Here is a 461,373-nt window from a genome sequence, read left to right as displayed (position 1 = left end):
TGGAGCGGCACTCCGCGCCGCACCAGCGGGCGCGTGCGCAGCGCCGGGTGCAGGGCGGCCAGGTGCGCGGAGGCCGCCCGTAACCGCTCGGTGTCGACGGCCCCCGCGGGGAAGACGAAGAACAACGGGACCAGCACCGGCCGCCCGGCGGGGTCGAGCTGCCGGGCGAGCAGGAACCGCCGCTGCGCTCCGGTCACGGGCAGCGTGGTGCCGCCGGGCTCGGCGGCACCCTCGGTGAGGCGCCGGTAGCGGGCGAGATAGGACGAGGTGATGTTGCCGGGTTGCACGATGACCTCCCGTGCGCCGAGGGGCGCGACGGCTCGTGGGACGAGAGGAGCTATGGCAGGTGTCGGGCAGGTGCTACGAGTTGCGCTCGTGGCGGGTACGGCGGTGCGGCGGTACGACGGGGGTGGCGCGGTCGGTCGGGACGGTGGCCGGGACGGTGCCGGGCCGGTCGAACGAGCGAGGCGGCCCGGTCGTTCGGGACGGCTCGGCCGGTCGGGGCCGTGTCGGGAGTCGGGATGGGTTGGTGAACGGGGTGGGTTGGTGAGCGGGGTGGCGTGGTCGGTCGGGATGGTTCGTGTGGTCGGGTCGGTGCGAAGGCGGGTTCGGGGCGGGTGCCGGGATGGGCCGGTGATCTCGGTGATCTCGGTGATCCCGGTGACCTTGGTGGCTCGGTCGGAAGAGACGGATCGTCCGGTCGGGAGGGTCCGGGACCGGAGCGGCACAGCCGGTCGAAGTCGCTCGTACGGCCGGGGCGGTGCCGGAAGCCGGCTCGGGCCGGGTGCCGGGGCGGGCCGTGATCGGGGTGGCCCGGCCGGTCGGGAAGGTTCGTCGAGGCGGAGCCGTGACGGTGCGGCTCGGTCCGCCGCGCCGGAGGCCTACGGTCGGTCGGCAAGGCCGGGTTCGGATCGTCCGGGGCCGAAGCCGGGTGGCTCCGTCGGCCGGGGGCCGGTGCGGCTCGGAGGGACAGGGGCCCGGACCCCGGCCCGGGTCTTGCGACCGTCCGCCCGCCGGCGGAACGGGCCGCGTGCCGTGTCAGCCCGTGACCGCCGGCGCCGGCGGCAGTTCGCGCAGGCGGCGCAGTGGCGACGCCAGGAGCGGCACGGGCACCAGCAGGATCCCGGCGGCGCACACCCACACGGCGGCGCGCGGCCCGGCCGCCTCGGCGACGGCCCCGCCGACGAGCGCGCCGAGGGGCATGGTGCCCCACACCATGAAGCGCAGCGTGGCGTTCATCCGGCCCAGCAGTTCGGCGGGGCACAGCAGTTGCCGGAAGCTGACCTGTGCGACGTTGTAGACGACGGCGCCGAAGAAGACGGCCGCGGAGGCGACGGCGAACCACACGGCGGAGGCGCCCCGGCCGGCCAGCGGCCACAGCAGGGCGAACGGGCCGGTGACCACCGTCGACAGCCAGATTACTCTCGCCCGGCCGAATGCGCGTGCCAGCACCCCGGCACACAGGGCACCGGCCAGGCCGCCGACGGCCGAGGCGGACATCATCAGTCCCAGGGCGCCCGGCGGCAGGTCCAGCACCCGCACCAGGAACACGGTCTGGACCGCCATGAGCATCGCGGTGAAGAAGTTCGCGAGCGCCGTCGCGCAGGCGATCATGCGCAGGACCGGGTGCCGGAAGACGAAGGCGAGGCCTTCGGCGATCTGGGCGCGCAGCGGGACGCCCGGCGCGGGCGCAGGCTGCGGTTCGGGGGCCCGGATGCCGCGCAGGAAGACGGCGGACAGCAGGTAGCCGACCGCGTCGGCCAGCAGGGCGAAGGGCGCCCCGAGGAGCTGCACCAGGGCGCCGCCCAGCCCGGGGCCCGCCACCTGGGCGGACGAACGGGCCGTCTCCAGGGCGCCGTTGCCCGCGACCAGCTGTTCACGCGGCAGGAGGGACGGAAGGTAGCTCTGGTGCGCGATGTCGAAGAAGACGGTGGCCACGCCGGTGACGAGGGCGACCACGTAGAGGTGCGCCATGGTCAGGGCGCCGGCCCAGGCGGCGAGCGGCAGGCTCGCCATGGCCGCCGCGCGGACGACGTCGGCGCGGATGAGGACCGGCAGCCGGCGCATCCGGTCCACCCACGCTCCGGCCGGCAGGCCGACCAGCAGGAACGCCGCGGTCTCGGCGGCGGTCAGCAGGCCGGCCTCCATGGGGGAGGCGTCGAGCACGACCACGGCGACCAGGGGCAGCGCCACCACGGTCACCTGAGCGCCGATCTGGCTCACCGCGGCACCGGCCAGCAGTAAACGGAAATCCTCATTCCGTAAGAGGCCACCGCTGTGAGGCTTCATTGACAACATTTGGCAGACATTTGGGCATGACTATGCGCTCAGTCAAAAATGACGGATATTTTCGGTCATTAACCTTCTCGATATGGACAACTCCTATCGACCGCCCAGTGAACCGCAGGTGCTCGACATCTGAACGGCCCCCGGCGTGACCTGCGGTGGTCCGATGCGGGCGGGAGGAGGGGACCACCGGGCGAGGTGCGCCGGGGGAATGTCCGGTAATCGGTGTCCGGGTACCGCAGAGCGTCCGCGGGGTCGGGTGGACGGGCGGGGGCGGGGCCGTCCCGCCGGACGGGCACGGCGGGGCCGGGAACCCTGGCATGATCGAGGGATGTCTGAACAGATCATCGCCGCCTGTGACGGGGCATCGAAGGGCAACCCCGGCCCCGCGGGCTGGGCCTGGGTCGTCGCCGATGCGACGGGCACCCCTGAGCGCTGGGAGGCCGGCCCCCTCGGCAAGGCGACCAACAACATCGCGGAGCTGACCGCCCTCGAACGGCTCCTGGAGGCCACGGACCCGGCCGTGCCGATGCAGGTGCGGATGGACTCGCAGTACGCGATGAACGCCGTCACCAAGTGGCTGCCCGGCTGGAAGCGCAACGGCTGGAAGACCTCGTCCGGCTCGCCGGTGGCCAACCGCGACCTCGTCGTACGCATCGACGCCCTCCTCGCGGGCCGCTCCGTCGAGTTCCGGTACGTGCCGGCCCACCAGGAGAACGGCGACCCCCTGAACGCGATCGCCGACCAGGCCGCGAGTGACGCGGCGTCCCTCCAGCAGCCGGCCGGCACCGCGCAAGGAGCCGAGGGCATGCCCGTCCCGGCGCCGCGCGAGGCCTCGGCGCCCCGGCGCTCCGGCCCGCCGAAGAGCCGCAAGCCGCGCTCCTCCGGAACGGCGACGATCAAGGCGAAGTTCGCGGGCCGCTGCCCGTGCGGTCAGTCGTACGCGGTCGGCGAGAAGATCTCCAAGGGCGAGCGCGGATGGGGCCACCCGTCGTGCGCCGCCGCCACGTGACGACTGCCGCCCCGTAATTCCCGAGCGCCCGGCCCGGGCCGCCGCCTAGGGTCGGCTCATGCCGGCCTCCGAACTGCACCCTGAACTGCGGCGGATCCACGCCTTCCTCTCGGAATTCGCCCGCCGCCAGGCCGGGCGCACCATCGGCCTCCCGGGCGGCTTCGCCGTGCGGGACGACGCCTTCGCCCACTCCCGGGCGAACAACCAGGTCGTCGTCGACGGCGCGGTGGACCCCGGCGCGCTGCCCGCCCTCGCGGACGAAGCGCTGGGGGACCTGCCGTACCGTCTGGTGTCGGTCCTGGACGACGCGACCGGGACGGCGTGCGCGGAGCCCCTGGTGCAGGCCGGTTACAGGCACTCCGTCTACCTGATCATGCTGCACTCCGGCCCCGCGCCCGCGCTCGCCCCGGGCGCCGGGCCCGAGGCGGGCATCGTGGACCTGGACGCGCTCCGGGGACCGCTGGCCCGGCGCTGGCACGGCTTCGTCCCGGACGCCGGCGATGAGGTCGTACGCCATCTCGTCGAGCGCCGCGAGGCCCGGCGGCGCGGTGCCGAGACCGTGCACTTCATCGGCTCGCGGGCGGAGGACGGCGAGGTCGCGTCCTGGGCCGACCTGTACATGGACCCCGCATCGGGCACGGCCCAGATCGAGGACCTGGTCACGGCGGAGGACCGCCTCGGGCGCGGCCACGCCGGCGCCGTCCTCGCCGCCGCCCTGCGCCTGGCGATGGGTGCGGGCTGCGGCACGCGCTTCCTGACCGCCGACGCCGCGGACTGGCCGCGCCACTGGTACGCGCGCCGGGGCTTCACGGCCGTCGGCCGCATGCACTCCTTCGAACGTGCCTAGGACGCCCCGTTCCCCTCTGCCGGTGGTGCCACCGGTGCCACCGTTGCCACCGGGGCCCGGGAGGTGGGCCGACCGGTCCTCAGGGTCGGCTCAACCTGGCCTATGCACGACCCCTCCCCGGTGGTGGCATGGGCCGCGCGCACAGCGAGTCCGCACGGGGGAAGGAAAGGGGAATCCCATGTTCAGACCGGTGATGACCGCCGGAGCGGCCGTGGCGCTGGTGGCCGCCGCATCGTTCGCACCCTCGTCGGCCGCCGCGGACAGGGTGCCGCCGCCGGACAGGGTCGTCATCGACGTCATGGCGGTCAACGGCTCCGGCTGCCCGGCGGGGACGGCCGCCGTGGCGCTCGCGCCGGACAACACGGCCTTCACGGTGACCTACAGCAAGTACCTCGCCCAGGTGGGCGTCGGCGCCAAACCGACCGACTTCCGCAAGAACTGCCAGCTCGGCCTGAACATCCACGTCCCGCAGGGCTTCACCTACGCGATCGCCAAGGCGGACTACCGCGGCTTCGCGCACCTGGAGAGCGGTGCCGTGGGCATGGAGCGGGCCAGCTACTACTTCCAGGGCATGTCCCACACGACCACCGTCTCCCACCGCTTCGCCGGTCCGCTCAGTGACAACTGGCAGACGACGGACGTGACGGACGCGGCGGAAGTCGTCTACGCCCCCTGCGGCGCACAGCGGCTGCTCAACGTGAACACCGAGCTCCGGGTGAGCGCGGGCAGCTCGGACCCGTCGGACAGCACCAGCTTCATGGAGATGGACTCCACCGACGGCAGCGTGAGCACGCTCTACCACTTCACGTGGAAGGAGTGCCCCTGACCGGCCGTCTTCGGGCAGAGGTGTTCGTCCGTGATTCCTGGACCAGGGGGAGGTATCTCCATGTTGAGACCGGTGGTGATCGGCAGCGCGGCCGTCGCCTTGCTCGCCGCTTCGATGGTGCCGTCGTCGGCCGCTGCGGACGGGGACCCTCCGCCTGACAAGATCGTGATCGATGTGGTGGGCGTCAACGGCTCGGGCTGTCCGGCCGGTACGGCCGATGTCACCGTCAGCCCGGACAACACCGCTTTCACTGTGACCTACAGCAACTACTCGGCTCAGGTGGGCGTGGGCGCCAAGCCGACCGACTTCCGGAAGAACTGCCAGCTCAGCCTGAACGTCCATGTCCCCCCGGGCTTCACGTACGCGGTCGCCGAGGCGGACTACCGGGGCTTCGCGCACCTGGAGAAGGGCGCGACCGGCCTGGAACGGGCCAACTACTACTTCCAGGGCATGTCGCAGACCACGTTCGTGAACCACCACTTCACCGGCCCGCTCCACGACAACTGGCAGACGTCCGACACCACGGACATCGAGTCGGTGGTCTACGCGCCCTGCGGGGCCGTCCGCTACCTGAACATCAACACCGAACTCCGGGTGGACGCCGGCACCTCGGACCCCACGCGCACCACGAGCTTCCTGGCGATGGACTCGACCGACGGCAGCATCAGCACGCTCTACCACTTCGCCTGGAAGCAGTGCCCCCGCGGGACGGCAGCGCCCTGACCCACCCGCCTGATCCGCCATCCCTGACCCGCCTGACCCGCCGTCCCCCGGTCCGCGTCAGTAGCCGGCCGGTCTGACCAGACCCGTCTCGTACGCGAAGACCGCGGCCTGGGTCCGGTCCCGCAGCCCCAGCTTGACCAGGATCCTGCTCACGTGCGTCTTGACGGTCTGCTCGGCCACGACCAGCCGCGTGGCGATCTCCGCGTTCGACAGACCCTGGGCCACCAGGGACAGCACCTCCGTCTCACGTTCCGTCAGGCTCCCCACGCGCTCCTTCAGCGGCGCGCGGGGAGCCCCGGTCATCCGGGAGAACTCGGAGATCAGCCGCTTGGTGAGGTTCGGGGAGAGCAACGCGTCCCCGGCCGCGACCACCCGGACGGCCTGGGCGAGGTCCTCGGCCGAGGCGTCCTTCAGCAGGAATCCGGACGCGCCCGCGCGCAGCGCCTCGTACACGTACTCGTCGAGATCGAACGTGGTCAGGACGAGCACCTTGGTGGCGGCCCCGGCCGGGGCGGTGATGCGGCGGGTCGCCTCGATGCCGCCGAGCTCCGGCATCCGGATGTCCATCAGGACGACGTCGGGAGCGAGTTCGGTGGTCTTGGCGACGGCGTCGAGGCCGTCCACGGCCTGGCCGACCACCTCGATGCCGGGTTCGGCGTTGAGCAGCACCGTGAAGCCCTGGCGGACCATCATCTGGTCGTCGGCTATCAGCACGCGAATGGTCGTCACCGGGCGTCCTCGGCATGGTCGGAAGGGTCGGAAAGGTTGGAAGGGCCGGGGAGTCCGGGAAGGCCGGAGGGGGTGCAGGGCAGGACGGCGGTCACTTCGTAGCCGCCGTCGGGGGTGGGGCCCACGGCCAGGTCGCCGCCCAGCATGGCGGCCCGCTCGCGCATCCCCAGCACCCCGTGCCCGGCACCGGGCGAGCGCGGAGCGGGCACGTCCGGTGCGGAGTTGACGACCCGTACGGTGATCCGGCGCGCCCCGTACGCGGTCTCCACCCGCACCGGCGCCCCGGGCGCGTGCCGCATCGCGTTGCTGAGGGCCTCCTGGACGATGCGGAACGCCGACAGCTCCACGCCCGGCGGCAGCGGGCGCGGCGCGCCGGTGACCGAGGAGGTGACCGCGAGGCCGGCGCTGCGGACGTTGCCGAGCAGTTCGTCCAGCCGGTCGAGGGTGGGCTGGGGAGCGTGCCGCACCCCGTCGGCCCGGGCGTCCTCCGAGCGCAGCACGCCCAGGACGCGCCGCAGTTCGGCCAGCGCCTCGACGGCGTTCTGCCGGATGCCCGCGAGGTTCTCCTTGAGCTCCTGCGGCGGCTCCGTGACCAGGTGCGGGGCGACCTGCGCCTGGATGGAGATCACCGACATGTGGTGGGCGACGACGTCGTGCAGTTCGCGGGCTATGCGGTTGCGCTCCTCCAGCAGGGTGCGCCGGGCCCGCTCCTCCGCGGTGAGCTCCTCCTGCTCGGCCAGCCGGGCCTTGGCCAGGCGCCCGGAGCGGCGCGCCGCCCCGATCACCACCGCCGCGATGAAGCACATGGAGCCCCGGGTGACACCCTGGTTGTGCTCCTGCGTCGCCCAGGCCGTGCCGGCCACCCCCGTCAGCACGGTGATCGCCACGGCCACGGCCGCGCTCTGCGGGCGGATCCGCAGCGCGAGCAGGAGCAGGACGAGGGAGTGCAGGGCGATTCCGGCCACGTTCCAGGGCCACAGCCTGTCGGGGTCGATCGAGCTCTCTCCGACCAGTGCGGCTGCGAAGAGCAGGCCCGTCGAGAACCACCAGGCGGGCACCGGGCGCACCATGGCGACGGCGACGGCCGCCGACTGGAGCACGACGATCAGGAATCCGATCTCCGTGTCCGCCCCGTACCTGCTGTGCTCGGACTCGTTGGCGTTGAGCATGCCCAGGAGGATCACGAGCACGACCGTGTGGACGTGCGGCAGCCGGCCCAGGTGCCTCCCGAGCGGCAGCGGGTCGCGCGCCACCGTCCACAGATCCTCGTACACGGCGCGCGGCCCCGCCGCCAGTGCCCTCAATCGCCGCTGCTCCACGCGCATTCCGTCCCCTGTGCCCCCCGCGCCACCGGCGCTCAAGTGATCCATTCTAGGATTGCCTACGAACGTCTACGAACGCCTACGGACGCCGACAACGCCTACGAACGCCGCAGCGTCGCGGCCGGTCCGGGCCGGTGCTCGCGCACGACCCGCGTGGACCCGCGGCCCCGGGGACGCCCGTGCTCGAAGCGGCGGAACAGCGCCCAGCACCCCAGCAGCGCCGCCCCGAACACCGGCAGCCACGCGAGCCGGGCGAGCACCCAGCCGGGCCCGTCGGGGACGGTGTGCAGACCGGGCAGGGGCGCGCCCGCGAGCAGCCCGGCCCCGGTGATCGCCATCATCGAGGTCTGGTGCCAGAGGAATATCGTCATCGCGGAGAGGTTGACCAGCGCCACCGCCGTCCAGGCCGCCGGGCGCTGCAGTACCCGGCGCAGCGGCCCGAGGAGCAGGAGGGCGGCGCCGCACTGGGCGAGGCCGAACGTGACGGCGGCCAGGGTCGGCGGGCTGAGGTTGGAGACCTGCGCGCCGGGCACCCCGACCATGGCCGCCGGATAGCCGGCGAACGTCACGAGCAGCGTGGTGGCGAGCACGCCCCCGGCCAGCAGCGCCGGGCCGGTCGCGCGGCTCCGGAGGCGTCCCCGGGCCCATGCGGCGCCCAGGCAGTACGGGACGAGCCAGCCCGCCGCCACGTTGATCCATCCCGGCCACGCCGGCCCGTCCAGGGCGAACCGGATCGCGTCGACGCACAGGACGACGGCGAACGGCCACCACGGGGACACCTTCGCGACCAGCGGAGTCGCCGCCGTCAGCGCCGCGAAGACCAGGAGGAACCACAGCGGCGACCACACCAGCTTGAGCAGCGTCAGCACGGTCGCGGTGCCGGTGCCCGACGCCAGCAGCACGCCCGTGACGACGGCCCACACCGCCAGGACCGCGGCGACCGGACGGAACAGGCGGACGAGCCGGCCGCGCAGCCACTGCCCGTACGTCATGCCCCGCGCGCGGGCCGAGGCGTGACTCATCACGCCCACCTGCCCGCCCACGAGGAAGAACACGGCCAGGGTCTGGAACAGCCAGGAGGCGGGGGCGAGCCCGGGCAGAAAGGTGAGCGGGCTCGCGGCGTGTACCGGTCCGCCGTCGGCGACGAGGGCCGTCACCAGCCAGTGGCCGACCACGACACCGAGGACGGCGAAGGCCCGCAGGCCGTCGACGGCGCGGTCGCGCGCGGGCGGCGTCGCGCCGCGCAGGGCGGGCCACGGGGGGCTGCCGCAAGGCCGGGGGGCTTGTGTGGGGGACGCCATGAAGGACGGTTCCTTCCGTGCCGGATGTGGGTGGTGCTTCCGGCACGGAAGCTATGAACCACGGCCCGTGGTCGGCGTCCCTCGCGGGAGTACACCCGTGGCGTAGCTCTGCAGTACTACGGGTCGGGGGTGCGGTGGCGCGGGGTGCAGGTGAGGGCGAGGGCGACGGCCAGGACGCAGGCGGCCGTCACCAGGAGGACGGCGGGAGGGCGCACGGCCTCGTGGAGCATCCAGGCGCCCAGCAGGCCGCCGGCGAACATCGCGCCGACCGACGCCGTGCGGCGGATCTCGTAGGCGGTGCCGGAGGGGATCCTGGAGTCGAGGCCGAAGGGGGAGGTGCCGATGAGGGCGGTCATGGTGCGGGTGACGACGGTGGTCGGCATGTCCGGCACGCTCGCCCGCAAGGCCGTGACGTTGCGCATGCCCATGGCCAGGGCGACCAGGGTCGTCACCAGGTACTGACGGAAGGTCAGGGGGTGGCCGAACCGCTCGATGCTCCAGCCCGTCAGGCCTGCGACGGCCAGGAGTACGGACTCCGCGACCAGGGCCGGCGCGAACCACCGGCGCCCGCGGGCGTCCGCGCGGGAGCTCAGCTGCGCCCCCAGGGCGGCGCCGGCGGCGAACCCGAGGAGCGACGCCCCCGACGCGGCGGCGGAGAACTCGCCGGATCCGACGACCGCGAAGCCGAGGAAGAGCGTGTTGCCCGTCTGGACGGCGGTGAAGACGGGGCCGAGCGCGAGGAAGCTGACCGCCTCGACCATCCCCGTCGTCACGGTCAGCACCACCATCGCCGTCGTGAGGGCGGCACCGGGCTGCGGCTTCACGCGTACAACTGTCCGCGGGCCCGCCGGCCCCGGCGCCGATTGCGCTGTCCGTGGGCCGTTCAGACCTTCCGCTCCGGCCTCGCCCCCGGGCCCTCGACCAGCGTGGTCAGGCCGTCCAGCATCGAGGTGAGGCCGAGCTCGAAGACCTCGTCGAGGTGCAGGTCGTAGCCGTCGCCCTCGGCGAACGACCCGATCACCTTGGCGAAGACGGGATACCGGCCGGAGGAGGTGAGGGCGTCGTAGGCCGCGGCCTGGGAATCCATCCACTCCTCCCCGGACAGCCCGGATTCGCTCGCGGCCCGGGCCTCCCGCTCCAGGTGGACGGCGGTGCCCTGGACGTAGCTGTAGAGCAGGACGTTCAGGTCGAGCATCGTCGCCGGATCCAGGCCGTGGCCGTCGAGCGCGCCGAGCATCCACTCGGAGTAGCCGATGAGCCGGGGCACGGCGAGGGGGCGGGTGAGGGGCCCGATGTGTGCGAGCCAGGGGTGCCTGCGGTGCACCGCCCACAGTGCGCGGGCCCCCAGCTCCAGGCGCTGCCGCCAGCCGGCGGGGGCGTCGTCGGGGTAGGAGAGCTCCGCGAGCACCGCGTCCGCCATGAGGAGCACCAGGTCGTCCTTGCTGGTGACGTAGCGGTAGGGCGACATGGCGGCGACGCCCAGACGGCCGGCGACGCCGCGCATGGAGAGCGCGGCCAGCCCCTCGGCGTCGGCGACGGCGACGGCCGCCCGGACGATGCGGGCCCGGGTCAGCTCGTGTTCGGTGCCGGCAGGTGCCTGTGCCTGTGCCTGTGCCTGTGCCTGTGACTGTGACTGTGCCTGTGCTGGGGCCGGGGCCGATGCCGGTCCGGCGGCGCCCTTCGCGGCGACCACCGTGCCCACGCGCGGCCGGGCTTGTACGAGCCCCTCCTGGCGCAGCGTGGTCAGCACCTTCGTGGCCGTGGCGAGGGCGACGCCGAAGTCCTCGGCGATCCGCCGCGTGGACGGAACGCGGTCGCCGGGGCCGAGCTCGCCGTCCGCGATGCGCCGCCGCAGCTCGGCGGCGATGCGGAGGTAGGGGGGAACCGATGTGCCGGCCAACGACGGCCTCCTTCTCTGTACTAGCACAGAGCCTAGCAGGGGAGTGATTGTGAGTGTCTCTGTGCTAGTGCAGGGAGGAGAATCTGCTTGTCAATGCTTCGCTTACGGCGTACATTCAGTTGCGTACAGCGTAAGCAGCGTATTCGAGAAGGTGCTCGCCATGAAGACCGTCCTCATTTCCGGTGCCGGCGTCGCCGGGCTCACCCTCGCCTACTGGCTCCGCCGCAACGGCCTCGCCGCGACCGTCGTCGAGCGGGCCCCCGCCGTCCGCCCGGGCGGTCAGGCCATCGACGTCCGCGGCGTCGCCCTCGACGTCCTCGACCGGACCGGGATCCTGGACGAGGCGCGCGGCGCCCGCACCCGGCTGCGCGGCATGGCGATGCTCGACGCCGAGGGTCAGGAGGTGTGGCGCTCCGAGGAGATGACCCTGAGCGGCGGCCGCCTCGACGGCGCGGACATCGAGCTGCTGCGCGAGGACCTCACCGGGCTGCTGTACCGGCAGGCGATCGGCGCAGGCGTGGAGTTCCTCTTCGGGGACTCCGTCGCCGCTCTCGACGAGGGGCCGGACGGCGTGCGGGTCGCCTTCGAGCAGGGCCCGGAGCGGGCCTTCGACCTCGTCGTGGGCGCGGACGGCCTGCACTCGCGCGTGCGGCAGCTGGCCTTCGGCCCGGAGGAGCGGTTCATCCGGCGCCTCGGCGCCTACATCACGGTCTTCAGCGCTCCCAACTTCCTCGGCCTCGACAACTGGGAGATATGGCTCAACGAGGAGTCCGCGGCGGGCGGCGCGACCTACTGCGTCTACCCGGTGCGGGACAACAGCGAGATCAGGGCCACGCTCGGCTTCAGGTCGGACCCCGTCGCCTACGACTACCGCGACACCGAGCAGCAGAAGGCGCTCATGGCCGAGCGGCTGGCGCACGTGGGCTGGGAGACGCCGCGGCTCCTGCAGGCCATGCGCGAAGCCCCGGACTTCTACTTCGACGAGATGGCCCAGATCCACATGGACCGGTGGACCACCGGCCGGGTGGCCCTGGCGGGCGACGCCGGCTACTGCGCATCGCCGCTCTCCGGCCAGGGCACGAGCCTGGCGCTCGTGGGCGCCTACGTCCTGGCCTGCGAACTCGGCCGGCAGGAGGACGGCGGTCACGCCGCCGCCTTCGCCCGCTACGAGTCGCGCATGCGGCCGTTCGTCGCCCTCAACCAGGCGCTCGCGCAGGAGAACGCCGGCGGGAACGCGTCGGAGGAGTCGATGGAGAAGGCGAAGCACGGCATCGCGCTCGACGGCTGAACCGCGAGGCGGGAGTCCTCGCCGGACCCCGCCGCCGGACCCCGCCGCCCGGGCCGGCGCCCGGCGCGGCATGATGGCCCCATGGGAACCCGACCTGTGCTCGTCTACGACGGCGACTGCGGCTTCTGCACGACCTCGGTGCGATGCGCCGAGAAGTACGTACGGCCGCGCTGCGACGTCGTCGCATGGCAGTTCGCGGACCTGGGCGCGCTGGGTGTCACGCAGGAACGGGCCGAGCACGAGCTGCTGTGGATCGCTCCCGGCGGCACGGTGTACGGCGGCGCCCAGGCCGTCGCCAAGCTCCTGCTCAGTGCCCGCGGCGGATGGGCGGTCCCCGGGGCGGTGCTCACGCTGCCGCCCGTGCGCTGGGCCGCGCACGGCCTGTACCGGATGGTCGCGGACAACCGGCACCGCATGCCCGGCGGCACGGCGGCCTGCGCCCTGCCCGCCGGACGCCGCCCCGGCGCGGGAGCGGGGGCGGAGGCAGGGGCGGGGGCGGAGGCAGGGCCTCCGAACGCGGGCCGCTGATCTGCGGGTTCACGCCCGCTCCGCACCTTGCGGCGCCGGACCCCTCCGGTAGCGTGGGGCGATGACGCGCCCTCGCATGATCGCCACGGACCTCGACGGCACCCTCCTGCGCAACGACAGGACCCTCTCCCCGCGCACCCTCCGCGCCCTGCGCACGGCGACCGCGTCCGGCGCCGAGGTCGTCTTCGTCACGGCCCGCCCGCCCCGCTTCGTCGACCGGCTCGCCGCCGCGACGGGCCTCGCCGGAACGGCCGTCTGCAGCAACGGCGCGCTCGTGTACGACCTCGCGGCACGTGCCGTCACCGCGTCCCGCGCCCTGCCCGTCGACGTCGCCCGCAAGGTCGTCGCCGCGCTGTCCGCCGTCGTGCCGGACGTGGGGTTCGCCGTCGAGACCGGCCGGAACGTGCTGTACGAGCCGGCGTACGGGCTGCGCCTGCCCGAGGACGCCGGGGCGGAGTCGCCCGTGGCGTCCCTCGCGGACCTGTGGACGGCGGACGTCCCCATCGCCAAGCTGCTGGCCTGGTCGGCGCGGCTCGACGCGGACCTGCTGCTCGCCGCCGCGGAGCAAGCGGCAGGCACCGAGGCGCAGTTCACACACTCGGGCGGCCGCGGGCTGCTGGAGATCAGCGCGCCGGGCGTCACCAAGGCCGGCGCGCTGGCGGAGCTGTGCGCCGGGCGGGGCATCCCCGCCGCGGAGGTCGTCGCCTTCGGGGACATGCCCAACGACCTCACCATCCTGACGTGGGCGGGCACCGGATACGCCATGGGCAACGCCCACCCGGCGGTGCTCGCCTCGGTGCGGCGGCGCACGGGGACCAACGAGGAGGACGGGGTCGCCGCGGTCCTGGAGCAGCTCTTCGGGCCGGCCTAGCGCGCCCGGCCCCGTGCGGGCGCGGGCCCGCCGCGCCGGGCGAACGCGTCGAGGGCGCCGAGCACGTGACGGCGCGTCGCGGCGGTCGACAGGTGCCCCGCTCCGTCGACGACGACCAGCCGTGATCCGGGCCAGGCGCGGGCGAGTTCCCACGCGGTGCCGAGCGGGCCGGCCAGGTCCAGGCGGCCGTGGACGAGAACGCCCGGGATGCCCGCCAGGCGGCCCGCGTCGCGCAGCAGTGCGCCCTCCTCCAGCCAGGCTCCGTGGGAGAAGTAGTGCGCGCAGATGCGCACCAGGGCCAGTCGGTCGGCGGCCGCCCGGCCGGTGTAGGGCGCGGTGGCCCCGTCCGTCTCGCCGGAGAGGACCGCGTCCTCCCAGGCGCACCAGTCGGCCGTGGCCTTCCCCCGCACGGCGGCGTCGGGATGCTCCGTCAGGCGCGCGTAGGCCGCCACGACGTCGCCGTCGCGCGGTGTGCCGGCGGCCCCGGCGAGGAAGCGCTCCCACTGCTCGGGGAAGAAGCGGCCCGCGCCGCGGTAGAGCCAGTCGATCTCCGAGCGGCGGGTCGTCGTGACGCCGGAGACGACGATCTCCGAGACCCGCTGCGGATGCGTCTGCGCGTAGGCCAGGAGCAGCGTCGACCCCCACGAGCCGCCGTACAGCAGCCAGCGATCGATGCCGAGGTGCGTGCGCAGCCGCTCCATGTCGGCGATCAGGTGCACGGTGGTGTTGTGCCGCATGTCCGTCGCGGGGTCGCTCGCGTGCGGGGTGCTGCGGCCGCAGCCGCGCTGGTCGAACAGGACGACCCGGTAGCGGTCCGGGTCGAAGTACCGGCGCACACCGGTGCCGCAGCCCGACCCGGGCCCGCCGTGGACCACGAGGGCGGGCTTGCCCTCCGGGTTGCCGCAGGCCTCCCAGTACACGAGGTTGCCGTCGCCGACGTCGAGCAGGCCGCTCTCGTACGGCTCGACCGGCGGATACAGCCCGTCCGCGTCCGCATCCGCGCCCATGTGCGCCGCCTCCCGCCACTCGGTCATTACAACAGCGCTGTTACATTACGCCATGTGACGTCTTCCCCGGATACCTCAGAGACGCCGGATACCTCAGAGACGCCGGATACCTCAGAGACGCCGGATACCTCAGAGATGCCTGATGCCCCGGAGGCCGGGGACGGGGACGTGCCCGGCCCCGAGCTGCTCGGCACCCGGCTGCGCCACCTCCTGGAGCTGCTCGACGGCGACGTCGGCGCCGTGTACGCGGACCTCGGCCTGGAGGGGTTCCGCCCGCGCTTCACCCCCGTCGTCCGCGCGCTGGCGGCCTCGGGTCCGGGCACCATCCGCGACCTCGCGCGAGCCGTCGGCGTGACCCACTCGGCGGCGAGCCAGACGGTGGCCCGGATGGCCGAGGAGGGACTCGTCGTCCTCGCGCCGGGGCAGGACGCACGGCAGCGCGTCGTGCGCCTGACCGCCCGGGCCGAGTCGCTGCTGCCGGTGCTGGACGCCGAATGGGCGGCCACGGCCGCCGCGGCCGCGGAATTCGAGGCGGAGCTGTCGTATCCGCTCAGCAAGCTCGTCACCGAGGCGCTCGACGCCCTGCGCCGGCGCCCGATGCGGCAGCGGATCACCGAGGCGCTGCCACCGGAGGCCGTGGGCGGGAAGACGAAGGGCTCGGGCGCGTAAGGGCAGGGACGCGGCGGCCGGGCTCAGGGGCCAGCCCATCCGGCCCCGTACGCCCCGCGGATGCTCCTGCTCCACATGGGGGAGCGCAGAACACCCATGTGCGCCACTTGGCCAGGTTTGCGCCGCCCCTGTGCGGCAACGCGACTTTATGAGCCCCTCCTCCCGGCAGGAGCCTCCCGTGGTCGTCATCGCTCTCGCCCTCCCCCCTCTGCTGCTGTGCGGAATCCTCGCCCTGGGCCGCTATGAGGAGCGCATACTGACCGGCCCCGCCACGCCGCGCCGCACGCCCCGCCGCACGCTGGGCAGGCACCGTGGCACGCGCAGGCGCCGGCGCATCGTCTGAGGCGGCCACCGGCCCGCCGGGTCGGCAAGCGCCGACGCCCCTCACCCATCACTGTGGAAGCAGAAGACGGCAGGCGCGGCGCGTCCGACGGAAGGAGGACGGTGTGGCGGACGAACCGATGACGCTCTTCCACGAGAGCCCCGAGGACCCCTTCTCGGTCGGCAACTCGGCGTCGGTCGTGCTGGACCACCGGGGCACCGTGGTGGGCTGGGGGGACCGTGCCGAGGCCCTGCTGGGCCACCCGGCGGGCGAGGTGATCGGGCGGCCCGCGCTGGAGGCGCTGGTGGACCCGGGCGACCGGGACGCAGTCGTGGCGGCGGCCGCCGCCTGCCTGCAGGACTCCGGCTGGTTCGGCATCGTCCCCGTCCTCCACCGCGACGGCCGCCGCATCCACGTGGGCGTCCGCGCCCGCCGCATCGTCCGCGAAGGGGCCGCTCCCGAGTGGTTCCTGGTCGGCGCGCCCGCCGGGGACGTGATCCAGTGGGAGACGGACCGCTCCGTGCTGGACGGGCTGTTCCGGACCGCCCCCGTGGGACTGGCCGTCCACGCCCCGGACCTGAGCATCCTGCGGATCAACCGGGCCGTCGCCCGGATCGGCGGCATCACCACAGAGCAGGCGCGCGGCCGCCGCACGGGCGACTTCCTCGTGGCGGCGGACACGGAGACGGTGGAGCGCCGTCTGCACGAGGTGGTGGAGACCGGGCGGCCGATGATCTTCACCGAGCAGCCGTGCCGGCTGCTCGCCGACCCCTCCCAGGTCCGCTACGTCTCCGTCTCCGCGTTCCGCATGGAGGATTCGGCCGGGGACATCCTCGGCGTCACCCAGTTGGTCGAAGACGTCACCGAACGGCACCGGGCCAGGCTCCGGCTGGCCCTGCTCAACGAAGCCGGTGCCCGCATCGGCACCACGCTGGACGTGGCCACCACCGCCCGTGAACTGGCCGACGTCCTCGCCCCCGAGCTCGCCGACGCCGTCACCGTCGACCTCCTCGAACCCGTCAGCCGCGGCGAGGAGCCCTCCCAGGACGGCTTCGGGCCCGTGCGCCGGACGGCCGTCAGGTCCGACACCCCGGGCGCCGAGGAGGCACTCAACCCGCTCGGCGGCCTCATCCGCTTCGGCCCCGAGACCCCCCAGGGGAGGTGCCTGGCCGAAAAGAGCCCGATCCTCGTGCCGGAGCTCCGCACCCCCGAGGACCTCGCGGTCGTGGCGCAGGAACGTGCCCCCCACGCCCGGGCCCTGGGCGCCCACTCCGTCATGATGCTGCCGCTCGCCGCCCGCGGCCTCGTCCTCGGCCTCGTCAGTCTGTGGCGCTCCCGCCGCCCCGACCCGTTCGAGGAGGACGACCTCACCCTCGTGGGCGAGTTCGCCGCCCGCGCAGCCGTCTGCATCGACAACGCCCGCCGCTACACCCGCCAGCACCAGGCCGCCCTGGCCCTGCAGCGCCGCCTGCTGCCCGGCGACCTGCCCGAGCTGCCGGCCGCCGAGGTGGCCCACCAGTACATCCCCGCGGGCGCCGTGGAAGGCGTCGGCGGGGACTGGTTCGACGTCATCCCCCTGTCCGGGGCGCGCGTCGCCCTCGTCGTCGGCGACGTGATCGGCCACGGCATCGACGCCGCGGCCACGATGGGGCGCCTGCGCACCGCCGTCCACACCCTGGCCGAACTCGACCTCGACCCCGACGAGGTCCTCTCCCACCTCGACGACCTCGTGTACCGGCTCGCCGCCGAACAGGAGAGCAACAACCGGGACTTCCCCCTGGACCAGGTGACCGGCGCGAGCTGCCTCTACGCCGTCTACGACCCGGTCTCCCGCGTCTGCTCCCTGGCGCGCGCCGGCCACCCGCCGCCCGTCCTGGTCGCCCCCGGCGGGCAGGCGAGCATCCTGGACCTGCCCGGCGGGCCGCCGCTCGGCCTCGGCGGGCTGCCCTTCGAGGCGACCGAGATCGAACTGCCCGCAGGCAGCCTCCTGGCCCTCTTCACCAACGGCCTCATCCACAGCCACGACCTCGACATCGACGCGGCGCTCGACCGCCTCTCGCACGAACTCGCGCGCCCGGACCGCTCGGTGGAGGAGACGGCCAAGGCCGTCGTGGACGCCCTCCTGCCCGCCGAGCCCGGGGACGACGTCGCCCTCCTCCTCGCCCGCACCCGCGTGCTCCCGGAGCACTGCGTGGCCACCTGGACGCTGCCGTCGGACGCCCGCGCCGCCGGGCAGGCCCGCACGCTGATGGCCGAACAGCTCGGCGCCTGGGAGCTGGACGAGCTGGTGTTCACCACCGAGCTCATCGTCAGCGAGCTCGTCACCAACGCCTACCGCTACGCCGGCGGGCCGGTGACCCTGCGGCTCATCCGCGGGCCCCGCCTCATCTGCGAGGTCTCCGACACCAGCAACACCGCCCCCCACCTGCGCCGGGCCCGGACGACCGACGAAGGCGGCCGTGGCCTCTTCCTCGTCGCCCAGCTCACCGAGCGCTGGGGCACGCGGTACGGGCGCGAGGGCAAGACGGTCTGGACGGAGCAGCTGCTGCCGTGACGAAGCTGCTGCCGTGACGGCGGCGCCCGACACCGGACCTCCGCAGGTATAGATGAGCCCTATAGAAGTCATGGATTACATCTCTTGGACGTTATAGGTGCAGGTCATGCACAGTGGATGACGTCAGCCCCACCGGCATCCACCAAGGGAGTGACCCATGCACCACCTTGCCCAGGGAGTCCAGCGCTTCCGGCAGAACGTCTTCCCCGCCCGCGCGGAGCTCTTCGAGCGGCTCGCCACCACGCACCGGCCCGATGCGCTGTTCATCGGCTGCTCCGACGCCCGCGTCGTCCCCGAACTGATCACCCAGCGCGAGCCGGGCGAGCTGTTCGTCATCCGCACCGCGGGCAACCTCGTGCCCGCCCACGCACCCGGCGCCGACGCCGTGGCGGCCGGCGTCGAGTACGCCGTGGACGTCCTCGGCGTGGCCGACGTCATCGTCTGCGGGCACTCCGCCTGCGGCGCCATGACCGCCCTCGCCGAGGGCGAGGACCTCTCGGCCCTGCCCGCCCTGGCCGGCTGGCTGCGGCACGCCGACGCCGCCCGCGCCAGGTGCCGCACCACCTCCGTGGAGGACAAGGTCGCCGCGATGGTGCGGGCCAACGTCCTCGCCCAGCTGGCGAACCTGGCGACGTACCCCTCCGTCGCCCGCGCCCTCGACCGCGGCACGGTGCGCCTGCACGGCTGGGTCTTCGACATCGGTACCGGCACCGTCGAGGAACTCGACGCGGCGAACGGCCGTTTCGAGGCCCTCCCGGCCGCCTGACGGTTCCGCCGCCGGCTCGGTCAACAGCCGGGCCGCATCACCAGGCCGCATCACGGCCACATTTACCAGTCACACATCACAGTCACATCACCAGTCGCATCACCAGTGAAGGAAGTCCCATGACCGTCCACGCCCAGTTCGACCCCCAGGCCCGTCAGCAGCTCGCGATCGCCGCGGTCGAGGCCAAGACCCGCAAGGACCTCACCTGGCAGCAGCTGGCCGACGCCGCCGGCCTGTCCGTCGCCTTCGTCACCGCCGCCGTCCTCGGCCAGCACGCACTCCCGGCCGGTGCGGCCGAGGCCGTCGCCGAGCTGCTCGGCCTGGACGACGACGCCGTGATGCTGCTGCAGACCGTACCGACCCGCGGCTCCATCCCCGGCGGCATCCCGACCGACCCGACCATCTACCGCTTCTACGAGATGCTCCAGGTCTACGGCACCACCCTCAAGGCCCTGGTCCACGAGCAGTTCGGCGACGGCATCATCAGCGCGATCAACTTCAAGCTGGACGTGAAGAAGGTCACCGACCCCGAGGGCGGCGAGCGCGCCGTGATCACCCTGGACGGCAAGTACCTGCCGACCAAGCCCTTCTGACACGCAGTCGCCCGTATCGCGTCCGACAGGACCCCCCGCGCCCGGCCGTCCGCCGGGCGCGGGCCCGCACCCCTCCCCAGGAGCACCCGCACCATGGACTTCATCCGGCGCACCATCGACATCGCCCGCAAGAACGTCGAGGAGGGCGGCCGCCCCTTCGCGACCGTCATCGTGAAGGACGGCGAGATCCTCGCCGAGAGCCCCAACCTCGTCGCCCAGACCTCCGACCCGACCGCGCACGCCGAGATCCTCGCCATCCGCGAGGCCTGCACCAGGCTCGGCACCGAGCACCTGACCGGTGCCACGATCTACGTGCTCGCCCACCCCTGTCCGATGTGCCTGGGCTCGCTCTACTACTGCAGCCCGGACGAGGTCGTCTTCCTCACGCAGCGCGACGACTACGAGCCCCACTATGTCGACGACCGCAAGTACTTCGAGCTGAACACCTTCTACGCGGAGTTCGCGAAGGACTGGAGCGAGCGGCGGCTGCCGATGCGCCACGAGCCCCGCGACGAGGCGACCGCCGTCTACCGGTTCTGGCAGGAGCGCAACGGCGGCGAGCGCCGCGTGGCCGGAGCCCCCACCGCCTGACGGGCGCGGGCGCGGCGGCTCCTCAGCGCGCCGCTTTCTCCTGCGCCGCTTTCTCCTGCGCGGCGCTCACCGGCCCGGCGGGCTCGTCCGCCGTCTCCCGCTCCCGCGCCGCCGCGGGCTCGCGGCGGCGCCCGTTCAGCACCACGGTCGCCAGCACCCCGGCCAGCAGGCCCCAGAACGTCGAGCCGATGCCGGCCAGAGTGATCCCCGACGCGGTGGCGAGGAAGGTGACGACGGCCGCCTCGCGCATGCGCGCGTCCGCGAGGGCGGCCGTGAGGGAGCCGCCGATCGTGCCGAGGAGGCCGAGCCCGGCGATGCCCATGACGAGGGAGGCGGGCATGGCGGTCAGCAGCCAGCCCACGACGCCGCCGAAGAGACCGACCGTGATGTAGAACAGGCCCGCCCACACGGAGGCCAGGTAGCGCCTGCGCGGGTCGCGGTGGGCCTCCTCGCCGGTGCAGATCGCCGCGGTGATCGCGGCCAGGTTCAGCCCGAAGCAGCCGAACGGGGCCAGCACCGCGTTGACGATCCCGGTCCAGGTGAGCAGTGGCGAGACCGGCGTACGGTAGCCCGCGCCGCGCAGCACCGCCACGCCCGGCAGGTTCTGCGAGGCCATCGTCACCACGAACAGCGGCAGACCGACGCCGACCAGCACCTGCCAGGAGAACTCCGGGCGCACGAAGACCGGTTCGGCGAGCGCCACGTGCAGGCCCTGCAGGTGCCACGAGCCCCGGAACGCGCTCACCACGACCCCGGTGGCCAGTGCGCCGATGACCGCGTACCGGGGCAGCCACCGCTTGCAGGCGAGGTAGACCGCGAACATCGGGAACACCACGGCGAAGTCCTGCTGCATCTTCGTGAACAGGCCCGTGCCGAACTGCACGAGCACGCCCGCGAGGAGCGCCGACGCCAAGGGCACCGGGATCCTGTCCATGACGCGCTCGAACCAGCCGGTCGCACCGCTGACGATCACCAGGACCGCCGAGAGGAGGAACGCGCCGACGGCCTCGGCCATCGACACCCCGTGCAGGCCGGTCGCCAGCAGGGCCGCACCGGGCGTGGACCAGGCCGTGACCACCGGCGCCCGGTGACGCAGCGACAGCCCCGCGCAGGTGACGCCCATGCCGATGCCCAGGGCGAACATCCAGGACGTGAGCTGCGCCGGGGTGGCCCCGGCCGCTTCCGCCGCGGTGACGACGATGGCCACGGAGCTGGTGATGCCGATGAGCACGGCGAGGAAGCCCGCCGTGACGGCGTCGGCGGGTGCTGCGGAGCGTATGCGCTGCGCGATCCGGGTCATTCGAGGCGAGGGCACGCGTGCGAGTCCACTACACAAGTTGATCTTCGTCAACCGACTTACGGACCCGCGGCGGTGAGGCGGCCGGCGCCCGCGGCGCCCCGGCTAGCGGGCCGCCGGCAGGACCACCTCGAAGCGGCAGCCGCCGGGCACGTTGCGTACGGCGGCGCGGCCCGCGTGAGCCTCCACGATGCCGCGGACGATGGCCAGGCCCAGCCCCGCGCCGCCCGGCGGCGTACGGGCCTCGGTGCCGCGCCAGCCCGTGTCGAAGACCCGCGGGAGATCCTCCTCCGGGATGCCGCCGCAGCCGTCCGTCACGGACAGCACGACCGTGTCCGCCTCCCGGTGCGCGGCGACCGCGACCGTGCCGTCGGCCGGAGTGCGGCGGACGGCGTTGACGAGGAGATTGCCCAGGACGCGGGTCATCTCCTTGCCGTCGACCTCGACCGGCACCGCCTCCACACCGTCCCCGGTCAGCCGGACGCCGTGTTCGCGGGCCAGCGGCCCCACCCCGGCGAGGGCGTCGTCCACCAGGTCGTACACCGACATCCGGCTCGGGTGCAGCGGCAGCGCGCCCGCGTGGATGCGGGAGAGCTCGAAGAGGTCGCCGACCATGGCGTCGAGGCGCTCCACCTCCGTGCGCATCCTGCGGAGGTAGCGCGGGGGGTCCTCCGCCACGCCGTCCTCCAGGGCCTCGGACATCGCCCGCAGCCCGGCCAGCGGGGTCCGCAGGTCGTGCGAGATCCAGGCCACCAGCTCGCGCCGCGAGGTCTCCAGCGCCTGCTCCCGCTCCCGCGAGCGCGCGAGCTTCTCGCTCGTCGCGGCCAGCTCGCGCCCCAGCGCGGCGAGCTCGGCCGTGGCGCCGCCGCCCGGCGCCGCGAAGCTGCCCTCGTCGCCGAAGGAGCGCGCCGCGCGCGTCAGGGCGTTGCTGTGCGCCACCACCCAGCGGCCCAGCAGCAGGGCGGTGGCGAGGGAGACCACGGCGGCCGTCGCGCAGACCGTCGTGACGACGGTCAGGTCGTGCGAGGAGAGGAACATCGCCCGGGCCACGGCGAGCGTCCCGGCCAGCATCGCGACGACGGACACGACGGCCACCACCGTGAGGGAGACCGCCACCGAGCGGTGGCGCAGCGCCCGCAGGGCGAGCGCACCCAGCAGCCCGGCCGCTGCCGCGCCGAGGAACGAGTAGAGGGCGATCAGGAGGGCGTCACGCACGGCCGGCCCCTTCGCTGCGGGAGTCCGGCCCGCCCGGAGGCCGCGCGCCGTCCGCCTCGAAGCGGTAGCCGACGCCCCAGACGGTCCGGATCAGCCGCGGCCGGGCCGGGTCGTCCTCGACCTTGCCGCGCAGCCGGCGCACGTGCACGGTCACCGTCGACAGGTCGCCGAACTCCCAGCCCCACACCTCGTGCATCAGCTCCTCCCGGGAACACGCCCGCCCCGGGTGGCGCAGCAGGAAGGACAGCAGGTCGAACTCGCGCAGGGTGAGGGCGAGCTCGGCGCCGTCCTTGGTGGCGCGCCGGGCGGCCGGGTCGAGCACGAGGCCGGCCGCCCGCAGCAGGGGCGCCGGGCGGGGGCCCGCGGAGCGCGCGTGCGCGCGGCGCAGGACGGACGTGACGCGCAGCACCAGCTCCCGGGGGCTGAACGGCTTGGTGACGTAGTCGTCCGCGCCCACCTCCAGGCCGAGGATCCGGTCCTCCTCGTCGCCGCGCGCGGTGAGCATGATCACCGGGACCGGGCCGTCCGCGCGGAGCCGGCGGCACACCTCCAGGCCGTCCATGCCCGGGAGCATCAGATCGAGGACGACGAGGTCGGGCCGGACCGCCGCCGCCAGCTCCAGCGCCCGGGGGCCGTCGGCGGCCCGGTCGACGGTGAAGCCGGCGCGGTCGAGGTAGCCGGCGACGACTTCGGCGACGGTCGGGTCGTCGTCCACGACGAGGACGCGGGAAGACGGTGTCTGCTGCATGCGGCAAGCCTCGCACCACCCGGCGCGCGGCGCCTCGGGGGCCCGTGCCACCGGCGGCCGCGCCTCCGCTCATCGCGCTTATCACACTTCGAGCACGGTGTCTGGTGCCTTCGGCCCGGTTGTCCGATGGTGAAGGCAACTACGGCTGGTCCACCGGCATTTGACGCTGCCCGGCATGCGCTGCAGGCAGGAAGGGGGGTCATGAACTGTCCCGAATGTGGCGCGTCGACCATCAACGGTCCTGACGGGAAGTCCTCGTGCTCACAGTGTTCATGGCAGTCTGGGTGACATGGAAGAGCAGGCATGGCGCTCACACGCCGCACCCGGCGAGCCCTACTACACCACCAACACCTGTAGCGGCTGCGGATCCGTCGTCCTGGGGGTACACGGCAGGTGGACGTGTGCCTCGTGCGGGACCTGCAGCCCGTACCAGGAACCTCCCGAGGGCTGGGCCTCGGAGATCGTTCCGGAAGGGAAGGGCGGCGACGGCCGGGCCTGCGACGATCCCCAGGCCAGACGGTAAGGCGCGAAGGGCGGGCCCGACGGCTTCAGGCCGCCGGGCCCGCCGGTCACCGCGGCGGCCGTTCTCCCAGGCGTGCGGCCGCCGTGCGCCAGGCGCAGGTCACCGCCTCGTGGGCGCGCGCCGTGGCCGCCGCGCGGTCGCCGGTCAGCCGGACCGGGGCGCCGATGTGGACGTGCAGGGGCGGCCGGCGCACGGGCGCGGTGAGCAGGCCGGCGAGCTGCCGGGTCCGGCTGCCGGAGCAGATGCGGCGCGCTCCCGCCTGCCCCAGGGGCACGACGGGGGCCCCGGTGGCGAGGGCGAGGTGGGCGAGCCCGCCGCGGAAGGGGCGGGGCGCCGCCTCGCCGGAGTCCCTGCGGCGGGGTATGGCGCCCTCGCCGTAGATGAGCACGGTGCGGCCGCTCGCGAGCGCGGCCACGGCCCCGTCGAGGGCCCGGGCCGCCCGCGGGTCGCCGCGGTGGACGGGGACGTACCCCTCCCGGGTGAGCAGCCGCCCGAGCAGCGGGATCCGCCACAGGCCGGCGGCGGCCAGGGCGACGGGGGAGACCCCGAGCCGGTGCAGGGCGGCGAGCACGACCGCCGGGTCGGCCGTCGAGGTGTGGTTCGCCGCGACGATGCTGCCGGGTGCGGGCCCGGCGCCGGCAGCGTCGTCGGTCGTCACCGTCAGCCGCCCGGCCGCGGGCAGCACGGCGGAGGCTATGCGACCGAGCACCGGGTCAGCCGGTCTGCTGCTGCGGCTTGGCCTCGCTCGGCCGGACGATCACGAAGCCCTCTCCCTCCAGCTTGAGCTGGACGGCCTCGCCGGAGCCGCCGCGCAGCATGGAGCCGAGGCTCTGGGAGCGGTGCAGCGAGGTGCGCAGGGAGGCGGACCAGCCGACGACCGCGTCGGTGTCCACGTAGACCGGGGCCTGGGCGGAGACGGGGATGACGATGGGGTTGCCCTCGCATATGACGCCGAGCTTCCCGTGGCCGCTGAAGACGGAGTTGAAGAGCCCGCCGCCCGTCATGCCCGCGCCCTTCACGGTCTGGATCTCGTAGGAGAGGGTCGGGTCGAAGCACAGGACGTTGCGGCCGTTGACGGTGAGGCTCTCGCCGGGGGCGATGTCGACGATGAAGCAGTTGGCGGCCTCGTGCGCGAACCACACCTCGCCGCGGCCCCGCACGGCCATCAGCGCCAGGCCCTCGCCGGTGACGGCGCGCTTGAGGAACTTGCCCACGCCCTGGCCGAGCTTCTCGAACTGCAGGTCGCCGCGGAAGGCGACCATGGACCCCTGGCGCGCGTAGCACTCGCCGTCGACGGCGTAGACGATGGACTTGGCGTTGTGGACGGCCATGCCGGGCGCGGCGGCCGGCTTGGCCATGTTCTGCTGGGCGAAGAGGTCACTGTGCATGACGTGCATGATCACCCATCCGGGGGACGGGCGGCAACGGCGCGAGCCGGGGCGGTCGCGGCGCGCCGGGCCCCCGGCCGGCGTGCGCAGACAGGGCCGCCCGCGGGACGACGGCCCTGCTGCGCGCAGCCGGTGGGACGTGAGCGGCCGCGTCAGTTCCGGTGGGGGCAGGCTCCGGCTTGGAAGGCCCGGCACGGGTCGGCCCCGTCCGCGCCGCCGGTGGCGGTCGTGGTCGCCGTGACGGTGACGGTGGTCGTGGTCGTGGTGGCGACGGCGCCTCCGGCGAGGGTGAGCGCGGCCAGGAGCAGCGCACCGGCGTCGCGGAGGCGGGCGAGGGGGGAGGAGCGGGTGTCCATGGGAGTCGTCCTTCCGGGGTCGGCGAGGGGTGACGGGGGTGGGCGGACGGGGATGCGGATGGCGATGGGGAACTGAGGCCGAGTCACCGGGGGTGGTTTCACCCCTGTTGTCCCGGTACTCCGAGTCTCGGAGCGGGGCAGCGGTGCGGAACAGGGGTTTCCTGTTGCCTCGGCGGACAAGGCGGCGGGCAACCGCGTCCCACCGGCCGTGATGCGCATGTGGGTGAAGTGCCGCCGGTGGAAGCTCCCGGGCCCCGCGCCCCGCGGCGCACGGAGGGCGGGCGCTCAGGGGCAGCCCGGCGCGTAGGGCACGTCCGGCAGCAGGCGCTGCCACAGCGGCCGGTCCGTGGCGCTGCCAAGGGCCTTGCAGGTGCGGGCGAGGACCTCCGGAACGTCCAGGTTCCACCAGCGCACCGTCCCGTCCTCGGCCACCGACACCACCGGGCCGTCGTCACCGAGGAAGGCCGCGGCCCGGACCCGGCCGGTGTGGCCGGTCAGGGTCAGCAGCAGGCGGCCGTCGCGCGGGTCCCAGATCCGTACGGTGTGGTCGCGGCCGGTGGTCACCAGCCGGGTGCCGGCGGGGTTGAAGGCCGCGGACGTGACGGGGCCGGTGTGCCCGGCCAGGGTGCGCAGGCTCGTGCGGCCCTCGGGGTCCCAGAGCTTGACGGTGTGGTCGCGGCTCGCCGTGGCGAGGACGCCGTCGCGGCTGCGGGCCAGGCCGAAGACGGTGTCCTCGTGTTCCGTCAGGCTGCGCAGTGCACGGCCGTCGGAGTAGCGCCAGATGCGGACGGTGTTGTCGAGGCTGCCGGTGGCGAGGGCGTCCCGGCCGAGGAAGAGCACGCGGTAGACGCCGTCGTCGTGGCCGAGCAGCGTGCGCTCCGGCAGGGTGGCGTCCCCCGCGAGCCGCCACAGCTTCGCGCTGTGGTCCTCGGAGGCGGTGGCGAGCGCTCCGGCGTCGCCGGGGCGGAAGGCGAGCGAGGTGAGCGCCCGGCCGTGCGCCCGCCAGCGGTGGAGCGGGCGGCGGAGGTCCGCGGTGCGCCACACGGTGGCGGTGCCGTGTTCGTCGCCGGCGGCGACCAGCGACCCGTCGTGGCTGAACGCCACCGCGCGCACCGGATCCTCCCCGGCCCGCACCGTGCGCAGGCTGCGGTCGGCGGTGCGCAGCAGGCGCAGCGTGCCGTCCCGCCCCGCGACGGCGAGGAGGGAGCGGTCGGGGCTGAGGGCCCCGTCCTGCCAGGCCGATCCCGGCGGCGGGGTGGTGACGGCGGCCTGCGGGGTCCACAGGCGCACCGTGCCGTCCTCCCCGGACGTCGCCAGGGTGCGGCCGTCGGGGGAGTAGGCGATGGCGTATACGGGGCCGATGTGGCTGGCGAGTTGCGCGATGCGGCGGTGCTCGGCGAGGTCCCAGATAGCGGCGGTGTCGTCCTGGCTGGCCGCGGCGAGCCGGGTGCCGTCGGGGGAGAAGGCCACGCCGAAGACGGAGTCGGAAGGCCCTTCGAGGGCGGCCTCGCGCTTGCCGGTGCGGGTGTCCCACAGGCCGATGCGGTTGAGCCACTCCCCGGTGGCCAGGCGGCGGCCGTCCGGCGAGAAGGCGAGGGCCCGGACGCGGCCGAAGTCCCGGCTGCCGACGACCCTCGACCGTCCGCTGTCCACGTCGAGCACCCACACCCGCCCGTCGAAGCCGGCGACGGCGACCTGTTCGCCGTCCGGGCTGACGGCGGCCGCGTACAGCCATCCCAGCCCGGCGTCCCGGACCTCGGTGCGGGCCGGGCCGCCGCCCAGGCGGGTCAGGCGCACCGTGCCGTCCTCGCCCGCGGTCACCAGCAGGTCCCCGCGGTCCGACAGGGCCGCTCCCCGGACAGCCCCGCGGTGCCTGCTCTGCGGAGGCAGCGCCACGGTCCGCCCGCCCGTGCCCTCCCGCAGGGTGACGACGCCCGCCTCGTCCCCCCAGGCGGCCAGGTTCCGCCGCCGCGCCGCGGCCAGCGCGCGCACCGCCGCCCCGCTCCGTGCCGCCCCCACCTGCCGGCGCGTCCGCACGTCCCACTCCCGGACGGTGGCGTCCGCACCCGCCGACAGCAGCCGCTTCCCGCCCGGTAGCCAGGCCACGGCGTGGGCGCGCTTGCGGTGCCCGGCCAGCCGCCCGGCGTACGGCTGCGCCTGCGTGCTCAGCACGGCGCCGGCCGCGGCCGGGGTGTGGGCGTCCCGCCAGGCTCCGGTCGCCAGCAGCATCGCCACCTCGGGCCGGGGCGCACTGCCCGAGACGGCCCGGAAGGCCAGTTCCTCCGAGCGTGCCGCGCGCCGCTCGGCCTCCGCCCGCAGGCCCTGGTGCACCGCCGCCACCCCGCCGGCCAGCGCCAGGACGAGGAGGACGGCCATGGACACCAGCAGCCGGTACAGCCGCCGGGTCCGGCGCCGCTCCGTCTCCTGCTCGGCGGCGGCCAGCGCCGTCGCCGCATCCAGGAACGCCCGCTCGACCCCGCCCACCGCGGCCAGGGGATGGCTCGCGGTCTCGTGCGCGGCGGCCAGCCTGCTGCCCCGCGGCAGCAGCGCGGGGTCGCGCCCCTCGGCCTCCCACTGCCCGGCCGCGGCGCTCAGCTGCTGCCAGCCGTGCAGGGCCGCCGCGTCCGCCTCGATCCACGTCTGCAGCCGCGGCCACGCCCGCAGCACGGCCTCGTGGGCCAGCGTGACCTGGTCGGCGTCGACGGTGAGCAGGCGCGCCCGCGTGAAGGCCTCCACCACCTCCGGCGCTGCCCCGGCCTGCGCCCCGAGGTCCTGCGACAGCCGCTCGCGCGACACCCGCCGGCGCGCCGACCGCCCGTCCTGGTCCACGCGGACCAGCTGCAGCAGGACCGCCCGGGCGGCCTCCCGGCAGCCGGGCGACAGGCGCCCGTACGCCCGCTCCGCCGTCGCCGCGACCGCCCCCGCGATCCCGCCGGCCTGCTGGTAGCCCGCCACGGTCAGGAGCCTGCCGCTGCGCCGCTGCCAGGTCGCCAGCAGGGCGTGGGAGAGCAGCGGCAGCGCACCGGGCTCGTACCCGCCGCCCTCCCGCTCCCCGCCGTCGTCACCGGCGCCCAGGTCGCGCAGGATCAGCTCGGCCAGGCCCGGCTCCAGCTCCAGGCCCACCGCGTGGGCCGGCCGCACCACGGCGTCGCGCAGCTCCTGCACCCGCAGGGGCTCCAGGGGGAGCTGGCCCGAGCGCAGCGCCGCCGCCAGCTCGGGGAACGCCAGGCACCTGCCGTAGAAGTCGGCCCGCATGCCCAGCACCACCAGCGCCGCGGACCCCTCCCGGCCGTCGGCCGGAGCGGGGCCCGTCGCCAGGGCGTGCAGCGCGCGGACGAAATCCGTGCGCTGCCGGGCGTCCGGGCACAGCGTGAAGACCTCCTCGAACTGGTCGACGACGAGCACCACCCGGGCCGGCTCCGCCCCCTCCGCGCCCGCTGCTCCCGCCCTCCCGGCGCCCCGCGGGCGGCGGTTCAGCGCGGCGTGGACGGCGCGGGCCAGCGCCCCCGCCCCGCCGCGGGCCAGCGCCCTGGTCAGGTGGTCCGGATCCGCCGCGGCGGCGTCCGCCACCCGGCCCAGCAGCTCGTCGAGGGGGCGTTCGCCGGGGCGCATCGTGACCACGGGCCAGCGGTTCGACCCGGGCACGGGCAGGACGCCCCGGCGCAGCTCGGGCACCAGCCCGGCGTGCAGCAGCGACGTCTTGCCGGTGCCCGACGCGGCGACCACGGCGGTCGGCCCGGAGCCGTCCAGGCGCTCGGTCAGCTGACGCACGAGGGCGGCCGTCGCCCGGTCCCGGCCGAAGAACCAGCTCGCGTCCGCGGCGTCGAACGCGGCCAGGCCCCGGTACGGGCACACCTCCAGCAGCCCGTTGCGAGCGGAGCGCCGCCCCTCGGCCGGCTCCGGCACCAGCCCGGACAGCACCCCGCCGGCGCCGAGGGCCTCTTCGCACCGCCGGGCCACCTCGGGCGTCATCGGCTTCTCGCCGGTCTCGACCCGGCTCAGATAGCCCTTGGTGTAGTGGACGGCACGGGACAGCCCGGCCAGGGACATGCCCCGCTCCTGCCGCAGCCGGCGCAGCTCCTCTCCCGGCGACGCGGCCACGGACGGCGGGGGGCCGCCCCGGTCACGGTCGTCTCCGCGTGGCTGCACGGTCCCCACACCCTTCCGTCCGAGCCTGCCGGCAGGTCGTATCCGTCAGGCCTGCATAGCCGCTCCGGGGAGGGCGACTCACCCTCAACGGCGGCAAAACAGCCCATCGAGTGACCAACCACCCCGGATTCGGGGAGTGGGTGCGAGGTCCCGGCGGGGAGCGGCGGCTCAGTCGAGCGGTTCCACCGAGGCGTTGTAACGCAGCAGGTAGCCGGCGAAGCGGTCCAGGTCGGCCTCGTCCCAGTCGGCGAGGCGCTCCCGGAAGGCCGCCCGGCGGTTGGCGGTGACCTGCGCGAGGGTCCCGGCGCCGCGGGGGGTCAGGTGCAGTACCTGGGCGCGCTGGTCCTCGGGGGCGGGCCGCCGCTCGACGAGGCCGAGCCGCTCCAGGGCCGCGATCTGCCGGCTGACCGTGGACTTGTCCAGCAGGTAGTGCGCGGCCAGGTCCGTGGCGCGGCACCCGCCGCGGTCCTCCAGGTGGGCGAGGAGGGTGAAGGAGACCAGGGAGAGCTCGGGGTGCATGCGGGCCGCCGCGGCCCGGGCGCGGCGGGCGAAGGCGGTCAGCTCGCGCTGGATGGTCTCCACGGAGGCGTCACGATCGGGCACGGCGGCTTCCTTTCGAGGTCTGGTTGTATAGTACAACTTAAAGGGAAAGTTGTAAAAGCCAGCTAATTTGGCCGAGGAAGGACACGATGGGACCCGCCACCCGCGGCGCGCTGCGCCACGTACTGAGCCACCTGCTCACCCCCTTGCTGATGTGCATCGGAATGGGCCTCGCCTACCTGGGCGCGTTCGCCCAGCCCACGCCCCACGAACTGCCCGTCGCCGTCGTGGAGTCCGGCCAGGGCGCGGGGACCCTGGCGCGGGGCATCGCCGACAAGGCGGGGGACCGGCTCGCCGTCCGCACCGTCGCCGACCGCGACGAGGCCGTCCGCGCGCTCCGCCACCGCGACGTCTCCGGCGCGTACATACCGGACCCGCACGCGCCCGAACTGCTCGTCGCCTCCGCCGGGTCCGACACCACCGCCATGGCCGTGCAGAAGGTCTTCGCGCCCGTCGCCGCCCGCACCGGCGCCCCCCTGAAGGTCACCGACGTCGCGCCGCCCGCCGAGGGCGACCCGACCGGCCAGGGCATCTTCTTCCTGCTGGTCGCGGTCAGCATCGGCTCGTACGCCTCCGTCGCCGTGCTGGGCGCCGCCGGCGGCGCGCTGCCCATGAGGCTGCGCGCCGCGCTGGCGGTGGCGACCTCGTTCGTGGTCGGCGTGATCGGCGCCGCGCTGGCCGGGCCCGTCTTCCACCTCGTCGACCACGGCCTGTGGGGGCTGTGGGGGATGGCCTGGGCCTACTCGGCGGGCATCCTGCTCGTCGGCGTCGGGCTGCACACCTTTCTCAAGCGCTGGACGACGCTGGGCATGATGGTGCTCTTCGTGATGCTCAACTTCACCAGCGCGGGCGGCGTGTACCGGCCCGAGCTGCAGAACGGCTTCTTCGCCGGGCTGCACTCCTTCTGGAACGGCGCCGGCTTCGTCGAGGGCGCACGCAGCCTCGTCTACTTCGAGCGCACCGGACTCGGCCGCCACGTCGCGACGCTGGCGCTGTGGCTGGTCCTGGGCGCGGCCGTGACCGCCCTCGCATGGGCCGTCGAGGCGCGCAGGGCCCGCCCGGCCGCCGGGACCGGGCCCGCGGCCGAGGAGGAGATGGAGGAGACGGTCGGGGTCTGACCCCGGCGGGCCCGCCTCACGGCCTCACAGCGGCCACCCGTACATCGGCGACCTCCTGGGCTCGGGCGCCGCGCCCACCGCGGCGACGTCGTGCTCCGCGGCGTGCAGGAGCTGTTCGCCCAGGTCGCGCAGGGCCCGGCCGGCCGCGAACTCGTCCCCGATCGCCGGGATGTCCTTGTCGCCCGGCGCGCACGTGGCGGTCCCGCTGCCCGTGACGGTCGTCGCCCCGGTGTCGAGCGTGGCGCGGGCCCTCGTCCTGCCGTCCTCCTCGACCAGGTCGAGGTGGACGTTCCATTCGGCTGTGTGCGGCATCGTCGGCTCCTCTGCGCTCGGCCCCTCCCCGCCCGCCTCTCCCTCCGGTCTCCTTCCAGCTTCGCCCATGCGCCGCCGTCCGGCACGGGGCCGGGCCCGCCCCGGCGGCCCGGCCTTGCCACAGCCCACCGGCACCCCGCGAGCCGTGGCGGCCCGGCACCGGGTGACCGAAGCTGGAAGGAGAGGGAGACCCTCCGGCGACCGTCCGGGAGGCGGCCTTGGGTGAGCAGACGCGGAACGTCATCGACATCGTCTCGCTGACCAAGCGCTACGGCCGCACGACCGGCGTCGAGGGACTCGACATCGGCGTCGGCGAGGGCGAGGTCTTCGGCTTCCTGGGGCCCAACGGGGCGGGCAAGACCACCACGATGCGCTGCCTCGTGGGGCTGCTGCGCCCCACCGAGGGCCGCGTCCGGGTGCTCGGCCGCGACCCCTTTACCGAGCACCTGAGGCTCGCCCCGTCCCTCGGCTACCTCCCCGGGGAGCTGCGGCTCTACCCCGAGCTCACCGGCCGCGAGACGCTGCGGCTGCTGGCGGCGCTGCAGGGCGCCCCCGCCCGCCTCCAGGACGAACTCTGCACACGCCTGGACCTCTCCGGCACGGACCTCGACCGCCCCGTCCGCGCCTACTCGCGCGGCATGAAGCAGAAGCTGGGCCTGGTCCAGGCCCTGCAGCACGAACCCGAGCTGGTGATCCTCGACGAGCCCACCGAAGGGCTCGACCCCCTCGTCCAGGAGACCTTCTACGCCCTGCTGGCGGAAGTCCGCGCGGCCGGGCGCACCGTACTGCTCTCCAGCCACGTGCTGCCGGAGGTCCAGCGCACGTGCGAGCGGGTGGCGATCGTCCGGGCCGGCCGGCTGGTGACCGTCGGGGCGGTCGCCGCCCTGCGCGAGGCCCGGGCCCGCAAGGTGCGCCTGACCTTCGCCGACGGCCTCGGCCGGCGGCCCCTCGGCGCCGCCGACCGCTGGTCGCCCGACTGGCACGGCGACCAGGCCGTGCTGATGATCCCGCCGGACCGGACGGTCGCCGTCCTGCGGGAGCTGCTGGCGCTGCCGTTGCACGACCTCACGGTCGAGGAGGCCGGGCTGGACGAGGCGTTCCTCGACCTCTACCGGAACCGGGACGACGACCTCTACCGGAACCGGGACGACCTGGGCGGCCGGAGCGATCCGGACGAGGGGAAGCCCCCATGACCGGCGGCTTCCCCCTGCTGCGGCTGGCCCTGCACCGCCGCCGCCGGATGATCACCGCCCTGACCGTGGGCATCGCCGCCTTCGAGGTCCTCATCGTGGTGATCACGACGACCGTGACGCCGGACCAGATCTTCGGCGCGAGCGGGCGGACGCTCCCGGACGCCTTCAAGGCGTTCAGCGGATCGAACGGCGACGTGTCGATCGCGAGCTACCCCGGCCTGCTGGGCGCCGGGCTCACCCACCCCTTCTGGATCGCCATGCAACTGACGGCCGTCGGCTCACTCGCCGCCGCCGCGGTCGCCGCGGACGTGGAGGCGGGCACCATCGAGCTGCTGATGGTCCGCCCCGTCTCGCGGGCGCGGCTGCTGGCCGAGCGGACCGCCGCGCTCGTCCTCGTCTCCCTGCTGCTCAACGCGGCCGCGACCCTCGCCGTGTCCGCCGGCGTGGCGCTCCTGCCCGACCTGAGCGACGCCGTCCCCCAGAGCGGGGTCTACGCGGCCGGGCTGCTGGGCTTCGGCTTCGCGTTGTGCCTGACGGGCCCCGCCCTGGCCGTCTCGGCGGCGGGCCGGAGCCGGACGCGTGTCATGGGGGTGACGATCGCCCTCGGCGCGGTCGGGTTCGCGGTGAACTTCGTCGCCATGGCCTGGTCGAAGGTTGCGCCGCTGCGCTTCGTCAGCCCCTTCCACTACTACACGCCGGGCGACGCGCTGGCCCACGGCACCGTGCCCTGGGGGCAGTTCGGCGTCCTCGCCGGCGTCGGCGCCGTGGGCATCCTCCTGGCGTTCGGCCTCGTCGCCCGCCGTGACCTCGCCCCTTGAGGCGCTCTGCTTGAGGCGCTCTGCGACACCACGTGCCGGACGCTCCGATCACCCTCCGTGAACCGATGGCCGCGTCCGAGGGGTAGACTCGCGCCGGTACGGCGGCGGTCGGCGACACCAGGAGGAGGCTCGCCATGAGCGAGAAGCGGGCGGAGCGGCAGGTCGCCTTCCGGGTCCTGGTCTACGTCTTCGTCACCCACCTCTTCGCCGGTTTCATCTGGCTGCTGTTCTACCTCGGCGGCCACGCCGACAAGTGACGGGCGGGGCCGGACAGCCGCCCCCTCTGAGGCCGCCCCCTAGCGGGCCTGTTCCAGGCCGGCCAGGACCTTGTCCGGCAGCACGGGCAGATCGCGGACCCGCACCCCCGTCGCGTGGTGCACCGCGTTCGCGATGGCCGCGGCGGTGCCCACGATGCCGATCTCCCCGATGCCCTTGCTCCCCATCGGGTTGAGCCACGGGTCGTGCTCGTCGATCCAGTGGGCCTCGATCCCGCGGGCGTCCGCGCACGTCGGCACGTGGTACGAGGCGAAGTCCCGCTCCGCGAAGTCGCCGAAGCGGGCGTCCATCGTGCTGCCCTCCATGAGCGCCATGCCCATCCCCATCGTCATGGCCCCGATGAACTGACTGCGGCCGGTACGGGCGTTGAGGATGCGCCCGGCGGCGAAGACGCCCAGCAGCCGGCGGACGCGCACCTCCCCGGTGTCGGTGTCGACCGCCACCTCCGCGAACTGCGCGCCGAAGGCGGCCTTCGCGTGCGGAGGGTCGGCTGCGACGTCGTCCTTGGTGTCGGCCGTGGCGGTCAGGCCGTCCGGCGGCAGCGTGCCCCCGCGCTCGTCGATCATCCCGTTGAGCGTGCGGCAGGCCTTGTGCACGGCCCATCCCCACGAGGCGGTGCCGGCGGAGCCCCCGGCGAGCGAGGCCGCCGGCAGCATCGTGCTGCCGATCTCGACGGTGACCAGGTCCGGTGCGACGCCGAGCGCCTCGGCCGCGATCTGTGCGAGGACGGTCCGGGCTCCCGTGCCGATGTCGGTGGCGTTGACCCGGACCCGGTAGCGGCCCGCCCCGGTGGCCTGTGCCTGTGCCGAGGAGGGCATGAGGTAGACGGGGTAGAAGGACGACGCCACCCCGGAGCCGATCAGCAGGCGGCCCTCGGTGCGCGAGCGGGGCCGGGGGTCGCGCGCGTCCCAGCCGAAGCGGCGCGCCCCCTCGCGCAGGCACTCCACCAGGTGCCGGCTGCTGTAGGGCTTTCCGCTGTCCGGGTAGGTCGCGGTGTCGTTGCGCACCCGCAGCTCGACCGGGTCCACCCCGGTGGCCCCGGCGAGTTCGTCCATCGCGCACTCCAGCGCGTACATCCCCGAGGCCTCGCCCGGCGCCCGCATCCACGACGGGCTCGGCACGTCCAGCGCGGCGACCTGGTGCGTGGTGCGGCTGTTGGGGGACACGTACATCGCGCGCGAAGGGGCGGCGGCCTGCTCCACGAACTCGCGGACGGTGGACGTGTGGGTGGTGACCTCGTGCGCGAGCGCCGTGATCACCCCGTCCTCACCCGCACCGAGCCGCAGGCGCTGCACGACCGGCGGCCGGTGGCCGACCACGGCCGCGAGCTGTGCGCGCGGCAGCACGGTCTTGACGGGCCTGCCGGCGTGCCGTGCGGCCATCGCGGCGAGGACGATCTGCGGGCGGGGCGTGCCCTTGCAGCCGAAGCCGCCGCCCACGTGCTCGGCGACGACCGTGATCCGCTCCTCGGCCATGCCGAACAGGGCGGCCAGCGTCTCCCGGACGGCCGTCGTGCCCTGGCAGGAGTCGTGGGCGAAGAGCCGGCCGTCCTCCCAGCGGGCGGTCGAGGCGTGCGGCTCCATCGGGTGGTTGTGCAGGCCGGGCAGCGTGTACGTGGCGTCGATGCGGACGGCGGCGCGCTCGTAGGCGCCGTCGAAGTCACCCCGCTCGCGGCAGCCGGGGATGCCCGAGTTGACCTCTTCGGGGAAGTACAGGCGCGGATGGCCCGGAGCCAGCACGGCGTCGTGCTCCTCGGGCGCGTACGCGACCCGCACCGCTGCGGCCATGGCGCGGGCCGCCTCCGGGGTCTCGGCGACCGTCAGCGCCACGTACCAGCCGCGGTGCGGCACCCGGTCGTTCTGGAGCACGAGCAGGGTGCGGTCCTCCACGTCCTTCAGGCGCGGCGCGTTCTCGTGCGTCAGCACGGCCAGGGCGCCGGGCTCGGCCATGGCCTCCGCGGCGTCGACCGACAGGACCCGGCCGCGGGCGACCGTGGCGGGCACGGGCCAGGCGTACGCGGTGCCGGGCGGGGTGTGCTCGGCGGCGTAACGGGCGGAGCCGGTGACCTTCTCGCGGCCTTCGAGGCGGACGAGGCCGGGGGCGCTGCTCATGAGACCGTCCCCTCCTCGCCCGGCGCGGCGAGCCCGGCGAGCACCCGCACGGCCAGGTTGCGGGCCAGCCGCACCTTGAAGCCGTTGTCGCGCAGCGGCTCGGCGGCCGCCAGCTCGGCCTCGGCGGCCTGCGCGAAGGCCTCCTCGGTGGCGGGGGCGCCGCGCAGCGCGTCCTCCGCGACGCGCGCCCGCCAGGGCTTGTGGGCCAGGCCGCCGAAGGCCAGGCGCACGTCGCCGACCCGTCCCGCGCGGACGTCGAGGGACGCGGCGACGGAGGCGAGCGCGAAGGCGTACGAAGCGCGGTCGCGTGCCTTGCGGTAGGCGGACCGGCCCGCGGGAGGGGCCGGCAGCCCGACGGCCAGGACGAGCTCGGCGGGCCCGGCCACCGTGTCCCGCTCGGGCTCCTCACCCGGCAGCCGGTGGAAGTCGCAGAGCGGGACCGTGCGGTCGCCGCCGGGCCCGCGCAGGTGGACGACCGCGTCGAGCGCCGCCAGGGCCACGGCCATGTCGGAGGGGTGCGTGGCGACGCACTGCGGCGAGTGCCCCAGCACCGCCAGATCGCGGTGCACCCCCTCGCGGGCCGGGCAGCCGCTCCCCGGCACCCGCTTGTTGCACGGCTTGCCCACGTCCTGGAAGTACAGGCAGCGGGTGCGCTGGAGGAGGTTGCCGCCCGTGGTGGCCGTGTTGCGGATCTGCCCGGAAGCGCCTGCCAGCACCGCCTGGGACAGGGCGGGGTAGCGCGTCCGCACGGCCGGGTGGGCGGCGAGGTCGCTGTTGCGGACGTTGGCCCCGATGCGCAGCCCGCCGTCCGGCGTCTCCTCGATCTCCGTGAGCGGCAGGCGGCTGACGTCCACCAGCAGCCCGGGGGAGGCGACACCCAGCTTCATCAGGTCGACCAGGTTGGTGCCGCCCCCGAGGAACATGGCGCCGGGGGAGGCCGCGAGGGCGGCGATCGCCCCGTCCACGTCGTCGGCGCGCGTGTAGGCGAAGGCCTTCACCGGGTCACGTCCCCGATCGCGGCGACGATGTTCACGTACGCGCCGCAGCGGCACAGATTGCCGCTCATCCGCTCGCGGATCTCGTCGGGGGAGAGGGGGACGGGCGTTCCGGGCGGTGCCGCCGCGAGGGGCGTCACATGGGAGGGTGCGCCCTCGCCCGCCTCGGCGATCATTCCCACCGCGGAGCAGAGCTGGCCCGGCGTGCAGTAGCCGCACTGGAAGCCGTCGTGTTCGAGGAACGCCTCCTGGAGCGGGTGCAGTGCGTCCCCTTCGGCCAGCCCCTCCACGGTGGTGATCTCCGCGCCGTCGTGGGCGACGGCCAGCAGCAGGCAGCTGTTCGCCCGCCGTCCGTCGACGAGCACCGTGCACGCCCCGCACTGCGCGTGGTCGCATCCCTTCTTGGCCCCGGTGAGCCCCAGGTGCTCGCGCAGGGCGTCGAGCACGGTCGTCCGGTGGTCGAATTCCCCGTGGTGCGCGACGCCGTTGACGTGCAGGGTCACGGGGGAGGTGGTCTGCGGTGCGGCCACGGTGCCTCGCCTTCACTGGTTCCCTCCGGCACCGTCACGAGGTCCCCGCTCCGCCTCCGCGCAAACGCGCGGGGCCGCCACTGCACCCGTTCGGTGCAGCCGCGGCCTCCCCGGCGCGGGAATGAAACGATCACGGGCGGTGGTTCGGGCCAGAAGAGCCCGCGACCACCGGAAGGCGCCCGCATGACCAGCCCGCATTCACCCGATTCCGCCTCCGACTCCTCCGCCTCCTCCGCGGCCCCCGCCCCCGCAACCCCGCCTCCCACCGCCGCTCCGCTCGACGGCCGTGACGTCGTCATCGTCGGCGGCGGGTCGGGCATCGGCCTGGAGGTCGCGCGGCGCGCGGTCGCGGCCGGCGCGCGCGTGGTGCTCGGGGGGCGGAACGAGGACAAGATCGCCGCGGCCGCGCGGTCGCTCGGGGACCGGGCGAGGTGGGGAGCGGTGGACACCACCGACAAGGAGTCGCTGGCCCGCTTCTTCGACGGCGTCGACCGGATCGACCACCTCTTCACCCCGGCCGCCTCCTACCGGGTGGGCCCCATGCTCGAATTGAGCGACGGCGACGCCGAGAGCCCGTTCGTGTCGAAGTTCTGGGGCCAGTACCACGCCGTCAAGTGCGCGGCGCCCCGACTGACGGAGGACGCCTCCGTCGTGCTGATGTCCGGCGCCGCGAGCGTACGCCCCCCGGCCGCCGCACCCGCCTACGTCGCCTGCAACGCGGCGATCGAGGGGCTCGGACGCGGGCTCGCCGTGGAGCTCGCGCCCGTGCGCGTCAACGTCGTCTCGCCCGGCACCGTCGACGGCAGCCTGTGGGCGCGGCGCCCGGCCGCGGTGCGCGAGGCGAGCTTCGCGCAGTACGGCAGGGACAGCCTGCTGCGCAGGCCCGGGACGGAGGGCGAGATCGCCGACGCGGTGCTCTTCCTCTTCACGAACACCTTCATGACGGGCTCGGTGCTCTACCCGGACGGCGGGTACGCCCTGCGTTGACGCGAAGGGGCCCGGGCCGTCCCCCGGCCCGGGGCCCCGGTCGCTCAGCCGGTGCTACGCGCCGCTGCCGTACGGGCGGGTGAGCACCTCGAGGTAATGGCCGGACGGGTCGGGGAAGTAGACGCCCCGTCCGCCGTCGTTGTGATTGATCTCGTTCGGCCGGGTGCGGTACGGGTCGGCCCAGTACGGCACTCCGGCTTCCTCGATCCGCGCGAAGATGCCGTCGAAGGACTCCTCCGGCACCAGGAACGCGTAGTGCTGCGGGACGATCTCCGGCTGGTCGCTGGTGGCGAAGTCCAGCGCGACGCCGTTGCCGGTGACCACGGGGGTGAAGGGCCCCATGTCGGGCCCGACCTCAAGGCCCAGGATGTGCGCGAGGAACGCGGCGGACTCCCGCTTGTCCCGGGAATGAACGATGGTGTGATTCAGCTCGACTGACACGATCAATGCCTCCACAGGCATCTCCCGGACACCGGCCGCGTTCCACCCGGATGGTGAAGGCGCCCGAATGCCCGAGATGATCATAATTGGCCGCCCGTGAGGTGTCATCGGACTTCGGACCTACTCCGGGAGACCGGTCCCCGGACCGGTCCGCAGACCGGTCCGGCGGCCCGTGTCAGTGCCCGCGCGCGATCCACTCCGGCAGCGCCGGGGCCTCGCCTGCGACCGTCGTGCTCTCTCCGTGGCCCGTGCGCACCACCGTGTCCGGCGGCAGCGACAGCAGCCGCTTCCGGATCGAGTCGATGATGGTGGGGAAGTCCGAGAGGGACCGGCCCGTCGCGCCCGGACCGCCGTGGAAGAGGGTGTCGCCGGTGAAGACCGTGCCCAGCGCCGGCGCGTACAGGCAGACGCCGCCGGGGCTGTGGCCGGGGGTGTGCAGCACCTTCAGCTCGACGCCCGCCACGGACAGCACCTGGCCGTCCGTCAGGTCCCCGTCGGGCGCGGTGTCCGGGTGGGTGCGGTCCCACAGGACCCGGTCGTCCGGGTGGAGCAGGACCGGAGCGCCCGTGCGCGCCGCGAGCTCCGGCGCCGCGTCGATGTGGTCGTTGTGCGCGTGGGTGCACAGGATCGCGACGAGCCGGCGGTCGCCGACCGCCCTTGCGATCGCCTCGGCGTCGTGGGCCGCGTCGATGACGAGGACCTCCTCGTCGTCGCCGACGAGCCACACGTTGTTCTCGACGTCCCAGACGCCGCCGTCGAGCGCGAACATGCCCGACGTGACGAGGTGTTCGATGCGGGTCATCACACGGTCCCCGGCGAGGTCGTCGGCGTCGCGTGCGACGAGGTCTGCGCCGTCGGCAGCAGCACCACCGAGCGCAGCACCTCGCCCTTCTCCATCCGGTGGAACGCCTCCTCCACCCCGTCCAGTGCGATCGTCTCGCTGACGAACGCGTCGAGGTCGAGGCGGCCCTGCAGGTACAGGTCGATCAGCATGGGGAAGTCGCGGGAGGGCAGGCAGTCGCCGTACCAGGAGGACTTCAGCGCGCCGCCGCGCCCGAAGACGTCCAGCAGCGGCAGCTCCAGCTTCATCTCCGGCGTGGGCACGCCCACCAGCACCACGGTCCCGGCCAGGTCACGCGCGTAGAAGGCCTGGCGGTACGTCTCCGGGCGGCCGACCGCGTCGATGACGACGTCGGCGCCGAAGCCACCGGTCAGCGACCGGATCGCCTCGACGGCGTCCGTGGAGGAGGAGTTGACGGTGTGCGTGGCGCCCAGGGCCTTGGCCTGCTCCAGCTTGGCGTCGGAGAGGTCCACCGCGATGATCTTCGCGGCGCCGGCCAGCCGGGCCCCGGCGACCGCCGCGTTGCCCACGCCGCCGCAGCCGATGACCGCGACCGAGTCGCCCCGGCCCACCTGGCCGGTGTTGATGGCCGCTCCCAGGCCGGCCATCACGCCGCAGCCCAGCAGGCCGGCGGCCGCGGGTGCCGCGGCGGGGTCGACCTTGGTGCACTGCCCGGCGGCCACCAGCGTCTTCTCCGCGAACGCCCCGATGCCCAGCGCGGGCGAGAGCTCCGTGCCGTCCGTCAGCGTCATCTTCTGCTTCGCATTGTGCGTGTTGAAGCAGTACCAGGGGCGGCCGCGCAGACACGCCCGGCACTGGCCGCAGACCGCACGCCAGTTGAGGATCACGAAGTCGCCCGGCGCCACTTCGGTCACCCCGTCACCGACCGACTCGACCACACCGGCGGCCTCGTGGCCGAGGAGGAACGGGAATTCGTCGTTGATCCCGCCTTCCCGGTAGTGCAGGTCGGTGTGGCACACCCCGCACGCCTGGATCTTCACGACGGCCTCGCCCGGGCCCGGGTCCGGGACGAGGATCGTCTCGACCCGCACGGGATCGCCCTTGCCTCGTGCGATGACACCGCGTACTTCTTGCGCCATGGGGGTGCTGCCTTTCTCGGTGGTCGGATCTTGTGGTCGGACCGCCCCCCACTCTGCGCGGGAAACCGGACCGTGTCCAACATCCCTGACCGATCACATTCAGCAGTTCTGCTGATCAGTCATGGCCAGCAGCGCACGGGCGGCCGCGGTCGGCTTGCCCGCCGCCGGCACGGCCACGGCCACCTTCCACAGCGTCGGCCCCTCCAGCGGCACCGCACTGAGCCCGCGCGCCTGCTCCTTGACCGTCACCGGGCGCGGCACGACGGCCGCGCCCAGGCCGCGCGAGACGAGGTCGAGCAGCGTATAGACGTCGTTGACCTGCAGCGCGACCTTCCGGGCCACGCCCGCGTCGGCGAACGCGAGATCCGCGGCCCGGCGGGCGCCCCAGTCCGGGTGGAGGTCCACGAACACCTCCCCGGCCAGCCGCGCCAGGGGCACCGGCCCGCTGAGGCCGGCCAGCGGGTGGTCCGCCCGGCACAGCAGCATCAGCGGCTCCTCCGCGACCGGCTGCAGCCGCACCCCCTCGTGGAAGCCGTCGTGCACGACGAACGCCACGTCGAGCTCGCCGCGCCGCACCTGCTCCAGCAGCCGGCCCGAGCCCGCCTGCTCCATGTGCACCTCCACCTGCGGGTGCAGCGCGTGGAAGGAGGCCAGCAGCGCGGCGGCGTCCACGGTGCCCATGCACTGCTCGGTCCCCACCGAGAGCGTGCCGCCCATCAGCCCCTGCACCGCCGCGACGGCCTCCCGGGCCGCCGCCGCGCACGCCAGCGTCCGCCGCGCCTCCACCAGCAGCGCCCTCCCGGCGTCCGTCAGTCCCACGCGCCGCGTCGTGCGCAGGAACAGCTCGGCGCCCAGCTCCCGTTCCAGGGCCCGCACCGAGGCCGACACCCCCGACTGCGCCACCCGCAGCCGCTCCGCCGCGTGCGTGAAGTGCTGCTCCTCGGCGACGGCGACGAAGTGTTCGAGGTGTCTGAGTTCCATGATTCAGCATCGTATGTGCTGGATCACGGCCTCCCCGTTCGAACGGCCTGTCACACCCGTCCCGGCAGCACTTCCCGGCCAACTCCTTTACCTGCGGAACCTATGCCTCCCGGCCCACACCTGCTCCGGAGGCCTCAGCGGCCTTCTCGCGCGTGGCCGGTCCTCTACCTGCGGTGCAGTCAGGACGCGAAGTGCCTGTCTACTCTCCCGGGCCATGCGCAGATCACTGTTCGGACGCCTCGGGCTGTCCGCTACTCTCGCCTCCGTCGTCGCCCTGCTGGGCCTGGTCCAGCCGGCCTCCGCCGCCGACACCCCGCCGATGACCGTCACCGTCGACAAGGCGTCCGCGACGCCCGGGTCCACGGTGAGCATCACCCTCAAGTTCACCAACGACCAGTCCACGAACACCCAGTTCGTGTACCAGTCCATACAGCCGACGTGGAGCACGTCGCAGGACCCCGCGCTGAAGTACGCCTTCGCCTCCTGCACCGGCGACGTGACCAGCTGCAACGTCACGGGCAAGCAGAGCGGCTCGATGAACTACGCCGTGCCGATCCTCCCCGGCGCCAGCCGCACCGTGACCCTGACCTACAACGTCGCCGCGGACTCGGCCTGCGGCCCGAGCCGCCGCATCGAGTTCTACACCTACCTGTACTACGAGTACCAGGGCGGTCAGGCCAAGAAGGACGGCGTCAACTCGGTCGGCACCGACATCGCCTGCAACACGTCGGGGACCCTCGGGAAGGCGGCCGGCGCCGGGCACTGAGCCACGCCGGACCCTCGCTGCACGAAGCCGTAGGTCCGGCCCGGCCAGGAGCGCGCCCTGGCCGGGCCCGGGCGGGCACCCGCCCCTCGGCGGCCCACCGGTTCACCGCCGGTCAGTCCGCGGCCAGGTGCTCCGCGAAGAACGCCTCGATGCGCCGCCAGGCGTCCGCGGCCGACGCCGGCTCCGGGCCGATGCCCATGACCGCGCGCATCACCGGCCGCAGCAGGAACGGCACGTTGTCGGTGTGGTTGAAGAACGAGTGCCCGGCGTCCGGGTAGACCTTGACGTCGTGCGGGACACCCGCGCTCTCCAGGGCCTTCCGGAGCGGCTCCGCGTAGCCCCGGAAAGCCCGGTCCTTCGCGCCGTAACCGGCGATCACCGGGCACGCGCCCTGCATCGCCGCCTCCAAGTCGGCCGGCGGCCGCCCGTAGTTGGCCGAGGCCGCGTCGTAGCGGCCCGTGCCCGCCAGGACGAGCGCGAAGCCGCCGCCCATGCAGAACCCGATGACCCCGACCTTGCCCGTACAGCCGGGGTCGGCCAGCAGCCGCTGCCGGGCGGCCTCGATGTCCCCGTACACGGGGCCGCGGCCGGACATCAGCGACCGCATCGCCGGCACCAGGCAGCGGTAGGGGGACCGGCCGCGGTAGAGATCGGGCATCAGGGACAGGTAACCGGCCTCGGCCATCCGCTCGTTGAGCCGCCGGTTGACCGCATCGGCGCCCGCCGCCTCGAAGAGGACGACCACGCCCGGCCGGGGTCCCTCCCCCGGGGGCCGCGCGAGATGGCCGCGGAGCCCCGGGGCTCCGCCGTACCGGACGCTGAGCTCGGACAGGTCAACGAGTTCGGCCATCCCCTGACGTTACGTCAAGGAACATCACGTCCGCCATCGAACACCGGCCGTATCCGTAGCTCACGGTGCACGTCCGCCCCGTGGCCCCCCGTCACCCCGCCCACGACGGCCGGACCCACGCCGACGGCGAGTCCGGCGCGGGGCCGTCCCCCTCGGGTGCGGGGTCCGGCAGGTCCAGGGCCCGTGCGGCGAGCCCCTCGCGCGCCCGGTCGCGCGCCCGGCCGCCGGTGGTGACGGCCACGGTCCACAGGGGCTCCAGCCGTGCGCCGCGCCGCGACTTGGCCCGGGAGGTGCCGATGCCGAGGTGCACGGCGCGGGCCCCCAGCTCGTGGGCGAGCCGGAGCGGCTCGTAGAACATCAGGCCGAAATAGCAGCCGCGCGTGCCGGGGCGGGACTCGTCGACGCCGATCAGCCGCACCCACAGCACGTCGCGGTAGTGGAAGACCAGGTGGCAGCCGACCGTGCGGCCCGCGAGCCGGGCCCGCACGACGTAGGCGCCGGGGAGCTCGGCGCAGCGGGCCAGGTAGCGGGAGAAGCGCGAGCCGGGCCGGTCGTAGACGGAGCCGTACATGCGCTCGTGCAGCGCCAGCAGGTCGCCGGTGTCGTCGTCGGGGCCGGTCAGCGGGCGGGTGGAGAAGGCGACGCCCGCCATCGTGTACCGCCGCAGGTCGTCCTTCACCTGATGGCGGTGGGTCTTCTCCAGCCCGGCGAGGTAGCCGTCGAAGCCGGCGGGCGGAACGTCGAGCCAGGCGTCCCAGGCGATCAGGCCGGCCGGGTGGCCCGCGGTTTCGAAGGCCGCCGCCGGCCCGCTCGGCAGGTACGGCAGGAGGGCGGCCTCGGGCGCCGGCTCCCGCTCCCCGGGGGCCAGCAGGCCCTCGGCGACCTCGTCGGCCGGCAGCCTCTCCGGCCCGTAGCGCAGTTCGTTGAGGTAGCCCGTGCGGGGCCCGGCGACGACGCAGCGCTCGGCCGGGAGCCGCCCGTGGAGGAGGAAGCCCGGGTGATAGCGCGCGGTCTGCACCGCCGGGCCGTCGGTGAGCGGGGTCAGGGCCGCCGCGCGCTCCCGCGCGCACATCAGCAGCCAGCGGTAACGGTGGCCGTGTCCGTGCAGCAGCTCCAGCCAGGAGTCGCTGCTGTACAGGCCGCGCGCCGGGGCCAGGGGATGGCGTGCGGTCGCTTCCGGCAGTGATGCGTACGCGTACGAGCCGATCACTTGGTCCTTTCCGCCGCTGCGGTCACGGACACCCGGAGCACCGGCCGTCGCCGCCCGTCGCTCCCGGTCGTCGAATATAGCGGGACCGCGCCGCCAAATGGGGGCAAACGAGGACGGGAGACGGGAAGCGGCGGCATTCCCTCCGAAGGGGTGAAGAGAGGGAAACGGAGGGCATCTCCGCCCGCCGGGCGGGGAAAGGTGAGGGACCGGGCCGGCGGTGACCGGCCGCGGCCGGCGCGTCGAGCCCGTCGCGCCGTGCGAGAAGGACGAAGGACTGGAATCACATGGCAACAGGCAAGGTGAAGTGGTTCAACGCGGACAAGGGCTTCGGCTTCATCCAGCAGGACGACGGTGGCCCGGACGTGTTCGTCCACTTCTCGGCCATCGAGGGGCAGGGGGGCTTCAAGGAACTGCACGAGGATGACCGCGTCTCCTACAACGTCACCCAGGGCCCCAAGGGACCCCAGGCGGAGAACGTCGTCCGTGAGTGAGGGGCCGCGCCCCCGGCCCTACCGGCCGTCTCCGGCGACCCTCAGCAGGACGCGTCCGAACGGCCGGTCCTCGATGAGGTGACGCTGCGCCCGGGCGGCCTCCTCCAGGGGGAACTCCCGGGCGACGACGGGGTCGAAGCGCCCCTCGGCCAGCCAGCCGGTCACCGTGCGCCGCGCCGCGGCCGCGGTCGCGGGCGGGAACATGTTGAACATGTAGCCGTGGACCCGCGCGGTCCGCCAGATCAGGTCCGTCACGTCGACGGTGCCGCGCGTGCCGCCGGCGTAGCCCACGGAGACGTAGTTCCCGCCCCGGGACAGGCAGGCGAGGGCGTCGCCCAGCAGGGGCCCGGCGACGCCGTCGACCACCACGTCCACGCCCTTGCCGCCGGTCAGGCGGGCGACGCCCTCGCGCAGGGTCTCGCGGGAGAGGTCGACGACGTGGGCGAAGCCAGCCGCGCGGGCCCGCTCGGCCTTGGCGGTGCTGCCGGCCGTGGAGATCACCAGGGACGCCCCCAGCTCGGCGGCCACCTGGGCGGTCCCCATGCCCACCGCCCCGCCGATGCCCGGGGCGAGCACGCTCTGCCCCGGCCGGATCCGGGCCAGCTCGGTCAGGGCAAGGTAGGCGGTGACGTGCCCGGCGCCCGCCATCAGGGCCGCCATCTGCGGGTCCGTCACCTCGTCGGGGACGGGGGACAGGTCGCCGGGGTGCTCCACGACGTACTCGCGCCAGGTGCCGTCCACGCTCAGGCCGCGGCCCTGCCCGCTGACGAGCACCCGGGCGCCCGCGGCCAGCCCCGACGTGCCCGGGTCGGCCACCACGCCGACGGCGGCTCCGCCTGGCACGATCGGCAGCGGCTTGTGCAGGTCCGGTGACATCCGTCCCGCCCGGACGGTGTCGTCCAGCGGGCTGACCGTGCCGTAGGTGATGCGGACCAGGGCCTGCCCGGGTTCCGGCTCGGGCACCGGCAGGTCGACCAGCCGGAGTTCGTCGTAGCCGCCGTGGTCGCCGTACTGGATCGCGCGCATGGGTCTCCCTGGTCCGTTCGTGTGCGGCCGGTGCTCCGGCCCTCAGCCGGCCCGGCCGGCCAGCGTGCCCCGCAGGACGTCGGCGATCGAGGTGCCGTCGAGGGCGCCGCGCACGGCCGTCTCGGCCCCGTCGTAGACCTCTTCCAGGGCCGGCCGGATGCCCGCGCCGACCGGGCACTTCTGATTGGGCTCCGCCCGGTGGAGGGCGAACAACGGCTCGGTCTCCACCGCCCGGTAGACGTCCAGCAGGGTGATGGCGTCCGCCTCGTGCAGCAGCCGCCAGCCCGCACCGGCCCCGTGCAGGGCCTCCACCAGGCCGGCCTTGCGCAGCTCGCCCAGGCTCCGCCGGATGACCACCGGGTTGGTGTTGACGCTGTCGGCGATCTGATCCGACGTCACCACGTCCCGGCCACGGCCCTTCACGAGCGCCATCCAGGTCAGCACGTGGACGGCCACGGTGAGCCTGCTGTTCGCGGCCATCGCATCCTCCTCGGTTCGTCGGGCGGTTCTCCGGGTCCGGCGGTGTAACTATTTCAGTTACGACACCGGGCTTGTCAAGATCTTCTTCCGCCGGCTCCGGCTCCGGCCCCGGCTGCGCGCCCGCCCCGGAGCCCGCGCCTCACCGCTCCACGGCCGCCGCCATCCGGCGCACCGCCTCGGTGAGCACCTCCGGCGAGGCGGCGAAGTTCAGCCGCACGTGGCCCGCCCCGCCGGTGCCGAAGGGGACGCCGCTGCTCAGCGCGACCCGGCCGCGCTCCAGGAAGACGGCCGCAGGGTCGTCGCCCAGCCCGAGCGCCCGGCAGTCCAGCCACGCCAGGTACGTGCCCTCCGGGCGCACGTACCTGACGTCCGGCAGGTACTGCGCCAGCAGTTCGCCCAGCAGCCGCCGGTTCTCGTCCAGCGCCGTCAGGACGGCGTCGAGCCAGTCGCCGCCGTCGCGCAGCGCCGCGGTGTGCGCCATGACCCCGAGGTGGCTGGGGCCGTGGCCGACGACCTCGGGCAGCCGGGCCAGGTCGGCCGCCGCGGCAGGGCCCGCGACGGCCACGGCCGCCTTGAGGCCCGCCAGGTTCCAGGCCTTGGAGGCGGACAGCAGGCAGAAGGCGTCCTCCGCCCCGGGCACCGACAGATACGGCACGTACTCCGCGCCGGGCAGCACCAGCGGGGCGTGGATCTCGTCCGCGACGACGCGTATGCCGTAGGCGTTCGCGAGCTCCGCCACCGCCGTCAGCTCGGCACGGGTGTGCACCGTGCCCGTCGGGTTGTGCGGGTTGCACAGCAGGTACGCGGCACGCCGCCCGCCCGCGGCCGCCCGCCGGAACGCGGCCTCCAGGGCGCTCGTGCACAGCCGCCCGTCCTCGCCCAGCGGCGCCTCGACCACGCGCCGGTCCTCGTGCTCCACGAACCCGAAGAACGGCGGGTACACGGGAGGGCTGACGACGACCGCGTCGCCCGGCCCGGTCACCAGCTTCAGCATCTCGGCCGAGCCGCGCATCACGTCCGCGACGGTCGCCGTCCGCTCCGGCGCCACACCGTCCCAACCCCAGCGCTTCCTGGCGAAGGAGTCCAGGGCCCCGGCGTACCCCGTCCCGGAGGGATACCCCGTGTCGCCCAGGGCGAGCGCACCGGTCAGGGCGCGCGTCACCGCGCCGGCCGGCATCGCATCCATCTCGGCCACCCACAGCGGCAGGACGTCCGGCGGATAGGTGCGCCACTTCGCGCTCGTACGGCGCCGCAGCTCGTCGAGGGAGAGCCGGCGCAGGGGATTGCCCTCCCCGCCGGACGCGGGGGCGCCGGATGCCGGGACATCGGATGCCGGGGCATCGGACGCCGGGGCATCGGATGCCGGGGCATCGGATGCGGGGACACCGGACACGCGGGCTTCGGAGACGCAGTCATCGGACATGCAGATCATTGTCCGAACGCGGGGCCGGGGCCGGTAGTGGGGCATTCGAGCCGGGCACTCCGGAGCCGGGCACTCCGGGCACTCACACCTCCGCCGCCCCGCTCTCCTGCCGCCCCGCCGCCCAGCCGCGGTGCGCCGGCTGCCGTCCCGCGGGCTGCGCCGGTGCGGGCGTGTCCGGGACGTGCGGCACCTTCCGGCTCACGACCGTGCCCTGCTTGAGCGTCATCGGCTCCCCGTAGTGCTCGACCTCCAGGGTGTCGCCGTCCACCAGCTCGTACGTCGCGGTCCGCCCGGTGATCTCGACGCGCAGCCGGCGCTGCAGCACCTGCACCGTGAACGCCAGCCGGCCCAGCTGCTCGGGGAGCCTCGGGGCGAAGCCGACCGAGCCGTCGCAGTGGCGCAGCCCGCCGAAGCCCGCGACCAGGGCGATCCACGTGCCCGCGAGCGAGGCGATGTGCAGGCCGTCGCGCGTGTTGCTCTCCAGGTCGGACAGGTCCATCATCGCGGCCTCGCCGAGGTAGTCGTACGCCAGCCGCAGCTGCCCCACCTCGGCCGCCATGACGGCCTGGACGCACGCGGACAGCGAGGAGTCGCGCACCGTCAGAGGCTCGTAGTAGGCGAAGTTCCTGGCCTTCTGCTCGTCGGTGAAGGCGTCCCCGCGCAGGTACATGGCCATGACCAGGTCCGCCTGCTTGATCACCTGCTTGCGGTAGATGTCGAAGTAGGGGAAGTGCAGCATCAGCGGATACTGGTCGGCAGCGGTCCCGGCGAAGTCCCACTGCTGGTGGCCCGTGAAGCCGTTGGACTGCTCGTGGACGCCGAGCACCTCGTTGTACGGCAGGTTCATCCGCGCCGCCGCGTCCCGCCACGCCGCCGTCTCCTCGTCGTCCACCCCGAAGCCCGTGGCGAGGTCCGGGTGGCGCTCGGCCGCATCCGCCGCGGCCCGCAGGTTCTGCTGCGCCATCAGGTTCGTGTAGACGTTGTCGTCGGCGACGGCGCTGTACTCGTCCGGGCCCGTCACGCCGTCGATGTGGAACTGCCCCTGGTGGTCGTGGTGGCCCAGGGAGCGCCACAGCCGTGCCGTGTGGACCAGCAGCTCCAGGCCGACCTCCCGCTCGAAGGTGGTGTCGCCCGTGGCCAGCTGGTAGCGCATCACGGCGTCCGCGATGTCGGCGTTGACGTGGAACGCCGCCGTGCCCGCCGGCCAGTAGGCCGAGCACTCGTCGCCGTTGAGGGTCCGCCAGGGGAACGCCGCGCCGTTCAGCCCCAGCTGCCGGGCGCGGTTGAGCGCGGCGGGCAGGGTGGCGTGGCGCCACCGCAGCGGCTGCGCCGCCGCCAGGGGCGCGGTGCACGTGAGCACCGGCAGGACGAAGGTCTCGGTGTCCCAGAAGCTGTGGCCGTCGTAGCCCGGGCCCGTCAGCCCCTTTGCGGCGATGGCCCGGCACTCCGCGCGCGCCCCCGCCTGCAGCACGTGGAACAGCGCGAACCGCACGGCCTGCTGGATCTCGGCGTCGCCGTCGACCTCGACGTCCGCCCGCTCCCAGAACTCCTGCAGGTACTGCTTCTGCTCGGCGCACAGCCCCCGCCATCCGGTGCTCGTGGCGCCCGCCAGGGCCGCGTCCACCTGGTCGCGCATCGCCGGCAGCGAGCGGGTGCTCGACCAGCCGTAGGCGACGGTCTTCTCCAGCCGCAGCCGCTGCCCCGGCCGCAGCACCGTGGTGACGGTGTACCGGCTGAGGTCCGCGCTGCTCTTGGAGTACGTCCTCGTCTCCTCGGGGCCGTCCAGGGCGTGGACGGCGGCCGTCGCGACCCGCAGCCCGCTGCGCTGGGTCCGGTGCACCAGGCGCAGCACGCCCTCCTCGGCCGAGTGCTCCTCCGGGACGAGCGGCGACTCCAGCACCGCCGCCACCCGGGGGTCCCCGCCGGCGCGGGGCAGCTGCTCGTTGGCCACCAGCTCCGACTGCAGGACGATCCGCGCCTCGCCGTCGAGCGGCTCGACCTCGTAGGCGACGGCCGCGACCGCCCGCTGGGTGAAGGACACCAGCCGCGTCGAGCGCACCCGCACCGTCCGGCCGGAGGGCGACGTCCACTCCACGGTGCGGTTCAGCAGGCCCGTGCGGAAGTCCAGCACCCGCTCGTGGTGCAGGAGCCGGCCGTAGCGCAGGTCGAAGGGCTCGTCGTCGACGAGCAGCCGGACCACCTTGCCGTTGGTGACGTCGATGACCGTCTGCCCCGACTCCGGATAGCCGTACCCGGCCTCCGCGTACGGCAGCGGGCGCAGCTCGTACACCCCGTTCAGGTACGAGCCCGGCAGGCCGTGCGGCTCGCCCTCGTCCAGATTGCCGCGCCAGCCGATGTGGCCGTTGGCCAGGGCGAAGACGGACTCGCTCTGCGGCAGCACCTCCAGGTTCAGCTCGGTCTCGCGCAGGCACCACGGCTCGACGGCATAGGCCGGATGGGTGATCACGTGTGCTCGCCCGCCTCTCCCAGCAGTTGCTCCAGGTCCTGGACGACCACGTCCGCGCCGTGGCTGCGCAGGGCCTCGGCCTGGCCGGCGCGGTCGACGCCGACGACGTAGCCGAAGCCGCCCGCCCGGCCCGCCTCCATGCCCGCCAGCGCGTCCTCGTAGACGGCCGCCTGGGCCGGGGGCACGCCGAGCTCCCGCGCCGCCTCCAGGAACGTGTCCGGGTGCGGCTTGCCGGGCAGCTTCCGCTCGGCGGCGACCACGCCGTCGATCCGTACCTCGAACAGGTCGTCGATGCCCGCCGCCACGAGCACGTCGTGGCAGTTGGCGCTGGAGGAGACGACGGCCCGCCGCAGGCCGGCGGCGCGGGCGGCGTGCACGTAGCGCACCGAGCCCTCGAAGGCCTCCACGCCCATCTCCTTGATCTTCTCGAGGACGATCGCGTTCTTCCTGGTCCCGAGGCCCTGGACGGTGTCCCGCTCCGGCGGGTCGTCCGGATCTCCTTCGGGCAGGCGGATACCCCGTGACGCGAGGAACGAACGCACGCCGTCGGCCCGCGGCATGCCGTCCACGTACCGGTCGTAGTCCTCCACCGCGTCGAACGGGCGGAAGCCCGCCCCGTCCCGCGCCCTGAGGAACGCGTCGAACATCTCCTTCCAGGCGGCCGCGTGCACGGTCGCCGTCCGGGTGAGCACCCCGTCCAGGTCGAACAGACAGGCGCGGATGGACTCGGGCAGGCCGAGGCTCGTCATGGGGCCATGATGCCCCGTCGGACCGGCGCGCGCCCGGCGCATACACTCGCTTGCGCCCGTCGCCCAGCAGCCGCTCCCGTCCACCCGAAGGCCGTGTACGCCCGGGCGGGCGCGTGCGGAGTGCTCCGTTCAGACCCGTAAAGTGATCAAATGACCCATCCCGTTGATGCTGTCGATGCCGCCGCGGTCGCCCTGGGCGAGCGCGCCTGGATCCCCCACGACGAAGAGCTGGCCCTCGGCCGGACGTTCCTCGCCCACCGCGACGCGGTCGAGCCGCGCCTGCTGCCGGACATGCCCCGCAGCACCGACCCGCAGGGGTGGATCACCCAGCACGTGCTGTGGCTCGAGGACGTCGCGGCTCTCGCCGAGAACGTCCGCGACCAGTGGTACGCCCACCTGCCGACCAGTCATATGACGGCGCTGATCTCCGCCTACGCCGAGCACGCCCGCGCCGTGGCGCCGCTCGCCACCCACCTGCGCGAGGCGTGGGCGTCGGAGTCGCCCGCGCCGCGCACGCAGGAGCAGGTCAGCTGGTGGGAGGAGTGGCACCTCCCGCCCGCCCAGCGGCAGCAGCTCGACGCGCTGACCCACCGTCTGATCGTCATCGGCTCGGTGGTCGTCGCGGCGGTCACGGGCGCGTGGAACGAGGCCCCGGCGGAGGGCGCCTGACGACCGGCGCGCAGCGCCTTGTTCGCCTTGGTGCCGCGGCACCAGGATCGCCGCTACGCGGCGGAGGTCGGATACGCGGCACCTTGGTTTCCTACGGCGGACCGGGCTGCCCTCGGCCATGGGCCGTTCCCGGTTCGGCACCGCCGGTCGCTGCGTAGGGTTGATCGCCATTGCGGCGGGGATTCGGGTGCGGGGCTCCTTGACTGCGTCGGCGCCCCGGAACCTGGGCCCGCCGCGCCGGCGAGCTGCCCCCGCGCGTCAGTGGGCGGGCAACGCGGCTTCCAGGCCCTCCGGGAGGGGGGTGGTGTGGATGATTCCGAGGCGTTGTGTTGCTCGGGTCAGGGCCACGTACAGGTCGCTCAGGCCGAATTCCGCCGGTTCCGTCACGATGACCGCGTCGAACTCCAGGCCCTTCGCCTGCCGCGGGTCCAGCAGGACGACCGGGCGCGTCAGGTCCGGTGACGGTCCGTGGGCGGCGTCCGGGAGGGCCGCGGAGAGTGCCGCGTGGTGCGGGCGCGGTGCGATGACGGCAAGGCGGCCCTCCTGCGGGAGTTCCTCGGCGACGGCCTCGGCGACCGCGCGCGGCAGGTCGCCGGTGTGCAGCGCCCAGGGGCGTACGTCCGTGGAGCGGATCGAGCGCGGGGGTTCGAAGGACGGGTCGGCCGAGCGCAGTACGCTCGCCGCGACCTCCATGACCTCGGCCGGCGTCCGGTAGTTGACGCCGAGCCGCACGTGCTCCCAGCGGTCCCCGACGTACGGTTCGAGGACCGTCCGCCATGCGCCGCAGCCGCCCGGCTCGGACGTCTGCGCGGGGTCGCCGACCAGGGTCATCGAGCGGGTGGGGCACCGCCGCATCAGCAGCCGCCAGGCCATCGGGGACAGCTCCTGCGCCTCGTCCACGATGATGTGGCCGAAGGCCCACGTGCGGTCGGCGGCGGCGCGCTCGGCGGCGCTGCGGTGGTCCTCCTCCTCGTGCCGCTCGGCGAGCCGCTCCGCGTCGACGAGGTCGTGCGCGGCCAGCACCTCGGAATCCTCGTCCTCCCGGTCCTCGAACTCCTGGGTGCGGGAGCCGTAGGACATGTCGAGCACGCCCTGGGCGTAGGCGACCTGCCGCTGCCGCTCGGCCTCGGCGGCGGCGCGGGCGGCCGAGTCGTCCTCGCCGAGCAGCTCGGCGGCCTCGTCCAGCAGCGGGACGTCGGCGGGGGTCCAGGCGCCGCCCTCGCGCCGGACGGCCGCGGCGTCGGCCTCGGGGAGGTGCACGGGGTCGGCGAGGTAGTCCGCGATCAGCTGCCGGGGCGTGAGGGCGGGCCACAGCTCCTCGACGGCCGCGTGCACGGCGCTGTCGGCGGCGATCGCCTTCCCGAGCTGGGCGATGTCGTCGGGGCCCAGGAAGTTCGGCCCGCCGAAGGGGTCCGCGCCTATGCGGTCGGCGAGCTGCCGGGTGAGAGCGTCGATGACGTGGAAGGCGAAGTACGGGCGGGCGAGGTTGTGCGGCAGGTTCGTGGCGCGCGCGTGGTGCCGCGCGTCGGAGGCGATGTCCGCGTCCAGGAGCAGCTCGCCGTCCTCGTGGTTGATGACGATCACGGGGTCGGGGAGGGTCTGCCGGTCGCGGACGTAGGCGGCCAGGGCGCCGGCCATCGCCGCGCCGCCCTTGACCTCGGCGGCCCGCGGCGTGTCGGTCCCGGTCGCGGTCACGCCGGGGAAGAGCTCGCCGGGGGTGGCGAGCAGCACGCCCGTCTCGCCGAGCGAGGGCAGCACCTCCCCGATGTAGCCGAGGAACGCGGGGTTGGGGCCGACGATGAGCACGGCGCGCCGGGCCAGCTGCTCGCGGTGGGCGTACAGCAGGTAGGCGGCGCGGTGCAGGGCGACGACCGTCTTGCCGGTGCCGGGCCCGCCCTCGACGACGAGGACGCCGCGGTGCGGGGCGCGGATGATGCGGTCCTGCTCGGCCTGGATGGTCTGCACGATGTCGTGCATCCGGCCGGTGCGCGCCGCGTCGAGGGCGGAGAGCAGCACGGCGTCGGCGTCGGAGCCCTCGTGCCCGGTGCGCTCGGGGTCGGTGAGGTCGAGGATCTCGTCGTGCAGGGCGGTGACGCGGCGGCCCTCGGTGGTGATGTGCCGCCGGCGGCGCAGCCCCATGGGGGTGTGCCCGGTGGCGAGGTAGAACGGGCGGGCGACCTCGGCGCGCCAGTCGATGACGAGCGGGGTGCGCTCGGCGTCGTCACGCCGGATGCCGATGCGGCCGATGTGGTGGTCGCGGCCGTCCCGGAAGGCGAGCCGGCCGAAGCACAGGCCCCGCTCGCCGGCGTTGAAGGCGGAGAGGAGCCCGGACTGCTCGGCCACCATGACATCGCGCTCCAGCCGGGCCTGGAAGGTGCTGCCGCCCTGCGCCAGGGCCTGCGCCACCGCCGTCTCGGCTCCGGCGCGCAGCTCGGCCAGGCGTTCGTGGAGCAGATCGATGAATTCTTGCTCGTTGCGCATGTCCGCGATTGACAATTCAGCTCCCGCCGGGATACGATGACTTCATAAGGCTTCCCCCTGCCCTGGTTTCCGCAAGGCAGGGAAACACTCAATATACGCAGAGAAATCCCCCGTCCGTCAATACGGCCGGGGGATTTCCTGCTTTCCGGGCGGCTCACCCGGTGAACAATTGCCGAAGCCTTGAGGCGAGTTCGTACACTCCGTAGGCGAAGGGCGCCCCCACCCACAGCCAGCTCAGCACGAGCACCGCCTTGCGCACGCGTGTCACAGCCCCGCCCCCTCCTCCGGTACGGCCGCCGTCGGCGGCCGGCCCCCGCCGCCGGCCGGCTCGTGGTGGCGCGGGTGCACGGGCCGGACGAGCTCGTTGGCCGCGAAGCCCACGGCCAGCAGCCCGATCATGACGACGAAGGACGTGGTGTAGAGGCCGGGCCCCGTCCGGCCCGCGGACTTCCCGGCGTCGGCGACGGAGTTGACGATGAGCGGCCCGAGGATCCCGGCCGTGGACCACGCCGTCAGCAGCCGGCCGTGGATCGCAGCGACCTGGTAGGTCCCGAAGAGGTCCCTGAGGTACGCGGGCACGGTCGCGAACCCGCCGCCGTAGAAGGACAGCACCACACCGGCACAGGCGATGAACAACGGCTTGGAAGAACTGCCGGCGAGCGCGATGACGAGATACATGAGCGCGCCCGCGCCGAGATAGAGCCGGTAGACGTTCTTGCGGCCGGTGAGGTCGGAGACGGAGGACCAGACGATCCGGCCGAGCATATTGGCCAGCGAGAGCACGCCGACGAATCCCGCGGCGGCGGCCGCACCCACGGGGGAGGAGGAGTCCGCGAAGAAGTCCGTGATCATCGGGGAGGCCTTTTCCAGAATGCCGATGCCCGCCGTGACATTGGCGCAGAGAACGACCCACAGGCACCAGAACTGCGGCGTGCGCAAGGCGTTGCGGGCCGACACCTGAGCGCTCGTGACGAGCTCCCGGGACGGAGTGCGCTCCGCCGCTCCTCCCCGCGGCCGCCGCGCATCGGGCGGGACCCGTACGAGCAGCACGCCGGGCGTCATGAACACGGCGTAGGCCACCCCCATCACCAGGAACGTCCGCGCGATGCCGGAGGAGTCCGTGCCGAAGTGCGACAGCAGCGCGGCCGACCACGGCGAGGCGATGAGGGCGCCGCCGCCGAAGCCCATGATGGCGATGCCGGTGGCCATGCCCGGGCGATCCGGGAACCACTTGATGAGCGTGGAGACCGGCGAGATGTAGCCGATGCCCAGCCCGGTCCCGCCGATGAGGCCGTAGCCCGCCACGACGAGCCAGTACTGGCGCGTGGCCGCCCCCAGGGCGGCCACCAGGAAGCCGGACGCGAAGCACACGGCGGACACGGACATCGCCCAGCGCGGGCCGTTGCGCTCCACGAGCGTGCCGCCGAAGGCGGCCGACAGGCCGAGCATCACGATCGCCACCTGAAAGGGCAGCGCCGAGGCCGTGCCGGACAGGCCCAGCGAGGACTCCAGCGGCGGTTTGAACACGCTCCAGGCGTAGGCCTGGCCGATGGCCAGGTGGATGGACAGCGCAGCGGGCGGGACCAGCCAGCGGCTCCACCCCGGCGGCGCGACGACACCGGATCGGGCAGGCATGGACGGACGCTACAGCGCCTCGGGGCCTGCGCCCAGACCGCGGGAGGCACCGTGGCCGGTCGCGCAGTTCCCCGCGGCCCCTTCGGGCGCGGCTGAACCGCACCGGCCTGCGCCTAGCCTGCTCAGCCGGCGGTGACTCCCACTGCGGCCAGCCAGCCGGTGAGCCGGGGCCCGGACACGACACCGCTGAAGCGGAAGCTTTCCTTGCCCTCGCGCAGCAGGATCACGGTGGGCACGCCCATGGCGCCGAACCGCTCCTGCGCCCAGCCGGCCCGGTCCACATCGATCTTCACTCCGGTCAGGGCGTCCCCGCAGGACTCGACCACGTCCTCCAGGACGGGGGTGAGCAGGGCGCACGGGCCGCACCACGGGGCGGTGAGGTCGACCAGGACGGGCACGGGCCCGGCGAGCAGCCGGTCCAGCTCGGCCTCGTCGGTGACCTCGCGCAGCACGCCGCGCTCCTGCGGCTCCTCGTCCTCGAAGTCCTCGGCGTCCTCCTGGTCCTGGTCCTGGTCCTGGTCCTCGTCCTCGAAGGCGCCGGTGTCCGCGGCCTCGGCGGCGGCGCGGGCGAAGAGGACGGCGTTCTCCGGCGGCGCGGAGATGCCGTTGACGCTGAGCCCGGCGGCCAGCAGCCGCTCCAGTACGTCGAGGGCGAGGTCGTGACCGGGGCGCTCGGCCACCGACACCTCGGCGAGGTGCGGCGTGAGCGCGACCAGGGCGTCGGCGAGGGCGTGGTCGACGCGGACGCCCTCGAAGGCGAGGGACGCCAGGTGCGGCGCCTGCGCCAGGGCGGCCAGCGACCGGGGCTCGAACGCCGTGGTGCCGCTGAGGACGAGGGTGTCGAGGGAGCCGGCCGTCTCCGACCCGGCGAGCGCGGCCAGCCCCGCCCCGGTGAACCGGGGCGACTCCAGCACCAGGTCGGTCAGCTCCGGCATGGTCCCCAGCGCCGCGACGCCCTCGTCGGTGAAGTCGCCCGACAGCACGAGCGTCTTGACCGCCCGCTGCCCCGCGACGGCCCGGAGCATGCCGTCCGTCGCGCCGCTCAGGTCGGCGACGACGAATGCGTCGGACGGCAGCCCGGCGAGGCCGTCCGCGAGGGCGTCCTTGTCGGCCGCCTCGGCATCGGCCGCGTCGATCACGTAGACGAGCCGGGAGCCGGAGGACAGGGCCACCGGGCCGCGCGCCTCCACCTCCACGGGCTCGCCCCCGCCCTCCGTGTAGCGGACGAGGGTGCCTGGAAGGCCTTGCTCCGGGAACTCGATCAGACGCGCATGCATACGCCCCATGCTATTCGCCTTGCTATTCGCCGACGCTGATGACCTGGGTCGGGCACGTCATGGCCGCCTGGCGGACGTCCTCGTGCACCTCCTCCGGCGGCGCCTCCTGGAGCAGGACGACGATCCCGTCGTCGTCCTGGTCGAAGACGTCCGGGGTGAGCATCACGCACTGTCCGGACCCCACGCACCGCGGGGTCTCCACGCTGACACGCATGGCGGGGAACCTCTCTCCGGAGCCGGTCACCAGGTGACGGGCAGTTCGTAGACGCCGTAGACCATGGCGTCGTCCTTGAACCTGAGCTCTTCCAGGGGCGCGGCCAGGCGCAGGCCGGGGATGCGCCGGAAGAGGGTGCCGTAGACGACCTCCAGCTCCACGCGGGCGAGGTTCGCGCCGATGCACTGGTGGATGCCGTAGCCGAAGGCGAGGTGGCTGCGGGCCTCCTCGCGGTGGACGTTCAAAACGTCCGGGTCGGGGAAGACGGACTCGTCGTGGTCCGCGGAGTTGTTGAGGGGGAGGATGCCCTCGCCGGCGCGGATGACGGTGCCGCCGACCTCGATGTCCTCCAGGGCCACGCGCGCGGCACCCGAGTCCGAGATGCTGAAGAAGCGCAGGAGTTCCTCGACGGCGCGGGGCAGCAGGGCCGGGTCGTCCTTGACCGCGTCCAGCTGCCCGGGGTGCTCCAGCAGCGCCAGCACACCGAGGGCGATCATGTTGGCGGTGGTCTCGTGGCCGCCGACGAGCATCAGCCGCGCCATCGTCACGACGTCGGTGTGGTCGGCGACCCGCTCCACCCGGTTCTTCTCGATGAACCGGCTGATCAGGTCGTCGCCCGGCTGCTCCTCCTTGCCGGCGACCAGCGCGTCCAGGTAGCCGTCCAGCGCCTGGACCGCCGCTCCGTACTCCTCCGGGGCGGCGTCGTGGTTCATCATCAGCGCCGACCACTCCTCGAACTGCGCGTGGTCCTCGTAGGGGACGCCGAGCAGCTCGCAGATCACGAGGGAGGGAACGGACAGCGCGAGCGCGGTCACCAGGTCCACCGGCCCGCCCGCGGCGAGCATCGCGTCGATGCGCTCGTCCACGATCTCCTGGATCCGCGGGCGCATGGCCTTGATCCGCCGCGCGGTGAACTCGGGGATCAGCATGCGGCGCTGGGCGGTGTGGTCCGGGGGGTCCATCGACAGCAGCATCAGCCGCACCGACCGGAGCATCTCCTCGGGGATGTGGAACTGGTGCGGATAGCCGGGCAGCTTGAGGTTCGAGCTCACCCGGGAGTCGCCGAGCACCTGCTTGACGTGCTCGTAGGTGGTGACCAGCCAGGCCGGCTTGCCGTTGACCTTGAGGGTGGCCCGGGAGACCGGCTCCGTCGCGCGGAGCTTCGCGTACTCCTCCGGCGGGCTGAAGGGACAGGTGCGCTTCATCGGGAACGCCGGGTGGCGCGCCCGGTCGGCGGAGTGCGTCATGGTGCCCTCTCGAACTCGTTACGTCGTGCGGATGGTTACCAGGTGACCGGCAGCTCGTAGACGCCGAACACGACGGCGTCGTCCTTGAACTGCAGGTCCTCCGGGGAGGCGGCGAGGCGCAGGCCGGGGATGCGCCGGAAGAGCGTGCCGTAGACGACGTCGAGTTCGAGGCGCGCGAGGTTCTGCCCGATGCACTGGTGGACGCCGTAGCCGAAGGCGAGGTGGCTGCGGGCCTCCTCGCGGTGGACGTCGAGCATGCCGGGGTCGGCGAAGACGGCCTCGTCGTGGTTGGCCGCGTTGTTGAGCGGCAGGATGCCCTCGCCGGCGCGGATGACGGTGCCGCCGATCTCGATGTCCTCCAGGGCCACGCGCGCGGTGCCGGAGTCGGAGATGCTGAAGTAGCGCAGGAGTTCCTCGACGGCCCGGGGCAGCAGTGCGGAGTCCGCCTTGACCGCGGCGAGCTGCTCGGGGTGCTCCAGCAGGGCCAGGGTGCCGAGGGCGATCATGTTGGCGGTCGTCTCGTGTCCCGTGACGAGCATCAGCCGGGCCATGCTGACGATGTCCGCGTGCTCGACCGCCGGTTCCGCGCGGTTCTTCCCGATCAGCCGGCTGATCATGTCGTCGCCCGGCTCGCCCTCCTTGGCGGTGACCAGGCCGTCGACGTACCGGTCGAGCTCGTAGTGGGCCCTCCCGCGCTCCTCCTCGGTGATGTCGCGGTTCATGATCTGCCCGGCCCAGATCTCGAACCGGGCGTGGTCCTCGTAGGGGACGCCGAGCAGCTCGCAGATCACGAGGGAGGGCACGGGCAGCGCGAGTGCGGTCACCAGGTCCACCGGGCCGCCGGCGGCGAGCATCGCGTCGATGCGCTCGTCCACGATCTGCTGGACCCGGGGCCGCAGCTCCCGCATCCGGCGGACGCTGAACTCGGGTGCCAGCATGCGGCGCTGGACGGTGTGGTCCGGCGGGTCCATCGACAGGAACGTCAGCGGGACGGACTGCAGCATCTCCTCCGGCACGGGGACCTGCAGCGGATAGCCCGGCAGCTTCAGGTTGGCGCTCACCCGGGAGTCGCCGAGCACCTGCTTGACGTGCTCGTGCTTGGTGATCAGCCAGGCGGGCTTGCCGTTGACCTTGAGGGTGGCCCGGGAGACCGGTTCCGTCGCGCGGAGCTTCGCGTACTCCTCCGGCGGGCCGAAGGGGCACCGGCGGGCCATGGGGAACGCGGGATGCTGCTCGGCAGATGGGTTCATGATGCCCTCTCGCACTCGGTACGTCGTACGGGCGGGCACCTGGGAACGGGCTGCCGCCGTTCGCACGCTAAACACCCCCGGTGCGCGGAAGCACCCCCTACCGGCCCCAGTTCGACGGCGCCGGCGCACTCCGGCGGCAACCCCTGCTCCGCTAGGGGCCGTTAGGGGTCCTGGTGCGGCGCCGCAGCGGGTTAGCGTCGGTCACGACCCCCTGCACGACGTCGAGTGAGGTGCTTGCCGTGTCCTCGGACCCCAGCGCAAAGGGAACGGTCCCTTTCGGGGAGTACCGGACCTGGTACCGGATCACCGGTGAACTCCGTGCGGGCCGGCCGGCCGTCGTCGCCGTGCACGGCGGCCCGGGCAGTACGCACGACTACCTGCTGGGTCTCACGGCCCTCGCCGACGCAGGGTGGCCGGTCGTCCACTACGACCAGCTCGGCAACGGCGGATCGACGCACCTGCCCGACCGCGGAGCCGACTTCTGGACCCCCGAGCTCTTCCTCGCCGAGCTGGACAACCTGCTCGACCGCCTCGGCATCGCCGGCGACTACGTGCTGTTCGGCCAGTCGTGGGGCGGGCTGCTCTCCGCCCGGCACGCCTCGGCCCGCCCCTGCGGCCTGCGCGGCCTCGTCATCGCCGACTCGCCCGCCTCGTACCCCCTGTGGCTCAGCGAGATGGAGGTGCTGCGCTCACAGCTCCCGCCGGGCGTGGACGAGACGCTGCGGCGCCACGAGGCGGCCGGCACGACCGACTCGGACGAGTACTTCACCGCGATGCGCGTCTTCTACGACCGGCACGTGTGCCGGACCCTGCCGTGGCCGCGGGACTTCCTCTCCTCCTTCATGGAGATCTACAACGACCCGACCGTGTACTACACGATGAACGGGCCGAGCGAATTCCACGTGATCGGCACCCTGAAGGACTGGTCGGTCATCGACTGCCTGGATGCGATCCAGGCGCCGACCCTGCTCATCAACGGCCGTTACGACGAGGCGACGGCGGTGACGATGCAGCCGTTCCACGACCGTATTCCGGACGTGCGCTGGGAGGTCTTCGAGCATTCGAGTCACGTGCCGCACCTGGAGGAGCCGGAACGGTTCACCGAGGTGCTGACCGGATTCCTGAAGAGCCTGTAGAGAGGACGTGGCACTCATGGCCGCCGAGACACACCGCACCGCCGTCGTCTTTCCCGGCATGGGCCCGTCCGCGTTCTCCGACGTCGGCCGGTTCATGGTGGTGAACCCGTTCGCCCGCGAACTCGTCGCCGTCGCCGACGACGTGCTCGGCTATTCCCTGGTCGATGCGTTCCGCGAGGCCGACGGGGACTATTCCGAGGCGGCCCAGGTCGCCTTTCTTGTGAACTGTCTCGCCTCCGCCGAATGGGCGCGGCAGAACCTGGGGATCGAGCCCGGATTCTGTGCGGGGCCGAGCTTCGGCGAGAAGGCGGCGATCGCCTACTCCGGGGCGCTGCCGGTGGCCGAGGCGATACGGATGACCGCCGGGCTCGCCCGCTGCATGGACGAGTACTTCCGGCACGAGCACCGCGACATCGTCACGCTCTCCTTCGTGCGCACGCCACGCGAGCGGCTCGACGAGATCCTCGCCGACCTGGACGAGCAGGGTGCGTGGCACGACATCTCCTGCTTCATCGACGACGACTTCTTCATGCTCTCGCTGGCCGAGGGACGGGTGGCCTGGCTGCAGGAGCGGCTGCGCGCCGCCGGCGGGATGTCGCTGTACACGATGCGGCCGCCCATGCACTCGGCCGCCTTCGCGGGACTGCGCGCCAAGGCCGAGCGGGAGGTGCTGGCCACCTTGGACTTCGCCGACCCGCAGCTGCCGGTCGTCGCCGACCAGGACGGCACGCTCCTGCACTCGGCCGACGGCATCCGCACGATGCTGCTGGACAGCTTCACCCGCCCGCTGAACTGGCCGGCGGTCGTGACCGCCCTCAAGGAGGCCGGTGTCGAGCGGGTCTGCGTCGCGGGCCCGGACAGCCTCTTCGGCCGCGTCGGCCGCACGACGGACAACTTCGAGGTCATCCAGGCCAATCCGCGGCTGGCGATGACACCACGGCGCCGTGCCGGCGCCGCCTGAGCACCCTCCGACGATGGGATCCACCATGTGGGACGACCAGTTCGAACAGCTTCTGCGCAAGTTCCTGCCGTTCCTGGCACCGGACGAGCCCCTGGAGAGCGGCACCGCCCTGCGCGACCTGGGGCTGGACTCCCTGGGCGTGGTCGAGCTGCTCGGGAACCTCGAGAGCACCTATGACGTGCGGTTCCTCGACGGCGCGCTGGCCATGGAGAACTTCGAGAACCCCGGCATCCTCTGGAAGACCGTGGAGAGCATGCTGGCCGGCACCGCCGCCGTGTAGCGGGGGCCGGAGGACACCACCATGAACGACACCATGGACGCCGCTCTGCCCGGCCGCTTCCTGCGCGGCCTGGCCCTGTCGCCGGACCGCCCCGCGGTCCGGGCCGGCGGAGCCGGGCTGACCTACCGGGAGCTGCACGAGCGCGCGCTGGCGCTGGCGGGCTCGCTGCTGTCCGGGCTGCCGGAGCGGCCGCGGGCGATCGGCGTGCTGGCGGGCAAGGGCCTCTCCGCGTACCCGGCGGTCCTCGCCGGTCTGTACACGGGGATCACCACGGTCCCGCTGCAGCCCGCCTTCCCCGCGCTGCGCACCCGGCAGATGATCGAGGCGAGCGGCGTCGGCGCACTGATCGCCGACGATGACGCGCTGCCCGCGCTCACGGCGCTGCGGGAGGCCGGCACCGACCTGCCCGTGCTGTTCCCTCCCGGGGGGCAGCCGATGCCGGCCGTGCCGTACGACCCGGCCGCCGCGCTGATGTCCCCGCAGCCGGTGCGGGCGTCGGACGTCGCGTACGTCCTGTTCACCTCCGGCTCGACCGGCAGGCCGAAGGGCGTGCCGGTCACGCACGCCAACACCGCGCACTACTTCGGCCTGCTCGACGAGCGCTACGACTTCGGGCCCGGTGACGTCTTCTCGCAGAACTTCGACCTCAACTTCGACTGCGGGATGTTCGACCTGTTCTGTGCCTGGGGTGCCGGTGCGACCCTGACCGTTCCACCGCCGCAGGCGTTCCGGGACATGCCGGCGTTCGCCGCCGCGGAAGGGCTGACCGTCTGGTTCTCCACGCCCAGCGCCATCGCCCTGATCCGGCGCATGGGCGGCCTGCGGCCGGGGGCGATGCCGTCCCTGCGGTGGAGTTTCTTCGCGGGGGAGGCGCTGAACTGCCAGGACGCCGAGGACTGGCAGGCGGCGGCGCCGGGCGCGTTCCTGGAGAACCTCTACGGGCCGACCGAGCTGACCATCACGGTCTCCGCCCACCGGTGGTCCGCCGGGCGCGGGCTGCACGGCGTCGTGCCGATCGGCGCGGTGCACGCCGGGCACGGCGTGCTGCTGCTGGGGCCGGACGGCGCGGAGCGCACGGACGAAGGGGAACTGTGCATCGCCGGGCCCCAGCTGACGCCCGGCTACCTCGACCCCTCCGACGACACCGGCCGTTTCTTCCACCGGGACGGCCGGCGCTGGTACCGCACCGGCGACCGCGTCCGCCGGGCGGACGGCGGTGAACTGCTCTACCTGGGGCGGCAGGACGCCCAGGTCCAGGTGCACGGCGTGCGCGTGGAGCTGGCCGAGGTGGACGCCGCCGTGCGCTCCTGCACCGGCGTGCAGGACGCCGTCACCGTGGCGGTCGCGGCGGGCCACACCTGCGAACTGGTGGTCTTCTACACCGGATCCGCCGTGCCGCAGGTGCAGCTGGCCCGCGAGCTGCGGAGCGTGCTGCCCCTGGCGATCGTCCCGAAGAAGTACGTGCACCTGGCGGAATTCCCGCTGAACCCGAACCGCAAGATCGACCGCAAGAAGCTCGCCCTCCGGGCCGCGCCCGCAGCCGGCTGAGCCGGCCGCCCGGGCTGTGCAGGAGGGCTCTCATGAAAGGTCATACGGGGCGCAGTGAACCGTAATTCGACATCGGATACCCGTCCGCCCGCGCTGGTCCACGCGCTGCTGGACGAGGCCACGGCGGACACCGCCCCCGACGCCACGGCGGTCGGCGACGGAGCCGGGCGCTGGACGTACCGGGAGCTCACCGCGTACAGCCACGCGGTCGACGCCTGGCTGGAATCCCGGGGCATCGGCCCCGGCGACCGGGTGCTCGTGCAGATGCCCAGCACCCGCGAACTGGTCGCCCTGTTCTACGGGACCTCACGGCGCGGCGCGGTGTTCGTGTCGCTGAACCCGGGGATGAAGGACTTCCACCTCCGCTCGGTGCTCACCAACGCCGGGCCCCGCCTGGTGATCGCGGCCGACGCGGCCGCGGCGCGGATCGCGGAGTTCTCCCCGGTCCCGGTCGTCGGTGCGGCGGAGTTCTGGAGCGAAGTCGCCGCCCTGCACGAGCGGGGAGCGCGAGCCTCGGGCCCGGTCGAGGTGTCCGCCGAGGACATCGCGGCGCTGGTGTACACCTCCGGCAGCACCGCCGCGCCGAAGGCGGTCATCTGCCCGCACGGGCCCATGCTCTTCGCCTCGCACGCGATCCACCTCGAACTCGGCTACCGCCCCGACGACGTGGTGTTCTGCCGCTTCCCGATCTCCTGGGACTACGGGCTGTACAAGATCCTCCTGGCCGCCCTCGGCCGGTCCGAGCTGGTGCTCGCCGACGGCGAGTCGGACCTGGTGCTGCTCAAGCGGATCCGGGAGTCGGGGGCGACGGTGGTGCCCATCGTGCCGTCCCTCGCCACCATGATCCTGACCCTGGCCGAGCGCGAGCCCGCGCCGGAGGGGACCTCCCGGGTGCGGATGTTCACCAACACCGGGGCCGCGCTGCCGAGGCCGACGGCCGACGCCCTGCGCGCGGCGTTCCCCGGCGCCGAGGTGATACGCCAGTTCGGCCAGACCGAGTGCAAGCGCATCTCCGTCCTGCCGCCGGCGTTCGAGGACAGCAAGCGCGATTCCGTCGGCCGGCCCCTGCCGGGCACGAGGGTGTTCATCCTCGGCGAGGACGGAGCAGAGCTCCCCACCGGCGGGACGGGCGAGATCGTGGTCGAGGGCCCGCACGTGATGCCCGGGTACTGGCGCGCGCCGGAGCTCACCGCCCGCACCTTCCGGGAGAACCCGGTCACCGGTGCCCGGCGGCTGCACACCGGCGACTACGGGCACGTGGACGAGGACGGCTTCCTCTACTACGAGGGCCGCCGCGACGACGTGTTCAAGCGCAAGGGCGTGCGCATGAGCACCACCGAGATCGAGGCCGCCACGATGGACATCCCCGGCGTCCGCGCCGCCGCGGTCCTGCCGCCCGGCGGGGACCGCGACCTCGCGGTGTGCGTCGAGGGCGACGTGGCCTCGCACACCGTCCTGCGCGAGCTGGCCCGCCGGCTGGAGCCCGCCAAGGTCCCCGCCCTCTGCAAGGTCGTCGCGGACCTGCCCCTGACCCTGCACGGAAAGCACGAGCGCAAGCAGCTCGCACTGCTGTTTGAAGGGAACGACCGGTGACCGGTTACACCGAGCTCGCCGAGCGCTTCGGTACCCCCGCCTACGTCTACGACCTCGACCGCATCGCGGCGGCCAAGCGCGACCTCTTCGCCGCCCTGCCCGAGGAGGCCCACCTCTTCTACGCCGTGAAGGCGAACCCGCACCCGGAGCTCGTCCGCGAGATGTGCGCCGGCACCGGGCGCGGCTGCCGGGCGGAGATCAGCTCCGTCGGCGAGCTCGCCGCCGTGCTCGCCGCGGGGGCCTGCGCGGCGGACGTCCTCTACACCGGGCCCGGCAAGACCGAGGGCGAACTGACCGAGGCGCTGGAGCGGGGCGTGCGGCTGTTCTCCGTCGAGTCGCCCGGCGACCTGCGGCGCACCGGGGAGGCCGCCGGCCGGCTCGGCGTCGTCGCCGACTGCCTGCTGCGGGTCAACAGCGCCTCGGCGAGCGCCTCGACCAGCATCCGGATGACCGGCGTCCCCTCCCAGTTCGGCTTCGACAGCGAGACGCTGCCCGGCCTCCGGGACGAGCTCACCGGCGTGCCCGGGACCCGGATCGCCGGCGCCCACTTCTTCCCGCTCAGCAACGCCAAGGACGAGGCGAGCCTGATCGCCGAGTTCCGCCACACCATCGGGGTGGCCGCGGGGCTGCAGGAAGAGCTGGGCGTGCGGTTCCGGCTCGTGGACATCGGCGGCGGCTTCGCGGCCCCGTACGCCGTGGCCGGCGACCGGCCGGTGTACGGCGAGCTGCGCGCCGCCCTGGCGCAGACGCTGGACGCGCACTTCCCCGGGTGGCGCGAGGGCGCCCCGCGCATCGCCTTCGAGTCCGGGCGCTACCTCGTGGGCGACAGCGGCACGCTGCTCGCCGGGGTGGTCAACCTCAAGGAGAGCCGCGGCCGGCGCTTCGCGATCCTGGACGGCGGCATCAACACTTTCGGCGGCATGTCCGGCCTCGGGCGGATCCTGCCGGTGTCCGTGGAGCTCCACGGGCCGCAGGCGCCGGCCGAACAGGTCGCCAGCCTCGTCGGCCCGCTGTGCACCCCCGGGGACGTCCTCGGCCGTGACATCCCGCTGCCGGCGCTCGCGCCCGGGGACGTCGTCGCCGTCCCCAACGCCGGTGCCTACGGCCCCACCGCCAGCCTGCTGATGTTCCTGGGCAGACCGGCCCCGGTCGAGATCGTCGTGCGCGGCGACGACGTCGTATCGGCCTCCCGGATCGAGCACACCCGCGCGTACGCGTACGGCCGGGGGGAGCGATGAGCACCCCGGCCGCGACGGGGGCGGGGGCGGTACCGGCCGGGAACGGGGCCCCGGCCCGGCGGGACGCCACCGTCGTCGTCACGGGCGTGACCTCCGACTCGCACACCTGGAACCTGGTCTTCCTGCAACTGCTCCTGGAGGAGCTCGGCTTCGGCGTCGTCAACCTCGGCCCCTGCGCGCCCGAGGAGCTCGTCGTCTCCGAATGCCTCGCCCGCCGGCCCGCGCTGCTCGTGGTGAGCAGCGTCAACGGCCACGGCTACCGGGACGGGATGCGGCTGATCAGCCGGCTGCGCAGACAGCCGGGCCTGAGCGCCGTGCCGGCGGTCATCGGCGGCAAGCTGGGGATCGCCGGGGCCCAGAGCGCCGAGCAGCTCGGCGCCCTGGTCACCGCCGGGTACGACGCCGTCTTCGACGACGGCGCCGAGGGGATCGCCTCCTTCCGGCGGCTGCTCGACGCGCTCCCGCAGCGGGCACTGGCGTGACCGGGTTCGGCGCGTTCGTCCGCCGGGCACGCGCCGGCGGCGAACTCGTCGTGCAGCCCAGGATGGGCATGAGCGAACCCGAGCGGATGCGCGCCGGCCTGCGGGCCACCCGGGCGGCGAACGGGCGGACGGTCGGCACCATCACCCTGGACAGCTACACCCGTGTCCGGGACCTGGAGTCCGCCGGACTCGCCCTCCTGGAGGGCGAGTCGCTCAACGGCTACCCGATCGTCAACCACGACCCGGCCACCACGCGATGGGTCCTGGACGGCTCCCACGGACCGGACTTCCCCGTTCAGGTCCGGCACGGCTCGGCCGACCCCGTCGACATCTTCCGGGCGCTGATGACCGTCGGACTCGACGCCTCCGAGGGCGGCCCCGTCTCGTACTGCCTGCCCTACGGGCGCATTCCGCTGCAGGAGTCCGTGGACAACTGGTCGCGCTCCTGCGAGCTGTTCGCCCGGCTGCGGGAGACCGGCCTGGAGCCGCACCTGGAGACGTTCGGCGGGTGCATGCTCGGACAGCTCTGCCCGCCGAGCCAGCTGGTGGCGATCAGCGTGCTGGAAGCCCTGTTCTTCCACCGGCACGGCCTGCGCAGCATCTCCGTCAGCTACGCCCAGCAGACGAGCCCGGCGCAGGACGCCGAAGCCGTCGCGGCGCTGCGCCGGCTGTGCGCGGAACTGCTGCCGGACACCGACTGGCACGTCGTCATCTACGCCTACATGGGCCTCTACCCGGCCTCGCCGGACGGTGCCCGCCGGCTGCTGGGCGAGGCGGCGGAGCTCGCCGCCGCGACCGGATCCGAACGCCTGATCGTGAAGACCGTCGCCGAATCCGTACGGATTCCGACGGTCGAGGAGAACGTCAGCGCGCTCGAATTCGCGGCGGCCACCGCGGCCGGAACCCGGCGGCCCGTCACCGCCGCCGGTACGGGCGCCGATTCACAGACGTATGCCGAAGCCGCCGCCCTCGTGGCCGCCGTACTCAATATGGCGTCCGATCCCGGCGAGGCCCTGCTGCTGGCATTCCGCAGGGGATATCTCGACATCCCCTATTGCCTGCACCCCGACAATGCGGGGCGCAGCAGGAGTTACATCGACGGAAAAGGACGGCTCCGCTGGGCGGACACCGGCAGGCTGCCGCTGTCCGGCGTGGTGGAAACGCGCGGGTCCCGCACCGTCACCTCCGGCGATCTGCTGGATTCCCTGTCCTACGTGCGCCGGAAGTTCGACTACGAGCAGGTGTCCGGCACACCGGGCAGGGGAGCGATCGGCCCCGGGGCGCACACGTCCTAGGGGTGCGTAAGGGTGTGGCCCTTGCCGGGGTCTCACTACTGTCAACAGGAAAACGGTTTCGGCCGAAAGTGGAGATGCGCGGATGAACGAGTCCAGTTCCGATTCAGCACTGGCCCGGCTGCTGGCCACCACCGCGCCGTCGGAACACCGCAGGGTGGTCCTCGATCTCGTGCACGCCCACGCGTCGGCGGCCCTGCGGGCGGCCCGGCCCGACGCTCCGGCAACCCTGGACCTCACGCTCCCCTTCGCCGAGCTGGGCTTCGACTCGCTGGCGGCGGTCGACCTGCACCGCAGGCTGAGTGCGGAGACCGGCCTCGACCTGCCGGTCACGCTCGCCTACGAGCACCCGACCCCCGTCGCCCTCGCCGAACGGCTGCTGGCCGGGGCCCTGGGCGACGCCGCGGCCCGGCCCGCGCCGGTCCCTGCGGTCGCTGCGGCCGGGCCCGCCGACGAGCCCGTCGCCGTCGTGGGGATCGGCTGCCGCTTCCCGGGCGGAATCGACTCGCCGGAGGAGCTGTGGCGGCTGCTGGCCGACGGCGGCGAGGTGCTGTCCGGCTTCCCCGAGGACCGCGGCTGGGACCTGGAGAACCTCTTCGACGACGACCCCGAGGCGCCGGGCCGCAGCTATGTGCGCGCCGGCGGGTTCCTGGACACCGCCACCGGGTTCGACGCGGACTTCTTCGGGATCAGCCCGCGCGAGGCCCCGGCGATGGACCCCCAGCAGCGGCTGGTGCTGGAGACCGCGTGGGAGGCGCTGGAGCGCGCCGGCATCGACCCGACGGGCCTGCGCGGCAGCGCGGCCGGCATGTTCTTCGGCGCCGAGGTGCAGGAGTACGGCCCGCGCCTGCACGACGCGCCCGACGGCCTCGACGCCTATCTGCTGACCGGCAACGCCCCGAGCGTCATCTCCGGCCGCGTCGCCTACGTCCTCGGCACGCAGGGGCCGGCCGTCACCGTCGACACCGCCTGCTCGGCCTCCCTCGTGGCCATCCACCTGGCCTGCCAGTCCCTGCGGCAGGGCGAGTCCTCGCTGGCGCTCGCCGGCGGCGTCGCCGTGATGGGCGGACCCGGCGTCTTCACCGCGTTCAGCCGCCAGCGCGGCCTGGCGCGCGACGGCCGGTGCAAGGCCTTCGCGGCCGCGGCCGACGGCACCGGATTCGCCGAGGGCGCCGGCGTCCTCGTCCTCGAACGGCTCTCCGACGCCCGGCGCAACGGCCACCGCGTGCTCGCCGTCGTCCGCGGCTCGGCCGTCAACCAGGACGGCGCCAGCAACGGCCTCACCGCGCCCAGCGGCGCCGCCCAGCAGCGCCTCATCCGCCAGGCCCTGGCCAACTCCGGGCTGACCGCGGCCGACGTCGACGCCGTCGACGCGCACGGCACGGGCACCACGCTCGGCGACCCCATCGAGGCCCACGCACTCCTCGCGACCTACGGGCAGGAGCGCGGCGGCGGCGAACCGCTGCTGCTCGGCTCGGTGAAATCGAACCTGGGCCACACCCAGGGCGCCGCCGGCGTCGCCGGGGTGATCAAGATGGTCCTCGCCATGCGCCACGGCCATCTGCCGCGCACCCTGCACGTCGACGCACCCAGCCCGCACATCGACTGGTCGTCGGGGGCCGTGGAGCTGCTCACCGAGGGCCGGCCCTGGCCCGAGACGGGCCGCCCGCGCCGCGCCGGCATCTCGTCGTTCGGCGTCAGCGGCACCAACGCGCACCTCATCGTCGAGCACCCCGAGAAGGACGCGGCGGAGGCGGAGCCGGCCGGCCGCGCGCCCGCGGACGCGGGCGCCCCCGGCGTGCTGCCCTTCCTGCTGTCGGCCCGCGGAGAACAGGCCCTGCGCGCCCAGGCGTCCGCGCTGCTGCCCCTCGCCGCCGAGGCGCCCCTGGCCGACCTCGCCCTCTCCCTGGCCACCACGCGCGCCGCCCTCCCGCACCGCGCCGCGATCGTCACCGGCGACCGCGCCGAACTGCAGGCCGCCTTGGCCGCCCTCGCCTCCGGCACCGCCCCCACCGCCGTGGCCGGGCCCGGCGGGCTCGCGTTCCTCTTCACCGGCCAGGGCAGCCAGCGCCTCGCGATGGGACGCGGCCTGGCCGGGGCCTTCCCGGCCTTCGCCGAGGCGCTCGACGAGGTCTGCGCCCACCTCGACATGCAGCTCCAACCACCCCTGAGCGACGTGCTGTTCGCGGACGCGGACACGCCGGAGGCCGCACGGCTGCACGACACGGAATACGCCCAGCCCGCACTCTTCGCCGTCGAGGTCGCGCTGTTCCGGCTCCTGGAGAGCTGGGGCGTGCGGCCCGGCTACCTCGCCGGGCACTCGGTCGGCGAGCTCGCCGCCGCCCACGTGGCCGGGGTGCTGACGCTGGAGGACGCGGCGATCCTCGTGGCCGCACGCGGCCGCCTCATGCAGGAACTCCCCGCCGGCGGCGCCATGGTCGCGGTGCAGGCCGCCGAAGCCGACGTGAGCCCCCTGCTCACCCCGCGTACGGGCATCGCCGCCGTCAACGGCCCCGCGTCCGTGGTGATATCCGGCGACGGGGACGAGATCGCCCGCATCGCCGAAGCCCTCGCCGAGCGGGGCCACCGCACCAAGCGCCTGCAGGTCAGCCACGCCTTCCACTCACCACTGATGGAGCCGGTGCTGGCGGAGTTCCGCCGCATCGCCCAGGTGCTGACCTACGCCGAGCCGCGGATCCCCGTCGTCTCGACCGTCACCGGCGCCCTCACCACCGGCGAACTGTGCAGCCCCGACTACTGGGTCGAACACGTCCGCGCCCAGGTGCGCTTCCACGACGCCGTGCGCGGCCTGGAGGAAGCCGGAGTCCGTACCTTCCTGGAGCTCGGGCCCGACGGCGTGCTCAGCGCGATGGCCGAGGAGTGCGCCGAGGGCACCGGCCTCGCCTTCGCCCCGCTGATGCGCCGCGACCGCCCCGAGGAGCACGAGGCCGTGTCGGCGCTCGCCCTGGCCCACGGGCGCGGCGTGCACGTCGACTGGGCGCGCTTCCACGCCGGCCGCGGCGGCCGGCGGATCGACCTGCCCACCTACCGCTTCCAGCGCAAGCGGTTCTGGCTGGAGCCGGGTTCGGCCGGTGCGGACGCCACCGGCCTCGGACAGCTTCCCGCCGGCCACCCGCTGCTGGGCGCCGTCGTCGCCGTCGGCGCCGGCGAAGTGGTGCTGACCGGCCGCCTCTCGCTCCGTACCCACCCCTGGCTGGCCGACCACGTCATCTCCGGCCGCGTGCTCTTCCCCGGCACGGCGTTCGTGGAACTGGCCCTGCGCGCGGGCGACCACGCCGGCGCGGGCACCCTCGAAGAGCTGACCCTCGGAGCCCCGCTGGAGCTGCCCGCCGACGGGGGAGTGGCGGTACAGGTCGCCGTCGGCGAGCCCGACGCATCGGGGCGCTATCCGCTGACCGTCCACTCCCGGCCCGACGGCGCCGAACCCGGCGCGTGGACCCGGCACGCCACCGGCGTCCTCGTCGTCGCCGCCGCGCCGCCCGAGGCCCCCCTCGACGCCTGGCCGCCGGAGGACGCCGAACCCGTCGGCCTCGACGGCGTCTACGCGGACCTGGCCGCCCAGGGCTACGGATACGGCCCGGCCTTCCAGGGCCTGCGCGCGGCCTGGCGGCACGGCGACGACATCTGCGCCGAGGTCGCCCTGGACCCGGCGACGGCGGCCGACGCGGCGGGCTTCGGACTGCACCCCGCCCTGCTCGACGCGGCCCTGCACGCCGCGGACCTCGGGGAGCAGGCCCGCCCGGAGGTGCTCGTCCCGTTCGCCTGGAGCGAGGTCCGCCTGCACGCGGTCGGCGCTTCGGCGGTGCGGGTCCGGATCTCCCGCGACGGCAAGGACAGGCTCTCCCTCCGGCTCGCCGACGCCACCGGGGCCCCCGTCGCCACCATCGGCGGCCTGACCTCACGCCCGGTGCCGGACGCCGAACCGCTCTACGCGATACGGCCGGTGCGTACGGCCCGGCCCGCGCAGGCCCCGCCGCTGAGCACGGCCGCGTTCGGCGACATGCCGGACGGCGTACGGTCCGGGCCGGTGCCGGACGTGGTCGTGTACCGGGCCGGGGAGCACGACGGCGACTTCGCGACCGCAGGGCGGGCCGCCGCCGGAGCCGCCCTGCGCGCCCTGCAGTCCTGGCTGTCCGACGACCGCCTCGCCGCCGCGCGCCTGGTCGTCGTCACCTCCGCGGGACCGGCCCACGCGCCCGTCCGCGGCCTGGTGCGCTCGGCCCAGGCGGAGAACCCGGGCCGCTTCGTCCTGCTGGAGCACGACGGCCCGCACTCCGCACCCTCCGACGCCGACCTGAGCGCCGCCCTCGCCACCGGAGAGCCCGAACTCACCCTCTCCGGCGGGGAACTGCGCGTCCCCCGGCTGACCGCCGTGCAGCCGGCACGCGGCGCCGCACCGGACTGGGGCACCGTGCTGATCACCGGCGGTACGGGCGGCCTCGGCGGCATCCTGGCCGGGCATCTGGTGCGCACCCACGGCGTCCGCAGCCTGGTGCTGGCCGGCAGGAGGGGCTCCGCGCCCGCGCTGGAGGCCGAACTCACCGCGCTGGGCGCCGACGTGACCACCGTGGCCTGCGACATGGGCGACCGCGCCGCCGTCGAGCGGCTCCTCGCCGCCCACCCCGTCGACTCGGTCGTCCACGCCGCGGGCACCGTGCACGACGGCGTGATCGGCTCGCTCACCGACGAGCTGCTCGCCGAGGTGTTCCGGGCCAAGGCGGAGGGGGCCTGGCACCTGCACGAGCTCACCCGCGGCCGGGACCTGAAGGCGTTCGTCCTCTTCTCCTCCCTGGCCGCCGTGCTCGACGGCGCCGGACAGGGCAACTACGCGGCGGCCAACGCCTTCCTCGACGCCCTCGCCGACCACCGCGCCTCCCTCGGGCTGCCCGTCACCGCACTGTCGTGGGGCCTGTGGGCGGCAGACGCCGGGATGGGCGCCCACCTCGACGCGACGGCACTGGCCCGCATCGCGCAGTACGGACTGCCCGGGCTGAGCGCCGAGCGGTCCCTGCGCCTGTTCGACGCCGCCGTCCGCTCCGGCGAACCCCGGCTCGTCCCCGCCGAGGTCGACGCCGCCGCCGTACGAGCCCGGCCGGGCGGCATACCCCCGCTGCTCAGCGGTCTGGTACGCCCCCTGCCCCGGCGGGCCGCCGCGGCTCAGGCACCCGCCCCGCCCGCCCCCGGCGGCGCACTGGCCGCGCTGCCGGCCGCCGAGCGGGACCGCACGCTGCTGGAGCTCGTCCGCACCGAGGTCGCGGCCGTCCTGCGGCACGACGGCGCCGCCGCCGTCGACCCGGCCAGGGCCTTCACCGAGACCGGCTTCGACTCGCTGTCGGCCGTCGAACTCCGCAACCGGCTGAACACGGCGACCGGTCTGCGCCTGCCCGCCACCCTCGTCTTCGACTACCCCACCCCGGCGATCCTGGCCGACCACATCCGCGAGACGCTCTTCGGCACCGCACCGGACGCCCCGCCGCAGCCCGCGCAGCCGCCCGCCGCCGCGGACGAGCCCATCGCCATCGTCGGCATGAGCTGCCGCTACCCCGGCGGCGTGCGCTCGCCCGAGGAGCTGTGGCAGCTGGTCGCCGACGGCGTCGACGGCATCGCGGCCTTCCCCGAGGACCGCGGCTGGGACGCCGAGGAGCTCTACGACCCCGAGCCGGGCACGCCCGGGAAGACGTACGCCCGCGAGGGCGGCTTCCTCTACGACGCCGCCGACTTCGACGCCGAATTCTTCGGCATCAGCCCGCGCGAGGCCGTCGCCATGGACCCCCAGCAGCGCCTGCTGCTGGAGGTGTCCTGGGAGGCGCTGGAACGGGCCGGCATCGACCCGGCGGCCGTCCGCGGCTCCCGCACCGGCGTGTTCGCCGGCGTGATGTACCACGACTACGGCAGTTGGCTGACCGACGTGCCCGAGGACGTCGCCGCGTACTTCGGCAACGGCAACCTCGGCAGCGTCGTCTCCGGCCGGGTCGCCTACGCGCTCGGCCTGGAGGGACCGGCGGTCACGGTCGACACGGCCTGCTCGTCCTCACTGGTCACCTTGCACCTCGCGGCGCAGGCCCTGCGGCAGGGCGAGTGCTCCCTGGCCCTGGCCGGCGGGGTGACCGTCATGTCGACCCCCGACACGTTCGTGGACTTCAGCAGGCAGCGCGGCCTGGCCGCCGACGGCCGCTGCAAGTCCTTCGCGGCCGCGGCCGACGGCACCGGCTGGGGCGAGGGCGCCGGCGTCCTGGTGGTGGAGCGGCTCTCCGACGCCCGGCGCAACGGCCACCGCGTCCTGGCCGTCCTCAAGGGCAGCGCGATCAACTCCGACGGCGCCTCCAACGGCCTGACCGCCCCCAACGGGCCGTCCCAGCAGCGGGTGATCCGCGCCGCCCTGTCCGGCGCGGGGCTGACCGCCGCCGACGTCGACGCGGTCGAGGCGCACGGCACCGGCACCACCCTCGGCGACCCGATCGAGGCCCAGGCCCTGCTCGCCACGTACGGGCAGGACCGGCCGGCGGACCGGCCGCTGTGGCTCGGCTCGGTCAAGTCGAACATCGGTCACACCCAGGCGGCGGCCGGCGTCGCCGGTGTGATCAAGATGGTGATGGCGATGCGTCACGGGGTGCTGCCCCGGACGCTGCACGTGGACGCACCCTCGGACCAGGTGGACTGGTCGGCCGGCGCGGTGGACCTGCTCACCGAGGCACGGCCGTGGGAGCGGGACGGCCGCCCGCGCCGGGCCGGGGTGTCCTCGTTCGGCATCAGCGGCACCAACGCCCACGTGATCCTGGAGGAGGCCGCGCCCGAAGCGGCGGGCTCCGACGAGGAGATCCCCGCTCCGGCGCTCGTGGCGCTGCCCGTCTCGGCCCGCGGCACCGCCGCCCTGCGCGAGCAGGCCGCGCGGCTGCTGCCCCTGACGGGCACCGAGGCGACCGAAGCGACCGAAGTGGCCGACCTGGGCCTGGCGCTGGTGACGGCCCGTACCGCGCACCGGGACCGCGCGGTGATCCTGGCGGCCGACCGCGCCGAGGCCGAGGCCGGACTCGCCGCGCTCGCGCAGGGGACGTCCGCGCCGGGCCTGGTCACCGGCTCGGTCACCGAGGGCGGGCTGGCGTTCCTGTTCTCCGGCCAGGGCTCGCAGCGGCCCGGCATGGGCCGCGAGCTGTACGAGGCCTTCCCCGTCTTCGCCGAGCACTTCGACCGGGCCGCCGCCCTGCTGGACAAGTCGCTGGAACGGCCGCTGGCCGAGGTCCTGTTCGGCGAGCACGCCGGGCCCGCCGCCCGCGACGACCGCGCCGCGCTGCTGGAGCGGACGGCCTGCACCCAGGCCGCCCTGTTCGCCACCGAGGTGGCGCTGTTCCGCCTGCTGGAGTCCTTCGGGCTGCGCCCGGACTGGCTGGCGGGCCACTCCGTCGGCGAGTTCGCGGCCGCGCACGTCGCGGGGGTCTGGTCGCTGGAGGACGCGGTGGCGGCCGTCTCGGCGCGCGGCCGGCTGATGCAGGCGCTGCCCGAGGGCGGCGCGATGGTCGCGGTGCGGGCGGCGGAGGACGAGGTGGCGCCCTTGCTGGACGAGCGGATGAGCATCGCCGCCGTCAACGGGCCGCGTTCGGTCGTGGTCTCCGGTGACGCCGGCGCGGTCCTCGCTCTCGCGGAGGGCTTCGACAGGTCCAAGCGGCTGCGGGTCTCCCACGCCTTCCACTCGCCGCACATGGACGCCATGCTGGCGGAGTTCGGCGAGGTCATGGCCGGGCTCCCCGCCGCCGAGCCGGTCATCCCGCTCGTCTCGACGCTGACCGGCCGCCCGGCCACCGGAGCGGAGCTGTGCTCCCCGGAGTACTGGGTCCGGCACGTGCGGGAGACCGTGCGCTTCGCGGACGCCGTCGCCGCCCTGGAGGCGCAAGGCGTCACCACCTTCCTGGAGCTGGGCCCCGACGCGGTGCTCGCCGCGATGGGCCGGGACTGCACCGACGACGCCGAGTTCGTGGCGGTCTCCCGCAAGGGCCGGCCCGAGGTGCGCGAACTGCTCGGCGCCCTGGCCCGGGTCCACACGCGCGGCGCCGGCGTCGACTGGTCCGTGCTCCACGGCGGCCGCACCGGGCGGCCGGTCGACCTCCCCACGTACGCCTTCCAGCACCGGCGCTTCTGGCTCGACGCCCCCGTGCGCAAGGGCGACGCGGGCGGGCTCGGCCAGACCCCGCTCGACCACCCGCTGGTCGGCGCGGAGATCCGGATGGCCGCCTCCGACGGCGTCATGCTGACCGGGCGGCTCTCCCTCGCCACCCACCCCACGCTCGCCGAACACGCCGTCCTCGGCACCGTGCTGCTGCCCGGGGCCGCACTGGTCGACCTCGCCGTCCGCGCAGGCGACCTGACGGGGCGTCCCGTCCTGGCAGAGCTCACGCTCGAAGCGCCCCTGGTCATTCCGCGGCGCGGAGGCGTACAGCTCCAGGTGGTGGCCCAGGACGGCACCGCGGAGATCTTCTCGCGGCCCGAGGGCGCCGCGCCCGGCGCAGGCTGGACCAGGAACGCGACCGCGCTCCTCACCGACCGGGGCGGACCGCAGCCGCAGTCCCTAGCCGAGTGGCCGCCGCCGGGCGCCGCCCCGGTCGACACCGCCGGGCTCTACGACCGCCTGCAGGCCGACGGCTTCGCCTACGGGCCCGTCTTCCGCGGCGTCCGGGCCGTCTGGCGCCGCGGCGAGGAACTCTTCGCCGAACTCGCGCTCCCCGCCCCGGCCAGGGCCGAGGCCGCCGCCTACGGCCTGCACCCCGCGCTCCTCGACGCGGCCCTGCACGTCACCTCGCTCTTCGACGACGGGAGCGCGGAGGACGGCGGCCGGGTGCGGCTCCCCTTCGCCTGGGAGGACGTCGCCCTGCACGCCACCGGCGCCTCGGCGGCCCGCGTCCGGCTCTCCCGCACCGGCGGCGGGGGCGACGCGGCGGCCGGGAGCGTACGGATCGAGCTGGCGGACCCGTCCGGCCGGCCGCTCGCGTCCATCGGGTCCTACGCGACCCGGCCCGTCGCGGCCGGCCGCCTGACCACGGGCCACGACGCGCTGTTCGCCGTGGAGCAGGTGCCGCTGCCGCTGCCGCAGGCGCCCGCCGGGAGCGGAAGCGACCGCCGGTTCGCGGTGCTGGGCAGCGACGACCTCGGGCTCGGCCTGCCCACGTCCCCGGACCTCGCCTCGCTCGGCGCCACCGTGCCCGACGTGGTCCTCCTCCCCGTACGGCCGGACGCCGGCGATGTGCCCGCGGCTGTACGGTCGGCCCTGCACGGCGTGCTCGGCGTCCTCCAGGAGTGGTCGGCGGACGAGCGGTTCGCCGCGGCGAAGCTCGTCGTGCTGAGCGGGGCCGGACTCGCCGGAGCGCCCGTACGCGGCCTGGTCCGTGCGGCGCAGGCCGAGGACCCGGGCCGGATCGTCCTCGCCGGCACCGGCGACGGGCCGCCGTCCCTGACCGCCCTGGCCGCCGCCCTCGACGCGGGGGAGCCCGAAGTCGTGCTGCGCGACGGCGGGGTGCTGGTGCCGCGGCTGGCCAGGGCCGGCGCTGCGAACGGCGCTGCGGACGGCCCTCCCGGTGACCGGGACGGCGCCCCGGAGTGGGGCACCACGCTGATCACCGGCGGCACCGGAGGCCTCGGCGCGCTGGTGGCCCGGCACCTCGTGCAGCGCCACGGGGTCCGCCGCCTGGTCCTCGCCGGGCGCCGCGGCCCGGACGCCCCGGGGGCGCGGCAGCTGCAGGAGGAGCTGACCGGACTCGGCGCGCAGGCCCACGTGGTCGCCTGCGACGTCGCGGACCGGGCCGCCCTCGCCGCCCTGCTCGCCGAGCACCCCGTCCGCAGTGTCGTGCACACCGCGGGCGTCCTGGACGACGGCCTGATCGGCTCGCTGACGCCCGCGCGGATCGACACGGTGCTCGCACCCAAGGCCGACGCCGCGTGGCACCTGCACGAGCTGACCCAGGGGCAAGACCTCGCGAACTTCGTGCTGTTCTCCTCGGCGGCCGGCACGCTCGACGCCACCGGCCAGGGCAACTACGCGGCCGCCAACGTGTTCCTCGACGCGCTCGCCGCCCACCGCAGGGCCGCCGGGCTGCCCGCCGTCTCCCTGGCCTGGGGCCTGTGGGACCAGCCCGGGGGCATGGGCGGGCAGCTCGGTGCGGCGGACCGGCAGCGCATCGCCCGGGCCGGCATCGGCGCCCTCGATCCCGCCGACGGGCTCGCGCTCCTCGACGCCGCCCTCCTGTCCGGCGCCGCGACGCTCGTACCCGTCAAGCTGGACCTCGCGGCACTGCGCCGGCGGGCCGACGACGTGCCCGCCGTCCTGCGCGGCCTCGCCGCCGCCCCGCCCCGGCGCCAGGCGAGCGGGCAGAGCGGGGAGAGCGGCGCGGCGGAGGCCGGCGGGGCGCCGCTCGCCCGCCGGCTGGAGACCCTGCCCACCGCCGACCACGACCACGCGGTCCTGGAGGCGGTGCGCACCGAAGTCGCCGCCGTGCTCGGCCACGACGGCGCGGCGTCGGTCGAACCCAAGCGCGCCTTCACCGAGCTGGGCTTCGACTCGCTCGCCGCCGTGGAACTGCGCAACAAGCTCAACGCGGTGAGCGGGCTGCGGCTCCCCTCCACGATGATCTTCGACTACGCCACCCCGGCGGCGCTGGCGGGCCACCTGCTCACCCGGCTCGTACCGGAGCGGCCGGAGGCTAGCGCGGCACCGGCCGGCGACGCCGAGGACGCGCGCCTGCGTGACCTGCTGGCGAGCATCCCACCGGCCCGGATCCGCGAAGCCGGCCTGCTGGATTCCCTGCTGGAGCTGTCCGGACCGGACCCCGCTGCCCGCCCCGCCCCGGACCCCGCCCCGGGCCCGGACGACGACGCCGCGGCCGCGGCCGCCCGGAGCCTGTCGGACATCAAGAGCATGAACATCGCCGATCTCGTGCGGACCGCACTCGACCGCAGCGACGCCAAGTAATCAGGGAGCGACACCTACCGTGGACACATCCGTCGAGCAGATCGTCGAGGCGCTGCGCGAGTCACTGCTGGAGAACGAGCGGCTGCGCCGGCAGAACGCCCGGATCACGGCAGCGGCCTCGGAACCCGTGGCGATCGTGGCGATGAGCTGCCGCTACCCCGGCGGCGTGGGCTCGCCCGAACAGCTGTGGCGCCTCGTCGACGAGGGCACCGACGCCATCGGGGACTTCCCGGCCGACCGCGGCTGGGACGTCGAAGGGCTCTACGACCCGGACCCGGACACCCCCGGCAAGACCCACGTGCGCGAGGGCGGATTCCTCTACGGGGCCGCCGGGTTCGACGCGGCGTTCTTCGGGATCTCGCCGCGCGAGGCCATCGCGATGGACCCGCAGCAGCGGCTGCTCCTGGAGACCTCCTGGGAGGCCTTCGAGCGGGCGGGCATCGACCCGCACACCGTCCGGGGGAGCCGGACCGGCGTCTTCGCCGGCGTCATGTACCACGACTACGGCAGCTGGCTGACGGACGTGCCCGAGGGCGTCGAGGGCTACCTCGGCAACGGAAACCTCGGCAGCGTCGCCTCCGGCCGGGTCTCGTACACCCTCGGCCTGGAGGGCCCCGCGGTCACCGTGGACACGGCCTGCTCGTCGTCGCTGGTCGCCCTGCACCTCGCGGTCCGGGCGCTGCGCACGGGGGAGTGCTCCCTGGCGCTGGCGGGCGGGGTGACGGTGATGTCGACCCCCGACACGTTCGTGGACTTCAGCCGCCAGCGCGGGCTCTCCCTGGACGGCCGCTGCAAGTCGTTCGCGGCCGGTGCCGACGGTACGGGCTGGGGCGAGGGCGCGGGCATCCTGCTCCTGGAGCGGCTCTCCGACGCCCGGCGGAACGGGCACCCGGTCCTCGCCGTCGTCCGGGGCAGCGCCATCAACCAGGACGGCGCCTCCAACGGGCTGACCGCGCCCAACGGCCCGTCCCAGCAGCGCGTCATCCGCCAGGCCCTGGCCGACGCCGAGCTGCGCCCCGACGAGGTGCACGCCGTCGAAGCCCACGGCACCGGCACGCCCCTGGGCGACCCCATCGAGGCGCAGGCCCTGCTCGCCACGTACGGACAGGACCGCGAACAGCCCCTGTGGCTGGGCTCGGTCAAGTCGAACATCGGGCACACCCAGGCCGCGGCCGGCGTCGCCGGCATCATCAAGATGGTCATGGCCATGCGCCACGGCAGGCTGCCGAAGACGCTGCACGCCGACGAGCCCACGCCCCAGGTCGACTGGGACTCCGGCGCCGTCGAACTGCTCGCCGAGGCCCGCGCATGGCCCGGCACCGACGGCCCCCGCCGGGCGGGCGTCTCCTCGTTCGGCATCAGCGGCACCAACGCCCACGTGATCCTGGAAGGCGTCCCCGGGCCCGAACGGCCCGGCGCGGTGGCCGAGCTCACCGGGCCCGTCCCGCTGGTCCTCTCCGGCCAGGGCGAGCAGGGACCGGCCGCCCAGGCCCGGCAGCTGCTCGCCCACCTCACCGGCGGCAGCGGGGAAGGCGGGGAAGGCCCGGCCGCGGCCCCGCTCCCCGACGTCGCCCACACGCTGGCGACCTCGCGAGCCGCGCTGGACCACCGCGCCGTGGTGATCGGCGACGACCGCGAGAGCCTGCTCGCCGGACTGGCGGCCCTCGCCGACGGGACCACCGCCTCCCAGGTCGTCCAGGGCCGGCGGGCGAGCGAGTCCCGGATCGCCTTCGTCTTCCCCGGACAGGGCTCGCAGTGGCCCGGCATGGCCGCCGAACTCCTCGACGCCTCCCCGGTGTTCGCCGCCGGGATGGCCGAGTGCGCCGAGGCCCTCGCCCCCTTCACCGACTGGGACCTGCTGGACACCGTGCGCGACGCGGCGCCCCTGGAGCGCGTGGACGTCGTCCAGCCCGCCCTCTGGGCGGTCATGGTGTCGCTCGCCGGGCTGTGGCGCTCGTACGGCATCCGCCCCGCCGCCGTCATCGGGCACTCCCAGGGTGAGATCGCCGCCGCGTGCGTCGCCGGGGCGCTCTCCCTCGCCGACGGCGCCCGCGTCGTGGCCCTGCGCAGCCGGGCCATCGCCGACGAGCTCTCCGCCCGCGGCGGCATGCTGTCGGTCGCGCTGCCCGAGGAGCGGATCGGGGAGCGGCTCGCCGCCTACGACGGCAGGATCTCGGTGGCCGCCGTCAACGGGGCCGCCTCCGTGGTCCTCTCCGGCGACACCGGCGCCCTCGACGCGCTGGAGGAGCTGCTCAAAGCCGACGACGTCCGCGTCAAGCGGCTGCCCGTCGACTACGCCTCCCACTCCGCGCAGGTCGAGACGATCCGCGAGCGGCTGCTGACCGAACTGGCCCCCGTCAGCCCGCGCTCCGCGGACGTGCCGTTCTACTCCACCGTCACCGGGGCCCTGTTCGACACCGCCGGGCTCGACGCCGAGTACTGGTACACGAACCTGCGCCGGACCGTACTTTTCGAGCCCACGACCCGGGTGCTGCTGGCCGGCGGCTACGGCGTCTTCGCCGAGTGCAGCCCGCACCCCGTGCTCCTGCACAGCATCGAGGAGACCGCCGACGCCGCCGGCGCGGACATCACCGGCCTCGGCTCGCTGCGCCGCGACGAGGGCGGCCCGGCCCGCTGGCTGGCGTCGCTGGCCGAAGCGTTCGTGCACGGCGTCCCCGTCGACTGGCGGCCCGCCTTCGACGGCATGCCCGTCCGCCCGGCCGACCTTCCGACGTACGCCTTCCAGCGCGAGCGGTTCTGGCTCGGCCGCTCGACCGCCGCCGGCGACGTGGCCGCGGCCGGGCTCGCGGCCACGGGCCACCCGCTGCTCGGTGCCGCGGTCACCGTCGCCGACGGCGGAGGCATGCTCTTCACCGGCCGGCTCTCCACCGCCACCGCGCCCTGGCTCGCCGACCACGCCGTCGGGGAGACGGCCCTGCTGCCCGGCACGGCGTTCGTGGAGCTCGCGATCGCGGCGGGCGACGAGCTCGGCTGCGGCCGGGTGAGCGAGCTGACGCTGGAGGCGCCGCTGCTGCTGCCCGCACGGGGAGCCGTCCAGGTCCAGGTCCGCGTCGGCGACGCCGACGGGGCGGGACAGCGCCCCGTGACCGTGCACTCCCGGCCGGAGGACGGCGATGCCGGCTGGACCCGTCACGCCTCCGGCCTGCTCGAACCCGACGCCGCGGACGCCGGGTTCGACCTCGCCGCCTGGCCGCCCGCCGGCGCGCAGCCGGTCGCCGTCGACGACCTCTACGACCGGCTGGCCGGACAGGGCTACCACTACGGCCCCGCCTTCCAGGGGCTCCGCGCGGCCTGGCGGCGCGGCGAGGAGACCTTCGCCGAGATCGAACTGCCCGTGGAGGCCGAGAGCTTCGGCCTCCACCCCGCCCTGTTCGACGCCGCCCTGCACGCCGCAGGACTCGGCGGACCGGAGGAAGGGACGGCCCGGCTGCCCTTCTCCTGGACCGGCGTCTCGCTGTACGCGGCCGGGGCCACCGCCCTGCGCGTACGGATCACCGGCACCGACGTCACGACGCTCCGGCTCGCCGACGCCACCGGGGCGCCCGTGGCCGCGGTCGACGGCCTGGTCTCCCGCACCGCCGACCCCGGCGCGCTCGCCGCGGCCGGCCGCTCCGACGACCTCTACCGCCTCGACTGGCCCGCCCTCCCCGCCGCCGGACCCGTCACCGCCGGCCACACCGTGCTCGGCGACGGCGGCCTCGACGCACTGGACGAGGTGCCCGCGTACGCCGTCCTCCCCGTGAGCGGAACCGGCGACCCCCTCGCCGCCACGCGCGAGGAGGCCGGGCGGGTGCTGGAGACCGTACGCCGGTGGCTCGCCGACGACCGCGCCGCCTCGTCCCGGCTGATCGTGCTCACCCGCGGCGCCGTGGCCGTCGGCGCCGAGGACGTCACCGACCTGGCCGCGGCCGCCGTCTGGGGCCTGGTCCGCGCGGCCCAGGCCGAGAACCCCGGCCGCCTCGTCCTGGTCGACGCGGACGCCGCGGCCACGCCCGGCGATGCGGCCGCCGCGGCCGAGACGTCCGGCGAACCCCAGCTCGCCCTCCGCGAGGGCAGGGCCCACGTGCCCAGGATGGCCAGGGCGGGCAGCGGCGCCGAGGACCTCGCACTCGACCCCGAGGGCACCGTCCTGATCACCGGGGGCACCGGTGTGCTCGGCGGCCTGATCGCCCGTCACCTGGTGACCGCGCACGGCGTGCGCCACCTGCTGATCGCCGGCCGCAGCGGCGTCCTGTCCGACGACCTCGCCGGCCTGGACGCGGACGTGACCGTGGCCCGGTGCGACGCCTCCGACCGGGACCGGCTCGCCGGCCTGCTCGCCGCGGTCCCCGCCGAACACCCGCTGACCGCGGTCGTCCACCTGGCGGGCGCCCTGGACGACGGCCTCGTCACCGGGCTCACCCCCGAACGGCTCGACGCCGTCCTGCGGCCCAAGGCCGACGCCGCCTGGCACCTGCACGAACTCACCGAGGGACTCGACCTCGCCGCCTTCGTGCTGTTCTCCTCGGCGGCCGGCACCGTCGACGGCGCGGGCCAGTCCGGCTACGCCGCCGCCAACGCCTTCCTCGACGGCCTGGCCCACCACCGCGCCGCCCGGGGCCTGCCCGCCGTCTCCCTGGCCTGGGGCTTCTGGGAACAGCGCACCGGCATGACCGCGCACCTCACGGACGCCGACGTCGAGCGCATGGCGCGCTCCGGAGTCCGGCCCCTGGCCACCGAGGACGGACTCGGGCTCTTCGACACCGCGCTGACCGCGGGCGAACCGCTGCTGCTGCCGGTCGGCCTCGACCTGCCCGCCCTCCGGCGCGCGGACCCGGTCCCGCCCGTGCTCCGCGGACTGGTCCGCGCCCCCGCCCGGCGCACCGCGGCGGCGAGCACCGCAGGCGGCGGTCTGCAGGACCGGCTGGCCGCCGCGGCGCCCGCCGAGCGCGACGCGCTGCTCCTCGAACTCGTCCGCACCCACGTCGCCGCCGTCCTCGGCCACGACGCGGACATGGTCCTCGACCCGCGCCGCGCCTTCCGCGAGACCGGCTTCGACTCGCTGACCGCGGTCGAACTGCGCAACCGCCTCTCCGGCGCGCTCGGCCTGAGGCTGCCCGCTACCCTCGTCTTCGACTACCCCGACGCCACCGCGTTGGTGGGCCACCTCAAGGCCGAACTGATCGGCCCCGACGCCCCGGACGCCGCCGCAGCCGTACCCGCCGCGGCGGCCGCCGGGACGGACGAGCCGATCGCGATCGTGGCCATGAGCTGCCGCTACCCCGGCGGCGTCACCACCCCCGAGGAGCTGTGGCGCCTGCTGGCCGATGGCGGGGACGGCATGTCGCCCTTCCCCGCCGACCGCGGCTGGGACCTCGACGGCCTCTACGACCCCGAGCCGGGCAAGGCCGGCCGGTGCAGCACCCGCGAGGGCGGATTCCTGCACGACGCCGCCGGCTTCGACCCGGACTTCTTCGGCATCTCGCCGCGCGAGGCCCTCGCGACCGACCCGCAGCAGCGGCTGCTGCTGGAGACCTCCTGGGAGGCCCTGGAGCGCGCGGGCATCGACCCGCACACGGTACGGGGCAGCCGCACCGGCGTCTTCACCGGCGTCATGTACCACGACTACGGCAGCAGGCTCACCAACGCCCCCGAGTCCGTACGGGACTACCTCGGCAACGGCAGCCTCGGCAGCGTCGCCTCCGGCCGGGTCGCCTACACCCTGGGCCTGGAGGGCCCGACCCTCACCGTGGACACCGCGTGCTCCTCGTCGCTGGTCGCCCTGCACCTGGCGGTCCAGGCCCTGCGGCAGGGGGAGTGCACCCTGGCCCTGGCCGGCGGCGTGTCCGTGATGTCCACCGTGGACACGTTCGTGGACTTCAGCAGGCAGCGGAACCTCGCCGGGGACGGCCGGGCCAAGTCCTTCGCGGACGGCGCCGACGGCACCGCCCTCTCCGAGGGCGCCGGCATGCTGCTCCTGGAGCGGCTGTCGGACGCGCGGCGCAACGGGCACGAGGTGCTGGCCGTCGTACGGGGCAGCGCCGTCAACCAGGACGGTGCGTCCAACGGCCTGACGGCCCCGAACGGCCCCTCCCAGCAGCGGGTGATCCGGCAGGCGCTGGAGAGCGCGGGGCTTTCGCCCGCCGACGTCGACGCGGTGGAGGCGCACGGCACCGGCACCACGCTCGGCGACCCGATCGAGGCCCAGGCGCTGCTCGCCACGTACGGACAGGACCGCGAACAGCCCCTGTGGCTGGGCTCCGTCAAGTCGAACATCGGCCACACCCAGGCCGCCGCCGGCGTGGCCGGTGTGATCAAGATGGTGCTGGCCATGCGCCACGGCGTCCTGCCCGCCACGCTCCACGTGGACGAGCCCTCGCGGCAGGTCGACTGGACGGCGGGCAGCGTCGAACTGCTGACGGAGGCGCGGGAGTGGCCGGAGGCCGCCGGGCGTCCGCGCCGGGCGGGCATCTCCTCGTTCGGCATCAGCGGCACCAACGCCCACACCATCATCGAGGCCCCGGCCCCGGCCGCGGAGCCCGGCGACGGTTCCGCGGAGGCCGCCGCGCCCGCGGCCGGGGCGCCCCTGCTGCCCGTCCTGCTGTCCGGGAACACCCCGGAAGCCCTCGCGGCACAGGCCGGGCGCCTGGCGGCCGTCCAGGACGCACCCCTGCCCGGCCTCGCCTTCTCCCTGGCCACCGGCCGGGCCGCCCTCGGCCACCGGGCCGCCGTGGTCGCCCGCGACCGGGACGAACTCGCCACGGGCCTCGCCGCGCTGGCGGCGGGCACCACAGCGCCGGGAGTGGTCCGTGGCAGGCCCGTCGCGGGCAAGGTCGCCTTCCTGTTCACCGGGCAGGGCGCCCAGCGCCCCGGGATGGGAGGGCAGCTGTACGCGCAGCACCCCGTGTTCCGGGCCGCGTTCGACGAGGCGTGCCGCCACTGCGACGCCCACCTCGACCGCCCGCTGCGCGAGGTGGTCCTCGCCGGGCCGGACAGCGCCGAAGCCGGCCTGCTCGACCGGACGGCGTACACCCAGAGCGCCCTGTTCGCCGTCGAGACCGCCCTGTTCAGGCTGCTGGAGTCCTGGGGGATCCGGCCGGACCTCCTCGCCGGGCACTCCGTCGGCGAGCTGACCGCGGCCCACGTCGCGGGCGTGCTCACCCTGGAGGACGCCGCCCGCCTGGTCGCGGCCAGGGGACGGCTCATGGAGGCGCTGCCCGCCGGCGGCGCGATGCTGGCCGTCGACGCGACGGAGGAGGAGGTGCGGGCGCACCTCGGCGACGGCGCCGGCATCGCCGCCGTCAACGGGCCCCGCGCCGTGGTCGTGTCCGGCGACGAGGACGCGGTGGCCGCCGTCGGCGCCGTCTTCGGCGACCGCAGGACCAAGCGGCTGCGGGTCAGCCACGCCTTCCACTCGCCGCGCATGGAGCCGATGCTCGGGGAGTTCGAGGAGGTCGCGCGGAGCCTGCGGTTCGCGCCGCCGTCCGTGCCCGTCGTCTCCGGCCTGACCGGCGTGCAGGCCACGGACGAGGAGCTGACCTCGCCCGGGTACTGGGTGCGCCACGCCCGCGAGGCCGTCCGGTTCGCCGACGGCATCCGCACCCTGGAAGCGGCGGGCGTCCGGACCTTCCTGGAGGTCGGGCCCGACGCGGTGCTCTCCACCATGGGCGCCCAGTGCGTGGACGACGCCGAGCGGTCACTGTTCGTCCCCGTGCTGCGCCGCGACCGGGAGGAGCCCGTCGCCCTGGCCACCGCCCTGGCGACGCTGCAGGTCCGCGGGGTGCCCCTCGACCGGGAGCGGGTCTTCGCCGCGGCCGGCGCCCGCCGGATCGACCTGCCCACGTACGCTTTCCAGCGGCAGCGGCTGTGGCTCGACGACGAGCCGGCCGCACCGGCCGGCGCCGGCGGGGTGGGGCAGACGCCCGCGGACCACCCCCTGCTGGGCGCGGAGATCCGGCTGGCCGACGGCGACGCCGTCGCGCTGACCGGACGGGTGTCCCTGGACACGCACCCCTGGCTGGCCGGCCACGCCGTCGCCGGAGTGGTCCTCCTGCCGGGCAGCGCCTTCGTCGAACTGGCCGTCCAGGCCGGGGACCGGACGGGCTGCGGCCTGGTCGAGGAACTCACCGTCGAGCGGCCGCTGGCGCTGCCCGCGCAGGGCGCGGTACAGCTCCAGGTGGTCGCCGGAGCCCCCGGCGCGACCGGGCGCAGGACGCTCACCGTCCACGCGCGCACCGAGGGCGCCGGGGAGGCCTGGGCCCGGCACGTCACCGGCGTCCTGGCCCCCGCCCCCGCGGCGGAGCCCGAGGCGCTCGGCGCCTGGCCGCCCGCGGGCGCCGTGCCCGTCGACCTGACCGGCACTTACGACCACCTCGCCGAGCAGGGCTACGGCTACGGCCCCCTGTTCCGGTGCCTGCGCACCGCCTGGCGGCTCGGCGAGGAGGTCTACGCGGAACTCGCCCTGCCGGAGGGCGCGCAGACGGCCGGCTTCGGGCTGCACCCGGCTCTGCTCGACTCGGCGCTGCACGCCATCGATCTGGTCGACGGCCAGGACCCGACGGTGATGACCCTGCCGTTCGCCTGGGAGGGTGTGTCGCTCCACGCGGCGGGCGCCTCGGCGGTGCGGCTGCGGCTCACCCCGTACGGCACCGAGCAGATGGGCCTGCACTTGTACGACGGCGCGGGCTCGCCGGTCGCAGCGGTGTCCTCGCTGCGCATCCGGCCGGTGACCGCGGAGCAGCTGAACGCGGCCGCCCCGGCGCCGGGAGACCTGTACGAACCGTCGTGGAAGCCGGTGCCGCTGCCCGCTGCGGCCGACTCTCTTCCCGAGACCGTGCTGTTCGCCCCGGAGCCCACGGCCGAGGACGCTCCGGCCGCCGCCCGGGAGACCCTGCACACGATGCTGGCCACGCTCCAGGAGCGCCTCGCCGACGAGTCCGCCGGCGACGCGCGGCTGGTGGTCGTCACCCGGGGAGCGGCCGACCTCGAGGGCGCACCCGGCCTCGCCCATGCCGCGATCCGCGGCCTCGTGCGGTCTGCTGCCGTCGAACACCCCGGCCGGCTCGCGCTCGTCGACCTCGACGACGACCCGGCCTCCCGGGCCGCCCTCCCCGCGGCGGTGGCCGCAGGAGAACCGGAGCTCGTCCTGCGCGCGGGCGAGGCGTACGTCCCCGGGCTGTCCCCGGCCGTCCGGGCGCCCGGTGCCGCCCCCGCCCTCACCGGGCCGGACCAGGACGGCACCGTGCTCGTCACGGGCGGCACCGGCAGCCTCGGGCGGCTGCTCGCCCGGCACCTGATCACCCGGCACAACGTCCGGCACCTGGTGCTGAGCAGCCGCGGCGGCGACCCGGGGGACCTCGGCGACCTCCGCGAGCTCGGTGCGACGGTGACCGTCGCCGCGTGCGACGCGGCCGACCGCGAGGCCCTGGCCGCGCTGCTCGCCGCGATACCGGAGGCACACCCGCTCACGGCCGTGGTGCACGCCGCCGGGGTGCTGGACGACGGCCTGCTCCCGGCGCTGACCCCGGACCGCCTCGACGCGGTCCTGCGGCCCAAGGCCGACGCGGCCTGGAACCTGCACGAGCTCACCCGGGACCTCGGGCTCACCTCCTTCGTGCTGTTCTCCTCCGCCGCTGCCGCCCTGGGAGCGGCGGGCCAGGCCAACTACGCCGCCGCCAACGCCTTCCTGGACGCCCTCGCGGCCCGGCGGCGCGCGGCCGGGCTGCCCGCCCTGTCCCTCGGCTGGGGCCTGTGGGACACCGCCTCGGGCATGGCGGGCTCGCTCGGCGAGGCCGAGCTGCGGCGGCTGGCCCGCGACGGCGTCGAGCCGCTGCCGGCCGACCGGGCGCTGGCCCTCTTCGACCGGGCCCTGACCGTGGACCGCGCGGTGCTCCTGCCGATGCGGGTGCGGCCCACCGAGGACGCGCCGCCGATGGTGCGGGCCCTCGCCGGCGCACCGGGCCGGCGGACCGCGCAGGCCGTACCCGCCGTCGCCGTCCCCGCCGGAGGGCGGCAGCAGACCGCCGCCCTCCCGCAGCGGATCGCGGAACTGTCGCCCGCGGAGAGCAGGAAGCTGCTGCTGGAGACGGTGTGCGGGCACGTCGCCGACGTGCTCGGGCACGAACGCGCCGACGCCGTCGACCCGGAGCGGGGCTTCGGCGAACTGGGCGTGGACTCGCTGTCCGCCCTGGAGCTGCGCAACCGCATCGGCGCGGACACCGGGCTGCGGCTGCCGGCGACCCTGACCTTCGACTACCCGACCCCCGCCGCCATCGCCGGGCACCTCTTCGGCGAACTGGCCGGGGACGCGGACGGAGCCGTGCCGGACGCCGAGGCCGAAGTGATGCGCCTCGACGCCCTGCTGGACGCCGCGGCCGTGGACGCGGAGCAGCGGGCGAGGGTCGCGGTCCGGCTGCGGGCCCTCACGGCGAAGTGGGCCGACGCAGGCCCCCGGGAGGAGGAGCGGGAGAGCGGGCCGGGGCTGGAGACGGCGACCGCGGACGAGCTGTTCGGCATCCTGGACGACGAGCTGGAGACGTACAACTGAGCGCGGCGGGGCGGGCCGGGAACCCCTCGGGACTCCCGGCCCGCCCGCCGCGGCGAGGTTCGCCCTGTCCGCTCAGGCGGTGCCGCGCACGGCGGCCGACCGGCCCGCGGGGGCCGGGTCCGACGGCGTCGGTATCCGGTACTCGATCACCTTGGACGGCAGCTCGGTGCGGCTGGCGACGTTCAGCTTGCGGTAGACGCGCGTGAGGTGCTGCTCGACCGTGCTGATGGTGACGTGGATGCGGCTGCTGATCTCGCGGTTGGTGTAGCCGAGCGCGGCCAGCGCCGCGACCCGGCACTCCGCGTCGCTGAGGGCCGGTGCGGCGCCGGGGCCCTCCGGCTCGGCCCGCTCCAGGCGGTTGCCGACCGGCGAATCGATCCGGCACACCGCGGCCTCCTGGGCGGCCTGCTGCGCCAGGAGCCGGGCGCGGGCGAACTCGCCCAGCTCGTAGTGGGCGGCGGACAGTTCGGCGTAGGCGAGGGCGAGTTCCAGCCGGTCGCCGCAGGCCTGGAGCAGGTCGACCGACTCGCGCAGGAGGGCGGTGCGGTGGCGCAGCTGGCTCGCCCCGGCCAGGACGCGCAGGGTGATGGCGCGCGACCGGGAGCCGAAGCCCCCGCGCAGCCTGAGCTGCTTCTGCGCCCAGTCCTTGGCGGCGCGCTGCTTGCCGATGCGCAGGTTGGCCTGGGCGAGGTCGGTCCGCCAGGGGATTCCCGCCTGCAGCTCCGCGCTGCGGTCCTGCATGAGCTGGCCGCAGGTCTCGAAGTCGTTGAGCGCGGCGAAGGCCCGCCCGGTGGCCAGGTAGTGATGGCCCCTGGCGCGCAGGTACTGCACGCCGAAGAGCGTCTGGAACATGCTGTCCGGCACCTTGCGCTGGAGCAGGTCCGCCGCGGCCTCGTGCCGGCCCATGGCCGTGTACGCGAACAGGGCCGTCGACAGCGGCAGGCCGGCCAGCACGCCCCAGCCCTGCGGGTGCAGCAGGCCGAGGGATTCGACGGCCTTCTCCGAGGCGGTCTCCACGTCGCCCTGCAGCAGGGCGATTTCGGCCCGGACGGCGCCGAGGACGGCCTGCCAGGTGGTCGACTCGCGCCGCCCGGCCTCGGCCAGGAGGGAATCGCACACCTCCGCCGCGGTCGCGGGCCGGTCCGCGTGGGCGATGACCATGAGGGAGATCGTGGTGAGTTCGAGCCGCAGGTCGCTGAGCTGGTGGGCCTGCAGGGCCTCGGCCACGTGCGTCACGGATTCGTCGGTGACGGTGCCGCCGGCCATGAGGGCGACGCTGGCCCAGAGGCTGCTGGTGTGGTCCACCATGGTGGGTTCGAGGGGACTCGTCCGGCCGGCGTCACCGCGCTGCAGGGCTCGCGGCACGCCGTAGAACCACTGTCTGACGAACTCCATCTCGGCCAGCAGCCGGGCGTCGGTCCGCGTGCGCAGGCCGCCTAACGCGCTGATCGTCTCCGCCGCGAGATCGGTGTCGCCCTGCCACAGCATGTGGCGCAGGACGGTGGCCGTGTCGCGGGTGTCCAGCGTGCCGCTGCGGGCCGCGGCGTACAGCGGGGCGAGGTGCGGCCCGGCGGCCGCGGGGTTGACCCGCCACACCGCCCGGGCCAGGGTCGCGGAGAGCGCCTGGCGTTCGCGCTGGTCCTCGCACTCGCGCAGGGCGAGCCCGAGGAAGCTCGCGGCCTCCTCCACGTCGTCCGCGGCCAGGGCCTGTTCGGCCGCCCGCCGCAGCACCGCGGGCCCCCAGGGCTCGGGGGCCCGGCCGGCGGCCAGGAGGTGGCGCGCCACGTCGGCGAGGGGGTCGCCCACCTCGTAGCGCAGTTGCGCGACGGCGCCGTGCAGGTGCGAGCGCTCGCTCGCGGCGAGGCTGCTGAGCACCGCGCTCGCCGCGACCGCGTGCCGGAAGCGGTATCCGTCGAGCAGCCCCGTCTGGGAGAGCAGCTCGGCCACTTGCTGCACCTCGTCCGGGGACAGGCCCGTCACGGCCGCCGCGCTGCGGGCCGAGGCGGCCTCGCCGAGGGCGGCGAGCACCGCGGCGATCCGCGCGTGGCCGGGCTCGGTGCGCGCCAGGCAGGCGAGCACCGCCTGCCGGTAGGCGACGCTCGCGACCGGCTCGCCGACGTCGGCGCCGAAGCGCGTCGTGTCGTCCAGGAGGGCACGCACCAGCATGGGGTTGCCGGCGGTCATGCGGTGGTAGCGGGAGCGGGCACCGGGCGGTAACGGCCGCTCCGACTGCGCGGCGAGCATGCGGCCCACGCCCTCCTCGGACAGCGGCGCGAGGGGGACCCTGCGGTGCGGCCGGCGGAGGAGCCCGGTACGGACGAGCGGGTGGGCCGGCCCGTACTGCTCCCAGCCGGTGCACACCACCAGGACCCGCTTGGTACGGATGCGCTGCAGCAGCGCGAGGACGGCCTGGAGCGAAGCGCCGTCCATGTGGTGGCAGTCGTCGATGCCGATCACCACGGGCCGGTCGCCGGCGAGTTCCACCACGCCCCGGGAGAAGTCCTGGACGGCGCGCGCGACGCACTTGTGCTGCTCCTGCCCGGACGGCGGGGGAGTGCTCTCGCCGGAGGTGCGGCAGCGGGTGATCCGGTCCAGCACGTCCGCTGCGACCTCGCCGCTGAGCAGCAGGTCCCCCACGGTGCCCAGCGGTTGGTTCCGCTCGGTGGCGGAAGCGGTGGCGATCAGGAGCCGGGCCCCCGCCGCGGCCACCGTATCGGCGAACTCGTGCAGGAGTTCGGTCTTGCCCGAGCCCGGGCCTCCACTGATGATCACGAGCTGTCCCGATCCGCCGACGCAGTCGGCGAACGCCTCGCTCAAAGCTTCCAGTTCTTTATGGCGGTCGAACAGATGCATACATCGCCCCCGCGGTCAGTATTCCGAGAATCCGGGTTCACCGAACAACACTGCGGAACTGCAACCCTTTACCGGCCCCCGTGCACGAGGTGCCGGCCCCATGCAGTCCACCGCATGGTCTAGCCGAAACCGATAGATCCTGCGTAAACGTTTCGTCACCACAACGGATCACGCGTCCAGCGAACCCTATTGTTCTAGGACATCAGCGAAATATGGACACGAAACTTACGTAGCGTGTCACATGGGTGTCAACGGTAGGCCGGTCCTCCAAGTTCCGGCCCTCCAAGAGTATGGAAGGTCGTCCCACCGCCCTCGGTTGCCCCGCTGAAGGCAAAGTCCGCCCGGCGCGCGCCGGAGGCGCGAGCCGGGCCCCCTGAGCCCCTCCACCCCCCTGCCCGGGCTGGGGGGGATAGGGGTTGGCCGGGCCGTCCGCGGCTCCTTAGCCTCCGATTGGCGGGGGCGCGGACCGAGGAGCCCGGGAGCCCCGCGTTTTCCGAAGGCTTCTGTCGATTCCGATCGGACGGCTGCGCTGGTGAACAACGAGGACCGACTGCTCGACTACCTCCGACGGACGACGTCGGATCTGCGCGAGACGCGGCGCAGGCTGCGCGAGTCCGAGCAACGCGCACACGAACCCGTCGCGATCGTGGGCATGGCGTGCCGCTACCCCGGAGGCGTCACCACGCCCGGGGAACTGTGGGACCTGGTGGCCGCGGGCACCGACGCCGTGTCCGCTTTCCCCGCCGACCGCGGCTGGGACACCGACGCCCTGTACGACCCCGAACCCGGGCGCCCCGGCCGGACCTACGCCCGCACGGGCGGATTCCTGCACGACGCCGCGGAGTTCGACCCCGCCTTCTTCGGGATCAGCCCGCGCGAGGCGCTGGCCACCGACCCCCAGCAGCGGCTGCTGCTGGAGACCTGCCATGAGGCGTTCGAGGACGCCGGCATCGTGCCGTCGGCCCTGCGCGGCAGCCGCACCGGAGTCTTCGCCGGCGTCATGTACAACGACTACGCGACCCGGATCCGGTCCGTTCCCGAGGACCTCGACGGCTACCTCGCCAACGGCAGCGCCGCCAGCATCGCCTCGGGCCGGGTGGCCTACACGTTCGGCCTCGAAGGGCCGGCCGTCACCGTCGACACCGCCTGCTCGTCCTCGCTGGTCGCCCTGCACTGGGCGGTGCGGGCGCTGCAGTCCGGCGAGTGCACCCTGGCCCTGGCCGGGGGCGTCACCGTGATGTCGACGCCCGAGACGTTCGTCGACTTCAGCCGGCAGCGGGGCCTGGCCCCCGACGGCCGCTGCAAGGCGTTCGCCGCGGGCGCCGACGGCACCGGCTGGGGCGAGGGCGCCGGCATGCTGCTCCTGGAACGGCTCTCCGACGCACGCCGCAGCGGCCACCGCGTCCTCGCCGTCGTCAAGGGCAGCGCGATCAACTCGGACGGCGCCAGCAGCCGGCTCACGGCACCGAACGGCCCCTCCCAGCAACGGGTGATCCGTCAGGCGCTGGCGAACGCGGGCCTGTCCCCGGCGGACGTCGACACGGTCGAGGCCCACGGCACCGGCACCACGCTGGGCGACCCCATCGAGGCCCAGGCCCTGCTGGCGACGTACGGCCGGGAGCGGACCGGCGGACGGCCGTTGTGGCTCGGATCGGTCAAGTCGAACCTCGGCCACACCCAGGCAGCCGCCGGCGTCGCCGGTGTGATCAAGATGGTCATGGCGATGCGCCACGGCGCGCTGCCGAAGACCCTGCACGTCGACGAGCCCTCGCCGCAGGTCGACTGGGACTCCGGGGCGGTGGAGCTGCTCACCGAGCACCGCGCCTGGCCGCAGACCGGGCGGCCCCGCCGCTCCGCCGTCTCGTCGTTCGGCATCAGCGGGACCAACGCGCACGTGGTGCTCGAAGAGGCTCCCGGGGATGCGGCCGCGCCCGCACCGGACGGAGCGACACCCTCCGAGACCACACCCTCCGAGACCCCGGATGGAGCGGCGCCTTCCGAGACCCCGGACGGGACGCCTCCGAACGCCCCGCGGCTCACGGCCGTCCCCTGGATCCTCTCCGCGCGGACGCCGCAGGCCCTCGAAGGGCAGAGCCGCCGACTGCGCGAGTGGGTCGCCGCCCGCCCCGGCGCCGACCCCGCCGACATCGGCTACTCACTGGCCGTCACCCGCTCCCGGTGGGAACACCGCGCGGTCGTCGTCGGCGGGGACACCGAGGAGCTGCTCGCCGGCCTGGCCCGGGTCACCGCCGGCCCCGGCAGCGACGGCTCCCTCCCGGGCGGGAAACTGGCGTTCCTCTTCACCGGGCAGGGCTCCCAGCGCCTCGGCATGGGCCGCGAGCTGTACCGGGCCTTCCCCGTGTTCGCCGCCGCCTTCGACGAGGTGGCCGCGCTCATGGACGCGGAGTTGGAGGTGCCGCTGGCCGAGGTGATCGCGACGGATGCCGGGACCCTGCGCCGCACCGACTACGCGCAGGCCGCGATCTTCGCCGTCGAGGTGGCGCTCTACCGGCTCCTGGAGTCCCTGGGCGTCCGCCCGGACTTCCTCGTGGGGCACTCCGTCGGCGAACTGGCCGCCGCGCACGTGTCCGGCGTGCTGTCCCTGGAGGGCGCCGTCGCGATGGTCCTCGCCCGCGGCGGCCTGATGCGGCAGCTGCCGCCCGGCGGCGCGATGGCGGCGATCGCCGCCACCGAGGCCGACGTGCAGCCGCTGCTCTCCGGCACGGTCGGCCTCGCGGCCGTCAACGGCCCGGAGTCCGTGGTGATCTCCGGTGCCGAGGACGACGTGGCGGAGATCGCCGCGCGGTTCGCCAGGAGCAGCAGGCTCAAGGTGTCGCACGCGTTCCACTCGCCGCTGATGGAGCCCGTGCTGGCCGACTTCGCCCAGGTCGCCAAGGCGCAGACCTACGACGCGCCGCGGATCCCGGTCGTCTCGACGCTGACCGGCGCCCCGGCCACGGCGGAGGAACTGTGCTCCCCGGACTACTGGGTGGACCACGTCCGCCGGCCCGTGCGGTTCGCCTCGGCGATGCTCACGCTGCACGACCTGGGCGTGGGGACGTACCTGGAGCTGGGCCCCGACGCGGTGCTGACGGCGATGGCGCGGGACTGCGTGGCCGGCGAGCCGGTGACCGTCGCGACGATGCGGCGCGACGGCGCGGAGGAGCGCGAATTCGTCGCCGCCCTCGGCCGGTTGCACACGGCCGGCGTCCCGGTCGACTGGGCCGCACTGTTCGCCGGCCGCGGGGCACGCCGCGTCGGCCTCCCCACCTACGCCTTCGACCGCAGCCGCTTCTGGCTGGACTCGGCCGGCAACGGCGGGGACGCGAGCGGCCTCGGCCAGCTGCCGGCCGGCCACCCCCTGCTGGGTGCGGTCACGGAGCTGCCCGACTCGGGCGGCCTCGTCCTCACCGGGCGCCTCTCGCTGTCCGCGCAGCCCTGGCTCGCGCACCACGCCGTGCACGGCACCGTCCTGCTGCCCGGCACCGCCCTCGTCGAACTCGCCGTCCAGGCGGGTGACAAGTCCGGCTGCGCCATGGTGGAGGAGCTCACCCTCCAGGCGCCGCTCGTCCTGCCCGAGCGGGGCGCCGTGGCGGTGCAGGTCGCCGTCGGCCCGGACGACGGCGGCCGGCGCTCCCTGGCCGTGTACTCCCGGCCCGCGGACGCCCCCGACGCGCCGTGGACCGCCAACGCCACCGGAGTGCTGGCCACCGTCGGCGAGGCCCCGCCCGCGGAGTTGGCAGCCTGGCCGCCGGAAGGCGCCGAAGAGGTGGAGCTGGGCGAGCTCTACCCGGCGCTGGGCGCGGCCGGCTACGGCTACGGCGAAGTCTTCCAGGGCCTGCGCGCGGTGTGGCGGCGCGGCGACGACCTGTTCGCCGAGGCCGCCCTGCCGGAGAGCGCACGGGCGACGGTCGGCTCGTACGGCGTGCACCCCGCGCTGCTCGACGCCGCCCTCCACGCCAACCTCCTCGGCCTCGGCCCGGGACAGGCCGTCCTCCCCTTCAGCTGGAGCGGCGTGACCCTGCACGCCGCCGGGGCGCCCGAGCTGCGGATGCGCATCGGCAAGGCCGGTGAGGACGCCGTGTCGCTGGAGATCGCGGACGGCACCGGTGCACCGGTCGCCACCGTGCGCACGCTCGTCGCCCGCCCGGTCTCGCCCGGGCAACTGGCGGGCGGGCCGGGGGAGTCGCTGTTCCGCGTCGACCGCGTCCCCGTGCCGGCCCCCGCAGGACCGCCCGCCGCGGTCCTGGCCGTGCTCGGCACGGACGACCTCGGACTGGCGGCGCCTGTCCACCCCGGCCTCGCGTCGCTCGACGGACCGGTGCCGGACGTGGTCGTGCTGCCCGTGGCCCCCTCCGTGGCGGGCGACGACGTGCCCTCGGCCGTCCGCGGGACGCTCGCCCCCGTACTGGCCGTCCTGAAGGACTGGCTCGCCGACAGCCGCTTCGACCGGTCGCGCCTCGCGGTGGTGACCCGGGCCGGCGACCTCGCGCACGCGCCGCTCGCCGGACTGGTGCGCGCCGCCGAGGCGGAGAACCCCGGCCGGTTCCTGCTGGTCGACACCGACGGGAGCGACGGTCTGGCCGCCGCCCTGACGTGCGGGGAGCCCGAAGTGGCCCTACGGGACGGCGCGTTGCAGGCGCCGCGGCTCACCAGGGCCGAGCCGGGCGGCCGGCCGCAGTGGGAGCCCGGGTCCACCGTGCTGATCACCGGTGGCACGGGCGGCCTCGGCAGCCTGCTGGCCCGCCACCTCGTCACCGCCCACGGCGTCCGCCGGCTGCTGCTGACGAGCCGGCGCGGCGAGGACGCCCCCGGCACGGCCGCGCTGCGCGCCGGACTGGAGGAGCTGGGCGCCGAGGTGACCGTGGCCCGCTGCGACGCGGCCGACCGCGAGCAGCTCGCCGCCCTCCTCGCCCGGCACGAGATCCACGGGGTCGTGCACGCGGCCGGCGTCGTCGACAACGGCATGCTCGCCGCGCTGAGCCCCGATCAGGTGGAGCGGGTGCTGCGCCCGAAGGTCGACGCGGCCTGGAACCTGCACGAGCTCACCGCGGACCGGGAGCTCACGGCCTTCGTGCTGTTCTCCTCGACCGCCGGGCTCCTGGTCGGCGGCGGCCAGGCCAACTACGCCGCCGCCAACACTTTCCTGGACGCGCTCGCCGCCCACCGCCGGGCCGCCGGGCTGCCCGCCGTGTCGATGGCCTGGGGCCTGTGGTCCGAAACCGGCGGGCTCGCCGAGCAGATGGAGGCCTCCGACCTGGAGCGCATGCACCGGGCCGGCCTGCCGCCCCTGTCCGCCGCCCAGGGCCTGGAACTGTTCGACGCGGCCCTCGACACCGGGGACGCGCTCGTGGTGCCGACGAGGCTGGACCCCGCCGCGGTGCGGGCCCGCGCCGACGGGGTGCCCGCGCTGCTGCGCGGCCTCGTCCGGGGCGCGCCGCGGCGGGCCGCCGCGGCGGGCGCCGCAGCGGGCGCGACGTCCTGGCGGGAACGGCTGGCGCCCCTGCCGGACCCGGAGCGGGACCGGCTGCTGACGGAGCTGGTGCTGACCCACGTCGCCGCTGTGCTCGGACACGCCCCGGCGGACGCGCCGGCCCCCGGGCGGGCCTTCCAGGAAATGGGCTTCGACTCGCTCGCCGCCGTCGAGCTGCGCAACCTGCTGGGCGCCGCCACCGGCCTGGCCCTGCCGGCCACGCTCGCGTTCGACCAGCCGACGCCGCAGGCCCTGGCCGCGTACCTCAAGGCCGGGCTCGTCCCCGGGCCCGCCGACGCCGCCCGGGCGATGGTCGCCGAAGTGGACCGGCTGGAGGCCGCACTGGCCGCACTGCCCGACGCGGACGGCTCGCACGCGCGCATCACCGCGCGGCTCGAAGCCCTCCTGCGGACCTGGCACGACACACACGGCGGGCCGGCCGGCACCGCGCCGCCCGAGGACATCGGCGGCGCCAGCGACGAAGAGCTTTTCGCGAGGATCGACAACGAACTGGGAGTCCAGTGATGGAAGAGCCGGGCACCGCCGACAAGCTCCGCGACTACCTCAAGCGGGCGACGACCGAGCTGGAGCGGACCCGACGCCGCGTGCGCGAGCTGGAGGAGCGGGAGCGCGAACCGATCGCGATCATCGGCATGGGCTGCCGCTACCCCGGAGGCGTCCGGACGCCCGAGGACCTGTGGCGGATCGTCGCCGACGGCATCGACGTGGTGTCCGGCTTCCCCGTGGACCGCGGCTGGGACATCGACAGCCTCTACGACCCCGAGCCCGGCCGCCCCGGCAAGAGCTACGTGCGCCACGGCGGGTTCCTGCACGACGCCGCCGAGTCCGACCCCGCCTTCTTCGGCATCAGCCCGAAGGACGCGGCGGGCACCGACCCCCAGCAGCGGCTGCTGCTCGAGACCTCCTGGGAGGCCTTCGAGCGGGCCGGGATCGACCCGGCCTCCGTGAAGGGCACGCCCACCGGCGTCTTCGTCGGCCTGATGCACCACGACTACGTGGGCGGCACCATATCCGGCAGCATCGTCTCCGGGCGGATCGCCTACACTCTCGGCCTCGAAGGCCCCGCGGTCACCATGGACACCGCCTGCTCCTCGTCGCTGGTCGCCCTGCACATGGCCGTCCAGGCCCTGCGCAAGGGCGAGTGCTCGCTCGCCCTCGCCGGCGGAGCCGCCGTGATGGCGAGCCCCGAGATGTTCATCGAGTTCAGCGAGCGGCGCGCCCTGTCGCCCGACGGCCGCTGCCGGTCCTTCTCCGCGGACGCCGCCGGGGCCGCGTGGGCCGAGGGCGCGGGCGTCCTGCTCGTCGAGCGGCTCTCGGACGCGCTGCGCAACGGGCACGAGGTCCTCGCCGTGGTGCGCGGCAGCGCCGTCAACCAGGACGGCGCGTCCAACGGCATGACCGCGCCCAGCGGCCCCGCCCAGATCCGCGTGATCGAGCAGGCGCTCGCCGACGCCCGGCTCGCCCCCCGGCAGGTCGATGTCGTCGAGGCGCACGGCACCGGCACCACGCTCGGCGACCCCATCGAGGCACAGGCCGTCATCGCGGCGTACGGGCAGGACCGGCCGGAGGGCCGGCCCATGTGGCTCGGCTCCATCAAGTCCAACATGGGCCACCCCCAGGCCGCCGCCGGCGTCGCGGCGATCATCAAGATGGTCATGGCGATGCGTCACGGCGTCCTGCCGCCGACCCTGCACGCCGAGAACCCCACCACCGCCGTCGACTGGTCGGCCGGCGACGTCGAGCTGCTGACGCGCTCCCGCGAGTGGCGGACCGAGGGCGCGCCGCGCCGCGCCGGGGTGTCCTCGTTCGGGATCAGCGGCACCAACGCCCACACCATCCTCGAACAGGCCCCGGCCGCCGACGAGCCGGAGGACCGGCCGCGGGCCGCCCTGCCCGTCGTGCCGTGGGTGCTCTCCGCCCGCACGGCCGACGCGGTCCGCGCCCAGGCCGGCCGGCTGCTCGAAGCCGAAGCCGAAGCCGCAGCCGGGGCCGGGGGCGAGGGCGGCAACGACCCGTTCGACACCGGCTTCTCCCTGGCCACGACCCGCTCCCTGTTCACCCACCGGGCAGCCGTCACCGGCCGCGACCGCGAGGAGCTGCTGGAGGGCCTGCGCGCGCTGGCCGGCGGCCGGGAGCTGCCGGTGACGGCGGCGGGGCCGGGACGCCTCGCCGTCCTCTTCTCCGGCCAGGGCTCCCAGCGCCCCGGCATGGGCCGCGAGCTGCACGCGGCCTTCCCCGTCTTCGCGCAGGCCTTCGACGAACTGTGCACCGAGTTCGGCAAGCACCTCGACCGGCCGCTGCAGGACGTCATCCTGGACCCCGGCTCCCAGCTGCTGCACCAGACGCAGTTCACCCAGGCCGGCCTCTTCACCTTCGAGGTCGCGCTCTTCCGCCTGCTGGAGTCGTGGGGGATCCGCCCCGACCTGCTCGGCGGGCACTCCATCGGCGAGGTCGTCGCCGCGCACGTCGCCGGCGTGCTGTCCCTGCCGGACGCCGTCACGCTGGTCGCCGCGCGCGGTTGCCTGATGCAGGAACTCCCGCCCGGCGGCGCGATGGTCGCCATCCGGGCCGCCGAGGCCGACGTCGCCCCGCTGCTCACCGAGGGCGCCGCACTCGCCGCCGTCAACGGGCCCCGCGCCGTCGTCGTCTCCGGCGACGAGGACGCGGTCCTGGCCGTCGCGGGCCGGTTCGGCAAGACCACCCGGCTGCGGGTCTCGCACGCGTTCCACTCGCACCGCATGGACGCCATGCTGGAGCCGTTCCGCAAGGCGATCAAGGCACTGGACTTCCACGAGCCCCGGCTGCCCGTCGTCTCCAACGTGACCGGACGGCTCGCCACGGAACTGACCTCGCCCGAGTACTGGGTCCGGCACGTGCGCGACGCCGTCCGCTTCGACGACGGCGTGCGCACCCTCGCAGCCGAGGGCGCCACCCGCTTCCTGGAGGTCGGCCCCGACGCCGTGCTCACCGGCATGGCCCAGGACGCCACGGACCAGGTCGTCGCCACCCAGCGCCGCGACCAGGGCGAGGCCGAGGCCCTCGTCGACGCGGTGTGCCGCCTGCACACCGGCGGGCTGAGCCCCGACTGGTCCGCGCTGTTCGCGGGCGCCCGCCGCGTCGGCCTGCCCACGTACCCCTTCCTGCGCGACCGCCACTGGGAGAACGCCCCCTCGGTCACCGCGGACCGGCCCGTCGACGAGAACGCCGGGTTCTGGCAGCTCGTACGGGACGGGGACGTGCCCGCGCTCGCCGCCACCCTCGGCGTCGAGGACGCCTCCCCCCTCGCCGCCCTCGTGCCCGCGCTCGCCGCGTGGCACGGCGACCGGCAGGCCAACGCCACCGTGGACGGCTGGCGTTACCGCGCGGGCTGGCGCATGCTGTCCGCCGCGCAGGCCCCGGCCACCGCCGGGCAGTGGCTCGCCGTCGTCCCCGAGGACGGCGACCGCGACCCCTGGACCGGCGCCCTGCTCGCCGCGCTCGCCGACGCCGGCCTCGGCCTCGACGTCCTCCCGGTGCCCGCCGCCGCGCAGGACCGCGCAGGATTGACCGCGCTGCTCACCGGCCGCACCGGCGTGGACGGGGTGCTCAACCTGCTCGCCCCCACAGCCCCGGCCGGTGCGACCGCCGCCCTCGTCCAAGCGCTCGCCGGCACCGGGACCGGCGCCAAACTGTGGACCGTCACCCGGGAGGCCGTCGCGCACGAGGCGCGCCCCGAAGGCTTCCGGCAGGCGGCCGTCTGGGGCCTCGGGCGCGTGGCCGCTCTGGAGCACCCCGACCTGTGGGGCGGCCTCGCCGACCTGCCGAAGACGCTCGAACCGCACGTCGTCGCACGGTTCGCGGCCCTGCTCACCGGCGCCGGCGACGAGGACCAGATCGCCGTCCGCGCCTCCGGGGCGTACGCCCGCCGCCTGGAGCACGCCCCCGTGCGCCCGGGAACGCCGTGGCGGCCCACCGGCACCGTGCTGGTGACCGGCGCCACCGGGGCCGTCGGCGCCGAGGTCGCCAAGTGGCTCGCCGCCGAGGGCGCGGAGCACCTGCTGCTCACCAGCCGCCGCGGCGAACGCGCCCCGGGCGCTGCCGAACTGGTGCAGGAGCTGGCCGCGACGGGCACCAAGGTCACCCTGGCCGCGTGTGACGTCACCGACCGCGACAGCCTCGCCGCGCTCCTGCGCACGGTGCCCGCGGAAGCGCCGCTGACCGCCGTCATGCACCTGGCCGGGGTCCTGGACGACGGCGTCCTCGACGCCCTCACCCCCGAGCGCTTCGGCGCCGTGCTCGCCCCCAAGGCCGACGCGGCCTGGCACCTCCACGAGCTGACCGCCGGCCTGGACCTCTCCGCCTTCGTGCTCTTCTCCTCCCTCACCGCCACCGTCGGCGGCGCCGGCCAGGCCAACTACGCGGCCGCCAACGCCTTCCTCGACGGTCTCGCCGAATTCCGGCGCGCCCACGGGCTCCCGGCCACCTCGGTGGCCTGGGGCCCCTGGGGCGGCGCGGGCATGGCCGACAGCGACCACGTGCGCGACGCCGGGCGCGGCCTCGGCATCACGGCCATGGACCCCGCCCGTGCCCTGACCGCACTGCGCCGCGCCCTGGAGGGCGACGAGACCACGCTGACCGTGGCCGACGTGGACTGGACCCGGTTCGTACCGGCGTTCACCTCCGTGCGCAGCAGCCCGCTGCTGGCCGACCTGCCCGAGGTCCGGGACCTGAAGCCGGCCGTCGCCGAGGCCCCCGTGCCCGACGACTTCGCCCGGCGGCTCGCCGCGATGACCGCGGGCGAGCGCGAACGCGCCCTGGTGGACCTCGTCTGCGGCCAGGCCGCGCTGGTCCTCGGCTACTCGGGAGCCGGCGCGGTCGAGCCGACGACGGCCTTCCGCGACCTCGGCTTCGACTCGCTCACCTCCGTCGACCTGCGCAACCGGATCAGCACGGCCGCGGGAGTGACCCTCCCCGCCACCCTGATCTTCGACTACGCGACCCCCGCCGCCCTGGCCGCGCACCTCGGCGGGGAGCTCGGCGGGGCGGCGGCCTCCGCCGACTCCGTCCTCGCCGAGCTGGACCGGCTGGAGGCCCGGCTCCGCGAACTGAGCGCCGAGGACCTCGAACAGGCACGGATCACCGCGCGCCTGCAGACCATGCTGGGCGGGCTGACCGGGACGCTGGCCGGCGCTGACGCCCCGTCGGTCGCCGGACGGCTGGAGGACGCCTCCGCCGACGACGTCTTCGCCTTCATCGACAACGAGCTCGGCACGACGTGACCCGAGCCGCTCCCCCCGTCCCGCACGCCTGCAGCCGAATCTTTCCGCACAGAAGTGGCGACACCCGATGACCAACGATGACAAGCTGCTCGACTACCTCAAGAGGGTCACCGCGGATCTGCACCAGACACGGCAGCGGCTGCGGGACGTGGAGAGCGGGGACGAAGAACCGGTCGCCATCGTCGGGATGAGCTGCCGCTTCCCCGGCGGCGTCAGCACGCCGGAGGAGCTCTGGCAGCTCGTCCACGACGGCACCGACGCCATCACCGGCTTCCCCGAGGACCGCGGCTGGGACGTCGGCTCCCTCTACGACCCGGACCCCGACGCCGCAGGCAAGAGCTATGTGCGCCGGGGCGGCTTCCTGCACGACGCGGGCGACTTCGAACCCGGCTTCTTCGGCATCTCGCCCCGCGAGGCCATCGCCATGGACCCCCAGCAGCGCCTGCTGCTGGAGGTCTCGTGGGAGGCGCTGGAGCGCGCGGGCATCGCCCCGGACTCGGTGCGCGGCGCCCAGGTCGGCGTGTTCGCCGGCACCAACGGCCAGGACTACCGCGACCTGCTCGCGAAGCTGCCGCAGGACACCGAGGCGGCCCTGGGCACCGGCAGCCTCGCCGCGGTGATCTCCGGCCGCATCTCGTACACCCTCGGCATCGAGGGACCGTCGGTCACCATCGACACCGCCTGCTCCTCCGCCCTGGTCGCCCTGCACCTGGCGGTGCAGGCCCTGCGGCAGAAGGAGTGCTCGCTGGCCCTGGCCGGCGGCGCGACCGTCATGTCCACCCCCGGCTCCTTCGTCGCCTTCAGCCGGCAGCGGGGCCTGGCCCCCGACGGCCGGTGCAAGTCCTTCGCGGACAGTGCCGACGGCACCGGCTGGGGCGAAGGCGCGGGCATGCTGCTCCTGGAGCGGCTCTCCGACGCCCGCCGCAACGGCCACCGCGTGCTGGCCCTCGTCCGGGGCTCGGCCGTCAACCAGGACGGCGCGTCCAACGGTCTGACGGCGCCCAACGGCCCCTCCCAGCAGCGCGTCATCCGCCAGGCGCTGGCGAACGCACGGCTGTCCGCGTCCGACGTCGACGCCGTCGAGGCGCACGGCACGGGCACCACCCTGGGCGACCCCATCGAGGCCCAGGCGCTCCTGGCGACGTACGGCCGGGACCGCCCCGCCGGAGCGCCGCTGTGGCTGGGCTCGGTCAAGTCGAACATCGGGCACACCCAGGCCGCGGCCGGCGTCGCCGGCGTGATCAAGATGGTCATGGCGATGCGGCACGGCGTGCTCCCGCGCACCCTGCACGTGGACGAGCCGTCGGACCAGGTGGACTGGACGGCGGGCAGCGTGGAGCTGCTCACGGAGGCGCGTGAGTGGCCGGAGGCCGGCGGGCGTCCGCGCCGCGCCGGCATCTCCTCCTTCGGCGCGAGCGGCACCAACGCCCACACCATCATCGAGCAGGCGCCGCCCGAGGAGGAGCCGGCCGGGGAAGCGGCGGACCGTACCCCCGGCACGGCGCCCTCCCTCGTGCCCTGGACGGTCTCCGGCCGTACCGCCGCGGCCCTGCGGGAGCAGGCGGCACGCCTCGCCACCGCCGTCGGCACGGCCGACCCCGTGGACGTCGGCTTCTCCCTGGCGACGACCAGGACCGCGTACCCGCACCGGGCCGTCGTCCTCGGGCGCGGCCGCGACGAGCTGCTCGGCGGCCTCGCCGCGCTCGCCGAGGGTGGGCCGGGGCCGCTTGAGGGCCGCATCGCCAAGGGACTGACGGCCTTCCTGTTCACGGGCCAGGGCGCGCAGCGCGCGGGCATGGGTAAGGAGCTCTACGCGGAGTTCCCCGCCTTCGCCCGCGCCTTCGACGAGGTGTGCGCCCACTTCGACGCCGGGCTGAAGGAGACCGTCTTCGGCACCGACGCCGCGCCGCTGAACCGGACGGCGTGCACCCAGGCCGCCCTCTTCGCGGTCGAGGTGGCGATGTTCCGGCTCGTCGAGTCGTGGGGCCTGAAGCCCGACTTCCTGGCCGGGCACTCGATCGGCGAGCTGGCGGCCGCCCATGTCGCGGGCGTTCTTTCTCTCCAGGACGCCTGCACCCTCGTGGCGGCCCGCGGGCGCCTGATGCAGGCCCTGCCCGAGGGCGGCGCGATGGTCGCCGTGCGCACGACCGAGGACGAGATCCGTCCGCTGCTGACGGACCGGGTGGGCCTGGCCGCCGTCAACGGCCCGGAGGCCGTCGTCGTCTCCGGTGACGAGGACGCCGTCACGGCCCTGGCCGCCCGCTTCGAGAAGACCAAGCGGCTCCCGGTCTCCCACGCCTTCCACTCCCCGCTGATGGAGCCGATGCTGGCGGAGTTCCGCGCGGTCGCCGAGAGCGTCTCGTACACCAGGGCCGCCGTGCCCGTCGTGTCGAACGTGACCGGCCGCCTCGCCACGGACGAGATGACCTCACCGGAGTACTGGGTCCGGCACGTCCGCGAAGCCGTCCGCTTCCACGACGGCGTCCGCACCCTCGAAGAGGCGGGCGTCACCCGCTTCCTGGAGCTCGGCCCGGACGCGGTCCTCACCGCCATGGCGCGCGAGTGCCTCGGCGAGGCGACGTCCGCGGACGCCGTCCTCGCCTCCGCCACCCGGCGCGGGCGCCCGGAGCCGGAGACGCTGCTGACCGCGGTCGCGCAGCTGCACGTCAGCGGCCACTCCCCGGACTGGGCGGCCCTCTTCGAGGGCGCGCAGCGCGTCGAGCTGCCCACCACCGCATTCCAGCGCGAACGCTTCTGGGCGGACGCCCCGGCCTCCGCCGGCGACGTGACCTCCGCGGGCCTGGACCCGGCCGAGCACCCGCTGCTGGGCGCCACCACCATGCTCGCGGACGAGGGCGGCGCCGTCTTCACCGGCCGCATCTCGGTCCGCACGCACCCCTGGCTCGCCGACCACGTCGTCGGGGAAGCCGTGGTGCTGCCCGGCACCGGCATGGTCGAACTGGCCGTCCGGGCGGGCGACCAGGTCGGCTGCGGCCACCTGGAGGAGCTGACCCTCGAAGCCCCGCTGGTCCTGCCCGAGCGGGACGGCGTCCGCGTGCAGGTGACCGCCGGCGCCCCCGGCCCCGCCGGCAGCCGGACCGTGAGCATCTACTCCCGCCCCGAGAACGCCCTCGCCGATCAGCCGTGGACCCGGCACGCCACCGGCCTGCTCGGCTCCGCCGCGCCGGCCCCCGGGGAGCCCCTCACCACCTGGCCCCCGGCCGGCGCCGAGGAGCTGGACACCACCGGCCTCTACGAGCGGCACGCCGCCTCCGGCCTGCACTACGGCCCGGTCTTCCAGGGCCTGCAGGCCGCCTGGCACCGCGACGGTGAGGTGTTCGCCGAGGTGCGGCTGCCCGAGCAACCCGCCGCCGACGCGAGCCGCTTCGGCCTGCACCCCGCAGCCTTCGACGCCGCCCTGCACGCCCTCGCCCTCATCGGCGACGGCTCCGACGACGAGACCGCACGCCTGCCCTTCATGTTCGCCGGCGTGTCCCTGCACGCCGCGGGCGCGTCCGTGCTGCGGGTGCGGCTCACCCCGGCCGGCGCCCACGCCTTCGCCGTCGATCTCGCCGACGCGACCGGCGCGCCCGTGGCGACGGTGACCACCCTCGCCTCGCGGCCGCTGACGAACCTGAAGCAGGCTCAGGAACCCCACGCGGACGCCCTGTTCCGCCTGGGCTGGAACCCCCTGCCCGAACAGGCCGCCCCCGCCGCCTCCGCCGCCGACACCGGCCACCGCCTCCTGCAGAGCACCCCCGGCACCGGCGCCGACGCCGTCCGCGCAGCCACCCGCGCGGCCCTGGCAGTGCTCCAGGACGACGACCCCCGCACCCTCGTCGTCGTCACCCGCGGAGCCGTCTCCGTCGCCGGCGAGGACGTGCCGGACCTGGCCGGCGCCGCCGTCTGGGGGCTCGTGCGGTCCGCGCAGTCGGAGAACCCCGGCCGCTTCGTCCTGCTCGACCTCGACGCGGCCGCCGACACCGGCGCATCCGTCCGGCTCGCGCTCGCCACGGACGAGCCCCAGGTGGCCGTACGGGACGGAGCGGCCCACGCGGCCAGGCTGACCGCCGCCCCGCCCACCCTCGACGCCGCGCCCGGGCCCGACCCCGACGGCACCGTGCTCCTGACCGGCGCGACCGGCGGCCTCGGCCCCGTCCTCGCCCGGCACCTGGTGACCGCCCTCGGCGCCCGCAGGCTCCTGCTGCTCAGCAGGAGCGGCGGCGCCGGGGACCTCGTCGCCGAACTCGCCGCCCTCGGCGCCCACGCCACCGTCGCCGCCTGCGACGTGGCCGACCGCGCCGCCCTCGCCAAGGCCCTGGCGGACATACCCGCCGCCCACCCGCTCACCGCCGTCGTCCACGCCGCGGGCGTCCTCGACGACGGCGTGGTCGCCTCGCTGACCCCCGAGCGCCTCGACGCCGTGCTGCGCCCCAAGGCCGACGGCGCGCTCAACCTGCACGAGCTCACCGCCGGAGCGGACCTGCGGGCCTTCGTGCTCTTCTCCTCCGTCGCCGGTGTCGCCGGCGCCCCGGGGCAGGGCAACTACGCAGCCGCCAACGCCTTCCTCGACGGCCTCGCAGCCCACCGGCACGCCCGGGGCCTGCCCGCCCTCTCGCTCGCCTGGGGCCCGTGGGCGCCCACCGGCGGCATGACCAGCGGCCTGGACAGCGCCGACCGGGCCAGGATCTCCCGCGGCGGCATGGCCGAGCTCTCCGAGCAGGACGGCACGGCCCTCTTCGACCTCGCCCGCCGCACAGGGCACGCGGCCGTCGCGCCCGTACGGCTCAACCTGCCGGCTCTGCGCGTCCAGGGCGCCGCGCTCGCCCCCGTCTTCCGTTCCCTCGCAGGACGTACGGTGCGCCGCGAGGCCGCCGTCACCGAGGGCGCGGGCCTCTCCCTCGCCGAGCGGCTCGACGGACTCGGGGAGACCGAGCGCCTGGACGCGCTGCTGCAGCTCGTGCGCACCCAGGTCGCGGCCGTCCTCGGGCACAGCAGCCCGGAGGCCGTCGACCCCGGGCGGGCTTTCCAGGACCTCGGCTTCGACTCGCTCGCCGCGATCGAACTGCGCAATGCCCTGTCCACCGAGACCGGACAGCGCCTGCCCTCGACGCTCGTCTTCGACTACCCCTCCTCCCAGGCGCTCGCCGCCCACCTCGCCGAACAGGCCGCGGGCGGGCGCACCGGGGCCCGCAAAGCCGTCCGGACCACCGCGGCCGCCCGCACCGACGAGCCCATCGCCATCGTCGGCATGGCCTGCCGCTACCCGGGCGGGGTGACCTCCCCGGACGGGCTCTGGCAGCTGGTCGCCGACGAGACCGACGCCATCAGCGACTTCCCCGTCAACCGCGGCTGGGACACCGACCGCATCTACGACCCCACGGGCGAGCGCCCGGACACCACCTACGTACGGCGGGGCGGGTTCCTGCACGATGCGGGGGAGTTCGATGCGGGGTTCTTCGGGATCAGTCCGCGTGAGGCGTTGTTGATGGATCCTCAGCAGCGGTTGTTGCTGGAGGGTTCGTGGGAGGCGCTGGAGAGTGCGGGTATTGATCCGGGTTCGCTGAAGGGGAGCCGGACGGGTGTGTTCGCGGGGGTGATGTACCACGATTACTTCGGCAGCTTCGGGTCGGGCAGCATCGTGTCGGGGCGGGTGGCGTACACACTGGGCTTGGAGGGGCCGACGCTGTCGATCGACACCGCCTGCTCGTCCTCCCTGGTCGCCCTCCACCTCGCCGTCCAGTCCCTGCGCCAGGGCGAGTCCTCGCTCGCCCTCGTCGGCGGCGTCGCCGTGATGGCCACGCCCGACACCTTCGTGGAGTTCAGCCGCCAGGGAGCGCTCGCCGCCGACGCCACCTGCCGCGCCTTCGCGACCTCCGCGGGCGGCACCGTCTGGGGCGAGGGCGTCGGCGTCCTCGTCGTGGAACGGCTCTCCGACGCACGCCGCAACGGCCACCGCGTCCTGGCCGTCGTACGGGGCAGCGCAGTCAACCAGGACGGCGCGTCCAACGGCCTGACGGCGCCCAACGGCCCCTCCCAGCAGCGGGTCATCCGCCAGGCGCTGGAGAACGCCGGCCTGGCGACCGCTGACGTCGACGTGGTGGAGGCGCACGGCACCGGCACCACGCTCGGCGACCCGATCGAGGCCCAGGCGCTGCTCGCCACGTACGGGCAGGACCGCCCCGGGGACCGGCCGCTGTGGCTCGGCTCGCTGAAGTCCAACATCGGCCACACACAGGCCGCCGCCGGCGTGGCCGGGGTCATCAAGATGGTGCAGGCCATGCGCCACGGCGTGCTCCCCAGGACCCTGCACGTCGACGAGCCGTCGGACCAGGTGGACTGGACGGCGGGCAGCGTGGAGCTGCTGACGCAGGCGCGCGAGTGGCCGCAGCCGGACGGGCGTCCGCGCCGGGCAGGCATCTCCTCGTTCGGCATCAGCGGCACCAACGCCCACACCATCATCGAGGAAGCCCCGGCCGAGCCCGCACCGGAGCAGCGGAGCGCAGCCGCCCCCTCCATGCCGTGGCTGCTGTCCGCGAAGACCCGCGCGGCCCTGCCCGCCCAGGCCGGGCGGCTGCTGTCCCACCTGGACGCCCACCCGGACCTCGACCCCTCCGGCATCGGCTTCTCCCTCGCCACCACCCGTGCCCACTTCGCCCACCGGGCGGCGGTCACCGGCACGGACCGCGCCGCCCTGAGGGACTCCCTCGCCGCACTGGCCGAAGGCGCCACCGCGCCGGGCCTGGTCGAGGGGATCGCCGCCGGCGGCGCCCGGCCCGTGTTCGTCTTCCCCGGCCAGGGCTCGCAGTGGCAGGGCATGGCCACCGAACTCATCGACGACTCCCCGGTGTTCGCCACCGCCATGAACGACTGCGCCGCCGCCTGCGCCCCCTTCACCGACTGGGACTTCATGGCCGAGCTGCGCGGCCCGCTGGACCGCGTGGACGTCGTACAGCCGCTCCTGTGGGCGGTCATGGTCTCGCTCGCGAAGACCTGGAGCGCGTACGGGGTGCGCCCCGCGGCCGTGATCGGCCACTCCCAGGGCGAGATCGCCGCGGCCTGCGCCGCCGGCGCCCTGTCCCTGGAGGACGGCGCCCGCATCGTCACCCTGCGCAGCAAGGCGATCGCCGAGGACCTCTCCGGAGGCGGCGGCATGATGTCCGTCGCCCTGCCCGCCGACGAGGTCGCCCGGCGGCTGTCCGCGTGGGACGGGCGGCTCTCCGTCGCGGCCGTCAACGGCTCAGGATCGGTGGTGGTGTCCGGCGAGACCGGGGCCCTGGACCTCCTGCAGGCACAGCTCAAGGACGAGGGGGTCCGGGTCAAGCGGCTGCCGGTCGACTACGCCTCGCACTCCGCGCAGGTCGAGACCATCCGCGACCGGCTGCTCGACGCCCTGGCCGGCGTGCGGCCGCGCCCGTCCGACGTGCCCTTCTACTCCACGGTCACCGGCGGGCTCCTCGACACCACCGGGCTGGACGCCGGGTACTGGTACACCAACCTGCGGCAGACCGTGCTCTTCGAGCAGGCCACGCGGGCGGCCGTCGGCAAGGGCCACGGGCTCTTCGTCGAGTCCAGCCCGCACCCCGTCCTCACCCTCGGCATCCAGGAGACCGACGACGGCGTGACCGCCATCGGCTCGCTGCGCCGCGACGAGGGCGGCCGGGAGCGGTTCACCGCCGCCCTCGCCGAGGCCCACGCCCACGGCGCGCCGGTCGACTGGGAGGCCCTCTTCGACGGCGGGCGGCCGCGCCGCGTGGACCTGCCGACGTACGCATTCGAGCACGAGCGGTTCTGGCTGGACAGCGCGTCCGGCGGAGCCGACGTCACCTCGGCCGGCCTCGCGCCGACGGACCACCCCCTGCTGAGCGCGGCGATGACGCGCGCCGACTCCGACGGCGTGGTCCTCACCGGCCGCCTGTCGGTGGGCACCCACCCGTGGCTGGCCGACCACGTGGTCGGCGGGGAGCTGCTGTTCCCCGGCACCGGCTACCTCGAACTGGCCGTGCGCGCCGGCGACCAGGCCGGCTGCGGGCGCGTCACCGAGCTCACGCTGCAGGCCCCTCTGGTGCTGCAGGAGCACGGCGCCGTGCAGCTGCAGGTGGTCGTCGGGGAGGCCGGGGACGCATCGGTGCGGCCGGTGACCGTCTACTCCCGTCCCGAGAGCGCCGGGGACGAACTCCCCTGGACCCGCCACGCCGACGGCCTGCTGGCCCCGGCGGGCACCCCCGCCGAGCCCGAGCTCGCCGTGTGGCCGCCCGCCGGCGCCGAACCGGTCGCGCTGGACGGCGTCTACGAGCAGCTCGCCGAGGCGGGCCTGGCCTACGGGCCCGCCTTCCAGGGCCTGCGCACCGCCTGGCGCCTGGGCCAGGACGTCTACGCGGAGGTGAGCCTGGGCGAGCAGGCCGACGGATTCGGCCTCCACCCGGCCCTGTCGGACGCCGCCCTGCACGCCGTCGGCCTCACCTCCGTCGCCGGTGACGACGCGCTCCTGCCGTTCGCCTGGTCCGACGTGCAGCTGCACGCGACCGGGGCGACGGACCTGCGCGTCCGCGTACGGCCCGCAGGAGCCGAGGGGACGGTCTCCCTGACGCTGGCCGACGCCACCGGGGCCCCCGTGGCGACCGTCGGCTCCCTCGCCCTGCGCCCGATCCCCGCCGAACAGCTCGCCGCGGCCGCCAAGTCGGCCCGCGCCGGGTCGCTCTACCGCGTCGACTGGATCCCCGCACCGGCCACGACCGCCGAACCCGTCCGGGACTACGAGGTCCTGCACGCCGCGGCCGGGACGAGCGCCGAGGAGGTGCGGGCAGCCGTCGCCGGCCTCCTCGACCGGCTGCGCGACGGCCTCGCCGGGGACGCGCCCCTGGTCGTCGTCACCGGCCCCGACCTCGCCGGGGCCGCGGCCGCCGGCCTGACGCGCTCGGCCCAAACCGAGAACCCCGGCCGGATCGTTCTCGTCGAGACCGACGGCACCGATGGCACGGAACTCGCGGACGACGACGCACTGGCCGCCGCGCTCGCCGCGGGGGAGCCGCACGTGGCCCTCCGCGACGGCGCCGTCCACGTCCCCCGGCTCGCCCGTGCCGAAGCGGCCGACGACGCCCCCGCGGTGGACCTGCGCGGCGGCACCGTCCTGGTGACCGGCGCGACCGGCGCTCTGGGCGGCCTGATCGCCCGGCACCTGGTGACCGAGTGGGGAGCGCGGCACCTGCTGCTGCTCAGCCGCCGCGGCGCGGACGCCGCCCTCGTCGCGGACCTGACCGCGCTCGGCGCGGAGGTCACCACGGCCGCCTGCGACGTCGCCGACCGGGACGGCCTCGCCGGAGTGCTCGCGGGGATCCCGGCGGAGCAACCGCTGACCGCCGTGGTCCACGCGGCCGGCGTCCTCGCCGACGGCGTGCTCTCCTCCCTCACGCCCGGACACCTCGACACGGTGCTCCGCCCCAAGGTGGACGCCGCCTGGCACCTGCACGAACTCACCGCAGGGCTGGACCTGCAGGCGTTCGTCCTCTTCTCCTCGGCCGCCGCCACCCTCGGCTCGCCCGGCCAGGCCAACTACGCCGCCGCCAACGCCTTCCTCGACGCACTGGCCGCGCACCGCCGCGGCCTCGGCCTCCCCGCGCAGTCCATGGCCTGGGGCCTGTGGGCGCAGTCCGGCGGCATGACCGGCACCCTCGGCGACACCGACCGCTCCCGCATCTCCCGGGGCGGCGTGGCCGCCCTGGACAACGACGAGGGCCTCGCCCTCTTCGACGCGGCACTGCGGGCGCAGGACCCGGCCGTGCTCCCCGTCAAGCTGGACCTCGCGGCCCTGCGCGCCCAGGGCGACGGCCTCGCGCCGCTCTTCCGCGGCCTCGTGCGCGGCCGCCGGCAGGCGGCGTCCGGCGGCCCGGCCACGGGCACCGACTCCCTGCGCGCCCGCCTCGCCGGCCTGCCGGACGCCGAGCGCGAGCCGGTCCTGGTCGACCTCGTGCGCACGCACGTCGCCGCCGTCCTCGGCCACCGGTCGGGCGACGCCGTCGAGCGCGACAAGGCCTTCCGGGAGCTGGGCTTCGACTCGCTGGCCGCCGTCGAGCTGCGCAACGGGCTGAGCGCGGCCACCGGCCTGCGGCTGCCCGCGACCGTGGTCTTCGACCACCCCAGCCCCGCCGGCCTCGCCCGTCACCTGCTCGCCGAGCTCGTCGGCGGACTCGGCGCGTCACCCGCGGAGACCGCCCCCGCGGCGGCCGACGACGAACCCGTCGCGATCATCGGGATGAGCTGCCGCTACCCCGGCGGGGTGAACTCGCCCGAGGACCTGTGGCGGCTGATCGCCGGGGAGAGCGACGCCATCGGCGAGTTCCCCGCCGACCGCGGCTGGGACCTGGAGGCGCTCTACGACCCGACCCTCGACCGCGAGGGCACCAGCTACGCCCGGCACGGCGGGTTCCTGCACGACGCGGGCGACTTCGACGCCGCCTTCTTCGGCATGGACCCCGAAGAGGCACTCGTCACCGACCCCCAGCAGCGGCTGCTGCTGGAGACGTCGTGGGAGGCGCTCGAACGGGCCGCCATCGACCCCGCCGGGCTGCGCGGGAGCCGGACCGGGGTGTTCGCCGGCGTCATGTACCACGACTACTTCGGCAGCTTCGGCTCCGGCAGTGTCGTCTCGGGCCGCGTCGCCTACACGCTCGGCCTGGAGGGGCCGACGCTCTCGGTGGACACCGCCTGCTCCTCGTCCCTCGTCGCCCTGCACCTCGCGGTGCAGTCCCTGCGCCGCGGCGAGTGCACGCTGGCCCTGGCCGGCGGCGTCACGGTGATGGCGACCCCCGGGACCTTCGTCGAGTTCAGCCGCCGGCGGGGCCTCTCGCGCGACGGCCGCTGCCGGCCCTTCGCCGACGCCGCCAACGGCACCGGCTTCGGCGAGGGCGCCGGCGTCCTCCTCCTCGAACGGCTCTCCGACGCCCGCCGCAACGGGCACCGCGTCCTCGCGGTCGTCCGCGGCACCGCGGTCAACCAGGACGGCGCCTCCAACGGCATCACCGCCCCCAACGGCCCCGCCCAGCAGCGCGTCATCCGCGGGGCCCTGGCCGCCGCGGGCGTCTCCGGCGCCGACGTCGACGTCGTCGAGGCGCACGGCACCGGCACCACGCTCGGCGACCCCATCGAGGCCCAGGCCCTGATCGCCACCTACGGCAAGGAGCACACCGGCGACCGCCCGCTGTGGCTGGGCTCGGTCAAGTCGAACATCGGGCACACCCAGGCCGCGGCCGGCGTCGCCGGCGTGATCAAGATGGTGCAGGCCCTCCGCAACGAGGTACTGCCCAGGACCCTGCACGTCGACGAGCCGTCCCGGCACGTCGACTGGTCGGACGGCACCGTCCGCCTCCTCACCGAGTCCCGGGAGTGGCCGGAGTACGGACGCCCGCGCCGCGCCGGCATCTCCTCCTTCGGCATCAGCGGCACCAACGCGCACGTGGTCCTCGAAGCCGCCCCGGCGGACCCCGAGCCCGCGCCGGAGCCGCAGACCGCGCCGCTCCCGGCCGTACCGTGGCTGCTGTCCGGCCACGACCAGGACGCACTGCGCGCCCAGGCCGGCCGCCTGCTGTCCCACCTGGCGGACCGGGACGACCTCGACCCGCACCGGATCGCCGGCGCGCTCGCCGGTACGCGCACCGCGCTCACCCACCGCGCGGCCGTCACCGGAGGCGACCGCGAGGAACTCCTGCGCGGCCTGCGCGCGCTGGCCGCCGGAACCGCCTCGCCGTCCGTGGTCACCGGCACGGCGACGGACGGCAGGCTCGCCTTCCTCTTCTCCGGCCAGGGCTCGCAGCTCGCCGGCATGGGCCTGGAACTGGCCGCGGCCTTCCCGGCCTTCGACCGCGCCCTCGGCGAGGTCTGCGGGCACCTCGACCCGCTGCTGGACCGGCCCCTGCGCGACGTCCTGTCCTCCGCGGAGCTGCTGGAGCGCACCGGGTACACCCAGCCCGCCCTGTTCGCCGTCGAGGTCGCCCTGTTCCGGCTGCTGGAGTCCTGGGGCGTCCGGCCGGACCTGCTGGCCGGCCACTCCGTCGGCGAGTTCGCCGCCGCCCACGTCGCGGGCGTGTGGTCCCTGGCCGACGCGGCGACCCTGGTCGCCGCCCGCGGCCGCCTCATGCAGGCCCTGCCCGCCGGCGGCACCATGATCGCGGTCAAGGCCGCCGAAGACGAGGTCGCGCCCCTGCTGACCGGCGACGTGAGCATCGCGGCCGTCAACGGCCCGGACTCCGTCGTGCTCTCGGGCCCGGCGCAGCAGGTCCGCGCGATCGCCGGCCGCTTCGAGCGGACCCGGGAACTCGCCGTGAGCCACGCCTTCCACTCGCCCCTCATGGAACCGATGCTCGACGCCTTCCGCGAGGTCGCCGAGGGCATCGCCTTCCACCCGCCCCGCATCCCGCTCGTCTCCGCCCTCACCGGCGCCCGGGCCACCGCGGACGAGCTGTGCTCGCCCGGGTACTGGGTGCGCCACGCCCGCTCGGCGGTGCGCTTCGCCGACGCCGTGCGCGCCCTCGAGGACGCGGGAGCGCGGCGCTTCGCCGAGATCGGGCCCGGCGGGGTGCTGACCGCGCTGGCCGCCGAGTGCCTGACCGGCGACGCCACCGTGATCCCCCTCCTGCGCAAGGACAAGGACGAACCGGCCGCGGTCGCCGCCGCACTCGGCGCGCTCCACGCCCACGGCGCCACGGTGGACTGGGACCGGCTGCTGCCCGACGGGCGCGGCGTCGACCTGCCCACGTACGCCTTCCAGCGCCGCCGTTACTGGATGGCGAGCGACGCCCCCGGCCTCCGCGCCGCCGCGGACCACCCGCTGCTCGGCACCGCCGTGGAACTGGCCGGCGCCGACGGGCTGCTGTTCACCGGCGACCTCTCCCTGCACAGCCACCCGTGGCTCGCCGACCACGCCGTCGGCGGCACGGTACTGCTGCCCGGCACGGCGTTCGTGGAGATGGCGCTCGCCGCCGGGGCACGCGCCGGATGCGGCACGGTCGAGGAACTGACCATCGCCGAACCCCTCGTCCTGCCCGGGAACGGCACCGTGCGCCTGCAGTGCACCGTGAGCGAACCGGACGCCTCCGGAGCCCGGACCTTCCGGGTCTACTCCGCAGCCGCCGCGGGCGAACCGTGGACCACGCACGCCACCGGCCTCCTGAAGGCCGGGTCCGTCCCGGCCCCGGCCCCGGCCGCGCCGGAGGCCTGGCCGCCCGCCGCCGAACCGCTCGGCCTGGAGGGCGTGTACGAGCGGCTGGCCGCGCTCGGCGCCGCCTACGGGCCGCGGTTCCAGGGCCTGCGCGCCGCTTGGCGGCGCGGCGACGAGGTCTTCGCGGAGATCGAACTCCCTGCGGAGGGCGACGCGTTCGCCCTCCACCCGGCACTGTTCGACGCCGCGCTGCACGCGATCGGGCTGCGGGAAGGCGCCGCCGAGCGCATGACGCTGCCGTTCGCCTGGACCGGCGTCGAGTTGCACGCCGTGGGAGCGACCGCCCTGCGCGTACGGATCACCGGCGCCGGCCCCGATTCCGTACGGATCGAAGCCACCGACGCCCTGGGTACACCGGTGCTCTCCGTGCAGTCGCTGACGTTGCGCGAGGTCTCCGCCGACCGCCTCGCCTCCGCCGCCGCGGGCAGGAGCGACACGCTGTTCGCCGTGGAGTGGGTCAAGGCGCCCGGCGACGACGTGGCCCCCGGCACCGGCCGCTGGGCCGTGCTCGACGACGGGCGGGGGATCGCCGGGAGGATCGCCGGCGCCCTCGAAGGCGAGGTCGAGGCCGTCCACGCGGTCGCGGACCTCGACGAGGCCGCGGCACACCTGCCCGCCGCGGCCGGCGTGCTCGTGCTGCCGTACACCGGCGGCGAAGGCCCGCAGGCCGTCCGCTCCGGCACGGCCGCCCTGCTCGGCCGGCTCCGCTCCTGGCTCGCCGACCCGCGGTTCGAGGCCTCGACCCTGGCCGTCGTGACCGGCGGGGCCGTCAGCACCGACGGCGAGGACGTCACCGACCTGGCCGGAGCCGCGGCCTGGGGCCTGCTGCGGTCCGCACAGTCCGAACACCCCGGCCGCATCGTCCTGATCGACCTCGACGCGCACGCCGGACCCGACGCCTACCGGCTGCTGCCCGCAGCCGTCGCCGGCGGCGAACCCCAGCTCGCCCTGCGCTCGGGCGTCCTCAGCGCACCGCGGCTCACCCGGGCCGCACCGTCCGCCGCGCACTCCGCCGACTGGCACGGGACCGTGCTCGTCACCGGCGGGACCGGCGCCCTCGGCCGCCTCGTGGCACGCCACCTGGTCACCCGACACGGCGTGCCGAAGCTGCTGCTGACCGGCAGGCGCGGCCCGGACGCCCCCGGGGCGGCCGAGCTCCGCGCCGAGCTCACCGCCCTGGGCGCCGAGGTCACCGTGGCCGCCTGCGACGCCGCCGACCGGGATGCCCTGGAGCGGCTCCTGGCCGAGCACCCGGTGACCGGCGTCGTGCACGCCGCCGGCGTCCTCGACGACGGCGTGATCGACTCCCTGACGCCGGAGCGCATCGACACCGTGCTCCGCCCCAAGGCGGACGCGGCCTGGCACCTCCACGAGCTCACCAAGGACAAGCCGCTGTCGGCGTTCGTCCTCTTCTCCTCGGCCGCCGGCCTGCTCGGCAGCCCCGGACAGGCGAGCTACGCCGCCGCCAACTCCTTCCTCGACGCCCTGGCCGTGCACCGCAGGGCGGCCGGCCTGCCGGCCACCTCCCTGGCCTGGGGCGCGTGGTCCGGCGGCGGGGGCATGGCCGACCGCCTCGGCGACGCCGACACCCGGCGCCTCGACCGGGCGGGCGTGGCCGGCCTCGGCGAGGACGAGGGCCTGGCCCTGTTCGACGCGGCGTCCGGCCACGAGGAGAGCGTGCTGATGCCCGCCCGGCTCGACACGGCCGCCATGGCCCGCTCCGGCAGGATCCCGCCGCTGCTGCGCGGCCTCGTCCGCTCGCCCCGGACCGTCGTCCGGTCCGCGTCGACGGCGTCCGCCGCGCTCCGCAACCGGCTGGCGGGGCTGCCCGCGGAGGAGCGCACCCCGCTGCTCCTGGAGGTGGTCGGCGAACAGGCCGCGGCAGTGCTGGGGATCACCGCGATCGAGCCGGACCGCGCGTTCGGCGAGCTGGGCTTCGACTCGCTGACCGCGGTCGAGTTCCGCAACGGCCTCAACGAGGCGACCGGCCTGCGGCTCCCGGCCACGCTGATCTTCGACTACCCGAGCCCGGAGGTGCTGGCGGACCACCTGTCCGCCGAACTGGCCCCGGCCGGGCCGTCCGCCGCCGGCGCGGAGGGGGCCTACGAGGCCTACGGGGCCGACGGGGCCGAGGAGGCAGCCGTCCGCCGCGCCCTCGCGGGGCTGCCCCTGGCTGCACTGCGCGACGCGGGCCTGCTCGACGGCCTGCTCGAGCTGGCCGGGGTCCGGCCGCGGCCCTGCGCGGACCAGGAGGGCGAGAGCGGCGCGTCGATCGACGCCATGGACGCGGAGAGCCTGATCAGCCTGGCTCTCGAAGGCACGGCCGGGGACGACGACGCCCTGTGACAAGGAGTGGGAACGTGGCTCAGCCCGAGAAACCGGACGCCCGGATGGTCGAAGCGCTCCGCGCTTCGCTCAAGGAGGCCGACCGGCTGCGGGAACGGAACCGCAAGCTGACCGCCGCGCTGCGGGAGCCGATCGCGATCGTGGGGATGGCGTGCCGGTACCCGGGCGGCGTGCGCTCGCCGGAGGAGCTGTGGGACCTGGTCGCGGAGGGCGGGGACGGCATCACCGGCTTCCCCGCCGACCGCGGCTGGGATCCCGCCCTCCACGACCCGCAACCCGGCGTCGAGGGCAGGAGCTACACCGCCGAGGGCGGGTTCCTGCACGATGCGGGGGAGTTCGATGCGGGGTTCTTCGGGATCAGTCCGCGTGAGGCGTTGTTGATGGATCCTCAGCAGCGGTTGTTGCTGGAGGGTTCGTGGGAGGCGCTGGAGAGTGCGGGTATTGATCCGGGTTCGCTGAAGGGGAGCCGGACGGGTGTGTTCGCGGGGGTGATGTACCACGATTACTTCGGCAGCTTCGGGTCGGGCAGCATCGTGTCGGGGCGGGTGGCGTACACGCTGGGTCTGGAGGGGCCGACGCTGTCGATCGACACCGCCTGCTCGTCCTCCCTCGTCGCCCTCCACCTGGCCGCCCAGTCCCTGCGCCAGGGCGAGTGCACCCTGGCGCTGGCCGGCGGGGTCACGGTCATGGCCTCGCCGGGCACGTTCGTCGAGTTCAGCAGGCAAGGAGCGCTCTCGCCCGACGGCCGCTGCAAGTCCTTCGCCGACGGCGCGGACGGCACAGGATTCGCCGAGGGCGTCGGCGTCCTCGTCGTGGAACGGTTGTCGGACGCGCGGCGCAACGGGCACGAGGTGCTGGCCGTCGTACGGGGCAGCGCCGTCAACCAGGACGGTGCGTCCAACGGCCTGACGGCCCCGAACGGCCCCTCCCAGCAGCGGGTGATCCGGCAGGCGCTGGAGAGCGCGGGGCTTTCGCCGTCCGATGTGGATGCGGTGGAGGCGCACGGCACCGGCACCACGCTCGGCGATCCGATCGAGGCCCAGGCGCTGCTCGCCACGTACGGACAGGACCGGCCGGAGGGCCGTCCGCTGTGGCTGGGCTCCGTGAAGTCCAACATCGGCCATACGCAGGCCGCCGCGGGCGTCGCCGGAGTGATCAAGATGGTGCAGGCGATGCGCCACGGTGTCCTGCCCAGGACCCTGCACGTGGGCGAGCCGTCGACGCAGGTCGACTGGTCGGCCGGCAGTGTGGAGCTGCTGACGCAGCCGGAGGAGTGGCCGGACACCGGCCGCCCCCGCCGGGCCGGGATCTCCTCCTTCGGCATCAGCGGCACCAATGCCCACACCATCATCGAGCAGGCGCCCGCCGAGGACGGTCCGGCGGCGGAGCAGCCGGAGCCCGGCCTCGTACCGCCCGTCGTCGTCTGGCCGCTGTCCGCCCGCGGGCAGCAGGCCCTGCCCGCCCAGGCCGAGCGGCTCCACGCCTTCCTGGAGCAGCGGCCGGAGCTCGAACCGGCTGCCGTGGCCCGGTCGCTGGGCACCCGGCGGGCCGCCTTCGCCGACCGGGCCGCCGTCGTCGGCACCGACCGCGAGCAGCTCCTCCTCGGCCTGCGCGCCCTGGCCGCGGGCGAGAGCTCGCCCGCCGCGGTCCGGGGTACGGCGCGCAAGGGCGGGCGCACGGCCTTCCTCTTCACCGGGCAGGGCGCGCAGCGGCTCGGGATGGGCGCCGGACTGCGGGCGGCCCACCCGGTGTTCGCCGACGCCTTCGACGAGGTGGACGAGGCCCTGGACGTCGGTCTGTCCGGCGTCCTCTTCGGCACGGACGCCGACCGGGCCGACCTCACCCTCTACGCGCAGACCGGCCTCTTCGCCTACGAGGTCGCCCTGTTCCGGCTGCTGGAGTCGTGGGGCATCCGCCCGGACCTCGTCGCCGGGCACTCGATCGGCGAGCTGGTGGCCGCCCATGTCGCGGGCGTCCTCTCCCTTCAGGACGCCTGCACCCTCGTGGCGGCCCGCGGGCGCCTGATGCAGGCCCTGCCCGAGGGCGGTGCGATGGTCGCCGTGCGGGCCACCGAGGAGGAGATCCGCCCGCTGCTGACGGACCGGGTGGGCCTGGCGGCCGTCAACGGCCCCGACTCCGTGGTGATCTCCGGTGAGCTCGGCGAGGTGCTCCATATCGCGGAGGGCTTCGGGCGGACCAAGCGGCTCAAGGTCTCGCACGCCTTCCACTCGCCGCTCATGGACGGCATGCTGGCCGACTTCCGTACGGTCGCCGAGAGCGTGACGTACCACGAGCCGCGTATCCCCGTCGTGTCGAACCTGACCGGAGAGCTCGCCGGCAAGGACCTCCTGCGCGACCCCGCGTACTGGGTCCGCCACGTGCGCGAGCCGGTCCGCTTCGCGGCGGGCGTACGGGCCCTCGCCGCCGCCGGCGCGCGCCGCTTCGTCGAGCTGGGGCCCGACGCCGTCCTGACCGGCATGGCCCGGGAGAGCGTCCCGGACGGGTCTTTCATTCCTCTCGGACGGCGCCGCGGCCCCGAGACGACAACCCTGGCCCAGGGCCTGGCACGGCTGTACGTGGACGGCCTCGCCCCCGGCTGGCAGGCCCTGTTCCCCGGGGCCGCGACGACGCCCCTGCCCGCGTACGCCTTCCGGCGCCGGCGCTACTGGCTCGCCGCGGACGTCCCGCTGACCTTCGGCCCGCTCACGGACCCCGGACCGGAGCCCGCCGCGGAGCCCCTGCACGACCGGCTGGCCGCCGCCTCCCCGGCCGGGCAGGAGGAACTGCTGACCGGTCTCGTACGGGCCCGCACGGCCGCCGTGCTCGGCCACACCGGACCCGATGAGGTCGACCCGGAGACCGGGTTCCTGGAGACCGGGATGGACTCGGTGTCGGCCACGGAACTGCGGCACGCGCTCGCCGGCGCGACCGGGCTGACGCTGCCGGCCGGAGTCGTCTTCGAGCACGGCACCCCGGCTGCGCTCGCCGCCCATCTGCGCACCATGCTCGCCGATGGCGGGCGGGCGCCCGACACCGATGAGGCCGCGGAGTCCGAGTCGATAGGTGGCCTGCTGCGCCGCGCGGCGGCCGGCGGGGACATGATGAAGGGGATGGCCCTGCTCAACGCCGTCGCCGAGATCCTGCCCGGCTTCTCCTCCGCGGCCGAACTGGGCGGGCTCGAGCCGTCCGTACGCCTCGCGCAGGGCGGCGACGGCCCCAAGCTGATCTGTTTCCCCTCGCCGATGGCGCTCGGCGGCGCCCAGCAGTACGCGCGCTTCGCGGCCCGCTTCCGGGGCCGCCGGGAAGTCGTCGTGCCCGCCGTGCCGGGCTTCGGCAAGGGCGACGCCCTGCCCCTGTCGGTCGACGCGGCCATCGAGGTGTTCGCCGAAGAGGTGCGCACCGCCGCCGCGGGCGAGCCCTTCGTCCTGGTGGGCTACTCCTCCGGCGGGCAGTTCGCCCACGCGACCGCGGAGGTGCTGGAGAAGGCGGGCACCCCGGCGCTGGCCGTCGTCCTGCTGGACACCTATCTGCCCGGCGACGACGGCAAGGACGAGCTCTGGCGGCAGATGTTCATGGGCATGCTGGACCGGGAGTCCTCCTTCGGCCGGTTCAGCGCCGCCCGGCTCGCCGCGATGAGCCGCTACAGCGACCTCATCACCGACTGCATGCCCGGTGCGCTGTCCGCGCCCGTGCTCTTCGTCCGGCCGGCGGAGTCGTTCGCGACCGGAGCGGGGACGGACGACTGGCGTGCCACGTGGGACGGCGAGCACGTGCTGCGGGAGGTGCCGGGCAACCACTTCACGATCCTGGAGGAGTCGGCCGCCTCCACCGCCGCGGCCGTGGACGCCTGGCTGCCTTCCCTCGGCGACTGACCCGCCACCCATATCTGACGAAACGTCACCGGCGTTGTCCGGCGTCGGTCCGGCACCGCGATCCGCGGTGCCGGACCAACGCCGGTGTGCGTCAGCGCGGCCGGAGCGTCAGCAGGCCCGCGGCCAGGAACTCGCCCACCCATCCGTTGAGTTCGGCGCGGATCCCTTCCTCGTCGCCGCCCCGCAGCGGGGCGAGCTCCGCTGCCGCACGCCCGGGGTCCCAGTCGTTCTGCTGCAGGGCGATCCACATCGACGTGCCCAGCGGCCCGCACCGGTGCCGGATGCCCGTGCGCGGCGAGAACAGGTCCAGCCGGCCGTCGGGCAGGACCCTGGCCATCAGATCCGGCTCGGCCCGTAAGCCCTCCACCGCCGTCTTCTCCGGCGGCTGTTCACCGCCGAGGCGGCGGGCCGTTCGGCGAATCGAATGCAACACCATGGATCCTCCCGGCTGGGACGCAACCTGGACGGGCGCCCTCGTGGGTCCGCACCGCCCGTGCGGCGGCCCGCATCGCTGTCGACGCTACAGACGGTCGCCTCCCGGCGGAACCGGGCTGACTGAACCGGAAGAAGGAGGAAACGGGTGCCGGGAGGTGGAGAAACCTCTACTCCCAAGACACCCTTCAGCGTCATTCTTTCGAACCCGCCCGGCTCCTAGCGTTGTTTGCAGATCACGCGGGGTGCGTGACAGTCCGGTGGGGGGTCTCGGTGCACACACGAGAAGACGTGCGATCAACGACGGCAGTGCGGCTGGAAGCGGTCCGGAAGATCTACGGCAAGGGCGACAACGAGGTGGCCGCGCTCAAGGAATTGAGCATGTCCTTCGGCACCGGCACCTTCACCGCCGTGATGGGCCCGTCGGGCTCCGGGAAGAGCACCTTCCTGCACTGCGCCGCGGGCCTCGACCAGCCCACGTCGGGCTCGGTGACGGTCGGCGACGTGGACCTCGCCGGGCTGGACGAGGTGCAGCTGACCAAGCTGCGCCGCGACCGCATCGGCTTCATCTTCCAGTCCTTCAACCTGCTGCCCGCGCTGACCGTGATGCAGAACATCATGCTGCCGCTGAAGCTCGCCGGTAAGCGCCCGAACAAGAACCAGATCCTCATGGTGGTCAACCGGGTCGGCCTGGCCGAGCGGATCAACCACCTGCCGGGCCAGCTCTCCGGCGGCCAGCAGCAGCGCGTGGCCATCGCCCGCGCCCTGGTCACCCGGCCCGACGTCATCTTCGCCGACGAGCCCACCGGCGCCCTGGACACCCGGACCGCCGCCGCGGTGCTCGCCCTGCTGCGCGAGTCGGTCTCCGCCATCGGCCAGACCCTGGTGATGGTCACCCACGACCCCGTGGCCGCCTCGTACGCCGACCGCGTGGTCTTCCTCGCGGACGGACGGTTCGTCGGCGAGCTGCACCGGCCGACCGCCGAAGCGGTCGCCGCCCGGATGACGCGCCTGGGCGCCTGGGACGACGAGACCCGCGAGCCGTCCGCGACGGTGGCCGGAGGTCTGCACTGATGTGGGCCCTGGTCTTCCGTACGCTGAAGTTCCGTAAGACGGGGTTCATCGCCACCTTCCTCGCGATGTTCCTCGGCGCCGCGATCGTCATGGGCTGCGGCGGTCTCCTCGAGACCGGCATCCGGATGGCCGCACCGCCGCAGCGGCTCGCCGCCGCACCGATCGTGGTGACGGGCCAGCAGAAGCACGACGGCACCGCGCTCAGCGAGCGCAACCGCATCGACCCCGCCCTGCTCGACACCGTCCGCTCGGTGCCCGGGGTCCGGCAGGCCGTCGCCGACGTGTCCTTTCCCGCGACCGTGCTCACCGGCGGGAAGCCGGTCGCCGGCGGCTCCGGTTCCGCCGGGCACAACTGGGACAGCGCCCGGCTGACCCCGTACGCCCTCACGCAGGGCGCGGCCCCCGCCCGCAACGGCGAGGTCGTCCTCGACTCCGGCCTGGCCGCCCGCTCGGGAGCCTCCGTCGGCTCGAGCGTCGACCTGGCCGCACACGGCACCACCCGGAAGTACGTGGTCACCGGCGTCGTGGAGAGCAAGGGCGGCAGCAGCACGGATCCGGCCGTGTTCTTCTCCGGCGCCGAGGCCCTGCGGCTGGCCGCGACCGACGGGAAGATCGACTCCATCGGCGTGCTGCCCGCGCCGGGCACGAGCACGGCCGCACTCGGCAAGGCCGTCGAGGCCGAAGTGGGGGACGGCGCCATCGTCCTCACCGGCGAGCGGCGGGGTCTCGCCGAACTGCCCGGCACCATGGCCAGCCAGAAGACGGTCACCATCCTGGCGTCGATCTTCGGCAGCTGGGCGATCCTCATCGTGATGTTCGGCGTGGCCTCCACCCTGGGGCTGTCGCTGCAGCAGCGCCAGCACGAGATGGCCCTGCTCCGCGCCATCGGCACCACCTCCCGGCAGGTGCGCCGGATGATCCTCGGCGAGACCGCCGTGCTGTCGGTGCTGGCCACCGCCCTGGCGATCCTGCCCGGCCGGTACCTCGGCGAGCTGCTCTACGGCCAGCTGACCGGACACGGTGTCGTGTCGGACGCGGTCGCCTTCCGCGAGGGCTGGATCCCGGTCGCCGTCGGCGCGGTCGCCGCCGTCGCCGCGGCCCTGGGCGCGACGCTCTTCGCCGGGCGGCGCGCCGCGCGGACCAAGCCCGTCGCCGCGCTCGCCGAGAGCGCGACGCAGACCCGCTGGTTCACCGTCCCCCGGCTGCTGCTCGCCCTGTTCTTCTTCGCCAACGGCATCATCCTGTCGATCGTCACGGCCACGGTGATGGACGACGGGCCGTCCCTCGCGAGCACCGCCGGCCCCGCGTCCGTCCTCTTCGCCATCGGCCTCGCCCTGCTGGCCCCCGGCATCACCAAGGGGATCGTGACCGTGCTGCGCCTGCCGGTCCGGCTGCTGACGGGGCTCTCCGGCGAACTCGCCCTGCACAACGCGGCGACGCGCAACGTCCGCATGGCGGGCGCCGTCGCCCCGATCATCCTGCTGATCGGCATCGCCACCGGCACCCTGTACATGCAGTCGACGGAGGACAGCGTCTCCGCACGCGGCTACGCCGAGAACGTGCTCGCCGACTACGTGATCGACTCGTCGGCCGGGGGCTTCGGCCCGGGCGTCGTCGAACAGGTCCGTGCCGTCCCCGGGGTGGCCGGCGCCTCCGAGCTGGTCTCCTCGGACGGACAGGCCGGCAAGAACGGCGGCTCCGGCATCGCCCTGCGCGGCGTCTCCGCCGCCGACGCGGACAAGACCCTCGCGGTCAGCCCCGTCTCCGGATCGCTCGACGGACTGCAGGGCAACACCGTGGCCCTGTCGGACAAGCAGGCGCAGAAGTTCGGCGTCCGCGTCGGGGACACGCTGCCGGTGCGCCTCGGCGACGGCACCCGCACCGACCCGAAGGTCGTCGCGCTCTTCCCCGACAACCCCAAGCAGCAGTACCTCCTGCTGCCGTCCGCGGTCCTAGCCCCGCACACGACCGCCGGTCTGCCCGGGCAGATCCTGGTCCGGGCAGACGCCGACGCCGACCGTGGCGCCCTCCAGGAGAAGCTCGACCGGCTCGCGGCCGCCCAGCCCGGCGCCGAGGTGGCCGGACGCGCCACGCTGACGAGCCAGAACAACCAGATCCAGCAGATCCTGGTCTCGGCGAACTACACGATCGTCGCCATGATCGTCGGCTATGCGGCGATCACCGTGATCAACGCCCTGGTGGCGGTGACCCGGCAGCGCAACCGGGAGTTCGGCCTCCAGCGGCTGACCGGCGCCACCCGCGGCCAGGTGATCGGCATGCTGAGCGTCGAAGGCGGCCTGGTCGCCGTCATCGGCACCGTGCTCGGCACCGTCGCCGCCGCCACGACCATCGTCCCGTACAGCCTCGTCAAGAACGGCACCCCGATGCCCGAGGGATCCATCGGCATCTACCTGGCGATCATCGGGGGAGCCCTCGTCCTCATCTTCGGCGCGACGCTGGTGCCGTCCTGGCGCGGCATGCGCACCCCGCCGATCGAGACGGTGGCCAAGCCCGCCTGACCGGACGGCGGCCGGCCGGCCGCCGTTCCCCACGGACGTCTTTCCCGGGCGGTGCCCCCGTAGCCGCCCGGGAAAGACCCGTCTCCAACGGGCGCCCCGCATAGGCACATTGTGGGCACGAGCCGGGTTCACCTAGCATGCGGATACCGAGACCACCTATCCTGATGAGGACGACCGGGACCTTGACCGACGCTCTCGGCGCATGGCGCGCCCGGGCCCGCCGCGCGGGCGCCGACACGGTGGTCGGAGCGGCGATCGCGGCCGGATCGATGGCGGCCCTGGGACTCTTCCTCGTCACCGTCTACTTCGTGATCCTCTTCGTCATCGGCATCGGCGCCGTCGCGCTGCCGATCGTCACCAAGGGCGTCCGGTGGCTGTGCAACCTCAACCGCCGCGCCGCCGGCCGGGCGGGCGTCCCGGTCGCCGTCCCCTACCACCCGGAGCCCCAGGAGTTCGAGAAGGACATCGTCGGGTGGATGCGCCGCTGCAAGTGGATCCTCACCGACCCCGCCACCTGGCGCGACCTGCTGTGGCTGCTCCTCGATACCGCGGCCGGGATGATCGGCCTCGTGCCGGCCGCCGTCCTCTACTACGCCCTGGAAGGGCTCGCGGTGGGCGCCGGCCTCTGGCAGCCCATCCTCGACGCGAACGGCAGCGGCCGGTGGTACTGCTTCATCACCGTCGACAGCTGGCCGAGCGCCCTCCTGGCCCTCGCGGCCGCGGGCGGCCTGCTGGCCGCCTGGCTGTGGGTGAGCCGGCCGGCCCTCAAGGCGCACGCCTACTTCACCCGCTTCCTCCTCGGCCCGGCCGAGCGCACCGTGCTCGCCTCCCGCGTACGGCACCTGGCCGAGACCCGGAGCACCGCGCTGGACACGCAGGCGGCCGAGCTCCGCCGCATCGAACGGGACCTCCATGACGGCGCCCAGGCCAGGCTCGTGGGCCTCGGCTTCACCCTCGGGGCGGTCGAGCGCACCATGGACCGCAAGCCGGAGGAGGCGCGGCGGCTGCTGCGCGAGGCACGCGAGTCCTCCGTCCTCGCCCTCAGGGAGCTGCGCGACCTCGTCCGCGGCATCCACCCGCCCGTGCTCGCCGAGCGCGGCCTCGCCGACGCCGTGCGCGCCCTGGGCATCGACAGCCCGCTCGAGGTCGCGGTGGAGGCGGACGTCCCCGGCCCGCTGCCGGCGCCGGTCGAGTCCGCCGTGTACTTCTCCGTGTCGGAGCTCCTGACCAACGCCCTGAAGCACTCCGGGGCGGACCGCGTCGAGATCGTGCTCCGGCACGAGGGGGACGTGCTGCACGCCCGCGTCGCCGACGACGGCCGCGGCGGCGCCGACGTCGGCGGGGGCACCGGGCTGCACGGCATCCGCCGCCGCCTGGCCACTTTTGACGGAACCCTGGACATCAGCAGCCCCGTGGGCGGTCCGACCGTGACGAAAATGGAGATACCGTGCGCGTTGTCCTCGCCGAAGACCTCTTCCTCCTGAGGCAGGGGCTCATCCAGCTCCTGGAGGCCTACGACTTCGAGGTCGTTGCCGCCGTGGACAACGGCCGGGACCTGTCCGCGGCCCTCGCCGAGCACCGGCCCGACATCGCGATCGTGGACGTGCGGCTCCCCCCGACGTTCACCACCGAGGGCCTCCAGGCCGCGCTGCAGGCCCGCCGCGACATCCCGGGGCTGCCGATCCTCGTGCTCTCCCAGAACGTCGAGCAGATGTACGCCAGGGAGCTGCTGGCCGACGGCACCGGCGGCATCGGCTATCTGCTGAAGGACAGCATCTTCGACAACGACCAGTTCATCGACGCCATCAGCCGGGTGGCGGCCGGGGGCACCGCCATGGACCCCGCGGTGGTCGCCCAGCTGATGGTCAGCCATGCGCGCGACGAGCCCCTCGGCGCCCTCACGGCGCGCGAACGGCACGTCCTGGAGCTCATGGCCGAGGGCTGCTCCAACATGGCCATCGCGCAGCGCCTGACCATCAGCGAGGGCGCGGCGGCCAAGCACATCTCCAACATCTTCGCCAAGCTCATGCTGCCGCAGGACAGCGACAGCAACCGCCGCGTCCTCGCCGTCCTGGCCTATCTCAACGCCTGACCGGCCGTGCCGTCAGTGAATGCGGACCATCCGGACCGGTGAGCTGCGCACCACGTCCGGATGCGGGTCCCCCGGTGCGTCCAGGCCGTAGAGCACGCCCCGGAGCTGCAGCGCGCCCCGGTGCCGTGCCCGCACCCTCGCCTCGACCGTCGCCCCGGAGCCGGAGGACACCGTCCGGCCGCAGCCGGCCGTGTGCCAGGCGGCCGCGCCGAGCGCCCGCTCCTGGACGCAGGCGCGCAGGTACCGCACCCCGTCGTCGTCGCCGTCCCCGCTGATGCGCAGGGCCTGCCCGGCGCGGACGGGACGGCCGGGGGCGGTGATCGCCATCGCCCCCTCGGCGGTCGCGGGGGCCGCGGCGAGGGAGAGCGCGGCGACGCCGAGGAGCGCCGCCGCGGCGGCGCGGGGGAGGAGGCGCTCGGGGTCGAGTGTCATGGCCCACCCTTCTGCGATCCGGTCGTTCACATGGAATTTTTCCGGGGAATTCATATTTTCCGCGCCAACTCCCCTTTGAACCACTGTTATTGGTACGGTCCGGGCGAATGAGACGATACGTTCCCGGGAGGCGCCGGCCGTGGACACTTCGCCCTCTCCGGCCCCGCGCCCGGCACCCGTGCGGCAGTCCGGAAATAACACTTGCTATATTGCGCAACTGTGAAAGTTGCGAGGTCGTCGCGGGCGCGGCGGCCGGACCGATGGGGAGCACGTATGGGCCGTAGGCGGACCGAGACGCCAGGGAAGCGGACGCGACGGGCCGGCACGGCACTGTTCGTTCCGGGAGCGGTGCTCCTGGCCGGCGCCGTGGCGGACGAAGCGGGCGGGGCCGGCCTCGGCCGGGTCTTCGCCCTCTCCGCCGCGGCCGCCGCCGCCCTCGCCGCGGTGCTGTGCGCCCGCGCCCACGCGTGGTGGGTGCTCGCCGCACCGCCCCTGGTGATCGCGGCGGTGGCCGTCGGCGCCCAGCTGGTCGCGGCCCCGGCCGGCCCGGGCGGCGGTACCCTCGCCGCGGCGGCGCACTGGGCCCTCGACACGTTCCCCGCCATGGCGGCGGCGGGGGCCTCGGCGGCCCTCGTCCTGGCCGTGCGCACCTTCCGCCCCGGCCGCGGAAGGCGGGCCTGCCATGCGTGAGCCGTACCGCCGCGACCCCTACCGGCCCGACGGCCGGACCCGCTCCCCGGGCACCGGCCGCGCCCGCCCGGCCACGCGCCCGGCACCCCGCAGGCGCCGCGCCGGGCGCCCCCTGCGGCCCGGCCGCGCGGTCCGCATCGCGATCTGCCTCACCTCGGCCGCCGTCATGCTGACCAGCGGCGTCGGCTGGTGCGCGTACCACTGGCTGGATCGCGGGGTGAACACCTCCAGCGCCCTGGACGCCCTGCGCGACGGCGCACCGCGGGGGCGCGGCGACGCGGTGAACCTGCTCCTGATCGGCCTGGACAGCCGCAAGGACATGAACGGCAACGACCTGCCCAAGGAGTTCGTCCAGGACGAACTGCACGCCGGCTCCAGCGACATCGGCGGCTACAACACCAACACCCTGATCCTCATGCACATCCCGGCCGGCGGCGGCAAGGTGACGGCCTTCTCGATACCGCGCGACGACTACGTCGAGATCGCGGGCGGGCGCGGCGAGCACAAGATCAAGGAGGCGTACGGGATCGCCAAGGCCGAGGCCGAGGAGAAGCTGTCCGCCCGCGGTGTCAAGGGCGCCGAGCTGGAGCACCGCGGCCGCGAAGCGGGCCGCGAGGCCACCCTGGCCACGGTCCAGAGCTTCCTCGGCGTGCCCATCGACCACTTCGCCGAGCTCAACCTGCTCGGCTTCTACGACATCGCCAAGGTGGTCCAGCCCGTGCAGGTCTGCCTCAAGCACCCCGTGCGCGACCGGTACTCCGGCGCGGACTTCCCCGCCGGGCTGCAGGAGCTCGACGCCCGCCAGGCGCTGGCCTTCGTGCGGCAGCGGCACGGCCTGGCCGGCGGCGACCTCGACCGCACCCACCGCCAGCAGGCGTTCTTGTCGTCGGTCACGCACAAGCTCAAGGAACAGGGCGTGTGGAGCGACTTCGGCAAGCTGCAGGGGCTGTTCGACGTGATCAAGAAGGACGTCGTCATCGACAACCGCTGGAACATCCTCGACTTCGCCCGGCAGGCCCCCAACCTCACCGGGGGAAACGCCGAGTTCCACACGCTGCCCATCGAAGGGTTCGCCACCCGCAAGGGGGAGGCGGTCAACCTCGTCGACGCGGAGAAGGTCAGGTCCCTGGTCCGGGCGATGACCGGGCAGAAGGAGGGGCGGAAGGCGGGTCAGGGCGACGGTGGGCAGGTCGCGGGCCCGCAGCACCGGGGCGACGGCCCGGGCGGCTCGAAGGCGCCGGGAGGCGGCGGTGGCGGTGGTGGCGGTGGTGGCGACGCCAAGGGCGGCGGCTCAGCCCCCGTCTCCTCCGACTCCTTCCAGGGCCCGCCGGTGAAGATGGGCGGCGTCCCCTGCGTCGACTGACCCCTCGGGGCGCGCGCCTGCCCCCCTGGCTTGTTCCGGCGAGCGCGCCTACGCCCTCCCCTTGCTGACGACGAGAATCCGCTCGTAGTGCTTCATCTCCTCGATGTCGTCCACGAACGGGCGGATCTCGGCGAAGAACGGCCGGAAGTGCGGCCCTTCCCGGAACCCGTGTTCGTGGTCGTGCACGGACGTCCACTCGATCCGCAGGACGAACCGCTCCGGCTCCTCCACCCCGTGCGCGAGCTCGTAGCCCAGGCACTGCGGGGCCGCGTACAGGTGCTCGGCGGCGGCCGCGTAGGCCTTCTCGAAGGCGGCGCGCCGCTCGGGATCGCCGATGCGGTAGCGGATGTACTCGACGGTCACGGGGTCTCCTCTTGCCGCGCCGTGCGTCAGCTGCCGAAGCCGACGTGCACGTGGTCGTGATGGGTGTCGTCGGAGAAGAACGGCCGCCCCGGGCTCCCCCCGGCCGGGAGGACCGGGCCCCCGACGTTGTACGAGCCGGAAGCAGCGGCGTCGCGCATGAACGCCTCGATCAGCGCGCGCGGCGTCGCCCGGTCGACCACCGCCCGGTCGTCGATCCGCCACACGTCGAACGCCCGGCCCGGCGGGTGGTCGCTGGGCCGGTCGGTGCCGAAGACGTTCTGCGGATGACCGGAGCGCACGATGCTGACGTCGTAGCGGTAGCGCTCCGCCAGCTTCAGCATCGATCGGAGCACGCCGGCGTGCACGCCCCCGTTGCGGATGTCGGCTTCGGCGGCCGCGGGCAGCCGGATCCGGCGCTCGGCCAGCACCCGGCGCGCCGCCTCCGGCAGCGAACGGGCGGCGGGGCCCGGATCGGCCGGGTGCAGCTCGCCCACCGACCAGGGGGCCCCGGCCGTCGCGCCCTGCGCGAGGCGTACGTCCACGGTCGTCCCGCCCGTCACCACGGGCCCGCCGCCCTTGCGCGTCCACTGCCGGCACGTCACCAGCACGCTCGCGGAGTCCGCCAGGATCCCGCCGTACTGGGCGTCGATCACCTGCACGACGGCCTCGTCCGCTCCGGAGAGCAGCGGGCCGGCCTGCCCGGCGAGCGCGGGCGGCAGCCCGAGCGCCCTCACCCGCTCCCGCGCCTTCTCCGTGCCCCCGGCGCCGCGCCCCCAGGTGCCCAGGGCCTCGACCAGCCGGACGGCGCGCAGCTTCACGTCGGGCCGGATGTCCGCGGGGGCGGGGCGCCAGGCCGCGGGGCGGGGGAGGCCGGCGGCCGGTGACGGCGGGCTGCTGCCCATGGTGTTGCGCGGGGGCGCGGTCCCGCACCCGGCCACACCGAGGACGAGCCCCGCGGCTCCCGCGAGGACGGCCCGGCGGCCCGTCCCCACGGGGCTCGTGGCGGCGGCTGCGGGGCGCGGGTCGCAGGGCATGTGCCGTTCCTCCTCCAGGCTGCGTCCGGCCGGGGCCTGGCTTTAAGTCTCGGGCCCGGCCGCGGGCGCCGCATCCGGCACTGCGCCACCCGGGAAATACGCTCCGGCAGCGACGATTCACCGGCCCGGAGCCGGGTCGCGGGGATCTTGCCCGCCCGCTCCGCCGTCGGCTACCGTCGATTGGTGCAAGGGGAAAGTATCTGAATGCGCGGCAGAAAAGACAGCATGGCGACAACCGGCTCCCGGCACAGGAGAGGCCTATGCCCGCCAGCCAGACCAGTACTCCGTCCCCCACGACACAGCTGATCAGCGTCGTTCTCCCCTGTTACAACGAAGAAGCGGTCCTCGGCACCACCCACGACCGCATCGCCCGCGCCCTGCGCCCCGCGGAAGGCGTCCGCTACGAGGTCATCTACGTGGACGACGGCAGCGCCGACGCCACCTGGAATCTCATCCGCACGTTCACCCGGGAGTCCCCGATGGTGCGCGCGGTCCGGTTCAGCCGGAATTTCGGCCACCAGGCGGCCTGCCTCGGCGGTCTCAAAGAGGCCCGGGGGGATGCGGTCGTCCTCCTCGACGCCGATCTGCAGGACCCTCCCGAAATCATCCCGGAAATGGTGGCCCGCTGGCGCCAGGGCTGGCGCGTGGTGTCCGCACGGCGCACCGCGAGACACGGCGAGACCGTCTTCAAGAACTTATCGGCCTTCGCCTTCTACCGGCTCCTGGACAGGCTCTCCGACCACCCCGTGGCATTCGACACCGGAGACTTCCACCTCCTCGACCGGGAAGTCGTCGACCTGCTCACCGGGCTGACGGACCGGGAGCTCTTCCTGCGCGGCGCCGTCAGCTGGGCGGGCTTTCCCGAGACCGCCATCGAATACCAGCGGGAGCCGCGGGCCGCCGGCACCTCCAAATACACCCTGCCGAAAATGCTCGCCCTCTCCCGCAGCGCCTTCCTCACCAGCGGATCCGCCCTCCCGCTGCGGATTCCCCTCTGTACGGGCTCGGCCTCACTCGCCGGTGCGCTCGTCATGGCGCTGACCCGCCGGGGCCGGCCCAAGGCCCTGCCCCTCGCCCTGTTCGGCGCGCAGTCGCTGGCGGTCGGCGTCGTGGGGGAGTACCTGCACGCCGTCCTGCGGCAGGGGCAGGCCCGGCCCGCCTACGTGATCAGCGAACGGATACGGAGCACGATTCCCGGGGCCGTCCTCGCCTCGGTCGAGGAGGTCGCGTGATGCACACGGACGCCATCGTCGTCGGTGCCGGATTCACCGGCCTGTCCGCCGCCCTGGAGCTCGCGGAGCTCGGCCACTCCGTGCAGCTCCTCGAACGCGACCCCGACATCGGCGGCCTCGCGGGGACCTTCACGGTCGGCGGGCGCCGCCTCGAACGCTTCTACCACCACTGGTTCGCCTCCGACGAGGAAATGCTCCGGCTCTGCGCCCGGCTCGGCATATCCGACCTGATGGAACCCCACCTGACGCGCACCGGCATGTATTACGCCAACTCCGTATACCGCCTGTCAAAACCCCTCGACCTGCTGCGCTTCGCCCCACTGCCCCTTCTCGACCGGCTGCGGCTCGGCCTGCTGACCGTGCGCGCCCAGCGCGTGCGGGACTGGCGCCTGCTGGAGCACCGCACCGCCGAGGAGTGGCTCGTCTCCCTCGGCGGCCGCCGGGTCTACGACGTCGTCTGGCGGCCCCTGCTGGAGGGGAAGTTCGGCGACCACGCCGCGGAGGTCGGCGCCACCTGGATGTGGACCAAGCTGCACCTGCGCGGCGGCAGCCGCACCCGCTCCGGCAGCGAGACCCTCTACTACCTGCGCGGCGGCAGCGACGTCCTGCTCACCGCCCTGCGCAAACGCCTCGCCGACCACGGCGTCGACATCCGCACGGACACCGAGGTCCGGGCCGTCGTCACCGACGGGCGCCGGGTCACCGGCGTGCGCACCGGGGACGGGGAGTTCCACCCCGCCCGCCGGGTCCTGCTCACCGTCGCCCCCGAGCCGGCCGCCGCGATGCTGGAGGAGCAGAGCGAGACCCACCCCTCCGTGCCGCCCCTCCTCCGGCAGCTCCGCAGGATCCGCTACCTGGCCAACATCTGCCTGGTCCTGGAGAACAACCGCCCCCTGTCCGACACCTACTGGCTCAACGTCAACGACCCGTCCTTCCCCTACGTCGGGGTGATCGAGCACACCAACATGGACGACCCGGCCCGCTACGGCGGCCGGCACATCGTCTACCTCTCCAAGTACCTTCCGGCCGACGCCGAGCTGTACCGGATGGACGACGAGCAGGTGTTCGAGCACAGCCTGCCGTACCTGCAGCGGATGTTCCCCGGCTTCGACCGGAGCTGGGTCGACGCCCATCACGTGTGGCGCGCCGAGCACGCCCAGCCCGTCATCACCCCCGGCTACACCCGCGTCATGCCCCCGGTGCAGAGCCGCGTGACCGGCCTCTACCTCGCCGGAATGGCACAGGTCTTCCCCGAGGACCGCGGCACCAACTACGCCGTCCGGGACGGCCGCCGCGCCGGGCGCCTCATCGCCGACCGGCTGCGCACCGAACCCGGCGACCGGCACACCTTCCCCGAGGACACCCATGCCTGAGCACGAGGACCCCCTGCCTGAGCCCGAGGACGCCCATGCCTGAACTCATCTCGCTCGACCAGGCCGAACACCTCGGCATCGACCAGGTCCACGCCCTCTACGAGAAGTACGTCAGCCGCAGCCAGGTCTCGCTCATCGGCTCCTTCGGCTTCGGCCGCGACCTCGTCGACAGCGCCGAAGGGGCCTGGATCACCCTCCGTGACGGCCGGCGCATCCTCGACTTCACCGGCGGCATCGGCGTCCTCAACCACGGCCACAACCACCCGCGCATCCTTGCCGCCCGCGACCGCTTCCGGCAGCGCCGCCGCATGGAGGTCCACAAGAACTACTTCTCGCCCTACATCGCCGCCCTCAGCCACAACCTGGCCGCACTGCTCCCCGGCGACCTCGACATCTGCTACTTCCCCAACTCCGGAGCGGAAGCGGTCGAAGGCGCGGTGAAACTCGCCTACAAATACCACGGCGGGCGGCGCGGCACGGTCCTGCACACCGACATCGCCTTCCACGGCAAACTGCTCGGCGCCGGCAGCCTCACCGCCTCGCCCGAGATCCACTTCGAATTCCCGCGGATCCCCGGGACCGACTCCTTCGCCTTCGGTGACCTCGCCTCCTTCGAACTGGCCCTGGAACGCCACCGCGACACCACGGGGCGCAGCGACGTATACGCCGTCGTCCTCGAACCGTTCAGCGCCTCCGCCCTGCGCGAGAGCCCGCCCGCATTCCTGCGCGAGGTCCGGCGGCTGTGCACCGAGCAGGACATCGTCCTGGTCTTCGACGAGGTGTACACCGGCTGGGGCAAGACCGGCGAGCTCTTCCACTTCATGCACTGCCCGGGCCTCGTCCCCGACGTCCTCGCCATGTCGAAGTCCTTCGGCGGCGGGAAATCCTCCATCTCCGGATACGTGGCCCGTGAACCCGTCTTCCGGAAGGCCTACGACAACCTCGGCGACGCCACCTTGCACAGCACCACCTACTACGGATTCGGCGAGGAGACCGCCACCGCGCTGGAAGCGGTCTCCGTGGCCGTCGAGGAGGACTTCCCCGGCCGCGCCCGCAAACTCGGTCAGCTGCTGTCAGCCGGCCTCGCCCGCATCGCCGAGCGCCACCCCCGCCTCGTGGCCTCCACCACCGGCCGCGGCGCCCTCCACGGCGTCTTCCTGCGGCCCGGCCCGGGCATCCCGGACCGCATCCGCACCGCGCTCCCTGCGGCCGCCCGCGACCCCCAGGCCGTACCCAAGCTGCTCACCGCCGCCGTGATCGCCGCCCTGTACCGCGACCACGGGGTCCTGACCTTCTTCGGCTCCAACCGCGACATCGCCCTCGTCGTCTCACCGCCCCTGGTCGCAGGCGAGGAGGAGACGACCGCCTTCCTGCACGCCCTGGACGCCGTGCTCGCCAAGGGCGCGGCCCGGCTGCTGGCCGCATTCCTCAAAGAGAAGGTGACCGGATGATGCGCGGCGCACTGCGCGCGAGCGGCCTGCGCTCGTACTGGCTGCGGCAGTACGCCTGCCTGGGCGACCCCCGTGCCCGCACCGCCGCCGAGACCCACGTGACCGAGACCCTGAGCACCCTCCCGCTGCCCTACCGGGCCGGCTACGCCCTCGCCCTGCGCCTGCTGCCCGCGGCCTTCTTCCTCGCCACGGGGCGCGGGCTGCGGAGCGCCTCCGCCGCCGAAGGCCGCCGCGGCATGCAACGGCTGGCCGCCCTGCCGGGCTTCGCGGACGTCGTGCGCTCGGGCACCGCGCTCGCCCTGCTCGGCGCGCTCGACGGCCGTCCCGCACAGCAGCCGCCCGCACCCGCGGGGGCGAGCCGGTGAGCCTCCGGTCCTCGCACAGGGCACACCCCTGTGACAGCGACGTCCTCGTCGTGGGGTCCGGCGCCGGCGGCAGCGTCGTCGCGCGGGAGCTGGCGGCCGCCGGGCGGCAGGTGACCGTCCTCGAAGAGGGCCCGCGCGTCGGCACCGACCGCATCGCCGCCGCCACCCCCGCCGAGAACATGCGCCGCCTCTACCGACAGGGCGGGCTGACCCCCGTCTTCGGCACGCCCACCCTCGCCTACGGCGAAGGCCGCTGCGTCGGCGGCACCACCGTCGTCAACGGCGGGCTGCTGTGGGACCCCCCGTCCGCCCTGCTCAACCGCTGGGCAGCCGAAGCCGGCATCGGCGGCTACCGCGCCGCCGACCTCGCCGGGCACCTCGCGGCCGTCGCGCGCCGCCTCGGCGTCGCCGCCCAGCCGCACGGGGACGGCAACCGCGACTCCCGGCTGCTCGCGGCCGGCGCCGAGCGCCTCGGCTGGCGCTGGCAGCCCTCCCGCCGGGCCGTCCCCGGCTGCCTCCACCGCAACCGCTGCACCACCGGCTGCCCCGGCGGCGCCAAGCAGAGCATGGCCGTCAGCTACCTCCCGGAGGCCGAGTCCCACGGCGCGCGCATCGTGCCGGGCACCCGCGTCCTGCGGATCCTGCACGAGGACGGCGAGGTCCGCGGCGTCCTCGCGGCGGGGCCCGGCGGCCGGAGGCTCGTCCACCGCGCCCGGGAGGTCTTCCTCGCCGCGGGTCCCCTGCAGACGCCCGCGCTCATGCAGCGCAGCCGCATCCACCGGGAGACGGCCGGGCACGAGCTCTCCCTGCACGTCAACCTCCGGACCGTCGCCCGCTTCGACGAGCCCGTCCACGCCGACCGGGGCACCATCTTCACCGCACAGGTCCACCAGTTCGCCGACGACGGGGTGCTGATGATGCCGTCGAACCTCACCCGCGGCACGCTCGCCGCCGCCCTCGCCGACCGCCCACCGCGGCTCCTCGACCGGCTGCTCGCCGCCTTCGGCCTGCTCGGTTCCTACACCACGCAGATCCGGCTGCAGGGCAAGGCCCGGCTGCGGGCCGTGCCGCGGGGCGGGCTGCTCCTGCGGCACGGCATGACGTCCGCCGACCACAGCCGGCTGCGCGAGGCGTTCCGGCGCACGAGCGAGCTGCTCTTCGCCGCAGGGGCACGGGAGCTGATCCCGCCCGCAGCCGGAGCCCGCCCCCTGCACACCCCCGCGGAGGCCGGGGAGTTCTGCCGCCGCGTGCGCCCCGCTGACTGGGAACTGGTGTCCGTACACGGCATGGCGTCCGCCCGCATGGGCCTGCCGGAGCGCGGCGGCGTCTGCGACGAGCACGGCCGCCCCCACGGCTTCCGGCGGCTGCGGGTGTGCGACGCCAGTGTCCTGCCCGGCGTCACCGGCATCAGCCCGCAGGGCACCGTCATGGCGTTCGCCCACGAGATCGCCGAACGCTTCCTGAACACCGGGGCGGGGTGCCCGTGACGGACCCGGCCACGCGGGCACCGGCCCCCGCGCAGCACGGCAGCGGGAGCACCGCCCCGATGTTCACCCCGGCCGCCGTCGCCGCCTCCTGCGCCGGCTTCGTCCTCATCGGCGCGCTCCAGTCCCTCTACGGGCCCGCGATCCCCGCCCTGCGCGAGGAGTTCGGCCTGTCGCCCTCCGCCGCGGGGCTGGGGCTCAGCGCCCACTTCGTCGGCGGCGTGAGCGGCGTCCTGCTCTTCAACCGCGTCCACGGGCGCACCGGCAACCGCGTGCTCCTCGGCTCCTCCTACGCGCTGATGGCCCTCGGCAGCGCCGCCTTCGCCTTCGCCCCGCTCTGGCCGGTCGCCCTCGTGGCCGCGCTCGTCACCGGCCTCGGCTTCGGCGGCATCGACTACGGGCTCAACCAGCTGTTCGCCGTCGGCTTCGGACGCCGCAGCACCGCCATGCTCAACGTCCTCAACGCCCACTTCGGCATCGGCGCCGTCGCCGGTCCCGCCCTGATCGGCCTGCTCGGGCCGGACCGCTACCCGGTGGTCTTCCTCGCCTTCGCCGCCCTCGCCGCCTCCCTCGTCCTCTTCCTGAAGGGCGTCGGCGACAAGGACCCGGCCGGCGCGGCCACCCGCACCGGCGGGCCACCGCAGGCACCCGGGCGGCCCGGCCGGGCGGTGCTGCTCCTGGGCGCGTTCGTCCTGCTGTACGTGGTGCACGTGGGCGTCGAGGCGGGCGTCGGCGGCTGGGAGCCCACCCACCTCGAAACCGTCGGCTACGGCACCGCCACGGCCGCCTCCGCGACCTCCGTCTACTGGCTGATGCTCACGGCCGGCCGGTTCCTGGTCGTGCCCCTGGCCGTCCGCCTGACCGAACCGGTGATCGTCGTCGTCAGCTGCGCCGGCATGACGGTCTGCGCGGCGGCGGCCGCCCTGCCGGGCCTCGCCCCCTACGCCTACGCGGGCGTGGGCCTGTTCATCGCGCCGATCTTCCCCACCGCCCTGCCGTGGCTCCACCGCACCGTCCCCACCGCCCGCCGCGCCGCGGCCTACGTGATCGCCGCGTCCATGGTGGGCGGCGTCGCCGCGGGACCCGCGCTGGGCAGGGCGATCGAGCTGTCGGGCGTGCGGGCGGTGCCACTGGTGCTGTGCGGCATGACGGTGGTCTGCGTACTGACCGCCCTGGGGCTCGCCCGGGCCACCCGCTCGCCGCGGCCGGGCGCTCCGCTCGCCCGTGCGAGTGATATATAGCCGACCGGTGACGGTGTAGAGCCGCGGCCGGCCCTGCGGCGCGCGACGATGCCGGGGCGGGGGTTTCGTACGCATCCACCCCGGCCTTGAACCGTTTCCCCTTGCGTGGAGGTGCCGTGTACACCACCGAGCCAGTCGCCAACTCCCTTGCCCCGTCTCCCCAGGAGGACCAGCTGGCCGAGGACTACGCCAGCGTCCTCGGCACCCTCTCCCGCATCGACGAGGCGGTGCGCGAAGGCGCCTGGCAGGGGGTGCGCGACGAACTCGACCAGCTCATCAGCGCCGCCGAGGACATGTGGTCGACCCTGACCGACCCCGACCCCAGCGCGGATGACGCGGACGCCGACCGGCGCCGCTTCCCGGTGACGGCCGACCCCGCCACGGTCCGGCGCCTGGTCACCACCTACGCCGAGCCCTACCCGATCGGCCGCCTCCTCTACCCGTCCAACGGCGCCACCCCGCCCGAGCTCCGCCCCCGCCCCGCCACCGAGGACCCCGCCCTCCACGACGCCCGGCCGGAGGCGTTGACCTGACCCACCGGCATTTCCGGACGACGGCGGCCCCCGCGGGCCGCCGTCGCCGCATTTAAAAACTTTTTGCCGATGTGAAACCCTTTGCGGCATACTGGCCATTCTCCCCCCACCGCATTGACCACCCCCTTTTCCTTTCTGTGTGAGGCCCTGCCCCATGGGCGTCTTTCTGCGTGCCCTGCGTGCACTCGTTCTGCTCGCGGGTTTCTATCTCCTGTGCTTTGCCGTGCTCGGCGTCTTCGCCGGAATCGGCGCCGCCGCTTATTGGCGGGGCGTAAACCCCCTCGCCCTCAAAATCACCGTCGTCCTCGCGCTGCTGGCGTTCCCCGTCGTCCGGGGAATGCTGCTCCTGCGCACACCCAAGGACGACGGCGCGGACGGGCTCTCCGTCAGCGAAGCCCAGCAGCCACGGCTGTGGGCCGCCGTCCGCGAGGTGGCCGGCGCCGCCGGCACCCGCACGCCCGACGAGATCCTCCTCACCGGCGACGTCAACGCCGCCGTCACCGAGAACGCCCGCATGCTCGGGCTCCTGCCCGGCCGCCGCAGGCTCTACCTCGGCACACCCCTGATGACCGGCCTCGACGAGGCACAGCTGCGCGCCGTCCTGGCCCACGAGTTCGGCCACTACGGCCATGCCGACACCCGCCTGTCCGCCATCACCGCCCGCGGCCGCCACGCGATCGCCCGCACCGTGAACGCCTTCACGGAGAAGGCCGAGCAGCAGGCCGAGAAGGAACGGCTGCGGCAGGAGAAGGCCGCCGCCAAGGCCGTGCGCAAGGGCCGGAAGGCCAAGGAGATCGACACCTCCGGCGCCGGGTGGGCCTACCGCCGCATGGGCAAGCTCTTCATCGCCTACGGCCTGTTCGCCCTGCGGGCCACCCGCAGCGACGGCCGCCGCCAGGAGCTCGCCGCCGACCGGCTCGCCGTGCGGATCGCCGGCCGCGACGCCACCGCCTCCGCCCTCCGCGAGACCGCGGTCCTTGCCGCCGCCCACGACTTCTACCTCCGCGGGTACGCCACCTGCGGCATACCCGCCGGCCTCCTGCCCCCGTACGGCCAGTTCCACGGCGGCCTGGCCCGGCTGCTCGCCGAACCCGCCCGCCAGGCGGAGCTCGACGAGCTGCGCCACGACCTCCCCGCGGAGGAGCCCTCCCCCTACGACGCGCACCCGCCGACCGCCGAGCGGATCCGCCTCATCGAGGCCCTGCCCGACGACGGCCGCGGCGGACACCTCGCCGGGCCCGCCCTGACCCTCCTGCACGGCCCGGGGCGCGTCCTCGCCGAGCTCGAAGCGGCCACCCTCACCGAGGAGGCCCTGCACATGCGCCGAGCCGACTGGCCCGAGCTCGTCCACCTGGGCATCCGCGCCCGCCACGAAGCCGACGCCGAGCCCCTGCGGCACGCCCTCGCCCGGGTCACCGGCGGTCACACCGGCCTCCACGCCCTCCTGGACGCGGCCGACCGCGGCGCCCTGTGGCAGATAGCCGCCGGCCTGCCCAAGTCGCGGACGGCCGAGCAGGCCAGTGGCCGGGCCGCACGCGAATTCCTGCGCCCCGCCCTGCTCGACGCCCTCTCCAGCCTTGTGCTGCTGGAGCTCGCCGACGCCCGGATGGCCTGGTGGGAGATGTCCTGGGCCGAGAGCGCGCGACTGCGCCTGCCGGACGGGTACGACACCTGGCTGCAGCCGGCCCTGGAGGCGCTCGCCGCCGACGTCCCGGACACCGCACCCCTGCGCCGGCTGCTGCCGCAGGCCTCACCCGCCTGACACCCCGTCGGCCACCCCCACCCCCTCCTCACGAATCGAGCCGAACCCCCGTGGCACGACTGCTGCCCCTCCTCGTCATAGCCCTCGGCATCTTCTTCTGGTACAGGTCCCGCAAGAGCGCCGCCGGCCGGCCCGGGCGCTCCGGCGGCGCCGCTCGCTCCGCACCGGGCCTGTCCAAGGAGGCCGCCGCGCTCGGGTTCCTCCCGCAGGACCGGCAGGACGCCGAGCGGCTGATGCGCGATCCGCAGATCGACGGCGCACAGGAAGCGGCGGAGCGCGGCGCATGGGAGCCCGCCGCCCGGGCCCTGGCCGACGCCGGCCGGGACTGGGAGCGCCGCACGGCGCTCGTCATCGCCCTGGCGCACGTGGCGGCCGAAGAGGACGCCTGGCTGACGGCCTGGGAGGCCGCGTGCCCCGGCGACCCCGGCGCCGCCGCCGTCCGCGCCCGCTCCACCGTCTTCCTCGCGGGGAAGCTCAGGGGCAGCAGCTACGCGAAGGAGACCACGGCCGAGCAGTTCGAGGCCTTCCACCGCGTCCTGCTCCGGGCCCGCGAGGACATCGCCCGGGCCGTGGAGCTCGACGCCGAGGACCCCTCCCCGCACGTCTCCGACCTCTGGGCCGGCCTCGGCCTCGGCTACCCGCACGCCTACGTCGACGAGCTCTGGACGGAGATCACCACCCGGGCGCCGTTCCACTTCGAGGCGCACTACGGCGCCCTCCAGTACTGGTGCGCGAAGTGGCACGGCTCGGCGGAGCTCGCCCGCGACTTCGCGGACAAGGCCGCCTCCGGCGCCCCCGCCGGCACCCTGCTGCCCGCCCTGCGGCTGATCGCCTTCTTCGAGCACCTGGACCGGCCGCTCAACGCCAAGCACTACCGCACCCCCGAAGTCACGGCCATGATCGGCGCCGTGCTCGCCGACCTCCCGGCCGTCCGGCCCGACCACCCGCGCCTCGCGGAGGTCCGCCACCTGCTCGCCTTCTTCCTGGTGCAGCAGAAGCGCCACGCGGAAGCCCTCGAACAATTCCGTGCGGTCGACGGGTGCGTCGGCGCGCTGCCCTGGCACTACTTCGGCGACCCCGCGAAGTTGTACTGCGATTACCGGGAACGAGCCGTTCAGGGCGCCCGGTAGGCACACGCCGTTCAACCGGGGCGCATCTCCTGCGGCCCCGGCACAACCGAAATAAAGAAGCAGAGCCCAATCCGTTTCCGGCCTTGCGCAGCGTGAACTCCTCGCTGCCCTCGGCCACTTGACGGATTGGGCTCAGTTGTCTTGCCGCCGCCCGGTTTACTGGGGAACGCTCGGAACCAGCCGGTCGGGCGCTGGAGCGCACCGCGACGGATCTGGAGGAGAAATGACGACAGCGCCGTACGGGCGGGAAGAACTCCCCTTCGGCCAGGACGGAATCGTGCCGGCCGTTCTCAAGCCGGGTGACGGCGTGCAGCGGCTCTGGGGGAAAGGTTCCCTGGTCACCGTGAAGCTCACGGCCGAACAGACCCGGGGCGCCATGGGAATGACGCACTTCGCGGCGAAGCTCGGCGAGCGCTCCCCGAGCCACATCCACACACTCGAGGACGAGATCTTCATGATCGGGAGCGGTGGTGTGCGCGCCACGGTGGGCGACCGCACCGAACTCCTCGAAGGCGGCAGCGTGCTCTTCCTGCCGCGCGGAATTCCGCATTCGTATCTGGTGGAGAGCGAGACGGCCGACCTTTACGTGCTCACCTGCCCCGGCGGATTCGAGCGCTTCTTCCTGGAGGGCGGATACCCCGTGCACATGGGAGCCGACGCACCGGTCGGCGACCGCTGGTCCGTCGAGCGCACCCACGAGGTCGCGGAGAGGCTCGGCCTCGGCATCACCTGGGGCACCTGACCGGCGCAACCACTCGGAACGCACAGAGAGAACCATGGGCATGCTGAACAGACGAACCATGCTGACCGGCACCGCCGCCGCCGTGGCGGGCGCCGCCGTGACACAGACGGGCCTCGCGCCCACCCGGGCCGCCGCAGCGGGCACCGGCGCCGGGGCGGAGGCCGGCGCGGGTGCACCTCCGGCGGTCACCGTCCTGCCGGACGACCCGCGCTACGCCGACCTGGTCGTCGGCAACAACACCCGGTGGGTGGGCCGCCCCGAGTCCGTGCGCATCGTCCACACCACCGAACAGGTCGTCCGGACCGTCCAGGAGGCGGTCCGCGCCGGCAAGCGCCTGTCCATACGCGGCGGCGGCCACTGCTACGCGGACTTCGTCTACAACCCCGACGTGCGCATCGTCATCGACATGACCACGATGGACCAGGTCACCTATGACGAGCAGCGCAAGGCCTTCTGCATCGAGGCCGGGGCCACGCTGCTGCACGTCTACGAATCGCTCTACAAGGGCTGGGGGGTGGCCCTCCCCGGCGGCATGTGCTATTCCGTGGGCGTCGGGGGTCACATCAGCGGCGGTGGCTACGGAATGCTCTCGCGCAAGCAGGGCCTCACCATCGATCACCTCTATGCCGTCGAGGTCGTCGTCGTGGACGCCGACGGCACCGCGCGGGCCGTGGTGGCGACCCGCGAGGCCGACGACCCCCACCGCGACCTGTGGTGGGCGCACACCGGCGCGGGCGGCGGCAACTTCGGCGTGATCACCCGCTACTGGTTCCGCTCCCCGGGCGCGACCGGCAGCGAGCCCGCCAAGCAGCTGATGCACCCGCCGAAGGACGTCTTCGTCAGCGCCATTTCCCTGCCGTGGAGCAAGCTCGACAAGGCGCGCTTCACCACGCTGGTGAAGAACTTCGGGACCTGGCACGAGAAGAACGCCGGCCCCGACTCGCCCTACGCGTCGCTGTGCAGCTTCCTGATGATCAATCACAAGGCGAACACCAGCATCGGGCTGCTCACCCAGATGGACGCCGGGGTCCCCGACGCCGAGAAGCTCATCACCGCCTACGTCGCCTCCATCACCTCCGCCCTCGGCATCAAGCCCGAGCCGCTGACCTCCGCCGTCGGCGAGCAGGGCCCGATGCCCGACTTCTTCACCCCCCAGCGGGTGCCCTGGCTGGCCTCCGTCCGCTTCCTGGGCACCAACAACCCCACGCTCACCAACCCCACCCTGCGCGGCATCCACAAGTCCGCGTACCTGCGCAAGGGCTTCAACGACGCCCAGATCGCGTCGATGTACAAGCACCTGACCCGCACCGACCTGCAGAACCCCAACTCCATGGTGGTCCTGCTCTCCTACGGCGGAAAGATCAACACCGTGCGCTCCGGCGACACGGCCTCCGCCCAGCGCGACTCCATCTTCAAGGGCCTCTTCCAGAGCTTCTGGCCCGACAAGAAGCAGGATCCTCAGAACCTGGCCTGGACCCGGGAGATCTACACCGAGGTCTTCGCCTCCACCGGCGGCTACCCGGTCCCCGGACCGGCCGCCGACGGCTGCTACATCAACTACCCCGACAGCGACATCGCCGACCCGCAGCAGAACAAGTCGGGCGTGCCCTGGTACACGCTCTACTACAAGGACAACTACCCGCGCCTGCAGCGGGTGAAGGCGGCCTACGACCCGCGCAACGTCTTCCGGCACTCGCAGTCGATCGCCCTGCCCAAGTCCTGACCCCGTCCGAGCCCCGGTCCGGCCGGCGGAACACCCGGCCGGCCCGGGGAACCCCAGTTGGAGGAGAACCAGATGACCGCACAGTTCGAAGGCAAGGTCGCCCTCGTCACCGGGGCGGGCTCCGGCATAGGCCGGGCCAGTGCCCTGGCCTTCGCACGCCAGGGCGCCACCGTCGTCGCCGTCGACGTCGCGCTGGAACCCGCCGTGGAGACCGTACGGCTCATCGAGGAGGAGGGCGGCAAGGCCAGCGCCGTCGCCGCCGACGTCACCAGCGCCCAGGACGTCGAGGCGATGGTCGCCACGGCGGTGTCCCGCCACGGCGGCCTGCACATCGCGCACAACAACGCCGGGCTCTTCGCCCGGCCGACGCCCCTGGCCGACACCGACCTCGCCTCCTGGCACCGGCTCCTGGGCGTCAACCTCACCGGCGTGATGCTGTCGATGAAGTACGAGATCGCGCACATGCGCGAGCACGGCGGCGGTGTGATCGTCAACGCCTCGTCCAACATCGGCTTCCACGGCCGCCGCCCCGGCATGGCCGCCTACGTCGCCTCCAAGGCGGGCGTCAGCGCGCTGACGCGCGTGGCCGCGCTGGACCACATCAAGGACGGCATCCGCATCAACGCCGTCAGCCCCGGCGCCTCCAACACCTCCATGTCCTTCCGCCCCGGCGAGAGCGAGGCCGACCGCAACGCGCGGGTGGCCGGGACGGTGCCGATCGGGCGCGTGGCCGAGACGGAGGAGATCGTCGCCGCGGTGCAGTGGCTCGCCTCGGACGCGGCGAGCTTCGTGGTCGGCCACGACCTGGTGGCCGACGGCGGCATGACCGCCTGACCCGCCCTCCCCGGGGCGCGGGGTGCCCACCCCGCGCCCCGGGCACTGCCCGTCTCACCACTTCGGGCCGCCCGGCAGCGCGGTGCTGCCGGGAACATTGCCGGGCAGGCTGCGGCGGGCCTCGCCGAGGAGCTCCTCGGTGATCTCGTACGTCGCGGAGGCGTACAGCCCCCGAGCGCGCCGGGCCGGGTCGGGGTGCGGATTGCGGTACAGCTGCACCGACAGATCGCGCAGCCGCAGCATGGTCGGGACGGCGGCCTGGATCACTGCCGGATCCCGGGTGAACGCCGCCTCCAGCACCCACAGCAGCCGGGCGTAGGTCGCGTTGAAGCGCTCGGCGGCGCGCCGGATCGCGCTGCCCGGCGGGTAGTGGGCGACCTTGGCTTCGGGGTCGATGGGGTAGGCGTCCTCCCAGCTGACGTCGAGGGCCGGGCCGGTGGGCCCGGAGGCCGGGGTGTCGTGCGGGCCGTAGCTGCGCCGCCGGCGGATCTCGTCGAACCGGAAGTAGTGCGCGGGCTCGCGGGCCTCGCCGAAGAGCCGGTCGTCGGTGTCGTAGATGGTGCGGCTCACGCCCTCGCCCTGCTCGGTGATCACGCGCAGGGCCTTGAGGGCGGAGGCCAGCCCGGTGACGGGGAAGACCTCGCCGCCGGAGTTGTAGAAGTCCTCCGGGCCCACCTGGCGCCGGGGATCGCCCCGGAACAGCCCGGCCTCGCCCAGCTCCTCCGCCAGGCGGACCAGACCCGTGCGGATGGTCCTGTAGAACTGGCCGATCGACGTCCAGCCGGTGGCGCCGGCCACGGAGGGGTGGCCGGGCGGCTCCGCCACGTACTCCGGCCGCTCGATGTACAGGAAGGTGTCCAGCGCGGCGGTCCCGAAGTGGCGCAGGGCGACGGGGACCTTGTCCCGGCTGTAGGGGAGCAGGGCCGGATAGCCGGTGACGAACCGGGAGTGGGCGACCAGGGGCCTGCCGCCGACGGCGTTGAGGAGGTTGGCGACCAGCGTCATGTGCAGCATCTCTTCGAGCACGACGGCCCGGATCGCGTAGAAGGCGGTCCGGTTGGTGCCGGGGCGCAGGGTGTACATCGCCGTCAGATAGGGCGGGATGGTGAGGTGCTCCAGCGTCAGCGCGGCCTGCAGGAAGACGTGCAGGTCGGCGCGGTCGCGTGGGACCCGGAACGGTGGCTCCTCGACCCGGGACGGCTCGGCCGAGAGGCCGGCGAGGCCCGCGGAGGGGGGAAGGGTGCTCATGCCCGGCCCTCCTTCCGTCCGTCCCGGGCGGGCGCGGCGGAGGGCGGGCCCACGGCGGCGGGCCGGTGAGAGGCCGTCAGGTCGCGGTGGATGCGCTCGCTGCTGCGCAGGGCGAGGGCGGCCATGGTCAGCGAGGGGTTGGACGTGCCCATCGAGGGCATGCTGCCGCACCCCACGGCGTAGAGGTTGGGGTGGTCCCAGCAGCGCTGCCACGCATCGACCACGGAGGTGCCGCGGGAGGTGCCCATGATGTGCGTACCACCGCCGTGCCCGGCGCCGTTGAAGGTGAAGCCGCGGCCCTCGAAGCGGAAGAAGCCGGGGGAGAGGGGGCCGGGCGCGTACGCGGTGCGGTCCTCGGCTCCCAGAAGGCGGAAGATCTCCCCGGAGACGGTCCTCGCCGCGGCCATGCCGCGCTTGACCCGGTCGGAGAGGTCGTAGGTGATGACCGGGCGCGGATTGCCGAGCCGGTCGCGGTGGCGCGGGTCGACGGTGACCCGGTTGCGCTCCTCGGCCTCCTGCTCCATCAGGAACTGCACGGAGACCTGCCGGCCGATCTCCTCGCCCAGCGCGGCGCGCAGCCGGGCCCCGAAGACGCCCTTGCCGCGCGGCTGCGCGGAGTCGGCTCCGATGCCCAGCAGCCGGGCCACGTCACTGGCCGGGGAGCCCGTGGGCCAGCCCCATCCCCAGTTGCTGATCTCGATGCGGAAGGGCGCCCGCTCGCGCCGGGCGGGGCCGGTGCGGAAGCTCTCCAGACCCGAGGTGGACGCGGGCCCGCGGAATGGTCCGACCGGGTGGCCCGCCAGGCCCCAGCCGAGGAGGACCGGGTGGTCCATCAGGTTCCGCCCGACCTGGTCGCTGTGGCCGGCGAGCCGGGAGACGAGGAGCAGCCTGGCGTTCTCGACGGCGTGCGCGGCCAGGACGACGACGTCCGCCTCGGCCGTACGGGTGGTGGCGACGGGGACGGCCGGGTCCTCGTACTCCTGGTACTCGACGCCGAGGGCGCGGCCGTTGCCGTCGGCCAGGACGCGGCTGACGACGGCGTGGGTGAGGAGGCGGACCCGCCGGCGGTCCCACACGGCCTGGGTCTTGAGCGGGGTGTACTTGGCCTGCACCGGGCAGATCGGCACGCAGGAGGCGTTGCCCACGCAGCGCTCCCCGTAGTTGGGCAGGCCCGCCGCGCCGGCCGGGCGGTAGCCCCGGCCGCCGTCGTAGCGCCGGTCGGGGGTGCTGTTGCGGGCGTGGGGGGTGCCGACGACGCGCAGGGTGGTGCGCGGGGCACCGGGGGCCTCCCGGACCGTGGCCCCGTCGAGGCGGGCGGCGAAGACGTCGTCGACGTAGCTCCGGGGGATCTCGTGCATCGGATAGACATAGCCGCCGGGGAAGGGGAGGCCGATCGCAGCGGCCTGCTCCGCGGCGTTACCCGCGACGCCGAGGGCCCGTTCGGCCGCGCGGTAGTGGGGCTCCAGATCGTCGTAGCCGAGGGGCCAGTCGCGGCCGTAGCCGTAGGTCCGGCGGGTCCTGAAGTCCTCGGGGTGCATGCGCGGGGTCAGCCCGAGCCAGTGCAGGACGGTGCCGCCGCGGGCGCGCAGGTAGTCGGTGGCGTAGGGCAGGGGGCCCTGCTGGACGAAATAGCCGTGGGCGCGGTAGCCGCCGGAGGGGAGGCCGGTGAGGTCGAGGACGTCGGGGGAGGGGGCTGCGGCGTTGGGCCGGTAGGGGGAGTTGGGCACCTTTGCCAGGGCGCCGTAAAAGGTGTCGACGGCGTCGAGGTGGCCGGGCCAGGAGTCCAGGGTGCCGGTGCCGGCCTCCAGGACGAGGACGCGCCAGCCCTTGTCCCCCAGCTCCTTGGCGACGAGCGAGCCGGACAGGCCCGCGCCGACCACGATGACGTCGTACCGCCCGCGGCCGTGGCGCGGCGCCGGGCTCATGCGCCGCCTCCGCGCGGGCCGGGCACGCCGGCGAAGCGGTCACCCGCCCGGGCGACCGGCGGGGCGCCGGGCGGCGGATCGGCCCAGGTGCCGAAGCCGGGCGGCTTGGCCCCGGCGGGGTGCCCGTGGAACGTGCGCCACACCAGGCCCTCCGTATGGGCCTCGGGGGAGACGGTGAACGCGGTGTTGGCCCGCTCCCGGCCGAGGGCGGCGTGGACGGAACCGGCGAGCTGCGGCCACACGCCCAGATACCACGTGTGGGCGAGGGCGCGGGCGATGTCGCGCGAGGTCTCGTCGGCGATGGCGTCGGGGTCGCCGCCAGCGGCGGCGAGGGCGTCGAGGAAGCGGCTGAGGGCCGGCTCCCCGACCTGCTCGCGCGCGGTCTCGTGGTACAGCTCGGCCATGCCGGTGCCGTGGAGCTCGAAGGCGTCGAAGCCGGTCAGGGCGGCCGAGGCGGTGAGGAAGTCGTCGAGGGAACGTGCGGACGTGCTCGTCTTCGGTGTCATCCGTGACCACCCATCCGTGGGACCTGACGCATGTCTATCGGAGACTCCACGGTGAGTGAAGAGGAAACAAACCCCCTTCACTCGTATGAGTGTTCGGCAGGACGGGTGCCGGACGGGATGCCGGAGGTGGCGGCGGGACGGCCCCCGCGCTCGGGGTGCGGGGGCCGTGGGACCGCGGAGGGGAGGGGTGCTCCGGGTCCGCTCAGGTGCCGGGCTTGCGGCCGTAGACGAAGACGTCGTCCCCGTTGCCCAGCATGGACCAGTACGTCTTGGCGTCGGCGGTGCGCATGTTCACGCAGCCGTGCGAGCCGGGCGGCGACCAGACACTGCCGTCGATGGCGTGGAAGGCCTGCCCGCCGTCGAAGAACTGCGCGTAGGGCATCCGCACCTTGTAGATCGTCGACCAGTGGTCGGCCGAGCGCCAGTAGATCTTCTTGGCTCCGGTCCGCGTCTCGTAGCCGTCACGCCCGGTGCGTACCGGCACCGGGCCGAACTTGAGGGCCTTGCCGTCCTGTATCCAGCTGATCTGGCGGCTGAGGTCGACGCAGGCTATCCGGCCCTTGTCCACCGGGCACTTCCCGGCGGCGTTGGGATCCCGGCGCGTGATCTCCTCCTGCATCACCCCCCAGGTGATCGGTCCCGCGAAGCCGATGTCCGGGGTGATGCGGTGAGCGGTCTGGAAGTCCTGGATCGCCTTGCAGTCGGCGGGCGACTGCCGGCCGTCGACCGGTCTGCCCAGGAACTTCTCGGCCTCCTTCTGATAGGGCCCGGTTCTCGTCGTGCAGGAGGGGGCCGCCTCGGCGGATCCGCCCATCGCGAGCGTCAGCGGCGCCGCCAGCCCGAGGGCGCCCAGCAGCACCCCGAGCCGGCGTGCCGCTACCGGCCGCGCCGTCTTCCTTCTGCTAAGTGTTCCCATATGACGTAAGACTGATAGCACCGGCCGGTGGTTGCAGCCGGGACCGAGGGGGCCGAGGGGTCGCAGAGGGCCCGCGGAGGGCCCGCCGCCGTCCCGGACGGCGGTCCCTCGAACGGAGCAGCGGGCGCTAGGAGATGGCGGCGCCCGTGGGGATCGCGTTCAGGGCCACGGGAGAAATGCTGACGATCTTGTTCCAGTCGAAGTAGTACTTGTCCATCGCGGCCGGGCTGGTGATCCACCGCTTGATGCCGTTGCTCACCAGATACACCGCGGGACCGTCGGGGGATTTCGCGAGAATGGCGCCGTCGGACAGCTGGCCGCCGTCGTCGATGCTCGCGATGTCGACGACGGTCTGAATTCCGTTCCAGTTCCGGAACAGGTTGTTGTACGTCGCCGGGTTGGGGATCCAGCGCCGTTGGCCGTCGAGGACCAGATAGACGGCGGGGCTGTTCACCCCTTTCAGCCGGGCACCGTTGAGTTCGGGGTGCCGGCCGCGGAGCTGCGCGCCGCCGGAATCGCGCGCTACGGCGCTTTCGACTGCCGTTTCTGACGTGGCGTCGGTGGCGGCCTGGGCCGCGGGCGCCGCGGCGAGGCCGGAAACGGAGGCGGCCACGAGGGCCAGGGCAGCGAACCACGAGCGTCTGGACATATTTCCTCCAACCGTGAACGGAAGTGGGGGAAGAGCTCAACTCGCCGGGAATACCGTGCCTTTCGCCTGCCGGCCAACCCTTACGGCGCCGTGCCCGCTTGTCAATGTCCGCTCGAATATCGGTGCGGACGGCCAGCGATTCTCCGCCACCGGTGCGCCTCGGCCCCATCCGCCCGCGATCGGCAGAAGATGGAAAGGGCATTCCGGATCCACCCCCCAGGAATACCCGATTCCGCGGTGCGGCACGAAAGGAGCGACGGCGTGCGCAGTTTTCCCGCCCTCCTCTTCGCCCTGCTCGCCGCGGTCAGCAACGCCCTGGCGATCGTCCTGCAGCGCCGGGCCGCGCGGACCGTCCCCCTCGCCCCGGGCCTGCGGCTCTCCCTCTTCGCCCAACTGCTGCGGCGCAAGGCCTGGCTCGGTGGAATGGCCGCTGTCATGGCCGCCGCCTGCCTCCAGGCCCTCGCGCTCTCGCAGGGCGCCATGGCCGTCGTCCAGCCCGTCTTCGTCCTGGAGCTGCCGTTCGCCCTTCTCCTGGGCGGTCTCCTGCTGGGCCGCAAGGTCACCCGCCCGGTGTGGAGCGGAGCCGTCTGCATCGCCGCCGGGCTGGGACTGGCCCTCGCAGCCGCAGCACCCTCGCCCGGCACCGGACGGCCGCCGGCGGACCGCTGGGTGATCGCCGTCGTCTGCTGCCTCACCGTCATCGCGGCGCTGGCCGCGACGGCGCTGCGCCACCCCGAAGGAGGCCTGCGGGCCCTGTGCTTCGCCGCCGCGGCCGCCGTGGGCTACGCCCTCACCGCCGCCCTGATGAAGGACGCCACGCACGCCTGGCAGGACGGCGGCGTCACCGCCTTCTTCCTCTCCTGGCAGACGTACGGATTCGCCGTGGTGGGCGTGATGGCGCTGTTCCTGCTGGAGAACGCCATGCAGTCCGGCCCCCTGACGGCCTCGCAGCCCGCCCTCACCCTCGGCGACGCCCTGGTGAGCCTCGCGCTGGGCATCACCCTGTACGAGGAGCGCGTCCGCAGCGGCTGGTGGATCCTGCCCGAAGCGCTCGGAGCGGCCCTGGTGCTGTACGGGGCGGTCACGCTCTCCCGCGTCGCCCTCGCCCGGGACCTGGTGGCGCCGGACCGCCCGGGGGAGCCCGCACGGTCCTGACGGCCGAGGGCGCTCCGCGGCCCGGGCGTGGTGCGGGGGTCACCCGGACAGCGCAGGCCCCGGCGTTTGCGCCGTCCGGGTGACCCGGCCGCCCGCCGGGCCGCCGCTCAGCGGTTGCGCGGCGTGAGCTCCGCCATCGCGGACCAGCCGTTGCCGGGGGCCTCGGTGCTGATGATCTGCGGCGTGGTGGCGATGGCCGTCGCCATCGTCTCCATGGCGGTCTTGAAGTGCACGGAGTTCACGTGCGCTTCGCCCGCCTCACGGGAGGCGAAGCCTTCCACCAGGACGAACTGGTTCGGGTTGTCGACGCTCCTGGACCACTCGAAGAAGAGGTTGCCCGGCTCGTCACGGGTGGCCCGGGTGAAGTCGCCGACGAGCTCGAGCCACTTGTCGGTGTACTCGGGGCGGACGGGCATCTTGACGACGATGAAGATCATGGAGGCTCCTGCTCGTATTGCGGGCGTCGTGCCGGAGGCACCGGCACCGGGCCGGTCACGCCGACGGCGGCGGGCCGGAGCGCCCGCGCCGGTGCCCACGGTGGCGGAGTCAGGGGCACCCGGCGAAACGGGGACGACGGTGATTCCGGCCCTCCCGGAAAATTGCACCCCGGCGACGCCGGAACGGCCAGTCGGACAGGGGCGAGCCCCCTGCCCGGCCGGCCGTTCCGCCGTGCGGATCACGAGCCCGTACGGCAGGGTGTGCTACGCGGCGGCGGGACGGTCCACGGGTGCCGGAAGGGTCTGCGCGTCCGTCGGCCGGGTCTGCGCGGGGGCGCCGAGCTGCACCGCGCCCTCCGGGACGGGCACGGAGGCGAAGATCGCGTCCTGCTGCTCCTGGAGCTCGCGGGCCCTCTCCGGGGAGGTGCTGGGCAGCCGCTGCTCCTCGTACAGCTTGTGCGTCGCCTCCTGGGCCCACTTGCTCGACGGGGTGTGGAACTGCACCTCGAAGACGTGCCCGGAGCGCGGGTCGCGCCAGGCCGAGTTGATGCCCTTGTAGCCCTGCTTCCGGCCCCAGGTGTTGGACCACTTGACGCTGTCGTTGCCCCAGAGGGCCAGGGCGGAGGAGGCGATGGCCACGCCCCGGCTGTAGCTGCCGTCCGGCCACTGGAGGGTGTAGCGGACGGAGTCGCTGATCTTGGACAGGGCGGCGTCCGCGGTCTGCCCGGGCGCCTCCTTCATGGCGGAGGCGACCTTGCGCTTGAGCGAGTCCGGCGACTTCAGCCGGTGGTCGAAGCCGATCAGGTTCGCGTGGCTGATGCGGGCCACGGCCTGCATCTCGGGGCTGACCGTCCGCTCCGCGGACCGGGCACGGGCGAGGAACCGGTCGACCTTCTTGTTGTCCGCGGCGTTGAGGGAGAGGCCGTCACCCCGCCACCCGCCCTCGTCGCCGGGCGGCAGCTCCGCCTTGGCCGTCTTGCCGGCGTAGGCCTGGTGCGATCCCGCGCGGCCGTCGGCCAGGGCACTGGGCACGGACCCGACGCTCAGTGCGGCGGCCAGCGCCGCTGCGGCCGCGAGTCGGTGGGCGATGCGGTTGTTGGTCATCCGTGTGATTCGTCCTTCGGCACGTGAGGTGTCATCCGGGACTCATACAACCGGCGCGGCGCCGCACCGGTCACTGGACCCGCCGCTGTGCGGGCCGCTTTTGGCCGGATGGAGCGGTTGCGGGGCGGAAAGCGGCACGGCGCCGGTGAGCAGCCGGTGAGAGCAGCCGGTGAGCAGGGGGGATCGTCCGATGCGGCCGGTCGGTTCATATGCCTGTCGTACGGCCGTATGGGCTGGGCGGGTGATCGGGGGGTGTGTTGGGCGCAATCGTCAGATGATCGCTCCGGTGCGTTGTTACGTTTTGCTGACTAATAACCCCTTTGGTGGTGGTTCCGGCGGCGGGGGAGCGGGTGGTGGTTGTGGTGGTGGGTGGAGTGCGGGTGTCGGGGCGCGGTGTGGTCGCCGACGAGGGTGCCGGTGGCGCGAGCGCCGTGCCGGGGCCCGCGGGGGAACGGGGCGTCGTGTCTCCTCCCGTGGGCCCGGGTCCGGGTGGCACCTACGACTACGACGGGTTCAGCCGGCTGGCGGGAGTGATGGAGGAGCCGCCGCCGCTGGGGACGTACCGGGTGGGGCTCCGGCGGCTCCCGGGCCGGGAGGGGGCGGTGAGCGTATGGGTGGGACTGCTGGTGGCGCTGGCGCCGCTGATGGCGGCAGGGGTGTTGGTGTGGTTGATGTGGCCGGGGCACTGGGTGGTGCGGGGCGGATGGCTGGGGGTGGGGGACGGGGTGATGCTGGCGTCGATGGGGCTGGTCGAGGTGTTCCGCGTGGTGAACGTGGTCTCGGTGGCCCACGCCTCCTGCGCGGCCCGCGATCCGGTGCCGGTGCGGGCGCAGCCGGGTGCCCGGGTGGCCTTCTGCACGACGTTCGTGCCGGGCAAGGAACCCCTCGCCATGGTGTCGGCGACGCTGGAGGGGGCGGTACGGGTCTGCTACGACGGCCTGGTCGACGTGTGGCTGCTGGACGAGGGCGACGACCCGGGGGCGCGGGCGCTGTGCGCGCGCCTGGGAGTGCGTCACTTCTCCCGGAAGGGCGTGGCGCGCTACAACCGGCCGTCGGGGAAGTTCCGGGCCCGGACGAAGCACGGCAACTACAACGCGTGGCTGGATGCGCACGGCGACGGATACGACTTCGTGGCGTGCGTGGACACGGACCACGTGCCGCTGCCGAACTTCCTGGAGCGGATGCTGGGGTACTTCCGTGACCCGGACGTGGCGTTCGTGGTGGGGCCGCAGGTGTACGGGAACTATTCGGCCCGGGTGACGAAGGCGGCGGAGAGCCAGCAGTTCCTCTTCCACGCGCTGGTGCAGCGGGCGGGGAACCGGTACGGGTCGCCCATGTTCGTGGGGACGTCCAACTGCCTGCGGGTGAGCGTGCTGCAGCAGATCGGCGGCTTCTACGACTCGATCACGGAGGACATGGCCACGGGCCTGGAGATCCACCGGCGCAAGAACCCGGTGACGGGCCGCCGCTGGCGCTCGGTCTACACCCCCGACGTCCTGGCCGTGGGGGAGGGCCCGTCGTCGTGGACGGACTTCTTCTCGCAGCAACTGCGCTGGTCGCGGGGCACGTTCGAGACCCTCCTGCGGCAGTTCGGGCGCGCCGTGTGGTCCCTGTCCCCGGGCCGCCTGTGGAACTACTGCCTGCTGATCGCCTACTACCCGATGGCCGCCATGACCTGGGTCCTCGGCGGAGTCTCCTGCGTCCTCTTCCTCGGCCTCGGAGCCTCGGGGATCAACGTGCCCTCGCAGGTGTGGCTGATGCTCTACGGCGATGCGGCCGTGCTGCAGATCTGCCTGTACGTCATCAACCGCCGCCACAACGTCAGCCCGCACGAGCCGGAAGGCTCCTCGGGCGTGGCGGGGATGGTGATGTCGGCGATGTCGGCGCCGTTGTACGCGCGGGCGCTGACGCAGGCGCTGCTGCGGCGCCGGTCGGGGTTCGTGGTGACGCCGAAGGGCGCGTCGGTGTCCGGGGACTGCGCGGCCACGTTCCGCACGCACCTGTGGTGGGCGGGCGTGTTCGGGGCGTGCCTGATGGCGTCGGTCGTGCTGGGGCACACGTCGGCGGCCATGCGGGTGTGGGCCTGCCTGGCGCTGCTGACGGCGCTGGGCCCGGTGGGGATGTGGCTGGCGGGCCGTGCCCGGGGGCGCTGGCCGAGCGGGCGCGACACCGGCGGTGGCGGACCGACCATCTCCCGGCCCCGCGCCCAGCACAGCACCGTCTGACCCGGGCCTGCCGGGCGCCTCCTCCCGGGAGGCGCCCGGCAGGCAGGACCGAAGGAGGCAGGACCATGGCCACCGGCACCGCGCCCGGCCCCGTGCGCGTACTCGTGCTCGGCGCGTCGCTGCGCAGCGATTCGCTCAACGCCCGGCTGGCCGCACTCGTGGCCCGTCTGGTCCGGGACGAGGCCGGGGCGGAGACCGACCACGCCCATATGGACGAGTTCGCGATGCCGCTCTACAACGGCGACGCCGAGATCGCCGAGGGCCTGCCGCCCGGAGCGCTCGCGCTGCGCGACCGCCTGACCGCGTGCGACGCCCTGGTGATCTCCTCGCCGGAGTACAACGCCTCGCTGCCCGGCGGGCTGAAGAACGCCATCGACTGGGTCTCCCGCGTCCGCCCCCAGCCGTTCAAGGACAAGCAGGCCCTGCTGGTCTCGGCGTCGCCGTCCATGGTCGGCGGGAACCGCGGGCTGTGGGCGCTGCGGGTTCCGCTCGAACACCTGGGGGCGCGCGTCTACCCCGACATGTTCAGCCTCGCCAAGGCGCACGAGGGCTTCACCGCCGACGGTGACCTCGCCGAGAGCGGGCTCCACGAGCGGCTGGTGGAATCGGTGACGTCGTTCCTGCGGCTGGTCGAGGCGGACACGCGCTACGTCTGCCTGCGCCGGCGCTGGTACGAGTTCCTCGGCGACTGCACGGACGCACCGGTCACCCAGCGCGCCCAGGACTGACGGCCGGGGTTCAGCAGCCCGCCGCGTCGGCGAGCTCCGCCACCGCGAGCGCGCAGCCCCACGACACCGTGACGCCCGCGCCGCCGTGCCCGTAGTTGTGAATCAGCCTCGCACCGTTCGGCAGCCGGTCGGTTTCCAGCCGCGCGGGGGAGCGGGCCGGACGCAGCCCGACCCGGTGGGCGAGGACGCGCGCCCCGGCCAGACGCGGATGCGCACGGGCGCAGCGGCTGACGATCGACCGCGCCGTGCCGGGCGAGGGGGTGCGGTCCCAGACGTGCTCCCGCGCGGTGCCGCCGAGGACGACCCCGTACGGCTGCGGGAGGACGTAGAGGATCTCGCCCGTGTCGTGGTCCTCCGCGGCCAGCCACTCGTCCACGCCGGGGTTCTCCACGACGACGACCTGACCCTGCACGGGGTGCACCAGCGGGTCGGGCACCAGGTCGCGGGCGCCGAGGCCGGTGCAGTTCACGACGAGCGGTGCCGCCCGCCCCGCTTCGGTCAGGTCCGGCACGTCCCGGCCGGTGACGGTGCCGCCCGCGGCCGTGAGCCGGCGCTGGAGATAGCCGAGATATGCCGTCATGTCCACCAAGGGGGTGCGGGCCCGGAGGCCGTGGCCGTAACCCGGGGGCAGCTCGCCGGGCCCGGCCGGCCGGAGACCGGGGACGCCGGCCGTCCAGGGCCCCTGCTCTTCCGGTGCCGTGCTCGCATGGGTGCCGTCGACCAGCCGGACCCCCGTCTCCCCGGGCCGCGCGGCGAGGGCGGACAGCGCCCGGAAGGACTCCAGCGACCAGGCGGCGACCGCCTCCTCGGGCTCGATCCGGTACGGCCACCAGAGGCCGCCGGCCACCGCGGACGTGGTGTCCGCGGCCCGCTCACGGCTCCACACCCCGACCCGGCGCCCGGCCTCCGCCAGCACCACGGCGGCGGTCAGCCCGATGACCCCCGCCCCCACGACGATCGCATCGCCTGCCATGCCCACACCGTACCCCCGTGTCCGGAACCTCTTTCCCCGGTTATCGGTGCTGTTGACTTCTCCGCCGCCCTGTGGAATTGATTCCCCACCCGGATCCGGCCTTTCGCCATTCCCCGGATTCCTCAGTTTCCTCTCGGCCCCCGTCCTCAGTCCCCTGTCCCCAGTCACAGGAGCGCCATGTCCAGACCTAGAGTTCTCTTCGTCTGCAGCGCGGCAATAGCGGCGTTATGCGGACCGGTGCTGCCCGCGCATGCGGCGGCCCCCGGGATCACCGTGCCGCCCGATAAAATCGTGATCGAGGTGGCCACGGTCAATGGTTCCGGGTGTCCCGCCGGCTCCGCCGCCGTGGGCGTCTCCCTCGACAACACGGCCTTCACCGTCACCTACAGCAAGTACCTCGCCCAGGTGGGCCTGGGCGCTAAGCCGACGGACTTCCGCAAGAACTGTCAGCTGAATCTGATCGTCCATGTGCCGCACGGATTCACCTATGCCGTCGCCAGTGTCGACTACCGCGGATATGCCCAGCTCGAACCCGGCGCCACGGGTGAGCAGAAAGCCTCGTACTACTTCCAGGGGCAGTCGCAGACCACGGCCAAGTCCCATCAGTTCAAGGGCGCGCTCGACGACAACTGGCAGGCGACCGACACCAACGAAATCGCACAGTACGTGTGGGCGCCGTGCGGGGAACGGCGCAACTTCAACATCAACACCGAACTGACGGTCAACGCCGGCACCTCCGACCCCACGAAGACCACCAGTTTCATGGCCATGGACTCCACGGACACCGCCATCAACACCCTCTACCGCCTCGCCTGGAAGGAGTGCCCGCCGAAGCGGTAGCCGCCCCCGGGGTTGTGGGAACCGCACAGGTACCCCTCGCCGGGACTGGCGCCGGCCCCGCTGTCCGTAAACGCGTGGGACGGACGAGGATGAACGGGTGCTCGATACCCTCGATCCGGCGGACCCCGACTTCGCACGCGACCCGTACCCCTACTACGCACGGCTGCGCACGACGGGCCCCGCGGCGCGGGTGGCGCTGGCCAACGGCACGGAGGCCTGGCTGGTCACCGGCTACCGGCAGGCCCGGGAAGTCCTCGCCGACCCGCGCTTTTCGAACGTCCCCCCGCACGCCGCGGGACGCCCCAAACCCGACTCGCCGGCACAGCGCGCCCGCGGCTGCCTCGCCCGCCACATGCTCAACACCGACGCACCCGACCACACCCGGCTGCGCCGGCTGACCACGGCCGCGTTCACCCCGCGCCGGGTCGACGCCCTGCGCCCCCGCATCGAGCAGCTCACGGCGGAGCTGGTGGCGGACGTGGCCGCGGGGCTGGCCCGCGAGGGCACCGCCGACCTCGTCGACGCCTTCGCCTTCCCCCTGCCGGTCCTCGTCATCGGCGAGGTGCTCGGCGTGCCCGCCGCGGACCGGGCGGACCTGCGCACCTGGACGTACCGGGTCGGATCGCCCGCCGACGCCCTGCCCGCGGGAGCCGTCGACGAGGCCTGGACGTCCCTCCACGCCTACTTCACGGCCCTCATCGCGCACAAGCGCCGGATACCCGGGGACGACCTCTTCAGCGCCCTGATCCACGATACGGGCGAGGGCGGCCTGGACGACGGCGAACTGCTGGCGATGGCGTTCCTGCTGCTCTTCGCCGGCTACGAGACGACCATGAACCTGCTGGCGTCCGCCTCGCTCCTGCTGCTCACCCATCCCCGGGAGCTGGCCGCGGCCCGGCAGGGCGGCCCCGGGGGCTGGGCCGCCGTGGCCGAGGAGGCCCTGCGGCACGCGAGCCCGCTGGAGGGGACGACGTGGCGGCGCACGACCGAGGAGGTCGACCTGGGCGAGGGCGTGGTCCTGCCGGCCGATGCCTCGGTCCTCGTGGTCCTCGCCGCCGCCAACCGCGATCCGGCGGTCTTTGCCGAACCGGACGCGTTCCGGCCCGCCCGCTACGCCGCAGCCGGTGAAGGGGGAGGCGGCAGGACCGGCGACAGGACCGGCGACTGGACCGGGGAAAGGGCCGCGCCCCACGCCGCCTTCGGCCACGGCCCGCACTTCTGCCTCGGCTCGCGGCTGGCCCGGCTGGAAGCGGAGATCGCGCTTCCGATGCTCTTCGGTGAGGGCTCCCGGATGCCGGAGCTCTCCCTCGCGACCGACCCCGCGCTCCTTCCCTACCGCCCCGGCCTCCTCGTCCGCGGCCCGCGGCACCTTCCCGTCCGCGCGACGCCGCCCGGCCGCACGCGAAACGGCTGATTCCACCCCCGGGTTGACCTGCTCCGACCGTCTGCCGTCCCACCGTCCGGGGTGGCGGGAGGGACGTTCTTCCCCTGCCCGTGCCCATGGGCTCTACAGTGGCCTGTGCCTTTGTGTGCTGCCAGGGAGGAAGTGCGTAGTGGTCGACACGGCCCGGGGTTGTGTGCTGTTACTGGACGGTACGCCTGACCGGCGACGAGGTGTCCTGCCGAATCCGACCGCACATGCCATTGCGGGCGCCAACCCCCGCCGCTTCCTCGCCGCGGACGCCGTCGACGTCGTACAACTGCCCGCCGTGGAGGGGCCGCAGAGCGCCCTGGCCTATCTGCAGCACGCCGCGGCCGTGCCCGGCCCGCTCCTGGTCTGGGTGACCGGACGGCTGATGATCCCGGCCCGCCGCGGCGGCGAGCTCCACCTGGCCCTGCCCGGCAGCACCCCGGCCACCGTCCGCTACACCGGCCTGCCCTGGGCCTGGCTGCTGCGCACCCTGCAGGCCCACGCGGGCCCGGTGCTGGTGCTGGCCGACCTGGAGGCCGACCCGGCCGCCAGGCCGCACGTGGAGAGCGGCGCGCATTCCGGGGAACTCTCGCAAGGCGTCCCGCTGTTCGGCGTCGTCCACCCCGCCCCGCCGGTCGCCGCGCGCGAAGCGGGCCCGTACACGCGGGCGCTCCTCGAAGCGCTGCAGACCGGCGACCACCGGGCCGGCGCCGTGCTCGACGCGTCCGCCCTGCACCAACGGGCCCTGCTCGGCGCGGGCCTGGGCGCGGAGACGCTGCCCCTGCAGTGGGGCGTGCCGGGACCGGTCCTGGCCAACGTCGCCGCGGCCGCCCGCCCACGCACCCGGCCCCGGCCCGCGGCGGCACCTGCCCCCGCCCCCCGGCCGCACCCTGCGCCGGTGCAGCAGCCCGAGGCGCACGCGGTGCCCGTAGCGCCCGCCCCCGCCGAAGAGCAGGCCCCGCCCCGGGACGACCTGCTGCCGGTCATCCTCGCCGCCGCCCACGCCGGGCGGCACAACGAGGCCGCGGCCATGGCCGCCGCGGGCGAGCAGCAGACCCTGCGCCGCCACGGCCCGGACAGTCCCGAGGCGGGTCTGTGGGTCGAGGTCCGCGCGGACCTCGCGCGCATGGCGGGTGACCATGCGCGGGCCGCCGAGCTGTGGATGACGGCCGCAGGCGTACGCCTGGGCCGCAGCGGACCGGCCGACGAGGAGGTGGTGGCCGCGGTGAAGCGGGCGCACTACTGCTGGCAGCACAGCGGCGACGGGGCGGTCCGCCTCGCCCCCGCCCTGCTCGCGCTGTGGGAGCGGATTCCCGGGGGCGAGGGCGCGGCCGAGCACATCCGCGCACGCCTGCAGGAAGCGGAGGAGCCCTGGCCCGGGGTGGCACGCTGACGCCCCGTCGGGAGCTCACCCCGGGAGCTTGTAGAGCCGCCGCGCCGTCTCCGATCCGATCAGCCCCGTGATCCGGGGCACTTCGGCTGCGGGCCATGCGCCCTCACCGGCCCACGTCTGCGTCAACCGCTCCAGCGCCCGGGTGAACAGGCGGGTGCCGACGACGTACAGCTCCGGCAGCCCGTAGGCGTCGGTGGAGAACATCACCTTCCCGAACGGGGCGAGCTCCAGAACCTCGGCGAGGACGGCCGTGGCCCGCGCCCCGGTGTAGGAGAGGGTCAGCCCGACGTCGGCGTAGACGTGCGGGAACACCTGGGCCAGATAGGCCGCGTTGCGGTGGTACGGGTAGGCGTGCAGCAGGACCAGCGGGCAGCCCGTCGGCCGCACCGCCTTGATGAAGCCGGTGAGGAGCGCCGGGTCGCTGCGGTGGAGGCTCAGGTCGGGGTCGCCGAAGCCGGTGTGGATCTGCAGGGGCAGCGCGGTCGCGGCCGCCGTCCACAGCAGGTGACGCAGGAGCACGGGGTCGTGGAGGCGGCCGCCGGGCTCCCGCGCGGCCAGCCAGCCGTCCGTGGCGGCCCGCAGCTCCCCGGGGCCCGGCGGTGCCGGGTCGAAGTCGAGCCCGTGGCGGTAGGCGGCCACCGACTTGAAGCCCACGGCGGTGCGGGCCGCCGCGTGCACCGCTTCCTGCAGGCAGTCGAGGAACTCCCGGCCGGTGCCCGCCTTGTCCGCCGTGTGCTCGGCGAGGGTCTCCAGCCGCACGATCTCGTGGGCGCGCCCTCCGCCTGCGCGGGCGAGCTCGTGGTGGGTGGTGAGGTCGTCGGCCAGGCCGGTGTCGACGACGTAGTCGGTGATTCCGGTGGCGCCGAGCAGCCGCCGGTTCACCTCGTCCGCGCCCAGCTCGGCGCGCCGGGCCAGGTAGCCGGCGGGCGGGCAGTGGGCCGGGAGACCGAGGAGCGGCGGGCACCAGCGGCGCACGGCGAAGCCCAGCTGGCTGTCGAAGAACGTGGTGCCGTCGGCGGCCGGTGCGTCGGACTCCGTCAGGTACGCCGTGAAGCGGGACGCGCTGAGCGGGCCCCGGGCCACGCCGTGGCAGTGGTGGTCCACCAGCCCGCCGCCGGGGGGCTGCTCGGCGGGCGGTGCGGTCGCTGTCCGGTTCGCCATGGCTGCCGCCTTCTTCACGACGTCGGGTCAGTAGCGGTGCCGGAGGTCCGCGACGACGGCTTCCGGGGTGTGGTGCTGCAGGCGCGCGTGCTCGCCTTCGCGGACGGCGAGGAAGGCCTCGTAGAGGGGTTCTCCGAGGGCCTCGCGCAGGAGGGCCGAGCCGCGGAAGTGCTCGAGCGCCTCCGGCAGGCCGGCCGGCAGACGGGGAACCCGGGCGTGCGTGACCGCCGGATCGCCGCTGACGGGGGCCGGCAGGGTGCACTGCCGGTCGATGCCGTCGAGTCCGGCGGCGATGACCGCGCCGGCCACCAGGTACGGGTTGGCCGTCGCGTCGATGCACTTGATCTCGGCGTTGGCGCCCTGGAGGTCCTGCGCCGGGCCGGGAATGAAGCGGAGGGCGGCCTCCCGGTTCTCGGGCCCCCAGCACTGGAAGACCCCCGCCCACATGGACGGTACGAGCCGCAGGTAGCCGGCGGGGTGCGGGGTGGTGACGGCCAGCAGCTCGGGAAGCGCGCGCAGGACGCCGGCGAGGAACGCCTCGCCGGTCCGCGTCATCCCGAACGGGCCGTCGCCGCCGCGGCACAGATTGGCGCCGTCCTTCCAGAGGCTGAGGTGGAGGTGCGCGCCGTTGCCCACGGACCCGTACTCGACCACGGGGGCGAACGTGGCGTGCAGGCCGTGGTGCGCGGACACGGCGCGGATCGTCTCCCGTACGAGCACCGCGTCGTCCGCGGCGGCCACCGGGCCGGACGGGGCGGTGGAGACCTCGAACTGGCCGGGGGAGTACTCCGGGTGGATCTGCAGCACGACGATGTCCTGGGCGGCCAGGGCCTGCAGGACGTCGCGCACGTAGCCGGAGAGCCCGGTGATCCGGGTCATGCCGTAGGCCGGGCCGGGGCCGGCGTAGCGCCGGGCGGGGCCGGGAGGCGTCCGGTCCGGCCCCGGCGCCTGCGGCCCGTCCCCCTCGCCGTCCGCTCCCGTCGCGTGGGTGACGACCCATTCGGTCTCGTAGCCCATGCGCAGTTCGAGGCCGGAGCGCGCGGCCCGCTCGGCCATGCGCCGCGCGAAGCCGCGCTGGCAGGCCGCGTAGGGGGTGCCGTCCTGTTCGAAGCGGTCGGCCGGGGCCCAGGCCCAGCCCGGCTGGGCGGCGAGGACGGTCAGCCGGTCGAGGTCGGGGAAGAGACGCAGGTCCCCGTCGGGCCCACCGATGCGGGCGCTGGTGACGGCGGAGTCGTCGCTGAGGAACACGTCGAAGACGGGGGACATGCCGACGCCCCACTGCGCCGCGTGGGCGAGCCGGGCGGTGGGGACGGCCTTGGCGCGCGCGATGCCCGCGTTGTCGACCCAGGTCAGTGCGACGCCGTGAACGTCCTTGGCCGTCAGGCGCGCCGCCTCCTGGCGCGCTGCCGAGGCCGCGGCCTCGTGCGGTGGTGTCTCCACGCTCGCTCCCGGGTGCCGGTGCCGTGCCCTCGACCGCCTTGTGCGGGCCATTACACCGTACGGTGGCGGGCCCGGCGGGCAAAGGACGCCCCGGCCGGGGCTACCAGCGGTACCAGCGCCCCCCGCCGGAGCGGACGAGGAAGCCGAGCAGCCGGAGCACGATGACGACGATCGCGATCCACCAGAGGACCTCGACGCCGTGATCGGGTGTTTGGGTCCGCCGGGACGCGGTATCCGCAGGACGAGGCTCTTCATGACTGATAAGGCAGACATACCCGACGAGACCGGCACGGGCCCGGAAGCGGGAACACGGCCGGACCTCACCGCAGCCCAGGTACTCCGCGCGGCCCGCGAGCAGTTCGCCGAACTGACCGGGCTGCAGCCCGAAGGCGTCTCCCGGTTCGAGCGGACCGAGGACGGCTGGACGCTGGAGGCCGAGGCGGTCGAGGTCGCCCGGATCCCCGAGACGATGAGCGTCATGGCGCTCTACGAGCTCACCCTCGGCCCCGACGGCCTGCTCACCGGCTACCGCCGCGTCCGGCGCTACGAGCGCGGCAGGTCCGACGCCCGCTGAGCTTTCTGCTGCGGGCGAGCCGCGCAGCACCAGCCCCCGGGCGGAGCACGAGCCCCCGGGCCGTACGGACCGCCGTGCGCCGGTCGCGCCGTGACGAGAGAACAAGACGAGAGGAAACCGCCCGAGATGAGCGTTGTCCCTGCGCAACCGGGCACCGGCTCCGCCGCCGGTGGCGGCACCAGCGGTCTGTACGACGTGATCGAACTGGTGCTGGACCGCGGGCTGGTCATCGACGCGTTCGTACGCGTCTCGCTGGTCGGCATCGAGATCCTGAAGATCGACGTACGCGTCGTCGTCGCCAGTGTCGACACCTACCTGCGCTTCGCGGAGGCCTGCAACCGCCTCGACCTGGAATCCGGGCCCCACAAGAGCGCCGGCCTGCCCGAACTCGTCGGCGAGGTGACCGAGAGCGGCGCCCACGGCAAGACCAAGGGCGCCCTGTCCGGCGCCGCGCAGACCGTCTCCGACGCCCTGCACCAGGTGCGCGACCGCGGCGAGGAGACGAGCCGCAGCCGCCGTTCCACCTCCCGCAAGAAGGAGGACACCGAGTGACCACCTACGTCTACGGCATCGCGCGCGCCGCCGGCACCGACCTGCCCGACGGCCTCACCGGCATCGGGGACCCGCCACGCCCCGTACGGGTGGTGAGCCGGGACGGCCTGGCCGCGGTCGTCAGCGACTGCCCCGAGCAGCTGCGCCCCAAGCGCCGCGACCTGCTGGCCCACCAGGAGGTGCTGGCGGCGGCCGGCCGCCGCACCCCCGTGCTGCCGATGCGCTTCGGCAGCGTCTCCGACAGCGACGACAAGGTGGCCGAGGTGCTGTCCGAGCACTCCGGCCGCTACGAGGAACAGCTCGACCGGCTCGCCGGCCGTGTGGAGTACAACGTCAAGGCCGTGCACCGGGAGGACGCCGCCCTGCACCTCGTTCTCGCGGGGAACGCCGAGCTGCGGGCCCTGGCCGAGGCCAACAAGGCCGCCGGCGGAGGCTCCTACGAACAGCGGCTGCGCTTCGGCGAGATGGTCGCGAACAGCATGCGCGAACGCGAGGTCCTGGACGCCGGGCTGGTGCGCGACGCGCTGGTGCCCCTGGCCGAGGAGCACCGGGACGGCCCCGAGAGCGCGGGCTGGTTCCTGAACGTGTCCTTCCTCGTGGAGGAGTCCGCCGCCCGGCGGCTGCTGGCGGAGGCCGGGCGGCTCGGCGAGCGCCACCCGCAGCTGGACATCAAGGTCAGCGGTCCGCTCCCGCCGTACAGCTTCGCGACGTGATCACCTTCGTGAGCTGGGTGCTGCGCCGGGTCGTCGCCGAGGCCGAGCGCCTCCACCACGACCCGGCGGCCGTCCGGCGCGAACTCGAGGTGCTCGAGGAGCAGCTGGTGAGCGGCGCCATCGACGAGGAGGAGTTCGACCGGCGCGAGGACGCCCTGCTGGACCGCATGGAAGCGGTCCGGCAGCAGCCCGGAGGAGGTGCGGCATGACCGGCCGGTCCGAGACCTCGCTCTCCGGCGGCGGCAGCTCGGCGAACCTCGCCGACATCCTGGAGCGCGTGCTCGACAAGGGCATCGTCATCGCCGGCGACATCCGTGTCGACCTCCTCGACATCGAGCTCCTCACCATCAAGCTGCGCCTGGTCGTCGCCTCCGTCGACAAGGCCAGGGAGATGGGCATCGACTGGTGGGAGAGCGATCCCTCCCTGTCCTCGGGGGCGCGCCGGCGCGCCATGGATGCGGAGAACGCACGGCTGCGGTCCCGTATCGCCGAACTCGAAGCACACGACGGGCGCGAAGCACACGACGGGCTCGAAGAGCTCGAAGGACCCGAAAGGAGGAGTTCCGGTGAACCGTGACCGTATGGAACTGCTGTACGCCTATGCCGTCCTGCGGGACACCGGTGGCGCCGGGAGCCGGCTGGAGACGGTCACCGGTGTGGCCGGCGAGCCGGTGCGCGCGGTGCGGGAGGGCGACCTCGTGGTCCTGGTGGGGCCCGTCCCCGCGGCCGAGTTCGACGAGGAGGGGCTGCGCGAGCGGCTGGAGGACCTCGCCTGGCTGGAGCACGTCGCGCGCGGCCACCAGCGGGTGGTCGACGCGGCGTCGGCCGGTGCCCCGTGCGTCCTGCCGCTGCGGCTCGCGACCGTCTACCGCGACGAGGCAGGCGTGCGCCGCATGCTGACGTCCCGGCACGCCGCGTTCGGTGCCGCCCTCGACCGGCTGGAGGGCCGCGCCGAGTGGGGGGTCAAGATCCACACGGTGGCGGAGGGCGCCGCCGGGCCGCCGCCGGCCGCCCCGCCCCCGGGCCCGCCTTCCCGGGCCCGCCCACGAGCGCCGCGCGCCGCCACGTCCGGCCGCGACTACCTCCGCCGGCGCGCTGCGGAACGGCAGGCGCGCGAGGAGGAGTGGCGGCACGTGGACGAGGCCGCGCGCGGCATTCACGCCGCCCTCGCCACCCTCGCGGAGGAGACCCGGCTCTACCCTCCGCAGAACCCCCGCCTCACCGGGCACCCGGGCCGCAACGTCCTCAACGCCGCCTACCTCGTGCCCCGCGAGCGCGGCCCCGCCTTCACCGCCGCCGTCGCCGGGCTGGCCGGCCGTGCGCCCCGGGACGGGCTGCGCGTGGAGCTGACCGGGCCGTGGGCGCCGTACTCGTTCGTGACCGGCGAGCCCTCGCGGGAACCCGCCCACGACGCGGGCACACCGTGACCGGCGGCGGCAGCGGCCCCCTCGCCGAGCGGCGCCTGTCGCTGCTCGACCTCCTCGACCGGCTGCTCGCGGGCGGCGTCGTGCTGGCCGGGGACCTCACCCTGAGCATCGCCGACGTCGACCTCGTCCGCGTCGACCTGCGCGCCCTCATCAGCTCGGTCGAAGGGGAGGAGCCCCCATGACGACGCGCCGCCGCCTGGAGCTCGACGAGGAGGCCGTCGAACGCGACCTCGTCACGATCGTGCTGACCGTGGTGGAACTCCTGCGCCGGCTGATGGAGGCGCAGGCGCTGCGCCGGGTGGAGCTGGGCGGGCTGAGCGAGGAGCAGGAGGAGCGCCTCGGCCTCACGCTGATGCTGCTGGAGCGGCGCATGCGGGAGCTGTGCGCGCACTACGGTCTGGAGCTGCGCGACCTGAACCTCGACCTCGGCCCGCTGGGCTCCCTGCTGCCGCGCGAGTGAGCCGGCGCCCCACCCGTCCGAATGGCCCAGCCCTGGTTTGTGCGACGGCGGCCACGGCTACACACGTGGCGCCCGCCGTAACGGGCAAGGGCCCACGGAGGGGCGATGCCGCAGCTGGAGCAGGAGAGACCCGAGGGGACGGCGGAGACCGCCGACAGTCCGCACCTCCGGCTGGGCAACAGAATGCTCACCTACCTCACCACCACCGATCACAAGGTGATCGGAAACATGTATCTGGTGACCGCTTTCTGCTTCTTCCTGTTCGCCGGGCTGATGGCGATGGTGATGCGGGCGGAGCTGGCCCGGCCGGGGCTGCAGATGGTCAGCGCCACCCAGTACAACCAGCTGGTCACCATGCACGGCACCGTCATGATGCTGCTGTTCGCCACGCCCATGTTCGCCGGATTCGCCAATGCCGTGATGCCCCTGCAGATCGGCTCCCCGGACGTGGCCTTCCCCCGCCTCAACGCGATGACCTTCTGGCTGTTCCTCCTCGGCGGCCTGATCGTCGTCTCCGGATTCGTCGTGCCCGGCGGGGCCGCGTCCTTCGGTTGGTTCGCCTACGCCCCGCTCAACAGCGCCGTCTTCTCACCCGGTGCCGGCGGCGACCTGTGGGCGATGGGCCTGGTGGTCGCGGGCCTGAGCACCACCTTGGGCTCGGTGAACTTCATCGCCACCATCGTCTGCCTGCGCGCGCCCGGCCTCACGATGTTCCGCATGCCGGTCTTCACCTGGAACATCCTCTTCACCTCGATCCTGGCGCTGCTCGCCTTCCCGGTGCTGACCGCGGCCCTGCTGGCCCTGGAGGCGGACCGGAAGTTCGGGGCGCACGTCTTCGACGCGGCCAACGGCGGCGCGGTGCTGTGGCAGCACATGTTCTGGTTCTTCGGCCACCCCGAGGTCTACATCGTCGCCCTGCCGTTCTTCGGCGTGATCACCGAGATCATCCCGGTCTTCAGCCGCAAGCCGCTCTTCGGCTACGCCGGAATGGTCGGCGCGACCATCGCCATCACCATGCTCTCGGCCAGCGTGTGGGCGCACCACATGTTCGCCACCGGCGCCGTCCTGCTGCCGTTCTTCTCGCTGCTGTCCTTCCTGATCGCCGTCCCCACGGGAGTGAAGTTCTTCAACTGGATCGGCACCATGTGGCGCGGCAGCATCTCCTTCGAGACCCCCATGCTCTGGGCGACCGGCTTCCTCGTCACCTTCCTGCTCGGCGGGCTCAGCGGCGTCCTCATCGCCTCCCCGCCGCTCGACTTCCACGTCACCGACACGTACTTCGTCGTCGCGCACCTGCATTACGTCCTCTTCGGCACGGTCGTCTTCGCCATGTTCGGCGGCTTCTACTTCTGGTGGCCCAAATGGACGGGGCGGATGCTCGACGAGCGCCTCGGCAGGATCCACTTCTTCACCCTCTTCGCCGGCTTCCAGATCACCTTCCTGGTGCAGCACTGGCTCGGTGAGGAGGGCATGCCCCGGCGCTACGCCGACTACCTGGCCGCCGACGGATTCACCCTCATGAACACCGTCTCCTCCATCGGGGCCTTCCTGCTCGGCATCTCGACCCTGCCGTTCCTCTACAACGTGTGGTACACCGCCCGCCACGCGCCGAAGGTGACCGTGGACGACCCCTGGGGCTTCGGCCGGTCCCTGGAGTGGGCCACCAGTTGCCCGCCGCCGCGCCACAACTTCCACGCCCTGCCGCGGGTACGCTCCGATTCCCCCGCCTTCGACCTGCACCACCCCGAAGTCCTGGAGCCGGCGCCGACGAGGAGCATCCCCAAGTGAAGACAGAGGCGGTCCTCTTCGCCGGCGTCGCCGGATTCTTCCTCGCCACCGGAGGCGTCTACGTCTGGCTCTCCGGCCGTGAGCCCGCGGGGACCGCGGCGCTGACGGTCTCCTTCGTCATGGCGGCGCTGATGGCGTTCTTCTTCACCATGAACTACCGCCGCCGGGGCGCCCGGCCGGAGGACCGGAAGAAGGCCGACATCGCCGAGCGGGCGGGCCCCCTGGACTTCTTCCCGCCGCGCAGCGCCTACCCGGCCCTGACCGCCCTGGGCGCCGCCCTCTCGGCCCTGGGCATCGTCTTCGGCCTGTGGCTGTTCATCATCGGCTTCGGCGTCCTGGCCGCGGGCGTGGGCGGCATGTCCTTCCAGTACGTTCAGCGCGACTAGGCAGGGTCCGGCGGCTCTTCGGCGGTTCGATTCCCCGGTCGTGGCCGAGGCCGTGCGCTCAGAGCGGTGAGAGCGGCGTTGAGGCCGAGGGAAACCGGCCCGACCGGCGGCAGGCCGGGTGCGACCCCGAGCGCCTTCGAGAGGGTCCACGACACCGCCAGGGCCGTCACGAGGACGGCGACGTAGAAGAGGAGGAACCGGCCCCCTTCCGTGCCCGCCCGCAGTGACCACAGCACGGTCAACGGGGGCGTGCAGAACAGCACGCAGCTGAAGAGCCACATCGCGTACAGCGTCAGTTTCGGGTCGAGGGCGGTGTCGCTGTCCAGTAACTGGGCCGGCCATGAGTCGAAGGTGCCGTAGACGAAGTGGAAGACGGCCATGTAGCCGGAGAAGGCGACCGCGAGCCACAGCAGCACCAGCCGTCCGCGGCTGCGGCGAGTCTGCGGCGCAGGCCTGTCCGGGGGCCTGGCCGGGCGGGCCGACCAGGCCAGGACTGCTACGGAAGCGTGCAGCGCCCATTCCGGCAGGGACAGGAGCCCGGATGTGCCGTCGCCCCCCAGCCCGGTCGCCACGTACGACACCGCCTGTGAGCCGTTCAGCAGCGCGACGCAGCCGAGTGCCGGCCTGGTGACGGCGGCCGGCCGGTGCCGCAGGAGCACCAGGACGACCGGGTAGCTCCAGGCGATCGCCGACATGCCGTGCCACATCATCCGCAGCCCCTGCTGAGCCTCCTCAGCGGCGTCGCCGGCCATCAGCGCGTCGACGGTCGGGGTGGCCTGCACGAACGTGTGCAGCACCGCGGTGACCGTCGCCACGGCCACGGCGGCCCACAAAGCCCACGGCCGTGCAATGGCCGCCGCCGCGGCGCCTCCGCGTACCGCGCGCGGCAGTTGGATTGCCGCGGGCCTTAAAGCTCTGACCTCCGGCGGAGTGGAGGCGGTGCGGATCGAGTTGCTGGCCAAGGCGCTCGGCGTCACCCGGGGCGGCTTCTACTGGCACTTCGCCGACCGGCAGGCCCTGCTGGAGGAGATGCTCGACGCCTGGGAAGGGGACGCGACCACGGCGGTGATCGAGAAGGCCGAGTCCGCCGGCGGTGACGCGCGGACCAGGCTGCGGCGGCTGTTCTCCGTCGCCGCTTCCGGCGACGGCCTGCTCACCGACATCTTCACCGACTTCGCGGTACGCGACTGGTCGCGGCGCGACCCGGCGGTGGCGGAACGGCTGCGACGCGTCGACAACCGGCGGATGGACTACCTGCGCGGGCTGTTCGGCGAATTCTGCGCCGATCCCGACGACGTCGAGGTCCGCTGCACGCTGTGCTTCACCGTGTGGATCGGCAACCGCCTCCTGGACGTCGACCACGGCGAACGCAGCCCGGCCGAGGTCATGACACTCGTCCAGAGCCGGCTGTTGCAGTAGGGGCGGCGCCCGTCCGGGCCCGCGGTGCGCCTACGAGCCCCGCTCGGCCGGCGCGTTCGGTCCGGCGGGCGGGGAGGGCTCGCCGGGCTCGAGCGGGGCGGCGGTGCGTTCCTCGATCGCCCGCCGCTGCTCGGGCGTCACCGGGATCTCCACGCGGTCGCGGTAGTACCACGAGCTCAGGGCCAGCCGCAGCCGCTGTCTGCGGGGCAGCTCCCCGGCGGGGGCCGCGAGCGGCCGCGGGATCTCACGCACCATCAGGTGGTAGCCGCGGGCGGCGGACAGTGGCACGTGGCCCTCGCCGAGCCCGCCCTGGACGTCCTGCTCGACGTTCCCGCTCTCGTGGCCCTCGGTCAGCAGCGTGCGGTCGTGGGCCTGCAGGGCGAGGCAGATCCGCCTGGTGGCCCAGAAGGCCAGCACCGGACCGGCGACCACCGCGATACGGAAGATCCAGGTCAGGGTGTTGACGGAGACCCGGAAGGAGAACGCGATCACGTCGTTCCCGCCGGCGGCCAGCAGCACGCTGTAGAAGACGATGCCGGCCACTCCGAGGGCGGTCCGGGCGGGCTGGTTGCGGGGCCGGTCGCTCAGGTGGTGCTCGCTGCGGTCGCCCGCCACCCACTTCTCGATGAAGGGGTACAGGTAGAGGCCCGTGAACAGCACGCCCGGCAGGATGACCGCAGGGATGAGCACGTTCCACATGAAGGTGTGCCCCCACAGCACGCTCTCCCACGGGGGCATGACGCGCAGAGCCCCTTCCAGGAACCCCACGTACCAGTCGGGCTGGGCGTCCGTCGCCACCTGGTCGGCGCGGTAGGGCCCGTAGGCCCACACGGGGTTGACCTGCGCGAGCGCGCCGAGCGCGGTCAGCAGGCCGAACAGCATCATGAACAGGCCCGAGGACTTGGTGGCGAACTGCGGGAACATGGGCGTCCCGACCGCGTTGCGGTTGGTCCGGCCGCGCTCCGCCCAGTGGGTGTGCTTGAGGTAGACCACCAGGAGCAGGTGCACGGTGATCAGGGCGATGAGCACGCCGGGCACGAAGAGCACGTGCACGACGTACAGCCGGGGCATGATCACATGCCCCGGGAACGGCCCGCGCCAGATGAACGAGCTCAGATATGTGCCCACGACCGGGATCGACAGCACGATGCTGTGGGCCGTCCGCATCCCGGTTCCGGACAGCAGGTCGTCGGGCAGCGAATAGCCGGCGAACCCTTCGAGGAGCGCGAGGACGAACAGTGTCAGCCCCACGATCCAGTTGATCTCCCGGGGCCTGCGGAAGGCGCCCGTGAAGAACACGCGCAGCATGTGCACGGCGATCGCGGCCACGAAGATCAGTGCGGCCCAGTGGTGGACCTGCCGCATGAGCAGCCCGCCGCGCACCTCGAAGCTCAGGTCGAGCGTCGAGAGGTAGGCCTGCGACATCCGCATCCCCCGCAGCGGCTCGTACGGCCCGTCGTACACGCTCTGTGTCATGCCCGGATCGAAGAAGAGCGTGAGGTAGGAGCCGGTGAGCACCAGGACGACGAAGCTGTAGAGGGCGAGTTCCCCCAGCAGGTACGACCAGTGGTCGGGGAACGCCTTGCGCAGCAGCGCCTTGGCCGCCTCGGCGGCCGGCAGCCGCCGGTCCAGCGCCACGAAGCCGGTCAGGGCCGCCTCCCGGACCTTCTCTTTCACCCGTCACGCTCCCTGTCGCCTCCGGCACCCGCTTCCGCGCGCGGGACCGCGGCTGATGGGTAACCGGCGCGCCCGGAGCTCAACCGCATGACCGCCGGGTGTCACCCGGAGCGCGCGGTGGGAGGGAGGGGCCGCGGAGGCCGCTACGCGGCGTTCTGGCGGGCCAGCGCCTTCTTGCGCCCCGTGTCGAGGACGGCCAGCACGCCGTACGCGAAGAGCGCCGCCGCGGTCGCCACGACGTAGCACCAGGGCGAGGGGAGATAGTTCGCCGCGCGCAGAACCGTGCCCCCGTCGTCACTGACGAGCCGGTAGACGATCGACATCGGGCCCTCCCAGACACCCACGATGAGCACCACGATGGACAGGAGCCTGTACCAGCCCTCGTTCATTCCGCCTCCTCCGGCCGGAGTTCCGTTTCGGTGATACGACTGTATCAATGAAAAGGGGGAGAATGTCGGGTTTCGTCACGCATTTAAGCAAGCGGTAGGCTGTATTCGTGCGTGACGAAAATCAGGATCGGTGCCGCGTCTGCGCCGCGCCGCTCGCCGTGGCCGTCCGGGGCCGCCCGCCCGTCTACTGCTCGCGGAGCTGCCAGGCCAAGGCGTACCGGCGGCGGGCCGGCGAGCGCGGCGGCCGCGCGGCGGCGGCCGCGGCCGGGGAGCCCCTCGCCGGCGGCGCGGGGCAGGGGCGGCGGCGTCAGATCGCCGAGGCCGTCTGGCGGATCGCGGCGGAGCGGGGCCTGGAGGCGGCCAGCATGCGCGAGGTCGCGGCCGAGGCCGGGGTCTCACTGCGCGTCGTCCAGTACCACTTCGGGAGCAAGCACGGCCTCCTCGTCTCGGCACTGCACCTGCTGCACGAGGAGAACGACCGGCGGGCCCGGGCGCGCATGGCCGCACTGCCCGACCCGGCGGATCTGCGGGCGGTGCTGGGAGCCGTCCTGAACGAGTTCCTGCCCCTGGACGAGCAGCGCCGCAGCGCCCTGCGCGTCTTCGTCGCGTACTACGTGCGCAGCCTGACCGACCCGGCGCTGGCCGAGGTCTTCCTGCACGCCTCCCAGCCCGTCGAGCAGCTCGTCGCCGGCCTGATCGCACAGGCGGGGGCGGCGCCCGGCACCGACCCGGGACGGGAGGCGGACCTGCTGGTGTCGGGGGTGACGGGGCTGGGCATGGACGTGCTCCACGGCCGGCGCACCCTCGCCGACGTCCGGACGACGCTGGACTACCACCTCGGCCGGATCCTGCCCGTGCACTGACGGCGCGGCAGGAGGGGGCGGACGCCGGGTCGCCCGGCGCCGCCCCCTCCCGTCATCTCACCGTCAGGAGGTCCGGCCGGGGAGCTCGGCCCGGACCGTGCGGGCCGCCGTGACCAGGTTCTCCAGGGAGGACCGGACCTCGGGCCAGCCGCGGGTCTTCAGACCGCAGTCGGGGTTGACCCACAGGCGCTCGGCGGGGATCGCCTCCAGGCCCTTGCGCAGCAGCGCCGCCGCCTCGTCCGCCCCCGGGACGCGCGGGGAGTGGATGTCGTAGACGCCCGGGCCGACCTCGCGCGGGTAGCCGGTGACGGCCAGCTCCGCGGCGACCTGCATGTGCGAGCGGGCCGCCTCCAGGCTGATGACGTCGGCGTCGAGGTCGTCGATGGCCTGGAGGACGTCGCCGAACTCCGCGTAGCACATGTGCGTGTGGATCTGGGTGTCCGGCCGGACGCCGCTGGTGGACAGGCGGAAGGACTCGGTCGCCCACGCGAGGTACCCGGCGTGGTCGGCGGCGCGCAGCGGCAGCGTCTCGCGCAGGGCGGGTTCGTCCACCTGGATCACCGACGTCCCGGCGGCCTCCAGGTCGTTCACCTCGTCGCGCAGGGCGAGGGCCACCTGGCGGGCGGTCTCGCCGAGCGGCTGGTCGTCGCGGACGAACGACCAGGCGAGCATGGTGACCGGGCCGGTCAGCATGCCCTTGACCGGGCGGCCCGCCACCGACTGGGCGAAGCGGGTCCAGCGCACGGTCATCGGCTCGGGGCGGGAGATGTCGCCGGCGAGGATCGGCGGGCGGACGTAGCGCGTGCCGTACGACTGGACCCAGCCGTGCTGCGTGGCCAGATAGCCCGTCAGCTGCTCGGCGAAGTACTGCACCATGTCGTTGCGCTCGGGCTCGCCGTGCACCAGGACGTCGATGCCGGCCTTCTCCTGGAAGGAGATGACCTCGCGGATCTCGGCCTCGATGCGCCGCTCGTACGCGGCCTCGTCGATCCGCCCGGCGCGCAGGTCGGCGCGGGCGGTGCGCAGCTCCGTCGTCTGCGGGAAGGAGCCGATGGTGGTGGTCGGCAGCAGCGGCAGGCCGAGGTGGGCGCGCTGTGCGGCCGCCCGCCGGGCGTACGGCTGCGAGCGGCGGCCGTCGGCGTCGGTGACGGCCGCGGCGCGGGCGCGCACGGCCGGGTCGCGGGTGATGGCCGAGCCGGAGCGGGAGGCCAGGTCGGCGCGGTTGGCGGCCAGTTCGGCCGCGATGGTGTCGGTGCCCTGCGCCAGGCCGCGGGCCAGGGTGACGACCTCGGCCGTCTTCTGGCGGGCGAAGGCGAGCCAGCGCACGATCTGCGGGTCGATCTCCCGCTCGGCCGCCGTGTCCAGCGGGACGTGCAGCAGGGAGCAGGAGGAGGAGACGTCGACGCGGTCGGCGAGGCCGAGGAGGGTGCCGAGGGTGGACAGGGACTTCTCGAAGTCGTTGATCCACACGTTGCGGCCGTTGACGACGCCGGCCAGGAGGCGCTTGCCGGGCAGTCCGCCTACGGCCGCGAGGTCGTCGAGGTTGGCGGCGGCGGGCCCGGTGAAGTCCAGGGCGAGGCCCTCGACGGGGGCCTTGGCGAGGACGGGCAGGGCCTCACCGAGCCGGTCGAAGTAGGAGGCGACGAGCAGCCGGGGCCGGTCCGTGAGGCCGCCCAGGTCGCGGTAGGCGCGGCCGGCGGCGTTCAGCTCGGCGGGGGAGCGGTCCTGGACCAGGGCGGGCTCGTCGAGCTGCACCCAGGCGGCCCCGGCGGCCCGCAGGTCGGCGAGCACCTCGGCGTACACCGGCAGCAGCCGGTCGAGGAGGGTGAGCGGTTCGAAGTCGGCGGCGACGCCGGGTGCGGCCTTGGCCAGCAGCAGGTAGGTGACGGGGCCGACGAGGACCGGACGGGGGGTCAGGCCGAGGGCCAGGGCTTCCTTCAGCTCGGCGACCTGCTTGGTGGAGTCCGCGGTGAAGACCGTATCGGGGCCGAGCTCGGGGACCAGGTAGTGGTAGTTGGTGTCGAACCACTTGGTCATCTCCAGCGGCGCCACGTCCTGGGTGCCGCGGGCCATGGCGAAGTAGCCGTCGAGGGAGTCGGCTTCGACGGCCGCGCGGTGCCGCGCGGGGATCGCGCCGACCATGACGCTGGTGTCCAGGACGTGGTCGTAGAGCGAGAAGTCACCCGTGGGCACTTCGTGAACGCCGGCATCGGCCAGCTGCTGCCAATTGGTGCGGCGCAGTGCGGCGGCGGTGTCCCGGAGGGCGCCCGCGGTGACGCGGCCCTTCCAGTACCCCTCGATCGCCTTCTTCAGTTCACGGTTGCGGCCCTGACGGGGATAGCCGTACACGGTGGCCTGGGCTGCCGCGGCTGCGGACTTGCTGGTCACGGAACTCTCCTTCGCGAGCGTGCGTGCGTCCATGACCCCGGGGGACGGGCGGAAGGCGCGAAGGAACGACGGAACCGGGCGGGTTGCCACCGGAGTGCGGTCGCGTGTGCGCCGCCGTCCGTGCCCGCCTGGTATGTGCGCCGACCCGCCCTCGAGGTCACCGGGATCTCCGTGCGCTCGGCAGCGCACGGGCAGTCGGCAGGTCTTCGGACTCGCGGGCACGCCATAGGGCACCTACTGGCCGTCGCTTCCCGGATCCGTGCGGATCCAGTGCGTATGACGGCGGTCGTTCCCGCTCACCGCTGCGGGGCAGTCCCGGATTCCCACCGGGTTCCCTCTTGCGACGCGCCTGCCTGGCGAGCAGGGCGAACCGGCTGCACCGTCACCATATGGTGCCGGACGGGCCCACGGACAGACCTGTTCGGATACCGGACTGTGGCATGGGACACGTAACGCGCGAACAGGCCTTCCTCAGGAGGCCGTTAGCGTGGCCAGGCGCAGGCGCAGCTCCATCTCGTGCTCGCCGGAGACGTGCCCGCGGTGCTCGACGGCGAAGGCCCGTTCGAGCTCCTCCTTGACCTGGCGGACGGGGTCCGCCGCGCCGAAGAGATCGGCGGTCACCGTGCCCGCCAGGGGTGTCCCCGCGGGCTGCACCGCGTCGCCGCCGGTGCGCGTCCGGGTGTCGACGCTCATGCACCAGATCATGGGGCCGGCGCCGGGGGCGCCGGGCCCGGTCTCGCCGCGCGGCGGCCCGGCCTCGGGGAAGACCGCCTCGAGGACGCCGAAGACGGCGCCCGCGTCCTGGTGGCCGCAGTCCGTCAGATGCACGCTGACGTGGTCCGCACTCTCCCGGGCATCCGTCACTGCTCCTCCTTCGCCGTCCTGGCCGTGTTCGGGGTCCGCCGCCGAGCGGAGAGGCCCTGCCTCGACCGTACGGCGCGCCCGGGTGCTCCGGCGCGGGCTGTGCGACCATCCGGGCCAGGTGCCCGGCTCCCGCACGAAGATGCAGCGTCCGATTCAACGGCCTCACCCGAACGGTGGAATGCGCCGAAAGTAATTGACTGATTACGCTTAGTGCATGAACCTGTGGAGTCCTGAGCCGCTGCCGTGGCGGCCCGCCGTGCGGGCCGTCGTCGCCGTGCTGGTCTCCGTCCTCCTGCTGTTCTCCGGAGGGAGCGGTACGGTCTACGCCCTGGGCCCCGCGGAGGAGAGCTCCGTCTCCGTGGAGTTCGCCGCCACCGACGACTGCGTCGCGGACACCCGTTCGCCCCGCTCCTCGGTATCGCCCTCCAGGCGCTCCTGCCTCCCGCCCTTCCGGGCGTCCGCCTCGCCGGCGGCCCCGTCCTGCCCGCTGTCGCCCCTGGCCGACCCCGAGGGCCCCGCGTCGTCCGCCGGCCCCGCGCGCAACGACGTCCTGCGCTGCTGAGAAGGCCCGCGCCGGCCCCTGCCCGTCCGGGGCAGGCGTACACGTGCGGCATTCCCTTCACACCGGCAGGCACGAGAGCAGAGAGACGTCATGCCCCTCGATCCCGCGCGTGTCCTGAGTGCGTATCTGCGCGCCCAGGTCTACCGCGCCCACGGCCCAGAACCCAAGCCCGCCTCCACCGACGGTGAGCACCCTCCGGGCACCACGAGCCCCCTGCGCGGTGCGGAACCCGCGTCCCCGGCCGGGGAGAAGCCTCCCGCCGGGCCCGGCGCGAGTGTCCCCGTCGCGGAGGCCGAGCCGGCCGCGCCCCGCGGAGCACCGCCCGCCCGGCCCGGCCTCTTCGCCCGTCTGCTGCTGTACGTGCGGCAGGAGTAGCAGGGCCCGCCCGGCGGGCCGCCCGCTCCCGGCCCCCGGGAGCGGACGGCCCGCGTGCTCCGCCTGCCGGCGCCGGACCCGTCCCCTTTCAGGTGAAGGGGCAGGCCCGGCCCGTCGGTGGCCTCCCGGCGCCGGGAAGGGGATGCCCGTCGACGCTGATGAGGGAGAACCCATGCCGACCGACGATGTCGCGCGATTCCTGGAGGCCCTGAGCCCGGCTCACCGCGAGGAGGTCGGCCGGCGGCCGCGCGAGCAGCAGGAGAAGCTGGCCGCCGCCTGGGAGAAGGAACTGCGGGAGGACACCGACCTCGACACGCTGAGCGAGCTGTCGCCGGCCGCCGCCGAGAGCGAGGCGGCCCGGCGGGTCGTCGAGGGCGGAGACGGCAGCGGGGCGTAGGCGTGCCGACCGCCGCGGTCCGTCCGGCGGTGCGGCTCAGCCCCTGGTCCGGCCCGTGTGGCCGGGTCCTCCGGACGCAGGCGGGCTAGTGCCGCGGCGTGTCCAGGACGTGCGGCAGTCCCCGGCGCCAGCGGCGGAGGTCCTCGCCCTTCAGGGCCGCGTACTCCGGCGCCTCGTAGCCGGCGAACGTCGGCACGTCCGCCGCACCCCCGGCCCCCGCCGCCGTGACCACTGCGCCGGCGGCGCGCCGTCCGGCCTCGTTCGCCGTCTCCATGGACGTGAAGTCGATGTTGCTGTAGGTGCGTACGTAGTCGGCCGCGAGGAAGAGGTTGCCGACCGCTGTCGTGGCGTCGGGACGCAGCTCCCAGGAGCCGGCGGTGTTGAGCAGGTACGGGTCGTCGTTGGTCAGCCCGCCGCGGCCGTCCTCGGCGATCGCCTCGTCGAGGTACCAGGTGTGCACCAGGTCGTCGGCCAGCCCCTTTCCGGCGGCGCCGCCGACGTGCTGCTGCATCTGCGCCCACACCTCGCGGGCCACTTCCGCCCGCGTGCACCGCCGGGCCGGCTTGCCGTGGACGACGCCCGGGGTGTCCCAGTCGGAGATCACCACCGACAGCGACTCCTGTGCCTCGCCGTCGCCCCACGTGCGGGCGAACGGGGCGCGCCAGAACCGCGACTGCGGGACCGATACCAGCTTCCACGGCGAGTCGACGTGGACGATGTGCCCCTTGAGCACGGGAGCCGGGCGGCGTAGGAAGTACTGGATGCCGTTGCACCACGTCTGCTGCAGGCCGTCCATCGCGGCCAGGCGCGGGTCGGCGGCGCGCAGGGCGCGGTCCCAGAGCGCGGACGCGCGGTCGGAGGGGACCGCGGCGACGAACCAGTCCGCCTCGATCCGGGCGGACGAGCCGTCGGGGGTGCGGGCGCGGGCCGCGGCGATCCGGCCGTCGCGCAGCTCCAGCGCCTCGACGGACCAGCCGAAGGCGAACCGGACGCCGAGGCCGCGCAGGTGGGCCGCCCACGGGTCGATCCACGCCTCGCTGGTGGGCCCGTCGAAGATGCGGTCGAAGGGCCCGTCGCTGCCCCGCTCCGCCAGGTCGTAGAGGATCGACTCCAGGCCCTGGCCGCAGGTGCGGGCGCTGGCGGTCGCCGGCCGGAGGGCCTGCAGGAGCTGCACCCCTCCGCCCAGGAGGCGCTGGTAGTCCTGGGACATGCGCCCGGCCTCGATGTAGTCCCACCAGCCCACGTGTTCCCACTGCCCGAACCGCCGTTCGTCGCAGCTGGTGAAGAGGATCACGGCCCGCCGGGCGAAGAAGGCCGCCTCCTGCGGCGGCAGGTGGAGGGTCAGCTCCAGGGCGCCGGCGACCGATTTCACCAGCAGCCCCAGGTCTCCCAGGGGTGGCTTCCGCGGCTGGAGGGGGACGGGGAGGTCGACCCGGCTGCCGGTGCGGGACAGCTCCATCCACTTCACCGTGGTCAGGTTGCCGAAGACGGAGCCGCCGCCCGGCCGCGGGATGCGGCGCAGCGTGTCGGGGAGGTTGTGGTAGAAGCCGAAGACCCCGCGGTGCCCGTGCTCGCCGGGCAGGTCCCGGCGGCCCCCGGTGCCGGTGTGCGGCACGTACAGCGAGCGGGCCTTGCCGCCGGGGACGGCGCGGCGTTCGTAGACGGTGACGTCGAAGCCGCGCTCGGCGAGTTCGTGGGCGGTGGTCATGCCGCCGACCCCGGCTCCCAGCACGGCCACGCGCCGCCCCGCCCGGCGCCCGGCCGGTGCGCGGCGCCCTGCGGGACGGGCCTCGGCGGCCGGTGCGAGCGCGGCGAGCGGACCCGCCGCCCCGGCGGCGGCCGCGGCGTAACGAAGGAGATCCCGGCGTGAAGCGTCGGCCATCTGCTGTCACCTTTCGCGTGCTGCACAGGTGGGAGAGGGAGGAGAGGGCGGTGCGGTGGTCCGGGACGACGGTAGGCGGCCGGTGCGGGGCGGGGGTGGTAACGGAGGGGAACTCCACCGATCGGGTCACGGCGGCGTCCGGCGTGGAGCGGCAGCCGGTGGTGGCTGATTTGCCGTGGGGACTGCGGGGTCGGCGTCGCCTAGCGTGTGGTGGGCACTGCGGCCCGCTCTTCGGGGAGGAGCTCGGATGGGAACGGCGAGACGCGGATCCGGCGCGGACGAGCGCGCCTACGACCGTGACAGGCTGCGGCGGTTCCTGTCGGGAGATGCGGTGGGGGAGGGGGTCTCCCGCCGGGGCGTGCTGCGCCTCCTGGGAGCGGTGAGCGCCTTTGGGGCCGTGGCTTCGCTCCCGGGAATCGCCGTCGCCGGGCCCGCTGCGGCTGCGGAGACGCCGGGCGCTCCGGGGATCGTCAAGCCGCTGCCCCCCGGACTGCTGACGGTCCGGGGCACGAACGCGGAGACGAACTGGGCGGCGCTGCGGGGCACGGGCTACCACACCCCGGTCGACCGGTTCTTCGTCCGCAACCACACGGCGACGCCCCTCCTGGACCCCGCCCGGTGGCGCCTTACGGTGTGGGGCGGCGGGCTGCGCGGCGGTGCGGTGGAGTTCTCGTACGCGGACCTGCGCGCGTTGCCCGCCGTGACCTCCAGCGTGTGCCTGGAGTGCGCAGGCAACGGCCGGAGCTACTTCACCACCCAGCAGGGCGACCCGGTCAGCGGTACCCCGTGGACGATGGGCGCCGTCGGAGCGGCACGCTGGCGGGGCGCGCGGCTGTCGGACGTCCTGCGCCTGGCGGGCCTCTCGCCGCGGGCGGTGGACGTGATGCCGCGCGGTCTGGACGCGGCGTTCGTCACCGAAGGGACCGACCACGGGCGGGTGCGCCGGCCGATGCCGGTGGAGAAGGCCCTGGACGACGTCCTGCTGGCGTACGAGATGAACGGCCGCCCGCTCATCCCCGACCACGGCAGTCCGGTGCGGCTGGTGGTGCCGTCCTGGGTGGGCATCGCGTCCGTGAAATGGGTCGGCGACATCGAAGTGTCCGACCGCCCGCTGTTCTCCCCGTGGAACACCGTCTTCTACCGGCTCTTCGGCCCCGCGCACCCGCCCGGCGGCAGCGCACCGCTGACCAGCCAGCCGGTCCGCAGCGCCTTCGAGCTCGCGCCCGGCGCGGTGTTCGCCGCGGGCCGCGCGCACCGGCTGACGGGGCGGTCGTGGTCGGGGCGGGGAGGGATACGCGGGGTGGAGGTGAGCACGGACGGCGGCGGTGCGTGGCGGCCGGCCCGGCTGCACGACGCCCCGCGCCCGGGCGGCTGGGTGCGCTGGAGCACGTCCTGGCACCCGTGCGCCACCGGCCCCGCCCACCTGCTGGCCCGGGCCACGGACTCGGCCGGCAACACTCAGCCCGCCCGCTCCGTCCCGAACGAGCAGGGCTACTTCTTCGACGCCGCGGTCCGCCACCCCGTCGAGGTCGTCTGACCCCGGCCGGGGCCGCCGTCCTGCGTCGCGGGGCCCGCCCGTTCGTCAGCCGGAAACGGTGGCGGGCTCCAACCGCCCGGCGGGGAGGACCCCGTCGAGGATGATGGTGCAGACGGCGTGCAGTTCGGTGCGCAGATCCAGGTGGGCGTCCTGGCCCTGTGCCTGGGACCAGCGGTAGAGCGTGCCCAGGTAGACGTCGCGCAGCAGACAGCCGACGCGGTAGGCGTTGACGCCCTCGGGAAGTTCGCCGCGTTCGCGGGCGGCTTCGACGACCTCGGCGAATATCTCGCCGGCGTAGGGCGCCTCCTGCATCGGCCGGCCGGCCTTCACCCAGGCCATCAGCATGGAGCGGGTGACGTCCCGCTCCGCCTCGTTGATGTCGGCCAGGATGCGCATGCACCGCTCCAGTGCGACGCGCAGGCATTCCTGACGGCCGGTGACGGAGGCGCTCAGACCTGCTCTGAGGCGGGTGCGCCGCTGTTCCCCCCACGCGCTGATGAGGTCTTCCTTGCGCTGGAAGTGGTTGAAGAACGTGCCGCGCGCGACGTCCGCGGCTTCGGCGATCTCGTCGACGGAGGTCTGCTCGTAGCCCTTCTCGGTGAAGAGCTTCAGGGCGGACTCGTAAAGCCGGCTCCTGACCTTGAGTTTGTTGCGCTCGCGGCGCCCGAGGGGGGCGCCGTCCGTGGTCGGGGGCGTGTCATCCATGGCTGCTCCTGCTGTTTCCTGCTGTCCGGCTCACTGCCTCGCATGCCAGCTGCCGGGGCGCATCGGCAAATCCGCCCCGCCGCGAATGGATGATCACGCCGTCGCCTTGCAGACGCGGTGCGCTCGCCCTCTGACATGAAGACCCGCCCCCGTCTGGCGATCTACTTGTACCACGATCCATGAATGGTTGGAAGTTCATGATGTGTGAAGGAGTCGTGACGCCGAGACGGGGATACCGCGTCGTGCGCCGTATCCCCGCCGGACAAAGCCCGTCCGCCTTCCGGTTAGACGGCCTCGGCTCCTAGCAGTTCACGGCCCAGGCGCTCGGCGCTCTCCCCGCCCAGCAGCCGGGAGACGGACACCACCAGACCGTGCTCGGCCAGCAGTTGCTGACGCAGCCGGGTGGCCATGAGCGAATCCAGGCCATAGTCCCGCAGGGGACGCCGGGGGTCGATGCCGTCGGCGGTCATGGCCAACAGGCGGGCCGCGCCCTGGACCAGTGCCGTCGGCCCGGCCGCGTCCGCAGCCGCCTCGGGGCCGGCACCCCGGCCCGTCCGTGCGGGCAACTGGGAAGGGCCTTCCGCTTCGTGGCCGGATCGCGGTTCCGGATGGGCGGCGGAGACGGGTTTCGCCGGAACGCGTGCGGGAATAGCGGCGGAATTCCCGAATGCGCGCGTACGGACCGGGTCCATGACTCCGCGCAGCGCGGAAGCCAGGGCCCGGGGAGCCTGTGCCGCACCTTCCGCAAGATGGGCCGCGAATTCCGGCAGCCGTCGTGCGGCACCGGTCCGTGAACCGGTGCCGGCGGCCCCGGGAAGGCGCCGCAGCCGGATGCCACGGAATTCGGCCAGTTTTCCGCCGTGCGTTCCCACGACGACCACATGGGCAAGCGCTCTTTCACCCGCCTGGAACGGGGTGAAAGTGCTCATCACCCAGAAGCGAGGCGTCAGTTCGCCCAGAAAGCGCACCTCGTCGAAGGACACGGGGTGGAAGGCGTGACGGCCGGGCAGACCCGTGGGCACGGCGGCCAGCAGCGGCAGCAGGCACGCCTCCCAGGCCGCCTGCCCGAGGCCGTCCGGGCGGGCCACATAGGCCACCGATTCCCCGTTGCGCCGCCACAGGTGCTGCAGCGTCCCCGCGTAGGCGCCGGGGATGCCGTAGCCGCGCTGCGCCGCGCCCAGGAGGAACCGGCCCGGCGTCTGGTAGGAGCGGCAGCGTGCGAGGGCCGCGCCGACGGCGTCCTCGAGACGGCGCGGCCCGCCCTGAGCGCCGGATGCGACGGAGACGGTTGATGCGACGGAGACGGGTGATGTGCCGGACGCGGCGTCGGCGGCCTCGCCGGGGCCCGGTAGCGCATGCACAGTCGCGGTCAGGCACGTCACCGGAGCGACCGCGCCGCGCGTGGTGGGCACGGCTTCGACCAGCGCGGGGCGGGCCCCTTCGAGCGGGCTGCCCAGGCGGGCCCGGAGGGTCAGCCCGCCGGCGGCGGTGATGCCCGCGGACCCGGCGGCGAGGCGTGCGTCCTTGATGACGAAGAGCCCTCCCCTCTCGCGCTCCGCTCCGTCCCCCTCGCGCTCCGCCCGGTCGTCCGCGGCGGCCTGCCCTCGCGCCGCGGCGGTGACGGCCTCGTACAGGGCCCGCAGGTGGACGACCGGGGGGACGGGCATCAGGCCGCGCAGCGAGACGGCGGCGGCACGGGCGTCCTGGGGGAAGTCGGCGGTGACGCCGCCCGCCGGCCCGGAGCCGTTGCCGGAGTCCGTGACGGGGGCACGGCGCAGGTGCTGCTCGTCCCAGGGGTAGGCGGGCAGGGGTACGTGGCGGGCCGGGCCGCCGAACCAGCGCTCCCATGCGACGCCGCCGCCTGCGGTGAAGACCCGCCCGAGCGCCGAGGCCAGGTCCGCGCTCTCGTCGCCGTCGCGGTGGGCTGAGGCGACGACGGCACCGCCGGCACCGGCCTCGCGGAGGGTCTCCTCCATGGCGGCCGTGAGGACGGGGTGGGGGCTGACCTCGATGAAGACGGACTCGTCGGCCTTGGCCAGGGCCTGGACGCTGTCGTGGAACCGCACCGGTTCGCGCAGGTTGGCCGCCCAGTAGGAGCCGTCCAGCTCGTGGCCGTCCACGGGCGCGCAGCGGACGGTGGAGTGCAGGGGGGTACCGGCGGCCGAGGGGGCCAGATCCGCCAGCAGTCCGGTGAGTTCGGCCGCGGGCCCGTCCATGAAGGGGGAGTGGGAGGCGACGTCGGCCTTGACGAAGCGGCTGAAGACGCCCGCGGAGTCCAGGCGGTCCTTGATGCGCTGCAGGGCGGCCAGGTCTCCGGCGAGGACGGTGGCGGTGGGGGCGTTCTCCGCGGCCACGCTCACGCCCGGGCCCTCCTGCCGGGCGATCTCCTGCGCCTGGGGACCCGCCAGTTCGGTGGCGAGCAGGCCGCCGCGCCCGGCCGCGTTCTGCATGAGACGGCTGCGACGGCAGATGACGGCCGCCCCCTGCTCGGTGGTCAGGGCGCCGGAGACGACGGCGGCGGCGACCTCTCCCATGCTGTGCCCCACGCAGACGTCCGCGGTGATGCCCATGTCCTGCCAGTGGGAGGCGAGGGCGACTTCCATGGCCCACAACAGGGGCTGGACCTTGTCCACCGTGGTCGGGAAGGCGTCCGCCGGGGCGGTGAGGAGGCCGGCAGGCGACCAGCCGGTCTCGTGCCGGACGGCCTCGGCGCAGGCGTGCAGGGCGTGTGCGAAGGCGGGGGAGGAGGCCAGCAGGGACCGGCCCATGCCCGCCCACTGCGAGCCCTGCCCCGGGAAGACGAGCACCGTGCGGCGCGGCGGTCCGAAGACGCCCGTCCCGTAGGCGCCGTGGGGAGTGGCGGCGCCCGCGGCCAGGTCCCGCAGGGTGCGGGCGAGGTCGTCGTGGTCCGTACCGGTGGCCCACAGGCGGTAGGGGTGGGCGTCGCGGCGGAGGGCGGCGGTGGCGCAGATGTCGTGCAGCCGGTGGTCCCGGCCCGCGCCGTCCGGGCCGAGGTGGTCGGCGTAGGCGGCGGCCAGGCGCTCGAGGGAGACCCGGGAGCGGGCGCTGAGGACGAGCAGGTGGACGGGTCGCGCCCGGGACGGCTCCGGCTGCCGGAGTGCCGGCGCAAGCGGGGCCGGGAGGGCCTCGTACCGGGCGACGACGACGTGGGCGTTGGTGCCGGACAGGCCGAAGGAGCTGACCCCCAGCACCACCTGCCGGTCCGGGTCCCCGGCGGAGCCCTCCTCCCGGCACAGGGGCTCGTTGCGGGTGACGACCTCGACGGGGAAGCCCGGGCGTGCGAGCAGGGGGTGAGGGGTGCGCCGGTGCAGGGAGGCGGGGACGAGGCCGTGGCGGGCGACGAGGACCGTCTTGATCAGCCCGGCGATGCCGGCTGCGGCCTCCGTGTGGCCGATGTTGCTCTTGACCGAGCCGGTGCGTATCCGCCGTCCGGCGGGCAGGTCCTCCAGGGCCCGGGCCAGGGCGCGCAGTTCGACCGTGTCGCCGACCGGCGTGCCGGTGCCGTGGGCCTCGACGTAGGCGAGGTCGGCGGGGCGTATCCCGGCGTCCGCGCAGGCGGCGGTGAGCATGTCGACCTGCCCGGAGACCGCCGGCTTGAGCAGCAGGCCGCTGCCCCGCCCGTCGTTGGTCACGGCGCTGCCGGTCAGCAGGGCGAGGACGGGATCGCCGTCCCGCAGGGCGTCCGCGAGGAGTTTGAGGACGACGACACCGGCCCCTTCGCTGCGTACGAATCCGTCGGCGGAGGCGTCGCCGAACTTGCAGCGGCCGTCGGGGGAGAGCATCGAGGCCTGCGAGTAGGCGATGGCGTCCTGCGGGGAGAGGATGACGTTGACGCCTCCGGCCACGGCCAGCCGGGTCTCGCCGCTGAGCAGGCTCCGGCGTGCGGCGTGCACGGCGACCAGGGACGACGAGCAGGCGGTGTCCAGGGTCACGCTCGGGCCGCGCAGGTCGAGGGCGTAGGAGATGCGGCCCGCGGCCATCGCGCGCAGGTGGCTTCCGGTGACGTCGCCGAGGGTGTGCCCGGCCGGGTCGGCCCCGTCGGCGTAGTCCGCGGTGGCCTGCCCGATGAAGACGCCGCTCCTGCTGCCGGCCAGGGAGGAAGGGGCGATGCCGGCGGACTCCAGCGCCTCCCAGACCACCGGCAGCAGCAGCCGGTGCTGGGGGTCGAGCCCTGCGGCTTCGGCGGGCGAGATGCCGAAGAAGGCGGCGTCGAAGGAGAACGGGTCGTCCAGGAAGCCGCCGTGCCGGGAGACGGTCTTCCCCGGCGTGCCCGGTGTGTCGGCGTGGAACGAGGCTATGTCGAACCGCTCGCGGGGGACGGCTGTGATGCAGTCCCGCCCGGCGACGAGGTTGTGCCAGAACTCGTCGATTCCGGCGGCCTGCGGGAACCGGCATCCCATCCCCACCACGGCGACGGTGTGCTCGGGAGCGAAGGCGTCCATGTGAAACCCCACCTCGGTCAAGTGCTGAAGGTCTTTTCCGAACGTGTGCGGAGCGGAGGGGCTGCGGAGAGGAGAAGCGACCGACGGCCCCCGGCGAAGTGATTGTGGTCCAAAGATGCACTGGAGATCAATATTGTCCTCAAGGTCTCTTCTTGGACCTTCCGAACGACCGTCATGAACTGCCCGCTGCATGCCTGTTGATCAGCATTTGCGGTACCGGTCGCCATCGGAGCTGTGATGCGGCTCTCCCGAAAAGTTGGGCTTGAGTTCAAGATTGCATGCAAATATAAATTTATTCGTGAGTCCACAACTGAACGGGGGAAGATGATCGTGAGGTACTTGGTCGACAGGGAGCTCCGGGACGACGACCGCCTGCGGCTGACGAGACCTGCGCACCGCACGTACTGGCGGAGGATGTCCCGCCTGGGCGTCCTGCTGCACGGCGGCTCCTGGCAGGAGGGCTGCGGCGAGATGCTCGTCGTCAAGGCCGCCACCCGGACGGAGCTGCAGCGGGTGCTGTGCGAGGACCCTTACGTCCAGGAGCATCTCGTCCTGCAGACGCGTATCAGAGCCCTGGAAGCCCTGGTGGAAGCCGCCGAACACGCGCGGACGGACACCCGCCGGGCGCCGGGGGAGGAGCCGGAGGCGGCCCCGGAGCGCCCGGGCGGACTCGGCGCCCATGGCCTCAGCGCCCATGAGTGGCGCGTCGCCCGCATGATGCTGGCGGGCCTGACGAACCGGCAGATCGCCGAGCACTTCGCCGTCTCGCCCCGGGCCGTGGAACAGCACATCACCCGGATCTACCGGAAGCTGTCCATCAGCCGTCGCGCACAGCTCGCCGTCGCCATCCAGGGCGAGCTGCCCCGGGCCGGTGAACTCGCCGCCATCAGCTGAAAGGCGCACATGACGCCGGGCGGGCCGGAGATCTCCGGCCCGCCCGGCGTCACGCTCACGCCTTCGGGCGCCCCTACACGGCGGCACGGGCGGCGGCCGCCGCGGCCGCCAGCGGGCGGATGCGGCGCAGCAGTTCCGCCTCGCCCAGCGCGCGGGCGATCTGGAAGAGGTCGGGGCTGCGGCCCGTGCCCGTCACGCACACGCGCAGGACGTTGATCACCTCGCGCACCGACCCGTGGAAGGCCTGCGGACCGGCCTTGTAGGTCCGCACGTCCGGCGCGAAGCCGTGCCGCTGTGCGAGGTCGCGCCACTGTGCGAACCAGTCCTCCGCGGGCCCGGCGTGGCGATAGCTGCCGACGAGGTCGGTGACGAGATCGGCGACCTGCCCGGCCGGCAGGCCCAGCCGGAGGTCGTCCAGCGAGTGCACCGGAGTGTGCAGCTCCGGGAAGAAGAACCCGTAGGCCCTGCGGAACTCGCTCCAGCACGCCAGGTCCTTGCGCGGCGTTCCCGTGCCGCTCCGGCCGATCTCCAGGGCCTGGAGCGCGAGGTCCCGCCGGGCGTGCAGCACGCGGGCCAGCTCGGCGTCGTGCCCCTCGGCCCATGCCGACAGCTCCCGGAGGGCGTCGCCCGCGGGCAGCGAGGCGATGTAGTCGCGGCTGACCGAGCGCAGCTTGCCCAGGTCCACCATCGGCCCGGCCGCCCCCGCCTCCTCCAGGCGTACGGGTTCGGTCCGGGCGCGGTCGGCCGGCAGGTCCGCCAGGCGGCTGTTGGCCAGGCCGCGCAGGTAGTGCCGCACCGCCGCAGCCGGATACCCCGTGGTCACGTAGAAGGCGGCCGCGGACTCGGGGTCCTTGCGCTTGCTGAGCTTGCGCCTGCCGGCGCCCTCCACCTTCATCAGCGGGGCGATGTGGGCGTACCGGGGCGGGGTGAAGCCGAGCGCACGGTGGAGCTGGTGGTGCACCGGCAGGGAGGAGATCCACTCGTCGCCGCGGATCACCAGGGTCACCCGCATCAGGTGGTCGTCGACGACGTGTGCGAAGTGGTACGTGGGCAGCCGCCGGCCCTGCTCCGCCGACTTCAGGATCACGATGTCGTTGCCGTTGTCGAGCATCGTCAGGGCACCGCGGACACGGTCGCGGAAGCGCACCCGCCCGGGCAGCCCCACGGGGCAGCGGAAGCGGACGGTGAACTCCTCACCCGCTGCGATCCGTTCCTGTGCCCGGTCCGTCCCCAGCCCGCGGCAGTGCGCCCACTTGCCGTAGTAGCCGATCGGTGAGCGGGTGCGCTGCTGCTCGGCCGTGTTCCGCGCGAGCTGCTCGGGCGAGCAGAAGCACGGGTACGCCAGCCCCTTGCGCACGAGTTCGCGCACGTAGCTGAGGTAGACGCCCTCCCGCTGCGACTGCACGTACGGGCCCCACGCCCCCTGCCGGGCGCCGCCCTCGTCGGGGACGAGGCCGAAGTAGCCGAAGACCCGCTCGAACTCCTCGGCGGCACCTGCGACTTCCCGGCGCTTGTCGGTGTCCTCGATGCGCACCAGGTAGGTGCCGCCGCTGCGCTGCGCCGCCTCCTGCGCGAGCAGGGCCACGTACAGCCCGCCCAGGTGCACCGACCCGGTCGGGCTGGGGGCGAAACGCGTCACGTGGGCGTCCGGGGGGAGCCTGCGCGGTGCGAAGTGCTCCTCCCAGACCTCGCAGGAGCGCAGGTCGGCGGGGAACCACGAATCGATGACGTCACGGTCCTGCATGGCACATCCTTCCGTCGTGCAACGGTGATGAAGAGAGCGGGTGTCCGGCTGCCGACCCTAGGTCGCCCCGCCCTCCCGGCCCCGTGCCCGCCGCGACGGTGATGTGGGAACCCGAACCCTCCGCCTTCCGCGACGGCCCGCAGCGCCCGCCGGTGAGCCACGCTGTTCCCGGTCGCCCCGGCGAAGGGGCGCACGAAGAGCCCGGCGAGCCCGTAGAGGCCCAGGAGCCCGTGGGTTTCGCCGAGGCCGGCAGAAGGGATGTGGACGTGCTGCGCGTGAGCCTGCTGGCCCTGGGCGCCCTGGCGGTGGGCACCGATGCCTATATGACCGCCGGACTGCTGCCGCAGATCGCCGGCGACTTCCACGGGTCCGCCGCGACGGCCGGGCAGCTGGTGACCGTCTTCGCCCTCTCCTACGCACTCCTCGCCCCGCTCGCGCAGGCCGCGCTGGGACGCCTGGGCATGCGCCGGACGCTGCTCGTCTCCCTGGCGGTGTTCACCCTGGCCAATGCCGCGGGCGCCGCCGCGCCCGGCGTGCTCGCCCTGGCGGGCACCCGCGTGGCGGCGGGCGCGGCGGCCGGCGTCTTCATGCCCGCCGCCGCGGCGGCCGCCGCCCTCCTGGCCGGGCCCGAACGCCGCGGCCGGGCCCTGGCCCTGGTCCTCGGCGGGCTGAGCTGCGGCACCGTCCTCGGCGTCCCCGCGGGCCTGCTGCTCGCCGGCCACACCGGGTGGCGCTCCGCGCTGTGGCTGGTGACCGCCGTCGGCGCCGCCGCCCTTCTGGGCTCCGCCCTCCTGCTGCCCTCCCTGCAGACCCCGCCGCCGCCTTCGCCGGCCGAACGCGTCGTCCAGCTGAAGGACCCGCGGACCGCCGCGGCCGTGCTGACCACCTTCTGCCAGACCGTCGCCGGCCTGGGGTTGTACACCTACCTGCTGCCGGTGCTGGAGGCCGCGGGCACGGGACCGGGCGGCGTCGGGCTGTGGGTGTGGGGGCTGGGCGGCGTCCTCGGGAGCCTCGCCATCGGTCCGCTGCTGGACCGCATCCCCCGCCCCGGCCTGCTGACCGGATGGCTGCTGGCCGCGCTGGCAGCGGTCCTGGCGGCGATCCCTCTGGTCCCCGGCCCGGTGTGGCTGTGGCCGCTGCTGGCCGCGTGGGGCGCGGCGGGCTGGGCCTTCGTCGTGCCCCAGCAGCACCGCCTGCTGGCCACCGGACCCGCCCGTGGTGCCGCGGCACTCGCCCTCAACAGCTCGGCCACCTACCTCGGCGGGTCGGCCGGCGCCGCCCTCGGCGGTGCGGCCCTCGCGGCGGGCCTCGCCCCCCGCGCCCTGCCCCTGGCCGCCGCCGGGTGCGCCGTCCTCGCCCTGGCCGTCCACCTCGCCGGCCTCCGGTACGGGCCCGGGCCCGGCGCCGCGCCCGACACCGCGCCCGGCACCGCTGCCCGCGCCGCCCCCCGGGACCTGCCGGCGACCCCGCAGTAAGCCCCGTGATCAGCCCCAGGCCCCGCACCGTCCTGCGCGCCCGGCCGCGAAACGATCGGAGAAACACGTGAAGTTCGGCGTCAACGTCCCCAACTACGGCCCCGGCGCGACCCCCGAGACCCTGGGGGAGTGGGCCGGGCGTCTGGAGGAGCTGGGCTACCACCACCTGCTGGTGTCCGACCACGTCGCCCCCACGCCGGAGGTGCAGCGCCTGTTCGCCGCCCCGTTCTACGACCCCTTCGCCGTGCTGTCCTACCTGGCCGGCACCACCCGCACGATCGGGCTGGGCACCACCGTGACGATCCTGCCCTACCGTCACCCCGTCCTCACCGCGCGCACGGCCGCCGCCGTCGACCGGCTCAGCGGCGGCCGCTTCGTCTTCGGCGCCGCCGCCGGCTGGGCCCCGGCCGAGTTCGCCGCCCTCGGCGTCCCGTACGCCCGCCGCGGTGCCCGGAGCGACGAGTACCTCGCCGTGATCAAGGCCTGCTGGGCGAACGAAGTGGTCAGCCACCACGGCGAATTCGTCTCCTTCGACCACCTGCACACCGGCCCGCTGCCGCTGCAGCGGCCCGGCCCGCCGGTGTGGGTCGGCGGGCACAGCCCCGGCGCCATGCGCCGCGCCGTGCGCTTCGGCGACGCCTGGCACCCCACCTCCGTCACCGCCCGGTGGCTGACCGGCCACGGCCTGCCCGCCCTGGAGAAGACCGCAGCGGAACTGGGCCTGCCCGTCCCCGCCCTCGTGCCCCGCATCAAACTCCGCGTCACCGCCCGCCCCCTGGGCAACGGCAGGCTGCTGGGCGAGGGCAGCCTGGAGGAGATCCGCGAGGACCTCGCCCTCCTCGACGCCCTGGGCGCGCCCACCGTCGTCCTCGACCCGACGTTCCCCGGCGAGCCCCGCACCCCCGCACGCAACGAACGCGACCTCGCAGCCCTCGAGACCCTCGCCCGCACGGTCATCGACCCGGAACAGCAGCGCCTGCGCTGATGTTGCCCGCAGCATGACCACACCCACCACCGGCGCGGCCCCGGCGCCGCGCCACCCCGACATCGACCTGCGACGGCTGAGAGTCCTCGCGGAGCTCGACCGCCGCAAGACGGTCAGCGCGGCCGCCGCCGCCCTGCACCTGACCCCCTCCGCCGTGTCCCAGCAACTGGCCGCCCTCTCCAAGGAGCTGGGGGTGCGCCTGACCGAACCGGCCGGCCGCCGCCTGCGCCTGACCGGCGCGGCCCGCATCGTGCTGCGCCACGCCGAGGAGATCTTCACCTGGACCGACCGGCTCCACGAAGCGGTGGCCGCCTGGCGCGAGGGGGAGACGGGCGAGGTGTCGGTGGCCGGCTTCGCCACCACCCTCACCCCGCTGATCCTGCCCGCCGCCGCCCTCCTCAAGGAGAGCCGGCCCCAGCTGCGCACCACCCTCGCCGAGGTCGACCCGCCGGTCAGCTTCGAGATGCTCGCCGACGGACGCACCGACGTGGTCATCGCCGTCGAGTCGCCCGCCGCTCCCGCCGGCGACCCGCGGTTCGAGAAGTTCCCCCTCATGCAGGAGGTCTTCGACGTCGCCCTGCCGCTCGGCCACCGGCTGGCGGAGGCACCGGCGCTGACGCTGGCCGACCTCGCGGAGGAGGCGTGGATCTTCGCCACGGCCGGCATGTGCCAGGAGATCCCCCTGGCCGCCTGCGCCGCAGCCGGGTTCACCCCGCGCGCCACCCACGCCATCGGCGACTGGGAAGCGACCTTCGCGGCCGTCCGCCACGGCATGGGCATCAGCCTCGTACCGCGCCTGGCCCGCTCCGCGGCCCGTGAGGGCGTGGTCGTCAAGAACTTCGACGACGCTCCCTGCCGGCAGGTCTTCGCCGCCGTCCGCGCCGGCGACGGCAGGCTTCCCCAGGTCGCAGCCGTGGTCGACGCCCTGGCACAGGCGGCTGCGACGGCCCGCGCGCAGGAGGGCGGCGAACCGTAAGCGGGCCTTCACGGTCATCGGAAGAATCCCTCGATGGACGCCGCGGGGGCGGCGGTGTGAGGCTCTTCCCAGAGCCCGGCCGCCGCACATCCCTCCGGGCCTCTGCCCGGCACGGCCGTTCCCGGCGCCGCAACTCCCCCCGGATCTCCTTTGTTGCGCCCGGACCGGCCCTGCCCTCCATGAGACCGAAATGCCCCGAATGGAAGCGATGTCCACGGGGCGCCGCGACGCCGAGGAGAATCATGTCGAAGGGTGCCGTCCTGCGGCTTTCCGCACTGAGCCTGCTGTGGGGCTCCGTGTTCCTGTGGATCAAAATCTCCGGATACGCCTTCTCCCCCGTGGAGATGGTCTTCGTCCGCCTCGTCCTGGGCGCCGGCGTCCTGCTGACCATCGGCATGGCCAAGGGCCAGGGGTTCCCGCGCGACAAGAAGGTCCTCGGGCACATGGCCGTGGCCGCCTTCCTCGGCAACGCCGTCCCCTGGCTGCTGTTCGCCGAGGGGGAGCGCACCGGCTCCAGCAACATCGCCGGCATCGTCAGCGGAACCGGCCCGGTGTGGACGCTGGGCGCCGCCGTCCTCCTCGGCTCCGAGAAGCGCCTGGGCGCCGCCCGCGGCTGGGGCATGCTCATCGGCCTGCTCGGCGTCGTCCTGGTCGCCGCTCCCTGGAGCGCGGGCACGCACGCCTCCACCAGCAGCATCATCTGCTTCGTCCTCGGCGCGATCAGCTTCGGCAGCAGCTTCGCCTACGTCGGGCGCTTCCTGGCCGGCCGCGGCATCCCCGTCTTCATGCTGGCCGGCGGCCAGCTCGCCATCGCCGCCGTCATGACCCTCGTCGCCGTGCCCTTCATCGGCCTCGAGCCGGTCGAGTGGCGCACCGACTCCGTCGTCGCCCTGATCATCCTCGGCGTCGTCTGCACCGGCTTCGCCGTCCTCCTCAACACCATCATCATCACCAAGGACGGCGCCGCCGCGGCGGCCACCGTCATCTACCTCATGACCGTCGTCTCCGTCGTCCTGGGCGCCGTCTTCCTCGACGAACCGATCGGCTGGACCGTCCTGCTGGGCACCGCAGCCGTCCTCGCCGCCACCGCCCTGCTGCGCCGCAAGCCCGCCCCGGCCCCCGCCTCCCGGGACGCCGGTGCCGCCCCGGCCCCGCAGGTCGGCACGGCCCCCGCGGCAGGCGCGAAGTAGACCTGCCGGCACCGCGCCGACGGCCGCCCCCCGGCGGCGTCGCCCCCAGGGGGCGGGACTCGGGAAGCACGCACCGCCCCGCGGGCGACGTGCCCCGCCGTCCCGCCCCCTTCGCGTCTTCACCCACCCCATCCCGCGCCCGCCGGCGAACCTTTTCCCCTTCCCCGGCGACCGGGCGCGACGGAACCCCGAGGACTTCGCCATGACCTACGTAGTCGAGCGCACCTTCAGGACGCTGGACAGCCGCTTCAGCCGCCTGTGGAGCGCTCACGAGGCGTACCTGCACGCCCTTTCCGCCCGCGGCACCCTCATCGGCGGCGGCCCCTGGGACGGCGAAGGAGGGGAGATCCTCCTCATCGACGCACCCGACGAGATCTCCCTGCACCGCGCCCTGCGCCCCGACCCCCTCGTCCGCGAATCCCTCGTCGCCCAGTCCCGCATCCGCAACTGGAACGTCGCCTACGGCCGGCCGGGCTTCACCGGCGGGGCCGCCCAGAGCCCGCCGCCCGCTGCGGCCGCCCTCACCCCGCACGAGAGGAGGATCGCCCACCTCGTCCTGGCCGGGCACACCAACAAGGACATCGCCGGGCGCCTGGGCGTCTCCTGCCGGGCCGTCGAACAGCACCTCACCCGCACCTACCGCAAGCTCTCCATCCAGCGCCGCGCCCAGCTCGCCCCCGCCCTCGGGGCCGCGCTGCCCGCCGCCCTCGCCCCGGCCCGGCAGCAGGAGCAGCTGACTGCGTGATCCCGTAGTGCGAGGCCCAACGCCCCCGTCATACCGTCCACTTACGCCGCAGGGCACGCGGAACACCCGGCCCGCGGCGACCGAGGACTTCCCGCGGCCGCTGCCGCCGCCATTCACGCGAGAACAAGGGGGCTTCCTGCCATGACCATGCACAGCACAGCCCGCCTCGGCGTCGTCGTCCCCTCCGGGAACGCCGCCGCCGAGCCGGAGATCGCCCGGCTCACCGCCCCGGCCATGAACCTGCACACCTCCCGCTTCCCCGTCCTGCCCGGACACAGCCTGCGCGGGCGCCTGGACATCTACAACGAGAAACTGCCGGACGTCATCGCCGGGTTCGGCGGACTGGCCCTGGACGCCGTCGTGGTGGCGTGCAGCGGCTCGCACTACCTCCTCGACCCCGAGGGCGACCGCGAGCTGTGCGACCGGATCGCGCAGACGGCCGGTTACCCCGTGGCCTCCTCCACCCTTACCACCCTCGACACGTGCACCGACCTCGGCCTGACCGACATCGTGCTCGTCTCCCCGTACGAGCCGTGGCTGACCGAACTCTCCCACCAGTACTGGCAGAAGGCGGGCCTGAACATCACCCGGGTCGTTCCCGTCCGGGCGGGCGAGCGGTTCTCCCCGTACGACGTCACCACCGACGACCTCGTACGCCAGGTCGGCGCCGCAGACCTCGCCCCGGACGCCACGCTCCTGTTCACCGGCACCGGCATGTTCACCTTCGAAGCCCTCCGCCGCATCGGCGACGGCAACGACCGCACGCTGCTCACCTCCAACATCTGCGCCGCCCGGTGGGCCCTCAAGCACACCGATGCCACGCCCGCCGGCCCGGACGGCGCACTTCCCGGGCCGCTGCAGCGCCTCGCCGACCGCGCCGGAAGCCGGGCATGAGCCTGAGCCGCAACCGGGTCGTCGTCGTCGGCGCCGGCCCCGTGGGGCTGACCGCCGCCCTGGTCCTGGCCCACGGCGGAGTCCCGGTCACCGTCCTCGAAGCGGCCGAGCACCTCTCGACGGCCTCCAGGGCCTCGACGTTCCACCCCTCCACCCTCGACCTCCTCGGCGAACTCGGCGTCGCCGCCCCCCTGCGCGCCGCCGGCCGTGACGTCACCGAGATCCAGTGGCGCGACCTCGACCGGAACCTCCTGCACCGCCTGTCCTACGCGCCCCTCGAAGGCCGCACCGCACACCCCTACCGGGTCCACGCCGAACAGGCCCGGCTGACACCGCTCCTCCTCGACGCCCTCGCCCGCCACCCCCACGCCGACATCGCCTTCGGGCACACCGTCTTCGACCTCCGGCAGGGCCCCGACGGCCTGCGCGTGTGGACCCGCGGCCCCGACGGCGCCCGCGCCCCGCTCACCGCCCGCCACGTCATCGCCGCCGACGGCGCCCGCAGCACCGTCCGCGACCTGCTGCAGCTGGACTCCCGGGCCCGCCCCTACCCCTCCTACGCCCTGCGCATCGTCACCGACACCCCGCTCGACGACCTCGTGCCCGGGCTGTCACCACTGACCTACGTCCGCGACGCGCGCCAGTCCTTCAGCGTGCTGGGCATGCCCGACCACTGGCGCCTGATCCACCGCATCCCCGCCACCACCCCGCGCGAGCACGTCACCGCCCCGGCGGCCGTCCGGGCCCTGGTCGCCCGCAGCCTGCCCGGCGTCGACGCCCGCATCCGGATCCGCGACGCCCACACGTACCGCCTGGCCGCCTTCGTCCTGCCGCAGTTCCGGGCCGGGCGGATCCTGTTCGCCGGTGACGCCGCCCACCTGACCTCCACCGCCGGCGGCATGAACATGAACTGCGGACTGCACGACGCCGTCGCCTACGGCCGCGCCCTGATCCGCCTGTACCGCGGCGAGGCCGCGGACCGCTCCCTGACCACCGTGGCCGCCGCCCGCCGCGCGGCCGTGCAGGAAGCCGTCATCCCGCGCAGCGAAGCGCGTACCGCCGGCATCGACGACGCCACGGCCCTGCGCGCCGCCCTCGACGACATCGGCCGCATGACCGCCGACGCAGGCGCCCGCACCGACTACCTCGTCAAGGCGTCCCTCCTGGACTGCGCTCCCCGTCCCCGGCGCACGGCGGCGGCCTGAACCTCCGGCCCGCCCGCCCGGGCACGGACCACAAGCTCTGACAGGCCGCCGTCACCTGACGGTCCGTCGTCTCTGACAGGCCGTCATCCGACCGTCATCTGCCTAAGGAACCCCATGCGCATCTGGTTTCACAAGCACACCGTGGAAGGCCGTATCCCCCTTCTCGACCAGTGGTACCGCGAGCACCTCGACGCCATCGCCGCCCCAGGCACGGTCATCGACATCCACACCCTGCCCGCCGACACCTACCCCGACAACACCCCCTTCGGCCTGGTCGGCCACCACGCCGCCCAGGTGCTGTTCTCCCAGCACTTCGCCCACGCCGCCGTGCGCGCCGAACGCGCCGGCTACGACGCCTGGATCACCGCCGCGGGCCAGGACCCGGGCCTGCGCGACGCCCGCCACCTCGCCGGCATCCCCACCCTCGGCTACGGCGAGAGCGCCTTCTTCCTCTCCGCCATGACCGGCCAGCGCTTCGGGCTCCTGGGCTTCATGCCGCCCCTCGAAGAACCCATCCGCGCCAACATCACCCGCTACGGCCTGGACACCCACCTGGCCGCCTACGAAGTCGTCCCCGGCGGCTGGGACGGCGTCCACCGGGCCCTCGACGGCGACTGCGACCCCTTCCTCACCGTCTACACCGAAGCCGCCGAACGCGCCCGCGCCGCGGGCGCCGAGGTGATCATCCCCGCCGAGGGCATCCCCAACGAGATCCTCTGGCACCTCGGCGTCCGCGAGCTCGCCGGCATGCCCGTCGTCGACCCCGCGGGCCTGGCCGTCAAGCTCGCCGAACTGACCACCGAGCTCGGCCGGCTGGGCATCTTCGCCCGCTCCACCGCCGGCTACTGGTTCCACCGCCCGCCCTCCGACATCGCACACCACCTCGAAAAGGTATTCCTCGGCTCGATCCTCCAGGGAGCGTGAAAGACCACCATGAACACCCACTCCACCCTCGGCCCCGCCCCCGTCAGCACCCCCGCCGCGGCCCCCCTGCACCGCCCCCGGCGCCTGCGCCGGACCCCCCAGCTGCGCCGCCTGACCGCCGAGACCCAGGTCAACGCCAACAACCTCATCCAGCCCCTCTTCCTGCGCGAGGGCATCACCGAGCCCCGCCCCATCCCCTCCATGCCCGGCGTCTACCAGCACACCCGCGACAGCCTGCGCAAGGCCGCGGCCGAGGCGGTCGCCGCGGGCGTCGGCGGCATCATGCTCTTCGGCATCCCGACGGACAAGGACGAGCAGGGCAGCGGAGCCGTCGACCCCGACGGCATCCTCCAGACCGGGCTGCGCGACGTGACCGCCGAGGTCGGCGACGCCACCGTCGTCATCGGCGACATCAACCTCGACGAGTACACCACCCACGGGCACACCGGCGTCCTCGGCGCCGACGGCGACGTCGACAACGACGCCAGCGTCCTGCTCTACGCGCAGGCCGCCGTCGTCCAGGCCGACGCCGGCGCCCACATCGTCGCCCCCAGCGGCATGATGGACGGCCAGGTCCGCCACATCCGCGCCGCCCTCGACCAGGCCGGCCACCACAACGTCGCCATCCTCGGCTACTCCGCGAAGTACGCCTCGCACTTCTACGGGCCCTTCCGCGACGCCGTCGAATCCTCCCTGCAGGGCAACCGGCGCACCTACCAGCAGTACCCCGGCAACATCCGCGAGTCCCTGCGCGAGGTCGACCTCGACCTCGCCGAGGGCGCCGACATGGTCATGGTCAAGCCCGCCCTGGCCTACCTCGACATCGTCCGCCTCATCGCCGACCGCGTCGACGTCCCCGTCTCCGCCTATCAGGTCTCCGGCGAGTACTCCATGATCGAGGCGGCCGCCGAGCGCGGCTGGATCGACCGCGACGGCACCGTCGTCGAGAGCCTCACCGCCATCCACCGCGCCGGAGCCTCCCAGATCATCACGTACTGGGCCACCGAGTTCGCCCCGCGCCTGGGCCGCTGACCGCCCTTCCGCCCCGCGCGGCGAACCTCCCTCCCCTGCCGGCCGGGACGGCCCCCCTCCGCCCGGCCGGCAGGCACCCCGCTCCCGCCCGTCACACACCAAGGTGCACAGACCGTGGAACGACAGACCGTGGAACAACACACCGTGGAACGACACACACCCGATGACAGCCGGCTGATGGCCGTGGGCATCAGCCACGCCACCGCCCCCCTCGACCTCCTCGAACGCCTCTACGAGACCCGCCGCCCCCTGGAGGACCTCTCCGCCGACATGGCCGCCACCGAGGGCCTCGGCGCCTCCCTCGTCCTGTCGACCTGCAACCGGATGGAGGTCTACCTGGAGGCCGCCCCCGGCATCGACCCTGCGCCCGCCGTCTCCCGCCTGATCGCCGGCCACACCGGCGTCGGCGCCGACGAGATCGCCCCCTACGCCTACGTCCGCGCCGCCGACGACGCGCTGCGCCACCTCTTCCAGGTCGCCGCCGGCCTCGACTCCGTCGTCCTGGGCGAGGACCAGATCCTCGGCCAGGTCAAGGAGGCCCTCGACCGCTCCCAGCGCACCGGCACCGCCAGCAAGACCCTCAACCAGGCGGTCCAGGCGGCCCTGCGCGCCGGCAAGCGGGCCCGCAACGAGACCGGCCTCAACGAGGCCGGCCGCTCCCTGGCCACCGCCGGGCTGGCCTTCTTCGAACGCCTCGTCGGCTCCCTCGACGGCAGGACGGCCCTCGTCATCGGCGCCGGCTCCTTCGGCGGCGTCGTCCTCGCCGCACTGCGCCGCTCCGGGCTGCAGACCGTCCACATGGCCAACCGCACCCCCGACAAGGCGCAGCGCCTGGCCGAGACCGCCGGCGGCGCCGGATACCCCCTGGAGGACATCCCCCGCCTCCTGGAGGAGGTCGACGTCGTGGTCAGCTGCACCGCCTCCACCACCCCGCTGGTCACCCGCGGGCACGTCGCCGACGCCATGGCCCGCCGCGCGGGCCGCGAGCTGTACCTGCTCGACCTCTCCCTGCCCCGCAACATCGAGTCCGAGGTCGCGTCCGTCGAGGGCACCGTCCTGGTCGACCTCCAGCGCATCGCCGCGGAAGGCGGCGACGACGAGCTCTCCGTCGCCAGCGTCGAAGGCGCCCACCGCATCGTCGACACCGAGGTCGCCGACTTCAAGGCGGCCCGGCGCGCCGCCCGCGCCACCCCGATCCTCGCCGCCCTGCGCACCAGCGCCGCCGAGGCCACCGCCACCGAACTCGACCGGCTCAGCCGCCGCCTGGACGCCATGGACAGCGCCGCCCGGCAGGAAGTCGCCCACAGCGTCCGCCGCATCGTGGACAAGATGCTCCACCAGCCCACCGTCCGCGCCCGCCGCCTCGCAGGCGCCCCCGACGGCGACGTCTACGTGGACGCCCTGCGCGAACTCTTCGCACCCGACCACGCACCCGACCACGCACCCGACCAGGCCCCCGGCCATGCCGCCGCCACGGCCGCCCCCCTCACCGCCGCCACTGCTCAGGAGGTCATGGCATGAGCGCCATATCAGCCCTGTGGAACGCCGGATCCATCGCCGTCATCGGTGCGACCGAACGCCCCGGCGCCCTCGGCCGGAAGCCCATGGACTTCCTCCTGCGCCACGGCTACGAGGGCCGCATCCTGCCCGTCAACCCCCGCGGCGGCGAGGTCCTGGGCGTCCCCGCCTACCGCAGCCTCACCGAGGCCCCGGGACCCGTCGACCTCGCCCTGATCATGGTGGCGGCCGACCGCGTCCCCGGCGCCGTCGACGACTGCATCACCGCCGGCGTCCCCCTCGCCATCATCGCCTCCTCCGGCTTCGCCGAGACCGGTGACGAGGGCGCCGCCCTCCAGGACGACCTGGTGGCCCGCGCCCGCGCCGGCGGACTGCGCCTGATCGGCCCCAACTGCATCGGCGCCGTCAGCTTCAACAACCGTGTCCTGGCCACCTTCAGCCCCCTCTTCGGCGCCGAGAGCGTCCCCTTCGAGCCGGGCACCCTCGCCTTCGTCAGCCAGAGCGGCGCCCTCGGCTTCGGCGCCGCCAGCCTCGCCCTGCAGCGCGGCCTGCGCCCCGGATGGGTCGTCAGCACCGGCAACGACGCCGACGTCACCGCCCTCGAAGTGCTGCGCGAACTGTCCGCCGAACCCGGCTGCACCGGCCTCCTCGGCTACCTGGAGGACATCCCCGACACCGCCACGCTGCGCCTGCTCGCCGAGTCCGGAAAGCCCGTGGCCCTGCTGAAGTCGGGCCGCACCGAGGCCGGCGGGCGGGCCGCCGCCTCCCACACCGGCGCCCTCGCCACCGACGACCGCGTCCTGGACGCAGCCCTGCGCCAGTTCGGCATCGCGCGCGTCGACGACATCGACGAACTCCTCGACGTCGCCCAGGCCTTCGAATTCCCCCTGCGCCCCAAGGGACCCAAGGTGGCGGTCGTCACCACATCGGGCGGCTCGGGCATCCTGGCCGCCGACGCCGTCGAGGACGCCGGCCTCGAACTGAGCGGCCTCAGCGCCGAGAGCACCGCCGCCCTCGCCGAGATCGTGCCGCCCTTCGGCGCGGTCGACAACCCCGTCGACATCACCGCGACCGTCCTGAGCGACCCGTCGCTCTTCGACAAGTCCCTCGACGTCCTGATCGCCGACCCGTCCGTCGACATCATCATCGCCTGCTTCTGCGTGATGGCCGGCCCCGACGTGGAGAAGGCCGTCACCGCCCTGTCCAAGGCGGCCCGCAAGGGCGGCAAGCCCATCCTGGTCGCCCGCACCGGAGCCGACTTCCTCGCCCCCGACGCGCCCGCCCAGCTCCGCGACGCCGGCCTGCCCGACTACCCCACCCCCGCCCGCGCCCTGCGCGCCGCATCGGCGCTCTGGCAGGTCAGCCGTCCCCGCCTCACGGCGGCCGCCCCCGCCGGCCCGGGTGTGCCGGCCCCCGCGCCGGACGCCACCGAGCCGCAGCTCAAGGCCCTTCTGGCGGCCGCCGGAGCGACCGTTCCCCGGGGCCGCCTCGCCACCGGCGCCGAGGACGCCGCACGCCTGGTCGCCGAGCTGGGCGGCAGCGCCGTCGCCAAGGCCGTCGTTCCCGGGCTGCTGCACAAGTCCGAGGCAGGCGGCGTCCTCGTCGGCATCACCGAGGACGACGCGCCCGCGGCGTACGACAAGCTCGCCGCTCTCGGCGGCGGCGTCCTCGTCGAGGAGCTCGCCTCCGACGGCGTGGAGGTCCTCGTCGGCGCCCGCACCAGCACGCTGGGCACCGTCCTGACCGTCGGACTGGGCGGCATCTTCACCGAGGTCCTCGACGACGTCAGCCACCGGCTGCTGCCGCTGGCCCCCGGCGACGCCGAAGCGATGATCGCCGAACTGCGCGGTGCGGCGCTCCTGAACGGTGCGCGCGGCACGGCCCCGGCCGACACCGCCGCCCTCGCCCGCCTCCTGGAGCGGATCGCCCTGACGGTCCAGGACTGGCCCGAGGGCTTCGAGCTCGACCTCAACCCGGTGCGCGTCATGAAGGACGGCGGGGGAGCGGTGGTCCTCGACGCCGCGTACACGCTGACCGCCGGCACCGCCGGCACCGCCGGCACCACCGGCACCACCGGCTGACGCCGACCGCACCCGTACCACCCCGGTGGAGCCGGCGGCCCCGTACGCCGGCTCCACCCCCCTCCCGTCCCCCCCCGGCCCCCGGCCCCTCTCCTGTCCTCTCCCGTTCCTCTCCCGTCGCGAAAGGCCCGTTCCATGACCGCCCCTGCCCACCCCGCACCCACCGGTATCACCGGTACCACCGCCATGTCCGACACGCTCTTCGCCCGCGCGGGACAGGTCATCCCCGGCGGCGTCAACTCGCCCGTCCGCGCCTTCGGTTCGGTCGGCGGCACCCCGGTGTTCATGGCCTCCGCCCAGGGGCCGTACCTCACCGACACCGACGGCAACCAGTACGTCGACCTGATCTGCTCGTGGGGGCCGATGATCCTCGGCCACCGCCACCCCGCCGTCATGGACGCCGTCCGGGCGGCCCTCGCGAAGGGCACGTCCTTCGGCACCGCCACCGAGGGCGAGATCGCCCTCGCCGAGGAGATCACCTCCCGCGTCGCCCCCGTGGAGCGCGTGCGTCTGGTGACGTCCGGCACCGAGGCGACGATGTCCGCGATCCGCCTGGCCCGCGGCTTCACGGGCCGGACGAAGATCGTGAAGTTCGCCGGCTGCTACCACGGCCACGTCGACGCTCTCCTGGCCGCCGCGGGTTCGGGCCTCGCCACCTTCGCCCTGCCCGACACGCCCGGCGTGACCGGGGCCCAGGCCGGCGACACCATCGTCCTGCCCTACAACGACCTCGCCGCCGTCGAGAAGGCCTTCGCCGAACAGGGCGGCGACATCGCCTGCGTCATCACCGAGGCGGCCCCCGGCAACATGGGCGCCGTCCCGCCCCTGCCCGGCTTCAACCAGGGCCTTGCGGACCTCTGCCGGCGCCACGGCGCCCTCTACATCTCCGACGAGGTCATGACCGGCTTCCGCGCGGCCCGGGACGGCTGGTACGGGCGGGACGGCGTCGCGGCCGACCTGTTCACGTACGGCAAGGTCATGGGCGGCGGCTTCCCGGCCGCGGCCTTCGGCGGCCGGGCCGACGTCATGGAGCACCTCGCCCCGGCCGGACCCGTCTACCAGGCCGGCACCCTGGCCGGGAACCCGGTCGCCACCGCCGCCGGACTCGCCACGCTGCGGCACTGCACCGACGACGTCTACGACCGCTTGGAGACCGTCGCCGCCACGATCGGCAGCCACGTCTCCTCCGCCCTGGCCGCCGAGGGCGTCGACCACCAACTGCAGTACTCCGGCACCATGTTCTCGGTCTTCTTCGCCTCCGCGCCCGTCACCGACTACGACGCGGTCAGGGCCACCGAGGCGCACCGCTACCGCGCCTTCTTCCACGCGATGCTGCGCCAGGGCGTCTACCTGCCGCCCTCGCCGTTCGAGGCGTGGTTCGTCTCCGCCTCCCACGACGACCGTGCCGTGGACCGGGTGCTGTCGGCCCTTCCCGCGGCCGCCAAGGCGGCCGCGGCGGCGGAAGCGGCCTGAGCCGTACGCGCCGCTGCCGGGCCCGGTGACGTTCCCGGACCCGGCAGCGGCGCGAGCTCAAAGGCGTTCAGGACGCCGGCGTTCAGGACGTCAGCGAGATGCCGACCCGGATGCTGTCACGCACCGCCTTGGAGTACGGGCAGCGCCCGTGGGCCTGCTCCACCAGGGAGCGCGCGACCTCCTCCGGGACCCCCGGCAGACCGACGACGAGGTCGGCGCTGATCGAGTATCCGCTCTCGTCCCGCTCCAGGTGGACCTGCGCGGAGACCGTGTCCCCGGCCAGGGCCACCTTGGCCTCGCGGGCCGACAGCCGCAGGGCGCTGTGGAAGCACGCCGCATAACCGGCCGCGAACAACTGCTCGGGGTTGGTGGAACCGCCCGGGCCGCCGACCTCCTTGGGCGCGGCCAGCCCCAGCTCCAGGACACCGTCCGACGAGCGCACGCGCCCGTTGCGGCCGTCCCCCGCCGACACCACATCGGCTGTGTAGACAACTCCCATGAGAAAACACTCCATTCACGATCGGAGAGCAGGAAAGGAAACACCCGGAACCTAGAAAACGCCTGCCCCGCAGGCCATACGGAACCCCGAACCGAATTGATCAGAGAAGGATCAGAGAAGGAAATGAGGAACCCTCCGATGGGCCCCCTGAACACCCTGCGCGTCGTGGAACTCGCCGCCGGAGCCCCCACCGCCTACGCCGCCACCCTCCTGGCCGACCTCGGCGCGGACGTCGTCCGCATCGACCGCCCCGCACCCGGCGGCCGTCACCACGCCGCCGACCCCCTCGGCCGCGGCCGCCGTTCGCTCGCCGCCGACCTCAAGAACGAGGACGACCTGCGTACCGTCCGCTCCCTGATCGACCGGGCGGACGTCTTCCTGGAAGGGCTGCGCCCCGGCATGTGCGAGCGCCTCGGCCTGGGCCCCGACGCCCTGACCGCGAGCAACCCGCGCCTGATCTACGCCCGCCTCTCCGGATGGGGCAGGAGCGGGCCCTGGGCCATGCGCCCGGGCCACGACCTCAGCTTCCTGGCCATGGCCGGCCTCCTGGACGGCGACCGCCCCGCCGACGCGCCCCCCGCCCCGCCCTCCACGTATCTCTCCACGTTCGCGGGCGGCGGCATGTTCCAGGCCCTCGGCATCCTGGCCGCCCTCCACGTGCGCGGCCGCTCCGGCCGGGGCCAGGTCGTGGACGCGGCGATGGTCGACGGCGCGGCGATGCTGGACGTGATGGTCCGTCAGTGGCGGGACCTGCCCGGTATGACCACGGTGACCGACGCACCCTTCTACACCACCTACGTCTGCCAGGACGGCCTGTCCGTCGCGGTCGGCGCCATCGAGCCGCGCTTTTACGACACGCTCCTGGAGTGCCTGGCCCTCGACCCCGCCTCCCTGCCCGACCGCGCCGACGAATCCACCTGGCCGGCCCTGCGCGCCCGCCTCGCCGAGGCCTTCGCGGAACACCCCCGCCACCACTGGACCAAGGTCTTCGACGAGCACGAGGCCTGCGTCGTGCCCGTCCTGGACGCCGCCGAGGCCCCCGGGCACCCGGCCCTGCACGAACGGGGCACCTTCGTCGAGGTGGCCGGCAGCCACCAGCCCGCCCCGTCCCCGCGCTTCAGCCGCACCCCGGCAGGCACCCCGGCCCCGGCCCCCGCGCCGGGCGAGCACACCACGGAGGTCTTGGACGCCTGGCAGGCACCGACGGGGTGAGCCCCTGCCCCACCGGCGGCCGGAGAAGACAGGGACCTTTGCCTCCTCCTCCGGCCGTACGGATTCCCGTTCCCGGGCCCGATGCGGAGTCCGTCGGTCCTGCATAGCGTGTCCGGCATGAACACCATCGACACGAGCGGTGTGCTCGACGAAGCGCTGGAACGCCTGCACGCCTCGGGCCCGGAGCGGCTCGGGCGGCTCACCAACCACGCCCCGATGGTGGCCGAGGCCCTCGTGGCGCGCGGGCGGCAGGCCGCGGTGCACCGCTGGCTCGACCGCTACGAGGAGCGCCTCGAGGACTTCCCCCGGCCCGTGGCCCCCGTCACCGACGCCGACTGGGCCACCGCGCTGGGGGATCCGCGCCGGGTCGCCGACTGGATCGCGTACTTCACCCGCGCTCTCTCCGCACAGGACTGGAGGAGCCTCCTCGCGACGTGGTGGCCGCGTCTCCTGCCCGGGATGTTCGGAGGATCCACCCATCCCGTCATCCGGACCGGCCACGCCGTACGCGCCCTCCTCGACCACGAGGAGAGCGAGCCCCGGCTGACCGAGCTGGCGCACGCCCTGGGCTACTGGGCCGCCCGGCACCACCCCCTCTCCGGCGTCACATGGCTTCCCGGCGCCGCGGACGCGGACGAGGCCCTGGAGGCCGTGCCCCCGATCGGAGTCCGTGAGGGAGGGTTCCCGGCCCGGCTGGCCCTGGTCGGCCGCCTGCCGGTCTGGTCCGGTGACGTGACCGGTCCCGACGAGGCCCGGCAGCGGCTCACCGAGCTGGTGCGCGCCACGACCCACCGCTACGCCACCCACGGCCACGGCGAGGCGACCATGCTGGTCCACGCGGCCACCGCCCCCAACGCCGTACTGCGCAGCCTCCGCGCCCTGCCGCGCACCCTGTGGGTGCCGAGCCTGCACACGGCATGGCAGGCGTCGGCCGCGGTGACGGCGATGTACGCCCCGGAGCAGCCCGTCGCCGCCGTGTCTCCCGGGCGTATCGCCGCGGGGGAAGTCCTCGAACGCGCCCTGGCGCACGGCGACGAGCACGTCATCAAACTCACCGACACCGCGCTGGACGTCGGCGACGAACAAGCGCTCGCCGCCGCACTGCGCGCCGTCGAACTGAGCACCCCGCTCCCCTGACACCGGACTGCCGAATGAGACAGGGAAGACGTACCGCTCAGCGCCTCTCAATACCTCGGGGTTTATCCCCAGCGCTGGAGCTTGCCACCGGCATCGATTCCCGCGTAAATGCCGTTGCTGCTGTTCGTTCCCAGGGTCTTTCCGGTGGCCTTGTTGGTGAGCCGCCAGCCGTTGGAGAACTTCGTCTCGTACCACTTCTGGTTATTGCTGCCGGTGCACGAAACGGTGCGGAGTTCGCCCTTGTAGTGCTCAAGGCAATCGCCGTTGTAGCCGCCGGCGTGCAGGACGAAGGTGCCGTCGCTCTTCTTGGTCTCCCACCAGCTCGCGTACCCGGAACCGCAGTCGCCCACTGCGGCGATGCCGGCGATGTGGGACAGGCACTTGTTCGTGCCCTTGTTCTTCCAGGTGACGCTGCCGTCGGCGAAGGCGTCGCCCGAGCCGGCGAGGAGCAGGGCGGGCGCGATGACCGCTGCCGCCGCGAGCTTGCCTATCAGGTGCTTCCCCATGAAATTCCCCCTGTTGATGGTGAATCGAAACTGCTTGTAGCCGCCGCCGACCCTACAACGATCAAGATCGTATTGCCACGCGAGGCCGGTCGGCCGCAGTGGGCGCGGCGGCGTTCGGGAGAAGTCCGGGGAATTTCTCGGACATCGCCGAATATTTCATATGGCCGCGACCAAAGGCGGATTTGGCACCCAGGTGGTGCGCAGCAGTTGCGGATCGCGTTGAGGAGCGCTCTGATCTGTGTGCGGTTCGAGGTGATGAGTTGCTGCTCCTCGTAGTAGCGCAGTAGCCGGCGAGGCGTGCCGGTATGGTCCGACGGCTCTCCGGTCCGCACGTGACGGGCCTCACATCCTCGTCGGCTTGACCTTCACATATGTGTGAGGGTTTCAGGATTCACGTCATGTCAATGAGCAAAACGGAGCCGTCCGTTGATCCCGTAGTCGGTGTCGTTCAGGAGAAGCAGGAGAAGCAGGAGAAGCAGGCGAGGAAGGAGGAGAAGCTCCCGCTCATGGCGCTGCTGGCGCTGGCCACGGCCGTGTTCATCACGAGCCTGACGGAGACGCTGCCCGCGGGCGTGCTGCCCGCGATGAGTGGTGACCTGGGGGTGAGCGAGTCCGCCGCCGGCCAGACGGTCACGATCTACGCGATCGGCACGGCACTCACGGCGATCCCGCTGACCGCGGCCACCGCCGGGTGGCGGCGCAAGGGCCTGCTGCTGACGGCGATGGGCGCCTTCGCCGTAGCCAACACGGTCACGGCGGTCTCGGCGAACTACCCCCTGACCATGGTGGCCCGGTTCGTGGCCGGTGTGGCGGCGGGCCTGGCCTGGGCGCTGCTGGCCGGTTACGCGCGCCGCATGGCGCCGGTCCCCCTGCAGGGCAAGGCGATCGCGATCGTGATGACCGGCATCCCGGTCGCCCTCTCACTGGGCGTGCCCGCCGGCACGTTCCTGGGCAAGGCACTGAGCTGGCAGGTGGCGTTCCTGGTCATGACGGGGATCACCCTCGTCGTCATCGCGTGGATCGTGGCGATGGTGCCCGATTACCCGGGGCGGAAGCGCGGTGAGCGCGAGCCGATCCTGCGGGCCCTGAAGGTGCCCGGCGTGGTACCGGTCCTCTTCGTCGTGACCGTCTTCGTGCTGGCCCACACCATTCTCTACACCTACATCGCCACCTTCCTCGACCGGCTCGGCATGGGCGGCTCGACGGACCTGGTGCTGCTGGTCTTCGGTGTCGCCTCCCTGCTCAGCATCTGGATCGTCGGTGCCCAAATCCACCGCCGGCTGCGCTCGCTGACGGTCCTGAGCACGCTGCTGGTCGCCGCCGCGGCGGCCATCCTGGCCGTGCTGTCCGACAGCCCCGCGCTGGTTTACGTGGCGGCCGCGCTGTGGGGCCTGGGCTGGGGAGGCGCTCCGACGCTCCTGCAGACCGCCGTGGGCGACGCGGGCGGCGAGCAGGCCGACGCGGCGCAGGCCATGCTCGTCACCCTGTGGAACGTGGCCATGGCCGGCGGCGGAGTCGCCGGCGGCGTCCTCCTCGGGCTGTGGGGCACCGGCTCCTTCCCCTGGAGCGTGCTGGTGCTGCTGGTGCCGGTCCTGGTCGTCGTGCTCGCCGCCCGGGCGCACGGCTTCCCCGCCGAACGCGCGAGCGCGCACTCGTGAACACCCATGTGGCACATCGCGGCCCTGCGAAGACCCGACCGGGTCCTCGCGGGGCCGTCCCCCGTCTGCGAACACCAACGAACGTCCCGCTCCGCGACCCGGTGTGTATGCTCGAACGATCACACGGATGTCAGGGTCGACTCGACGGACTGCGAGGGCGGATCATGCGGATCGGGGAGCTGTCGGAACGCACCAGCACGTCCCGCCGGCTGCTGCGCTACTACGAGGAACAGGGGCTGATCGTCTCCCGGCGCTCCCCGAACGGCTACCGCCACTACGACGAACGCCTCGTGGACCGCGTCCTGCAGATCAGGGGGCTGCTCGACGCCGGGCTGCCCACGCGCATCATCAAGCAGATCCTCCCGTGCCTGGACAAGCCCCGCGTCATCCACTTCCCCGACGCGACGCCGGAGATGCTGGCCACCCTCGAACTCGAGCGCGACCGTATGACCGAGCGCATCGAGTGCCTGATCCGCAACAGGGACGCCGTGTCCGAATACCTGGACACCGTGCGTACCAACCGCCGCCCGGAGGTGGCGGCGTGACGGACGGGGCCGGGCCGTGGACGCCGGGGGACGCCGGCGTTCTGCAACTGCCCTCCGGACGCCTCGTCAGGGGCCGTGGACTGCGCAGGCCCCTGCCCGCGGGCCCGGCGCCCTCCTTCGCCGTGTACCTGCTCGGAAAGCAGCCTCCCGAGGTCCCGTGGGAGGCCCGCTGGCTGCCCTGGCCGGACTTCCGGCTGCCCCGCAGCGCCGCGGACGCCCGTGATGCCTTCCACGAGGCGTGGAAGCGATCCGCGGCCGAGCGCGTAGAGATCGCCTGCGCCGGCGGCCGGGGCCGGACCGGCACGGCGCTGGCCTGCCTCGCCGTCCTGGACGGGGTTCCCGCCGATCGCGCCGTGGACTTCGTACGCCGCCACTACGACCGGCACGCCGTCGAAACCCCCTGGCAGAAACGCTACGTCCGCCGCTTCGCCGCCTGACGGCACGCCACGGCAGGCCACAGCACGGCACAGCCCCGGGCGAGGCAGGTACTCAGGTCCCGGACCGGGACGATCTGAGTACGGAGGCGGATGCCCGCCGGTGGGTGCGGTTCGTAGGGTCCGGCACATGGAGAACACCGCCACCGCGTCCGACACCCCCGCCCCCGGCCCGAGCCGCCCCGCCCCGAACCGCCCCGGCGTCCCGCCGCGGCGCACCGCCGGCGACTGGATCTGGCTGACCGTCGTCGCGGTGGCCGTCCTCGCCCTCGGCGCCTTCGTCGGGGTGCTGGGACCGCTGCTCGCCATCGCCTGCGACTCCTGCCAGGACGGCGTCCGCGGCCCGCTGCGCTTCGGCGGGGGGATCGCCGTCGCCTGGGGCGCCGTTCCGCTCGTCACGCTCGGGACGGTGACCGGCATCTTCCTGCCCCGGGGCGGCGCCCGGGTGGGCGCCTACGGGCTGGGGGCCCTGGTGGTCCTGCTGACCGCGATGCTGATCCTCGGCCAGTACACGACCTGACCCGGCGGCCCCGGGTCCCTGCCGTGGAAAGCCCGCCGCTACCGTACTCGGGCGATCTTGAGGCCGTCACGAGGCCCGGACCGGAACGGAACGACGAGGAGTCCCATGCACGCGGCAGCCCACGACGAGGCGCACGACGAGTTCTTCCCCCTCGTCCCGGCGCCGCAGGACGGCTCCCGCTGGCAGGCGCCCACCGATCTGGAGCAGTACCTGTACAAGCTCAGCCGGGCGGACAACGCGTATGCGTACCTCCGCACGCTCGCGATCGAGGGCGTGTACTACCCCGTGCGCCTCGACCACGCGCAGGCCGCAGGCGAGGACGAGCGCCCCATGCTCACCATCGAGACCCCCGACGGGCACACCGCGGCACAGGTCTACACCGCCGGTCTGCTGCCGCGGCCGCACCCGTTCCTCGTCTACGAGTACGCGACGCTCGGCGCGCTCGCGCAGATCGTCCCCGAGGACGTGGGCGTCCTCGCCGTCAACGCGGCCACGCCCTGCGAGCAGTACTTCCTGATCAGCGACGAGGAACGCGACGTGTGGCTGGACCTGCACCACGAGCTGTTCTCCTCGGACGAGCTGATGGACCGTGTGGTGACCCGGCGCACCGGTGCCCCCGGGCCCGGCCCGCTGCTGCACGGCCTGGCCTGCGGCGCCCACCTGTGCTTCGCCAACGGCGACGCGTGGAACACCCTGCACTGGCACGGCATGGGCTACCGCGGCGAGGCCGAGCGGATCGCCGACAGCTGGGGCGTACACGGCCGCGAGGACTGGCTCTCGACGCAGGAGCGGCTCCTCGGCCGCGACGTGAGCCCCTGGTACTGGGACTTCGTCCTGGGAGCGCGCACCGCGCTGACCCGCGCGCGGGGCGGCCGCGTCGATCCCGGGGAGTGGCGCGACACCGTGGAGTCGACGCTGCGCGTCCGCGCCCAGGAGGGCGGGACCGCCGCGGACGACGCCGAGCTCGCCGGTTTCGTGGTGCACCTGCGCGAGCTGGTGGGTGAGATCCTGCGCTACGAGGCCCGCTTCCGCGCCGACGGGCTCCTGCCGCCGGACGGCTTCGTACGCACGATCGCCGCCTGGGACATAGGCCGCGCCTCCAAGATGGCCCGCTGGGGGCGGGGCGCGCGGTACGCCACGGAGACCGAGATGCACACGGCGATCGAGCGCGCGTCCCGGGAGGCGCAGGCCGCCTACGACTCGTGGGAGGAGTTCTCGGCCGGCTACGTCCTGGGCCGGTGCCTGCACTTCGACGAGGAGGAGTTCGGCCGCTGGTACACGACGGTCCTCGACGCCCACCGGGCGCTGACCACGGACCCGGACAGCCCTTGGCGGACGGTGCCGTTCAAGAGCTGAACGGTGCCGTTCAAGGGCCGAACGGTGCCGTTCAAGGGCCGACGGTACGACCCGCGACCCCCGGCTACCGCGCTCCGGCTACCGCACCCCGGCCAGGGCCTCCAGCAGCAGGCCCGGGTCGACGCCCCGCGGCAGGTCGCTGACCTGTCCGTCCCCGGCCTCCACCACCCGCCACACCCCGTCCTCGCGCAGCGCGAGGTCGGTGGTGACGAACCGGCAGTCCAGGGCGGCGACCAGCGGTGACACCGCGTCGAGGACCGGTGCCGGCCGCAGGTCGGGCCGGTCGGGGTGGGCCGTCACGAGGACGGGGCGCCCGTCGACCCACCACGCGCGGGCCTCGCCGCCCTCCGTGAAGCACTCGAAGGCCCGCATCACCACGCCGCCCGCGAGGAATTCCTCCTGAAGCTCGACGAAGCGGGCCACCACGGCGCCCAGCCGCTCCGTGTCGGCGAGGTCCGGCACGTAACACGCCTCGTGCCACTCGTGCTTGCGGGACTTGACGAAGTCCTTGACGATCGCGGGCCCGCCGCCGAGGGGCGCCGTGAGGGCCGCGAGCTCGCGGGCGCCAGGGGCGTGACCCGGACGGGCGGGCAGCCACACGCTCCGCGGTGTGACGGGGGCGAGCGTGGAGTACCAGCCCGGCAGCTCGTGCGCACGCCGGTAGGCGTCCGGCGAGGTCAGCAGCGTGACCCCGCGGTCGGCGAGCGCGCCGGCCAGCTCCGCGTACCGCCCGGACGGCACCATCCAGCCCCGGTACCAGGCCGCCCCGGCCCCGCGCGGCACGCCACGGACCGCGCCGGAGACGTCCCCGGCGAGCAGCGCGTCGTGATCCAGCAGCGCGGTCCGCAGCCCCAGCCCGCGGGCGGCGCGCGCCTCGTCGGCGAAATGCGGGTCCGCCCGCCGGGGGCCGAGCGGGTCGCTGCAGAAAACGATCAAGGGCGCCATGCGCGGCACCCTAGCCGTCGTGCCCCGGTCCAGGGCAACCGCATTCCGCGCGGACGAGGGCGCGCGGACACCCGGAAGGCCCAGCTTCGCCTGCGCGAAACGACCGTTCCGGGAGAGCGTGAGGGTATGGAGACGACTCCGGAGGGGACCGCCCGGCCCGGCGGCAGCACCGGGCGGCCGCCGCTGGTGCTCGTCGCGGGGGCCACGGGCTACATCGGGGGCCGGCTGGTGCCCGTCCTGCTCGGTGCCGGATACCGGGTGCGCTGCCTGGTGCGCGACCCCCGGCGGCTGCGCGACCAGCCGTGGGCCGACCGCATCGAGGCCGTCCGGGGCGACGTCACCCGCCCGGACACCCTCGCCGGCCCCTGCGAGGGCGTCGACGTCCTCTACTACCTGGTGCACGCGCTGGGCACCGGGGCGGACTTCGAGGAGACCGACCGCCGGGCGGCCCTCGCGGTGGGCCGGGCGGCGAAGAAGGCCGGAGTGGGCAGGATCGTCTACCTCGGCGGGCTCGCCCCGCGCCAGGTGGCCGAACGCGACCTCTCGCCCCACCTGCGCTCCCGCGCCGAAGTCGGACGGATCCTGCTGAACAGCGGAGTGCCCACCGCCCAGCTGCGGGCCGCCGTCATCATCGGCTCCGGCTCCGCCTCCTTCGAGATGCTGCGCTACCTCACCGAACGGCTGCCCGTGATGGTCACCCCCAGCTGGGTCGCCACCCGCATCCAGCCCATCGCCGTGCGGGACGTCCTGCGCTGCCTCCTCGCCGCCGCCCGGCTCCCGCCCGACGTCAACCGCGGGTTCGACATCGGCGGCCCGGACGTGCTGACCTACCGGCAGATGATGATGCGCTACGCGGCCGTGGCCCGGCTGCCCCGCCGGCTCATCCTGCCCGTGCCCGCCCTCACCCCCCGCCTGTCCAGCCTCTGGGTCGGCCTCGTGACCCCGGTGCCCGCCTCGATCGCCCGCCCGCTGGTGGAGTCGCTGCGCCACGAAGTCATCTGCCGCGAGAACGACTTCGCCCGCTACGCCCCCGCCTCTCCCGACGGCCCGATCGGCTTCAACGAAGCGGTCCGCCTCGCCCTCAAGCGGGTGCGCGACACCGACGTGGCCACCCGCTGGTCCTCCGCCTCCCTGCCCGGCGCCCCCAGCGACCCGCTGCCCTCGGACCCGGACTGGTCGGGCGGCACGCTCTACGAGGACCGCCGCGAGGCGCACATCGAGGCCCCGGCCCGCGAACTGTGGCGCGTGGTCGAGGGCATCGGCGGCGAGAACGGCTGGTACTCCTTCCCCCTGGCCTGGTCCCTGCGCGGCCTGCTCGACCGGCTGGCCGGTGGCGTGGGCCTGCGCCGCGGCCGGCGCGACCCGCACGCGCTGCGCCTCGGCGACTCGCTGGACTTCTGGCGCGTCGAGGAGATCGAACACGGCCACGTCCTGCGGCTGCGGGCGGAGATGCGGCTGCCCGGCCGCGCCTGGCTGGAGCTGACCGTCACGCCCGACGGGCCCGCCCGCTCCACCTACCGGCAGCGGGCCCTCTTCCGCCCCCACGGGCTGGCCGGACACGCCTACTGGTGGGGCGTGTCCCCCTTCCACGCGATCGTCTTCGGAGGCATGGCCCGCAACATCACGCGGCGCGCCCTGCAGGAAGCGGCCCGGCCCGGGCTGGAGTGAAGGGGAGCCCGGGGAGCCGGTCCGTGTCCGGCGGACCGGCTGCGAGCCGCGCCGAGCCGCGCCGAGCCGCGCACGCGCGTACCGGTCACGACGGGCCGGGACGGTCGTCGATGACGATCACCGTCCGCGCCCGCGCCGCCTCCCTTCCCCCTGCGCCTTGGCGGTCGTCCGGGCGGACGGTGTCCACGACCGCGGCGATGCGCTCGTAGAACTTCGTGGCCAGAGCGCAGTCGCCGGGGTCGCCACCGGGGCCCTGATGCATGACGGCGTGCAGCGCAGTGAGGATGGCCATCAGAGACCGGCCGGACACGACGACGCGTGCCTGGCCGTCCTCCCCGGCCGAGACCTCGCCGGGCACCCTGAAGTGGGCGTTCCGCGCGGCCTGCTCCACGATGTACGCCCAGGTGTCGCGGTGGCACACCAGATCCGCGGCGCCGATTCCCGCGGCCTTCTCCAGCCGCTTCTCCAGCGTCTCTTCACCGGCTTCCGGCTGCGCGCCCTCGCTGACCTTGACGCTGACCTCCGCCCCCGCATCTGCGGGAGGCACGGGGCCGGGGTGCGGTGCCGGTCCGGCCTTGCGCGGCGCGGAGGGGCCTTCGGCGGCCTCCCGGCAGGCAGCCCGCAGTTCCTGCAGCAGCGCTGCGTTCTCCCGGCGGGTCTCCGCGACGTCCTCGCGCACCTCGGTCAAGGCGCGCCGCAGGTCGCGCAGCTCTTCGTGCAGCTCACCCAGTCTGCCGCCCAGGCCGCCGCCGAGTTCCTGACGCAGCCCGTCGTTCTGCCGGCGCAGTTCCTGAAATCCCTCCCGGAGCGTCTTGCTCATCTCGCTCCGCAAGGAGCCTATGGCCTCTCCGAGCTTCCTCAGCGGCTCCTCATCCGGCGACTTCCCCCACCTGAACATGCGGCTCCCCGTCCCTGCGGTCAGTCCGGTGACCGGAACCGTTCAAGGATCCCGGCCCGTCCGAGGAGGAGGAGAGAAGTCCGTCAGGGGTGGCTCGTTCCGCTCTCATGGCCGTCCGGAACGGCCTGGTTGCACGGGCCGGTCCGGGCGTCACCGAGAATGCGGGGATGCGCGCGATACCTGACCAACCCTTTCTCGAAGCCGGCCGGCCGCACTGGGCCGCCGTCAGCGCCGACGGGCTCTGGCTCGCCACCCAGGCCTCCGGGACCGGGCCCGGCGGCGGGCCGCGGGTGGCCGTCTACCGGAAGAGCGACTTCTCGCTGTGGGACCTCGTGGAGGTCGACCATTCGGTGGAGGCCTTCTCCTTCCACCCGGTCCTGCCGCTGCTCGTCCTCTCCACCGAGTGGGGCGAGGAGTGGAATCGCGTGGGCGGCCTGTTCCTCTACGAGCCGCAAACGCGGCGCCGCGTCTCCTTCCCCGTCACCGGCGCGGGCGTGACGGGGCTGCGCTGGCTTGATGCGCACAGGCTCGAAGTGACCTTCTCCGTACCGGATCTCTCCTACGAGCGGGACGGCCAGGACGCCTACGCGCGATGCGTCGTCGAGCGCGACGCGTGGCTGGGCGTCGAGGACGGCGCGATCGACCTGGGGACGCGGAAGACCCTTGTGGACGAGGGCGAGGGCGAGGGCCTGGACCTGGACTTGGACTGGGGCCCGCGGCTGGAGCCCGGCTACCGGGTGGGCGACCGCCTTGTCGCCCTGGCCGCCGAGGCCGGGCGGACGTGGGTGTTCCGGGACGACGTCATGGCGGTGGAGGCGTTGCGGGACGGCCGGGTGCTCTGCAGCCTGCTCAGCAGCAGCCTGCTGGAGTGCTGGTCGGCCGCCGGCTCCCTGCTGTGGTCCGTGCCCGTGCCCGAGGACACCTTCCACCGCTCCGGCTGCCAGATGTACGTGGCGTCGGACGAGGACACGGCGTGGGTCACCGTGCTCGTCGGGACCAGTGACAACCGGCGGACGCTTCTCCAGCGGGTCGACCTCGCGGACGGCACGATCGTCGCCGAGCACCGGCTCGACTTCCCGGCCCGGCTCTCCGCGCGGGCCGACGGCGCGTGGGCGGCCCGCGACTCGCGTGATCTGTTCCCGCCCGCCAGGTGGCCGCCCTCCGAAACGCCCGTGTTCACGCCCACGGGCCGTCAGCTGGGCACGGTGGCGCTGGGGGAGTGCGACAGGTCGTTCGCGTTCGACGTCCGCCGCTGCCCGCACCTGCTCTTCCTGCAGGGCGCCGACGACGGTCCGCGCCCGGAGAAGTGGGTGGTCGAGGCCTCTCCCAGGGGCGTCGAGCCCTTGTTCCCGCTGCGGTGGGAGGAGTGCCCCGCCGGACCGGTCGGCGGCGGGCCCGGGGTGTACGTCAGGGACGGCCTGGGCCCCGGGATCGTCCACGCCGCCGCCACGGCCGAAGGGCCGTTCCTGCTGCGCCGGGCGTTGCCCCACGGGGAGGTGGTGTGGGCGCACCGCATGGAGGCCGAGGTCAGGGCGGTGGACGCAGGCGGCGGGCTCCTTTACGCGGTGACCGCTGCGAAGGAGCTGCTGACCCTGCGGCCGGCCGACGGCGCGGTGATACGCCGCCGGCCGACCGCCGTAGGCGCGCACGACTTCACTCCCAGGAGCCTGAGCGTCGCACCGGGCGGGGAGGTGTTCATCGGAACGGCGGAGGGACGGATCCTCGTGCTCGACCGCCGGGAAGAGGAACAGCAGGGCCGAACCCGCGACTGAGCCTACTTCTGCACCTCGCGGACCCAGGCGGTGAGCCCCGCCAGAAACCCCGCCCGCTCGTCGGCCGACAGCCCGTCCAGGGCGCGCAGCAGCGGCTCGGTGCGCCGCACGATGAAGGTTTCGAGCGGGGAGCGGAACTCCTCGGCCAGGGACACCAGGACCCGGCGGCGGTTCGCCGGGTCTTCGGCCCGTTCCACGATCCCGGCCCGGCTCAGGCCGCCGACCAGGTCGCTGGCGGTGGGCAGCGACACCTGCAGCCGCCGGGCGATCTCGCTGACGGTCAGCGGCTGCCCGGCCAGCAGCTGGGGCAGGACAGCCCCGTGACGGGGCGTCAGCCCGTGGGTCTCCATCGCTTCGCGCAGCGGTGCCGGCATCAGGTCGCGTACCACCGCTCCACGGTAGAACGGCTCCAACAGCGGGACGAGGCCGACGACTTCGAGTTCGGCCGGTGTCGGTCTCCGTGGTGCCTTCCCGGCCTCTGGGGTGTGCTGCATACTACGAGTGTATATGCTTTTGATCTCCAAACCATTTGGATAATCGAAGGGTCTCGCCATGACGTCGATCAGCTACAGCGATGCGCTCAACGATGCTCTGGAACGGATGGACGACCTCGGGTACGAGCGCGGGCAGGGCGTCGACCTCGCCAACCACGGCCCGATGGGAGCCGAGGCGCTCGCCCTGCTCGGGCAGGAGGGCGAGGTCGCCCGATGGGTGGTGCGCTACCGCAAGGCGATGGAGCACCACGAGCCTCCGGCCGCCCGCTTCGCCCTGGACCCCGCGGACGAGTCCTCGTGGCGCCCCGCCCTCGGGGCCTTCGACCGGGCCGGGGACTGGGAGCGGCTCTTCGCCCGCGAACTGGCCGACGCCCACTGGCGCGAGGTCCTCGCCCGCTGGTGGCCGCGCCTGATCCCCGGCCTGTTCGCCGGCCTCACCCACGGCCTCATCCGCACCGCCCACGCCGTACGCGGCCTGTACGCGGCCGCCGGCAATGCGACCCCGCTCCAGCTGAACGAGCTGGCCCGCGGCCTGGCCTACTGGGCCGCCCGGTACGCCGAACTCCCCGGCCACCCGCGGCTCGGCGGCTCCTACGACCTGCACGCCGCCGTGGCCGCACTGCCCCGTGTGGCCCCGGACGGCCCGATGGGCCCGGGCGCCGTGCGCCGGCGCCTGGACACGCTCGACCGACTGCCCGGCTACGACGAGTCGCTGGGCCGGCTCGCCCAGGAGCAGGCGCCCAGGCTACTGAGCGAGATGACCCTCCAGTTCGCCGACGTCTACCTCGGCCACCCCGAAGTGTTCCCGGTCCCGCTGATCCACGGCGTCACCGCCCCCGCCGCCGTCCGCATCGTGCTCCCGCACCTGCCGCACGAACTGCACGAGCCGACCCTGGCCCGGCTCTGGCAGGTGCACACCGCCTTCCTGCTCGCCTTCACCACCGACCGGCGCGAGGAGGGCACGGACGCCTGGCGGTCGGAAGCGCGGGACCTGCCCCCACTGGACGAACTGGGCGCCAGGGCCGCCGAACACGGCGACGAGCACGTCATCAAGTTCACCGAGGCGTGCCTGCGCGAGTACGCCCTGCGCCCCGACCCGCGCTACCCGGCCGCCGCCTACGCCGCGCAGCGGCGGATCACTCGCCTGGACGACGGCGGGGCAGTGCGCAATCTCTGAGCATCGGGAGGTCCGTACCGCCGTCGGCGACGGCGCTTCCGGCGACCGTCGGGCTCACGCATAGGCTCACGCATGGGATCACCGCATGGGATCACGCATGGGGCTCCCCGGCGGTAGCCTCACGCCCCGGGGCGGCGGCTTCCAGGTCGGCGATGCTGCCCGACATGATCGTCCGCACGTGCTCGGTGATGTGCTCCGCGGGCCAGTCCCACCAGGCCACCGCCAGCAGCCGGGCGATGTCCTCGGCGCCGTAGCGGGTGCGGATGAGGCGGGCCGGGTTGCCGCCGACGATCCCGTAGTCGGGCACGTCCGTGGTGACGACCGAGCCCGAGCCGATGATCGCGCCGTGTCCGATCCGCACACCGGGCATGACGGTGGTGCCGTAGCCGAACCAGACGTCGTTGCCGACGACGGTGTCGCCGCGCCCCGGCAGACCGGTGAGCAGGTCGAAGTGCTCCGCCCACGAGCCGCCCATGGTGGGGAAGGGGAAGGTCGACGGGCCGTCCATGCGGTGGTTGGCGCCGTTCATGATGAACCGCACCCCCGTGCCCAGCGCGCAGAACTTGCCGATGACCAGCTTCTCCGGCCCGTAGTGGTAGAGCACGTTGCGCGTCTCGAACGCGGTCGGGTCGTCCGGGTCGTCGTAGTAGGAGTACTCCCCGACCTCGATCAAGGGGGACTTCACCAGCGGTTTGAGCAGCACCACCCGGGGCTGGCCGGGCATCGGGTGGAGCACGGTCGGATCGGCGGGAACGGGCATGGCGAACATTCCTTAAGGCGGTGAGAAAAAGGACGAGGAAAAGGACGAGGACGAGGACGTACCTGCATCCGGTTCCATGATCGCAGCGCCGGCTCCGGCCCGCTCCGGCGGCTCGGCAGCACTGCGAACCGATCGGGTGCCGGGCCGTCGAGTCTGCCGCTACGGGGCGGCGCCGCTCCCTGGCATCGGTATATGACGACGACGCAGGTCCCGGGCTACGTGTTCGACAACGAGCATGCGGATGCCGCAGAACAGCACCGCTGCCTGGCCGGTGCGTACGACGCCTTCACCACCCGCCGCCTGTCCCGGCTTCCCCTCGGGCCGGGATCGGTGTGCCTGGAGGTGGGGGCGGGCGGCGGCAGCGTCGCGCGATGGCCGGCTGGTGCTGCTGCACCTGCCCGAGCGCATCGATGTGCTCCGGCGCCTGGTCTCGGCGCTCAAGCCCGGGGGCCGGCTGCAGCTCGACGAGTTCGACGAGTTCGACGAGACAACGTACGGGCCGCTGATCCCGCTCGGCGCATCGGGGGACGCGGCCGCCGAGGCGTACCGCGACTACCTCGGGGCCAAGCTCCGTCTCCTGGAATCCGCCACAACACGCGGCACCTGCGGGACCGGTTCCTCGCAGTGGGCATGACCGAGGAGCAACTCGAAGAGGCGGGCGCGGCCATGAGCCACCCCGACTTCCTGGCGAGTTCCTGCCTGATGTACTCGACTCAGGGGCAACGGCCCGAGAGCGCACCTGCGGCGTTGCGGTGATGTTGTTGTCCTCCGGGGCCTGGAGCGTGCGCAGGCCCGCCGGGGTCAGATCGCATCCCACGGCGCCGCGTCGTACAGCCCCTTCAGCATGCGCACGGGCTCCGCATCCAGGGGGAAGCGCACGTCGTCGATGAGCGGCACGGGAGAGACGCCCACGGAGTTGCAGACGAACGCCGCGTCGAAGCGCGCCACCTCGTCCAGCCGCACCGGCTGCCGCCGCCACGGCAGGCCCGCCCGGTCCAGCTCCCGCTGCAGCACCAGCATCGTGATGCCGTCCAGGGCGGGGGCCGAGGGCCACACCACCGTGTCGCCGTCGAGGAAGCCCACGTTGGTGATGGCGCCCTCGGCCACTGTGCCGTCGGGCTCCACCAGCAGCGCCTCGTCGAAGCCCGCCGCCTTCACCTGCCGCAGGTGGTAGGCCTGCCCGAAGACCCCTACGTGCTTGAGGTGGGCGCCGGGCCGGGCGTACGGGACGCTGCGCACCCGCTGCGGGCCGGGTTCCGGCACGGCGGGCCGCAGGATCACCGTGGTCACCGTCCTGTCGCCCGGCTCCGGCGCGTACACGTAGACCCGCGCCGATGCGTCGCGCACTCCCGCCTCGCCCAGGGCGCACCGGATCCGGTCCCGCACCAGCTCGCCGTCCAGCCCCTCGCCGAAGAGCTCCTTGGTGGCCGTGTCCAGCCGGGTGAGGTGGAAGTCCAGCCCGCGCACCCGGCCGTCCCGGACCTGCATGGCGGTCATGTGCCCGTAGCCGCCCATCAGCGCGAGGAACAGCGGATCGGCATCGAGGGCACGGCCGTCGACCTGGACGTACGGGGTGGAAAGATCGCTCATGCTCACCACCGTACGTCGCGGGTCGCGGGTCGCAGGTCGCAGGTCGCGGGGGAGGGGGACGGCGGCAGCCGGCGTCGCGCTCAGCGAGCGGCCCCGGCCCTGCGCACGACCAGGGCCGCGTCGTGCGCCACCCCGGTGAGCCACGCCTCGATGTCGGCGACCAGCAGGACGGTGGCGGGATCCGCATCTGCACCCGCATCCGGCGCCTGTGCCCGTACCTGCGCCTGTGCCTGTGCCTGTGCCTGTGCAACCGCACAGTGCAACGGCGCCGACTCCGCCGCCGGATACGGTCCGGAGAGCTCCGGCACGTCCGCCCCCGCCGAACGGACGAACTCGGTGGCCCGCAGGCAGTCGCCCGCCACGCGGTCGGCCAGGGCCACGAGCAGGGCGGTCGCGTCCGCGGGCAGTACCGCGCCCTCCCCGTCCCGGCGGGCTTCCGCGAGCAGCAGTCCGCCGCCGCTGACGGTGTGGTGGCCGGGCTGCATGGCCGTCTCCCAGGGAGGAGTCGCCCGTTCCCGGCCGGCGTGCTCCGTCCGGTACTGGGTGTGGGCCGCCTGGGCGAGGAGCATCGCGGCGTGGGCCGGGCGCAGGGGATCCGCAGAGCGGTCGTGGGTACGGTCGTGGGCACGATCGCCGCCGTAGCCGCCGCCGTAGCCGTAGCCGTGGCACAGCCCGAGAGTCACCGCCTTGCACGCCTCCGCGCCCCGGACCATGAAGTTCACGACGGCGCGCCGCAGTTCGCCGCCCGCGCCCTTGGGCCACGCGACCAGGCTCGCCGCGGCGCCCAGGGACCCTCCGATCACCACGTCGAGGAGCCGCACTGCGGGCAGCTGCCGGTCCGGAGGCAGGATCTGGGCGAAGAGCAGGATGAGGACGAGGGTCAGCGCGGCCTGGGTCCAGGCGGTGCCCAGCACGGGGCCCACGCTGAAGCCCACCAGGAACACGACGGGCGCAGCGGCGATGTAGAAGGCCGGCGTATCGCCCACCAGAACGAGCATCAGCGTCGCGAGCGCCGCGCCGACGGCCACCCCGAGGAACGTCGGCGTCAGGGCGCCCCGGGTGCCCGCGGCCGAGGTGCGCATCAGGCTGATGATCGCCAGCAGCACCCAGAAGCCGTGCGGCAGGTCCAGGGCCCCCACGATCAGCCGTGCGACCGCCAGCGCGAAGGCGAGGCGCAGGGCGTTCTGCAGGAGGACCGAGCGGGGTGTCAGATGCAGCCGCAGCCGTCGCCACCACCGGGCGGGAGCACGCAGTGCGGCGTACGGGAACGGGCCGCCCGGCCGCTGCCACCGGGCGTCGAGCGGCGCCCCGAAGGCGATCCGGGCGCCCTCGCCGGCCAGCAACGCGCCCGTGGCGGCGGCCTGGACGACCGAGTCCTGCCGCAGCCGCAGGGCCGTGACGCCCGCGAGGCGTCGGGCCCGGTCCGCGCGGAAGGAGGACAAGGCCGTGGCCAACGCATCGTCGCGCGGCCCGGGCGAGCCCGAGCGCAGCACCCGCGCGGCACCCCGCAAGGCCGCCGCGGTGCGGTCCAGCAGGTGCGCGGCGGCGGGGTCCGGCCCCCTGGCGCCGGCGAGCAGCCGGTCCAGCTGAGCCCGTACGTGCCGCACGGCTGCACGGACGTCGTAACAGGCCCGGTCCCGCAGAGAGGCGGACGTGGGGCGCTCCGCAGGCGCCACCCGGGACAGCAGCGTCGCCTGCAACGCCAGGTAGGCCGCCTCCTGGTCCCGCTGCGCCCCGGAGCGGTCCGCGGCTTCGCCGTCACCCGCACCGGAGCCGGCCATGAGACGCCCGGTGGAGGCGCAGTAACCGGCCACGGCGTCCACCGCGTCGGCGAGGAGGACCCGGTACGGGACCGGTTGCTCGTCGCGCCACAGGAGGCGGTCGACGAGGGCGGTCAGCAGGATTCCCACCGTGAGCCCGCCGAGCCGCTCGCCCAGCGTCCCGGGGGCGTAGGGCGGGAAGCACGGGAGCAGGTAGTACAGCTGGAAGGCGGAGGCCAGCCCGCCCAGGCGCGGGCCACCGACCCCCAGGAACGAGGCCGTGAAACCCACCACGAACATGCCGCAGGCGGCGCTCCACGAGTGCGCCGCGAGCAGCGTGCCGGCGGTGACCAGGACCCAGCCGGCGGGCAGCACCGCGAGGAACGTCCGCGTCCGCTGCTGCGCAGCCCCCGGGACCTGGGAGAACAAGGTGAGCGGTAGCGCGCCGAACAGCGCGTAGAGGGCCATGCCGGGCGCGCCGAAGCCGTAGCGCAAGGTGTAGAAGCCGGTGAGCCCGGCGACGGCGGCCCAGGTCGCACGCCGGAGGTGCTCCGGCCCCTGGTCCTGCCGCAGCAGCCACCGGAGCGGGCCGGTCACCTCCACGACGGCTCCCGGCCGGCGGGGGGACGCGTCACGCTTGTCACCCTAGGCGAACCGCGCCCCTTCGCAACCGGGACCGTTCGCAACCGGGACCGTCAGTTCTCCGGACTGTCAGTTCTCCACGGTCTGGACCCGCGGCGGATGGCCGTTCCACGTGACGAACACCGACGTCGTCTTCGTGCCGGCCATGAAGTCCACCCGGATCCAGGCGCTCTGCTTCCACACCCGCATCTGCCAACCCTCCTCCGGCGTCGCCGAGACGAGCGTGGCGGAGCTTTCGCCGAGGTCGAAGACCGCCCGGCCGCCCCGGACCGGATAGCTCTTCACTTCGCCGGTGCCCGACCGGGGTTGGGCCTCAGGGCTCTGCGCCGACCCGGAACCGGAACCGGACCCCGACCCGGCCCCGGGCGCGGACGTGTCCGGGGCCGGGGGCGCGAGTTGTCTCCCGGAGGGGGACGCGGTGCCCGGTGGCGAGGGGGAGGGCGGCGGGCCCGGGGTGCGGGACGAGGAGGCCGGTTCGCCTATGGCCGGTGCCGCGGTGCCGGAGATCGGCAGTGCACGCGGCGGCTCGTAGGCCGTGCCCGCCAGGACGGTGCGCACCCCGTACCAGGACACCGCCATGGCGGCCGCGGTCGCCAGCATCCACGCCAGGGCCTGCATGATTCCTCGTCTCACCTGGCTCATAGTGCCTCACTCGTATGGCGTACGGTGCGGCCCATGGCAAGACTGCTCGTAGTCGAGGACGACCCGTTCGTGCGCTCCGCCCTCATCCGGCAGCTCACCGAGGCCTCGCACACCGTGCGCAGTGTCGGAACCGCGTTGGAGGCGTTGCGCGAAGTGGCGCAGGTCGGCTTCGACCTGGTCATCCTCGACCTGGGGCTGCCGGATCTCGACGGTGCGCAGGCGCTCAAGATGCTGCGCGGCATCACCGACGTGCCGGTCATCGTGGCCACCGCCCGGGACGACGAGGCCGAGATCATCCGGCTGCTCACCGACGGCGCCGACGACTACCTGGTCAAGCCGTTCTCCGTGGCGCACCTGACCGCCCGCATGGCCGCCGTGCTGCGCCGGTCGGGCCGGGGCGGGCCGGCGGGCGAGCCCGCGCCGGCCGCCGCGCTGCAGGTCGCCGGCCTGTCGGTGGACCCCTTGCGTCGCCTGGCGGAACTGGACGGCGTACCCCTGGACCTGACGCGCCGTGAATTCGACCTGCTCGCCTACCTGGCCGGCCGCCCGGGCGTCGTCGTCCCGCGCAAGGAGCTCCTGGCCGAGGTCTGGCAGCAGTCCTACGGCGACGACCAGACCATCGACGTGCACCTGTCCTGGTTGCGCCGCAAGCTCGGCGAGACCGCCGCCCGGCCCCGCTACCTGCACACCGTCCGCGGGGTCGGGGTGAAGCTGGAGCCCCCGGCGGCGGGGACGGCGCTCCCGGAGCAGCCGTGAGATGGGCGCTCGTCAGGGTTTCGCTGGCCGTCACGGTGATGGTCGTGCTGGCCTTCGCCGTGCCGCTCGGCCTGGTGGTCAAAGAACTGGCCCGGGACCGCGCCTTCGCCGACGCCGAACGGCAGGCCGCCCAGATCCGCCCCGCGCTCGCCATCACCACCGACCGCGACCAGCTGGAACGCGCGGTCGCCAGCTCACAGGCCGGCGGGGACGGGCGGATGGCCGTCCACGTACCCGGTAACGACGGCAAGCAGAACGACGGCAAAGAGAGCAACAGCCAACAGAACGATGGCACACAGCAGGGTGCGGGCGCCGAAGGGCACAAGGCGTACGACATCGGCCCGCGCCGGGCCGACCCGCGGGACGTGGAGACGGCCCGCCGCGGCCGCTCCGCCGTCACCTCCGTGCCCGGCGGCTACGCCCTGTTGCAGCCGACGGCCCTGAGCACCGGCGAGTTCGCGGTCGTCGAGGTGTACGTGCCGCACCGCGCCGTCGGCAACGGCGTCACCACCTCCTGGGTGATCCTCGCCGGCGTGGGCCTCGGCCTGATCGCCGGTTCCCTCGTCACCGCGGACCGCCTGGGCCTGCGCCTGGTACGCCCGGCGGAGCGGCTCGCGAAGGCGGCCGCCGAGCTGGGGGAGGGCAAGCTGGGCGTCCGGGTACGCGAGGACGGACCGGCGGAACTGCGCGCCGCGGCCGTCGCGTTCAACTCCATGGCCGACAAGATCGTGCAGCTGCTTTCCAACGAACGCGAGCTCGCAGCCGACCTCTCCCACCGCCTGCGCACCCCGCTCACCGTCCTGCGCCTGAACACCGCATCGCTCGGCGAGGGCCCGGCCGCCGAGCAGACCCGCGCCGCCGTCGCCCAGCTGGAGCGCGAGGTCGACCAGCTGATCCGCGCGGCCCGCGAGCAGGGCGAGCAGAAGCAACGGCCCACGCTCGGCTGCGACGCCGGCGAAGTGATCCGCGACCGGATGGACTTCTGGTCCGCGCTCGCCGAGGACGAAGGCCGCACGGTCCGGCTCTCGGGCGTCGACGCGACCGTACGCGTCCCCGTCGCCCGCCCCGAACTCGCCGCCGCACTGGACGCGATGCTCGGCAACGTCTTCCGGCACACCCCCGAGGGCACCGCCTTCGCGGTCGACGTGCACCACAGCGACGACGCCGTCATCGTCCTCGTCTCCGACGCGGGCCCGGGCATCGCCGACCCGGACGCGGCGCTGCGCCGCGGCCACGGCGCCGGCGGCCCCGGCTCCACCGGCCTCGGCCTGGACATCGTGCGCCGCGTCGCGGAGTCGACGGGCGGCGACGTACGGATCGGGCGGTCGGTGCTGGGCGGAACGGAGGTGCGGGTGTGGCTCTCGCCGGACGGCGGCGGATCCAAGGGCCGTGAGCGCCGCCGCCGACGGGTACGGCGCGGCGGCCGGTCGCGCCGCTGATCCCGACGCCGCTGATCCCGACGCCGCTGTCCTGTGGCAGGCGCTCCTCATTAACCCCCGCCGATGCGTTCCTTAACTCCGCCATAAGGAGCGGGCCCCGGAAGCCGATTCGACGATTTGCCGGGTTTGGTCTCGCTAGCGTGCCGCACGTACCCACCCCCCAACCCAGAACAGGCAGGCACGCGATGGGTTCCTCCGCACACCGCCGACGAGTGAGCCGCAAGGCGAAGCTCGCCGGCGCCGGGCTCGCCGCGGCGATCGCGACGGGCGCCGCGTTCACGCTCACCGGCACGGCGCAGGCCGCCTCGGTCGGCGCGGCCTTCTCCCGGACCGGCGCCTGGTCGGGCGGCTACACCGGGCAGTACGTCCTCACCAACGACACCGGCAAGGCCCTGTCGGGCTGGAAGCTCACCTTCGACCTCCCGGCCGGCGCGAAGATCACCTCGCTGTGGAACGGCAAGCACACCGTCAGCGGCCGCAGCGTCACCGTCGAGCCGGAGAGCTGGAACGCGACGATCGCCCCCGGCAAGTCCGTGACCGTCGGCTTCGTCACGGCCGGAAACGGCGTCGGCACCGGCACCGGCGACGCCCCGGCCAACTGCCGGATCAACGGCACGAAGTGTTCCGTGGACAAGGACCCCGGCCCGCAGCCCACGCAACCGCAGCCGACCGCGACCTCCCCGGCCCCTGGTCCCGGTCCCGGTCCCGGCGGCGCGAACGCGGCCTTCGCCCCGTACGTCGACACCTCCCTCCACCCCGCCTACGACCTCCTGGACACCGCCAAGAAGACCGGCGTCAGGAACTTCAACCTCGCCTTCGTCACCTCCGGGGGCGGCTGCACGCCCAAGTGGGGAGGTGTCACCGACCTCGGGAGCGACCCCGTCGCGCAGCAGATCGGGAAGCTGCGCGAGGCGGGCGGCGACGTACGGGTCTCCTTCGGCGGCGCCGCCGGCTCCGAGCTGGGGCTCGTCTGCTCCTCCGCGGACGAACTCGCCGCCGCGTACGGCAAGGTCGTCGACGCGTACAAGCTCACCAAGGTCGACTTCGACATCGAGGGCGCCGCCCTGCCCAACGCCGCCGCCAACACCCGGCGCGCCCAGGCGATCGCCTCGCTCCAGAAGAAGCACCCCGGACTCGACGTCTCCTTCACCCTGCCGGTCATGCCCACGGGCCTCACCCAGGACGGCGTCGACCTGGTCGGGAACGCGAAGAAGAACGGCGTGTCCGTCTCCGCGGTCAACATCATGGCGATGGACTACGGGTCGTCCTTCGACGGCGACATGGGGCAGTACGCGATCGACGCCGCCACCGCGACGCAGGCGCAGGTCAAGGGCGTGCTGGGGCTGAGCGACAAGGCCGCGTGGAAGGCCGTGGCGGTCACCCCGATGATCGGCGTCAACGACGTGGCCGCCGAGGTCTTCAAGGTCGACGACGCGGCGCAACTGGCCGCGTTCGGCCGGTCCAAGGGGATCGGCTGGCTGTCGATGTGGTCGGCCGCGCGCGACAAGCAGTGCCCGGGCGGCGCACAGAACTCCGCATCCGCGACCTGCAGCTCGATCCTCCAGGACGAACTCGCCTTCACCAAGGCGTTCGCCGCCGCCCGCAAGGGCTGACGCGCTTCCCGTTCCCCTACGTAAAGCCCCCCCACACCCCCACACCGCCCCGCACGTCCGGCACCCCCCACCTCACGGCCGGCGTGCGGGGCCACCCCCTCACCCACCCGCAAGGAGATCTTCATGCGCACGCGTCACAAGGCCGTACGGGTGACTCTGCTCGGCGCCGTCCCTCTCGCGCTCACCGCGATCACCGCGCTGACCGCCGCGCCGGCCGAGGCGCACGGCTCCATGACGGGCCCGGTCAGCCGTGTGTCCGCCTGTTTCGCGGAGGGACCGGAGCATCCGCGTTCGGCGGCCTGCAAGGCGATGGTCGCAGCGGGCGGCACCCAGCCCCTCTACGACTGGAACGAGGTCAATATCGGCGACGCCGCCGGGCGCCATCGCCGGATCATCCCGGACGGCAAGCTGTGCAGCGCAGGCCGCGCCAAGTACAAGGGGCTGGACCTGCCGCGCGCCGACTGGCCGGGCACGAAGCTGGCCCCGGGCAAGCACACCTTCCGGTACCGGGCGACCGCACCGCACCGCGGCACGTTCGAGCTGTACCTCACGAAGGACGGCTACGACCCGAGGAAGCCGCTGAAGTGGGCCGACCTGGAGGCCAAACCGTTCGCCAAGGTCACCGACCCCACGCTGAAGGACGGGAGCTACGTCTTCGACGGCACCGTCCCGAAGAGGTCCGGCCGCCACCTCGTGTACAGCGTCTGGCAGCGCTCGGACAGCCCTGAGGCCTTCTACACCTGCTCGGACGTGGACTTCGGCGGGAAGGGGAGGACGGCGACGGCGCCGCAGGCCGCAGCGGCCCCGGCCCCGGCCGCGTCCGCTCCCAGCGACCGGCAGATAGCCGAGGAGGCCGGGAAGTCGACCGTCGACCACGGCGGGCACGGCGGTGACGGCCCCGGCGACAGCGGCCCCGGCGCCGGAGACGTTGGCGCCGGAGGCGTCGGTGCCGGAAACGAGCCCCGGTCCGCGGTCAAGGCCGCCAACGCCCCGGCCGCCCAGGGCGGGCGCCTCGCGGAGACCGGTGGCGACGACCGTACGGCCGTGCTGGCCGTTACGGGCGCCGGCGTCCTCGCAGTCGGCTCCGCCACCTTGTTCCTGGCCATGCGGCGACGCTCCGCCCGCAGCCACGCCTGAGGCCCGGGCCGGGTCAGTCGTCCGTCGTCGAGACCCCGGTCAGCCGTCGCGCCCGGGGCCGGGGCCGGAGCCGGTCGACCGGTGCCATGGGTCCGTCGGGCCGACCGGCACCACGACAGGAGGGTGCCTCCGCGGCGGCCGCGCCGCCCCGCGGGCGTCCTTCACGTCCTCCTCGCCGGGGTGGACGACCATGACGGGGCCGCGGGCATGCCGGAGGCAGTGGCGGCTGACCGAGCCGTGGAGGAACCGGTGCCACAGCCCGTGGCTGCCGGCGCCCAGCACCAGCATGTCCGTGTCGTGCCGGGCACTGGCCACCAGGGCCGGGCCCGGCTCGGCGCGGATGATCCGCGGGGCCACCCTCAGGCGGAACGGCGCGGCGCCGAGTGCCCTCTCGCACGTCTTCGTCAGGGCCCTGCGCGCCTGGGCCTCCCAGTACGCGCGGACGTCGGCCGGGGCGGGCTGCAGGGCGTCCGCCGCCTCTCCGCCCGGCGGCGACCAGGCCAGCACGGGACACAGGGCCGCGCCGTGGCGTGCCGCCTCCTGCGCGCCCTGCCTGAGCGCGGCGACACTGCCCGCCGAGCCGTCCACGCCTACGACGACGCGCTCCACCGTTCGAGACATACCGTCCGCCTCCCTCGGGATTCGTCTGTCCGCTGTACGGCAACGTGATCCACGTTACGAAGCGCCCGCCGGATGCGTATCGTCCTAATGGGTGGCAAATCGGGTGATACCCCCCTCCGGTCGGAGGGGGGTATGCGGGGTATGCGGGGCCCGTCACCGATCAGACCTGATAGCGGTCCGGGGCGAAGAGGTGCAGGTGGTCCCGGACCCAGTCCGAGGTACGGGCCAGGCCCTCCTCCAGCCCCACCCGGGGCCGCCACCCGGCCCACTCCCGGGCCCGGGTGTTGTCCGACAGCAGGCGCTCCACCTCACTGCCGGCGGGCCGCAGCCGCGACGGGTCCACCACGACCTTCGCGTCCCGGCCGGAGGCGCGGACCAGCGACTCGGCGAGGTCGCCGATGGAGATCTCCCGCCCGGTGCCGAGGTTGACCGCGTGCCCCACGGCCCGGTCGCAGTCCGCGAGCGCCAGGAACCCCTCGGCGGTATCGGTGACGTAGGTGAAGTCGCGCGTCGGCGACGTGGACCCCAGCCGGATCTCCTCGGCCCCCGAGTGCAGCTGCGCGAGGATCGTGGGGATCACCGCCCGCGCCGACTGCCGCGGCCCGTAGGTGTTGAAGGGCCGCACGACCGTCACCGGCAGCTCGAAGGAGTGCGCGTAGGACAGGGCCAGCATGTCCGCGCCGATCTTCGAGGCGGAGTACGGCGACTGCGGCTGCAGCGGGTGCTCCTCGCTGATCGGCGCGGTCAGGGCCGTGCCGTACACCTCGCTGGTCGACGTGTGCACCATGCGCCGCACGCCGTGGCGGCGGCAGGCCGCGGCCACGTTCTCCGTACCGGCCACGTTGGTCTGCACGTACGCCTCCGGAGACGCGTAGCTGTACGGAATGCCGATCAGCGCCGCCAGGTGGAAGACGGTGTCGCACCCCGCCACCGCGTCCATCACGCGCCCGGCGTCGCGGACGTCACCGGCGAGCGTCTCCACCGGCGAACCGGGCCCGAGATGACGGGCGAGGTAGCCGCGCTCGGCGTAGGGCTTGTAGTGCACGAGCACCCGCACGCGCGCCCCGCGCTCGACGAGCAGGTCGACGAGCGTCGAGCCGATGAAGCCCTCGGCTCCGGTGACCAGCACGCTGCGGCCGGCCCAGTCGTCGGTGTCGTTCAGCTCGGTGGTCATCGCGGTGGTCATTGCAGTGGTCGTTGCAGTGGTCATGCCGGTCATGCGTGGTTCCTCTCAACAGCCTGGAACGGAAAGGGATTCGCGGGGGTGCGGCCTGCCAGGCGCAGCGCCCACGCCGCCATGAGGCCGGCCGCGAGGGCGTGCGTGCCCGGGGCGGCCGCCGTACCCATCGCGGCGAGCCGGGCCGGATCGGCAAACAGCGGCTCGATCAGGCCGGCGAGCCGGTCGCCGGTGGCCTCGCCGTCGGGGAGCAGCAGCCCCGCGCCGGCGTCCGAGAGCACCCGGGCGTTGTGGGTCTGGTGATCGTGCGGCGCGTGCGGGTACGGGACCAGCACCGCCGGCACGCCCACGCTCGACAGCTCCGCCACCGTCGCCGATCCCGCCCGGCACACCATCACGTCGGCGGCCGCGTAGGCGAGGTCCATCCGGTCGAGGTAGCCCACTGCGGTGGCCACCCGGTCGCCGCCCTCGGCGGTGAGGCGGGCCCGTACCTGCTCCAGGGCGCCCGGCCCGGTCTTGATCACCAGGTGTACGTCCGGCCGCCCGCGCCACCGCGAGGCCAGCTCGAGCGCCGCTTCCGTCAGCCGCGCCGCGCCCAGGCTCCCGCCGTTGAACAGCACCAGCCGCGTGCCCTCCGGCACCCCGAACCAGCGGCGGGCCTCCCCGCGCAGAGCCTTCCGCCCGGCCCGGTCGAGCCCCGCGACATCGCTGACCAGCGGCATGCCGACCGTCTCCGCGCGCAGGGCCGTCCGCGCCGGCAAGTGCTCTCGGGTGCGGTCGAAGGCGAGCGCGATGTGCGGGGTGAGGGCAGCAGCGAAACGGTTCGCCCTGCCCGGCACCGCATTGGACTCGTGCACCAGCACCGGGCGGCGCGCCATCCGCGCCCCCAGCACCGCGGGCGCGCTCGGATAGCCGCCCATGCCCACGACGACGTGCGCACCCTGCTCCTCGATCACGCGCTGCGCCTGTCTCCCCGAGCGCAACAGATCGGCGGGGAGCAGATACCGGCGGGCCCCGAGCGAGGAATCGAAGGGGATCATGTCCACGGTGTGGAGCCGGTATCCCGCATCCGGTATCAGACGGGTCTCCAGACCGCGTTCCGTACCGATGAAACTGATGACGGCGTGCGGCACCGCTCTGCGAAGCGCGTCGGCGACCGCCAGCCCGGGGTAGATGTGACCGCCGGTCCCGCCTGCGCCGATGACCACCGAAAGGTTGTCGTCTGCTGTAGCCATGGCCGCAGCTTGGCGAAACGCTTTAAGAACCCACTAAGAAACCTTTTCGCCGCCCACTGCGCCGGACTGCTCGGCCGAGCGCCGGCCTTTGTGCACGTCCGACCTGAAATACACTCTTCCGGTGAACGAGACCCTGCCGCCGTGCCCCGAGTGCTCCAGCGCCTACACCTACGAGATGGGCGTGCTCCTGATCTGCCCCGAATGCGGTCACGAGTGGTCGCCCGCGGCAGCGGAATCCGCGAGCGGTGACCAGGACAAGGTGATCAGGGACTCGGTCGGCAACGTGCTCGCCGACGGTGACACCGTCACGGTCGTCAAGAGCCTCAAGGTCAAGGGCAGCGCGACGGGGATCAAGGCGGGCACCAAGGTGCGCAACATCCGCCTCGTCGACGGCGTGGACGGCCACGACATCGACTGCAAGATCGACGGCTTCGGCGCCATGCAGCTCAAGTCCAGCGTGGTCCGCAAGGCCTGACCTGCAGCACTGGAAGTCCCCACCGCGCCGCGCCGGCAGGCCTGACGTTCTCGTCGCCGAAGAGGTCGAGGTAGTCGTCGCGCATCTGCCCGCTGATGCCGGCCGGTGTCGCGTAGCGGCGCAGCCGCTCGTCGTGCCCGGCCAGGTGCTCGCCGGCGGCCGGCAGCCCCAGTCGCAGCGGGGCCAGGATCGAGTACCGGGTGGTCTTGTACTCGCAGACGGTGTGCAGCAGGTCCTCGGACGGGAGGGGCTGGAAGTCGCGTTCCAGGTCGGCGATCCGGCCGGCGACGGTCTCCGCACCCGCACGCAACTGCACCTCCAGCCTGCGTCTGGAGGAGTTCGATGCTCAGCGCGGCCTCCTCCAGGCCGGGCACCTGCTCGTCGGTCACCAGCCGGGCCGCCTCGTACAGCAGGGCGACCCGCAGGCGCTTCCATTCAGCACAGGGCTTCGGGCCCGCCCCCGTGGACGGGCCCGAAGCCGCGTGGAATCAGCCCCTCAGCGGCCCTTCGCAGGTGAAGTCCGCCGTTCCCGCGGGGCGGTCCGGCCAGAGGTCGACCTTTCCGAAGGAACAGTTCATGTCGGCGAAGTTGTTGGTGCCCTTCTTCGTGCGGTCGAGGATGAAGTAGTCGACCGTCCCGGACATGTCCTTGAAGACCAGGTCGGGGCTGCCCGGGCTGCTCAGGTTGGCGGTGACGCGGCCGGTGCAGGTGAAGCGGGGGCGCTCCGGGGCCTCGTTGGTGCGGCATTCGGGCGTGATGCCGGTGGTGGCCTTGAAGGAGGCGCGGACCGTGGCGGGGTGGCCGGCGTCCAGCCCGCCGACGGGTGTGAACGAGGTGTTCGGCACGTACAGGTCCTTGACCTTGGCGATCTGCTGGTCGAGGAAGGTGTCGTACGCGCGCTGCAGGCCCGTGTCCCGGCCGAGCCGGTCGCGCCAGGCGTCGAAGCCCGCGACGTCGTTCGCGCGGAGCCGGTCGTACATCTCCTTGAGCAGCGAGGGGCGCTCGGCCCACAGGAACTCGAAGAACGTGCCGGCGTAGGAGTAGAAGCGGAAGCCGTCCCGGTCGTACTCCGCGTGCAGCAGCTCGTACACGCTCATGCGCGGCTTGGTGCCGCCCGCCGTGTCGTTGATGATGCTCTGGACGAGGGACTTGCGGACCTTGATGCCCTCGCCCCGGGTGGCGCCGTCGAAGAACTCGGCCGTGCCCTCGTCCATGGCGGTGGTGCGGTCGCCCTGGTACCAGGGGCCCTCGCCGAAGAGGCCGGGGACGGCCCAGCGGCCGTTGAGGTAGTGCGTGTACTCGTGCCGGAAGAGCTCCTCGAGCGTGAGCGTGGAGTCCTGGGGGACGCGCCGCTCGTACGTGTAGAAGGTGGCGCCGTTCTCGATGTAGATGCCGCCGTTGTTGGTGCCCATGCCGGTCAGCAGCGGGTGGTAGACCTCGTAGTCGGCGCGGGAGGCGTACAGCACGATGTTGAGCGTGGTGTTGGTGTCGCCCGCCAGCGGCTGCTCGGTGCCCAGGACCCGGTGGAACTGGGCCTTGACCTGCTTGCTCGCGTAGTAGAGGCGGTCGACGGTGGCGCGGGGCAGGGCCGTGCGGACCTTGATGGCGCCGTTGTCGTACGTGTAGGTGGAGGGGAAGATGCGGCGCTCGATGTCGGCCTTGCACACCCCGTACTGCTTGCAGGCGTCGAACTCGATCAGCCAGGTGACGACCTTGGCCCAGGGCTCGCTGCCCTCGCCGAAGTTGCCGGTCGTGGTGGCCAGCAGCCCGCCGAGGTCGGCGGTGATCCGGCTCCTGAGCGCGTCGATCTGGCCCATCCGCCCGTACTCCCCGACGCCGTCGCGCACCACCCAGGCGTTGGACGTGCCCTTGAGGTGGGTGTAGCCGGCGAAGGCCTTGAAGGCCGCGCGGTAGGAGGCGTCGGCCGTGACGGCGGCGTGGAAGGCGGTGTCGTGGTTGCCCGGGTAGACGCCCAGGTAGTTGAGGGAGAGCGCGGCGAGCGCGGCTCCGGCCCAGGCGGTGTCCTTGGCGGTGCCGGGGTGCGCGGCGTCCATGGTGGCGAGGACGCGCTTGATGAGCGGCAGCTGGTGGTGGCGCAGGCCCGGGGCACTGGCCGCGTAGAGCGCTTCGCGCAGGGTCTCGGCGTTGGTGCGGGTCGCGTCGAAGGTGCGCGAGGCGACGCCGAAGGCGGACACCGCGCGGCGCACGGCCTCGACGGTCGGCGCGTCGGTGAGGTCGATCTCGCTGCGGGAGAAGTCGTGGTAGGCGACGGCATGGAGGTAGGTGAACATCTCCAGCAGGTGGCTGTTGTTCTTGCCGTCGTGCGCCGCGGCCAGGCTCTCGATCCGGCGGGAGACCGCCTGGACGTGCGGCCTCGACATGACCGGGACCAGCCGCTGGTCCCAGGTCCAGATGAGCGTGCGCAGGCAGCCGTCGGCGGTGACGGCCCGGTCGGCGAGGAAGTCGGCGAACTGCTCGGGCGCGAGGCGCGTGATGCCGTCGAGCGTGCACGGCACGGAGGTTCCGCCGAGGGTGGCGCGGGGCGGTACGGCCGTGGGCTTCGGCTTGGCGGTGAGAGCGCCGGGAATGCGGCCTTCCGCGAGGCCTCCGGGGGCGGTGGGCTTGGCGGTGGCCGGCTCGGGGGCGTCGGCGAGCCGGGTGACCTCGTCGAAGGGGTTGGGCGTGGGGGTGTCCTGCCGCACGCCCGCCGTCGGCGCCGGGGCGGACGCGGCGGAGGACGGCTTGGGCGCAGGCGAGGGTGAGGGGGAGTCCGCGTGAACGGGCTGGACGACGGTGGCGCAGAGCGCCGTTGCTATGGCGGTGGTGAGTAGGGATGCGCGCAGCGATCTGCGCAGCGATCTGGAGTGGGACACCGATGACTCCTGTGTGGGAGGTGTGTTGCCGCGCGCACGTGAAGTGAGGGCGTGCGCGCGGCAAAGCGAAAACAGTGAAAACAGCGGAAGAGCGAAACAGCGAAGCAGCGAGAACCGTGGCGCAAGGCGCGATTCAACTGCCGTCTGACAGGCGGCACGTGGGGGACTGCTGCTGCGCCATGTCATGCGTAACGTAGTAATGTGAAATGGTACTGACAACCCCTCAGGCGCTACGAGTTGTGCGCGAGGGCGAAGTGGCAGGCCACTTCACGCGCTTCGCCCGGCGCGGCGACCCGCAGCAGTGGCACCTCGGTCCGGCAGATCTCCTGCGCCTTGGGACAGCGCGGGTGGAACGTGCAGCCGGGCGGGGGCGCCGCCGGGCTCGGGGGGTCGCCGAGCAGGGTGATCCGCTCGCGCGTCCGCTCGGCGGCCGGGTCCGGCAGCGGCACCGCCGACAGCAGGGCCTGCGTGTACGGGTGGGCCGGGGCCGCGTACACGCGCTCCTTGGCGCCGACTTCGACGATCCGCCCCAGGTACATCACGGCCACCCGGTCGCACACCCGCTTCACCACCGACAGGTCGTGGGCGATGAAGAGGTAGGCGAGCCCGAGTTCACGCTGGAGCCGCTCCATCAGATTGACGATCTGGGCCTGTACGGAGACGTCCAGGGCCGAGACCGGTTCGTCGGCGACGATCAGGCGGGGCCCGGTGGCCAGCGCGCGGGCGATGCCGATGCGCTGCGCCTGCCCGCCGGAGAACTCGTGCGGATAGCGGTCGATGTGCTCGGGGATGAGCCCGACCAGCTCCATCAGCTCCGCCGCCCGCTTACGCGCCGCGGCCGCCGGCACGCCCTGCACCAGCAGCGGGTCGGCGATGATGCGGGCGACCGTCTGGCGCGGGTTGAGGGAGGAGTGCGGGTCCTGGAAGACCATCTGCAGGTCCTTGCGCAGCGGCTTGAGCTCGCGCCTGCCGAGCCGGCTGATGTCGCGGCCGTCGTAGGTGATCGACCCCGCGGTCGGCTCCAGGAGCCGTACGATCATGCGGCCGGTGGTGGACTTGCCGCAGCCGGACTCGCCCACCAGGCCCAGGGTCTCGCCCGCCGCCAGGTCGAAGGAGACGCCGTCGACGGCCCGGACGGGCGCCGCGCGGCCCCGCTTGCCCGGGAAGGTCATGGTCACGTCCCGTACGGACAGCAGGGGTGCGGTGCCGGCGGTCATCGGGTGCCTCCCGGCACGTGGGTGGCGGTGTGCAGGGACAGGTGGCAGGAGACCAGATGGCCCCTGGAGGGCCGGAGCCCGGGCCGGGTCGCTGCGCAGCGCTCGCGTTCGCCGGGAGCCGCCGCGGCCGCGCGCGGGCAGCGCGGTGCGAAGGCGCAGCCCGGAGCCGGGTCCAGCAGCGAGGGCGGGCTGCCGGGGATGGCCCGCAGGGGTGCGTCGTCGCCGTCGTCGAGGCGGGGGAGCGAGTCGAGCAGCCCGCGGGTGTAGGGGTGGCCGGGGTCAGCGAACAGCATGTCGACCGGGGCCTGTTCGGCCGCCCGGCCGCCGTACATCACGAGCACCTCGCGGGCGACGCGGGCGACGACGCCGAGGTCGTGCGTGATCATGACGACGGCGAGTCCGCGCTGTTCCTGCAGGCGGGCGATCAGCTCCAGGATCTGCGCCTGGACGGTGACGTCGAGGGCGGTGGTCGGCTCGTCCGCGATCAGCAGGTCGGGCTCGCAGGCGAGGGCCATGGCGATCATCACGCGCTGGCGCATGCCCCCGGAGAACTGGTGCGGGTGCTCACCGGCCCGCCGCGCGGGCTCGGGGATGCCGACCTCGGCGAGCATCTCTACGGCCCGTCTGCGGGCCGCCGCCCTGCGGGAGCCGAAGTGGACCCGGTGGTGTTCGGCGATCTGCTCGCCGACCGTGTAGTAGGGGTGGAGGCTGGAGAGCGGGTCCTGGAAGATCATCGCCATGCGGCGGCCGCGCAGCCGGTTCAGCTCGCGCTCGGGCAGGCCGGTCAGCTCGCGGCCGTCGAGGGCGATGGAGCCGGTGACCCGGGCGCCGGTGTGCAGCCCCATCACGGCCAGGGACGTGACGGACTTGCCGGAGCCGGACTCGCCGACGATGCCGAGGGTCTGCCCGCGGCGCACCGCGAAGCTCAGGGAGTCCACGGCCCGTACGTCCCCGTGCCGGGTGGGGAAGGTGACGGTCAGGTCCGTGACGGACAGCAAGGGCTGTTCCTGTGAAACGGCTGGGACGGCCATCAGTACCTCACTCGCGGGTCGACGACGGCGTAGAGCAGGTCGACGACCAGGTTGGCGACGACGATGAAGGCGGCCGCCATCAGCGTGACGCCGAGGATGACCGGCTGGTCGCCGGTGGACAGCGCGCCGTAGAAGAGCCGCCCGATCCCCGGGAGCCCGAAGATCGACTCGGTGATGACGGCGCCCGCGAGCAGCCCGCCCAGGTCCATGCCGAAGAGGGTGAGGATCGGTGTCATGCCGGCCCGCAGCCCGTGTTTGACGACGACGGTGCGGCGCGGCAGTCCCTTGGCGCGGGCGGTGCGGATATACGGCTCCGCCATCGTCTCGATCATCGAACTGCGGCTCTGGCGGGCGTACATGGCGGCGTACAGCACGGCCAGCGCCAGCCAGGGCAGGAGCAGGTTGGACGCCCAGCGCAGGGGGTCGTCGCCGAGGGGCACGTACTGCGGGTACGGCAGCAGCCCGGCCGTCCGGATCAGGCCGTAGATCAGCATCATCGAGGTGAAGTAGACGGGCAGCGAGGCCGCGGCGACGGCGCCGACCATCAGGGCGCGGTCGGTGAGGGTGTCCTTGCGCAGGGCCGCGGTGACGCCGGCGCTCAGGCCGAGCGCAAGCCACAGCACGGCCGCGCCCAGTGCCAGGGAGGCGGAGACCGGCAGGCGGTCCGTCAGCAGGTCCCAGACGGCCTCGGAGTTCTCGTAGGAGTAGCCGAGGCAGGGGAAGGCGCAGTGCAGGGCGTACCGGCCGCTGCCCATGGTGCGGCCGGTGAAGATGCCGGTGACGAAGTCCGCGAACTGCCGCCACAGCGGCCGGTCCAGGCCCATGTGGGCGCGGATGGCCTCCAGGCGGTCGGCGCTGCAGGACTTGCCGCAGGCGGCGGCCGCGGGGTCGGAGGGCAGCACGTAGAAGATGGTGAAGGTGACGGCGGCGATGGCGACGAGCACGCCGGCGACGGCGAGCAGGCGGCGGCCGAGGTAGAGGGTCATGTCCGGCCGCTCCTCGGGTCGAGGACGTCGCGCAGCGCGTCGCCGAGCAGGGTGAAGGCGAGGACGGTCAGGAACAGGCAGGTGCTCGGGATGACGAAGTACATGGGGTCCGTGTCGTAGAAGGCGACGCTCTCGGCGATCATCTGGCCCCAGGAGGGGGTGGGCGGGCGGACGCCGACGCCCAGGTAGCTCAGGGCCGCCTCGGTGGCGATCATGCCGGGGACGATGAGGGTGGTGTAGGCGATGACGGGCCCGGCGACGCCGGGGAGGATGTCGCGGGTGAGGATGCGCCAGGGCCCGGAGCCGCCGACGCGCGCGGCGTCGACGTACTCGCGGTGCCGGAGCGAGAGGGTCTGGCCGCGTACGACGCGGGCGACGCCGGGCCAGCCGAAGAGGCCGATGACGGCGGTCATCAGCAGGATGCGGTTGACGTCCTTGGCCACCGACATCATCGCGATCATGAAGATGAGGGAGGGGAAGGACATGGTGAGGTCCATCAGGCGGGAGAGCACGGCGTCGGTGCGGCCGCCGAAGTAGCCCGCCGTGATGCCCGCCGCCGTCCCGGCGAGCACGACGATCGCGGTGGCGGTGAGGGCGATCAGCAGTGACACCTGGGCGCCGTGCACGACCCGGGCGAACAGGTCGCGGCCGGTGACGGGTTCGACGCCGAGCCAGTGGTCGGCGGAGATCCCGCCCAGCGGGCCGAGGGGCCGGCCGCCGAGGTAGGGGTCGACGGCGGTCTTGTCGAACTCCTCGGGCGACCAGCCGGCGAGTGAGCTCAGCAGCGGGGCGCCCGCCGCCATCAGCAGGAAGAGCGCGACGACGGCGAGGGAGATCTTGACGGCGGTGCGGCGGCGCAGTTCGGCGCGGGCGAGCTGCCAGGGGCCGCTGCCGGTACGGGCGTGAGCGGAGGGTGCGGTGACGGTCATGGCGTGCCGCCCCTCAGCCCTGGCTCTTGGCGGGGTCCTTGAGACCGACGGTGGCGTAGTCGAGCTGGCCGCCGAAGGAGGTGTGCCCGTACGCCCCGGCGATGTTGGTGCCGAGGACCAGCGGCCACCGCCGGACCAGCACCGGCACGGCCGGGGCCTGGGCGAGGATCTCACCGTCCATCTCCTGCCACGCCCGGGCGGCCTGCTTGGTGTCGGTCATGGCGGCGATCTCGTCCATGCGCTTCATCGTCGCCTCGTCGCGGAAGAGGGAGTGGTTGCCGGAGTTGCCCCTCTCCTTGATGAAGCGGCCGTCGAAGACGAAGGGCAGGAAGGTCGAGCCCGAGGGGTAGTCCGGGCACCAGCCGGTGTAGACCATGTCGGTGCGGTTCTTGGTGTCGCCGATGGTGGCGTAGAACGCGGACGGGTCCACGGTCTCGATGGTGACCTTGATGCCGGCCTTGGCGAGGGACTGCTGTATCGCCTCGGCCCGGCCCTTGTCGCCGGACGATACGGTCAACTTGGTGGAGAGGCCGTCCGGCTTGCCGGCCTCCTTCAGCAGCTGCTTCGCCTTCCCGACGTCGCCGGCGACGGGGATCTTCAGGGTGTCGGGCTGCTTGCCGCCGAAGAGCGAGGCCGGCATGTAGGCGGTCGACGGGTCGTTGAAGGCGGGGCCGCCGGAGGCGGTCAGGACGGCGTCCCGGTCGAGGGCGTACTGCACGGCCCGGCGGACCCTGACGTCGTCGAAGGGGGCCCGGCCGGTGTGCATCTGGACCATGTCCGTGCAGTTCTGGGACTCGGCGAGCAGCCGCTGTCTGACCCGGGCGTCGGGCAGCACCTTGGCCGCGCTCTCCGGCCGCAGGGCGTACCAGGGGACGGCGGAGGCGTCGGCGCCCTGGGCGGCGATCATGCGGTCGTCGATCTGGTTCGCCTTGAGCCCCATGAGGACGACCAGCTTGTCGGGGTAGGCCTTGCGGACCTCGTCCGTTTTGGGGTCCCACTTGTCGTTGCGTACGAGGACGAGCTTCTTGTTCCGGTCGTAGGAGTCGATCTTGTAGGGGCCGGAGGAGAAGGGCCGGTTGTCGTACTGCGGGCCCTTGTCCCGCGCCTGCGGTACGGGCGCGAACGTCGGCATCACCGTGGCGTAGGGGAACTCCGCGAAGGGCTTGCGCAGTTCGAAGACGATGGTGCGGTCGTCCGGCGTCCTGACCGAGTCCAGGTGCTTTCCCCCGGCGGGGCCCCGGTAGCCCTCGGCGCCGGCGAGGTAGCGCGCCGCGTAGTCGGCGCCGCCGGGCAGGTCGGGGGAGAAGGACCGCTCCACGTTGTACTTGACGTCCTGTGCGGTGACGGGCGAGCCGTCCTCGTATGCCACACCCTGCTTGAGGTGGAAAGTCCAGGTCCTGGCGTCGTTCGACGGGGTGCCGAGGTCGGTGGCGAGGTCGGGGACCAGCTGACCGCCCTGCGCTCCGGGCGCGGCCTTGTACGTCACCAGGGTGCGGTAGAGCAGCCGGGTCCCGAAGTCCATGTCGCTCATGACCCAGTTGCGGGCCGGGTCGAGGTGCGTGAAGTCCTGGTTGGACAGCACCGTGAGGGTGCCGCCCTTCTGCGGAGTGCCGCCGATCACCGCGCCTTCCTGGGCGGCGACGGGGTTCCCGGCTCCCCTGTCGGCTGACTTCTTCCCGCCGGAACAGCCGGTCGCCCCGAGGGCGAAGGTGGCAACCACCACCGTGGCCAGGGCAGTACACGTGCGCTTGTTCATCAGTGGTCACTCCGTGAACAGTCGAACAGCCGGGCGCTGGCTGAAATGTGACCCGTAACATAGTAATGTGAAATTGCACTGACAAGGTGTCAGTCGCTCTGTTACCCACCTGTGTCCCAGGAGGAGTCTTCATGAACGAGCCGACGACCGCGGCACCGCGGACGGTAAGTCATGACCTGCCCGTTTCAGCGGAGTTCGCGCAATTCATGGCGAACGGCTGGGCGGCGACGCCGCTGCCCGCCGACATCCGGCTGCCCGTGGCGGACCTCGCCGCGGCGCGCCGCGCGAAGCTGTCGGCGCGCTTTCCCGGCGAGCGGCTGATCGTGCCCGCGGGCGAGTTCAAGGTCCGCTCCAACGACTGCGACTACCGCTTCCGCCCGCACAGCGCCTACGCCTGGCTGACCGGGCTGACCGGCGAGGACCAGGCCGGTCACGTGCTGGTCCTGGAGCCCGACGGCCCGCACCGGCACGAGGCGGTGCTGTACGTGCGGCCGCGGTCGCCGCGCACCGGCGAGGAGTTCTACCGTGACCGGCGCTACGGTGAGTTCTGGGTCGGCCGCCGCCCCGACCTCGCCGAGGCCGAGCGCATGACCGGCATCCGCTGCGTGCACCGGGAGGACCACGACCGGCTGCCGCCGGGCCGCGACGCGTCCGGCGACGGCGAACTCGCCGCCGCCCTGAGTGAGCTGCGCCTGGTCAAGGACGCGTGGGAGGTCGAGCAGCTGCAACTGGCCGTGGACCACACCGCCGCCGGCTTCGAGGACGTCGTGCGGGCGCTGCCCCGCGCCCTCGCCCACCCGCGCGGTGAGCGGTGGATCGAGGGCGTCTTCGGCCTGCGCGCCCGCGCCGAGGGCAACGGCCCGGGCTACGAGACCATCGCGGCCTCCGGCGCGCACGCGTGCGTCCTGCACTGGATACGCAACGACGGCCGGCTCGACCCCCGCGAACTCCTCCTGCTGGACGCCGGCGTGGAGACCGACACCCTCTACACCTCCGACATCACCCGCACCCTGCCGCTGTCCGGACGCTTCTCACCCGTCCAGCGGCAGGTCTACGAACTCGTCCTCGCCGCTCAGGACGCGGGCATGGCCGCCCTCAAGCCGGGGGCGAGCTTCCGTGACTTCCACCGGGCCGGCATGCGGGTCATCGCCGAGGGGCTCGCCGAGTGGGGCGTGCTCAAGAGCGCCGAGGGCGACTTCCACCGCCGGTACACCCTGTGCAGCAGCGGCCACATGCTCGGCCTGGACGTCCACGACTGCGCCCAGGCGCGGGCGGACGCCTACCTCGACGGCGTCCTGGAGGAGGGGCAGGTCCTCACCGTCGAGCCCGGGCTCTACCTCCAGCCCGACGACGAGACGCTGCCGGCCGAACTGCGCGGCATCGGCGTGCGGATCGAGGACGACCTGGTCATCACCGCCGACGGGGCCCGGCTGATGTCGCACGCGCTGCCCCGTACGCCCGACGCGGTCGAGGCGTGGATGGGCGAACTCCTCGGGGGATAGGGGAATCGTCAACCACAAGGTCCGGACCGGCTCTTGGCAGCACGCAGTGCAATGTGAAATATTACTGACGTGCTCATGAGCAACTCCAACTCCTCGGACGTCATCGTCGTCGGAGCGGGTGTGGTCGGCGCCGCCTGCGCCTACTACGCCGCCCGCGGCGGCCTCTCCGTCACCGTGGTCGACCGTGGTCCCGTCGCCGGCGGGACCACGGGCGCCGGAGAGGGAAACCTCCTGGTCTCCGACAAGGAACCCGGCCCGGAGCTCGAACTGGCCTTGCTCTCCACGTGGTTGTGGCGCGAGCTGGCCCAAGAGCTCCCGGCCAGGATCGAGTACGAGGCCAAGGGCGGCCTCGTCGTCGCCTCCGACGCCTCCGCCATGGCCGCGCTGCGGAAGTTCGCCGCCGCCCAGGCAGGGGCGGGCGTCACGGCCGAGGAGATCCCGGCCGACCGGCTGCACGACGTGGAGCCGCACTTGGCCCCCGGCCTCGGAGGCGGCTTCCGCTATCCGCAGGACGCCCAGGTGCAGCCCGCCCTCGCCGCCGCCCACCTGCTGCGCGCATCCGGCGCCCGGGTGCGTACCGGAGAGGAGGTCACCGCCGTCCTCACCGGCACGAACGGCCGGGTGCGGGGCGTGCGTACGGCGGCCGGCGAGCTGCACGCCCCCTTTGTCGTCAACGCCGCCGGCACCTGGGGCGGCGAGGTGGCCCGGCTCGCCGGCGCGCACCTGCCCGTACTGCCCCGGCGGGGCTTCGTGCTCGTCACCGAACCGCTGCCGCGCGTGGTGCGGCACAAGGTCTACGCGGCCGACTACGTCTCCGACGTGGCCAGCGGCTCGGCGGCGCTGCAGACCTCCGCGGTGGTCGAGGGCACCCCGGCGGGCCCGGTCCTGATCGGCGCCAGCCGCGAACGGGTCGGCTTCGACCGCACCCTGTCGGTGGAGGTGCTCCGGCGCCTCGCCGCCCAGGCCACGGCCCTGTTCCCGGTCCTGGCCGGGGTGCGGGCCATGCGCACGTACGCCGGATTCCGCCCGTACCTGCCCGACCACCTGCCCGCCGTCGGCCCCGACCCCCGCGTCCCCGGACTGCTGCACGCCTGCGGCCACGAAGGCGCGGGAATCGGGCTCGCCCCCGCCACCGGCCTGGCCGTCGCCCGGCAGCTGACGGGCGGCGAACCCCCGCTCGACCTCGGCCCGTTCCACCCCGGCCGCTTCGCCCCGGCCGCCTGAACCCCCGCCCCGCGTCCGCCCGACGCCCCGAACCGTCCCGAGAGGAGGCCCGCACGTGGCCCGTACCCCCGCCGACCTGGTCAGGGCGGAGCCCGACCCGCCCTTCGACATCACCTTCGACGGCCGTACGGTCACCGCCCTGCCCGGCCAGTCCGTGGCCGCCGCCCTGTGGGCGGCCGGCATCCTCGCCTGGCGCACCACCCGGTACGGCGGCCGCCCGCGCGGGGCCTTCTGCGGCATCGGGCAGTGCTACGACTGCCTCGCCACCGTCAACGGCGAGCCCAACCGCCGGGCCTGCCTGGTGCCCGCCCGGCCCGGGGACGCGATCACCACCCAGGAAGGACACGGCCGTGCCGGGCTCGCCGTCTGAACCGTACGACCTCGCCGTGATCGGCGCGGGACCCGCCGGGCTCGCCGGAGCGGCCACCGCTGCCCGGCTCGGCCTGTCCGTCGCCGTCCTGGACGCCGCCGCACAGGTGGGCGGCCAGTACTTCCGCCACCCCGCGCCGGGCCTGGGCGCCGCGCGCCCGCAGGCCCTGCACCACGACTGGGCCGCCTTCACCGAGCTGCGGGGGCGCTTCGAGGCGAGCGGCGCCACGCACTTGGCCGGACACCATGTGTGGGCCGTGACGCGACTGGACGAGGAAGTGTGGAGCGTGCACGCGCTCGCCGACGTGGACGATGGCGTGGGCACCGGTCGCGAGGGCGACAGCCTTGCAGGCCACGGCAGCCACGGCAGCCACGGCAGCCACGGCGGCGCCGGCCGAGGCGGCACGGACATCGGCAGCGGCGTGGGCGGGGGCTCTCGCGGCGGGTCCGCGGGTGACACGGGCCTCGGCGGTCGAGGTGCCGTTGCGGACGGCAGTCACGGCCGCACGGCCACCGACGGCGGCGCGGGCCGGGGCACCCCCGGCGGGTACGTGGGCGGTACGGACGCGGGCAGCCGAAGTGCCCTTGCCGGCGGCAGCTCCGGCGGCGCCGGCACCGGCAGCGACCGTGAAGGCCGCCCCCACGCGGGCTTCACCGGCGTACGCGAGCGCCCCGTGTGCCTGCACGCCCGCGCCGTGCTCTTCGCCACCGGTGCCTACGAGCGTCAACTTCCCTTCCCCGGCTGGACCCTGCCCGGCGTCGTCGGCGCCGGTGGTGCCCAGGCCATGCTGAAGTCCGGGCTCGTCCTGCCCGGACAGCGGATCGTCGTCGCGGGCAGCGGTCCGCTCCTGCTCGCCGTCGCCTCCTCGCTCGCCGCCGCCGGCGCCCGCGTCCCCGCGGTGGCCGAGGCGTCCGGCTACCTCGCCTACGCCCGCCGGCCGGGCGCCCTGGCGGCCAACCCCCACAAGCTCCTCGAAGCCGCCGTCCACGGCACGGCACTCCTGCGCCACCGCATCCCGCTGCACACCCGCAGCGCGGTCACCGAGGTGCACGGCACCGACCGCGTCGAGGCCGTCACCGTCTCCCGGCTCGACCGCGACTGGCGCCCCGTGCCCGGCACGGGCCGCCGCATCGCCTGCGACGCCCTGGCCGTGGGCCACGGGCTCGCACCGCAGACCGAGCCGGCCACCGCCCTCGGCTGCGCGACCCGCCGTATGCCCGACGGCACGCACGCACTCGTCCTGGACGGCCTCCAGGAGACCTCGGTGCCCGGCCTGTGGGCCGCCGGCGAGGCCGGCGGGACCGGAGGCTGGCAACTCGCCCGCGTCGAGGGCGAGCTGGCGGGCATCGCGGTGGCCGCCCGGCTGCGGGCGCTCCCCGCGCTCACCCGGAGCCGGCGCGTACGGGACCTGGCCCGGCGCCGCGACCGCATGCGCGCCTTCGCCGAAGCCATGGCCGCCGCCCACGCACCCGGCCCCGGCTGGACCGCATGGCTCGACAACGGCACCGACGTCTGCCGCTGCGAGGAGGTGACCGCCGGAAGCATCCGCGAGGCCGTCACCGACCTCGGCGCCCGGGACGCCCGGACCGTCAAGCTCCTCACCCGGGCCGGCATGGGCTGGTGCCAGGGCCGGATGTGCGGCGCGGCCGTGGCCTGCCTCGCGGCGTCCGGTACCGAGCAGGGGACCGTACCGCCGTCCGCCGAGCGCAGGCCGCTCGCCGTGCCCGTACCGCTGGGCTCCCTCGCCGCCGGGCCCGGGGAACCCGGAGACGCCTGAACCACCGCCCCACCCGCGCTCACCCACATGTCCCACGCCGTAGAACGCCATAGAAGGGTTACCGGTATGACCGCCTCCTCCTGGACCCCCGACCGCCCCTGGCGCGGCATCATGGTCGCCACCGCCCTCCCGCTGCGCGCGGACCTCTCCGTCGACTACGACGCCTACGCCGAACACGTCCGCAGGCTCATCGAGAACGGGTGCGACGGAGTCGTCCCCAACGGCTCCCTCGGCGAATACCAGACCCTCACCCCGCAGGAGCGCGCCCGCGTCGTGCGCACCGCCGTCGAGGCGGCCGGGGACGGGGCGCGGGTGATGCCCGGAGTCGCCGCGTACGGCAGCGCCGAGGCGCGCCACTGGGCCGAGCAGGCCGCCGAAGCGGGCTGCGGCTCCGTCCTGCTGCTGCCGCCGAACGCCTACCGCGCCGGCGAACAGGCCGTCCGCGCCCACTACACGGAGGTCGCCGCGGCCGGGATACCGGTCGTCGCCTACAACAACCCCATCGACACGAAGGTCGACCTGACCCCGGCCCTGCTGGCCCGGCTGCACGCCGACGGCAGCATCGTGGCCGTCAAGGAGTTCACCGGCGACGTACGGCGCGCCTACGAGATCGCCGAACTCGCCCCCGAGCTCGACCTGCTGATCGGCGCGGACGACGTCCTCCTCGAACTCGCCGCAGCCGGCGCCGTCGGCTGGATCGCCGGATACCCCAACGCCTTCCCCACCACCTGCGCCGCGCTCTACCGCGCCGCCGTCGCCGGGGACCTCCGAACGGCACTGCCCCTCTACCGCTCGCTGCACCCGCTCCTGCGCTGGGACTCCAAGACCGAGTTCGTGCAGGCCATCAAGCTCTCCATGGACATCACCGGCCACCACGGCGGCCCCACCCGCCCGCCGCGCCTCCCGCTCACGGGCGAGACCGAAGCCGCGGTGCGCGCCGCCACGGAGAAGGCCGTAGCCGACGGGCACCACTGACCCCGCCCGCCTCCGGGCCTTCCTTCCTGCTGCCTCCCCCCGCCGAAGGGAAAGGACATCCGTGCGTACCCGTCATGTCTTCCATGCCGTCGACTCGCACACCGAGGGCATGCCCACGCGCGTCATCACCGGTGGCGTCGGCGTGATCCCCGGCGCCACCATGGCCGAGCGCCGGCTCCACTTCATCGAGCACATGGACCACCTGCGCACCCTCCTGATGTACGAGCCGCGCGGCCACGCCTCGATGAGCGGCGCGATCCTGCAGCCCCCCACCCGGCCCGACGCCGACTACGGGGTCCTCTACATCGAGGTCTCCGGGGTGCTGCCGATGTGCGGGCACGGCACCATCGGGGTCGCCACCGTGCTCGTCGAGACCGGCATGGTGGCGGTCAGCGAACCGGTGACCACCGTGCGCCTCGACACCCCGTCCGGACTGATCACCGTCGACGTGCAGGTCGAGGACGGGGCGGCCAAGTCCGTCACGCTCGTCAACGTGCCCTCCTTCTGCGTCGGTCTCGGCCGCAAGGCCGACGTCCCCGGCTACGGGACGGTCACCTACGACCTCGCCTTCGGCGGCAACTTCTACGCCTTCGTCGAACTCGACGCCCTGGGGCTGCCCTTCGACCGGGCCCGCAAGGACGACCTGCTCGCCGCCGGGCTCGCCGTCATGGAGGCGGTCAACGCCTCGCCGGACCGGCCCGTCCACCCCGAAAACCCCGGGATCAGCGGCCTCAAGCACGTCTACCTCGCCGCCCCCGGCTCGGACGCCCGCCACTCCCGGCACGCCATGGCCATCCACCCCGGCTGGTTCGACCGTTCCCCCTGCGGTACGGGCACCTCCGCCCGGATGGCACAGCTGCACGCCCGCGGCGCGCTCCCGCTCGATTGCGACTTCGTCAACGAGTCCTTCATCGGCACGCGGTTCACCGGCCGCCTGGTGGGAGAGACGCAGGTCGGCGGAGTGCCGGCGGTCGTGCCCGCCGTCACCGGCCGCGCCTGGATCACCGGCACCGCCCAGTACTTCCTCGACCCGGACGACCCCTTCCCCGGAGGTTTCCTCCTGTGACCGCCGCCCCGACCTCCTTCGCTTCGCACAACCCGGCCGACCCGTCCGACGTCGTCTGCGACGTGCCCGCCTCCGGAGCCTCCCTGGCCGCCGAGGCCGTCGAGCAGGCCCGAGCCGCCCAGCCCGGCTGGCTGCAGGCCGGTGCCGCAGCCCGCTCCTCCGCGCTCTCCGCCGTCGCCGCGGCGGTCGAGGCCGCGGCCGGCGAACTCGCCGCCCTCGCCGTGCGCGAGGTGGGCAAGCCCCTCGCCGAGGCGCGGGCCGAGGTGGCCCGCACGGCCGCGATCTGGCGGTACTACGCCCAGGCCCCCTACGAGCCCACCGGCGCCGTCCACGAGACGGCCGGCGGCCCCGGCCTGCTGCTGACCCGGCGCCGCCCGCACGGCGTCGCCGGCCTCATCACGCCCTGGAACTTCCCCTTCGCCATCCCCTCCTGGAAGGCCGCGCCCGCGCTCGCCGCCGGCAACACGGTCGTCCTCAAGCCCGCGCCCGAGGCCACCGCGTGCGCCCTGCGTCTGGCCGAGCTCGTCCAGCAGGCGGTGCCCGCCGCGGTGTTCACGGTCGTGCCCGGCGGTGCGACCGAGGGCAACGCCGTCCTCGCGACCGCCGACGCCGTCTCCTTCACCGGCTCCACCGCCGTCGGCAGCGTGGTCACCCGCGCCGCCACCGCCCGGGGCATCCCGGTCCAGGCCGAGACGGGCGGGCTCAACGCGGCGATCGTCCTTCCCGACGCCGACATCGGGCGGGCCGCGGCCCACATCGCCGCGGCCGTCGCCGGATACGCCGGGCAGAAGTGCACGGCCACCAGCCGGGTGATCGCCGTCGGCGCGGCCCTCGACCCCCTGCGCGAGGCCCTCGCCGAAGCCCTGCGCGCCCTGCCCGTGGGCGACCCGGCCGACCCGGCCACCGTGTGCGGCCCCCTCATCTCGGCCCGGGCCCGGGACGGCTTCGACCAGGCTCTGTCCGGCGCTTCCGTCCTGGCCGCCGGCACCGCTCCGCAGGGCCCCGGCTGGTACGCGGCACCCACCGTGGCCGAAAAGGTCCCGGCCGGTCACCGGCTGCTCACCGAGGAGGTCTTCGCCCCCGTCGCCGCCCTGCTGCCCGCGGACGACCTGCCGCACGCCGTACGCATCAGCAACTCCGTTCCGTACGGCCTGGTCACCTCGGTCCACACCGGCGGGCTCGAAGCGGCGCTGCACGGTCTCGACGGCCTCGACACGGGCATGATCCGCGTCAACGCCCCTTCCACGGGCGTCGACTTCCACCTGCCGTTCGGCGGCACGAAAGCCTCCGGGCACGGGCCGCGCGAGCAGGGCCGCGCGGCGCTGGACTTCTACACCTCCAGCCGGACCTACACCCTCGCTCCCTGAGAAAGATGTGACATTGTACGCTCGTTGGTCCGTCCAGGTACGGACCAGCCGGGGAGCGCGGCTGTGCACGTACCGCGGACGCGGCTGCCGGACCTCGGCCGCCGCACCGGCGACGAAGGGACACGGGACACCATGGGCCACCTCAAGCAGCGCACTCTCATCACCGCCACCGAGCGGCTGCGCGACCAGGTCGCCCATGCCTTGCGGGCCGCGCTCATCTCCGGCGAACTCCACCCCGGCGAGGTCTACTCCGCGCCGCAGCTCGCGGAGGACTTCGGCATCTCCGCGACCCCGGTGCGCGAGGCCATGCTCGACCTCGCCCGCGAGGGCCTGGTCGAGCCGGTCCGCAACAAGGGGTTCCGGGTGACCGAGGTCAACGAGCGCGACCTGGACCAGTACACCGAGATCCGCACGCTCATCGAGGTCCCCACGACCGGCCGCGTCACGCGCACCGCCGCCCGCGAGGACCTCGAAGCCCTCCGCCCGGTCGCCGAGGAGATCGTGCGCGCCGCCCGCGACCACGACCTCATCGGCTACCTGGAGGCCGACCGCCAGTTCCACCTCACCCTGCTCGCCCTCTCCGGCAACGAACGCCTCGTCGAGACCGTCGGCGACCTGCGCAAGCGCTCGCGCCTGTACGGGCTGACCGCGCTCGACCAGCGCGGCGAACTCATCCCCTCCGCCGAGGAACACCTCGAACTGCTCGACCTGATGCTGGCCGGCGACGCCGAGGGCGCCGAACAGTGCATGGCACGGCACCTCGGACACGTGCGCTCCCTGTGGGCAAAGGGCAGCAGCGACAAGGACTCATGACCGCGCGCGGGAGGCCGGGCGCGAGAAGGAGGGCGGACATGCGCACTTCACCCCTGATCGCGGCGGCCCTCGCCGGGTGCCTGGCGATCCCCGCGACGGCGTGGGCGTCGTCCCCCGCCCGGCCCCCGTCCGCCCGCGCCTGTGCGCTCAAGGGCACGACGGGCTGGACGGACGAGGGCCACGACACCGACCCCGTCCGCTTCCGGCGCGCCACCGGCAAGCACCGCGTCCTGACCCTGTTCGCCGACTTCCCCGACGCGCAGGCCACCGGCTCCACCGCCCCCTACGCCGCCCACCTCGCCCCCGCCGCCGACTGGCTGCGCAGGGCCTCCTACGGGCGGACACGGCTGGAGATCACGCCGCTGCACCGCTGGATCCGGATGCCGGCGCCCTCCGCCTCCTACGGCTTCCAGCGCGGCCTCACCTTCGAGGCCCACGAGCGCTACCTGCGCGACGCGGTCACGGCCGCCGATCCGTACGCGGACTTCTCCCGCTACGACATGGTGTACGTCGTCCCCGCGAGAGAAGCGTCCGCGATCTCCTTCTCCCCGACCTACCTCTTCGACCCCGCCACCCCCGGCGTCAGGGCCGACGGCACCCGCATCCGATGGGCCGTCACCTTCGGGCAGGACATGTGGCGCTGGGGGCACAAGGTCGCCGCCCACGAGACCGGCCACGTCTTCGGCCTGCCCGACCTCTACGCCTTCACGGGCGAGACCCACCGCCACGTCGGCGGCTGGGACCTCATGGGCGACATCGCCGGCACCGCCCCGCAGTACCTCGGCTGGCACTCCTGGAAGCTCGGCTGGACGCGGGACGACCAGGTCGCCTGCCTCGCCGCCCCCGGCCGGCGCACGGTCCGGCTGACCCCGGTCGAGCGGCCGGGAGGCACCAAGATCGCGGTCGTGCGCACGGGAGCGGCGAAGGCCTACGTCGCCGAGTCCCGGCGCGCCGTGGGCAATGACAAGGACTCGCCCTCGACCGGCGTCCTCATCTACGAGGTCGACTCCTCCACCCCCACCGGAGAGGGCCCCGTCCGCGTCGTGAGGACCAGGGCCCACGCCCCCGGAGAGTCCTTCACCGATCCGGCCGCGGGTGTGCGCATCGACGTGGTGGCGGGCGGCCGCGCCGGAGACGTGGTGCGCGTCGTCCGCCTGTCGCCGGAGGCGTTGTCAGTGGTCGGTGCGACGATCGTTCCGAGCGCCACCACCGCCCTGCGGCGGCTGAGTGCCGTGTCCCCTGGAGCGAGGAAGAGGAGCAAGTCCCGTGCGCATCGTGGTCAGTGAGTTCATGAGCCTGGACGGCGTCGTGCAGGCCCCCGGCGGCCCCGAGGAGGACACCGACGGCGGGTTCGCCCACGGCGGCTGGTCGCACCCGTTCTTCGACCCGGAGACGGTGGGCGGCGCGGTCGACGACGCGCTGACCAGGGCCGAGGCGCTGCTGTTCGGCCGCCGCACCTGGCAGACGATGGCCGCGGCGTGGCCCGAGCGGGCCGGGGACCCCTTCGCCGACCGGATGAACGCCCTCCCCAAGTACGTGGTGTCCGAGACGCTGAGCGACGCCGACCTGACCTGGGACAAGACCACGCGCATCCCCGGCGGCGAGGCCGTCGCCCGCATCCGGGAGCTGCACGGGAAGGAGGGCGGCGACCTGCTGGTCATGGGGAGCCCCACGCTCGTGCGCACCCTCCTGAGCGAGGGCCTGGTCGACGAACTCCGGCTCATGATCATGCCGGTGCTCCTCGGCGGCGGTAAGTCGGTCTTCCCGGAGGACGGTGCGCAGCGCACGCTGGAACTGGTCTCGACGGTCACCAGCAGCGCGGGTGTGCAGGTGAGCACGTACCGGCCGGTCGCCGCCGGGCGGTAGGCACGCGCAATTCGAGGAGGGCGCGATGCCGCACCGTCAGGCCCGTGGTTCCCGCGCCGGAACGGTCATGAGGCGGTGGTAGTACCCCGGGGCCTGGTGGGCTTCACCGACCGGCCGTCCGTCCACCTCCACCCACGCGTGCGCACGGAACGGCCCGGTACGCACTCCCGTGCACCAGTCCGGCCAGACGCCCCGCATCCGGCACAGCAGCGCGGTGGCGACCGAGCGCTGCAGACAGCCTTCTCCGGCGCAGCGCAGGCTGAGCGCGGTGACCGCCTGACGGGCGGCGAGGGCCTGTTCGGCGGTGGCCGGCGCCGCCCCGTTGCGGACGGCGGTCAGGACGCGGCGGATGCGGCGGGGCGGCAGCAGGACGAGCAGCCGGGCGGCGGCCACGGCCAGGAGCACCGGCGGGCGGCGGCGCCATGGGACGGCGGCGCGGCGCAAGCTCAGGGGCATGGCAACCTCCGGTGGCGGATAGGCGGGGCCGAACCCCGACTCGGCGGTCCCTGCCCGGGCATGGACCCGTCACGCCGACCGGCGGCACCGTCCACCCGAAAGAGTTGGTGGACGGTGGGGTGTGATGGGCGATGGGCATCCGATGTGATCCGGCCGGCTCAAGGCCCGGGTCGCCGGCCGGGCCGCGCCGCACCGCCGGGTTGCGGCCTCAGCCGAGAGCGTCGAGCAGTTCGCGCTCGCGCCCGGTGCTGAGACCGGCCCGCCGTTCCCGGTCCAGCCCCTGCTCGCGTTCCCACACCAGCGTGTCCGCCAGCAGTTCCGTCCGGGGGCGGTGGCGCAGCCCGGCGGCGCGTGCCGCGGCGCCGTCCCGGGCAGACCAGCCCTCCCACCCCGGCTCGGCGACCCACAACGGCAGCGACTCCGGGCCCATGGCCTGAGCCACCCCTCGGGCGAGCAGCCATGCCGAGTCGGCACGGACCAACGGCCCCGTGTGCCCGCCCGCGCTGCGGGACGTCTCGATCCACTCCTCGAACGGGAGGACCGGGCCGACGGCGTTGTACGTGCCGGTGGTTCCCGCTTCCGCGGCGTCGAGCAGCCAGGCGGCGAGGTCCCGTACGTCGATCACCTGCGTCGGCATGGCGGGCGTATCGGGAACCAGCATCGGCCCGTGGGGATCGCGCGCGGCGCGGGCCACCCAGTAGCCGCAGCGCCCGCTGGGATCACCCGGTCCGCCGATGAGGCCGGCGCGCGCGATGAGGAGGCGGTCGCCCACCGCGGCCGCCGACGCCTGCTCGCAGGCGGCCTTCGCCTCGCCGTACAGTTCGCGGCCGGCTTCGTCCCGGTCGGTCGGAGCCAGCAGGTCCGCGGACTCGTCCGCGCCCGGCAGGCCGTGGGAGGCGTAGGCGCTGACCGAGGACACGTAGGCCCAGTGCTTCGCCCTGCCGCCCAGGGCCCGCAGCGCCTCGCGGACGAAGCGGGGCTGCCACGACACCTCGACGACCGCATCCCACTCGCGGTCGAGCAGCGGATCGTACGCCGAAGGATCGCGCCGGTCCGCGGCCACCAGCACCGCTCCGTCCGCCACTTGCCCGCTTTCGCCGCGTGCGAGACACGTCACCCCGTGGCCGCGCCCGAGGGCCTGCCGTGACACTTCCCGGCCCAGCCATGCGGTCCCGCCCAGTACCAAGATCTCCATGCGGTCACTCAAGCACCGCGTGCGCCGGGCACCAAGGGAATCTGCTGCGGGCAGATCCGGGCTTGGGGCAGGCCTTTCGGCTGATCGCACTGTTACATCATCCACGTTGTGTATCGGAACGGTAACCGGCTGAGGCCTTCGCGGAACAGGTTCCGTACAGGGGGTGAGACGGCCCCGGGAGGGAACCGGGGCCCACAGCTGGGGGGATCTCCTATGTTCCGCAAGAGCACTGCAGTGATCGTGACGTCGGCCGCCGCCGGAGCCCTGTTGCTCACCGCCTGCGGAGGAGGCGGTGACGGCAAGGACTCCTCGGCGCCGGCCACATCGGCCTCCGCCGGTGGCGCCGCCCGGGCGGGCGCGAACGCCGACGCTCGGTCCGACGGGCAAGCGCTGAACTTCCTCAGCGGCACGGCGAAGAAGAACAACGCCCAGCCCATGACCGGGGACTGGGCGAACGAGCCCGGAAAGCCCGCCACGAAGCCCGAGGCGCAGCGCTGGGTACAGCTCTCCGCGTCCAAGGCGGGCAGCCTGAACCCGGTCGTAGTCAACGGCGCCGGCTTCACCCTCTACCGCTTCGACAAGGACACCGCGAACCCGTCGAAGTCCGCGTGCAACGGCGACTGCGCCGTCACCTGGCCGCCGGTCGTCGTCGCCCAGGGCGGCAGGATCTTCCTCGACGGCGTCGACAAGTCGAAGGTCGGCACCGTCAAGCGGGACGACGGCACCCTTCAGGTCACCGTCGGCGGCTGGCCCGTCTACCGCTTCAACAAGGACACCAAGCCCGGCGACACCAAGGGCCAGGGGGTCGGGGGAACCTGGTTCGGCGTCACCCCCGACGGCAAGAAGGCCGGCGGCGGCGCGGGCGGGGGCACGGGGAGTGGTAGCGGCAGTGGCAGTGGGAGCGGCAGTTCGCAGGCCAAGCCCGCCACCAGCGTCGTCCTCTTCGACGACCGCAACTTCGGCGACCCCGCGCAGGGCCTGGCCGGCAAGGGCTGCCAGAACGTGGCCCGGGACAACGTGGCCTCCTCCCTCCAGGCTCAGGGCAGCCTGAAGATCTGGTCCGGCCGCAACTGCACCGGCAAGTCCAAGGTCGTCGACGGTGACGTCGCCGACCTCGCCAAGATCGGCTTCGACAACGACGTCTCGTCGGTCTTCTTCAGCTGAGACGAGCAGAACCGCCCCCGATGGGCCCGCCTGCAGCGGGCCCATCGGCCGGTCGGCACGCCGGCGCAGGTACAGTCATCCGCAGACCGGCGGTCGTAGGCGTCTGGTGGCCTGCGGGGCAAGGGCAGCGAGCAACCAGGACGACTGACCGGATCTCCGCCGCGTCCCTTGCATATCACCGCACCTTGATCACCGCTAACGTACGGCCATGCACATCCGTGAATTCGCAGAATCCGACTGGCCCCAGGTATGGGGAATCATCCGGGACGTCGTCCAGGAGCGGAAAACCTTTGTTTACGACCCGGAGATGACCGAGGCGGAAGCCCGTATGTGGGTCGAGGAGCCGCCGGGGCTGACCGTCGTCGCTGTCGAAGGCGAACGCGTCCTCGGCACCGCCAAGATGGGACCGAACCGGCCGGGCCCCGGCTCTCACGTGTCCACCGCCAGCTTCATGGTGGCGGCCGACTCCCGGGGGAAGGGTGTGGGCAGGGCCTTGTGCCGGTTCGCGGTGGACTGGGCGGAGGAGAGCGGCTACGCGGGAATGCAGTTCAACGCCGTGGTCGAGTCCAACCATGCCGCGGTGGACCTGTACAAGCGCCTCGACTTCGTCGTGCTCGGGACCGTTCCCGGTGCCTTCATGCATCCCGAACTCGGCCCGGTGGGCCTGCATCTCATGTACCGCCAATTCTGAAGCAGTCCTCCCGGTCCCCGGTCCCCGGGCCCGGACGGCCGAACCCGCCCTATCGAGTAGCCCTCCCCGGCAGCATCCTTTGGCACGCGAGGACTCACCGGTTCTGCGAGAGGAAGCCAGGAACATGAAGGTGTCGTCCTGGTTGGTGATGGCTCGGCGGGCACGGCGGGAGGATCCGTGGTGGCCGCGCCGAACCTCGCGACCGGACAGGACGTGGTGAGACAGAGCTCGTCCGCTGTGCAGCTCAGCACCGCGGGCGGGGTGCACACAACGGTGGACTCGGAGTCGGTGCCCGCAGGGGCATGGGTGCTGTTGGCCAACGCGACGCTGGTCAGCTGGGGGCTCAGTGATTTCACGCGCGGACCGCGCCGCCGGCGCCGCCCCCTACGTCGATCCGCAGGCCACCCTTTGGGCCCACCGAAGCGAGGGGCTCGGCCGGGCGAAGCGCTAGCGGTCACCTGTCGGACGACACCCCGAGGTCGTGCCGCATGGCAGTCCTCATGGTCCGGAGCAGGTCCCAGACCTCGTGCTGTGCCCTGGCCGCGGAATCCAGCGTCTCGCCCGGCCCGGGCTCGTCGCGTTCGAGTCGCTTGACCTGCCCGTAGACCTTGTTCAGCGCTTGGTTGACCGCCCCCGCTCGCGTGAGGACGCCGTCGGGGGCGATCATCTGCGCTTCGGAGTACCGGTCACGGTGGGCGTTCTTCGCCTCTTCGAGCGTGTTCCTGTCGGCGTCCTCCACGTCGCGTTCACGCATGACGTGCAGGTGGCGGTTGAGCGCCGTGGTGAACTGCCGGGCATCCCGGTTGAGTTCTGTGTAGCAGGCGCGCCGGAGCGAGCGGTTCTCGCGGATTTCCTCGTGGCTGCGAACGAGCTCTATTTCCCGGCGTTTCGTGCGTTCGGAGCCGCGCTGGGTGAGCAGCGCCCCGCCGAGGGTCCCTGCGACACCGGTCACTGCGATGACTACTGAACTGACATCCATCGGTGCACTCCACGCGTTTTCTCCGGCCCTGTGCCCGCTGCCCACGACCCGGACCGTAGAGTCTGCCGTTTCGCCGAGCGCAGCGGCCGACTGCGCCACGCCCGCGCCCGCGGAGCGGACCGCGGGAACGGCGGGAAGGGATCCGGCCGATCCGGTAGATCCGGCTCCATCGCCCGGGTCACCGGTCTTCGTGATGCCTGTGTCCCGGGTGGCGCAGGCGTACCCAGATGTCCCTGGCGCGGCGGCCGGCCTCGGTTCGGCTGCCGGCGACCAGGATCCGGGCCTCTTCCGGGGTTTCCACCATCGGCCCCGAGCCGCGCAGCGGCCTGCCCGCGGTCTCGTGGAGGAAGAACGCCGAGACGAGTCCGATCACGCCCGCCGCCATCAGGTAGTACGCGGGGATCATCGCGTCGCGGGTCGTTTCGAGGAGGGCGGAGACCGCCAGGGGAGTGGTGCCGCCGAACAGCGATACGGAGATGTTGTACGAGACGGACAGGGCCCCGTAGCGCAGCCGGGTCGGGAAGAGCGCCGGCAGGGTCGCGGCGGCGGTGCCCGCGAAGCACACCAGCAGCAGGCCGAGGATCAGGCAGCCGAAGGCCGGGAGGAGCGCCCCGTCGGCGCGGACCAGGAGCATCGAGGGGTATGCGAGGGCGATCAGGGCGGCGCTGCCCGCCATGAACATGGGCCTGCGCCCCCACAGGTCGGAGGAGCGGCCCACGACGGTGATGGTCAGGGCCACCAGGACCATCGTGCCGAGGATGAGCAGCTGGGCGGTGGTGGCGTCCTTGCTCAGCGTCTCGGTCATGTACGTCGGCAGGTACGAGGTGACCATGTAGCTGGTGACGTTGTAGACGACGACCAGCCCCATGCAGATCAGCACCGCCTCCCAGTGCCGGGTGAAGATCTCCTTGAGCCGTCCGTGGCCGGACTGGCGCGCCTGCTCGACCCCGTCCTCGGCAGTGCCCTCCCCGGAACCGGAGCCGGAGCCGGAGCCGGCGCCCGGCATCCGTGCCCGGGCGGCCTCGGTCTCCGCGCGGAAGGCGGGCGTCTCTTCGAGCCGCATCCGCATGTACAGGCCGATCAGCCCGAGGGGCCCGGCGACGAGGAACGGCAGGCGCCATCCCCAGTCGGTCATGCCGTCGGTGCCGAGAACCGCGGTGAGCACGGTCACGAGACCGGAGCCGAGCGCGTAACCGACGAACGTGCCGAAGTCCAGCCAGCTGCCCAGGAACCCGCGGCGGGTGTCGGGCGCGTACTCGGCGATGTACGTGGTGGCTCCGGCGTACTCGCCGCCCGTGGAGAAGCCCTGCACCAGACGGCAGATGAGGAGCAGGACGGGGGCGACGAAGCCGGCCGTCGCGTAGACCGGCAGGAAACCGACCGCGAACGTGCTCACCGCCATCATGATCATCGTGGCGGCGAGCACGCGCTGGCGTCCGATGCGGTCGCCGAGCGGGCCGAAGACCAGGCCGCCGAGGGGCCGGACGAGGAAGGCGGCCGCGAAGGTGGCGAAGGCGGAGATGACCTGTGCGCCGGGCGAGGTGGCGGGGAAGAAGACCCTGCCCAGGGTGACCGCCATATAGGCGTACACCCCGAAGTCGAACCACTCCATCATGTTGCCGAGCGCGGCGGCGAGCACCGCGCGGCGGACCTGGGGGCGGTCGGTGACCGTGACTTGCTCGATGTTCAGGGACTTCTTGCGGCGCCGCAGCAGGGTGCGGAGCATCCGGTCGGTGGCGGTCGCGCCACCGCGCGCAGGGACGCGGTGCCCGGGCTTCGGGGTCTTCTTGCGATCGGGGCTCACACTCACCTGCCGGCGGGTCGGGGGTCCGGGCGCTGGGGCTCCTGGGGCGTACAGAGACGCATGGGCCGAATCTTGTGGTTTATGCATTGAACCTCGCCCGGCCCCCGGCGGCCCCGTGACCCGCCCGGCCCGCGCCCAACCGGCCCTGATGCGCCCCGCCGGGAGCCGGCAGCCGTTCGTTACCCTTTCGGCCCTGAGGAAGAGGAAGGGGATGCGCTTGGCACTGCCCAGGAAGGGGTCGCGTCGCATCGTCGTCGACGGTGTCGCCTACCGCTGGAGGGTCCGACGTCGGGTTACCTACGGTCAGGGGATGGGCTGGTCACTCCTGGCCTATGCGGTCGAGCACGCCGAGTCGCCGGGCACCACGCTCGTGGTCCGGACGGGCCGCCCGCACCCCGGCAACTGGATACGCAGGCCGGCCCCTCCCGTTCTCCCCGCCCACGTCTCCGCCGCCGTCCGGGCCGCCCGCGCACGCGGCTGGACGCCCGAGGCTCCGGGGCCGCCCTTCCTCCTGGACGAGTCCGGGGGCATGGTCGCGTACCCCGCGGCCGGCCCCGTGGATCCCACCACCGCGTAACCTCGCCCGTCGGGGTCCTCCAACAGGGCTTCCCATACGGTGCAGAGGAGATCGAGGCGTGGTGAGCTCGTGGTGAGCAGCAGGGCGGATGCGGATACCGGCATACGCGGACCGGTGCGAGGTCAGGGGCAGGGGCCGGCGGACCCGGGCGCGCCCGCCGCCGGGCGGGGCGGTGGCAGGCCCAGGTGGCCGGGCACGGTGGCCACGATGCTGCTCACACCGGCGCTCCTGGCCGCCGTCTCGTGGCTGAACCCGCCCGACGACATGCTGCTGCTGCTCGCCGGGTTCGCCCTGACGGTGATCATCCTGATCGCGGCCTGGTGCATGTGCGGCCCGGGACCGGGCGCGGGCATGGCGGCCCTCGGCTTCTTCTTCGTCCTCTTCACCGGCCCGGCCCTGGACGACTACGTCATGGAACGGCGCGGCACCGCCCACGAGGCGCTGGTCGGCGACGTCTCCACGTACACCCGGAAACACGGCGAAGGCCGCACCTGCTCGGTCGTGTGGTCCGCCTCGGGGGAGACGCACAAGGCCGAGGTGGGCGACCGCAAGGGCTGCGACGAGAGCGTCCGGCAGGGCGACAGGACCACGATCGTCACGGACCCGGAAGGCTGGCTGAGGCCGCGCCTGGGCGGCGACGGCACAGGGTTGTCGGCGGGCACGGCCTGGACCTGCGCGGGCCTGCTGGCCGGAATGGAGGCGTTCATCCTGTACGGCCGCTTGAGGCGCCGCCGCCGCGCCTGACGGCCCTACGCGCGCGGTCTTGTCAGTGACTGCACCCATAGTGGTTCCGAGCAGTTGGGCGGGAAGCGGACGGGAAGCCGCACGGGAAGGCGACGGCCCGATCGATGCGCAAGGAGGCAGCCGCATGAAGGGGACGTTCGAGGCGGACACCGGAAACGGCTGCCCGCCGTCGGGGGACGCTTCCGCGCGGGCGGCTGCGGTGCGCGAGGCAATGGAAGGGCTGCTGCAGATCCGGCGGTTGATGAACGGCCACCTCACGGACCCGTCGTCCGGCCCCGCCGACTGGGAACGGCGTCAGCCGGTGCGTGCCGTAGCCCTCGTCCTCGAAGCCGCCGGCATCCCGCCCTCCGCTCTCGACGCCGACGGGGAGCGCTCCGCGACCGGCTACTGCGTCCGTCCCGGGGAACAGCCGGGGAGCGTACGGGTCGAGTGGCTCGGCCCGCCGGGGAGCGGGGCCGCCGTCCAGCAGCACGAGGCCCTCCAGCGCTGCGCCCGCGTTCTGGAGGGCCTGGGGTGGCCGGCGCTGGAATACCGCGGGGCACGCCGGCAGCGCTGGCTCGAAGCCGAGCCCGTCACATAGCGGGGCCGCACGCGGGGCGGAGTACGGGCCGCGTGCGTCAGATGGCGGCGAGGCCGCCCGGAGGCCTTCGGGACGCCCACCGGGCATACGGAGGCATCGCCCCCGCCCTCCCCGCCGCCGCCCTCTCCACCGCCCCTGCCGCACCGCTCCCCAGGAGGTCGCGCAGCAGCCGGGTGGCGGGCAGGGCCTCGTGCAGATAGACCTGCTCTCCGCGCTGCTCGACGGCCGCGAGCAGCGCGCGGAACGTCTCACCCGCCTCCTCGGGCCGCCCGGCGCGGTGCTGGGCCTCGCCGAGCAGGCCCAGGTGGAGGGGGTGGCGCAAGAGCGTGCTGGAGCGGCGCAGTTCGGCCAGGGAGGCGTGCATCAGGGCCAGGCCGTCGTCCTCCCACCCCGAGTGCGTCAGGCCCCACCCTTCGAGCAGGCCCAGCATCGCCTTCCAGTAGAGCAGCCCGTGTTCGCCCGCCAGGCGGGCGCCCTCGGCGCCGGAGGAACGGGCCGTACGGGCGTCGCCTTCCCAGGCGGCCACGACCGCGTCCACGTAGAGGGCGAAGGACCGGTCGGAGGGCCTGCTGTCGTACTCGGTCAGGTGCAGCAGCTCGCGCCGGCGCGTCGCTGCGGTCCGCCGGTCGCCGAGGAGCCAGTGCGTGAACGTGTTGTACGAGCGGCAGGAGACGCGCGGGTCGTGCTGGAAGGTGCGGGCCAGCGCATGGCCTTCGCGGGCGTAGCGGTCCGCCATGTCGACCCCCTGCTCCAGTTCGGCGAGCGCCTGCGGCAGCCGCCCGCGGATGTGCAGCACGATGCCTTCGCCGTACGCCGCTCCGAGCACCGCCACGGGCTCCCGGGTCTGTTCCGCGATGCCCCGCAGCAGGCCGGAGAACCGCCGTGAGGCGTCGTAGCGGCCGGTCACCAGATACGCCGCGCACAGCGCCCAGAGCACCGACGGGTCCTCGGGCGCCTCGGTGGCCGAGCTGAGGGCCCGGCCGTGCGCGAGCGCCGTCTCGGCCTCGGGGTGACCGTAGCCGCGGGTCGTGGCCAGTACCTGCCCGAGCTGGATGTTCAGCCGCTGTTCCAGGGGCAGGGCCGAGGGGTCGTCGTGGGGCAGCAGGCCGACCAGGTGCGTCGCCCGGCGCAGCCACGTTTCCACGCGCTCGTACGCCAGTTGCTGCTCGGCCTGGTCGGCGGCGCGCAGCAGCCGCGGGAGCGCCTGCGCCGGGGGCAGCACACTCCCGGCGTGCCAGCTGTGGTGGGCCACCCGCTCGATGTCCCCGTCCCCCGCCTGCCGCTGCCTGCGGGCGCACAGCGCTTCGGCGACCCTGGCGTGCAGCCGCTGCCGGTCCTCGCGCGCCAGCTCCTCGATGAGCGTCTCCTGGACCAGGGCGTGGGCGAAGTGGATCCGTTCCGGATGGCGCGGCTCCTCCCCGAGCAGCCCGGCGCGGATCGCCGACTCCAGTGCCCCGGCGACCGGTTCGTCCGCTGCGGCCGTGCGGTGCAGCAGGTCGGTGTCGACCTCGGAGCCGATGACGGCGCACAGCCGCAGCACCTGCAGCACCGGTTCGGGCAGCGCCGCGAACCGCTGGTGCAGCACCTCGCGCACCCCCGTCGGAACGCGCCTCAGCAGCACGTCCGCCGCGTCGGGGCGGTGCAGGCTGCGGGGGTCCCCCAGGAGGGACAGGAGCTGCATGACGAAGTACGGGTTGCCCTCGCTGCGCCGGTGCAGCACCTCGACGACCTTCGCGTCCACGCCCGGCCCGGCCTGCGCCAGGACGATGGCGGCGACGGCCTGCCGGGAGAGCCCGTCGAGCCGCAGGGTCTCGGTCCTGGGGCCGCGCAGGACCTCGGAGATCATCCGGCGCATCGTGGCGTCGGCCTCGACCTCGAACTCACGGGCGGTCAGCACGATGCCGAGCCGGTGGCCCTGGCGGCGCGTGCTCAGCAGCCGGAGCAGGTCGAGCGAGGCGGTGTCGGCCCAGTGCAGGTCTTCCAGGAACAGGACGAGCGGACGCTGCCCGGCCAGGGTGAGCAGGACCTCGCAGACCGCGTCGTGGGTGAGGAACCGCGCCTGCCCCCAGTCGGAATCGGCGCCCGGCCCACCGCCACCGGGTCCGGCCGACCGCTCGGGCATGAGCGGGGCGAGGAGCGAGCCGAAAGGCTCCGCCGCGCGGCGGAAGGCGTCCGGGCGGGTGACGGACAGCCGGCGGAGGACCTGCGTCCACAGCCAGTAGGGCGGTACGCCCTCGCTGCGGAAGCAGTGGCTCCAGATCACCTCCAGGTCCGCGCCGCCCCGGCTCGCGCAGGCGGCCTCCAGCCGTGGGGCGAGTTCGAGGAGCAGACGGGTCTTGCCGACTCCGGCGGGGCCGAGGACGCCGGCCACGTGCCCGTGCCCGGACAGCGCGCTCGTCGCCGCGGCCGTCAGCCGCTGCAGCTCCTCGCTGCGTCCGGTGAAGGGCGATTGGCCCAACGGCAGCCCGGGCTCGGCGGTGCTGGTCGTATCGACGGTGACGGCTGTACGCGCTGCTCCGGCCGCTACGGCTGTTCCGGGTGTTCCGGCCGCTCCGCCGCTGTCGGCGGCCGGGGTCGTGCGGGCCTGCTCGTGCTCTGCGTTCCGCACGACTCGAACGGTGCCGTCCGCCGGGACGGTTCCGCCGGGCACGGCGGCGACATCGGCGACGTCAGCCGCACCAACTGAACCAACTGAATTAACTGCGCCAGCCGCACCAACCGCATCGACTTCATCGGCCACGTGGTCCTCCGTGCCCCGGACCACGGGATCGACCTGCCCGTGGCGCGATTTCTCGGCAGGGCCCTCCGTTCCCGGTTCTTGGCGGAGTATCGCCGTCCTGACGCGGCGGAGCGCGGCGGTCGTGCCCACGCCGAACTCCTCGGCCAGATGGCTGCGCGTCCGCTCGTACACCTCGAGGGCTTCGGCTTGCCGGCCGAGCCGGGACAGAGCGGTCATCAGGTGGCCGACGAGGCGCTCCCGCGCCGGATGGCGGCGCGCTTCCTGCTCGAGGTCCGCGGCCACCTCTTCGGCTGCTCCGAGGGCCAGCCGGGCCTCCGCGCAGGATTCCACGGCCGTGAGGCGGACGTGTTCCAGCCGTGTGCTCTCGTCGCTGAGCGGCGGATGGCCGTCGAACTCCCCGTAGGGCGTGCCCCGCCACAGCGCCAGCGCCTGCGCGAGCCGGTCCCGCGCGGCGAGCGGGTCGCGCTGCTCCAGCAGCCGCCGCCCTTCGGTGACCAGGAGCTCGAAGCGGCAGACGTCGATCCGTACGGGGTCGAGTTCCAGGACGTAGCCGCCCGCCCGGTGGCGGAGCACCGACGCACCGTCCGGCCCGGCCGCCGGCTGGAGGGCGCGGCGCAGGTGGGAGACGTGACTCTGGAGCGTGGCGACGGCCCGGCGCGGCGGTTCCTCGCCCCACAGCTCCTCGACGAGAAGTTCCGTGGACACCACGCGGCCGGGGCGTATGAGGAGCAGGGCGAGCAGCGCCCGCCGGCGCGGAGGGCCGATCGGGAGGTCGTGCCCGTCGTGGCGTGCCGACATGGGACCCAGAACGCTCAGGAGGGGCTCGCTCGGGGCGGTGGCCGCCGGCTCGGCTGAGGGCTCGGCTGCCGGCGGGGCTGTCGGTGTCGGCTCCGGCGTCGGAGATGCGGGCATGTCGGTCCCAATCGTTCTCGCACGCGCGACTGATGACGGGCGTCCGGCACAGAGAGGCCGGTGCCTTACAAATCGGATCTTGGCATACGCAACAGGGCAATCCAAGATCACGACAAGCCATCGGCAAGCACATGGCAAGTGAACGGCGAGGGTACTGCAGGGACTTCGCCAGGGCGGCCGAAACCGGCCGCAGGCGTCGGCAAGGAAACGTCAGTGGCACGGCCAGGCTGCCGCAAGGGCGGTGTCGCACGATGTCCATCACCGGAAGAGCCACCGCTATCGACGGCAAAGCGTGGCACGAACGCGACGGAATCCCTCACGCCGACGGGGGTGGCGTGAGGGATTTCCGATTTCCGCCTTCCCCGGTCAGCAGACACGTACGGCAGACACCTCCAGCAGACACGTACGGCAGACACGTTCAAAAGAGAACGGAGGACCTCAGTGTCCAGCGCTCACACCGTCTTCCCCGTCCCCGAAGAGGTCGGACGCCTTTACGACCGCCTGACCGCGCTCGACACCGGCACGGTCGGCGGAAGCCTCCACCTCGGCTACTGGGACGCCGAGGACGACGGTGTGCCGCTCGTGGAGGCCGCCGACCGGCTCACCGACATGATGACGGACCGCTTGCAGGTCGACGAGAGCCACCGGGTGCTCGACGTCGGCTGCGGGGTGGGGCAGCCGGCCATGCGGATCGCCCGGCGCACCGGTGCGCACGTCACCGGCATCTCCGTGAGCCGCGGGCAGGTCGCCCGCGCCACCGCCCTCGCCGAGGCGGCGGGGCTCGGCGAACGCGTGGAGTTCCGCTACGCCGACGCCATGCGGCTCCCCTTCGAGGACAACTCCTTCGACGCCGCCATCGCCATCGAATCGATCTTCCACATGCCCGACCGCGAGCAGGTGTTCCGCGAGATCCGGCGGGTGCTGCGCCCCGGAGGCCGGCTGGTGCTGACCGACTTCTTCGAGCGGGCCCCGATCCCGGCCGGGCTGCGCTCCGCCATGGACCGGTGCTTGCGGGACTTCATCATGACCCTGGCGCGGCCCGAGGACTACGTGCCCATGCTGACCCGGGCGGGCCTGTGCTTCACCGAACTCCTCGACATCACCGAGCAGTGCGTGCGCCGGACGTTCGAGCAGATGAGCAGGTCCCGCGGGGGCCGGGGGGACCTGCAGACCGTGTTCGACGAGGCCGCGGGGGAGAAGTTCGGCCCCGCCGACATGATCGACGTCGACGAGTTCGGCTCCGTCCTGCTGACTGCTCGGAAGCCGGCCTGACAGGGCCGAAGTGCGGCTGAGTCCGGCCCGACCGATGACCTGACTGGCCGTCATACCGCCTGCGCGCGACTCGACCGCACATAATCAGCCACCTCGCCCCGGCGTCACGACCCTCCGGGTCGTCGGCCCGAGGCGAGGAATATGCGGATAATCGCACCAGGTCAGCCGTGGTCACCGCCCTGAAGTACTCCGGAAGACCGGTGTAGGTCACACGAACTCGTGCCCCCTCATGGCGCAAAGAAGACGGTGTCGTCCCGGTCGCCTCGACCAACATCATCAGGCGCTGCTTCACTTGCGCGGCGGGAGCCCCCGTCGCCCGATCGGGCTACTTCAGGGGCTCCCTCTTGACGCATGCGCCGAGACGGAAGAGGGACCGGGATGTCGACCGCAGCGCACCGGCAGCAGCCGGAGCAGCCCGCACAGCAAGCAGGCCGGGCCCAGCTCAGCCTGGGGATCGCCGCTGCGCGGAATCTGGCGAGCACCACCAAGACCGTCCCGCAGATGCAGGGCATCAGCTCGCGGTGGCTGCTGCGCATGCTGCCGTGGGTGGAGGTGAAGGGCGGCACGTACCGGGTCAACCGGCGCCTGGTGTACGAGGTCGGCGACGGCCGGGTCACCTTCGTCCAGGAAGGCGCCGCGGTCAAGGTCGTCCCCGCCGAGCTGGCGGAACTGCCGCTGCTGCGTGGATTCCACGACGACGAGGCGCTGCGGGCGCTGGCCGAGCGCTGCCGGCAGCAGGAGTACGAACCCGGCCAGGTGATCGCCGAACGGGGCCGTCCCGTCGACCACGTCTACCTGATCGCGCACGGCAAGGTCGAGAAGGCCGGCACCGGAAAGTACGGCGAGGAGACCCGGCGCGGCGTGTTGGCCGACGGCGGGTTCTTCGGTGCGCAGGCGGTGGCCGAGGAGCCGGGGAAGTGGGAGTTCACGGCGCGCGCGATGACGGCGTGCACCGTCCTGGCCCTGCCCCGGTACGCCTACGAGGAGGTGGCCGGCCGCCACGAGGAGCTGCGGGCCCACGTGCGCCGGCGCCAGGCCGAAAGGGCGCGTCCGCAGAACAAGAAGGGCGAGGCGAACATCACCCTCGCCTCCGGCCACACCGGCGAGCCGGCCCTGCCGGGCACCTTCGTCGACTACGAGCTCGCACCCCGCGAGTACGAGCTGAGCGTCGCCCAGACGATCCTCCGGGTCCACACCCGCGTCGCCGACCTCTACAACGACCCGATGGACCAGGTCGAGCACCAGCTGCGGCTGACCATCGAGGCGCTGCGCGAGCGCCAGGAGTCCGAGCTCGTCAACAACCCCGAGTTCGGCCTGCTGCACAACGCCGACTACAGCCAGCGCATCTCCACCCACTCCGGCCCGCCCACGCCCGACGACATGGACGAGCTGCTGAGCATGCGGCGCGGCACCAAGGCCTTCTTCGCCCACCCGCGGGCCATCTCCGCCCTCGCCCGCGAGTGCAACAAGCGGGGCCTGTCCTTCGACAGCGCCGACGTGAACGGCCACCCCGTGCCCGCCTGGCGGGGCGTGCCGATCCTCCCCTGCGGCAAGATCCCCGTCTCGGACGAGGGCACCTCCTCCATCCTCGCCATGCGCCTGGGCGAGGGCGAGCAGGGAGTGGTCGGCCTGCGGCAGACAGGGATCCCGGACGAGTACGAGCCCGGCCTGAACGTGCGGTTCATGGGCATCAACGACCAGGCCCTGATCTCCTACCTGGTCAGCACCTACTACTCGGCGGCCGTCCTCGTCCCCGACGCGCTCGGCGTCCTCGAGAACGCCGAGGTCTTCCACACCCCGTCCTGACGGGCACCCCACCCCCCGGAACGGAGAGAAGAACCTTGTCACTGCTGTCCCGGATCACTGCGCCCCCGGCACGTCACGACGTGGCGCGGCTCGTGGCCACGCTGCTCGCCCACCGCCAGGGCGCCCGCCGGCCGGCACCGCAGGCGCTGCCCGGCACCACTCCTCGCCCGGCGGGCACCTCCCTGCCCACCGGGCCGACGGGGCTGGGCACCTCCGCCGCCCGCCTCGCGGCCGGGAAGGCCGGAGCAGCCGGGAAGCCGGCAGCCGGCGCACCGGGCACCCCCGGCGTCTCCGTCGCTTCCGGTGCGTCCGGCGCCCCCTCGGACGACCGGGGCACCGGCGTCCCCGAGCTGTACTGCCCGCCCGCGCTCCGCGACGACCCTGCACTCGCCCGGGAGGTCAACGACCGGCTGGTGGAGTGGGCGGACGAGGCCGGCATCTACGACGGACGGCTCGACCGCGTCCGCGCGGCCGACTTCGGGCGCCTGATGATGCTGGCGCACCCCGACAGCGACGACCCGGACCGGCTGCTGGCGGCGGGCAAGTGCGCCCTGGCCGAGTGGGCCACGGACGACTACTACTGCGACGACGAGACCATGGGCTCCAGGCCCGAACTCCTCGGCTCCCACCTCGGACTCGCCTACACGGCCCTCGACCCCTCCCACCTCCCGGCCCGCTACGCGCCGGCGTGGGAGGAGGAGATGCGCGAGGACCCCGTACGGGTCGCCCTGCGCTCGGGCCTGGACCACCTGTCCCGCTACGCGGAGCCCTCGCAGGTCGCCCGGCTGCGCCACGAGGTCGCCGTCCTCTTCGTGGGCTACGAGCAGGAGGGCTCGTGGCGCTCTCAGGGCCGTATGCCCGGAGTCCGTGAATACCTGGCCCACCGTCAGATCAACAGCTTCCTCCCCTGCATCGCACTCACCGACGTGGTCGGCGGCTACGCGCTGCCCGCCTCCGTATACGCCGAACCGCGCGTGCGCCGCGCCGTGACGATGGCCGCCACGGCCGCCACCCTCGTCAACGACCTCTACTCGATGACGAAGGAACACGACTCCACGGGCGTGGAGTTCAACCTGCCCGTCGTGATCGCCGAGGAAGACGGCTGCTCGCTGCGCGAGGCGATCGAGCGGAGTGCGGAGATCCACGACGAGCTCGTGCACACCTACGAGACGGAGGCCGCGGCCCTCGCCCTCACCGGAACGCCCGAGCTGCGCCGGTTCCTCGCGGGAGTCTGGGCCTGGCTCGGCGGCAACCGCGAATGGCATGCCGGAAGCCCCCGCTACAACGGCGAGTGAGCTCGCCCCTCGCTGCCTCCGCCCCTCTCCGCTGCCGCCCCCGACATCCCGCGCACATCCCCTGCACACCCACGCGAAACCGTGCATGCCGCGCATTCCATCGCGCCATCACGCACGCATGCCGCAATCTGTAAGGAGCACCCCATGACGACCACACCCGCCCCCGCCACGTCCGCCGGCGTCCTGCGCACCGCCTACCAGAAGTCCGTAGCGGAGTACTGGAACAACGAGAAGGACCCGGTCAACCTGCGCCTGGGCGACGTCGACGGCCTCTACCACCACCACTACGGGCTCGGCGACTACGACCCCTCCGTTCTGGAAGGCCCCGAGGAGACCCGGGACCAGCGCATCATCGAGGAACTGCACCGGCTGGAGTCGGCGCAGGCCGACGTCCTCCTCGACCACCTCGGCCCCATCGCCCCCGAGCAGCGCGTCCTGGACGCCGGCTGCGGCCGCGGTGGCACCAGCATCATGGCCAACGCCCGCTTCGGCTGCAGCGCCGACGGCGTCTCCATCTCCCAGGCGCAGGTCGACTTCGCCAACGAGCAGGCCCGCAAGCGCAGCGTGGACGACAAGGTCCGCTACCACTTCGCCAACATGCTGGACACCGGCCTGCCCACCGGCGCCTTCCAGGGCATCTGGAACAACGAGTCCACCATGTACGTGGACCTGAACGAACTCTTCGCCGAGCACGCCCGCCAGCTGGCCTACGGCGGCCGCTACGTCACCATCACCGGCTGCTCCAACGACGTGACGGGCCTGCGCTCCAAGGCCGTGAGCCGCATCGACGAGCATTACACGTGCAACATCCACCCCCGCAGCGCCTACTTCAAGGCCATGGCCGCCAACGGCCTCGTGCCCATCAACGTCGTCGACCTCACGGCCGCGACCATCCCCTACTGGGAGCTGCGCGCCCAGTCCTCCCTCGCCACCGGTGTCGAGGACCCCTTCCTGACCGCGTACAAGGAGGGCAGCTTCCACTACCTCCTCATCGCCGCCGACCGCATCTGACGCCCGCTTGGGCCCGCGCGGCTCAGCGCGCCGGCTGTGTCGCGCGTGCCCGGTCGTTTCACGTCATTGGGCCAGATTTTTAGGCATGAAAGCGTTCTTCAGGGAAATCCGGCCACATCGCACCGCCGCTCGCCGTCCGGGTGCCGGGGCTCTTGACAGCGGTCCGGTTGCATGAAGAGGAGATACCGGATACGGAACTCGGTATGCCGGATGTCTCCATGTGCAGGTGGAACGCCCAACGGGCCGTCGGACGATCGCCGCACTGTCCGGAAGCTGCAACTTACCTCCCCCCGTGGCTGGTTCGCTCGGATGCGGCGGCAGTGCTGACGGCATAATCTCGACCGGTCTGAGTCGTCCCCGCGTGGGTCATCGAAATCTCGCTGCCTCGTCCGCACAGCACACCTGCAATCGGTGTGCTCTGCCCTGCGCGCCCTTGATGAGTTCACGCATTCATCCGAAGAACCGGACGGAGAACGCTGTGGCGGATGGCATTACGGAGTACTCGCTCGGTACCACATTCGCACCGCACTCGGTGTGCGTCGGCAACGCCGGCAAACTCTGGGTCACCACGAGCAACACGGGCACCACGGGCAGTGGGTGCGTCGTTCGCGTCAATCCGCTGCGGCCGAGTGAGTTGAGCTACGCGAACCACTCCCACATGCCCCGGCTCTCCGCGGGGATCATGAAGGACCCCCTCGGCGGCTCCAAGGTGTGGTTCGCCGCGCCCGCGCCCCCGCAGCAGCAGGACCCGATCGTGGCGATGCTGACTACGGCGGGCTACCCCATCACGTTCTATCCGCTGGAGGACGACGCCAAGGCGGAGAGCATCGCGCTCGAGACCACGAAGGTGGGCGGCTCGGGCACGCCGACATACGAGTACAGCCTGCTGTTCGCCGAACCCGTGTACAAGTACGTGGGCGTCCTGCCGATCACCCAGTCCGGCGCCGGCCAGGTCGAGAAGATGCACGTCGAGCACAACACCTGGCTCTGGGACGTGGCCGTCAGCACCGACACGGACGGGAAGACCCACACGTACTGGGTGACCGGCCAGACGAACAGCAACCCGTCCCGCACCCAGAACGGCCTGTACAAGCGCGCGCCCAGGCAGAGCACCTGGGAACACATCCCGCTGCCCGGCGGGTCGGCGCAGAAGCCCTACTACGTGAAGGTCGACACGGAGGCGGTCTGGGTGACCGCCACCAACCCGAACCAGGTTCTCCGGCTCAACCTGAACACCCTCCGGTGGAAGGAGCGGAACCTGGGCACGGCCGTCCCGCAGCAGCTGACGTTCACCCCGAACGGCGAGGTCTGGGTCGCCTCCAGCGAGGGGATCCACGTCTTCGACGGCCAGATGGAGGAGGAGGGCACCACCATCCGGCTCCCCAGCGGTGGCAAGGCCAAGGGGATCTGCGTCGGCAGCGACGGCAACATCTGGTTCACGAACCCGGACAGGAAGACCATCGGCAGGTACCCCACCGCCATCGCACAGATGGGGGCCCCCTCCCGCCTCGGCCGGACCCAGGTCGTGTCCCACACCGAGACCGTGCTGCACGCCAAGGAGCACGCCGACGCTCCGCTGGTCGCCGAGTACGTGGCCGACGGCCGGCCGATCCCGGGCATCCCGCTCACCTGCCGCATCGAGGCGGAAGGCGCGACCTTCGACGACAACACCCGCGAGCGGGTGATCCTCACCGACCAGCGCGGCCGTGTCTGCCTGCCGCCCGTGTACGCCGGGGACGTCGAGGAGGAGGCGCTCCTGAGCGTCGGCCTCGGCAACACCGAGCCGCACGCGGCCACGACGCTCCACATCAGGCCGGCATAGCGCCTCCCCTGCAGCAGGCGGGCCATCAGCCCGGTCCGCCTGCCCGGTCCATTACTTTCCCCGGAGGGAGCATCAGAATGCCGTCCGACGTGGCACCCGCGACAACCGCGACGCCTGTGAAACCCACCAGCGACACCGACAAATTTCCCCTTCAAGGCCCCGCCGCCGACCTTGCATGGAATGTCGAAGACCACCGTCTGTGGTTCGTGACGGGCGAAGGCGGCATCGGGTATTTCGATCCCCGCAGCCACAGCAACACGCTCTTCCCCCCGGCCACGGGCGTTACGGGCCGGGCGGATGCCATCCTCTCCTGGCCGGGCCACGGCGTGTGGTCGTATGTCGCAGGGGCAGGTGAATCGGCCTTCGTGCGGTGCGACCAGGACGGCAATTACCAGGTCCGGTACGTGAGCGGCAGTTCCCGGTGCCGGGCCCTGGCGCTCGCTCAGGACGAGAACGGCGGCAACCTGATCGTCGCCCCGCTCGTGGACCGCAGCCTCCTGGCCTTCCTGGAGCCCGGGGGCGTCGTCGAGACCTCCCAGGTCTACTCCTCCGGCCTGTACGGGATCGCCGTCGCGGAGCAGGACCCGACGCGGCTGTGGCTCAGCTCCCCCGAGAGCCGGGCCCTCGTCACCTACGACATGGTCACGGGCCGGTTCTCCCAGCCCGTCAGTGTCGGCGCCGAGCCCCAGGATCTGGCGATCAGCGCCGCCGGAGACGTCCTGTGGGTGGCCACCACCGGAAACCGGCTCTACCGGTACGCCGTCAACGACCGCCGGTTCACACAGATCGACATCCCCTCCCCGGCCCACCGGCTCCTCGTGTCGGGTGACGGCACGCTCTGGTTCGCCAGTGCCGTGGGGGATGAGATCGGATACGTCCTGCCGGGGGAGGGTACGGCGTCGGTGATCTCCACCGGCTCCCGCTCCCGCCCGTCGGGCCTCGCCCTGGCCGGAGACGGCGACCTGTGGGTGGCCCTGGCCGGGGACAGCGCCTTGCAGCGGGTGTCCCGGCACCGGCTGGCCGTGCAGTCCGGCGACCACCAGACGGCCGAGGTGGGTCAGCGCTTCCCGGAGCCGCTCGTCGTCAAGGCGACGCTGCTGGACGGAACGCCGGTGGCCCAGCAGCGGATCGAGTTCTCGGTGCAGGCGGGCTCCGCCGTCTTCGAGAACGGCAAGCCGATCGAGATCCGCCGGACCGGGACCGCCGGTGAAGAGCTCGGTGTGGCCACCAGCTCGCTGCTCAAGGCGCTCAAGGAAGGGCCTTGCGTCGTCACCGCCCGCTGGACCGAGGGCGATGCCGTGGCCTCGTTCTCCCGGCTCGTCGTCACTCCGGAGCGGGGCGTCGCGGACCACGTCCGCTACGTGTCGGGGGCGGGGCAGACGGTTCCTGCGGGCAAGTCCTTCGACGAGCCGATGACGGTCGTCGTGGAGGACAAGAACGGCAACCCCGTCGAGGGCGCCGAGGTCACCTTCAAGATCCGGGGTGAGAACGTGGCCACGTTCCCGGGCGGAAAGGACACCGCCAAGGTGAAGAGCGGGCCCGACGGTTCGGCCGAGTCGCCCGTCCTGACCGCCGGCGACAGGCCCGGGGTGTTCTCGGTGCGGGTGTGGGTGGCCAAGACCGCGGTGAGCCTCCTGCTCGACCAGACCATCGAATGACGACGACCGCAATGCGCTGAACGCGTCGATGCGTTCGATGTGTTCGATGCGGCGATGCGTTAACGCGTCGACGCGCCGACGTATGAACGGCTGAACGACGTCCCGGCTCCCGCCCCCCTCCCCGGGCGGGGGCCGGGCCCGACGGCTCCCACGGCCGCACGCCCGATGGAGGAACCGCACCGCCATGCCCCAGACCGGATCGCACGACGACGGATCCCCGCTCCGCACCGAATTCGACTTCGAGCTGCCCCACGGCTACGTGGACGCCGCAGGAACCGTCCACCGCCGCGGCGCCATGCGGCTCGCCACCGCCCGGGACGAGCTGTCGCCCCTGATCGACCAGCGCGTCCGGGAGAACCCCGCCTACCTCGGGGTCGTCCTCCTCAGCCTCGTCATCACCCGCCTCGGCACGGTGACCGACATCCACGCGGGCGTCGTGGAAGGCCTCTTCGCCACGGACCTCGCCTACCTCCAGGACTTCTACCGGCGTATCAACGGCCTCGACTCCGGCCACGGCGCCGTCGCCTGCCCGTCCTGCGGCACCAGCTTCGCCGTGCCGGGTTCAGTGGCCGGTGGTCGCCTGGGGGAAGCATGACGCACCCCGCGCAGCGGCTCCGGGAAGAGGTGGCCTACATCGCCTACCACTTCCACTGGGGGTACGCGGATCTCCTCTCCCTGACGCACGAGGAGCGGCGCGCCTGGGTGCGCGAGATAGCCGGGATCAACACCGCGCTCGCTGAGGGGCGGGGTGCCCGGTGAAGACGACGGGGCGGTGGCGCCGACCGGCGCGGGACCGGGCCCGGGCGATCCGGGCCCGCCGCGGACGTGAGGAGTTCGCCGCGGAACAGGCCCCGGTCGTTGCGCCCGCCGCCGTCCCCGAGCGGGCTCACGGGGAGTGGCGGGCGGTGGCACCGGCCGGGCTGGTGCGGCTTCCGGCCCTGGGGGCCGGCGGGCCCGCCGCCTTCCGGGAGCAACTCGCGGCGTGGCGCCCGGCCCCGACCGTCACGACGGCCGGCCGGCTGCTGCCGCGCGCGGTCCCGCTGGCCGGGGTGGCGGCGCGGGGGCCGCTCGCGGCTTTGCGCTTGCCGCCGCGGATGGGCGCGGGCGGGGCGCCGGCCGCTCCGGCTCTGCCGTACGCGCCGATAGGCGGCATGCCGTCGCTCCCCGACGGAGCGGCGGCTGACCCCCTGGCCGGTGCGGCCCGCTCTCTTGAAGGCGCTCCGGAGACCTTGGCCGAGGAGGCGCCCGGCGCGGGGTGGCGCGGCGCGCTGAGGTCGGCGGTGAACGCCTTTGGGGGCCGGGCGAGGCGGCCGGATACGCCGGGGGCGCCTACGCCGGTCGGTGGCGTGGCCGCCTCCGCGCCGGTCGGGGGGTCGGCCACCCACGCTGCGTTCGCGGTACGGAACGGGGCCGTCGGTTCGAGGCGGGGAACCGGGAGCGGCCGCCGCGGCCCCACCGCGGGGGCCGTTGCGGGAGGTGCTGCAGGGGCTTCCGAGGCCGATCGGGGAGTCCGCGAGGGAGCCGGTGCAGCGCCCGTGGGGCCTCTGCCCGGCAGCAGACGCGGAGCGGCCTCCGGCCTTCCCCAGGCCACCCCGGGCCCGCTGCCCCGGCCCCGAACCCGAGCAGGCTCCGCCACCGCGACGGAAACAGGAGTGGGCTTCGATGCAGGGCGTCCGGGACCGGGGGCACTTCCAGGTAGCGGCCTCGCGCCGGGAGCCGGAGGAACCTCCGGTGCACCACTCGGCGCGCCACCGGGGCCCGTTGCAGGTGACGGCGTCCGACCGGGCGCCGGGGGAGCGACCGGTTCGAGTCCCGGCGCCGGGCCCGGCTTCGGGCATGCGTCCGGTGCCGGTGCCGGTGCCGGACGCGGCGACGGGCCCGGGGGATCTTCCCGTGCGGCTTTCGGCGCGCCGACGGGGCCCGTTGCTGGGAGCGGCCCAGGGCCGGGGGCCGGGGGAGCGGCCGGTTCGAGTCCCGGCGCGGGGCCGGGTTTTGGGCTTGCGTCCGGTGCCGGTGCCGGTGCCGGTGCCGGTGCCGGTGTCGGCCGTGGCGAGGGGTCCGGGGGGTCTTCCCGTGTGGCTTTCGGTGCGCCGACGGGGCGAGTTGCAGGGAGCGGCCCGGGGTCGGGGTCCGGGGGAGCGGCCGGTTCGAGTCCCGGTGCCGGGCCGGGTTTCGGGCTTGCGTCCGGTGCCGGTACTGGTGTCGGCCGTGGCGACGGGGCCGGGGGAGCGGCCGGTTCGAGTCCCGGCGCGGGGCCGGGTTCCGGGCTTGTGCCCGGTACCGGTGTCGGTGTCGGTGTCGGCCGTGACAATGGGCCCGAGGGATTCTCCGGGGCAGCATTCGCCTTACCAGCGGGGCCCGTTGTCGGCGCCGTACCCGGGCCCAGTGCCGGGGTACGGAGGAACTCCGGCCATGGGGAGGGGGCGGGTGCATCGTCCGGTGCAGCACCCGGCGCGCCGGCGGGGTCGGTTGCCGGTACCGGGGCCGGAACCCGTACCGGCGCAGCCAGGCGCGGCGCAGTGCCGGGGTCAAGTTCGGACCCGGCCGAAGAGGCTGCGGTCGGCTTCGGTGGCCCCGGCGGACCAGGAGCCCGCTTCGGGCGGGACGCAGGGGCCGGGACCGGCCCGCTCCCCTGGAGCCGCCCCGATGCAGGGACGACCGCTCCCGCTCCGGGCTTCCCCGCCGGTACCGGCCCGGCGCCGGCCCCCGGCCCCTCCGTAAGGGCCGCATCCGGCAACAGACTCGGGTTCCTGGGCCGCGACAGCAGCGCAAATCCGCTCGGTCCCGCTACCGCCCCCGGTGCGGGGCCCGGCGGGGCACCGGACTCGGGCCCCGCGAACCCCGTCCCCTTCGGCTCCGGCCCCGGCTCCGGCCAGTTTCCCGCCGTCGGCACCGCCTTCCCGGCCGGTTCCGGGTCTCAGCACGCCGTACCCGGCCCGCACCATGGTCCGGGCGGCACCCGCCCGGAGTCCGCTGCCCGTAGCGATGGAGACGGGTCCGGACCCCTCAGGGGGTACGCCTGGGCGCCCCTCGGTGACCCTCCCGGTGCCGCCGGGGCCCCCGGTCGGCTCGCCGGAGACGGTCGCCCGAGCGGCTCCGCCTCCCGGCGGCTCGGGATCGGCCGACCGCTGCGGGAAGTGCCCCGTACCGCCATGCCCCTCGCATCCCCTCCGCCGGCCGCGGCCGGCCCCGGAGCGACGCACCCGGGCCCACTGTTCACGCCCGCACCCGCACCCTCACCCGAGCCCTCGACCGGCACGCCCGCGCCCGCCCCTGCCACCTCCCCGGCCGCCCGCGAGATCGCCCGTGAAGTCGCCCGCGCTCACGCGGACCTCCTGGCCGAGGCCGTGCTCCCCGCCCTGGAGGCCTCGCCCCGCGCCCGCCGGGCGCAGCGGTCGCGCTCGTCGACGTACGACCAGCCCGCTCCCACCGCGCCCAACACCGCCCCCGCTCCCTTCCCCTGGGGATCCGCCGAGCCCCGTTAGCGACCCGCCGCCCCTGTCCCCGACCCGACGGAGACCCCGCACATGCTGGACCAGCCGTTCGCCGTCAGTTCCCACTTTCAGCTCTCCATCGGCCTCCACGCGCTGGGCTCGTTCACCTCCTGTGACGGCCTGGGCTGTGCGATGGAGGTCGAGGAGCGCGTCGAGGGCGGGCTGAACGGGCACGTCTGGCACCTGCCGACCCGCCTGCGCTACACGAACGTCGTGCTGACCCGGCCGCTCTCCCAGCAGACGGTCCTCATCTGGGCCTGGCTGCAGCAGCAGGTCCGTGAGCCGGTGCGGCTGCCGGGCCAGCTCGTCGCGCTCGGCCCGGACCGGCAGCCGATCGTGCGGTGGCTGCTCGACGGTGTGCTGCCGGTGCGCTGGAGCGGGCCGACGTTCGACACGGACCAGTCGCAGCCGGCCCGGGAGACCTTGGAGATCACGCACAACGGATTCCTGGGGATCACGGTCTGAGCCGGCCCCCGGCCGGTTCCGGCCCACCCCCGGCGCACCTCCAGCCCATCCCCAGCCCATCCCCCGAGAGGACCGCATGCTGTCCGAGCTGCTGGGAGGCGCCCCGGTACGGGCCGCCCTCGTGATCTACGATCCGCCGACGGGCACCGGCAACACCCCCGGTCCCGAACGCGGGCGCGTCCGGCTGCACTTCAACCCGGACCGCGTCCAGGTGGGCAAGCAGGCCCGCTGGGACCGCAGCAGGTCGCCGTCCAACGGGGAAGCGGCCCAGGCACAGTTCGTGGGCGCGCAGCCGCGCACGATGACGCTGGAAGTGTTCCTCGACGCGGGGGACTTCCGCTCCAGCGTGCAGGACCAGGTCGAGAAGCTGCTCGACTGCTGCGCCCCCACCTCCGCGAGCACCACGGCCAAGCCGGCCTCCGCGCCGTGGGTGCGGCTGGAGTGGGGCCGTTCGCGGACGACGGCGTTCCTGGCGCTGGTGACGCAGGTCGACGCGACGTACACGCGCTTCGGGCACGACGGCGTGCCGCTGCGCGCCTCCTGCAACATATCCCTGGAGGAGGTGGGCGGTTCGGCGCCCCGGCAGAACCCGACCTCCGGCGCGGACGGGCCGGTGGCCACGCACCGGGTGGTCGCGGGCGACACCCTCGCCGGGCTGGCCTGGCAGGCGTACGGCGACGCCACCCGCTGGCGGGCCATCGCCCGCGCCAACGCCGTCGACGACCCCTCCCGGGTGCCGCCGGGCACCGTACTGGTGCTGCCGGTCCTGGAGGAGCGGGCCGGGTACCGGGCCGGGCACCCGGCAGCGGAGGAGCGCACCGCGGGAGGCCCCGGATGACGCAGCGGACGTACGCGGCGGAGCCGGTGATCGCCTTCGGCTCCGTCCTGCAGGAGCTGTGGGCCGACCGCCTCGTGGAGGCCGTGGTCGACACCGCCGTGGGCACACCGGCCCGGGCCCGCCTGCGGTTCCGGGACCCCGGCAACCGTCTCCTGGCAGCAGCGGGCATCAAGGTCGGATCACCGCTGACGGTGTCCGTGGCCGCCGCCCGCCGCCGCGCCCGCGCCGAGATCTTCGACGGGGAGGTCACCGCGCTGGAGACCGAGGTGGACAGCGACGGCACCTTCACGACCGTACGGGCCATGGACCGGGGGCACCGGCTGATGCGCGGGCGGCGCGTGGCCGCCTACGCCGACACGACCGTCGCCGAGGTCGCGCGGGCGGCCGCGGGCCGGCACGGGCTGAAGACGGGCACCATCGAGGCGGAACGCACCCGGATCGAGCACCTCGCCCAGCCCAACCTGACCGACTGGGAGCTCCTCACCCACCTGGCCGACCAGCGCGGACTGCGCCTGTCGGTCGAGGGCAGCAGCGTGCACATGACCCGCCCCGCGGCCGCGAGCGGCGCCCCCGCACCCACCACGGGAGCGGACCGCAGCCCGTACGTCCTTCAGTACGGGGTGAACCTGATGGCGCTGCGGGCCGCCGTGTCCTCCGAGGGGCAGGTCGCCGACGTGGAGGTCCGCGGCTGGGACCCCGGGACCAAGGCGGCGCTGTCCGCCAAGGCGAGTGCGGGCCGCAGCGAGCGGCTGAGTTTGGGTGTCACCCCCGCGCAGCTCGGCGGCGCGTTCGGCGGTGCGCCGTCGGGGCTGCTCGTCAGCGGCCGTCCCTACACCGCCGCGCAGCAGGTGGACGTCGCGGCCCGCGGGGTGGCGCAGGAGGCGGCCGCCGCCATGGCGCAGCTCTCCGCCGAGGCCGCGGGCACCCCGGAGCTGAGGGCCGGGGTGCCCATCGCCCTGGCCGGGGTGGGCGAGCCCTTCACCGGCAAGTACACGGTCACCGCCTGCCGGCACGCCTTCGACGGCGAACAGGGCTACCGCACCCACGTCCACGTCGGCCCGCTGCCCCCGCCCGTCGTGCCCTACCCGCCGCCCCTGTGCGGGCTCGGCGTCGCGGTGGGCGTGGTGACCGACACCAAGGAACCGGGTCAGGGCCAGCGCGGCGCCGTACGGCTGCGCCTGCCGTGGCTCTCCCAGGACTACGTGACCGACTGGGTCCGTACCGTCCAGTGGGGCGGGGCCGGCGGAGGCGGCGTCTTCGCGCCGGAGGCCGGGGACGAGGTGCTCGTCGGCTTCGAACACGGGCGCCTGGACCGCCCGTACGTCATCGGCGGCCTCTACAACGGCGTCGACGCCCCCACCGACCACGGCCTGCCGCTCGTCGACGCCGGCACCGGGCGCGCCAACCGCCGCTCGCTGGCCTCCCGCACCGGGGACCGCCTCGAACTGCTCAGCACCACCGACGGGCCCCAGGGCGTCCGGCTCCTGACCGGCGACGGCAAACTCACCACCCACCTCGACCGGAAGGACACCACGATCGCCTTCGCCGCGGGGGAGGGCGGGAAGACCGTACGGGTCTCGCTCGACGGGCGAGGCGACGGCACCCTCACCATCGACGCGGGGGAGGCGGGCAGCGTGGTCGTCACGGCCGGCACCGTCACCGTCAAGGCGGAGGGCAGCGGCGGGGGAGAGCTGCGGCTCGAAGGCGCCACCGTCACCGTCGAGAGCAAGGGCGCACTCAAGCTCAACGGCAAGAGCACGACCATCACGGGCGACACCGTGGACATCAACTGACGTACCGAAACTGACGTACCGACAACTGGCGCACGGTGGACCTTCCAGGAGAGGACGGACCGTGGACATCATCGGCGCGGGGTGGGCCTTCCCCGCCGTCATCACCGGCACGGGCCGGGTCGGCCTCGCGCGCGGCAGCGACGACGTGGAGCAGGCCGTCCGCATCATCCTGTCCACCGCGCCCGGCGAGCGGCCCATGCGCCCGGAATTCGGCTGCGGGATCCACCGGCTCGTCTTCGACTCGCTCGACGCCACCACCGTCGCCCGCGCCGACGTGGAGGTGCGCCAGGCCCTGGACCGGTGGGAGCCGCGCATCGAGGTCGACGACCTCCTCTTCAGCACGGACTCCGAGGACACCGGCGTGCTCTACATCGACATCCGCTACCGGCTGCGGGCCACCAACGAGCCCCGCAACCTCGTCTTCCCCTTCTACACCCTGCCCGGCGAATCCCCGGATGAGTGACCCATGTCCATCTCCCTACCCACCCCCGGACCGGGGAGCGCCTCCGCTTCCGTTCCCGCCTCCGCTTCCGCGTCCATGCCCGAGCCGGGTCCGGCGGGCCCGGCGGGTCCGCCGGACCCGGCCGGCGTTCCCGTCCCCGACCTCGACGACCTGCGCTTCCAGCCGCTCGTCGACGCCGCCAAGCGCGCTCTCCCGGAGCGCGTACCGGAGTGGACCGACCACAACGTCTCCGACCCCGGCGTCACCCTGATCGAAGCCTGCGCCGAGCGCGCCGACCAGCTCTCGTACCGCCTCGACCGGATGACGGACCGGCAGCGGTCCGCCCTGCTCCGGCTCATGGGCATCACACCGCTGCCCGCCTCTCCCGCCCGCGTCGTCGTCGAGTTCTCGCGCGGCGGCGCGCTTCCCTCCCGCGTGATCCCGGAGGGCACGGAGGTCCGGACCGGCGACGGCGAGGAAGCCGTCGTCCTGTGCACCATCGCTGCGCTGACCCTCGCGGAGGGGCAGTCCTCCGGGTGCGTGGAGGCCGTCGAACAGCCCGTCACGTACCACGAGGTGCTGGGTGTCGCCGACGGCGCCCCGGGCGGCCGGTTCGCGACGTCGCAGCGCCCCTGGGGACCCGGGGCGCCCGCCGCGGATCCGCCCTTCGGGCCGCCGGTCACGGTCTGCGTGGATCGGGTGGCATGGCCGCCCGTACGGACGTTCGCCGAGGCCGGACCGGACACCCCGGCCCACTGGTGGGACGACGCCGCGTGCGAAGTCGTCTTCGGCCCGCTGGTTCCCGCGGAGAGCGGCAGCGTGCGGCACGGGGCCGTGCCACCGGCCGGCGCCGCGATCAGCGCCGAGTACACCGCCTACCGGGGCAGCAAGGGCGGCGTCCCCGCCGGCACGCCCCTCACCGTCGCGGCACCGGCCGGACTGACCGCCGTCGTCCGCACGGTGCTCGCGCCCGCGCAGGACGCGGAGGACCGGCGGCAGGCGCTGGAGAGGGCCGGGCTCGGCCTGGCCCCCTTGCGGCGCGCGGTCACCGCGGCCGACCACGAGCAGCTGATCGAGGAGCACGTCGGCGGACTGGCCCGGGTGCGGGTGACGGCGCTGACACGCCCCACCGACTCCCGCGTGCCGGAGGCGTTCGGCGTACCGGAACGCCCGGCCGAGGTCCTCGCCTGCGCCGTCGCCGCCCGGAACCCCGGCAGGGTGGTGCACTACTACGACGACGGCACCATCAAGGCCCGCTCGCTGACCCTCCGGATGCCGGACACGGACGACGGCCGCACGAGCGCGCCCACCCTGAGCGGCGAGACCGACGACGTGCCCGACGAGGTCCAGGAGGCCAAGTGCCTGAACGCCGTCATCCGCACCGGCGAACACCAGCCGAAGCTCCCGCTCGAACAGCCCCCGCGGCTCTGGTTCTACGGACAGCACTGCCTGTGGGACGGCGGGAGCGGGCCGCGCGAGATCCGGGAGGAGTTCCCCGGCCTGCCGGACGCCTTCTGCGCCGACCTCGACGAAGTGGCCGTGCTGGCCGACCCCGACACCCCCGACGCCTACGAACTGTTCTTCTTCAAGGGCGAGACCTTCTATCACCGCGCCTACACCGTCGTCCCCGGCGGCCGGGGGTTCCTGCCCCGGCCGGACAGCAGGGGCGTGACGTCGCGCATCTCGGAGGCGTTCCCCGGGCTCTCCCCGCAGTGCCAGGACACCCCGGACGCAGTGGCCGTCGTCAACGGCGTCTTCTTCTTCATGAAAGGGACGCGGACCGAACCCGCCCTCTGGCGCCCTGAGGACGCCCTCCTGCACGTCCTCCTCGTGCCCCGCACAGACGCCGACCCCGAACAGAAGCCGGCCGCCGGGGAGTTCGACATCCCGGCGGACGTCCTCGCGCGGGTGAGTGCCGTCGTCGACGCCTCACGGCTGCTCGGCGAGCGCCTCGGCGTGGGCCCTCCCCGCTACCACTCGTTCGGCGTCACCGCCACCGTCCGGCCGTGGAGCAGCACGCAGGACGACGAGGCACGGGCCCGGCAGGCCGCCGAACGCGCCCTGCGCCGCTTCTTCCACCCCACGGCCGGAGTGCCGGACGGGCGGGGCTGGCCGTGGGGCCGCCGCGTCCACGCGGGTGACGTCTTCACCGCGCTGGAACCGCTCCCGGAGCTTCGCGGCACACTCGCCGTCGGCCTGACTCTGCCCCCGGTCCGGGGGGCTGAGGACACCGACGACGGCGACGGCGACAGCGACGGCCGGGCCGTCACGTCCGTCGAGGTCTCCGACGGCGGCCTCGTTCTGCTCGACGGCGTGAACATCACCGTCGCCCGCCCCGAGGACTGACCACAGGGCCCGGCGCCGGTCGCCGGGATCCCGGAGAGGACCGCACCGCCATGGATCCGCATCCCGCACGCCGCGCCGCACGCCCCCTCGCCCTGCCGTCCGTCTACTCCGGCGACACGGTGGTCGAGGCGTTCGCCGCCGCGATCGGCGAGGCCCTGGCCCCGACGGAGGAGCGGATCGAGAGCCTCGACGCCGTCCTCGACCCGTGGCGCGCACCTCCCGCCTTCCTGGACTGGCTGATACGCATCACCGGCGCCCGGGTCGAGCCCGGGTGGAGCGAGAACCAGCGCCGCAAGGCCGTCGACCTGGCGCCCCGGCTGACGGCACACCGGGGCACCCCGTACGGGCTGCTGCTGGAGGCGAAGGAGCTCCACGGCTGGGACAACCTCGTCATCGACGACCCCGGTGGCGTCTTCACCGATGGCGAGAGGCCTCCTCGGGCGGGCCGCATGCTCAACGTCACCCTGACCGCGGGCCGAGCCGAGGACCGCCAGGCCCTCGAACACCGGCTCACCCGCCTGGTGCGCGCGCACTGCCCCGCGCACCTGCCGTTCAAGGTCGCGGTCATCAGTGACCAGGGAGCCGGCGGACAGGCGCGGCGCACCGAGAGCCCCGGGCCTCCCGGGCCCGCCCCCGCCACCCCTGACGAGAGGTCACAGCAGGGATGAGTCTGCCGACACCCGAGTACGACGGGCGCACCCGCGACCAGGTCGTCGCCGCCGCCGTCGACGCCGTACACCGAAAGGTCGGGGTATGGAGCGGGCAGGACCGCGCCGACCCCGGCCGGGGCCTGATCGAGACGTGCACCGACATGGTCGTGGCCCTACGCGACCGGATCAACCTGGCCCCCGACCAGCGCCGCCTGCAGGTCCTGAGCACGCTGGGCGTCCGGCCGTACCAGCCGTCGCCCGCGCAGACCGAGGTCGTCTTCCGGCTCGCGGCACCGCCGCCCGAACCGGTCGTCGTCCCCGCCGGGCTGGAGGTGGCCACGCGGCCGGTGGGAGAGGACGAACCGGTCGTCTTCAGCACCCTGACCGAGGCCGTCCTCAACCCCTGCGTCCTCGTCGCGTCGGGCAGCTTCCGTGAGCGGCGCACCGGCGGCGGGGCCCTGGAGGGCACGCTGACCGGGCTGGGCGCCGACGCGGGCAAGCCCGTCGAGCCCGCCGCCCCCGCGTACGCCGGGCCGCCCCTCCACCTCAACCTCCCCTATCTGGAGGACTTCCCGGCCTCCGGGGACGCCATGGACGGCATCGGCATCGGCATCGGCATCGGCATCGGTAGCGGCCTCGGCGCCGCGCCCGGCGGCCCGCCTGCCGAGACCGACCCCTACGCGCTGATGGTCCTGTCCGTGCCCGTCCCCAACACCCGGGTGACGCTCGACGTCCGGCTGGGCGAGGCCCCCGTCACCACGGCCGGAGGCGGCAGCCGCCCGGCGCGGGGCCGGTGGGAAGCCTGGCAGGGGACGCACTGGACCCCCTGCCGCATCGTGACGGACAGCGTGACCGCCCTCGGCCGGCCGGGACAGATCACCCTCGACCTCCCGTCCGCCCACGCGCCCGCCCAGCTCCTCCTCCACCGGCGGCCGGACCCCGGCCCGGGCTCCGGCCGGGACCCGGGTCCGGGAGAGGAGCCGGACACGCCGCGCCGGCTGCGCGACGTCGGCCTGATCCGCTACCGCACGGATGCGGGACAAGCCCTCCTGACCGAGGTCGCGCTCAACCCGGTGCTGAGCGTGCCCGTCCCGGTCGTCCAGGCCCGGCTCGTCCAGGACGAGGTGCTCGGCACGGCATCCGGCACCTCCGGCGAGCGGCTGCGCTTCGCTCACCCGCCGATGTCCCGGTCCACCGACCCCCTCGTCGTCGAGGCCACCCTCGGCGGGCGCACCGAACGGTGGACGCACGTCGCCTCGCTCGCCGGATCGGGGCCCGGCGACCGGCACTTCACCCTGGACCCGCGCACCGGCGAGGCCGTGTTCGCGCCCCTGGTGGCCGGGGCCCGCGGTCCGCGGCAGCACGGGGCGGCGCTGCCCGCGGGCGCGGTCGTCCGGGCGCGGCGCTACCTGTCCGGCGGCGGGGCACGGGGCAACGTGCCCGCCCGGACGATCACGGTGCTGCGGACACCGCTGCCCTACATCTCCTCCGTGACGAACCCCGCCCCCGCCGTCGGCGGCACGGAGCGCGAGAGCGCCGCCGCCTGCGCGACCCGCCTGCCGCTCGGCTCGCCCGTGCCCGAACGGGCCGTCGTCCCGCGCGACTACGAGCAGCTGGCCCTCGCCGCCTCCGCGGGCATGGCCCGCATCCACCACATCCGGGACCTGACCGACGACGCGCTCGACCCGGCGCGCAACTACGTCCCCTGGGAGCCCGCCACGACCGAGGTCCGGTTCACCCTCGCGCCCGGCATGGGGGAGGTGCGCCCGGGGGCACAGGTCACGACGGAGGACGGGAAGACGGTCTTCACCACGACCGCGGCGGCCGTCCGCGAACTGCCGCAGCCCATGGGCACGGCGCCCCTCCGCCTCCGCCCGAACGCCACCGGCGCCGAAGAGATGTTCCTCGCCGGGAGCTATACGGCGGAGTCCGGCTTCTCCGGCCCCTTCAAGGAACACGGCAAGCTCGTCCTCGCCCTGGTGCGCATCGCGAAGCCGCACGATCCGCGCAACCTCACCCTGTGGGTCGCGGCGTCCAGGGACGGCCGGCAGCCGGACGACCGCATCGCGGTGTCCGTGTTCGCGCCGCGGAGAGGCAGGCCTTGGTGGGACACCGCCTCTCCGTGCGCGTATGCCGCTGCACCTGCCGAGGGGATCACGGTGACGGGTGGTGAAAAGGGCGGCCAGGGTGGCCAGGGGACGAGCCTCGCCGCTCACCCCGTCCCCCTGGCAGACTCTGCGCGGTGGCTGGCCGCGGTCGAGCGGGGCGAGCTCGCCACGACGCCGCAGGAGGCTCTCGAAGCTCCCGGACACGACCTTCCGGTGGACGGAGCCGCCTGCTGGCTGGCCGTCCAGATCCTCGACCCCAAGGGCACGGACGACACCACGTACACCGTCCACGCCGACTCCGGCACCACGAAGGACGTGCCCGCGGTGCAGTACGCGACCCACCTTGCGGGCCACAAGGAGGCCGTGTCGACGGGGCAGCCCGGACAGGTCCTCCCGGTACTGGAAGCGCCGGTGTACGGCGACCTGCCGGTGATCCGCGTCGGCGCGGACGACTGGACGACCGTCCTGTCCTTCACCGACTCGCAGCCCGACGACAAGCACGTCGTGGTCAACGCCAGTACCGGCCAAGTCCACTTCGGGCCCTGGATCGGCAACCGCCAGTACGGCAAGGTCCCTCTGAAAGGCACGAAGATCACTGCGGGCAGCTCGTACAAGGTCACCCTCGGCACGGCCGCCAACGACATTGCCCAGGGCGGCGTCAACCGTGTGAAGGATCCCCTGGACGGCGTCCTGGGCGTGGTGAGCACCTCTCCCACGCACGGTGGGAAGAACGGCTACACGGACACCAGCGGCGGCAGCACCCAGGCCGGCGTACGGCTCATGGTCGTCCCTTTCGTCACGGCCGACGAACGCGGCTGGTTCCCCTTCCACATGCTCACCCCCGGCCGCGACGCCGCCGACACCTTGCGACGCTCCCTGCGGGCCCGTCAGCCGGAAGGGGTGCCCGTGTGGCTGGAACAGCCCGGCTACCGGGGCATCCGCGTCGACGCCCGCATCGTGCCCGCCGACTACCGGACCGCCTCCGAGCGCGCGGCCCTCGGGGCGGCCGCCGAACGCGCCCTGTACCGGTACTTCAGCCCGGTCGGCGGCGGCCCGGACCGCACCGGCTGGCCGCTGGGGCGTCCGGTGCACGTGGGAGAGGCGTTCCGGATCCTGGAGCAGGTGCCCGGAGTCGCCCGCGTGGCCACCGCGACGCTGACGCCGGTCGATCCGCGCAGCGGCGTGGCCGAGGAGCCCGTCGACCTGGTCGGCTGCGGGCCGGGCGAGACCGTGTACTCCGTCGAACACCGGATCACCGTTGCGGAGGTGCCGTCATGAGCGGGACGGATCAGGGCGGCTCCGGAAACCGGAGCCCGCACGGGGTGCCCCGGCTGCTGGCCGTCGACTGGGCGGCGGACCGGCTGGCCGTGGTGGGCCTCGGCACACCGGCGAGCCCGGAGCCGCCGCGCACCGTCGGCGTCGGGAGCAACCCCCGTGCGGTGGCCACCGGCGCGGACGGTACCCGGGCCTACGTCGCCGACCACGGCTCGGGGACGCTGACGGTGGTGGACTTGACCGGCGCCGAGCCCGTGGTGCTGCAGAGCGTTCCCACCGGCCCGGGCCCGGTCTCCGTGGTCGCCGGGCTCGCCCGCGACCGCGTCTGCGTGGCGGACGACTCGGGCGGGGTCGTGGTGTTCGAGGCCGGCGGCGAGCGCGTGGCCGAACTCGCCGTGGGCAAGGGGCCGTGCACCCTGGCAGCGGCCCCCTCAGGGGAGCGGGTCTGCGCCGTCGACGTGACGGGCGGGACGGCCTCGGTCATCGGCGTGGCCGGGCCGGCCGTACCGTCCGTGACCGGCACCGTCCCAGTGAACGGAGCCACCGGGGCCGTCGCGGTGTCCCCGGGCGGAGCGTTCGCGTACGTCGGGGCCGGGGCGGACGGCGCGACCGGCGCGGTGAAGGTCGTCGACCTGGTCCAGGGCACCGAAGTGCCCGGGGGAGCCATGGAGGGAGTCGGCGCCGAGCCGCGCGCGATCGCGGTGAGCCCGGCCGGCGACCGCATCTGCGTGGCCGCCTACGGCTCGGCGTCGGTCGCGGTCGCCGGACTCGACTCGCAGAGCGGGCGGCCGGGCCCCGTCGTCACGGTCGCTACCGGCGCACACCCGGTCGCCGTGGCCTTCACACCGGACGGTCGGCTGATCCACGCCGTCAGCCAGACCACGGGGAAGGTCACCGCCATCCGCCTGGACGCACTGGGGCAGGAGCAGGGGCAGGAGCAGGGGCAGGGACAGGAACCGGAGGCTGTGGAACTCGAGGTCGCGACCGTGCCCTCGGGCGTCGTGTTCGGTCCCGGTGGCCAGTACGCGTACGTCACCGACCAGGCGACGGGCCGCCTCGTCACCGTACGCGCGGCTCCGTACAAGGTGGGGGAGGTCGGCACGGGGGCCGGTTCGAAGCCGGTCGGCGTCGCGGTGTCCCCGGACGGCCGGTGGGCCTACGCGGCCGATGCCGCGGCCGCCAAGCTCGCCGTGCTGGACCTCGAACACCTCTCGCCCGGCACGCCCGTCGGCCTCGAAGACGGGCACAAGCCCTGGGACGCCGCCGTGGCGCCGGACCGGACGTTCGCCTGTGCGACCAGCCCGGACTCGGACCACCTCCTCCTTCTGACGCCTGCCTCGGGAGGAGAGACCCTGGAGAGCGGCGAAGGCCCCCGGGTGACTCCGGTCGCGCTGGCGCCGGGATCCCGGCCGCACGGCGTCGCCGTCACCCCGGACAGCCGGTACGCGGTGACCGCCGACCACGGCACGGCGACGGTGTCGCTCGTCGACCCGCGCGGGGGCACGTACACGATCGGCGCGGACGTCGTCCAGTGCCGCCAACCCGACGGCGTCGTACTGTCCAAGGACGGCCGGACGATGTACGTCGCGGACTTCGGTGAAGCCCAGCCGGGCCTACTGGGCGGGCAGATCGCCGTCCTCACCAGGGACGCCTCGGGCCGGTGGGCACACACGTCGGTCATCGACGCACAGACAGGGCAGTTGTCGGGCCCGCATGAGATGGCGCTGTCGCCTGACGAACGGCTGCTGTACGTCGCCGACTACCAGAACAACACGGTGTCGGTCCTCGGGCGCGACGGTGACGGCGACGCTTGGGCCTTTCGCCGGATCATCACCAAGTCCCCCGCCCTGAAAGAGCCTTACGGCCTGGCCCTCTCGCCGGACGGGGCCACCCTCTACGTGTCCAATGCCGCCGACAACAGGGGCACCGTCGAGATGTTCGACGTCGCTGACGGCAAGGGCGACTTCACGGGGACCATCATCATCAGGCCGAACCAGAAGGACGTCCATCTCGGGCTGGCGCTGTCCCCGGACGGCCGGTTCCTCTACGCAGCCGACGAAGAGCTCAGCGCGGGAGCACAGGCGGCGACCGGCACGGTGTACGGAGTGCTTCTGGACGAGCACAAGCGGGCCGTCGTCGTGGCGAACGCCGCGTCGGCCGTCGGCATCGACACACCCAGCGGGCTCGTCTGCCGAGACGACCACACCCTGTGTGTCGTCAACCAGGGCGACAAGACGGTGGCTTCGCGCCCCGCCTGCCTGGCCGTGCTCACACTGGACGAGACCGGGCTGGCCGTGCACGAGAGCAAGACCGAGCCTCTCGACAAGGACGTCCTCCCGTACTCACCCGCCGTCTCGGACGACGGCACCCTCTGCATCGCCGATTTCGACGGGCCGACGGTCACGGTCTTCGGCTCCATGGTCACGCCCGTCCCGGTCGGGGTGGCGGCCGGCTCGCAGCCGTGGGACGTGGCCGTCACCCAGGACGGTGTCTACGCGTACGTCACCGACCGCCGCGCCGGAGCCGTCCGGTGCGTCCGTCTCGCCGACCACGACGTCAGCACGCTCCCCGTGGGCGAGGACCCCATGGGCGTGACGAGCGGGCCGGGCGGCGTCCGTGCCTACGTCGCCGACCACGGCGGCAACAGTATCTCCGTCCTCGACAGAACCCCTGAGCGGACAGGGACGCCCGTCTCCGTGGAAACGGCCGAGGGTGCCCGGGCCCTGGCGCTCCACCCCCGGACCCCGTACGTCTATGTCGCCCGGGACAACAGCCTCGACGCCGTGGCCCTCGACGGCGGTCCGGCCGGGCCCGCCTTGAGTCCGGGCGCCTCCTTGAGTACCGGCGCGTCCCTGTGCGCCGCAGCGGTGCATCCGGGTGGAACGTACGCCTACGCGGTGGACGCCGGCGGCTCCGTGCCCGAGGTACGCGTCGTCGACCTGTCCGCTGCCGGCCGGCCCGTCCGCGCCGAGGCGGAGCCGGTACAGCTCCCCGGCGGCGCACGGCCCACCGGCATCGCCCTCCACCCCTCGCAGCCTTGGGGATACGTCAGCGGGGTGAAGGACCGTGCTCACGACGGTGCCCCGGACGGCGTCCTGTGGGTGCTCGACACGTCGCATCCCGACCGCCCTTCTCTGACCGGCACCGTGCAGCAGCCCCTCCCCGCCGTCGACGGCATCACCGTCCACCCGGGTGGCACCGGCCACGCCTATCTCGTGACCCGCTCCGGCGACGAGAGCCGGCTCCACGTCCTGCACGTCACCGGTGACCCCGCCGAGCCTGTTCTCCTGCCCGGCTGCGGTCTCGGCCCCGGCTCCGGCCCCGGCCTCCTCCTTCCGCACGGCGCCCGGAGCATCGCCGTGCATCCGCGAGGTGGATATGCCTTCGTCGGGGGAGACCGCGGCGACGTTCACGCCCTGGACCTGGGCGATCCCGCCCGGCCCAGGCTCGCGGGCGGCACCCCCGGCCTGGGGGCTCGCCCGGGCGCGGTCTTCCGTCCGGACGGCGGAAGCGCCCTGTGCCTGACCGCGGACGGACTCGCCGACGTCACGCTCGGCCCGCCCAGGGTCACCGAGACCTGGCAGGGCCCGCACATCACCGCTCCGCAGTCCGTGGCGGTCTCGGTGGACGGCACAAGGCTCTTCGTGACCTCGGAGAACAGCGGAACGCTCGCCATCCTCGACACCCGGAACGGGGCACCGCGCTTCACCGTTCCGGCCGGTACCGGGCTCGCCGCCCTCGCCCCGCACCCGACGGAGCCGCGCGTGTACGTATCCGACGAGTCCGGTGCCGCCGTCGCGGTGGTCGACACCACGGAACTGGCGAAGGCGGGCACCATCGCTCTGGGAATCGACCTGCGCCAGGCGGTCCTCGGGCCCGGCGGCTCCGCCTGATACCGGCCCCCCTCGTACGACCCATCCATCCGGCGCGGACAGCCGCGACAGCGCGACAGCGGCAGACAGAGGCAGGCAGATGATCGAACTGGTCGACCAGGCGATGGAGGCACGCGTACGGAAGGATCTGACCTATCTGCCGCCGGGTTTCCCCGTCACCTTCCAGCCCCCGGGCCGCGACGGCGGACACGGGGAGACGACCGGCGCGGAGACCGTCGGCATCTATCTGTACGACATCCGCGAAGACCTGGACCGCAAGCAGACCGGCACCGTCTACCAGTACGGACCGGCGGCGCAGGGCGGAGAACCCGGACAGCAGAAGAAACTGGCGCAGCACGACCCGCCCCGGTACGCCCGGCTGTCCTACCTCGTCAGCGCCTGGGCGCCGGACGCCCTCATCGCCCACCGCATGCTCGGCGAACTCCTCGTCGGCTTCGCCAGGAGCCGTGAGTTCGAGGTGCAGCTCCCGCCGGAGCTGGAGCAGATGCACCTGCAGGCCCTCCTCGACGTCGGCCACCCACCGGCCGAGGACCGGGCCCTGACCGAACTGTGGAGCGCGGTGGGTCACACCCTCGTACCCGCTCTGAACGCCACCGTGACGGTGCCCTTGCTGTCGTACCTCCCGGACGGCTACGACCACTGGGTGACCAAGCCCTTGGTGATGGGCGACGAGAACGTGGAGATCACCGGAGGAGGAGGCGGCCGATGACCGCACCGTCGCCGACACGCCCGGACGAAGCCACCGGGGCAGCGGCTCCCACCGCCGCCGACTGGCTCCTCGCCCGCCTGGCCCTGATCGAGGTCAGGGTGCGGCGCGCCATCGCCGTCCGTACCGGTGACGAGACGGCGGGCGGGCCGGGCGGGCTCCCGGGGCCCGCCGAGGCCCCCTTCGACCCGTTCCAGGGGCTCTACATCTCCGACGACGCGGCCCCGCACCTCCTGGACGCCTCCACCGGACCGCTGCCTCCCGACCCCGCCGAGGGCCGCCTCGCCGCCGCCCTCCGCGCACACGAGGAAGCGGCCACCGCCGCCGGTGCCGCGCCGCCCCTCATGCGCCTCGCCCAGGAGTTCGGCCTGGGCCCGCTGGATGTGGACGTCCTGCTGATCGCGCTCGCCCCCGACACCGACGCACGCTTCGAGCGCTGTTACGGGTACCTCAACGACGACATCACCTGCCGTCACGCCACCACCGGACTCGCCCTCACCCTGTGCGGCGTCCCCAGCGCCTCCGCGACCGCCCGGCGCGTCTTCTCGCCCGACGGCCCCCTGCGCGCCGGAGGCCTGCTGGAGGACGGCGACACCGAACGTCCCTACCTGACCCGTCCGTTGCGCGTCCCGGACCGGGTCACCGCGCACCTGCTGGGCCATGACGCCCTGCCGGCCGCCCTGCGCACCGCCGTACGCCTGCCCCGGCCCGTGCCGCAGCTCCCGCCGCCGGGTGAGGGCCCGCTCGCCGCCACCGCCCGGCACCTCGCCTCGCTGCTCGCCCGCCACCCGTCCGCCCACCTGCGCGACGGGCCCGGCGGCGCGGCCGGCAGCGTCGCCGAGACGGCGCTGGCAGCGGTCGGCAGGCCGGCGCTCCGGCTCGACCTGACCGCCCTCACGGACGAGCCGCACCCGGAGGCGCTGGTCCGCGCCGCCGTCCTCGAAGCGCGGCTGCGGGGCTGCGGTCTGCTCGTCGGCCCTGTCGGCTCCGCTGGATCCCTCGGTGCCGTCGGCTCCGCTGGTTCCCTCGGTTCTGTCGGCTCTTCCGCCGACGTCCGGCGCACGCGCGGCCTTCTGGCCCCGCTCGCGGATCTTCCCCTCCCGGTCGTGCTCACCGGCCCGGAGCCCTGGGACGCGCACTGGACGCCCACGCCACCCGTCCTGGTCGAGTGCCCGCCGTTCACGGAGCCCGAGCGGACCGCGCTGTGGCGGAACGAGCTGCGGGCGCTCGCCGGCCCGGCCGGGGGGACCGGCGCAGCGGCGGCTGCCGGAATCGACGAGGCGGCGGCCGCAGGCGCCCGGTACCGGATCGCCCCGCACCGGATCCCCGCCGTGGCCGCGTCGGCCTGCCGGCAGGCCGACGCGGACGGCACACCTGTCGGCCCGGCGGCCGTCCACGCCGCCGCCCGCAGCTGGAACGGCAGCACCCTCGGCCGCCTCGCCCGGCGCGTGCGGCCCGCCGTCTCCTGGCCCGACCTGGTCCTGCCCGAGCGCCCGTACGAGCAACTGCGCGGCCTCACCCGCCGCATCCGCCACCGCGACCAAGTCCTCGGCCGGTGGGGGATGCGGCCAGGCGGCGGGCGTGGGCGCGGCGTCACCGCCCTCTTCAGCGGGGCCTCGGGCACCGGGAAGACCTTCGCCGCCGAGATCGTGGCCGCGGACCTCGGCCTCGACCTGTACGTCGTCGACCTCGCCACGGTCGTCGACAAGTACATCGGCGAGACCGAGAAGAACCTCGAACGCATCTTCACCGAGGCCGACGCCGTCAACGCCGTCCTCCTGTTCGACGAGGCCGACGCCGTCTTCGGCAAGCGCACCGCCACCCAGGACGCCCACGACCGCTACGCCAACACCGGCACCTCCTACCTCCTCCAGCGCCTGGAGTCCTTCGACGGCCTCGCCCTCCTCACCACCAACATGCACGCCAACATCGACCCCGCGTTCCTGCGCCGCCTGGACCTCGTCGTGCACTTCCCCGCCCCCGACGCAACGCAGCGCCGCGCTCTGTGGGACCGCTGCCTGGGCCCCGGCGTGCCCCGGGCCGCCGACCTCGACGAGGCGGCGCTCGACGCACTCGCCGACGCCTTCGACCTGCCCGGCGGCGCGATCCGCTGCTGCGCGGTCACCGCCGCCTACCGCGCTGCCGACGAAGGCCGCCCCTTGGGCACGGCCGACCTGCTGGCCGCCGTCCGGGAGGAGTACGCCAAGCTCGGACGGTACGTGGACGAGTCCCGGTTCCCCACGACGACGCAGGAGAGCCGGGTGGCGCAGGCCGACCAGACCGGGCAGACGGGCCGGCCCCGGCAGGCGGGCCAGGCCGGGCAGGCGGTACGGGTGGCTCAGGCGGTGTCGCGGTGAGCCCGGGCCCGCTCCCGGAGCCGGAGCCGGAGCAGCGCCACGGGCCCGCCCCCGAAGCCGCGGCACCATCGGCATCAGGGCCGGCCGCGGTGGGCGACATCCTCGCCGCCCGCCTCAAGGAGCTCCAGCAGCAGGCCGGCAACGCGGCGGCGGCCGCCCACGCGCTCGGCGCCGGCGGACAGCAGGCCGCGGCCGGCGCGCCGTTCGGCCACCGCCGCCTCGTCGCCTCACCCCGCTGGCACCAGGAGGCCGAGCTCTACGAGCAGCGGCTCGGCGCGGCCCTGGCAGCGGCCCCCGAGGTCGGCCGCGCCGCCCGTACGGCCGTGCTGCGGCTGAACGAGGTGCTGAGCGCGGAATTCACCGCGGAGCGGGCGGCCGGGGCCTTCCTCAAGGACGACCCGGCCAGCGCCGGCCAGGTCGGCACGGGGGAGGCGGGAGGAGACGCCCGGGAGCGGCTCCTGCAGTGGACCGCCCCCGGCTCCTCCGCCACCGTCCGCGAGCTCGTCACCGCCTTCTACAACGCCGCCTACTACAAATACGGGCCCCAGCCCGAGCCGTCCGGGGACGACCGCGACGTCTCCTTCAAGACCCTCCTGCACCGCATCGTCCTCGACGGCGACCTGAGGCGCGCCCGCGAACTCGGCCTCGACGCCGAAGCCCTGAGCGCGCAGCGGGAGTACCTGACCGGCGGCGCCCGCAGCGTCCTCGGGCACCTGCCGCAGGACATCGGACGGCTGTTCGCGAAGGACATCTTCGCCCTGGGCAACATGACCCTCCAGCAGGGCACCGGCACCACCGTGTCGATGGGCCGCAGCCAGCAGGGCAGGACCGACCGGCCCGAGGCCCCGGCCGGGACCGGACCGGGCAGGAGCACCCTCCGCACCTACCAGGACCTCGGAGTACCCCTGAGCGAAGCGGAGCGATCCCACGCCGAGCGCAGCACCACGCCCCTGCGCGTCGAAGGATTCCGGCTCGACGGGGACCGGATCCACCCGCAGGAGTACGACGTCACCCCCGAGGACATCTGGGCGGCCGTGGTCCCCGCCGGCCGGCAGGGCCCCGAGTTCCCCCTGCCCTGGGCCTCCGGGCAGGCGCTCTTCGCCATGGATCCCGCAGCCGCCTGGTACCGCAAGCACCACGAGCGCGGCGCGCCCCTCGTGGCAGGCATCTCCGGCACCACCACCCGCATGCTGAGCGCCTTCCGCTGGCTGAAGGCCGTGCCGGGAGGACCGGGCGGCGGGCAGGAGCGCTCCGAGCGGGAGTTCTTCCTCGCCGTCGCCTCCTGGATGCTGACGGGCCGGGACCACTCGCTGTACGAGATCCTCCGCGGCGCGAAAGCGGCCGGGCCGGCGAGCCTGTCCGGCCTCACGGCGTCCTCCAAGGACGTGGCCGCGATGTACCGGGACTTCGACGCGTTCGTACGGGCCACGCTGCCGCAGGCGAAGCTGCCCGAGCCGCCGTACGCCGTCCTCTACGAGCAGGAGGCACTGGCCGAGCGGGAGGACGGCGGGATGCTCACCGTCCACGGCGACACGGTGCGCGCGGCGCGCCGTAAACAGCGGCACCTGCAGAGGAACGCGGGCGGCGCGGACCGACCCGGCAAAGACCTCGACTTCGCGCACTTCCTTGCGCTGACGCAGTACACCGGTGACAACCACCAGCTCATCAACCGCGTTCTCACCACCCCCGGCGGATTCACCTCGCTCGGCGTCGGCCGGCTGATCGACGAGATGGTCTCCCGGGTCGCCGAGGGCGTGCCCACGGAGGTGCCCTTCACCAGGTGGCGCGATGACGAGCTGCAACGCCTGATCGACGACTACAGGGCGCCGGGCCTCGGCGACCGGGAGCGGACGGCCCGGCTGGAACCCGTGAGGAAGCGGCTGCACGCTCTCGCCGGCACGCTGCGGGCCGAGGCCAAGACCCATGCCGACATGCTGGCCGACTCCCTGCACCGGCTGCCTCCCGCCAAGGGCACCGTGTACCGCGCGGGGTGGGAGATGTGGCCCCGGAAGCAGCTGTCCTTCAGCGGCTTCACCAGCACCAGCGAGAAGCGGAAGAAGGCCGAGGAGTTCCTGCCGCTCCAGTACCCGACTGCCGGAGGCCGCAGGGTCCTCTACCAACTCGAGCTCTCCGGGCGCAGCGGACGGAATATTTCCGCCTTCTCCCGGAAACCGGAGGAGAAGGAGGTGCTCCTGCTGCCAGGGGCGGCGTTCACCGTGCAGCTGCGCAACCGCAACGAAGTCGCACACATCCAGGGGCGGGAGGTCCGCTACGACTTCGTCTGGGCCACGGAAGCGACGGGCTGACCCCGACTTTCTCTCCGTGCCGTGATGTGCTGGTGCCCTGACCACCGGACCGGTGGTCAGGGCACCAGCACAAACAGGGACGGTCAGGCGGCAGGACCGGCCGTGACGGGCCGCGCTCGGATGCAGGTGAGGATCGCCGTGCCTTCGTACTTCTTCACCGTGTCCTCGGCGGGTGGATTGAGCACGCTCGCCGCCTTCGTCGGGGTGAAGACCACATCGAGCGGGCCTCCGTCGACGACGACCTCCTCCTTGCCTTGCGCCGTCCTGGCGTACCGGGCGCGGTTCCGCCGGGGGACCTTCAGCTCGACCGTGCCGGCCCCCAGGACGGGGAACGCCGGCGTCACCACGTAGGGGACGCCTTCGATCCGCAGGGATTCGATGTCGTCCGGGACACAAGCGACGTGCCCCTCCACCCGGAAGCCTGCCGAGCCTTGCAAGGGAAAGGGAGGCGGGGGCGTGAGCACAGCACCCACCGGGGGCACGGTCAAGGCCACCTGGAGCGTCACCAGATCGCCCTCCCTCACCACGAGCTTCTGCATGGCGGACAGCTCTCCTGGTGTCGTGGACGGGGGCTAGCTGTTCTGTCCCGTCTGGCCGGCGATCTGGGTGATGGTGAAGTGGACGAATTCGGCGGGGCGGACGGGGGCGATGCCGATGTCGCAGTGGACTTCGCCTTTGTCGATGGTGGCGGGGGTGTTGTTGGTGGTGTCGCAGATGACGTAGAAGGCTTCGTCGGGTGTGCGGCCTTGGAGGGCGCCTTGGCGCCATTGGTCGGTGAGGAAGCTGGTGGTGGAGTGGCGGAGGGTGGCCCAGAGGCGGTCGTCGTTGGGTTCGAAGACGGCCCAGGTGGTGGATTGGCGGATGGAGTCGGAGAGGAAGGAGACGAGGCGGCGGACGTTGAGGTATTTCCAGTCGCGGCTGCTGGACCTGGTGCGTGCGCCCCACACCAGCAGCCCGCGGTCGGGAAAGACCCGCAGGCAGTTCACGCCCTTGGCGTTGAGCTCTCCCTGCATGTCGTCGGTGAGCAGGGCCGGGATGTCGAGCACGCCGCGGAGGTTCTGGTTGGCGGGGGCTTTGAAGACGCCGCGTTCGGCGTCGGTACGGGCCCAGACTCCGGCGATGTGGCCGGAGGGCGGGACGGTGCGCGGGCTTCCGTCGACACCGGGCACGTTGACCCACGGGTAGTAGAGCGTGGTGAACTCGGCGTCGGGCAGGTCCTGGGAGGGGAGCGAGTCGGCGAAGGCCTTGACCAGATCGGAGGTCTGGTCCGGAGGGGCGTCGAGCACTGCGAGGCGGTTGTTCAGAGCCTTGCAGTGGCCGACGACGGCGCTCATCAGCTCCCGCCCCTTGCCCTGGTCCGGTGCGGGGGGCGTTTCGGCGTCGGAGACAGCGGCGGTCATGTCCCACAGGTTCGGCACGGCGACCATGGTCACCTCGGGGACGGTCTCCAGCCCGCCCAGGCCCGTCCGCTGCTCGGCATCGCCCTGCAGCGCCGTGCTCGCGACGGCCGCCGACGGGTCGGTGAAGCCCACGACGTAACAGGACGTGCCTCCGTTGGCGAAGAACCCGTAGACGGCCTCCGCCAGCACGAGGCACCGCTCCAGTGCACGGAACTTCTTGAGGTCTTCTCCCTGCTTGCTCGCCTTCTTGCGGAGGACCGACAGCTCCGCGCTCAGCTCCTGGATGCTGTAGCGGGCGGCGAACTCCTGCCAGCCACGGATCCGCTGGGGATGCGTGCGCTCCTCGGCCGTGAACGGAGGAGTGGCCGCCCCCTCCTTCACGGTGTCCGGAACCTTGGTGTACCCCAGGAACGCAGGAGTGGAGGTACCCACCCCGACGATCATGCGGACGCCGCTGGACTGCTCCGTGACGTAGACACCCGGGGGCTTCGGTGTGGTCATCGCTGCTGCTCCCTCTCCTTCATCATCTGCTGCTGTCCTTGCGGCGCGTCGTGACGGGGGAGCTATTCGACGGTGATGTCCTCGTAGGTGATCGTCACCTGTTCCGTGGCGACGCCGGAGTTCGTCGCCCCGAGCTGGGGGCCTTCCCAGCGCGAGGCCCAGGCGTTGCTCAGGTGGATGCGCCGGACCGTCTCCTTCTTGGCGTCTTTCAGCGCGATGGTGATGTTCTGCCGGGCGCTGTCGAGGTCGGCGTTCACCAGCGTGGCTTTGATCCAGTCGGTGAACGCGGTGCTCTTGTCCATGCCGCGGGTGATCGTGATCTCGCCGGTGCGGCGGGCGCCCGGCTGTTTGCGCACGATCAGTTCCCCCGTGGGGGAGACCTGGCGGGTCTCTACCACGTCCTGCTCCAGGGTCAGCCCTGAGACGTCCTGGACGGTCTCGACCTGGAACTTGCCCAGTTCGATGGCGAAGGTGCTGCTGCTGAAGGTGTCACCGGTCAACACGTGCGGTGCCTCCTGGGCTCATGGTGCCGGGCGGGCAGGGCGGGCCGGGCGGATCAGCCGGACTGCGCAGGGCCGTCGGCGATCTGGGTGATGGTGAAGTGGACGAATTCGGCGGGGCGGACGGGGGCGATGCCGATGTCGCAGTGGACTTCGCCTTTGTCGATGGTGGCGGGGGTGTTGTTGGTGGTGTCGCAGATGACGTAGAAGGCTTCGTCGGGTGTGCGGCCTTGGAGGGCGCCTTGGCGCCATTGGTCGGTGAGGAAGCTGGTGGTGGAGTGGCGGAGGGTGGCCCAGAGGCGGTCGTCGTTGGGTTCGAAGACGGCCCAGGTGGTGGATTGGCGGATGGAGTCGGAGAGGAAGGAGACGAGGCGGCGGACGTTGAGGTATTTCCAGTCGCGGCTGCTGGACCTGGTGCGTGCGCCCCACACCAGCAGCCCGCGATCGGGAAAGACCCGCAGGCAGTTCACGCCCTTGGCGTTGAGCTCGCCGTGGCGGGCCTCGGTCAGCAGCGTGGGCAGTGTCAGTACGCCGCGGAGGTTTTGATTGGCGGGGGCTTTGAAGACGCCGCGTTCGGCGTCGGTACGGGCCCAGATGCCGGCGATGTGGCCGGAGGGCGGGACGGTGCGCGGGCTTCCGTCGACACCGGGCACGTTGACCCAGGGGTAGTAGAGCGTGGTGAACTCGGCGTCGGGCAGGTCCGGCGATGCCAGCTTCGTCAGGAAACCGGGAACGTCGCCGGGTGCCGTGCCGGGCGGCGGTTCCAGCAGAGCGAGCCGGTTGCGCATGGTCGTGCAATGGCCCACGACCTTGCTGATGACGGCCGCGCCCGTGGCGGCATCGGCCCCCTTGGACCAGAGGTCCGGAACGGCGACCATGGTCACTTCCGGGACGGTCTTGAGCCCGGCGAGACCGGTGCGTTTGACGGGGTCGCCGTCGACTTGCGCAGCGAGATCCTGGGCGTGGTCGAGCCGGAGGACGTAACAGGACGTCCCGCCGTTGGCGAAGAATCCGTAGACGGCTTCGGCGAGCTGATAGGTCTTCGCAGCGGTGAAGTACCCCTGGAAGACGGTCAGCTCCATCTGGCGCTTGCAGAGAGGCAGCAGCCGGGCCCCGGTGGAGTTCCACTCCTCGTACCGGTCGGGGAAGGCTTCGGAGACGGTTCCTGCGGTGGTCTCGGCCGCCTGCTCGTCCGCCGGGTCGACCGGCTGACCGTGCCATTGGGCGGTACGGACGGTGACGAGCTGGTCGAACGCCTTGACGGGGACGGTCGGGGACGGGTCCTTGGTCGCCTCCTCCCGAAGACTGTTCTCCAGCGGCTCGAGGAGCTCGGTGATCTCGTCGATGGCCTTGACCAGCCTCTTCAGCTCCTCCTCGACCGCTTCCGCCGGCAGCGGTGAGCGAAAGTGGAAGAGGTCGACGAACTCGGGCCAGCTCCTGACGAGGGTCGGAGGGGAAGCCGTGTGATCACCGGGACCCCGGACGGCGTACCCGAGGAAGGCAGGGGTGGACGTCCCCGCGCCGGTGATCGTCCTGACTCCGCTGGGCTGTTCCTTGACGAACACTCCGGGCGCTAACGGGCCTGTAGACATGCGCTGTTTGCCCCTCTCATCGGGAAATGCGCGCCATCAGCGAACCATTCGCGCGCGCGTACGCGCACGCGAACGAGTGAAGCTAAGCCGGATGACGTACGGAAGCCCTTCACCCACTTGATGATCCCGGCTACGCCGCTCCGGATGTGCGGTTGCACACTGGGTAGCCGGGCGGCCGGCGGGGTGACGAGGTGGCCCCCGGCATGCGGATCATCCAGATGACCCCGCCCGGCTCGCGGTGTTCGATCGCGATGCTGCGGGGGATGCCGGCGGCGCCGGGTACGAAGCCGATGGCCCCGGGCACGCTGCAGGGCCTCCAGCTGTGCGTCACCGACATCGAGGCGGCCCGCGAGGAGCTGGTGGGCCCGTCGGAGCTTTCGGAACGCTGAGCCACGGGGCGGTTCGGGTTCGGGAGCGCCTGCACAAACAAGGCGTCAGGAGGGAATAATACAAAGGTGTGTGTGCAGGAATCCGGGGAACACGTCGTTTCGGAGGTTGATAACGATGGTTCCTCTTCTCCTTGTTCTGCTCCTCGCGCTGATCCTTTTCGGCGCCGGGTTTGCAGTGAAGGTGCTCTGGTGGGTCGCCGTGGCGGTTGTGGTGCTCTGGCTCCTCGGCTTCGTCATGCGTTCCCCGGGCACCGGGGGCGGCCGCGGCCGCTGGTACCGCTGGTGACCTGACATCACCCGTACGCCGGACCGTGAGCGCACTGCTCACGGTCCGATCTTCTACCCGGTCCTCAACGAGGATTACGCGACAACCATTGCGCGGGACTGGAACGTGAAACACGATGGCGCCGGTTTCGTCACCCGATTCGAGGTCGAGGCCGAATTCCTGAACCGATATCCGGTCCGGCAGGCAGGTGGGCGGACGATTCTCGAACTGTGGGTTCCGGCCGAGGAGCTCGAGGAATTCAACGCCCATATCGTCGGTGAGATCCAGGTGGTTCACGAGTTCCGCTGATGCGCCGAGGTCTGCTGAGGCACGGAGGTCCGCCCGATGCGGGCCGCTACGCCCCCTGACCCCGGGCCGCCCGCTGGCGCGCCCGCCATTCCGGTGCCAGGACCGACCAGATTTCCATGTCGCTCCGCTGCCCCCGGTACGGGTAGCTCGCGCGCAGTACGCCTTCCTTCGTCATTCCGAGCCGGCGGGCCACGGCGATGCTGGGTGCGTTGGCCGTCGAGACCCGCCACTCCACGCGGTGGATCCCCCGCTCCTCGACGGCCCAGTCGATAAGGACGCCGACGGCCCTGGTGATCAGGCCCTTGCCCACCGCCGCAGGCTCCAGCCAGCAGCCCGCCTCGGCGATGCCCTGTGCGACGTCCATGCTGCGGAAGAGGACACCGCCGACCAGCTTGCCGTCGATCCGGACACCGCACAGCCGCCCGGTGTCGGCGGCAGCCTTGTCCGCATACCCCTGCAGGAACGCACGGCTCGACTCCGGATCGGTGACGACGTCCGCCAGCGCGATGTGCTGCCCGATCAGCTCCCGCCCCCGGTCGACGTGGGCCAGGAACTCCTCGGCCTGCCACGGCTCGAGCGGGCACAGCTCGGCGCCGTCGTCGCCCAGGGATATCGCGTACATCGTTGCCCTCCACCACCGTCGTCACCAGCACATACAGCGAAATGATCTTCGCATGTGAGGGTAGCGAACGCCATGACTAGATGTGCTAGCTTTTTTCCTAGGGGTCCTAGGAAAGAGGTGTGCATGGTGCGAGCAGGGCTGACCGTGGCCAGGCTGACGGAAGCAGCCGCGGCGATGGCGGACGAGGCCGGGCTGGAGAAGGTCACCGTATCCGCCCTCGCGCGGCACTTCGGCGTCAAGGACGCCAGCCTGTACTCGCACGTGAAGAACCTGCGGGAGCTGCGCGTGCGGATCGCCCTGCTGGGATCCGCGGAGATGACCGAGCGCATCGCCGCCGCCGTCGCCGGCCGGGCCGGCAAGGACGCGCTCGTCGCCTTCGCCGACGCCTACCGGTCCTACGCGCTCGCGCACCCCGGCCGGTACGCCGCGACGCAGATGCAGCTCGCACCGGAAGAGGTCGCGGACTCCATCGGGTTCCGCCGCAGCGTCGAGCTGACCTACGGCATGCTGCGCGGCTACGGCCTCACCGAGCCGGACCTGACCGACGCAGGCCGGCTGCTGCGCAGCACCTTCCACGGCTACATCCACCTGGAGCTCAGTGGCGGCTTCGGCCACTCCCGCCCCGTGCAGGAGTCCTGGTCGCGCGGGCTGGAAGCCCTCCACATGCTCCTGGAGCAGTGGCCTTCCGGCCCTTCCGGCCCTTCCGGCCCTTCCGGCCCTTCCGGCCCTTCCGGCCCTTCCGGCCCTTCCGGCCCTTCCGGCCCTTCCGGCCCTTCCGGCCCTTCCGGCCCTTCCGGCCCTTCCGGCCCTTCCGGCCCTTCCGGCCCTTCCGGCCCTTCCGGCCCTTCCGGCCCTTCCGGCCCTTCCGGCCCTTCCGGCCCTTCCGGCCCTTCCGGCCCCTCCGGCCCTTCCGGCCCCTCCGGATCTTCGGAGTCTTGAGAGCCCTCAGAAACGAACGGGGAGTAAGAGATGAACGAAAAGCCCGGCACCACCACCGGCACGCTCGCCGTGCCCGGCGCGACCCTCTACTACGAGACGCGCGGCAGCGGCCCCCTCCTGCTGCTCATTTCCGGCGGCGCGGGAGACGCCGGAATGTACGCGGGCATGTTCCCGGCGCTGGCCGCCGAGTACACCGTGGTGACCTACGACCCGCGCGCCCTCTCCCGCAGCACCCTCGACGGCCCGCTCACCGACCAGCAGGTTCAGGTGTGGAGCGACGACGCGCGGCGCCTGCTCGACCACCTCGCACCCGGCGAAGAGGCCGGCGTGATGGGCTGCAGCTCCGGTGCCGTCGTCGCGCTCGACCTGCTGGCCCGCCACCCCGAACGGCTGCGCCGCGTGGTCGTGCACGAGCCGCCGCTCGTAGAGCTCCTCCCGGAGCCCGCCCCGTACCGGGCGCTCTTCGCCGAGGTCCGCGACACCTACCGGGCGGAGGGCCTCGGCCCGGCGATGGCCCGGTTCAGCGAAGGGATCGGGGAGCCGGTGACGCCGGAGGAGGCGGAGCAGGCGACCGAACTGCCGCCCGAGGTCCAGGAGATGGCCCCCCGGATGCACGCCAACTTCCCGGTCTTCCTGGAGCACATGCTGTGCCCCTTCTCCTCGTCCGTCCCGGACCTGGAGGCGCTGCGCCCGGTCGCGCACAAGCTGGTACCGGCAGCGGGCCGGCTGTCGCGCACCCAGGAGCCCTTCTACGGGCCGGCCGCCCGGCTTGCGGAACTCTTCGGCATCCCGCTGGTGGAGTTCCCCGGCGGGCACCTCGGAAGCGTGGACCGCTCGAAGGAGTTCGGCGAGCAGCTGCTCAAGGCGCTCGCCTGAGGTCCCGGCCGTCCCGCTACGGCTGCCCTTCTCCCTCCGGTGCCTGCGCGGGCCGGAGGAACCACCGGCACGCCACGTCGGCGACCTCCTCCAGCGTCCCCGGTTCCTCGAAGAGGTGGGTGGCTGCCGGCACGACATGCACCTGGTGGGGCGCCTGCAGCTGCGTGGCGGCCGCGCAGTTCATCTGCAGCACGTCGTAGTCCCGGCCGCCCACGATCAGCAGGACGGGCGCCCGGACCCGGCCGAGCGCATCGTCGGCGAGGTCGGGGCGGCCGCCGCGCGAGACGACCGACCGCACGCGATCCGGTCGCTCTGCGGCCGCGGTGAGCGCCGCCGCCGCGCCCGTACTGGCCCCGAACAGATGTACTGCCAGGTCGGCGGTTCTCGGGTCCTGGCCCAGCCAGTCGATCGCTGCGGCCAGGCGCCCGCTCAGCAGGGCGATGTCGAAGCGATGCTGGGCCGTGACCGCGTCCACCTGCTCCTCCTGCTCGCTCAGGAGGTCCATCAGCAGCGTGGCCAGGCCGGCCTCCTGCAGCGTCGCGGCGACCGCCCGGTTGCGCGGGCTCATCCGGGAACTGCCGCTGCCGTGGGCGAACAACACCACCGCCCGGGCGGAACCGGGCACGGCGAGGTCACCGGCGAGCGACGGCCCGTCGGTGGGAATCAGAACCTCCTCGGAGATCACCGGCACCCTTCTCCTCTCTTCTGCCACCCGTGTCGCTGGAGCCACCTTCCCCCGGGCGAGGCGCCCGGCCGGACCGCCACGCCGGAAGAGGAAGCCGGCCGGGGGACTCGGCTCGTACGCGAGATGAGAGGGCCGACGGGAGGCTACCCCGCCCGTTTCCCCTGACCAGTCGGCTCGTTGGGCTGAACGAGTGAGTGCACCGGCCGGGTCTCCGCCCGGCCCGTGGCGGCAACTCCCGTCCAGGGCAGCCGACAAGGGCAACCGACAAGGGGAAGGGACCCCGTGATCCAGGTATCCGTCGAGGATGTGGAAATCGCCCCAGGGCACGTCTTCGAATGGGCGGTGGTCTCTTCGAAAATGGTCGGCTCCACCGGGACGCCCCGGCCGGGCGCGGCCACGACTTACAACCAGGCGAAACATTTCGCCGTCGCGCAGGACGCGCACAGAGCGAACGACACCGTCTGCGCCTACGTCGCCGGCACCTTCGACCTCCCCGGGCCCGTGGACCGCGAAGCGCTCGGCTCCGCCTTGCTGCACTTCGTTCGGCGCCACGAGGTGCTGCGCTGCAGCTTCCAGCAACTCGTCGGCGAGGTGTCCTGCGACGTCCTCGGGCCGGACGACGTGGAGCTCAAGGAGCACGACATGGGGTTCGTCGGCTCCGCCGACGGCGTACGGGAGCATCTGCACCGCACGTTCCAGCAGGTCGACCCGCTGTCCTGGCCGCTGATCCGCATGGGCGCCGTGGTCAGGGACGACTCCGCCACGGTCTGGTTCGCCTGCGACCACCTCGTGACCGACGGCCTGTCCACGCCGATCGCCGTGCACGACATCGCCGCGGCCTACGAGGCGTTCGCGAACGGCCGCACCCCCGCCCTCCCGGAGACGGGCAGCTACCTCGACTTCAGCCGCGAGCAGCGCCGCCGGAACGTCTCCCTGGACGCCGACGACGCCCGGCTGGACCACTGGAAGACGTTCATGGCGGGCGGCGACAGCTTCTTCCCGCGGTTCCCCCTGGACCTCGGCGCGGAGCCGGGCCGCATGTACCCCGCGGTCAACGAGACCGAGAAGCTGCTCGGGGCCGGCGAGCTCGAGAAGCTGGAGACCACGTGCCGCGCCGCCGGCGGCAGGCTCTTCATGGGGCTCCTGGCCGCCGTCGGTGTGTCCCTCAGGAAGGAGGGCGGCCCGGACGTCTACCGGGGCATCATGCCGGTCAGCGAACGCGGCCGGGGCTCCTACGCGCACACCATGGGCTGGTTCATCAACACGATGCCCATCGCCTTCTCCGTCGCCGAGGACCAGGACTTCGCGGCCGTCATGGCCAATGTGCGCGCCGCGTCCGCCGAGATGCAGCAGCACGTCGACGTACCGTTCGTGAAGGCGTGGCAGCTGCTGGCCCCGGTGGAGTACACGAAGATCCGCTACTGGCCGTACGCCGTGAACTTCTTCTCCTACCTCGACTTCCGGCGCTCGCCCGGAGCCCTGCACCACGTGCCCCGTCAGGCCAGGAAGCACGTCTGGCTGTCGCGCACCAACGGCTTCTGCTTCTGGCTCCACCGCACCGACACCGGCCTGCACATGAACTCGATCTACGTCGGCACGCCGGAGGCCCGGCGCACGGTGTCCGGCCTCCGGCGGACCCTCACCCGCACGCTGGAGAACATGACCGGCTCGGGGGAGTTCTGAGCTGTAGGGGCCGAAGCTATCGAGGGCGCAGAGGGCGCAGAGGGCGCAGAGGGCGCAGAAGGTGCTGAACACGCTGAAGGTGCTGAAGTTGCCGAAGGGGCGGGGCAGGATGCAGCACGGCGGCGGTCGGCGCGCCCGATTCCCGCGCCGCCGCCGAGGCACTCTGGTCGCCGTGCTCCTGGCGCTGTCGTCCGCCGTCACCGCGGCCGCCGCAGCGCCGGGGGCCGGCACGCCGGAGCGCCCGGTCGTCGCGACCGGCCACGGCCTCGTACGGGGCAGAGCGCACGACGGCTTCGCCACGTACGAGGGCATCCCCTTCGCGGCTCCGCCCACCGGTGGTCTGCGCTGGCGGCCGCCGCAGCCCGCCCGCCCCTGGCACGGCGTGCGGGAAGCGGGAGCGCCAGGACCCCAATGCCTGCAGCCGCCGGTGTTCGGCGGCGGTCCCCCCACCGGCTCGGAGGACTGCCTGCACCTCAACGTCACCGCACCCACGGGCCCCGGGCCCGCCCGCGGGCGGCCCGTCATGGTGTGGCTGCACGGCGGCGGCTTCACCTACGGCACGGGCAGCACCTACCACGCCGAGCGGCTGGCCGTACGGGGTGGCGCCGTAGTCGTCACCGTCAACTACCGGCTCGGAACGCTCGGGTTCTTCGGCCACCCGGAGCTGAAGGACGCTCCTCCGTTCGGCCTGGCCGACCAGCAGGCGGCCCTGCGCTGGGTCCGGGCCAACGCAGCCCGCTTCGGCGGGGACCCGGGCAACGTGACCTTGTTCGGGGTGTCGGCCGGCGGGCTCAGCACCTGCGCCCAGCTGGTCTCGCCGACCGCCGCCGGGCTCTTCGACAAGGCCGTCCTGCAGAGCGGCTCCTGCATGACGGCGTACCCGCCCGGCGCCCTCAGCCCGAGCCTCCCCGCCTACCGGCCCTTCGTCTCCCAGCACGACCTCCGCGACGAGGGCGCGGCCGCAGCCGGCCGTCTCGGGTGCCCGCAGGGTGCGGGTACGGGCGCGGGTGCGGGTGCGCTGGACTGCCTGCGGGGCCTGAGCGCCGACAAACTCGTCACGCCCGAGCTGACCGCGGTCTTCAACAGGCCGGCGTACGGCAACCCCCTCCTGCCCACGGAACCGGCGCGCGCTCTGGAGACCGGCCGGTTCCACCGGGTGCCGGTGATGCAGGGCGCCAACCGCGACGAGATGCGCATGTTCCTCGGCTTCACCCTCGGCCGGTACCCCCTTCGCGACGCCCGGGATTACCGCGCCCGCCTGCGGAACTCCTTCGGCGGCGCGGCCGCGGCCGTCGAAGCGGAATACCCGCTCTCCGCATACCCCACGCCCGCCCTCGCCTGGGCCGCCGTGACGACCGATAATGCGTGGGCCTGCACCACACTGCGCGCCGACAGGGCCCTCGCCCGGCGCGTCCCCACGTACGCCTACGAGTTCGCCGACCGGACCGCGCCCGTCCTGGAGGGCCTGCCCGACGTGCCGGGCTTCCCTTATGGCGCCGCGCACGGCTTCGAGCTCCCCTACCTCTTCGTTTCCCCCCTCACGAAACAGCCCCTCACCGACGGGCAGCAAGACTTGGCGAACCGGATGACCGACTACTGGACACGCTTCGCGCACACCGGCGACCCGAATCACCCGAACCACCCGGACGCTCCCGTCTGGCCCGCGTTCCGCACCCGGGCGCCACTTGCCCAGTCCCTGGCACCGGGCCGGGGCGGCGTGGAGCCCTTCGACGTGGGTCCGGCACACCACTGCCCCTTCTGGGACCGTCACCGCGGCTGAGCCGGGGCCGCCGTACGGTGCGGGTGCTGATCGAGTCGTGTGGCTGCACCACTTTCTGCCGCCGGGCAGCTAGATTCGCATGCACCCGGCCCCGTCCCACCCCGTCCCCGGCCGCGAGGAGGAAGGCCGTGATCGTCGACTGTGCCCACTACCGTGACGGCCGGCGGCAGCACGAGGGCGCGATGCCGCTGGAGCAGGCGGCCGCGCGCTGCGCGCAGGGCGGGTTCGTCTGGCTGGGCATGTTCGAACCGGGCCCTGCGGAACTGGCCAGGGTGCGCGAGTGCTTCGGGCTGCACGAGCTCGCCGTCGAGGACGCCCGGGCGTTTCACCTGCGGCCGAAGGCCGAGCAGTACGAGGACGGCACCGAGCTCATCATCCTGCGCACGGCGCGCTACGACGACGAGCGCGAGGAGGTCGACACCGGAGAGATCAGCATCTTCCTCGCCGAGCACTTCGTGATCACCGTGCGCCAGGGCATCGCCAGCGAGCTGAGCGGCGCCCGCAGCCGGCTGGAACGCCGCCCCGAACTGCTCCGGGCGGGAAGTGTCTCCACGCTGTGGGCGATCCTCGACCAGGTCGTGGACGGCTACGCGCCCGTCGTCGCGGAACTGGAGCGCGACATCGAGCAGATCGAGGCCACCGTGTTCTCGGGGGCGGTCGCTCCGACCGAACGGATCTACTCCCTGCGCCGTGAGGCCACCGACTTCTACCGCGCGGTGCACCCGCTGCTCGCCGTGGTGACCCGCCGCCTGCAGCCAGGCAAGGCGCCGGCCGGGCTCCTGCCGTACTTCCGCGACGTGCACGACCACTTGCTGCTCGTCAACGAGGAGGTCGCCGCCCAGCGCGACCTGCTGGCCACCGTCCTCGAGGCGAACATCGCGGTGATCTCCGTAGAACAGAACAAGATCAACCTCCGGCAGAGCGCCACGATGGAGCGGCTGACGATCCTGGCGTCGGTATTCCTCCCGCTGTCGTTCGTGGTCGGCTTCTTCGGACAGAACTTCGACTGGCTGGTCACGCACATCAGCAGCTTCACGGCCTTCTTCGTCCTCACCCTCGGCGGACTGCTGCTGCCCTGCCTGCTGCTGTACGTCTGGCTGCGCCGACGCCGCAGCCACCCCGCCCCTCCGGTCCCGGAAGTGAGCGACGCCCACCCGCGTGCGGGGGCGCGGTGAACCGGCCGCGCCCCCGCCGGGCCTGATCTCAGCCGACGCCGACGGCCAGCGGAGCGAGCCGTGCCCCCAGCCGGTCCGGCAGCTCCAGCAGCCGGACGCCTTCCCAGCCGGTGAAGACACAGCGCCTTCGCGCCTGCCGACTGGGCGCTGATCCCTGCCCCGAACAAGCCGCCTGAATACCTTCGTAGAGGGCCGACTGTCAGTGGGTGCGGTCATAGTCAGTGGCATGACCGCACCCGATGCTCACGACAGCACAGTCGAACGCTTCGCCAGAAGTACGGCAGCGTGTATTACCGCGGTGGCCGGTGCCGATGAGGCCGATGTGATCCGCTGCTTCGGAGGCGACCCCGCCGAGGCCCGGCACGGTACTTTCGCCGACCTCAGCGGCGTGGAATTCGACAGCGGTCGGCGGTACATCTTCGTGTCGCGGACCGGATCGACGGTGGTGGTCCGGGAGGACAACGGATTCGAAGGAACCCGAGAGGAGGTTCTCCGGCCGCTGTCCAGGCTGGGCCGCGCGGCAAGTGCCTTCTGGAACGTCAACGCGCATTCGAGACTGAGCCTCGCCGAGGACGGGCTGGTCCGGTCCTCGCTCGACATGCTGTTCCCCGATGACCGTGACGGTGCCTGTCCGGAGGCATGGGATCGCTATCTGCACGGCCTCGACTTCGACTCCCCGGCCGGTTCCACCTGGGCGGTCGGTATGACCGCCGTGGCCCGGGCGACGGGCGCGCAGCTGGACACCGCATGGGAGACGGGGCCTCAGCAGATCGTGCCGATCCGGCCGGTGAAGGAAGCCGTCCTGTACCAGTGCCAAGAGGGCTCCCCTCTCCTCGCCGAGTCGCCTTTCGACCGCTACCTGGCCGATCTCGGCCCGCACCACCTGCCGCACATGCGGCAGTACGCCTTCGAACTCGCTCTGCAGCACACCGGCCTCGACCGGGACCCGCTCGCTCTGTCCGCACTCGCGGGCGGGGACGGAACCGAAGCCGGCCGCCACGAGCTTCGTGCCCGGCTTTCCGCAGCGCAGTCGGCGGACCGGGAGCAGGCGTTCGCGCTGATGAGCGGGGAGCCGGACGATCTCGACGAGGACGAGCCGATACCTGCGTGGACCCTGCCGTCCCATGTCTTCCACATCCGATCCGCCATGTGGTGGGCGTTGGAAGGGCTGCTCGCCGCCGAAGACCGGGCACCGGGCGATTCCACATTCCGCCCCGGCCCGGAGAGCCTGCTGACGTATGCCATGCGAGGGCCCAGCGGCAGCGCGGAGCGCTACTGGTTGCTGACGTCTTTGATGAGGGCCGCGGCGCGAGGGTAGGGCGGCTGGGTCCCCGTTGGTGTCACGGGCCGGTGCCCGGCCGCGCCTGTTCGGTTCTGCTCGGATATCAACCTGAGAATGAGCTGTGACAGTCGTCAGGCAGGATGACCTCCCGTGATCGACTATCAGCACCAGCACCAGCACCCGAATCAGCACCCGCAGTCCCCGCCCCACCCGTACGCCCACCCCCAGCAACAGCACCCGCACCACCCGCACCCCTACGCGTACCCGCCCCAGTACCCGACCCCGCAGCCCGCGGTCCCCGAGGCGATCGGGGATGAGCGGCGCATGCTCGCTGCGGCTGTCGACGGCGTCATCACGGTCGTCGCCGGCCTCGGTCTCGCCCTGCAGCTCGCGGACGACAAGAGTGTCGGCGTCTTCTGGGCCTACGTGGCCGGGTGTGCGTTCGGGGTGTCCTTCGTCCACCACGTGCTGGGGGCCGTGGTGTTCCGGACGACGGTGGGCAAGTTCCTGCTGGTGTCCCGTGTGGTGCGCGACGCCGACGGCGGGCGGCCGCGTTTCTGGCAGGCCGTGTGCCGCTGGCTCCTCGGTCTGACCTGGCTCCCGATGCAGCCGATCCGGAGCCTGATCGGTGCGGAGGGCGACCCGTACGAGGACGGCTGCGGCCTGCGCTACGTACGCAGCAGGGACCTGCGCTGATCAAGGCCCCGGGCATCGCCCGGGACCGGGCGGCGACGGTCAGTCGTCCTGGTTGTCCTGGTCCTGGTCGTCGTGGTCATCGCGGTCGTCGTCGGGCGTGTCGACGGTGTTGGCCGTGACCTTGCCGGACGCGGCGTCGACGGTGACGTCGTGCTCGGTGCCCTTGCCGTCGATGATCTCGACGTCCCAGGCGCTGCGGCCGTGGTCATCGTCCAGCTCGGCGGAGACGACGGTGCCGGAGACGCTCTTGAGCGCGGCGTCGGCGGCCTGCTTGACGTCGACCTTCGCGCTCTTGACGAGCGTGCGGTGCTCGCGCTCGTCCGCCCCGATGGAGGACACGGCCGGAGTGTCGCCACCGTCCTCCGTGAGGGAGGCGGCGGTCGCGGCGCCCGCGCCGCCGAGGAGGGCGGTTGCGGCCAGTGCAGCGGCGAGGATGCGGCGGCGGCCGGTCAGTACGCGCTTGAGCTGCGGCTTCATGGGGACAGTCCCTTCGTCTTCGAGGATCCGGCCCCGGGTGCGGGGCCGGTCGTCGTTGCGGTTGTCGTTGCTGTCCTCACGGTGCCCAAGGCTTCCTGAACGCCCGCTGAAGGAAGCTGAAACTTTTTTCAGGTTCGCTCTGCGACGCTGAAGGCATGCGACTGCTGATCGTGGAGGACGAGAAACGGCTGGCCACCACCCTGGCCCGCGGCCTGGGCGCCGAGGGCTTCGCCGTCGACGTCGCCCACAACGGCCTGGACGGCCTGCACCGGGCCCGCGAGACCACGTACGACCTGATCGTCCTGGACATCATGCTGCCCGGCATGAACGGCTACCGGGTCTGCTCCACTCTGCGGGCGGCCGGGGACGATACACCGATCCTCATGCTGACAGCCAAGGACGGGGAGTACGACGAAGCCGAGGGCCTCGACACCGGCGCCGACGACTACCTCACCAAGCCGTTCTCCTACGTCGTGCTCGTCGCCCGCATCCGCGCCCTGCTGCGCCGCCGCACCCGCGCCGGCACCCCGGTGCTGCGGCTGGGCGACCTGACGGTGGACCCGGACGCGAAGCAAGTGCGGCGCGGGGAGACCGAAATCCCGCTCACGGCCCGGGAGTTCGCGGTTCTCGAACAGCTGGTGCTGCGGGCCGGACAGGTGGTCTCGAAGGCCGAAATCCTCGAGCACGTATGGGACTTCGCATACGACGGCGACCCGAACATCGTCGAGGTCTACATCCGCACGCTGCGCCGCAAGATCGACATCCCCTTCGGGCGTCGCTCGATCACCACGGTACGGGGCGCGGGCTACCGGCTGGCCACCGACGGCGGCACCCATGTTTAGGCCGTTCGCCTCCGTACGGGCACGCACCACCCTGGGGGCCACGGTCGTGGTCGCCCTGGCCCTGGTGGCGGCGGGGATCACCGTCATCAGCGTGCTGCGCGGGGACCTGATGGACCGTGTGTCCCTGCAGTCCGAGGTACGGGCCCGCGCGGTGGCCGGCTCCCAGGCGGCCCTCAACGGCCGCTTCGCCGAGGTCTCCCTTCCCGACGACGAGGACGACCTCGTCCAGATCGTCGACAGCGCCGGCAAGGTGCTCGCCGCCGGCGAACCGCTGCGCGGGCGGGCCCCGCTGACGACCTACGATCCCGCGCCCGCCCCCGTCCCCACGGCGAAGTCTTCGGAACGCGACGACGGCGAGGATGGCGACGGCGGTGACAGGACTGACAGCAGTGACAGCAGTGACGACAGCGAGGAGACGCCGCCGCCCCGGGGGCAGGTCTCCGCCGGGGCCGACCACAAGACCGTCGCGGTGAACACCGACAGCGACGAGCCGGACGAGAAGCACGACTACCGCTTCGCGTCCGTCCACGCCACCACCTACGACGGCCGCACCTACACCGTCTACGCCGCCACCCCTCTGGAGGACGAACAGGAGACCGTCACCTCCGTCACCCGGGCCATGCTCCTCGGCCTGCCCCTGCTCCTCCTCGTGATCGCCGCCGTCACCTGGCTGGTCACCCGCCGTGCCCTGCGCCCCGTCGAGGACATCCGCGCGCGGATGGCGGAGATCACCACCAGCCGCGACCTCGGCCGCCGCGTACCCGAACCCGCCTCGCGCGACGAAGTGGCCCGCCTGGCCGCGACCACCAACCAGACCCTGGCCGCGCTGGAGACCTCCGTCGAACGGCAACGCCGCTTCGTCGCCGACGCCTCCCACGAGCTGCGCAACCCCATCGCCAGCCTCCGCGCCCAGCTCGAAGTGGCCCACGCCCACCCCGAACTGCTCGAGGCCGAGGGGCTCCTCGAAGAAGTGACGCGCCTGCAGACCCTGGCCGCAGACCTGCTCCTGCTCGCCCGCCTCGACGCCGGAGAAGGCGCCGAAGGCACCGAAGGCACCGAGGGCACCGAAAGTGCCGACAGGGCCGCCGTGGACCTCGCCCGCCTGGTACGAGCCGAACTGGTCCAGCGTGCGGCCACCGACCGGATCACCCCCAGTGTGCAGATCACCGGGGAGAGTCACGGCGTCAGCGGAAACGCCTCCCAGCTCACCCGGGTGCTGGGCAACCTGCTCGACAACGCTCAGCGCCACGCTGCTTCCTGCGTGTCCGTGACCCTGAACCGAGAGGATGACCTGGTCGTGCTGACCGTCGGCGACGACGGCGCGGGCGTGCCCCCGGCCGAGCGGGAGCGCATCTTCGAACGGTTTGTCCGCCTCGACGACGCCCGCAGCCGCGACGAGGGCGGCGCCGGGCTGGGCCTGGCCATCGTCCGCGACGTCGTGCAGCGCCACGGCGGACGGATTTCCGTACGCCGGGCGCCGGAAGGCGGCGCACTCTTCGAGGTCAGGCTTCCCCTGGCGAACGCCGGCCCGGGCATTGCCTGAAGCTGCGGAACCGCTCGGCGATCTCCGGCACAATGCAGCGACGCGTCAGTTCGCTGTCACGTCCGTCGTGACGTCCGTCGTGACGTCCGCCGTCTTCCGCAGGCCGGCCGCCAGGTCCTCCACCATCGCCATCGTGCGGCGGTGGAGCCCGCCGCCGAACGTGACCCGGGCAGCGCCCAGTTCGCCCAGCTCGTGAGGTGCGGGCCCGCCGGGAAGGACGATGGCGTTGACGGGTGCGGGAACGGCGCGGGTGATCTCCGGGAGGAGCTCCGCGGGGGCCAGGATGGGGTACACGCAGTCGGCGCCGGCGAGGACGTAGAGCCGGGCACGCTCGATCGCGGAGGCGGCGTCCGGGGCCGCTCGGCCGGCCCGCAGGAAGGTGTCGGTGCGGGCATTGATCACGAGCCGGTCGCCGGCCGCGGCCCGTACCTCTGCCAGCCACTCGGCCTGCTCGGCCGGGTCCTTGAGCCGTCCGGTGGCGCGGTCGCTGTCTTCCAGATTGCAGCCGACGGCGCCGGTCTCCAGCAGCCGCTCGACGAGTTCGGCGGGCGGCAGCCCGTAGCCGTCCTCGATGTCGGCGGAGACCATCACGCCGTCCTCCGCGAGGGCCCGGACGATGCGGGCGACCGCGGTGAACATCTCGTCCGCGGGGGTGCTGCCGTCGGCGTAGCCGAGGGAGGCCGCGATGGCGGCGCTCGGCGTGGCCATGGCCCGGAAACCGGCGGCTGCGAAGGCGCGGGCGCTGGCAGGGTCCCAAGGGCCGGGCAGGACGAGGGGGCCGCGCCCGGCACGGTCGTGGTGCAGGCCGCGGAAGGTGGCGGCGTGGCCGGTGATTGCTGTCATGTGAACGACCGTAGACGCGGAGGATTGCGCGCAGGTGGTCCACTTGAGGGACCATTTCATGGGCCATTGCCATTGCCCTTGCCCTTGCCATTGTCCTCCGGCCGGTAGCCGCGCACCTCGCCCGTCGCTCCGGCGCGTCATTCTTCCTCGGAGTGGCGGGCGCGCAGCGCCCTCACCTTGTTGCGGTTGCCGCAGTGCTCCATGGAGCACCAGCGGCGCCGGCCCGGGCGTGAGGTGTCGACGTAGAGGAGGTGGCAGTCCTCGGCGGCACAGGTGCGGATGCGGTGCGCGTACGGGCCGGTCAGCAGCTCGACGGCGTCCCGGGCGACGGTGGCCGCCAGCTGCGTGCCGCTGGGGCTCCCGGCCCACTGCCGCTCGCCGGTCGGTGCGACGGCGGGGGCCAGGGACGGGCGGGCGGCCGCCGCGTTGATGGTCTCCAGGTCGCCCTGCGGGTGGGGCTCGCCGCGCGTGTGGGCGATGACCACCCGGAACAGCGCGTCGCGCAGCTCCCGCATGCCGGTCACCTCGGCTTCGGATATCTCCAGCACGGGCGTTGGCGTCAGCCGCGACCGCTCCGCCCAGGCGGCCAGGTCGGCGGGCTCGTGCAGGACCTCGTAGCGGCGGTACGGGCCGGGGCCGCCGGTGGTCAGCAGTTCCAGGCACAGCGCGCCGGGGTCGAACCGGTAGGCGACGCCGGTGTGGGAGCGCAGCGTGAGCCCCTTGGCCGCGGGGGAGTCCATGCCGCCAGTGTAGCCGTTGTAACCGATATAACAGGTTACAGCGGCTACACTGGCGGCATGGCATTGAGCTGGAAGCTGGTCATCGACAGCACGAACGCACCCGCCCTCGCCGACTTCTGGGCCGCGGCCCTGGAGTACGAGGTGGAAGACCCCGGCAGGCTCGTCGAGCAGCTGCTGGCCGCCGGGCACATCGGCGAGGAGGCGGTCGTCGAGCACCGCGGCCGCAAGACCTTCCGCGGCTACGCCGCGATCCGCCACCCCGAGGACCCGTTCGACGAGACCAGCGGCGTCGGCCGCGGCCGCCGGCTGCTCTTCCAGGACGTGCCCGAGGGCAAGTCCGGCAAGAACCGCTTGCACATCGACGTACACAGCGAGCCCGGCGGCCTGGACGACCTGGTGACCCGGCTGGAAGGGCTGGGGGCGACCCGTATCCGCGAGGTGAACAAGGGCCCGGCAGGACACTGGTGGGTGATGCAGGACCCGGAGGGCAACGAATTCTGCGCGGCGTAGGAATGTAGGGACGTAGGGACGTGGCGCTCGCTGTGAAGCGAATCACAGTGAGGGGCTGTCACGGTTCGCCGGTGCGGGGTGTCTCGATGGGTGTCCGAAGAAAGGAGCCGGTCGTCGTGGACGCCTTCACCGAGCACCGTGCGCTGCTGTTCACCATCGCCTACGAGATGCTGGGCAGCGCCACCGATGCCGAGGACGTGCTGCAGGAGAGCTATTTGCGATGGAGCGCGGTCGACCCGGCCACGGTCGAGCATCCGCGCGCCTACCTGGTCCGCGTGGTGACCCGGCAGTCCCTCAACCACCTGCGCGCCGTCAAGGCGCGGCGCGAGGAGTACGTCGGCACGTGGCTGCCCGAGCCGATCCGCACCGCGCCCGAGGTGAGCGAGGACGTGATCCTCAACGAGTCGGTGTCGATGGCCATGATGCTCGTCCTGGAGACGCTGAACCCTGCCGAGCGCGCGGTGTTCGTGCTGCACGACGTGTTCGGCTACACCCACGGCGAGATCGCCGCCTCGATCGGGAAGACCGAGGTCACCGTCCGGCAGATCGCCCACCGCGCACGCCGGCACGTCCACGCCCGGCGTCGCCGCTTCGAGCCCGACTCCGAAGCCACCCGGGAGATCGTCCAGCGGTTCCTGCTCGCGACGACGACCGGTGAAGTCCAGGCGCTGATGGACCTGCTGGCGCCCGATGTCGTGCAGGTCTCCGACGGCGGCGGGAAAGTGTCCGCCGCCCGCCACCCCATCACGGGCCGCGCCGACGTCGCCCGCTACGTCCTCGGCGTGGCCCGCACCAGCGTCACCGCGACGACCCGCATCGAGCACGCCACCTACAACGGCATGCCCGCGGCGCGCTCGCTCACCGACGGTGAACTCGACTGGCTGCTCGCCTTCGAGATTCACGACGGACGGATCACCGGCCTCTACGTCATACGCAACCCGGACAAGCTGCACCGCGCCGATGCGGTGCACCCACTCAACAGGGGAGAACGCCGGCCATGGAAAGCATGATCGTAGAGCGCACCATCGACGCCCCGATCGACGACGTCTTCGCCTGGCTCACCACGACCACGAACTACACGTCCTCGCCCTTGGTGCTGCGCTGCCGCCTGACCCGGCGCGGCGAGACCGCGCCGTACGGCGTCGGCGCGGTGCGCAGTCACCTCTGGCTGATCGGCTGGTTCCGCGAGCGCATCACGCACTACGACCCGCCGTACGCCACCGAGTACGTCGTCGACCGCAGCCTGCCGCCGGCCCGGCACGAACTCGGCCGCATGACGTTCACCGAGACCGACGGTGGCACTCACGTCCGCTGGACCACGCGCGCCGAGATCCCCGTCCCGTTGATCGGCCCCTTCCTCACCCGGCGCCTCGCGCGGCCGATCATCACGGGCACTTTCGGAAACATCCTCGCCGCTGCCGATGCTGCGCTGGCCGGACGCTCCGGCAGGCACCGGGCGTAACCTGCGCGAGCACTACGTCCTCAACCCCGGCAAGTCCTACGAGACCCGCCAGCGCGTCACCGCCCCCATCCTGGGCGCCCTCGCCGCCGAAGGCCGCATCCACCGCACCCGCCCCGCGGGCTCGTGGACCTCCGCCCAGTTCCGCTGGGCCCCGTCCGAGTCGTTCCCCGCCGTGCCGGCGCCCGAAGCCAAGGCCGCACTCGCCCGCCACTCCCTCGTCGCGTTCGGCCCGGTCACGGCGGCGATGTCCTGGACGTCAGTCGGGAGCGTCGTGGCCGGCCAGTGCGCGGAGCGCGCCCGTCAGCTGGTCAGGGGTGAGCGGCGGTACGGGGAGGGCGGTGGCGGCCGGGGCGCGTAGACCGTCCAGGAGGAGGCGGAGGTGGCGTCGCCAGGCCTGGGGGGCGACGGTCACGGAGGCGGGGACGACGCGGCCGAGGGCGGCCAGCGCGAACAGCAGGTCCTCGACGACCACGTCGTCGCGCATGGAGCCCTGTTCCTGAGCGCGTCGGATGAGCAGGGAGACGGTCTCGTGGTGGTGCGTCTTGAGGGCGTCGAGGGAGGGGACGTCGGGGATGCTGGTGGTCATCAGATCGTTGGCGCCTCTGTCGGCGGCCAGGCCCTCGAAGATGTAATCGAGATAGCCGGTCAGCCCGGCCCACGCGTCGTCGGCGCCACGCGCTTCCTCGCCCCGGCGCAGCGTGTGGGTCAGGGCGTCACCGAAGACCGCCTCGATGAGCGCGCCGCGGGTGGGGAAGCGCCGGTAGAGGGTGGCGTTGCCGACGCCGGCGCGGCGGGCGATGTCGTCCAGGGGGGCTTCCACACCGCGTTCGGCGTAGATCTCGCGGGCGGCTGCGATGAGCAGGTCCCGGTTGCGCTGGGCGTCCTTGCGCAAGGGGCCCGTCCCTCCGTCGCTCATCGGCCCTCCTTATATCCAATTTCCGCCTGTTCCTCGCCTTGGCAGCACCCTAACAGTGAACCGTGGACTGGTCCCCGTTTCGCTGTTAAGGTCACGGGGCACGTAGTGGGGAGTCGTCCCCACTTTGCTGGGTCCGGGCGGGCGCGTGCTCGCACCGGCCGACGAAGGGATGACGATCGATGAGCACGCTTCCCGACTTCCAGGCCCTGGCCCCGGCCGGCACGGACTTCCCGGACTTCGTGGCCGACCCCTATCCCCTCTACGCCCACCTGCGCGAGCAGGGCCCCGTCCACCGCGTCCCCACGGAAGGGGCCGGCGACGTCTGGGTGATCCTCGGGTACGACGCGGTGCGCGCAGCCCTCACGAACCCCGGGCTCAGCACCGACGTCCGCCACTCCTCCCGCTGGACCAGCGACGGCGGCCAAGCAGTCGGCCGCAACATGCTCCAGACCGACCCGCCCCAGCACACCCGCCTGCGCGCGCTGGTCGCCGGAGAGTTCACCGCCCGGCGCATCGAAGCCCTCAGGCCGCGCATCCAGCAGATCACCGACGAACTGCTGGACCGGATCGCCCCGTCGGGCGCCACCGATCTCGTCGCATCCTTCGCGCTTCCCCTCCCCATCGCCGTCATCTGCGAGCTCCTGGGCGTACCCGAAGCGGACCGCGAGCCCTTCCACGAGTGGTCGCAACGGATCGTCTTCGAACCCGCCTCCCCGGCAGGCGCCGAGGCGGCCGCAGCGATGGCGGCCTTCCTCACCGAGCTGCTCCGGTCCAAGGAGCGCCACCCGGGGGAGGACTTGCTGAGCGCGCTGGTCCGGGCCGAGGACGCCGAAGGGCGCCGCCTGCCCATGGACGAGCTGATCGGCATGGCGTTCCTCCTGCTCGTCGCCGGCCACGAGACCACCGTCAACCTGCTCGCCAACGGCACGTACGCCCTGCTCACCCACCCCGAGCAGCTCGCAGCCCTGCAATCCGACCCCTCCCTGCTCGAAGGCGCGATCGAGGAGATGCTGCGTTACGAGGGGCCGGTGGCCTCTGCCGCGTACCGCTGGACCAGGCAGAGCGTCGAGATCGCCGGCCGGACCATCCCGGCGGGGGAGGCCGTCCTCATCCTGCTGGCCTCGGCCTCCCGGGACCCCGGCCGCTTCGCCGAACCCGACCGCTTCGACATCCGCCGCCCCCGCACGCCCGGCGGCGGACATCCGGCCTTCGGCCACGGCATCCACCACTGCCTGGGCGCGCCACTCGCCCGCCTGGAGGCGGCCGTCGCCCTCCCCGCCCTCCTCGGCCGCCTGCCCGACCTGAAGCTGGACACCGACCCGGCGGAGGCCCCTTGGCGCCCCGGCCTGATCCGCGGCCTGTCCCGTCTGCCCGTCCGCTACAGCCCGACGCAGTGACATCAGCCGCATCACTGGACCACGACAACCACATCACTAGACCACGACAGCCGCATCGCAGACGGCATCAGCCGCAGCGGCCCGTCACCCGGGGCGACGAGGCCAGATAGAGGTACCAGTCGGCCCCGTCCGGCATCCGCAGCACGCACGGTGTCCAGTCGCGCGCGAACCCGGGCGCCCCCGGGACGCGGGCGGCGGCGGCCACCGGTTCCGACCTGGCCCGCTGCAGCAGTTCGCCGACGGTGATGGACGTGTTGTTGCCGGTCAGCGCTTCGGACGAGCAGCCCGCGTGGAAGGCGACGGAGACGACCTCGGGGCCGACCAGGGTGCACGGCGGGCTCAGACCGGCGCGGTGCAGGCGCTCGGCGGCCTGCAGCGTGTCGGCGCGGAGGCGCACCTGATCGCCGACTCTCCGTTGGAGCACCAGGTATTGGGTGGTCAGATGCAGGGCAAAGGCGACGCCCAGCACCACGGCCACGACCGGGCGCCATCGGCGCCGGGCGCCACGCAGCAGGGCGACGGCGAAGGCGGCGACGGGAATGGTGAGTTGGGCGTAGGCGGGGATGAGGAAGCGGGGGGCCGCGTAGTCGAGAAGGAAAAGGTATTGCAGCGACATCGCCGCCGCGCAGGCCGTGGGTAGCGCGATCACTGCCACCCGTGGCGTGCCGCGCCCGCCGGCGGCGGTCCGGCCACCGTGCCGGTACCCGGTCTTGGTCCTGGTCCTGACCATAACCAGGATCAGGGACGCGACGACCACGACGGGCGTGGCGAGCCACCACAGCGACAGCAGCGGGTAATCCCAGGCGATGTGGCACGGGCGGCACAGCAGCGGCCCGTTCAGGGCGCGCAGGTGCATGCCGAGGGTGTTGGTCCACCCCATGCCGCCCTGGACACCACTGCCGTCCCGCAGCCGGGCCACCGGCCCGTCGAAGTCGGTGTACGCCTCGGCGAGCCATGGCGCCAGCCCGGCCGCGAGCCCGCCCACCACGGCGGCCGCGGGGCGCCACCGGCGCCAGGAGGGCGTGATCGCGGCGGCTGCGAGCAGCGCGAGCGCGAGGAACACCGCGTCGGGCGGGCGCATCAACGCGGTGAACGCCACACTCACCGCCACCCCGGCCCACGCGCTGCGCCACATCGGCCCGGCGGCAGCGGTAGTGGCAGCCCGCAGGAACCATCCCGTCGCGGCCGTCGCCCCGTAGGCCACGTACAGGTTCGGCATGACCTCGCCCGCGTAGAACTGCACGACCCACAGACCGGCGAACGCCGCCGCGGCCACCGCCGTGACCGCTTCGCCGACCAGGCGGCGCCACGGCCAGAAGGCCGCCACCAGGCCCGCCGTGGCCAGCGCCACCATCCAGGTCCGCAACACCACCACCGATGCACTGAGCAGCACCGCAGGCGCGGCCAGCCAGCTGATCCCCCGGGCCCGCGGCGCGCTGAAATACGCGGCCGGCACCCGGGGGCTCACCTGACTCACGTATACGGCCTCGTCCCAGCCCAGCGGCAGCCGCAACGGCACCACCACCAGCTGCACCACACCGAAGGCCACGGCCACCCACACCACCGGCACGATCCCACGCCACCGCCACCGCCACTGCCTCCGCCGGACTCCCGTTCCGCGTCGGGAACGGGCCGGGCCGCCGTCGCGTCGGCCGGCCGGCCCGGCTGAGGGATTGCGGTCGTCCGCGACCGGGCGGCTGATCCGGGGCAAGCTGATCCAGGACAGGGGGGAACGGCACACTCCGTGGGCGTCGATCACGGCGCCCGTAGCCACACGGCCGGTCGTTGTCAGCCGCAGCCGGTACCCCAGGCCCGACCGGTCCGGCATGCCACGCCCTCCTCACCTCCCGAGTGGTCACGGTCGGTTCCACACTAAGTTCCCTGCGTGATGGGCGCCCGCGGTGCCGTGCCTACGGGGGACCGTCGCCTGCCACGGTGCGCTCGTTCCGAGCCCGGGCGCCGGGCACGGGCCCGGCGCCCTTCACCCTCCGTGGCACTGTCAGCCAGCCGCTACCGGCGTCCACGCAGCCGGGCGAGCAGCTTGCGGGCCTGGGCACGTTTGCGCGGGTCGGCTGCAGCGCGCCGGGCCGACGCGATGGTCCGCTGTCCGTGCGGGCTACGGGTGAACTGCTTGATACGTGCCATCAACCCCGACATGGCTCCTCCTTCGGGCCGTCTATCTTCCGTTTACCCGATTTACGTGATGGGATCCGGATGATGTCCGTTCGAGGTCGCCGGACTGCAGGGTCCTGGAGCGTCTTGGAGCGCGTACGGCGGACACGCGTAGCGCGTCGACTCCGGCTGTGGGGCCTGGGAGACAGGTCACGTGGCCGAGGACTCGGACGACTCGGACGACTCAGGCGACGCCTCGGCCTCCGTCTCGACCCCGGGGAGGAGCAGGATGCCCCACGTGACCAGCACCGCGCCCACCCCCTCCGGGACGAGCCACCAGCCGGTCCGTACGCGCTCGCCGTACACCAGGCCGCCCAGTGCCAGACTGACCAGCGCCTCGCCGAGAGTGAGGGCCGGCTGAGAGGCCACCAGCGGCCCCGACTCCATGGCGTTGGCCAGGAGGAAGAGCGCCAGGCCGCCGGCGGCGAAGAAGCCGTACGTCTGCCAGCAGGTGAGAAACGCCCCGGCGCCCTGCCGTTCGAAGACATCCGTGGCGGTCGTCATCAACGTCGCCGTCAAGGCGTAGCTGATCGCCGACGCGGAGCTGAACAGTGCCGCCCTGCTCATACCGCGGGGCCTGGTGAGGGCGGCCATGACGCAGACGGCCATGGCGCCCACGGTGGCGGTCAGGGTGAGGACCCACAGCCAGGCGGAAACCTCCCCGTGCCCCCCGGAGGGCGCGGCGGCGAACAGCGCCAGCCCCAGCCCGAAGGCCACCATGAGGGACGCGGCCCAGCCGGTCGCGGAAAGGCGGCGGCGGGAAAACGCACAGGCGATGACGAGCGTGAAGGGCAGTTCCGTCACGAGGATGGGCTGGACGAGCGAGAGCGACCCGAGGTTCAGGGCCAGCGCCTGGCACGCCGCAGCGCCCACGATCACCGCGATCCCGCCGAGCCATGCCGGGTTGCGCACCAGATGCCGGATCAGGCGCACGCTGAACGCGTCCCCGTGAGGCACGGTGCGCGCGGCGATGCGCTGAAGCACCGTCCCCGTCGCGTTGCCCGCGGCCGCCAGCAGGGCGAACGCCGCGGAGAGCAGGGCGGCTGACATGCCATCCTCCCGTCGTTCGTCCGTACCCCGGGCATGACCTCACCGGCCGTCATGTGAGAAAGACGATCACACGGCCGGGCGGACCGGGGAAGAGGCGCGCAGGACACGTCGGCCGCTGGGGGAGCTTTCCTGCGGGGCCGGGCTCGGGGCCGGGGCCGGGGCGGGGCCGGGGCTGACCTCGGCCCCGCTGAGAGCGGCCTACTTGTCGGCGGTCAGCTTGCCCGCCACGCCCCAGCTGTCGGCCGGAACCTCGTGAATCCATACCTGCACGGCCTCGGCGGGAATGTGCAGGGCATCGACGAACGCGTCGGTGACGCGAGCCACCAGATCACGCTTGAGCTCGATGTCACGGGGACCCTGCTGAATGGTGACGATGGGCATGATGTGCTCCTTGTTTCCGGACCGGAGTGCCCCACCGGCGGTTCCGGTGCGGTGCGTTCCGTCCTGGAAACAGTTCACCGCGCAGGGCCGGTGCCCACCCAGACCCGAATGACTCTCGCAGCGATCACGATTACTGATCACTGAGTACTGGTCACTGATTAGGCACCTGTCACGGCATCCTGCAGCAAACCAACCAGCGGGGAGGACGTACCGCCCCGGACCACCAGCTCGACGGGCAGCCGCAGCCCGGGCCCGGAGAAGGGGACGAAGGCCACGCGCGGCAGCCGCATCAGCCGGGCGTTGCCGGCGTAGACCACCGTCCACATCGGCGTGCCCGAGCCGATCGCCGCCAGGGTGTCCTGAAGACTGCTGAATACCGGCCCCGGAGTCGGCTCGAAGCCCGCCTTCCGGCAGCCGTCGAGGACGAGGTCGACCAGCGCCGGGTGATGACGCCGCTCGGTCAGACGCAGCGGCAGCGCCGCAAGCTCGGCGAGACTGACTGCCGATTGCTCGGCGAGGGGGTGCCTGGCGGGCACTGCCGCCACCAGCTCGTCCTCCCAGAGCAGGCGGCGCCGCAGCTCGTCACCGCCCTGGACCACAGCGCCGGCGCCGTCCTGAGCCGGCGCACCGTCGGAGGCAGGTGCACCGCCACGGACGAAGACGGCATCCAGTCGACCGTCGGCGAGCCGCGCGAGGCGTTCGCGTACGGGCAGCGCGACCAACTCCACCCGGACGCCCGGCGCATGCTCCCCGAAGGCCTCCAGCACGCGGTCGAGCCTCTCGCCGAGCCCGGTGATGGTGCCGAGCCGGAAGACGCCGCGGCCTCCGCCCGTCAGCTCCGCGGCCACGGCCCGGGCGGAGTCCTCTGCCGCGAGGACGGCGCGCGCGGCGGGGAGGAAGGCCTGTCCGGCCGCGGTGAGGCGGACGATCCTGGGCGTCCGGTCGAAGAGCTCGATCTTCAGCTCGCGTTCCAGCCGCCGGATCTGCTGGCTGACGGCCGGCTGCCCGATCACCAGCCGCTCCGCCGCCCGTCCGAAATGCAGTTCCTCCGCCACGGTGACGAAATAACGCAACTGACGCAGCTCCACCGGACCACCTTTCCCCGTGACTTTCCCGGTGCCTCTCCCAGGCCCTTCGCTCGATCCTGCCGTACCGGAATGTTGCGGATGCACGGCCCCCGCGATCGCCCTCCGTGAGCGGGGCTCTCAATCAATCCCAGGTGCCGCGGGGCCCGACGTGCCGGCGCCCGCTCAGGACACCAGGGGCTGCTCCTCCAATTCGGTCAGTTTCACGGTGCACAGACCTCCGCGCTCGGTCTTGACGTCCGTCACCTTGAGCTGTGTGCCCGGCGAGAGGATGAATTCCTCCTCGCCGGTGAAGGCGGAGAACCTGCTGATGCCCACGGCCCGGGCGGGTACCACCTCGAAGAGCGTCCGCTTACCGCGGCTGCCGAGGAATGCCTGTGCCACGCCGAGCTTGGGCGTGCACGAGGACACACCCCACCAGGTCACGGTCCGACCGAGCGGGTACTGCGTGCGCAGGTCCAGCGATACGCCACGCCACAACGGCTCGGTGCGGGCGGGAAGCTGCGACACCGCCGAGAACAGCAGCCGCAGGTACGGGAGGTACGGGACGATTCCGGCCCGGTCCGGGGAGCGCAGGACCTTGTTGATCTCCCGGTAGAACGCGGACTGGCAGGTGTAGAGGTAGAGGGCGGCAATCGCGTCGGCGGACAGGCTGCCGTTGCCGGCCGCTGCGTCCGCCCGGCTCTTGCCGAATTCGTGCGACTGGTCGACGTGCCGGTCGAGACCGGACAGTAGCTTGGCGACCGGGGCGACGGCGTCTCGGAACTCCATGAGCGGGGTGTCGAACACGCCGGTGATCGCGGGGAGGGCGAGACCCTCGTCTTTGACGCTGGCAAGTCGTTCGAGGTAGAGCTGGTGCAGTTCCATGGTGGACGTGATGAACGCGCCCATGCGTTCGGCGACGTCGTTGTCCGTCCCGCCGGCTTCCTCCGTGAGCTGGTTCCAGCCCTTGCTCGGCAGCCAGTCGATCTGGTCGGCGCCGAGCGATGCGAGGGCATCGTTCACCATCCCGAAATGGTCGTCGTCGCAGAAGATGTCGCCCTGCGCCGCGGGATTGGGGTGGTCGATGTGCCGGACCTCGACCTCGGGGTACTTCTCCTGGAGCCGGAGGACGATCTTCTTCAGATTGCGTGCGTGAGCGCCCCACCATGCGAAGACGACGCCACGGTCTTCCTCGTCGGCGTCCTGCTTGGCCTTGAGGATCTCCTCGACGATCCGCTCGGCGACCGGGCGCCAGAATGCGGTGTGCGGGTCGGCTCCCCTCGCCCCCTCGCTGCTGGCGGTGAGTGCCGCGTTCAGCAGCAGTACGCCCTGCGTGAGCATCGCCTGGAACCATTCCGGCGGCTGGACGGTGTCCTGCTTCTTCAGCAGTGCACGAATGTCGGCTATCGGGGTCTTCTTGGGAATCCCGTACTTCCACATCGCCGCTGCCTTGATGATGCAGCGGATGCTGACGACCCTGCCGAACTGACTGTCCTTCCAGTCGTGGAAGGTGTTGTCGAACATGGCGATGCCGGTGGCGCTCTCCGGCCGCGGATACGGGTTCTGCCCGAATATGACGACCTTCCACTTGTGCGGTGGATTGGGCTTGAGCGCCTGGAAAGTCAGTTCGCGGACAGGAACGACTTCCGGGCCGCGGCCCGGGCCGATGAACCTGGCTGCGTCCGGCTGCGCCTCGATAACCGGCTTCAGGAGCGGAAGCCACGGTTCACCGCCGCCTTTGAACAGTTCGGTGAGGGCCAGAAGGTCATTCGGGTCGGGCTGGGCCGGGGTGTTGGCATCGCTCATTGTGGAGGTGCTCCGAATTATCGAACCGTGCTGATGGGGACATGGTCGGTGAGGTGGGCGAGTTCCGCGCAAACGTACTGAATGCGACAAGAGGGGGCAGGAGCCCCGAGCACCGTGCGTGCGGGCCGGTGGGCTCTCGTCGGGGTGCCGGAGGTCAGGGCTGACCTGCGGAAATCTGGCGGCAGGCTAGCACCGGCTCAGTTTGCTCGCAATCGTGACGACGGGTCACGAACCACTGTCGCCAGCGGCGTTGTCAGTGGGGCAAGGTAGCTTCGTGAGTGGTCGAAGGACCGGTTGCCGATTGGAGTGCATTATGACCGTGAATCGCATGCAGTCGCCGCTCAGGGTGGTGCTGACCGACATCAACACCAAGGTGGTGGAGGCATGGCGGGCGGCGTTCGCCGACACCCCCGGGATCGAGATCCGCAAAGGCTCGATCCTTGACGAGGAAGTCGATGCCTGGGTGAACCCGACCAATTCCCGGGGCCGGATGGACGGCGGAGTCGACGCGGCCATCAAGCGGCACCTCGGAGCGGGCATCCAACTGCGCGTACAGCGGGCGATCCGCGACCAGTTCGCGGGAAGCCTCCCGGTGGGCGGCGCGGTGTGCGTTCCGTCCGGGGCGGTCAATCCGAAGTTCCTGATATCGACGCCGACGATGGAAACGTCTTCGCAGAATGTGAGTGAGACGTTGAATGTGGCCCTGGCGTGCGCCGCCGCGTTCCAGGCGATCCACCGGAAGAACAAGGAGGCGCCGGGCAGCATCGAGTCCGTGGCGCTGGTGGGCATGGGCGCCCGGACCGGCCGGGTGCCGGCACGAGTGTGCGCCAACCTGATGTGGACGGGCTACACGCTGTTCAACGACTACTACTTCGAGGACTACGACGACCTGCGCAGCACGGTCATCGGGCAACTCGACGACATCGAGAACGCGCCCGTCGAACAGCGGGTACGCATCGAACCGCCGAAGTGAGGCGCGGGCGATGTCGCCCGTCCGGCGGGAGCGGTGTGCCGCGGCGAGGGGCTGCTGCGGCACACCGCTCACTGCCCGGCTCCGTTCGGCACTGCTAGACGCTTACAGCCGAGTGTTCCCGCGCCACGGTGACGATGCGTTCCCGCACGCAGACCTGGTCGCCGTACGAGACACGGATCAGTCCGTACGGCTTCCGGTCCTGCCACCGCTCCGAGGTATGCGCGACATCTGCCGGTTCTCCCGCGGCGCGGCGCGGACCATCGCCAGCACGCTGTCGAAGCCGGGCGCGGAACGGCACGACGGTGCGGTACACCTGCCGGCCGCCGACCTCGTGAACGATGAGGGCAATGGCAGAGAGGATGCCGACCAAGCTGCCGCCATAGGGGCGGCAGTACGCTTCGAAGGCTGCTGCTTCCGTGTCGTCTGCGAGCATCGCGTGCGTGAACTTCTGGACCGGCAGTGGGCCTTCGGGGTCGAGGCCGAGATCGACAGGGAAGTTCGGCAGTTTCCCGTCGCACCGGGCGATGAACTCCCTCCAGCGGGAGACGATCGCGTGCGTGTCGTCGATCCGGTCGGCTTCCGTGGGCTCGGCTGCGCTGAAGTCGACATAGCCGGCGACCGGTGTCGCATCCACGGAGCGGCCTTCGAGGCCGGCCGCGTAGAGATCGTGTATCTCACCGGGGATGCGCTGGATCGAGTACGCGTCGACGTTGCTGTGGTCGAACGCCATGTGCACGCTGGTGCAGTCGTCCGTGACGACTGCGGCGAAGATGAAGTTCGGCCAGACGAGCGCGTTCGCCACGACGTCGAAGCGATCCTGTAGGTACTGGGTCAGCGTCGCCGTGTCGGGAAAGTCACCGACGTCTTGACGCTGCAGCATGACGGCATCGGCGTTCAGCGTGAAGCGTCGCACGGACGGGCCCCCGGTAGGGGAAGGCGGGCCTCTCCGGCTGCCAGAACCCAGGCCCGCAGGATGCGCACCCTGGCCGCGCGACGGCGCAATGGGAGGGCCGGCTGTGGGCTACCTGCGGGCCGCGGTGGCGGAGGGCAGTTCGGCGAAGCGGTTGCGGTACTCGGCCGCGAAGCGGCCCAGATGGGAGACGCCCCACCGGTAGGCGATCGTGCCGACGGAGTCGGTGGAAGCGAGGATGTCCGCACGGATCCGGTCCAGCCGCCGGTTGCGGACGTACGCAAGGGGCGAGAGGCCCAGCCGGGCGCGGAATGCGGAGCTGATGGTCCGCGGGCTGCATGCAGCGGCCTTGGCGATGTCACCGAGGGTGATGCGCTCGGCGAGGTTCGCCTCGATGAATGCGAGGGCCGTGCGCAAGGAGCGCGGATGTCCGGAGTGCGGACCGTCCCGCAGCGCGCCGGTGTGCGAGTGCGGCTGGGCCAGGAGCAGGGCGGTGACGATGCACCGTAGCTGACTTCGCTGCAGCTCCTGGCGCTGGAACAGGGAGTCTCCCGAGTCCAGTTGTTCCAGCAGTGAACGTACCAGCAGCCGCACCGCCCGGCCCTTGGACCTGGCCACATCGAGCGCGAAGTCGAATCGGACGGTGGACACCGGAGGATGCCCGGTCAGCGCGGTGAACTCCTGCTCCACGAGCGCGGCGTCGATCCGCAGCCCCACGAAACCCGTCCGGGTGCTTCGCAAGGGCCGCAGCTCCTGGGTGTCACCGGGGTTGACGACTCCCGCCGTCGTCCTGTCGAGGGTCGCCGGCAGGCCGCCGCACGATGCCGAAATCGCGCCGGTCACACCGATGTTGACGAAATAGGAGCTGCGGCCGCCGACGGATGCGACGCGCACGTCGAGTGGCGAGGCGAAGTAGCCGACCGCGAAGTCATCGGCGACCACGCCGCGCAGTTCGTGGTCTGCGCCGCTGCTCAGACCGTTCAGGGGCGACGTGGTGATCGAGCCGCCGAACAGCCGGGTGGCGGCGTTGAGCACGTCGCCGGGGTTACGGGACTTGGCAATGAGGTAGTTGCGCAGCGGCTCCGGCACGGCGTTCACCTCCCTTGGGGCCCCCTACCGCGGTGCTGAGGGAGCGGATACGACGGACGAAGAGGACCCAGTGTGTCAGGCCCCGGCTTGTCGCTGCGGCGCCGTCACATCGGCGGGGCGTCGAACAGCCCGGGGTCGGCGTCGTTGTGGGACTTGGCGGCGATGAACTCGTCCATCTCGTTCGCCGTGCCCCACTGATCCGCGTTGGCGGGGTCGCGCAGGTCGTAGAGGTGGGGGTGCCAGGTGTCCTCGTCCAGGACCTCCAGCTCGGTGGTGTACTCGACGGTGTTGCCGGCCCGGTCGAGGAAGTAGCTGAAGGTGTTGTCACCGGCACGGTGCCGCCCCGGTCCCCACAGGCGCTCGATTCCCAGGCGCCGCATCCGGCCGGTGCCGCGCATGAATTCATCGATGCCGCGCATCTCGAAGGAGGCGTGGTGGAAGGCCGCGTGCGGCCCGCGCACGATGCCGAAGCTGTGGTGGAAGGTGTTGCACCGCAGGAACCACATGATTTCGCCGCGGCCGCCGAGGCACATGGTGTCCGAGAGGCGGAACCCCAAGTACTTGACGTACCAGGCAACCGTGGCCTCGGGGGTAGGAGAGTTCATCAGCACATGAGACAGCCGCACCGGGACCGGCTCGCGGGCTTCGATCCTGCGGTGCCGGCGCGGGGTTACGTCGGCGGAGACTTCCACCATGCGGCCCTCGTTGTCGAAGAAGCGGACCCCGTAGCCGCCTCCCGGGGTGTCAAGCGTCTTCGGCTCGTGGACGAGCCGCACGCCTCCGGCGGTCAGCCGCGCGGCCAGGGTGTCGACGTCGCCCGCGCCGGCGGCACCGAAAGCGATGAGGTCGGTGCGCTTGCGGGCATCCTCGCGCAGCCGCACCACGTACTGCTCCGGTGAGCCCTCGGCGGCCAGAAACGAGACTCCGGTGTCACCGGCGGTCTCCGTCAGCCCCCACAGCTCGGTGTAGAAGCGGCGCTGCTCGGCGAAGTTCGGCATGGCGATGTCGATGTGCCGCAGGTGGGTGATCAGACTGCTGTTGCTCATGGTGCACTCCACTCCCTCAAGGCGTGCGGGTCAGCTCAGTTCTTCAGTCAGCAGGTGCGCGGGACGGGACGGCATAGTCGTGCGGTAAGCCCACGTGCAGGTCGGCCCGCGAACCCTCGTTCGCGCAGCGGCCGGCCGCGCGCATGGCTCTCCTCCGGGCGGGCGTGCCACGAGTTTCCGTTCGCTGTACGAACGGCGGACGCCGGATGATCACGCGGGCTCGGCCATCTGCTGGTGGCAGGCATATACCAGCGCATGCGCGTCGTGGTGGCGCTGCGCCTGCTCCAGGCCGGCGATCGCCATAGAGGTCTCCACCAGCGTCCGGCACCGCTGCCTGCGCCGGCCGGTGAACGCCTCAAGCGCTTCACTGACCGACTCGTGCCGCGCCAACTCCTCCGCCAGCACAAGCCCGTCCTCGATGGCCAGTGCCGCGCCGCTGGCCATCTGCGGGGCGGGCGCATGCGCGGCGTCACCGATGACGACGCCGCTGCCGCGGTGCCAGGCTCCCTCCAGGAACGTCGTCCGCACCGGGCGGCGTACGACCGACCTCGACGCGGCCACCAGCGGGCGGAGCTCCTCGACCCGGCCGGGGAACGGCTCCAGCAGCTGCTGCAGCCGCAGGGCGAGCCCGGCATCCGGGAGGAAGCTCTGCTCCACCCCGTTCTCCGTCAGGAACACATACGCCAGGCTGTCCGAGATGGGTACGAGGCCGGCCGTGTCGGCCTTCCCTGCGAAGTGATGGATCCCGGTGGCCCACGGCGGGCGCGGCACCAGCGCCCGCCACACCATCTGCCCGTGGTAGTCGACCGAGGCATCGAGGCCCAGCAGGCCCCGCGCCGACGAGCCGATCCCGTCCGCACCCACGATCAGCCCGGCCTGCCTGACCGTCCCGTCCGACAGCCGCACGCGGACGAGCTCCGACGGCCCGGCGGCCGCCCGCGCGTTCCCCACCTGCTCCACCGCCACGACCGTCAGTCCCCGGTGCACCACCACGCCGCATCGTTCGGCTTCCGCATGCAGGATGCGGTGCAGTACGGGGCGCGCTATGCCCGCCATCGCCGGCCGCCGCGCACCTATCAGGCGTGGCAGCTGGATCTCGTCCACGGGTTCGCCGGTCGCGCCCACATGCGTGACCGTGGTCATGCTGTGGCCCGCGGTCAGGCATGCGTCCGCCAGCCTCAGTTCGGCCAGCGCGCGCAGCGAAGGACCGGTCAGGCACAGCCCCCAGCCGGACGTCGCCTCTGCCGGGCTGATCTCGGCGATCTCGACTTGCCATCCGCCACGTGCCAGGGCAGTGGCCGCCGTCAGCCCGGCAATGCCCGCACCCACGACCACGGCCGTCCGTACACCACGACTGCTGTCCATACACGCCTCCCGAGCACCGATTTCCCCGAACCGTAGGTCCGATCGGCACCCGGCCCTATCCGATTCGGGAGGCGACCATCCGTTGTCGGCAACGACTTGCGCTGTAGCAGGGAGAGGGCGCGTAGCCCTCAGGTCATGCGATCGACAGGCCTGAGCGTGGCTGAAGCCCTCCTCCTGGCGGGCCAGCCGGACCAGCCGGGCCAGCCGGGCCAGACGGGCCAGCCGGACCAGCCGGGCCAGATCCTCCGGTCGTGGTCGGCCGACTACCACGCTGCTGCTATTCCGCGTTGCGCGGCGACAGCCGCCGTGTAATCCGGTCGAACAGCTCCGCCAGTGGCTCGCCGACGTCCCGACCGAACTCGGTCAGCCCGTAGGTGACCTGGGGCGGCGTCGTCGGCTCGACCTTCCGCCGGACCAGGTCGTCTCGGACAAGGAGCTGATCATGATCGTGGTGACCGGGGCTACCGGGAACGTGGGCCGGCCGTTGACGCGAGCGCTGGCCGAGGCGGGTCAGCAGGTGACGGCGGTGTCACGGCACGCGGCGGCGGTGCCGGACGGCGTCCGCCGCGTGGTGGCCGACCTCGCCGAGCCGGCCGGCCTTGAGCCCGCGCTGGCCGGGGCGAAAGCGTTGTTCCTGCTGCTGTCCGGCGACCTGCACGCCGCCGGAGCCGCCCCGGCCTTCATCATCGGCGAAGCCGCGGCCAGAGGGTCCGCCGGGTCGTCCTGCTCTCCTCGCAGGGCGTGGCGACCAGGCCCTTCGGCCCGACGCGGATCGCGATGCGCGAGGTGGAGGACGTGCTGAGGGAGTCGGGCCTGGAGTGGGCCGTCCTGCGGCCGGGCGGCTTCGCCTCCAACGCCCTGTGGTGGGCCGAGTCCATCCGCACGCGGCAGGTCGTCGCCGCGCCCTTCGGCGACGTCGGAGTGCCGATCACCGACCCGGCGGACATCGCCGAGGTCGCGGCGGCCTGCCTGCTGGAAGACCGGCACGCCGGCGGCGTGTACGAGCTGACCGGCCCGGAGGTGATCACTCCGCGCCGGCAGGCGGATGCCATCGCCGCCGCACTGGGCTCACCCGTGCGGTTTCACGACCTCACCCGCGACGAGGCCAAGGCCGCCATGGCCCGGAGCATGCCGGCGGAACTCGCCGAGGACACCCTGGACATCCTCGGTTCCCCGAGCCCGGCCGAACTGCGCCTCACCCCGGACGTCCAGCGCGTCCTCGGCCGCGCCCCGCGCCCATTCGCCGACTGGGTCGCCCGCAATATCGCCGCGTTCCGCTGAGACCGGTCAGCGCCACTGGGACGAGCCCGAACGGCCTCTGCGCCGCCGAATGGTGAGCGCTGCACATCCCTTCGGGCTCGGTGGCCCTCCGGTCTCCCGACAGTTCTCCGCTCGAAATGCACCGCCCGCCTGCCCGTGAGGTATTGGACGACTCCCTCCTCGCTTCGACGCGCGCGAGCAATCCGCCACCTCCTGGACGAGTAGCCCGAGAGCCTCCCCTGACACGTTCGGGTTCCGCCATCGGAGCCGGCCTTGTGGCGGCCGGTCTCTGGTTTGAAGCGCCCCCCGGAATCGGGTCTCATCTGCCAGCGACACTCATGTGCTGCTCCGGGAATTCCTCTAACAGGACGGACCGCGACGGGCGTGTGCTGGAGCCAACCCCTAAGGGCTGTCCCGCAAATGATCTTCGATGTCAGTGCGCGTGCTGCCTGTGGTGGATCGTGTGTCTAACGGCCGACAACACATGGCCGAGAGTGTCGTTGCCGCATCCGTGATCGCCCTGTCACTGTTCACGGCGAGGCTGAGGCTTTCTGCCTTGAAGCACACCGTTACGGAGGCGCTATGGCGACCATCTCGGACAGTCGGATAGACGTCGTGTCACACGACGTTCTTCCGGTAGGTAGCTCCATCGCCGTGTCGGTCCGGTTCTCCGTCACCATCGACACTCACGAAGCCACCATCGACCTCACTGACGAACTCCGGCGGTTGGTAGCCCAGTCGGGAGTCACCGAGGGCACACTGCACGTGTACTGCGGCCACACCACATGTGGGCTGACGATCAACGAGAACGACAGAGGCCTGGACACGGACATGAAGGCTGTGCTTGAACGCATCGCCCCGCACAGCAACAAGCATCACTACGCCCACGACAAGGAGCGCACCCCCGCTGAGCGGGCAGTCCACGGCGAACGCGACAACGGCCACTCTCACGCTCGCGCCATGGTCGCCACTCACCCCGAACTGACCATCCCGGTCACGGCAAGCAAGCTGTACTTGGGCCAGTGGCAAGCGATCATGATGGCCGAGTTCGACGGACCACGTACACGAGAGCTGTTGGTCCGCGTTCACCGGGCCTAAAGTGTCCTGCAATTGATTTCTGGGTGTGACTGGTTCAGCAGCAAGGCACGCTCGTCTATCCGGCGAGGGTGAGGTTGTGCAGGCAGGCGATGCCGAGCATGGCGTGGTGGACGCCGGCGCCCTATAGGCGGCAGTCCCGCAGGATCTTCCAGGTCTTCATGCGAGCGAAAGTATGCTCGACGCGAGCGCGGACCTGCTTGTGTGACAGGTTGTGCTCTTCCTTCCAGGCCGGTAATTCCTCGCCCTTGCGGCGGCGGTGCGGCATCACCAGTCCGGTGCCCGGATAGCCGCCGTCGGCGATCGCCATGGTGTTGCCGACGGCGGCCTTGGTGCCGGATTCCTCCCACGCTTTGCAGTCGTTGCGGTTGCCGGGCAGCGGTTGTCCCACCACGACGACCAGGCGGGTGTCGGCGTCGATGACGACCTGATGGTTGGTGGAGTACCGGTAGTTTTTCGACTGCTCGGCGATCGCCTGGTCCCGCGTGGGCACCAGGGTGCCGTCGACGATCAGCACTGTGCCCTTCGCGAAGCGACGTCTGGGCCGCAGAGCCAGTAGCGGGCCGAGGTGGTCGATGATGCGGTCGGCCGCGGACTTCGAGACACCGAAGAGCGGGGCGAGCTGCCGCATCGTCAAGTTGGTGCGGCAGTAGGCCGTTACTAGCAGCACCCGGTCCTCCAATGGCAGGATCCAGGGGCGCCCCCGTCGCACTCTATCGGCGCCCTCGCGCCGCAGCTCGGCCACCAGCTTGCCGAAGCAGCGTGCGCTCAGCCCGGCGAACGGGCCTATCCAGGACGGCACCGACGCCGTGATCACACCAGCCACATCCCCACCTCGGGCTGGAGCCGCACTCGCGGGCGGGATTGCGGCCTTCCAAGAGGCGGTCGGGGATGCGCTCGCCCTTCCGGGCCGGCCACCAGCGCAGTGCCCGAGGCGCCGTGTGAGCCTTACCCTTCATGTAAAGCAAGCTTGACAGCCGCCGAGAGGTGACAAGTAAGCTTTACATATGCGAAACAGCGTCAGGGAGCTGCGGTCGTCACGAGGGCTCTCCCAGGGCCAGCTGGGCACAGCCCTCGGGGTCTCGCGGCAAACGATCAACGCCATCGAGACCGAGCGGTACACGCCTTCCCTGCCGCTCGCCTTGTCCATGGCCAAGTTCTTCGAGGTCAGCGTTGAGGAGATGTTCCACGCCAATGAGAGCCCAGCAGATGACCAGTAACACAGCCAGGCGGTCCGTCCCCGGCTTCTTCCTCGCCGTCGGAATCGCCTGCCTCACGGCCGCGACTGTCGGCGGCCACCTCGCTCTCGGCCTGGTGACCTTCGGGATCCTGGCGGTCTGCAGTCTTGCCTTAATGCTGCTGGGACGCCGGAGCGAGACCTACCAGGGCCTCACGGAGAAGGCTCCCGACGAGCGCTTCGCACGGATCGGAGGGTGGGCCTGGGCCGGTACGGGCATCGTGCTTACCGTGGGGAATCTCTGCGCCTTCATCGGTGAACTGGCATCCGGAAGAAGCGGCGATCCGTACTTCTGGTTCGTGGCCACCGCCGCCATCACTTACATCGCGTTCGTCGCCCTCTTGTCTCGGCGTACCTGAGTGCAGGTCAGGTGGCCTATGCGGCGGGAGCCGGTCAGTGGTGGGTGGTGTTGTTCGGTTCGGTGGTGTCGGCGCAGGTCGTGGCCGGGGTCTTGTCCTTGGCGAGGAAGATGGTCTGCGCCATCATCCGGTAGCCCGACATTCCCTCGCGCAGCGTCTCGATGGATTCCTCCGGGTGCACCGAGTCGATCACCGCGTTCGGCCCCACCGCGTTGAACTGGTGTGACACCCCGCGCGGGATCTGCATGTCCACCCAGGAGTTCGGCGGCACGATCACGTTGTGCCGGTCCCGGTGCGCCCCGGTGGGCGTACCGGGGAGTGCGTCGGTGAAAGTGCTCAGCGGATCGGTCCAGCCCGCCGCCGCGGGGCGGACCGTGATCGGGGAGAGGCTGGAGACCCGGATCGTGGTCTCCGGGCCCGTCATCATCCGGACGAAGCGCAGCCCGGTGTGCAGGTGCATGCGTGAACATATGTCGCGTTCGGTGGTGTCGTAGAAGTCCATCAGATAGCGGTCGGCGAAGAAGCCTTCGAAGGGGGGCTCCAGCATGAAGACGTCGCCTTCTTCGAATTCCTGGGCCTGTTTGAGCGCACCGGGCGGGGTCGGGCTCGCCTTCTCTTGGCGGTGCGCCGTCCGGACCAGGCCGGCGAGGGCGTCGACCACGGCCAGGGCGACATCCGGGGGCAGTTGCACCACCGGAGTGAGCCGGTTCCTGCCGGGATCCCGGTGCCACCGGACGTCGAGGATCTCGTCCTCGTGGTCGGGGGACTGCTTCATGCGTCCGGTCGTTTCGGTGCTGTGTGTCATCCAGTCGCTCCAGCGTGCTCGTTCGGTCCGGAATCCGGCTGTCGTGCCCACAGCACGCCGCCCAGGTCGTGTCGCCCGGCGCGCAGTACCGAGCAGCCCGCGGTCGGGGATCCCCGGTCGCGCAGCCGGGCCAGCCACGTCCAGCGATCCGTCCCGCCACCCCCGGTGGAACCGTCCAGGAAGGTCAGGAGCGGACCCAGCGGCCAGACGGGTCCGTCGGTTCCGTCGGGTCCATCGGTTCCGTCGGGCCCGACGGCCGCCGGGCCGTGCGGGAGTACGAGGAGCGCGCCGCCGTCGAAGCGGGCCTCGGTGCCGAACGGCACCACCGGTAGCCCCTCGTACCCGTGGCGGGCCGCCACGTCCGCGGCGAGTTCCGCGTGCACCGACAGGGGCCACTCGGTGAGCAGCGTGCCGCGCCAGCGGGCCTTGGCCCGGGACAGTTCCGCATCGTCCTCGTCGTGCCAGTGCTCCCGCAAGAAGTCGAGGGCGCCGAAGACGACTTCGCCGTCCGGCCGTGGGCGGCGGTCGCCCGCCCATGCGGCCATCGCGCGCAGGCCGGAGTGCTCGGCCCCCGAGCGCAGCAGGTCGTGCGCGGTGGCCGCGGCGTAGGCGAGCAGCCGTTCGTACCGTGCGGGAGCCAGCCGGCGTGCGGTGAGGACCCGGCTCATCGCCTTGCGCCGGGGCTTGCCGGTGGACGTCGCCAGGAACCCGCCGAACTGGACCGCCGAGGGCCGAAGCGGCGCCCGTTCGTAGAGTTCGCGTACGGCGGAGACCGGCTGCTCCGTGGCGACCAGACCGACGTCCTGGCCGAGGGAGGGCTCGTCCACCGATACCGCGGCGAACCGGCCGGAGAGGCCGGCCCCGCGCCAGCCGCGTTCGATGTCGAGCGGGTAGTGCTTCTCCCCGCCCCGGTTGATGCGTTCGCCGGCGCGGCCGCGGAGGACCAGCAGCCCGTCCCGCAGTTCGCCGAGATCGCCGGTGCGCAGCCAGCCGTCCTCGGTGACCGTGGCCGTGGTGGTGCGGCGGTCCTGCCAGTAGCCGGTCATCAGGTCCGGCGTTTTGATCCACACCTCACCGGACTCCAGCCGCAGTTCGGTGTCCGGCAGCGGTGCCCCGACCGGGGGTACGTGCTCCAGGTACTGGTCGCGGAAGTCGGCGTCGTCGAGGCGGGGCATGGTGAAGCTGAAGTTGACCGCCTCGGTCAGGCCGTAGCCCTGCCGCAGGCGCGGGCCGTAGCGGCGGTGGAAGCGGCGGGCGAAGTCGCTGGTCAGCGGGGCGGCCGCGGTGATCAGGTACTCCAGGCCGTCCGGCCAGTCGGGGCCGACGTCCAGCAGATCCGCCAGCAGGGCGGGCACGAGGGACGCGGTCCTGGCCCCGCCGGCGTCCAGGGCGGCGAAGTAGCCCGCCGGGTCGAAGGCGGCCTGTTGGATCAGCGGTGTGCCGGTGATGTGGCTGCCGATCAGGGACATGACCAGGGCGTTGCAGTGGTACAGCGGGAGGCAGGTCCCGTGCGGTCGGTCCGGCGCCAGTCCGTGCAGTGCCGCGGTCTTGGCCGCGTTGCCCAGGACCGCTCGCCGACTGAGCATGACCCCTTTCTGCGGGCCGGTGGAGCCCGAGGTGAACATGATGAAGGCCAGGTCGTGCGGGGCCGTGTGGATGTCGGGCAGGCCGGTGCGGCGCAGCCCGCGCACGTCCACCAGGGCCGCCGCGCGGACGCGCTCGGCGATGCCCGCGACCGCCCGGTCGGTGGCGCGGGGGTGCAGGGGGACCGCGACGAGGCGCAGGTCGAAGCAGGTGAGCAGCACGTCCGCCAGTTCGCGTCCGTTGGGCAGCCGGATCACCACCCGTGCACCCGCGGGTAGTTCGGCCAGGGCGCCGGAACCGGTGCGGATCAACGCTGCCTCCTCAGCAGGTCGCGGAGGTGGACCCCGACTTCGTGCACGTGCTGCGGCTGCATCGCCCGGTGGTGACGCGCGCTGACATGGCATACGGTCAGTTCTCCGCCGATATAAGGCCGCCACAGTTCGTGGTTCGCGACGAGGCGTGGCTCGCCACCCGTCGCTTCGATGTACGTGGCGTCGCCGGGGTAGTGCGGTGGCCGGTAGGCCCGCCCGAGCTTGTCGTGGTGGCGCGACACCGCGATGACGCGGGCGATGTCGTCCTCGGTGAACCGGGCGAACAGGCTTCCTTCCCGGCGCAGGAGTGCCGAGACGGTGGCGAAGTCGAGGCCCGTCGCGGCCCAGCGTACGTCGTCCAAGCCGGCGGCCGTCAGCAATACCCGGTAGACGCGCTGGTCGTCGATGGGCTCTTCCGGCGCTGCCGCGGCGTCGGCGGCTGTGTCCACCAGGCACAGTGATCCGGCCGGCTCGCCGAGCTCGTGCAGCCGGACCGCCATCGCGTGCGCCACCAGGCCGCCGAAGGACCAGCCGACGAGGTGGTACGGGCCGCTGGGGCGGACCGAACGCATCAGGGCCACATAGCGCTCGGCCATCGCTTCGATGCTGCCGGGCAGATCGCTCAGCCCGCCGGGTCCCTCGGCCTGGATGCCGTACACCGGGTGGTCCCGGTCGATGTGCCGCAGCAGCCCCGCGTACAGCCAGCTGATCCCGCTGAGCGGGGGCGCGCAGAACACCGGCGCCGCCGGCCCGCCCGTGCGGAACGGCACGAGGTGTGTCGCCCGGCTCTCCTGCGCTGCCTGGTTCAGGAGACGGCTCAGCGCGGCCGGGGTGGCCGCCTCGAAGACGTTCCGGATCGTCGGTTCCAGCCCGAGCACGGTCCGTACCCGGTCGGTCAGCCGCGCCGCCAGGAGCGAGTGCCCGCCCAGTTCGAAGAAGTTGTCGCCGGGACCGACCCGGGGCAGATCCAGCACGTCGGCGAACAGCCCGCACATGAAGTGCTCGGTCAGGCTCTCCGGCGGCGGCGAGTCCCCTGCGGAGGCCCAGTCCGGTTCGGGCAGCCGGTCGCGCAGCAGCTTTCCGTTGGGGCTGAGGGGGAGCTCGTCCAGCCCGAGCAGGCGGGTGGGCAGCATGTAGTCCGGCAGGTGCGCGGCCAGGTGCGCGCGCACCAAGCGCAGGTCGGCGCCGGCGGGGACGACGTAGCCGACCAGGCGGCGGTCGTCGGCCTTCCGGTCGTGTACGGCCACCGCTGCCGCTTCGACGTCCTCGTGGCGGGCGAGCACGGCCTCGATCTCACCGAGCTCGACGCGATGGCCGCGGATCTTCACCTGATCGTCGGTCCGGCCGTGGAAGCGCAGCACCCCGTCGGCGGTCCACGACGCCAAATCGCCGGTGCGGTACATCCGGTGGCCCTCCGGTCCGAAGGGGTCCGGGACGAAACGGGCCGCGGTCAGCCCCGGCCGGTGCAGGTACCCCGTCGCCACGCCTGCGCCTGCCAGGTAGAGCTCGCCGGTCACGCCCGGGGGCACCGGCTGCAACCGCGCGTCGAGGACGTAGCACCGGGTGTTCCACAGGGGACGCCCGAGCGGCACCGTGGCGCCCGCCACGCGGCCGACCGGGTAGGTGGTCGACCAGACGGTGGTCTCCGTCGGGCCGTAACAGGCCAGCAGCGATGCCGTGAGGCCGGACAGCGTCGCGGCCAGCTCCGCGGGTACCGCTTCGCCGCCGATGACCGCGCGGATGTGGCGCAGCCGGTCTGGCCGCCGGGCCACGAGAGCCTGCCACAGCGACGGGGTCGCCTGCATCACGGTGACCCCGTGCCGGTCGAGCAATGCGGACAGCTCGTCGGGCTCGCGCAGCGCGCCCTGCCCGGCGAGCACCATCACGGCACCGGTGACCAGGGGCAGCCACAGCTCGGGCTGGGACATGTCGAAGCCCGCGGGCGCGGCGGCCAGAACCCGGTCGGCCGCACCGACCGTCAGCTGCTCGCGCAGCGCGAGCACCAGGTTCGTCAGCGCGCTGTGGGGGACGATGACGCCCTTCGGCCGCCCGGTGGAGCCCGAGGTGTACGTCACATACGCCGTGTTCTCCGGCACGACCGCCGGTTCCCGGGCGCCCGCGGTGAAGGTGAGCCCGCCGAAGGTGAGCCCGTCGTCGTGGCGCACCACCAGCAAGGGGCGGGCGTCCGCCAGCAGCGCCGCGATCCGCTGCGGCGGCAGCGCGGGGTCGACGGGAAGCCAGGCGGCACCGACCGACTGGACCGCGAGCAGCGCGGCGGGCAGATCGGCGTCACGCCCCAGCTCCAGTGCGATCAGAGCGCCCGGGCCGGCCCCGCGGGCACTCAGCTCCGCCGCGATGCGCGCCGCCCGCTCGGACAGCTCCCGGTAGGTGAGCACGGTGTCCCCGTGCCGTACGGCCGGTGCGTCGGGAGCGCGGAGCACCCGGGCCGCGAACAGTTCGGCCACGGTGGTCCCGGGCACCTCGCGGGCGGTGGAGTTCCAGCGGCCGGTCATCTGCTCCCGCTCGCCGGCGACGAGGACCGGGAGGTCGGCGATCCGCCGGTGCGGATGCGCCACCGCCGCCCGCAGCAGCCGGTCCAGCCTTGCGAGCAGCAGACGGGCGGAGGCGGGGGTGAACAGTTCGGTGTCGTACTCCAGCTCGCCTTCGACGCCGGCTTCGGCACCGTGGTCGCCGTGGTGCGGGCGCAGACTCCACAGCAGGTCCATGCGGGAGGCGCCGCCGTGCGAGGCGACCGGCTCGACGCGCAGCCCCGGCAGGTCGAACTCTACGGGCGGCGTGTCCTGGAAGGCCAGCATCACCTGGAAGACGGGGTGGCAGGCCGGCGAGCGCGGTGGGTTGACCGCCTCGACCACCTGCTCGAACGGCACTTCCTGATGAGCGAAGGCGTCGAGATCGGTGGTCCGGACCCGCTCCAGCAGTTCGGCGAACGTCGGGGTTCCGCTGAGGTCGGTGCGCAGCACCACCGTGTTGACGAAGCAGCCGACGGTCTCGTGCAGCGCCTCGTCGTGTCGCCCGGCCACCGGTGTGCCGATGGGGATGTCCCCACCGGCGCCGAGCCGTGACAGCAGCACGGCGATCGCCGCGTGCATCACCATGAACAAGCTGGTGCCGGTGGACCGGGCGAGCCGGCTCAGCCGCGCGTGCAGGCCGGCGTCCAGGGTGAAGCCGACGGTCTCCCCGCGGTGCGCGGACGCCTGGGGCCTGGCGTGGTCGAACGGCAGCGGCAGGGCCTCCGGGGCGCCGCGCAGCGTCCGCGTCCAGTACGCGATTCCGGCGCTGAGGTCGGTGCCGCGCTGCCAGAGGGTGTAGTCCGCGTACTGCACGGGGCGGCTGCCCCATTGCGGGACCTCCCCCGCGACGCGTGCCCGGTACGCGGTGGACAGGTCGCGGGCCAGCGGAGCCAGTGACCAGCCGTCGGCGGCGATGTGGTGCAGGAGGATCAGCAGCACGTACTGCTCGGGTGCGGTCTCGAAGAGCGTGGCCCGGACCGGGAGTTCGCCGCCGAGGTCGAAGACGTGCGCGGCCGCTTCGGCGAGCAGACCGGGCAGCTCGGCCTCCGACGTGGTCACCACCTCGAACGGCAGGTCCTCCGCGCCGCCGATGTGCTGGTGAGGCTCGCCGTCGATCTCGACGACTGTGGTGCGCAGGCTCTCGTGGCGTACGAGCACGTCGCCGAGGGCCGCGCACAGGTGCCCGGCCGCCAGGGGGCCGCTCAGCCGGACCGCGAAGGACATGTTGTAGACGGAGTTGGGGCCGGCGAACCGGCTGAAGAACCACAGTCGGCGCTGCGCGGGGGAGAGCGGGATCCGCTCCGGCCGCGCGGCCGTGCCGATCCGGGTACGCGGTGTGCCGGCCGCCTCCGGCAGGCACCGCGCCAGGTCGGCGACGACGGGGGCGTCGAACAGGGTGCGGATGCTCAGCTCGCAGCCGGTCTCGGCGCGCACCCGGTTGATCAGGCGGGTGGCCAGCAGCGAATGCCCGCCCAGATCGAAGAAGCTGTCCTCCGCGCCGACCTCGGGGACCCCCAGCGTCTCGGCGAACAGCGCGCACAGGAGCCGTTCCCGCTCGGTCGCCGGCGGGCGGCTCACCCGCAGCGCGGACTCCGGGCGCGGCAGGGCCCTGCGGTCCAGCTTGCCGTTGCCGGTCAGCGGGATCTCGTCGACCGGCATGATGAACGCGGGCACCATGTGCGCGGGCAGGACCGTCCGGGCGTATTCGCGCAGCTCAGCGGGGGCCGGATCCCCCTTCGTCACGACGTAGCAGAGCAGCCGGCCGCCGTCGGCATCCGCGTCCGCGAGCACCACGGCACGGTCCACGGCGGGGTGCCGTTCGAGGGCCCGCTCGACCTCGCCGGGCTCGATCCGGAAACCGCGGATCTTCACCTGGTGGTCCGTCCGGCCCAGATACTCCAGCGTGCCGTCGGCCCGGCGCCGCGCGAGGTCCCCGGAACGGTACATGCGGGCACCGGGCGCGCCGAAGGGGTCGGCGACGAAACGGGTCGCGGTCAGCCCGGGGCGTCCCAGGTACCCCCGCGTCACGCCGGGACCGGCCACGTAGATCTCACCGGGGCAGCCCGGCGGGACCGGCCGCAGCGCGTGGTCCAGCAGGTGCAGCCGCAAGTCGGGGAGCGCGGTGCCGATGACACCGGCGGTCTCGTCGGGGTCGGTCAGCTCGACGTGGGTCGCGTGCACGGTCGTCTCGGTGATCCCGTACATGTTGACGAGCTTCGGCCGGCCGGGGCCGTGCCAGGAGCGGATGCGGGTAAGTTCCAGCGCCTCACCGGCGAACACGACGACGCGCAGCGCGGGCAGCGCGCCCGGCCCCGCTTCCGCTTCGGCCTGCATGAGCGGGTAGAACGCCGAGGGCGTCTGGCTCAGCGCGGTGACCCGCTCCCGGGCGAGCAGCTCCAGGAGTTCCCGTGGCGACTTGGCGACGTCGTCCGGCACCACCACCAGGCGGCCGCCGCGGCCCAGCGCCGTCCACAGCTCCCACACCGAGACGTCGAAGGCGTAGGAGTGGAACAGCGTGTGCACGTCCTCGTCACCGAAACCGAACCGGGCGTCGGTCACCGCGAGCAGCCGCCCGACGTTGTGGTGCGACACCACGACGCCCTTGGGTGCTCCGGTGGAGCCCGAGGTGTAGATCACGTAGGCGACGCTGCCGGGATGCACGGCCCGGCCGAGGTCGTCCGACGGGTAGGAGGCGGCCGGGTCGGTGCCGTCGAGCACGAGCTGCGGATGTGGCACGTCGAGGGGCCCGCCGGTCACGACGAGCACGGGAGCGGCGTCGGCCAGCACCTGCCGCAACCGCTCCTGCGGATGGGCCGGGTCCAGAGGCAGGTAGCCGGCTCCCGACTTCAGCACGGCCAGCACCGCGACCACGAGGTCCGAAGAACGGGGCAGCACCAGGGCCACCAGGCGTTCCGGTCCGGCCCCGCGCGCGACGAGGAGCCGCGCGAGACGGTTCGCCCGCGCATTGAGCTCCCCGTACGACAGGGTGGTGTCTCCGAAGGTGAGGGCGGGGGCCGCCGGCCTCCGGCGCACCTGCGCCTCGAACAGCGCGGGCAGGGCGACCGGGGCCGGGCTCGCCGCGGTGCCCTCCGGCTCCTGCCGCTCGTCCGGCAGCAGCAGGTCGAGCTGTCCCAGCCGCGCCTGCGGAGACGTGGTGATCCGGCCGAGCAGTGCGGCGAGCCGGTCGAGCAGCCGGCGGGCTCCCTCCTCGTCGAACAGGTCGGCGCTGTGGTCGAGGCGGAGCCGCAGGCGGCCGCGGTCCTGCATCGCGATCAGCGTCAGGGGGTAGTGCGTGCCGTCCCGGCCCTGGACGTCCCGCAGTTCCAGACCCGGTACGAGATCGCGCAGCGCGTCCTCGTCGATCGGATAGTTCTCGAAGACCACGACGGTGTCGAAGAGTTCGGCATGCCCGGCGATCGACTGCAGCCGCGTCAGATCGGCGTGCTGGTGCTCCAGCATGGACAGCTGCTGGGCGCGCAGCCCGGCGAGGCACTCGGCGACCGGCCGGCGCGGATCGAGGCGGACCCGCACCGGAACGGTGTTGATCAGCAGGCCGACGATGTGTTCCGAGCCGGGCAGTTCCGCCGGTCTGCCGGAGACCGTCGCACCGAACACCACATCGTCCCGGCCGGTCAGGGCGCCGAGCAGGACCGCCCACGCCAGCTGCACGACGACGTTGACGGTCAGCCCGTGCTGCCGTGCCACGGCGTCGATCCGCGCGCTCGCGGCACCGTCCAGCTCCACCGTCATCCGGTGCCGGGACGCGGCCGAACCGCGCCGCCCCGCGCCGCCGACCAGCGTCGGACCGTCCATGGAGGACAGCAGCTCCCGCCAGGCGGCCTCGTCCCCGCGGGAGTCCCTCGTCGACAGCCAGTCGAGGAAGTCGCGGTAGGGCGTCGCGGGCGGGAGCGCGTGGCCGGCGTAGAGCGAGAACAGCTCCTTGATCAGGATCGGCATGGACCAGCCGTCCAGCAGGAGGTGGTGCGTGGTCAGTACGAAGGTGTGCCGCGCGTCGGTACGGCGCAGCAGGGCCGCGCGGACCAGCGGGGGACTGGCGAGGTCGAACCGTCGCCTGCGGTCGGTGTCGAGGAAACGCTCCAGGTCCTCGTGCGCGGGTACCTCCTGCCACTCCACGGTGAAGTCCGGGACGACCACCTGGACCGGACGCCCCGACGGACCGTGCCGCACGGCCGCGGAGAGCTGGGGATGGCGCAGCAGCAGGCGGTGGAGCGCGTCGCGCAGCGCGGCGGGGTCCAGCGCTCCGCCGAGCTCGAAGACGAACTGGACGAGGTACGGGTCGGCGCCGTCGTGGTCGTAGAGCGAGTGGAACAGCAGCCCCTGCGCCAACGGCGGCAGGGGCAGCTCACCTGTCGCCCTGGCACGGCCCCGACGTGCCAGGGCTTCGAGCACGTCGAACCACCGCTGCGCGAGCCCGCAGACCCGCTCTTCGGTGAGCAGTTCGCCCGGCCAGGACCAGTGCGCCACGAGCCGGGGGCCGTCCGGCTGATCGTTGATCACCGCGTCGAGTTCCACGGAGTGGGCCATCGCCAGTTTGCCGCCGGTGACCGGGCCGGGCACCGAGGAGTCGGCGGGCACCACCCAGTCGCCGTCACCGCCGACGTCGAACCGGCCCAGGTAGTTGAACGCGAACTGCGGCGACGGCCGGGCGGCCAGCGCCGGACCGGTCTGCGGGTTGAGGTAGCGCAGCAGACCGTAGGTCAGACCGGCGCGCGCGGCGTCCCGTACGCAGGACCGCACCATGGCCACCGCGCCGTCCAGTGCGGCCGGGTCGGTGCGGGTATCAGCCCACGAGCAGCCGGGATCGAGCACCACGGGGCACAGGGTGGTGAACCAGCCGATCGTGCGGGACAAGTCCAGGTTGGCGGCGAATTCCTCGCGCCCGTGGCCTTCGAGGTCCACCAGCAGCGCGTCCGGTCCCTCCCGCCAGTCGGCGGCGGCCAGCGCGAACGCGGTCAGCAGCAGTTCGTGCACCGAGCAGTCGAAGGCCGCGGTCGCGTCGTTCACCAGCCGCGAGGTGAGCGCGCCCGGCAGGGTGACGGAGTGCCGGCGCCGGGTGTCCTCGGTGTCCACCTCGCCGTCCAGTGCACGGCCCGCGACGGGGGGATCCTCGGGTACCGCCCGCCACCGGGAGAAGTCCCCGAGCACGGACGGGTGGTGCGCGTACTGGACCAGTGCCTTCGCCCACTGGGGGAAGGAGGTCCCCGTCGGCTGCAACTGCGGTGTGCGCCCGTGCCGGACGGCCTCCCACGCGGTCCGGAGGTCTTCCTGGAGGATGCGCCAGGAGACACCGTCGACGCCGAGATGGTGCACGGTGAGGGTCAGTTCGCCCGGCTCCGCCGGTCCGGGATCCCGCCAGCTCGCGCGGACCACTTGCCCGCGTCCGGGATCGAGCGTGGTGCCCGGCCGGTTCAGTTCGACGGCGGCGCGCGGCAGCACTTCCAGCGCCCACAGCCCGTCCACTTCGCTCAGCGAGAGCCGCAGCATGGCGTGGTGATCGACCAGCGCCTGCACCACCGCGCGCACTTGCGCTTCGGTCATGCCCGCCGGAGTACGCACGGTCAGGCACTGGACGAAGCCGTCGATCGGGCCGCCGCGTTCGCGCAGCCAGTGCATGACGGGCGTCAGCGGGACGGTGGGGTCGTCCGCGTCACCCAGCGCGACCCGGTGTCCCGGCTCCGGTCCCGTCGCGAGGCCCTTGGCCAGACCCGAGACGGTGGGTGTGCGGAACACGTCCGAGGTACCGACGGCCAGGCCGGCCCGCTGCGCCGCGCCGGCGAGCTGGATCGCCTTGATGCTGTCGCCGCCGAGCTGGAAGAAGTCCTGGTCGAGCGGGACTTCGGGCAGACCGAGGACGTCCGCGAACAGCTCGGCCAGCCGGCGCTCCGCGGACGTGCGCGGAGCCCTCGCCGTCTCCGCGACCCCGGCGTCCGGCGCGGGCAGCGCGGCCCGGTCGAGCTTGCCGTTGCGGGTCAGCGGCAGCCGGTCCACTGCCACCACGGCCGACGGCACCATGTACGGCGGCAGCCGGTCCGCCACAGCCTTGAGCAGCGCCGCCGTGTCGCCGGAGGCGGCCGCGCAGGCCACGTAGGAGACGAGCCGGCGCACTCCGGGCCGGTCCTCGCGCAGGACCGTCGCGGCCTGCCGCACCCCGGGCTCGGCCAGCAATGCGGCGTCGATCTCCCCCGTTTCGATCCGGTAGCCGCGGAGCTTGATCTGTCCGTCGGCCCGCCCGGCGAACTCCAGCCGTCCGTCGCGGTTCCAGCGGGCCAGATCGCCCGTGCGGTAGACACGGGCGCCGGGCGGGCCCGACGGGTCCGCTACGAAACGCTCGGCGGTCGCGGCCGCCCGCCCGAGGTAGCCGCGCGCGACCCCCGCACCCCCGAGATACACCTCGCCCACCACACCCGGTGGCACCGGACGCAGCGCGTCGTCGAGCAGCAGCACCCGCTTGCCGTCCAGCGGCGCACCGATGGGAACCGAGCCGGCGTCCTCCGGTATCTCCCCGACGGCGAACCTGGTGCCGAACACCGTGGTCTCGGTGGGCCCGTAACCGTTGACGACGGTGAGTTCCGGCAGCGCGGACCGCACGGCGCGCACCGCCGCCGGGGACACCACGTCACCGCCGGTCCACACCTGGCGCAGCCCGGCCAGACAGGCCGGGTCCTCGGTGGCGATCGCGTCGAACAGCCCCGCGGTCAACCACAGGCCGGTGATCCCGGTGGCGGCCGTGATCCGGGAGAGCCCGGCCGGGTCCAGCCTCCCCGGCGGGGCGACGACCACCTCGCCACCGGTCAGCAACGGCACCCACAGTTCCAGGTTGAACGCGTCGAAGGCGTGCGGCGAGTGCAGCAGCACCCGGTCCGCGCCGCCCTCGGACCACCACCGGTCGGCGGCGAGCCCGGCCAGGTTGCCCTGGGTGATGGCGACCCCCTTGGGACGCCCGGTGGAGCCGGAGGTGAACATCACGCACGCCAGGGCGTCCGGCGTCGCCGCCCGGGGCTGCCCGGCCGCGGTCCCCTGCTCGCGCACGTCCAGCTGCCGCACACCACGGTCACGTGCCGTCGCGACGATGCGGTCCTCTTCGGTGTCCCGGTCGGTGAGCAGCACCCGCGCTCCCGCATCGGAGAGCACCGCTTCCTGCCGGGAGAGCGCGTCGTCCCGTTGCAGGGGAACATAGGCCGCGCCCGCCTTCACCACCGCGAGTGCCGCGACGACCAGGTCCACCGATCGTTCGAGCAGCAGCGCGACGGTCTGCTCCGGGCCTGCACCTGCCGCGGCGATCGCGGCGGCCAGCGCCGAACTCCGCGCGTCCAGCTCGCGGTAGGTCAGCCGCTCCCCGGTCCCGGCCGAGCGGACGGCGAAGGCGTCGGGCGTGCGGGACGCCTGTTCGGTGAACCGGCCGACGGCCGTGCAGGCGGGCGCGGCCGATGTGCGGTCACCTGTGCCCCAAGCGGCGACGTGCCGGCGCTCCCTCGCGGTGGATGCCGCCATCCGCGCCGGCGGTGTCTCCCGGTCGGCCTTCGCCACCTGCCGGAGCACGTGCAGGAAGCGGTCGGCTACGTCCTGCAGCAACTCCTCGCCGTGGTTGGCGGGATTGGCGTCGAAGTCGAGGCGCAGCACGCCCTCGCCACGGTCGTAGGCGACGATCGAAAGGTCCTCCGACGGCGGCGCCTGCAGGTTGTGGACGGTCGCGGTCACCGGACCGAAGCGCAGCGGCCGGTCGAAACGCTGAATGTTGAGCACCGGGCCGAAGAACTTCCGGCCGTCCTCGGGATAGCCCAGCTCGCGCCGCAGGTGCTCACCCCGGTAACGCTGGTGACGGCGCACCAGCCGCAGTTCGCCGGCGACCCGGTCGAGCAGAGTGCCGAGGGGGGCCGCCGGATCGACGTGCAACCGCAAGGGGAGGACGTTGGCCGACATCGCGGGCACCGTCCGCACGAGTCCGGCCGGACGGCCGGCGACCGGCAGGCTCAGTACGACATCACGGCTACCGGTCACCGCGTGCAGGTAGACCGCGGTCGCTGCGGTGAGCAGCCGGGTCCAGCGGTGCCCGAGCCGCCCCGCACCGTCCCGCAAACCGGCGAACTCCTCCGCCGGCAGCACCCTGGTCAGCCGCAGCGACCGGTCCGTGGCCGTGGCCGCATGAGTGCCGAGGCTCAGAAAGTCCGGCCGCCCGGCCAGTCGCTCCAGCCACCAGTCCCGGTCCGCGGTGCGTTCGGCGGCCTCCCGGTAGGCGGCCTCGGCGTGTGCCAGGGGACGGAGCCCGGCCCAGCCGCTCTCCGGAACGGCGCGCCCGTCGTACAGACAGCTGTAGACCTCGGCGACGCGTTCGGCGAACAGGGCCATGCCCGCCCCGTCCAGAGCGATGTGGTGAACCCGGTGGAACACCAGCGTGCGGCCGTCGGTGACACGCAGCACGGCCCCCAGGAACAACGGCCCGGCGTCGCTTCCCCCGGCCTCGGCCATCTCGGCCCGCATCCACTCCAGCGCGGCGGCGTCCGGGACGGACGCTCCCCGGAGGTCGACCACTTGAACGGTGTGTTCCGGCTCCCGGAGAAGCCGTTGCACCGGTAAGGAACCCGACGTTTCGATGATGCGGACGTTGACCGCCTCGCACTCGGCAGCCACCCTGCTGACCGCGGCGGCCAGGAGACCGGCGTCGGCATCGCCGTCCAGGACGAGGTATTCAGCCCATTGATAGGAGCCGGGACGGCTGTGCCCGGCACGCTCCGCCAGCCAGACCCCGAGTTGAGCCTCGGAAAGCTGTAGTTCAGGGCAGTTTTCGGGCATGAGTATGAGCATCCCCATCGGTCTTGTCGGCGTGACGCCGGCGACTGCCGTCGGATGTGGGCGGTTTGATCTGAAAGTGGCCCGCCTCATCGAACACAGTCGGCAATGGGAGAGTAAAGACGCAGCAATATGCTCTATCTCACGTTTACTTGAAACCTCCCCGAGGTGCAGGTGGGAGAGCGCTGCACCCGGTCGGCGCCACAAGGTTGTCCGGATCGTGCCGTCAGGAAGGGAGTGGCCGGCGGTTCCCGGTGGCCATGGCGCGGGTGATGACGCGGGCCACGGCGACTACGGCGGGGACGTGCGCGGCGGGTTGGCTCTGCTCGGACGGGGTGATGACCGAGACGGCCGCGATGGTGCTGTGGTTCCGGTCGAGGACGGGTGCGGCGACGCCGGTGATGAGGGTGTCCCATTGGGGGCGTGAGAAGACCGCGTAGCGGTCGCGGCGGATGGCCGCGAGCCGGGACCGCAGCGCTTCGGTTTCGGCTGTTCCGATCGGCTCGTCCCCGCCTGCCGGGCGGTCGGCGGCGAGGAAGTCCTCTTGCACTCGGGCCGGGGCGAAGGCCAGGAGGACGAGTCCGGGGGCGGTGGCGTGCAGCGGCATCCGGCCGCCGACCCGGTACATCACGCGCGGGGCATCGCGCGCGGACAGCCGCTCGACCAGGACGCATTCCAGGCCCTCGCGCACGACCAGCTGCACGTGCCGGCCCGTGGCGTGCCAGAGGTCTTGCAGGTAGGGCAGGGCGATGGTCCGCAGGCCGTGTCCGCGCGGTGCCACCGAGGCGATCTCCAGCAGCCGTAAGCCGATGGTGTAGTGACCGGCGTCGGTGCGTTCCAGCGCGCCCTGCTCGGTGAGCTGGCGGGCGATGCGCAGCGCGGTGGCCTTGGGCAGGCCCGCCCGCGCGGCCAGGGCGGTCAGCGACAGCTCCGGCGCCTCCGGCCCGAAACAGGCGAGCACGCGAAAGGCCCGGTCCAGGAGGGGTTCGCCGTGAGCCGGGCGGCGTCCCCGGACACGGGGGCGCTCCTCGGTCGTACCGTTCCCACCGTTCCCACCATTCCCGCCGTTCCCGTCGTGCGAGCTGTTCACGCCAACCTCCGCGGATCGCGCCGGACGGGTCCATTCAATGGAACCAGGGGTTTTCCTCCGCCGACAGACCGGCGAGTATCTCCCGTTCGGTGCCGCTACGGGGAGCCCGTGGCGTGGGTAGTCCCCTGTGCCGCTCGGCGCGGGGGCCGACGTGAGAGGACGGATCATTGACGAGGCATAGCCAGAGGCACAGCCGTCTGATGGCGCGGGACCGTAGACGGCGCTGGATCGCCACCGTGGCCGCCGTCCTGACCGTGCTGGCGGCACTGGCCACGAACCTGACGCTGACCACCACGGTGGCGCAGGCCGTGAACCCCGACGGCAGTTCGCCGTACGCCACGTACAACATGCACGGCTCCGACAACGGCCTGGCCTGGCGCTCGGAGATCCAGCGGCTGGCCGCGGACAACGCGGTGGTGGCGCTGCAGGAGGCCGGCGCCGGGCCGCCCATGCCGGAGAACCCGAACCGGACCAACTTCCGGCGTATCCGTCTCAATCCGCCCCGCCCCACCGGCTTACCCGGTTCCGTCACCCAGGTGATCTGGCCGGGTGGCCCGAACGGCAGCAACCGCTACGTGTATTTCCTGCAGACCGACCCGCGCAGGATCGGTGTGTCGAGCCAGGACATATGGGACGGCGGCCAGATGAACCTGGCGATGGTCACCGATTCCCAGGCCGATGAGGTCCGCGTACTCGAGAACCCGGCCTACGACCCCGACCCGAACGCCCCGGGCAACCGCTACCGGGCGCGCCCGCTGCTCGGTCTGCGGTTCGGGAACACCTGGTACTGGAACATCCACGGTCGCGGCGGGGACGTGCAAGGACTGCTCGATCAGGTCCGCAACTTCGCGGCCGGGGACGGCCGGAACTGGGTCGTACTCGGTGACTTCAACGTGAACATCTTCAACCGCTCCGACGGCGATGCCCGCAACTCGCTGCATCTGCGGGCCGACGAGACCCTGGTCCGCACCGGTCAGCCGACGTACATCAACGGCGACACCCCGAGCGAGCTGGACTACGCGATCGTCCGCGGCCTGCCGGGGTTCACCGCGACCCGCCCGCACGGCGCCGGATCGGACCACGTGCCGGTGTACTTCGCCCGGACACCGCAGCCGTCCCGGACACCGCAGCCGTCCCACGTCTTCCAGACTGTCATGGCCACGCCGAACGGCCGTCTGCTGCAGGAGAACCCGGACCGCTCCATGGCGGTCGGGGACGCCCGCTACGGCGGCAACCAGACCTTCCAGATGTTCACAACCGATGCGCTCACCCACTACCTCCGGAACGTCGACACGGGCAACTGCGTCGCGCTCGCGCCGGACGCCCGCCGGGACGTGTCCTCCCGGATCGTCGCCGGCGCCTGTGACGACCCGCGGGCGCAGTGGACGGTCAGCCACTTCGAGGGCGCCCCGGCAGCACCGAACGACGACAGCGGTGGACCGCAACGCTGGCAGAACGTGGCTGTCCCCGGGCTCTGCCTGACCCCGTCCGGCGATTCGGTGTCCGCGGCACCGTGCACGCAGGACGAGGCCAAGGGGTGGTGGGACAGCCCTTCGGAGCTCCCCAAGAACTGGCTGACGGCCGCAGGGAACGCACGACTCGAATCGTCGTGGCTCGGAGGCCGGCTGCGGCGGCTCGGCAAAGTCGCCGGGACCGAGGTCTACACCCAGCCCACACCGCCCAGGTCGTGGTGGATCTACTGGTGGCTCTACGAGAAGAAGGACTTCGGCTGGAACATCCAGCGGATCGGTAAGGACGACAACCTGGTCCGGATCCAGAGCATGGACGGCAGCGACTGGTGCCTGGGCAGCCGGGACGAACACGCCACCACGAAAACGGATGCCGTGCTCCAGGTGTGTGACGACAACCGCGGTGTCGAAGGCGCCGGCCAGCGCTGGCTGGCCGAGAGCTACCCGGACGGGACCATCCGGTTCCGCAACGAGGCGAACCACCTGTGCCTGCTGGCTCCCGACTGGGACCGTGGCAAAGTCCAGCTCTACGAGTGCCAGGACATCCCGGCCGAGCGCTGGAACGTGGTGAACCCCTGAAACCCGCCGGGCCGCCCGGACCACCGCACAGCCGGCCCGGGCGGCCCGGGCGGGGGCGCCGGCGATGCCGCTCCGGTGGAAGAGACGATTTCACGGAGCGACAATGAGGTGAAAACCGTTTCGGTCTCCCCCTCCGGGAGGACGCGTATGCGGGTGCCCTCGGCTCACGCTGCCCCGATTCTCTTGGTGGCGCTCTGCACGGCCTTGCTCCCCGGCTGCGGCAGCTCGCCGGACACGGGCGGAGAGCGCCGGAGCACCGCCCCGGCGTCGCCGGTCCGCGTGGTGGCGTCGACGAACGTGTACGGGGACATCGTCCGGCAGGTCGGGGGCGGCAAGGCCGCCGTGGATTCGATCATCAGCGATCCCGCTCAGGACCCGCACTCGTACGAGGCCAGTTCCCGCAACCAGCTGGCGCTGTCCGAGGCGCGGGTCGTCGTGGAGAACGGCGGCGGCTACGACGACTTCATCGGCAAGATGCTGCGTACCGCGGACAACGCGTCAGCCGATGTCGTCAACGTCGTCCAGGTCTCCGGGAAGACCGCCCCGGCGGGCGGGGAGCTCAATGAGCACGTCTGGTACGACCTCGCCACGGCCGGCCGGCTGGCCACCCGCCTCGCGGACGCGCTGACCAGGGCGGATCCGGCTGACGGCGCCTTCTTCCACCGCAACGCGGAGGCGTTCGCCGGCCGGCTGGCACCCCTGGCGGCCGAGGAGGCGCGGATCAAGGCGGACCATCCGGGAGCCGCCGTGGCCGTCACCGAACCGGTGCCGCTGTACCTGATCGAGGCGAGCGGGCTGCGCGACATGACGCCCGCCGACTTCAGCACGGCCGTCGAAGAGGGCACCGAGGTCCCGGCGAGCAGCATGCGCCGGATGCTCGACCTGTTCACCGGCAAGCGGGTGAAGGCCCTGGTCTACAACCAGCAGACGTCCGGACCCCAGACGGAGAAGGTCAAGAAGGCCGCAGCGGAGAACGGGATCCCGGTGGTGTCCGTGACCGAGACCCTGCCCCAGGGCCAGGACTACGTCAGCTGGATGAAGGCGAACATCGACGCGCTCAGGAAGGCGCTGGGCCCGTGAGAAGCCGCGCCGGGCCCACAAGGCCGCTCCTGCGCCACCCGCCCGTCGGGGAGGCGGCCCGCCCCGCCACGCCCGTGTTCAGCCTCCGGGGCGCGGCACTGGCCTACGGCGACCACGTGGTGTGGCGCGACCTGGACCTCGACCTGCGGAGCGGGGAGTTCCTCGCGGTGCTGGGCCCGAACGGTTCGGGCAAGACCAGCCTCCTCCGGGTCCTCCTGGGCCGGCAGCAGCTGACCGCGGGCTCCGCGACCGTGCTCGGGGGAAACCCCTGCCGGAGCGGCCGGCGCATCGGGTACGTACCGCAACACACCTCCCTGCCCGCCCACACCTCGCTGCGCGCACGCGACCTGGTGAGGCTCGGCCTGAACGGGCACCGCTGGGGCCCGCGGCCCGCCAACGCGGCGGCACGGCGCCGGGTGGACGAGCTGCTGGAGCTCGTCGGGGCCTCGCCGTACGCGGACGTGCCCGTCGCCCGCCTCTCCGGTGGAGAGCTGCAGTGCGTCCGCATCGCCCAGGCCCTCGCGGCCGACCCGCTGCTCCTGCTCTGCGACGAGCCGCTGCTCTCGCTGGACCTGAACCACCAGCGTTCGGTCACCGCCCTGGTGGACCGGCGCCGCCGCTCCGACGGAACCGCCGTCGTCTTCGTCACCCACGAGATCAACCCCGTACTGGGCATGGTGGACCGGGTGCTGTACCTGGCGCACGGCGGGTTCCGGACCGGCCCGCCGGACGAGGTGATGACCTCGGCCGCCCTCTCACGGCTGTACGGCACCCGCGTCGACGTGGTGCGGGTGCGGGACCGGATCGTCGTCGTGGGGGCCCCGGACGAAAGCACTGTCCACAACCACACCGCCGGTCACGTAAACGGTGCGAACGGCGGCGCAGCGTCATGAGCAGGTGCGCCGCCGGAGCCCTCGCCCTGGGGCGGGCGGCCGCCGACGGCGACCAGGACGGCGGGGTACTGCGGCAGATCTTCGACTTCGACCACTACGGGGAGCTGCTCGCGCTCGCGCAGAGCTCTCTGCTGGCCGGGGCTCTGCTCGGCCTGGTCGGTGGTCTGGCCGGAGTGTTCGTGATCATGCGTGATCTGCCGTTCGCCGTGCACGGCATCAGCGAATTGTCCTTCGCCGGGGCCTCGGTGGCACTGTTCCTGGGGCTGAACATCGTCGCCGGGTCGATCGCGGGCTCCCTGCTGGCGGCGGTGGCGATCGGCCTGCTGGGCGTCCGGGCCCGTGACCGCAATTCGGTGATCGGCATCATCATGCCGTTCGGCCTGGGACTGGGCGTGCTGTTCCTGTCCCTCTACAAGGGCCGCACGGCGAACAAGTTCGGCATCCTCACCGGCCAGATCATCGCCGTCGCCACCCCGCAGACGGCCTGGCTCGCCGGCACGTCCGCGGTGGTGCTCGCCGCTCTGGCGGTCATGTGGCGGCCGCTGACCTTCGCCAGCTCCGATCCGGAGGTGGCCGCGGCCCGCGGCGTGCCCGTGCGGGCCTTGTCCACGGCGTTCATGCTGGTCCTCGGCCTGGCGGTGGCGCTGTGCGTGCAGATCGTCGGAGCACTGCTCGTGCTCTCGCTCCTGGTCACCCCGGCGGCCGCCGCGGCGCGCGTCACGGCGTCCCCGGTGCTGCTCCCGCTGCTCAGCGTCGTCTTCGCGCTGGTGTCGATGGAGGGCGGGCTCCTGCTGGCCCTCGGCGGCACCGTGCCCGTCAGCCCTTACGTCACCACGATCTCCTTCGTGATCTACCTCGCCTGCCGTCTGCCGGGTCCGCGCCGGGGCCGCCGCGTCGCCGGCTCGCACGCGCACGCCGAGCAGGCGCACACTTGATGAGGGGACTCCGTCGGGCCGTCCGGCACGTACGGAAGGAGAGCCCTTCATGCACCCTGTCGCTCTCGCAGGCGCCGCAGCCGGCCGCCTCGCGCACTACGCCGTCTCCGGCGTGGTCGGCGGCCTGATCATCCAAGGCGCCGCCAAACGACTCCCGGAGGCCAAACCCGCAGCCAGGAAGGCGCTCGTAGGAAGCCTCGCCGGTGGGATCGTCGCCGGCCGGTGGCTCGCGTCCGCCGCCGAGGAGGCACGGCTGAAGGCCGGGGACATGCTCGCCGAAGCCCGTACCACTCTGGGCGAGGAGGCACCGCCGCCCTCCGCGGTCAGCACCGAGGACCACGACCACGGACACGAGCACTGATCATGCCCGGCGTGGTCGTACGCTCCGTGGCCGGCGGACGGGCCAGGCTGACCGTGCCCTGGTTGCGGACCCGTCCCGGCAGCGCCGGCCAGGTCGACGAACGGCTGACCGGCTTCCGGGGCTTCCGTGCGCTGCGCGTCTTCCCCCGCACCGGGAGCGTCATCGTCTGGGTCGCCCCGGACCACCTCGACGTCGACCGCCTCGTGGCCGCCCTCGAGGAGGCCCCGCCCCCCTCGGCACCGGTCAAGGCCACCCGCTCCCTGCCCGACTCCTCCACCGGTGAGGTCGCCCGGCTGGTCGTCGGCGGGGCGGTTCTCGCACTCATGGCGCTGCGCCGCCTCCTGCGCCGGCCCCGCCTGTCGGTCGGCTCCTCCGGATTCGCCGCCGTGGTCACCGTCTTCACCGGCTTCCCCTTCTTCCGGGGCGCCCTGCGCTCGCTGCGCGGCAGAACCTCGCCCGGCACGGACACCCTGGTCACGGCCGCGACGGTCATCTCTTTGGTGCTGCGCGAGAACGTGGTCGCCCTCACCGTGCTGTGGCTCCTCAACATCGGCGAGTTCCTCCAGACCCTCACCCTGCGCCGCACCCGGCGCGCCATCGAAGAGCTGCTGACCATCGGCGAGGAACGCGTGTGGCTCGTGCGGGACGGCGTCGAGGTCGAAGTGGCCCTCGAAGACGTCGATCCGGGGGACGACGTCGCCGTGTACGAGCACCACCGCATCCCCGTGGACGGACACGTCCTGTCGGGGGAGGCCCTGGTGGACCAGGCCGCCGTCACGGGCGAGGCCCTGCCTGTCTACGCCCGTACCGGCTCCCACGTGTACGCCGGCACCATCCTCACCTCCGGCTCGCTCGTCGTCCGCGCCGCCTCCGTGGGGCGGGACACCACCGTGGGCCGGATCATCAGCCGCGTCGAGGAAGCCCAGACGGACCGGGCCCCCATCCAGACCGTCGCCACCCGCTTCACGAGGCGTTTCGTCCCCGTCTCCTTCGCCCTCGCCGCCCTGACCTACGGCGTCACTCGCGACGCCCGGCGCGCGATGACGATGCTGCTCATCGCCTGCCCCTGCGCCGCGGGACTGGCCACGCCGACCGCCATCAGCGCCGCCATCGGCAACGGAGCGCGCCGGGGCACCCTCATCAAGGGCGGCACCCACCTGGAGGGCATCGGACGCGTCACCGTCGTCGTCTTCGACAAGACCGGCACCCTCACCTTCGGCAAGCCGCTGGTCACCAGCGTGGTGACCCTCAGCGAGAGGTTCAGCGCCGATGAGGTGCTGAGTCTGGCCGCCTCCGGGGAACTGCACGCCCTGCACCCCCTGGCCCAGGCCATCGTCGCCCGCACCGAGGAGGAACGCCTCCACATCCCCATCCACCAGGCGTGCGAGGTGGTCCTCGGCATGGGCATGCGTGCCGAACTCGACGGCACGCGCCTGCTGGTCGGCAGTCCCGCTCTGTTGCGGCGGCACGGCGTGGAGCTGACGGAGAACGCCCGCGGCTGGACCGAACGCCTGCGCGGCGGCGGTGAGACCGTCATCTGCCTGGCCCACGACGACGACCTGATCGGCCTGCTCGGGGTGTCCGACGCCGTGCGCGACGGCGCCGAAACCGTCATCGGCCAGCTGCGTGACCTCGGCGTCGGCCGTCTGATCCTGCTCACCGGCGACGCGCCGGAGACCGCGCAGGTCGTCGCCGACGCCCTCGGCATCACCGAAGTCCACGCCCACGCCCTGCCGGAGGGAAAGCTCCAGCTCATCCGGGACCTGCAGGCCGAGGGCCACACGGTGGCGATGGTCGGCGACGGTACCAACGACGCCCCCGCACTGGCTCTCGCCGACGTCGGCATCGCCATGGGCGAACACTCCTCCCACGTCGCACTGGAAACCGCCGACATCGCCCTCGCCGGCAACGACCTGCGCCAGGTCGCCGCCGTCGTCGAACTCAGCCGCCACACCCTGCGCCTCGTACGCCAGAACTACGGCCTGGCCATCGGCGTCAACCTCACCGGCCTGCTCGCCGGCGCGGGCGGCACCATCAACCCCGTCCTCGCCGCCCTGCTGCACAACACCAGCAGCATCGCCGTCGTCGCCAACTCCGCCCGCCTGGTCAACCACACCCCGCACCTGCCTCCCGCCCACGGTGAGCTGCGGGCCGCGCCGTTCGAAGAGCGCCGCGTCAGGTGAGCTGTGCCGCGGATGTCGTGGCGCAGTTCTTGAGGGCTTCCCAGATGCCTTCGCCCAAGGACTCGAAGAGCTTCTCCGGGTTGTTCCGGAGCCAGGAGACGATGTCGTCCCACTTGCCGATCGTGAACTGCTGGTCGAAGTGGAACTGGACCAGATGTGCGCCGAGCAGGTAGGCGTCGCAGTTCGCCGTCAGGTGCAGATTGACACCGCTTGCGTCGACGGTGAGGTCGAAGCCGCCCTCCGCGCGGATGCCGACCAGGTTCCCCGCGGGGACCGGAATGCCGCCGAGTGACACGTTCCGGGGGATCTCGACATCGAAGTCCAGCTTGACGTGGGCCGAGGCCTTCAATCCGGTGCTGTTGAGGGTGCAGCTCATGTCGCCGTGGAGGATGTCCAGCAGATCCGCGGCGACCGTGAAGGCGAAGCCGTCGTTGCCGAGCTGTGCCTCGATCGAGGCCTTCAGACCGAGGAGGTCGAGCTTGCCGGAGAGGTAGAAGATCTTCTTAGGGAGTTTGCCGGTGCGGATGCCCCGGGTGTCGAGGAGGTACTGCGGGCCCTTGGTACCACTCGCATCCGAAAGGGTGAAGACGTCGGCCAGCTTCAGGGGCTGGGCGATGGTGCTGTACGCGTAGAGGCCTTCGTCGCTGACCTCGACCTCGAAGCGCCAGTTGTTGCCGAAGAAGTCGATGTCGCCCTTGGCGTAGAAGCCCTGTTTCCACACCTCGTGGGTCACCGGGTCGGTCCAGCCACCGGGAGCGGTGACCACGCAGATCGCCAGCTTGTGCAGCACGATCTGTTTGAGGAAGGCCAGCCAGTCCGGCGGGGTGGTGAGGACGGTGAGCATGTCCCAGATCGAGATGCCGGTGTCCTGGTGAGCGGTCCCCAGGTCGAAGCGGAAGACGGTGACGAACGGTTCCGGGGTGAACCCGCCCTCGATGTCGAGGTCCAGGGTGGCCTCGCCGATGATCACTGAGCCACCCGCGCCCAGGGTGAACCCGGTGCCCGTTCCGTAGCCGATCTGCATGTAGAAGTAGTGGACGTCGAAGCCCTGGACGCCGAAGGCGTTCTTCCAGGCGGGGCGCTCATCGGACGGCGGCGGCGCGGTGAGCCCGGCGAGGCGGCTCGCCGTCTCGCGCACCGTGCTGTACGCGGTCCCGCTCGCGACGTGCGGCGTCGCGTCGTGGACGATGCAGCCGTCGGTCCCGGGGACGGGGTCCGCCGTGAGCAACGTGTGCCCTGGTGACCGGAGGTCGTAGGCCAGCTGGTGCGGCTCGGGCCGTCCGGCGGCCTCGGCCGCCCCGGAGCCGGCGGGCTTGAGGACCAGGAAGAGGTGGAACTCGGTGCCCTCGAGAGTCCCTCCGGCTACGAACTGCAGCAGGGCCGGGGGAGCGGACCCGACGGCCGGGACCTTGAAGTTCCACGACGTCTGGAGCGACACCTTCCGATTCACCGGCTGGAACGCGAGGGTGAGGCCGCCGAAGCCGTCCCGGGTCTTCTGTTCCGCGATGGACGCGGTGAACTCGGACTCCTCGACCGGTGTGGTGAGCCGGGCCGTCAGGTGGATGCCACCGGCGTCCTGGAACAACACCCCCAAGGGCGCCAGCGGTCCCGTCAGCCCCAGCTCGGTGAAGAACGTCAGGCCCTTGCCCAGGGTGGCGGGCAGGGTGTCCGGCGGCTCGGCCCCGGCCTTGACGGGCACACCGTCGGCGGAGCTGACGGCGAGCCCGGACTTGGTGAAGGTCATGCCGTCGAGAAAGCCGAGCACCGGGGCCCAGCCCGACACCTTGCCCGGCGACCAGACCCAGTCCTGCTGCCAGAATGCGGCGGCGAACAGCGTGCCGCCCTCCGCCTTCTTGGCAGCCTTGCCGAAGAACGTCAGCTGCGCCGCGTCGAACGTCGCCGTGGTGCTGACCGTCAGCTCGTAGCTCTTCCCCGCGGCCGCCTGCCCCGCCAGGGCGTCCCCCAGGCGTACGGTCACGGCGGGGTGGAGGAGGGAGACCTGCGGCAGGCCGGCGGGCAGCGGCACGTCGGCCCGGCAGGCGAGAGACTTCAGGAGAGCCGTCAGGTCGAGATCGGGGAAGGTCCCGTCGAGCTCGAAGGCACCGGGGATCGTCCACTCGGCGGAGAACTTCACGACGGAGCCGTCGCCGTTGCCACCCGCAGCCGGGCCGAGCTCGGCCTTGGCCGACAGGGTGCCGGTGGTCCGCGAGCCGGTGATCCGCGAACCGGCGTTTCCGGAGCCGGCTGCGCCGTCCGGCTGCTGCACCACGCCACCGCCGGCGCCCTCATTGCCCTCGTTGCCCTCGCGCGCCAGAGCCAGCCCGGCCTCGGTGAGGGCGATGCGGGCTGCGCCGACGTCGATATGCCACTGGGAGGACACGGACGCCTCGACCTCGTACGCGCCCTTCTTGGGCGTGGCAGTGCCGGAGAACTTCTTCAGCGTCAGCTCGGGCACGCCTGTGAGGTCGGCGTGCGGCAGGAAGTGCTGGAGGACGTCCCGCAGCCCGGCGGGTGTGCTTTCGTCGAGGGCGAGCCGGAACGTGCCGGGCGGTATCTCGGCGGTGGCGTGGAGGCTGACGTCGCCCGCGACGGTGAAGTCGCCGTGTCCGGTGACCTTCGCCGCCCGGGACGACCGGAGCGGGTTCGTGACGGTCAGGGTGGCGCCGACGCCGGTCAGGGCGAGGTCGTCGCCCATGATCGGCCAGTTGGTGCCGGGCAGGGTCTCGACGGTGGCGGTGACCTGGGTCAGCGCTGCTGCCAGCCCGCCGTCGCCGAACGCTGTGGGGTCGATGGTGGCGGTGATCCCGGTGAGGCGGACGGACTCGCCGAGAGTGAAGCCCTGCTGGTCGACGAGCTGGTGGACCGCTGTTCCGGTGCCGTTCCAGGTGGCCAGGTCGCCGGAGGAGAGCTTCTCCGGCAGCCGGTCGGCGCTGAGCGCGAGCGTACCGCCACCCCCGGAAGGCAGCGGAGCACTGATCGTCGTCCCGGCCGCCGCCCCCAGGATCAGATCCGCGGCCAGCCGCAGACCGTACGTCGCCGGGGAGCCGTTCGCCCCAGCCTCGTCGTCGCGCGATCCGGCCCACAGGTAGAAGGAGGCGGAGAACGCCCCGTCCGGCTGCGGCGTCGAGCGCAGCGCGATGTCGGTGCGGACCTCCCCGCCCCTGCCCTTGGCGGAACGGCGTACGACCGGCCCGGTGAGCGTCAGTGACCCGGGCCGGGGGCGGATGAGCGCGGCGAGGGCGCCGAGCTGCTCCGGGTCGGTCACCCGGGAGGCGTGGAAGGTGAGGCCGGGGTCCAGCGCGGGGTACCCCTCGCGGGCGGGCCGGCCCGCCGAGGTGAGCAGCAGCGCGGGCGGTGCCGGGAAGGCGAGGGCGGCCAGTTCGCTGCCGTCGGTGGCGGGGAAGGAGGTGGCGAAGGTCCAGTCCGTGGGGAGGACGAGCGGGACGTAGAGCGTGGGGTCGTGGTCGAGGGGGTCGAGGCCGAAGTCGATCCCGTGGACCGGCAGATCGGTGAGGCCGAGGCCGGGGACGGTGAGCGTGCCGTGCACGATCACACCGTCGTCGTGGTCCTCACGCTGCAGGTCCGTGACGGTGAGCGTGCCGTCGAGCCACGTGCCGACGAGTGCGGCGGCGGGCCCGGTGCCGAGGTCGGCGGCGGAGAGGGTGAGGGTGCTGCCCTGTGTGTGCCGGGTGATCAGGGCACGGAGTTCTTCGATCGTCATGGAGTTCAGCCCTTGAGCTTGGCGTGGATGACCGCACGGGCGTTGTCGGTGAGCTCCTTGGCGATGTCGGCACGGTGGGTGTCCGCCGCGCCCTGCACCCCCGCGATGATCTTCTGTTTGACCTCGTCCTTGTTCAGTACCTGCTGGATGATCTTTGCCAGGGGACTGGGTTCCTTGAGGTGGATCGTGACCTGCAGGTCCTTTGTGGCGATGGCGAGGGTGAGCGCGTCCAGGCCGATGGTGAGCTCGTCGGCGTCGCGACCGGTGAAGGACAGGGCGGCCGTCGCCGAGGGCTGGTCGATGGTGACGGTGATGTCGCCCTCGATCGTGGAGTCGTCGCGCACCGCGGCGTGTTCCGCAGCCGCAGCCGCAGCCGCGGCGTCGGGGAAGGAGACGACACCCGTACCCGTGATGGTGAGCGGGGGCGGGGGAACCTTCGCGGCGCCGGGGAGCCGGCCGAACCTGAGGGCCGCCCCGATGCCCCCGTCGGTGAGGGCGGCGTCCTTGACGGGGATGAGGACGTTGGAGATGCCCTTGATCGTGCCGCCCTTGAAACCGAGGGAGGCCGTCGCGACGCCGATCTTGTACGAGCCGAGGTCGATGTCCCCGACGTCGTACGGCTCCAGCGTGGGACTGGTCGCGCCGAGGACGACGGCCGGGGGGTAGAAGCCGGAGCCGGTGTCGTTCACGGAGGCCCGCAGGCGGTCGAAGAGGTAGACCTCCAGCGGCCCGTACTTCGCCGGGAAGCCGCTGTCGTCCGAGGGCAGGCCGCCCGCAGGCACCGCGCCGAGCACGCCGTCCAGCGCCTTGGCCAGCTGGGCGGTGACCGTGGAGGAGAACTGGTCGCGGAAGGAGCGGTCGGTGAGGGTGCCGGCGAGCTTCGCGGTGAGGGCCTGGCCGGCGTCGGGGCTGTTGAAGGCGTCGACCGCCGCCTGCTTCCAGATGTCGAGGGTGTCGGGATCGACCGTGCTGCCCTCGATGGCCAAGTCATCGAGGCGGAACGCCGGTTGCGACGCGACGGTGATCGACTCCACGGTCAGCTGCGGGGCGCGGCCCGCACCGGTGCCCGTGGCCTCGGCGCGCAGCACCACGTCGAAGGCGAGGTCCTGGACCGTCACGGTGAACGGGCCGTGGCCCTCGATCTCCTGACGCGGCCACTCCACCCCCTCAAGTCCCTTGACCACGACCTTCGTAGGCGGCTTCAGGTCCCCGCCCTTGGGCTTGTCGATCACCACGACGTGCTGGACCAGGCTGTACGTGCCCTTGATGGTGATCTGCTTCTGCCAGCCGTGCGTGTCGTACGCCGCGGTGGTGACGCGGACCGTGCCCCGGTAGCCGTTCTCGGTGGGGGTGAGGTGTTGCAGCTCCCCGACCGAGGCGTTCGGCAACCCCTCTACGGTGAGGCCGGTCAGAGACAGCGACGGGTAGGGGTGGTCGGCATCGCGCTGGCTTGTGAAGGGGTCGAGGTCGTCCGGGAGATCGGGAACGCCGCGGTCTTTCGCGTCGTCGAAGGCGCCGCCCAGGAACACCCACCACGCACCGCTGATGGCGTCGCCGATGGTCTTCCCCTCTGTGCCTTCCAGCTGCCCGATGTCCCACTCGTCGACGCTCAGGGGATTCAGCGTGCGGCCGTCGAGCGTGCGGACGTCCTTGAGGACGGTGGGCAACCAGTAGGGGCTGTCGGGGTCGTTGACGCGCTTGTACATGGTGGCGTAGATGAAGTCGATCAGCTCGGTGGCCACAGAGCTCTCCTCCGGGTTCTCGGTGTCGTCGGTCGGTCGGGGACGGGCTGCCGTGCTGCTCAGACCCCGCGGTCCACGACGTGCAAGGCCAGGTCCTCCAGGGCGTAGCGGTACCGTCCGGCAGGGAAGGGGCGCAGCAGCTCGACGGCCTCCAGAGCCTGGGCACGGGCGTCGGCGTACGCGCGGGAGAAGCCGGTACCGCTGCGGACCTCGGCGAGCGTGCGCTCCAGTGCGCCGGGCTCGGTGGCCTCGCCGCGCATGATGCGGCTGACCGCGTGGTCCGGGCCCCACTCCTGCATGGCGTAGATCAGGGGCAGGGAGGCGCGGCGGCGCAGCAGGTCCATGCCGCGCGGCTTGCCGGAGCCGGCCTCGTCCTGGGCGAGGTCGAACAGGTCGTCCATGACCTGCAGGGCACGGCCGAGCCGGCGGCCGTAGAAACCGGCCCGGCGGGCGTCGCCGCCGCGCCCGCCGGCCAGCGTCACCCCGGCCTCCGCCGCGAGCCCGAACAGGGCGGCGGTCTTGCGGTCGGCGGTGCGCCAGTAGGTCCCGGCCAGCAGCTCCGGGTCCTGGGAGAGATCCGTGCCCAGTTCGTCGAGCTCCCCGCAGCCGACCTGGAACGCGGTGTCGAGGACGATCTCGATCAGGCCCATGTCGCTGTCCCGGTCGATCGTCCCCACGAAGCCGCGAATGGCCTGGACGAACTGCAGGTCGCCGACGAGCACCGCGGCCTCGGTACCGCGCGCGGCGTTGACCGAGGGCAGTCCGCGGCGCAGGGCGGCGCCGTCCACGATGTCGTCGTGGATGAGCGTCGCCACGTGCAGCATCTCCAGGGAGACGGCGCCTTGGAGCACCTTGTCGGGAAGCGGCCCGGGGCCGTGCACCATGCGGGCGGTCAGCAGCAGGACGGCCGGGCGCAGCCGCTTGCCGTGCCGGTACAGAGCCCGCTCGCCGTCGGTGAGGTACTCCTGCTGCGGGGCCAGGGCCTGTTCGAGGAACTCCTCGAAGCGCGGCAGGTCGTCGGCGAGCAGGTTCGTCCACACCCCGCCGAGGACGTCCTCGGCGGGAGCGGTCGTATCGAGGATGAGCACGGGTCAGGACCGCCCGTCCTGCGGGTGGGCGTATCCGGCGATGCCGGTGAAGGCGGCGTGGCGGACGGTCTCGGCAATGGCGTCCTGCAGCAGCGTGTGCACGAACCGCATGGCCGCGAGGCGTTCGCGGGCCACGTCGGCGGCCGACCCCCGCCACTCCTCGTCGTCGATGCCCAGGGCGAGGTCCGGCAGCTCCACCGTCACGTCCGCCGGTGCACCGCCGGGCGCGAGACGGGTGGTGATGCGGACGTCCTCGAGCCGCGCCGTGCAGTCGCCGGTGTGCAGGGTGTCGGTGGCCGGCGGCCCCTGCTGCGCCAAGTCGTGGTAGGCGGCGGAGCCGAACTTCCGGATGATGGCGCGGTCCTCGTCGGACAGTGTGATCCAGTCCTCCGGTTCTTCCGGCTGATCCTCCTGTTCCGCCTGGGGGGCTTGCACCTCCCCGTCGGTGAACGTGGCGAGTCCGTTGTAGCGGGCCATCTCCGCGTCCGAGACCGCCGGCAGTTCCCCGGAGTGCTGGTCGATGGTGGTGTAGACATCGTCCTGGGTCATCGGGATGGTCCGCGAGTCGTCGTTGCCCGTGTCCAGCTGGACCGACTTGGAGAAGCCCTCGGCGGCCTTGGCCGCAGCGATGAGGCGGTCCGCCGTTTTCTGATCCCCCTTCCTCCGGTACCGGGCGGCTTCGGTGGCGAGCGCGGTCTGCACTACGAGCCGTCGCTGCCAGGCATGCCCGTTGTACGTGCCACCCTCCTTCGGGTCCTGCCAGTCGTTGACCGGCTGCTGCTGCTGCTGCTGCTGCTGCTGCTGCTCGCCGGCGGACGGTGGGGCGCCGGCGGCCTCGTCCGGGTCCGTCGTGTCATAGGTGTGCTGCGACATGCGCTGCGTGATGCCGTTCTCGGCCCATAGATCCCGCAGGTTGCGGGACGCCGTGGAACTGCCGTTGAAGATGTCGTAGTAGCTCTCGTTGTGCGTGCCGTACTGGCGGAGCATCTCGCGGCCGTTCTCGGTCTTCATCAGCTTGGTGCGGTGGGCGTCGGCGCGGCGGGTCCACTTGCCGACGGTCTCGTCGTCCGGGTGGCTGACGGGGACGGCACGCGCCCCGGCGGGCAGGGTGGGCTGCCGCGCCTCGGCCGAGAGCGGGCGCAGGTTCCCGGCGGTGTCGATCGCCCGGATCTCGTCGGGCCGGGCGTCGAGGGCGTAGCGCCCGGTGAGGACGAGGGCGGGGATGCGGTGGGTGATGCGGCGGGTGCCGCCGCGGGTCTCCTCGGCGAGGGCCTGCGGCTGTCCCTCGGCGCGTAACCGGAGCGCACCGAGGCGGAAGCTCAGCGAGCCGGTGGGGTAGCCGAGGGCGCCGGGCATCTCCACGCTGCGGGCGAGGGGGTAGCCGGGTGTGTCGGCGAGGTGCAGGGTCTCGGCCTCGCGGCCGGGCCGGGCGTCGCCGGGCTGTGGGGACTGGGGCGTGCTCAAGGGGTCTCCTGAGGTGGTCGGTCCGGCCGAGGGCATGCGGGGACGGGGACGGGGACGGTTGACGCGGGACGGTTCAGGAGACGACGAACGTGCCGCTGACCATGAGCATCCCGTCGTGGGAGCCCAGTTCCGGCGACGTCAGCTTCACGGACACGGTCTGGTCCTTGATGGTGATGTCGGTGCCCAACGGCTTGTTGAGCGGGATGTCGACGCTCTTCTTGCCCTCCAGCGCCTTCTTCAGGACGCCCGGGGCCAGGAGGGCCAGGGCATTGGCGGGGACGGCGACCAGCTTGGCGGCATCGGACAGGGGTACCAGCGAGACCGAGTTGAGGACGATCTGCTCCAGCGTCGCGGACAGGGCCGTGTCCGTCAGGCCGGTGGCCTTGAAGGTGACGCCGGGTTCCTGGGGGTCGAGGACGACCTCGAAGTCGAGCAGCGGATCCACGGGTGCGGACCTCCTGGAGTGAGGGAGTGACGGGGGAGAGGGGCTCAGGACTCCTGGGAGGCCTTGAACAGGGCGCAGCCCTTGCCCGGGGCGATGGGGAACAGATCCACGCCGACGGACCAGGGGATGTCGAAGTCGGCCGAGACGGTGGTCGGGTCGTTCTCGTCGACCTTCACGTTGTCGGCCTTCCGGAACTTCGCTTTCCACCAGACTGAGGCGACCCCGGTCACGGTCTTGTCGTCGTCGGCCAGCTGTGTGTCCCGCCACTGGTCGAGGGCTCCCTGCAGCAGGCGGGCCAGCAGGCTCCGGCCGACGAGGAGGAAGACCTGCTTGTCCGACGGCCAGTCGGTGGCCGCGCCGGTGGCCGCGCCGGCGGGAGCGGCGGTGCCGGTAGGTGCCTGGCCGGCTTCTGCAGTCGCTGTGAGGACCAGGTGCGTCCCGGTGACGTCCAGGAGGACGGGGGTGAGGGTGATGTGCTGGCCGAAAAGGTCCTGCACGGGCAGCTTCAGGCCGCTCACCAGGTGCTTCGCCTGGTCGAGGATGTTCGGCACGATCACCTTCTCGACCATGATCCTCGTGTACGGGTCCGGGATCTCGGACAGCCACACACCCAGCGGTACGACGGTGATGCCGCCGCCGTCGACCTTGGCCTGGACGGCGACTTTGACCTCGCTGAAGCCCTGGGGGAGGGCATCGCCGGCGATGGTGCCGTCCACCTGCAGCTGCGGGGCGTGGATCTGGAGGACTCCCGAGTCGGGCAGGTCCGTGACACCCTGCGCCTTGATCATCTTGCTCCAGATCTCGGCAGCCGGTTTCTCCAGGACGAGCTCGGGCGGCTGCAGGAAGTCCCAGGCGAAGGTGTAGGCGATGTCGTCGATGGTCTGGGGGCCGTAGCTGCCCTGGAAAACGGCACGGTGCCCGCTGTGCAGGGACGTGAGTCCCGAGTTGAGTGCGTCGGCGTGGATTCCGAGTGCGAGGTCATATGGCGTTTCGGTCACGGCAGCCGATCTAAGGGGCTGTGCGGAGGGAGAAACAATCGGTTCCCGGCCATTGTCGGGGGCCGGTTTCCGATGCGGGTGAACAAGCCGTTCCAGCGTTTCTGTTCGTTCTGAATTCAATGAAATAATGCGCAGCGAAAACCCGAACAGGTGGTGCTGCGGCAGGAATTGCCGAACATGCCGAAATTCACCCGCTGCCGGGCCCGTAGGCCGGAGGAGGTCCAGGGGGCCCGGCACCTGGTCTGTGAATTCGCCTACCGCTTGGTGACGGTCACGTCGCCCTGGAGCGCGAGCGCGTCACCGAAGCGTGCCAGGGTCAGGTCCGTCGGCGTCACGTCGAGGTGGACGGGGTCCACGTCGACGGGGATGGCCGGGAAGTCGCCCACGGGGAACTTGACGCCCCGCAGCGCGCTCCTCACGATGCCGCCGAACGTCGAGGACAGGGCGTCGACGACCCACGAGACGATCAGGCTGACGATGTCGCCGCGCGTGGGCACGAGCTTGAGGTCGAAGGAACTCACGTCCACGGCCGTGGCCTTGAGCGTCGTACCCGACATGGCCAGGGAGAGCGTGACGGTCGGATCGGGCTCCAGGGAGAGGTCGAAGAACGCGTCGGTCGACCCGCCCCAGATCCAGTTGATGCCGGCGCTGCCGCTGCCGGAGACGGCCGTGCGGACGCGCACGGTCGGCACGTCGTCCCACACGACCTCGCACCGGACGTTGTGCATGGAGACGTCGGCCTTGTAGTACGCGCTGCTGCCCGCGAAGTCCTTGCTGTCACCGGCGTGGAAGGGCTTCCCTTCCAGGTACGCGGTCGCCACCTGCGCGATGCGCTCGACCGCGTCCCGCCCGAGGAGGGCGAAGAAGGGCTTCTGCGGCCAGCTGTCGGGGAACGGGGGCTGCGGCGTGCCGTGTTCCGCCAGGTTCAGGGCGGCGACGGCTCGCTGTGGCTGGATGACCGGGACCGGCGTCGACAGCGACAGGCCCGGGATCTGCGGAGCGGGCAGCGTGATGCCCGACAGGACCTTCCGGGACTGGTCCAGGACGTTGGGGAGCACCACCTTGTCCAGGAAGATCTTGTCGACTTTGCTCGGTGCGTCGGCTGTGGCCCTGAGGGGATTGAGGCTGAACAGGCCGGTGCCGGACGTCGTGGCCTGGACGTCGACGGTGACCGCGACGTCCTCCTCGGCGAGGTTCCCGTCCCCGGAGTCGATCTTGATGTGCACCTGGTTCAGGCGCACCCGGAAGGTGCTCCCGTCCAGCGAGTCACGCAGGGCGGCGACGTGCTCGGTCAGTTCGGACCCGGTGGCCTGACCGACGGCCCGCTCCGCGGTGAGGTGCGCCCGTAAGGTCTCTTCGGCGAACGACGGCGGGGTCAGGTCGAAGACCGGGGCCTCCTTGACGTCCCAGGAGACCGTGAAGCTGACGCCCTCCAGGTCGAAGGGCTGCGAGCCGGTGAAGTACTGCGGATAGAGCTGTCCGTAGACCTCCTTGGATGTCGCGTTCACGACGCCGACATCGGCCCCCACCATGAGGTCGCAATTCATGCGTACTCCTTTTGCAGTTCTTTACCGGCGGTCGGGTCGGCCCATGGAAAAGAGCCCGGAGCGGCTTCGGCATGGCGATTCCGGGCATGACGACGTGGCATGGGCGACGGAAGCGATGATGGTGCGACTGCCGCGGCCCGTTCAAGACCGCAGGAGAATTTACGACACGTCCCCGGTGTCCCGTTACTCCTGGGTACAGCAGGTCGGTGCGCGCCGGCCTCCCCGTTCCGCGCAATCCGCGGCCTTGCGGGCCGGCGGTGTTTGGCGCGATCCCGAGGGGGCGCCCCGAGGAAAGCCGGAGGCGCCCCGACCTGGGCGGTGCCGGTAGCGGTGCGAAGGGGTGACGATCAGGCAGCCGCCTCCCGCCTGATCAGTCCCGGCCTTGGCGAGCCACTTCTTGAGGAGAGGACGGCTGCGGGGCGCTACGGAGGGATTCCAGTTCTTCGCGCAGTTCGTTGACCAGGCGGTGGAGTGCCTGGATGGCGAGGAGGGCGACGCCGTTGATGTCGACGCAGTCGATGCTGGTGTCGTAGCGGCCGAGGCCGAAGGCTGCCGTGAAGTCCTGGGACATGGGCCCGAGGTGCCGGATCCCGGGGGATTCCCAGGAGTACCGCCAGGTGCCGATCGGCAGGGCCGAGACCTTGTCGAGAACCTCGAAGCCGTTGACCGCTTCGTCGGATCCGGCGACGTTGCCGGGGCCCGCGTGGCTGTTGACGGTCAGACGGGGGACGCAGGCAGTGGCCTGGCTCTCCGTGCAGGTCACCGGCGCGTCCAGTCGGCCTCGACGATGTCGGTCTTGACGTTGCGGTCGCTCGGGTTGCGCGAGGGCTCCGGGACGCTGGGGTCGATCTCCTTGGTCGGGTCGCAGACACCGCCGGGGAGCTTGTCGAGCGGAGTGCACTCCTGGCCTTCGGCCATCTGGACGGAGGGCGCCTTGGCGGGGGACGGGTCGGAAGCGACGGCGGCGGACGCCAGGCTCGCGATGCTCAGGAGGGTCGCGCCCGCGCCGAGGGTGACAACGGTCGTACGGAGGGTGTTCTTCTTCATCAGGAACTCCTTGTGCTGGGTGTGATCACGGCCCCGGTTTCGGTTTCGTCCCGGGTGCCTGCCCATCCAGCCTGACGCCGCGAGAGTGCCGTTTTGGCCTGCCGTACGGCAGTTTCGACCCCCTGCCAAGGGAACCGTGGCAGCCCTACCAAAGGAGGGAGTCACCCACTACTTTCGAGGCGCGCAGGCCGGGCGCGGCGCTGCGAAGCTGTTCGTGTTCCCGGAATCCGAGCGGTGTGAAAGGCGACGGCGGCATGATCAAGGTGTTGCTGGTCGATGACGATGCGATCGTGCGGCAGGGAATGCGCGCCATCCTGGAATCGGCTCCCGATATCACGGTGATCGCCGAGGCGACCGATGGCGTTGCCGGGGTGGCGGACGCACGGCGCCTCCTGCCGGACGTGGTGATCATGGACATCCGGATGCCGCGGATGGACGGCCTGGCCGCCACGCGGGAGATCAACGCGCTTCCCTCCAGGCCGAAGGTGATCATCCTGACGACCTTCGGCCTGGACGAGTACGTCGCTGAGGGGCTGCGCACGGGGGCGGTGGGGTTCCTGCTCAAGGACACCGGCCCCGCCGAGCTGCTGGAGGCGGTCCGGGTGGTCATGGCCGGCGACGCCCTGCTCTCACCGGCCGTCACCCGCCGGCTCATCGCCGTCTTCGCCCACCACATACCCGTGCTGAGCGCACAGGAGCGGGCCCGGCTGGACTCGCTGACCTTCCGGGAGAGGGAGGTCCTGGCCCTGCTGGGGCGCGGGTACTCCAACGGGGGCATCGCCGCCGAACTGTTCCTGGGAGAAGCCACGGTCAAGGGGCACGTCAGCCGTATTCTGGACAAACTCGGAGCCGACAACCGGGTGCAGGCCGCCATCCGCGCGCACGACGCGGGCCTGACCAAGCCCGCCCATGGCCGGCACCCCGGCCATGCCTGATGCCACCGTGGTGACCGCACCTCACGCACCGAACGCTGCTCGGCCGGGCAGGGCCGATGTGGTGATCGCCGTCCTGTGCGTGCTCACCGGCCTGGCCAACACCTTCTGGAGCCGCTCCAACGGGCTGCTCACCGGCCACGTGGCCGCGGCCGCCGTCGTCGCCGGCGTGACCGGCGCCTGCGTCGTTCTGCGGCGCACCTTCCCGCCGGCGGTCGCCGGCCCGGTCACGCTCGCCCACCTGACGACATTCACCCCGGCCGCGTTCGCCGTGATGATGTACACCCTGGGCCATCGCTACCGTCGGCGCCGGGCGGCCCTGGTCGCCGTGGCCGTGGCGGGCACGGTCGTCCATGCCGGCACCGTCGCAGTCAACGTGAGCGACCCCGAGGCCCGCGGAATCGCCTACACCCTCGCCTTCGTCATCGGCCCTCTCGCTCTCGGCTCCGCCGCCGGCCTGCGCCACGACCTCACCGAGAGCCTGCGCCACCAGGCACAGCACCTGGAAAAGGAGCAGCGGCTGACGGCCGAGCACGCCCGCGACACCGAACGCGCCCGGATCGCCCGCGAGATGCACGACGTGGTCTCCCACCGGGTCAGCCATGTCGTGCTGTCCGCCGGCGCCCTGGAAGTCACCGCCCGGCTCACCACCGACCACGTCGCCGAACAGGCCCGTCAGATCCGCACTTACGGCCAGCAGGCCCTGGCCGACCTCAGGGACATCCTCGGCGTACTCCACGCCGCCCACACCCCCGGTATGTCCCCCCGCACGCCCCAGCCGACCCTCCGCGACCTGCCCGAGCTCATCGACTCCGCCCGCACCGCCGGCCAGATCCGCGTCGACCTCACCATGCCGGACGGGGCCGACCGCGCCACCCTGCCCGACACCCTGCAGCGAGCCGTCTACCGGGTCGTCCAGGAATCCCTCACCAATGCCCTCAAACATGCCCCCGGGGCCCCCGTCGCCGTCACCCTCGGGCTCACCGGTCGCCACGCCACCGTGGAGGTCGTCAACGAACCGCCACACCGTGCGGCCCATGCGGAGGTGCCCGGCAGCGGAAGCGGCCTCGTCGGCCTGGCCGAACGCGTCCGCCTCCTCGGCGGCACTTTCACCGCCGGCCAGGAGCCCGGCGGTGGCTTTCGCACTCACGCGAGCATCCCCGTACCCGCCGCCGGTGACCAGCGAGGTGGCTGCGGTCCTGACCGTGGCCCCGTCCTTGAGATATCCGATCGGTCAATGCCGCAGATCAATAGCTGGAGGAGCTGAATGACTGATGGGCGGCCTCATCAGGGCCGCCCATCAGTCATTCCGGCACGCTCCTATCCTGCCACCAGTAGCCGAGGCGCCGCCTGCTACTCAGGAAAGAGGGAGTTGTCGAGATCAGGAGGAGTGTACAATCTGACCCTCGGTCGGGCCATTGCTGGTGATGTCCGCACTGCACCAAAATCCGGCATGGTCGGAGAAGTGGACCTTGGATACCTCGCTTCGGTGACCGTCGGGGGTGACGTAGAAGAACTCCACGGTCCTGGTCTCCTCATTGGCGGCCAGTTTTCCGTTCGCCTGCCCCGAGTCCTTGCCGCCGGCGGTCAAAGAGATGACCTCACCACTGTGCTTACCATCGAGCTCCACCATTCTCGACTCCGGCAGGATCGGCCAACTCTTGCCCTTGTAGGTCTCCGCCGCCCCCGATACGGGCAGGAGTGGCATGAAGTAGTACGTGCCCTCCTTCCCGGATGTGTACAGCCTTGTCCCGGCCGGCAGGCGGCCATTGGTGGGGAGCTGGACATCGGCCTTCTTCGACCATGTCGGGGTGTGGTTACCGAAATCTCCGACGCTGCAATCAGCACCCTTGATGTGAGGTGCCCCGATGACGACCTGGTTGCCCGCCGGCTCGGCGGGCTTGCCATCCGGAGTCTGCAGCTTGAGGCGGTCTTGAGCGTTCGCGTATTCGCGCGCCTTGATATGCACACCAAAGGCGTCCGTGCCGTTGTGGCCGGTACTCTGCGGACCATCGGTGAAGGTGAGGAAATTGCCGTCCGTGGTCCGGACAGTGCCGTCCGGGTCGACAAGGAATTCGGTGGAGCCCGCTCCTTGCTCGCGGAACCTGAGCGCGCCCCCGAAATCCCCGAATGCAGGATTCAGGCGGAGTTCTTGACCGTCGTAGGAAAGCGTGTAATGGCCGCGCTGGCTGGTTTCCGTGATGGCGAAAAGGTGGGTGTTGGGGTTGCTGCAGTCCATGATGTGGTCATAACCGTCGCTGTGGTAGAACATCATGCAATGCTGCCCGGAAACCCCCGCCGGAGAGTACAGCCGGAGGCCGGTCAGCTTATCGGAGGCATGTGCCGTGGAGGAGGCTGCGTAGCCACCGGTCACAGCCATCGTGGTGACGAGGGCCGCATTGATGGCGCGTCGGCGAACCGAATGAAACATGGTGTTTCCTTCTGTCACATTTATTGGAAATTTACCGGCCGGTCGGCCGATGTTCGGGCGTAGGAGCTCACGCGTCAGAATCAAGGCGTGCCCGCCGCACCCCCGCCCCGACGCCCGCTCTGCAGCCTAATGACGGCCGGATACCTCTTTCGCCCGACGAAGGGCGGTTTTACCCCCTACTAAAGGAGGGAGTGGCCCTGCGATGGTCCCGTGGGCCTCGTCGTGGGCCACGACTACTGTGATCGTGGCTCCGGCCGTGTAGCGGACGGCGTTGGAGACCACCTCGGACAGCAGCAGCGCCGCGGAGTCCTCCGGCGCCGTGTTTGCCGCGGAGCCGCTGACCGGCCGGGCAGCCGAAGGCCGTGCGATGGTCTTACGGTGGTTTGGTGGCGCAGGAACGAGTTTCCCGCTGGTCACCCCGGACGGCTGATGCGGTCCTGGTCGGCGCCGTCGTGACCGTCAGTGTCCTGAACAGCTGGATCAAGGGCACCAACGGCCTGCTCGGCAACGCCCCGGTGCCCGTCATCGCGGCCGTCTCGGGGATGGTCGGCGTACTGCTGTGGTGGCGACGGCGGTACCCGGGACCGGTGGCCGTAGCGATCATGGTCGGCTTCGTGGTTGCTTTCACCCCCACGTCCCTGGCTGTGGCGATGTACACCGTCGGCGCCGCCTACCGCAGGACACGCACCCTGATCCTGCAGGCCCTGGCGGCGTGCGCCACTCTCTTCCTCTCTCTGCTGACCAGTCGGCCGACCGGTAACCTGCGGGAAACCTTGTACATCCTGGCCCTGGTCCTCGGAATGCTGGTCGTGGGCCAGACCGTCGCCATCCGACGCGCCCTCGCTGCAGAGGCCCGGGCGAAGGCCGAAGGACTCGAACGCGAGCAGCACCTGCTGGTCGAACGCGCGCAGGTGGACGAGCGTGCCCGCATCGCCCGCGAGATGCACGACATCGTGGCCCACCGCATCAGCAACATCGTGCTCACAGCCGGCGCTCTCAAGGTCAGCCCGCCCGCTCGCTCGGCGCCTGATGTCGCCCGGGCCGCCGAGGAGATCCACGACGAGGGGCACCAGGCGCTGGAGGAACTGCGCGACACCCTCGGCATCCTCACCCCCGGGCGGAATCGCCGACGCGCCCCCCGCGTGCCGCAACCCGACGCCTCACAGCTGCACAGACTCGTCGAAAGAGCCACCTCCCGCGGCCAAGACGCCCGGTTTGAAGTGAACGGACACCCGGAGACCCTGCCTCCCCCCGTGCAGCGCGCGATCTACCGTATTGCTCAGGAAAGCCTCACCAACGTCGCCAAACACGCCCCCGGAGCCACGGTCACCCTCACCGTCGACTGCAGGCTCGACGGAGTCCACATCAGTGTCACCAACGGACCACCCACCCGGCCCGAGGCCGACGACGAACTGCCCAGCGGCGGCAACGGCCTCATCGGCCTCGAAGAACGCGCCGCCCTGCTCGGGGGCACCCTCACCGCCGGCCCCCATGACAACGGCTTCAAGGTCGAGGCCCACATCCCGACACACCCCGGGGCGCCTCACGCGGGAGAGCGCCGAGCGGCGCCGTAGCGTAGGCCGTACAACGCAGGTTCCCCGGGCGGGACCAGCCGTGCGAACACAGACGGAGACTCGGCGATGAATGCGGCAAGGGTGATCCAAGTCCTGGTGGCCGACGACAGTGAGATCGTCCGCCGGGGGCTCAACGACGTGCTCGAATCCAGCGAGGAACTGCACGTGGTGGCCCAGGCATGGGACGGGCACAGCGCGGTGGAGGCCGCCCGCCGCTTCTCACCCGACGTCGCGCTGATCGACATCCGCATGCCGGGAATGGACGGGCTGAAAGCCACACGGGAGCTGCGGGCACTGTCACACCCACCGCGCGTGGTCATCCTCACCACCTTCGGAGAGGACGAATACGTCGACGAGGCAGTGCGCGCAGGAGCCAGCGGCTTCCTCCTCAAGGACACCCTGCCGGAAGACGTGATCCGGGCGGTACTCGACGTGGCAGCAGGCAAGGCGACGCTGGACCCGGCCGTCACCGGCAGAGTCATGGACACGCTGGCCCAACAGGCACCGCAACTGGACCCCCGGGAAGAGAAGGCCCTGGCCTCGCTGACAGAACGGGAACTCCAAGTCCTGCGCCTGGTGGGACGCGGCCTGTCGAACGCCGACATCGGCAAGTCCCTCCACATCACCGAAGGCACGGTGAAAGGACAAGTGAGCCGTCTCCTCACAAAACTGGGGGCCGACAACCGTGTACAGGCTGCACGACTGGCCTACCGCGCCGGACTCGAGCGCTGAAAACACCGTCTGCCGGCAGGGCGCGGCGCCCTTTGCATGGCATCGGTCCAGCGGTGTCGGCCACATCGCGGGTGACGCCGGCGAAGACGGTGGGCCGGCCGCAGGGCCCGCCCGTCGAGCCGAACCGCTCGCTCACTCGGCGGGCCGGAGTGCGGCGAGTCGTCGGTCCAGCGTCGCCAGCGCCGAGTCCGGGGTGTGCCGGCCCATCAGGATCTGCATGTTGAGTCCGTCGGTGAGGGCGATCAGGGCGCCCGCCTCCTGGTCGGTATCGATGTCGGAGCGGACGTCTCCGGCCGCCTGCGCCGTGCGGAGCAGCAGGGCGACGAGTTCCGCAAGCCCCTCGTACTGCTTGCGTTGGACGGCTGCCAGGGCGGGGGTGACGGCCGCGTGGGCGGCGAAGGCGAGCCAGACCCGGCTCTCCGCCAAGGTCGGCTCGTCGTGCGGCATGATGCCGGCGAGGGTGTGCTGCAGCATCGTGGCGGCCGAATCCGGGTCGGCGGATCCTGCGATCCGGCCTTGCACACGCGCGCTGACCCGCTCGTTCATGTCCTCCACGGTGGCGACCATCATCTCTTCCTTGCTGGGGAAGGAACGCTGCACGGCTCCGACCGAGACGCCGGCCCGTGCCGCGACGTCGCGCATGGTCACCCCCTCCAGTCCCCGTTCGCTGATGAGGGCGAAGGCCGCCGCCACGATCTGACGCCGCCGGCTGTCGTAATCCACCTGTCTGGGCATGCCTCCGATTCTAGTGATACTTTCGTATCGATACGAGCGTATCGAATCTCTTGGCCGGACGACCGGAGGAAACGGCATGACCATGACGCGCAGCACGGGGCAACACCGTCACAGCAGTTGGCAGCGCACCCGCCCGCTCCTGGGGGCGATTCTGTTCGTGCAGGGTTTCGGCTCGGCCCTCACCGAGGCGCTGTGGAACACCGGCTTCGGTGTGGCCGGTCTCCTCCGGGGCGCGGGACTGCCGCAGTGGACCGACCTGGTGGTCGGCGCCGTCGGTGCGGTACTCCTCGCCCGGGCAGCGGTCGTACGCCGCGCGGAACGGCGAGCACATGCCTGAGCCGGCGAACGCTTCGCCCGATCCGGCGAGCACGCCCTCGCCCGGTGGGACGTCCCGGGAGGACGTCCCGGCCCCTGGAGTCGCCCGGCGACGCCTGCTGCGGCGGGCCGGGACGGTGGTCGCCGCGGCCGGCGCGGGCGCCGCGGCGGGCGCTCTGCTCAGTGCGCACGCCGGGAGGCAGGAGGGCGCGACCAGGAAGCAGCAGCCGACCTTCCTCCTCGTGCACGGTGCCAACAGCAACGCCTACGCCTTCGCCCCCCTGATCGCCGCGCTCGCCCTGGAGGGCCACCGCGCGCTTGCCGTGGACCTCCCCGGCCACGGAGCACGGGCGAACTTCCCGCTCTCCTACCAGGCACCGCAGGACCTGGCCGCGTTCGCGACCGCCCCGTCACCGGTCCTCTCCAAGGCGACGCTGGAGGACAACGCCCGCCACGTCGTGGGCGTCGTGCGCCGCATCGCCCGGCAGGGGCCCGTCATCCTGGTCGGCCACAGCATGGGCGGTGCCACGATCACCAGGGTGGGCAATCAGGTGCCGGACGCGATAGCGCGGATGGTGTACCTGTCGGCGTTCTGCTGCGTCCGGATACGCACCATCCTCGACTGCTTCCTGGTCCCGGAGGGGAGGACGACACTGCTCCCCACCATTCCGAGCGTGGGCAGTCCCGAGCGGACCGGCGTCCTCCGTAATAACTGGCGCTCGGCGGACGCCGGCTTCCTCGCCAAGGCGAAGGCCGCCTTCGCAGCGGATTACGACGACGCGGCCTTCCGCAACGCGCTCAACACCTTCGAGCCGGACGAATCGGCCTCACTCATCCGTGACGACGCCCGCGGCCACCCGGCGACCTGGGGCCGCATCCCCCGCAGCTACGTCCGCTTCACCGTCGACCGCAGCATTCCTCCCGCCCTCCAGGGCCGGATGATCAAGGAGGCCGACGCGGCGACACCCGGCAACCGATTCGACGTCCACTCCCTGCGCGCCCCGCACCTCGGACCCGCCGACCCGGCCCCCTTGGCCGCGATCCTTGCGGGCCTGGCGTGACAGGACGCTCCGGGCGAGACTTCCGGGGGCGCTGCCCCGCCGGGATGGCACCGGTTCCGCCGCGTCAGGCCGCCCGGGTGTGAGCACGCCCCGCGCTATCGGGCGCCGGTGAGGCCGCCGACTCCGACGGTTCGTGGTGTCCGCCCGGCCGAGCGGATGTGCCGCCACTCCTCGATCGACCGGAGCAGGTGGTGGTCGAGGAGTTCGAGGACCTGGCTCAGCTCCTCCAGCCGGCACCCGGCGGGCGTATCCGCCCCGAGGAGGCCGGCGCCTTCACGAGCGGCCTCGGCGAGGGCGCCGTTGAGCCGGATGCTGGACAGCATGGCCCGGTACCACAAGCCGTCGTCGATGACGTACCGGTAGTGCCGGTGCCGGCCGTCGCGCTCGCGCCGGAGCAGGTCCTGTCCTTCGAGGTAGACGGTGGCCTTGGAGATCGATGCCGGGCTGACCCGTAGGTGCCGGACGAGGTCGGCGGTGGTGAGACTCCCCGAGTCGGTGGTGTACAGACAGGCGAGCACGGCGGCCATCATCCGGGGCATACCCATGCCGACCGAGAGCTCTGCGAGCCTCTGCTCGAAGTCGCGCAACGCTTCCTCGTCCCGCCCGGGAGCGGCGGTGGCCGGGGCGGAGTCCGGCGACTTGCGGCTACCGGCGCGTCTGCTCCGCTGGGCACGCTGCTCGGTCGCGTGGTGCGCACGGCCTGCCCGGTACTCGGCGGGACCGCCGTTGCGCAGTACTTCCCTGGTGATGGTCGACGTCGGCCGGTGCAGGCTTTTGGCGATCTCGGTGTACGAAAGCCCGCCGGCCAGTCCTGCCGCGATGTCCTGACGTTCCTGCCGGGTCAGCCTGCTTCCGGGCATGGGTGGTCACCTCGTGTGGTCCGGATTCGGGGGACCAGTGTGCGTTTCACATCCGGCTCATTGCAACAGGGTGTCGGCCGCTCTTGCATTAACCGTCACCATCGTTGCAACAATTCAGGCCGCCCACCTGCGCGTTCAGGCGAGCTCTGCACCCCGGACATTGACGGTGCCGGCAATGCTGCATACGTTTTCCCGCAGGTCGAAGGCGGCACGGGGCCGACGGAAATACACAGCACCTCAAGCCGCGGAGAGGCGCGCGCAGCCGGTATCGGGCATGCAGTTCTCGTTGTCGGCGCAATGACCGACGCGTGCTTGAAACGGGCCCCTTTCGGCAGTCGTCTCCGGTCTTTCTGCTCGGCGTCCGAACAGAGTTCAGTAATGGGGAGGATTCATGCGTAGTCGCACGGTCAAGGCGCGAAGCGCCGTCGTCGCGGCGGTGGTGTCGGCGGCCCTGGCGGGGGGAGTGCAGGCGGTGTCGGCTCAGGAGCCGCCGCAGGGCGGCACCGCTCCGGTCGCTTCCGCCGTGGTGGAGGACGACGACACGGTCCCGGCCTCGCCGGCCGAGGACGCGGTGTCGCTTCCGGTCGACGACCCGTCGGCGGAGCCGATCGCGTTGGCCAACTTCCGTAGCCGGATCAGCGGGGCCAAGGCGGGATTCCAGTCACGCAGATGGAAGGACGAGTCATACTCGCAAGTGCTGTTCACCGACTGCTGGGCCGGTACGGGCAGCCCGGTGGCCGGCACTATTCCACCCACGTCGACCTGCGCCAGGACATCTCGTTCGGCAGGGACCGGTCATGGGGGGTGAAGAAGTTCACGAACTGCTTCAAGGGTGACAACAAGACGAGCAACGGCCAGTGGCACGGCCTGGCCAGCGGCAACCACTTCTTCCAGATCAAAGAGATCGGCGGATTCGATGACAGCCCCTACATCCAGCTCGGCGTGAGGAAGGTGCACGTGGACACCTCGAAGGCCGACTGAACGCCCGCCTCCTGACCGCGACTCATCGCCACGCCACCCGCGAGAGGGGTGGCGTGGCCCGTTCACCCTCCGGAGCCGGATCGTGAGACGCTTCGCCCGATGGCGCACCAGCAGTGCCCTGTGGCTGGCACCCGTGTGCCTGGCCGTCGTCCTCCTGTACTTCAAGTCCATGCATCAGGATCCCGGGTACACGGACCTGCTGGACGGGCCGAGCTGGGCGCCCTCCCTCGTGGCGCGGGCGTTGGACACCTGCTACTGGCTCGCCTACGCGGTCGCGGTCGCGCTCGGGGCCTGGGAGGCCGGCCGGCTGAAGAAGGACCGGATATGGCTGCTGGCGCCGGCCAGGTCCCGCCACCGCATAGCGGCCGAGACCCTGCTGCCGGGCGTGATGGTCGGCTGGGGGATGCTCCTGCTCCCGGTCGTGATGGCCCTGGCCGAGGCGGGCACGTGGCCCACCGTCGACGCCCTCCCCCTGCTGATCATGGGCATGCTCCTGGTCTGCGCGTACGCCACGATCGGCTTCACCATCGGATTGCGGGTGCACCGGGCCGTCTCCGCTCCGCTGCTGGGCGCCGCGGTGCTCTACCTCGTGGGCTGGTCCGCCTCCGACAGCGAGCGGCTGTGGCCGCGGCACATCTCGGGCCAGTACACCGAGGGGCTCCTGTTCGGCGAACTCGTCCCCTTCTCCGGCCTGTGGCCGCACCTGCTGTTCGCCGGGTCCCTCGCGGCGTTCTGCGCCCTGGCCTGGATTGCGCCGGCCGCGAAGAGGGCCCGCATCGCGCTGCGCAGCACGGCGTGTGCCGCGGCCCTGGCGGTCATGGCCGCCTGCGTGGCCCACGTCCATTCCTGGGGAGCCGTGGGCCCGTTGTCGGTGAACAACGCGCCGCTCGACTGCGCAGGCGATCACCCACGCGTCTGCGTGCCCCAGGCCGTCCAAGCCGACGTGGGCGGCCTGCGGCAGGAGATCACCCGCGCCGTGGCCGCGCTGCGTGACGCCGGTGTCGCCGCTCCCGTGCCGGAGGCCGTCAACGACACCCTGGCAGCCGGACGCTCGAGCACACGCTCCACCGGCGAGCAGTGGTGGCTTCCCCTGTCCAAGTCGGTCCACCCCGAGACGGTCCGCCTCAACGCGGTGCTGAAGTCCGTCCGCTTTCCCTGCTCGCGCACCGACCAGGTCAACTCGCGTTCGGCCACGCTGTGGGCGGCCACGGTCGCCGGCGCGGACGAGCGTTACCTGGCCTGGCAGAAGCAGCAGCTGCAGCAGTTCCAGAACCATGACGAGGTGATGGACGTGATGAAGCGCCGCGTCGCCAAGGCCCGCGCACTGCCCAAGGAGCAGCAGAGCGCGTGGTACGAGCACGAGTTGATGAAGGCCTGTGCCAACGCGGGCAAGGACACCGCATCGTGACCTGGTGGTTCAAGGCCCGGCGGATCCCGGCCGTCCTGGTCCCGTGCCTGGTGGTCTCGGCCGTGGTGGCCGCAGCGTTCGACGGCGTCGCGGTGGAGTTCCCTTCGCTGCTGACCGGAGGGTCCAACGACTTCCAGGTCGTCCTGCTCGCGCCCGTGCCGGTGGCCTCGGGCCTGATGCTGAGCCTCACCTCCCGCCTGGAGGAGGCCGAGGCGACCGCGTTGCGGCCGGTGCTCCGGTACGACGCCTTCCTCGTCCTGGCCACCGCCGCCTTCGCCACCGTCGTGGGCTGCCTGACCGGCCAGGCCTCCGGCAGTGACGATGCCTGGTCCACCGGGCGCAACACACTGTTCCTGACCGGTCTGATGCTTCTCTTCCACACCGCCGTTCCCCAGGGCGCGGTGGCCGTCCCGGTCGGATGGATCGCCATGGTGCTCCTCGCCGGCTTCGACCGCTTCCACCACCCCTACCCGTGGACGGTCCTGCCCCGGCCCCCGGCCGACCTCCCCGCCCTGGCCGCCGCCCTCGTCACCTTCGCCGCCGGCCTGGCCGCGTACGCCCGCCACCGGCCCCGTCTTTAAGGACACCCTCCGGCCATGCCGATCCACCTCGACGCATGCACTTTCGCCTACGGACGCAGGACCCCACCGGTCCTCGACCAGCTGACCTACACCGTCCCTGAAGGCCTCACCGTCCTCCTGGGCCCCAACGGCGCCGGAAAATCGACGCTGCTCAAGCTCGCCGCGGGTGCGGTCAGACCTACAGCGGGACACGTGAGCCTGGGCCGGCTCCCCTCGCACAGCCGCGAATACCGGCAGCGCGTCGCATGGATGCCCCAGGCCGTCACCGCCATGACCGGCCTCACCGCCCGCGAACAAGTCGCCTACACCGGCTGGCTCAAAGGCATGAACCGGAGCGACGCCTGGGAAGCCGCCCGCACCGCCCTCACCCGCGTCGAACTCTCCGCCCGCGAGAACACGAGGACCAAGCACCTCTCCGGCGGCCAGCTCCGTCGACTGGGAGTCGCCTCCGCGCTCGTCCACGACGCCACCGTGCTGCTCCTGGACGAGCCGACCGCAGGATTGGACCCGGAACAGCGCCGGGTCTTCCGCGACCTGGTCCTCGGCCTGGCCACAGCGAACGTGCGGGTGCTGATGTCCACGCACGACGTCGGCGACCTCGACGAAGAGGCCCGGCACGTCACCGTGCTCACCGACGGGCACATCATGTTCACCGGCACCACCGCGGACTTCCTCACCCACGCGACCGACGATGCCTCACCGGCACGCCGGGCGGAAGCCGCGTACACCACGGTCGCGGCCCGGCGCCGGGGCATGGACCGTAGGGGGACCGCCTCCACCGGGAGGAAGGCCTGACGGCGGGGGCGGCGAGCGCGGCGAGCCCGTCACCGGCGGGTGATCCGGGCCGGGGCAGGGAACCTCACCTCCATGACTCCGCTCCCGGACAACACACCGCTCCCGGACAACGCCGCGCCATCCATCGACGCGGACGGCGACGTCTACATCCTCTCGTTCCCGAAGTGCGGCCGGACCTGGCTGCGGGTGCTGATGGCCAAGGCGGTCTCGGAAGCCCGCGGCATTCCGATGGCGGTCTGCCGGAACCTGGACCTGACCCGATTCAGCGACGCCGAACCGGCCGTTCCGCGCATCGTCTTCTGGCACGACGACCGCGTGGCATGGCGCACCCCCGCCGAGGTGTCCCGGGACAAGGGCTTCTACCACGACCGGAAGGTGGTGCTTCTCGTCCGCGACATCCGGGACGTCGCCGTCTCCCGCTACTTCCAGAAGGCCTACTGGCCCGGCCGGCCCTACACCGGCGGGATCGGCTCTTTCCTGGCCGAGGAGCGGGGCAGCGTCAGCACGTGCCTGGCCTTCTGGGACATCTGGTACGCCGAGCAGGACGTACCCGCCGGATTCCTGCTCACCTCATACGAGCGGCTGACGGCCGACACCGCAGGAGAGCTCTCCCGCGTGCTGGACTTCTGCGGCCTGCCGGCGGCCGGGGAGGAGGTGCTGCGCGCCGCGGTGGACTTCGCGGACTTCACGTCGATGCGCGCCATGGAGCTCTCCGACGCCCTGGACACGGACCGGCTCCGGCCCGCCGTGCCCGGGAACCCCGACTCGTACAAGACGCGGCGCGGCGTCGTCGGCGGGTACCGCGAGTATCTGACCGGACCGCAGACCGCCTCTGTGGAGGAGGCCGTCCGCCGGCTCCTCGCACCGGAGTGGTGGCCGGCGGCCCTCGCAGCGGACGCCTCCGCTCCGCCGGCGCTGTGAATCCGCGCCTCCGCGGGGAGGTTCAGGGGGCATCGCTCGTGACGGGCGCCTCCACCGCGCGTTCGGTCTTGGCCCAGTGTCTGCGCCGGGTGATGATCTGCCACAAAGCACACCAACAGGCCGCGAATCCAAGGTATATGCAGACCGTGACGGCGGGAGACCAGCAGACGGCCTTCCAAGCCGGCAGGTCGTCGGTGCGGTGCCAGTAGAGCAACGCCGAAAGCAGGTAGGCGGCGAAGGGGAGTGACTGCCAGGCCAGGACGTTCAGCCAGTTCGCGCCGGGTACGAGGTGGGGCACGCCGACGCCGTTCCCGCACAACGCGCGGAGGACCGCGTAATGCTGGACGACCGAGGCGGGGAGGGTGACGAGGTACGGGACGAGCAGGTAGCCGGTGAGTTCGACGCGGCCCGGGAGGCCGACGGCGGCCCGGGCCCAGAGTTCCGGCAGGCGTCTGATGGCGCTCATGTGGCCGTGGTACCAGCGGGTGCGCTGACGTAGCAGGCGGCGTGGGCTGGTCAGTCCTTGCTGGGAGACGAAGCCCGTGGTGGTGGAGGTGACCGTCCAGCCCCGGGCCGCGAGGCTGATACCCAGGTCGAGGTCCTCGGTCAGGGAGTCCGACCAGGGGTGCGACCCGATGCCGTCGAGGGCGGAGAGCCGGCTGAACTGGCCGTTGCCGCCTATGCTCACCGTGCCGGTGGCGATCCGGCCGAACTGGGTCAGCGCGCTCAGGGCCCAGAACTCGAGGTCCTGCAGCCGCAGCGCCCAGTGGTGTCTGCCGCGGATACGCACCGCCAGCTGGGCCCCGCCCACCGCCGGGTCCGTGAACCGATGCGTCACCCGGCTTGCGGCGCCCGGTGTCATCCGGCCATCGGCGTCCAGCACGCATACCAGTACCCGGCTCGTATCCAGGCCCTCCTTCGCAGCGTGCTCGCGCACCGTGCGCAGCCCGGTGTTGAGGGCGGCGCCCTTGCCCTGCCGGGCGGCGGGCGGTGTCCTGCGGACCAGGGTGATGCGGTCACCGCCAACGGCATGCACGACGCGGGCGGTGGCGTCGTCGCTGCCGTCATCGACGACGACGATGCGTACGCCCGGCTGTCCGTCGAGCAGACAGCGCAGTGTGTTGGCGATGACGCGCTCCTCGTTCAGGCAGGGAACGAGGACGAAGACGCTCCAGCCGGCGGGGAGCGCGACGGGCCGCGCGTGTGCCAGCTTCAGCTGCCCGCGCAGGGAGCCGTCGGCGCGGCGGGAGAGGACGATGCCCAGGGCGAGGAGCGAGATGTTGTAGACGCCCGTGAACACGGCGACGGCAACGGCGACATATTGGGTGATCGTGTCCAGTGCGACCACGGCGAGCCTCACAAGGTGCCCCTTTCATCACTCTCGCCCGACTTGTGGGCTACCCGGACGAAACACCGGATCCACCTCTGCGCACCCTGCTTCCGGGGTCTCACGGACACCCCTCGACGCACTCGGACACCACCCGGCGCACGATGTGCGCCCCGGACACCCCGTATATGAAGAGACGACGAAAGACTCCGGCCCCTACGATGGGCCGATGGAGTCGATCAAGCAGATCCAAATCACCTTCGACTGCGCAGAACCCGAGCGCGTCGCTCGCTTCTGGTCCGAGGTGCTGGGGTACGTCGCACCGCCGCCACCGGAGGGGTTCGCCACTTGGGACGATTTCGATCGCGCACAGCCCGTTGAGCATCAGGGTCCGGCGTCCGCATCATGCGCTGACCCCTCAGGTGTGGGTCCGCGCCTGTACTTCCAGCGCGTTCCCGAAGGCAAGGTCGCCAAGAACCGGGTGCATATCGACGTGAGGGTCGGCACCGGGCTCGTGGGTGAAGAGCGCGTGGCCGCACTTGAGGCCGAATGCTCACGACTGGTCGCGCTCGGCGCGGTACGGGTGCGGCTGCTGCTTGCCGATGACGACAACGAGTCGTGCCTCGTGATGCAGGACATCGAGGGCAACGAGTTCTGTCTCGACTGAGCGGGGCGGTTCAAGACTGCTCCGTGACGGGCCGGAGGGGCCCTCGCCCGAGATATAGCTGTTGCCCATGCTGACGGCGTAGATCTTGTTCGCCACGGCGGACCTCTCCTTCTGCGGTCGACGGCGTCGTTTGGTCGACCTCGCGAGCCTGGGACCGGGGAGTCGTCGCCGCGGTCCGTCAATGCGAGGGCGGCCGTGTCACGTGATGCTGCCGAGGACTCCGGCGGTGAACTTCGCCAGCCGGTCCCGTAGTTCCTCGCGCGGCATCTCCTTCTCGTCGGCGAGGTATGCGACGAGGTCGGCCCGGGTGGCGGCGAGCAGGGCGTGGGCGGTGAAGTCGCTGTCGCCCGGTCCCGGGATGCGCTGCAGGAGGTCGCGGAGCAGAAGGTGCCGGCGCTCGTAGTGTTCCGTGCGGTAGGGGCTGTCCGTGCCGGTTCCTTCCAGGGCCTGCGCGAGGTGGCGGTTGTCGAGCTTGAAGCACAGGACGGCATCGAGCAGGGCCGGCACGCGCTGCAGCGGCGGGGTGGCGGGACCCAGCGGTGGCGGGCCCTCTTCGATGGCGTTCCTGATGGGCTCGAGTCGTGCCTCGTACAGCGCGCGGATCAGCCCGGTGCGGTCGCCGAAGGCGCGGAAGAGCGTTCCCTTGCCGACGCCGGCCGCTGCCGCGATGTCGGCCATGGTCACTTCATCGGGGCTCTGGAAGCCCGCAACGACCTCACCGGCGGGCCGCCGGCCGCCGGGCCACCCCGCTCCCGGGCGCGGAACCGGTCCGCTTCGACTGGTACGACCCCGCCACCTTCGAGGCCGCACTCGATGGAGCCGACCGCGTCTATCTCGTCCCGCCCGTCGGCGACCCCGACCCGGCCGCGGTCATGCTGCCCTTCCTCCACCGGGCCCGGGCCGTCGGCGTGCACCGCGCCGTACTCCTCAGTTCCTCGGCCGTCCCCGCGGGAGGCCCGGCGGCAGGGGCGGTGCACCAGGCCCTGCCCGGCCTGTTCGGCCAGTGGGCGGTGCTGCGGCCGTCCTGGTTCATGCAGAACTTCACCGGCACGCACGCCCACGCCGACAGCATCCGCGAGCAAGGCGTCATCCTGACCGCGGCCGGGACCGGCCGGGTCGGCTTCGTCGACGCCGACGACATCGCCGCCGTCGCCGTACATGCCCTGACCGACGACCGCGCCCCCAATGCCGACCTGGTCCTGACCGGACCGGAGACACTCAGCCATGACGGCATCGCCAGGATCGTCACCCAGGTCACCGGCCGCCCCGTGGCCCACCACCACCTGGCCTACGACGACATGCGCGACCGGCTCGCCGTACTGATGCCGCAGGAGTTCGCCACGATGCCGGCCGGCATGGACCGCGCCATCGCCGAGGGGGCCGAGGACCGTACCACGGACGACGCCTACGCAGGCCGCCGCCCGCCACCGCCGCGGCGGCCCAGGTGGCCCCTCGGCCATTTTGCCGATACGTAAACATTTTTCCCTGACGATCCGACAGCTTGACGCTGAAATGGCGATCGCAACGCTACTCTGAAGATCAATCAGATTGTCATGGTTTATCGGTTTTGGAATGTCGCCTACCTGGAACGTGGACAGGCCGTCGACGCGTGGGCGGCACGCGTCGCCCGCGGAGGGGGGAGTGAGGCTTACAGCATCGAATTGGAGGTGTGTTGTGTCCGGACTACGCAGCAACGGCATCAGACGGTTGCTTCGCCCTACGGCTCTGACGGTCGCCCTGCTCACTACCTTGACGTCGCCGGTCCCACTGGCGGAAGCCGCCGGTACGGCGGAGCCGGTGGTACGGCCATCCGCGCACGCGCGCGGATTCAAGCATCCGGGGGTGCTGGTGAGTAAGGGCCAGCTCAACCGCCTCCGCAAACGAGTCAAGGCCGGCGGTCAGTGGCGGTCGTCGTTCGCCGCCATGCGCCACAGCCGGTACGGGTCGCTCCACTACACCGCGAGGCCCGAGCGGGTCGTGGAGTGCCCGCCGGACGACCGGCCCGGATACGGGTGCGTCGAGGAACGGGAAGACGCGATCGCCGCGTACACGCACGCGCTCCTGTGGTACGTCACCCGGAACCGTGCGCACGCCCGCAAGGCCGTGCAGATCATGGACGCCTGGTCCGCCGTGGTCAGGGACCACACCGAAGGCAATGCCGGGTTGCAGGCGGCATGGGCCGGCAGCTCCTGGGCGCGGGCTGCGGAGATCATGCGGCACACCCACGGCGGTTGGCCGCGCCACCGGGTGCGGCGGTTCGCCGGCATGCTCCGCACGGTCTACCTCCGCGAGGTGACGGCCCCCGTACCGGACTACAACGGGAACTGGGACCTGGTCATGACCGACGCCGCCATGGGGATCTCGGTGTTCCTCGACGACCGGCGCGGATTCAACAGGGCCGTGCGCAGGTTCCGTGCCCGTGTCCCGGCCTACTTCTACCTCAGGTCCGACGGCCCCCTGCCCAAGCGCCCGCCGGGCGGCCACATCAGAACCCCCGACGGGACCAGGGAGTACTGGTTCGGGCAGCGCAGGTTCGTCAACGGCCTCGGCCAGGAGACCTGCCGGAACTTCACCCACATCGGCTACTCCCTCGCCGCCACCGCCCACATCGCGGAGACCGCCTGGCACCAGGGCCTCGACCTCTACGGCGAGGTCGGCAAACGGATGCGGGCAGCGCTCACCCTCCACGCCCGGTACCAATTGGGCGCCCATGCGCCGCACTGGCTGTGCGGCGGGCATCTGGACCGCGCCATGGGGCCGGACACCGAGGTGGCTCTCAACCACTTCCGCACCCGGCGGCACATCCCGATGCCTCAGGCCGAGCGGGCCGCCCAGCGACTGCGGAAGGTGGGAACGGACGACCTTTTCGTCGCCTGGGAAGCCCTGACCCACGCGAAGAACCGCTGAGCGGGCAGTGCACACGCGATGCGTGCACGTGTGCTCGCGCGTTACCGTCGGTGAATGCGCATACCGCCGCCGTCGGGGCGCCGGTGGCGACCTGGGCGGTCGGCCCCGGACCACGGCGGCGGGTGCTGACCGCGGCCGTGGTCCTGGCGAGCCCGGCGACGGTGGGTTCAGGCCGCGGGTGCCGGGTCAGGTGACGGGGGGAGTGGAGGCGAAGACCTCCAGCCGCCCGTCGGCCGACCGCGCCGACACCGCGCGGCCCGACTCCCGGGGTCGATACCGCGGATGTCGGTGGACGTGCCCAGCCGAACCCGCAGGTGGAGGTGGGGGCCACTGGACTGGCCTTCGCTGCCCGTGAGCGCGATGCGCCGGCCTGCCGATACCTGTTGAGTTCCGTCCAACCGGCGTGTTGTGCACGCGAGTTGGCGGCATACGGTCTACGTTTGGCGTGTCATGCACATGGCATCGACGCGGCGGGGGTCGCGGGTCGTCGTACGCTTCCGGGCCCCTCCGGCGGTGCCGCACCGCAAGGAGGACACCGTCTCGTGAGGCGACCACTCGTCACCGTCATCAGCGCCCTGGGCCTCAGTGTGCTGCTGACCGTACCGGCCGGAGCGGCGACCGCCGCGCCCCCGCCGGACACCACGGACTTCACCATCGTGACCGAGCAACCGGCCCCGGACCCCGGGGAAACACCGTCGTTCGGCCTCGACGACCGCCGGGCCCACCAGGGCCTGCCGAAGGAGAGCGCGCAGGACATAGAGGAGCGCATGACCGCTTCCCGCACCCTGCAAACACTAAAGAAGGAAGGAAAGACGCCGAGCTCCCTCGCCGAGCGCAAAGGCCCCGACGGGCGCTCCGAGGCCCCCGCACTCCGGCGCACCGACCCCAACATCAACGTCTGCATGGAGAACAAGAAGACGTACCGGACCTACGGCTGGACCATCGACCACTTCTTCCACTGCCAGGGCACCACCCAGACCCTGTACAAGCAGAAGTGCCGCTGGCTGATCGGGTGTTACCCGATCGGCTCCTTCAAGTTCCGCGCCACCACCATCGGCGAGGGCTACGAAGGGCAGCGCCGGATCTACTACGGCACGCTCCTCGACGAGATCGACGTCAAGGGCGACGTCTCCGGGCTGAAGCTCCGCCACAGCATCGCCTGCGCGAACCTCAGCGGCTCGCCCCGCTGCACCTCCGAGCCGGGCAACGGGCGTACCGACACCCTCACCGAGTGGATGCGCGACAGCACCGGCTCGTACCACTGGTTCAACTCGGCGCACGCGGGCGACGGCCCGGACAAGCGGGCGTACTACAACATCACCCAGCGCTTCACCGGCATCCAGGGCGGGCGGCACAAGTCCGTGACCACCGGCCGCGGTGGCTTCCGCTGCGACTCGGCGTCCTACATACCGGGGCGGAGCAGCGCGTGCGTCTTCGACGTCGTCGTCCCGGTGATGAGCAGCATCGGCATCCGGGACCGCGAGGTGCGGCAGACCGCGCGCAACATCCGTGACGCGCAGTTCCGGCCGGAGCGCACCAAGCCGGTGTACCGGGCGAAGGAGGTGCCCGGAGCTCCGTCCAGCGGTCAGGCGCTGACCCGCAACTACTACGACAAGGCCATGCAGAAGCGCAGCGGCGACCGGGTCCGTGCCACCTGTGAGCGTTACTGGCCGGGGTACGCCTCCCGCGGCCTGCAGTGCGACGAGTACCCCTTCGCGTCGACGTACCAGAGCGCGGGCGCCCAGCCGGCCCATCAGGACTACGCGGCCAAGGCCATTCCGGCGGAGGACAACAGGAAGGGCGGGGAACGGATCGCCGAGTTCTACAAACTCGACCGTATTCTCGACTCCGACGCGTTCTACGTCCACATCCGCAGCTGACCGCTGGAGGTGAGCCGGTGACGGCCACACCCCCGCCCGCCGAACTCCTCGGCGCGCGGACCGCCGAGCCCTGCGTCTCGTACTTCACCTTCTTCCTGCGCGGCCTGGAGGACGGCGCCGATCCGCAGGCGGCCGTCAGCACCGCCCCCGGACGCTGGACGGTGCTCGCCGGGCCGGGCGGCGTGCTCTTCCGGTGCGCCACCACCGACTTCCACCCGCATGTGCGGCTGGAGAGCTGGTCCGGTGAACCGCCGGCGCCGCGGGGCAGCTGGGACACCCTGGACACGGTGGAGTTCGAGCTGTCCCGGCACGGGAAGGTGCAGCTCAACGAGTGGGACGGCTATCCGTCGGGCGAGCCGGTCGACCTCGGCGGTCCGGGCGTCTACCGGCTGCGCGCGGCGAGCCTGGGCCGCGTCGCGGCACGGGAGCGGCACGCGGCCGGCGAGATGTTCTTCCACGGCACGGAGGAGTGGCTGATCCAGCTCTGGCCGCGCTGAGCCGCGGCCCCGGGCAAGGCGGCCCGCCCCGGGCGCAGCGGCCGGGGCGGGCCGCCGCGCACCGGATGACGTGGCCGCCGCCGGGCCCCGTGTCAGGCCGCCAGTACCTCCGGGTTGGCGCAGTGGGCCAGGGGCTTGCCGTCGAGGAAGCGGGAGACTTCCGCGGCGACGATCCGGGCTGCCTTGTGGGCGACCTGCCGGCTGCCGCCCGCGATGTGCGGGGTGAGCACCACGCCCGGAGTGGACAGCAGCCGGGCGCCGGCCGGCACCGGTTCGGCGGGGAAGACGTCGAACCCGGCGCCGGCCAGGTGACCGGAGTCCAGGGCGTCGCAGACGGCGTCGTAGTCGATCAGGGCGCCACGCGCGCAGTTGACGAGGACGGAGCCGCGCGGCATCGCCGCGAGCTGCGCGCGGCCGATCATGCCCCGGGTCTCGTCCGTCACGCGCGCGTGCAGGGAGACGATGCGGGAGCGGCGCAGCAGCTCCTCCAGGGTGACCTGCTCGGCCAGGCCGGCGAGTGCTTCCGCCGGCACGTACGGGTCGTGCACGAGGACGCGCGCGCCCATGGCGACCAGCACGCGGGCCACGCGGGAGCCGATCGCTCCGAAGCCGACCAGCCCGACGACGCAGCCCTCTATCTCGATGCCGCAGGCGTCGTAGTCGTAGTAGTCGCCGCGCCACGTGCCCCGCTTGAGGTCGGTGTGGACGTCGCCGAGGCCCCGGGCTGCGGCGAGCAGCAGGGCGAGGGTGTGCTCGGCGGTGGCGGTGGCGTTGCGGCCGGGCGCGTAGCTGACGGCGACGCCGTGGCGGGTGGCGGCGGCCAGGTTGGCGTTGACCGGGCCGCCCCGGCTTATGCAGAACAGCTCCAGATCGGGGCAGGCCCGCAGAACCCGTTCCGTCAGCGGCGCCAGCTGGGTGACGCACACCCGCGCCCCGCGCAGCGCCTCGATCAGCGCGTCCTCCGTACCCGATGCCTCGTCGACCTCGGCGACCGGTCCGAACGGGGCGTGCGGCCAGGGCAGGGTCAGCTCGCGGACGTCGAGCGGGGTCTCGGGCGCGGCGGCGCGGAGTTCCTCGGTCAGCAGGCGGGGGAGGACGAAGTGGTCGCCCGCGGCAAGGACGGTGGTGGTCACGGTGGTGCTCCAGAGGGGATCGGACAGGGGGCGGACGAAGGGTCAGGCACGGGTGGGGGCGCCGGCGGTGACCGGTGCGTTGAGACGCAGCAGGGACGCCCGCCCCTCGCGCAGCCGCAGCTCGGTCAGGGCTCCGTTCTCCAGGGCCGGGAAGACGACGCGGTAGCGGGAGAGGGGGATGCCGAGCAGCGCGCACAGGGCGAGACGCAGCAGGGTGGAGTGCGCCACGACGAGGACGCGGCCGCCGGGGAGGTCGCGCGCGGTTTCCGTCAGGCAGGCGACGGCCCGGGCGGCTGCTGCCGCCGGATCCTCGCCGCCGGGCAGATGATGGGCCACCGGGTCGTCGAGGAAGGCGGCCAGCTCCCCGGGGAACGCCTCGGCCATCTCCGCACGCGTGAGCCCCTCGCCCCGCCCGAAGCCGACCTCGGTCAGCCGCTCGTCGACGTGCAGGGGCAGCTCCAGCGCGGCCGCCGCAGGCCGGGCGGTGAGCCGGGCCCGGGACAGCGGCGAGCACATCACGGCGTCCAGCTCCTGCCCGGCCGCCCAGGCGCCGAGCGCCTCGCCCTGTCGGTGTCCGCGTTCGGTGAGGGCCACGTCGCTGCGGCCCGCGTAGCGGTTCTCGGCGTGCCACTCGGTCTCGCCGTGGCGTACGAGGAGGAAGTCGGTCACTGCTCGGCCTTTCTGCGGGCGTGCGCCGCCACGGCCGGCTCCAGCCAGCCGCGTCGGGTCAGTTCGTCGACGAAGTCGAGGTAGCGGGGAAGGAGGCGGGCGGTGCGCGCCGGGTCGTGGCGCAGCTCGGTGCGCACCCGGACCATGGCGGCCGCCGCGTCCTCCAGCGTGGCGCCCGAGGCGGTCGCGGCGAGTACCGCCATGCCGGTGGCGCTCCCGGATCGCTCGGGCAGCCGGACGGTGCGGCCCAGGAGGTCGGCGCGCAGCTGCGACCAGTAGGGGTTGCGGGCGCCGCCGCCGGTGAGGGTGACGGGGCCGTCGACTGGGGCGCCGAGGTGGTCCAGATAGTCGTAGCAGAGCCGTTCGACGCAGGCCACGCCGAGGAGGCAGGCGTGGAAGTGCTCGGCTTCGCCGGCGGGCCGGCCGAGGACGAAGGGGCTCGCTTCCGGGGCGCGGAAGGGGAAGCGTTCCCCGCCGGCGCCGGTCAGCGGGTAGGCCACGGCCGTCGAACCGGAGGCGGCGGCTTGCCGGGTGAGGGCGTCGAGGTCGGCCCCGGGGAAGTGCCGGGCGATCACCCCGGCGCCGCTGCCGGACGCCCCGCCGGGCAGCCACGTGCCGCCCGGGCCCCGGTGGCAGTAGACGACGCCCGCCGGGTCCCGCACCAGGCGGGTGCTCACGCCCTTGACGACGAGCGTGGTGCCCAGGACGGAGTTCCAGGCGCCCGCTGCGAGCGCCCCCGCGCCGATCTGCGCGGCGCAGCCGTCCGTCATCCCCGCGACGACCGGGGTGCCGGCGGGGATGCCGGTGGCGCGCGCCGCGTCGGCGCACACGGTGCCGAGGACGGTGCCGGGGCGTACGACCTCGGGCAGCAGCCGGTGCGGGACGCCCAGCGCGGACAGTTCCGCCTCCGGCCAGCGTTCCTCGACGAGGTCGTAGCCGGTCTTCAGGGCGTGGCCGGCGTCTGCCGCGGTCTGACGTCCGGTCAGCCGCCAGGTGATCAGGTCCGCCTGGTGCAGCAGCCGGGCCCCGGTGGGCAGCGGCCCCCGGTCCAGCAGCCACAGGAGCTTCGGCAGCGCCCAGGACGGCTGCATGGAGCGGTAGCCGGACCTTTCCCACACCGCGGCGCCGGTGGTGTTGACGCGCTCGGTGCAGGCGTGGGCGCGCCCGTCGTCGTACATCAGGCCGGGGGTGAGCGGCGTGCCTCGGCTGTCGGCCAGCAGGATGGTGCCGGAGGTGGCGTCGACGGCCAGGCCGCGCACCCGTTCGGGGGCGATGCCGGCGAGGGCCTCGCGGCAGGCCCCGGCGAGGGCCGCCCACCACTGCTCGGGGTCCTGCTCGTGGCGTACGTCCTCGCGCCTGCTGGTCAGCGGCCGGGAGGCGGCGCCGATCGTCCGGCCGGTGCCGTCCACGGCGACGGCCCGGGCGCTCTGGGTGCCGAGGTCGAGGCCGAGGTGGACGGCGCCGGGGTCGACGAGGGGGGACGGGACGGCGGAGGGGGCGTGCTGCGGATGCTGGTGATCAGGCATGGGCGGCATCTCCTCTGGGTGCGGGTACCGGCATCGGGGCCGGCGCGTGCGCGGGAGCGGCGGCGGACGACCAGCCGAGCGAGCGGGCGGCGTCGCGCCAAGTGAGGAACGAGGAGTAGAGCTCGTCGTAGAAGGCGCTCCGTTCCGGGTCGGGCTCCCAGCCGGCGTGCATCCGGACGTACTTCGCCGCCGCGTCGCGCATGCTCGGCTCCGCTCCGGTGAGCACCAGGCCGGTCAGGAACGCGCCCTTGGCGCCGAGTTCGGTGTCGGTGCTGCGGGCCGTGGGCACCCCGGTGACGTCGGCGATCAGCCGGCACCAGGCGTCGCTGGCCGATCCGCCGCCGCACAGGCGCAGTTCGCGGACCTCGGTGCGGGAGGCGCACAGGCAGTCGCGCACCACGAGGGACAGGCCCTCGAAGACGGCGCGGGCCAGGTGGGCGGGGGTGTGCTCCAGCGACAGGCCCCAGAAGGTGCCGCGGGCGCGCGGGTCGAGGAAGGGGGCGCGTTCCCCGGCGGGGGAGAGGTACGGCAGGAAAGTGAGCCCCCCGGCGCCCGGACCCGGACCCTGACCCGGTCCCAGTCCCCCTCCGGTGCCGAACGCCAGCTCCCCCAGGGCCGCGGGCCCCTCGACGCCGAGGGTCCGGGCCGCCCAGTCCAGGACCTCCGTGCCCGACAAGGTGGGGAACGCGCGCAGGACGCGCTCGCGGCCCCCGTAGGCGATGTTGATCCCGCAGGGCTCACCCGTGGTGTCGAGGTGCCGGGTGACGACCTCGGTGCACAAGGTGGTGCCGAGGATGCCGCAGGCCTGGCCGGGGTCGACCACGCCGGCGCCACGGGCGGTCGCGGCGATGTCGTAGGGGGCCATGACCACGGGCAGCCCGGCGGGTAGGCCCAGTTCGCCGGCGGTGCGCGTGGTGATTTCTGCGATGCGCTCGTCCTCGCCGAGGACGCGGGGCAGGAGGCGGCGGGCCCGGGCGAGGCCGAACAGCTCCAGGATCCGCGGGTCGTAGTCACCGGTGGCGTGGTCGAGGAAGGGCGCGGACGCGTCGGACTCGTCGATCGCGGCGACGCCGGTGAGCTTGAGGAACAGCCAGCCGGCCGCCGTCAGGGCCGTCACGGAGCGCTCCAGCCGCCCCGGGTCGTGCTCCGCGAGCCAGCTGATCACCGCGTTGGGCATGCCGCCGCACGTGAGGGAGCCGTTGCGCCGGTACGCCTCCTCCAGGACGCCCTCGGCCTCCCAGCGCCGCAGCAGGTCGCCGGCGCGGCCGTCGGACCACAGGACTGCGGGCCCGGTGGGGCGGCCCCGGCCGTCGACCAGCCAGCAGCCGTCGCCCTGCGCGGTGAGGCTCACGAGCCGCACGGAGCCGGCGTCCGGGCCGAGCCGGGACAAGGCGCCGCGCACGGTGCGGACCACGCCGTCCCACACCGCGTCCATGTCCTGCTCCGCCCAGCCGGGGCGAGGACGCAGCACCTCGGTGGCGATGCGTGAGACCGCGATCTCCCGCCCCTGGTCGTCGAAGACGACCGACTTGATCACCGACGTGCCGACGTCGATGGTGAGAACCGACATGACTTCGAGTACCTGCCTCTTCGCAGTGGCCGCGTCACCAGGGACGACGGCCGGTTCGCGGACGTAGCGAAACCTGCCGCCGGGCAGGGCGTCAATCAGCCGCGATCCATTTCCCGCGCCGCGGGACGCGCGCGATGTGAGGTCCTTCCCGGGACCGTTACGGGCGGGGCCGGGCGACATCACACCGTGTTAGGTTCATGTGAGATTCACATGACGGTGACAGTGGCGGTGGCGGTGACGTGACTCCCCGGTGCGGGGGTGGTGCACCGGGAGGAGGAGCGGCGGCGTGACGCGCGGGGACGGTCAGGAGGAACGGCGCCGGCAGCTGCGCGACCTGGTGACGGCCAAAGGGTTCGTGCGGACGTCCGCGCTGGCCGAGGAGTTCGGCGTCAGCGTGATGACCGTGCACCGCGATCTCGACGCACTGCAGGCCCAGGGGTGGCTGCGCAAGGTGCGCGGCGGCGCGAGCTGCCTGCCGTCGGCGCAGTTCCACGGCAGCGTCGGCGAACGCATGACGTCGATGACACGGACCAAGCAGCGGCTGGCGCGTGCCGCGGCCGACCTCCTGGCACCGGGCCGGGTCGTGATGATCGACGACTCCACGACGTGCCTGGGCCTGACCGGGCACGTGGCCGGACGCACACCGCTGACCGTCATCACCAACGCGCTGCCGGTCGTCTCCGCGCTGGCCGGGGAACCGGGGATCTCACTGATTGCGCTCGGCGGCACCTACTTCCCGGCCTACGACGCCTTCATGGGCCTGCACGCCGCGCAGAGCACGCAGGCGTACCGCGCCGACGTGCTGTTCATGTCGACGACCGCCGTCACCGGTGGCCGCTGCTACCACATGTCGCCGGAAACAGTGCAGGTCAAGCAGGCGATGATGGCGTCCGCGACCCGGCGCGTGCTGCTCGTCGACCACACCAAGTTCGCCAACCAGGGCCTGTACGCCCTGGCCCCCCTCACCGACTTCGACCTGGTCCTGGTGGACGACGCCGCCCCCGTCTCCGAGGTGCGGCGGCTGCGCGAGCAGGGCGTCGAGGTCCGCGTCGTCCCCGGTCGGTGACGCCGCCGAGGTGTGTGACCCGTGTGAACTTCACGCACACTTCACGTGCCGGAGCGGGCTCAAGGCCCCTGCTGCCTGCGCCTGCCCGCCCCGGACGCATCGAAGTCTTCAACTCGCCGTCGATCCGGGGGTAGAGTCCCTTTGGAGGGGGCCTGGGGCTGCATTCGTGTCCTGACATGGAGCGCCCTCGTCTTATGCCCGCGCGCGGAACTTCCTTGGACTCGCAGTCTTTTGTGAATGCGCCTTTCCGCGTTTCAGTGTTTCTGCCGAACGAGTGGAAACGGTCTCCGCGGGCCAGTCACCAATCCCTGAGTATGCCGCCACGAGCAGACGGAGGGCAGAGATGAGTGGTCAGCCCGGAAGCAAGCAGCGTGATCCCGCCGACCCGGTTGCGCCGCCGAATATTCTCACCGACCCGCACGCCGGTTACGCGCATCTGCGGGAGCAAGCGGCGGCCTGCCCCATGCGCTCGCTGGACGGGTCGTTGATGTGGGTCGTCGGACGTCACGAGGGTGTGCGGTCGGTGCTCACCGATCCGCGGTTCGCCAACGACCCGGCCTCGGTCCCCGGCGGCAGCGCGCCGCGTATGCAGGTCAACGCGATGCGGAAACTCGGGCTCGCCGAGGACCTCATCCCGTACCTCGCGGACACCCTCCTCGACAGCGACGGGGAGAGCCACAGCAGGTTGCGCCGTCTGGTGTCGCCCGCATTCACCGCGCGCCGCATGCTCGCCCTGCGCCCGCGCATCGAGCGGCTCACGGACGAGCTCCTGGACGCGATGGCGGCCCACGCCGAGGACGGCGTCGCCGACTTCCTGAGCCTGTTCGCCTACCCCCTGCCGATCACGGTGATCTGCGAACTCGTCGGGGTGCCGAGCGCCGACCGCCCCGCGTGGCTGCGCTGGACCCACGCGCTCTCGTTCGACCAGGAGCATTTGGACGAGACGATCGGCCCCCTGGTGGAGTACACGCACGCACTGGTCGACCGCCGCCGGTCCCGGCCGGCGGACGACCTGATCAGCGAACTGATCCGGGCGCGGGACGGCGACCGTCTCACCGACCGGGAGCTGGTCACGATGGTGCTCAGCCTCGTCATAGCCGGCCACGACACCACGGCCAACTTCATCGCCAACAGCGTCTGGGCGCTGCTCACCCACCCCGACCAGCTGGCCCTGATCCGCGCCGAACCGGAGCTGATGCCTCAGGCGGTGCAGGAACTGCTGCGCTGGTGCGGACCCGTCCTGGTGTCGCGGATGCGGTACGTCACGCAGGACGCCGACCTCGGCTGGGCGGCCTTCCAGGCCGGGGACGCGGTGATGGCCGCGCTGAGCGGCGCCAACCAGGACCCGCGCGAGTTCGCGGAGGCCGACCGGCTGGACGTCACCCGGCAGCACGAGAACCGCGGGGAGGCGCACGTCTCGTTCGGCGCCGGACCGCACTACTGCCTCGGCGCCGCGCTGGCGCGCCACGAGGCCGAGATCGCACTGAACCGGCTGTTCGCCCGCTGGCCCGGCCTGTCCCTGGCCGTGCGCCCCGAGGAGCTGAACTGGCAGCCCGTGTCCGGGATGCGGAAGCTCGAACGGCTGCCGCTGCGGCTGGACTGGGGCCCGGTGGCGTGACTCCGCCTGACCGTCTGGCTGGCTGCCTGACCGCCTGACCGCCTGACCGCCTGACCACGTGACTGCCGGTGGGTTCCACGCACCGCTCGCCCGGGCCGTAGGACCGGCCCCGGGCGAGCGGTGCCGATCAGCGCAGGGAGCGGTCAGCGCAGGGAGCGGTCAGGTTCGCCCGGCGCGCAGTCCGCCGTGACGGCCCGGCAGATCGCGGCCGGGTCCTCGTGCGGGAAGAAGTGGCCGCCGTCGAAGACGCGCACCCGGGCTTCCGGGGCCCACCGCCGCCACCCTTCGAGGGACTGGACCGGGACGTCGCGGTCCGCCGTGGCGCCGTACACCGAGACCGGCGTCGCCAGTGGGCGCGTGAAGTCCGGTGCGTAGCGCTCGATCAGGTCCAGGTCGGCGCGGAGCGCGGCCAGGAGGCGGGGGCCGAACTCGGCGTCGGTCAGGATGCGTTCGTCCGTGCCCCCGAGCCGCCGGACGTAGGCGGCCATGCGCGCGTCGGACGCCTGCAGCACATCGGGCGGGAAGGTCCGCGGCGTGCCGGGAGGCGTGCTCGCGCACAGCACCGCGCGTTCCGGGAGCGGGCCGGGGGAGCTCTCCAGTTGCCGTACCGCCTCCGCGACGATCAGCGCGCCGAGGCTGTGGCCCAGCAGTATCCAGGGCCCCTGCAGTTCCCTCGCCGCGGCCGCGAGGGAGGCGGCGCGGGCCTCGATGCTGGAGCGGTGCTCCGACCCGTCCCGGCGTTCCCAGTGCACGGCCAGCACCGCTGTTCCGCGCGGGCCGAATACCCGGTGCCAGGCGTGGAAGGCCGCGGCGCTGCCGCCCGCGTGAGGCACGCAGATCAGCGTCCGGTCCGGGCGGCCCATCCGGCCCATCCGGCGCATCCCGTCCGTCCCGTCCGTCCGGCCCCGATCCCCGCCCAGCGTGACGAGCTCCGCCCGCTCGACGCTCATCGGCCCGGCTCCGCGCGGCCGGACCGGCGGGCGTAGACCTCGTACATCTCGGTGTCGCGCAGGCCGGGGTCCTGCCGTACCTGCGGCGCGAGGCCCACGTCCTCCAGCAGCTCGCACAGTTGCGCGAGCCGGCCGCTCTCGTCGTGGACCTCCGCTACGACGGCGCCGATGCGCGGCCAGTCGGCGGCGTCGACACCGCGCAGGACGTCGAGTTCCGCGCGTTCGACGTCCACCTTGAGCAGGGCCACGGACCGGAGGCCGTGCTCTCGCATGAGTTCGGAGACGGTGGTGACCGGGACCTCGATCGTGCAGCCGTCGTGCAGCCCGTCCGTCATCATCTCGACGGACTCCTCGTCGAGTCCGCTGCGGCGCAGGAACGTCCTGGTGAGGGCGTCGTCGGCGGCTCGGTCGGCGTAGAAGCCGGAGTTGCCGGGCGCCGCCGGGTAGTAGGTGAAGTCCTGGACGCCGGGCGCGGTCCCCACAGCCGTCCGCACCGGCGTCGCGCCCGGGACATGGCGGGTGAGGTTGTCCTGGAGGCACGCGAAGACGTCCGGTACCGGTTCCGCAGCGACGATCCGGAGCGTGTGCTGCACGTCCGCGAACGCGATCGATACCAGCCCGACGTTGGCGCCGACGTCGAGCACCGTGTCGTGGGGACGTAGCTGCCGTGCGGCGAGTCCGTACAGGCCGTCGCCCGTGGCCTCCCGCCAGATCAGCAGCGCCTCGGCGGGACTGGTGCACGACACCCGCCGGCCGTCCGGGAGGCGCACCTCCTGCCGTGGTGCGAGAGGTACGGCGGGTGCGGCCCGCTTCTCGCTCATGCCGCCTCGGCGACGAGTCGTACGGGCAGTGCCTCGTAACCCCGGATCAGGATCGAGCGCGTCCGCCGAGGCGGACCGGTCAGCTCGGCGCTGCGCACCCGCCGCAGCAACTCCTCGAACAGCACGGTGAGTTCCCGGGTGGCGAGCGCTGCGCCGAGGCAGTAGTGGGCTCCGGCCGCGAAGGCGAGATGCGGGTTGGGCCGCCGGGTGACGTCGAACCGGTCGGGGTCCGGGAACACGACGGGGTCGCGGTTGCCCGCCGCCAGCCACAGCGCCACCTGGTCGCCGGGGGCCAGCGTGTGGCCGGCGAGCTCGACCCGGGCGGTGGCGGTCCGCAGCACGTGCATCGCAGGGCTGGTGAATCGCAGGATCTCCTGCACCGCGCCCGGCAGCAGCTCCGGGTCCGCGCGCAGCGACGCCCACTGCTGTGGATTCCGCACCAGGGCCAGGAGACCGCCGGCGCCGGCGTGCCGTGTGGTCTCGTTGCCGCCCGACACGATCCCGTCGCAGTTCAGGAAGATCTCTTCGTCGGTGAGGGGGACGCCGTCGACCGTGCCGTGTGCCAGCGCGGTGATGATGTCCTCTCGTGGTTCGCATCGGCGGCGGTCCAGCAGGTCCGCGTAGTACGACAGGATGTCGGCGTGTGCCCGGGCCGGTGCGAGCGGGTCGGTGCCGGTGCCCTCTCCCGAGCCGAAGGCCACCATGGTGCGGTCGAGCATGAAGTCCCGGTCGTGCGGGGGCACTCCGAGCATGTCGCAGATCACCGAGAGCGGCAGCCTGGCCGCGACCCGCGTGAAGTCGCACTCGCCGGCCTCCAGCGCTTCGTCCAGCACGCCGGTGACCGTCTCGCGCATGGTGTGCTCCAGCCGGGCCACCATGCGCGGGGTGAAGGCGCCGTTGACGATGCGCCGGATCTCGCCGTGCCGGGGCGGATCGGTGATGATCAGCATCTTGCCCGAGGCCGCCGCCGTCGCGGCGGGGTTCTGGTCCAGCCGCATGCCCTGCTGGGAGGTGAAGTTCCGCGGATCCTTGAGGACTTGGGAGATTCCGGCGTGCGACAGGACGGCGTGGAACCGGCGGCCGTCGTACTCGCCCTCGTGCACGGGTCCGGACTGCTGCATCCGCTGCCAGAGTTCCTCGGGGCGTCCCTGGGCGTAGAGGTCCGGGTCGCAGAGTTCCAGCGAGCAGGGCGCGGTGACCGGTCGAGCGCGTGGCATACCTGCGGCTCCTAGGGTGGGGGAGACCTCCCGATCATGCCTGCGACCCGCCGTGGGCAGAACCCCAGAACCGTTCCGCGGGGCGCACGGCCTGCGATTCCGGGGTCGCCGGCCGGAAAATCTGGGGGTACGGCATCGCCGCCGCCGGGGGTCCGGGCGGCGGTGCGGGCGCCTCGGCGGGACCGCGGCGCCTCGGCGCGTCGGCTCGATTCGGTCGTTCTTCGGTCGTCCGCCCGCTGTGGAGACCGGCGTCGCAGCGCTTAGGCTAGTGTTCGATCTTCGACCGTGTCATCCAACTTCAACTTGAACAAAGCCTTACATGGCAGGCTTTGAGCGTGGGTGAGAAATGCACGCCGTCCCGTCGGGCACCTCAATCGTTTTCCAGGAGTGAACCTTCTCGGCCAGGCAATTTGGGGGAATCGCCAACCGTGATAATCAACGCATCGGACGGGCCGCGGGCCGGACTTCTCGAACGGCAGGCGGAAATATCCGAGATCGAGCGAAAGCTCGACGACCTGAGTGACGGAATCGGCGGGATTCTCGCGGTCGAAGGCGCTGCGGGGACCGGCAAGTCCAGCCTGCTGCACCTCCTGCAGACCAAAGCGGTCGACAAGAAATTCCTGGTCCTCCACGCCAGGGGCAATGAATTCGAGGCGTCGTTCGCCCTGGGGGCGGTTGCGCAACTGGTCGAATCGGCGGACGACGACACCCCGGCCGGTGGCCCGCCCGCCGGGGTGCACGGCTCCCGCATCGCGCACCTGCTGCACGGCGAGGTGCCGGACGAGGCACACGCGGCGGGGTGGCACTCGCTGCTGCACGAACTGCACCGCGTCCTCCTCGACCTCGCCGGTGACCGGCGCCTCGTGATCGTCGTCGACGACGCGCAGTGGGCCGATCTGCCGTCGCTGCGCTTCCTCAGCTACCTCGCCGCCCGCGTCGGGGGAAGCCACATCGTGCTGGCCGTCGCCGTGGAGCCCTGCGGCCCCGGCCCGGCCGCCGACCTGCTGGGCGCCGTGGTCACCTCCTTCGAGTCGACCGTGCTCCGGCCCGCGCCGCTCAGCCTGCGCGCCCTCGAACAGGCCGTCGCGGAGACCCTCGGCGGACCCGATCCCGCCACGCTCGCCGAGTCGCTCTTCGAGGCCACCAACGGCAACCCGATGCTGGTCAGGGCCGTACTCGACGAGGCGGCCACCGGACCTGGCAGCCCTGCCGGGTCCGGCAGCCCTGCCGGTTCCGGGCGCCCTGCGGGAACCGGCCTGGACCGGCTCTCCGAGCACGTACCCCGCAGCCTCGTGCGATGGGCCGTCCGCAAGCTGCGCAGCCTCCCGGAACCCTCGTTCGAACTGGCCCAGACGGTCGCACTGCTGGGATCCGTGACGGAACCACGGATCGTGGAAGACATCGCCCGTCTCAGCCCGGCCGGTGCCGAGAAGGCCCTCGCCGCGCTGATCGACGCGGAGATCCTGATCGACGGCCCGGTGCTGCGCTTCGCCCAGCCGCTTCTCCGCACGGCCGTCCAGCACAGCACACCGCTGCTCACCCGCGGCCGGCTGCACGCCCGCGCGGCACGCGCCCTGGCCGCCGCCGGGGCGCCGCCGGAACAGGTCGCCGGGCACCTGCTGAAAGCGCCGCCCCAGGGCGACCGGCGGACGGTCCGAAGCCTCCTGGACGCCGCCGCGGCGGCCACCGGGCGCTGCGAGCCGGACGCCGTCCGCTACCTGCGGCGTGCCCTGCGCGAGCCGCCGGCCGGCCACGACCTGCCGGCGGTCCTGAGCCGGCTCGGCGCCGCCGAACTGTCGGTCGACCACGAGGAGGCCGCCGTACACCTCCGGGAAGCACTGGAGCACACCTCCGACCCGGACGCCCGGGGCGCCGTCGCGCGGGACCTGGCCTGGGCGCTCGCACTGGGCTCCCGGTTCGAGGAAGCCGTCACCGTGCTGGCCGACACGATCGTCGAACTGGAGGAGGAGGACGCCGTCGCGCACCTGGACGACGCGCTGTCCTGCATCGCCAGGCTGTCGCCGGGGGCCCGTGATCTGCGCCGGGTCCACCTGACCAGGATCCGGCGGCACCTGGACCGGATCCGGGAGCGGGCGACCGGGCCGAGCACCGACGGATTCGTCGGGGACGCCCTCCTCGACCTGTTGCGGAACGGAACGAACGCCATGCAGGTCGCGGACCTCGCCGCGGACACGCTGCGCCGGGCGGAGCCGGCGGCCGGGCACGGCGCCGGCTGGGGCGCGGCACTCACCGCGACCTGGTCCCTGGTGGTCTGCGACCGCCTGCCGGAAGCCCGCCGCGCCGCACGGACCCTGGGCGAGGAATCGCGGCGCCGGGGCGTGAACCTCTTCCATCTCGACCAGTGCCTCCAGGCCTACGTCGAGTTGCAGCTCGGCCAGGTGTCCGCCGCCGCCGAGCTCGCCGCCGGCGCCCTGGAGGCGAGCGAGTCGGAGGGCGGCCCGAGCGTCGTCCAGCCGGTCGCGGCGGCCGCGCTGGTCGAGGCGCTGATCGAACGGGGTGACCTGGAACCGGCGGGTGCAGCGCTGTCGGCTCGCGAACTCCTCGACGTCGAGGGCGACACCTTCGCCCACCTCTTCCTCCTGCGCGCCCGGGGGAGGCTGCGGCTCGAACTCGGACACCCCGGTGAAGGGCTGGCGGACCTGGTGAAAGGCCGACGGCTCGACGCGGAACTCGGCCTGGCGACGGGGCCGGTCGGCGCCTGGGCCCCGGTGATCACAGCCCTCCACGGCAGCGGACGGGTCAAGGACGCGCGCGAACTCGGCGAGGAGGAACTCGCCCGGGCCTACGCGTTCGGAGCCGCCCGCCCCCTGGCCGTCATCCTGCGGACGCTCGCCCCGACGGTGGCCGCGGACCGCGGCCTGCGGCTGCTGGAGGAGGCCGTCGACGTGCTGGACGGCTCGTCGGCACTCCTCGAACGGGCCCACACCCTCTACACGTACGGCAGCGTGCTGCGCCGGGCGGGCAAGCCCTCTGCGGCACGTGAGCAGCTCCATCTGGCCGCCGAACTGGCCGGTGACTGCCAGGCGTACGCACTGCACCGCCGGGCCTTCGAGGAGCTGCGGTCCCTCGACGCCCCGGCCCGGGGAGCGGGCCGCCGCAAGAGGTCCCCCTCCGCCCTGACGCCCGCCGAACGGCGGGTGGCGGACCTGGCCGCCCGGGGCCTGAGCAACCGGGACATCGCGCAGACGCTGTTCGTGACCGTCAAGACCGTGGAATGGCACCTCACGCAGGCATACCGGAAGCTGCGCGTCACCTCCCGGGAGAGCCTCCCCAAGGCACTCGACGCCCCGACCCCAGAGGGGAGTTGAGGACGCGGAACACTGGGGATCGCCCTGGGGTCCGCGTCCCTTGTGCCGGCGTCGCGGGCGGCGTGACGATCTCTGTTGTCCGTGCGGGCCCGCCCACCGAAAGCCGCCGAAGCCGCCGACCAGACCAGCCACTCCGCCACCAGCTGCTCTGCCACCTGTCACCCCGCCACCTGTCACCCCGTCACCAGCCGCCCGCCACCGAGACCCGTCCCCGCATCGGCATACGGAGGGACCCCCCATGGCCCTGACCCAGGACGACCTCGACCGCTACCGGCGGGACGGCTTCGTGGTGCAGGAGGACCTGTTCACCGCCGACGAGGTGGACCTGCTCTGCGACGCGCTGACGGAGGACGCCCGGACACCAGGCCCCCAGGTCGTCACCGAGAGCGACGGCCGCACGCTGCGCGCCCTCTACGCCTCGCACCTGCGCCACCCCGTGTTCCGCCGGCTGGCCCGGACCGAGCGCCTCCTCGGCCCGGCCCGGCAGATCGCCGGTGACGATCTGTACGTCCACCAGATGAAGGTCAACGTCAAGCAGTCGTTCGCCGGAGAGCGATGGGCCTGGCACCAGGACTACATCGTGTGGCGGGACGCCGACGGCATGCCCGCCCCGTCACAGGTGAACGTCGCGCTGCTGCTGGACGACTGCACGGAGTTCAACGGCCCGGTCATCTTCCTGCGCGGCTCGCACACCCTGGGCACCCTGGAGCGCGATCGCGTAGCCGCCGGGGACGGCACGGGCCACATCGACCCGGACCGCTACGCCCTGTCTCCCCGCGAGCTCTCCGACGTCGTGGAGTGGCACGAGATGGTCGCCCCCAAGGCCGGCCGGGGCAGCGTCCTGTTCTTCAGCCCGCAGATGGTCCACGGCTCCAACACCAACGTCTCACCGCGCCCCCGCCGTCTGCTGATCCTCACCTACAACCCGGTCCCGCAGGCCCCGCGCCCGGCCGGCGAGCCACGCCCCGAGTACCTCGTGGGTCGCGCGCGCACCGCCCTGGAGATCGACCGGGGCCTGCTCAAGCACGCCTGACCCCGCCGGAACACCCTTCCCCTACGGGAGCCCCTTCCCTTACCGGAACACCTTCCCTACCGGAACACCTTCCCTGCAGCGGCCGGTCCCCCGACGCGCCGCGGCTCGACTCTGCCCGCTGGAAGCCCGAGCACCGCTGGAGTTCACGTGAACGCACTGCCGGCCTCGCCGAGGACCGTTCCGGAGCTGTTCGAGGCGACCGTTGCGGCCGCCCCCGCTTCGCCCGCCCTCACCGAGGGCACGACCACCTGGTCGTACGGGCGGCTCAACGCGCGGTCCAACCAGGTCGCCCGGGGCCTCATCGAGCGCGGGATCGGGCCGGAGCAGCTGGTGGGCGTCGCCGTACCCCGGAGCCCGGAACAGGTCGCCGTCCTTCTGGGCGTCCTCAAGGCCGGTGCCGCGTACCTGCCCCTGGACCCCGTGCTGCCGGCCGAACGCATCGGCTATCTGCTCTCGGACGCCGCCCCCGACCTGGTGCTGGCCGGCACCGCTGTTCCGGGCTTCGCCGGTCCCGTCCTGGACCCGGCCGCGTTCGGCGCCGGCCTGCCGGACCGCGACCCCGCCGACGGCGAGCGCACCGCGCCCCTCGACCCCGGCCACCTCGCGTACGTGATCTACACGTCGGGCTCCACCGGCACCCCGAAGGGCGTCGCGGTCGCCCACAGCAGCACGGTGAACCTGGCGGCGGCCATCCGCCGGGAGTACGGCCCCGGCACCCGGCCCCGGGTCCTCCAGCTCGCCTCTCTCGGCTTCGACGTCGCCATCTGGGAACTGCTGACCGCCGTCGCCACCGGCGGCACCCTCGTGCTCCCCGGCCCCGGCCAACTCGCCGGGGACGACCTGCTGCGGGTCCTGCGCGACCAGCGCGTCACCCACGCCACCGTCCCGGTGTCGGTGCTCGCCACCCTGCCGGCCGGCGCGGAGACCCGGCTGCCCGAGCTCACCACGGTGCACATCGGCGGTGAGACCTCCTCGCCCGACCTGGTGACGCGCTGGTCGGCGGGCCGCCGCCTCGTCAACGGCTACGGCGCCACCGAGTCCACGGTGGCCGCCACCCTCAGCGCACCGCTGACCGGACCGTCCGCGCCCGTCGGCACCCCCATCGCCAACACCCGCGTCCACCTGCTCGACGACCGCCTGGCGCCCGTCCCCACCGGCACCCCCGGCGAGCTGTACATCGCCGGCGCCAACCTGGCCCGCGGCTACCTGGGGCGCCCTGCGCTCACCGGGGCCCGTTTCGTCGCCGACCCCTACGGCCCGCCCGGCTCCCGGATGTACCGCACCGGAGACGTCGCCCGGCTGGGCGAGGACGGCCAGTTCGAGTTCCTGCACCGCACCGACGACCAGGTCAAGATCCGGGGCGCCCGCGTCGAACCAGGCGAGCTGGCCGAGGTGCTCCACCGGCGGCCCGACGTTGCCCGGGCGGCGGTCGCCGTACGCACCGACCCCCGCGGCGAACGCCGGCTGGTGGCGTACGTGGTCCCGGTCGCGGGCGGCACGCTCGACCCGTCGGCGCTGCGGGCCCAGCTGCGGACCAGCCTCCCCGGATACCTCGTACCCGCCCTCGTCGTCCCGCTCGGCAGCCTGCCCCTGACCCCGAACGGCAAGATCGATTACGACGCCCTGCCCGAACCCGGCTTCCTCCCCACCGGCCCGGAGCGCGCCGCCCGCACCCCCCTGGAGGACGTCCTCCGCACCCTGTTCGCCGAGGTCCTGGAGGTCCCCCAGGTCGGCTTCGAGGACAACTTCTTCGACGTCGGCGGCCACTCCCTGCTGGCCACCCGCCTGACCGGACGGATCCGCGCGGCCCTGGGAATCGACGTCGACCTCGGCACCTTCTTCGGCGCCGCGACACCGGCACTGCTCGCCGCCCGACTGGACGGCTCCGCCACCGGCACGACCCGCCCGGAGCTGACCCCGGCACCCCGGCCCGCCCGGGTGCCGCTGTCGTTCGCCCAGCAGCGGCTGTGGTTCGTCCACAAGCTCGAGGGGCCCTCGGCGACGTACAACATGGCCTTCGCCCTGCGGATGAAGGGCCCGCTCGACGTCCCCGCGCTGGCGCACGCCGTGAACGACGTGGTCCGCCGCCACGAGCCGCTGCGAACGGTCTTCCCCGAACACGACGGACAGCCCTACCAGCGCGTCCTGGACCCGGCCGAGGCCCGCATCGACGTCCCCGTCCGCGAGGTGGAGCCGGCGGAGCTGGACGATGTTCTCCGCGAGCTGGCCGGCCGGGAGTTCGACCTGGCGCATGACATCCCCGTCCGCGCCCGCCTGCTCACCCTCGCACCGGACGACGCGGCACTGATGCTCGTCATCCACCACATCGCCGGCGACGGATGGTCGGGCGCACCGCTGGCCCGCGACCTGGTCACGGCCTACTCCGCACGCCGCCTGGGCACCGCACCGGAATGGACGCCGCTGCCGGTGCAATACACCGACTTCGCCCTGTGGCAGCGGAAGTTCCTCGGCACCGAGGACGACCCGGACAGCCCCCTCACGAACCAACTGGCCTACTGGCGCCGCCGGCTGGACGGCCTGCCCGACCTGGCCACGGTCCCCGGCGACCGGCCCCGGCCCGCCGTGGCGACCCACCGCGGCGACGTCGTCGGCATCCGCCTGGACGCCGACCTGCACGCAGGCATCCTCGCCCTCGCCCGCCGCAGCGGAGCGACCGCGTACATGGTGCTGCAGTCGGCCCTCGCCGCGCTGCTCACCCGCCTCGGAGCCGGCACCGACATCCCGATCGGGGCGGGCGTGGCCGGCCGGAGCGAACCGGCGCTCGACGAACTGGTCGGGCTCTTCGTGAACATGCTGGTGCTGCGCACCGACACCTCCGGCAACCCCCGCTTCTCGGAACTGCTGCGCCGCGTCCGGGAGACGAACCTGGACGGCTACGGCCGCCAGGACGTCCCCTTCGAGCACGTCGTCGAGACGCTCAACCCGCAGCGCTCGGCGGGCCACCAGTCGCTGTTCCAGGTCGCGCTGGTCCTCCAGAACAACGCCGACGCCCGGTTCGACCTGCCCGGGCTCGCGGTCCGCTCCGAAGTGGTGCCGACCGGCACCGCCCGCTTCGACCTGTCGTTCAGCGTCACCGAACGGACCGAGCCCGACGGACGCCCCGCCGGCATCACCGGCACCGTCGAGTACGCCACGGACCTCTACGACGCGGCCACCGTACGATCCGTCGTCGCCCGCTGGACGCAACTGCTGCGCCAGGTGATCGAGGACCCCGAACGGCCCGTCGCCGACCTGGAGATCACCACCGCCGCCGACCGGGAGACCCTCGTCGACCGGGGCCGGTACGAGCAGGACGCCCCGCCCACGACCTTCGCCCGGATCTTCGAGGAGCGGGCGGCCGCCGCCCCGGAGGCGATCGCGGTCACCGACGAGCGGGGCAGCCGGACCTACGCCGAGGTCAACCGGAGGGCCAACCGCGTGGCCCGCCGGCTCATCGGTGCGGGCATCGGCCCGGAAGACCTGGTGGGCGTGGTGCTGCCCCGCTCGGCCGACCAGGTCGCGACCGTGCTGGGCGTCCTCAAGGCAGGCGCCGCATACGTCCCCATCGACCCCGTCTTCCCCGCCCGGCGCATCCGGCACGTCGTCGAGAACTCCGCACCCCGGATCGTGTTCGCGGCCCCCGAAACGGTCGACGCGCTCCCCGCCACCCTGGCGTCCCGCGTCGTACTCCTCGGCTCGGCGGACGACCCGACGACCTATGAGCACGGCACCGACACCGACGATGGCGCTGACGCCGATGCCGACCCGACCGACGCGGACCGGGAACGCCCGCTCTCCGTGGACCATCCGGCGTATGTGATCTACACGTCGGGGTCGACGGGCGTGCCCAAGGGCGTGGTGGTGACGCACCGCGGTCTGGCGGGCCTGGCGGCGACACTGCAGGAGCGGTGCCCGGCGGACCCCGGCAGCAGGATCCTCCAGCTGTCCTCGCCCGGCGTGGACGCCTCGGTGCTGGAAACCGTCTGGGCCTTCGGCGCGGGCGGACGGCTCGTCATCGCCGACCAGCACCGGCTGGCCGGGGACGAACTGGCCGCCGCGCTCGCCGGGTACCGCATCACCCACGCCCACATCCCGCCGTCCGCGCTGAGTACCCTGGCCCCGGAGACGGCCGGACGCCTGCCCGACTTCCACACCCTGAGCGTGGGCGCCGAGGCGTGCTCGCCCGAGCTGGTGGCGCTGTGGCTGCCGGGGCGGCGGATGGTCAACGCGTACGGGCCGACGGAGTGCACCGTCGTCGCCTCGCACACCTCCGACCTGACCGGACCCCGGGCGCCGATCGGCCGTCCCGTGGTGAACACGCGTCTGTACGTGCTCGACGAGGCGCTGCGGCTGGTTCCTGCAGGGGTGCCGGGCGAGTTGTACGTGGGCGGCACGGGAGTGGCCCGAGGGTATCTGGGGCTGCCGGGGCTCACGGCGTCGCGGTTCGTGGCCGACCCCTTCGCCGAGCCCGGCGCGCGGATGTACCGCACCGGCGACGTGGTGCGGTGGAACACCGAGGGCGAACTGGAGTACCTGGGCCGGTCCGACGAGCAGGTGAAGATCCGCGGGTTCCGCGTGGAGCCCGATGAGGTACGGCGCGTGCTGGAAGCCCAGCCGGCGGTACGGGAAGCGGCAGTGGTCGTGCGCCGCGGGGACGAGGCGGCGTCGCTGGCGGCCTACGTGGTCCTGGCGGGCGGTACGGACGTGGCCGCCGAGGTCCAGATGGGCGAATGGCAGGACATCTATCACTCGGTGTACAGCGAGCTGGGCGTTCCGGGCGAGGATTTCGTCGGCTGGAACAGCTCGTTCACCGGTGATCCCCTTCCCGTGGAGGAGATGCGGGAATGGCGGGATTCCGCGGTGCGGCAGATTCTGCGGTTCGCGCCCTGCCGGGTTCTCGAGATCGGTTCCGGTTCCGGGCTGCTGGCCGTGCCGCTGGCCGAGACGGTCGGCGAATACCGGGGCACCGACTTCTCGGCGACGGCGATCGACCGGTTGCGTCATTACGTGGCCGAGCGGGAGTGGGATCACGTGCGGCTGAGCTGTCAGCCGGCGCATGACCTGTCCGGACTGCCCGTGAACCATTTCGACACCGTCGTGATCAATTCGGTGATGCAGTACTTCCCCTCCGTGGAATACCTGCGCGACGTCCTGGCAGGGGTGTGGGGCGTGGTCGCCGACGGCGGCCGGGTGGTGCTCGGGGACGTGCGCCACCACGGGCTGCTGCGGATGCAGCACGCTGCCGTGCAGCGGCACCGGGACCGCGGCATGAGCGCCGACGCCATGCGGTCCGCGGTGGAACAGGCGGTGGTCACGGAGAAGGAGCTGCTCCTGGCACCCGAGTTCTTCACCGCCTTCGCCGACGCCTGCGGCGCGTCGGGTGTGGAGGTGCGGCTGAAGGACGGCACGGCCCACAACGAGCTCACCGGGTACCGGTACGAGGTGGTCCTGCACAAGGGGCCGGCGCAGTCGGTCGCGGACGCGCCGGTGGTGGTGTGGGGCCGCGACGTGAGTGCTCTGGACGACCTCGAACGTGTGGTGGGCGCCGACGACATGGCCGGTTCGCCGGTCCGGGTCGTCGACGTCCCCAACGCCCGCCTGGCCGGTGGCGTGGCCGTGCTGGGTGGCCTTGACGGCGACCTGGATGAGGCGGACGCGAACGCGGACGCGGACGTGGTGTGCGTGGATCCGCAGGCGGTGCGGTCCTGGGCGCGGCGTGCGGGGCGTCGTGCCGTGCTGACCTGGTCGCCGCGTCACGGTGGCTGGTTCGAGTTCGTCGTGCTGCCCGGTACCGATGACGCCGTGCCGTTGACGGGCGTCTACCGGGACGACGATGACCGGCCGGTTGCGGTGACGTCGAACGTGCCGGCGGTGGCCCGGGCGGCCGGGGAGCTGGTGTCGGGTCTGCGGACGACGCTCAAGGATCTGCTGCCCGACTACATGGTCCCGGCGACCATCACGGCCATCGAGCGGATGCCGGTGACCCCGAACGGCAAGCTCGACCGCCGGGCGCTGCCGGAGCCCGAAGTCCTCTCGTCCGGCGGCCGTGCCCCCCGGACACCGCAGGAGGAGATCCTGTGTGCGCTCTACGCCGAGATCCTCGGGATGTCGCGGGTCGGCGTGGAGGACGGCTTCTTCGACCTCGGCGGGCATTCACTCCTCGCGACGCGGCTGATCAGCCGCATCCGCACGGTGCTCGACGTCGAAGTGCCGCTTCGGGCCGTCTTCGCGGCGCCGTCGGTCGCCGAGCTGGCCGCGTGGGTCGAGCACGCCCGGACCGACGACACCGTCCGGCCCCCCGTTACGGCGGTGGCGCGACCGGAGACCGTGCCGTTGTCGTTCGCGCAGCAGCGGTTGTGGTTCTTGCACCGGCTCGAAGGGCCGTCGGCGACATACAACTCGCCGTTGGCACTGCGGTTGTCGGGCCGGTTGGACGTGACGGCGCTGCGAGCAGCGCTCACCGACGTGGTGGGTCGGCACGAGGCCCTGCGGACGGTACTCGGGGAGCGGGACGGTGTGCCGTTCCAGCAGGTGCTCGACGGGGTCCAGGTCGAGCTTGCGGCGCGTGAGGCGGCCGAGGACGAGGTCGCCGGGTTGGTGCAGGAGGCGGCGCGCTACCGGTTCGACCTCGCCCGTGAGATTCCGTTGCGGGCGGAGTTGTTCGCTCTGGGGTCCGACGAGTGGGTGCTGGTGCTGGTTCTGCACCACATCGCTGCGGATGGCTGGTCGTTGCGGCCCCTGGCCCAGGACATCGCGACCGCGTACGGCGATCGGTGCCGCGGGCTGGCCCCGTCGTGGGTGCCGTTGCCTGTGCAGTACGCCGATTACACGCTCTGGCAGCGGCGGCTGCTCGGCGAGGGCGGCGAGGGCGGGGAGGGCGGCGGGGGCGGGCTGCTGGACCGGCAGCTGGAGTACTGGACCCGGCAGCTGGACGGCCTGCCCGAGCAGGTGACGTTGCCGACGGACCGGCCCCGGCCGGCGGTGGCGAGCTACGCCGGTGACGTGGCGATGTTCACGGTGGACCCGGACCTGCACCGGGATCTGCTGGAGCTGGCGCGGTCGTCGGGTGCGACGCTGTTCATGGTGCTGCAGGCGGGTCTGGCGGCGTTGCTGTCGCGCTCGGGTGCGGGGACGGATGTTCCGGTAGGGACGCCCGTGGCCGGCCGTACCGATGAGGCGCTGGATGACCTGGTCGGGTTCTTCGTCAACACGTTGGTGCTGCGGACGGACGTGTCGGGTGATCCGTCGTTCGCCGAGTTGCTGGGGCGGGTCCGTGAGACCTGCCTGGCCGCGTACTCGCATCAGGACGTTCCCTTCGAGTTCCTGGTCGAGAAGCTCAACCCGCAGCGTTCGGCCGCCCACCAACCCCTCTTCCAGATCCTCCTGGTGGTCCAGAACAACGCCGACGCGAGCTTCGAGCTGCCGGGCCTACGGGTGCGCACCGAGGAACCGTCCACCGGTGTCGCCCGTCTCGACCTGACGATCAACGTCACCGAGACGTTCGACGCCGACGGCACCCCGAGCGGGATCCGGGGAGCGATCGAGTACGCCACCGATCTCTACGACGCCGGTACGGTCGGGTCGTTCGCCTCCCGCTGGCTGCGGCTGCTGGGCTTGGTGGCCGCAGCACCGGGACAGCGCCTCCACGACGTCGAGTTCCTGTCGGAGGGCGAGCGCGCGCACGTCACGACGCTGTCCGGGGCCGACGCGACGACCGTTCCCGAGCGCACGCTGTCGGCGTTGTTCGAGGAGCGTGTCGCGGTGTCGCCGGATGCGGTGGCGGTGGTGGACGGCGAGGTCAGCTGGTCGTATGCGGAGCTGAACGCGCGGGCGAACGCCGTGGCCTGGTCGTTGCTGGGCCGGGGTGTGGGCGTGGAGGACGTGGTGGGGGTGCTCCTGCCGCGTGGAGCGTGGCAGGTTGCGGCGGTGCTGGGGGTGGCGAAGGCCGGGGCGGCGTTCCTGCCGGTCGATCCGGGCTATCCGGCGGAGCGGGTGCAGTTCCTGCTCGCTGACGCGGCTCCGGAGGTGGTGCTGACCGATGCGTCGGGCCGGGATGCGGTCTCCGGCGTCGAGACGATCGTCGTCGGCGACACCGACGGCGTGGATCGCGATCCGGTCGATAGTGACCACCGGGTGGAGAACGCCGCGTATGTGATCTACACGTCCGGATCGACCGGGCGGCCGAAGGGGACCGTGGTCACGCACGCGGGCCTGGCCGCGCTGGCGGCCGGGGTCGTGGAGCGCGCCGGCGTCGACGCCGGCAGCCGTGTCCTCCAGCTGACTTCACCGAGCTTCGACGTGTCGATCGCCGAGGTCCTCGGCGCCTTCACGGCGGGAGCCACCCTCGTGATGCCGGGACCCGGCCGTTCGGCGGGCGCGGAGCTGGCGGAGCTGGTCGCGGGTTCCGGGGTGACCCATGCCTTCGTCCCGCCGTCGGTGCTGGCGACGGTTCCGGTGGAGGGACTGGCGGGGCTGAGGAGCCTGGTGGTCGGGGGTGAGGCATGCTCGGCGGACCTGGTGCGGCGATGGTCGCCGGGCCGTCGCATGACGAACCTGTACGGGCCGACGGAGACGACGGTGGCGGCGACGATCAGCCGTCCCCTGTCGGGTGCGTCGTACCCGATCGGCGCACCGCTGGCGGGGACACGGACGTACGTGCTGGACGAGTTCTTGCGTCCGGTGGCCCCCGGCGCGCGCGGTGAGCTGTACATAGCGGGCCCGGGTGTCGCGCGAGGCTATCTGGGCCGGCCGGCGCTGACCGGCTCCCGGTTCGTGGCGGACCCGTTCGGCCCCGCCGGAACACGGATGTACCGGACCGGTGACCTGGTGCGGTGGAACGCCGAGGGCGAGCTGGAATACCTCGGGCGGTCGGACCAGCAGGTGAAGATCCGTGGGTTCCGGGTGGAGCCGGGTGAGGTGGAAGCCGCGCTGGAGCGGCAGGACGGCGTCGCCCAGGCCGCCGTACTGGCCAGGCCCGATCAGCAGGGCTTCCTGACCCTCTACGGCTATGTCCGTGCCGACGCGCAGACGGTCTCCGGCACTCGCTTGCGCGAGCAGCTGCGCCGTACGCTGCCTGACCACCTGGTGCCGGCGGCCGTGGTGGTGCTGGACGAGTTCCCGGTGAATCCGAACGGGAAGCTCGACCGGGCCGCTCTGCCCGATCCGACCTTCGATGCGGTGGGCAGTGGTCGCTCGCCGCGTACGCCGCTGGAGGAGATCCTGTGCTCCTTGTTCGCCGACGTGCTGGGCGTGCCCCGGGTCGGTGTCGAGGACAGTTTCTTCGACCTCGGCGGCCACTCCCTCCTCGCGACCCGGCTGGGCGCGCGGATCCGGGCCGTACTGGACATGGACGTCCCGATGAGGACGATCTTCAACGCGCCCACAGCACGACTGCTCGCCGAGCATCTGTCAGGGGACACCCGGGCCGCGACACCGGTGACGGCGGTGGTGCGACCGGAGACCGTGCCGTTGTCGTTCGGACAGCAGCGGTTGTGGTTCCTGCACAAGCTGGAAGGTCCGTCGGCGACGTACAACTCGCCTCTCGCGCTGCGCCTGTCCGGTGCGCTGGACGTAGCGGCGCTGCGGGCTGCGCTCACCGATGTGGTGGGTCGGCACGAGGCGCTGCGGACGGTGTTCGGGGAACGGGCCGGCGTGCCGTTCCAGCAGGTGCTCGACGGCGTCGAGGTCGGTCTGCCGGTACGTGAGGCGGCCGAGGGCGAGGTCGCGGCGCTGATGGCGGAGGCCGCGCGCCATCCCTTCGATCTGTCCCGCGAGATACCGCTGCAGGCCGAGCTCTTCGCTCTCGGGTCCGACGAGTGGGTGCTGGTGCTGGTCCTGCACCACATCGCCGCCGACGGCTGGTCGCTCCAGATCCTCATGTCCGACCTCACGGCCGCGTACACCCGGCGGCGGGCGGGAGAGCCGCCCGCGTGGGCACCGCTGCCGGTGCAGTACGTGGACTACACGCTCCGGCAGCGGGACTTGCTCGGTGACGACAGTGACCCGGACAGTGCCTTCAGCCGTCAACTGAAGTACTGGACCCGGCAGCTGGCCGACCTGCCCGACCAGGTCACCCTGCCCCCCGACCACCCGCGCCCCACGGTCGCGAGCTACCGCGGCGAGACGGTGGTCTTCGACATCGACGCCGACCTGCACGCGGCCCTCGTCCACCGGGGGCGCGCCACCGGTACGACACTCTTCATGATCCTCCAGGCGGGTCTCGCAGGCCTGCTGACGCGGCTCGGCGCGGGCACCGACATCGCCGTGGGATCACCGATCGCCGGTCGCGACGACGACGCCCTGGCCGACCTGGCCGGGCTGTTCGTGAACATGCTGGTGCTGCGCACCGACACCTCGGGCGACCCGACGCTGGACGACCTGCTCGACCGGGTCCGGGAGGTGAGCCTGGACGCCTACGCCCACCAGCACCTGCCCTTCGAGCACCTGGTGGAGCGGCTCAACCCGCAGCGCTCCACCTCGCATCACCCCCTGGTACAGATCCTGCTCGGCCTGCAGAACACCGCCGAACAGGGCGTCGCGCTGCCGGGGCTCGTCACGCGCGCCGAGGACGTCGCCACGGGCGTCTCCCGGGTCGACCTATCGGTCAATTTCGTCGAGGCCTCCGCCCCGGACGGCGGTCCGGCGGGGCTGACGGGGGTTGTGGAGTTTGCGACGGATCTGTATGAGCGCTCGACGGTGGAGGCGTTTACGCGTCGGTGGGTGCGGATGTTGCGGGCGATGGTCTCGGCGCCTGGTAGTCGGTTGGGTGAGGTGGATCTGCTCGGGGCTGACGAGCGGGTGCGGTTGGTCGACGGCTGGGGGCGTGCGGATGCCTCCGTCGAGGCGGTCACGCTGGGCCGGTTGTGGGAGCGGCAGGTCGCTGCCCGGCCGGATGCGGTGGCCGTGGTCGACGGGTCGCGGAGCTGGTCGTACGGTCGGCTGGATGCGGCCTCGGATCGGCTCGCCTGGAGGTTGCGGGAGCGGGGTGTGGGCCCGGGTGACGTGGTCGGCGTGCTTCTGCCGCGCGGAGTGGCCCAGATTGCGACCGTGCTCGGTGTGACGAAGACGGGTGCGGCGTTCCTGCCGGTGGATCCGTCCTATCCGCGGCGGCGCATCGACCACGTGGTCGGCGACGCCCGGCCCCGCGTAGTCGTCGTCGGCGAACAAACGGCGGTACCGGCAGGTGAGTTCGACGTGCTCGTCATGCCCCAGGACATCGACGCTTGGACCTGGAGCACCGATGACGCCGCCTCCGAGACGCAGGGGATGCTCCCGCTCGGCGTCGACCACCCGGCGTATGTGATCTACACATCCGGGTCGACCGGGGAGCCCAAGGGCGTGGTGGTGACGCACCGCGGCCTGGCGAGCCTGGCGGCCACCCAGGCGCAGCGGCTCGGCGTCACGGAGCGGTCCCGGGTGCTGCAATTCGCCGCCCTGGGCTTCGACGCCGCCGTATGGGAGCTGGTGATGGCGTTCGGCGCGGGTGCCGCGCTGGTCGTCCACGACGCGGACCGGCTGGCCGGCGTCGAGCTCGCGACGGCGCTCCGGGAGCAGCGGATCACCCATCTCACCGTGCCGCCGACGGTCCTGGACACGGTGCCCGAGGGCACCGAGGCGGCCCTGCCCGACCTCGCCACGCTGGTGGTGGCCGGTGAGGCGTGCCCGCCGGAGCTGACCGAGCGGTGGTCTCCCGGCCGGCGGCTGATCAATGCCTACGGGCCGACGGAGACGACCGTCTGCGCGTCGTTGAGCGACCCCCTGCGTCCGGGCCCGGCACCGATCGGCGCGCCGGTCCTGAACACCCGGGTGTACGTGCTGGACGAGGCGCTGCGGCCGGTGCCGACGGCGGCGCCGGGCGAGCTGTACGTCGCCGGCGCCGGACTGGCGCGCGGCTATCTGGGGCGGGCGGGGCTGACGGCGTCGCGGTTCGTCGCGGATCCGTTCGGCGGGCCGGGTGCGCGCATGTACCGGACCGGTGACCTGGTGCGGTGGAACGCGGACGGCGAGCTGGAGTACCTCGGCCGGTCCGACGAGCAGGTGAAGATCCGGGGCTACCGGGTCGAGCCGGCCGAGGTGGAGTCCGTGCTCCGCCGGCACCCCGACGTCGCCCAGGCCGCGGTCGTCGCCCGGCAGGACGACCGGGGGACGCGCCTGCTCGGCTACGCGGTCCCCGTCGCGGGACGGGACCTCGACGTGGACGCGCTGCGCGGCCGCCTGGCCGACCGGCTGCCGGAGTACATGGTGCCTGCGGCGGTGCTGGTCCTGGACTCCCTGCCGAGGACCCCGAACGACAAGGTCGACCGCAGGGCGCTGCCGGAGCCCGCGTACGACGTCGCACCCGAGTCCGCGCCCCGGACGCCGCTCCAGGAACTGCTCTGCGACCTCTTCGCCGAGGTCCTGGGCGTGCCGGAGGTGGGCATCGACGACAGCTTCTTCGACCTGGGCGGCCACTCCCTTCTGGCCACCCGGCTCGTCATACGGATCCGCCGGGTGTTCCGCTGCGACCTTCAACCCCGGGCGCTCTTCGGGGCGCCGACACCGGCGGGCCTGGCGGAGGTGCTCGCCGCAGGGGCCGGCACGGCACAGACACCGGTGACGGCGGTGGTGCGGCCGGAGCTGGTGCCGTTGTCGTTCGGGCAGCAGCGGTTGTGGTTCCTGCACAAGCTGGAAGGTCCGTCGGCGACGTACAACTCGCCGTTGGCACTGCGGTTGTCGGGTCGGCTGGACGTGACGGCGCTGCGAGCAGCGCTCACCGACGTGGTGGGTCGGCACGAGGCACTGCGGACGGTGTTCGCCGAGCACGCCGACAGCCCCTACCAGCGCATTCTCGACGGCGTCGAGGTCGCACTCACCGTGCGCGAGGTGACCGAGGACGACGTCGCGGAGCTCATGCAGACGGCGGCACGTTACCCGTTCGACCTGTCCCGCGAGATTCCGTTGCGGGCGGAGTTGTTCGCTCTGGGCTCCGATGAGTGGGTGCTGGTGCTGGTTCTGCACCACATCGCTGCGGATGGCTGGTCGTTGCGGCCGCTGGCCCAGGACATCGCGACCGCGTACGGCGATCGGTGCCGAGGACAGGCCCCGTCGTGGGTGCCGTTGCCTGTGCAGTACGCCGATTACACGCTTTGGCAGCGGCGGCTGCTCGACGACGATGGCGAGGGCGGCGAGAACGGGCTGCTGGACCGGCAGCTGGAGTACTGGACCCGGCAGCTGGACGGCCTGCCCGAGCAGGTGACGTTGCCGACGGACCGGCCCCGCCCGCCGGTGGCGAGCTACGCCGGTGACGTGGCGATGTTCACCATGGACCCGGACCTGCACCGGGACCTGCTGGACCTGGCCCGTTCCTCGGGCGCGACGCTGTTCATGGTGCTGCAGGCCGCCCTGTCCGCGCTGTTGTCACGATCGGGCGCCGGATCGGACGTACCCGTGGGGACACCGATAGCGGGCCGTACCGACGAGGCGCTGGATGACCTGGTCGGGTTCTTCGTCAACACGTTGGTGCTGCGGACCGACGTCTCCGGCGACCCGTCGTTCGCCGAGCTGCTGGGGCGGGTCCGTGAGACCTGCCTGGCCGCGTACTCGCATCAGGACGTCCCCTTCGAGTTCCTGGTCGAAAAGCTCAACCCGCAGCGTTCGGCCGCCCACCAACCCCTCTTCCAGATCCTGCTCGGCCTGCAGGAGCACCCGGACGCGGGCTTCGCACTGCCGGAGCTGCGTACGCGCCTTGAGGGCGTGAGCACCGGCCTGTCCCGGGTCGACCTGTTCATCAGCCTCGGTGAGCAGCGCGACGCCGACGGCCCGGCGGGTGTCACGGGAGCCGTCGAGTTCGCCGTCGACCTGTACGACCGGTCCACGATCGAGGCGTTCGTCCAGCGTTGGCTACGACTGCTCCGCGCCGTCGTGCGGAACCCGGAGCAGCGCATCGGCCAGGTGGAGCTGCTCAGTGCGGACGAGCGCGAGCAGGTTCTCGACCGCTGGTCGCGCGTGGCGCCGGAGCCGCCCTCGACGCTGTCGGCCTTGTTCGAGCGTCGCGCCGCGGTGTCGCCGGATGCGGTGGCGGTGATCGACGGGGAGTCGAGCTGGTCGTATGCGGAGTTGAGCGCGCGGGCGAACGCCGTCGCCTGGTCGTTGCTGGACCGGGGTGTGGGTGCTGAAGACGTGGTGGGGGTGCTCCTGCCGCGTGGGGCGTGGCAGGTCGCGGCGATCTTGGGAGTGGCCAAGGCCGGGGCGGCGTTTCTGCCGGTGGATCCGGGCTATCCGGCGGAGCGGGTGCAGTTCCTGCTCGCTGACGCTGCTCCGAAGGTGGTGCTGACCGAGGAGGCGGTGACCGACGCGTCGGGCCGGGATGAGGTCTCCGGCGTCGAGACGATCGTCGTCGGCGACACCGACGGCGTGGATCGCGACGCGGTGGACAGCGATCGCCGCATGCCGTCGCGGGTGGAGAACGCCGCCTATGTGATCTACACGTCCGGCTCGACCGGGCGGCCGAAGGGGACCGTGGTCACGCACGCGGGCCTGGCCGTCCTGGCGGCCGGAGCCGTGGAGCGCGCCGACGTCGACGCCCGCAGCCGCGTCCTCCAGCTGGCCTCGCCGAGCTTCGACGCCTCCGTACTCGAGCTGATGATGGCCATCGGTGCGGGGGCGGCCCTGGTCATCGTGAAGGAGGCGCGCTCGGCGGGCGCGGAGCTGGCGTCGGTGGTCGCGGGTTCCGGGGTGACGCACGCCTTCGTCCCGCCGTCGGTGCTGGCGACGATGCCGGTGGAGGGACTGGCGGGGCTGCGGAGCCTGGTGGTCGGGGGTGAGGCATGCTCGGCGGACCTGGTGCGGCGATGGTCGCCGGGCCGTCGCATGACGAACCTTTACGGCCCGACCGAGACGACGGTGGCAGCAACCATCAGCCGTCCCTTGTCGGGTGCGTCGCACCCGATCGGCGCACCGCTGGCGGGGACACGGACGTACGTCCTCGACGACTTCCTCCGGCCGGTGGCCCCGGGGGTGCGGGGCGAGCTGTACATCGCGGGCCTCGGAGTCGCCCGGGGTTACTTGGGCCGGCCGGCGCTGACCGGGTCCCGGTTCGTGGCGGATCCGTTCGGCCCCGCCGGAACACGGATGTACCGCACGGGCGATGTCGTGCGGTGGAACGCGGACGGCGAGCTCGAATACCTGGGCCGTTCCGACGAGCAGGTGAAGATCCGCGGGTTCCGCGTGGAGCCGGGTGAGGTGGAAGCCGCGCTGGAGCGGCAGGACGGCGTCGCCCAGGCCGCCGTACTGGCCAGGCCCGACCAGCAGGGCTTCCTGACGCTCTACGCATTCGCCCTCGCCGATCCGCAGACGGTCTCCGGCCCGCACCTGCGTGAACAGCTGCGCCGTACGCTGCCCGACCACCTGGTGCCGGCGGCCGTGGTGGTGCTGGACGAGTTCCCGGTGACACCCAACGGGAAGCTCGACCGGGCCGCCCTGCCGGAGCCCGGGTTCGAAGCGGCCGAGGGGAGCCGGTCGCCGCGTACGCCGCTGGAGGAGATCCTGTGCTCCTTGTTCGCCGACGTGCTGGGCGTGGCCCGGGCCGGGGTGGAGGACAGCTTCTTCGACCTCGGCGGCCACTCCCTCCTCGCGACCCGGCTGATCAGCAGGATCCGGGCCGCGCTCGGCGCCGAGGTGGCGCTGCGGACGCTCTTCGACATGCCGACCCCGGCCGCTCTGGCCCGGTGCCTCGACGAGGGGCCCACCGGGGCGCGTACCGCCCTGGACCGGATGCCGCGACCGGACGTGCTGCCCCTGTCCTACGCCCAGCAGCGCCTGTGGTTCCTGCACAAGCTTGAGGGCCCCTCGCCCACCTACAACATGCCGTTGGTGTTGCGGTTGTCCGGTGCGGTGGACGTGGCGGCGCTGCGGGCTGCGCTCACCGATGTGGTGGGACGGCACGAGGCGCTGCGGACGGTGTTCGGGGAACGGGAGGGCGTGCCGTTCCAGCAGGTGCTCGACGACACCGAAGTCGAGCTGTCGGTGCGAGAGACGGCCGAGGACGAGGCCGAGGGGCTGCTGCTGGAGTCCGCGCGCTACCCGTTCGACCTCTCCCACGAGCTCCCGGTGCGGGCCGAGCTGTTCGACCTCGGGCCCGACGAGTGGGTGCTCGCGCTGGTCCTGCACCACATCGCCGCCGACGGCTGGTCCCTACGGCCGCTGGCCCAGGACATCGCGACCGCATACGGCGACCGGTGCCGTGGGCGGGTCCCGGCGTGGGCGCCGTTGCCCGTGCAGTACGCGGACTACACGCTCTGGCAGCGGGACCTGATCGGTGACGACAGTGACCCGGACAGTGCCTTCAGCCGTCAACTGAAGTACTGGACCCGGCAGTTGGCCGACCTGCCCGACCAGGTCACCCTGCCCCCCGACCACCCGCGCCCCGCGATCGCCGGGTACGCCGGCGGCATCAGCACCTTCGCTGTCGACGCGGATCTGCACGGCGACCTCATGGAGCTGGCCCGGGCGACCGGCTCGACGCTGTTCATGGTCCTGGAGGCGGCGCTGGCCGGCCTGCTCACCAGGCTCGGTGCGGGAACCGACGTGGTGCTCGGCGCCGGCGTGGCGGGCCGTACCGACGAGCGGCTGGACGATCTGGTCGGGTTCTTCGTCAACATGCTGGTACTGCGCACCGACACCTCCGGCGACCCCACCTTCGCCGAACTGCTCTCCCGGGTGCGGGAGACCAGCCTGGCGGCGTACGCGAACCAGGACGTCCCGTTCGAGCAGGTGGTCGAGGCGCTCAACCCGCAGCGCTCCGCGGCTCACCAGTCACTGTTCCAGGTGGCCCTGGTCCTCCAGAACAACGCCGAGGCCGACTTCGACCTCGCGGGCCTGCGGGTCCGGCAGGAGGGACACGGCACCGGCACCTCCCGGTTCGACGTCTCGCTGAGCATCACCGAACGCACCGGCACCGACGGCGGACCGGCGGGGCTCACGGGGGTTGTGGAGTTCGCGACGGATCTGTACGAGCGCTCGACGGTGGAGGCGTTCACTCGTCGGTGGGTGCGGCTGTTGCGGGCGATGGTCTCGGCGCCTGGTAGTCGGTTGGGTGAGGTGGATCTGCTCGGGGCTGATGAGCGGGTGCGGTTGGTCGAGGACTGGGGGCGTGCGGATGCTTCCGTCGAGGCGGTCACGCTGGGTCGGCTGTGGGAGCGGCAGGCCGTCGCCCGGCCGGATGCGGTGGCTGTGGCCGACGGGTCGCGGAGCTGGTCGTACGGCCGGCTGGATGCGGCCTCGGATCGGCTCGCCTGGAGGTTGCGGGAGCGGGGTGTGGGCCCGGGCGACGTGGTCGGGGTGCTTCTGCCGCGCGGAGCGGCCCAGATCGCGACCGTGCTCGGTGTGACGAAGACGGGTGCGGCGTTCCTGCCGGTGGATCCGTCCTATCCGCGGCGGCGTATCGACCACGTGGTCGGCGACGCCCGGCCCCGCGTAGTCGTCGTCGGCGAACAAACGGCGGTACCGGCAGGTGAGTTCGACGTGCTCGTCATGCCACAAGACATCGACGCTTGGACCTGGAACGCCGATGACGCCGCCTCCGAGACGACGACGAAGGGGAGAATCCCGCTCGGCGTCGACCACCCGGCGTATGTGATCTACACATCCGGGTCGACCGGGGAGCCCAAGGGCGTGGTGGTGACGCACCGCGGCCTGGCGAGCCTGGCGGCGACGCTGCGCGAGCGGTGCCCGGCGGGCCCCGGCAGCCGGGTCCTCCAGCTCTCCTCGCCCGCCTTCGACGCGTCGGTCCTGGAGCTCGTGTGGGCCCTGGACGCCGGCGCCGCCCTGGTCGTCGCCTCACCCGAGCGCCTGGTCGGAGCCGAGCTCGCCACGGCGCTCGCCGAGCACACCGTGACTCACGCGCTGATCCCGCCTTCGGTGCTGGCGACCCTGCCCCCCTCGGCGCCCACCGAGCTGACCGGCTTCCGTACGCTCGTCGTCGGCGCGGAGGCGTGCTCGCCCGAACTGGTCCGGGCATGGGCGCCGGGGCGGCGGATGGTCAACGCGTACGGGCCCACGGAGTGCACCGTCGTCGCCAGCCAGACCGGCCCCCTCGAAGAGCCGCCCGTGACGATCGGCCGCCCTGCCGTGAACACGCGCCTGTACGTGCTGGACGAGGCGCTGCGGCTGGTACCGGCAGGGGTGCCGGGCGAGTTGTACGTGAGCGGCGCCGGACTGGCGCGCGGTTATCTGGGGCGGGCGGGGCTGACGGCGTCGCGGTTCGTCGCGGATCCGTTCGGCGGGCCGGGTGCGCGCATGTACCGGACCGGTGACCTGGTGCGGTGGAACGCGGACGGTGACCTGGCGTACCTGGGCCGGTCCGACGAGCAGGTGAAGGTCCGCGGGTTCCGCGTCGAGCCCGGTGAGGTCCGGCGGGTGCTGGAAGCCCGGCCGGAGGTGCGCGAGGCGGCGGTGGTCGCGCGCGGTGACGGCGAGACGTCGTCACTGGCCGCCTACGTGGTCCTCGCCGACGGTTCGGACGAACCGGCCGAGGCGGCTGAGGTAGCAGAAGCGGCCGAGGCGCAGATCAGCGAGTGGCACGACGTGTACCACTCCGTCTACGGCGACCTGAGCACGCCGGGCGAGGACTTCGTGGGCTGGAACAGCTCGTTCACCGGTGAGCCCATTCCCGTGAGCGAGATGCGGGAGTGGCGGGACGCCGCCGTACGCCAGGTCCTGCGGTTCGGGCCCCGACGGATCCTGGAGATCGGCGTGGGATCCGGGCTGCTGGCCGTGCCCCTGGCCGAAACCGCCGACGAGTACTGGGGCACCGACTTCTCGGCGATCGCGATCGACCGGCTGCGCCACTTCGCGACCGGACGGGGCTGGGACCACGTACGGCTGAGCTGCCAACCGGCACACGACCTCTCCGGGCTGCCCGCCGGGCACTTCGACACGGTCGTGATCAACTCGGTGGTGCAGTACTTCCCCTCCGCCGGCTACCTCCGGGACGTCCTGGCGAAGGTGTGGGACCTGGTGGCCGACGGCGGCCGGGTGGTCCTCGGCGACGTGCGCCACCACGGGCTGCTGCGCATGCTGCACGCCGCCGTACACCACCACCGCGCCCCCGGCACGCGACGCTCCACGGTCGAACAGGCGGTGGTCACGGAGAAGGAGCTGCTCCTGGCTCCCGAGTTCTTCACCGCCCTTGCCGACGCCTGTGGCGCGTCCGGCGCGGAGATACGGCTGAAGGAAGGCGCGGCCCGCAACGAGCTCACCGGCTACCGGTACGAAGTCGTCCTGCACAAGGGCGTCCCGGCCCGCTCGCTCGCGGAAACCCCGGCCCTGGTCTGGGGCCGCGACGTCACCGGCCTGGACGACCTCGAGCGAGTGATGGCCGGTTCGCCGGTCCGGGTCGTCGACGTTCCCAACGCCCGCCTGGCCGATGGCGTGGCCGCGCTGGACTCCCTCGACGGCCTGGACGCCGTGGATGCCGTCGACGCGGACCGTATGGATCCGCAGGCAGTGCGCTCCTGGGCGCGGCGGGCCGGCCACGGCGTCGTGATGACCTGGTCGCCGCGCCGCAGCGGCTGGTTCGAGTTCGTCCTGCTGCCCGGTGCCGACGACGCCGCACCGCTGACGGACGTCTACCGAGGCCGGCCGGTCGCGGCGACGTCGAACGTGCCCGCGGTCGCCCGCGCGGCCGGTGCGCTGGTGTCCGGCCTGCGGACGACGCTCAAGGAACTGCTGCCCGACTACATGGTCCCGGCGACCATCACCGCCGTCGAGCGGATGCCGCTGACCCCGAACGGCAAACTCGACCGCCGGGCGCTGCCGGAGCCGGAGATCCACTCGGCCGGCGGCCGTGATCCGCGCACCCCGCAGGAGGAGATCCTGTGCGCGCTCTACGCCGAGATCCTCGGCATCTCCCGGGTCGGGGTGGAGGACGGCTTCTTCGACCTGGGCGGGCATTCGCTGCTCGCCACCCGGTTGATCAGCCGCATCCGTGCCGTGCTGGGTGTCGAGGTGCCGCTTCGGGTCGTCTTCGCGGCGCCGTCGGTCGCCGAGCTGGCCGAGTGGGTCGAACGCGCCCGGACCGAGGACACCACCGCCGTACGGCCCGCGGTGACGGCGGTGGTGCGGCCGGAGCTGGTGCCGTTGTCGTTCGGGCAGCAGCGGTTGTGGTTCCTGCACAAGCTGGAAGGCCCGTCGGCGACGTACAACTCGCCTCTCGCGCTGCGCCTGTCCGGTCGGTTGGACGTGGCGGCGCTGGGGGCTGCGCTCACCGATGTGGTGGGCCGGCACGAGGCGTTGCGGACGGTGTTCGCCGAGCACGTCGGCACCCCGTACCAGCGCATTCTCGACGGTGCCGAGGTCACACTCGCCGTGCGCGAGACGACGGAGGACGTGGTCGAGGATCTGATGGGAGAGGCCGCGCGCTACCCCTTCGACCTGTCCCGCGAGATTCCGTTGCGGGCGGAGTTGTTCGCTCTCGGCTCCGACGAATGGGTCCTGGTGCTGGTCCTGCACCACATCGCCGCCGACGGCTGGTCCTTGCGGCCCCTGGCCCAGGACATCGCAACCGCGTACGGCGACCGGTGCCGAGGACAGGCCCCCTCGTGGCCGCCGCTGCCCGTCCAGTACGCGGACTACGCCCTCTGGCAGCGGCGGCTGCTCGACGGCGGCGACGGCGGCGGCGGCGAGGGCAACGAGAACGGGCTGCTGGACCGGCAGCTGGCGTACTGGACCCGGCAGCTGGACGGCCTGCCCGACGTGGTCACCCTGCCCACCGACCGCCCGCGTCCCGCCATCGCCGCCTATCGCGGCGAGATGAGGTCGGCGGACCTCGACGCCGCCCTCCACCAGGACCTGCTCGCGGTGGCCAAGGACGGCGGCTCGACGCTGTCCATGGTCCTCCAGGCGGCGTTCGGCGCGCTGCTCACCCGCCGGGGCGCGGGGACGGACATCCCGGTCGGCATGCCGATCGCCGGACGGACCGACGCCGCACTCGACGACCTGGTCGGGTTCTTCGTCAACACCCTGGTCCTGCGGATCGACACCTCCGGCCGCCCGAGCTTCACGGAGCTGCTCGCACGGGTGCGGGAGGCCAGCCTCGCGGCCTACTCCCACCAGGACATCCCGTTCGACCACGTGGTGGAGAAGCTCAACCCGCAGCGCTCCACCGCCCACCACCCCCTGTACCAGGTGCACCTGGCGGTGCAGAACAACCCCGACGCCGGCCTCGCGCTGCCGGGCGTGAACGCCAGCCCGTACCCCGGCCTGGTGGCGTCCGGGGTGTCCCGGGTCGACCTCACGGTCAACGTCACGGAGACCTACGACGAGACCGGCGGCGCCGGCGGCATCAACATCGCGGCGGAGTACGCCACCGACCTCTACGACGCGGACACCATCGACAGCCTGCTCGACGAGCTGGCGCGCCTCCTACGCGAGATCGTCGTCAGTCCCGATGAGCCGATCGGAGGCACAGACGTGAAACCCGCAGGAAACGCCGTCCGGTCCCGCTCCCTCCCGGAGCAGGACCGCCCGGGTTCCGCCCCCGGCACCCTGCCCGAGCTGCTGCGGACATGGTTCGCCGCCCACCCGTCCGCCGTCGCGGTCGGCGACGGCACCACCCGGTGGACGTACGCCGAGCTGGACGCCGAGGCGAACCGCATGGCGCGGTCGCTCGTCGAGCGCGGTGCCGGTCCGGAGGACGTCGTCGCCGTGCTGCTGCCGCGCAGCGCCCGGCAGGTCGCGAGCATCGTCGCCGTCGCCAAGTCCGGTGCGGCGTACCTGCCGATCGATCCGGCCTGCCCGGACGAGCGGGTGAAGCGTCTGATCGGGGGCTCCGCACCGGTGCTGGTGATCACCGACAGCGTCGGCGCCGCGCGGGTGGGATCCGGCGTGAAGGTCGTCGACGTCGACGACCCGGATACCGTCACGGCCCGGCGCCGGCTGCCGGACACCGAGCTGACGGACCGGGAGCGCACGGCGGCCGTACGGCTGGAGCATCCCGCGTACGTCATCCACACGTCGGGATCCACCGGGGAGCCGAAGGGCGCGGTCGTCACGCACGGCGGCCTGGCGGGCTCCGTCGCGTTCTGGCGGGACCGGTGGCAGCTCGCCGAGGGGGACCGGGTGCTGCAGCTGGCCTCGCCCGGCTTCGACATCTCCGTCTTCGACCTGCTCGTGACGTTCGCCGCCGGGGCGGAGCTGGTCCTGCCCGACCCGGAGCTGACCTCCGGCGAACCGCTGGCCCGGGAGCTGGACGCGGCACGGATCACGCACTTCATGACGGTCCCCTCGGTCCTGGCGTCCATGCCGCCGGACGCGCCGGCCCGGCTGCCGGGGCTGCGCGGCGTCATCGTCGGGGGAGAGGAGTGCACCCCCGACCTCGCGGAACGGTGGTCGCAGGGCCGCCGCATGATGAACGTCTACGGGCAGACCGAGACCACCGTCGCCTGCACCATGACCGAGCCCCTGGGCGCCGGGCCGGTCACCATCGGACGACCGAACCCGCAGGTCCGCGTCTACGTGCTCGACGAGCGGCTGAAGATGCTGCCGCCGGGCACCGACGGCGAACTGTACGTCGCCGGTCCCGGCATCGGCCGCGGCTACCTGCACCGCCCGGACCTGACCGCGAGCCGCTTCGTCGCCGACCCCTACGGTCCGCCCGGCGAGCGCATGTACCGCACCGGGGACCTGGGCCGCTGGACCTACCAGGGCGAGCTCGAATTCGCCGGCCGCTACGACGACCAGGTGAAGATCCGGGGCTTCCGCGTGGAACCGGGCGAGGTCGAGGCGGCGCTGACCGAACGGCCGGACGTGGCCCGGGCGGTGGTCGTGGCCCGGGCGGACCGGCAGGGCGAGCCCGCACTCATCGGATACGTGGTGCCCGCCGAGGGCGAGTTCGACCTGACGGCCGTACGGGAGGGCCTGCGCCGGACCTTGCCCGCGCACCTGGTGCCGACGGCGATCGTGCCGGTGCCGGACTTCCCGCTGTCACCGAGCGGGAAGGTCGACCGGCGGGCGCTGCCGGAACCGGAGTTCGGAGAGAGGGGCGGCCACGGGCCGCGCACCCCGCAGGAGGAGATCCTGTGCGCGCTGTTCGCCGAGGTCCTGGGGCTCCCGCAGGTCGGCGTGGACGACAACTTCTTCGACCTCGGCGGCCACTCGCTGCTCGCCAACAAGCTCATCGCCCGGATCACCGAAGTGCTGGGCGTGGAAGTGCCCATCCGGAACTTCTTCGGCGGCCCCACCGTCGCCCAGGTGGCCGAGCAGCTCGGCACGGGCGGCGGGCACGACGCCTTCGACATCCTGCTGCCGCTGCGGACACAGGGAACCCTGCCACCGCTCTTCTGTGTGCACCCGGGCGCGGCGATCTGCTGGGGCTACGCCGACCTGCTGCTGTACCTCAGCCCCGACTTCCCGGTGTACGGCTTGCAGTCGCCCGGTCTGAGCAGCCCGGACGGGCTGCCGGAGACCCTGGAGGAGGTCGCGGACGCCTGCATCGCGGAGATGCGGCGGATCCAGCCGGAGGGCCCGTACCACCTGCTCGGGCAGTCCTTCGGCGGTGTCGTCGCCCAGGCGATGGCGGCCCGGCTGGAGCGCGCCGGCCAGCGGGTCGGCCTGATCGTGGCGCTGGACTCCGAACCGGCCCGGCCCCTCACCGAGCGGGAACAGCAGCAGGTGGTCGAGGCCACCGCCGTGGTGTACGCGGGCATCCTGGAGGTGCTGGGCGTCGACGTCTCCGGCCTGCCCGACCGCAAGCTCACGTTCGCGCAGTTCTCCGAGCTGGCCCGGACCACGGGCACGGTGCTGGGCAACATCAAGGAGGACGAGTTCGGCCTGCTGATGGAGATCCTGCACCGCAATATCTCCCTCGCCGCCAAGTACCGCCCCGAGCGCGTCGACGCGGACATGCTGATCTTCGGGGCGGCGGAGGAACCCGAGCGGGTGCTCGACCCGGAGTCCTGGCGGGAGATCGTCGCCGGGACGATCACCTACCACCCGATCCCGACCAGCCACAGTCGGATCACGACACCGCCGTCGCTCGCGTTGATCGCTCCGATCCTCGAAGCGCACCTGCGGTCCGTCATCCCGAGCCGGACCACCACTCCTGACCGCGCCACCACTCCTGACCGGACCACCACTCCTGAGGAGGAGAACTGATGAGCAACCCGTTCGACGACACCGAGGGCACCTTCACCGTCCTGGTCAACGACGAGGGCCAGTACTCGATGTGGCCGGCCGCCATCGACGTACCGGCGGGATGGGACGTCGCCCACCCCTCCGACACGCACCAGGCGTGCCTGGAGTACATCGAGGAGCACTGGGTCGACATGCGGCCGCGCAGCCTCGTGGAGGCCATGCGGCACGAGCAGTCGTGACCCCGGCCGTCCGGGCACCGGTGCGGCCGGCGTCCGATTCGCGAACCGACCCAGCTGAAGGAAGAATTGTGGTCAACGATCTGATACCGGTCCGACGGGCCGGTGCGGCGACGCTGGAACGCATGGCCCGGACCTTGGGTCTGGGCCCCGGCGGAGCCGGCCTCGTGGCGGCCTTCCACACCATGACCCAGTGCTGGGGCACGGTGGCGGCCGACGAGCTCCCCCTGTCCGACGTCTCTCCCGACGGGTCGCCGATCGAGTTCGCCGCCGAACTCGACGGCGCCCACCCCGCGCTCCAGTTCGCCGTCGAGCCCATGACGCCCGGGGTGCCGGCCAAGGATCCGGCGGCGGCACGGAAGGTGATGTCGACGCTCGTCGAGCGGTACGGCGTCGACGCCGAGCGGTGGGCGGCCGTGGCCGAGGTGCTGCTGCCCGACGACGCCGCCTGTACGCACGTCGCGATGTACGGCGCCGAGGCCCGCCGGGACGGCCCGGTCCGGTTCAAGGTCTGGTTCTACCTCGACGTCGAGGGCCCGTTGCGGAACTCCGGCCTGCTCGACGCCGCGCTCGAACGCCTCGGGCTGTCCGCACGGCGGCCGGTGTTCGGGGCCCGCCCGGACGAGACCGGCGCCCGCGGCGTGCCCTTCCTGCTCTCGCTGGACCTCGCCGACGACGCCACCGCCCGGGTGAAGGTCTACGTCCGGCACTTCGCGGGCAGCGCCGACGAGATGGTCGCGGCCCTCGCCGGCTACCCGGGTTTCCGGGCCGACGAGGTCCGGTCGCTGTGCCGGCTGGCCGGTGAGCGGCCGGACTTCAGCACCCAGCCCGCCGTGACCTGCGTGTCCCTGGCCGATGCGGGGGGCGTGGACCGGACGCAGGCCACGCTCTACGTGCCGCTGTGGACCTACGCCCCGGACGACGCCCTCATCCGGGACCGGCTGCGCCGGTTTCTCGCCGCGCAGCCCGGTGCCGCGCAGCGTTACGAACGGCTCCTGGCCGACGTGGCCCACCGTCCGCTCGACGCGGGCACCGGCGTCCACAACTACGTCTCCTGGCGGCCGGGAGGATCCGGCCTACGGCGGAAGATCTACCTCTCGCCGCAGATGCACGAAGTCAACCCGCCCACGTTCGGCGTGGGACGGCGCGACCGTACCGAGGACCCGGCTGCCTGGACGGCAGCGGGAAGCGGGCGGGTGTGAACGACCGGCGGTGACGGCGGCATCGCCGGACCCGCCACCGGCCACGACCGGCCACCGCCGGCCGCCTGCCTCACGGCCGCACGCCGGCCCCGAACCCCGTCCACCGCAGATCGGCCGGCAGGTGCCCCATGTCGTTGTACAGCAGCACCGTCGGCGCCGAACCGTCGCGGTACTCGATCACCGTCAGGGCCGTGTTCCCGCAGTTCAGGCCGAGCCAGCGCACCGGAGGCGCGTCGAGGGCGTCCCGGACCAGCCAGGCCACCTGATAGGCGTGGGTGACCAGGACCTCGTGCGTCTCGGTGTCGGCGGGGCGCGCGAACCTGGCGGTCAGGGCGGAGGAGCGGCGCTCGGCCTCCTCGGCCTCTTCGGTGCCGTATCCGTCGAAGAACGGCGCCCAGGCCGGCGGCGCCTGCTCCGGTACGTGCGGTACGTGGTCGATCAGTTCGGGCGCCTCCCGTACGCCGGCCTTCGGAAGGTGGGTGCCGATGATCCCCGCGGACCGCACCGCCCTGGGCAGGGGCGAGTGCCACACCACGTCGATCGGAAGGCCGGCCAGGCGCCGGCCGACCAGTTCGGACTGCTGCTGCCCGACGTCGGTCAGTTCACCGAACGGGTCCGCCGCTCCGTGCCGTACCAGGTACACATGCCGAGTTGCCATTGCCGATCTCCTTGCAGGTCGGGCTGCTGATCAATGATTCGAGCGGTTGTTGTGAGGGTCGGGACCCTGTGCCGGGTGGTGCGCCGGGCGCGGGCGCCGGGTCAGCGGTGACGGCGCAGTGCGGTGTGGGCCGCGTCGAGGCGCTCGGCCTCGTCGCGCGCGGAGTGGTCGCCCGAGACGTCGTCCGCCCAGGCGAGCAGCCGGTGGAGGTGCTCGTGGGCTGCGTTCGCGACGACGCGGGGGGTGCCGAGGGCGACTTCGCCGCCGGTCCCGTCGATGGTGACGAGGGTGCCGTCGCCGACGGTGCGGCCCCCGACCGTCACGGAGCCGCTGCCGGCGTCGACGGTCAGGCCGCTGACACCCACGACCGCGGGCTTGCCCATGGCGCGCGCGACGACCGCGGCGTGGCTGGCCGGCCCGCCCCGCGCGGTGACGATCCCGGTGGCGACGGCGAGACCGTGCATGTCGTTCGGGGAGGTCTCCGGCCGCACCAGGACGACCGGGGCGTCCCGGGCCATGCGCACGGCCCCTTCCGCCGTGGTCGCCACCCGGCCGACGGCGACGCCGGGACAGGCGCCGAGCCCCCGGGCGAGGATGTCGGTCTCCTCGGACGGCGCGATGCGCGGCGTGCGGACGTGCCGGAGGTGCTGCGGCGAGACCCTGAGCAGCGCTTCGTGACGTTCGATGACCTGCTCGTCGACGAGTTCGGTGGCCACGCGGACGGCGGCTCCGCCGACGAACCGGCCCGGCCGGACCTGCAGGATCCACAGCTCGCCGGCCTCGAAGGTGAACTCCACGTAGCAGGCGTCGCGGTAGTGTCCCTCGATCCGGCGCAGCGCGTCGCGCAGCTCCGCCCACACGCCCGGCTCCCGCTCGGCGAGCTCGCCCAGCGGCCGGGTCGTCGACCTGCCGGAGACGACGTCCTCGCCCTGGTGGCCGAACAGGACCTCGCCGTACGGGATGTTCCCGCCGGTGTTGGGGTCGCGGCTGAAGGCGACTCCGGTGCCGCTGCGGGCGTCGCGGTTGCCGAACACCATCTGCTGGACGACGACCGCCGTGCCGAGGTCGTGGGGGATGGCGTTCAGTGTGCGGTACGTGCGTGCGCGGGGCGTGTCCCACGACGAGAACACGGCCTCTACCGCCCACGCCAGCTGGCGGGTCACATCGTCCGGAACCGGCCGGTCGCAGCGTTCTCGTACGAGGTCCTCGATCGCTTTCATCGCGGCGGCGGTGTCTCCTGCGTGAGCGGCCGCTGCGCCGTCCACGTCCGCGTTCGTGACCGCGGACGCGAAGCTCGACAGGAAGCGCAGCCGCGAGTCCAGGGCGAACGGCCGGTCGCCCGTCTCGGCGGCCAGGCCCTCGGTGGCCCCGGTCGTGAGGCCGAGGTTGAGGATCGTGCTCATCATGCCGGGCATCGAGACGCCCGCCCCGGAGCGGACCGACACCGCCAGCGGCCTGTGCGGTCCGCCGAAGACGCGCCCGGTGGAGCGTTCCAGGTCGGCGACGGCCGCCGCGAGCTCGCCGTCGAGCCCGTCGGGACGGCGCCCCTCGCGGAGGAAGGCGCGGCACGCCTCGGTGGTGACGACGAACCCGGCCGGCACCCGCAGCCCGAGGCGGTGCAGGAGGACGAGGCCGTGCGCCTTGCCGCCCAGTGTCTCCGCCGTCTCCTCGACCTGGGCGGAGATCGTGCGGATCCATTTCATCGGTGCACCCCGAGGGTGGCGAGCAGGTCTTCGTGCAGCTCCGCCCACACGGTGTGGTACGACGCGGTGCTGTCGGCCACGTACTCCAGCCGACCGGAGGCGGCGCGGCCGAGGGCTTCGGCGAGGCGGACGCGGTACCGGCCGAACCGGGGGAGTGCGGCGGCCAGTTCGGCACACACGGGGGTGACGCGCCGGTCGAGATCGGTGAACTGCTCGAGGACCTGGGCGTCGTAGACGGGGTCGCTGTGGTCGTTGGCGCTCAGGACGTCGTCGACGTTGCGGAGCTGCCATGCGGTGCAGAGGTCGAGCAGCTCCGGGTTGAGCACGAGGAACCGGTCGTACGCCGCCGTCACGGCCTTGCGGGCACCGGCGGACTCCAGCTCGCCGGTGATCCGCTCGGCGTCGGCGGCGCGGCCGGCGTCCGTCAGGCTCCAGCCGGGCAGGTCACCGGACATGCGCGTGACGAGCCGGGCGGCGCCGAGGTCGATGAGCTCGGACTCGACGTCGGACTCGTCGAGGCCTGTGACCAGGTGGAGGCGGGTGAGGCTCGCGGCGCCGGCACAGCGCAGGGCGTGCAGCACCAACAGGTTCGTGTCCGTGGCATGGGTTTGGGGCCGGTTCACGTCTTGTCCTTCTGGTATGCGGTATGCGGTGCGGTGCGGTGTGCGGGAAGGCCGCGGGACGGCATCCGTCACTCCTGGCGGCCGTAGGCGCGGACCGCGAGCGGGCAGAAGACGACGAACAAGATGGCCGACCACAGCAGGGTGAGGCCGACGCTGTTCGTCTCCGGCGTCCCGTTCAGCAGGGCGCGGCAGGCGTCCATGACGTGCGTGACGGGGTTGACGTCGGCCCACGCCCGGAGCCACCCGGGCAGGGTGTCGGTCGGGGCGGCCAGGCTGCTGCCCAGCTGGAGCGGCAGGAAGGCGATGAAGCTGAACGACAGCACGGCCTCGGCGCTCTTGACGAGGACCCCGATGAACACCGTGACCCAGCTGAGGCAGAACCCGAACAGGATCGCGAGCCCGGCCGCTCCCAGTGCGTCGAGGAAGCCTCCCCGGACGCGGAACCCGAGCAGCGTGCCGATGCCGAACAGCACCGCCACGGCGATCAGATAGCGGAGGATGTCGGCCATCACGGAGCCGAGCAGCGGCGCCGTACGGCTGATCGGCAGGCTGCGGAACCGGTCGGTGACGCCGTTCTTCAGATCGAGGTTGATGGCCGACCCGGTGGAGATCATGCCGGCGAGACCGGCGCCCATGACGAGGATGCCGGGGAAGAGGTACTGCAGGTAGTCGGCGGTGGTCCCGGCGACCGGCCGGCCGAACAGGTAGAGGAACAGGACCATGAACAGCGCCGGGGTGACGATGCCGTTCATGATCGGGCCCGGGTTGCGGGTGGTCTTCACGAGGCTGCGCCGGGCGAGCACCGCGCTGTGCCGGAGGGTGGCGAACGGGCGGGGCCCGGTGCTCCCGGGGGCCTGTGGCAGGGTCGTGGTCGTGGTCATGCTGCGGCGTCCTCGGTGTCGGCGGTGGGCGCTCCGGTCAGGGACAGGAAGACCTCGTCGAGGCTGGGCAGGCGGAACGCGAGTTCGCTGACGTCGATGCCCTGCATCCGGAGCTGGGCGGTGATTTCGAAGAACTCCGCGTCACCGGCGACGGGCACGATCAGTTCGCGGCGGCGTGAGCGGTCGGGTTCCCGCCCGGCGACCCGGGCGACGATCGCCGCGGCGGGGCCGAGGTCGGCGGCGTCGGCCGGCCGGAGCACGATCGTGTGCCCGCCGACCTCGCGCTTGAGGTCGGCGGGGGTGCCGGACGCGAGCACCCGTCCGTGGTCGATGACGGTGATCTCGTCGGCGAGGGCGTCGGCCTCCTCGAGGTACTGCGTCGTGAGCAGGACCGTGACGCCGTCCCGGGTGAGCCCGCGGATCATCTGCCACAGTTCGTCGCGCTTGCCGGGGTCCAGCCCGACCGAGGGCTCGTCGAGGAACACGACTTCGGGCCGCCCCACCAGGGCGGCGGCCAGGTCGAGCCGGCGCCGCATCCCGCCCGAGTAGGTGGCGACGGGCCGGTCGGCCGCGTCGTCGAGGCCGAAGCGGGACAGCAGCTCGCCCGCCCGCCGGCGGGCGTCCTGCCGCCGGAGGTCGAGCAGCCGGCCGATCATGACCAGGTTGGACCGCCCGGACAGCTCGTCGTCGACGCTCGTGTGCTGCCCCGACAGGGCGATGCGCCTGCGGACCCCGCCCGGATCCCGCCGTACGTCGATCCCGGCGACGCGCGCCTCGCCCGCGTCGGGGCGCAGCAGGGTCGCCAGCACCCGGATGACGGTGGTCTTCCCGGCGCCGTTGGGCCCCAGCAGCCCCAGCACCTGCCCCCGGGGAGCCGAGAGGCTCACTCCGTCGACCGCGGTCGTCCGGCCGAACTTCTTGACCAGCCCGTCGACCGCGAACCCTTTGTCATCCATGTCCGCCATGCCCGCACCCCACTCCAGATGTTCACAGCATTCCGATGACGTCATCATCTGGATGCTATCTGTATCATGGCACGGCGTAAGCGGAAGGGGCCATGGAATGGCGAGGTTGACCCGGGCGCAGCAGCAGGAGCGGACCCGTGCGGCCGTGCTGGTCGCGGCCCGACAGGAGTTCGCCGAATACGGATACGCCGAGGCGAAGGTCGACCGGATCGCCGAGCGCGCCGAACTGACGCGGGGCGCGGTGTACTCCAACTTCACCGGCAAACGCGCGCTCTACCTCGCGGTGCTCGCCGACGCCGCCGAACAGGCCCGGGCCGCCGCCGAACCGCCCCTCGCATCACCCGGCAGCGCCGCGCAGGCACTGGGCGTCTTCGCCCGCATCTGGCTCGAACGACTGCCCTTCGCCGCCGACACACCGGGCAGCGGCCATCTCCGGCTGCGCTCGGTGACCGGAGTCCTCGACACCGAACCGGCCCGGGCGGCCCTGGCCGAACTCCTCCGGTTCGAAGCCCTGCTGCTCGCCCGGGCCCTCGAACCGCACACCGCACTGCGCACCGGCACGGTACGACGGGCCGAGCTGACCCTGACCCTGCTCCACGGTGCGGCGAGCCTCGCCGAGAACGCCCCCGGAGCCGGCGACCCCTTCGACCTGACCCGCGCCGCCGAGCACCTGGCCGGCATCCCCCTCCTCGACGACGCGGACCCGCCCCACCTGCCCTACGTCCCCCCGGCCGTGCTCACGCGAGACACCTGGACGGCCCCCCGCGACCTCCGCGACGAGATCACCGGCCGCGGGTTCGGTCTTGACGACGACGGCGTGGTGGTCGTACTGGGCGTCAGGCGCCTGTCCGCGGCCGAGGACGCGATGCGCTCGGTACGACCGGGCGACCAGCTGACGTTCGTCGTCGTGACCGACGACCCCGCCGAGACCGGCCGCCTGGCCCGGCTGAGGGTCGTCGACCTCATCGCCTGCCTACGACGGGTCTTCGCCCCCGGGGACCTGCCGCGACCACGCATCGTCTTCGACGACACCGGCACGGTCCCCGCAGCCATCGGCTGCGACCCGGCCGACGACTCCACCGAGCTGGCGATCCGGACCCACGACGGCCTGATCGTGGCCCGCGCGGAGGGGCGCGGGGCGGGCCATGCGGTGGCGGGCCGCAGTGCCGCTGAGGGGCCACGCCGTCCGCTGTAGGGCCTGGGAGACGGGGTTCAGCGGCACAGGGCCGTGTCCACGACATCCTCCACGCGCTGCATGGTTGCCTTGTCGGCCGGCTGCATGCTCACCGCGACGTCGGCGGCTCGGCCGTTGTCGGTGGCGCCGCCCCGGGTCTCGTATCCCGTGGTGCTACCGCCGTGGCCCCAGTACACGCCGCGGCACGACAGCGGCGTGCTGACGAGCCCCAGTCCGTAGCGGGCGCCGGAGGCGAACGGGGGTCCGGCGGGGACGGTGGTGCGCATCTGGGCGAGCTGGGCCGCCGGGAGGAGACGACCGGCCAGGAGCGCGCTGAAGAACCGGTTGAGGTCGGAGTTGGTGGAGATCATCTGACCTGCCGCCCAGCCCCAGGAGGGGTCCAATTCCGTGCCGTCGCGCAGAGGTGCGCCTGCTGATTCCTGGTAGTAGCCCTTGGGATGAGGTTCGCGGATGGTCACGTCACCGGGGGCGGGGAAGTAGGTGTGGCGCAGCCCGATGTGCTTGATGATGCGCCGGTCGACCTCCTCGGCGAGGGGGCGGCCGGTGACCTTCTGGATGATCAGGCCGGCCAGTACGTAGTTCGTGTTGCTGTACTCCCATTTCGCCCCAGGGGCGAAGTCGGCCTTGTGCTGGAGAGCGATGTCGAGGAGCTCGCGGGGCTCGTAGTACCGGACGTCGTCGCCGAGGTACTTGACGTAGTTGGGGAGTCCGCTGGTGTGCTGCAGGAGTTGACGGACGGTGATGCGGCGTCCGTCGATACCCTCCCCGCGGACGAGGCCCTGCAGGTACGTCTCGACCGGTGCCTCGAGGCTGACCTTCCCTTCGCCGACCAGTTGCAGCATCACCACCGCGGTGAACGTCTTGGTGTTGCTGCCGATCCGCACCTGCCCGTCCCGGGGCACCTTCGCGCCGGTGGCCAGGTCGCCGACCCCTGCGGTGTAGGTACGGGTGCGGCCTTCAAGGCCCTTGACGCTCGCCAGCGCGGCAGGCAGGCCATCGGAGTGCACCAGCGCGTTCAGGCCCTGTTGAACGGTGTCCGGGCCGGCGGCAGTGGACGCCGCGGGCGGCGCCAGGACACCCATCGCCATGGTGCCGACGGCCACCGCGACCGCCGCCGACACGGCTCTACGCCGACCACCCCACCGCCGCCCGGAGGAACGAAACCTCTGCCACGCCTGCTCACGCACGAGCCAACTCCTATGGAAGCATTGGGAAACCGGCGATATGTGCCGGGCCCAACATTTCCGGATGCGACCACCCGGGACGATCCTGCTAACCGCCCAGCTCCAGGTAGGGCTACCCCGACGACAACGCCGGGGTGGACGACGCACGCGTGGCATCGGACAACGCAGCAAAGCCCCTCTCCTGACGACAGGAGAGGGGCGCGAGATCACTTCTTCCGGCGCTTGCGGGGCGCGGGCACGATCGGTGCCTCGGTTTCGCGGGCGGCGGCGTAGAAGGGTGCCATTACCTCCTCGTACCGCTTCAGGGATTCGGTCCCCAGATCAACCTCGAGCCACTTGGGAACCTGGATTTCCTTGATTTCCGTCACCGGGGAACCATCCTCGTCCACCTCCCCCGTCAGGTCCTCCATTTCCTCGGTCACCGTTACGGCGAACTTGACCGTGGTCAGATTGTCGGTCACCTCGGGGGCGAGATCGTCAAAGTCGATCCGCTGGACGAAAATCGGCGTCGTGATCGTCTGACCACCGACCTCGATCGTCTTTACCCCTTCTTCCACGCCGGGCTGACCCTTGTGGGATTCGTCTACCTCAATGAATTTGGTGCCCATGGATGGCGCCACTCCTTTTTGCTGGTGTGTGCGTAAAGTCTAGTGGAGCAGGGGCTGTTGACGCCAATTCAGAGGAGAGTCGATCCGTCCTCGGCCGGGTGTGACCTACCGCTGTCCGGCAAGGGCATGAAACCGCCAGTAATGCGCCCCCTGAGCTCTTTTCGTATTGGAAGGGCAGAGCTCGATGAACAGACAGGGCGGTGTCGCGCACTTTAAACGGGAGGCCTCGATCGGGGTCGGACGGCCGTCCAGGGCAGTCTGCGATGCCGGCCCGATCGGGCACAGCCATGGCCGTGTGTGCGGGGCCCGCTTTGACGCGGGCCTGCTTTAGGGCGTGTCCGGTGAGCCGAATGACAGGACCGGACCCACCGGACAGACCCCGTCATGGCTCCCGCGCTACGGCCGAATGACTCAGCCCGAGTGCGGCCGGTGATCGCGGACCCACGTCACCACAGTCATGATCGCGGCGAAGTACGCCGTACCGGCCACAAAGTTCACGTCCTGGACGTACTGCTCGTAGCCGTCTGCGCGCAACTCAAACGCGAAGGATACGAGTGCAGTCCCGAGCACTGCGAGCCCGGCGGACAGGGTGCCGAATGGGACCTGCTTCATTCCATGTCCTCCCAACGGTGAAACGACCTGGTCACCGCCTACTCTACGTGTGCGCTGTCAACGCACCCTCAGCTGCTTGGCATGGGCCTCACCCTGGCGCTGAGGCGCCCCCGTTGTATCCAAAACACCGGACCGAACGCTTCACGTCCGCATCACCAACGGGTGGCATGTCGGTGTTCGGCCAGGCGTCCACCGTGGATGGCGGCCCTGGTGCGGCCCCGGCCGGGACCACGCCAGGGCGTAGGGGTCAGCGGTCGCTGTTGAAATACCAGGAGACGAACTTCTGGCCCGGCAGCTCAACTTGCTTGCCCACGATGTACTTGTTACCGCTGCAGTGCTTTTCGGTGGCCCGTCTGCGCGTCATCGCCACTGCTGCCGTCTCCGCCCCGGCACTGGTGGGGCGGTCGTCCTGCCGGGTCGGCTGTACAAGTCGCCGTTGGCGGTGGCGTTGGAGACAGCGGACCGGAGGCCCGAGACTGCGTTCTCGGCCGTCGCGACGATCGAGCCCACGGCGGCGGCGTCGGCCGCGGAGGCGGGTGTGGCGAGGGCGCCGAGGAGCGCGACGGTTCCCAGGAGTACATGCACCCGCCTTCACCGACGTCATGGCACGTCCACGTGTTCCCCGCCGCGGTGGGCGGCCCCGCACTCGGCCGGACGTGGTCCTGGCCGACAAGGCGTACGCCTCACGCGTGATCCGTGAGCACCTGCGCAGCCGCGTGGCATTCGGGCGGTGACCCCCGTCCAGGCGGATCATCGCGGCCACCGCCTGCGGCGGCCTGTGGTCCGCCCGCTGACCCGAACGAACCGGCCTAGCCGTCGTCAGAGCGGGTCCGCCTGCGTCGCCGCCGCGTACACGCGCCCGGATACACGCGCCCGGATACACGGGCGACGCGGGGGCCAGCCTCAGCGCAACGCAGCGACCATGAGCCCGGAGGCAGGCCGAGGCTCGGCCAGCCGGTCGCGCGGCGCGATACCGTACGTCGGCGCCACGACGTCCGCGAAACGCGGACCCGCGTGCAGGTGCTCGGCACTGTGCCGGCTGCCGGCATCTAGCCTGAGACAAGCTCGGCCAGGTGGCGCAGTGAGTTGGTGAGATGCTCAGGGCCGAAGGGCGGGAACTCGATGTAATCCCGGATGGACTGCGGCACCGCCGACCAGTCGTACGTGAGCGTGACCTCAGTCTCGGACGGACCGAGCGGCGCAAGGTCGTAACGCCAGGTCCAGCCGCCGAACTCCAGGTGACCGCCGTCCTTTTCCTGCCCTGTCAGCCAGCCGATGGCGCGCGGCGGATCGAGCACCTGGACCTTGTTGGCCACCTGGTAGTCACCGTCCGGGTGGTTGGCGTGGTACATGTCCATCCGGAAAATCTGCCCGATCTCGGTCAGCGGTGCCCGGTCGACGGCTTCCTGAACCCAGCCGGTGCCATCGATCGCAGCATGGGTCGTCGGGTCCGCCAGCACCGCGAACACCCTTGCCGCGGGCGCGGCGACAGTCAGGGTGGCGCTCACGTTCTCCTGGTCCACGGTGTGCACGCTCCTTGTCATCTCATCTCATCTCGGCCCTCCCGCAGGCGCGGAGGGGGGCGTTACTCATCGGCCGTGTGGGCGGAACCCGCACCCGTGCCACCAATGGCGGGCTTGTACGGGTCAAGTTTCGAGGGCCGGGGAGGCGGCCTCACTCATACGCATCCTGCGACACGCCACCGCGACCAGATCGGGCCATAAGAAACAAGCCAAGATCCCGGGGGTTTACCCCATGGCCGCACTCCGACCGGCCGCATAGGCTCCCTCGGTATCCCCATGAGGGGATCACCTGATGACCTTCTCAAGAATGGTGATAGTCCATGCGTGCGCGCCTTCGTCTGCTCGCTGCCGTCGTGACGGCCGGAATTGCCGTCAGCGGGATCAGCGCGTGCGGACTGGCCAGGAAGAACTTCGAGGATGACGCCACGCTGTCGCAAAAGATCACCTCCGTGCGGCTGGAGAGCGGCTCCGGCGGGGTTACCTTGCGCGGTAAAGAGGGCGCTGCGGCAGTGCGCCTGCACCGTTACGTGGAATACGGAGGAGACCGCCCGGACGGGGTGACGCACCGCGTTGAGAACGGAGTCCTGGTGCTCGGCGGCTGCAGTGACGACTGCTCGGTTGCCTACACGGTCGACCTGCCGGCAGGCGTTCCGGTGACTGGTGAGACCTCCAGCGGTGCGATCGATTTGTCCGGGACCGGCGCGGTGAAGGTGAAGACCGGTTCCGGTGCCATCGATCTTGAAGACGTCGACGGGGCGGTCGAGGTACAAGCCTCCAGTGGCGCGATCACCGGACGGGGGCTCAGGCGCGGGCCCGTCGCCGCCACGAGCTCCAGCGGAGCCATCGACTTGACCGTGTCTTCGCCTCAGGACGTCCGGGCGGAAGCCGGCAGCGGCGCCATCACCCTCACCATGCCTGACGGTAGGTACCGGGTGACCGCCAAGAGCGACAGCGGAGGCAAGGACATCGCCGTCACCGACGACCCGTCCGGCACGCACCGAATCGACCTGACCACCGGCAGCGGCGCCATCACCGTCAAACGCTCCTGACGAGCAGAGCCTGACGCCCCCCTGAAGCCGGGCGCCCTCGGGTGCCGCTCGACCAGCAGCGCCCGGACCTCGGCGACGATGCTGCCCTCGCTCTTCGCGGAGTCGCGCCGCCGCCAGGTCTCGTCGCGCAGCTCGCGCAGGTAGCCGCGGACGTCGGCGAGGGGCCGGCGGTGCGTGCCGTCCGGACCCGAGAGTGGGAAGCCCGCAGCTACGACCACCGGCGGACCCTGCGTAATCGGTAGAACGACCGATGTGCTGGAAAGATCTTGGAACCTACGTTGGCCGCATGCAGTCACTGAACACACCCGAGCCGATCGAGAGCGGCGACGCTCCTGAGATCACACGCATCCTGGCCCGCGCTTTCGGGGACGACCCGATGATGCTGTGGCTCTTCCCTGACGGAGAAGGGCGTGAGGGCCGTCTCGCCCAGTGGTTCGACGTCATGCTCACGCACAAGTACGGCCCACTCGGTCACTGTGAACGCACCGACGCGGCAGCGGCCTTCTGGACACCGCCCGGCACGGTCGAGCAGCACCCGGACGAGGGGACGCTGGCCCGCATCAACGGGCTGCTGGGCGAGCACGTGGCCCGGCTGGGGGAAATGCTGGAACTGGTCGGCGAGGCAGCCCCACGGGAACCGCACTGGTACCTTGCGGTGCTCGGCGCCGACCCGGCGGCCCAGGGCGGTGGCCACGGTGCTGCCCTGCTGCTTTCGGGCCTGGCGAAGGCGGACGCGGCCGGACTGCCTGTCCACCTCGAATCGTCGAAGCAGGCCAATATCGGCTTCTACGAGCGATTCGGGTTCACCGTGCGGGACGAGATCCACGTACCCGGAGGCGGCCCGACACTCTGGTCGATGTGGCGGGAGGCCCGCGGAGACGTGCGCCGGTAGGCCCGAACCAGGCCGACGACCGGCTCGGACTCGGCCGGGCACGTCAGTTCCGTGTCGTGCCGTCGGCCTTACGGCGGGAGAGCAGGCGCCGTCGCACCAGCACCAGGGGAACGGCGCCGGCGAGGGCCACCGCGGTGGGGGTGGCGGCGGCCGCCTTGTCGAGGCCCTTCTGGTCGAAGGTGGCGGGGACGGGGAGGGTGTCCCAGCGGTCGACGGGCCAGGCGATGACGATGGCGCGGCCCACCACGTCGTCCACGGGGACGAAGCCCTTGTCGTCCTCGTCCTGGTGGTAGCGGGAGTCCTCCGAGTCCTGTCGGTGGTCGCCCATCACCCACAGCCGGTCCTCGGGCACCGTGACCTTGAACTGGCTCCCCGGGTTCATGCTGCACGGGGTGTTGCCGGGGAAGACGTAGGGCTCCTCCAACGGCTTGCCGTTGACCTTCAGCGGGCCGGTGCCCTTGCACTCGACGGTGTCACCGGCGACGCCCACGACCCGCTTGATGAGGTCCTTCTCGCCGGCGGACGGGAGCAGCCCGATGAAGCTCAACGCCTTCTGCACCAGGTTGGGCTCGGGCGTCGGATGGTCCTTCATCCAGTTTCCCGGGTCGCGGAAGACGACGACCTCGCCGCGCTCGGGCTTCGAGCCGAACCACGGGGTCAGCTTGTCCACCAGGACCCGGTCACCCGGTTGCAGGGTGTTCTGCATCGAGTCCGAGGGGATCGAGAACGCCTGCACCAGGAACGTCTTGATCAGCAGCGCCAGCACCAGCGTGACCACGATGAGCAGGGGCAGTTCCTTCCAGAACGACCGCTGGGCCTTCGCGGACCTGCCGGATCTGCCGGCCCTTCTCCACTTCCTCGTCCGCCCCACCGGCTCCTGCTGATCGGGCCCCTCACCCGGGCCGTCCTGTTCCGATCGCGTGCCGACCGCCACGTCCCCCACGTTCCCCACGTCCCCTCCTCGCTCCGGCCACCGCCCGCTCCGTCCGCGGTGCGGGTCCCGGAACCCCCGGTCGAGCGGGATGTTCCGGCGATGTCACCTTATGCGAGGAGGGGCGACGGCCCGCCGCGCGCCCGCCGGAGCCCTACCGGGCCAGTTCATTGTCGGCCGCCACCTCGCAGGTGGCGGCCGTGGACCGGCGCGCCGATAGGCCGAGCAGGCCGAGGACGGCGAGGGCGGCCAGCGAGGTGCCGGTCACCATCCACATCGCGGTCTGCATACCCTGGGAGAAGACCTGGCCGTAGACTTCGCCGACCTCCGGTCCGCTGAGGGAGGTGTGCTGCCGGAGCAGCGCCGTGGCGTGCTCCGGTTCGCCGACCACGGACTGCGTCCAGGGGCCGGTGGGCGCGTGGCGTTCGGCGAGTTCGGCGTTCAAGGTGCGTTCGCCCTGCAGGCGATAGAGGTTGATGGCGGCCGCGAGTCCGATGGCTCCGCCGAGGTTGTGGAAGGTCCAGGAGGCTCCGACGGCGAGTCCCGCCTGCTGCTCGGGCACGGCGGACAGCGCGGAGACCGTGGCGGGGCCGAGAATGAACGCCCAGCCGAGGCCCATGGCCACCAGCGCGAGGGCGAGGTATCCGATGGAGCTGTCGGGGGCGATCCGCGCGAGCATCAGGGCCGAGACCGTGAACGCGGCGAAGCCGACGGCCAAGAGCTTCCTGGGGCCGTAGCGGTCGGTCAGCCGGCCGACGCCGGGGGAGAGCGCCGCCATGACGGCGGTGCACGACAGCAGCAGCGCACCGGTGGCGTAACCGTCGTAGCTCCGTACGCCGCTGAGGTAGAGGGGCAGCAGGAACAGCACGGTGGCGTAGAAGCAGGCCAGGGCGAAGTCGGAGACGATGGCGCCGAGGAAGGCGCGGTGGCGGAAGAGCCGGAAGTCGATGATGGGGTCGGCCGCGCGGCGTTCGACGGCGTGGAAGGCGACGAGGGAGGCCGCCGCGAAGGCCAGCAGGCCCAGGGTGCGGGCGCTGGACCAGCCCCAGTGGTCGCCGAGGGTGAAGGCGAGGACCACGGCGGGGATGCCCAGGCTGATGAGCACGAGGCCGGGCAGGTCCAGGCCGGGGGCGCCCTGGTCGCGGGACTCCTTGACGCTGAAGGAGCACAGGGTCAGGGCGACGGCGATGAGGGGGACGTTCAGCCAGAACACCCAGTGCCAGCCGACGGCGGAGACGATGACTCCGCCGAGCAGCGGGCCGACGGCCAGTCCCAAGCCGTTGACGCCGTAGAGGGCGCCGATGGCACGGCCGCGCTGCGACGGAGGGAAGGCGTTCTGGACGATGGCGCCCGTGGAGGTGTAGAGAACGGCTCCCGCGGCGCCTTGGAGGAACCGGAAGGCGATGAGCCAGCCGGTGCCCGGGGCGAGTCCGGCGCCGAGGGAGGCCAGGGCGAAGACGACGGTTCCGGTGTAGAGGAGGCGACGCCGGCCGTAGGTGTCCGCCAGCCGCCCCATCGTCACCATGAACATCGACAGGGCGACGATGAACATGTTGACGATGAGCTGGAGGTCCGTCACGGAGGCGCCGAGATCGGCCTGGATCTGTGGGGCGGCGGTATTGACGATGGTGAGGTCGATGCAGCCGAGGAAGCTGATGAGGCCGACTCCGGTAAATGCCCACCACTTGCGGTCGGTCGATGCTGTCACGGTGATGTTCCCCTACACCGGGTCGGGTCAAAGGGCGGTCAGATGGTGTCCGGGACGGTGGCGGCCCGTTTCTTGAACTTCAGGGGGAGCCAATCCGCCTTGCCGGGGTATGCGTCTTCGACGAACAGCCGGCGAGTCTCCGCCATAGCCATCGTCATGGGCTGCGGATAAATCACATAGTCGTATCCGCGGTGTGCCCAGGTCGGCATGATGACGGGGCATTCCTCGATGAGGTAGCTCAGGCAATTCCGGGACGCCGCGGCGATATCCGCCGCCGGGTCGCGCGCCGTGAGACGGTCGAGGAACTTTCCGACGGTGCGGAGCAGGGCCTGCCGGTAGCGCGGGTCGTGCTCGTAGGCGTCCTCGACGTGCTTGCGGAACTGCGGGTAGACCGGGTCGCGCAGGGCATCGTCCCAGCGGAGGACATCGCTGATCGCGGAGAGCCGTGCGAGTGTTTTCTCGTTGCGCTGCAGCCACTCGTCCCCCGCCCTGAGTGCGCGGTCGTAAGCGTCCTGCCGGGAAAGCCCGAGATAGTTGGTGCGCTGCAGAGTATCAGCGACGGCTATGGTCACTTGCTGAAACCCGCCGCGTCGGATGAGTTCCACTGTGGCGCGGAGTTTGTCGCCCTCGTGGTAGCGCTGGCCGACGCTCACCAGCAGGACGGCCCGTTTCCCGGCGAGAGAGAGTGACTTGGCCCTCTCGCCGAAACTCGCCTTGCTGCGACCGTCGAGGACATAGGAGTGCTGGACGAGACCGTCGTCGTTCACCGTCAGCTCCACAGTTCGAGCGGGAGGTCGGTGCCGTAGTAGCCGAGGAAGTGCCCCAGGGTGATGCGCGGCTCGTCCCCTGACGGGCGCACGGCGTGGATCTGGCGCGGGTTGAGCAGGAGCAGATCGCCCGGGGCCGGCTTGACGACCTCCACGGGCGGGCCGATCTTCTCGCGGTCGATCCCCCAGGTCCGCCCGCCCATGAGGTGGCGGTAGGCGTCCTCCCCGGGCTCGGTCCCCCACAGCTCCAGCTCTCCGCCGGTGCGCGGGATGTTGATGTAGATGTTGACCGAGAGCTGCGCCGCGAGGCGGCGCGCGTGCTCGGCGGGCAGGTTCCGCTCGAGGGCGTCGGTGTGCGGATTGAGGTCGACGTTCTTGTCCTGGAAGCGGCAGATGCCGATGAACGCCTTGCGGCCTTCGACGTGCATCAAGCCGGCCCCGGCGGCCCAGGTCTCCTCCAGCAGCAGCCGCAGGACGTCGCTGGGCGAGGCGTAGGGCGCGAACAGGTCACGCATCCGCTGGATGTTGGTGCGCGCCTCGGCGTGATAGCGGTCGCGCGAAGCGGTGTCGCTGATCTCGGAGTAGGCGAATCCGATGCGCTTGAACTCCGCGGCCTGACTCAGGCTGCCCCGGTCGGGGTGGTCGAAGAGCTGACGCCGCGCCGAGGCGAGCGCATCCGGGTGCACGAACCCCGGGATGTGGACGGCCAGCGTGGTGCCTTCGACGACGGAGAGGATGTCTTCTTGGGACAGCCGGCATGAGGTGGTGCGCTTGACGTTGATGATGGTCCCCCGTGTGTGCGGCCCGCGTGCCCGGCAGTGAGGCGCGGGGGCGTTTTGCAGGTAATGCCATCATCTCGACCGTTAACTACGGGATCCTCATGCTGTGTATCGATTCGTAGGTGCACCCTTGGATGAGGCAGGCGCATCGGCCGTTCCTCCCGACGGCGGAGACGACCGCGTGGCGCCTCCACCGCGGGGCAGGGGGCGCACCCCGGATACCCGCCATGGGCGCGTGCCTGTGCGTTCACACCCTCGACGGTGCGTCCCACATCCCCGACGGCGCGTCCCACATCCCACATGCTTGGGCACGGCTGCTGCGGCTGCTGCGGCTGCTGCGGCTGCTACGGCGGCCGGGCTCACCGCCCGCCTGACCTCCCCAGCCACCGGCGGCTCACGCCCGGCCCCAACGGACCTCCTGGACAGGGCACATGCGCCGGAGTCAGTGCGTCACAACCAGCTGACACGGGCGTCCGCGATGTCCTCCTCGGCCAGGCCGGCGGGCGGACGGGCCAGCTCCCCCTTGGCCACGCCGTCGAGCAGCCTCCGCACCGCCGCCATGATGTCGGGGACGGCGTTGCGGAGGTCGGCGGCGTCGCCCGGACCCGCCTCGGAGGACGGGACGCCGGCCTCCGCCAGGAGGGTGTCGAGGTCCGCCAGCCTGCCGGCCACCCAGTCCAGCGGTGCGGCGGAGAGTTCTTCGGCGAAGACGCGTCCGCCGGGCTCCCAGCCGTCGAACTTCGGGTGGTGATGCGCCCGGTCCAGGCTGCCGGACGGGCCCGCCGCGGACTCCAGGAGATCGGCCCGCCACACCGGGCGGTCGACCACGATGGGCCGCGACGCGTAGATGCCTCCCGGCAGGTCTCCGGGCCGCAGGACGCGGACCTCCAGGCGCACCCCCCGCTCGGCGCCCCCCTGCCCCGGGATCGGGTCGGGATCCACGAAGTACATGTCGCTCGCCGCCACGCCGATCCGCTCGAAACCGAAGACGTACAGCATGTGCCCTCCCGGATGCCCCGACCGACAGAACCGCTGTCCTCAGAGTGGGGCGATACCCGCAGGCGCGCCAGAGGGCCTGATCGCGCCACGGGGCAGTCTCCTGGTCAACTCCTACTTGTGGTCGTGCTGCCGGCGCACCATCTCGGTGATCCAGACGGGCGCGAACGGAGACGTGCAGCCCGGGGACGTCGGATAGTCCTTGAGCACCCCCAGGCGCTCACCGATGTCGATCGCACGGGTGCGGTGCTCGGCGTGCTCGATCCCGATCTGAGCCAGGCAGTGGTTCATCGCCCACTGCAGGCGATCCGGGGCGTCTTTCATCTCGGCCTCGATGACGTCGAGCAGTCCTGCGAGGTCGAGGCCCTCGGGATTCTTCGTCACGCGTTCGGTGGTCAGCGCCCAGCCGGCACTCGCGACCACGGGGTCCGGATCGGCGGACCAGGCCAGGCGCAGCGCTTCCGCGTGCGGGTTCTTCTTCACCACGTAGTTCACGAGCCAGTCGTGCACCTTGGGCGTGCGTGCCTCGCGCAACATGACGTCCAACTCGTCACGTTCGAACGCCTTCGGGCGGCAGATCAGGATCGCCAGCAGTCTTGCCGCGGAGTCACCGGTCTTCCAGAGCCGGCCCGCGAGTTCCTGCTGCGTCTTCAGCCGTTTCGCGAGCGCGCGCAGCTTGCTGAGGTTCACACCGTGATCGTCGCCGTGCTTCTTGTTCACCTCGCGTGTCTTCGGGTCCTCGAGCTCGGCCAGCTCGGCCATCACCTCGGCCAACGCGGTCTCGGCCACCTCAGCCTCCTGTCCCTGCACATGCGAGATTCAGCCTACGACGGGAGGCGGCCTCCTGCCGTACATCGGTCCATACCGGTATAGATGTACCCCGCGTGTCATCCGGCTGCCCGTCACCTCGTGCGCTGCCGGGGCCTTGATGTGAGCGTGGCAGTACAGCTGGAGCCCGAGTGGAGCCCGAGTGCTGGAGGAGGCGATCGTCGTGGCCGGAACCGAACCGGTCGGGGGCCTTCACGTTCGGCCTAGTCAGCGTGCCCGTGAGTCTGTGCTGCGCCGCCGACCCCTGAACTACGCACCCCGGGGCTTCGAGCGCAGGCCGTGTCTCCGCCTGCAGCTGGATAGATGGAATGGTCATACCAATGCGGTGACCGTTGAATTCCCCGCACCCTCCCCCCACCATGGCCTCGGAGGCACCTCATGCCCGAGCACCACTCCGGCCCGGGCCGCCCGCATCCCCCCACAGCGGCGGCCGCCCTCCTCTCCCTGCTGACCGTACTCACCTTGCTCGTCACTCTCCCCGGAACCGCCGCCGCGGTGGCCGGAAACGACAGCCGGCCGACCCACCCCGAGCAGGACTGGATGGGCTCGACCATCCGCGCCCACGAGGGCGAACGCGGCCCGGCCGCCAAGGGCTCCTCGCTGCCCGACACCTCGCTGTCCGGCCTCCCCCTGGCGGGCCCCTCGGCGGCGCCCCCGGCGAGCGCCGCGGTGAGCGCCGTGGTCAAGGGCGTGGACGTCAGCAGCCACAATGGCAACGTCTCCTGGTCCAAGCTCTGGAACAGCGGCATCAGGTTCGCCTACGCCAAGGCGACCGAGGGCACCAGCTACACCAATCCCTACTTCGCCCAGCAGTACAACGGCCCGTACGACGCGGGCATGATCCGGGGCGCTTACCACTTCGCGCTGCCGGGCAATTCCGGCGGCGCCGCACAGGCCGACCACTTCGTCGAGCACGGCGGCGGCTGGACGGACGACGGCTGGACGCTGCCGGGCGTGCTCGACATGGAGTACAACCCCTACGGCAGCACCTGCTACGGCCTGAGCACGGGCCGGATGATCGACTGGATCGAGGACTTCCTCGACGCCTACCGGGACCACACCGGGCGCGACGCGGTGATCTACACCTCGACCGCGTGGTGGAAGAAGTGCACCGGCAACTACGGCGGATTCGGCAAGTACAACCCGCTGTGGGTACCGCGCTACGGCTCCTCCTCCGGTGAGCTCCCGAACGGCTGGGGCTTCTACACCTTCTGGCAGCACACGAACACCGGCCCCACCGTCGGCGACCACGACCGCTTCAACGGCTCGTACAACAGGCTCGAGGCGCTCGCCTACGGCTGACCAAGTGTTCGCTCATGTCACGGCCGGGCGTCGGGCGGTGTGATCTCCACCAGGCGCGGAGCGGAGAAGCACCAGCGCAGCCACAGCACGGATTCGATGTCCCAGAAGGGCGCGGCGGCCAGGCCGTCCGCCACCGGGATGCGGAATCCCTGGGCTGCGACGATCGCGCGCAGGGTCATGTGCACCCCGGCGAAGTCCCGGGCGGCCTTCGCCCAGTCAGGGTAGACGTCGTCGCCGCGGACCAGCGGGTAGAGCCCGACGAAAGCCGCCCAGTCGCTCGCGCCGCCGATGTCGAGGACGTCGGCGGTGGGGTCGGTGACCGGCAGCTCCCAGGTCTGCCAGGGCCGGGGGTGGAGACTCGATCCCAGATCGAGATACATCCGCCACATGCCCGGCCCGTCACGCCGCGCCGTGGACGTGTAGAGCCCCAGGTGGAACGGCTTCGTGCCGGGCGGGCCGGAACCCCTGCCGGGTGCGGTGAACCGCTCCCGGTCCGGGGCGGGCCGCCGGTGCGGCATCAGCTCGTGCGGGCTGGTGCCGATCCAGTGCTGTCGCGTCCGGTCGAGCGGCCCCCGGACGAGACACTCCTGGTCCCGGGCCAGCCGGGCCAGCAGCAGGCAGCTGTCGGCCATCTCGTCCGCCGCTTCCACCTCGGACGGGGCAAGGACGGCCGGACCGCCCGCCAGGGCCGTCATCTCGGGCTCGGTCCACCCCGTCATGACGGAGGTGAAGTGGCGCAGCCCGGCGTCCGTGCCGGCGGTCAGGTCCGCATCTGCGTCGAGCTGTGTCACTCGCCGGCGCAGGATCCGGGCAGGGATGGGGCGCACACCGTGACCCTTCCCCGGTGGCGCCCCCCTGCAACACGGTGCCGTCCTTCCGGCGGCAGCGGGTCAGCAGGTGAGAGCGACCTCCTGGCCGAGGCCGTTGGCGGAGGCGGTCGGCGGCCGGTAGCCGGGCGGGAAGACGACCTTGAAGTACATCCAGCCCCGGTAGTTGCCGGGGCTGCACCTCACGGCGGCGTTGTTCTGGGCGCTGCGGGTGTTCCTCTGGGTCCTCAGCGTCGACTGTTTGACGAGGTGCCCGTTCTTGTACAGGGCCGCGCGCGTGGTGATCTCCGGCACCGGTGCCGAGCACGAGACCGTCACGACGACGTTGACGGTGCCGGGCACGTGGGTGGAGTTGTGCGGGCGCTGTACCTGGCCTTCACATCGGATCACCGCGGACGCGTCGGCGTCCGAACCGGCCTTGCCGGCTTCCACGCTGCCGCTGTGGTCGTCGGCGCCGCGTCCCTCCGGCACGGTGACCGGAGGGGACGGGTCGCCCGCCGCCCCTCTCGCCGCGGCGGGTGAGGTGCCGCCGACGAACGCCAGGGCCGCCATCGACGCGGCGGCGACTGCCGTCCTCCATGTGCGCATATCTGCTCCTCCGTGTGCGGCTGCTCCGGTTTGGGTGTGAGCACACCAGGAAGAGACTGTACAAAGGGTAATCGTTTCATCGCGAACAGTGACATATGTTCGAATGCGGCCTACCTATCGGCCTTGCTCAGCCGGTGTGAGCGGGGTGCGCGTCAGGGCCGGTGCTGGACGGCCAGAGAGTGTCGGGGAAGACGGCCTCGTCGGAGTCGGTGTCGGGCATGAGAGTGGTGAGCATCTGCTGGGCGGTCTCGGCGTTGTCGGTGGCGCGGGGCAGCATGACGCTCTCGTAGGCGTCGAGGGCCGCGTCGATGGTGGAGTGGTCGGTGACGGCTCGGGCGAGTTCGGCGCCGTCGAGCAGGGCGAGGTTGGCGCCGACGCCGGCGGGCGGCATCAGGTGGGCGGCGTCGCCGAGCAGGGTGATGCCGGGCACGCGCCGCCAGGAGTGGGGGACGGGGAGGACGAACATGGGCCGGTTGATGAAACCGCCCTCGTTCTCGCGCAGGATGTCCAGCAAACTCCCGTGCCAGCCCTGGTACTGGGCGAGGAGGCGCGCGCGTACGGCTTCGGTGTCCGCGAGGTCGAGGCCGGCGTGCCAGTCCTGGGGGCCGCGGAAGGTGATGTAGGCGCGGACGTGCCCGTTGCTGCTGCGCTGCAGCACCAGGCTGCGGCGGCCTGCCTTGGCCGTCATGGTGCCGCGACCGACCAGGCGGGCGATGCCCGGGTGACGGTGGTCGACATCGTCGAAGTGGGCTTCCACCATCGTGACACCGGCGTAGGAGGGTTGGGCGTCGGAGAGCGCGGAGCGTACCCGGGACCAGGCGCCATCGGCGCCGATGACCAGGTCGAAGTCCTCGATGGTGCGGTCGAGGTGGTGCAGGCGAGCGGCATGGGGGAGTGGGGTGACGGTCCTTACGGAGTGGCCCCAGCGGACCGTGCCGGGGGCGAGGGATTCCAGCAGGAGGGCGCGCAGCTGACCGCGGTCGATCTCGGGCCTGCTCAGATCGCCCTCACCGGCCTGGTCGTGGCGTATCAGGGACGCGTGGCGGTCGTACAGGCGCCACTCCTGGCCTTCGGGCCGGGACAGGGCGAGGAATTGGTCGAACAGACCGGCTGCGCGCAGGGCTGCCTGGCCGGTGTCTTCGTCGATGTCCAGAGTGCCGCCCTGTGAGCGGGAGTGGGGGTGGGTCTCGCGCTCGAAGACCGTGACCGGCACGCCGTGCTGCTGCAGGACCCGTGCGCAGATGAGGCCGCCGAGGCCGGCGCCGACGATCGCGATGCGAGGAGTGGTGGACATGGGGGTCATGCTCCGTTCGACGGTGGAAGAGGGTGCGGTCGGGACTGCTCGTCCACAGAAGCACAGCCACTCCAAAAGTACAACGGCTCCGATTTTCGATCCGATCGTCTTTACGATCGAGTCACCTCAAGCAGGTAGGGTGGGTGCATGGTCGAGACGACGGCAGGACGCCGAGAGCGCAAGAAGGCCCGGACCAGGCAGGCCCTGGCGGATGCCGCACTGAGGCTGTTCACCGAGCGCGGCTTCGACAACGTCGGCGTGCGCGAGGTGGCGGAGGCGGCCGATGTCTCGCTGAGCACGCTCTTCAAGTACTTCCCCAGCAAGGAAGCCCTCGTCTTCGACCTGGACGCGGACATCGAGAGCGCCCTCGTCGCCGCCGTTCGCGACCGAGCTCCCGGCCGGTCCGTGCTGCACGCCCTGCGCGACCACATGGTGCACACCCGTACCGCCGTGCGCACCGACGACCCCACGTTCGTGCTCGTCGAATCCACTCCCGCGCTGCGGGATTACGCGCGGCGCATGTGGTCGCGCCACGAGAAGACGCTGGCCGCCACTCTCGCCGAGGCCACGGGGCTCCCCCCGGAGGACCCCGCCGTCGCCGGCCTGGCACGCTTCACCCTGGAAGCCCCCAGCATCGCCCGTGCAAGCGAAGACCCGGCCCGGACCATGCGCGACTTGTTCACCCTGCTGGAAAACGGCTGGGCCACCACGCCCTTGGTGCGGCAGGAAGACTGCTGAGCACGTTGCAGAGGAGGCTCTGCAGAGAACTATGCGGCGAACTATGCGGCGAACTATGCAGAGATCCTCTGCAACTTACGCTGTCGGCATGGCCCATGAACCCGAGCGCACGTCGCAACCCGCCAAGCCCACACGCCGCATGACCCGGGGAACACGCCGCGGCGGACTCCTGCGGCGCCACCGGGACTTCCGTCTGCTGTGGTGCGGCGAGACCGCCGGCAAGTTCGGCGCGTCCGTCACCGGGGTGGCGATGCCGCTCATCGCCGTCACCGACCTGCACGCCGGCACGTTCACGGTCGGCCTGCTGACCGCGGCCACCTGGAGCCCTTGGCTGCTCATCGGCCTTCCGGCGGGCGCCTGGGTGGACCGGAACCGACGCAGGCCGATCATGCTGGCCGCCGCCGCGGTCTCCTTCATCCTGTTCGCCGGTATCCCGGTCGCCGCCTGGGCCGGGCAGTTGAGCGTCGGTCTGCTGCTGGCCGTCGCGCTCCTGACGGGCACGGCCGCAGTGTTCTTCCAGACCGCTTACAGCGCCTACCTCCCCGGCATTCTGGAACCCGACGACCAGCCCGAAGGCAACGCCAAGCTGCACGGCAGCGCATCCGCCGCACAGATCGCCGGGCTCAGCTCGGGCGGCCTGGTCGCGCAATTCGCCGGTGCGGTCAACGCGATGTTCGCCAACGCCGCGACGTTCCTCGTATCCCTCCTCTGCCTGTCGGGCATCCACCACCGCGAGCCACGCGCCACCAGAACCGCTCGCCGCTCCAAAAGTCTGGTCCGTGACATCGGTGAGGGCCTGCGGCTGGTCGCAGGAGACCCCTGGCTCCGCACCCTGACCCTTTTCGGAGCGACCTCCAACCTGGCCCTGATGGGGTACCAATCGATCCTGGTGGTCTTCCTGGTCCGAACCGTCGGACTGGACCCCGGCCCCGTCGGCGCAATCATCGCGGCCGCCGGTACTGGGGGCGTCGCCGGAGCCTTCGTCGCCCGCAGGGTCGCCGGCCGGGTCGGCACGGCCCGCGCGACGCTGCTCTTCGAACTGGGGCTTGCCGTATTCGCCCTGCTCATCCCGCTGACCACCGCCGGAGCCGGAGCCTTGCTCTTCATAGCCGGCGGCTTCTGCGTCTCCGCCGGTGTCGTGGCGGGCAACGTCATCAAAGCGAGCTTCCAGCAGCGCTACTGCCCACCGGAGCTCCTCGGCCGCCTCACCGCCACCACAGCATTCCTCAACTACGGGACCATCCCGCTGGGAGCATTGCTCGGCGGAACGCTCGGCGAGGCCCTCGGGGTCCGCGCGGCCATGTGGATCACCACAGCAGGCGTCCCTCTCGCCGGGCTGCTCCTGCTCTTCTCCCCTATCGGGCGGACCCGGAACCTGCCGACGTCCGGCGCGGTCGATGCCTCGGGCGTCGCCTGCCAGGGTGTGAACGTGCGGGTGCCGGACTCGGCTTGACGGTTGGAAAAACCCTTGGCGCCCTGGACGTCCGTACTTCTAGAGTGACCGGTGTCCAGGTGCGAAGGCGGGGCCTACTTCGACTCTTCATCGGGAGGTCGCGGGTTCGAATCCCGTCGCCGGCACACAGGCCGGCGTAGCTCAGAGGCAGAGCACCTTGTCGGTTCCGCCGCCTTGAACTCTGGACGCCAAGCTTCAGCACCTCCCGGTGCGCGGGCCACGGCTACTTCGTTGTGATCGAATCCCATGCCGTGGCCACTTTGAACTCGGGAGGCGCGGCACCGGGGTGTCCGGTACGCAGGTGACGTTTGTCGTGATCTCGAGCGCCCCCGTGCCGGCGCTTCCCCGACGGAATTCGGGGGAATTCACATGGCACGCTTCAACACCCGTGCTCCCAAGGCAGCCGGGCCCGTCTCGCCCGTCACCACGACCGGGCGCACCCGCACGCACCTCGGCGGCAAGGGGCACGCGCGGGACGACCGCTCCGAGCTGTTCCTGCTCGCGGTCGCCAACTTCGTCTCCCAGCAGACTTACCACGAGAGCGGTACCAGTCGTGACGACCGGTTCGCCACGCTCGTACGCAAGCTCGCCGTCGAGGACCCCGCCTGGACCGCCGGCCTCCTTCGGTGGCTGCGCGGCGACGGCCGGATGCGCACCGCCTCCCTGGTCGGCGCCGCCGAGTACGTCAAGGCCCGCCTCGACGCCGGTGCCACCGACGGCCCCACCAACCGCCAGGTCGTGGAGTCCGTACTACGCCGCGCGGACGAGCCCGGCGAGATGCTGGCCTACTGGACCCCTACCTACGGCCGGAACGTCCCGAAGCCCGTCAAGCGAGGCATCGCCGACGCGGTCAAGCGCCTGTACACCGGCCGCAACCTCCTGAAGTACGACACCACCTCCAAGGGCTACCGCTTCGGCGACGTCCTCAACCTGGTCCACCCCACGCCCGACCCGGACAAGCCGTGGCAGGGCGCGCTGTTCCAGTACGCCCTGGACCGCCGCCACAACCCGGACACCGCTGTCCCGCCCGCCTCGGATCGCACTCTGACCGCGCACCGTGCGCTGATGACCGTGCCAGTGGAGGAGCGGCGGGCCGTGGTCACCGGACCCGGCGGCGCCGAGCGGCTCGCCGCAGCGGGCATGACCTGGGAGGCGCTGGCCGGTTGGCTGCAGGGCCCGATGGACGCGGCGGCGTGGCAGGCCGTCATTCCCTCCATGGGCACGATGGCCCTGGTCCGCAACCTGCGGAACTTCGACGAGGTCGGCGTATCCGACGAGGTCGCCCAGCAGGTGGCCGCTCGCATAGCCGACCCGGACGAGGTCGCGCGGTCCCGGCAGTTCCCCTTCCGGTACCTGGCCGCCTACCAGCACGCGCCCTCGCTGCGCTGGGCCTACCCGCTGGAGCAGGCCCTGGGCCACTCGCTGGAGAATGTACCGCGGCTGCCCGGCCGCACCCTGGTCCTGGTCGACCGCTCCGGCTCCATGTGGTCACCGCTGTCCGACCGCTCCCGGCTCAACCGCGCGGACGCCGCCGCCATCTTCGGCACGGCCGTGGCGATGCGCGCGGCCGACGCCGATCTCGTCGAGTTCGGCACCACCAGCGCGCCCGTGACCTACCGCCGGGGCGAGTCGGTCCTCAAGGTGCTCGAGCGGTTCGGGAGCCTCGGCGGCACCGACACCACCGAGGCGGTACGCCGCCACTACCGCGGCCACGACCGGGTCCTGATCGTCACCGACGAACAGGCCGCCCACCACCATGCGGGCGACCCGACCGAGCAGGTCCCGGCCCACATCCCGGTCTACACCTGGAACCTGGCCGGTTACCGGCCGGGCCACGGCCCGTCGGGATCCGCCGAGCGGCACACCTTCGGCGGGCTCACGGACGCGGCATTCCGGGTGGTGCCGCTGCTGGAAGACGGCCGGGACGCCCACTGGCCCTGGGAGGACTGAGCGCAGGCGCAGGCGCAGGAGCAGACGCGGGCGCGGCCCCGGTCTGCTCCATCTCCGCGTCTCCGGAGCGCCGGCGCAGCCGAAGCGTCCGGAGGGCGGCTGACCATGGACCCGGGTTGGGTGCGCACCGAACTCGGTGGGCCGGACGCCGAACTCAGCGTGGAGGAGAGCATTCCCGGGGTGGCGGAAACGATCGAGAGCCACCGGGGGGAGCCTGGCCTTCACTTCACCAGTGCAGCGTTCAACTGGCCGGGAATGCCCTTGGTCTATGCCTGGCGCAGCGGAAGTATCCCGGGTGTTGGCAGACCGTCCACGATCTGGGAGTTGCCCATGAGTTCACGTGTGACACGTATCGCCATAGCCGCAGGTGCCGGCCTACTGGTCCTGGCGGCCGGGAGCACCACCGCGCAGGCCCGGACGGAGTCCGTGTCCGGAGGCAGGACCTGCCTGGTCAACGTCGATACCAACAGCACCCGGTGCTTCGGGACGTTCCGCGAAGCCGTTACGGCCTCCACGGACGGACGGATCACCGACGCGCCCCTGTCGGGCAAGGACGCCGCGCGGGACCGGAAGCTGGTCGACAGACTCCGCGTGTCCTCCGCCGAGAGAGGCGGCCTGAACGCCGAGCTCGCCATTCTCTACGAGCACTGGAACTTCGGCGGCACGTCGATCATTCTCAACGGCGGAGCATGCCAGAGCGGCAACGGCCGGGACTACGCGGGTGAGTTCACCGAGTGGGCGGACAGGATCAGCTCGGTCATACCCGTCGCCTGCTGGGTCGAACTCTGGGCCGACCCTCACCAGACCGGGACGCACCAGGAGTACCGCGACTCCACGCCCTATGTGGGGGATGCCATGAACGACCAGGCGAGTTCGTACGCCCTCCTGTAGACCGTAGGCCGTAAGCCATAGGCAGTACGTCCCGCTCTGCGGGTCCTGGGAGGATTTGCCAGGACCCGCAGGTGGTCGAGGTGGCTCAGGCCCGAGGCCGGTCCGGGATGGTCTCTCGTTGGCGGCGCATGTCGTCGGCGTCGGTGTGGCGGCCGAGGGCGTCGAGGATGTCGGCGAGGGTGGTCAGGGCCCGCTTCAGCAGCGGGATGTAGTACGGATACTGCTCGGCCGTCGGCCAATAGGTCTGCACGGCGCCGAGGGCCTCCTGCAGCGCCGACGGCAGGTCGAGCCGGGCGCGCAGCCGCATCTCGGCGTACAAGAGCTGCCGGCGGGTGAACTCCGGCAGATGGGCTTCGGGGTCGTGTGCGGCGAGCGGCCGCAGCAGGTCCAGGCTCTCCTCGCTGGCGCCGAGCATCTCGTCGTACCGGCCCAGTGCTGCCAGCTGCTCGGCGAGAGTGCCCAGGGACATCGCCAGTTGTGCACTGTAGGCGGCCGGGCCGCCCAGGACGACCAGTTGCCGGTACCGGCCGACAGCCTCTTCGAGCACCGCCGCGGCTTCGGCGGGCCGGCCGACGGCGGAGTGACGCAACCCCATGTTGAGCAGACAGGTCGCGAGGTGGGGCATGTACACGCGAGGGTCCTCCTGGGCGAGCCGGCGGCCGGCCTCCAGTGCCTCTCGCGCGGGCGCGACGGCCTCTGCGTACCGGAGTGTCTCGGTCAGGCGGATGCCCAGGTCGTTCAGGCAGTCCACGAGGTCAGGCAGGTACGCGGGCGTGTCCTGGGCGAGGTGCCGGAAGATGCCGGCGGCCTCCTCCTGCGGCGCTATCGCGTCCTGCGACCGGCCTCCCGCTGACAGCAGGCCGGATACGTGGGTGAGGGCGGAGCCCAGTGGCGGAAGGTACCGGTCGGGACTGTCGGCCGCGAGCCGGCGGTACAGGGCGAGCGCCTCCTCGAAGGTGACGAGCGCGTCGTCGCGCCGGGACAGGGTCTCCAGCTGCCCGCCGAGGTCGTACAGGGTTTCCGCCAGGCCGGGGCGGAAGGCGGCAGGGTTCGCCTTCTCCAGCCTGCGGTACGCCTCGGCGCACTCCAGGATGGGCGCCAGGGACTCCTCGTGGCGCCCGAGGCGTGCCAGGGTGAGGCCGAGTCCGTGGAGCGTCGCGGCCAGTCCGGGCAACTCGCTCTGCGGCGCGGCCTCGACGAGGATCCGGCCGTACTCCAGGCACCCCTCGTACAGCCTCAGTGCCTCCTCCGGCCGGCCGTTCCCGGACAGGAGGGAAGCGAGTCGGCGCGCCGCCGCCGTGAAGTCCGGCAGATGCCGGGCCGCCTTCTTGTCGCGGCTGCTCTCCATGACCTGCTGGTACAGGCGGAAGGCCGTTTCGGCGTATTCGATGGCCTGGTCCGTCCGGTCCAGCCGGTCCAGCAGAGCGGCCAGGGTGCCTGTGGCATGGGCGAAGGGGGCCATGTAGAGGTCCTGATCGCCTTGGGTGAGCTTGCGCAGCACGCGCACTGCCTCGACGGCGGGCTCGACCGCTTCTTCCGGCTTGCCCGCGTCCGTGAGCAGCTCGCTGAGGTGGTTCAGGGCCGCAGCGTGGTTGTGCAGGTCGGCGTCGTCCGGCCGGCCGGCGGTCACGACCGCTCGACTGTAGGCCACCGACCGAG

343 protein-coding genes, 13 pseudogenes and 1 riboswitch (2 of these 357 running past the window's edge) are annotated in these 461,373 nt (G+C 72.9%); of the genes and pseudogenes, 201 read left to right on the top strand and 155 right to left on the bottom strand.

The genetic code is table 11. The features are described 5' to 3' along the window. Window positions 1-287: the start of a condensation domain-containing protein gene (locus tag FGW37_RS02900; protein WP_179079607.1), read on the bottom strand. The gene continues 1,039 nt to the left of window position 1, outside the view; the window shows 287 of its 1,326 coding nt (coding positions 1-287); it begins with the start codon at window positions 285-287; its stop codon lies beyond the left edge, outside the window. A 751-nt stretch (window positions 288-1,038) separates the two neighbouring features. Then, entirely contained in the window at window positions 1,039-2,223 is a 1,185-nt protein-coding gene (locus FGW37_RS02895; RefSeq protein WP_425506479.1) for an MFS transporter, read from the bottom strand. Window positions 2,224-2,617: 394 nt separating this feature from the next. On the opposite strand from FGW37_RS02895, the gene FGW37_RS02890 reads away from it, so the two are divergent. From FGW37_RS02890 to FGW37_RS02875, 4 genes are all read left to right on the top strand, one after another. Beyond that, entirely contained in the window at window positions 2,618-3,298 is a 681-nt protein-coding gene (locus FGW37_RS02890; RefSeq protein WP_179079605.1) for a ribonuclease H family protein, read from the top strand. A gap of 58 nt (window positions 3,299-3,356) precedes the next feature. Continuing rightward, entirely contained in the window at window positions 3,357-4,145 is a 789-nt protein-coding gene (locus FGW37_RS02885) for a GNAT family N-acetyltransferase (RefSeq protein ID WP_179079604.1), read from the top strand. A 178-nt stretch (window positions 4,146-4,323) separates the two neighbouring features. Next, the gene (locus FGW37_RS02880; RefSeq protein ID WP_179079603.1) at window positions 4,324-4,971 is read left to right on the top strand and encodes a DUF4360 domain-containing protein; all 648 of its coding nucleotides are present in this window, start codon (window positions 4,324-4,326) and stop codon (window positions 4,969-4,971) included. 60 nt (window positions 4,972-5,031) lie between these two features. Then, entirely contained in the window at window positions 5,032-5,694 is a 663-nt protein-coding gene (locus FGW37_RS02875; RefSeq protein WP_179079602.1) for a DUF4360 domain-containing protein, read from the top strand. Between the two features lie 57 nt (window positions 5,695-5,751). Here FGW37_RS02875 and FGW37_RS02870 read toward each other — a convergent pair whose 3' ends face one another. From FGW37_RS02870 to FGW37_RS02850, 5 genes are all read right to left on the bottom strand, one after another. After that, the gene (locus FGW37_RS02870) at window positions 5,752-6,423 is read right to left on the bottom strand and encodes a response regulator (RefSeq protein WP_179079601.1); all 672 of its coding nucleotides are present in this window, start codon (window positions 6,421-6,423) and stop codon (window positions 5,752-5,754) included. Next, window positions 6,420-7,748, bottom strand: a complete 1,329-nt coding sequence (locus FGW37_RS02865) for a sensor histidine kinase (RefSeq protein WP_179084472.1) — start codon at window positions 7,746-7,748, stop codon at window positions 6,420-6,422. The genes FGW37_RS02870 and FGW37_RS02865 overlap by 4 nt, the downstream gene beginning before the upstream one ends. A 95-nt stretch (window positions 7,749-7,843) precedes the next feature. Continuing rightward, window positions 7,844-9,046 carry an acyltransferase family protein gene (locus FGW37_RS02860; protein ID WP_179079600.1) on the bottom strand — a complete coding sequence of 401 codons (1,203 nt, stop codon included), beginning with the start codon at window positions 9,044-9,046 and terminating at the stop codon, window positions 7,844-7,846. Between the two features lie 116 nt (window positions 9,047-9,162). Beyond that, window positions 9,163-9,870 carry a YoaK family protein gene (locus tag FGW37_RS02855; protein ID WP_246430233.1) on the bottom strand — a complete coding sequence of 236 codons (708 nt, stop codon included), beginning with the start codon at window positions 9,868-9,870 and terminating at the stop codon, window positions 9,163-9,165. Window positions 9,871-9,929: 59 nt separating this feature from the next. Beyond that, a complete protein-coding gene (locus FGW37_RS02850) occupies window positions 9,930-10,946 on the bottom strand; it encodes a GntR family transcriptional regulator (protein WP_179079599.1) in 1,017 nt (338 codons plus the stop codon). A gap of 160 nt (window positions 10,947-11,106) precedes the next feature. Here FGW37_RS02850 and FGW37_RS02845 point away from each other — a divergent pair, with 160 nt between their 5' ends. The 3 genes from FGW37_RS02845 to FGW37_RS02835 all read left to right on the top strand — a co-directional run bounded on the left by FGW37_RS02845 (window position 11,107) and on the right by FGW37_RS02835 (window position 13,633). Beyond that, window positions 11,107-12,234 carry an FAD-dependent monooxygenase gene (locus FGW37_RS02845; protein ID WP_179079598.1) on the top strand — a complete coding sequence of 376 codons (1,128 nt, stop codon included), beginning with the start codon at window positions 11,107-11,109 and terminating at the stop codon, window positions 12,232-12,234. An 81-nt stretch (window positions 12,235-12,315) separates the two neighbouring features. Continuing rightward, window positions 12,316-12,762, top strand: a complete 447-nt coding sequence (locus FGW37_RS02840; protein ID WP_179079597.1) for a thiol-disulfide oxidoreductase DCC family protein — start codon at window positions 12,316-12,318, stop codon at window positions 12,760-12,762. A 76-nt stretch (window positions 12,763-12,838) separates the two neighbouring features. Next, window positions 12,839-13,633, top strand: coding sequence for an HAD family hydrolase (locus FGW37_RS02835; protein ID WP_179084470.1), 795 nt, complete (start codon window positions 12,839-12,841; stop codon window positions 13,631-13,633). On the opposite strand, the gene pip is transcribed toward FGW37_RS02835, so the two are convergent. Beyond that, window positions 13,630-14,667 (bottom strand): prolyl aminopeptidase, encoded by a 1,038-nt coding sequence (pip, locus tag FGW37_RS02830; protein ID WP_246430232.1) that lies wholly within the window; start codon window positions 14,665-14,667, stop codon window positions 13,630-13,632. The genes FGW37_RS02835 and pip overlap by 4 nt on opposite strands. 108 nt (window positions 14,668-14,775) lie before the next feature. Between pip and FGW37_RS02825 the strand changes: the two genes are divergently transcribed. The 6 genes from FGW37_RS02825 (at window position 14,776) to FGW37_RS02800 (ending at window position 20,135) form a co-directional block, all read left to right on the top strand. Beyond that, on the top strand, window positions 14,776-15,309 hold the full coding sequence (locus tag FGW37_RS02825) for a MarR family winged helix-turn-helix transcriptional regulator (protein ID WP_179079596.1): 534 nt from the start codon (window positions 14,776-14,778) through the stop codon (window positions 15,307-15,309). 178 nt (window positions 15,310-15,487) lie between these two features. Then, on the top strand, window positions 15,488-15,652 hold the full coding sequence (locus tag FGW37_RS02820) for a hypothetical protein (RefSeq protein WP_179079595.1): 165 nt from the start codon (window positions 15,488-15,490) through the stop codon (window positions 15,650-15,652). Between the two features lie 118 nt (window positions 15,653-15,770). Further along, entirely contained in the window at window positions 15,771-18,185 is a 2,415-nt protein-coding gene (locus FGW37_RS02815) for a SpoIIE family protein phosphatase (RefSeq protein WP_179084468.1), read from the top strand. 157 nt (window positions 18,186-18,342) lie between these two features. Further along, window positions 18,343-18,951, top strand: a complete 609-nt coding sequence (locus FGW37_RS02810) for a carbonic anhydrase (protein WP_179079594.1) — start codon at window positions 18,343-18,345, stop codon at window positions 18,949-18,951. A gap of 119 nt (window positions 18,952-19,070) precedes the next feature. Beyond that, complete coding sequence (cynS, locus tag FGW37_RS02805) at window positions 19,071-19,544, top strand: cyanase (protein WP_179079593.1); 474 nt, start codon at window positions 19,071-19,073, stop codon at window positions 19,542-19,544. A 93-nt stretch (window positions 19,545-19,637) separates the two neighbouring features. Next, window positions 19,638-20,135 (top strand): nucleoside deaminase, encoded by a 498-nt coding sequence (locus FGW37_RS02800; RefSeq protein WP_179079592.1) that lies wholly within the window; start codon window positions 19,638-19,640, stop codon window positions 20,133-20,135. Between the two features lie 22 nt (window positions 20,136-20,157). Here the strand turns inward: FGW37_RS02800 and FGW37_RS02795 are convergent, their stop codons facing one another. The 8 genes from FGW37_RS02795 to FGW37_RS02760 all read right to left on the bottom strand — a co-directional run bounded on the left by FGW37_RS02795 (window position 20,158) and on the right by FGW37_RS02760 (window position 30,414). Continuing rightward, window positions 20,158-21,435 carry a benzoate/H(+) symporter BenE family transporter gene (locus FGW37_RS02795; protein WP_179079591.1) on the bottom strand — a complete coding sequence of 426 codons (1,278 nt, stop codon included), beginning with the start codon at window positions 21,433-21,435 and terminating at the stop codon, window positions 20,158-20,160. Between the two features lie 102 nt (window positions 21,436-21,537). After that, entirely contained in the window at window positions 21,538-22,647 is a 1,110-nt protein-coding gene (locus FGW37_RS02790) for a sensor histidine kinase (protein ID WP_179079590.1), read from the bottom strand. Then, window positions 22,640-23,395, bottom strand: coding sequence for a response regulator transcription factor (locus tag FGW37_RS02785; protein WP_179079589.1), 756 nt, complete (start codon window positions 23,393-23,395; stop codon window positions 22,640-22,642). Before FGW37_RS02785 ends, FGW37_RS02790 begins: the two co-directional genes overlap by 8 nt. A 569-nt stretch (window positions 23,396-23,964) precedes the next feature. Next, window positions 23,965-24,627 carry a lysophospholipid acyltransferase family protein gene (locus tag FGW37_RS02780; RefSeq protein ID WP_179079588.1) on the bottom strand — a complete coding sequence of 221 codons (663 nt, stop codon included), beginning with the start codon at window positions 24,625-24,627 and terminating at the stop codon, window positions 23,965-23,967. 4 nt (window positions 24,628-24,631) lie between these two features. Further along, the gene (locus FGW37_RS02775) at window positions 24,632-25,306 is read right to left on the bottom strand and encodes an AIM24 family protein (protein ID WP_179079587.1); all 675 of its coding nucleotides are present in this window, start codon (window positions 25,304-25,306) and stop codon (window positions 24,632-24,634) included. A gap of 152 nt (window positions 25,307-25,458) precedes the next feature. Next, window positions 25,459-25,662: a hypothetical protein gene (locus tag FGW37_RS02770; RefSeq protein ID WP_179079586.1), complete on the bottom strand. Its 204-nt coding sequence runs from the start codon at window positions 25,660-25,662 to the stop codon at window positions 25,459-25,461. A 285-nt stretch (window positions 25,663-25,947) separates the two neighbouring features. After that, window positions 25,948-29,811: an nSTAND1 domain-containing NTPase gene (locus FGW37_RS02765; RefSeq protein WP_179079585.1), complete on the bottom strand. Its 3,864-nt coding sequence runs from the start codon at window positions 29,809-29,811 to the stop codon at window positions 25,948-25,950. Between the two features lie 168 nt (window positions 29,812-29,979). Next, window positions 29,980-30,414 carry a MarR family winged helix-turn-helix transcriptional regulator gene (locus FGW37_RS02760; protein ID WP_179079584.1) on the bottom strand — a complete coding sequence of 145 codons (435 nt, stop codon included), beginning with the start codon at window positions 30,412-30,414 and terminating at the stop codon, window positions 29,980-29,982. 86 nt (window positions 30,415-30,500) lie between these two features. On the opposite strand from FGW37_RS02760, the gene FGW37_RS02755 reads away from it, so the two are divergent. Beyond that, a complete protein-coding gene (locus FGW37_RS02755) occupies window positions 30,501-31,529 on the top strand; it encodes a hypothetical protein (RefSeq protein ID WP_179079583.1) in 1,029 nt (342 codons plus the stop codon). 24 nt (window positions 31,530-31,553) lie between these two features. Here FGW37_RS02755 and FGW37_RS02750 read toward each other — a convergent pair whose 3' ends face one another. Further along, window positions 31,554-31,841: a DUF1876 domain-containing protein gene (locus tag FGW37_RS02750; RefSeq protein WP_058041646.1), complete on the bottom strand. Its 288-nt coding sequence runs from the start codon at window positions 31,839-31,841 to the stop codon at window positions 31,554-31,556. A 218-nt stretch (window positions 31,842-32,059) separates the two neighbouring features. Between FGW37_RS02750 and FGW37_RS02745 the strand changes: the two genes are divergently transcribed. From FGW37_RS02745 to FGW37_RS33120, 3 genes are all read left to right on the top strand, one after another. After that, entirely contained in the window at window positions 32,060-33,034 is a 975-nt protein-coding gene (locus FGW37_RS02745) for an ABC transporter ATP-binding protein (protein WP_218650564.1), read from the top strand. Then, on the top strand, window positions 33,031-33,852 hold the full coding sequence (locus FGW37_RS02740) for an ABC transporter permease subunit (RefSeq protein WP_179079582.1): 822 nt from the start codon (window positions 33,031-33,033) through the stop codon (window positions 33,850-33,852). The genes FGW37_RS02745 and FGW37_RS02740 overlap by 4 nt, the downstream gene beginning before the upstream one ends. A 134-nt stretch (window positions 33,853-33,986) precedes the next feature. Next, entirely contained in the window at window positions 33,987-34,109 is a 123-nt protein-coding gene (locus tag FGW37_RS33120) for a DUF6126 family protein (protein WP_246430231.1), read from the top strand. Window positions 34,110-34,148: 39 nt separating this feature from the next. Here the strand turns inward: FGW37_RS33120 and FGW37_RS02735 are convergent, their stop codons facing one another. Genes FGW37_RS02735 through FGW37_RS02725 form a run of 3 tightly spaced genes read right to left on the bottom strand, consistent with a single transcriptional unit; the run spans window position 34,149 to window position 37,764 of the window. Next, entirely contained in the window at window positions 34,149-36,239 is a 2,091-nt protein-coding gene (locus tag FGW37_RS02735) for a xanthine dehydrogenase family protein molybdopterin-binding subunit (RefSeq protein WP_179079581.1), read from the bottom strand. Next, complete coding sequence (locus FGW37_RS02730; RefSeq protein ID WP_179079580.1) at window positions 36,236-37,237, bottom strand: FAD binding domain-containing protein; 1,002 nt, start codon at window positions 37,235-37,237, stop codon at window positions 36,236-36,238. Before FGW37_RS02730 ends, FGW37_RS02735 begins: the two co-directional genes overlap by 4 nt. After that, a complete protein-coding gene (locus tag FGW37_RS02725; protein WP_179079579.1) occupies window positions 37,234-37,764 on the bottom strand; it encodes a 2Fe-2S iron-sulfur cluster-binding protein in 531 nt (176 codons plus the stop codon). Before FGW37_RS02725 ends, FGW37_RS02730 begins: the two co-directional genes overlap by 4 nt. Before the next feature lie 183 nt (window positions 37,765-37,947). On the opposite strand from FGW37_RS02725, the gene FGW37_RS02720 reads away from it, so the two are divergent. After that, a complete protein-coding gene (locus tag FGW37_RS02720; protein WP_179079578.1) occupies window positions 37,948-38,751 on the top strand; it encodes an SDR family oxidoreductase in 804 nt (267 codons plus the stop codon). A 54-nt stretch (window positions 38,752-38,805) separates the two neighbouring features. Here the strand turns inward: FGW37_RS02720 and FGW37_RS02715 are convergent, their stop codons facing one another. The 4 genes from FGW37_RS02715 to FGW37_RS02700 all read right to left on the bottom strand — a co-directional run bounded on the left by FGW37_RS02715 (window position 38,806) and on the right by FGW37_RS02700 (window position 42,114). Beyond that, window positions 38,806-39,192 carry a VOC family protein gene (locus FGW37_RS02715; protein ID WP_179079577.1) on the bottom strand — a complete coding sequence of 129 codons (387 nt, stop codon included), beginning with the start codon at window positions 39,190-39,192 and terminating at the stop codon, window positions 38,806-38,808. A gap of 175 nt (window positions 39,193-39,367) precedes the next feature. Then, window positions 39,368-39,997, bottom strand: a complete 630-nt coding sequence (locus FGW37_RS02710) for an MBL fold metallo-hydrolase (RefSeq protein ID WP_179079576.1) — start codon at window positions 39,995-39,997, stop codon at window positions 39,368-39,370. Further along, window positions 39,994-41,133 carry an S-(hydroxymethyl)mycothiol dehydrogenase gene (locus FGW37_RS02705; protein WP_179079575.1) on the bottom strand — a complete coding sequence of 380 codons (1,140 nt, stop codon included), beginning with the start codon at window positions 41,131-41,133 and terminating at the stop codon, window positions 39,994-39,996. The genes FGW37_RS02710 and FGW37_RS02705 overlap by 4 nt, the downstream gene beginning before the upstream one ends. A gap of 99 nt (window positions 41,134-41,232) precedes the next feature. Then, complete coding sequence (locus FGW37_RS02700) at window positions 41,233-42,114, bottom strand: LysR family transcriptional regulator (RefSeq protein WP_179079574.1); 882 nt, start codon at window positions 42,112-42,114, stop codon at window positions 41,233-41,235. A gap of 214 nt (window positions 42,115-42,328) precedes the next feature. On the opposite strand from FGW37_RS02700, the gene FGW37_RS02695 reads away from it, so the two are divergent. Continuing rightward, window positions 42,329-42,880 carry a hypothetical protein gene (locus FGW37_RS02695; protein WP_179079573.1) on the top strand — a complete coding sequence of 184 codons (552 nt, stop codon included), beginning with the start codon at window positions 42,329-42,331 and terminating at the stop codon, window positions 42,878-42,880. A gap of 112 nt (window positions 42,881-42,992) precedes the next feature. Here FGW37_RS02695 and FGW37_RS02690 read toward each other — a convergent pair whose 3' ends face one another. Continuing rightward, window positions 42,993-43,730, bottom strand: a complete 738-nt coding sequence (locus FGW37_RS02690; RefSeq protein ID WP_179079572.1) for a dienelactone hydrolase family protein — start codon at window positions 43,728-43,730, stop codon at window positions 42,993-42,995. 91 nt (window positions 43,731-43,821) lie between these two features. Then, window positions 43,822-44,940, bottom strand: coding sequence for a GNAT family N-acetyltransferase (locus FGW37_RS02685; protein ID WP_179079571.1), 1,119 nt, complete (start codon window positions 44,938-44,940; stop codon window positions 43,822-43,824). Window positions 44,941-45,224: 284 nt separating this feature from the next. On the opposite strand from FGW37_RS02685, the gene FGW37_RS02680 reads away from it, so the two are divergent. Beyond that, window positions 45,225-45,431, top strand: a complete 207-nt coding sequence (locus FGW37_RS02680) for a cold-shock protein (protein ID WP_179079570.1) — start codon at window positions 45,225-45,227, stop codon at window positions 45,429-45,431. Window positions 45,432-45,449: 18 nt separating this feature from the next. On the opposite strand, the gene FGW37_RS02675 is transcribed toward FGW37_RS02680, so the two are convergent. The 5 genes from FGW37_RS02675 to FGW37_RS02655 form a co-directional block, all read right to left on the bottom strand. Continuing rightward, window positions 45,450-46,457, bottom strand: coding sequence for a quinone oxidoreductase family protein (locus FGW37_RS02675; RefSeq protein WP_179079569.1), 1,008 nt, complete (start codon window positions 46,455-46,457; stop codon window positions 45,450-45,452). Window positions 46,458-46,499: 42 nt separating this feature from the next. Beyond that, entirely contained in the window at window positions 46,500-46,937 is a 438-nt protein-coding gene (locus FGW37_RS02670) for an Rrf2 family transcriptional regulator (RefSeq protein WP_179079568.1), read from the bottom strand. A gap of 139 nt (window positions 46,938-47,076) precedes the next feature. Further along, window positions 47,077-48,360 (bottom strand): MalY/PatB family protein, encoded by a 1,284-nt coding sequence (locus FGW37_RS02665; RefSeq protein ID WP_179079567.1) that lies wholly within the window; start codon window positions 48,358-48,360, stop codon window positions 47,077-47,079. An 82-nt stretch (window positions 48,361-48,442) separates the two neighbouring features. After that, entirely contained in the window at window positions 48,443-50,827 is a 2,385-nt protein-coding gene (locus FGW37_RS02660) for a glycoside hydrolase family 65 protein (RefSeq protein ID WP_179079566.1), read from the bottom strand. Next, the gene (locus FGW37_RS02655; protein ID WP_179079565.1) at window positions 50,824-51,576 is read right to left on the bottom strand and encodes an HAD family hydrolase; all 753 of its coding nucleotides are present in this window, start codon (window positions 51,574-51,576) and stop codon (window positions 50,824-50,826) included. Before FGW37_RS02655 ends, FGW37_RS02660 begins: the two co-directional genes overlap by 4 nt. 150 nt (window positions 51,577-51,726) lie before the next feature. Here FGW37_RS02655 and FGW37_RS02650 point away from each other — a divergent pair, with 150 nt between their 5' ends. Then, window positions 51,727-52,245 carry a hypothetical protein gene (locus FGW37_RS02650; protein ID WP_179079564.1) on the top strand — a complete coding sequence of 173 codons (519 nt, stop codon included), beginning with the start codon at window positions 51,727-51,729 and terminating at the stop codon, window positions 52,243-52,245. Window positions 52,246-52,503: 258 nt separating this feature from the next. On the opposite strand, the gene FGW37_RS02645 is transcribed toward FGW37_RS02650, so the two are convergent. The 7 genes from FGW37_RS02645 to FGW37_RS02620 form a co-directional block, all read right to left on the bottom strand. Further along, window positions 52,504-54,726: a HelD family protein gene (locus tag FGW37_RS02645; protein ID WP_179079563.1), complete on the bottom strand. Its 2,223-nt coding sequence runs from the start codon at window positions 54,724-54,726 to the stop codon at window positions 52,504-52,506. 154 nt (window positions 54,727-54,880) lie between these two features. Next, window positions 54,881-54,967 (bottom strand): MFS transporter small subunit, encoded by an 87-nt coding sequence (locus tag FGW37_RS34055; RefSeq protein WP_425506630.1) that lies wholly within the window; start codon window positions 54,965-54,967, stop codon window positions 54,881-54,883. A 23-nt stretch (window positions 54,968-54,990) separates the two neighbouring features. Then, window positions 54,991-56,361, bottom strand: coding sequence for an L-lactate MFS transporter (locus FGW37_RS02640; RefSeq protein ID WP_179079562.1), 1,371 nt, complete (start codon window positions 56,359-56,361; stop codon window positions 54,991-54,993). A gap of 122 nt (window positions 56,362-56,483) precedes the next feature. After that, entirely contained in the window at window positions 56,484-57,638 is a 1,155-nt protein-coding gene (locus FGW37_RS02635; RefSeq protein WP_179079561.1) for a thioredoxin family protein, read from the bottom strand. 22 nt (window positions 57,639-57,660) lie between these two features. Beyond that, window positions 57,661-57,852: a ferredoxin gene (locus tag FGW37_RS02630; protein ID WP_179079560.1), complete on the bottom strand. Its 192-nt coding sequence runs from the start codon at window positions 57,850-57,852 to the stop codon at window positions 57,661-57,663. Between the two features lie 26 nt (window positions 57,853-57,878). Then, window positions 57,879-59,099 (bottom strand): cytochrome P450, encoded by a 1,221-nt coding sequence (locus FGW37_RS02625; protein WP_179079559.1) that lies wholly within the window; start codon window positions 59,097-59,099, stop codon window positions 57,879-57,881. 35 nt (window positions 59,100-59,134) lie between these two features. Next, window positions 59,135-60,349, bottom strand: a complete 1,215-nt coding sequence (locus FGW37_RS02620) for a cytochrome P450 (protein ID WP_179079558.1) — start codon at window positions 60,347-60,349, stop codon at window positions 59,135-59,137. Between the two features lie 239 nt (window positions 60,350-60,588). Here FGW37_RS02620 and FGW37_RS02615 point away from each other — a divergent pair, with 239 nt between their 5' ends. The 10 genes from FGW37_RS02615 to FGW37_RS02575 all read left to right on the top strand — a co-directional run bounded on the left by FGW37_RS02615 (window position 60,589) and on the right by FGW37_RS02575 (window position 90,400). Further along, entirely contained in the window at window positions 60,589-61,485 is an 897-nt protein-coding gene (locus tag FGW37_RS02615) for a proline iminopeptidase-family hydrolase (protein ID WP_179079557.1), read from the top strand. Between the two features lie 16 nt (window positions 61,486-61,501). Beyond that, window positions 61,502-62,446, top strand: a complete 945-nt coding sequence (locus FGW37_RS02610; protein ID WP_179079556.1) for an ACP S-malonyltransferase — start codon at window positions 61,502-61,504, stop codon at window positions 62,444-62,446. Between the two features lie 25 nt (window positions 62,447-62,471). Then, window positions 62,472-62,726 carry an acyl carrier protein gene (locus FGW37_RS02605; RefSeq protein ID WP_179084466.1) on the top strand — a complete coding sequence of 85 codons (255 nt, stop codon included), beginning with the start codon at window positions 62,472-62,474 and terminating at the stop codon, window positions 62,724-62,726. A gap of 21 nt (window positions 62,727-62,747) precedes the next feature. Further along, window positions 62,748-64,274: an AMP-binding protein gene (locus FGW37_RS02600; protein WP_246430230.1), complete on the top strand. Its 1,527-nt coding sequence runs from the start codon at window positions 62,748-62,750 to the stop codon at window positions 64,272-64,274. A 54-nt stretch (window positions 64,275-64,328) separates the two neighbouring features. Then, on the top strand, window positions 64,329-65,867 hold the full coding sequence (locus FGW37_RS02595; protein WP_246430229.1) for an AMP-binding protein: 1,539 nt from the start codon (window positions 64,329-64,331) through the stop codon (window positions 65,865-65,867). Beyond that, window positions 65,864-67,105, top strand: coding sequence for a type III PLP-dependent enzyme domain-containing protein (locus FGW37_RS02590; RefSeq protein ID WP_179079555.1), 1,242 nt, complete (start codon window positions 65,864-65,866; stop codon window positions 67,103-67,105). Before FGW37_RS02595 ends, FGW37_RS02590 begins: the two co-directional genes overlap by 4 nt. Then, complete coding sequence (locus FGW37_RS33115; protein WP_246430228.1) at window positions 67,102-67,587, top strand: cobalamin B12-binding domain-containing protein; 486 nt, start codon at window positions 67,102-67,104, stop codon at window positions 67,585-67,587. Before FGW37_RS02590 ends, FGW37_RS33115 begins: the two co-directional genes overlap by 4 nt. Continuing rightward, window positions 67,584-68,882: a methylaspartate mutase gene (locus tag FGW37_RS02585; RefSeq protein ID WP_246430227.1), complete on the top strand. Its 1,299-nt coding sequence runs from the start codon at window positions 67,584-67,586 to the stop codon at window positions 68,880-68,882. Before FGW37_RS33115 ends, FGW37_RS02585 begins: the two co-directional genes overlap by 4 nt. Before the next feature lie 82 nt (window positions 68,883-68,964). Next, the gene (locus tag FGW37_RS02580) at window positions 68,965-79,854 is read left to right on the top strand and encodes a type I polyketide synthase (protein WP_179079553.1); all 10,890 of its coding nucleotides are present in this window, start codon (window positions 68,965-68,967) and stop codon (window positions 79,852-79,854) included. Further along, window positions 79,814-90,400, top strand: coding sequence for an SDR family NAD(P)-dependent oxidoreductase (locus FGW37_RS02575; protein ID WP_425506629.1), 10,587 nt, complete (start codon window positions 79,814-79,816; stop codon window positions 90,398-90,400). The genes FGW37_RS02580 and FGW37_RS02575 overlap by 41 nt, the downstream gene beginning before the upstream one ends. A gap of 72 nt (window positions 90,401-90,472) precedes the next feature. Here the strand turns inward: FGW37_RS02575 and FGW37_RS02570 are convergent, their stop codons facing one another. Beyond that, complete coding sequence (locus FGW37_RS02570) at window positions 90,473-93,253, bottom strand: helix-turn-helix transcriptional regulator (protein WP_179079551.1); 2,781 nt, start codon at window positions 93,251-93,253, stop codon at window positions 90,473-90,475. 550 nt (window positions 93,254-93,803) lie between these two features. On the opposite strand from FGW37_RS02570, the pseudogene FGW37_RS02565 reads away from it, so the two are divergent. The 4 genes and pseudogenes from FGW37_RS02565 to FGW37_RS02550 all read left to right on the top strand — a co-directional run. Continuing rightward, a pseudogene (locus FGW37_RS02565) lies at window positions 93,804-99,251 on the top strand (type I polyketide synthase); the annotation flags it as partial. Beyond that, complete coding sequence (locus FGW37_RS02560) at window positions 99,248-104,005, top strand: type I polyketide synthase (protein WP_425506478.1); 4,758 nt, start codon at window positions 99,248-99,250, stop codon at window positions 104,003-104,005. The pseudogene FGW37_RS02565 and the gene FGW37_RS02560, both read left to right, overlap by 4 nt. Before the next feature lie 67 nt (window positions 104,006-104,072). Next, window positions 104,073-119,564 (top strand): type I polyketide synthase, encoded by a 15,492-nt coding sequence (locus FGW37_RS02555; protein WP_179079548.1) that lies wholly within the window; start codon window positions 104,073-104,075, stop codon window positions 119,562-119,564. 14 nt (window positions 119,565-119,578) lie between these two features. Then, on the top strand, window positions 119,579-123,436 hold the full coding sequence (locus tag FGW37_RS02550) for a type I polyketide synthase (RefSeq protein WP_246430226.1): 3,858 nt from the start codon (window positions 119,579-119,581) through the stop codon (window positions 123,434-123,436). 91 nt (window positions 123,437-123,527) lie between these two features. On the opposite strand, the gene FGW37_RS02545 is transcribed toward FGW37_RS02550, so the two are convergent. After that, a complete protein-coding gene (locus tag FGW37_RS02545; protein ID WP_246430225.1) occupies window positions 123,528-123,872 on the bottom strand; it encodes a PqqD family protein in 345 nt (114 codons plus the stop codon). A gap of 269 nt (window positions 123,873-124,141) precedes the next feature. Between FGW37_RS02545 and FGW37_RS02540 the strand changes: the two genes are divergently transcribed. The 4 genes from FGW37_RS02540 to FGW37_RS02525 all read left to right on the top strand — a co-directional run bounded on the left by FGW37_RS02540 (window position 124,142) and on the right by FGW37_RS02525 (window position 129,553). Further along, a complete protein-coding gene (locus tag FGW37_RS02540; RefSeq protein ID WP_179079547.1) occupies window positions 124,142-124,942 on the top strand; it encodes an ABC transporter ATP-binding protein in 801 nt (266 codons plus the stop codon). Next, entirely contained in the window at window positions 124,942-127,461 is a 2,520-nt protein-coding gene (locus FGW37_RS02535; protein WP_179079546.1) for an FtsX-like permease family protein, read from the top strand. Before FGW37_RS02540 ends, FGW37_RS02535 begins: the two co-directional genes overlap by 1 nt. 164 nt (window positions 127,462-127,625) lie before the next feature. Further along, window positions 127,626-128,945 (top strand): sensor histidine kinase, encoded by a 1,320-nt coding sequence (locus FGW37_RS02530; protein WP_179079545.1) that lies wholly within the window; start codon window positions 127,626-127,628, stop codon window positions 128,943-128,945. Continuing rightward, window positions 128,909-129,553, top strand: a complete 645-nt coding sequence (locus tag FGW37_RS02525; protein WP_058041692.1) for a response regulator — start codon at window positions 128,909-128,911, stop codon at window positions 129,551-129,553. Before FGW37_RS02530 ends, FGW37_RS02525 begins: the two co-directional genes overlap by 37 nt. A gap of 12 nt (window positions 129,554-129,565) precedes the next feature. Here FGW37_RS02525 and FGW37_RS02520 read toward each other — a convergent pair whose 3' ends face one another. Next, the gene (locus tag FGW37_RS02520; protein WP_179079544.1) at window positions 129,566-129,985 is read right to left on the bottom strand and encodes a hypothetical protein; all 420 of its coding nucleotides are present in this window, start codon (window positions 129,983-129,985) and stop codon (window positions 129,566-129,568) included. Window positions 129,986-130,258: 273 nt separating this feature from the next. On the opposite strand from FGW37_RS02520, the gene FGW37_RS02515 reads away from it, so the two are divergent. Together FGW37_RS02515 and FGW37_RS02510 are read left to right on the top strand one after the other, a co-directional pair. After that, the gene (locus FGW37_RS02515) at window positions 130,259-130,675 is read left to right on the top strand and encodes a DUF6542 domain-containing protein (protein WP_179079543.1); all 417 of its coding nucleotides are present in this window, start codon (window positions 130,259-130,261) and stop codon (window positions 130,673-130,675) included. Then, the gene (locus tag FGW37_RS02510; RefSeq protein ID WP_179079542.1) at window positions 130,668-132,038 is read left to right on the top strand and encodes an LCP family protein; all 1,371 of its coding nucleotides are present in this window, start codon (window positions 130,668-130,670) and stop codon (window positions 132,036-132,038) included. Before FGW37_RS02515 ends, FGW37_RS02510 begins: the two co-directional genes overlap by 8 nt. 48 nt (window positions 132,039-132,086) lie before the next feature. Here FGW37_RS02510 and FGW37_RS02505 read toward each other — a convergent pair whose 3' ends face one another. Beyond that, window positions 132,087-132,401, bottom strand: coding sequence for a putative quinol monooxygenase (locus FGW37_RS02505; RefSeq protein ID WP_179079541.1), 315 nt, complete (start codon window positions 132,399-132,401; stop codon window positions 132,087-132,089). A 26-nt stretch (window positions 132,402-132,427) separates the two neighbouring features. Further along, the gene (locus FGW37_RS02500) at window positions 132,428-133,435 is read right to left on the bottom strand and encodes a hypothetical protein (protein WP_179079540.1); all 1,008 of its coding nucleotides are present in this window, start codon (window positions 133,433-133,435) and stop codon (window positions 132,428-132,430) included. Window positions 133,436-133,695: 260 nt separating this feature from the next. Here FGW37_RS02500 and FGW37_RS02495 point away from each other — a divergent pair, with 260 nt between their 5' ends. From FGW37_RS02495 to FGW37_RS02440, 12 genes are all read left to right on the top strand, one after another. Then, window positions 133,696-134,667, top strand: coding sequence for a glycosyltransferase family 2 protein (locus FGW37_RS02495; protein ID WP_179079539.1), 972 nt, complete (start codon window positions 133,696-133,698; stop codon window positions 134,665-134,667). Further along, window positions 134,667-136,040, top strand: a complete 1,374-nt coding sequence (locus tag FGW37_RS02490) for an NAD(P)/FAD-dependent oxidoreductase (protein ID WP_179084461.1) — start codon at window positions 134,667-134,669, stop codon at window positions 136,038-136,040. The genes FGW37_RS02495 and FGW37_RS02490 overlap by 1 nt, the downstream gene beginning before the upstream one ends. A 35-nt stretch (window positions 136,041-136,075) precedes the next feature. Continuing rightward, window positions 136,076-137,491 (top strand): aspartate aminotransferase family protein, encoded by a 1,416-nt coding sequence (locus tag FGW37_RS02485; RefSeq protein WP_179079538.1) that lies wholly within the window; start codon window positions 136,076-136,078, stop codon window positions 137,489-137,491. Next, complete coding sequence (locus FGW37_RS02480) at window positions 137,488-137,856, top strand: hypothetical protein (protein ID WP_179079537.1); 369 nt, start codon at window positions 137,488-137,490, stop codon at window positions 137,854-137,856. Before FGW37_RS02485 ends, FGW37_RS02480 begins: the two co-directional genes overlap by 4 nt. Further along, on the top strand, window positions 137,853-139,343 hold the full coding sequence (locus FGW37_RS02475; RefSeq protein ID WP_179079536.1) for an FAD-dependent oxidoreductase: 1,491 nt from the start codon (window positions 137,853-137,855) through the stop codon (window positions 139,341-139,343). Before FGW37_RS02480 ends, FGW37_RS02475 begins: the two co-directional genes overlap by 4 nt. 59 nt (window positions 139,344-139,402) lie before the next feature. After that, on the top strand, window positions 139,403-140,581 hold the full coding sequence (locus tag FGW37_RS02470; protein WP_179084460.1) for an MFS transporter: 1,179 nt from the start codon (window positions 139,403-139,405) through the stop codon (window positions 140,579-140,581). A 116-nt stretch (window positions 140,582-140,697) separates the two neighbouring features. Further along, the gene (locus FGW37_RS02465; RefSeq protein ID WP_179079535.1) at window positions 140,698-141,114 is read left to right on the top strand and encodes a hypothetical protein; all 417 of its coding nucleotides are present in this window, start codon (window positions 140,698-140,700) and stop codon (window positions 141,112-141,114) included. 154 nt (window positions 141,115-141,268) lie between these two features. After that, on the top strand, window positions 141,269-142,876 hold the full coding sequence (locus FGW37_RS02460; RefSeq protein ID WP_179079534.1) for a M48 family metalloprotease: 1,608 nt from the start codon (window positions 141,269-141,271) through the stop codon (window positions 142,874-142,876). 50 nt (window positions 142,877-142,926) lie between these two features. Further along, window positions 142,927-144,006 (top strand): hypothetical protein, encoded by a 1,080-nt coding sequence (locus FGW37_RS02455; RefSeq protein WP_179079533.1) that lies wholly within the window; start codon window positions 142,927-142,929, stop codon window positions 144,004-144,006. Between the two features lie 223 nt (window positions 144,007-144,229). Beyond that, window positions 144,230-144,748 (top strand): cupin domain-containing protein, encoded by a 519-nt coding sequence (locus tag FGW37_RS02450; protein WP_246430223.1) that lies wholly within the window; start codon window positions 144,230-144,232, stop codon window positions 144,746-144,748. A 34-nt stretch (window positions 144,749-144,782) separates the two neighbouring features. Continuing rightward, window positions 144,783-146,471 (top strand): FAD-binding oxidoreductase, encoded by a 1,689-nt coding sequence (locus tag FGW37_RS02445; RefSeq protein WP_179079532.1) that lies wholly within the window; start codon window positions 144,783-144,785, stop codon window positions 146,469-146,471. Window positions 146,472-146,543: 72 nt separating this feature from the next. After that, entirely contained in the window at window positions 146,544-147,305 is a 762-nt protein-coding gene (locus FGW37_RS02440; protein ID WP_179079531.1) for an SDR family NAD(P)-dependent oxidoreductase, read from the top strand. Between the two features lie 54 nt (window positions 147,306-147,359). On the opposite strand, the gene FGW37_RS02435 is transcribed toward FGW37_RS02440, so the two are convergent. From FGW37_RS02435 to FGW37_RS02415, 5 genes are all read right to left on the bottom strand, one after another. Continuing rightward, complete coding sequence (locus FGW37_RS02435; RefSeq protein ID WP_179079530.1) at window positions 147,360-148,553, bottom strand: ferritin-like domain-containing protein; 1,194 nt, start codon at window positions 148,551-148,553, stop codon at window positions 147,360-147,362. After that, on the bottom strand, window positions 148,550-150,478 hold the full coding sequence (locus FGW37_RS02430) for a GMC family oxidoreductase (protein ID WP_179079529.1): 1,929 nt from the start codon (window positions 150,476-150,478) through the stop codon (window positions 148,550-148,552). Before FGW37_RS02430 ends, FGW37_RS02435 begins: the two co-directional genes overlap by 4 nt. Then, window positions 150,475-150,984 (bottom strand): hypothetical protein, encoded by a 510-nt coding sequence (locus FGW37_RS02425; protein WP_179079528.1) that lies wholly within the window; start codon window positions 150,982-150,984, stop codon window positions 150,475-150,477. The genes FGW37_RS02430 and FGW37_RS02425 overlap by 4 nt, the downstream gene beginning before the upstream one ends. A 202-nt stretch (window positions 150,985-151,186) precedes the next feature. Further along, entirely contained in the window at window positions 151,187-151,900 is a 714-nt protein-coding gene (locus FGW37_RS02420) for a L,D-transpeptidase family protein (RefSeq protein ID WP_179079527.1), read from the bottom strand. 127 nt (window positions 151,901-152,027) lie between these two features. Then, window positions 152,028-152,549 (bottom strand): hypothetical protein, encoded by a 522-nt coding sequence (locus FGW37_RS02415; protein WP_179079526.1) that lies wholly within the window; start codon window positions 152,547-152,549, stop codon window positions 152,028-152,030. A gap of 261 nt (window positions 152,550-152,810) precedes the next feature. On the opposite strand from FGW37_RS02415, the gene FGW37_RS02410 reads away from it, so the two are divergent. Then, window positions 152,811-153,704, top strand: coding sequence for a DMT family transporter (locus tag FGW37_RS02410; protein WP_179079525.1), 894 nt, complete (start codon window positions 152,811-152,813; stop codon window positions 153,702-153,704). Between the two features lie 107 nt (window positions 153,705-153,811). Here FGW37_RS02410 and FGW37_RS02405 read toward each other — a convergent pair whose 3' ends face one another. Both FGW37_RS02405 and FGW37_RS02400 read right to left on the bottom strand, forming a co-directional pair. Next, complete coding sequence (locus tag FGW37_RS02405) at window positions 153,812-154,141, bottom strand: putative quinol monooxygenase (protein ID WP_179079524.1); 330 nt, start codon at window positions 154,139-154,141, stop codon at window positions 153,812-153,814. A gap of 264 nt (window positions 154,142-154,405) precedes the next feature. Continuing rightward, on the bottom strand, window positions 154,406-155,245 hold the full coding sequence (locus tag FGW37_RS02400; protein ID WP_179079523.1) for an ATP nucleotide 3'-pyrophosphokinase: 840 nt from the start codon (window positions 155,243-155,245) through the stop codon (window positions 154,406-154,408). Between the two features lie 533 nt (window positions 155,246-155,778). Here FGW37_RS02400 and FGW37_RS02395 point away from each other — a divergent pair. Continuing rightward, entirely contained in the window at window positions 155,779-157,470 is a 1,692-nt protein-coding gene (locus tag FGW37_RS02395; RefSeq protein WP_179084459.1) for a glycosyltransferase family 2 protein, read from the top strand. A 65-nt stretch (window positions 157,471-157,535) separates the two neighbouring features. Continuing rightward, window positions 157,536-158,198, top strand: coding sequence for an NADPH-dependent FMN reductase (locus FGW37_RS02390; protein ID WP_179079522.1), 663 nt, complete (start codon window positions 157,536-157,538; stop codon window positions 158,196-158,198). 10 nt (window positions 158,199-158,208) lie between these two features. On the opposite strand, the gene FGW37_RS02385 is transcribed toward FGW37_RS02390, so the two are convergent. Then, window positions 158,209-159,171 carry an FAD-dependent oxidoreductase gene (locus tag FGW37_RS02385; RefSeq protein ID WP_179079521.1) on the bottom strand — a complete coding sequence of 321 codons (963 nt, stop codon included), beginning with the start codon at window positions 159,169-159,171 and terminating at the stop codon, window positions 158,209-158,211. 177 nt (window positions 159,172-159,348) lie between these two features. Here FGW37_RS02385 and FGW37_RS02380 point away from each other — a divergent pair, with 177 nt between their 5' ends. From FGW37_RS02380 to FGW37_RS02370, 3 genes are all read left to right on the top strand, one after another. Continuing rightward, the gene (locus tag FGW37_RS02380) at window positions 159,349-160,011 is read left to right on the top strand and encodes a DUF4360 domain-containing protein (RefSeq protein WP_179079520.1); all 663 of its coding nucleotides are present in this window, start codon (window positions 159,349-159,351) and stop codon (window positions 160,009-160,011) included. Between the two features lie 97 nt (window positions 160,012-160,108). Beyond that, window positions 160,109-161,425 carry a cytochrome P450 gene (locus FGW37_RS02375; RefSeq protein WP_179079519.1) on the top strand — a complete coding sequence of 439 codons (1,317 nt, stop codon included), beginning with the start codon at window positions 160,109-160,111 and terminating at the stop codon, window positions 161,423-161,425. Window positions 161,426-161,564: 139 nt separating this feature from the next. Then, window positions 161,565-162,815: a hypothetical protein gene (locus tag FGW37_RS02370; protein WP_179079518.1), complete on the top strand. Its 1,251-nt coding sequence runs from the start codon at window positions 161,565-161,567 to the stop codon at window positions 162,813-162,815. Window positions 162,816-162,830: 15 nt separating this feature from the next. Here the strand turns inward: FGW37_RS02370 and FGW37_RS02365 are convergent, their stop codons facing one another. Both FGW37_RS02365 and FGW37_RS02360 read right to left on the bottom strand, forming a co-directional pair. Next, window positions 162,831-163,976, bottom strand: coding sequence for an amidohydrolase family protein (locus tag FGW37_RS02365; RefSeq protein WP_179079517.1), 1,146 nt, complete (start codon window positions 163,974-163,976; stop codon window positions 162,831-162,833). A gap of 27 nt (window positions 163,977-164,003) precedes the next feature. Further along, window positions 164,004-165,416 carry a type I glutamate--ammonia ligase gene (locus tag FGW37_RS02360; protein WP_246430222.1) on the bottom strand — a complete coding sequence of 471 codons (1,413 nt, stop codon included), beginning with the start codon at window positions 165,414-165,416 and terminating at the stop codon, window positions 164,004-164,006. A 253-nt stretch (window positions 165,417-165,669) separates the two neighbouring features. Between FGW37_RS02360 and gvpO the strand changes: the two genes are divergently transcribed. From gvpO to ctaF, 10 genes are all read left to right on the top strand, one after another. After that, the gene (gene gvpO / locus FGW37_RS02355) at window positions 165,670-165,990 is read left to right on the top strand and encodes a gas vesicle protein GvpO (RefSeq protein WP_168091853.1); all 321 of its coding nucleotides are present in this window, start codon (window positions 165,670-165,672) and stop codon (window positions 165,988-165,990) included. Window positions 165,991-166,116: 126 nt separating this feature from the next. Continuing rightward, a complete protein-coding gene (locus FGW37_RS02350; protein WP_179079515.1) occupies window positions 166,117-166,542 on the top strand; it encodes a gas vesicle structural protein GvpA in 426 nt (141 codons plus the stop codon). Continuing rightward, window positions 166,539-167,255: a GvpL/GvpF family gas vesicle protein gene (locus FGW37_RS02345; protein WP_179079514.1), complete on the top strand. Its 717-nt coding sequence runs from the start codon at window positions 166,539-166,541 to the stop codon at window positions 167,253-167,255. Before FGW37_RS02350 ends, FGW37_RS02345 begins: the two co-directional genes overlap by 4 nt. Further along, complete coding sequence (locus FGW37_RS02340) at window positions 167,252-167,464, top strand: gas vesicle protein GvpG (RefSeq protein WP_382035795.1); 213 nt, start codon at window positions 167,252-167,254, stop codon at window positions 167,462-167,464. The genes FGW37_RS02345 and FGW37_RS02340 overlap by 4 nt, the downstream gene beginning before the upstream one ends. After that, complete coding sequence (locus FGW37_RS02335) at window positions 167,461-167,832, top strand: gas vesicle protein (RefSeq protein WP_179079513.1); 372 nt, start codon at window positions 167,461-167,463, stop codon at window positions 167,830-167,832. Before FGW37_RS02340 ends, FGW37_RS02335 begins: the two co-directional genes overlap by 4 nt. Continuing rightward, the gene (locus tag FGW37_RS02330) at window positions 167,822-168,682 is read left to right on the top strand and encodes a GvpL/GvpF family gas vesicle protein (protein ID WP_246430221.1); all 861 of its coding nucleotides are present in this window, start codon (window positions 167,822-167,824) and stop codon (window positions 168,680-168,682) included. Before FGW37_RS02335 ends, FGW37_RS02330 begins: the two co-directional genes overlap by 11 nt. Beyond that, the gene (gvpJ, locus tag FGW37_RS02325) at window positions 168,679-168,864 is read left to right on the top strand and encodes a gas vesicle protein GvpJ (protein ID WP_179079512.1); all 186 of its coding nucleotides are present in this window, start codon (window positions 168,679-168,681) and stop codon (window positions 168,862-168,864) included. The genes FGW37_RS02330 and gvpJ overlap by 4 nt, the downstream gene beginning before the upstream one ends. After that, window positions 168,861-169,142: a gas vesicle protein K gene (locus tag FGW37_RS02320; RefSeq protein WP_179079511.1), complete on the top strand. Its 282-nt coding sequence runs from the start codon at window positions 168,861-168,863 to the stop codon at window positions 169,140-169,142. Before gvpJ ends, FGW37_RS02320 begins: the two co-directional genes overlap by 4 nt. A gap of 105 nt (window positions 169,143-169,247) precedes the next feature. Continuing rightward, window positions 169,248-170,930: an aa3-type cytochrome oxidase subunit I gene (gene ctaD, locus FGW37_RS02315; RefSeq protein ID WP_179079510.1), complete on the top strand. Its 1,683-nt coding sequence runs from the start codon at window positions 169,248-169,250 to the stop codon at window positions 170,928-170,930. After that, entirely contained in the window at window positions 170,927-171,316 is a 390-nt protein-coding gene (gene ctaF, locus FGW37_RS02310; RefSeq protein ID WP_179079509.1) for an aa3-type cytochrome oxidase subunit IV, read from the top strand. Before ctaD ends, ctaF begins: the two co-directional genes overlap by 4 nt. Here the strand turns inward: ctaF and FGW37_RS02305 are convergent. Continuing rightward, window positions 171,313-172,137: a hypothetical protein gene (locus FGW37_RS02305; protein ID WP_179079508.1), complete on the bottom strand. Its 825-nt coding sequence runs from the start codon at window positions 172,135-172,137 to the stop codon at window positions 171,313-171,315. The genes ctaF and FGW37_RS02305 overlap by 4 nt on opposite strands. A 28-nt stretch (window positions 172,138-172,165) precedes the next feature. On the opposite strand from FGW37_RS02305, the gene FGW37_RS02300 reads away from it, so the two are divergent. Beyond that, window positions 172,166-172,735 (top strand): TetR/AcrR family transcriptional regulator, encoded by a 570-nt coding sequence (locus FGW37_RS02300; RefSeq protein WP_179079507.1) that lies wholly within the window; start codon window positions 172,166-172,168, stop codon window positions 172,733-172,735. 30 nt (window positions 172,736-172,765) lie between these two features. Here the strand turns inward: FGW37_RS02300 and qcrB are convergent, their stop codons facing one another. Both qcrB and FGW37_RS02290 read right to left on the bottom strand, forming a co-directional pair. Next, the gene (gene qcrB / locus FGW37_RS02295) at window positions 172,766-174,412 is read right to left on the bottom strand and encodes a cytochrome bc1 complex cytochrome b subunit (RefSeq protein WP_179079506.1); all 1,647 of its coding nucleotides are present in this window, start codon (window positions 174,410-174,412) and stop codon (window positions 172,766-172,768) included. 143 nt (window positions 174,413-174,555) lie between these two features. After that, window positions 174,556-174,801, bottom strand: coding sequence for a hypothetical protein (locus FGW37_RS02290; RefSeq protein ID WP_179079505.1), 246 nt, complete (start codon window positions 174,799-174,801; stop codon window positions 174,556-174,558). Between the two features lie 107 nt (window positions 174,802-174,908). On the opposite strand from FGW37_RS02290, the gene FGW37_RS02285 reads away from it, so the two are divergent. After that, complete coding sequence (locus tag FGW37_RS02285; protein ID WP_218650562.1) at window positions 174,909-175,664, top strand: TetR/AcrR family transcriptional regulator; 756 nt, start codon at window positions 174,909-174,911, stop codon at window positions 175,662-175,664. A 63-nt stretch (window positions 175,665-175,727) separates the two neighbouring features. On the opposite strand, the gene metE is transcribed toward FGW37_RS02285, so the two are convergent. Both metE and FGW37_RS02275 read right to left on the bottom strand, forming a co-directional pair. Continuing rightward, entirely contained in the window at window positions 175,728-178,052 is a 2,325-nt protein-coding gene (gene metE, locus FGW37_RS02280; RefSeq protein WP_179079504.1) for a 5-methyltetrahydropteroyltriglutamate--homocysteine S-methyltransferase, read from the bottom strand. Between the two features lie 180 nt (window positions 178,053-178,232). Further along, a riboswitch (cobalamin riboswitch) is annotated at window positions 178,233-178,443 on the bottom strand. A gap of 80 nt (window positions 178,444-178,523) precedes the next feature. Beyond that, complete coding sequence (locus tag FGW37_RS02275) at window positions 178,524-178,916, bottom strand: hypothetical protein (RefSeq protein ID WP_179079503.1); 393 nt, start codon at window positions 178,914-178,916, stop codon at window positions 178,524-178,526. Between the two features lie 214 nt (window positions 178,917-179,130). Between FGW37_RS02275 and FGW37_RS02270 the strand changes: the two genes are divergently transcribed. From FGW37_RS02270 to FGW37_RS02260, 3 genes are all read left to right on the top strand, one after another. Continuing rightward, complete coding sequence (locus FGW37_RS02270) at window positions 179,131-179,478, top strand: hypothetical protein (RefSeq protein WP_179079502.1); 348 nt, start codon at window positions 179,131-179,133, stop codon at window positions 179,476-179,478. 90 nt (window positions 179,479-179,568) lie between these two features. Then, a complete protein-coding gene (locus FGW37_RS02265) occupies window positions 179,569-179,853 on the top strand; it encodes a hypothetical protein (RefSeq protein WP_179079501.1) in 285 nt (94 codons plus the stop codon). 172 nt (window positions 179,854-180,025) lie between these two features. Continuing rightward, window positions 180,026-180,250 (top strand): hypothetical protein, encoded by a 225-nt coding sequence (locus FGW37_RS02260; protein WP_179079500.1) that lies wholly within the window; start codon window positions 180,026-180,028, stop codon window positions 180,248-180,250. An 85-nt stretch (window positions 180,251-180,335) separates the two neighbouring features. Here the strand turns inward: FGW37_RS02260 and FGW37_RS02255 are convergent, their stop codons facing one another. Next, on the bottom strand, window positions 180,336-182,132 hold the full coding sequence (locus tag FGW37_RS02255) for a hydroxysqualene dehydroxylase (protein ID WP_179079499.1): 1,797 nt from the start codon (window positions 182,130-182,132) through the stop codon (window positions 180,336-180,338). 247 nt (window positions 182,133-182,379) lie between these two features. On the opposite strand from FGW37_RS02255, the gene FGW37_RS02250 reads away from it, so the two are divergent. Next, window positions 182,380-183,669, top strand: a complete 1,290-nt coding sequence (locus FGW37_RS02250; RefSeq protein WP_179079498.1) for a sulfite oxidase — start codon at window positions 182,380-182,382, stop codon at window positions 183,667-183,669. Between the two features lie 45 nt (window positions 183,670-183,714). Here FGW37_RS02250 and FGW37_RS02245 read toward each other — a convergent pair whose 3' ends face one another. Both FGW37_RS02245 and FGW37_RS02240 read right to left on the bottom strand, forming a co-directional pair. Continuing rightward, complete coding sequence (locus tag FGW37_RS02245; protein ID WP_179079497.1) at window positions 183,715-184,374, bottom strand: TetR/AcrR family transcriptional regulator; 660 nt, start codon at window positions 184,372-184,374, stop codon at window positions 183,715-183,717. A gap of 284 nt (window positions 184,375-184,658) precedes the next feature. Beyond that, window positions 184,659-188,837, bottom strand: a complete 4,179-nt coding sequence (locus FGW37_RS02240; RefSeq protein WP_179079496.1) for a type I polyketide synthase — start codon at window positions 188,835-188,837, stop codon at window positions 184,659-184,661. 330 nt (window positions 188,838-189,167) lie between these two features. Here FGW37_RS02240 and FGW37_RS02235 point away from each other — a divergent pair, with 330 nt between their 5' ends. Continuing rightward, window positions 189,168-189,731 (top strand): LuxR C-terminal-related transcriptional regulator, encoded by a 564-nt coding sequence (locus FGW37_RS02235; protein ID WP_246430220.1) that lies wholly within the window; start codon window positions 189,168-189,170, stop codon window positions 189,729-189,731. 73 nt (window positions 189,732-189,804) lie between these two features. On the opposite strand, the gene FGW37_RS02230 is transcribed toward FGW37_RS02235, so the two are convergent. Next, entirely contained in the window at window positions 189,805-191,475 is a 1,671-nt protein-coding gene (locus FGW37_RS02230) for a glutamate--tRNA ligase (RefSeq protein ID WP_179079495.1), read from the bottom strand. An 83-nt stretch (window positions 191,476-191,558) separates the two neighbouring features. Here FGW37_RS02230 and FGW37_RS02225 point away from each other — a divergent pair, with 83 nt between their 5' ends. The 12 genes from FGW37_RS02225 to hemL all read left to right on the top strand — a co-directional run bounded on the left by FGW37_RS02225 (window position 191,559) and on the right by hemL (window position 205,973). Further along, window positions 191,559-192,950 carry an MFS transporter gene (locus tag FGW37_RS02225; RefSeq protein WP_246430219.1) on the top strand — a complete coding sequence of 464 codons (1,392 nt, stop codon included), beginning with the start codon at window positions 191,559-191,561 and terminating at the stop codon, window positions 192,948-192,950. A 67-nt stretch (window positions 192,951-193,017) separates the two neighbouring features. Further along, on the top strand, window positions 193,018-193,935 hold the full coding sequence (locus FGW37_RS02220) for a TIGR03619 family F420-dependent LLM class oxidoreductase (RefSeq protein WP_179079494.1): 918 nt from the start codon (window positions 193,018-193,020) through the stop codon (window positions 193,933-193,935). 13 nt (window positions 193,936-193,948) lie between these two features. Further along, complete coding sequence (locus tag FGW37_RS02215) at window positions 193,949-194,911, top strand: LysR family transcriptional regulator (RefSeq protein ID WP_179079493.1); 963 nt, start codon at window positions 193,949-193,951, stop codon at window positions 194,909-194,911. Between the two features lie 242 nt (window positions 194,912-195,153). After that, window positions 195,154-196,101 (top strand): DMT family transporter, encoded by a 948-nt coding sequence (locus tag FGW37_RS02210; RefSeq protein ID WP_179079492.1) that lies wholly within the window; start codon window positions 195,154-195,156, stop codon window positions 196,099-196,101. Window positions 196,102-196,303: 202 nt separating this feature from the next. Continuing rightward, complete coding sequence (locus tag FGW37_RS02205; protein WP_179079491.1) at window positions 196,304-196,846, top strand: helix-turn-helix transcriptional regulator; 543 nt, start codon at window positions 196,304-196,306, stop codon at window positions 196,844-196,846. Between the two features lie 141 nt (window positions 196,847-196,987). Next, complete coding sequence (locus FGW37_RS02200) at window positions 196,988-197,740, top strand: maleate cis-trans isomerase family protein (RefSeq protein WP_179079490.1); 753 nt, start codon at window positions 196,988-196,990, stop codon at window positions 197,738-197,740. Continuing rightward, the gene (locus FGW37_RS02195; protein ID WP_179079489.1) at window positions 197,737-198,945 is read left to right on the top strand and encodes an FAD-dependent oxidoreductase; all 1,209 of its coding nucleotides are present in this window, start codon (window positions 197,737-197,739) and stop codon (window positions 198,943-198,945) included. The genes FGW37_RS02200 and FGW37_RS02195 overlap by 4 nt, the downstream gene beginning before the upstream one ends. Before the next feature lie 114 nt (window positions 198,946-199,059). Further along, window positions 199,060-199,869: an aspartate/glutamate racemase family protein gene (locus FGW37_RS02190; protein ID WP_179079488.1), complete on the top strand. Its 810-nt coding sequence runs from the start codon at window positions 199,060-199,062 to the stop codon at window positions 199,867-199,869. Between the two features lie 9 nt (window positions 199,870-199,878). Further along, window positions 199,879-200,901: a porphobilinogen synthase gene (gene hemB / locus FGW37_RS02185; RefSeq protein WP_179079487.1), complete on the top strand. Its 1,023-nt coding sequence runs from the start codon at window positions 199,879-199,881 to the stop codon at window positions 200,899-200,901. Between the two features lie 114 nt (window positions 200,902-201,015). Beyond that, on the top strand, window positions 201,016-202,422 hold the full coding sequence (hemA, locus tag FGW37_RS02180) for a glutamyl-tRNA reductase (RefSeq protein WP_246430218.1): 1,407 nt from the start codon (window positions 201,016-201,018) through the stop codon (window positions 202,420-202,422). Beyond that, window positions 202,419-204,500, top strand: a complete 2,082-nt coding sequence (locus FGW37_RS02175; protein WP_179079486.1) for an acetate--CoA ligase family protein — start codon at window positions 202,419-202,421, stop codon at window positions 204,498-204,500. The genes hemA and FGW37_RS02175 overlap by 4 nt, the downstream gene beginning before the upstream one ends. A gap of 135 nt (window positions 204,501-204,635) precedes the next feature. Then, the gene (gene hemL / locus FGW37_RS02170; protein WP_179079485.1) at window positions 204,636-205,973 is read left to right on the top strand and encodes a glutamate-1-semialdehyde 2,1-aminomutase; all 1,338 of its coding nucleotides are present in this window, start codon (window positions 204,636-204,638) and stop codon (window positions 205,971-205,973) included. 82 nt (window positions 205,974-206,055) lie between these two features. Here the strand turns inward: hemL and FGW37_RS02165 are convergent, their stop codons facing one another. Then, on the bottom strand, window positions 206,056-206,472 hold the full coding sequence (locus tag FGW37_RS02165; protein WP_179079484.1) for an organic hydroperoxide resistance protein: 417 nt from the start codon (window positions 206,470-206,472) through the stop codon (window positions 206,056-206,058). 138 nt (window positions 206,473-206,610) lie between these two features. Here FGW37_RS02165 and FGW37_RS02160 point away from each other — a divergent pair, with 138 nt between their 5' ends. Next, on the top strand, window positions 206,611-207,684 hold the full coding sequence (locus FGW37_RS02160) for a CaiB/BaiF CoA transferase family protein (RefSeq protein ID WP_179079483.1): 1,074 nt from the start codon (window positions 206,611-206,613) through the stop codon (window positions 207,682-207,684). Between the two features lie 117 nt (window positions 207,685-207,801). Continuing rightward, window positions 207,802-208,821, top strand: coding sequence for a questin oxidase family protein (locus FGW37_RS02155; RefSeq protein ID WP_179079482.1), 1,020 nt, complete (start codon window positions 207,802-207,804; stop codon window positions 208,819-208,821). A 62-nt stretch (window positions 208,822-208,883) separates the two neighbouring features. Here FGW37_RS02155 and FGW37_RS02150 read toward each other — a convergent pair whose 3' ends face one another. Together FGW37_RS02150 and FGW37_RS33090 are read right to left on the bottom strand one after the other, a co-directional pair. Continuing rightward, entirely contained in the window at window positions 208,884-209,327 is a 444-nt protein-coding gene (locus FGW37_RS02150; RefSeq protein WP_179079481.1) for an RICIN domain-containing protein, read from the bottom strand. A 242-nt stretch (window positions 209,328-209,569) separates the two neighbouring features. After that, window positions 209,570-209,659 (bottom strand): annotated as a pseudogene (locus tag FGW37_RS33090) (MerR family transcriptional regulator); the annotation flags it as partial. Window positions 209,660-209,833: 174 nt separating this feature from the next. On the opposite strand from FGW37_RS33090, the gene FGW37_RS02145 reads away from it, so the two are divergent. The 5 genes from FGW37_RS02145 to FGW37_RS02125 all read left to right on the top strand — a co-directional run bounded on the left by FGW37_RS02145 (window position 209,834) and on the right by FGW37_RS02125 (window position 213,840). Further along, complete coding sequence (locus FGW37_RS02145; protein WP_246430709.1) at window positions 209,834-210,985, top strand: MFS transporter; 1,152 nt, start codon at window positions 209,834-209,836, stop codon at window positions 210,983-210,985. Window positions 210,986-211,149: 164 nt separating this feature from the next. Further along, window positions 211,150-211,530, top strand: a complete 381-nt coding sequence (locus tag FGW37_RS02140; protein WP_179079480.1) for a MerR family transcriptional regulator — start codon at window positions 211,150-211,152, stop codon at window positions 211,528-211,530. Next, window positions 211,527-211,967, top strand: coding sequence for a protein-tyrosine phosphatase family protein (locus FGW37_RS02135; protein ID WP_179079479.1), 441 nt, complete (start codon window positions 211,527-211,529; stop codon window positions 211,965-211,967). Before FGW37_RS02140 ends, FGW37_RS02135 begins: the two co-directional genes overlap by 4 nt. A 127-nt stretch (window positions 211,968-212,094) precedes the next feature. After that, entirely contained in the window at window positions 212,095-212,484 is a 390-nt protein-coding gene (locus FGW37_RS02130; protein ID WP_179079478.1) for a hypothetical protein, read from the top strand. A gap of 105 nt (window positions 212,485-212,589) precedes the next feature. Further along, complete coding sequence (locus FGW37_RS02125) at window positions 212,590-213,840, top strand: DUF1266 domain-containing protein (RefSeq protein WP_179079477.1); 1,251 nt, start codon at window positions 212,590-212,592, stop codon at window positions 213,838-213,840. A 78-nt stretch (window positions 213,841-213,918) separates the two neighbouring features. On the opposite strand, the gene FGW37_RS02120 is transcribed toward FGW37_RS02125, so the two are convergent. Next, window positions 213,919-214,785, bottom strand: a complete 867-nt coding sequence (locus FGW37_RS02120; protein WP_179079476.1) for an ATP-grasp domain-containing protein — start codon at window positions 214,783-214,785, stop codon at window positions 213,919-213,921. A gap of 126 nt (window positions 214,786-214,911) precedes the next feature. Here FGW37_RS02120 and FGW37_RS02115 point away from each other — a divergent pair, with 126 nt between their 5' ends. Then, complete coding sequence (locus FGW37_RS02115) at window positions 214,912-216,453, top strand: SDR family oxidoreductase (protein ID WP_179079475.1); 1,542 nt, start codon at window positions 214,912-214,914, stop codon at window positions 216,451-216,453. 85 nt (window positions 216,454-216,538) lie between these two features. Here FGW37_RS02115 and FGW37_RS02110 read toward each other — a convergent pair whose 3' ends face one another. Continuing rightward, window positions 216,539-217,273 (bottom strand): hypothetical protein, encoded by a 735-nt coding sequence (locus FGW37_RS02110; RefSeq protein WP_179079474.1) that lies wholly within the window; start codon window positions 217,271-217,273, stop codon window positions 216,539-216,541. A 245-nt stretch (window positions 217,274-217,518) separates the two neighbouring features. On the opposite strand from FGW37_RS02110, the gene FGW37_RS02105 reads away from it, so the two are divergent. Then, on the top strand, window positions 217,519-219,123 hold the full coding sequence (locus FGW37_RS02105) for a hypothetical protein (RefSeq protein ID WP_179079473.1): 1,605 nt from the start codon (window positions 217,519-217,521) through the stop codon (window positions 219,121-219,123). 2 nt (window positions 219,124-219,125) lie between these two features. On the opposite strand, the gene FGW37_RS02100 is transcribed toward FGW37_RS02105, so the two are convergent. Then, the gene (locus FGW37_RS02100; protein WP_179079472.1) at window positions 219,126-219,617 is read right to left on the bottom strand and encodes a MarR family winged helix-turn-helix transcriptional regulator; all 492 of its coding nucleotides are present in this window, start codon (window positions 219,615-219,617) and stop codon (window positions 219,126-219,128) included. A gap of 58 nt (window positions 219,618-219,675) precedes the next feature. On the opposite strand from FGW37_RS02100, the gene FGW37_RS02095 reads away from it, so the two are divergent. Beyond that, the gene (locus tag FGW37_RS02095; protein ID WP_179079471.1) at window positions 219,676-220,794 is read left to right on the top strand and encodes a questin oxidase family protein; all 1,119 of its coding nucleotides are present in this window, start codon (window positions 219,676-219,678) and stop codon (window positions 220,792-220,794) included. A gap of 91 nt (window positions 220,795-220,885) precedes the next feature. On the opposite strand, the gene FGW37_RS02090 is transcribed toward FGW37_RS02095, so the two are convergent. Beyond that, the gene (locus FGW37_RS02090) at window positions 220,886-221,554 is read right to left on the bottom strand and encodes a CatB-related O-acetyltransferase (RefSeq protein ID WP_179079470.1); all 669 of its coding nucleotides are present in this window, start codon (window positions 221,552-221,554) and stop codon (window positions 220,886-220,888) included. Between the two features lie 382 nt (window positions 221,555-221,936). Here FGW37_RS02090 and FGW37_RS33085 point away from each other — a divergent pair, with 382 nt between their 5' ends. Both FGW37_RS33085 and FGW37_RS33800 read left to right on the top strand, forming a co-directional pair. Next, a complete protein-coding gene (locus FGW37_RS33085) occupies window positions 221,937-222,188 on the top strand; it encodes a class I SAM-dependent methyltransferase (RefSeq protein ID WP_246430217.1) in 252 nt (83 codons plus the stop codon). Next, the gene (locus FGW37_RS33800; protein WP_281394663.1) at window positions 222,185-222,310 is read left to right on the top strand and encodes a hypothetical protein; all 126 of its coding nucleotides are present in this window, start codon (window positions 222,185-222,187) and stop codon (window positions 222,308-222,310) included. Before FGW37_RS33085 ends, FGW37_RS33800 begins: the two co-directional genes overlap by 4 nt. A 45-nt stretch (window positions 222,311-222,355) precedes the next feature. On the opposite strand, the gene FGW37_RS02080 is transcribed toward FGW37_RS33800, so the two are convergent. The 3 genes from FGW37_RS02080 to FGW37_RS02070 form a co-directional block, all read right to left on the bottom strand. Next, window positions 222,356-223,144: an aminotransferase class IV gene (locus FGW37_RS02080; protein WP_179079469.1), complete on the bottom strand. Its 789-nt coding sequence runs from the start codon at window positions 223,142-223,144 to the stop codon at window positions 222,356-222,358. A gap of 80 nt (window positions 223,145-223,224) precedes the next feature. Beyond that, window positions 223,225-225,501, bottom strand: a complete 2,277-nt coding sequence (locus FGW37_RS02075; protein ID WP_179079468.1) for an FUSC family protein — start codon at window positions 225,499-225,501, stop codon at window positions 223,225-223,227. A gap of 114 nt (window positions 225,502-225,615) precedes the next feature. Continuing rightward, window positions 225,616-226,188: a hypothetical protein gene (locus FGW37_RS02070; RefSeq protein ID WP_343066985.1), complete on the bottom strand. Its 573-nt coding sequence runs from the start codon at window positions 226,186-226,188 to the stop codon at window positions 225,616-225,618. 33 nt (window positions 226,189-226,221) lie between these two features. On the opposite strand from FGW37_RS02070, the gene FGW37_RS02065 reads away from it, so the two are divergent. From FGW37_RS02065 to FGW37_RS02050, 4 genes are all read left to right on the top strand, one after another. After that, window positions 226,222-226,944 carry a response regulator transcription factor gene (locus FGW37_RS02065; protein ID WP_179079466.1) on the top strand — a complete coding sequence of 241 codons (723 nt, stop codon included), beginning with the start codon at window positions 226,222-226,224 and terminating at the stop codon, window positions 226,942-226,944. After that, window positions 226,941-228,383 carry a sensor histidine kinase gene (locus tag FGW37_RS02060; protein WP_179079465.1) on the top strand — a complete coding sequence of 481 codons (1,443 nt, stop codon included), beginning with the start codon at window positions 226,941-226,943 and terminating at the stop codon, window positions 228,381-228,383. Before FGW37_RS02065 ends, FGW37_RS02060 begins: the two co-directional genes overlap by 4 nt. Window positions 228,384-228,568: 185 nt before the next feature. Beyond that, on the top strand, window positions 228,569-229,996 hold the full coding sequence (locus FGW37_RS02055) for a glycoside hydrolase family 18 protein (protein WP_179079464.1): 1,428 nt from the start codon (window positions 228,569-228,571) through the stop codon (window positions 229,994-229,996). A 123-nt stretch (window positions 229,997-230,119) separates the two neighbouring features. Then, entirely contained in the window at window positions 230,120-231,133 is a 1,014-nt protein-coding gene (locus FGW37_RS02050) for a lytic polysaccharide monooxygenase (RefSeq protein WP_179079463.1), read from the top strand. A gap of 39 nt (window positions 231,134-231,172) precedes the next feature. On the opposite strand, the gene FGW37_RS02045 is transcribed toward FGW37_RS02050, so the two are convergent. The 3 genes from FGW37_RS02045 to FGW37_RS02035 all read right to left on the bottom strand — a co-directional run bounded on the left by FGW37_RS02045 (window position 231,173) and on the right by FGW37_RS02035 (window position 234,166). Then, window positions 231,173-231,754 carry a universal stress protein gene (locus FGW37_RS02045; RefSeq protein WP_179079462.1) on the bottom strand — a complete coding sequence of 194 codons (582 nt, stop codon included), beginning with the start codon at window positions 231,752-231,754 and terminating at the stop codon, window positions 231,173-231,175. 160 nt (window positions 231,755-231,914) lie between these two features. Beyond that, window positions 231,915-232,928: an SDR family NAD(P)-dependent oxidoreductase gene (locus FGW37_RS02040; protein WP_179084451.1), complete on the bottom strand. Its 1,014-nt coding sequence runs from the start codon at window positions 232,926-232,928 to the stop codon at window positions 231,915-231,917. 41 nt (window positions 232,929-232,969) lie between these two features. Continuing rightward, on the bottom strand, window positions 232,970-234,166 hold the full coding sequence (locus FGW37_RS02035; RefSeq protein WP_179079461.1) for a UDP-N-acetylglucosamine--N-acetylmuramyl-(pentapeptide) pyrophosphoryl-undecaprenol N-acetylglucosamine transferase: 1,197 nt from the start codon (window positions 234,164-234,166) through the stop codon (window positions 232,970-232,972). Window positions 234,167-234,287: 121 nt separating this feature from the next. Between FGW37_RS02035 and FGW37_RS02030 the strand changes: the two genes are divergently transcribed. Further along, on the top strand, window positions 234,288-234,641 hold the full coding sequence (locus FGW37_RS02030) for a zinc ribbon domain-containing protein YjdM (RefSeq protein ID WP_179079460.1): 354 nt from the start codon (window positions 234,288-234,290) through the stop codon (window positions 234,639-234,641). A gap of 31 nt (window positions 234,642-234,672) precedes the next feature. On the opposite strand, the pseudogene FGW37_RS02025 reads toward FGW37_RS02030, so the two are convergent. The 7 genes and pseudogenes from FGW37_RS02025 to FGW37_RS01995 all read right to left on the bottom strand — a co-directional run. Continuing rightward, window positions 234,673-235,072: pseudogene (locus tag FGW37_RS02025) on the bottom strand (polyprenyl synthetase family protein); the annotation flags it as partial. A gap of 57 nt (window positions 235,073-235,129) precedes the next feature. Continuing rightward, window positions 235,130-237,514, bottom strand: coding sequence for a collagenase (locus FGW37_RS02020; protein ID WP_246430216.1), 2,385 nt, complete (start codon window positions 237,512-237,514; stop codon window positions 235,130-235,132). A gap of 230 nt (window positions 237,515-237,744) precedes the next feature. Continuing rightward, window positions 237,745-238,731 carry an ABC transporter ATP-binding protein gene (locus FGW37_RS02015; RefSeq protein ID WP_179079458.1) on the bottom strand — a complete coding sequence of 329 codons (987 nt, stop codon included), beginning with the start codon at window positions 238,729-238,731 and terminating at the stop codon, window positions 237,745-237,747. Beyond that, a complete protein-coding gene (locus FGW37_RS02010) occupies window positions 238,728-239,762 on the bottom strand; it encodes an ABC transporter ATP-binding protein (RefSeq protein ID WP_179079457.1) in 1,035 nt (344 codons plus the stop codon). Before FGW37_RS02010 ends, FGW37_RS02015 begins: the two co-directional genes overlap by 4 nt. Then, window positions 239,762-240,748, bottom strand: a complete 987-nt coding sequence (locus tag FGW37_RS02005; RefSeq protein WP_179079456.1) for an ABC transporter permease — start codon at window positions 240,746-240,748, stop codon at window positions 239,762-239,764. Before FGW37_RS02005 ends, FGW37_RS02010 begins: the two co-directional genes overlap by 1 nt. Then, window positions 240,745-241,677 (bottom strand): ABC transporter permease, encoded by a 933-nt coding sequence (locus FGW37_RS02000; RefSeq protein WP_179079455.1) that lies wholly within the window; start codon window positions 241,675-241,677, stop codon window positions 240,745-240,747. The genes FGW37_RS02005 and FGW37_RS02000 overlap by 4 nt, the downstream gene beginning before the upstream one ends. A 13-nt stretch (window positions 241,678-241,690) precedes the next feature. Continuing rightward, window positions 241,691-243,433, bottom strand: a complete 1,743-nt coding sequence (locus FGW37_RS01995) for an ABC transporter substrate-binding protein (RefSeq protein ID WP_179079454.1) — start codon at window positions 243,431-243,433, stop codon at window positions 241,691-241,693. A 131-nt stretch (window positions 243,434-243,564) separates the two neighbouring features. On the opposite strand from FGW37_RS01995, the gene FGW37_RS01990 reads away from it, so the two are divergent. The 10 genes from FGW37_RS01990 (at window position 243,565) to FGW37_RS01945 (ending at window position 254,393) form a co-directional block, all read left to right on the top strand. After that, window positions 243,565-244,935, top strand: coding sequence for an aminopeptidase P family protein (locus FGW37_RS01990; RefSeq protein ID WP_179079453.1), 1,371 nt, complete (start codon window positions 243,565-243,567; stop codon window positions 244,933-244,935). Window positions 244,936-245,010: 75 nt separating this feature from the next. Continuing rightward, window positions 245,011-246,159, top strand: a complete 1,149-nt coding sequence (locus FGW37_RS01985; RefSeq protein ID WP_179079452.1) for an NAD(P)/FAD-dependent oxidoreductase — start codon at window positions 245,011-245,013, stop codon at window positions 246,157-246,159. Between the two features lie 55 nt (window positions 246,160-246,214). Further along, window positions 246,215-246,529, top strand: a complete 315-nt coding sequence (locus FGW37_RS01980; RefSeq protein WP_179079451.1) for a (2Fe-2S)-binding protein — start codon at window positions 246,215-246,217, stop codon at window positions 246,527-246,529. Further along, a complete protein-coding gene (locus tag FGW37_RS01975) occupies window positions 246,510-248,306 on the top strand; it encodes an FAD-dependent oxidoreductase (protein WP_179079450.1) in 1,797 nt (598 codons plus the stop codon). Before FGW37_RS01980 ends, FGW37_RS01975 begins: the two co-directional genes overlap by 20 nt. A 66-nt stretch (window positions 248,307-248,372) precedes the next feature. Further along, window positions 248,373-249,281, top strand: a complete 909-nt coding sequence (locus FGW37_RS01970; RefSeq protein WP_179079449.1) for a dihydrodipicolinate synthase family protein — start codon at window positions 248,373-248,375, stop codon at window positions 249,279-249,281. Between the two features lie 61 nt (window positions 249,282-249,342). Continuing rightward, window positions 249,343-250,347 (top strand): proline racemase family protein, encoded by a 1,005-nt coding sequence (locus FGW37_RS01965; RefSeq protein ID WP_179079448.1) that lies wholly within the window; start codon window positions 249,343-249,345, stop codon window positions 250,345-250,347. Next, a complete protein-coding gene (locus tag FGW37_RS01960; RefSeq protein WP_179079447.1) occupies window positions 250,344-251,714 on the top strand; it encodes an aldehyde dehydrogenase family protein in 1,371 nt (456 codons plus the stop codon). Before FGW37_RS01965 ends, FGW37_RS01960 begins: the two co-directional genes overlap by 4 nt. 132 nt (window positions 251,715-251,846) lie before the next feature. Continuing rightward, window positions 251,847-252,527: a GntR family transcriptional regulator gene (locus FGW37_RS01955; RefSeq protein WP_179084450.1), complete on the top strand. Its 681-nt coding sequence runs from the start codon at window positions 251,847-251,849 to the stop codon at window positions 252,525-252,527. A gap of 38 nt (window positions 252,528-252,565) precedes the next feature. Further along, the gene (locus tag FGW37_RS01950) at window positions 252,566-253,813 is read left to right on the top strand and encodes a M6 family metalloprotease domain-containing protein (protein WP_179079446.1); all 1,248 of its coding nucleotides are present in this window, start codon (window positions 252,566-252,568) and stop codon (window positions 253,811-253,813) included. Beyond that, complete coding sequence (locus FGW37_RS01945; protein ID WP_179079445.1) at window positions 253,794-254,393, top strand: dihydrofolate reductase family protein; 600 nt, start codon at window positions 253,794-253,796, stop codon at window positions 254,391-254,393. The genes FGW37_RS01950 and FGW37_RS01945 overlap by 20 nt, the downstream gene beginning before the upstream one ends. A gap of 36 nt (window positions 254,394-254,429) precedes the next feature. Here FGW37_RS01945 and FGW37_RS01940 read toward each other — a convergent pair whose 3' ends face one another. After that, the gene (locus tag FGW37_RS01940) at window positions 254,430-254,849 is read right to left on the bottom strand and encodes a lasso peptide biosynthesis B2 protein (RefSeq protein WP_179079444.1); all 420 of its coding nucleotides are present in this window, start codon (window positions 254,847-254,849) and stop codon (window positions 254,430-254,432) included. Window positions 254,850-255,057: 208 nt separating this feature from the next. Continuing rightward, the gene (locus FGW37_RS01935) at window positions 255,058-256,044 is read right to left on the bottom strand and encodes an NAD-dependent epimerase/dehydratase family protein (RefSeq protein WP_179079443.1); all 987 of its coding nucleotides are present in this window, start codon (window positions 256,042-256,044) and stop codon (window positions 255,058-255,060) included. A gap of 213 nt (window positions 256,045-256,257) precedes the next feature. On the opposite strand from FGW37_RS01935, the gene FGW37_RS01930 reads away from it, so the two are divergent. Both FGW37_RS01930 and FGW37_RS01925 read left to right on the top strand, forming a co-directional pair. Continuing rightward, on the top strand, window positions 256,258-257,208 hold the full coding sequence (locus FGW37_RS01930; protein WP_179079442.1) for a hypothetical protein: 951 nt from the start codon (window positions 256,258-256,260) through the stop codon (window positions 257,206-257,208). 208 nt (window positions 257,209-257,416) lie between these two features. Then, entirely contained in the window at window positions 257,417-257,899 is a 483-nt protein-coding gene (locus FGW37_RS01925; RefSeq protein WP_179079441.1) for a GNAT family N-acetyltransferase, read from the top strand. A gap of 454 nt (window positions 257,900-258,353) precedes the next feature. Here FGW37_RS01925 and FGW37_RS01920 read toward each other — a convergent pair whose 3' ends face one another. Beyond that, the gene (locus FGW37_RS01920) at window positions 258,354-258,923 is read right to left on the bottom strand and encodes a hypothetical protein (RefSeq protein WP_246430215.1); all 570 of its coding nucleotides are present in this window, start codon (window positions 258,921-258,923) and stop codon (window positions 258,354-258,356) included. Window positions 258,924-259,056: 133 nt separating this feature from the next. Beyond that, a complete protein-coding gene (locus FGW37_RS01915; protein WP_179084448.1) occupies window positions 259,057-260,604 on the bottom strand; it encodes an MFS transporter in 1,548 nt (515 codons plus the stop codon). Between the two features lie 388 nt (window positions 260,605-260,992). Between FGW37_RS01915 and FGW37_RS01910 the strand changes: the two genes are divergently transcribed. The 3 genes from FGW37_RS01910 (at window position 260,993) to FGW37_RS01900 (ending at window position 262,583) form a co-directional block, all read left to right on the top strand. Continuing rightward, window positions 260,993-261,259 carry a hypothetical protein gene (locus FGW37_RS01910; protein ID WP_343066982.1) on the top strand — a complete coding sequence of 89 codons (267 nt, stop codon included), beginning with the start codon at window positions 260,993-260,995 and terminating at the stop codon, window positions 261,257-261,259. Window positions 261,260-261,466: 207 nt separating this feature from the next. Beyond that, window positions 261,467-262,003: a hypothetical protein gene (locus tag FGW37_RS01905; RefSeq protein ID WP_179079439.1), complete on the top strand. Its 537-nt coding sequence runs from the start codon at window positions 261,467-261,469 to the stop codon at window positions 262,001-262,003. 124 nt (window positions 262,004-262,127) lie between these two features. Continuing rightward, window positions 262,128-262,583, top strand: coding sequence for a hypothetical protein (locus FGW37_RS01900; RefSeq protein WP_179079438.1), 456 nt, complete (start codon window positions 262,128-262,130; stop codon window positions 262,581-262,583). Between the two features lie 37 nt (window positions 262,584-262,620). Here FGW37_RS01900 and FGW37_RS01895 read toward each other — a convergent pair whose 3' ends face one another. Next, a complete protein-coding gene (locus tag FGW37_RS01895; protein WP_246430214.1) occupies window positions 262,621-266,121 on the bottom strand; it encodes an ATP-binding protein in 3,501 nt (1,166 codons plus the stop codon). 555 nt (window positions 266,122-266,676) lie between these two features. Between FGW37_RS01895 and FGW37_RS01890 the strand changes: the two genes are divergently transcribed. From FGW37_RS01890 to FGW37_RS01855, 8 genes are all read left to right on the top strand, one after another. Further along, window positions 266,677-267,507 (top strand): methyltransferase domain-containing protein, encoded by an 831-nt coding sequence (locus FGW37_RS01890; protein ID WP_179079436.1) that lies wholly within the window; start codon window positions 266,677-266,679, stop codon window positions 267,505-267,507. A gap of 378 nt (window positions 267,508-267,885) precedes the next feature. Next, on the top strand, window positions 267,886-269,313 hold the full coding sequence (locus FGW37_RS01885; protein WP_179079435.1) for a family 2B encapsulin nanocompartment shell protein: 1,428 nt from the start codon (window positions 267,886-267,888) through the stop codon (window positions 269,311-269,313). Window positions 269,314-269,348: 35 nt separating this feature from the next. Beyond that, window positions 269,349-270,608, top strand: a complete 1,260-nt coding sequence (locus tag FGW37_RS01880) for a family 2 encapsulin nanocompartment cargo protein terpene cyclase (RefSeq protein WP_179079434.1) — start codon at window positions 269,349-269,351, stop codon at window positions 270,606-270,608. Between the two features lie 144 nt (window positions 270,609-270,752). Further along, window positions 270,753-271,619 carry a geranyl diphosphate 2-C-methyltransferase gene (locus FGW37_RS01875; RefSeq protein WP_179079433.1) on the top strand — a complete coding sequence of 289 codons (867 nt, stop codon included), beginning with the start codon at window positions 270,753-270,755 and terminating at the stop codon, window positions 271,617-271,619. 478 nt (window positions 271,620-272,097) lie between these two features. Beyond that, window positions 272,098-273,441 (top strand): Vgb family protein, encoded by a 1,344-nt coding sequence (locus tag FGW37_RS01870; protein WP_179079432.1) that lies wholly within the window; start codon window positions 272,098-272,100, stop codon window positions 273,439-273,441. A gap of 206 nt (window positions 273,442-273,647) precedes the next feature. Next, the gene (locus tag FGW37_RS01865) at window positions 273,648-275,099 is read left to right on the top strand and encodes a hypothetical protein (RefSeq protein WP_179079431.1); all 1,452 of its coding nucleotides are present in this window, start codon (window positions 273,648-273,650) and stop codon (window positions 275,097-275,099) included. Window positions 275,100-275,283: 184 nt separating this feature from the next. Continuing rightward, window positions 275,284-275,694 carry a hypothetical protein gene (locus tag FGW37_RS01860; RefSeq protein ID WP_179079430.1) on the top strand — a complete coding sequence of 137 codons (411 nt, stop codon included), beginning with the start codon at window positions 275,284-275,286 and terminating at the stop codon, window positions 275,692-275,694. Next, a complete protein-coding gene (locus FGW37_RS01855; protein ID WP_179079429.1) occupies window positions 275,691-275,858 on the top strand; it encodes a DUF6760 family protein in 168 nt (55 codons plus the stop codon). The genes FGW37_RS01860 and FGW37_RS01855 overlap by 4 nt, the downstream gene beginning before the upstream one ends. 127 nt (window positions 275,859-275,985) lie before the next feature. Here FGW37_RS01855 and FGW37_RS01850 read toward each other — a convergent pair whose 3' ends face one another. After that, window positions 275,986-276,252: a hypothetical protein gene (locus FGW37_RS01850; protein ID WP_179079428.1), complete on the bottom strand. Its 267-nt coding sequence runs from the start codon at window positions 276,250-276,252 to the stop codon at window positions 275,986-275,988. Between the two features lie 1,999 nt (window positions 276,253-278,251). On the opposite strand from FGW37_RS01850, the gene FGW37_RS01845 reads away from it, so the two are divergent. The 12 genes from FGW37_RS01845 to FGW37_RS01790 all read left to right on the top strand — a co-directional run bounded on the left by FGW37_RS01845 (window position 278,252) and on the right by FGW37_RS01790 (window position 297,772). After that, window positions 278,252-278,584 (top strand): hypothetical protein, encoded by a 333-nt coding sequence (locus tag FGW37_RS01845; protein WP_179079427.1) that lies wholly within the window; start codon window positions 278,252-278,254, stop codon window positions 278,582-278,584. 42 nt (window positions 278,585-278,626) lie between these two features. Continuing rightward, on the top strand, window positions 278,627-279,058 hold the full coding sequence (locus FGW37_RS01840) for a phage tail protein (RefSeq protein ID WP_179079426.1): 432 nt from the start codon (window positions 278,627-278,629) through the stop codon (window positions 279,056-279,058). Between the two features lie 76 nt (window positions 279,059-279,134). Beyond that, window positions 279,135-279,896, top strand: a complete 762-nt coding sequence (locus tag FGW37_RS01835; protein ID WP_179079425.1) for a CIS tube protein — start codon at window positions 279,135-279,137, stop codon at window positions 279,894-279,896. Continuing rightward, window positions 279,893-281,689 carry a VgrG-related protein gene (locus FGW37_RS01830; protein WP_179079424.1) on the top strand — a complete coding sequence of 599 codons (1,797 nt, stop codon included), beginning with the start codon at window positions 279,893-279,895 and terminating at the stop codon, window positions 281,687-281,689. The genes FGW37_RS01835 and FGW37_RS01830 overlap by 4 nt, the downstream gene beginning before the upstream one ends. A 61-nt stretch (window positions 281,690-281,750) precedes the next feature. Then, window positions 281,751-282,152 carry a GPW/gp25 family protein gene (locus tag FGW37_RS01825; RefSeq protein ID WP_179079423.1) on the top strand — a complete coding sequence of 134 codons (402 nt, stop codon included), beginning with the start codon at window positions 281,751-281,753 and terminating at the stop codon, window positions 282,150-282,152. A 3-nt stretch (window positions 282,153-282,155) separates the two neighbouring features. Further along, complete coding sequence (locus FGW37_RS01820) at window positions 282,156-284,477, top strand: baseplate J/gp47 family protein (protein ID WP_179079422.1); 2,322 nt, start codon at window positions 282,156-282,158, stop codon at window positions 284,475-284,477. A 50-nt stretch (window positions 284,478-284,527) separates the two neighbouring features. Continuing rightward, window positions 284,528-285,145, top strand: coding sequence for a phage tail protein (locus FGW37_RS01815; RefSeq protein WP_179079421.1), 618 nt, complete (start codon window positions 284,528-284,530; stop codon window positions 285,143-285,145). Further along, window positions 285,142-288,513, top strand: coding sequence for a putative baseplate assembly protein (locus tag FGW37_RS01810; protein WP_179079420.1), 3,372 nt, complete (start codon window positions 285,142-285,144; stop codon window positions 288,511-288,513). Before FGW37_RS01815 ends, FGW37_RS01810 begins: the two co-directional genes overlap by 4 nt. Continuing rightward, entirely contained in the window at window positions 288,510-292,403 is a 3,894-nt protein-coding gene (locus FGW37_RS01805) for a beta-propeller fold lactonase family protein (RefSeq protein WP_179079419.1), read from the top strand. Before FGW37_RS01810 ends, FGW37_RS01805 begins: the two co-directional genes overlap by 4 nt. Before the next feature lie 79 nt (window positions 292,404-292,482). Beyond that, on the top strand, window positions 292,483-293,112 hold the full coding sequence (locus FGW37_RS01800; RefSeq protein ID WP_179079418.1) for a Pvc16 family protein: 630 nt from the start codon (window positions 292,483-292,485) through the stop codon (window positions 293,110-293,112). Continuing rightward, window positions 293,109-295,466 (top strand): ATP-binding protein, encoded by a 2,358-nt coding sequence (locus FGW37_RS33795; protein WP_179079417.1) that lies wholly within the window; start codon window positions 293,109-293,111, stop codon window positions 295,464-295,466. The genes FGW37_RS01800 and FGW37_RS33795 overlap by 4 nt, the downstream gene beginning before the upstream one ends. Further along, the gene (locus FGW37_RS01790) at window positions 295,463-297,772 is read left to right on the top strand and encodes an ADP-ribosyltransferase family protein (RefSeq protein ID WP_179079416.1); all 2,310 of its coding nucleotides are present in this window, start codon (window positions 295,463-295,465) and stop codon (window positions 297,770-297,772) included. The genes FGW37_RS33795 and FGW37_RS01790 overlap by 4 nt, the downstream gene beginning before the upstream one ends. 83 nt (window positions 297,773-297,855) lie before the next feature. On the opposite strand, the gene FGW37_RS01785 is transcribed toward FGW37_RS01790, so the two are convergent. The 4 genes from FGW37_RS01785 to FGW37_RS01770 form a co-directional block, all read right to left on the bottom strand. Beyond that, a complete protein-coding gene (locus FGW37_RS01785; protein ID WP_246430708.1) occupies window positions 297,856-298,254 on the bottom strand; it encodes a hypothetical protein in 399 nt (132 codons plus the stop codon). A gap of 90 nt (window positions 298,255-298,344) precedes the next feature. Then, window positions 298,345-299,673 carry a phage tail sheath family protein gene (locus FGW37_RS01780; protein WP_179079414.1) on the bottom strand — a complete coding sequence of 443 codons (1,329 nt, stop codon included), beginning with the start codon at window positions 299,671-299,673 and terminating at the stop codon, window positions 298,345-298,347. A gap of 62 nt (window positions 299,674-299,735) precedes the next feature. After that, window positions 299,736-300,176, bottom strand: a complete 441-nt coding sequence (locus tag FGW37_RS01775) for a phage tail protein (protein WP_179079413.1) — start codon at window positions 300,174-300,176, stop codon at window positions 299,736-299,738. Between the two features lie 53 nt (window positions 300,177-300,229). After that, window positions 300,230-301,765: a phage tail sheath family protein gene (locus FGW37_RS01770; protein ID WP_179079412.1), complete on the bottom strand. Its 1,536-nt coding sequence runs from the start codon at window positions 301,763-301,765 to the stop codon at window positions 300,230-300,232. A 188-nt stretch (window positions 301,766-301,953) separates the two neighbouring features. Here FGW37_RS01770 and FGW37_RS01765 point away from each other — a divergent pair. The 3 genes and pseudogenes from FGW37_RS01765 to FGW37_RS01755 form a co-directional block, all read left to right on the top strand. Continuing rightward, window positions 301,954-302,130, top strand: a pseudogene (locus FGW37_RS01765) (VOC family protein); the annotation flags it as partial. Window positions 302,131-302,269: 139 nt separating this feature from the next. After that, window positions 302,270-302,440 (top strand): hydrophobic protein, encoded by a 171-nt coding sequence (locus FGW37_RS01760; protein ID WP_179079411.1) that lies wholly within the window; start codon window positions 302,270-302,272, stop codon window positions 302,438-302,440. Between the two features lie 30 nt (window positions 302,441-302,470). Next, window positions 302,471-302,728 (top strand): annotated as a pseudogene (locus FGW37_RS01755) (hypothetical protein); the annotation flags it as partial. Window positions 302,729-302,774: 46 nt separating this feature from the next. Here FGW37_RS01755 and FGW37_RS01750 read toward each other — a convergent pair. Then, window positions 302,775-303,350 carry a GNAT family N-acetyltransferase gene (locus FGW37_RS01750; protein WP_179079410.1) on the bottom strand — a complete coding sequence of 192 codons (576 nt, stop codon included), beginning with the start codon at window positions 303,348-303,350 and terminating at the stop codon, window positions 302,775-302,777. Window positions 303,351-303,473: 123 nt separating this feature from the next. On the opposite strand from FGW37_RS01750, the pseudogene FGW37_RS01745 reads away from it, so the two are divergent. Together FGW37_RS01745 and FGW37_RS01740 are read left to right on the top strand one after the other, a co-directional pair. Beyond that, window positions 303,474-304,043: pseudogene (locus FGW37_RS01745) on the top strand (TetR-like C-terminal domain-containing protein); the annotation flags it as partial. A 276-nt stretch (window positions 304,044-304,319) separates the two neighbouring features. Beyond that, window positions 304,320-305,165, top strand: a complete 846-nt coding sequence (locus tag FGW37_RS01740) for an alpha/beta fold hydrolase (protein WP_179079408.1) — start codon at window positions 304,320-304,322, stop codon at window positions 305,163-305,165. 16 nt (window positions 305,166-305,181) lie between these two features. On the opposite strand, the gene FGW37_RS01735 is transcribed toward FGW37_RS01740, so the two are convergent. Next, entirely contained in the window at window positions 305,182-305,850 is a 669-nt protein-coding gene (locus FGW37_RS01735) for a dienelactone hydrolase family protein (protein ID WP_179079407.1), read from the bottom strand. A 282-nt stretch (window positions 305,851-306,132) separates the two neighbouring features. Between FGW37_RS01735 and FGW37_RS01730 the strand changes: the two genes are divergently transcribed. The 5 genes from FGW37_RS01730 to FGW37_RS01710 all read left to right on the top strand — a co-directional run bounded on the left by FGW37_RS01730 (window position 306,133) and on the right by FGW37_RS01710 (window position 312,466). Beyond that, window positions 306,133-307,533 (top strand): condensation domain-containing protein, encoded by a 1,401-nt coding sequence (locus tag FGW37_RS01730; RefSeq protein WP_179079406.1) that lies wholly within the window; start codon window positions 306,133-306,135, stop codon window positions 307,531-307,533. Between the two features lie 61 nt (window positions 307,534-307,594). Next, window positions 307,595-309,313: a carboxylesterase/lipase family protein gene (locus FGW37_RS01725; RefSeq protein ID WP_246430213.1), complete on the top strand. Its 1,719-nt coding sequence runs from the start codon at window positions 307,595-307,597 to the stop codon at window positions 309,311-309,313. A gap of 128 nt (window positions 309,314-309,441) precedes the next feature. Further along, the gene (locus tag FGW37_RS01720; RefSeq protein WP_179079405.1) at window positions 309,442-310,488 is read left to right on the top strand and encodes a magnesium and cobalt transport protein CorA; all 1,047 of its coding nucleotides are present in this window, start codon (window positions 309,442-309,444) and stop codon (window positions 310,486-310,488) included. Between the two features lie 226 nt (window positions 310,489-310,714). Beyond that, window positions 310,715-311,806 carry a DUF6461 domain-containing protein gene (locus tag FGW37_RS01715; RefSeq protein ID WP_179079404.1) on the top strand — a complete coding sequence of 364 codons (1,092 nt, stop codon included), beginning with the start codon at window positions 310,715-310,717 and terminating at the stop codon, window positions 311,804-311,806. Between the two features lie 114 nt (window positions 311,807-311,920). Then, the gene (locus FGW37_RS01710; protein ID WP_179079403.1) at window positions 311,921-312,466 is read left to right on the top strand and encodes an RDD family protein; all 546 of its coding nucleotides are present in this window, start codon (window positions 311,921-311,923) and stop codon (window positions 312,464-312,466) included. Window positions 312,467-312,505: 39 nt separating this feature from the next. Here FGW37_RS01710 and FGW37_RS01705 read toward each other — a convergent pair whose 3' ends face one another. Further along, a complete protein-coding gene (locus FGW37_RS01705) occupies window positions 312,506-312,943 on the bottom strand; it encodes a PepSY domain-containing protein (RefSeq protein WP_179079402.1) in 438 nt (145 codons plus the stop codon). A 155-nt stretch (window positions 312,944-313,098) separates the two neighbouring features. On the opposite strand from FGW37_RS01705, the gene FGW37_RS01700 reads away from it, so the two are divergent. Next, window positions 313,099-313,785 (top strand): response regulator transcription factor, encoded by a 687-nt coding sequence (locus FGW37_RS01700; RefSeq protein WP_179079401.1) that lies wholly within the window; start codon window positions 313,099-313,101, stop codon window positions 313,783-313,785. Continuing rightward, entirely contained in the window at window positions 313,778-315,328 is a 1,551-nt protein-coding gene (locus FGW37_RS01695) for a sensor histidine kinase (protein WP_179079400.1), read from the top strand. The genes FGW37_RS01700 and FGW37_RS01695 overlap by 8 nt, the downstream gene beginning before the upstream one ends. Window positions 315,329-315,373: 45 nt before the next feature. On the opposite strand, the gene FGW37_RS01690 is transcribed toward FGW37_RS01695, so the two are convergent. Continuing rightward, complete coding sequence (locus FGW37_RS01690) at window positions 315,374-316,171, bottom strand: isocitrate lyase/PEP mutase family protein (RefSeq protein WP_179079399.1); 798 nt, start codon at window positions 316,169-316,171, stop codon at window positions 315,374-315,376. A gap of 137 nt (window positions 316,172-316,308) precedes the next feature. Continuing rightward, window positions 316,309-316,911 (bottom strand): CGNR zinc finger domain-containing protein, encoded by a 603-nt coding sequence (locus tag FGW37_RS01685; protein WP_179079398.1) that lies wholly within the window; start codon window positions 316,909-316,911, stop codon window positions 316,309-316,311. Between the two features lie 57 nt (window positions 316,912-316,968). Between FGW37_RS01685 and FGW37_RS01680 the strand changes: the two genes are divergently transcribed. The 4 genes from FGW37_RS01680 to FGW37_RS01665 all read left to right on the top strand — a co-directional run bounded on the left by FGW37_RS01680 (window position 316,969) and on the right by FGW37_RS01665 (window position 319,241). Further along, entirely contained in the window at window positions 316,969-317,421 is a 453-nt protein-coding gene (locus FGW37_RS01680) for a VOC family protein (protein WP_179079397.1), read from the top strand. Between the two features lie 86 nt (window positions 317,422-317,507). Next, window positions 317,508-318,431 (top strand): RNA polymerase sigma-70 factor, encoded by a 924-nt coding sequence (locus tag FGW37_RS01675; protein ID WP_179079396.1) that lies wholly within the window; start codon window positions 317,508-317,510, stop codon window positions 318,429-318,431. After that, complete coding sequence (locus FGW37_RS01670; protein ID WP_179079395.1) at window positions 318,419-318,883, top strand: SRPBCC family protein; 465 nt, start codon at window positions 318,419-318,421, stop codon at window positions 318,881-318,883. Before FGW37_RS01675 ends, FGW37_RS01670 begins: the two co-directional genes overlap by 13 nt. Continuing rightward, window positions 318,843-319,241, top strand: coding sequence for a DNA glycosylase AlkZ-like family protein (locus FGW37_RS01665; RefSeq protein ID WP_179079394.1), 399 nt, complete (start codon window positions 318,843-318,845; stop codon window positions 319,239-319,241). The genes FGW37_RS01670 and FGW37_RS01665 overlap by 41 nt, the downstream gene beginning before the upstream one ends. On the opposite strand, the gene FGW37_RS01660 is transcribed toward FGW37_RS01665, so the two are convergent. Beyond that, window positions 319,140-319,799 carry a TetR/AcrR family transcriptional regulator gene (locus FGW37_RS01660; protein WP_179079393.1) on the bottom strand — a complete coding sequence of 220 codons (660 nt, stop codon included), beginning with the start codon at window positions 319,797-319,799 and terminating at the stop codon, window positions 319,140-319,142. The genes FGW37_RS01665 and FGW37_RS01660 overlap by 102 nt on opposite strands. A 179-nt stretch (window positions 319,800-319,978) precedes the next feature. Here FGW37_RS01660 and FGW37_RS01655 point away from each other — a divergent pair, with 179 nt between their 5' ends. Continuing rightward, window positions 319,979-321,196: a cytochrome P450 family protein gene (locus FGW37_RS01655; protein ID WP_179079392.1), complete on the top strand. Its 1,218-nt coding sequence runs from the start codon at window positions 319,979-319,981 to the stop codon at window positions 321,194-321,196. A 67-nt stretch (window positions 321,197-321,263) separates the two neighbouring features. Here the strand turns inward: FGW37_RS01655 and FGW37_RS01650 are convergent, their stop codons facing one another. From FGW37_RS01650 to FGW37_RS01630, 6 genes are all read right to left on the bottom strand, one after another. Next, entirely contained in the window at window positions 321,264-322,766 is a 1,503-nt protein-coding gene (locus FGW37_RS01650; protein WP_179079391.1) for a hypothetical protein, read from the bottom strand. Between the two features lie 440 nt (window positions 322,767-323,206). After that, window positions 323,207-323,341, bottom strand: coding sequence for a hypothetical protein (locus FGW37_RS33790; protein WP_281394943.1), 135 nt, complete (start codon window positions 323,339-323,341; stop codon window positions 323,207-323,209). A gap of 177 nt (window positions 323,342-323,518) precedes the next feature. Beyond that, the gene (locus FGW37_RS01645; RefSeq protein ID WP_179079390.1) at window positions 323,519-324,418 is read right to left on the bottom strand and encodes a DMT family transporter; all 900 of its coding nucleotides are present in this window, start codon (window positions 324,416-324,418) and stop codon (window positions 323,519-323,521) included. Between the two features lie 198 nt (window positions 324,419-324,616). After that, window positions 324,617-324,799 carry a 4-oxalocrotonate tautomerase DmpI gene (dmpI, locus tag FGW37_RS01640; RefSeq protein ID WP_058041880.1) on the bottom strand — a complete coding sequence of 61 codons (183 nt, stop codon included), beginning with the start codon at window positions 324,797-324,799 and terminating at the stop codon, window positions 324,617-324,619. Window positions 324,800-324,957: 158 nt separating this feature from the next. Beyond that, window positions 324,958-325,887: a LysR family transcriptional regulator gene (locus FGW37_RS01635; RefSeq protein ID WP_179079389.1), complete on the bottom strand. Its 930-nt coding sequence runs from the start codon at window positions 325,885-325,887 to the stop codon at window positions 324,958-324,960. Between the two features lie 162 nt (window positions 325,888-326,049). Beyond that, a complete protein-coding gene (locus FGW37_RS01630) occupies window positions 326,050-327,672 on the bottom strand; it encodes an ADP-ribosyltransferase domain-containing protein (RefSeq protein WP_179079388.1) in 1,623 nt (540 codons plus the stop codon). A 328-nt stretch (window positions 327,673-328,000) separates the two neighbouring features. On the opposite strand from FGW37_RS01630, the gene FGW37_RS01625 reads away from it, so the two are divergent. After that, window positions 328,001-328,645, top strand: a complete 645-nt coding sequence (locus FGW37_RS01625; protein ID WP_246430212.1) for a macro domain-containing protein — start codon at window positions 328,001-328,003, stop codon at window positions 328,643-328,645. A gap of 259 nt (window positions 328,646-328,904) precedes the next feature. On the opposite strand, the pseudogene FGW37_RS01620 reads toward FGW37_RS01625, so the two are convergent. The 5 genes and pseudogenes from FGW37_RS01620 to FGW37_RS01600 all read right to left on the bottom strand — a co-directional run. Next, window positions 328,905-329,567 (bottom strand): annotated as a pseudogene (locus FGW37_RS01620) (condensation domain-containing protein); the annotation flags it as partial. 99 nt (window positions 329,568-329,666) lie between these two features. Then, a complete protein-coding gene (locus tag FGW37_RS01615) occupies window positions 329,667-330,644 on the bottom strand; it encodes a helix-turn-helix transcriptional regulator (RefSeq protein ID WP_179079386.1) in 978 nt (325 codons plus the stop codon). Window positions 330,645-330,748: 104 nt separating this feature from the next. Then, window positions 330,749-331,690: a VOC family protein gene (locus FGW37_RS01610; RefSeq protein ID WP_179079385.1), complete on the bottom strand. Its 942-nt coding sequence runs from the start codon at window positions 331,688-331,690 to the stop codon at window positions 330,749-330,751. Window positions 331,691-331,900: 210 nt separating this feature from the next. Continuing rightward, on the bottom strand, window positions 331,901-333,055 hold the full coding sequence (locus tag FGW37_RS01605; RefSeq protein ID WP_246430211.1) for an FAD-dependent monooxygenase: 1,155 nt from the start codon (window positions 333,053-333,055) through the stop codon (window positions 331,901-331,903). Between the two features lie 277 nt (window positions 333,056-333,332). Further along, window positions 333,333-333,488, bottom strand: a pseudogene (locus tag FGW37_RS01600) (winged helix-turn-helix transcriptional regulator); the annotation flags it as partial. 9 nt (window positions 333,489-333,497) lie between these two features. Here FGW37_RS01600 and FGW37_RS01595 point away from each other — a divergent pair. Then, window positions 333,498-334,336, top strand: a pseudogene (locus FGW37_RS01595) (SDR family oxidoreductase). A gap of 561 nt (window positions 334,337-334,897) precedes the next feature. Beyond that, the gene (locus FGW37_RS01590; protein WP_179079384.1) at window positions 334,898-335,413 is read left to right on the top strand and encodes a secondary thiamine-phosphate synthase enzyme YjbQ; all 516 of its coding nucleotides are present in this window, start codon (window positions 334,898-334,900) and stop codon (window positions 335,411-335,413) included. A 55-nt stretch (window positions 335,414-335,468) separates the two neighbouring features. Here FGW37_RS01590 and FGW37_RS01585 read toward each other — a convergent pair. Further along, window positions 335,469-336,236: pseudogene (locus FGW37_RS01585) on the bottom strand (transposase). Between the two features lie 181 nt (window positions 336,237-336,417). Here FGW37_RS01585 and FGW37_RS01580 point away from each other — a divergent pair. Together FGW37_RS01580 and FGW37_RS01575 are read left to right on the top strand one after the other, a co-directional pair. Next, entirely contained in the window at window positions 336,418-336,630 is a 213-nt protein-coding gene (locus FGW37_RS01580; RefSeq protein ID WP_045933922.1) for a helix-turn-helix transcriptional regulator, read from the top strand. After that, window positions 336,620-337,006, top strand: a complete 387-nt coding sequence (locus FGW37_RS01575; protein ID WP_246430210.1) for a hypothetical protein — start codon at window positions 336,620-336,622, stop codon at window positions 337,004-337,006. Before FGW37_RS01580 ends, FGW37_RS01575 begins: the two co-directional genes overlap by 11 nt. 34 nt (window positions 337,007-337,040) lie before the next feature. Here FGW37_RS01575 and FGW37_RS01570 read toward each other — a convergent pair whose 3' ends face one another. From FGW37_RS01570 to FGW37_RS01555, 4 genes are all read right to left on the bottom strand, one after another. Further along, window positions 337,041-337,811: a hypothetical protein gene (locus FGW37_RS01570; protein ID WP_246430209.1), complete on the bottom strand. Its 771-nt coding sequence runs from the start codon at window positions 337,809-337,811 to the stop codon at window positions 337,041-337,043. Further along, on the bottom strand, window positions 337,808-339,706 hold the full coding sequence (locus tag FGW37_RS01565) for a class I adenylate-forming enzyme family protein (RefSeq protein ID WP_246430208.1): 1,899 nt from the start codon (window positions 339,704-339,706) through the stop codon (window positions 337,808-337,810). The genes FGW37_RS01570 and FGW37_RS01565 overlap by 4 nt, the downstream gene beginning before the upstream one ends. Continuing rightward, window positions 339,703-351,048, bottom strand: a complete 11,346-nt coding sequence (locus tag FGW37_RS01560; protein ID WP_179079381.1) for an amino acid adenylation domain-containing protein — start codon at window positions 351,046-351,048, stop codon at window positions 339,703-339,705. Before FGW37_RS01560 ends, FGW37_RS01565 begins: the two co-directional genes overlap by 4 nt. 223 nt (window positions 351,049-351,271) lie before the next feature. Then, window positions 351,272-352,135 carry an IclR family transcriptional regulator gene (locus FGW37_RS01555; RefSeq protein ID WP_246430207.1) on the bottom strand — a complete coding sequence of 288 codons (864 nt, stop codon included), beginning with the start codon at window positions 352,133-352,135 and terminating at the stop codon, window positions 351,272-351,274. Between the two features lie 200 nt (window positions 352,136-352,335). Here FGW37_RS01555 and FGW37_RS01550 point away from each other — a divergent pair, with 200 nt between their 5' ends. The 6 genes from FGW37_RS01550 (at window position 352,336) to FGW37_RS01525 (ending at window position 359,635) form a co-directional block, all read left to right on the top strand. Then, complete coding sequence (locus FGW37_RS01550; RefSeq protein ID WP_179079379.1) at window positions 352,336-354,183, top strand: ricin-type beta-trefoil lectin domain protein; 1,848 nt, start codon at window positions 352,336-352,338, stop codon at window positions 354,181-354,183. Between the two features lie 147 nt (window positions 354,184-354,330). Next, the gene (locus FGW37_RS01545; RefSeq protein WP_179079378.1) at window positions 354,331-355,263 is read left to right on the top strand and encodes a metal ABC transporter solute-binding protein, Zn/Mn family; all 933 of its coding nucleotides are present in this window, start codon (window positions 354,331-354,333) and stop codon (window positions 355,261-355,263) included. Window positions 355,264-355,337: 74 nt separating this feature from the next. After that, on the top strand, window positions 355,338-356,156 hold the full coding sequence (locus FGW37_RS01540) for a metal ABC transporter ATP-binding protein (protein ID WP_179084443.1): 819 nt from the start codon (window positions 355,338-355,340) through the stop codon (window positions 356,154-356,156). Continuing rightward, window positions 356,153-357,091 carry a metal ABC transporter permease gene (locus FGW37_RS01535; protein WP_179079377.1) on the top strand — a complete coding sequence of 313 codons (939 nt, stop codon included), beginning with the start codon at window positions 356,153-356,155 and terminating at the stop codon, window positions 357,089-357,091. The genes FGW37_RS01540 and FGW37_RS01535 overlap by 4 nt, the downstream gene beginning before the upstream one ends. A 49-nt stretch (window positions 357,092-357,140) precedes the next feature. Beyond that, window positions 357,141-357,452, top strand: coding sequence for a DUF1490 family protein (locus tag FGW37_RS01530; protein ID WP_179079376.1), 312 nt, complete (start codon window positions 357,141-357,143; stop codon window positions 357,450-357,452). A 2-nt stretch (window positions 357,453-357,454) separates the two neighbouring features. Continuing rightward, a complete protein-coding gene (locus tag FGW37_RS01525; protein ID WP_179079375.1) occupies window positions 357,455-359,635 on the top strand; it encodes a heavy metal translocating P-type ATPase in 2,181 nt (726 codons plus the stop codon). Here FGW37_RS01525 and FGW37_RS01520 read toward each other — a convergent pair. The 9 genes from FGW37_RS01520 to FGW37_RS01480 form a co-directional block, all read right to left on the bottom strand. Further along, window positions 359,628-363,356 carry a hypothetical protein gene (locus tag FGW37_RS01520; RefSeq protein WP_179079374.1) on the bottom strand — a complete coding sequence of 1,243 codons (3,729 nt, stop codon included), beginning with the start codon at window positions 363,354-363,356 and terminating at the stop codon, window positions 359,628-359,630. The two genes, FGW37_RS01525 and FGW37_RS01520, sit on opposite strands and share 8 nt — an antisense overlap. 5 nt (window positions 363,357-363,361) lie before the next feature. Beyond that, entirely contained in the window at window positions 363,362-365,098 is a 1,737-nt protein-coding gene (locus tag FGW37_RS01515; protein ID WP_246430205.1) for a hypothetical protein, read from the bottom strand. Between the two features lie 59 nt (window positions 365,099-365,157). After that, window positions 365,158-366,186 (bottom strand): polyprenyl synthetase family protein, encoded by a 1,029-nt coding sequence (locus FGW37_RS01510; protein WP_179079373.1) that lies wholly within the window; start codon window positions 366,184-366,186, stop codon window positions 365,158-365,160. Between the two features lie 3 nt (window positions 366,187-366,189). Further along, window positions 366,190-367,650, bottom strand: coding sequence for a hypothetical protein (locus FGW37_RS01505; protein ID WP_179079372.1), 1,461 nt, complete (start codon window positions 367,648-367,650; stop codon window positions 366,190-366,192). 73 nt (window positions 367,651-367,723) lie between these two features. Continuing rightward, entirely contained in the window at window positions 367,724-368,095 is a 372-nt protein-coding gene (locus FGW37_RS01500) for a hypothetical protein (protein WP_179079371.1), read from the bottom strand. A 44-nt stretch (window positions 368,096-368,139) separates the two neighbouring features. Next, a complete protein-coding gene (locus tag FGW37_RS33075; protein ID WP_246430204.1) occupies window positions 368,140-369,093 on the bottom strand; it encodes a hypothetical protein in 954 nt (317 codons plus the stop codon). Window positions 369,094-369,347: 254 nt separating this feature from the next. Then, entirely contained in the window at window positions 369,348-370,640 is a 1,293-nt protein-coding gene (locus FGW37_RS01490; protein ID WP_179079370.1) for a hypothetical protein, read from the bottom strand. A 370-nt stretch (window positions 370,641-371,010) separates the two neighbouring features. Next, the gene (locus FGW37_RS01485; RefSeq protein ID WP_179079369.1) at window positions 371,011-371,403 is read right to left on the bottom strand and encodes a tail fiber domain-containing protein; all 393 of its coding nucleotides are present in this window, start codon (window positions 371,401-371,403) and stop codon (window positions 371,011-371,013) included. Next, complete coding sequence (locus tag FGW37_RS01480; RefSeq protein ID WP_179079368.1) at window positions 371,400-371,687, bottom strand: hypothetical protein; 288 nt, start codon at window positions 371,685-371,687, stop codon at window positions 371,400-371,402. The genes FGW37_RS01485 and FGW37_RS01480 overlap by 4 nt, the downstream gene beginning before the upstream one ends. A 254-nt stretch (window positions 371,688-371,941) precedes the next feature. Between FGW37_RS01480 and FGW37_RS01475 the strand changes: the two genes are divergently transcribed. Both FGW37_RS01475 and FGW37_RS01470 read left to right on the top strand, forming a co-directional pair. Next, window positions 371,942-372,622 (top strand): response regulator, encoded by a 681-nt coding sequence (locus FGW37_RS01475; protein WP_179079367.1) that lies wholly within the window; start codon window positions 371,942-371,944, stop codon window positions 372,620-372,622. 7 nt (window positions 372,623-372,629) lie between these two features. After that, on the top strand, window positions 372,630-373,886 hold the full coding sequence (locus FGW37_RS01470; protein ID WP_179079366.1) for a sensor histidine kinase: 1,257 nt from the start codon (window positions 372,630-372,632) through the stop codon (window positions 373,884-373,886). A gap of 114 nt (window positions 373,887-374,000) precedes the next feature. Here FGW37_RS01470 and FGW37_RS01465 read toward each other — a convergent pair whose 3' ends face one another. After that, on the bottom strand, window positions 374,001-375,050 hold the full coding sequence (locus FGW37_RS01465) for a hypothetical protein (RefSeq protein ID WP_179079365.1): 1,050 nt from the start codon (window positions 375,048-375,050) through the stop codon (window positions 374,001-374,003). Between the two features lie 386 nt (window positions 375,051-375,436). Here FGW37_RS01465 and FGW37_RS01460 point away from each other — a divergent pair, with 386 nt between their 5' ends. Together FGW37_RS01460 and FGW37_RS01455 are read left to right on the top strand one after the other, a co-directional pair. Next, window positions 375,437-376,624 carry a sensor histidine kinase gene (locus tag FGW37_RS01460; protein ID WP_179079364.1) on the top strand — a complete coding sequence of 396 codons (1,188 nt, stop codon included), beginning with the start codon at window positions 375,437-375,439 and terminating at the stop codon, window positions 376,622-376,624. Window positions 376,625-376,690: 66 nt separating this feature from the next. After that, complete coding sequence (locus FGW37_RS01455) at window positions 376,691-377,356, top strand: response regulator (protein WP_343066974.1); 666 nt, start codon at window positions 376,691-376,693, stop codon at window positions 377,354-377,356. 132 nt (window positions 377,357-377,488) lie between these two features. On the opposite strand, the gene FGW37_RS01450 is transcribed toward FGW37_RS01455, so the two are convergent. Then, a complete protein-coding gene (locus tag FGW37_RS01450; RefSeq protein WP_179079363.1) occupies window positions 377,489-378,091 on the bottom strand; it encodes a TetR/AcrR family transcriptional regulator in 603 nt (200 codons plus the stop codon). A gap of 82 nt (window positions 378,092-378,173) precedes the next feature. Here FGW37_RS01450 and FGW37_RS01445 point away from each other — a divergent pair, with 82 nt between their 5' ends. Both FGW37_RS01445 and FGW37_RS01440 read left to right on the top strand, forming a co-directional pair. Then, window positions 378,174-378,428 (top strand): hypothetical protein, encoded by a 255-nt coding sequence (locus FGW37_RS01445; protein ID WP_179079362.1) that lies wholly within the window; start codon window positions 378,174-378,176, stop codon window positions 378,426-378,428. After that, the gene (locus FGW37_RS01440) at window positions 378,421-379,467 is read left to right on the top strand and encodes an alpha/beta hydrolase (protein ID WP_179079361.1); all 1,047 of its coding nucleotides are present in this window, start codon (window positions 378,421-378,423) and stop codon (window positions 379,465-379,467) included. The genes FGW37_RS01445 and FGW37_RS01440 overlap by 8 nt, the downstream gene beginning before the upstream one ends. A 95-nt stretch (window positions 379,468-379,562) precedes the next feature. Here FGW37_RS01440 and FGW37_RS01435 read toward each other — a convergent pair whose 3' ends face one another. Further along, on the bottom strand, window positions 379,563-380,327 hold the full coding sequence (locus FGW37_RS01435) for a GbsR/MarR family transcriptional regulator (protein WP_179079360.1): 765 nt from the start codon (window positions 380,325-380,327) through the stop codon (window positions 379,563-379,565). A gap of 391 nt (window positions 380,328-380,718) precedes the next feature. Between FGW37_RS01435 and FGW37_RS01430 the strand changes: the two genes are divergently transcribed. The 6 genes from FGW37_RS01430 to FGW37_RS01405 all read left to right on the top strand — a co-directional run bounded on the left by FGW37_RS01430 (window position 380,719) and on the right by FGW37_RS01405 (window position 385,013). After that, window positions 380,719-381,135, top strand: coding sequence for a hypothetical protein (locus FGW37_RS01430; protein WP_179079359.1), 417 nt, complete (start codon window positions 380,719-380,721; stop codon window positions 381,133-381,135). Continuing rightward, the gene (locus FGW37_RS01425) at window positions 381,132-381,308 is read left to right on the top strand and encodes a hypothetical protein (protein ID WP_179079358.1); all 177 of its coding nucleotides are present in this window, start codon (window positions 381,132-381,134) and stop codon (window positions 381,306-381,308) included. Before FGW37_RS01430 ends, FGW37_RS01425 begins: the two co-directional genes overlap by 4 nt. 82 nt (window positions 381,309-381,390) lie before the next feature. Continuing rightward, entirely contained in the window at window positions 381,391-382,716 is a 1,326-nt protein-coding gene (locus tag FGW37_RS01420; protein ID WP_179079357.1) for a DUF7224 domain-containing protein, read from the top strand. Next, entirely contained in the window at window positions 382,713-383,297 is a 585-nt protein-coding gene (locus FGW37_RS01415) for a hypothetical protein (RefSeq protein ID WP_179079356.1), read from the top strand. The genes FGW37_RS01420 and FGW37_RS01415 overlap by 4 nt, the downstream gene beginning before the upstream one ends. A gap of 15 nt (window positions 383,298-383,312) precedes the next feature. Continuing rightward, the gene (locus FGW37_RS01410) at window positions 383,313-384,092 is read left to right on the top strand and encodes an ABC transporter ATP-binding protein (protein WP_179079355.1); all 780 of its coding nucleotides are present in this window, start codon (window positions 383,313-383,315) and stop codon (window positions 384,090-384,092) included. Window positions 384,093-384,164: 72 nt separating this feature from the next. Beyond that, window positions 384,165-385,013, top strand: coding sequence for a sulfotransferase domain-containing protein (locus FGW37_RS01405; protein ID WP_179079354.1), 849 nt, complete (start codon window positions 384,165-384,167; stop codon window positions 385,011-385,013). A 22-nt stretch (window positions 385,014-385,035) separates the two neighbouring features. Here FGW37_RS01405 and FGW37_RS01400 read toward each other — a convergent pair whose 3' ends face one another. Further along, on the bottom strand, window positions 385,036-386,373 hold the full coding sequence (locus FGW37_RS01400; RefSeq protein WP_179079353.1) for a glycosyltransferase: 1,338 nt from the start codon (window positions 386,371-386,373) through the stop codon (window positions 385,036-385,038). A gap of 196 nt (window positions 386,374-386,569) precedes the next feature. Here FGW37_RS01400 and FGW37_RS01395 point away from each other — a divergent pair, with 196 nt between their 5' ends. Further along, window positions 386,570-387,007: a VOC family protein gene (locus tag FGW37_RS01395; protein WP_179079352.1), complete on the top strand. Its 438-nt coding sequence runs from the start codon at window positions 386,570-386,572 to the stop codon at window positions 387,005-387,007. Between the two features lie 198 nt (window positions 387,008-387,205). Here the strand turns inward: FGW37_RS01395 and FGW37_RS01390 are convergent. After that, window positions 387,206-387,706 (bottom strand): annotated as a pseudogene (locus FGW37_RS01390) (TetR/AcrR family transcriptional regulator); the annotation flags it as partial. Window positions 387,707-387,723: 17 nt separating this feature from the next. Between FGW37_RS01390 and FGW37_RS01385 the strand changes: the two are divergent. From FGW37_RS01385 to FGW37_RS01370, 4 genes and pseudogenes are all read left to right on the top strand, one after another. After that, a pseudogene (locus FGW37_RS01385) lies at window positions 387,724-388,482 on the top strand (Rossmann-fold NAD(P)-binding domain-containing protein); the annotation flags it as partial. Between the two features lie 232 nt (window positions 388,483-388,714). Beyond that, window positions 388,715-389,914, top strand: coding sequence for an alginate lyase family protein (locus FGW37_RS01380; RefSeq protein ID WP_425506628.1), 1,200 nt, complete (start codon window positions 388,715-388,717; stop codon window positions 389,912-389,914). Window positions 389,915-390,456: 542 nt separating this feature from the next. Beyond that, complete coding sequence (locus tag FGW37_RS01375) at window positions 390,457-391,794, top strand: NucA/NucB deoxyribonuclease domain-containing protein (protein ID WP_179079349.1); 1,338 nt, start codon at window positions 390,457-390,459, stop codon at window positions 391,792-391,794. Window positions 391,795-391,811: 17 nt separating this feature from the next. Continuing rightward, on the top strand, window positions 391,812-392,291 hold the full coding sequence (locus tag FGW37_RS01370) for a hypothetical protein (RefSeq protein WP_179079348.1): 480 nt from the start codon (window positions 391,812-391,814) through the stop codon (window positions 392,289-392,291). A 92-nt stretch (window positions 392,292-392,383) separates the two neighbouring features. On the opposite strand, the gene FGW37_RS01365 is transcribed toward FGW37_RS01370, so the two are convergent. Genes FGW37_RS01365 through FGW37_RS01350 form a run of 4 tightly spaced genes read right to left on the bottom strand, consistent with a single transcriptional unit; the run spans window position 392,384 to window position 397,189 of the window. After that, the gene (locus tag FGW37_RS01365; protein ID WP_179079347.1) at window positions 392,384-393,424 is read right to left on the bottom strand and encodes a 2-hydroxyacid dehydrogenase; all 1,041 of its coding nucleotides are present in this window, start codon (window positions 393,422-393,424) and stop codon (window positions 392,384-392,386) included. Window positions 393,425-393,466: 42 nt separating this feature from the next. Continuing rightward, window positions 393,467-394,093 carry a histidine phosphatase family protein gene (locus tag FGW37_RS01360; RefSeq protein WP_179079346.1) on the bottom strand — a complete coding sequence of 209 codons (627 nt, stop codon included), beginning with the start codon at window positions 394,091-394,093 and terminating at the stop codon, window positions 393,467-393,469. After that, window positions 394,090-395,619 carry an FGGY-family carbohydrate kinase gene (locus FGW37_RS01355; RefSeq protein ID WP_179079345.1) on the bottom strand — a complete coding sequence of 510 codons (1,530 nt, stop codon included), beginning with the start codon at window positions 395,617-395,619 and terminating at the stop codon, window positions 394,090-394,092. The genes FGW37_RS01360 and FGW37_RS01355 overlap by 4 nt, the downstream gene beginning before the upstream one ends. Continuing rightward, window positions 395,612-397,189, bottom strand: coding sequence for an FGGY-family carbohydrate kinase (locus FGW37_RS01350; protein WP_179079344.1), 1,578 nt, complete (start codon window positions 397,187-397,189; stop codon window positions 395,612-395,614). The genes FGW37_RS01355 and FGW37_RS01350 overlap by 8 nt, the downstream gene beginning before the upstream one ends. A 286-nt stretch (window positions 397,190-397,475) precedes the next feature. On the opposite strand from FGW37_RS01350, the gene FGW37_RS01345 reads away from it, so the two are divergent. Together FGW37_RS01345 and FGW37_RS01340 are read left to right on the top strand one after the other, a co-directional pair. After that, window positions 397,476-398,255, top strand: coding sequence for a DeoR/GlpR family DNA-binding transcription regulator (locus tag FGW37_RS01345; protein WP_179079343.1), 780 nt, complete (start codon window positions 397,476-397,478; stop codon window positions 398,253-398,255). Window positions 398,256-398,598: 343 nt separating this feature from the next. Beyond that, window positions 398,599-399,873, top strand: a complete 1,275-nt coding sequence (locus FGW37_RS01340; protein WP_179079342.1) for a cytochrome P450 family protein — start codon at window positions 398,599-398,601, stop codon at window positions 399,871-399,873. A gap of 143 nt (window positions 399,874-400,016) precedes the next feature. Here FGW37_RS01340 and FGW37_RS01335 read toward each other — a convergent pair whose 3' ends face one another. Genes FGW37_RS01335 through FGW37_RS01325 form a run of 3 tightly spaced genes read right to left on the bottom strand, consistent with a single transcriptional unit; the run spans window position 400,017 to window position 402,861 of the window. Beyond that, window positions 400,017-400,823 carry a thioesterase II family protein gene (locus tag FGW37_RS01335; protein WP_179079341.1) on the bottom strand — a complete coding sequence of 269 codons (807 nt, stop codon included), beginning with the start codon at window positions 400,821-400,823 and terminating at the stop codon, window positions 400,017-400,019. Then, on the bottom strand, window positions 400,820-401,644 hold the full coding sequence (locus FGW37_RS01330) for an FkbM family methyltransferase (protein WP_179079340.1): 825 nt from the start codon (window positions 401,642-401,644) through the stop codon (window positions 400,820-400,822). The genes FGW37_RS01335 and FGW37_RS01330 overlap by 4 nt, the downstream gene beginning before the upstream one ends. Next, entirely contained in the window at window positions 401,641-402,861 is a 1,221-nt protein-coding gene (locus FGW37_RS01325) for a cytochrome P450 (protein ID WP_179079339.1), read from the bottom strand. Before FGW37_RS01325 ends, FGW37_RS01330 begins: the two co-directional genes overlap by 4 nt. Before the next feature lie 428 nt (window positions 402,862-403,289). Here FGW37_RS01325 and FGW37_RS01320 point away from each other — a divergent pair, with 428 nt between their 5' ends. The 5 genes from FGW37_RS01320 (at window position 403,290) to FGW37_RS01300 (ending at window position 432,769) form a co-directional block, all read left to right on the top strand. Beyond that, window positions 403,290-406,190 carry a helix-turn-helix transcriptional regulator gene (locus FGW37_RS01320; protein ID WP_179079338.1) on the top strand — a complete coding sequence of 967 codons (2,901 nt, stop codon included), beginning with the start codon at window positions 403,290-403,292 and terminating at the stop codon, window positions 406,188-406,190. A 238-nt stretch (window positions 406,191-406,428) separates the two neighbouring features. After that, window positions 406,429-407,223 carry a phytanoyl-CoA dioxygenase family protein gene (locus FGW37_RS01315; RefSeq protein WP_179079337.1) on the top strand — a complete coding sequence of 265 codons (795 nt, stop codon included), beginning with the start codon at window positions 406,429-406,431 and terminating at the stop codon, window positions 407,221-407,223. Between the two features lie 147 nt (window positions 407,224-407,370). Beyond that, window positions 407,371-431,352, top strand: coding sequence for a non-ribosomal peptide synthase/polyketide synthase (locus FGW37_RS01310; protein ID WP_179079336.1), 23,982 nt, complete (start codon window positions 407,371-407,373; stop codon window positions 431,350-431,352). Next, on the top strand, window positions 431,352-431,570 hold the full coding sequence (locus tag FGW37_RS01305) for an MbtH family protein (protein ID WP_281394662.1): 219 nt from the start codon (window positions 431,352-431,354) through the stop codon (window positions 431,568-431,570). Before FGW37_RS01310 ends, FGW37_RS01305 begins: the two co-directional genes overlap by 1 nt. A gap of 122 nt (window positions 431,571-431,692) precedes the next feature. Then, window positions 431,693-432,769, top strand: a complete 1,077-nt coding sequence (locus FGW37_RS01300; protein ID WP_179079335.1) for a tryptophan dimethylallyltransferase family protein — start codon at window positions 431,693-431,695, stop codon at window positions 432,767-432,769. Between the two features lie 70 nt (window positions 432,770-432,839). Here FGW37_RS01300 and FGW37_RS01295 read toward each other — a convergent pair whose 3' ends face one another. The 5 genes from FGW37_RS01295 to FGW37_RS01275 form a co-directional block, all read right to left on the bottom strand. After that, the gene (locus FGW37_RS01295) at window positions 432,840-433,427 is read right to left on the bottom strand and encodes a histidine phosphatase family protein (protein WP_179079334.1); all 588 of its coding nucleotides are present in this window, start codon (window positions 433,425-433,427) and stop codon (window positions 432,840-432,842) included. A gap of 101 nt (window positions 433,428-433,528) precedes the next feature. Next, window positions 433,529-435,130: a pyruvate, phosphate dikinase gene (locus FGW37_RS01290; protein ID WP_179079333.1), complete on the bottom strand. Its 1,602-nt coding sequence runs from the start codon at window positions 435,128-435,130 to the stop codon at window positions 433,529-433,531. Then, window positions 435,127-435,753 carry a transcriptional regulator gene (locus tag FGW37_RS01285; protein WP_179079332.1) on the bottom strand — a complete coding sequence of 209 codons (627 nt, stop codon included), beginning with the start codon at window positions 435,751-435,753 and terminating at the stop codon, window positions 435,127-435,129. The genes FGW37_RS01290 and FGW37_RS01285 overlap by 4 nt, the downstream gene beginning before the upstream one ends. Window positions 435,754-435,821: 68 nt before the next feature. Continuing rightward, complete coding sequence (locus FGW37_RS01280) at window positions 435,822-436,634, bottom strand: ABC transporter permease (RefSeq protein WP_179079331.1); 813 nt, start codon at window positions 436,632-436,634, stop codon at window positions 435,822-435,824. Further along, the gene (locus FGW37_RS01275) at window positions 436,631-437,599 is read right to left on the bottom strand and encodes an ATP-binding cassette domain-containing protein (RefSeq protein WP_246430203.1); all 969 of its coding nucleotides are present in this window, start codon (window positions 437,597-437,599) and stop codon (window positions 436,631-436,633) included. Before FGW37_RS01275 ends, FGW37_RS01280 begins: the two co-directional genes overlap by 4 nt. Before the next feature lie 97 nt (window positions 437,600-437,696). Here FGW37_RS01275 and FGW37_RS01270 point away from each other — a divergent pair, with 97 nt between their 5' ends. Further along, on the top strand, window positions 437,697-438,794 hold the full coding sequence (locus FGW37_RS01270; RefSeq protein ID WP_179079330.1) for a TetR/AcrR family transcriptional regulator: 1,098 nt from the start codon (window positions 437,697-437,699) through the stop codon (window positions 438,792-438,794). Between the two features lie 17 nt (window positions 438,795-438,811). On the opposite strand, the gene FGW37_RS01265 is transcribed toward FGW37_RS01270, so the two are convergent. The 4 genes from FGW37_RS01265 to FGW37_RS01250 form a co-directional block, all read right to left on the bottom strand. After that, the gene (locus FGW37_RS01265) at window positions 438,812-439,915 is read right to left on the bottom strand and encodes a serine hydrolase domain-containing protein (protein WP_179079329.1); all 1,104 of its coding nucleotides are present in this window, start codon (window positions 439,913-439,915) and stop codon (window positions 438,812-438,814) included. Window positions 439,916-440,184: 269 nt separating this feature from the next. Further along, window positions 440,185-440,586: a hypothetical protein gene (locus FGW37_RS01260; protein ID WP_179079328.1), complete on the bottom strand. Its 402-nt coding sequence runs from the start codon at window positions 440,584-440,586 to the stop codon at window positions 440,185-440,187. Window positions 440,587-440,997: 411 nt separating this feature from the next. Next, on the bottom strand, window positions 440,998-441,198 hold the full coding sequence (locus FGW37_RS01255; protein WP_179079327.1) for an SCO3870 family protein: 201 nt from the start codon (window positions 441,196-441,198) through the stop codon (window positions 440,998-441,000). Between the two features lie 360 nt (window positions 441,199-441,558). Beyond that, complete coding sequence (locus tag FGW37_RS01250) at window positions 441,559-441,783, bottom strand: hypothetical protein (RefSeq protein WP_179079109.1); 225 nt, start codon at window positions 441,781-441,783, stop codon at window positions 441,559-441,561. On the opposite strand from FGW37_RS01250, the pseudogene FGW37_RS01245 reads away from it, so the two are divergent. Continuing rightward, window positions 441,780-441,973 (top strand): annotated as a pseudogene (locus FGW37_RS01245) (IS5/IS1182 family transposase); the annotation flags it as partial. The gene FGW37_RS01250 and the pseudogene FGW37_RS01245 overlap by 4 nt on opposite strands. A 274-nt stretch (window positions 441,974-442,247) precedes the next feature. Here the strand turns inward: FGW37_RS01245 and FGW37_RS01240 are convergent. Then, the gene (locus FGW37_RS01240; protein WP_218650560.1) at window positions 442,248-442,721 is read right to left on the bottom strand and encodes an SRPBCC family protein; all 474 of its coding nucleotides are present in this window, start codon (window positions 442,719-442,721) and stop codon (window positions 442,248-442,250) included. 320 nt (window positions 442,722-443,041) lie between these two features. Here FGW37_RS01240 and FGW37_RS01235 point away from each other — a divergent pair, with 320 nt between their 5' ends. Beyond that, window positions 443,042-443,770 carry a DUF4097 family beta strand repeat-containing protein gene (locus FGW37_RS01235; RefSeq protein WP_179079325.1) on the top strand — a complete coding sequence of 243 codons (729 nt, stop codon included), beginning with the start codon at window positions 443,042-443,044 and terminating at the stop codon, window positions 443,768-443,770. 286 nt (window positions 443,771-444,056) lie between these two features. Beyond that, window positions 444,057-444,662, top strand: coding sequence for a GNAT family N-acetyltransferase (locus tag FGW37_RS01230; protein ID WP_179079324.1), 606 nt, complete (start codon window positions 444,057-444,059; stop codon window positions 444,660-444,662). Between the two features lie 43 nt (window positions 444,663-444,705). On the opposite strand, the gene lepB is transcribed toward FGW37_RS01230, so the two are convergent. The 6 genes from lepB to FGW37_RS01200 all read right to left on the bottom strand — a co-directional run bounded on the left by lepB (window position 444,706) and on the right by FGW37_RS01200 (window position 450,605). Next, window positions 444,706-445,605 (bottom strand): signal peptidase I, encoded by a 900-nt coding sequence (gene lepB, locus FGW37_RS01225; protein ID WP_179084436.1) that lies wholly within the window; start codon window positions 445,603-445,605, stop codon window positions 444,706-444,708. Between the two features lie 142 nt (window positions 445,606-445,747). Continuing rightward, window positions 445,748-447,301, bottom strand: a complete 1,554-nt coding sequence (locus FGW37_RS01220; RefSeq protein WP_179079323.1) for an MFS transporter — start codon at window positions 447,299-447,301, stop codon at window positions 445,748-445,750. Window positions 447,302-447,339: 38 nt separating this feature from the next. Then, on the bottom strand, window positions 447,340-448,068 hold the full coding sequence (locus FGW37_RS01215) for a tRNA-dependent cyclodipeptide synthase (RefSeq protein WP_179079322.1): 729 nt from the start codon (window positions 448,066-448,068) through the stop codon (window positions 447,340-447,342). 2 nt (window positions 448,069-448,070) lie between these two features. Then, the gene (locus FGW37_RS01210) at window positions 448,071-448,805 is read right to left on the bottom strand and encodes a 2OG-Fe(II)-dependent halogenase WelO5 family protein (RefSeq protein ID WP_425506627.1); all 735 of its coding nucleotides are present in this window, start codon (window positions 448,803-448,805) and stop codon (window positions 448,071-448,073) included. A 492-nt stretch (window positions 448,806-449,297) separates the two neighbouring features. Continuing rightward, the gene (locus FGW37_RS01205; protein ID WP_179079321.1) at window positions 449,298-449,846 is read right to left on the bottom strand and encodes a hypothetical protein; all 549 of its coding nucleotides are present in this window, start codon (window positions 449,844-449,846) and stop codon (window positions 449,298-449,300) included. A gap of 111 nt (window positions 449,847-449,957) precedes the next feature. Next, a complete protein-coding gene (locus FGW37_RS01200; RefSeq protein WP_179084434.1) occupies window positions 449,958-450,605 on the bottom strand; it encodes a DNA alkylation repair protein in 648 nt (215 codons plus the stop codon). A 444-nt stretch (window positions 450,606-451,049) separates the two neighbouring features. On the opposite strand from FGW37_RS01200, the gene FGW37_RS01195 reads away from it, so the two are divergent. After that, window positions 451,050-451,973 (top strand): lysozyme, encoded by a 924-nt coding sequence (locus tag FGW37_RS01195; protein WP_179079320.1) that lies wholly within the window; start codon window positions 451,050-451,052, stop codon window positions 451,971-451,973. A 17-nt stretch (window positions 451,974-451,990) separates the two neighbouring features. Here the strand turns inward: FGW37_RS01195 and FGW37_RS01190 are convergent, their stop codons facing one another. The 3 genes from FGW37_RS01190 to FGW37_RS01180 all read right to left on the bottom strand — a co-directional run bounded on the left by FGW37_RS01190 (window position 451,991) and on the right by FGW37_RS01180 (window position 454,682). After that, the gene (locus FGW37_RS01190; RefSeq protein WP_179079319.1) at window positions 451,991-452,800 is read right to left on the bottom strand and encodes a hypothetical protein; all 810 of its coding nucleotides are present in this window, start codon (window positions 452,798-452,800) and stop codon (window positions 451,991-451,993) included. 63 nt (window positions 452,801-452,863) lie between these two features. After that, the gene (locus tag FGW37_RS01185) at window positions 452,864-453,388 is read right to left on the bottom strand and encodes a hypothetical protein (RefSeq protein WP_179079318.1); all 525 of its coding nucleotides are present in this window, start codon (window positions 453,386-453,388) and stop codon (window positions 452,864-452,866) included. Window positions 453,389-453,515: 127 nt separating this feature from the next. Further along, on the bottom strand, window positions 453,516-454,682 hold the full coding sequence (locus tag FGW37_RS01180) for an FAD-dependent oxidoreductase (protein ID WP_179079317.1): 1,167 nt from the start codon (window positions 454,680-454,682) through the stop codon (window positions 453,516-453,518). Window positions 454,683-454,829: 147 nt separating this feature from the next. Between FGW37_RS01180 and FGW37_RS01175 the strand changes: the two genes are divergently transcribed. The 4 genes from FGW37_RS01175 to FGW37_RS01160 all read left to right on the top strand — a co-directional run bounded on the left by FGW37_RS01175 (window position 454,830) and on the right by FGW37_RS01160 (window position 459,714). After that, a complete protein-coding gene (locus tag FGW37_RS01175) occupies window positions 454,830-455,420 on the top strand; it encodes a TetR/AcrR family transcriptional regulator (RefSeq protein WP_179079316.1) in 591 nt (196 codons plus the stop codon). A 139-nt stretch (window positions 455,421-455,559) separates the two neighbouring features. Next, window positions 455,560-456,873, top strand: coding sequence for an MFS transporter (locus FGW37_RS01170; protein WP_179084433.1), 1,314 nt, complete (start codon window positions 455,560-455,562; stop codon window positions 456,871-456,873). A 369-nt stretch (window positions 456,874-457,242) separates the two neighbouring features. Next, on the top strand, window positions 457,243-458,823 hold the full coding sequence (locus FGW37_RS01165; RefSeq protein WP_179079315.1) for a TROVE domain-containing protein: 1,581 nt from the start codon (window positions 457,243-457,245) through the stop codon (window positions 458,821-458,823). Between the two features lie 330 nt (window positions 458,824-459,153). Beyond that, window positions 459,154-459,714: a hypothetical protein gene (locus FGW37_RS01160; RefSeq protein WP_179079314.1), complete on the top strand. Its 561-nt coding sequence runs from the start codon at window positions 459,154-459,156 to the stop codon at window positions 459,712-459,714. An 85-nt stretch (window positions 459,715-459,799) separates the two neighbouring features. Here FGW37_RS01160 and FGW37_RS01155 read toward each other — a convergent pair whose 3' ends face one another. Then, window positions 459,800-461,373, bottom strand: partial view of a tetratricopeptide repeat protein gene (locus FGW37_RS01155; protein WP_179079313.1) — the 3' portion only. 1,660 nt of this gene lie beyond the right edge of the window; only the last 1,574 of its 3,234 coding nucleotides appear in the window; its start codon lies off the right edge, out of view — the gene reads right to left on this strand; the stop codon is at window positions 459,800-459,802.

The sequence above is a fragment of the Streptomyces rectiverticillatus genome (assembly GCF_013394065.1).
In the GTDB taxonomy this organism is placed as follows: Bacteria; Actinomycetota; Actinomycetes; order Streptomycetales; family Streptomycetaceae; genus Streptomyces; species Streptomyces rectiverticillatus.
The sequence above is the reverse complement of the archived record's forward strand: the minus strand, read 5'-3'. Positions and strand labels throughout refer to the sequence as shown.

Bases quoted from the DNA above. Each gene is read 5' to 3' on its own strand.
- FGW37_RS02680 (WP_179079570.1), top strand. From the start codon at position 45,225: ATGGCAACAGGCAAGGTGAAGTGGTTCAACGCGGACAAGGGCTTCGGC.
- FGW37_RS01260 (WP_179079328.1), bottom strand. From the start codon at position 440,586: ATGGGCACCAAATTCATTGAGGTAGACGAATCCCACAAGGGTCAGCCC.
- FGW37_RS01340 (WP_179079342.1), top strand. From the start codon at position 398,599: ATGAGTGGTCAGCCCGGAAGCAAGCAGCGTGATCCCGCCGACCCGGTT.
- FGW37_RS01985 (WP_179079452.1), top strand. From the start codon at position 245,011: ATGAGCAACTCCAACTCCTCGGACGTCATCGTCGTCGGAGCGGGTGTG.
- FGW37_RS02240 (WP_179079496.1), bottom strand. From the start codon at position 188,837: ATGGACGCCTTCGCTCCCGAGCACACCGTCGCCGTGGTGGGGATGGGA.
- FGW37_RS02795 (WP_179079591.1), bottom strand. From the start codon at position 21,435: ATGACCCGGATCGCGCAGCGCATACGCTCCGCAGCACCCGCCGACGCC.
- FGW37_RS02120 (WP_179079476.1), bottom strand. From the start codon at position 214,785: ATGGCGCCCTTGATCGTTTTCTGCAGCGACCCGCTCGGCCCCCGGCGG.
- FGW37_RS02860 (WP_179079600.1), bottom strand. From the start codon at position 9,046: ATGGCGTCCCCCACACAAGCCCCCCGGCCTTGCGGCAGCCCCCCGTGG.
- FGW37_RS02570 (WP_179079551.1), bottom strand. From the start codon at position 93,253: ATGCATCTGTTCGACCGCCATAAAGAACTGGAAGCTTTGAGCGAGGCG.
- FGW37_RS01275 (WP_246430203.1), bottom strand. From the start codon at position 437,599: ATGGCGGACATGGATGACAAAGGGTTCGCGGTCGACGGGCTGGTCAAG.
- FGW37_RS02205 (WP_179079491.1), top strand. From the start codon at position 196,304: ATGACCTACGTAGTCGAGCGCACCTTCAGGACGCTGGACAGCCGCTTC.
- FGW37_RS01875 (WP_179079433.1), top strand. From the start codon at position 270,753: ATGACGACCACACCCGCCCCCGCCACGTCCGCCGGCGTCCTGCGCACC.
- FGW37_RS02655 (WP_179079565.1), bottom strand. From the start codon at position 51,576: ATGACGAGCCTCGGCCTGCCCGAGTCCATCCGCGCCTGTCTGTTCGAC.
- FGW37_RS01350 (WP_179079344.1), bottom strand. From the start codon at position 397,189: ATGTCGGTTCTCACCATCGACGTCGGCACGTCGGTGATCAAGTCGGTC.
- FGW37_RS02750 (WP_058041646.1), bottom strand. From the start codon at position 31,841: ATGCCGCACACAGCCGAATGGAACGTCCACCTCGACCTGGTCGAGGAG.
- FGW37_RS02255 (WP_179079499.1), bottom strand. From the start codon at position 182,132: ATGGCCGACGCTTCACGCCGGGATCTCCTTCGTTACGCCGCGGCCGCC.
- FGW37_RS33795 (WP_179079417.1), top strand. From the start codon at position 293,109: ATGACCGCACCGTCGCCGACACGCCCGGACGAAGCCACCGGGGCAGCG.
- FGW37_RS33115 (WP_246430228.1), top strand. From the start codon at position 67,102: ATGAGCACCCCGGCCGCGACGGGGGCGGGGGCGGTACCGGCCGGGAAC.
- FGW37_RS01770 (WP_179079412.1), bottom strand. From the start codon at position 301,765: ATGTCTACAGGCCCGTTAGCGCCCGGAGTGTTCGTCAAGGAACAGCCC.
- FGW37_RS02755 (WP_179079583.1), top strand. From the start codon at position 30,501: ATGGGACCCGCCACCCGCGGCGCGCTGCGCCACGTACTGAGCCACCTG.
- hemB (WP_179079487.1), top strand. From the start codon at position 199,879: ATGAACACCCACTCCACCCTCGGCCCCGCCCCCGTCAGCACCCCCGCC.
- FGW37_RS01395 (WP_179079352.1), top strand. From the start codon at position 386,570: ATGGAGTCGATCAAGCAGATCCAAATCACCTTCGACTGCGCAGAACCC.
- FGW37_RS02270 (WP_179079502.1), top strand. From the start codon at position 179,131: ATGAACCTGTGGAGTCCTGAGCCGCTGCCGTGGCGGCCCGCCGTGCGG.
- FGW37_RS01490 (WP_179079370.1), bottom strand. From the start codon at position 370,640: ATGAATTGCGACCTCATGGTGGGGGCCGATGTCGGCGTCGTGAACGCG.
- FGW37_RS02260 (WP_179079500.1), top strand. From the start codon at position 180,026: ATGCCGACCGACGATGTCGCGCGATTCCTGGAGGCCCTGAGCCCGGCT.
- FGW37_RS01900 (WP_179079438.1), top strand. From the start codon at position 262,128: ATGAAGGGGACGTTCGAGGCGGACACCGGAAACGGCTGCCCGCCGTCG.
- FGW37_RS02500 (WP_179079540.1), bottom strand. From the start codon at position 133,435: ATGCCCTGCGACCCGCGCCCCGCAGCCGCCGCCACGAGCCCCGTGGGG.
- FGW37_RS01295 (WP_179079334.1), bottom strand. From the start codon at position 433,427: ATGGCAACTCGGCATGTGTACCTGGTACGGCACGGAGCGGCGGACCCG.
- FGW37_RS01810 (WP_179079420.1), top strand. From the start codon at position 285,142: ATGAGTCTGCCGACACCCGAGTACGACGGGCGCACCCGCGACCAGGTC.
- FGW37_RS01800 (WP_179079418.1), top strand. From the start codon at position 292,483: ATGATCGAACTGGTCGACCAGGCGATGGAGGCACGCGTACGGAAGGAT.
- FGW37_RS01410 (WP_179079355.1), top strand. From the start codon at position 383,313: ATGCCGATCCACCTCGACGCATGCACTTTCGCCTACGGACGCAGGACC.
- FGW37_RS01655 (WP_179079392.1), top strand. From the start codon at position 319,979: ATGAGCACGCTTCCCGACTTCCAGGCCCTGGCCCCGGCCGGCACGGAC.
- FGW37_RS01760 (WP_179079411.1), top strand. From the start codon at position 302,270: ATGGTTCCTCTTCTCCTTGTTCTGCTCCTCGCGCTGATCCTTTTCGGC.
- FGW37_RS01435 (WP_179079360.1), bottom strand. From the start codon at position 380,327: ATGCCCGGAAGCAGGCTGACCCGGCAGGAACGTCAGGACATCGCGGCA.
- FGW37_RS02675 (WP_179079569.1), bottom strand. From the start codon at position 46,457: ATGCGCGCGATCCAGTACGGCGACCACGGCGGCTACGACGAACTCCGG.
- FGW37_RS02430 (WP_179079529.1), bottom strand. From the start codon at position 150,478: ATGAGCCCGGCGCCGCGCCACGGCCGCGGGCGGTACGACGTCATCGTG.
- FGW37_RS01315 (WP_179079337.1), top strand. From the start codon at position 406,429: ATGGCCCTGACCCAGGACGACCTCGACCGCTACCGGCGGGACGGCTTC.
- FGW37_RS02555 (WP_179079548.1), top strand. From the start codon at position 104,073: ATGACCAACGATGACAAGCTGCTCGACTACCTCAAGAGGGTCACCGCG.
- FGW37_RS01930 (WP_179079442.1), top strand. From the start codon at position 256,258: ATGTTCCGCAAGAGCACTGCAGTGATCGTGACGTCGGCCGCCGCCGGA.
- FGW37_RS02510 (WP_179079542.1), top strand. From the start codon at position 130,668: ATGCGTGAGCCGTACCGCCGCGACCCCTACCGGCCCGACGGCCGGACC.
- FGW37_RS02440 (WP_179079531.1), top strand. From the start codon at position 146,544: ATGACCGCACAGTTCGAAGGCAAGGTCGCCCTCGTCACCGGGGCGGGC.
- FGW37_RS01685 (WP_179079398.1), bottom strand. From the start codon at position 316,911: ATGGACTCCCCCGCGGCCAAGGGGCTCACGCTGCGCTCCCACACCGGC.
- FGW37_RS02445 (WP_179079532.1), top strand. From the start codon at position 144,783: ATGGGCATGCTGAACAGACGAACCATGCTGACCGGCACCGCCGCCGCC.
- FGW37_RS33790 (WP_281394943.1), bottom strand. From the start codon at position 323,341: ATGGCACGTATCAAGCAGTTCACCCGTAGCCCGCACGGACAGCGGACC.
- FGW37_RS01820 (WP_179079422.1), top strand. From the start codon at position 282,156: ATGTCCATCTCCCTACCCACCCCCGGACCGGGGAGCGCCTCCGCTTCC.
- FGW37_RS02800 (WP_179079592.1), top strand. From the start codon at position 19,638: ATGGACTTCATCCGGCGCACCATCGACATCGCCCGCAAGAACGTCGAG.
- FGW37_RS01750 (WP_179079410.1), bottom strand. From the start codon at position 303,350: ATGTACGCGATATCCCTGGGCGACGACGGCGCCGAGCTGTGCCCGCTC.
- FGW37_RS02495 (WP_179079539.1), top strand. From the start codon at position 133,696: ATGCCCGCCAGCCAGACCAGTACTCCGTCCCCCACGACACAGCTGATC.
- FGW37_RS02705 (WP_179079575.1), bottom strand. From the start codon at position 41,133: ATGGCGCAAGAAGTACGCGGTGTCATCGCACGAGGCAAGGGCGATCCC.
- pip (WP_246430232.1), bottom strand. From the start codon at position 14,667: ATGACCGAGTGGCGGGAGGCGGCGCACATGGGCGCGGATGCGGACGCG.
- FGW37_RS01465 (WP_179079365.1), bottom strand. From the start codon at position 375,050: ATGTTTCATTCGGTTCGCCGACGCGCCATCAATGCGGCCCTCGTCACC.
- FGW37_RS01915 (WP_179084448.1), bottom strand. From the start codon at position 260,604: ATGCTCCGCACCCTGCTGCGGCGCCGCAAGAAGTCCCTGAACATCGAG.
- FGW37_RS01895 (WP_246430214.1), bottom strand. From the start codon at position 266,121: ATGTCGGCACGCCACGACGGGCACGACCTCCCGATCGGCCCTCCGCGC.
- FGW37_RS02635 (WP_179079561.1), bottom strand. From the start codon at position 57,638: ATGCATGCGCGTCTGATCGAGTTCCCGGAGCAAGGCCTTCCAGGCACC.
- FGW37_RS02095 (WP_179079471.1), top strand. From the start codon at position 219,676: ATGACGTCGATCAGCTACAGCGATGCGCTCAACGATGCTCTGGAACGG.
- FGW37_RS01630 (WP_179079388.1), bottom strand. From the start codon at position 327,672: ATGAGCGATGCCAACACCCCGGCCCAGCCCGACCCGAATGACCTTCTG.
- FGW37_RS02100 (WP_179079472.1), bottom strand. From the start codon at position 219,617: ATGCAGCACACCCCAGAGGCCGGGAAGGCACCACGGAGACCGACACCG.
- FGW37_RS01740 (WP_179079408.1), top strand. From the start codon at position 304,320: ATGAACGAAAAGCCCGGCACCACCACCGGCACGCTCGCCGTGCCCGGC.
- FGW37_RS02530 (WP_179079545.1), top strand. From the start codon at position 127,626: ATGAGGACGACCGGGACCTTGACCGACGCTCTCGGCGCATGGCGCGCC.
- FGW37_RS02175 (WP_179079486.1), top strand. From the start codon at position 202,419: ATGAGCGCCATATCAGCCCTGTGGAACGCCGGATCCATCGCCGTCATC.
- FGW37_RS02415 (WP_179079526.1), bottom strand. From the start codon at position 152,549: ATGTCCAGACGCTCGTGGTTCGCTGCCCTGGCCCTCGTGGCCGCCTCC.
- FGW37_RS02150 (WP_179079481.1), bottom strand. From the start codon at position 209,327: ATGGGGAAGCACCTGATAGGCAAGCTCGCGGCGGCAGCGGTCATCGCG.
- FGW37_RS02125 (WP_179079477.1), top strand. From the start codon at position 212,590: ATGCACGCGGCAGCCCACGACGAGGCGCACGACGAGTTCTTCCCCCTC.
- FGW37_RS01270 (WP_179079330.1), top strand. From the start codon at position 437,697: ATGGCGAGGTTGACCCGGGCGCAGCAGCAGGAGCGGACCCGTGCGGCC.
- FGW37_RS02380 (WP_179079520.1), top strand. From the start codon at position 159,349: ATGTCCAGACCTAGAGTTCTCTTCGTCTGCAGCGCGGCAATAGCGGCG.
- FGW37_RS02035 (WP_179079461.1), bottom strand. From the start codon at position 234,166: ATGGCTACAGCAGACGACAACCTTTCGGTGGTCATCGGCGCAGGCGGG.
- FGW37_RS02520 (WP_179079544.1), bottom strand. From the start codon at position 129,985: ATGACACTCGACCCCGAGCGCCTCCTCCCCCGCGCCGCCGCGGCGGCG.
- FGW37_RS01455 (WP_343066974.1), top strand. From the start codon at position 376,691: ATGAATGCGGCAAGGGTGATCCAAGTCCTGGTGGCCGACGACAGTGAG.
- gvpO (WP_168091853.1), top strand. From the start codon at position 165,670: ATGACTGATAAGGCAGACATACCCGACGAGACCGGCACGGGCCCGGAA.
- FGW37_RS01330 (WP_179079340.1), bottom strand. From the start codon at position 401,644: ATGAGCGAGAAGCGGGCCGCACCCGCCGTACCTCTCGCACCACGGCAG.
- FGW37_RS02835 (WP_179084470.1), top strand. From the start codon at position 12,839: ATGATCGCCACGGACCTCGACGGCACCCTCCTGCGCAACGACAGGACC.
- FGW37_RS01665 (WP_179079394.1), top strand. From the start codon at position 318,843: ATGCTGCGCTGGCCGGACGCTCCGGCAGGCACCGGGCGTAACCTGCGC.
- FGW37_RS01625 (WP_246430212.1), top strand. From the start codon at position 328,001: ATGCAGTCGCCGCTCAGGGTGGTGCTGACCGACATCAACACCAAGGTG.
- FGW37_RS01850 (WP_179079428.1), bottom strand. From the start codon at position 276,252: ATGCCGCCTATCGGCGCGTACGGCAGAGCCGGAGCGGCCGGCGCCCCG.
- FGW37_RS01990 (WP_179079453.1), top strand. From the start codon at position 243,565: ATGAACGAGCCGACGACCGCGGCACCGCGGACGGTAAGTCATGACCTG.
- FGW37_RS02000 (WP_179079455.1), bottom strand. From the start codon at position 241,677: ATGACCGTCACCGCACCCTCCGCTCACGCCCGTACCGGCAGCGGCCCC.
- FGW37_RS01715 (WP_179079404.1), top strand. From the start codon at position 310,715: ATGACCGCACCCGATGCTCACGACAGCACAGTCGAACGCTTCGCCAGA.
- FGW37_RS02395 (WP_179084459.1), top strand. From the start codon at position 155,779: ATGGAGGAGCCGCCGCCGCTGGGGACGTACCGGGTGGGGCTCCGGCGG.
- FGW37_RS02115 (WP_179079475.1), top strand. From the start codon at position 214,912: ATGGAGACGACTCCGGAGGGGACCGCCCGGCCCGGCGGCAGCACCGGG.
- FGW37_RS02700 (WP_179079574.1), bottom strand. From the start codon at position 42,114: ATGGAACTCAGACACCTCGAACACTTCGTCGCCGTCGCCGAGGAGCAG.
- FGW37_RS01200 (WP_179084434.1), bottom strand. From the start codon at position 450,605: ATGGCCGAGCTGGCCGAGCTCGAGGACCCGAAGACACGCGAGGTGAAC.
- FGW37_RS01905 (WP_179079439.1), top strand. From the start codon at position 261,467: ATGCTGCTCACACCGGCGCTCCTGGCCGCCGTCTCGTGGCTGAACCCG.
- FGW37_RS01840 (WP_179079426.1), top strand. From the start codon at position 278,627: ATGCTGGACCAGCCGTTCGCCGTCAGTTCCCACTTTCAGCTCTCCATC.
- FGW37_RS02400 (WP_179079523.1), bottom strand. From the start codon at position 155,245: ATGACCAACAACCGCATCGCCCACCGACTCGCGGCCGCAGCGGCGCTG.
- FGW37_RS01280 (WP_179079331.1), bottom strand. From the start codon at position 436,634: ATGACCACGACCACGACCCTGCCACAGGCCCCCGGGAGCACCGGGCCC.
- FGW37_RS01440 (WP_179079361.1), top strand. From the start codon at position 378,421: ATGCCTGAGCCGGCGAACGCTTCGCCCGATCCGGCGAGCACGCCCTCG.
- FGW37_RS02890 (WP_179079605.1), top strand. From the start codon at position 2,618: ATGTCTGAACAGATCATCGCCGCCTGTGACGGGGCATCGAAGGGCAAC.
- FGW37_RS01560 (WP_179079381.1), bottom strand. From the start codon at position 351,048: ATGCCCGAAAACTGCCCTGAACTACAGCTTTCCGAGGCTCAACTCGGG.
- FGW37_RS01405 (WP_179079354.1), top strand. From the start codon at position 384,165: ATGACTCCGCTCCCGGACAACACACCGCTCCCGGACAACGCCGCGCCA.
- FGW37_RS02055 (WP_179079464.1), top strand. From the start codon at position 228,569: ATGGGTTCCTCCGCACACCGCCGACGAGTGAGCCGCAAGGCGAAGCTC.
- FGW37_RS02670 (WP_179079568.1), bottom strand. From the start codon at position 46,937: ATGGCCGCGAACAGCAGGCTCACCGTGGCCGTCCACGTGCTGACCTGG.
- FGW37_RS01535 (WP_179079377.1), top strand. From the start codon at position 356,153: ATGAGCAGGTGCGCCGCCGGAGCCCTCGCCCTGGGGCGGGCGGCCGCC.
- FGW37_RS02690 (WP_179079572.1), bottom strand. From the start codon at position 43,730: ATGGCCGAACTCGTTGACCTGTCCGAGCTCAGCGTCCGGTACGGCGGA.
- FGW37_RS01955 (WP_179084450.1), top strand. From the start codon at position 251,847: ATGGGCCACCTCAAGCAGCGCACTCTCATCACCGCCACCGAGCGGCTG.
- FGW37_RS02140 (WP_179079480.1), top strand. From the start codon at position 211,150: ATGCGGATCGGGGAGCTGTCGGAACGCACCAGCACGTCCCGCCGGCTG.
- FGW37_RS02880 (WP_179079603.1), top strand. From the start codon at position 4,324: ATGTTCAGACCGGTGATGACCGCCGGAGCGGCCGTGGCGCTGGTGGCC.
- FGW37_RS01885 (WP_179079435.1), top strand. From the start codon at position 267,886: ATGTCGACCGCAGCGCACCGGCAGCAGCCGGAGCAGCCCGCACAGCAA.
- FGW37_RS02230 (WP_179079495.1), bottom strand. From the start codon at position 191,475: ATGCAGGACCGTGACGTCATCGATTCGTGGTTCCCCGCCGACCTGCGC.
- FGW37_RS01450 (WP_179079363.1), bottom strand. From the start codon at position 378,091: ATGCCCAGACAGGTGGATTACGACAGCCGGCGGCGTCAGATCGTGGCG.
- FGW37_RS01835 (WP_179079425.1), top strand. From the start codon at position 279,135: ATGCTGTCCGAGCTGCTGGGAGGCGCCCCGGTACGGGCCGCCCTCGTG.
- FGW37_RS02145 (WP_246430709.1), top strand. From the start codon at position 209,834: ATGGCGCTGCTGGCGCTGGCCACGGCCGTGTTCATCACGAGCCTGACG.
- FGW37_RS02825 (WP_179079596.1), top strand. From the start codon at position 14,776: ATGCCTGATGCCCCGGAGGCCGGGGACGGGGACGTGCCCGGCCCCGAG.
- FGW37_RS01970 (WP_179079449.1), top strand. From the start codon at position 248,373: ATGACCGCCTCCTCCTGGACCCCCGACCGCCCCTGGCGCGGCATCATG.
- FGW37_RS01780 (WP_179079414.1), bottom strand. From the start codon at position 299,673: ATGACCACACCGAAGCCCCCGGGTGTCTACGTCACGGAGCAGTCCAGC.
- FGW37_RS02200 (WP_179079490.1), top strand. From the start codon at position 196,988: ATGACCATGCACAGCACAGCCCGCCTCGGCGTCGTCGTCCCCTCCGGG.
- FGW37_RS01700 (WP_179079401.1), top strand. From the start codon at position 313,099: ATGCGACTGCTGATCGTGGAGGACGAGAAACGGCTGGCCACCACCCTG.
- FGW37_RS01680 (WP_179079397.1), top strand. From the start codon at position 316,969: ATGGCATTGAGCTGGAAGCTGGTCATCGACAGCACGAACGCACCCGCC.
- FGW37_RS01530 (WP_179079376.1), top strand. From the start codon at position 357,141: ATGCACCCTGTCGCTCTCGCAGGCGCCGCAGCCGGCCGCCTCGCGCAC.
- FGW37_RS02490 (WP_179084461.1), top strand. From the start codon at position 134,667: ATGCACACGGACGCCATCGTCGTCGGTGCCGGATTCACCGGCCTGTCC.
- FGW37_RS02885 (WP_179079604.1), top strand. From the start codon at position 3,357: ATGCCGGCCTCCGAACTGCACCCTGAACTGCGGCGGATCCACGCCTTC.
- FGW37_RS02105 (WP_179079473.1), top strand. From the start codon at position 217,519: ATGCGCGCGATACCTGACCAACCCTTTCTCGAAGCCGGCCGGCCGCAC.
- FGW37_RS01950 (WP_179079446.1), top strand. From the start codon at position 252,566: ATGCGCACTTCACCCCTGATCGCGGCGGCCCTCGCCGGGTGCCTGGCG.
- FGW37_RS01660 (WP_179079393.1), bottom strand. From the start codon at position 319,799: ATGAGCGACGGAGGGACGGGCCCCTTGCGCAAGGACGCCCAGCGCAAC.
- FGW37_RS02065 (WP_179079466.1), top strand. From the start codon at position 226,222: ATGGCAAGACTGCTCGTAGTCGAGGACGACCCGTTCGTGCGCTCCGCC.
- FGW37_RS02515 (WP_179079543.1), top strand. From the start codon at position 130,259: ATGGGCCGTAGGCGGACCGAGACGCCAGGGAAGCGGACGCGACGGGCC.
- FGW37_RS02265 (WP_179079501.1), top strand. From the start codon at position 179,569: ATGCCCCTCGATCCCGCGCGTGTCCTGAGTGCGTATCTGCGCGCCCAG.
- FGW37_RS01290 (WP_179079333.1), bottom strand. From the start codon at position 435,130: ATGAAATGGATCCGCACGATCTCCGCCCAGGTCGAGGAGACGGCGGAG.
- FGW37_RS01305 (WP_281394662.1), top strand. From the start codon at position 431,352: ATGAGCAACCCGTTCGACGACACCGAGGGCACCTTCACCGTCCTGGTC.
- FGW37_RS01580 (WP_045933922.1), top strand. From the start codon at position 336,418: ATGCGAAACAGCGTCAGGGAGCTGCGGTCGTCACGAGGGCTCTCCCAG.
- FGW37_RS02640 (WP_179079562.1), bottom strand. From the start codon at position 56,361: ATGCCTGCCCGATCCGGTGTCGTCGCGCCGCCGGGGTGGAGCCGCTGG.
- FGW37_RS01430 (WP_179079359.1), top strand. From the start codon at position 380,719: ATGCGTAGTCGCACGGTCAAGGCGCGAAGCGCCGTCGTCGCGGCGGTG.
- FGW37_RS01610 (WP_179079385.1), bottom strand. From the start codon at position 331,690: ATGAGCAACAGCAGTCTGATCACCCACCTGCGGCACATCGACATCGCC.
- FGW37_RS02160 (WP_179079483.1), top strand. From the start codon at position 206,611: ATGGGCCCCCTGAACACCCTGCGCGTCGTGGAACTCGCCGCCGGAGCC.
- FGW37_RS02470 (WP_179084460.1), top strand. From the start codon at position 139,403: ATGTTCACCCCGGCCGCCGTCGCCGCCTCCTGCGCCGGCTTCGTCCTC.
- FGW37_RS01520 (WP_179079374.1), bottom strand. From the start codon at position 363,356: ATGACGATCGAAGAACTCCGTGCCCTGATCACCCGGCACACACAGGGC.
- FGW37_RS01545 (WP_179079378.1), top strand. From the start codon at position 354,331: ATGCGGGTGCCCTCGGCTCACGCTGCCCCGATTCTCTTGGTGGCGCTC.
- FGW37_RS02080 (WP_179079469.1), bottom strand. From the start codon at position 223,144: ATGAGCGATCTTTCCACCCCGTACGTCCAGGTCGACGGCCGTGCCCTC.
- FGW37_RS02665 (WP_179079567.1), bottom strand. From the start codon at position 48,360: ATGTCCGATGACTGCGTCTCCGAAGCCCGCGTGTCCGGTGTCCCCGCA.
- FGW37_RS02350 (WP_179079515.1), top strand. From the start codon at position 166,117: ATGAGCGTTGTCCCTGCGCAACCGGGCACCGGCTCCGCCGCCGGTGGC.
- FGW37_RS01230 (WP_179079324.1), top strand. From the start codon at position 444,057: ATGCAGTCACTGAACACACCCGAGCCGATCGAGAGCGGCGACGCTCCT.
- FGW37_RS01195 (WP_179079320.1), top strand. From the start codon at position 451,050: ATGCCCGAGCACCACTCCGGCCCGGGCCGCCCGCATCCCCCCACAGCG.
- FGW37_RS02845 (WP_179079598.1), top strand. From the start codon at position 11,107: ATGAAGACCGTCCTCATTTCCGGTGCCGGCGTCGCCGGGCTCACCCTC.
- FGW37_RS02720 (WP_179079578.1), top strand. From the start codon at position 37,948: ATGACCAGCCCGCATTCACCCGATTCCGCCTCCGACTCCTCCGCCTCC.
- FGW37_RS02155 (WP_179079482.1), top strand. From the start codon at position 207,802: ATGAACACCATCGACACGAGCGGTGTGCTCGACGAAGCGCTGGAACGC.
- FGW37_RS02165 (WP_179079484.1), bottom strand. From the start codon at position 206,472: ATGGGAGTTGTCTACACAGCCGATGTGGTGTCGGCGGGGGACGGCCGC.
- FGW37_RS01175 (WP_179079316.1), top strand. From the start codon at position 454,830: ATGGTCGAGACGACGGCAGGACGCCGAGAGCGCAAGAAGGCCCGGACC.
- FGW37_RS02190 (WP_179079488.1), top strand. From the start codon at position 199,060: ATGCGCATCTGGTTTCACAAGCACACCGTGGAAGGCCGTATCCCCCTT.
- FGW37_RS02050 (WP_179079463.1), top strand. From the start codon at position 230,120: ATGCGCACGCGTCACAAGGCCGTACGGGTGACTCTGCTCGGCGCCGTC.
- FGW37_RS01645 (WP_179079390.1), bottom strand. From the start codon at position 324,418: ATGTCAGCCGCCCTGCTCTCCGCGGCGTTCGCCCTGCTGGCGGCCGCG.
- FGW37_RS02775 (WP_179079587.1), bottom strand. From the start codon at position 25,306: ATGCACAGTGACCTCTTCGCCCAGCAGAACATGGCCAAGCCGGCCGCC.
- FGW37_RS01570 (WP_246430209.1), bottom strand. From the start codon at position 337,811: ATGACACACAGCACCGAAACGACCGGACGCATGAAGCAGTCCCCCGAC.
- FGW37_RS02810 (WP_179079594.1), top strand. From the start codon at position 18,343: ATGCACCACCTTGCCCAGGGAGTCCAGCGCTTCCGGCAGAACGTCTTC.
- FGW37_RS02210 (WP_179079492.1), top strand. From the start codon at position 195,154: ATGTCGAAGGGTGCCGTCCTGCGGCTTTCCGCACTGAGCCTGCTGTGG.
- FGW37_RS01705 (WP_179079402.1), bottom strand. From the start codon at position 312,943: ATGAAGCCGCAGCTCAAGCGCGTACTGACCGGCCGCCGCCGCATCCTC.
- FGW37_RS02385 (WP_179079521.1), bottom strand. From the start codon at position 159,171: ATGGCAGGCGATGCGATCGTCGTGGGGGCGGGGGTCATCGGGCTGACC.
- FGW37_RS01860 (WP_179079430.1), top strand. From the start codon at position 275,284: ATGCCCCAGACCGGATCGCACGACGACGGATCCCCGCTCCGCACCGAA.
- FGW37_RS02695 (WP_179079573.1), top strand. From the start codon at position 42,329: ATGCGCAGATCACTGTTCGGACGCCTCGGGCTGTCCGCTACTCTCGCC.
- FGW37_RS02040 (WP_179084451.1), bottom strand. From the start codon at position 232,928: ATGACCACCGAGCTGAACGACACCGACGACTGGGCCGGCCGCAGCGTG.
- FGW37_RS02290 (WP_179079505.1), bottom strand. From the start codon at position 174,801: ATGAACGAGGGCTGGTACAGGCTCCTGTCCATCGTGGTGCTCATCGTG.
- FGW37_RS02650 (WP_179079564.1), top strand. From the start codon at position 51,727: ATGACCCATCCCGTTGATGCTGTCGATGCCGCCGCGGTCGCCCTGGGC.
- FGW37_RS01300 (WP_179079335.1), top strand. From the start codon at position 431,693: ATGGCCCGGACCTTGGGTCTGGGCCCCGGCGGAGCCGGCCTCGTGGCG.
- FGW37_RS02645 (WP_179079563.1), bottom strand. From the start codon at position 54,726: ATGCGCAACGAGCAAGAATTCATCGATCTGCTCCACGAACGCCTGGCC.
- FGW37_RS02045 (WP_179079462.1), bottom strand. From the start codon at position 231,754: ATGTCTCGAACGGTGGAGCGCGTCGTCGTAGGCGTGGACGGCTCGGCG.
- FGW37_RS01815 (WP_179079421.1), top strand. From the start codon at position 284,528: ATGGATCCGCATCCCGCACGCCGCGCCGCACGCCCCCTCGCCCTGCCG.
- FGW37_RS33800 (WP_281394663.1), top strand. From the start codon at position 222,185: ATGACCGAGGAGCAACTCGAAGAGGCGGGCGCGGCCATGAGCCACCCC.
- FGW37_RS01325 (WP_179079339.1), bottom strand. From the start codon at position 402,861: ATGCCACGCGCTCGACCGGTCACCGCGCCCTGCTCGCTGGAACTCTGC.
- FGW37_RS01550 (WP_179079379.1), top strand. From the start codon at position 352,336: ATGGCGCGGGACCGTAGACGGCGCTGGATCGCCACCGTGGCCGCCGTC.
- FGW37_RS02420 (WP_179079527.1), bottom strand. From the start codon at position 151,900: ATGGGAACACTTAGCAGAAGGAAGACGGCGCGGCCGGTAGCGGCACGC.
- FGW37_RS02215 (WP_179079493.1), top strand. From the start codon at position 193,949: ATGACCACACCCACCACCGGCGCGGCCCCGGCGCCGCGCCACCCCGAC.
- FGW37_RS02450 (WP_246430223.1), top strand. From the start codon at position 144,230: ATGACGACAGCGCCGTACGGGCGGGAAGAACTCCCCTTCGGCCAGGAC.
- FGW37_RS01995 (WP_179079454.1), bottom strand. From the start codon at position 243,433: ATGAACAAGCGCACGTGTACTGCCCTGGCCACGGTGGTGGTTGCCACC.
- FGW37_RS01180 (WP_179079317.1), bottom strand. From the start codon at position 454,682: ATGTCCACCACTCCTCGCATCGCGATCGTCGGCGCCGGCCTCGGCGGC.
- FGW37_RS01695 (WP_179079400.1), top strand. From the start codon at position 313,778: ATGTTTAGGCCGTTCGCCTCCGTACGGGCACGCACCACCCTGGGGGCC.
- FGW37_RS02630 (WP_179079560.1), bottom strand. From the start codon at position 57,852: ATGCGTGTCAGCGTGGAGACCCCGCGGTGCGTGGGGTCCGGACAGTGC.
- FGW37_RS33120 (WP_246430231.1), top strand. From the start codon at position 33,987: ATGAGCGAGAAGCGGGCGGAGCGGCAGGTCGCCTTCCGGGTCCTGGTC.
- FGW37_RS02110 (WP_179079474.1), bottom strand. From the start codon at position 217,273: ATGAGCAAGACGCTCCGGGAGGGATTTCAGGAACTGCGCCGGCAGAAC.
- FGW37_RS02840 (WP_179079597.1), top strand. From the start codon at position 12,316: ATGGGAACCCGACCTGTGCTCGTCTACGACGGCGACTGCGGCTTCTGC.
- FGW37_RS01205 (WP_179079321.1), bottom strand. From the start codon at position 449,846: ATGCTGTACGTCTTCGGTTTCGAGCGGATCGGCGTGGCGGCGAGCGAC.
- FGW37_RS01935 (WP_179079443.1), bottom strand. From the start codon at position 256,044: ATGGAGATCTTGGTACTGGGCGGGACCGCATGGCTGGGCCGGGAAGTG.
- FGW37_RS02435 (WP_179079530.1), bottom strand. From the start codon at position 148,553: ATGAGCACCCTTCCCCCCTCCGCGGGCCTCGCCGGCCTCTCGGCCGAG.
- FGW37_RS02785 (WP_179079589.1), bottom strand. From the start codon at position 23,395: ATGCAGCAGACACCGTCTTCCCGCGTCCTCGTCGTGGACGACGACCCG.
- FGW37_RS01855 (WP_179079429.1), top strand. From the start codon at position 275,691: ATGACGCACCCCGCGCAGCGGCTCCGGGAAGAGGTGGCCTACATCGCC.
- FGW37_RS02770 (WP_179079586.1), bottom strand. From the start codon at position 25,662: ATGGACACCCGCTCCTCCCCCCTCGCCCGCCTCCGCGACGCCGGTGCG.
- FGW37_RS01170 (WP_179084433.1), top strand. From the start codon at position 455,560: ATGACCCGGGGAACACGCCGCGGCGGACTCCTGCGGCGCCACCGGGAC.
- FGW37_RS02740 (WP_179079582.1), top strand. From the start codon at position 33,031: ATGACCGGCGGCTTCCCCCTGCTGCGGCTGGCCCTGCACCGCCGCCGC.
- FGW37_RS02580 (WP_179079553.1), top strand. From the start codon at position 68,965: ATGAACGAGTCCAGTTCCGATTCAGCACTGGCCCGGCTGCTGGCCACC.
- FGW37_RS02605 (WP_179084466.1), top strand. From the start codon at position 62,472: ATGTGGGACGACCAGTTCGAACAGCTTCTGCGCAAGTTCCTGCCGTTC.
- FGW37_RS02390 (WP_179079522.1), top strand. From the start codon at position 157,536: ATGGCCACCGGCACCGCGCCCGGCCCCGTGCGCGTACTCGTGCTCGGC.
- FGW37_RS01675 (WP_179079396.1), top strand. From the start codon at position 317,508: ATGGGTGTCCGAAGAAAGGAGCCGGTCGTCGTGGACGCCTTCACCGAG.
- ctaD (WP_179079510.1), top strand. From the start codon at position 169,248: ATGCCGCAGCTGGAGCAGGAGAGACCCGAGGGGACGGCGGAGACCGCC.
- FGW37_RS02015 (WP_179079458.1), bottom strand. From the start codon at position 238,731: ATGACCGCCGGCACCGCACCCCTGCTGTCCGTACGGGACGTGACCATG.
- FGW37_RS01670 (WP_179079395.1), top strand. From the start codon at position 318,419: ATGGAAAGCATGATCGTAGAGCGCACCATCGACGCCCCGATCGACGAC.
- FGW37_RS01445 (WP_179079362.1), top strand. From the start codon at position 378,174: ATGACGCGCAGCACGGGGCAACACCGTCACAGCAGTTGGCAGCGCACC.
- FGW37_RS02460 (WP_179079534.1), top strand. From the start codon at position 141,269: ATGGGCGTCTTTCTGCGTGCCCTGCGTGCACTCGTTCTGCTCGCGGGT.
- FGW37_RS02875 (WP_179079602.1), top strand. From the start codon at position 5,032: ATGTTGAGACCGGTGGTGATCGGCAGCGCGGCCGTCGCCTTGCTCGCC.
- FGW37_RS01480 (WP_179079368.1), bottom strand. From the start codon at position 371,687: ATGAAGAAGAACACCCTCCGTACGACCGTTGTCACCCTCGGCGCGGGC.
- FGW37_RS02865 (WP_179084472.1), bottom strand. From the start codon at position 7,748: ATGCGCGTGGAGCAGCGGCGATTGAGGGCACTGGCGGCGGGGCCGCGC.
- FGW37_RS02245 (WP_179079497.1), bottom strand. From the start codon at position 184,374: ATGGATGACACGCCCCCGACCACGGACGGCGCCCCCCTCGGGCGCCGC.
- FGW37_RS02300 (WP_179079507.1), top strand. From the start codon at position 172,166: ATGGCCGCCGCCGCGGCGCCTCCGCGTACCGCGCGCGGCAGTTGGATT.
- FGW37_RS02545 (WP_246430225.1), bottom strand. From the start codon at position 123,872: ATGGTGTTGCATTCGATTCGCCGAACGGCCCGCCGCCTCGGCGGTGAA.
- FGW37_RS01940 (WP_179079444.1), bottom strand. From the start codon at position 254,849: ATGCCCCTGAGCTTGCGCCGCGCCGCCGTCCCATGGCGCCGCCGCCCG.
- FGW37_RS01185 (WP_179079318.1), bottom strand. From the start codon at position 453,388: ATGCGCACATGGAGGACGGCAGTCGCCGCCGCGTCGATGGCGGCCCTG.
- FGW37_RS02485 (WP_179079538.1), top strand. From the start codon at position 136,076: ATGCCTGAACTCATCTCGCTCGACCAGGCCGAACACCTCGGCATCGAC.
- FGW37_RS02815 (WP_179084468.1), top strand. From the start codon at position 15,771: ATGACGCTCTTCCACGAGAGCCCCGAGGACCCCTTCTCGGTCGGCAAC.
- FGW37_RS01575 (WP_246430210.1), top strand. From the start codon at position 336,620: ATGACCAGTAACACAGCCAGGCGGTCCGTCCCCGGCTTCTTCCTCGCC.
- FGW37_RS01830 (WP_179079424.1), top strand. From the start codon at position 279,893: ATGACGCAGCGGACGTACGCGGCGGAGCCGGTGATCGCCTTCGGCTCC.
- FGW37_RS01805 (WP_179079419.1), top strand. From the start codon at position 288,510: ATGAGCGGGACGGATCAGGGCGGCTCCGGAAACCGGAGCCCGCACGGG.
- FGW37_RS02195 (WP_179079489.1), top strand. From the start codon at position 197,737: ATGAGCCTGAGCCGCAACCGGGTCGTCGTCGTCGGCGCCGGCCCCGTG.
- FGW37_RS02365 (WP_179079517.1), bottom strand. From the start codon at position 163,976: ATGGCGAACCGGACAGCGACCGCACCGCCCGCCGAGCAGCCCCCCGGC.
- FGW37_RS01605 (WP_246430211.1), bottom strand. From the start codon at position 333,055: ATGGACAGCAGTCGTGGTGTACGGACGGCCGTGGTCGTGGGTGCGGGC.
- FGW37_RS01235 (WP_179079325.1), top strand. From the start codon at position 443,042: ATGCGTGCGCGCCTTCGTCTGCTCGCTGCCGTCGTGACGGCCGGAATT.
- FGW37_RS02620 (WP_179079558.1), bottom strand. From the start codon at position 60,349: ATGAACCCATCTGCCGAGCAGCATCCCGCGTTCCCCATGGCCCGCCGG.
- FGW37_RS01255 (WP_179079327.1), bottom strand. From the start codon at position 441,198: ATGAAGCAGGTCCCATTCGGCACCCTGTCCGCCGGGCTCGCAGTGCTC.
- FGW37_RS02010 (WP_179079457.1), bottom strand. From the start codon at position 239,762: ATGGCCGTCCCAGCCGTTTCACAGGAACAGCCCTTGCTGTCCGTCACG.
- cynS (WP_179079593.1), top strand. From the start codon at position 19,071: ATGACCGTCCACGCCCAGTTCGACCCCCAGGCCCGTCAGCAGCTCGCG.
- FGW37_RS02090 (WP_179079470.1), bottom strand. From the start codon at position 221,554: ATGCCCGTTCCCGCCGATCCGACCGTGCTCCACCCGATGCCCGGCCAG.
- FGW37_RS01165 (WP_179079315.1), top strand. From the start codon at position 457,243: ATGGCACGCTTCAACACCCGTGCTCCCAAGGCAGCCGGGCCCGTCTCG.
- hemL (WP_179079485.1), top strand. From the start codon at position 204,636: ATGACCGCCCCTGCCCACCCCGCACCCACCGGTATCACCGGTACCACC.
- FGW37_RS02600 (WP_246430230.1), top strand. From the start codon at position 62,748: ATGAACGACACCATGGACGCCGCTCTGCCCGGCCGCTTCCTGCGCGGC.
- FGW37_RS01525 (WP_179079375.1), top strand. From the start codon at position 357,455: ATGCCCGGCGTGGTCGTACGCTCCGTGGCCGGCGGACGGGCCAGGCTG.
- FGW37_RS02480 (WP_179079537.1), top strand. From the start codon at position 137,488: ATGATGCGCGGCGCACTGCGCGCGAGCGGCCTGCGCTCGTACTGGCTG.
- FGW37_RS02130 (WP_179079478.1), top strand. From the start codon at position 212,095: ATGGAGAACACCGCCACCGCGTCCGACACCCCCGCCCCCGGCCCGAGC.
- FGW37_RS02335 (WP_179079513.1), top strand. From the start codon at position 167,461: ATGACCGGCCGGTCCGAGACCTCGCTCTCCGGCGGCGGCAGCTCGGCG.
- FGW37_RS02005 (WP_179079456.1), bottom strand. From the start codon at position 240,748: ATGACCCTCTACCTCGGCCGCCGCCTGCTCGCCGTCGCCGGCGTGCTC.
- FGW37_RS01475 (WP_179079367.1), top strand. From the start codon at position 371,942: ATGATCAAGGTGTTGCTGGTCGATGACGATGCGATCGTGCGGCAGGGA.
- FGW37_RS01925 (WP_179079441.1), top strand. From the start codon at position 257,417: ATGCACATCCGTGAATTCGCAGAATCCGACTGGCCCCAGGTATGGGGA.
- dmpI (WP_058041880.1), bottom strand. From the start codon at position 324,799: ATGCCCATCGTCACCATTCAGCAGGGTCCCCGTGACATCGAGCTCAAG.
- FGW37_RS02610 (WP_179079556.1), top strand. From the start codon at position 61,502: ATGGCCGCCGAGACACACCGCACCGCCGTCGTCTTTCCCGGCATGGGC.
- FGW37_RS01355 (WP_179079345.1), bottom strand. From the start codon at position 395,619: ATGCCTGATCACCAGCATCCGCAGCACGCCCCCTCCGCCGTCCCGTCC.
- FGW37_RS02425 (WP_179079528.1), bottom strand. From the start codon at position 150,984: ATGACACCGAAGACGAGCACGTCCGCACGTTCCCTCGACGACTTCCTC.
- FGW37_RS01160 (WP_179079314.1), top strand. From the start codon at position 459,154: ATGAGTTCACGTGTGACACGTATCGCCATAGCCGCAGGTGCCGGCCTA.
- FGW37_RS02625 (WP_179079559.1), bottom strand. From the start codon at position 59,099: ATGACGCACTCCGCCGACCGGGCGCGCCACCCGGCGTTCCCGATGAAG.
- FGW37_RS02250 (WP_179079498.1), top strand. From the start codon at position 182,380: ATGGGAACGGCGAGACGCGGATCCGGCGCGGACGAGCGCGCCTACGAC.
- FGW37_RS02535 (WP_179079546.1), top strand. From the start codon at position 124,942: ATGTGGGCCCTGGTCTTCCGTACGCTGAAGTTCCGTAAGACGGGGTTC.
- FGW37_RS01910 (WP_343066982.1), top strand. From the start codon at position 260,993: ATGGGCTGGTCACTCCTGGCCTATGCGGTCGAGCACGCCGAGTCGCCG.
- FGW37_RS01590 (WP_179079384.1), top strand. From the start codon at position 334,898: ATGGCGACCATCTCGGACAGTCGGATAGACGTCGTGTCACACGACGTT.
- FGW37_RS02735 (WP_179079581.1), bottom strand. From the start codon at position 36,239: ATGAGCAGCGCCCCCGGCCTCGTCCGCCTCGAAGGCCGCGAGAAGGTC.
- FGW37_RS02070 (WP_343066985.1), bottom strand. From the start codon at position 226,188: ATGAGCCAGGTGAGACGAGGAATCATGCAGGCCCTGGCGTGGATGCTG.
- FGW37_RS01690 (WP_179079399.1), bottom strand. From the start codon at position 316,171: ATGACAGCAATCACCGGCCACGCCGCCACCTTCCGCGGCCTGCACCAC.
- FGW37_RS01845 (WP_179079427.1), top strand. From the start codon at position 278,252: ATGCCCCTCGCATCCCCTCCGCCGGCCGCGGCCGGCCCCGGAGCGACG.
- FGW37_RS01335 (WP_179079341.1), bottom strand. From the start codon at position 400,823: ATGAGCGTCGAGCGGGCGGAGCTCGTCACGCTGGGCGGGGATCGGGGC.
- FGW37_RS02405 (WP_179079524.1), bottom strand. From the start codon at position 154,141: ATGATCTTCATCGTCGTCAAGATGCCCGTCCGCCCCGAGTACACCGAC.
- FGW37_RS02320 (WP_179079511.1), top strand. From the start codon at position 168,861: ATGACGACGCGCCGCCGCCTGGAGCTCGACGAGGAGGCCGTCGAACGC.